Consider the following 401,155-nt stretch of genomic DNA (forward strand, 5'->3'; position numbering starts at 1 on the left):
GCGTCAGTCCCCGGCTCGAAGCCAAAGGAAGAGCACTTGTTCTGATCCGCCGCGCGTTGATCTTCTGCGCTGACGCAACCTGCTGCGGCCAATGGGAGAAGCGCGAGCAGTAGATATCTCGCCTTGAATGCTGGCATCGTCATGTTCCTGGTTGTTGCTTGAACGCCGCGTTCAGTGCTGGATCGGCTCTCTTGAAATCAGCAACAGGGTCGGAGCCCTGCAATGCAGCGCAGAAGGTTAAAGAAAGTGCTGTTGTAGAAAAAAGTACATATCGCTTGAATTATCCATCAACCGAGCAATGCGAATACTAGCCGCCATTATACGAAGGATTCAATCGGCTGTCGGTATTTACCGTTAGCGTAAGGTTGACGGTTGCCTGCGGGAGGCGTCGGCTTCGTCACCCGGGCCAAGTTCGGCTATGACGGCAGGCTTAAGCCGATCCAGATCGCTGAAAAGAACCGAGGAAAAGGCTAAGCTGGAGGCAGCCATCGCCGCACGCGAGGCCAGGAAGCGGAAGGTCGCGTGATCGCCATGGACACTATTGAGGCCCACAAGCACAGCATCTGCCATCGACAGGAGATCGAAGCCAGCCAAAAATGCGGCTGCTTCTACTGTATGGAGATATACGGCCCTGACGCTATCACCGAGTGGGTTGATGGTGCCAATACTGCACTTTGCCCGAAGTGCAGTATCGATTCAGTCATCGGCGATGCGTCCGGGTATCCGATAGATACCGATTTCTTGAAGCGGATGAACCAACATTGGTTTTGATCCCTACGGGTCAAAACGGCCACCCAAGGCAAGAGAGTTTCCTTCCACTTCCTTTCAACTATAGTCGCTGGTTGATAGGAGATTCCGATGGTCCTTTTCTGGTTTGATCAGCAAGAACGCCTGAAAACGGCAAAGGGCAAGGAACTGCTCTCCTCAGACCGGAGAGGAGAGATCGCGCCCACCAACGTCGCCGCAGCGCCAAAGCCTGTTGAGGGCAAGATCGCAGTCAGGATTGGATCTGACGGCAGGCCGGTGGTTGTCATCAAGGACGGACCTGCAAGCTGATAGTGCTTCGTCGTCGATGGCGGCAACGGCATGCGAAGCTCAGGGGCTAACTGGCAGTCGGTGAAAGGCCGGCCCGTTGCAGCAAGCCGTAAGATCCAACGCCTGTTCGTCACGCTTCGACAGGCAAGCGCAAGAAACAGGCAGCACAGTCGGAGCTATCCAGCTATTTCCGCTGGACCATGAACCCACCGGCGGCGCCAATCGAAATCCCGATGGCGATCCCAAGGGGGAGGTTGTCCATGGCCGTGCCGATGACGGCACCGACGCCGACCCCGATTGCAACGCCAAGTGCCATGGCGCCCATCTTCGTTGGACACCATGTCCTTTTTGCGGGCAAGGCTTCCAATAATAGAATGGCGAACCTCGTCTCGCGGCAGCGCTGGCGGCTCGGGCCACTGAAATGCGCGTCGATCTGATCCAACGATCGAAGCCGAAGGGCGCCGGGCCGTGCGCGAGATCGTGGCCTCAAGCGCCAGCGTCGGTTTCTTCGCCCGGGCCGAGTTCGGCTCTGATGGCCGGCTGGTGTCGCTAAGCGACAACAAGGACAATGCCTCAGCCGCCGAGTGGCGGACCGGTGAAACGCAGGCCGCGGCGCGCGGCTGAAGCGGCGATCTGGTCCATGTCCTGCGGAATGCGGAAACGGCCCTTTGCCATATCCGCGAAGAAGGCCTCGAACCCGCCGGGGCTTAGTATGACGAAATGGCGGCAGGGTTCGTCGCCGAGGACACGGAAGGTGTGCTCGCGACCGCGCGACATGAAAGCGGTCTCGCCCGCCTTCTTCGTGAAGCTCTGCCCTTCCAGCCAGAATTCGCACGCGCCGCTCATCAGGATGAAGGTCTCGTCCTCGCGTTCATGCACATGGCGGGGAGGTCCGCTCCCGGCGGGACTGAGACTGTCGACAATGGAGACGGCACCTGCCGTTTCGGAAACGGGCAGGATCACCCTGTACCGAACGCCAAGCCATTCCATGACATCAGGGCCGGAAAGCTCCTGCATCGATGCCCCCTCGCTTCGCCCGAGTGCTCTCAGCAAACCACACACGGGGCGGGCCGACAAGCAAGACTCCGGGTGTTTGCGTGGATGCGTCAAACGATGCATCCAGCCAATTGCATCAAGCCTCCTGCGGACGAACGCCGGGCAAAGAAACACCAGAAGTAGAAAGGCGTCCGGCGGCCTGTCAGAAACGAGTGCCGAGGTGGATCCTGTTCAACATCGCGCATGCTGCTTCGGCGCGAAACAGGGACAGGTTGACCAGCTTGCGTCCGTCCAGCTCTGCCGCCTGGTCGAGAGCGTTGTCCCAGACTTTCCAGGTGCCGGCAGGCTCCTGAATGCATTCATACCGGGATCGGCTGGCCGAGCCTCGCTGTCCAAGCTTCCCAGTTTTGCGTTGAAGCGGGCGCAACAGTACAACTCGCCTTGTCGACAGAGGCTCCGCCGGCGCTGCTCGCATTTGTTCGGATGATGGAGGCGGCGGAGTGCCCCCTTGATCCGCGTTACAGATCAAGCGGACAACCATTCCTCGGCAGCCTTTGCCGCTGCAAGTTCCAGCGCTTCAGGGGCAAGGATGCCCGCTCTCCTGGCGAAGGCTTCAAACGAAATCCGGGCCACGGACACACTGCCGCCGTTGAGAGCCGCGCCAACCGCGGCAAAAGCCTGGGCGTGGGTAGGGCTTCGCGAACCGACCCATTCGTTGAGAATTTCATAGGCCTCTTCGACGGATTCCACATCCATGGGAAATCCAAGACCGACAAAAATGGAAACAGGCTTCGCGAAAGGCTTCATGGGGCTACCTCGTTTCTGAGCGATACCGAGATTATCCGGCTTGCCGAGAACGAGCGATCCAACACTTCGTTGCAGGAATGTCATCCCTTCGGAGGAAGGGCATGAACGCGCACTTCCGCAACTCGCTTTGCCGGCAAAGGCTTCGCCGGTACAGCTCGCCCGTTTGGGTGATGGAGGCGGCAGAATGAATTCAGGCCGGGTTTCGTCCCGTCTTCGACGCGCGTCCGTGAAGTTCGGCGGATGTACAAAATTCGAGCCCTTGACCCGGCGCCGGTCGCATCTCAAGCGTGCCAAGGAAGAGGCGAAGTTGGCGGCCGCCGTTGAGGCTCGGCTCGCCAGGAAGAGGGAGAAGCAGGCGTCTTAGAAATCGCTCGATCGCTTACTTTGGCCAAAGCCAATGGAAAAGAAGGATGAGCCCGCCAAGAACGAAGGGCAGCGCAATACGCTGTTCCATCGGTAGTCGTCCGCTTTCAACATCGTGGCGCTTTCGCTGTTCTTCCAATCCATCGAAGACGTGAGTTAGAGGGCGATCTCGAAAGTGGACAGCATCCGCGTCGGGCCTCGGAGCATGTCTTGCCCTGGTCTCGACAATGCGATCTTCGAGCTTTTGTAGTTGTGCTCTTGGTTCGTCGCTCATGGCGATATGAAAGACACTGGCGGATGCATTGCGCAATAGGCGCGTGATGCGCCAGAAGCAGGCGGCTTAGCGGCTACTCGTACGATTGGGGAACTCTTCGGAGAACTCGTAGATCGCTCTCTGTGAAGCACTCGCGGTAAAAATGTTCGTTCTCCGTAAGAGGCAGGGGGTCGCCCCGCCAGTATGCCCTAGCCCAATCGAAACCAAGCGCCCCCATCGGCTGAACGCGCCGATGGTCCGCTTCCGCCACAGCTGCCTTGGGAATGGTGAGCTCGACTTCGTACAGATTGTAGAAGTGAAGCTTCTGTATGTTGGCATATGTGTCAGCTTGTTCCTTCGTATTGAAGAAGAAAGCCGAGCTAAGGCGCGACGGCGATTCGGCACACTCAGTCGAGCGGATGTGCTCCAGTACGCTTTCAATCAAGCCTTGCCCATGTCCCATGCCAGCTGTCGTTAGGATACGACCATAATTCCCAGATCGGAGAATCGACCCCTCCGAGAAATGCCTGCGACCAATGAAACGCCAATGCCCCTTCTCCCCAATCCCCGTCATGAGAGCTTCGCCCAGGCGCTAGCGAAGGGCAGCCGATGCCCAAGACGAGTAGCGATTGGACTGAGATAGCGCACGAAAGAAACCCGAACTATATCGTTCGTACAAGATGCTAGCCCAATCGCAGATCAGCCGCTCTGACGGCGAAACTGATCTCCTGTAGTCAAACGTTTTGCGGATGCCACCTTCGGCAAGCTCTTGCTCAGCATGTGTATATTTGGGGCTCCCATCAGAGAACCGAACGTACATATAAGCGAACAACAGCAAGTGGCGTTTCCCCATGGTACGGGCACGACAATCAATTGCGGTCACCGCATCCTGAACGACATCGAAATCACACGAGCGGATTGCCCTTTCGAGACGAACGAAGTCCAGGAAGAGTCGAGTGTCGGTGATCGTCAGTCGGCCATCATCAAAATTGCTAACGCCATGCCCTTCGAGCTTTCTTCTCACGTACTTGTATATTGGCTCCGGCATCGGGTTCCGTCTGTTTGAAAACAATCAAAGGTAATCAAACGTGGCTCGCTGTGGCAAGCGACAGCGCTGCGGTTGCCCGCCGAGCAATCTTCCCGTGCGGTCAGGTGTTATTCATCCCAGATTTCGCGCAGACTTCTTCCCAGAGGGATGTGGTCCGCGAGACTGATCCCGTCCAAGTCAAACTCGATCGCGCGGTCTTTGGCTATGCCCCTGAGATCGATACCGATGACGGTAATGGCATTGAGCAGACATTGAAACTCGGTGAGACCCGGTAGTTTCTTGGTTCTCGGCTGCTTTCCGTCTTCAGATAGCACTACTCGCACCGATCTGAAGCCATCCTTCTCCTGGTCAAACCCGAAGATGGAGAATGTGACGGACACCGTCCCATCTGTGCTTGCGAACTTTTCTTCGACAATGAGCGCGTTTCTCAATGCCCATTCTCCCCAATGCCCGTCATGAGAGCTTCGCTTAAATCGCTAACCGGGGGAAGTACCGCGTTGGCCAACGTGAATGCGTCGCACTAATCGCCAATACCCGTAGATTAGGAATGCGCTGAACACCGCCCAGGCCCAAGGGAAGGCAGCGTACCAAAAGAACTCAAATCGGGGCAGAAAATCCACGCTAGAATTCCAACCGGCGTGAAGGAGCGTGCAGAACGCCAGAGCTGGCCAAACATGTCGCACGACCGCATACAGGACCGAAGTGTAGACGTGGAAGAGGCTAGAGCCGACAACCACTGAGACGCTGCCAAGCAAAGCTAGAAGCGGCGAGGCCCCCAGCTCAAGAGTATGGGGGTACACGTCGGGCCATTTCATCAGACATTCTGCGGCAAAAAAGACGAAGTAGGACGGGATCCGAAACCATGTATTCTTGAACAGGGACACGATGCCAAGCTTTATCAGCTCTTCCAAGGCTGCCCAAAAGACGATTTCCGGCATATGAATCTAATTCCACCCATCCCTATGTGAGAGCTTCGCCCAGGCGCTGGCAAAGGGCAAGGAAGAGGATCAGTTCAGCTTCTTAGTCCACGGCAAGTTTTGATACCTTCCGCCGAACATTCTCAATGCGCCGTAACCCGCCAATGGTAATGAAGCGCCTGCGATGATCGACGCGGCTCCTTTGAGCTCTCCAGCCACAACGCCTGACACCCATGCGGCACATGATAAGCAAAAGAGCGCGAGAACTAACAGCCTCAGCCACACTGGGTTTGGTCTGCCGGTCGCCATTGCTTCTCCGCAGCGAACATATCGAAGGGTAAGTCAGATTGACGCTCACTGACAAGCAGCAGCGCTTCGTCACGGAATATCTAGTCCGCTAGCCTCACCTTACTTGCATAGACACCACTACTTGTACCTAGTCCTGTGACGACGATGCGGGCGCCTGGAGAAAGCTGCTGCCTGAGTTCGTCCGGGACCCCACAAAGCCGATCTAGCAGAAATGGGAGCCCTTGCAGCCCGACGGGCTTGCGGCACCCTTTTGACCCAATGCTGTCGGCGTCCGTGACAGTGAACGTATGTTCAACTTGCTGCCCTGCGATCAAGGCAATAACCATCGGAGCTGCAACGAGGACGAGGTTCCTTCCGGCGAAAAAGCCGAGGAACACAGCACCGCAGATGGCCACTAGCCTTTTGAAGCTTGGTCCCGGCCCCTCAACTCTAACGGTAAAAACGCTCGCGAGAAGCAAGATGGCACGCGGCGGCAAGAGAGATGGCGCAGGGCGAAAGCCTGGTGCATCAGCCAGCATCCCCCTCGAACTGTTCGGCCGACCGCAGCGGATGGAGCCAATGCTCCCGGCGCTTCGTCCAGATCTCGTATCCGGGGGTGATATCGGTCGGTGCCCGATCCAGCGTGCCAGCCATGATCTCCGCCTCACCGGGCCGCAGCGAAAACACCCGGGACCCGCAGGAAGGACAGAAGCTCCTGCCTTCATAGGTCTTCGTCGGACCCGTGCATGCGAAAGCCGAGCGGTCCCAGATCGAGAACATGGCGAATGCGCTGCCGCTGGTGCGACGGCAGTCGTGGCAATGGCAGAGACCGGTCCGGATCGGTTCGCCCTTGACGGTGAACTTCACCGCGCCGCAAAGACACGATCCGGTGATGGTCTTTCCCTTGCGGAACGCTGCGCCTTTCCGCAGCGCCGGCGTGCCGGCCGCATCGGTTTCGTTGATCGCGGTGTCCTTCTCCAGGTTCCTGACCTTTGCCATGGATCGATCTCCTCTGGCGACCGAACGGCTGACCCGAAAACACGTTCCAACGGACAGGAGCAGAGATCACCACGGCGCGAAGAAGCGGCCGGGACAGGCGGCCTGTCAGAAACGGGCGCCGAGGTGGATCCTGTTGAGGATCGAGCATGCCGCTTCGGCGCGAAACAGGGATCGGTTGACCAGTTTCTGTCCGTCCAGCTCCGCCGCCCGGTCGAGAACGTTGTCCCAGACCTTCCAGGTGCCGTCAGGCTCCTGAATGCATTCGTATCGGGGTCGGCCCATCCTTGCGAAGCCTCGCTGTCCAAACCTCCCAGTTTTGCGGTGAAGCGGGGGCACATAAGGCAACTTGCAGCGGCTGTCAGGTCTCGAATTGCCTGTTGGTACGAAAGTAGGAGGTGTGAAGCGGGCTGGCGATCGCTGAAGTCGGTTGCCTGAAAACACGAAAGCCCGCCCCGGACGGCCGGGGCGGGCGATATCTCAAAACCCCTTGCCCTGCTGTTCGGATCGACCAGCGGGACCGCCGGTTCGCTCCTGCATCTTGGGCAACACCAGTAGCAGCGCGACCGACAGGAGATGGATCGCACTGACCACCAGGGCGAGCGAGGAGAGCCCCTTCGCGATGAACGGCGCCGCGGCGACTGTGCCGAGCGTGGTCATCATGAAGATGAAGAAGACGATCAGCGCCGAGCCGCGCGCATTGTTGCTGCCCGAGGCGACGATGCCGCGATAGAAGCCGAGCGGGCCGCGCAGGCCAAGGCCGATCGCCATCGGCATGAACAGCAGCGCAAGCATCAGCGTGTTCGTGCCGCCGGCGAGACCGTAGGCAAGCAGGGCCAATGCGCTCACAGCGCCCAGCACCGTGCCGAACAGGATCACGGTCTCGGTGCCGAAGCGTTCGGAGATCCGCGCGGTGAGATTGGCAGCAATGATGAAGCCGGCGACGTTGATGACCTGCATGACGATGAAGTCGTTCAACGTTCCGCCCATCGTGCCGACGATCACGACCGGAGCACCGAACACGAAAGCGATGAGGCCGCCGAGCGTCATCGCCTGGCTCAGCGCGTAGCGCATGAAGACACGATCCGTCAGCAATTGGGTGTAGCTGCCGCGCGCGCCGGCATTGCGCTCTTCTCGCGGCAGGCCGACAACCGCGATCAGCATCGCCGCAAGCGCGGTCAGCAGGGCAAGCAGCGCGAAGGACGACGGCCATCCGAAATGCGCAAGCAGGGCCACGCCGGCAATGGGCGCCAGCGCCGGAACCAGCGACTCGACGCTGCCGATGAAACCGATTGCCCGCACGGCAGCCCGATCGTCGAACAGCTGGCGGATGATGCCCGGGGCGAAGACGGGCGCGGCGGCAGCCGCCACCCCTTGCATGAAACGCAGCCCGATCAGGATTGCGATGGTCGGCGACAGGGAACAGGCGACAGAGGCGGCCGCAAAGCCTGCGAGCGCCGAGACAAGCAGGGGCTTGCGCCTGAAATGGTCCGCCAGCCAGCCGAACAGCAGCAAGCCGACGCCACTGCCCGCGACGTAGGCGGCGAGCACCAGCTGCGCGGTTGCCTCGCTGGTGGCGAAGATGGCCGGCAATTGCGGCACGGCCGGCAGGACGAGGTCGGTTCCGGCGAGCGAAAGCGCCGTGCACAGGATCAGGACCGTGAAGGTGACAAGGCGGTATGTCATGGCCGGCGCTCCCGCCAGCTCGAAATAAGCGTGATCATGACTTGGTCTTCAGTTGTTCGGGTGGCCTGTCTCTTTCGCCTCCGGGCGGGAGGCCGGCCAAACCGAACCCGCTGCTATCCGAAGACGCAAATGGCGGCATTGGCCGCCGGGCGAGCGGCGGTCGGAACGGTGTGCGCTGCAATGTTCCGGTTCGAAGACATGCGGCACCCCTACCCAAAAACGCGATGCCGGGCAAGCGGGCAGTGCCCGCTGCAGGCCGGCTCAGGCGGAATGATCGCGCCCGCAGCGCGAACATGTCCTGTTGGGCCAGGGGTGATGGGCGCGGAAGAACGACCCCTCGGTCCTGAACAGCGAACACCGGCAATCCGGGCAGGTGAACAGGACGACGGCGGCGATGCCGTGCGCCACCCAGAACATCAGCGCAAGCTGTGTCCCGCCCGATGAAAGACCCGCAATGAGCGGTTCCCATACCGGGAGGGTGATAAGGACCAGGAAGGTCCAGCCCATGAACAGCCATGCTTTCAGGTAGAGTGACATGGCGATGAGCCTAAGCCGATTCTCGCCGGTCGATCCAATGCGCCGGCCTTGCCCACGCGCTTTATCCCGCGCACGGCGTCAGAGCCGTGAACGCAACGACCCGGTTCGTCGGCGCTCCTTCCGGTTCGAAGATATGGGGCCACTTGAAAAGGAGCCTGGCAAGCCGGCTAAGCGACGCTCCCCGCAGGCCGAACCGCACCGCGATGGGCGCGTGAATGCCTTCTCCGCTCCCGACGAGCCCGCAATCCGGCGGGACGCCCGCCTCGTCCGGAAGTATCCTTGCTGAAGCTACTGGAACTGGCCTAGGTTGCCGACTGACCTGTCCTCGACCGAGGGGTGTGGACAAAGAAGGGGGCTGCATCTTGCCGATTCGCCTTGGCCGAAAGTACGCCCATTTGACACATGGCCGGACCTGCGCCTGCCACAGCCCGCAGGCACAGCAACTGCTCTCGCGCCTCGACAAGGGACTGTCGCGCCGGTCGGTCCTCAAGGGGATCGCGGCGAGCCTTGCCGCTCCCGCGCTGGGCATTGTCAGTCCTGCCTTCGCACAAGGTTCCGCCAAGCCGCTCCTGCTCAAGAACGCAAACATCTTCGACGGCACGACCGGCAGGCTGGTCGAAGGCCGCAGCGTGCTTGTCGAGGGCAAGCTCATAAAGGCGTTGACCGCACCCGGGGATGCCGTGGCCGACGCGGACATCATCGACTGCGGCGGACGCACCCTGATGCCGGGCATGATCGACGCGCATTGGCATTCGATCCTCGCCGGCATCTCGCAGATGGTGGCGATGACCGCCGATATTCCTTACGTCCATCTGGTCGCCGCGCAGGAGGCGGAGCGCACCGTGCTGCGGGGCTTCACCACGGTCCGCGATGTCGGAGGTCCGTCGTTCGCATTGAAGCGGGCCATCGACGAGGGACGCATCGCCGGCCCGCGTATCTACCCCTCCGGCGCGATGATTTCGCAGACGTCGGGCCATGGCGATTTCCGCATGCGGACGGATCTGCCGCGCACGCCGCAAAGCAACCTCAACGTCACCGAGGAGGCGGGCATCGCGGCGATCGCCGACGGCGAGGCGGAAGTGCTGCGCCGGGTGCGCGAGCAGCTCATGCTCGGTGCCAGCCAGATCAAGATCATGGGCGGCGGCGGCGTGGCCTCGCCCTACGATCCGATCGATGCGCTTCAATATACCGAGGCCGAAATGAAGGCAGCGGTGGCGGCGGCCACCGACTGGGGCACCTATGTGTGCATCCATGCCTACACCCCGGCCGCTGTCCAGCGCGCGCTGGCAAGCGGCGTGAAGTCCATAGAGCATGGCCAGCTTGCCGACGAGGAGACTGCCCGGCGCATCGCCGATGCGGGAGCGTGGTGGAGCATCCAGCCGTTTCTGGCGGACGAAGACGCCAACACCTATTCCCTGCCGGAGCAGCGCGCGCAGCAGCAGACGATCGCCGACGGCACGGCCCGGGCGGTGGAACTGGGACGCAAGCACAACATCAAGATGGCGCTTGGAACCGACATCCTGTTCAACCCCAAGGGAACCGCGACCCAGGGCAAGCAGCTCGCCAAGTTCGCCAGGTGGTACGAGAATGCCGATGTGTTGCGGCTCCTCACCAGCGGCAACGCGGAGCTCGCCGGCCTTTCCGGGCCCCGCAATCCTTATCCTGGAAAGCTCGGGCACATCGAAGCAGGAGCCTATGCGGATATCCTCGTGGTCGATGGCAATCCGCTCGAGGACATCTCCCTGATTGCCGATCCGGACCGGACGATGAAGCTCGTCATGAAGGACGGGCGCATCCACAAGAACACGCTTTCAGCCTGAGGGGGCTTCCTTGAGAAAATGCGCAGTTGCCGCTGTCCTGGTCCTGAGCGCCGCTCAGGCTGCCTATGCCGCCGATCCCGGCCAACCGGAAGAAGCGGCACCGACCGCAGCGGAACGCCCGCGCTGGGCGTTGCAGATCACACCCTATATGTGGGCCGCCGGCCTCGACGGGAACATATCGCCGTTTCGGCGCGCTCCGACGATCCATGTCGAGAAATCGTTCTCGGACGTCGTGGACGATCTCAACTTCGGCGGCTTCGTCAATGTGTGGGGCCGCTACGATCGTTTCGTCTTCTCGGGCGACATCATGTATGTCGACACGACCGACAGCCATGGCACGGGCCCGCTGTCGGCGATGCAGCTTCCGGGCCTGGGCGTCGCCATACCACCGGGCGCGAACGTCGATGCGGAAGTCGATACCAAGCAGTTCACGGCAACCCTGCAGGGAGGCTACCGTCTCCTCGACACGCCGCAGTTCACGCTCGATGCCCTGGCCGGAGCGCGTTTCTGGCATATCTCGAACGATGTGACGGTTACCGCGAGCCACCCCGCCATCGGCAGCCGAACCGTCAGCCATGGCGAGAGTTTCGGCTGGGTGGACCCGGTGATCGGCGCGCGTGTGTTTCTCCCCCTGACGGAAAAGCTTTCCCTCCAGGCGCAGGCCGACATCGGCGGCTTCGGCGCGGGGTCGGACCTCACCTGGTCGGCGTTGGCTACCGTCAACTATGTCTTCAACGAGCACCTCTCCGGCTCGATCGGCTACAAGGTGCTGGATGTCGACTACGACAATGGCGGCCATGTCTACGACACGCAATTGAGCGGCCCGGTCATGGGCATGACCTGGCGTTTCTAAAAACGGCTTCGATCACGCGCCGGGCGCGATGATCCGGGCTGCACGCGCGGCCTTGACGAAGGCACGGCGGCAGCTGTTGCCGCTCTGCCAGCCATCGAGCGCATCCCGGCAGGTGCGGAGCGCCCTGCGGTAGGCCTGGCCGGAGCCTGGATGGTCCGGCCAGGCGTCCTGCATCGCTTCGATGGCCTGCCAGGCGCTTTCGACCTTCCTGTGCCCGGTCGGTTGCAGGTCGAGGACGACGGGGTGAGAGAACAGAACGTCTTGCAAAATTCCCTCCTGGGCATGGTTTCGGGAACGAGGGCAGCGGGCCGGAGCCCACCGCCCTCGTCTCGAGCCGCTACAGTTTCGCCTGATGGATCCGGTCGGAGAGCTTTTGCCGGTCCTCCGCGGACTTCAGCCGGATGGTCATCGCCTCGCTCTTGACGGGAACCTGGGGCGGCAGGCTGACGGGCATCCCGGGAACATTCTGCTCGGCCCATTGCTTGAAGCGGGGCAATTTGTTCGGGCCGGCGATCGGGAACGTGAAGCTGTATTTGAAGGTCATCGTGACAGTCCAAAGCATGCGCGCGCGGAAACGGGCGCATGCTTTGGCGCCGCGATCCTGGACACGCAGAAATCAAAGGGTTGGGGATTACGCTCGTGATCCTGGCGCCGCTCTTGCTCTCGCAGGTAGCGACGCCAGGCGATCAGCCTATTTGCAGGCAGCCGTTGAACAGTGTGGAGCGCTTTCGCATGACACCTGTGTCGGCCAGGGCGCCGGAAAAGTCAAACCGGCGGCCGCCTTCCTGTCACGCGCGGCATCAGCACCGCAAGTGCGATGGGAACAGCGCCGGCGCCACGCGACGGTGCCGGCATGGAGACCTACTGCTTTTCGATCGGCAGGATGAATTCGACGCGCCGGTTCAAGGCGCGCCCGTCCGGATTGTCGCTGCCGTCGTCGCGCGTGTTCGGGGCGACCGGCCGGGTGTCGCCAAGGGCTTTCACCGCAAGGCGCTGCTTGTCGGCACCATGGGCCACCAGCCAGTCCGCGACCGTGGTGGCCCGCTGGAGCGACAGGGTCTTGTTGTACCGGGCCGACCCCTTGGAGTCGGTGTGGCCCTCCACCCCGATCGTGCCTTGCGGAACGGAGGCGATGAGACGCGCGATGTCGGCAAGCGTCGGTTCGGCGGCCGGCTGGATGTCGGCCTTGTCGAAGTCGAACAGGACATCGCCGGTCATGGCGATCCTGACGGAGGTGCCGTCCTTCTTCACGGAAAGTCCGCTGTGCTGTGCGGCGAGGTCGTCTGCCTTGCCGGAGAGATCCGACACGGCGCCGCCCAGATCGGATGGCAGGCCCGTCAGGTCCAGCACCGTGGCCTTGAGGTCGAGAACCGTGGGCTCGAGGTCGCGGATGTCGCGTTTGTAGTCCTCGGCGAAGGAGCCAACCGTGCCGGCCACGACCATGGCCAGCACAAGAATGCATCTGTTTGCCCAGGCCATGTTATCGGTCGGTGATCTTGATGGCCTCGAGCGTCTCGACCCCCGGGATCGTCAGCGACACTTCGGTGACGTCTTTTGGCGGGGCGGGGAACCGGCCGTGCCAGGAACCCGCGGTGGGGGAATCCTTCGTGGTCTTGAGCACCAGGTTGGGGTTGGTGAGCGGCTGGTCGTTGCTGTCCTTCAGAAGAAGGTGCTTCTTGTTGCCGGCAAGCACATAGAAGCTGTTCTGGTAATCGGTCTCGCTGATCGAATCGTAGATCCGTTCCAGCTTGTTCGTGATCATCGGCTTGAAGCGCAGCTTGATCGTCAGGATATCGTCGCGCCGCACCGCCTCGACCACCTGGGCTTCCGCCGCGCCGCCATTGGTCAGCCCGACCGCCAGGGGCGCTGTCGAAGCATTCTGCGTCTCGTTCTGCGCGAATGCGGTGTGGGAAAATCCGGCGATCGCCAGCGAGCAAACAAGCGCGGTTGTAATCGGCTTCAACATATCCATCCCTTTTCCGAAAGAGGGCTAGGTAGCCCAGTACCGATCCGGATTGGAAATCTCGTTTGCCTGCAGGCTGTTACACGGATTGATCGCTGGCGCAAAGATCGGCGGGGACCTGGCCTTGACGGACAGTCGGCCAGGAACGGAGAGCCGTCCCCGGAGCGATCGAACCGGCATTGTATCGAGAGCCGTCGGAGCATGGCGCCAGACGGGCTTCTCCAACGTTCCGGAATGGATCTATCGGATAGAACGTCTGTTCAGATGTGAGGCGACATGGCTGTCGCCCCACGACGCCAGCTCAGGCAACCATTCCACCGCCTCGGCCGGAATTCGGACCGGTCATCCAAGGCAAGGGGATTTCCACCTCCTCGAGGATTTTCGCGGAGCGCGCGAAGCCTTCGAAAGCAGATCTCGCATAGGAGAGAGGATAGTCGCTCTGAAAGGCCTGCTGGCAGGCCCGAACAGCGGTCTGGTAGATGGGCGTGCGACGGCCTTTGGGCCATTCATAGAGAAATTCCAGGGCGTCTTCGAGGCACGCTATCTCCTGGATGAGGCTGTTTCCGTTCTTGACGAATACGGGGCTGTCAAACATCCGATCGTTCATCAGATCCTCCAAATCGAACGACAAAAGGGGTGTCAGGACAGGTCACCACCGACAGCGGCGGTAACCTGAGATCGATATGTGAATGGTCGTTGCGAGCGTCAATGCTCGCCGTCAAAACATTCGGTTGGGGAGCTATGAGGGAGAACCGGCCCTCAGGCGTTTTGCGCTCAGATACATGAGCGCCGAAGCTGCCTTGGAACGATCCCAGCCCGCGGCTTCGGTATCGTCGAGCAACTTGTCGATGCGGTCGGCCAGAGCCTCCTGGCAGTCGGCATCATAAGCGACTTCATTGGGCTGGTATTGCGGTTTCCTGATCAGTGGTTCCTTCGCCATATGTGTAACCCATGCACGTTTCTTACGGCATGCGTTTTACCGCATTCCTCAACGTCGTCAACGGGTTACGGCGGCGGGCGCTGCCGACCGCAGCCTGTCCCGGCGCGCCCGGGCGCCGGGGACATTCCTCACGCCTACAGCCCAAGCGCCTCAGCCAGCTCGTCGAGCAGCTGGAACTGCAAGGCGTCGAAACGCGCGTTCGGCTGCCACAGCTCGGCCATCTCCATGAGCGGATCGACGACGTCGCTTGTCTCGCCGGAGAGGGCTTCCATCAGAGCGTGGCCGCAGAACGGCACGTAGGTTTCCGAATAGCCACCCTCATGGACCACGATCAGCCGTCCCTGACAGAGGCGTTCGGCGGCGTCGCGGATGCTCAGCGTCATGGCGCGGTAACTGTCGCTGTGCAGGTTCATGCGCGCCAGCGGGTCGACGGCGGATGCGTCGAGACCGCTTGCGATCACGATCAGCTCCGGCCTGAAGGCTTCAAGTGCCGGAATGACGATGCGCTCGAAGGCGCGCATATAGGCAGCATGGCCGCCGCCCGGCAGCAGCGGAATGTTGATGTTGGCGCCCACTCCCTTGCCGGCGCCGCGATCCTCTCCGCCGCTGTATCCGGGCGGGAAACACCCTTCCTGGTGTAGCGAAATGGTCAGCGTGTCGGGATCCTCGTAGTAGATCGCCTGCGTGCCGTTGCCGTGATGGACGTCCCAGTCCACGACCGCGACACGCCCGACCTGGTGCTTCGCCCGCGCCGCTTCGATGGCGATCGGAATGTTGGCCAGCAGGCAGAAGCCCATCGGCGTGTCGGGCAGGCAGTGATGTCCCGGCGGGCGCGACAGCGCATAGGCGTTCCGCAGCGCACCGGACAGCACGGCGTCGACGGCAGCACTTGCCAGCCCCGCCGACAGCGCCGCGATCTCATAGCTGCCGACGCCGAAAGGCGCGCTCACCCCGAGGTCTCCGCCGGTCGTGTCGCTGACGCGCTTGAACTCGTCCAGGTAGCTGGCGGGATGGATGCGCAGCAGATCCTGGCGGGCCGCAGGTGCTGCGGAACGCATGTCCAGTTTCGCGGCGAGGCCGGAAACCTGGAGCAGGGACAGGAAACGCCGTTTGGAATCGGGCGACTCCGCAAAGCCGGCGGCTGACGGCGGCTGCACCCAGCCGCCCACCGGCAGGACGAGCGACTGGATGCCGCCCGTGTGCCAGAAGGTTCGTTCGTCGGTGAAGAAACCCGTCTTCATGTCTTGATTCCCGGCTTGTTCATGGATTGGCTCGCGGCGACAGCAGCAGGCAGGCGAAGGACAGGAGCCCGCAGGCGGCGGCCGCGATGAACACGGATTGCAGGCTCCAGGCCGCCTCGAGCATGGTTCCGGCAAACAACGGCCCCAGCGACAGCCCCGTGCCGATGATCATCGTGGTCGAGGCGACGAGCCGGCCTGACGGGTCGCGGCTGGCCACCTCGGCGATGATGAAGGGCAGCACGAAGGTCCAGGCGAATTTGAAGGCGCAGATCGCCGCGATGTAGGCGGGGCCACCCTCAAGCATCGCCAGCGCGACGACCGACAGGACAAGGATGGCATAGCCGAGCAGCAGCATGAGCCGGCGAACGACCCGACCGCCCAGGAAAGAGGCGATCATTGCGCCGGCAATGCCGAACAGCGTGGCGATGGCGAGGATGTTGCCGATATGGGCCGCCTGAAAGCCTGCCTGCTCCGCCGCCATGCTGGCGAAGGTCCAGACCCCGCCGATGGCGATGTAGAAGGCAAGGATGGCGGCGACAGCCAGCGCGGCGAGCAGGACGAACCGGCTGCCGGTCGCGGACCGCGTGCCCGCCGCTTTCGACGCCGCGGGTGCCCGGAAGCCCTTGTACAGCGGGGCGAGCAGCAGCGTGAGGATGGCCAGCACGAGGTAGAAGGACTTCAGCCCGAAGCCGGCGAACAGATGCGGCAGCAAAGCGAGGCCGATCGCGCCGGCGACGAGCTGGCCGACGACCCAATAGCCGAACACCCGCTCGGGATTGTCGGCGTCCTGTGCGCTGACCATCGACAGGACCATGAGGGTTCCGCCGCCGAAGCCGGTGAAAGCGCGCAGGAGCAGAAGGGTCGCATAGTCCGACAGCAGCAGCGCGGTGGCCAGATTGCCGATGACGAACACGGCCAATGCGATCATGCCGACGACATGGACGTTGACGCGGCTGAGCCAGAACAGGCTGAGCAGGGACGCGGCGCTGAAGGCGCCGTTCTCGACGAAGAAATAGGTGCCGATCTGCGATGGACCGACGGCCAGTTCCGCGCCGAGCTGCGCGGCCAGCGCCGGCGCCACCAGCAGCGCCATCGGCGTGATCGCGGCAAAGGCCACGAGCGCGACGATGGTCAGGCGCGACGAGGCCGTCGCGGAGGCGATGGAGGATGTGCTCATGATACCGCGACTGCTTTTCCGGCAGAGGCGACGAGCTGCCTTGCGCCCGACCCGGAAACCCGCCGGTCAAGCCTCCGGCCTTCGATGCGCAGAAGCAGCATCGCAATCTCCCATTTGATGTTTCACGGTTTTCCGCGATTTCTTTACTTGAGAGTTAAGCTTCCTGAAGACAGCAGGCTTGTCAATGGAATTTTCGAAAATTGGAGATTGTTCGATGATCATGCAGGCGCGAGGTTTCATACGCCGTTGCCGCCAATGGTCTGGAGCGCCATGCATTCTTCAGCGTTCCGGAATGGAACCGACGTCGTCCCAAAAGCGCCGGAAAGGAGCTGCTCCAGCCGACCAGTCTCCCCTCAAGACCCACCCCAAAACTTGATTTCCCGGTCATGCTCGTCAACTTGATGAACCTCCGGCCACCAGCCGGAGGTGATTCCCGGAGTTCCGATGCGTCGTGCCGGCCTTGTTATCCTGATCGCCGTCCTGTTCCTCGCGGTTGCGCTGGCGAGCGCATGGACCGGTCTTGCCTTCTTCTACCGGCTGCCCTTGCCGGAAACCGGCCGCATCGTGGTCGCAGCGCTTTTTGCCCTGTTCGGCCTGGCGACACTCGCCGCCCTGTTCACCCGCCGCCGCTGGCCTGCCTTAGGCGCTTTTGTCGTCTTGTTTGCCGGCGTGCTTGTCTGGTGGGCGAGCATCACGCCACCGACCAATGCCGACTTCGTGCCGGAGGATGCCCGCCAGGTCACCGGCAGGATCGAGGGCGATCGCCTGACACTGACCGACATGCGCAACTTCACCTGGCGATCCAAGACCGACTTCACCGAAAGCTGGGAAACGCGGAGCTACGACCTGTCGAAGCTCAGAACCGTCGATCTGTTCATGTCCTACTGGGCCGGCCCCGAAATGGCGCACACGATCGTCAGCTTCGGCTTCGAGGGCGGCGAGCAGATCGCCTGGTCGATCGAGGCACGCTACCGGGTGGGCGGGGAGTATTCGCCGATCGCCGACGCCTTCAAGACCGATACGCTGATCGTGATCGCGGCCGACGAACGCGACCTGATCGGCCTGCGCACCAATGTGCGCGGCGAGGATGTGCATCTCTACCGGCTGGCCGTGCCGGCCGACCATGCGCGGGTCTTCCTGGCCGGCTATGTCGAGGACGCCAATGCGCTGGCCGCCAAGCCGCAGTTCTACAACTCGATCACCACCAATTGCACGACCGCGATCGTGCGCATCCTGCGGCTGGTCGGCGCCAGCGTGCCCACCGACTGGCGCCTGCTCGTCAACGGCTATCTGCCGGGCTACCTCTACGACCAGAAACGCGTCGACACCAAGCTGCCGCTCGAGGAGCTGATCGAGCGCTCCCGCGTCAGCGACCGCGCCAAGGCCTTCGGTGTCGGGCCGGGCTTTTCCGCAGAGATCCGGCGCGGCGTGCCGGATCCGAACCGGTAAGTGGCCCCCATGGATCCCCTCGGCCTCCTTCCCTGCTCTCGAATACCACAGCCCCAACACACAGGATCCCCGACACTCTCCAGTCGCTTCGCTTCTTACGAGGTCGAGGATGACGGAGCTTGGGGAAGCGCTTCAGCCAATCTCCAACGTCGGCACCATCATCACCGCTGGAAATGAGCCGCGACATCGCAACCTGCGTCATCCTCGACCTCGTGAGCGACCGCAGGGAGCGGCGAGTGTCGGGGATCCATTCCGGAACGCCGAAGGAATGGCCCCCGGCAAAAGCACCGCCATATGCAATTGCCCTGTCCGCAAAGGGGAGAAAGAGGCGCCTGCCTCCGACCGGTCGGTGTGTGACCGTGCAACAACGGTGTGGATGATTTGGTTACCCTGTCGGGAGAATCGATTGCGTCGGCCCAAAGCGAGTGCTAGTGCATGACTGTTGTTGAGTGGTGTTGGGGAGTACCGCTTATGTATGCCAAAGAGCATGAGTACCAGTCGCCATATCGGCCGTACTATAAACTTGCCCTGTTGCTGATCTCCGCCATCGGAATTGCAGAAGCCTATATTTGGCTAACGTCTCACTAGACATTTAAAACAGCTCCGGCGCCTCCGGACGGAACAACGGCTTGGCCACCGAAAGCATAGCGGCCTCGGGGTCGCGTGTTGGCTTCGGCTGCCTTTCCTCCACCTTGGAGACTGCTGGAAAAATGCGTAGCGGTTTTCCTGGAGTTGCTCTGCCGTGCGAAGCCCGGCGAGATAGCCGTCCCCCAAACCAGTGATGTTTGGCCCGACCTGGGGTGATATCCTGTTTCAGGTGCCGGAGTGCCCCCCACTTTCCGGCGCTTAGGCCGGCGCTTCCCCGGTCCCTCTGGCGCGCGCCGGCCGCCCCTTGCAAGGACGAGTCCCAAACGGGTGATGCTCTCCCGCGTCAAAAGGATTAAGCTGGCGCGCCGAACGGCCTGTCCGGCGCCTTGACCGTTGCAATCTTCGTTCAGCCTGCTTTGTCCGAACCGCGGAGGCGTATTTGCGCAATCTGGATTTCAGCTCCTGGCAAAGCGTTCTTGTCACGCTCATCGGCCTGGCGCTGTTCACGCTCATCAGCATGGGAATTCGCCTGCTGATGATGATGACGATCCAGCAGCGCCGGGAGCGCATGAACAGGCAGATCAACGAGCGCCTGCGGGTCCTGATCGCGGCTTACAAGACGCTGGGCGGGTCTTTTACAGGTGATCTTTCCGTCGACCCTACCCATCTGCGCGATCTGAAGCGGCGTCCCCCGCCCGCTCAGGAAACCGAAAACGGGCTGGAGCCGGCGGAACCCGGCATGACCGGATCGGAGCGGACCAGACGGATCAGGGATGCCGTCGAAGCGGCTCTGTCGGACATTCTCCTCCTCGGAACCGAGAGCCAGGTCCGGTTGGCCGAACGGGCAATACGGGAGCTTGCCGCCGGGCATACGGTCCACACCCACGAACTCGTGGTCTCGCTGCGCGACTTCATTCGCGAGGCTCTTGGCCTCGACCCTGTTCCGCCCGATCTCCAGATACCGATGCAAGGCCCCACCCGGCCCTCGACGAGCAGCAGCCGAGGCAAAGGCGACCGGGATAGCGGTGCTGGCCGCGGTGCCGGAGGTGGTGGAATGGGCATGGGCGGCGGCGGAACGGGCAGCGGCGCGCTCGACACCGACGATCCCCATCGCCAATCCTGACGAACGGAAGCCGGCTTACGGCAGCGCCGCGCAACGCCGCGGACCCACCGCGACAGTTAACACCAGCCCAAATGCAGGCCGTCATCCTCGACCTCGGAAGGAGCGCAGCGACTGGAGAGTGTCGGGGATCCGGAAAGTCGCAGCGATCCAAACCCAGATCCGCTTGAACCTGGTTCAATCACCCACACAGAATCCACAATCTGCACGGTTGTGTCTTTGTCCGCGTTCCGGAATGGATCCCCGACACTCTCCGCTCCCTACGGTCGCTCACGAGGTCGAGGATGACGATCCGCGTTGGCGGTCGCCGGTTCGGTGAACGGTGAATTGCCCTAGGCCATGCGGGTGATCAGGCCGAGTTCAAATGCATCCGGCAGCGCGTCGTCGCCCTTGAGCGCGACGTACAGGGTCAAAATCGCCAGCATCATCGTCAGCGCAAGCAAGGCCAGAACGATGCGCCCCAGGCGCGTTGTGACGCGATCGGCATCGCCGGATCTGTTTCCCGGATCAATCGACATGCGGCAAGCATAAGCGATATCGATCGCGCGAAAAAGCCCGCCGGCCGGAACCGGGCTGCTGGGCATCGACCCGCGGTTGACCCGGGCTGGCGCGCGCCGGCCGCATACCCGTTGCACATTTTTGGAACAGCCGTCGCCAAAGCCGGTTGTAAATGAGCTGATGGCTCCCGTCCCTTCCCCATTGGCGACCCGGCCGGTCCGACGTGGTCCACACTCCGTCGGGCCGGTTCCGCTCTAACTCTTTGTTTTTACGCAATTCCGGACGGAAACCGTTATACACTCTTCCTGGAATTAGCGTCCTAAAGGCCGCCGCGAGAGTTCGATCAGTTCCGCCTCGTCCGTGATGCCGAGCTGATAGTTCGCGATGATCCGCGAGGCACGCTGCTCCCTGTCGCTCACGTTTTCGAATTTCCGACAGGTTGCTTCAAATACCCTGGTCAGCAGGGCAACCTCCTCGGGCTGAAACACTCCTGCAACATCAAGCATTTGACGCATAGGCATGGCATGTCTCCCTCGCCGGACAATATAGGTCCACATACCCCTGCGGCCCAAACGCAAAATAGCCCGCAAGCGCAGGCAGCCGGCCCAAGCAGCCGGCAAAGCAGGAGGATTTTTGAACCCGCCCTCCGGCGGCTCGTTAATTGAGTGTCTGACTAGACACCCAACTGCGCCGCTTGTGGTTCACTCCCTCCACGGCGGCGTTTTTTTGTCGCCCCTCGCATTTTTGGAACGTCGGCTCCCGGCAATTGTTTTCTTCACGCTGGCCGGCTTCCCTCCGCATGCGCCAGCATTGGCCCGATACGCCCCCTATTTTGCGTATCGGGCCGCCTCGGATTTACCTCGGCCCGCCCCGGCGAACCGGAGCGGGCCTTGATGCCATGTCGAGCCATTTCGTTCAGGCGTGCCTGCTGCGAGATGCGGTGTTCGCGATCGAACGGCGGCTTCGCTGCCTCGTTGTTGAAGACGGCGGATTGAAATTCCCGGGCTCGATGGCTGCCATCTCATCGAGAACGCGGTCATGCAGTTTCCGCGGCGCGACGATCCGGCCCTGTTCCCGCGCCGCTGCGACAAACGCATCGTATGCCGCCCTCGGAGTGCACCAGCCCTGCTCAGCGCGTTCGGCAAGACGGGCTGCGGTCCGGTAGAGCTCGCAATCCTTGTTCGGCCAGGCCATGGCCATGGCTCTGACGACCTGATGCAGCGATGCGACTTGAAGTTCGAACCCTCGCGCGGTGCGGAAAGTCACCGGTGTAAACGGGGCCATCATTGCCCCCCATGCAACATCTTCGCAGCCGGTGATGTGCGGCCAAGGTAAATCGCGATGCTTTTCCGGATTTCGCTTTCGTCGAAGACACCCTGCGAAAACAAGTCCATCGTTGCCTTGGCCAGATCTTCCGCTGCCGGGCTACCCTGGAAAAACCCCCGTTCGCTGCAGAGATCGTCGTAGATACGTTTAAGCGCCTCCATATCGCCGGGATAAGCGATGCCGCTGATGGCGGAATGGTGGGTGGCCATCCTTGCCTCCATGAGTATCCGTGGACTCCAAGACGAAGTGGCGTCTCCAACTCCGCCTCAGTCACAAAGTCAAACAACCCCGGCGGGTTCCAAAATTGTGAGACTTCAAACGCGAAAAGCCCGCCCCGGCGAACCGAGGCGCAGATGCCGTCTAGACGTGCGGTTTGTTCGCTCTGACGGACTTTCGAACCGAGCGCGTGCGAAACCCGGCGAGATGCGCGGCCGACAGCCACGTCTCCGAACCCACCGCCGCGGGTTCCCCGGCGGTTCGCTCGCGCGCCTTGCGGTGCAGGACGATCCGCCCCTGCTCGCGCGCCGCGACAAGGAAGGCGTCATAGGCCGCCTTTGGCGTGCACCAGCCTTCCCTGGCGCGTTCGGCCAGGCGGGCGGCGTTCCGGTAGAGTTCGCATTCCTTGTCCGGCCAGGCCATGGCGATGGCCTTCGCCACATCCGGCAGGGACGATACGCTGAATTCGTAGCCGCGCGCGGTGCGAAACATCACAGGATCGAACGGGGTCATCGTCCGCTCCCGCGTTCGCGCAGCATTTCGCTGGCTGCCGACCTTCGGCCCAGATACGTCTCCAGACTGTCGCGGATCTCGTTTTCGTCGACCTCGCCTTGCGCAAAGAGGTCCATCGCCGCCCTGGCAAGATCCTCGGCTGCCGGGCTTCCACAGTGGAACCCCCGCTCGTCGCAGATATCGTCGTAGATTTCCTTCAGCAGCTTCAGGTCGTCCGGATAGGCGACGCCGCTGTTCGATAAATGGAGAACTGCCACAGCTCTCCCTCCCATGATCGGGGCGGGAGCACGATGGGCGCTCACAGCCGGCGATGCCCTTGCCAAAAATCGCCGATGGTGAAGCTTACGCTCATTGCGGGGGCGCAACCATCCCGGCTCGATCACGTTGGAAGACGGCTCGTTTCCTGCGTTTGCAATGGCTTAAGTGAACGGTAATGGCGCATCGCCAGTTCCGCCGCACAGTCTCGTGAATTTCCGCCCTGGCGAGATGTCCGTGGCGAGACGATTTTTGGAACAGCCGCCACCGCAGACTGTTTTTGGAAAGCTGACTGTCTTCCCTCCGACGGTCAGCGTGCCAGCGCCGGCCCGGTATGCCGCCAACTCGTATCGGGCCGGTACCAGCAAACCATCATGCCTGGCGCCGCTTGCGGATGGCCGGGGCAACGCTCCAAGCTTGGCGTTTTCAGCAGGTGCGATCCGGCGATAAGCCCCCTGCGACGAAGCTCCCGGCATGGTATTCATGCCCTTGCCACAATTTGGTTTAAACGGACTGCGGGCTTTGCCGCGCGCGGGGTTTTAAAACATCATGAACGATGCCGACGCTCAAATCGACGAGCAGAATATCGGCAGTGGTCTTTCCCGGCTCATCGACCGCATCGTGGAACCGCGCGTTCTCGGGCCGATCGTCGGCGCGGTCGCCGTGGCCATCGCGTTCCTGGTCATCCACCAGATCAGCGGCAAGATCCACCTGCACCAGATCCGCGAGGCCGTCGCCTCCACCCCGCTTTCGGCGGTTGTCCCGGCGCTTGGCTTCACGATCGTCAGCCTGATGGCGATGGCGCTCTACGACGTCATGGCCATCCGGCATGTCGCGCCGGATAAGGTTCCGGTCCGGCTTGCCCTGTTCGCGGGATTTGTCGGCTATGGCTTTTCGAATGCGATCGGCTTCCACGTCTTCGTGGGCGGCCCCGTCCGCTACCGCATCTATCAGTCGGTCGGCATCGACGCCGCCGATGTCGGCAGGATCGTCGGCATCTCCTTCCTGACCTTCTGGGGCGGCCTGCTGACGGTCATCGGCCTGGCGATGCTGTTCGATCCGGTCGGCATACCGGCGTTGAACCTGGTCTCCCCGCTCGACGACCGCATCATCGGCGGCGGCATCCTCCTTTGCCTTGCCGTTGTGCTCGTGTGGCTGTCGCGCGGCCAGCGGCAGGTCTCGGTGCTCGGATGGACGTTCCCGTTCCCGTCGGCGCGCAGCGCGATGGTGCAGATCCTCATCGGCGCCGTGGACATAGGTGCTGCGGCCGCAGCGCTCTACGTGCTTCTGCCGGCCGACGTCGCCCCGGCCTTCACCGTCTTCCTGGCCTTGTTCGTCCTCGCCATCATCGCCACCGTCATCAGCCACGCGCCGGGCGGGCTGGGCGTGCTGGAAGCGACGATCCTGTTCGGGCTCGGCGTCGGCGCCCGGCCGGACGTCATTGCCGCGCTGGTCGTCTTCCGTGTCGTCTACTACCTGTTCCCGCTGGCGCTGGCGGCCTCGGCCCTGCTTGTCTTCGAAGTCTACCGCGTGCGCTCGACGGTCTCCAACGTGGCGGGCCGAACGCTTGCGCTGACCCGGAGCATCGTGCCTCCGATCAGCGCCACGTTGGTCTTCGCCGGCGGGCTGGTGCTGCTGTTCTCCGGCTCGGTGCCCGCCGTCGGCGATCGCACCGACTGGCTGAGCGACATCCTGCCCCTGCCCTTCGCCGAAGCCTCGCATCTTCTGGCCAGCGTCACCGGCCTGCTGCTGGTCGTCATCGCGCGCGGCCTTTACCGCCGCATCGCGCTCGCGCGCTTCGCGGCGGTCGTCCTGCTCCTGACGGGCGCCGTCTTTTCCGTGCTGAAGGGGCTGGACTGGGAGGAAGCGACCGTGCTCGTGGCCGTCGCCGCCGCGCTGTTCATCTACAAGGACGCCTTCTACCGCAAAGGCGACTGGCGCTCCTTCCGGCTCGACGCGACCTGGATCGGCCTGTCGGCCATCGTCGTCATCGCCAGCACCATCGTCGGGCTGCTCGCCTATCGCCATGTCGAATATCAGTCGAGCCTGTGGTGGGAATTCGCCTGGGACGGCGACGCGCCGCGCTTCCTGCGCGCCACCATGGCGCTCGCCATCGTTGCCGCCGCACTCGCCGTCGACACGGTCATCAACCGTCCGGTCCATCGCAAGGCCTCCGGCCGCACGACGGTGCCGGACACGGTGCGCCGCATCCTTCAGACATCGTCCGGCACGGAACCCTGCGTGGCCCTGCTGGGAGACAAATCCTTCATGATTTCTCCCTGCGAAAAGGCCTTCCTCATGTATGCGACATCGGGCAACAGCTGGATCACCATGGGCGATCCGGTCGGCGATGCGCAGGCCGGCCGGACGCTGATCTGGCGTTTCGCGGAGGCAGCCGACCAGGCCGGCGCGCGGGCGGTCTTCTACTCCATCCAGCCGGAGTTCCTGACCCACTATCTCGACATGAACCTGGCCATCCTCAAGATCGGCGAGGTCGCCCGCGTCGGGCTCACCGACTTTTCGCTCGACGGCGCCGTCCGGCAGCCGCTGCGCTACGCGCATGGCAAGGCCGGGCGCGAAGGGCTCGCCTTCTCCGTCATCCCCAAAGCGGAAGTCGTCGATTTCCTGCCTGAATTGCGGTCGGTCTCGGACGAATGGCTGGGCAAGAAACACGGCACGGAAAAGGGCTTTTCGCTCGGCTATTTCGACGACGACTATATGCGCGCTTTCGATTGCGCCGTGCTGCGCAAGGACGACGAGATCGTTGCCTTCGCCAATCTGTGGCGCAGCGGCGACGGCGATGAACTGTCGGTCGATCTCATGCGCTACAGGCGCGGCGTGTCCAAGGTGATGATGGACGCGCTGTTCGCCCACATCCTGCTGCTCGGCAAGGCCGAAGGCTACAAGTGGTTCAATCTGGGGGCGGCACCGCTTTCCGGGCTCGCCGACCACCCGCTTGCCTCGACCTGGAACCGGATCGGCACCTTCATCTACAAGCGCGGCGACGAGATCTACAATTTCGAAGGGTTGCGCGCCTTCAAGCAGAAGTTCGACCCGGTCTGGACGCCGCAATATCTGGCCTGCCCCGGCGGCCTCGCCATGCCGCAGATCCTGCTCGACATCACGACCTTGATTTCGGGAAGCCCGATCCGGATCTTCAAACGATGAAAACCCTTTTCCTCTCCCTGCTGATCTCCCTCTGCTGCGCCGGCCTCGCGATGGCGCAATCCAATCCTTCGACGCTTTCCGTCGAGCGGCTGCAGAACGTGCGGCTTCTGCCTTCCAAAGGCGATGCCAAGGCCATGGTGGTCTATTTCTCCGACCGCGGCGGATGGACCCCGAAGGACGACACGACCGCGAGCGCGCTCGCCGAAGATGGAAACGTCGTGCTGGGCGTCGACCTCGCGGCCTATGCCGGCGAGCTCGACAAGGCCGACGGAGTCTGCCTCTACGTCGTCGGCGAGATCACCGATCTTGCCCAGACTGCGCAACGGCAGCTCAACATCCAGACCTACCTGCCGCCGATCGTCGCCGGCACCGGCGAAGGCGCCACCTTCGCCTATGCGGCGCTCGCCGACGCGCCGGCCAACACGCTGGGCGGAGCGGTCGCCTCCGGCTTTGCCGACTGGCTGACGCTGCGCCTGCCGTTCTGTCCCGGCTCGACGGCGAGCAAAACCGCCGACGGCAAGGCCTGGAGCTATGCGTTCGACAAGGCGATGCCCGAAGCGGCCACCTTGTTCGTGGCCGCCGACACGCTCGACACGATCCGCAGCCAGGCTTCGCAGCAGCCTGATATCACGGTCACGGCGCTCGATGGCGACAACGCCGCCACCCAGATCGTCGGCGCCGTCTCGTCACTGGTCGACGCGATCGAGCCGTTCGGCAAGCTGCCCGCCGTCGACCTTCCGTCGACGACGACGCCGAAAGCCGTCGCCATCTTCATTTCGGGCGATGGCGGCTGGCGCGACATCGACAAGACCATGGGCGAATGGCTGTCGACGCAAGGCGTCCATGTCGTCGGGCTCGACGCACTGCACTATTTCTGGTCCAGGCGCAGGCCGGAGGAGCTGGCCGCCGACATCACCACGCTCGTCAAGGACGCCGACCCGCAGGCGACGCTGCCGGTGATGCTGATCGGCTATTCCTTCGGCGCGGATACGCTGCCGCTCGCCTATCCGCTGCTGTCGAAGGACCTGCAGGGCCGGACCAAGGTCATCGCGCTGATGGCGCCCAGCCTCTCCACGTCGCTGCAGGTCACCATCACCGGCTGGCTCGGCATCGACGATAGCGGCTATCCGGTGCCGCCCGCGATCGCGGCCCTGCCGAAGGACAAGGTGCTCTGCATCTACGGCAAGGAAGAGGACGACAGCGGCTGCGAAGACCCGGCCGTCAAGGACATCACCAAGATCGAGACCGATGGCGGCCATCATTTCGACGGCGACTATCAGGGCATCGCGCGGCGCTTCCTCGACAAGCTTTGACGGCGCCTGCGGACGGGCGGAGGAGCCGCGTGTTGCTGGGTCAATCCCATCCTTCACTGTTCCGGAATGGCGCGGATTCGACGCGGTCCAGAACCCGGCTTCAATCCACTTTCCTGCACCGGCCGACGTGACCGGCGAGGCGAGCGAGGGCGATCCCGCTGGCGGGCGGCTCGTCCCAGGTTCGCTCCGACGGAAGCGAACTGGCCCAAATGCGGGGCGGGTCAGGCCGTTGAATGCCCGTCTCGCGTCACGATAATCCCGGGGCAAGATCGATGGAGATGCATGTGAACTGGAATGAATTCGCCGAACGCTGGTGCGCCGACTGGAATTCGCACGATCTCGAGCGGGTTCTGGCGCATTTTGCCGACGACGTGGTGTTCACCTCGCCGATCGCCGCCAGCCTCCTGCCTGAAACAGGCGGCAGGCTGGTGGGGAAAGCGGCGCTGCGCGCCTATTGGGAAGAGGGCCTGCGCCGGATACCCGACCTTCACTTCACCATCGAGCGCGTCTTCGGCGGCATCGACACGCTCGTCATCCAATACCGCAACCAGAAAGGCTCGAGCGTGAGCGAAGTGCTGCGCTTCGAAAACGGCAAGGTGGTGCGCGGCGATGGAACCTATGCGGTGGGCGCCGACAATCCCGCCGGCATCCGCGGCTAGCCCTTGGTTTGCCGACAGCCGGCAAACCAATCGCACATGCCTCCTCCGCCGGCGGACAGTGCGGGACGGGGCCACGATCAAGGACGTGGCCGCCAGCCGGCGGCCATGACTTCCCTGAAACCGGGATGGTTCCTGACCCCCGCCAGGTCGTCGTCATTCCTGATCATGTCGGCCATGCCGGCCGCGCTTTGCCGGACATAGATCTTGAGGAAGCGCAGCGCGGTCTCCTGATCGCCAGCGACGGAGTAGACCGACGCGGCATTGTAGGTCGTGATCGGATCGTCGGGATCGAGCATCAGGGCGCGTTTGATCCAGGAGACCGCAAGGTCGGCCTTGCCGAGATGCATCAGCGCTATTGCTCCTCGCGACAGGGGCGCGGGATTCTCGGGCTGCAGGATCGCCACGCGTTCGGCCAGTTCGAGCGTGAGCCTGGCCCATCTGACCTTGTCCGGGTCTGCCTTGTCGATCGCCGCCAGGACGAAGTAGGGGCCGAGATAGTCGTCGCGGCGCAGTTGCGCCGCCTCGATGAATTCCGCCTTGGCGATCTCGCGATGCCCCAGAGTCCAGGCCAGGAAGCCCGAGAACAGCCGCGCCTCGAAACAGGTCGGGTCGATGGCCAGGGCCTGCGCATAGGCGCCGCGCGCATCTTCGGTGCGGCCGGATCTCTGGAACGCCAGGCCTCGCGCCACATGCGCCTCGGCGAGGCTGGCGTCGAGCGCCAGCGCCCTGTCGGCGATGGCGAGGACGGAGTCCGGCGTTTCGTCGGTGGCGAACCATTCCAGCAGGTAGCAATCGCACAAGGCGATGGCCGAAAGGGCGCGCGCGAAAGCCGGATCGAGTTCGACCGCCCGGGTGAACATCCGGCGCGCCACCACAAGATGCGACCGCGTCCAGTGCCGCGCCAGCTGCCATCCGTGCCGGTAATAGGTATAGGCCTCCATGTTGTCGGTCCGCGACAGCTGGATGGCGCGCTGCTCCTGCGGCAGCAGCTCCACCACCAGATGCCTGACGATCGCCTCGGCGATCTCGTCCTGAATGGCGAAGACGTCGCTCAGATAGCGGTCGAAGCGATCCGCCCACAGGATCGTGCCCGAACGCGCGTCGACGAGCTGCGCCGACACGCGCAGGCGCTCCCCCACCAGCCGCACGCTGCCGTCGACGATGTGGCCGACGCCCAGCGCTTCGGCGGCTTCCGCTGCCGGGCGCGGAACCTCCGGTGCGGCAATGCGGCCAGACATCACTGTGAGCTGCCGGCTTCGCGTCAGCGCCGTGGCGATGTCCTCGGTCAGCCCTTCGGCGAACCAGTGGTGTTCGCGGTCGCGCGCCAGCGGCCGGAACGGCAGCACCGCGATGGAAGGCAGTTTCGACTGCGGCGAGGGAAGTTCGCTGCGGCAGCGGACCTGTCCCTCGTCGACGATGTAGCCGCGCCGCGGCACCGTCCGGACAAGATTTTCAGCCTCCGCCCCGAGCGCGGCGCGCACGTCCTTCAGGCATTGGCTGAGGGAGTCGTCCGAGACGATGGTGTCCGGCCAGAGCGCGCCGATCAGTTCCTCCTTGTCGATGACCCGGCCAGGGTTCTCGACCAGGTAGATCAGCAGCGCCAGAGACTTCGGGCGTATCGCGATGTCGTCGCCGCCATGCCGGAGCCGCCGGCGCCCGAGATCGAGCGTGTGGCCGCCGAATTCATAGATCAGCGCCGGCTTCATCGCGTCCCCCCGACCCGTCATCGCCTCCCGGCATGGCCCGCAGGCGACCAGATTACATGTCGAGACGATAATAATCGAATTCCATTTCCTGGCGCGGCTCCCGGCCAAGATAATCGGATCTGATACGGCGCGGCTTTCGACAGATGCCGATGTCGTCGAGCTGGTGGTCGCTGAGCTGCTGAAGGGCGTGCAGCGTCCTCCTGTCCAGCGCGCGCGCCTTCACGGCCTTGGCTACGCGATCCGGGAACCCGAGGATGGTCCGGAACAAGGCCGATGCCGGCCGGTCGATGCGGATATGTGCCATTGCCCTCTCCACCATCTGTGACGATGGGGCGACGGTGCCCGGCCGGCGGGCTGAAAGTCCGGATCGTTGCGTGAAATTTCCATGAAATCGGAACGCTCGGGCCAGTCGAGGACCGGCCGGCTTCCGCCTCGGGCGTTCCTTTGCCGGCATATGGCCGAAAACCATGCCATCGGTGCGCGGCCGAACCATCGGCGCTCCGCCTCGCCGGTTAAGGCTATCGCCAACAGAGACTATGCACATGGCCCGGCTGGGGGCATAGTCAGTGGACGTGCCCAATTCGGACATGAAAATGGACTTTGCTGCGGCCTGGGAGCCTGCCACACGGTTGTCAGCCCTTACCGGCATCCTGATGGGGTAACCTGCCGTTGCGTGCGAGGGGTCCGATGCTGCTTGAGAGGGAAAAACCGCTGGAGGCGATGCGGTCGATCGGCGCTCTTGCCGAGGCCGGACATGGCCGCGTGGTTGTCGTCGAAGGCGAAGCAGGCATCGGCAAGACCACCCTCATCCGCGTCTTCGCGGAGCAGGCGGCGGAAGAGAGCCGCATCTTCTGGGGCTGGTGCGAAGCGCTGTTCACGCCGCGCCCGCTCGGCCCCGTCCACGACATGGCGGCGGCGTTCCCGCCGGGCATATCGGCGTTGATCGAGGAATCCGCCGCCCAGGACAAGCTGTTTCCTGCCTTGCTTCAGATGCTCCAGCGCGCCGACAGCGCCGCCATACTCATTTTCGAGGACATGCATTGGGCCGACAACGCGACGCTCGACCTCGTCAGATATCTCGGCCGCCGCATCGCGCTGCTGCCGGCGATGCTGGTGCTCAGCGTGCGCAGCGACGAGGTCGGCATCGACCACGCCTTGCGCGATGTGCTCGGCGACCTGCCGGCTTCGGTCGTCACCCGCATCAATCTCCAGCCGCTTTCGGTGGAGAGCGTCAACCGGCTGGCCGAGGAAGCCGGACGCTCGCCGCAAGACCTTCACCGCATCACGGAAGGCAACCCCTTCTTCGTCTCGGAGCTTCTGTCGGACGGGGCGCAGGACGGCAGGCGCCTGCCGGGCTCGATCCGTGACGCGGTGTGGGCAAGGCTGTCGAGGCTCGGCGCGGACGTGCGCGCCTTGCTCGACACGGTGAGCATCACCCCCGGCGGCATCGAACCCTGGCTGATCGAACACCTGATCGGGGAAGACGCGAACCACATCATCGACCAGTGCCTGGCGCGTGGCCTGCTGCGGCTGGACGAAAGCGACATGCTGACCTTCCGCCATGAACTGGCGCGCGAGGCGACCCTGGAACGGATAGCGCCATCCGCGCAAAGGCTGCTCCATGCCCGCATAGAGGCCGCACTGGCCGAACTTCCCACGGCGCAGGACGCGGCGATGCTGTCCCGGCGGGTCCATCATGCGGATGGCGCCGGCAATGGCGAGCGGGTTCTGGAACTTGCTCCACACGCCGCCAGGCAGGCGGCACGCCTGGGCTCACATCGGGAAGCCGCCGCCCATCACGCGACGGCGCTGCGCTATGTCGGGCTGGCCGCGCCGGAACTCGCCGCCCAGCTCCACGACAACTGGGCCTATGAGGCGAGCCTCAGCCTGCGCGACTATCCCGGCATCATCGAGGCAAGACACAGGGCCATCGCCATCTGGCGGCAGCTTGGCCGGCACGAGAAGATCAGCGCCAACATGCGGATGCTGTCGCGCCTGTACTGGCGGCAGGGCGAGGGCCGCCTGGCGGAAGATTTCGCCGATGAAGCGGTGCGCGAGGTCGAGGCCCTGTCGCCGGGGCCGGAGCTGGCGCTGGCCTACAGCACGCGGTCGCAGCTTCACATGCTGCACTACCGTTTCGACCAGGCCGTCGAATGGGGCGAACGCGCGATTTCGCTGTCGCATCGATTTGGAGAAATAGGCACCAGGGTCCATGCGCTGAACAATGTCGGCACCGCGCTGATGTTCGCCAACCGGCCGGGTGGAAAGGAACGCCTGCAGGAAAGCCTCGACCTCTCTCTCCAGCATGCCCTTCATGACGATGCGGCCCGCGCCTATACGAACTTCTCGGAATGTGTGGCCCTGGAGAAGGATTTCGACCTCGCGGAGCGCCTGCTGTCCGACGGGATCGCTTACTGTGCCCGCTACGACCTCGACCTGCCCGCCCAGTATCTGATCGGCCGCCAGGCCCAGCTCCGGCTCGAGCAGGGCCGGTTCCGCGAGGCTGAATCGATCGCCGACGGCGTCATGAAGCAGGAAGAGGTGCCCATGGTCATGCACCTTCCCGCCATGACGGTGCTGGCAACCGTCCGCATGCGGCTGGGCGACAGGTCGGCCCCCGATCTGCTCGAACGCACCTTGAAGGAAGGCCTCCAGACGGAGGAACCGCAGCGCATCGTGCCCGTGCGCCTGGCCATGGTCGAGGCGGCGTGGCTGGCCGGGGACAGCGAAGCCGCCGCCGAAAACCTTGCCGCGTTGACCGCGATGGACCTTACCAACTTCAGGCCATGGGACCTGGGTGAGCTCGCGGTATGGGGTCGTCGCTGCGGCATCGCGGTGCCGGTGTCGGACTCCCTGCCCTTGCCGCGCGCCCACGAGCTTGCCGGCGATCCGCTGGCGGCATCCGAGGAATGGGCACGGCTTGGGCTGCCCTATGAGGCAGCCTTGTCCGCGCTGCAAGCCACAGGCTCGCAGGCCGAACAGGCGATTGTGGGCGCGGTCGCGACACTGGACCGGCTGGAGGCCAGGCCAGCCGCCCAGCTTGGGCGCAGGATCGCTCAACGCCTGGGCATCGCCGACAGGATGCCGAAGACACGCAGAGGCCCTTATTCGGCGGCCCGCCACCATCCGCTGGGCCTGACCCGGCACGAGCAGCAGGTTCTCGAGCTGATCGCCCAGGGCATCGGCAACAAGGAAATCGCACGCCGCATGTCGCGTTCGCCACGCACGATCGAGCATCATGTCTCCGCCGTGCTCGGCAAGTTCAGCGCCGCCAACCGCATGGAAGTGCTTCTGCGGCTGCGCGGCGAACCATGGCTGCTGCCCGATCGCGACCCCTCGCAGGCTGCCTGAAGGCGTCGTCGTCTTTCTCGCAGCTGCCGACAACGTGGCAGTCGGGGCAATGTCAGCTCGGTTCTCCAGCGTTCCGGAATGGATCCCCGACACTCTCCAGTCGCTTCGCTCCCTGCGAGGTCGAGGATGACGGACTGCATTTGATGCCGGCGCTAGAGCGTTTCCGTTTTTTACGGAAACGCGGAACCGCTCCAACTCTTTGTTTTTACGCAATTCCGGACGGAAAACCGCTGCGCACTTTTCCTGGAATTGCGCTAATCGTCACCGTTGGTGCCTGACGCACACTACCGGTATTTTTGCCTCCCGCGCTCGCTCGCATGACGCTGCGATATCAGGCCGTCCCGCGGATTTCGTGATCGGAACACACGCTGGTGATGAGCGAAGGCGAACAGGGAACTCCGTCATCCTCGACCTCGTGAGCGACCGAAGGGAGTGGAGAGTGTCGGGGATCCATTCCGGAACGTTGACGAATATTCAGCGCTCCAGACCCATCTTCAACCGCGACGCACCCTGCCTGGAATGGCTCCAACCCCTTGATATTTCTCAAAACCGGGGGTTCGGCTGGCTGAAATCTAGGTAGCCTCCCCGATGTGCGGGTTTGTGCATCTCCATACCATCTCAACAGGCTGAGCCCGAACTGCGGGGGGCAGGCCGACATATTTCCTTTCAGGAAACGGGCGGACTGAACGGAACAAATGGTCAAAGGAGAGGAGCATGACCACGCTGGTGGAGGGGCTTAGGCGCCGTTCTCGACATATCGATGCGATCAGATCGCCGGGGCGGGTTTGCGTCTTCGGCGGATCGAAGCAGGCAGACGAAGGGGAAATCGCCGACTCGGCTGTCGAACTCGGCCGCCTGCTTGCCCTCGAAGGCATAGGTCTGGTCTATGGCGGAGAGGAAGGCGACCTGACCGGCTCGGTGGCCCGGGCCGCCGCCGAAAACGGCGGCATGGTCACCGCCGTGGTGCAGCAAGCCTCCACCTACCCGCGCAACAGCGGGTACTTCGCGGACGAAGTCGTGGTGGTGCCCGGCTTCCAGGCCCGCAAGAGAGCCATGTTCGACCGGGCCGACGTTCTCATCGCATTGCCGGGCGGGGTCGGCGCCATCGAGGAACTCAGCGAGGTCATCGCGCTGCACAAGGACGAACCCGGCAGCAAGCCGCTGCTCATCGCCAATTTCGGCAGGTGCTGGTCGCCGCTGTTCGACCTGTTCATGTATCTGCGCTGCTCCGGCTACATATGCGGCGAAGGGCTGGAGAAATGCCTGCTGATCGAACGTCCTCAGGCCGTGCTTTCCACCTTGCACGCCCTGCTGGCCCCTCGGGCGGACATGCAGGTCGAGGCGCGCATGGCGGCTTTCGCTTGAGCGAAAGCGCCAATGCGACACCCGGCGCGGGCGTCTATCACCAGCACATGGCAAGAGTGGGTGGTCTGGAGCGCGGCGGCCTTCTCTGCTGTTCCGGAATGGATCCCCGACACTCTCCACTCCCTCCGGTCGTTCACGAGGTCGAGGATGACGGCCTTCACGTACCTCCGGCGCTAATCACCAGCGGCCTGGCCTACCGCCTTGCCAGGTTGTCGCGCAGGCTGGTGCGCACGGCATCCAGGCTCCAGCGTCCCGCTCCGGCCGTGACCAGATACATGCACACGACGCTGGCCAGCGTGAAGCCGGTTGCCTCGACGGAGGGCCAGTTGAGCCCGGGCTGGTACCAGTAGGGGTACATGACGAAGAAGTTGATGGAGAGGAAAAGCGCGGCAAGGCGCGTGAACAGGCCGACGACGATCAGCGAGCCGGCCAGGATCTGCACCCAGCGTGAGACCCAGTAGAGCAGCATGTGCGTCGGATGGTCCAGGTTCGGCGGCTGCATCAGGGCCGGCAGGCTGCAATAGAGATAGGCCAGGCCGCATACGATGCGCATGACACTCAGCATCTGCGGGGAATAGCGGTCGAGATCCATGGTGCGAAATCCAGCAACGAGGCAACGAGCAAGCGCATAAAACAGCGCGCTCCACTACAAAAAAGCGCGCGTTCCTCCGCCGTTCGGCCAGCCTTGCTCGATTTCTCCCAACAGCCGTGTTCGGCAGGACACGCCATTGGAATTCAATCGCGGCTGGCCGGTGCGGACGATGGATACGGACAGGACAGAGGGGTAGGGCGAGGCTCGACCTGGGAGAATGCCGAAGCAAAATCGAGCCTCAAGCCCACTGACTTACTCCTCGTCAGCATGCCGAAGTTTGCCAGCAAACACTGAGTCGGGCAATTGTGTACTTTAGAACACCCTTATGGACGCGTGGTGCGCCTTTCAGGATGCCCTGCCCCTTGCCCGACCCGGCGCTCTTACCAGCCGCGGCGCCAGCCACGCTCACGCCAGCAGCGCACGCGCCAGCTGCCGCGACGCCAGACGCGGCGGCAGACACGCCGCCATCTCGGGCGGCCGTAACGCGGTCCGTCGTCGTACCACGGGCGACGCCAGGGACGATCATCCCATCCGCGGCGCCAGCCACGGCGATGCCAGCGGCGATGGTCGACAGGCTCTGCCTCGGCATCGACGTCGCCGTCGAGAACCGCCGGCTGGGCCTGATCCAGTTCGTCCAGAATGCCCGGGCCGGGCACACCGGCGAGCGCCTGACCAGGCCGGATTGCCGAAACCATCACCGCGGCTCCGGCGAGACCCAGGGCCGACATCAGAAACTGCCGTCGTTCCATTTCATCCTCCAATGAATGCGTCCCTAGCCCACTCAACAGCGGGAAGGCTGAATGGTTCCTGAACGACGGCGGCGCGCGTTTACTTCCCTTCCGCGCCGAGCTGCCTGAGGAAGCTGCGATAATCGGTGCGCACAAATTCCTCGATCAGGCGCCCGCCATCGGCCTGTCTCCTCTCCCTGGATCTGCCAACCGGCGCGACTGCGGTCTGGATCGTCGCGCCTTCGTCCGCGTTCCGGAATGGCGCAAGCGCCGGCGCCCTATCTCCCCCCTCGTGGGGGAGAAAGCGATTTCAGCGTCTTAGACGAGCACGCTCGCAGGGCGGCGCAGTCTAAGTGCTGGAAATCGCAAGAGAGGGGGTGAGAGCCTGGTTCGCCGCAGGCGATTTGAAAGGTCCGGTGGACCTTTCAAAAGGCTCGAACGCCCGAGGCCATAGCCGAGGGCCGGGGCCGGCACGCCACTGACTAGCTCTCAAGCATCTTGTTCGAAAGGCCATTCTCGGCCTCGCGGTAACGGGCAACCCCCTCGGCTGAATATCCCCTCTCTTGGATTTTCTACGACTTAGACTGCGCCGCCCTAAAGGGCGTGCTCGCTAAGATCGTGAAAATCCTTTCTCCCCCGCAAGGGGGGAGATAAAGGCGCCTGCGCCCGGCGCCAAAATGAAGCCCGTCATCCTCGACCTCGTAAAGGAGCGAAGCGACTGGAGAGTGTCGGGGATCCATTCCGGAACGTAGATGGAATGGCCCGAACGCCCGAGGCCATAGCCGAGGGCCGGGCTATCGTAGAGCGCCGGCGCCCTATCTCCCCCCTTGTGGGGGAGAAAGCGATTTCAGCATCTTAGCGAGCACGCCCTGTAGGGCGGCGCAGTCTAAGTGCTAGAAATCGCAAGAGAGGGGACATGCCGGCACAACGCTGACGAAAGGCCATTCTCGGCCTCGCGATAACGGGCAACCCCCTCAGCTGAAGATCCCCTCTCTTGGATTTTCTACGACTTAGACTGCGCCCCCCTAAAGGGCGTGCTCGCTAAGATCGTGAAAATCCTTTCTCCCCCGCAAGGGGGGAGATAGCGGCGCCGACGCCCGGCGCCAAAATGAAGCCCGTCATCCTCAACCTCAGGGCAGACGGCTGAACCAGTCGTCGACGTCGCTCCTGGCGCGGTCCTTGGCGAGGCCGTATCGCTCCTGGATCTTGCCTTCCAGCTGGTCGCGGCGCCCGGCGATCTGGTCGAGATCGTCGTCGGTGAGCTTGCCCCACTGCTCCTTGACCTTGCCTTTCACCTGCTTCCAGTTTCCTTCGATGCGGTTCCAGTCCATGGTTTTTTCTCCATTGGGCGGGGAGCGCCCGGCTCTTGAAAAAGCGGCCGGATCGGCGGCCGCGGCGGCCCGTCATCATTTGCCCGATGCTGGCGCGTGATCCCGAAAAGTCTGCGACTTCGCGGGCTCAGTGCCAGAACAACAGGATCAGGATGATGATCGGGATTGGAATGCCGAGTAGCCACAAAAGAATGCCACGACCCATCGTCAGGTCCTCCTTGCTTGGATGGCCTCAACTTGCGAACCGCCCGAATGGCGGCGCGGCGAAAAAGGGATTTGGTTCAGATGCCGGAGCGCTGCCTGTAAGCCGGCTTTCGCGGGATGGCGTGCACGCTCCCGCCGGGCGTTCTCACGACCGGTCGCCGGACAGGCTCCACCGCGGAGCGCGCCGGAAGCGCATCCTCGAGATCGATCTGACGCAGGGCCAGCAGCCAGTGGTGCTCATGCCGGTTGTCGGGGCAGCCTTCCTGCTGCCAGATTTCGCCGGCCCGAGCGCGGATGCGCGTGTAACGTTTGTTGCGTCCATGATCCAAGGCAGTCTCCTCATCGAACGTCGTCATGAAGAGGCAACCGCCGGAAACGGCGATGGTTCCGAAAAAGTAGGCAGCAGGCAGCAGGCAGCAGGCAGCAGGCAGCAGGCAGCAGGCAGCAGGCAGCAGGCAGCAGGCAGCAGGCAGCAGGAGATGGATCGCAAACGCCGATTGGCCGTCAAGCCATCGATGGCCGCGGAAAAGGCGTGCCGCCGACAGCCCCGACCCGACTGCCTACTGCCTACTGCCTACTGCCTACTGCCTATCCACGCCGTTCAATTCGGATCGTCGGGATTGTCGACGAGGCATCCGACGCCGTGACAGCCCTGGTAGTTGCCGTGTTCGTCGAAGTTCGGAAAGCCTTGCCTGTCGAACTGCGGCCGCGTGTCGATCTGGTCGTCGGGGTTGTCGACCATGCAGCCGACGCCGTGGCAGCCATTGTAGCCGCCATGGTCGCGGTGGTTGCTGATGGTGTGGGAATGCTTGTCGACGGCGCCCTCTATGATGGCGCCGATGACCGCGCCGGCAATCATGGCGCCGGTGTCGTGGCCGCGATGGTCGTACATGCGCGCGTTATGGTCGAAACCGTCGCCACGGCCGTGATGATAGCCGCCGACATCGGCGAAGACGCCCCGGCAGCCCTGCGCGACCCAGATGTACCGGCTCTGCCGGTTGTAGCCCCAGGTCTTGTTGACGATGCAGGGGCTGCTCGATTCCTGGAAGACGAGCTGCGGCTGCTTGAGCGGACCGGCGAAACACTCGTCATATTGATCGCCGCGCGACTGGCACTGCACCGTGGGGCCGTGCGCATTCTGCGCGTTGGCGGCCGGGACGGCCCCGGCAAGCAGAAGCGCCGCCGGAACGATGAAACGAAGCATGATGATGACCCTTTCTGGAAAATGGAGAACAGCCCCCGCTCAATCGTTGATGGCGGTGATCTTCACGGCCATGTGGTTCGCATCCTTGCCGACACCGGAGAACCAGATCTCGCCGTCGCCGATCATCACGCCCTGCCAGTTGGCGAACAGCGTGGCATAGGTCTGCTTGGCGACGGCCGCCTTGACCTTCGCCGTGATCACCTTGTCGTAGTCGCTGGTGAAATGCGCGGCGTCCTTGATCTTGACGGCCTTGTCGCCGATGCGCGCCTGGAACGGATAATCGATCAGGCCGGCGACGGTGGCCTTGTCGCCGGACGCGACCGCCGTCTGCAGCTTGGCGAAGAAATCCGCATAGGGCTTGTGGCCGCCGAACAGCGCGTCGAGCGACTTGTCCATGTCGGCGACGCTCTGCGCCCAGGCGGCGACGGGTAGCAGGCAGGCCAGCGCGGCTGCTGCAATCAACTTTCTCATGCTCTCTCTCCGTTCAGGTCGTTATTGCGAAGTGCTTGAAGGGAACTCAACGCGTCACAGGCGGGACGCTGGCCACGGTGCCGCCGTTGTGCTGCGACAACGAGAAACGGCCATGGCTCATGCTGGTGTTGTCGAAGGCCTGCCGGGCTTCGGACTGCGCCTCCTGCCGATCCCTGTCGGCGGCGCGCGCCGCAGCCGCTGTATTCATGCAACCGGCCAGGGAACCGTCGGCAAAACCAGGCGACCGGCATTTCTGCCTGGCCTCGGCATTCTGTTGTTCCGTGGTCTTGCTGGCGGACAAGGCAATAAAGGCAGTTAAAATAAATACAAATTTATACATAATGAACCCCGCATGGCGTCTTTCCCTGCCGCCATCCAAAAACAGTAAATATCCCAACCCTTTCTGTCTAGTATGACATCCGGGTGACCGAACAGCCTTTAATATTTTTCAAAAACGAGAATAGTGCATACGCGAAATGGAAAACCTTCGATCAACTGCGGTCTTTTCGACGCGCATCACCGTTTCAACTTGAAACACCCTTGCCGATCGGCTGGCGCCTGCCATACGGTCTGCCCCATTGCCATTCGAGGGAAACCGATGCGGAAACCTGTCTTCACTGCCTTTGCGCTTGCTGCCCTTGCCTCCGCCGCATTCGCGCAGGACCCCGGCCAGGATTTCACCAAGGCCGACGCCGCGCTGAACGCCACCTACCGGCAGGTCGAACATCGCCTGGCCGGCGACGCCGGCGCCAAGGCGCGCCTGATCACCGCGCAGAAAGGCTGGATCGCCTTCCGCGACGGCGAATGCGCGTTCCAGTCCAGCGGCGACGATGGCGGCAGCGCCGCCCCGACCATCCTGGCTGCCTGCAAGGCAAGCCTCACCAGGACGCGGACCGAACAGCTGAAGGGCTATCTGCACTGCGCCGAAGGCGATCTTTCCTGCCCGGTGCCGGCGCAATAGAAGGCAAAGGAACATGGTGGGGTGACGGCCGGAAACGACGCCACACTGCAGGAAAGCGAGTTGAAGCTGTATCTGGACCGCCGCGCGCGTGTCGGCGTTCCGGAATGGATCCCCGACACTCTGCGGGAGCTTCGCTCCCTCCGAGGTCGAGGATGACGGAATTTCCATGCCCGCGCCAATCGCGAACGGTGCCAACCGGCAACCAGGAACGCGGACGCCAGCAACGCTGACTGGAACACCGGTGTCAACTTGGAACGTTAGTGTCGACACCAACGCCAGCCAGGAGCGTTGGCGTCATCGCCAACAATGGAGATTGGCCGGGACGCCCCTCACGACCGTCATCCTCGACCTCGGAACGACCGGAGGGAGTGGAGAGTGTCGGGGATCCATTCCGGAACGTGGACGAAAGGCACAGCGGTCCAGACCTGGCATTTTTGGTCGGTTGGCCGGAACTGGATCCATTCCCATCGGTGTTCCGGAATGGATCCCCGACACTCTTCGGTCGCTTCGCTCCCTCCGAGGTCGAGGATGACGACCCGCATTTGGGCTGGCGCTAAGTGTTATGCCTTCTTCCTATCTGTTGTGGGGGTGGGGAAATTGGCAAAGGCTCAAAGGAGCCGTTGTCACGCAGCCCGTATCGCCGCGATCTGATTGTCTATCGCCGCCTTGCGGGCGGGCACGTCCATGTGGGCGTCGGCGTAGTCGAGGAGGTCGCGTTCGGCTTCGAGCGTGTCGATGATCCGTTCGCGCTCATCAGGAGAGGTTGCCGCAAGGGTGGCGCCGGCGGCCTCGTTCCGGGCCTTGGCGATGGCGCAGGCTTCGTGATGGAAGCGGGCGTGGTCGGCGCAGGCGTCGAGCGCGCGCTGGAACGACCAGTGGCGGTCGCGGCAGCCGATCCAGGCAATGAAGGACGAACCGTCCCGGGTGATGGTGCGCTCATGCTCGCCATCGACGGTGACCAGCCAGCGATTGTCGCCTGACTTGCGGAAAACCAGGCCGTCGGCGTCGTCGATGTGGCTGGACATATCCATCCCTCTCCATTGGAATGGATATGATTATCACATTACGTGAATTTATCAATCGTAAAATTCACACAGCGTGAATACCAATGAGATCAACCGATGCACCATCGAGCCGAAGACCACCCGGCAGGATCCAAAAGAAAGCCCGCCGAGCGAGGCCAGGCATAGAGTACCCCTCAACCGCTGTCCCGCGAACCCCGGAGATCTGCTGCCCAAAGGTCTCGCAGAGGTTGGCGGGGCCTGAAACCATCTGCTTCAGCCGCGCAGCGCTGCTGGCAAGATACCGCTTGAACATGAGGCCCCAGTTCCTCGCCGGCCGAGACAGGCGTCCGGTCGCGGGAGGCGACGGCGCGCATGAGAGCCAAGGCCTCGCGATAGCGAGCGCCGGCAAACAGCAAGGCATTCGCCTTGAGCCCCGCCGTTTCAGCTTCCCGCGCCGCGCCTGCCTCGAGAAAAGTTCTGCGCGAGGCGGGCTATTCGTATGACACGAACAGATTCATGATCTCGGCCCTTAGCCGCTGGCCCGGCTCTCCCGGCACATCAGACACGATCTGAAAGAGCCTCTGGTATACCTCGCAGGCCTGCGGATTGATGGCCCCGGTCCCCAGGACCTCCTGAAGATCCGCCACGGCTCCGCCACCCGCGACATACTGCAGCCCCATGATCTTCCAGTCATCCGGCGTCGCCGCGCCGATATCCACCGGAGACTTTTCGCCGGCGCCCTGGGCCCGCACGACGGCAGCGGAAAATCGATCGGCAGGAGCACCATAGGTTTCGCGCTTGGCCTGCATCGCAGGCGTCATGGTGTCCGTCATGATCCAGCTGGCGCAATCCTGCGGCGTTTCATTCGCCTTCACCAGCTCGAACAGCTCCCGCTTGGCCTGGAGCGCGCTCTGCACCAGGGCAGGATCTGCCTTGCGCACGGAAGCCGCATAGCGGCGCCGGATATCGGCCAGGCTTTTCGTCGAGAAAGCGGCCGTCTCTTCAGCGCTGGCGCCTTTGTTGGCGAGGGCCACATATTCGGTCATGAATTTCTCGTATTCGGCAGGAAGCGCCTCTTTCAGAGCCTTCAGGTAAGTGAGCCCGGATTTGTCGGCTTCAGCCTGCACACCCTCCACCGTGACAGTCGGCTGCTTCCCAAAGCGGGAATAGGCCCCGGAGATGGCAAAGCCCGCAACCGCAACCAGCAAAATAACGACAATCTTCCAAGACTTCATCGATTCCCCCACTGGAGCGCCGCGTGTCCATCAGGACACGCAAAGGACGCTCCACCCCTTGATACCGAGCGCCGCACGTCCATCGGGACGCGCAAAGGACGCTCCACCCACTAAGTCGACGCATCGGCCGAAAATCGATGCCGATTTTCGGGGCCCATGCGCCTGGCCCGGCGCGACATGATCAGCTTTTCCGGCGTTCCACAAGATGAGTATAAGTTCTTGTTTCGTTCTTGACAAGAGAAACAGGAATTGGTTCCTAATACACGCTCAGGAGCGCAGCGGGTGGGTGGAATGGAAGCGAAGCTGGATGCCGACGGCCATCTGAAACGGGTGGCCTGCCAACTCTACACGCAGCTGCCCGAGGACAAGCGCGAGGCGCTGCTGGTGCTGCGTTATGTGCGCCAGATCATCTTCTGCCTGGGCGAGGACTGGGAAGCGGTCACTCGCTCCGCGCCGATCCTGCCTTTTGCGGGCGATCGGAAAGGTCGGGCAGAATCTCCAACATCTTTGCGGGTAATCCAGACCGGTCGCCAAGATACAGCCAATCCAGAGTGACGCCGGTCTTCGACTGGATGGCGATGGCGACATCGAGATCCGGCCGGCGCAGCCCCTTCAGATAGTTGTTCAGCGCCGGCTGGCTGATGCCGATGAGCTGGGCAAAGGACGTCTGGTTGCGCTGCAGCGCCTTGAGCAGCGCCGCAAGCCGCATCGCTATGTCTTGATTGGAACGTCCGCCATCAGCCATGGCCTTTTCTGACATATTCACGCCGTGAAAAGAATTAACGCCTATGGGCTTGAAAATAATTCACGCTACGTGATATTTGGGAGTCATGAGCGACTTTCCTTCCGACTGTGTGAGCGATGCGCCCGGCGATGCTGCCGGGGCGACAGTTCTCCAGCTTGGGTTCCTCGCCCCCGTGAAGCGGGGGAGAGGTGGATCGGGCGAAGCCCGAGACGGAGAGGGGGAAGTTCCCCGCATACCGACGACCGCACCATTCTGGTTTGACAGCGGCGGCCGTCGGCGCTGCCCCCTCTCCGTCTCGGCTACGGCGGCTTTGCCGCCGGCCTCGACACCTCTCCCCCATTTCATGGGGGCGAGGAACCCAAGCCGAACGGCGCCCCGCGCCTTCCGATGCGCCGCACCACCTTGTTTCCCCGATCCGCGGCCCTGTCGCGGACGGCCGACGCCTGGGCAGGTCTCCCCTCCCGCCGCCCGGGCGTCGGCTGCCTCTTCCACCGAAGCGGCCGGCCCGAACGGCCCAGAGGAGATCCGCCTGTGAAGTACGACTTCGACGACGACCTGCGCGGCCCCGATCCATCCGAGCGGCTGCATCGTCTGGCCATGATCGGCCTCGGCGGCGCCGCGGCGCTGCTGACCGCCCTCATCTTCTTCTGCTTCGCCTGGAGCGTGCTGACGCCATGACCGAAGCGATCTGCATGAAGGCCCGCGCGCTCATCAAAGCCGACCCACAGCTTGCCCGCGAAGTGGTGCGTCAGCTTGTGCCCAGCAAGGCCGGCGGCATGACGGCGCGGCAGCGTGAGCTGCTTGTGTTCGTCCGCACTTACATTGTCCGGCACGGCGTCGCCCCTTCCTTCGAGGAGATGAAGAGCGGGCTGGGGCTGGCCAGCAAGGCCGGCATCCACCGCATGATCGCCGGGCTGGAAGACCGTGGCTTCATCACCCACGCGCCCCGCCGCGCCCGCTCGATCCGCCTGGTGAGCTCATGAGCGAACCACAGACAAAGTCGAGCTTATGAGCGAACCACCGAACAAACTCGAGCCTATGAGCGAACCGCTGAACGCCATGAACGACCGCCTCAGCGAACCTCAGGGCCGGCGCATCCGTTGCCGCGACATGGCCGATGCGCTGGAGCGCATGGCGCATGGCAAGCAGTTTTGGCTGGCCGACTTCGGCCGCGGCCGCCGCAAGCGGCCGGACCACGAGATCCTGCAGAAAAGCCAGGAACTCGACGTGCTGCAGCAGGCCGCCCGTGACTACCGCACGCAGCAATTCCAGGAACAGTGTGACGCGGTTTTCCGTCCGCGCGAAAACCAGGTGCGCCGGCCATGAGCAAGAAACGCTGGTTCCGGCTCTACATCGAGCGCTGGCGCGACGGCACCTTCGGGCTGACGCCCAACGAGATCGCTGCCTACATCACGCTGCTGTGCGAGCTCTACGACCATGACGGCATCCTGATCCGTGCCGATCTCGACCTTCTGGCGCGCCGCTGCGGCATGCGCCCGACTTCTTTTCGGAAGGCTTTCGAAACGCTGACCCGGCGCGGAAAGCTCACCCTCGACGGTGATGTCATCACCTCCAAGGCGGTCTCCGAAGAAATCGAAAGCCGGGAAAGACTCGACGGGAAGTTTGCGGAAAACCGCCAGAAACTCGCCGAAAAACGCAATGAAATCAGAGAAATCCGACAAAGACTGCCGACTGATACAGAGAAAAGAATCAAGACAAGAGTCTTAGAATCCCCGCTGCCGCAGCCTGGCGCCGGCCAATCCCCTTCCGTCCAGAACTTCATCAAGCGCCGGGAAATGGCCCGGCGCAGGAGCGCTTGAGCCATGTTCATTGCCCGTTACGAAAACACCATGCGCAACGCCAGGCCGAAAGGCGTCGAGCCCGAGCCTGCCAGGCCGAGCCCCGCGCCCAGGACTGAGGATCCGGCCGTGGCTGCCTATCGCTGCATCGACGTGCTGGAGCCCAGGACACCGGCGCGCGAGATCATCAGCCGCGTCGGCGCGCTGCACGGCTATACGCTGGCCGAGATCACCGGCCCGCGCCTGGAGAAGAGACTGGTGCAGGCGCGCTTCGACGCCATCAAGGCGGTGGCCGATGCCAGGCCCGATATGTCGCTGCCGCAGATCGGCAGGATCTTCAACCGCGACCACACCTCCATCCTGCACGCGCTGAAGAAGCGCGGCGGCCGCCGCCCCGAACAGCAGGGCCCCGGCCAACAACAGGGAGCCGCGAAATGAGCGCGCCGCAAAATGACAACCGCGGGGATTGGTACATCGTGAGCTGCCATCCGCATGCGGAGCGGCAGGCCTGCGCCGAGATCGCGGCGCTCGGCCAGACGGTATACCTGCCCTCGCTGCGCAAGGAATTCCACCACCGCCGCTACCGCAAGTGGATCCGGCAGCACTACCCGCTATGGCCCGGCTACCTGCTGGTGCTGGCTTCCGAACACTGGTCGCGCGTGCTGGACTGCCAGCATGTGACGCGCGTGCTGCGCAGCCAGACCTATGCCGGCGCCGGCATGCCGATTGCTATCCACGACGCCGACGTGCAGGCGATCCGCCTCGCCCAGGACACCGGCCAGTTCGACGAGATGCGCGTGGACCGGGCAACGGTGAAGCCGGGGGATAGGCTGAAGCTTCACGAGGGTGCGCTGACCGGGCAGGCTGGGACGGTGGAGAGCCTGGGGGATGCTAGGATCGTGCTGTTGATCAATGCGATGGGACGGGAGTTGCGGACGGTGGTGCCGGTGGAGAGGGTGGTGGGGTGATGAGGGGGTACTTGAACAAAGGGTGCATTGCAGTCATAAACAAATGCGGGTTAGCTGGAATGCCGCGAATTGCCGGCGGCTAGCCGCCTCCTAATCGCATCTGCAATAAATTCACGCCCTTCTGCCAGGGAAAGCTGACGAGCGGGAAGCGAAGTGGTTTTGTGATGCCGTATAAGCTGTGCTGTAAGACTAAAGTTGGCAACTTCCCGTCTTGTAAAACCTAGCTTGAGAAACTCTTCTTTATTGCCGAGCGCCTCGTAGGTCTTATAGAGATCATGCCAGTTGTCGGCACGGCCGAAATGTTCCAAGGCTGCTGCTAGTATCCCATCTTTAAGAGCCCACGCGCTTTGCGCAAAGGACAGTGCCGGCTCATCAAATACCTCCTTACCTTGGCGGATTACTGTCATATAAGCACTTAGGCGAAAGCGCGGGCCTGTCATTATCGCGTCTAAAAAAGCAGTACCGTGATAAATTCCAGATAGATCGCGCCTGAATATTCTACCTAAAACAACAGGTCTCGTATCCCTTGCAACTGAGAGAAGGCCATTAAGTTCGCGAAGCATAGGTATAGCCTGTTCTCGTACATCTGCAGCATCACCGCAGGTTTGAAATTCGCTCGCAGAGAGAAGGTAGGCGTTTTGCTCCACTTCGGGGCTGACTGACACATCGGTCAGCACTACATACGGTAGGTTGGGCGGCCTCAACTCAGCTTTCCAGTCCTCTAGATCGTCTGGGTCTCCTTTGAGTTCAACGGTCCAACCATCCGCTAAGTCGTGCTTGTGACTCGAACCCGCCGATTCCATCTATTCTTCTCCTGGTAGCTCCGATCCAATCTGTAAATTAGTTGGGCGGAGGCTGTGAAACAGGCTCTTCAGCATGAAGGGCGCAGAGGTATGAAACATTAACACCGCAACGGTACAGGCCGTTCTAGCCGCGCAGTCCAAAGGAAGTTCCATCTGCAATCTCGCTGCGTCCCGCGTCCTCTCAGATCACCGGCCACGATGGCGAAGTTCAGACCGTAATTCGTCAGCGAAATTCGAACCCACAGGCATTGCGCGTTTCAAGACGGCACCGAATCCCGTTACCTTGCTGAAAAGCAGGCAGTGGATTCTTTGTAGCTGTGCTGCTGTCCAATTCTCGTACGGATATGCCAGATTTCCTAACCCCTAAGCAGCGCAGCGCTCACATGGGGCGCATCCGCAGAGCCAACACCAAGCCGGAACTGATCGTCAGAAAGCTCCTTCATAGGCTAGGTTATCGTTTCCGGCTTCAGTGGAAGGATGCCCCTGGCCGACCGGACATCGCCTTTCCGGGCCGTCGTAAGATTATCTTCGTGCATGGTTGCTTTTGGCACCAGCATGCCGGATGTCGTCTTGCACACGTGCCTGAAACGCGTCGTGATTTCTGGGAAGCAAAGTTTGCCCGCAATCGCGCCCGCGACGCGCGGGACCTCGCCAGAGCTGAAGCGTTGGGTTGGAAGGTCTTGGTCCTATGGGAGTGCGAAGTCGGCGCCCAGACGGCGCTGGAGGAAACGCTAAGGGACTTTGTTGGACCGACAAATTCGAAATCCATTCACAACTTGGATCGTGCCTAGTCGTTCGATTCAGTATGATTCATCTCTGAGCCCGGGGGAAGTGGATTTAACAACACCCAGTATCGTCGCAGTTATCGATCTTGCGACCTCTCCACAAGTTGTTGCAGACTTTGAATATAAACGTAGCGATGACTTCCAAGCAACGCTGACTTCAGTTAGGTCTTAGGAAAACTGGCGTGGGGTCGTTTAGGGTCTGGAAAATCTGTGGAGCTCACTCCACAGATTCCCGCTCGGCTGACAAGCTGCAAACGGAGGGGAAATGAAGGTTTCGATCCACAGCCATTGTTCCGGCGCAGAACGAGTTCCAGACTCCATTTTGTCTGAGGTAGTCGCCGCTGCGACTGCCATCGAAGTTCGGGCAGAACGAGGCGCCGCCCCTCGCATCCGCGATCGGTTTGTCGCGGAACTTCGCGAAAAGGGTTGGTCAGGCGAGGTCACTGTCGCCCGCGGCTCGGACATGAGCATCACATCCATGCGCAACGGAATCGGCTTGTGCTTGCAGACTGGCAACATGGCCAGGATGTACGCGGATTTGATAAAGCTGCAGACGCTGTACCTCGACAACGCAATTGAGGCAGCGATCTTCGTGCTACCTTCCCAGCCGCTTGCGGCTGCCATTGGTGACAATATCGCCCAAGCCACGCGCTTGCAGCGGGAGCTGGAAATTTTCCGCAAAGCGTACCACGTTCCGACTCTCGTCCTGTCCTTGGAGTGAAGATGCTAGAACCCCTCCTTCCCGATACTCCTAAAGGTTCTAGATTTGGCTGGCCCCGTCCGTCACGTCATGAAGAATTCGAGACCCGCCTCAAGGCCAAGGATTTGCCGACGCATCGCGTGGTATTTCAGGGACTCAATCAGGATTTGCCGATAATCCGGATTCCAATCGGTCTACCCAAATATCGGTTGACCAATGGGCGCACCGCCTCTCTTCAGGTGGAATATCTCGCACTAAACCCCGATCTCCGAGATGATTTATTTACCGGAGATTCAGAGATGTGGGACGCCCAAGAAGCTCAGCACGGGCTTTTACTTCGGCTCAGCCGTCAATCAGAGCTGGATCAATACTTTGCCGACTCGGCACACAAGCAGGTCGAGCCCCTGCTACTGGATCAGGATGGCTTCGTCGTAAACGGAAATCGTCGACTGTCTGCTTGGCGGGAGCTGCTTTTCGACGAAGCAGGCAAGTATGAGCATTTTGAGCACATTGAGGTCGTCGTTCTACCACGCGCGACGGAGAAGGACATCAACCGGCTTGAGGCGCAGCTCCAGATCGAAAAGGACATACGAGCCGACTATAGTTGGGACGCACAGGCTAACATGATGCTAGCCAAAAGGGATCGGGACGGCATTGAACCGGCCGAGCTTTGCCTTCTCTACAAGATGAAGGAGAGCGAGCTCGCCCAGTTGTTGGACATGCAATCCTACGCAGATGAGTATCTGAGGTCCCGTGGCAAGGCCAATATGTGGTCCGAGGTTTCCGGTCAGGAGCACACATTCCAGCGCCTTGTCCAAAGCCGCTCTCGGCTTTCCGGGGTGGCTCGAAAAGAAATGTTCAAGGAAGCCGCCTTCGCTCTTATCGATGAGCCCGCCGCGGTCGGTCGGTTGTACATCGCAATCCCCGATCTGGCAGGAAGTCTGGACAAGGTAACGGAGCGGCTATCGGAGGAGTTTGATATCGAGACAACGACGCACGATGATGGGCTAGATGCCTTGTTCGGCGATGGTCAGCCCGATGAAGCGAGCGCGAAAGAGACGGCACTAATTGGCATCCTGAAGGACCCGGACCAATGGACGCGAGCCCGCGAAGTTATCGCTGACGTTTTGGAATCGGAGCGCCAGCTCAAGAAAGACATTAAAAAGGCAGGCTATTTGCTCGATCTCTGCGCCAAGGCGAACAGTACTCTTACAGCCGCGGTAAAAGATGGGCTACGCCCAGAGTCAAAACTAACTGGCGTCGAAAAGCAGCTCAACGAGATCGAAGCACGAGTGACAGCCATACGGGCGTTCCTGGGCAAGCATGCTTAGGATTGACTATCAAGCCAGGCAGGGCCGGGCTGTGTTCGCCTGGGACATCCGTGAAAACTCTGCCCCTTGGGCAGCAATGCTCAAACGAGTAGCGTTCGACACCAGCCGCGATGCAGCCCTTGAAGGTGTCGCCGGTGTCTCCTTGCCGTGGTGGTCCTTCGCCGGCGCGCGTGATCAATTTCTGCAAGTTTTTCGCGCCAATGGTCTCAAGCTGGGCGACGGCCTGTCGATCAGCACGGAAGCCGCCGAACTCCTTAGACAATCACAGCGCATCGCTGAAACCTATCGGGCTGCAGCTCAAACGCCGCCGCTTTCTGCGAACGACCTGAAGTCGGCACTCGGCGCATCGGGTTTCGTCCGTGGGCTGTCGGATCATCAACTGGTGAATGTGGGCCGGATCGCCGCTCTACCCGCTGCAGCTACTTTCTCAGTGCCAGGAGCCGGCAAGACAACCGAGGCTCTAGCCTTCTACACATACAGGTCAGAGCCTGGGGATCGCCTACTGGTCATTGCGCCCAAGAACGCCTTTGCGGCCTGGGACGAGCAGATTGTCGAATGTCTGCCAGAATTTGGCACACAGTTCGTTCGCTTACGCGGTGGCCGGGATCGCATTCGCACAGCATTGTCCGCCGACCCCCAATTGATGCTGGTAACTTACCAGCAGCTAACCCGCATTCAGGATCTTCTGGCGCAACATCTAGCGCAACACCGCACATTCGTCTTCCTCGACGAAAGCCACCGAATAAAAGCTGGCGTTGCTGCGGCGAGTGCACGCTCAGTCATGGGGCTGTCGCATCTACCCGTCGGCAAATTGATTATGAGCGGGACGCCAATGCCGCAGTCTATTGGCGATCTGCTGCCTCAATTCGGCTTCCTATACCCCGAGATACCGGCACAGGAAGATACCGTCGTTGACTTGATGCGCCCAATCTACGTCCGAACGAACAAGGCTCAGCTTGAGCTACCGGAAGTCACTCGTAACCTCCGTGAACTGCCGATGGCGCCGGTCCAGCACGACCTCTACCAATTAATGAGGCAAGAGGTAGCGCGTGAAGCCTCTGCGGTACTCAACGCCCAAGGTCGACAAGCTTTCAGGTCGCTCGGCCGATCAGTCTCGCGTCTGCTCCAGTTCGTGTCGAACCCGTCGCTGCTGGCGTCTCAGATCGGCTTCGCCCATCGCGACTTACTAGCTGCGGTGCTAGCCGAAGGAGAAGGGCCGAAGCTCGAATATGTACTCAGACGTGCCAGGCAGCTCTCTCAGCAGGGCGAGAAGGTGTTGATATGGTCCTCGTTCGTCCGCAACGTAGAATATATGGCTTCGCGTCTCGCCGATCTGGGCGCCGTTTATATACATGGCGGCGTAGATGCGGGTAGTGAGGATGACGGCGACACCCGCGAAGGCAAAATCAAAGCCTTCCACGATGACGAAAGCGTCCGGGTCATGGTCGCCAACCCGGCAGCAGCGAGTGAAGGCGTAAGCCTTCACCGCGTCTGCCACCACGCACTCTATTTGGACCGCACCTTCAACGCCGCTCACTATCTGCAGTCCGAAGACCGCATCCATCGGTTCGGACTGCCAAAGTACCAGAAAACGATCATCGAAATCGTCGAATGCGTTGGCACAGTGGACGAGACAGTGCGGACCCGCCTCAAGTTCAAAATTGACCAGATGGCCAACGCGCTGGAAGACTCATCCCTCAGGCCAGATCCAATTCCAATTGATCCTACCGACGTAGCTGAGGTGGACGATCCAGAGGAATACACGACGGGTTTGCAACTGGAGGATGTTCGCGCTTTGGCTTACGACTTGAGCCGCGCGGAATGAGCACGCCTTTGTCGCCAGGCCTCGCGCAAGCTGGACTAGCGCTACTGGAGTTACTGCAGCGACGCCCCCTCACCGCGCCTGATCTTCTCTCCGGCATGAAAACGGTAGGCGGTAGGCCACCTTCAGAGGCGCTGGCATTGTCCCAGGTCCTGAACTGGCTTGCCGTTGATGAGGCCGGCGTCCTATTTGCCACCCCAGCCGGACTACGCGTGATTGCTTCGGGCCGCTATGAATTCGTGCTACGCCGCATCACTCTCGACTACGCGGAACTGCTGAAGCCGGATTGGCTGCAGAACGCGCCGTACGGTCGGTCCCGAGTACTTGCTTTCTGCCCGCCAGGCGTAGGCCAGATTCTGGTAGAGTCTGGGGCCGCAGATGCGCCTACAGATGACGTAGTTGCCTTCTGGGACGAACTTGCATCGATTGCGCGCGGACTCCTTGACGATCGATTGCTGGCAATTGGTCGGCAAGGCGAGCGCCTAACACTAGCTCATGAGCAGGTACGCACTGGTGCGTCTCCACGATGGGTCGCCATCGATAGCAACCAAGACGGATATGACGTCTTGTCGATCAAGGCGGCCGATGATCCGTCACTACTTTCGATCGAGGTGAAGGCGAGCCGCGCCGGCTTAGCAGGGCACCTTCATATAACACGACGAGAATGGGACACGGCGACGGAGAGCGCTGCCTATGTTTTCCACTTGTGGGATTTGAAGGACGCGGCCGCCCCCCGCTTGGCGGCCGTTCCTTTAGAGACAATGGCGGATCATATGCCAAGCGATACCGGAGGCGGATTCTGGGAGTCTGTACGCGTGCCGTTCCACGAATTCACCGAATTGTTCGGAGACCATTTAGCGTAATATCAAGCTACGGCGCATTGCTGGTGGTGCCATGGGAGAGTATTGAACCAGGCGCCGACTATGAGCCCGCTGAGTATCGCCAGAGCATTGATGGTTAATTTCTTGGATCCGGGGATGCTGTCGCTGACTTCGCCCTCAGCCGCCGCCTCCATTACATAACCAATAACAGCATGTTGCTGGTCGATTGGCACAGCCTCCAAATAACGTCGGACCTGCGCTGCCAATTCTCCGAGCAAATCCGCTACTTCGTATGGCCTTACCCCCTGCGCGCGATGGGTCCATGCTGCCTGCAGCGCATCAGGTGTCGTCTCCTGCAGGGTCTGTTCGGCTGCTGTGAAAGCAACCCCCGTGCTCATCAGCAAAGTCTTTATCAAGGGCGACGAGCGAAGCTGACGCAGTAGCTCCCTGCCCATCTCGATCTCACGAATATCGACAGATGGGCCGAAGAAGAAGCGGACCCGCCAGGCGCCATCCTTTCTCCTGGCATTGGCGAGCTCGAACCGCATTCCGCTCTTGAACCGCAATCCCGGTAAGGCGGCACGGAAACTGCGACCGACAGGATATGTTCGGCCTTCTGTCGTTGGCGGCGTAACTGGTGCCACGCGCTCGGGCGGCGTCAGAGCTATTCCGGCCTCTGCCAACGTTGTGAAGCGGTCCGCCGGGATACCTAGCGCAGCCTGGGCAATCAGATAGGTGAATGTTGGTGGGATGGCGTTGCCGACCATCTTGGCTTTATCCGAGAAAGATCGGGCGTAGAATTGATAGGTAATGGGAAAGCCCTGTAGGCAAGCCCGCTCCCGGATGCTCAAGCGGCGGTACCCGCCGACGCCGTCGTCGATAATAATGCTCTCACGCGACACACGGGTGCAGGTAGCAGTCACTGTCCGCGCGGGCGCATCCATAGAATCCGGAAACGCCATGTTGTTGTAGACTGGATGATAGGTTTTCGATTCGCGGTTCATGCGGAGTTCCTCCGCGTTCAGGGCAGCCTCCGTCTCGCATTCGGTCATCATCCGTGCCGGAAGTACACAGCCCCAAACGGGATCAGTCACCTCGACATCGGAGGCAATTGCGTCGACGACATCACCAAGGGTCCGGCGAGGCAGGCGATGCTTATACGTCTCGATCATATCGAAAGGAATGTTGCCAGCGATGCACCGACGGCGCGACTGCGGCGCACCGTAATCTGAAAAATCGATGACTTCTATTCGCGGCTTAAGCTGCCGAAAACGATAGAGTGGATGGAAGGGATCGTTGAGGCCGCGCTGAAGAACTTGAGCTACACGAGGCACGTTCTCGAGCGCCCAGAAGCGAGGCTTCAGGTGCTCTACGATCTCGAGGAATTTGATGAGATCCTTCAGACCTTCATCGAGGTTGCCGCCACCGCCTCGGTTTGAATAAGAGAACTCGGTGCAAGGTGGGCTACCGACGACCAAGTCAATGTCGGTCGGTAGGTCCTCCATGTGCAGCTGACGAATATCCGTTGGCTGGACTGTCCCGAGAAAATTGCCATTGTGCGTGTCTACCGCTGGCTGCCACCATTCATATGAGGCCACAACCTCAATACCTGCCAACTTGAGCCCAAGGCTCCATCCCCCGATCCCAGCATAGAGGTCAATCGCACGCACCAGCTTCCACTCCAACTCGACTCGCGTCGATTGTGCTTTTCATCAATGTAGCGGAGTCGGATCAGGAGGCAAATTCCCAATATTTATGTCTCCTGGGGACAGCAAAGCTCGAAGTTGCCAAAGCCGCCTCAATCAAAATCTGTAATTACCAAATGAGACGTTCGAGCCGACCTGTTCGCCATCTTCTCGCCATTCTTTATCAAAAGGCGCGACAGGGGCGGTCGCGGCGGGCCTCGCCATCGTGGCGGTGCGGGTGAAAGCGCATGGTCCGTCGACTAGCACTTACATCAATCGGCTGGCGGTCAGCGCGGCGCAGTCGCCCATGCGGGCAAGGCCGACGCTGGCCAGCGCCATGTGGCGCACAGTCTCGCCATTGTTGGCCCGCAAGAGCAGATTCTATAATCAGCAGGCGATGCGATGTTCGCCCAAGACCCTATGGGCAGACACAGAGTTTGCTACCGGGAGACGACAATTGCTTTACTCCATTTCAGACGGCGACTTGGCCGGTGGTTATGATGCGCGAATTGAATTGGATGGCGCCAACGTACTTCTACACAGCCGTGGCGGCCCGACCGGCGGGAGACCACCTCGGAACACGGACTATCAAAAAGCTCTTCTAACGATAGTTCGACGTTTGCGCTCGGGGGGAAATCCTAATCGATCCGGCATTGCCCGCGTCTTGCTTGATAGCTTACCGGCACGAAAAATGGCTCTTGAAAAGCGGATTCTTGTGAATGCGCGCGAACTCTCAGGATTAAGCGACGAACAAGCCGTTGCGCTAATAAGGTCCAGAGCAAAAAACTTTGGGCAAGCGCCGGGAGCTCTAGGCGGCAACTCTACGAAGGCGCTGCGCATTGAAACACAGGGCAACTCGCTAGCGAGTATTCGTTCCACGCTCAAGCTAATGAATTGGAAAGACAAGCTCAGCGTCAATAGATTGAGCGCTGAAGAGCAGGACAAGGTCAACTCTTCACATATAGCCAACGCGGTCCAGCGACTGCGTTCAAATGAAGATGTCCCAAACTTCAATGATTCACGAGAGTATGACGTCTTGCTCGACGATGGAACGCGACTTGCCCCTAAGAGGGTCTTCGGTCTGGCGCTGCAAGAGGCACTAGGGGTTGAAATCTTACCGGAGCATTTCAACGCAGGATGGGGCCAACCCAGTTTTCGAATCATCGAAGCGGCGGGGTACCTGATAGTTTCGAAAGACGAACCAGCTCCAACCCCAGAGGAAGTCTTACAGGCACAGAACGTCTTGCCTCCAGCAGACGACGGCTCGCGCGAGGGCACACTAAAGCTTGTTATGCACATGCGTAGGGAACGAAATCCGAGCCTATCATACAGGAAGAAGGCCGCATTCACCGCGAAGCACGGCGTTCTCTACTGTGAACGCTGCAAAATGATTCCGACAGAGCACTATGAGGCCGACGTGGCGGCAGCCTGTATTGAGGTCCATCATGCCAAGGATCATGTTAGAGACATGGAGGACGGTCACGTCACAATGCTTGACGATTTGGAATGCCTTTGTGCAAACTGCCATCGTGTAACACATCGCGAACTAGCGGTCGCAACTCGGAAGCTGGGAAAAAGTACCCGCCGCAGAATTAGCTCTCAGGGGTAGCCGATTGCTCGGGCTGCACCCAGCAGGATGCCTACCGCATCTAGCCCCCTTTAGCCGCAGCACCACGAAATTCAGGAACACGGCGTGCATTTCTTCCTCGCGGGCTCGACTACGTCGGCCAGCACTTCCCCAGGCGGCCGGCGGCGAGGATATGGTAGTCGCCCATGCGGACTGCCCGATGCCTGCCAGCGTCATGCGCTGCAACGTCTCGCCGAACAGTTGACAACGCGGTCGATGCGGCCGCTTTCCTTCAGCGGGCAGATCGGCTCGGCGCGGCGAAATTGAAGCCCAGTCAGTTTCGACGGGAAAGATACTAAGGATTACCTTGCACAAAATCTGCACCAATCTCCTGAACATCTCCTGATCTCGGCCACCGCATCTCCCCGCCCCGCCGTCACAGATGGCGCATGCAAACGACGCTGCCCAGAAGACTGCAGACCGACGGATGGTGGCTGGTAGAGCCACCGAGTCGCGAGCCACCACCACCTGAAGCGCCGCCATACAGACGGCTGTCAAGCCGCGAGGCTAAGGTGCTGCCGTTCAGGCGGCCGGCTGGGTTTCCCCGCCAGGCCGTGATCCTGCCCTTCCCGCCGCCGTGCGACACGCACTCGGTGCCTCAGCCACAGTCCGCACCTCAGCCCAACTCCACACCTCTCTCCCAAGCCAAACCTCAGCCCGAGGACGATCCCGCATGACATCCCTCACACCCAAGGCGATCGCCGCCCTACTCCTCGTCGGCGCTGCCGATTTCCTGCTGTTCCACCAGCCGGACGGCATCGCGCTGCCGCTGTTTTGCGGCCTGATCGTGGTGGCGCTGGTGGCGACGGCGGTCAGGGGCGCGGTGCAGGTGCGGCGGGTCGCGCTGGTGCTTGCGGCGCTTTTGCCGATGGTGGAGGCGATCAGTCCGCTTTCCATGGCGGTGGCGCTGTTCGGGCTGGCGGCGTTTGCGCTTTCGCTGTCCGGCCGGCTGCGGGTGGGGCTGGCCGGCATGGCGAGGCAGGTTGGCGCGCTGCTGCTCGGCGCGCCCTTGCGGCTGCCGCGCGACATGATGCGGGCGCGCAAGGCGGCGAAGCGGGCCAGCGCGCGTTCCGGCACGATCGCGATCTGGACGCTTTCGGTGGCGCTGGGGGCGGTGTTCCTGGCGCTGTTCGGCGCGGCCAACCCGATCATCGACCGCTGGCTGGCGCTGCTCGATGTCTGGCTGCTGCTCGACCTCATCAGCATCGGGCGCATCGTGTTCTGGCTGGTCGTCGCGGCGTTGGTGTGGGCGCTGCTCAGGCCACGCCTGCCGCGGCTGCCGAGATGGCTGCGGCGGAAAGCGCCGGCCGTCATGTATCCCGAGGCCGGCAAGCCGGCGCCGGCACTTCAAGGAACGGAAGCCGGCAACGCCGCACCGGGCGGCAAGGCCGAGGATGCCGGCACACTGCGCGACGTGATCTTCAGCGAGGGTGCCATCCTGCGCGCGCTTGTCGTGTTCAACGCGATGTTCGCCGTGCAGACCGTGCTCGACGCCTCCTATCTCTGGGGCGGCGTCGCGCTGCCGGAAGGCCTCACCTATGCGGGCTATGCGCATCGCGGCGCCTATCCGCTGATCGTCACCGCGCTTCTGGCGGCGGGGTTCGTGCTGGTGACGCTGCGGCCCGGCAGCGCGCTGTCGGCCAACCGGCTGGTGCGCGTGCTGGTCTATGTCTGGATCGCGCAGAACGTCGTGCTGGTGATCTCGTCGATCCTGCGGCTCGACCTTTATGTCGGCATCTATTCGCTGACCTATTGGCGCGTCGCCGCCTTCATCTGGATGGGCCTGGTCGGCGCCGGCCTGGTGCTGATCATGGCGCGCATCGCGCTTGGCCGCAGCAATGAATGGCTGCTCGGCGCCAATCTCGCCACGCTCGGCGCCGTGCTTTATGCGTGCTGCTTCATCAACTTCGCCACAATCATCGCCAACTACAATGTCATGCACAACCGCGAGATCACCGGCCAAGGCTATTCGCTGGACCAGGACTACCTGCGTTCGCTGGGGCCGGCGGCGATCCCTGCGATGGATGTTTTCCTGGAAAGGACGCCGGGGCTGGAGACGGCGGGGAGGATGGTGATGGAGCGCGAGATCGAGAAGAGGGATTTCCTGGCCCGGCAGCAGAACTGGCGCGCCTGGGGCTTCCGCAACTGGCGCCTGGCGCGGTATCTCGATGCTCACCCGGTGCCGGTGCTGGTACCCACGCCGTGATGGGGGCGCGATGTTTCCACGGCACGCGAGGGTCGCTGTTCCACTTGGTCGGCGTTCCGGAATGGATCCCCGACACTCTCCGCTCCCTACGGTCGCTCCGAGGTCGAGGATGACGAGGGGAAGGATGCTTCGGCCAATCTCCAACGTGGATGATGACATGAATGGCGACGTTGGTCGTGGTGCCGGCGATCACGCTGGTGCCTGCGCCATGATGCGGGCCGCGATGTTTCTCATTCCGCTGGCGCTCGCTGTTCCACTTGCCCGGCGTTCCGGAATGGATCCCCGACACTCTCCGCTCCCTACGGTCGCTCCGAGGTCGAGGATGACGGGCTTCATGGGCTGCCGACGCTCATTGTCACCGTCGGCACCATCACCGTCAGCACCCTCACTGTCAGCACCCCCATCGCCAAGACCAGTCATGTCATCATCCACGTTGGAGATTGGCCGAAGCGTCCTTACCCTCGTCATCCTCGACCTCGGAAGGAGCGAAGCGACTGCAGAGTGTCGGGGATCCATTCCGGAACGCTTGCCAGGTGAACTCGTAAGCGCCGAGCACCGCCTTCGGATCTGCTCTGCACGCGACATGCGTCTTTCCCCGCCGTTCTCGCAAAACCGCTGCGCGCTTTTGCGCGACATGCTCTTGTCCTGGCGCATGTCGTTCCGGCAAAACCGCTACACACTTTTGCGCGACATGCTCTTTTCCTGGCGCATGTCGTTACCGCAAAACCGCTGCGCACTTTTGCGCGACATGCTCTTCTCCTTGCGCATGTCGTTACCGCAAAACCGCTGCGCACTTTTGCGCGACATGCTGTAGAGCCCGCCATGCCGAACCATATCCTTGTCGCCGACGACGATCCGCATATCCGCGAGGTGATCTGCTTCGCGCTCGAGAAAGCGGGGCTGAGCAGCGATGCGGTGGCCGATGGCGCAGCCGCCTTGCGGCGCTTCGCCGAGAAGGGCGCCGACCTCATCGTGCTCGATGTCGGCATGCCGGAGATGGACGGGCTGGAGGTGTGCCGGCAGCTTCGGCGCAGCTCCAACGTGCCGATCCTGTTCCTGTCCGCGCGGGATGAAGAGATCGACCGCATCCTCGGGCTGGAGATGGGCGGCGACGACTATGTGACGAAGCCGTTCAGCCCGCGCGAGCTGGTGGCGCGCGTGAATGCCGTGCTGCGGCGGCTTGGGCCCGCGAAGGTGCAGGCTGACGAGGTCGGGCCGTTCAGCCATGGGCTGCTGAAGCTCAACAGCGGGCAGCGGCTGGCCTGGTTCGGCGATAGCGAGGTGCGGCTCACCGCAATCGAGTTCGCCATGCTGGAGAGCCTGACGGCGCGCCCGGCACATGTGCTGACGCGCAGCCAGCTGCTGGACGGCAGGCCCAACATCCATGTGTCGGACCGCACCATCGACAGCCACATCCGCAACATCCGCGCCAAATTCGCGGCGGCCGGCGGCAGCGATGTCGTCGAGACCGTGCACGGCGTCGGCTTCCGGCTGGGGCGATGCGGCGGATGAAGGCGATGGAGATTTTGGGCGCCGCGGCTGTTGGAGCGTTCCCGTTTCCTACGGAAACGCGGAACCGCCCCAACAGGTTGTTTCCCCGCAATTCCGGACGGAAAACCGCTGCACACTTTTCCTGGAATTGCTTGAGAGCGTTTCCGCTTCTTATTGAAATTTCCGTGCACGGTACACGACGTTCACCGTTCCATTTGACCAGCGTTCCGGAATGGATCCCCGATACTCTCCACTCCCTTCGGTCGTTCGCGAGGTCGAGGATGACGAGCTTCATGTGCTGTCGACGCTCATTGTCACCATCGGCACCGGGATCACCGTTGTTAAAAACAGTCATGTCACCATCCACGTTGGAGATTGGCCGAGGCGCCGCTCGTCATCCTCGGCCTCGGAAGGAGCAAAGCGACTGGAGAGTGTCGGGGATCCATTCCGGAACGCCGGCCATGTGGAACAGCGAGCGCCGTAGATGGGCCACGCCGGCGACTGAGGCTGCTTGATGAAATGGCGCCCGCCGCTCAGCCTGGTGGTGCTGGCCATCCTGTCGACGGTGATGGTGCTGCCGCTGGCCGGCCTCGCCGGCTACCGGCTGCTGGAGGCTGCCCCGCACAGCGCGCTGATCGCCGGCGCCATCGTGCTCGGGGTCACGCTGGTCATCGGCTTCGTGTTCGTGCGCGTCATCACGCGGCCGATGTATGAGCTGATGGAGCGCACGGCGCGCATCGCGGCGGGCGATGCCGAGGCGATCCGCCCGCTTTCCCATCACGGCACGCAGGAGATGGCTGAGCTGTCGGACGCCTTCCTCGACATGGCGCGCAAGCTGCAGGCGCGCTCCGACACCATCCGCACCTTCGCAACCCATGTCTCGCACGAGCTGAAATCACCCCTCACCTCGATCCAGGGGGCGGCGGAACTGTTGCGCGATGCCGGCGAGGAGATGGACGCCGCCACCCGCGCCCGCTTCCAGAACAACATCGTGGCCGATGCCGAGCGCATGAACCAGCTGGTGCGGCGGCTGATCGAGCTGGCGCGGGCGGAAAGCGCGGGGACGGCTGCCGAGACGACGTCGCTTGCCGAAGCGCTGGCGGGGTTCGCCGTTTCAGGGGAAGGCGCGCCATCCGCCGACGCGGAGCCGCCGGTTCCCGGAACGGCGAGCCCGGCCGTGGTGGTCGAGGCGGGCGCCGATCTGCGCTTCAGGATGTCGGGCGAAAACGCGGCGATCCTGTTCTCCAACCTCGCCGACAATTCCGCCCGCCACGGCGCCAGCCGCTTCGTGGTCAGCGCGCGTCAGGAGGATGGCGTCGTGGTGATCGTGGCATCGGACGACGGCGCCGGTGTCTCGCCCGACAACCGGGCCCGCATCTTCTCGCCCTTCTTCACCACACGACGCGAAACCGGCGGCACCGGCATGGGCTTGAGCATCGTGGCAGCGCTGGTCAAGGCGCATGAGGGCGGGATCCGGCTGGTGGATGGGGAAGGTGGCGCGACCTTCGAGATCGAGATCCCGGCAGGGTAGGCGCTGGCGCTTTGGGCGGGCGCGGCGCTTTATCTCCCCCCTTGCGGGGGAGAAAGGATTTTCACGACCTTAGACGAGCACGCCCGCAGGGCGGCGCAGGCTAAGTCGTAGAAAATCCAAGAGAGGGGATTTTCAGCCGAGAGGTTCGCAAGTGAGAGCCATCTTCCTCGGGGATGCGAGATGCTGTTGTCAGCGTTGTGCGGGCCCCGGCCCTCGGCTATGGCCTCGGGCGTTCGAGCCTTTTGAAAGGTCCACTGGACCTTCCAATTCGCCTGCGGCGAACCAGGCTCTCACCCCCTCTCTTGCGATTTCTAGCACTTAGCTCCGCTGCCCTAACGGGCATGCTCGCTAAGATGCTGAAATCGCTTTCTCCCCCGCAAGGGGGGAGATAGAGGCGCAGGCGCTCGGCTCACCCACCCAAAAACCCCTGCAGCCGCGGCACCACGAAATCCAGGAACACGCGCACGCGCTGCGGCATGCGCTGCCCGCCGAGGAACACGGCGTGCAGTTCCTCCTCGTCGGGTTCCACCACGTCGGCCAGCACTTCCACCAGGCGGCCGGCGGCGATGTCGGCGCGCACGTGATAGTCGCCCATGCGGGCAAGGCCGACGCCGGCCAGCGTCATGCGGCGCACCGTCTCGCCATTGTTGGCCAGCAGCGAGCCGTTGACGACGCGGTCGACGATGCGGCCGCTTTCCTTGAGCGGCCACACCGGCTGGGCACGGCGGAAGTTGAAGCCCAGGCAGTTGTGGCGGCCGAGGTCCTCCACCGTCAGCGGCACGCCCCGACGGGCGAGATAGGAAGGGGCGGCGACGATCTTGCGGCGCGCGGTGCCGATGCGGCGCGCCATCATGCCGGAATCCGACAGCGTGCCGACACGGAAGGCAATGTCGGTGCGGTCCAGATAAAGGTCGACGATCTCGTCCGACAGGGAAAGGTCGACGACGATGTTGGGATAGGCGCGCCAGAATTCGGGCAGGATCGGCTCCAGCCCCAGCACGCCGATGGCGACCGAGACATTGACGCGCACCGTGCCGCCGGTGGCCGCGGCGCCGTAGGAGAGCTCCTGCTCGATCCGGTCGAGCTCCTGCAGCAGCGCCTGGCTGCGCTGGTAGTAGACCTGCCCCTCGGCGGTCAGCGACAGCGCCCGGGTCGAGCGCTCGATCAGGCGCACGCCGAGCCTGGCCTCGATGCGCGACACCAGCTTGCTGACCGTCGATGGCGTGAGCCGCAGCAGCCGCGCCGCTTCCGAAAAACTGCACGTCTCGACCACGCGCAGGAACACCTGCATTTCACCGGTGCGGTTGTCCATTTTCTGCCCGCCTGTGATTTCGTTTCACAGATGATGGGAAAATCAACGGGATTATCAAGCCCCGGACCGACCTTTATGTGATGACGCAAGATAAATCATCGGAATTCACAGCGTGCCGCCAGGCCGCTGGTCAACAAAAGAAGAAGGACATCCCCATGCAAACCGTCACCGCCCATGGAGCAGACATCCCCGCGCTCGGCTTCGGCGTGTTCCGCATGTCGGACGCCGAGGTGGAACGGGTCGTGCCGGCCGCGCTCGAAGCCGGCTTCCGCCATTTCGACACCGCGCAGATCTACCAGAACGAGGCCGCGCTCGGCCGGGCGCTCGAACGCGCCGGCGCTCGCCGCGACGAGCTGTTCCTGACCACCAAGGTGTGGGTCGACAATTACAGCGAAGGCAAGTTCGCCGCTTCGGTCGACGAGAGCCTGGAGAAGCTGAAGGTCGACCGGGTCGACCTGCTCCTGCTGCACTGGCCGGCCGACAAGGTGGCGGTCGCCGACCAGATCGCGATGCTGGATGCGGTAAAGGCCGCCGCCAAGACCAGGTTCGTCGGCGTCTCCAACCAGAACATCGCGCAGATGCGGGAATCGATCGAACGCTCGACGGCCCCGATCGTCACCAACCAGGTCGAGCTGCATCCTTACCTGCCGCAGCAGGCGCTGGTCGCTGCCGCCAAGGCAGCCGGCTTAGCCGTCACCGCCTATTACAGCATGGCCGACGGCGCCGTGCCGCAGGACAAGCTGCTGCGCGAGATCGGCGCGAAATACGGCAAGAGCGCCGCCCAGGTCGGCCTGCGCTGGCTGGTGCAGCAGGGTTTTGTCGCATTGTCCAAGACGGCGAATCCGGCGCGCGTGCCTGAAAACATCGCCATCTTCGATTTCGCGCTGGATGAAGCCGACCTGGCGGCGATCGCCGGACTGGCGCGGGCGGATGGGCGGCTCGTTTCCCCGCCCGGGCTGGCGCCGAAGTGGGATGTCTGAGGGCGCGGTGAGCTTGCGGCGCTGACCCCCTCTCCGTCACGCCCCCATATCGGCGGCAAAGCCGCCGGGGGCGTGCCACCTCTCCCCCATTTCATGGGGGCGAAGAACCCTGGCTGGAGAAGCGCTGGCGCTGAAACCGCGATTCCTCGCCCCTGCCGAAGGCGGGGGAGAGGTGGCGCCGCGAAGCGGTGACGGAGAGGGGGTCAGCGCACCATGCAGAGGCGATGAAAATGCCGGAACGCCGGAAGTGGGTTTCGGCTGGCCGCTCCAACATCACATGCCCATCAGGGCGCAATGAATGTGAAGGCTAATGTCATGAACGTCATGGATACCAAGGATACCAACGAGGCCACCAGCACGGCGGCCGCCCCCTCCGCCCGGCTGGCGCTTCTCGCGCTGGTGATCGGCGCTTTCGGCATCGGCACGACCGAGTTCTCGCCGATGGGGCTGCTGCCGGTGATCGCGCAAGGGGTCGACGTGTCGATCCCGACAGCGGGCCTCTTGATCAGCGCCTATGCGATCGGCGTGATGGTCGGCGCGCCGTTCATGACGCTGGCCTTCAGCCGCTTCGGCAAGCGCACGGCGCTGATGCTTTTGATGACCATCTTCACCGTCGGCAACCTGATGTCGGCGATGGCGCCGGGCTATTACACGCTGCTTGCCGCCCGCCTCGTCACCAGCCTCAACCATGGCGCCTTCTTCGGCCTGGGCGCCGTGGTGGCGGCCAGCGTCGTGCCGAAGGAAAAACAGGCAAGTGCGGTCGCCGCCATGTTCATGGGCCTGACGATCGCCAATATCGGCGGCGTGCCGGCCGCGACCTGGGTCGGCCAGCAGATCGGCTGGCGCATGGCCTTTGCCGGCACGGCCCTGATCGGCCTTGCCGCGATTGCGGCGCTGTGGTTCGCGCTGCCCAAGGGTGAACGCGGCCAGATGCCGGATGTGAAGCGCGAGCTCACCGTGCTGACGCGCCCCGCCGTGCTTTTGTCCATGGCCACCACCGTGATGGGTGCGGGCGCGATGTTCACGCTCTACACCTATGTCGCGCCGACGCTTGAAACGCTGACCGGCGCCTCCGGCAGCTTCGTCACGCTGGCGCTCGCCCTGATCGGCGTCGGCTTCACCATCGGCAACTGGGCGGGCGGGCGGCTGGCCGACTGGTCACTCGACGGCGCCACCAAGATCTTCCTCGGCGCGCTGGCGCTCATCATGTTCGTGCTGCCGCTGCTGTTCGCCAGCCATATCGGCGCGGCCATCGGCCTGCTGGTCTGGGGCGGTGCGGCCTTCGCCATCGTGCCGCCGGTGCAGATGCGGGTGATGGAGGCAGCCTCCGAAGCGCCCGGCCTCGCCTCCTCGATCAATGTCGGCGCCTTCAACCTCGGCAACGCGCTGGGCGCAGCGCTGGGCGCCGCCGTCATCAGCCTTGGCCTCGGCTACGCCGCCGTCTCCCTCGCGGGCGGCCTGCTCGCCGCGGCCGGCCTCGGGCTGGTGTTCGTCGGTGGCAGGCAGAAGGCAAGGCAGCTGGCGGTTTGTGAGGTTTGAGTGAGGGGGCCCCTATCTCCCCCTTGCGGGGGAGAAAGGATTTTCACGATCTTAGACGAGCGCGCCCCTTTGGGTGGCGCAGTCTGAATGCCAGAAATCGCAAGAGAGGGGCGAGAGCCTGGTTCGACGACCTCCGGCTATTTTGTCTAAGCGCTTAGGGTGTTACTACGTCCCGATCCGGAACCACCCCCTTTGCTGGTAGGCCATGAACGATCTGAACCGGAGTGTCACCCTTACCTTGACCGCCGATGACTATGTCGCGGCCAACAAGCTGTTCATGCTGAAATACTCGACCTCACGCTGGTTGCTCATCTGGTGGTTAGGCTTCGTAGCGCTGCTGCTCGGCATGTTCTTCGTACCGGCATTGCAGATACACGATGCGCCTTATGCACCGATTGTCTATCTCGGCTTCGCGGTGGTGATCGCGCTGCCGTTTTACCAATATTTCGTCGGCGCGGCCATTTTTGCCCGCAAGGCCTACGCGGCCCAGAAAACCCTCCAGCACCCGATGACGGTTTCATGGTCGGCTGAAGGCTTCAGGAGCGTCGCGCAGCAGGGTGACTGGAACAACGCCTGGAGCGACTACCTGAAATGGGCAGAGGACGACAAGGTGATCCTCCTCTATCAGGGGCCGCGCGTGTTCAACATGCTGCCGAAGCGGATACTAACACCCGCCCAAGTCGATGACATCAGGCAAGTCGTGGCGGCCAACGTCAAGCGCGCATGAGGACGGGGCGAGTGCCGCCGGATCCCCGCAAGAGGGGGAAATAGGCGCCCGCGGCTTCACGCTATCCGGCTCTCCCCGCAAGGGAAGATAAGAGCGCTTCATCTTCACCCACCAAGACCACCCTTCGCCGCGATCTCGCCTTCGATCAGGTTGAGGAAGCGCGAGGCGATGGGCGACAGCGCGTTGTCGCGCAGGGTGATGATGCTGAGGTCCGGCACGAAGATCGGGGTGGCCATGTCGAGGATGGCGATGCGGGTGGCGAGCGCGGGCGATGCCAGCAGGTGCACGACATCCTCGGCCAGCGGGGCGATGGCGTCGGTGCGCGAGATCGCGGCAAGCGTCAGGAGCACCGAGGCGGTATAGGTCACGCTTTCGGGAAAGCGCGTGCCCTCATCGACGAAGCCGCGTGCCAGGGCCGACCAGATCGGCGTGCCGACCGGCTGCACCACCCAGTCGTGGCGCGCCAGGTCGGCGAGGCGCAGCCGGCCGCGCCCGGCCAGCGGGTGGCCTTCTCGCACCACGAATTTCACCGCCTCGGCGCCGATCTGGCGCTCGTCGAACCGCGTGCGGTCCTCGGGTTCGGTCAGCCGGCCGAGCACGAAATCATAGTCGCCGGCGCGCATGCGCCGCATCAGCGTCACGCTCGGCTCGACGTCGACCTGCAGCTCCATGCGCGGCGCCAGTTGGCGCAGGCCGATCGCCGCCGGCAAGGCATAGGCGACGGCGGCGGTGGTGACCGCGCCGATGCGCACCTTGCCGTGGCTGCCGTCGACCAGTTCGGTCAGGTCGCGCCGCAGCTGGTCGATCTCGTGGATCACCCGATGCGCGCGCGCCGCCAGCGCCTGGCCGAGTTCGTTGAAGACGACGCCATGCGCGTTGCGCGCGCAGATCGGCTGGCCGACGAGGCCCTCGATCTCGGCCAGCATGCGCGAGGCCGCCGGCTGCGACATGTGCAGTTCTTCGGCGGCGAGGCCGAGCCTTCCCCGGCGGCGCAGGGCATCGACGAAACGCAGTTGGTTCAGCTTCAGATACTGGAACTTCATGCGCCCTTCTATCTTACCAATTCCGGTATATGAAGATGCCTAATGATGATTTGACGGTTATGACCCGGAAAGCCTTGATAGCGGCCGGGCTCGCGGGTGGAGCGCGACCCGTCGCATTCACTCGGGAGGAACCAGTGACAAGGACCATCAGGACTATTCTGCTCGCCTCGGCGGCATCTCTTCTCATCGGCGCTTCGGCGCAGGCCGCCGGCCTGACCGTCGGCTTCTCGCAGATCGGCTCGGAATCGGGCTGGCGCGCGGCGGAGACCAGCGTCACCAAGCAGCAGGCCGAAAAGCGCGGCGTCGACCTGAAATTCGCCGACGCCCAGCAGAAGCAGGAAAACCAGATCAAGGCGATCCGCGGCTTCGTCGCGCAGGGCGTCGACGCCATCTTCGTGGCGCCCGTCGTCGCCACCGGCTGGGAGGCCGTGCTGACCGAGGCCAAGGAAGCCAACATCCCGGTCTTCCTGCTCGACCGCGGCATCGACGGCCCGGAAGACCTCTACACCACCATGGTGGCGTCCGATCAGGTGCTGGAAGGCAAGGTCGCCGGGCAATGGCTGGTGAAGGAGCAGGCCGGCAAGGACTGCAACGTCGTCGAGCTGCAGGGCACGACCGGCTCGTCGCCGGCCATCAACCGCAAGAAGGGCTTCGAAGAGGCGATCGCCGGCACGTCGTCGATCAAGATCGTCCGCAGCCAGACCGGCGACTTCACCCGCGCCAAGGGCAAGGAAGTGATGGAAGGCTTCCTGAAGGCGGAGAATGGCGGCAAGAACATCTGCGCGCTCTATGCCCACAATGACGACATGGCGGTCGGCGCCATCCAGGCCATCAAGGAAGCCGGGCTGAAGCCGGGCACCGACATCAAGGTCGTGTCGATCGACGCCGTGCCCGACATCTTCAAGGCGCTCGCCGCCGGCGAAGCCAACGCGACGGTGGAACTGACCCCCAACATGGCCGGCCCCGCCTTCGATGCGCTGGAGAAGCTGAAGAAGGACGGCACCGTGCCGCCCAAGACCATCATCACGGAATCCAAGCTCTACACGCAGGCCGACGATCCGATGAAGGTCTATGAGGAGAAGAAGGGCCTCGGCTACTGAGGAAGGAAGGAAGGCAATCGCGTATGGCCGTGCTTGCGCCGCGCCATTCCCTTCAACGTTCCGGAATGGATCCCCGACACTCTCCAGTCGCTTCGCTGCTTCCGAGGTCGAGGATGACGCAGGTTGCGATGTCGCGGCTCCATTTCGGCGTTGATGGTGGTGCCAAGGCTGGAGATTGGCCGAAGCGCTCTTCCAAGCTCCGTCATCCTCGACCTCGCAGGGAGCGAAGCTCCCGAAGAGTGTCGGGGATCCATTCCGGAACGCGGAAGAAGGCGCGGCGATCCAGACCGTGCTTTAGGTCGCCCGGAGAGGCAAATGCAGTCGCGGCAAATGCAACCGTGGCAAACGTGATTGCCCAGCAGTTGGGGGTGAAGGTCGGGTGGGGCGCAGCAGAGCCTCGCCCGCTCTCCCCTTCCAACACAATATCCATGCGCTGACCGGAGGACGGTGTGGGCGAAACCGATGCGCTTCTCAGCGCCCATGACATCTCGAAAAGCTTCTTCGGCTTCAAGGCCCTCGAACATGTCGACTTTTCCGTGCGCAGGGGCGAGATCCATGCGCTGCTCGGCGAGAACGGCGCGGGCAAGTCGACGCTGATCAAGGTGCTGACCGGCGTGCATAGGCCCGATGCCGGCACAATCGTGCTGAACGGCGAGCCGGTCGACGTGCGCGACCCGCTGCATGCGCAGAAGCTGGGCGTCGGCACGGTCTACCAGGAGGTCAACCTCCTGCCCAATCTCAGCGTCGCCGAAAACCTCTATATCGGCCGGCAGCCGAAGCGTTTCGGGCTGACCCATGCCGGGGCCATGAACCGCATGGCCAGAGCCCTTCTGGCGCAATACGACATCGACATCGACGTCAAGGCGCCGCTGGCCAGCTTCTCCGTCGCCGTGCAGCAGCTCGTCGCCATCGCCCGGGCCGTCGACATGTCGGGCTCGGTGCTGATCCTCGACGAGCCGACAGCAAGCCTCGACCGGCACGAGGTGCAGCTGCTGTTTTCCGTCATGCGAAAGCTGCGCGAGCGCGGCCTCGGCATCGTCTTCATCACGCATTTCCTCGACCAGGTCTATGCCGTGGCCGACCGCATCACCGTGCTGCGCAACGGCCGCCTGGTCGGCACCCGCGATAGAGCGGCGCTGCCGCGCATGGAGCTCGTCTCGATGATGCTGGGCCGCGCGCTCGAAGCGGTGACCGAACACGGCCATCGCGCCCCGCCGGCCGCCGGCACGGCCCCTGCCATCGAATTCTCGGCCTATGGCCTGTCGCGTTCCGTCGCGCCCTTCGACCTGGCGATCGCGCCGGGCGAAGTGGTGGGCATCGCCGGCCTCTTGGGATCGGGCCGCACCGAGACGGCGCGGCTGATGTTCGGCATCGACCATGCCGACAGCGGCAAGGCCACCGTCGACGGCAAGGCGGTGCGCATCACTTCGCCGCGCGAAGCGGTGCGGCTCGGCTTCGGGCTCTGCCCGGAAGACCGCAAGGCCGACGGCATCATCGGCGACCTCTCGGTGCGCGAGAACATCGCGCTGGCGCTGCAGGCGCGGCGCGGCTGGCTGAAACGCATGTCGAGCCGCGAGCAGGCGGAACTTGCCGACCGTTTCGTGAAGGCGCTCGACATCCGCACCACCGACATCGAGAAGCCGGTGAAGCTCCTGTCGGGCGGCAACCAGCAGAAGGTGATCCTGGCGCGCTGGCTGGCGACGGAACCGCGCCTTCTCATCCTCGACGAGCCGACGCGCGGCATCGATGTCGGGGCGCATGCCGAGATCATCCAGCTGATCAACCGGCTCTGCGCGGAAGGGCTGGCGCTGGTGGTGATCTCGTCCGAGATCGAGGAGATCATGGCCTATTCGACGCGGGTGCGGGTGCTGCGCGACCGCGAGCATATCTGCGACCTCACCGGCGCCGAGATCAGCACCGGCACCATCATGCGCACCATCGCGGCCAGCGAAGGAGCCGGCGCATGAGCGGCCTGAAACGCGCCGCGCCGCAGCTCGCCTGCCTGGCGCTGATCCTGTTCTTCAACTGGATGGCCTTCGACGGCTTCTTCTCGATCCGCCTGCAGGACGGGCGCCTGTTCGGCAGCCTCATCGACGTGCTCAACCGCGGCGCGCCGGTGGCGATCCTGGCGATCGGCATGACCATGGTGATCGCCACCAAGGGCGTCGACCTCTCCGTCGGCGCCGTCATGGCGATGGCCGGCGCGGTCGCAGCAACCATGATCATGGCCGGCCATCCGCTGCCGGTGGTGGTGCTGGCGGCACTCGGCGTCGGCCTCGCCTGCGGGCTGCTCAACGGCTTCCTGGTCGCGGTGCTGGAGCTGCAGCCGATCGTCGCCACCCTCATCCTGATGGTGGCCGGGCGCGGCATCGCGCAGCTGGTCACCGAGGGCGTGATCGTGACCTTCAACGATCCCGGCCTGACCGCCTTCAGCGCCGGCTCCTTCCTCGCCTTCCCGATGCCGGTCGCCATCGTCGCGGCGCTCATGGTGCTGACCTTGCTGGTGGTGCGGCGAACGGCGCTCGGGCTGCTGATCGAGTCGCTCGGCGTCAACCGCAGCGCCTCGACCTATGCCGGCATCAACAGCCGCCTGCTGCTCATCCTGGTCTACGCCTTCTGCGGCTTCTGCGCGGCCATCGCCGGCATCATCGTGACGGCCGACATCCGCGGCGCCGATGCCAACAATGCCGGCCTGTGGCTGGAGCTCGACGCCATCCTGGCGGTGGTGATCGGCGGGACGTCGCTGCTCGGCGGCCGTTTCTCGATCCTGATGTCGGTGCTGGGCGCCGTCATCATCCAGGCCATGAACACCGGCATCCTCATCTCCGGCTTCCCGCCCGAATACAACCTCATCGTCAAGGCCATCGTGATCATCGTCATCCTGCTGGCGCAGTCGGCATCCGTCGGGCGCATCTTCGTGCGCGGCCGCGCCCTTCCCGAGAGCAAGGCGCAGCGCACATGATGTCGTCGCGCCTCACTCCCTTCTTCGCCACCTTGGTCATCTTCGCGCTGGCCTATGCGGTGTGCGTGTTCCAGTTCCCGAACATGGCCTCGACGCGCGTGGCCGGCAATCTCTTGACCGACAACGCCTTTCTCGGCATCGCGGCGGTCGGCATGACCTTCGTCATCCTGTCCGGCGGCATCGACCTTTCGGTCGGCGCGGTGATCGCCTTCACCGGCGTGCTGATCTCGGTGCTGGTGAGCTGGTACGGCGTGCATCCGCTCGCCGCCTTCGCCATCGCGCTGGCGGTCTCCACAGCCTTCGGCGCCGCCATGGGGGCTGCGATCCACTATCTCGAAGTGCCGGCCTTCATCGTGACGCTCGCCGGCATGTTCCTGGCGCGCGGCATGGCCTTCGTGATCGCGACGGATTCGATCCCGATCAACCACGCCTTCTATTCGGCCGTGCAGAAGATGTATGTGCTGATGCCGGGCGGCGGCCGGCTGACGCTGATCGGCGGCCTGATGCTCGCGGTCTTCGCCGCCGGCATCGTGATCGCGCACTACACGCGCTTCGGCTCCTATGTCTACGCCATCGGCGGCAACCGGCAGTCGGCCGAACTGATGGGCGTGCCGGTGGCACGCACCACGATCGGCATCTATGCACTGTCAGGCTTCCTGTCGGGCCTCGCCGGCGTCGTCTTCTCGCTCTACACCTCGGCCGGCTATTCGCTGGCCACCGTCGGCGTCGAGCTCGACGCCATCGCCGCCGTGGTGATCGGCGGCACCTTGCTCACCGGCGGCGTCGGGCTGGTGGCGGGCACCTTCTTCGGCGTCGTCATCCAGGGCCTGATCCAGACCTACATCGTCTTCGACGGCACGCTGTCGAGCTGGTGGACGAAGATCGTCGTCGGCATCCTGCTCTTCGCCTTCATCGCATTGCAGCGCCTCTTGGTGCTGGCCGGCGACCGCGGCGCCGCAAACAGGAAAACAGCATGACCACCGAGACCAAGGCCCCACGCACCCCGTTCGAGCCGGCGCCGTGGCCGCGCCGGCTGCGTTCGCAGGAATGGTATGGCGGCACCTCGCGCGACAACATCTACCACCGCGGCTGGCTGAAGAACCAGGGCTACCCGCACGACCTGTTCGACGGCAGGCCGGTGATCGGCATCCTCAACACCTGGTCGGACCTCGCCCCCTGCAACGGCCATCTGCGCGAGCTGGCGGAAAAGGTGAAGGCGGGCATCTGGGAGGCCGGCGGCTTCCCGCACGAAGTGCCGGTGTTCTCGGCCTCGGAGAACACCTTTCGCCCGACCGCGATGATGTACCGCAACCTCGCTGCCATGGCGGTGGAGGAGACCATCCGCGCCCAGCCGATCGACGGCGTGGTGCTGATGGTCGGCTGCGACAAGACCACGCCGTCGCTGCTGATGGGCGCGGCCTCGGTCGACCTGCCGGCGATCACCGTGACCGGCGGCCCGATGCTGAACGGCTGGTTCCGCAACGAGCGCGTCGGCTCGGGCACGGCGCTGTGGCAGATGTCGGAGGCGATCAAGGCCGGCACCATGACCAAGGCGGAATTCCTGGAAGCCGAGCAGGCGATGAGCCGTTCGACCGGCACTTGCAACACCATGGGCACGGCCTCGACCATGGCCTCGATGGCGGAAGCGCTCGGCATGGCGCTGTCGGGCAACGCCGCCATTCCGGCTGTCGACAGCCGCCGCCGGGTGATGGCGCAGCTCACCGGACGGCGCATCGTGCAGATGGTGAAGGACGACCTGAAGCCTTCCGACATCCTGACCCGCGATGCCTTCGAGAACGCCATCCGCACCAATGGCGCCATCGGCGGCTCGACCAATGCCGTGGTGCATCTGCTGGCGCTGGCCGGCCGGGCCGGCATCGACCTGACGCTGGACGACTGGGACCGGCTCGGCCGCGACGTGCCGACCATCGTCAACCTGATGCCGTCCGGCAAATATCTGATGGAGGAGTTCTTCTATGCCGGCGGGCTGCCGGTGGTGCTGAAGCGGCTGGGCGAAGCCGGCATGCTGCACAAGGATACGCTGACGGTGTCGGGCGAGAGCGTCTGGGACGAGGTCAAGGATGTCCGCAACTGGAACGAGGACGTCATCCTGCCGACCGAAAAGGCGCTGACGGCGGCGGGCGGCATTGCGGTGCTGAAAGGCAATCTGGCGCCCAGCGGCGCCGTGCTGAAACCGTCGGCGGCATCGCCGGCGCTGATGGTGCACCGGGGCCGCGCCGTCGTCTTCGAGGATATCGACGACTATAAGCGCAAGATCAACGACCCCGACCTCGACGTCGACGAGACCTGCGTCATGGTGCTGAAGAACTGCGGCCCGCGCGGTTATCCCGGCATGGCCGAGGTCGGCAATATGGGCCTGCCGCCCAAGGTGCTGAAGAAGGGCATCACCGACATGGTGCGCATTTCCGACGCGCGCATGTCGGGCACCGCCTACGGCACGGTCGTGCTGCACACCAGCCCGGAGGCGGCGGCCGGCGGTCCGCTGGCGATCGTGCGCGACGGCGATTTCATCGAGCTCGACGTGCCGAACCGCCGCCTGCATCTCGATGTGCCGGAAGAAGAGATCGCGGCGCGGCTGGCGGCCTGGCAAAACCCGCCCACCCGCCCCGCCGGTGGCTACGGCATGCTCTACCACGACCATGTCACCGGCGCCGACACCGGCGCCGATTTCGACTTCCTGCGCGGCTGCCGCGGCAACGCGGTGCCGAAGGATTCGCATTGAGGTCGGGGGCCGAGTGCCGACGCTGGTGGCGCGCGCCCTTATCTCCCCCCTTGTGGGGGAGAAAGGATTTTCACGATCTTAGACGAGCACGCCCGCAGGGCGGCGCAGTCTAAGTCGTAGAAAATCCAAGAGAGGGGATCTTCAGCTGAGGGGTTGCACAGCTATCGCGAGACAGAGAGTGGCTTTCGAGAACAAGACGCTTGGAGAAGCAACTTGTCAGCGACGTGCCGGCATATCCCCTCTCTTGCGATTTCTAGCACTTAGCCTGCGCCGCCCTAACGGGCGTGCTCGTCTAAGATGCTGAAATCGCTTTCTCCCCCGCATGGGGGGAGATAGGGCGCCGGCGCTTCTGGCGGCAATTTTCGACGTTCAGGACCATCGCAGGAATGGAACCGACAGGCAGGTCCAGGAAGAAGCGGACGCCATCGAAGAAGCCGACGGCATGCCAACTTTTCACCACCCTGGCCTGATGGAATTGCGCTTGCCCGGATGGTCATAACGGGAAGACTCTTTATATAACTATCCTGAGCTTGCGATAGCCAAGGGGAGACGATGCGTTACATACGTCCGCTTACAATCGAGGATGCCGTCGGCCAGTTGGTTGGCGCATCCGGTACAGCCGCCATCCTGGCGGGAGGCAGCGATCTGCTGGTGAGGATGAAAGGCGGGTTCGTCGAACCCGACCTGATCATCGACATCAAGGCGATCGACGCTTTGAGCGAAATCAGGGAAACAGCGGAAGGCTTCTCGATCGGCGCTGCCGTGCCCTGCGCGGTGCTGGGCGAGAACAAGGCGCTCAGACAAGCATGGCCGGGCGTCGTCGAAGCGGCGAAGCTGATCGGCTCCAAGCAGGTGCAGGGACGCTGCACCATCGTCGGCAATCTCTGCAACGCTTCGCCCGCCGCCGATTCGGTGCCGGCTATGGTAGCCGCCGGCGCGAAGGCCGTGGTGGCCGGTCCGTCGGGCAAGCGCACCATTGCGGTCGAAAGCGTGCCAACCGCGCCGGGCCGGACCTCGCTCGCCAAGGGCGAGATCATCGAGGCGATCCTGCTCGACAAGCGCGAACCGCGTGCGGGCGATGCCTATCTGCGTTTCATTCCGCGCACCGAAATGGACATCGCGGTGGTCAGCGCCGGGGTGAACCTGACGCTCGACGAAGCGGGTGTCGTCAAGACGGCGCGTGTGGCGCTGGGCGCTGCCGCCCCCACCGTGCTCCTGGTCGAGGAAGCCGCCGAGGTGCTGGTCGGCTCCAGACTGGACGAGGCGACGCTGGAAAGGCTCGCCAAGGTCTGCGCGGGGGCCTGCCGCCCCATCGACGACAAGCGCGGCACCATCGAGTTCAGACGAAAAGTCGCGGGCGTGCTGGCCGGACGGGCCGCCACCACCGCTTACGAACGTGCAGGAGGCAAGTGATGGCCGGCGTAGCGGTTTCAACGACAATCAACGGCGATCATGTCGAGTATCTCTGCCAGCCTGACGAGACCTTGCTGGAAGTGCTGCGCGACCGGCTCGGGCTGACCGGCGCCAAGGAAGGCTGCGGCACCGGCGACTGCGGCGCCTGCAGCGTCATCGTCGACGACCGGCTGGTCTGCTCGTGCCTGGTGCTGGGCGCCGAGGCGGAAGGGCGGCAGGTCGAAACCATCGAAGGCATGGCGCATGGCGAGAAACTGCATCCGCTGCAGCAGAAATTCCTGGAGCATGCCGCCCTGCAATGCGGCATCTGCACGCCGGGCTTCCTGATCGCGGCCAAGGACCTTCTGGCCAAGAACCCCGACCCGACCGAGGAGGAGATCCGCTTCGGGCTGGCCGGGAACCTGTGCCGCTGCACCGGCTATGACAAGATCGTGCGCGCCGTCCAGGACGCCGCCGGCGTGATGAGAGGCTGAGACGATGAATTTCGATCCCCGTCTGACCAACCGCGATTTCACTTCCGTCGGCACGCGCCCCATCCGTCCCGACGGCATCGACAAGGTGACAGGCCGCGCCCGCTACGGCGCCGACTTCAACATGGCCGGGCAGCTGGTGGGGCGCGTGCTGCGCAGCCCCCATGCGCACGCCGTCATCCGCAAGATCGACACCTCGAAGGCCGAAGCCCTTCCCGGCGTAAAGGCGGTGATCACGGCGGCCGACCTGCCGGACCTCACCAATGGCGACAGCGCCCTCTACGACATCCTCGACAACTGCATGGCGCGCAAGAAGGCGCTCTATGACGGCCATGCCGTGGCGGCGGTGGCGGCGATCGACGCCCGCACGGCGAGGCAGGCGCTGAAGCTGATCGAAATCGACTATGAGGTGCTGCCGCATGTCACCGATGTCGACGAGGCCTTCAAGCACACCGCACCGCTGATCAACGAGGCCATCTTCACCGAGGGTCTCGAGGAAAAGCCGGTCAAGCCGTCCAACGTCCACAAGCGCACGCAATACGGCCATGGCGACATCCACAAGGGTTTCGCCGAGGCCGATTTCGTCATCGAACGCTCCTTCAGGACCGAACAGACGCACCAGGGCTATATCGAGCCGCATGCCTGCGTGGCGAGCGTCAGCGCCGACGGCACGGCGGAGCTGTGGGTCTGCACGCAGGGCCATTTCGTCTACCGCCAGCACTGCGCGCAACTGCTCGGTATGGAAGCCTCGAAGCTGCGCGTCACCTCCTCGGAGATCGGCGGCGGTTTCGGCGGCAAGACCCATGTCTGGGCCGAGCCGGTTGCGCTCGCGCTGTCGCGCAAGGCCGGCCGGCCGGTGAAGCTGGTGATGACGCGTGACGAGGTGTTCCGCGCGTCCGGCCCGACCAGCGCCACCTCCATCGACGTCCGTATCGGCGCCAAGAAGGACGGCACCATCACCGCCGCGGAAGCGACGCTGCGCTACAGCTGCGGTCCCTATGCCGGCATGTGGGCCGAAGTCGGCGCCATGACGGCGTTTGCCTGCTACAAGCTCGATAACGTCAGGACGGTCGGCTTCGAAGTGCTGGTGAACCGGCCGAAGACCGCGGCCTATCGCGCGCCGTCGGCGCCGATGGCCGCCTTCGCGGTGGAAAGCACCATCGACGAGCTGGCCGGGAAGGTCGGCATGGATGCGGTCGACTTCCGCATCAAGAACGCGGCGCAGGAAGGCACACGCGCTTCCTACGGTCCGGTCTATGGCCCGATCGGCATCGGCCCGACGCTGGAGGCGGTGAAGAACCATCCGCACATGAAGGCGCCGCTCAAGCAAAACCAGGGCCGCGGCATGGCCTGCGGCTTCTGGTTCAACTTCGGCGGCCAGACCTGCGTCGACCTCAACATCGGCATGGACGGCTCGATCTCGCTGGCCGTCGGCACCGTGGATGTCGGCGGTTCGCGCGCCTCGCTGTCGCTGGTGGCGGCGGAAGAGCTCGGCATCGACTATTCCCAGGTCAAGGCCATCGTCGCCGACACGTCCAGCCTCGGCTACAACGACATGACCGACGGCAGCCGCGGCACCTTCTCCTCTTCCATGGCGACGATCTCGGCTGCCCGCAACGCCATCAGGATCCTGCGCGAACGCGCCGCGCAGATGTGGGACATCCCCGTCGACGACGTCGTCTGGGAAAAGGGCCATGCGCTTGCCAGGGGCGAGAAATACGGCAACCTGTCGCCGCTTTCGCTGAAGGAGATCGCCGCCCAGTCCGGCACGACCGGCGGACCGATCGCCGGCCACAGCGAGCTGGTCGCCGACGGCGCCGGCGTCTCCTTCGCCACCCATATCTGCGACATCGAGGTCGACCCCGAGACCGGCTCGACCCGGGTGCTGCGCTACACGGTGGTACAGGATGCCGGCAAGGCGGTGCACCCGACCTATGTCGAAGGCCAGTACCAGGGCGGCGCGGCGCAGGGCATCGGCTGGGCGCTCAACGAGGAATACATCTACGGCAAGGACGGGCGGCTGCAGAATGCCGGCTTCCTCGATTATCGCATCCCGGTCTGCTCGGACCTGCCGATGATCGACACGCAGATCCTCGAGATCCCCAACCCGAACCACCCCTATGGCGTGCGTGGCGTCGGCGAGACCTCGATCGTGCCGCCGCTGGCGGCGATCGCCAACGCGGTGTCGAACGCGGTCGGCGTGCGCATGACGCACATCCCGATGTCGCCGCCGCGCATCCTGGCGGCGCTCGAGGCTAGCGCATCGGCCCACGATGCGTAGATTCAACGTGATAGAGCGTCCTTTGCGCGTCCGAACGGACGCGCGGCGCTCTAAACGGGGCGGCTGATGGTCGCCGTCACGCTCTGGGGATCGCTCGCCGCTGTCGCCGGAGGCAAGGACAAGCTCGACATCGAAGCCAAGGACATCAGGGAACTGTTCAGGAAACTCGCTGAACAGTATCCCGGCTTCGAGCCGTTCATCGACCGCGGCATCGCGGTCGCCATCGACGGCACCATCTACCGCGACACCTGGTCGAAGAAGCTGCCGGAAGGCGCCGAGATCTTCCTGCTGCCGCGGCTGGCGGGAGGGTAGCGGCGCTTCGGTGCGATCGTGATGTGCTCCGGACACAAGCCCACGATCAGTTCGTGGCTGGCCTGCAAGGCGCGCCCGACGGCGATCCTGCTGATCAACGAGGCGCTGGCGACCGGGCTCTATCGCGGGCTGAACGAGGCAGGCCTGATGCCTGGACGTGACATCGCGGTCATCGGACGGCGAAGCCCGCACTCGCATTTTCTTTCGCCGCGGCTGTCGGTCTATGACCTGTCGCTGCGGGACCTGGGCATCGCCCTTGCCGAAACCCTGCTGGCCACGATGCCAGCCTATGCCGGCACCTATGGCGAGCGCCCTGCCCGCATGCTGTGGCCGATGACATTCGCGCCCGGAGAAAGCGATGCCGAAGGTCCGGGCGACAGGCGCTAGAGCGGAAGCTCTTTTCCGCATCATTTTGTATTAATGGTCAAAGATGCGGAATTCTGTTACTTTTCAGGGCAGATACGCCGACTGGGCATGTCCGCGTGTCTCCGCTGGGGGCGGCCAGGTAAAATGGGTGTTGTTCCAGGAAGACCAATCCGCGGATCGCTTGCGATACAACCTGCGATTGTTTCCGACATCTACGATGCCGCACTCGATCCGGAGGGACTACAGGGGCTGACCGCAATCGTGATGGCGGTCGGCGAAGGAAGCAGCGCAGCCCTGGGCATCCTGCACGGAAATGCCTTCGCGGAGGCGGCCATCTGCAATCTCCCGGACAAGGCGCTGCAGGACTATGCCGCCTATTATCGCCACATCAATCCCTGCATTCCCCTCGCGATGGCGCGCCACCCCAACAGCATCTCCCGCTTCACGGATCTCATGCCGGAGACCGACCTGGAGAGAACGGAGTTCCATACGGACTTCCTGCGGGTGCATGACACCGTTCGCGCCATGGGTGTCCCGGCGGTTCCGGTCGGCCCCGGGGTGCTGCTGCAATTCAGTGTTCACCGCCCACGGGGGAGCACGGATTTCAGCGATGACGATGTCGCCCGGCTGCAGGACCTGGCGCCCCATCTGCAGAGAGCGATGCAGTTGCGCCGGAGATTGGACCTGGGCCTTCATCTCAATGCCGGGCTCGCGGCCCTGGAAACCCTGGCTTTCGGTTGCGTGATCTGCGACGGCGCCGGCCATGTCCTGTTTGCGAACCGCGCGGCCGAGGCGCTGGAAGCGAGCGGCATCGTGACGCTGGCCTCGCGACAAGGCCTGCGGGCGCGCAACGCGGGCCAATCCCGGCAACTCGCCGCCTCGATCGGCCAAACCGCAGCCGGCGGGAGCGGCGACGCCCTCATCCTGACCACCAGGGACGGCATACGGGTGTTCGTGCTGACGACGCCCTTGCCGATGCGTCTCGGCGGCCAGCCGGGGCGTGTGCTCGTCACCCTCAGGTCGGAAAACACCTCAACGACGCTCGACGCCGCGGCCCTGCAGCAATTGTTTGTGCTGACGACGGCGGAAGCGCGGCTGGCGCTGGCTCTCGCGGCCGGCCATTCGCTGGCCGAGTTCGCCGCCCAGCATCGGGTTTCGGACAACACGCTGCGCACGCAGATCGCCAGCATCCTGCACAAGACAGGCACCGAGAACCAGCGCGAGCTGGTGCGCCTGCTCGGCCTTCTGCCGCCCGTCGGCAGGCCGCCGGGCGACAGAACCCGATAGGCGCGACTGTAGCGCTTCCGATTTTCACGGAAAACACGGAAGCGCAGGCACATCAGATCGCGCCGGCCATCAGCCCATAGAGCACGCCAAGCAACGAGCAGCCTGCCAGAACCCACAACATGCCGAGCCGGAAGCGGAAGACGGCCAGCAGCGCGACGATCGCCAAAGCCAGCGCGGCGAGGTTCACGCTGGCCAGGACCGGAATGTCGAGGGTGGCGCCGAAGCCGCGCACCTCCCGGACTTCGCCGAACAGCACATGCAGCGCGAACCAGACGGCGAGGTTCAGGATCACCCCGACCACGGCGGCGGTGATCGTCGCCAGCGCCGCCGACAGCGCCCGGTTCGAGCGCAGCGCCTCGATGTAGGGCGCGCCGAGGAAAATCCACAGGAAGCAGGGCGTGAACGTCACCCAGGTGGTGAGCAGGCCGCCAAGGGTACCGGCAAGCAAGGGAGACATGGTTCCCGGCGAACGGAACGCGCCCATGAAGCCGACGAACTGGGTGACCATGATCAGCGGCCCGGGCGTGGTCTCGGCCATGCCCAGCCCGTCCAGCATCTCGCCCGGTTTCAGCCAGCCATAGCTTTCGACCGCCTGCTGGGCGACATAGGCCAGCACGGCATAGGCGCCGCCGAAGGTGACGACCGCCATCTTGGAGAAGAAGACGGCGATCTGCGAAAAGACGTCTTGTGGCCCGTAAAGCAGCAGCAGGGCCGCTACCGGCGCCAGCCACAGCACCAGCAGGATCGCCGCCATCCTGAGCGACCATCTACCGGCATTGCGGGCATGTTCGGGAATGGCTTCGCCAAGCGCGGTGTCGGCATCGGCCACCTTTCCCGCCTTGCCGTGTCCGCCGCTGGCCATGAAGGCGGCCCAGCCGGCGCGGCCGCCGATGTAACCGATCAACGCCGCCGCCAGCACGATCAGCGGGAACGGCAGGCGGAAGACGAAGATGGCGACGAAGGCGGCAGCGGCCAGCGCGACCATGACGGCGTTGCGCAGCGCCCGCCTGCCGATGCGCACGACGGCCTCCAGCACGATCGCCAGCACGGCGGCCTTGAGGCCGAAGAACAGCGACTGCACGATCCCGACAGTGCCGAAGATCGCGTAGATCCAGCTCAGCGCCATGATGGCGACGAGGCCGGGCAGGACGAAGAGGATGCCGGCGACGAGGCCGCCTTTGGTCCTGTGCAGCAGCCAGCCGATATAGATAGCGAGCTGCTGTGCTTCCGGGCCGGGCAGAAGCATGCAGTAGTTCAGCGCATGCAGAAACCTTGTCTCGCCGATCCAGCGTTTTTCCTCGACCAGGATGCGGTGCATGACGGCGATCTGCCCGGCCGGACCGCCGAAGCTCAGCGCGGCGATCCTGGCCCAGACCTTGACCGCCTCGGCGAAGCTTATGCCGTGCGCGGCGGGACGGTGCGGCGCCGGTGCGTCGGAAGCGGCGACGGTCATGACGCGGCTCCGGGCTTCGCGCTCGGCCAGTTGTGGCTCTCGTCCGTCGCGTCGCGGCACCAGCGGTAGAAGGCATCGTAGAGCGTCATGCCCGCTTCCAGCTGCGCCAGATCGTCGGAATACATGCGCGACAGGCCGAGCGAAGCCGCCAGCAACCCCGCCGCTTCCGGCGCCAGGTCGAGGCGGGCGGTGTCGGCGCCGCGCACGATGGCCGCGAGCCGGAGCAGCGGCTCCGTGGCGAGGCCGAATTCCTCGACCATGGTGTCGAAGCTGCATGTCTCACCGCGGTGGCTCCAGAAGACGTTCTCGACGTCGAAGGGCGTGGCATCGAACCGGTCGGCGACACCCGCCACCTCCTGCGGGGCAACGAACAGGAAGGCCGCGTGCGGGTCGACGAAACGGCGGATCAGCCACGGGCAGGCGATGCGGTCGATCTTCGGACGCGCCCGCGTCACCCACACGGTGCGGCCCGCCGCGTCGCGCGGCGGCACCCTGGCTGCCGGCACGGCGGGCAAGCCGGAGGCAAACCAGGCCTCGATGCCGCCTTCGAGCGACCCGGCGGGCAGACCGATCTGCCGCAGCCATGCAGCACAGCCTTCGCTCAGCTTCTTGCCGGCCTGGCAGATCACCACGGCCGAGGGCCGGGCGATCGCCTGGTGCCATGTCTGGACGTCGCGGTGCGATCGCCGGATCGAGCCAGGTACGAGTCGGGGATCGAGGGCGAAATCCTCGTCATTGCGCACGTCGATCAGCGCCGGGCAATGCGGCGTACCGATCAGGCGGGCGAGCTTGTCGATGGAAATGGTGGTCGGGGATGGCATGGCGCGTCCTTCCGTATCACGGGTTTCTGGACGCGATGCTTGGGCCGGAGCCTCGTGGGGAGATCGCAATCCCCATGGGCCGATGATTTGCCCGAGCCGCGGCCAAGTCAAGCGTTATGTGCAAAGGGAGGCCCGGGTTGGCATCCCGGTTCCCGCAAGCCGACCTCGCAGTCGAAATCTGTGTTTGCCGGAAAAACAATTTGATCGAAGCTGCCTCAAATCGCGCGGAATCCACGCGCGTTGATGAAGGCACTCGACGATGGAAGGAGGGGCAGATGAAACTGTCGTTTCTCATTCTGGCCGGGGCGCTTTCGCTGGCCGCATTCGAGGCGCAGGGGGCGTCCGCGATCCGGCCTGCCGCGCCCACGCCGGACGGGCTGCTGCAGCAGGCCCGCGTGACCTGTGCCTATCTGACACGCGACGGCTATTGCGTGCGTCCGCGCAAGCACTACCGCAAGCATCATCGCCAGCACTGGCGCTACCATCGCCCCGTCTACCGGACCTATGAGCCCTATCAGCCGGACGACAACGACTATTGGCGCTATGAACGCCCGCGCCCGCTCATTCGTATCGTTCCGGACTATCCGCCGCCTTACGGCGGCTGGGACGATGACGACGACTAGAAAGGTCGGCCGACACCTGGCTGGCCTGTCCGCGAGGCGTTCGCGAATTCACTTTTTTGGCAGATATCGATTTCAGGAGCTTGCGGAAATTAGGGCATTCCAGATGTGACGGAGCCGGGCAATCGGCGACATGCTGGATCGCCTCGCGAAGCGCGCGAAGTTTGGTGATCTGGCGCCCCAACTCGGCGGCTTTGGCATGCAGATCCGCACGGGGGATGTTCAGCGTCCCGTCGTTCGCAAACATCGAAGCAATCTCCGCAAGCGAAAAGCCGGCAACTTTCCCGAGCTCGATCAAGGATAGCGTGAGCAGCACGCTGGCATCGAATTGCCGGCGCAATCCGCGCCGTCCCGCGGAGCGGATCAGCCCTATTTCTTCGTAATAACGAAGTGCCGAAACCGACGCGCCGGAGCGTGACGTCACCTCGCCGATATCCATCAAGTTCATGCTTGACCTCAAGTTGACTTGAGTTGGTACGTTTCCATCGAACGATCGGCGAATCAAGCTCAACCGCTCCAACGATCGCGGCCCCGGCAACCCATGCGGGTTCCGGCGTGGGTATCCCTGCGCGTCCGTTGGAGCCGGTTTGCGTCATGCAGGAGAGAGGCACCAATGTATGGAAAAGTTGTCGTAGAGGGCAGTGGTCCCGCTGTGGTCATGGCACATGGGACCATGATGGATCATTCCATGTTCATGCCGCAGGTCAGCGCCCTGAAGGATCGCTATCGCGTCGTGTCCTATGACCAAAGGGCGCGCACCCCCGCGTATGACACCCCCTATTTTCTGAGAGACCTGGCCGAAGACTGTCGTGCGCTGCTCGACGATCTCGGCATAGGAAAATGCGTGCTGCTGGGCATGTCGATGGGAGGCTTTATGGCGACCGAGTTCATCCGTCTTTATCCTGATCGGGTGAATGCCCTTGTCTTCGTCGGCTCTCAGATCGGTACCTATTCCGAGAGTGAACAAGCTGCGCGCCTGATCGAATTCCAAAAGTTCGACCATGACGGCACCGTATCGTTGCCCCTCGCGCGGCAAACCGCCTCCTACATATTTGGCCGGCATACGTTGCAGGACAAAGCGGACACGGTAGATCACTGGGCGCATCGCTGGGCGGAGCTTCCCGCCCGCTCGGTTCTACGTGAGGCCGAGAGCTGGCTGGGAAAGGCGGACTACACCGCCGTTGCGCGACGATTTGAGAAGCCTGTCCTCGTCATCCACGGTGAGGACGACGCAGTCCTGCCCGTCGACGAAAAAACTGGTGCCATGGAAAGGGCATTTACGAACGTCGAAGTTGTTCGCATTCCGCGTTCCGGCCATGTCGTGAATCTCGAGGCGCCTGTGCGAACGAACGAAGTGCTGAGCACTTTCCTCGATCGTCTCAAGGATGAAGGCAAGCTGAGCCTGTAAAAGGACCCAGCGAATTTCCCGTATCGCGGAAACGCGGGTCAGGCCGATGGCGGCAGCCCCAGCCAGCCGTGATAGCCGACATAGAGCCCGACGCCGACGATCAGCACGGCCGACAGGTAAGGCGCCCTGCGGGCGACGGTGCCGAACCAGGACCAGCGTTTGTTGGCATGGCGGACGCTGAGAGCGGCGGCCGCCCCGACGCTGACCAGGGTGATGGCCAAGCCGATCGAGAAGCACAGCACCAGGGCAAAGCCCAGCGTGAATTCCTTGAGCTGCAGGCAGAGCAGCAGAACAGTGATCGCGGCCGGGCACGGAATGACCCCGCCGGTCAGCCCGAACAGCACGATCTGCCAGGTGGTCACGTTGCGGTCGGCGAAGCGGCGGCGGATGTCGTTGGCATGCGCCAGCTCGTGCGCGTCCTGATATTCGCTGCCGCTCACCTCCAGCCCGTGGATCTCCTCGTGCAGATGGTCATGGCCGAGACCTTCGACGAAGGACAGGTCGTAGTCATGGGTGTGGTTGCCGTGACCGAGACTGACGCGCGCCATGAAATCATGCGGCTCGGGGATCTCGTCGGCCGATTCCAGGTAGCCGCCGCGATCGACGAAGGTGAAACCCTGCCGGCTGCCGTCCGGCCGTTCGGTGACGATGGTCACGTCCCCCGCCGGCCAGCCATGGCCGCGTTCGGTGCGGATGCGCCAGCGTGGCGGCACGCCATCCTCGAACAGCTCGACCGCGATCACGCCGTGACCGGTGTCGATGCGACGGCTATCGCCGTGCCCATGATCGTGCGCATGGCCATGGTGGTCATGGTCATGATGATCGTCTCCGGAGGCGGCCTTCGCGTCCTGCTGCTCGCGCCAGGTGCGCCACAGCATCCAGAGCGCTATGGCGATGATGATCGCTGCCGAGGCGAGCTGGAACCAGGGCTCGAAGGTCTCGGCGTCGACGCCCCGCCACAGATACATGCCGCCCAGCGCAATGCCCCAGACGACGATGGTGTGGGAGACGGTGGCGGCGAGCCCCAGCAGCACGGCCTGCATAACCGTACCCCGGACCGCGACGATGAAGGCCGCCATCATCGTCTTGGAATGGCCGGGCTCCAGCCCGTGCAAAGCGCCCAGCAGGATGGCGCTGGGCACGAACAGCCAGGCATGGGCGGAACCTTGCTGGATCAGCTCGGCGAAACTCGGCATGCGAAACTCACAGATATTTGGTGATGGCCTTGAATTCGTCGATGGTGGCGCGCCGGTCCTGGTCGAGCATGCCGACGGCGTCGTCGAGGCAATGATCGAGGTGGTCCTGGATCAGCGTCTTCTTGGCCTGCGCGATCGCCTTTTCGACGGCGTGCAATTGCTGGGCGATGTCGAGGCAGGGGCGCCCCGTCTCGATCATCTCGATGACGCTGCGCAGATGTCCATCGGCCCGTTTCAGGCGCTTGACGATGTCGGGATGGGTTTCGTGACGATGAGGTTCCATGTGGGATCACTATCCTCCCCTGGAGGATAGCGCAAGTATCCTCCAGGGGAGGATGCTGTTTGCGGCACAGCGTCTCTATCTCCCCCGCAAGGGGGGAGATAACAGGCGCTTCACCTCGCTTGACCACAGGATATACGATCCATATATGAACCGTATATCCACTGGAGACAGCCATGGGCATCGTGAAGATCGACGAGGAACTGCATGAGGAGGTGCGGCGCGCCTCGACCGTGATGTGCCGTTCCATCAATGCGCAGGCCGAGTTCTGGATGAAGATCGGCATGCTGGCCGAGGCCAACCCGACGCTGTCCTTCACCGAGATCGTGAAGCGGGAGCTGGCCACCGCGCAGGACCACCCTGCCCCCAATCTTGCGGTAGCCTGATGCAGGTCGCGATCTTTCAGATGCGCGCCCTGCGCATCAGGTCTTTGGTTTTGCGCCTGTCGTTCTCGCAAAACCGCTTCACACTTTTGCGCGACAGGCTCTGAGATGGTCAAGACATCGGATGAGCTGGCGCTGATGCGCCAGTCCGGCAGGCTGCTGGCCTCCGTCTTCGAGATGCTGGACACGCTCGAGCTTGCCGGCATGTCGACGCTTGAGGTCGACGCGCTGGTCGACCGCTTCATCACCGAAGACCTCGCCGCGCGTCCCGCCAGCAAGGGACAGTATGGCTTCAAGCATGTGCTGAACTGCTCGATCAACGATGTCGTCTGCCATGGCGTGCCGGATGCGACCGCGATCATCCAGGACGGCGACATCGTCAACTTCGACATCACGCTGGAGAAGAACGGCTTCATCGCCGATTCCTCGAAGACCTATCTGGTCGGCGATGCCTCGCCCGTCGCGAAACGGCTGGTGCGCGTTGCCCAGGAGGCGATGTGGAAGGGCATCAGGGAGGTCAAGCCCGGCGCGCATCTCGGTGACATCGGCTACGCCATTGAAAAGCATGCGAAGAAGAACGGCTATTCGGTGGTGCGCGAATATTGCGGGCACGGCATCGGCCGCGAGATGCATGAAGAGCCGCAGGTGCTGAACCACGGGCGGCCCGGAACCGGCGTCAAGCTGCGCGAAGGCATGGTCTTCACCATCGAGCCGATGGTGAACCAGGGCACGCGCAGGGTCAGGACGGCAGACGACGGCTGGACGGTGCTGACCCATGACGGCAAGCTTTCCGCCCAGTTCGAGCACACCGTCGCCGTCACCGCCACCGGCGTCGAAGTGCTGACGCTGCGCAGCGACGAGAAGCTGGTGGCGTGAACGGGCTTCGCCCGCTGGCGCCAGCGTTCGTGGCATTCCACCAGCGTTCCGGAATGGATCCCCGACACTCTCCGGTCGCTTCGCTCCCTGCGAGGTCGAGGATGACGGACTTCATTTGGCGCCGGCACTAACTGTCACCGTCGGCACCTCCGTCGCCCTAGGCGCCAACGTTTGAGATTAGCCGACGCGCCCATCCCCTCGTCATCCTCGACCTCGTGAGCGACCGCAGGGAGCGGAGAGTGTCGGGGATCCATTCCGGAACGCTGACGAGGCACGGCGGTCCAGACCCGGCGTCGACGGCAGCACTCCCTAAGCCGGCAGGCAGGAGGGGCCGATCGGTTCGAACGTCTTGTAGGTCAGGATGAATTCGCGGTGTCCGAGCTGTTCGGACTTGGTGGCCTGGCCGTTCGCCACGGCGACGACCAGGTCGAAGATCTCGTCGCCGACTTCCGGCAGCGTCGCGGCACCGTCGAGAATCCGTCCCGCATCGACATCCATGTCGCCGGGGAGCCTGCGATAGGTCTCCGGATTGGCGCAGATCTTGATCACCGGCGCGATCGCCGAGCCGGAGACGGAGCCGCGGCCGGTGACGAAAAGCGTCAGGTGACAGCCCGACGCGATCAGCTCGACGATCTCGGCATTGTCGGAGATGTTCGGGAACCCGAAACGCACGTCGCCGTCCGGCACCACGTCCATGAGATAGAGCCCGCCCTTCGGCGGGATGTCGCCGGGCTTGATGAGGCCGGAAATCGGCGAGGAGCCCGACTTCGCATAGGCGCCCAGCGATTTCTCCTCGATCGTCGACAGCCCGCCATCGGCGTTGCCGGGGGCAAAGCTGCCATAGCCCAGTGTCGCGTAGTAGCGCGCTGCCTTCGCCACCGAGGCGCGCAGTTCGTCGCCGAGCTCCGGCGTCACGGCGCGGTCCGCCATGATCTCCTCGCAGCCGATCAGCTCGCCGGTCTCCTCGAAGATGCAGGCCGCACCCGCCTCGACCAGCCGGTCGAAGGCAAGGCCGGCGGCCGGGTTTCCCGTGATGCCGCTGGTGCCGTCCGAGCCGCCGCAGATGGTGCCGACGATCAGCTCGCCCGGATCCATCGGCACGCGCGGGACGCGGTCCAGTTCCTCGAGATACTGCTCGACCCAGCCGATGCCGTCGGCAATCGTGGAGAGCGTACCGCCGTTTTCCTGGATCGTCAGCGTCGCCACCGGCCGGCCGCTCGCCGCGACGGTGCGCGACAGGGAGAATTTGTTGAAGCTCTCGCAGCCGAGCGAGAGCAGCAGCACCGCGCCGACATTTGGATGCGTGCAGAGCCGGTCCATCATCTTCTGGGCATAGGGATTGGGAAAACAGCCCGGAAAGCCTATCAGGTGAACTTGCCCACCGCGGAAATGGCTGACGATCTCGCGCCCGACATGGTGGGCGCATTCCACCAGATAGGCGACGACCACGATGTTGCGGATGCCCTTGCGGCCGTCCGGCCGGAGGTAGCCGAGAATGGGTGCGCCTGTCATGATCCGGCCTCCGCGATCACATGCGTCCTGGTGTAGTCGCTCTTCAGGTTGTGGACATGGACGTGCTCGCCGGGCGCGATCGCCCGTGTCGCCGAACCGATCGGGGTGCCGTATTTGACGATCTTTTCGCCGGCGGCGATCGCACGGCGCGCCAGCTTGTGGCCGAGCGCGACGGTCTTTTCGAGAACCTGCGCATGGCCGCCGACAAGGACAGTCTCGCCCGCCTCGATGCGCCGGCAAACGACCAGGACATTGTCCTTTTCCGAGAGCAGAAGCAGGCGCGGGTCAGTCATCCTGTCCTCGATGTCCGTGTCAGAAGCCGTGCAGTGCGCCACCGTCGACCACAATGATGTGGCCGGTCACATAGGCCGCGGCGCGCGAGGCGAGATAGGTCATGGCCCAGCCGATATCGGCGCCTTCGCCGAAACGACCCATGGGGATGCGGCTGTTGATCTTGCGCGCCCGTTCCGGATCGGCCGCGGTCGCCTGGCGCAGGAGCGCGGTGTCGATCCAGCCGGGCGCCACGCCGTTGACCCGCACGCCGGACGGCGCGAGTTCGGTCGCCAGCGCCCGCACCATGCCGACATAGGCGGATTTCGCCGCGGAATAGCCGATCACGTTCGGGATGCCGAGGAACGAGCTCATCGAGGCGGTGAAGAGGATGCTGCCCTTCGCCGCCGAGACTTGCGGCAGGAAGGCGCGCGACAGGGCGAAGGCGCCGCCGACATGGACGTTCATGACCGCGTTGAAATCCTCGACGCTCATCGCCGCGAGCGGCTTCTTGACCGTATTGCCGGCATTGTTGACGAGGATCGAAACGCGGCCGGACTTCTGCTCGACATCGCTGGCGAATGCTTCCGCCGCCGCCGTATCGGTCACGTCGAAGACGTGGCTGCCGGCGGCGGGGCCGAGCGTCTTGCAGGCCTTGGCGAGCTTTTCGGCATTGGTGCCGACGATCGTCACCCTGGCGCCGGCCTGGACGAAGCAGCTCGCGACCGCAAGGCCGAGACCGCTGCCGCCGCCGGTCACCAGCGCGTGTTCGCCTTTCAGGCCGAAGACATCCTCGAGGCTCATGCGTCTTTCCCCGCTTCGATCCTGACGACGATCTTGGTGAAGCCACCGGGATCCTTGTCCCAGGCTTCCATGGCGGCGGCGGCCTCCTTGATCGGCACGACGCGCGAGACGATGCGGTCGCCGGCATCCGGATGCTGCTTCAGATAGGCGATGACATCGTTGAAGTCGGCGATCTCGGAACCGCGCGACCCGCGGATGTCCATTTCCTTGAGCAGGAAATGCTTGGTGTCGTAAGCGATCGGATTCTTGGCGTAGCCGACATAGACGACCCGGCCGCAGGAGGCGACGAGGTCGATCGCCTGCCTAAAGGTCACGTCGGCGCCGACGGCTTCGATGACGACCTCGGCGCCGTCGCCATGGGTCAGTTCGAGAACACGCGCCGCGACATCCTCGGAGGAGGCATCGATGGTTTCGGCGGCGCCGAGCGCGCCGGCGACCTTGAGCTTGTCGGCGCTGAGGTCGACGGCGATCACCCGTGCGTCCCTTCTCACGGCACCAAGCAGGGCGCCGAGACCGATGACGCCGCAGCCAAGGACGACGACGGTCTCCCCTGCTCGCAGCTCCGAGCGGCGCACGGCATGGAAACCGACGGCGATCGGCTCGATCAGCGCCAGGTCGCGCTGGCGCATGCCGTCGACAGGGATGACCTTGGCGACAGGGACGACCACGGTCGAGGTCATGGCGCCTTCGCGCTGCACGCCCATGGTCTGATTGTTCCTGCAGGCGTTGGGCCGGCCAAGGCGGCAGGCATGGCACGCGTCGCAGTTGAAATAGGGCAGGATGGTCACCGGCTGACCGATCGCCAGCCCGCTGACGCCGTCGCCGAGCGCGGCGACGGTGCCGGAGATTTCATGGCCCGGCACGCGCGGATAGGAGACCAGCGGGTTCAGGCCGCGGAACGAGGTGAGATCGGAACCGCAATACCCGACATAGTCCATGCGCACGGCAACGTCGCCGGGACCGGGCATCGGCATCGGCAGGTCGATCAGCGAGATCCTGCCGGGCTGGTCGAGACAGACGGCTTTCATCATGGTGATCAGACCTCGGCGATGGTGCTGTTTTCGATGACGTCCCAGTCGATCTCGACGCCGAGGCCGGGGCCGGAGGGCGGGGTCGCGTAGCCGTCCTTGATCGGCAGCGGCTGCTTGAGACCGAAGGCGAAGTTCTCGATCGGGTAGAGCAGTTCGAAGAAGTCGCAGTTCCTGATCGCGGCGGCGCAATGCAGGTTGACGATCTCCATCGGGTGGAAGATCGCGGTGTGGATCTCGCAGTTGACGCCGAAGGCCTCGGCAAGGCGCGCGGTCTTCATGACGCCGGTGACGCCGCCCGTCCAGGACACGTCCGCGCGGACGCGGTCGACGACGCGGGTCGAGATGCATTCGGCGATCGAGTAGGGATGCTTGGCTAGCACCTCGGTGCCGACGAGCGGGATTTCCAGCGTGCGGGCGAGCTCGCGCAGGGAATGGACATCCTCGTCGTAGAGCGGCTCCTCCAGCCAATAGAAGCCAAGCCGTTCCAGCTCGCGGCCGAAGCGGATCGACTGTTCGAGGTTGAACATCGAGACCGGATCGGACATCAGCGTGAAATCCGGACCGACGGCGGCGCGAACCTGGCGATGGACGTCGATGTCGTAGTCGAGATCGAGGCCGGGCGTGTGCAGCTTGTAGGCCCTCAGGCCCTCGCCCTTGGCACGCAGCGCCTCGTTCACGTAATCCTGCGGATCGGACAGGATCATCGAGCTGCCATAGACCGGCACGCTCTCGCGATAGGCGCCGAGATATTTGTAGAGCGGCTGGCCGGCCGCGGCGGCGGAAAGCAGCCACAGGCAGGTGTCGAACGGCCCATAGGCATAGATCGGCAGGTGCCCCCACCAGCGATCGGCAACGCGGAAATCGTGCCAGGCCTTTTCGCGGTCGAGTGGATCGCGGCCGATGAAGAACGGACGCAGCGTATCGGCGATCAGCCGGCCGGCGCCCGGCGCCGAGCGGCCGGCGAAGCCGAAAGCAGTCGCCTCCAGCCCCGTATCCGTCATCATGGTGACGGTCAGGAATTCGAACTTCGCGAAATCCCCGGTTCGAAATGCGCTGGCGGCAAAATCGCCCGGTTTGCGCTGGCAGCAGCGCACTTTCACGTCCGTGATCTTCATGGGGGAGCCTTCAATGAGCCGTGGCGGCAAGGTTGGGGCCGGGCGATCCCGACCCCGGATGTTTCAGAAACGGGGCAGATCGACCTCGACGCCCATCCACTTCTTCTGCAGGGCCTGCAGCTCGCCCGTGGACTGGAGCATGAAGAGCTCGGTGTTCAGCCAGTGCAGCAGGTCCGGATCGTTGCGGCGCAGGCCGATGCCCATCGGCGCCTGGGCGACGATGAACTGCTTCTTGAGCGCGGAATTGTGCTCCTCGACGGCACGGGCGAGCGCGCCGCTGGTGACGATGCCCTCGACCTGTCCCGCAAACAGCGCCTGCGAGGTGGAGGCGTCGTCGTCGTAGCGCTGCAGCTGCACGCCCTCGACGGCCTTCTTGGTCATGACGATGTCGTTGGTGCTGGCGCGCGTGACGCCGATCTTCATGCCCGCCAGGTCCTCGATCCTGGTGATGGGCTTGTCGGCCGGGCCGACATAGACCTGCTGGTCGACATAATAGGTGTTGGTGAAGGCGATCGCCTTGGCGCGCTCGGCGGTGATCGAGAACGAATAGATCACGATGTCGAGCTTGCCCGAGGTCAGGTTCGGGATGCGGTTGGCGGCCGTGGTGTCGACGATGTTGGCCTTGACGCCGAGGTCGCGGGCGATCAGCTTCGCGACGGACACGTCGTAGCCGTCCGGCTGCATGCTGGCGTCCATCAGGCCATAGGGCGGCGTTCCCAGGCCGACGCCGACATTGATGGTTCCACGCTGGACGATGGTATCGAGCGCGCTTTCGGCCTTGGCCGGCAAAACGATCGCCAGCATGGCGGCGAGCCCGATGGCAAGCTTCTTCAACAGCATGGCACTTTCCTCCCTTTGGTGATGGACTGGTTCTTCAGTTCGCTGTCTGGCGCAGCCGCCGCTCCAATCGGCGGCTGGCGTAGGACAGGGTCGAACAGATGACAAAGTAGATGGCCGCGACCGTCAGGTAGACCTGCAGCGGCTGGAACGTCGCGCTGGAGACGATCTGGCCTGCCCGCGTCAGTTCCACGAAGCCGACGATCGAAGCGAGCGCCGTGTTCTTGACGACCTGGACGGAGAAACCGACCGTCGGCGGAATGGCGACACGCAGGGCCTGGGGAACGATGACATCCAGCATGGTGTGGCGCCAGCCGAGCGCCAGCGCGAAGGCGGCCTCCCATTGCCCCTTGCTGATCGACTGGATCGATCCGCGCCAGATCTCACCGAGGAACGCGCTGCTGTAGAGGGTGAAGCCGATGCCGGCGGCATAGATCGCCGGCAGGTCGTAGCCCAGATTGGTGACGCCGAAATAGGCGATGAAAAGGGTGACCAGCAGGGGCGTTCCCTGGATGACGTAGATATAGGCCTGCGCGATCCAGCGCAGCCATGCGAGGCGCGAGAGCCGCATGAGAGCGATGATCGCGCCACCGATCGCGCCGCCCGCCAGCGCGATGATCGACAGGACCACCGTCCAGGTCGCGCATTGCAGCAGGAAACCCACATGGTTGATGCCGAAGGTCTGGAACATGGTCAGCGCCCCGCATAACGGAAGGAGAACAGGGCGCGGTCGATCAGCGCGAAGGCGCCTTTGAACGCGGCGGTCAAGGCGAGGTAGATCACGGCGACCACGAGATAGGCTTCGAGGCTTCGGAACGTCAGGCCCTGGACGTCGTTGGCGACGCCGGTCAGTTCCGGCACCGAGATGACCGAAACCACGCTGGAGGCCAGCATGATCAGGATGAACTGGCTGGTCAGCGCCGGGAAGATGGCGGAGATGGCCGGCAGCAGGACGACATAGCGGAAGGTCAGGTAAGGCGACATGCCGAGCGTGCGGGCCGCTTCCCTCTGGCCCTCGCCGATCGTCTGGATGCCTGCGCGCACGATCTCGGTGATATAGGCGCCGGCATAAAGCGTCAGGGACAGAATGGCCGCCGTCATCTCCGAAATGCGGATGCCGACCGAGGGCAGGCCGAAATAGACGATGTAGATCTGCACCAGGAACGGCGTGTTGCGGATGAGCTCCACATAGGCAGCGGCGATCGACGACAACACTTTCGAGCTGGAAAGGCGCATCAGCGCGCCGACGATGCCGACGCACATGCCGAGCACCAGCGCGGCGATCGACAGCGTCAGGGTCAACATCACGCCATGGACGAAGAGATCGCCGCGCGCGAACGTCCCGGAAAAATCTAGGTAGCCCACACTTGTTCCTCAGTTCTTTCTAAAGAGGGCCTCAGCTCTAAAGCAGGCTCGGCTCCGTCGCCTGCGCGAGGACCTTCACCTCGCGCAGCGTGTTCTGCCGGCTTCTGTCGAGATGCAGCAGCAAGGCGGCGACGATCTGCTCTTTCCTGCCGGCGGCGACCGCATCCAGGATGTCCTGGTGCTCCTTGACCGAGCGGCTGTAGTCGCCCGGAATGGACACGAAGACCGTATGCGTCTGGCCGATGATGCGGGCATGCATGTCGGAGATCATCGGGATGTGGGCCGCGCCGACGAGCGTGCTGTGGAAGGCGCGGTCGTGCGACAGCGCCATGGCCAGGTCGTCCAGCGATGTGCCGCCTGCGTAGCGCCGATGGTTTGCCAGGCTCTCCGAAAGCCTGGCGTGCAAGGCGCCGTCGATGCGCCCCGCGTCGAAAGCAGCCTCGACGGCGCCCTTTTCGATCAGCACGCGCGCCGCATAGAGCTCTTCGACATCGTCCTGGTTCAAGCTGCGGACAACCATGCCGCGGCGTGCGGAATTCACCAGGAGACCGTCGGCTTCCAGACGCAGGCAGGCTTCCTTCACCGGCGTGGGGCTGATCCCGAGATCCGCCGCAAGCTCGTTCGGCAGCAGCCGTTGGCCGCCCGCCAGCCTGCCGCTGACGATGCGCGAACGCAGTTCCTGATAGGCCTGCTCGGCCAAGGTCGTCTTGATCATGCTCATGACCCAAGCATCGGACTGCTTTCGTCCCGACGCAAGAAAAAAATTAAAAATAAAAAATTTTTTATTTTCCGATCTCGACCTTTCGGGTTACAAGCCGCTCCAGACAAGGAGGAGGAGCTCATGAACGGAAACGGCAACGCTTTCGTGAGGATGCGGGACGCGGTGAAGATGTTCGGCACCTTCCAGGCGCTCGACCATGTCAGTCTCGACGTCGCCAGGGGCGAGAAGATCGTCATCTGCGGGCCGTCAGGCTCCGGGAAGTCGACGCTGATCCGCTGCATCAACGGTCTCGAGGAGCTGCAGCAAGGCTCGGTGGAGATCGACGGCAAGCCGCTTGTCGAGAAATCCCATGGCCGGATCGCGCCGCGTCGCGACATCGGCATGGTGTTTCAGCAATTCAACCTCTTTCCACATCTGAAGGTGATCGAGAACTGCACGCTCGCGCCGACCCGCGTGCTTGGGACATCGAAGAAGGAAGCCTCGGAGAAGGCGATGGAGATGCTGCGCAAGGTGCGCATCACCGACCAGGCGGAGAAATATCCGTCCCAGCTTTCCGGCGGCCAGCAGCAGCGTGTCGCGATCGCCCGCGCGCTCTGCATGCAGCCCAAGATCATGCTGTTCGACGAACCGACCTCGGCGCTCGATCCCGAGATGGTCAAGGAAGTGCTGGACACGATGGTGTCGCTGGCCTCGGAAGGCATCACGATGATCTGCGTGACCCATGAGATGGGCTTCGCCAGCCAGGTCGCGGACCGCGTCGTGTTCATGGACAAGGGCCGGATCGTCGAGGAAGGGACACCGAAGGAGTTCTTCGCCGCGCCCAAGCATCAGCGCTCGCGCGAATTCCTCTCCCAGCTCCTGCACTGACAAACCCTAGAGCGTTTCCGTTTCGCGGAAACGCTCTAACTCTTTGTTTTTACGCAATTCCGGACGGAAAACCGCTGCGCACTTTTCCTGGAATTACTCTAGAGGCCTCGACATGCAAATCGCTTCCGTCCAACCGTTCATCCTGCATCTTCCCCTGACATCGGATTCCATTTCGGACTCGACGCACAACATCACCCACTGGGGCGTCGTCGGCGCGAAGATCGTCACGACCGACGGGCTGGAAGGATATGGCTTCACGGGGACGCATGCGCATCTCGCCTCCGACCGGCTGATCACCTCCTGCATCAGCGATTGCTACGCGCCGCTGCTGATCGGCGAGGATGCCTCGGATCATCAGCGCCTCTGGAGGAAGCTCGCGCGCTATCCGGCCCTGCAATGGGTCGGCCGGGCGGGAATCACCCATCTGGCGCTGGCGGCAGTCGACGTCGCACTCTGGGACTTGAAGGCGAAGAAGGCCGGCGTTCCGCTGTGGAGCCAGCTCGGCGGTGCTCGCACCGATGCGCTGGAGGCCTACAACACCGACATCGGCTGGCTCTCCTTCGATCTGGCAACGCTTCTGGAGGGTTCGGCAAAGGCGGTGGAGGAAGACGGCTTCACCCGCATCAAGATCAAGGTCGGCCACGACGATCCGATTGCCGATATCGAGCGGCTGACGGCGGTGCGCAAGCGCGTCGGCTCGAAGGTCCGCATGGCCATCGACGGAAACGGCAAATGGGACCTGCCGACCTGCCAGCGTTTCTGCGCGCTCGCCCGCGATCTCGACATCTACTGGTTCGAGGAGCCGCTCTGGTACGATGACGTCGCCGGCCATGCGACGCTTGCCCGCAACACGTCGATCCCGGTCGCGCTCGGCGAGCAGCTCTATACGGTCGACGCTTTCCGCAGCTTCATCGATGCGGGCGCGGTCGCCTATGTCCAGCCCGACGTCACACGTCTCGGCGGCATCACCGAATACATCCAGGTGGCGGACCTCGCGCTGGCGCACCGGCTCCCCGTCGTTCCCCATGCCGGCGAGATGAGCCAGGTGCATGTGCATCTGAGCTACTGGCACCCGGCGTCGACGATCCTGGAATACATCCCCTGGATCAAGGATCACTTCCGGGAACCGGCCAATGTCGTCGACGGCGTCTTCCAGCGCCCGCAGCAGCCCGGCGCCGGCACGACGCCGCTTCCGGCAAGCATGGAGCGATACGGCAAGAGCCTGGGGTGAAGCCTGGGCGATCCAAAGGCCACCGAGACCATTTCCCATAGCGAGGCTGAGACACGTGGAGCGGAAGTTCCCAGCCTCCGTCAGACCTTCCAACGTCGCCAGCCGCCTGTGGACCTCGGGGCACCGGGCGTCAACGCCACCCGCTTCGTGATTTTTTGCGCAAAAAATATTTACTGTCTCCCTCGCCTGCACTAGGGTCGCAAGCGAGTTCAATCGGTCTGTCTGCCACGGAGATCACCATGCATCTGGAAAGTCTCGCTTCGATTTCGGAGGGCCGCGGCTTCGACCTCCACTGGCAGGTCAAGGTGGTCGAAACCGGCGAGACGTTCGGGCAAGGCGCCGAGCTGGAAATGCCTTCGGCGAGCGTGCGGAAAATCTCGATCATGATGGCTGCGCTCAAGGCCGTGCATGAGGGCCGGATCGATCTCGCAGCCGATGTCACGATCACCAAGGAACTGCAGGAAGGGATCCTGTCCGGCGTCTGCCAGTACATGACGCCGGGGCTGGTGATCCCCTTCCGCGACGCCATCCTGCAAATGATCATCACCAGCGACAACATCTGCACCTTCGAGGTGATGCGGCCGTTCGAGATTCCGGAATTCACCAGCTATTGCAGGGACATCGGCATGGCGGGCACGACACACCGCACCCGCTTCCCGCCAACGAACCTGACCGCCGAACATGCGCTCGACCAAGTCACGACGACGACCAGCAGCGACCAGGTGCTGCTTCTCGACTGCATCCTGCGCGGCACCGAAGACGAGGCGGTCGCCAAGCGGCTCGGCGTCAGCACGGAGCTCTGCGCGATGGCGCTGCAGTTCCTCAAATGGCAGCGCTACCGCGAGATGATCCCGGGGTTGCTGCCGACCATGACCACGGTTGCGAACAAGACCGGATGGGGCCAGCGCGGCTGGATGGATTCCGGCATCGTCTTCAGGGACGAGCGCCCGCTCTATATCCTCAGCGCGACGACGGACAACGTGCCTGAAACCACGCCGGACGGACTGCCGGGGCGGGTTGCCGCCGGCCGCGCCATCGCGGAACTGTCCCGCGCCTGCTGGGATACCCTGGCCTGAAACGGCCTTTATTTGCGCAAAAAAGAACCGTTTCGCTGGCGATCAGAACGACTCGATGTGGCGCACGATGATGCGGTCGAGTTCGATTGGATCGCGCATTTCGATCGCCTTGACGATGCTGAAATGATCGAGGCTTGAGGCGCGCAGGCCTTCGACCGAACGCCATCGGCCGGTCGTCGAATGCTGGCTGCGGTTGCGCAGCTCGTCGATCATGTCGCACAGGACGTGATTGCCGGCAGTCTCGTAGAGCTTGGAATGGAAATTGTGGTTGGCAAGCGCCTGCTCGCGCCGGCCTTCGGCCAGGATCGACTGGTCGAAAGCCTCGGCCAGCCGGGCCAGCTCGGTCACATCTTCGCTGGTGGCTCTGGCGGCGATGAGGGGGGCGGCACTGCGCTCCAGGACGGTGCGCACGAAACGTGTTTCGAGCCGTGTCGACTCGTCGGGCGTCGCGACCCGGAAGCCGGCATTGGCCGCGTGATCGACGAGCTTCAGGTTGGAAAGTTCGGCAAGCGCGCGCCGGATATGGAACGCACTGGCGCCATGGTGGGCCTGCAGATCCGTCAGCTTCAGCCAGGTGCCCGGCGCATAGGCGCCGAAGATGATGTCGTTGCGGATCTCTTTGATGAGCAAGGCAAGCTGGTCCGCCGATTCACGCGACTTGGCCATGTGGATTCCTTCCCCTTGCCCCTTCGTAGAGCATTTTCGCGTTTCTACGAATCGCGAAATGCTTCAGCTTTTTGGTCTACGCAATTCCGGACGCAAAACCGCTGCACACTTTTGCTGGAATTGCTTTGGGCCCGCGCTCGAATGCCAGCACGGACCCGATTGTCCCTACATCCTATTGTTTCGAAACGTTCCAGAGCGCCGGCGTCTCGAGCGGGGACGCATGCACGCCTTTCAGCTTCTTGCTGACGCCGAGCGCCAGGTTGACGTGGTAGAGGCTGACCGCCGGCACCTCTTCCATGAACATCTTGTAGAGCTCGCCCGATATGCGCTTTACCTCCTGCGGGTCGCTGGCCTGCATGCCCTTGTCGAGCAGGGCGATCGCCGCCTCGTCCTTCCAGACCTTGCGCGATTCCGGCCCGATGATGCGTTCCCACGCGCCCATCGGATCGAACCGTCCCGAATAGCCGAACGACTGCGCCTGGTAGTTGCCGTTGGTGTAGCGCTCCAGTTGCAGCCCCCATTCGAGCGTTTCGATGTTGGCCTGGATGCCGGCCATCAAAAGCAGGCTCTGTACGATCACCGCTTGATCGAACATGCCCTCGAACTGCTTGTTGGCGATGATGGTGATCGGCTGGCCTGCATAACCGGCTTCGGCCAGCAGCGCCTTCGCCTTGTCGAGCGACGCGCCGAGCTGTTCGTTTTCCGGCTGGGTATAATATTTGCTGGCGCGCGGCATCGGCGTCGTCGTTCCCGCCCATTGGCCGAACGAGACACCCTGCGCGACGGCGGTGCGGTCGATCGCCAGGGCGATCGCCTGGCGGATGCGCTTGTCCTTCAGCAGCGGGTCCTTGCTGTTGAGCAGCAGCGCATACCAGACGGTCGTGTCGGACGAGACGACATCGAGCGTCGGCTCCGCCTTGATCTGTTCGACGGCCTGCGGGGTGATCGGTGTCAGGTCGAGCGCGCCGGAGCGTAAGCCGACAAGCCGTGCCGAAGGGTCGGTCACCACCGCAAAGCGCAGTTTGTCGACCAGCGCTTCCTTGCGGCCCAGCCGGCCGTTCGGTTCGCCTTCCGGCGAGACATAACCGGCGAATTTGTTGACCTCGACGAAATCGCCGATCCGACGCTCACCGAAGGTGAATGGCCCGGTGCCGACGACTGTCTTCCAGGCACCGTCCGGGCCGACCGACGAAGAATGGAAGACAGGCGTGCCGGCGCAATCGGGCCGGGCGAGATTGTAGATGAAGCTGCCGTTCGGCTTGGCCAGTTTGTAGACGATGGTTTCCGGATCCGGCGTCTCCACCGACGCGACCTTGATCGCGCCTTCGAAAACCGCTTTGCAGCGCCAGATGGATTCGGGTCCCATCAGATAGTCCCATGACCATTTGACGTCGGCCGAGGTCAGCGGCTCGCCATTGTGGAATTTCACACCCTTGCGCAGCTTGAACACATAGGCCTTGCCGTCGTCCTCCACGGCATAGGACTGCGCCAGCACGGGGCCGACTTCGAGGTTGTCGCCGTAAGCGACGAGCCCTTCGACGACATGCATGTGGACCGGGTCCGACATGCCGTCGCGCTCGCGCGCCGGATCGACGCCGCGGACGTCCTCGGTCATTCCGACAGTGATCATGCTCGGCGCCTGCGCATGGACAGGTGCTGCCGAGAGCATCAGGGTGGCGAGTGCCGCCAACGGTGTCATCCGACTGGATTTCAACCATCCCATCGAGAAATCTGGCATTTCTTTCGACCTCCACATTCTTGTTGTTGTTCCCTGGATCTTATTGGACGGAGCGCTCCAGTTGCCGAGACGGCGCTGACCCAACCTTAGGATCGATGCCCGGGGCCGCCTCGATGAGGCTCCTGGTGTAGGCATGTTCGGGCGCATCGAGGATGCGCCGGGTAGGCCCCTCCTCGACCACCTTGCCGTTGTCCATGACGACGATGCGATGGGCGATCTGCCGCACGGCGGAGAGATCGTGGCTGATGAACAGGCAGGCAAAACCGTAGCGCTTCTGCAGCGAGGCGATGAGAGCCAGCACCTGCGCCTGGATCGTCATGTCGAGCGCCGAGACCGGCTCGTCGGCCACCACGAAAGCCGGGTGACGCACGATCGCGCGGGCAATGGCGACACGCTGCCTCTGCCCGCCGGACAGCTCATGCGGGTAGCGCAGGTCGAAACCGGCGAGGCCGACGTCGCGCATGACCTCGTCCAGGCGCTCGCGCTTCTGATCGCGGCTCAAATCCTCCGCATGGCGCAGCGGCTCGGCAATGATCGCGCCGATGCGCCGGCGCGGATCGAGAGACGAATACGGATCCTGGAACACCATCTGGCAGGCGAGCCGCATCGTGCGGCCGATATGGTTGGTTTCGGCCGACAGGCGCTCACCCTGGAACGAGACCGAACCCCGCTCCAGCGGCGCAAGACCGATCAGGGCCCGGCCGAGGCTGGTCTTGCCGGAGCCGCTGCCGCCGACGAGCGCAACGGTTTCACCGCGGCGAATGGCCAGGCTGACGCCTGAAACAGCCGTATCCGAGCGGCCGCGATAGCGCACGGCGACATCGTCGGCGCTGATCAGTTCGCCGGCTTGCATGTCGCCCGGTTCTGCAAGGCTCTCGACACGTCGCGCGGCAGCGACCAGTTCGCGCGTGTAGGGGTCTTTCGCTCCGGCGATGAGATCGGCCGTGGCACCGGCCTCCACCAGCACGCCGTTGCGCAGCACCGTCATTTCGCTGGTGTAGCGGGCGACGAGGCCGAGATTGTGGGTGATGAGCAGGACGGCCGTGCCGGCATCGCGCGCCAGCTCGACCATGATATCGAGCACTTCGCGCTGACTCAGCGTATCGAGCGCCGTCGTCGGCTCGTCGGCGATCAGGAGCTTGGGCCGCAACAGCATCACCGAGGCCAGCATGATGCGCTGGCGCATGCCACCGGAAAACTGATGCGGGTAGGAGGTCAGGCAGCCTTCCGGATCGGCGATGCGCACGCGCCGCAACATCTCGATGGCGCGCGCGCGGATCTCGTCGCGGGACAGGCCGGTGTGCCGACGCAGCGCTTCGGCGAGCTGAGCGCCGATCGTCATGGCGGGGTTGAGCGAAACCATCGGCTCCTGGAACACCATGCCGGCGACGGGACCGCGCAGCGTGCGCATCTTGCGGTCCGATGCCGGAACGATGGCTTCCCCGGCGAGCGTGATGTCACCGCCGGTGATGCGGACGCCGGGCGGCAGCAGCTTCAGGATCGCGCGCGCCAGCATGGTCTTGCCGCTGCCGGATTCGCCGACAAGTGCCGCCAGCCTTCCCGGCCGCAGCGTCAGGTCGACGCCTTTCAATATGTCCACCGCACCCACCCGGATGCGCAGCGCCTTGATGTCGAGGAGCGGTTTCTCGGTCATGGTCATGCCATCGCCATGCGTGGGTCGAGATGGTCGCGCAGGGCGTCGCCCAGAAGGTTGGTTCCCAGGAGTGCCAGCGAGATGCAGGCGCCGGGCGCCAGGCTGAGCCAGAGCGCGTTCTCGAAATAGGGCTGGCTGGCGGCCAGCATGTTGCCCCATGTCGGCGCCGGCGGCGGCACGCCGAGCCCCAGGAACGACAGCGCGCTTTCAGCCAGGATGACCCAGCCGAACATCGATGTCGCGAACACTGAGATCGGCGCCAGGCAATTGGGCAGGATATGCGCCAGCATGGTGTAGAGTTCGGAATTGCCGATGACGCGCGAGGCTTCGATATATTCCTTCTCGCGCACCGACAGCACCGCGCTGCGCACCACCCGGATCACGCCGGGGGCGTAGGCCAGCGACAGTGCGATGACGATGCCGTTGCGCCCGGCACCGGTGATGACGATCAGCGCCAGCGCAAGCAGGATGCCGGGGAAGGCAAGCAATGCATCGGTGAGCACCATGATGAGCCGGTCGACCCGGCCGCGCAGGCTGCCGGCGACAAGCCCGACGACGGTGCCGATGGAGACCGCGATCGCGACCGTAACGGCGGCGATGCCGAGGCTGGTGCTGGCACCCGCCATAAGCCGGCTCAATATATCGCGGCCGAATTCGTCGGCGCCCAGCCAATGCGCCGCGGAAGGCGGCGACAGCCGGTTGACCATGTCGAGCTGGAGTGGGTTGAACGGCGTCCAGAAGGTTCCGACGATGCCTGCCGTCACCAGCAGGGCGGAGATCGCCGCTCCAAGGATAAAGTTTGCGCCACGGCTCATCGCGCTACACCGCCGATACGCGTGGATCGAAGATCGGGTAGAGCAGATCGACGATCAGGTTGACGAGGACAAAGACGCCGGCGGTCAAAAGCAGGCAGCCCTGGACGACGGGATAGTCGCGCGCATAGATCGACTCGACCAGCAGCCGGCCGAGCCCCGGCAAGGTGAACACCGTCTCCAGCACGGCGATGCCGCCGAGCAGATTGCCGAGCATGAGGCCGATCAGCGTCAGCGTCGGCGCGAAGGCATTGGGAAAGACATGGCGCAGCAGCACCTGCCGCTCGGACAGGCCCTTGGCGCGCGCATGGGTGACGTATTCGAGCCGCAGCACTTCGATGGCGCTGGCCCGCGCCATGCGGATAAGCACGCCGGCCTCGATCAGCGCCAGCGTCGCCACGGGCAGGATCACGAAGGAGACGGCTTTGAAGAAGTCGTCGCTGAAGCCGACATAGCCGAGCACCGGCACCCATTTCAGCTTCAGGCCGAAGCCGACGAGCAGGAGCAGGCCGAGCCAGAAGCTGGGAATCGAAAGCAGCAGCGTCGCCAGCGACACGACCGTCAGGTCGGTTGCGCTGTTCTGTTTCCAGGCAGCGACGATGCCCGCCGGTATGGCGATGAGTGCGGCCAGCGCCACCGCCACCAGCACGATGACCGAGCTTACGGCAAAGCGATCGAGGATGAGCGGCAGCACCGCCTGGCCGGTCCGGGTCGAGACGCCGAGATCGCCCGTCAGCACGCCGCCGATCCAGTAGAGGAATTGCAGCGGCCAGGGCTGGTCGAGGCCCCAGCGCTGGCGAAGGATCTCGAGCTGCTGGGCATTGGCGGATTCGCCCAGCATCAGCTGCGCCGCATCGCCCGGAATGATCCGGATGAGGATGAAGACCGTCACCGCGACCAGCAGCAAGGTGATCAGCGTCATCCCCAGGCGGTTGGCGGCATAGCGGAACATGTTACGCCGCCATGCTGGGCGCTGCGGACAAGGCGTAGGTGGTCGACTGGCGGTTGAGGGCCGGAAGCGGCGTGATGTCCATGGTGCCGGCATTGCTGTCGATCATCAGCGTCGCAACGGTCGCGGTCAGGTCGCCGCGCGTCGACTTGCGCAGCGGCGCCCGGCAGACCGCAAGCGGCGCGCCGAACTCGTCGCGCAAGGCAGTGACGACGTCCCGGCGCGTGATGTTGCCGATCTTCGGTTTCAGATGCTCCTTCACGCGCAGGTCGCGGTAAAGGCTGTCGGGCGTGCCGAGAATGCCGACATCCTTGTATTTCGACAGCGCAGCCGTGCTCGTCCAATGATTGGCATGCACGATCAGGCCGTTGTCCGGATAGACCGCGAAGGTTTCCGACGGCGCGCATTCGAAATCGATGGCGACGCCGTCACGATGGCTGAGGATGAGATTGTTCGAGGTCAGCTTCTGGGTCGATACGATCACCCCGATCGCGCCGGCATAGCTCTCGGACTCGAGCGCCTTGCGCCGCAAAAGGGCGAGCGGAATGCCGGGCTTCTCGAAATCGCGGTCGGACTCGATGTAGTTGGCGGTGATGGCGATGCCGGCGGCATTCACGCCTGCGCGCGACAGGGCGCCGGCTTCCGCGAACATCAGCACGTCCGGGCCGTCGTCGCGCCTGATCTGGAGGACGACGGCGGTTTCGGCGCATTCCGCCTTCCAGTCCCAGTTGGTGGCGTGGATGATCGTCCCGTCGGCCGATGCCGAGGGCAGCACGACGACGCCCGTGCATCCGTCGGGCGAATTCTGCTCGCGTTCGCTTGCCCGCTTCTGCACTTCCAGCGCCTCGTGCAGGAGTTCGGTGCGGGCATTGAGCAGAACGATGGAATCGAAATCGATCCTGGCACCCTCGGCGATACCCTTCATCTCCTCGACCAGGTCGCCGTCATAGGCGTGGATGCGCGGCAGGTAGCTCTCGACATGGCTGCGAATGCCGCGGCCATCGAGGCCGCAGTCGGCAAACTGCCTCAGATAATGAGAGACGCCGCGCGCGATCCGCTCCGACGCGGCCTGTCCATACTGGCGCCCCCTCTCGCGCGGGGTTCCACGGATTTCAATCAGGGGGAATTGGGAAACTGTCATTTGATCTCTCTATTTATGCGCATAAACTAGAGTGATCTCGACAAAGTTGGCAAGCCCATCACACAAAAATCTTTTGGATCGCTCGCGATGCGAACCTCAGGCCCGCAGGCTACCGGGCCTTGAAATTACCGCTTCTACAAAGGTTCCACGCCAAGGAGCATCATTGGCACACGCCGTCAGCGTTCTGACAGGATGCTGACTTTGCATTTATTTTTGCACAAAAAATAAACAAGCAGACGCGCTGCGCTCCCCCGGTCAGTCCTCGAACAGCTTTTCAGGGTCGTAGACGGGTTTGCCCTGCAGCAGGGTGGCAACCACCTTGGCGTTGCCGATCGCCTTGGCCGGAAGCTTCAGGATATCGCGGTCGATCACCGCGAGGTCCGCGGCCTTGCCGACCTCGATCGAGCCGGTCGTCTTGTCCTGATGCAGCAGCCGGGCCGGGTTGATGGTCATCCATTCGATCGCGGTGGCGACGTCGGGCGCGCCGTCCTTCTTGCGCGTGACGGCCGTCTGGATCTTGACCAGGGGCGAAAGCTCGTCGGCATCGAAGTCGCTGCTCATCACCACTTGAGCGCCCATGGCCTGCAGCGTGCCCGCCGGCAGCATGGTGTCGGCCCTGTCGCCGATGAACTGGCGGATGAACTGCACATAGTCCGCGTCGACGGAACTCGGCGCCAGCTGGAAGTCGGCGACCACGCCGAGCTGTTTGAAGCGCGGGAGATCGGCCTTGTCGACGAGGTAGAGATGCGTCAGGCGATGCGGGCCCGGCGCGGCATCGGATTGCGCGATGGCATCCAGCGCAAGCCGCGCGCCGCGATCCCCGGTGACGTGATAGTGCAGCTGGAATCCCTTCTCCGACAGAACCTTGGAATAGCGGTTCAGCGTATCGACGTCGAAATAGAGAAAGCCCCTATCAAAGCCGTGATCGATGCCGGCACCCGGCTTGTAGGGTTCGAGGACCGCGCCGGTGCGCTGCTCCAGAATGCCGTCGACATAGATCTTGACCTGGTTGAAGCGCAGCAGACTGTTGGCGTCGTTGGAAAACTGCCTGGTCAGCGCCGCGACCTGCTCGTCGAAGGGCATGTCCGGATAGACATAGAGAGCATTCGATGCCCGCACCGTCAGCGTGTTGTCGGCCAGCGCCTTCTGCCAGACCTTGACGTGGCCCTGCGGCCAGAAGCCACCCGCATCGCTGACGGTGGTGATGCCGTTCTGGGCCATCGTCTTCAGCGTCGGCAGCATGCTCTCATAGGCGAACTCGACGTTTTCGGGCGTATCCGGAAAGGCCAGGTTGCGCAGCTTCTGCTGCGCGTTTTCCAGCACCACGCCATTCGGCTTGCCGGTCTCCTTGTTGCGCAGGATGATGCCGCCGGGCGGATTGCCCTCGAGCGCGTCATAGCCGGCGGCATGCATGGCGGCCGAGTTCGCCCACGCGCCATGGCCGATATCGTCGAGGATCAGCACCGGTCGGTCGGGCGAGATCTCGTCGAGCAGAGCGATCGGGTTGTCACTCTGGTCGAGCAGGTTGGTCATGCTAACGCCCGAACCCAGCACCCAGTCGGTCTTGCTGCTTTTCACGCATTCCTCGACGGTCGCCAGCGTGTCGTCGAGTTCTTCGAAAGGCCCGAATTCGCACAGGATCTCGTTGACGCCGGCTTCGACGAGATGGACATGCGCGTCCTGAAAGCCGGGCAACACCATCCTGCCGCCGAGATCGATGATCTCCGCATCCTTGCCGGCGACGGCCAGGACATCCTTCTCAGTCCCGACGGCAGTGATCTTGCCGTCGTCGTCGATGGCCATCGCCTCTGCCGCGGGCGCTTTGGGATTGACGGTGTGGATGCTGGCGTTCGTCAGCACCTTCGCGCCGGCGAAGGCGGGAAAGCCCCACGCCAGGCCGGCGGCCGGAAGAAGCCACAGGAGGTGCAATCGGCGACGGGAAATGCCAACCATTTGAAAACCCTCCAGAACACGCCGCGATCTAAACTGCTTTCCCATCGCGCCACAAGCGCATTCCGGATCGGTGGTGGCAGCCCGGCCTCCTGCGAGGACTGCTCCGAAACGCTAGGTCATACTCATCGAACACCAGCCGCATCGCATCATAGAGTGCCGCGAATTTCGAACCCGTTCCGGTTTGATGCTGCAGATGTTGAGTCTGAACCGCGGCGTCTTCCTCCACGTTCCGGAATGGATCCGAGCCAAACATGCGCGCCAAAAACTTATTGACTAAACAGTTAGTAATAATAATCTCCGTACCGGGAACAAGATCGGCCAGCCGGCACCAGCCGGTGAATGACCGCCCCCGGGAACACGAGAAGGAGACCGCCGCCCGGCAGGCTTGCCGTCGCGGCTCAACGGACCCACCGGCTGACGGCGGGGCCCCCAAAGGGAGAATGCAGATGAAGCTGAAAATGGCAGCCGCGGTCCTTGGCCTGTCGCTTGCTGTCGCCACGGGCGCTGCCCGCGCCGAAGGCGTGCTCAACATCTACAACTGGGGTAACTACACCAGCCCCGATCTGATCAAGAAGTTCGAGAAACAGTACGACATCAAGGTCACCGTCACCGACTACGATTCCAACGACACCGCGCTTGCCAAGGTGCGGCAGGGCGCGTCCGGCTACGACATCGTCGTGCCTTCGGCCAGCGTGATTCCGATCTGGATCAGCGAAGGGCTGCTGCTCGAAACACGCCCCGACCAGATGGAGAATTTCAAGAATGTCGACCCGCGCTGGGTCGACGTTCCGTTCGACCCCGGCCGCAAATACACCGTGCCATGGCAATGGGGCACGACCGGCATATCGGTCAACAAATCCGTCTATTCGGGCGACATCAACACCTCGGCGATCTTCCTCGATCCGCCGCCAGAGCTGGTCGGCAAGATCAATGTCGTGCCCGAGATGGGCGACATCATGTACTTCGCGATCACCTATTTCGGCGGCAAGTTCTGCACCGAAGACAAGGCGCTGCTGAAGCAGGTGCGCGACAAGCTGGTCGAGGCCAAGGCGAAGTGGCTTTCGCTGGACTACGCCGCCGTCGACGGGCTGGGGCGCGGCGACATCGCGGCCGGCGTCAACTGGAACGGCATCTCGCTGCGCCAGCGGATGCAGAACAAGGACATCACCTACGGCTATCCGAAGGAAGGCTATCCGATCTTCATGGACAATGTCGCCGTGCTGAAGGATGCCAGGAATGTCGAGAACGCCAAGCTGTTCCAGAACTTCATCATGGATCCGGAAAACGCGGCGCTGATCTCGGCCTTTGCCCGCTACGCCAACGGCATCAAGGGTTCGGAGAAGTTCATGCCCGCCGACATGAAGGGCGCGCCGGAAGTCGACATCCCCGCCGAGTTCCTGGCCAAGGGCGAGGTCATGCCGATCTGCCCGCCGGCGGTGCTGCAGCTCTACACCAAGATCTGGACCGACATCCAGAAATAGCCAGCCAGCGCCGGGCGGGCGCGCCCGGCCAGTTGCTCTCATCATCAGCACAATCGCGATCGCCCGATCGCCGGAGACTTCGCATGTCCGACCTCGACCTTTGCTACATGCCGGCACACCAGGCGCTGCAACTCTTCAAGACGAAGAAGCTTTCCCCCGTGGAACTGATGCAAGCCACCATCAGGCGCGCCGAGGCCACCAGGCCCACGATCAATTGCCTGACCTTCACCTATTTCGACGAAGCGATGGTGCTGGCCCGCAAGGCCGAGGCCCGATACGCCAAGGGCGCCAGGACCGGCGCGCTGGAAGGCCTGCCGATCGGCATCAAGGACGAGAGCTACATCAAGGGCAAGCCGACCTCGCACGGTTCGCTGCTGACGCAGGGCGCCGTCAGCGACCACACCTCCACGATCAACGAGCGCATCATCAAGGCCGGCGGCATCGTGCATGCGCGCACGGCGACGCCCGAATTCAGCTGTGCCGGCTACACCTGGTCGCGGCGATGGGGCGTCACCCGCAATCCGTGGAATCCGGAGTTCACACCCGGCGGCTCTTCCGGAGGCTCGGCGGCGACGCTTGCCGCGGGCACGTCGGCTATCGCGACAGGGTCCGACATCGCAGGCTCCATCCGCATCCCCGCCTCTGCATGCGGCCTCGTCGGCTTCAAGCCGCCCTATGGCCGCAACCCGGACGAGCCGCCCTTCAACCTCGACTTCTACTGTCATACCGGGCCGCTGGCGCGCACCGTCACCGACGCGATCCTGCTGCAGAACGTGATGGCCGGGCCCAGCCCGCTCGACATCGCCACCTTGCGCCCGAAGCTCCGGCTGCCGCTCGACTACAAGCCGATCAAAGGCTGGAAGATCGCCTTCTCCATGGACCTCGGCTCCTTCGAGATCCATCCGGATGTGCGCAGGAACACGCTCGAAGCCTGCGAAGTGTTCCGCTCGCTGGGTGCGACGGTCGACGAGGTCGATCTCGGGTGGGGCGACGAGGTGCTGAAATCCGGCATGGCCTATCTCGAACACATCTTCGGGGCCTCGCTGGCGGGCCTGCTCAAGGAGCATGGCGCCGAGATGACGAGCTATGCGCGAAAGTTCGCCGAGGACGGTCAGAAATCCAAGGCCACCGATTTCGTCGGCACGCTGGAGGTGGCGGCCCGGATGTATCAGAGCCTCGGACCGCTGCTGGAGACATATGACGTGCTGGTATGCCCGACCAATGCGCTGCCGGCGGTGCCGGCCGAATTCGACCAAACCACGGGTACGGTGGAGATCAACGGCAAGACGGTGGACCCTTCGCTCGGCTGGGTGATGACGACGCCGTTCAACATGCTGAGCCGCTGTCCCGTGATTTCCATGCCGTCTGGCCGAGCGACAAACGGCGTGCCGACAGGCATCCAGATCGTCGGCCGCACCTATAGCGACGCCGATGTATTCCGCGCGGCAATGGCCTATGAAACGGCGCGGGGCCAGTGGTACGGCAACGGGACACGTCCGTCGCTGTGATGGTGACCCGCGAAAGGATGAGCCGGCCTCGGGCATGACGCCCGTGGCCGAGGCAAGGGAACGAGATGGCACAGCGCAAGGCGGCAACCGCCGAAAAACAGGAAACCGTCCCGGCCGTGGGCAAGCGCCCGGTCCGCCGCGACCGCCGGCGCGAACGCGGCGAAGCCAGCATCCAGCGCATCATCGATGCCGCCATCGACCTGATCGCCGACGAGGGCCTGTCCAGCCTCACCATGCAACGCATCGCCGAACTGGCGGGCGCGTCCAACGCGCTGGTGGTCTTCCACTTCGGCAACAAGGAGAACCTGCTTCGCGCCGTGCTGCAATATCTCAGCGACCAGTATGACGCGCTGTGGACGAAGCTGGTGCGCACGCCCGGCCTGTCGCCTGTCGATCGCGTGACGGGCGCGGTCGAATGCGGGCGCCGGTTCGCGCGCCAGCACCCGAAATGGGTCTCGGTCTTCGTCATCTTCGGCAGCGACCGCAAAAGCATGCAGATCTACACGGAGATCGGCCTGCCCGGCGACCTCGCCTACAATGCCGAAGCCAGCGACCTGCTGGCCGAGATCGTGCGCCTGGGCAACTACAGCGGCGTCGACCCGAAGACGCTGTCCGAAAGCCTCAACTACCTGGTCCAGGGTGCGTGGTACTGGGGACACCTCAATCCGCCCGACCTCCACTCCGAGGTTCCGGCCAAGACCATCGCGACGCTGCTGCACCACGCCTTCCCTCGGCATTTCGGGCCGGCGTGAAGCGGGGCGGAGCCCTTATCTCCCCCCTTGCGGGGGAGAAAGGATTTTCACGATCTTAGACAAGCACGCCCTTTGGGGCGGCGCAGTCTAAGTGCTAGAAATCGCAAGAGAGGGGATATGCCGGCACGCCGCTGACAAGTTGCTTGTTCTCGAAGGTTATTCTCTGTCTCGCGATAGAGGTCAGGCCTCTCAGCTGAAAATCCCCTCTCTTGGATTTTCTACGACTTAGACTGCGCTGCCCTTACGGGCATGCTCGCTAAGATCGTGAAAATCCTTTCTCCCCCGCAAGGGGGGAGATAGTGGCGCCCGGCCCCACCAGCACCGATCCGGCCAAGCCACCAACCAGCTACGGATCTCCATCCTTCCTGTCGATCCGCACCAGTTGCAACAGGCCCAGCACGATCAGGGCGAGCACGGTGGCCAACAGGCCGATCTGCCAGAAGCCCAGCCCCACCGCCAGGCCGATGGCGCCCGCCAGCCACATGCCGGCGCCGGTGGTCAGCCCTTGCACTTCACCCTTGGCGAAAAAGATCAGGCCGGCGGCCAGGAACGCCACGCCGGCGGTCGTCGCCTCGACCAGGCGGATCGGATCGATCCTGATCTCCTGTCCGGCGAAGACATCGACATGGGTGATCTCGATGGTCAGGATGGCGATGGCGGCGGTCGCCAGGCAGATCAGGATATGCGTCCGCAATCCCGCCGGGCGATCGCGCCATTCGCGTTCCATGCCGACGACGGAGCCGAGCACGGCCGCCAGCAGGAGACGGGCTGAAATCACGGAAAAGGGGAGCCATGTCGGCTGCCCGAAGCGTTCGAGGAACTCTTCCATGAGGGCGAGAACGTATCCCTGAACGCTCGGTTCCCGCCAATGTCTCGAGCCGGCAGGGCGAAGCGGCCGTCAACCCGCCTGCGATGGCCCGCCGTCCAGCGTCGCCAGCCGCTTGTAGAGCTCGGGCCGCCGGTCGCGGAACACGCCCCAGGAGCGGCGCTGGTGGGCGATGGCATCGAGGTCGAAGGAAGCCGTCAGAACGGTTTCGGTCTCGCGATCCGCCTCGGCGACCTTGGCCCCGGTTGGGTCTGCGATGAAGGACGATCCGTAGAAGGTGATGCTGGTGCCGGAACGGCCTGCTTCCGTGCCGATGCGGTTGGAGGCCAGCAGCGGCATGATGTTGGCGCCGGCGTGCCCCTGCATCACGCGCTGCCAATGGGCGCTGGAATCGAGACCCGCATCGTGCGGCTCGGAGCCGATGGCGGTGGGATAGAGCAGGATCTCGGCGCCCTGCAGCGCCATGGAGCGCGCGGCTTCCGGAAACCACTGATCCCAGCAGATGCCGACGCCGATGGTGCCGGCCTTGGTCTTCCAGACCCTGAAGCCGGTATCGCCCGGCGAAAAATAGAACTTCTCCATATAGCCCGGACCGTCAGGGATGTGGCTCTTGCGGTAATTGCCGAGCACGGCGCCATCGGCGTCGATGACGGCAAGGCTGTTGAAATAGCTCTGGCCGGCACGCTCGAAATAGCTGAGCGGCAGCACGACGCCGAGTTCGCGCGCCAGCGCGGAGAAATGCGCGATCAGCGGGTTGTCCTGAAACGGACGGGCAAGATCGAAGAAGCCGTGGAACTGGTCCTGGCAGAAATAGGGCGCGGCGAACAATTCCTGGATCAGGACGAGATCGGCGCCCTTTCCCTTCGCTTCGCGCACCAGCCGTTCGGCGCGCGCGACATTGTCCTTCTCGTCCCAGACGCAGGCCATCTGGGTGGCGGCGACGGTTACCTTACGCATGATCTGGCGAACTCCCATGTCACAGCTAACTTATAAGCTGCTTGCTTGATGGCTTGCATCGGCTATCGTTCAGGCCATGCAGCTTTCCCTCGAGCAGTTCGGACGCTGGAGCCAGGGCGTGGCCGCCGCCGCACAAGCTTGCTCGACCGAAGAGATCTCGGCCACCTTCACCGCCGCCGCCAGCGGGCTGCTGGCTTCCGACCGCGCCTATGTCGGGCTCTACCTGCGCAACCAAAGTTCCGTGACGATCGACGACCGCGGGCCGGATCCATGGAACCGGAACTACGACGCGCATCTCTACAGGCTGGACCCGTTCTTCCGCAGGTTCGCCAGCACGCGGCAGGATTTCCTTTTGCCGCTCGCCGCGCTCGATAAAGGCGATTTCCGGCGGACCGCCTACTACCGCGACTTCTACGAACCGTCGCAGAGCTTCGACGAGATCACCGGCGTCTTCAACCTCGACAACAGGGCGGCGGGCTACGTCACCTTCCTGAGGTTTCGCGGCGCGCGGGCCTTTGGCCGGCAGGACCTCGCGCTGGCTGAGGCGATCAGCGGCGCGACGCGCCTGGTGCTGCAACAGCTGTGGCTGCAGTGGCGCACCGAGGAGCAGATGCGCCCGGCAGTCCGTTGCGGGGAAGAAGCCGGTCATGCGCCGAACGGCTCCTTGCGGCTGTCGCGGCTCAGCGCACGCGAACGCCAGATCGCGGACCTGCTGATCGACGGCGGTTCAGCCAAATCCATAGCGCGCAGCCTTGCCATATCGCCGGGAACCGTGCGCAACCACATCAAGCAGGTCTACGCCAAGCTCGGCATTCATTCCCAGGTGGAACTGATGGCGGCGGCAAGGGTCGCCGACATGGCGAGCCTGCCGTAGCCCCCACGTCTCCCCGGGCGATTGCATCCACTCGACGCGACTTGAAGCAGGTCTGGATCGCCGCGCCTTCGTCTGTGTTCCGGAATGGATCCCCGACACGCTCCGGTCGCTCCGCTCCCTCACGCGGTCGAGGATGACGGAGCTTCTATGTTCCGCCCAATCTCCGACGCTGGCATGATCGTCAGCGTTGGAGATTAGCCGGTACGCTCCCACCGCCGTCATCCTCGACCTTGGAGCGACCGAAGGGAGCGGCGAGTGTCGGGGATCCATTCCGGAACATTGAAGGGAGTGGCTCCCCGACGGAGGCACGCGACCTCCCGCCTATTGCCCGGTGACGACACGCGTCCACATCCGGTTCTGCAGGCGCAGTTGCTTGGCATCGGCTGCGTTGACCACGAACAGCTTGGCCTTCACGTCGTCCGGCGGAAACACGCCCGGATCCTTGGCCACGGCCGGATCGATCAAGGGCAGCGATTCCGGGATCGGGTTGGCGAAGGAGATGTAGCTGGAATTCGCGGCCGCGATGTCGGGGCGCATGTTGAAGTCGATCCAGGCGTGGCCGTTCTGCGGATGCGGGGCATCCTTCGGCACCGCCATGGTGTCGAAATTGATCAGCGTCCCTTCCTTCGGGATCGCATAGGCGATCTCGATCTTCTTGGCAGCGGCCGCGGCCCGCGACTTCGCCTGCAAGATGTCGCCCGACCAGCCGAGCGTCACGCAGATGTCGCCATTGGCGAGATCGTTGATGTATTTCGAGGAATGAAAATAGCGGATGTGCGGCCGCACCTTGCCCAGAAGCTCCTCGACCTTGGCGAGATCGTCCGGATTGGTCGAGTTCGGATCGAGCTTCAGATAGTTCATCGCCAGCGGGATGATCTCGGCCGGCGCGTCGAGAACGGTGACGCCGCAATCGGCGAACTTCTTCACCACGTCGGGATTGAAGATCATGTCGAGCGAACCGACCGGCGCGTCGGGCATGCGCTTCTTGACCGCCTCGACATTGTAGCCGACGCCGTCGGTCACGGCCATGTAAGGCACGGCATGGACATTGTCCGGATCGGCGTTGGCGATGAGCTTCAGCGCCTGCGCATCGAGTTTCGCGAAATTGGCGAGCCTGGCCTTGTCCATCGCCGAGAACGCGCCGGCCTTCACCTGGTTCTTCAGGAACGGAAAGGCGGAAGGATAGACCACATCATAGCCTGATCCGCCGGTCAGCAGCTTGGTCTCCAGCACTTCGTTGCCGTCATAGACGTCGTAGACGACCTTGATGCCGGTCTCCTTCTCGAACTTCGCCGCCGTGTCGGGGGCGATGTAGTCGGACCAGTTGTAGACATTGACGACTTTTTCTTCTTCGGCCTTCGCGGCACCGGCGAAAACACAGCTTGCCAGTAAAAATGCCGAGATCATGGATGTGCGCATGTCATCTCCCATTGTGGTGGCCTGCGGGGCATTCGCCCTCTTCAGGCCGGTTTCTGCCCGGCATAGACGGGCAGCGTGATGCAGGCGACGTTACCGCCGCCCAGCAGAATTTCGCGCGAGTTTTCGATGCCGACAATACGATGACCCGGAAATAGTTCGGCGAGCTTCGCCTTTGCCTCGATGTCGAGCGTCTCGTCGGCAAACTGCGGCACCACCACGACGCTGTTGCCGGGATAATAGTTGATGTAGGTGGCGGCGACCCGATTGCCTTCCGGCCGCGCCCAGGTGGCGTCGACGCGGTCGACGCCGGCGGCTTCCTCGGCCGTCATCTCGATGGGGAGCGGATGGCGGATGCGATGCACTTCCAGCCGGCGGCCGCGCGCATCGGTGGCCGAGCGCAATATGTCCTCGGCCTCGCGCACGATCTCATATTGCGGGTCGTCCCGCTCCTCGGTCCAGCTCAACGCCACGACGCCGGGTTTCACGAAGCAGCAGAGATCGTCGATATGGCCGTCGGTCTCGTCGAAGGCGAAACCGCGCGGTAGCCAGATCACCTTGTCCAGGCCGAGATAGTCGCAGAGCTGCCGCTCCACCGCTTCCTTGCCAAGATGGCCGTTGCGGTTGCGGTTGAGCAAACACTGTTCGGTGGTCACCAGCGTGCCCTGGCCATCGCACTGCAGGCCGCCGCCTTCGGCGATCAAAGGCGAGCGGTAGCGATCCATCCGCTCGGTCTCCAGCACCTTGCGGGCGGCGAGGTCGTCCAGATCCCAGGGCGCATAGAGGCCGCCGTCGAAGCCGCCATAGGCGTTGAAGGTCCAGTCGACGCCGCGGACCTCGCCCTTGTCATCGATGACGAAATTGGGCCCGCTGTCGCGCAGCCAGCTGTCATTGGTGGCCATCTCGACGAGACGGATATGGTCCGGCAGCATGGCGCGGGCATTGAGCCATTGCCGGCGCGACACGGCGATGGTGACCGGCTCGCTCTCGGCGATGGCTGTTGCCACCTTGACGAATTCCTTCTGCGCCGGCTTGGCGCCCAGCCGCCAGGTGTCGGGTCGCTCCGGCCAGATCAGCCAGCAACCGGCCTTGGGTTCGAACTCGCCCGGCGCCCGGAACCCATCCTCTCTCGGCGTGGTGGAAAGCGTGCGCGACATCGACAACCCGTTCTTCGAAAATCCGGGCTGGATGAGGCCGCAGTGTGGGGTGCGTGGTCAATGTCCCAATTGGGATATGTGGGTGGCGGGTGCATATCCGCTAACGCCGATCTCTCGACAAGTTCATTGTTGCGTTACCGCGCGCTCGCCTAAGCATGGAAACACCATCTTCAGGCAAGGACAGCAATGTTTTCCGGCGTATCCATGCGACCGCAATTGCTCAGCCTCATGCGAGTGGCGATCGCCCTGACCTTTTCCCAGCACGCGGTCGTCAAGCTGCTCGGCTGCACCAGCATTGGCTGCATTCCGCAGCCCTTCACGCCGCTGTGGCTGAGCGGCATCCTGGAGATCATGTTCGGATCGATGCTGCTTTTCGGCCTGGCTTCGCGATCGGTCGCGCTTCTGCTGGCAGGTGAAGCAGCCATCGCCTATTTCACGATGCAGACGCAGCAGGGCTTCTTTCCGTTCCTCGACGACGGCAAGCTCGCGGTCGTCTACTGCATCGCCTTCCTGTACCTGGCGGTGGCCGGACCGGGGCCGTGGAGCATCGACGCCATCGCCACCACCAAACCCGCCCCTCAGCCGCGCTTGCGCTGAAGCGCCTCCAGATAGGCGCAGAACATGTCCGCCATGGCGTCGGCATAGGCGTCGATCTCGGCTGACATGCGCGGGCTCTCGGAGAACTCCTTGCCCAGTGTTGCCATGGTCGTCATGATCAGATCGGTGGCGGCCTCGCGCGTTGCGTCCGAAACACCGGGCAGCGCTTCCATCATGAACGCCTCGATGATCTGATCTCCCGCCGCCCGCGCTTCCTGCCCCTCGGGCGCATCGCGATAGAGCGGGGCAACGCTGGCCAGCGCGACCCGCACTTCGGCTTCCTCGCATTCGGACCGGATAAACGCCCGCACCAGCGCCCGAAGGCGCTCGGACGGCGAGCGGCCTTGATCCTGCAGGACGGTGCGCAGCATGTCCGTCGTCTGGCGCCATTCGTCGCTTTGCAGGCGAAACAGGATCGCGGCCTTGTTCGGAAAATACTGGTAGAGCGAGCCGATGCTGGCGCCGGTCCTTTCGGCCACGCGCGCCATGGTGAAGCGCTTGATGCCTTCGCGCGCCAGCACCTGCACCGCCGCCTCAAGGATCGCCGCCACCAGTTCGGTCGAGCGCGCCTGCTGCGGCTTCCTGGTCTGCGAGATCGTGGGGCGTCGTGGTGGCATGCCGGTCCTGGCGATGGGAGAGGTAACAGCTAGGCGTATACCCGGCGGCGTGCAAGGCGCCCGGGGCCCACGCCAAATCTGAACATTCCTGGCACGCATCCGTTTCAAAGCCCGATCCGCACCCTGCCGCGCTCCGTTTTCATCAAGAAAAACAGTGCGTTGCTCAGAAGCAACGGCATGCCTTGCCAATGCGATTAGCGGGCCCGACTGGCGCAGCGTACTTAAAAGCCACGCGAAAACATCGATCGGAGACAGACGTGAACACACTGACCAAAACGCCGCTGGCGCCGCTGCTGGAACGCCTGTTCGAAGAGGCGGCGACGTCCGGCTCGACCGCGGCAAAAATGAGCGACGCTGAACAGGCCCGGCTGCTTTACAGCAAGACCGAATATCTCGACCTCTATGGACGCCTGAAGGACCTCTGGCTTCCTGTCTCGGAAAAGACCGGAACGCTGCTCTACATGCTGGCGCGCGGCAGCGGCGCCCGCTCGATCGTCGAGTTCGGCACCTCCTTCGGTATATCGACGCTGCATCTCGCGGCAGCGCTGCGCGACAATGGCGGCGGGCGGCTGGTGACGAGCGAATTCGAGCCCTCCAAGATCGCGCGGGCAAGGCGGAACATCGAGGCCGGCGGCTTGCTCGACCTCGTCGAGATCCGCGAAGGCGATGCGTTGAAGACATTGGCTGTCGATCTGCCCGAGACGATCGACCTCGTCCTGCTCGACGGCGCCAAGGCGATCTATCCGGAGGTCCTGAGCCTGCTGGAACCGCACCTGAAGTCAGGCGCCATCGTCGTGGCGGACAATGCCGACATGTGCCCTGAATATCTGCGGCGGGTGCGAAATCCGGATGAAGGCTATCTGTCCCTGCCCTTCGGCGAGGATGTCGAGCTGTCGGTCTGGGTCGGGAGAGGCTGACCGCATCCGGCCTGCCAGCAACCCACGGATTGTCGCGCCCTTCCCCCTCTCCGTCTCGGCTGCGCCGATCCACCTCTCCCCCATTTCATGGGGGCGAGGAACCCAGGCTGGAGAGGCGCCGGCGTCGCGACGGCGATTCCTCGCCCCTGCCGAAGGCGGGGGAGAGGTGGCGCCGCGAAGCGGCGACGGAGAGGGGGTCCCTGGCGCCTGCCTTCCCATCGAACAATCAACCCCAACAAGCGGCATCCGCAATCGGGATGCGCGCAACGGAGACCAATTCCCATGCATGTATTCGTAACAGGCGCCACCGGTTGGGTGGGCTCGGCCGTCATCGACGATCTGATCGAGGCGGGCCACACCGTCACCGGTCTTGCCCGCGACGCGGAGAAGGCGGCAGCGCTGGCCTGGAAGGGCGCGCATGTCGTGCGCGCGACGCTGGAGGACGAGGAGGCCTTGCGCACCGCGGCCGCTTCAGCCGATGCGGTGATCCACACCGCGTTCAACCACGATTTTTCAAGGTTCCTCGAAAGCGCGGCACTCGACCAGCGCTGTATCGAGACGCTCGGCAGCGCGTTGGCAGGCTCGCAGCGACCGCTTCTGGTGACGTCGGGCCTGCTCGGACTGCCGCGCGGAACGACGGAGGCCGATATCCCCAATCCCGCCTCGCCCAGGAAATCGGAAGTCGCCGCACGCGCCTTGGCCGAGCGCGGCGTGCGCGCCGCAACGGTGCGGCTGGCGCCGTCCGTGCATGGGCTGGGCGACTACGGCTTCGTGCCGCTGCTCATCCGCATGGCGCGCGAAAAGGGCGTCTCCGCCTATATCGGTGACGGGTCGAATGCCTGGGCGGGCGTGCACCGGCCAGACGCGGCGCGCGTCTACCGGCTGGCGTTGGAACAAGGCGTTACCGAACCGGCCTATCACGCGGTGGCGGATGAGAGCGTTCCGTTCAAGGAGATCGCCAGGGTGATCGGCCGCCGGCTCGGCCTGCCCGTCGAGCCGCGCCCGGCGGAGCATTTCGGCTGGTTCGCCCATTTCGCGGGAACGAACATGTCCGCGTCGGCGGAGCAGACACGCAGGCTGCTCGGCTGGAAGCCGAAAGGCCCGGACCTGCTCGCCGACCTCGACCAGCCCAGCTATTTCGCGGAGTGACAGGCGGGGTGGAACGGTCGCGCGTTCTGCCCCTTCCCGCCGATACGAGTTGGAGGGACCGGCAGTGAAAGACCGGCCGAAAGCGGCCTAGGTCTCGTCCTTCGACAGGAACTGCGCGGTGGTCAGGTAGTAGTTGCGAGCGGTGGCGTTGACCTGGCGCTCGCCGAGTTCGGTCAACGCGCGCGCCTTGACCCGCCTGGCGGCCGCGTCGACAGGCTCCACCGCCAGCAGACAATCGGCCAATTCGGCCGCCCACTGGAAGTCACCTGTTTCGACGGCCTGTCCGGCCCGGGCAAGCATCTTGTCCGGCCCACCGGCCATATCGATCATCCGGGCAGCACGCTCAGTTGGCGGCAGCGGATTGAGATTGGTGGCGTTGCCGTCGAACCATCCAATATAGTCCGCATAGATGCCCCGGACGGCCCAGGCCACGCTGCCGTAATATTCCTGCAGGTACGGGCTCTTTGCGAGGTCGGGCGAAAGCCTGATCTCCTGGACAAGTTCGCCCGGTGTCCTGCCCTGCCTGATGCCTGCGAGCGTCTGATCGAGCACGGTCCTGATGCCGTCGCGATAATCGGTCAGCGCCTTGCGGACTTCGTCCCTGCCGAGGACCGGGCGCATGTGGCCCTGCACCATGGCATCGGCGTTCAGGGCGAGCATCCTGTCGAGGCTGGCGATCCAGCGCTCCGGCGGCCGCAGCTTGAGACCGCGGATCGGCGAGAGGTTCGGGTAGGATTTCAGGACATCGTCACCGGGGATCAGCACGCCCCGGTCGGCGAGCCAGACGGCCGTGTTCTCGGGCGACTCTCCCGGCGTGTGGATGAGTTCCATGCGCACGCCGGCCACATCGATCGTCTCGCTCTCGCCGCTGAAGGTACGGGTCGGCGCAAGGAAGCCTTCCCGCGTATGTGGGGTTACGCGGCCGTATTCGAGCTGGGTGCCCGCATTGATGAACAGCGCGTCGGGAAGCTTCGTGCCAAAGGCATCGCCGCCGTCGCGTGGCCCCCTGCCGAATTCAGGGGCGGACTCGACCAGCGTGCGATGGCTGTAGATGTCCGGTTCGTCGCTTCCGGCAAAGATCGTTGCGCCACCGGAATGATCGGGATGATTGTGCGTGTAGACGATCGCCCTCACGGGACGCACCAGACGATCCCCGAAAGCTTCCACAATGGCCTTCGCGTCGACCGGGTTCGCGGCGGTGTCGACAATGATCGATCCCCCGTCGCCCTGGATCAGCGTGACGTTGCTTGCCGAGTAGCCGATGGCGGCGAAGACACCGGCCGAGACCTCGATGATGTCCCTGCGGAATTCGGCGGAACTCGCCCGCAACTGCTCACGTCCGGCGAATTCATCGGCTGGAGGTATCGATAGGGTCGTCAAGGCTGATCCTTTCATGGCATGCAGGCCGTGATGCTAGCGCACTTCCTGTCCGGAATGGATCACAACTCCTGACGAATCGGGCAGGAGAGAAGCTGGCTGCCGCTATCGCTCATTGCCGAAATATTTTCGGCGCAGCGCTTCCAGTTCGCCCGCTTCCTGCAGCGCCAGGATCCGCAGCGTGATCGCATGGCTGAGATCGTCGCCGTGCCGGAAGGCGAAGCCGTATTTGTCGGGATGGAAGATCGGGCCCACCACCGACAGCGGCGCCTTGTCGTGGGTATGCGCATAATATTCCAGCACCGGGGCATCGCCGATGATGGCCGAGACCTCGCCGTTGCGGAGCCCGGCCACCGCGTCGTCCAGGGTGTCATAGGCCTGGGTCGATAGCCTGAGATCCCTGGAATAGGTTTCCGCGACGCTGCCGCCATCCACGCCGACTGTGCGGCCGGGAAGGTCGGCCAGCGAATTGACCTGATGGGTCAGCGTCAGGGCCGTCATCACGCTGGTGACCGACGAGGTGACATAGGCAATGACGGCGACACCGCAGACCATCCACAGGCCGCCGGAGATGCGGCCGATCCAGCCCAATGCGTTGGGACGCGTGACCTTGCCCGAGGTCGCGACCGACATGACCTCGTAGAAGCTTTCAGCCAGTCCCGCGTGCCAGCTTCGCGGGAAGGTCTCGTCGAACCGGCGGTAGAACCACGCCAGCACCAGCGTGGCCACGACGATGATGGTGGCAAGCCAGGCCATGGCCCTGAGATGGCCGGCACGCTCCAGCCCGCCCATCACCTGCCAGAAGCCGGCGCTGTCGCGCTCGGCCACCATGATGCGCAGGCCGGCATCGTACCAGGGCTGGGAGAAGGTGACGCGCTCCACCCGATCCTTGGTGATGGTCAGGTTCGAGACGCCCACATCCGCATCGCCCTTGCGGACCGCCTCGGTCAACGCCTCGAAACTCGGATATTCACGGTAGGTATAAGTCAGCCCCAGGGGCCTGGCGGCTGCCTCCCAAAGGTCGATCGCCATGCCGGAGTAGCGGGTGCCGTCCTTCACGACAAACGGCGGGCTGACATAGACGCCGACCTTGAGAGGGGAACCGCTTGCCACGGCGGCCTGCCCCTGCTGAGCGAGCGCCGCAGAACCGAGCGAGCCCGCCATGACGACCAGCACGGCAATCACGATCGTCAGGCTTCTGAAGAATGCGGATTTCATGAACTGGATATCGAAGACTCCCGATGGGCATAAAGCGCGGACGGCCGGGGACCGCAGCACCTCGGGACCGGCTATTAGGGCGTGCTCATGAAGCAAAGGTAACCAAACGCGGTCCGCCAAGGCAAGCGCTGGGTCGATAGCGGGATTTCCAGCCGGGCCCATGGCGAGCTGCCGGCCCCTTCAAAGCGGCAAAGAGCCTTGCGCCATTACGCGATAGCGTCCATGTCAGGAACCCTGCTCGAGGAGGGGCCGTGTGACGCGAAAGAGACGAATATCCAGCATCGGAATGGTGCGGCGATCCCGTGCGATGGTCACTTCGCCCCGGCTCTGGAAGCCGCGCCTCGTCTTCTGGGCGGGCGCTTTCGCCATCGGCATCATCAGCGCCGCCTTTGCCTATCTGGCAGACGAAGCGCAGAAGCTCTTTTCCGGAATCACCGGCGGTGGCGGCTGGCATGGCTATATCCCCCTGGCCCTGACGCCGCTCGGCTTCATGCTGTGCGCCTGGCTGGCGTTTCGCTTCTTCCCCGGCTCGCAAGGCAGCGGCATTCCGCAGGCGATCGCCGCACGCCACCTGCGCGAAGACGAGGAACGCAGCCGGTTTCTTTCGCTGCGCATGGTCTGGGGCAAGATCACTCTCACCATCATCGGCCTGCTATGCGGCGCCTCCATCGGCCGCGAGGGGCCGACCGTGCAGGTCGGCGCCTCGATCATGGTCCAGGCGGCCCGCTGGGGCGGCATGGCCCAGGCACGCGGACTGATCCTGGCAGGTTCGGCGGCAGGCATCGCGGCCGCATTCAACACGCCGCTAGCCGGCATTGTTTTTGCCATCGAGGAGATGGGACGCTCCTATCAGGCCCGCACCAACGGCGTCGTCCTGTCGGCGGTCATCCTGGCAGGCCTCGCTTCCCTCGCTTTGGTCGGCACCTATACCTATTTCGGCATCAGCCAGGCGAGCGCCGCGTTCCCCGATGACTGGCCCCTGGTGATCGCCTGCGGCATCATCGGCGGCGCGGCCGGCGCGATCTTTTCTTCCGCAACGCTGAAGATCACGCGCCGCATCCGCCGCTGGCGCACGGACTTTCCATTGAGCCGCACCTTGATCGTTGCGGGATGCGCGGGTGCGGTCGTCGCCGTCATCGGCATGCTTTCTTCCGGCGCAACGTTCGGCACGGGCTATGCGCAGGCCAGAAGCGCCATCGAGGGCAATGCGCTGCCGCCGCTCTTCTTCGTCGAAAAATTCATCGTCAGCCTCGCCTCCACGGTTTCGGGCATTCCGGGAGGCCTGTTCGCGCCATCGCTTTCGGTGGGCGCGGGGCTGGGCTCGACGCTCGGGCAGATCTTCGGCGCTGATGTCAGCCTGGCGGCGATCCTCGGCATGGCCGGGTATTTCGCTGGCGTCGTGCAGGCCCCGATGACCGCCTTCGTCATCATCCTGGAAATGACCGGCAATCATGACAACGTCATCCCGCTGATGGCCGCGTCCATGCTCGGCTACGGCACCGCGCGCCTGATCTCGCCGGAGCCGCTTTATCATTCCCTGGCGCGGCTGTTCCTGGCCGATGCGATACGGCGCAGGCGAGTCGAGCAGCATCCCACGTGACCGCGCCGGGTTACGGCCGGGACGAACCGCTCAATCCGATACCCGGACGCCACGTTTGTGCATCGCGAAAAGCAGCGCTCCTCCGAATGCCGCTATCGCCAGCCCGCCCCACCACGGCATCGGAAAACCGTAGGCGGCGAGGATGCCCGGCAGGGCGATCTTCTTGCCCCAGATGAGCTCCACCACGGTCGCGATGAGGCCTTGCCCAACAAAGACGATCCAGATTGCTGCGGCCCAGGGAGAAATGTGTTTCTTTGCGGGGGTCCGTTCACTCAATGTCGTTCTCCTTTTTATGTGATACGATCGTATCATAAAAGAAAAACCAGACAATCGCTGCATGCCAAAACGTGTCGATCACAATTTGCGCCGCCTCCAGATCGCCGAGGCGCTGTGGAGGATCGCGGCGAGCCGTGGTCTGGAAGAGGTGTCGATGCGCCAGGTGGCGGCGGAGGCCGGCGTGTCGACGCGGCTGGTTCAATACTATTTCGAGACACGCGAGCGCCTGCTCGTCGAAGCGCTTGCGCTGCGCAACGAGCATGATCGCAAACGCATCGAGGGCCGGCTGCCCGAGGGCGCCTCGCTGAGGGATGCGATCCGGGTGCTGCTGCTCGGACTGCTGCCGCTCGATGAGGAGAGCCGGCAGTCGACGCTGATCCAGCTTGCCTACGGGGTCCGGGCCGTGAACGATCCGCTGCTGGCCGAGCATGTCATCCGCCCTTCCAAGCCCGGACTGGACGAACTCGTCACCGAGCTGCTGGCCGGCGCGCAGGCCGCCGGGCAACTTCACGAGGGCCTGGAGCTGATGCGTGAGGCCGGAACCTTGCTCGCCCTGTCGAACGGCATGTCCTACGACGTGCTGATGGGCATGCGCAGCGCCGACGATGCCATCGCGCTGGTCGACTACAATCTCCGGCGCGTCTTCCTATCTGAAGCGACATGAAGCCGTCCAAGAAACCCCCACCCAAGAAACCCGGGGCAGGCCAAGACATGCATGGTGCGAGCCTGGACAGCGCCGATGATATTTTGCGGAACCACATCGCGGGCGTGGTCGACGACCTCAGGACCGAGCTGGGAGACCGCCTTTGCGCCGTCATCCTGCACGGCTCGCTTGCCATGGAGAGTTTTCATGCCCCGAAGAGCGATGTGGACCTGCTGGTGCTGGTGGAGGACCTGTCGGCCGACCAGGCGCGCCGGCTGTACAGCCTTTTCGAGCGGCATCATTCGCACAGGCCCTATGCCGGCGGCCTCGAGGTGAGCGTCATCGATGCCGCCGATGCAAAGTCGCCGCAGCACCCGTTGCCCAGCCTCGTCCATTTCAGCGAGACGACCAGCGGATGGCAGCCGTGGCCCGAGGGCAAGCCACCGACCGACGAAGACCTCCTCGCCCATCTGACGGTGGCCAGGCATCGCGGCCGCAGCCTCCATGGCCCGGCGCCCCGTGACGCCATCGGTGAACTGCCGTGGGCCGACTACCTGGCCTCGGTGCGCGGCGACATCGACTGGATCCTGGAAGACGAAAACATCCTCGGATCGCCCTATTACGGGATCCTCAACCTATGCCGCTGGGCCATGATGGCGGAAGCGGCGGAGCGCATCGTGCCGGGCAAGGAAGAAGCCGGCGTCTGGGCCCTGTCGCACCTGCCGCAAGACCTGAGGGAAATCGTCGCCCAGGCCCTCGCCGCCTATCGGGACCGGAGCTGGCCGCAAACGATCCGCGAGAGGCAATTGTCAGGCGGACCCTGGCAGCGCACGCCGCTGCTGGAATTCCGGGACTACATGCGCTCGCGCAACGGCAACCGGGAAGGCGCCGGAACGCCAACCGGGTGACTGGTTTCGACGTATCCTAGCCGTCTTCGGCCTTGCGGCGGCGTTCGATTTCTTCGGGCTCCTTCTCGTCGATGGTGGTGAGCTCGTCCTGCGCACGGGCGTTTGCGCGCAGCAATTCATCCAGCTTGGCCTGCAGCGCCTGCGTGTCCCGATGTTCCGCCCGCTGGATGAAGAGCGTCATGGCCCAGGTCGCCATTGTGGCGAAGCCGTGCCAGTCGAAGGTCTCCCGTTCGAAGACGAACCACAGCACGGCGTAGCCGATCAGGATCAGAAACGCCCATGGCCGCGCGGTAGCCGTGCCGAGATGGGTCAGGACGCTGGCGACGGTCATGCGCTCACTCCTCGGTTCGGCCACCAGCTTCCGGGAACGGCAACGCTGCCTCGACTGTTATCCCGCCATAGGGCCGCAAAGGGCCATCGCGATGCCAACAGTCATGAAGATTGCGCTGATCGTCGCCGTCCTGCTGGCGATGTTCTACATCGGGTTCCTGTTCTCGACGGGCGGGCCGGGCGCGTTGATCATCCCCGGCCATACGCCGCAATAGCCAGGCCCTGGTCCTTCAGCTCATGCCGGAGGCCATGGCAGCGGGTCGTCGCCGTCCTTGTATTCGGGCATCGATTTCAGCTGCTCCTCGGTGAATGCGGTGACGGCGTGAACCTCGCCGTCTTCGTCACGCATGAATTCCAGTTGGTTGGCCTGCAAGGCCACGGGCTTCGTGCCGATACCGAGAAAGCCGCCGACATCGACGATGATCTCGCTGGTCGGACCCGTGCCGTGGACATGTGAAACCGAGCCCACATTGTCGTCATCGAGACCGTAGACCGTCGCACCCTCGATGATGTCGGGGATCAATTCGGCCTCGGTCAGGCGGACATGATTGGTATGGTCCATGATTGTCTCCTCTGCGTTTAGACAACCCCAACCACCGAACCGGTGCTCCGTTCCGAAAATCTGCAGCCCGAAAGCCTGCAGCGATGCAGGGGACGGCGGGACCGAGGAAAAAGGAACGATGGCTATCGGGAAGAGTTAGCGCCACGAAGGGACTATCCGATCGGAGGAGCTTTCCGATGAAAGGGATCATCCTGAAAACCACCCTGGCGCTTTGCCTGAGCACCGGCGTCACCACGGCGATGGCGCAGACAGAGCAGCCCGAGATCCTCAAGAAGGATCCAAGCCAGCAGCAGCCGACCAAGGAGACACCGCCCAGTAACGCCGGGGAAGGCGCCACGGGAGGGGACGGCATGGAGGCGCCCATCAATCCATCGGAGCAGGCACCGGCCGAACAGCAGCAGGCCCCCAGCCAAAATCAGCCAGCCGGTGAACAAGGCGGCTCAGGTACGATGAAGTCCGGCGAGCAGAAAGGCAGCGAACAGCCAGCAGGCCAGGGAGCGCAAGGTACGCAGGGTACAACGACCGATCAGAAAGCGGATCGGCCGAAAACGGAAGGAAGCGGGGAGCCGAAATCCGAACCGGGTTCCGACACGACGCAGCAGAGCCAGCCTTCGGGCAAGTCCTCCACGACCGTGAACGTCACCGCGGAACAGAAAACCGAGATCACGCAGGTGATCCGAGAGACGAAGGTTGCGCCGGCACGTGACATCGACGTCGAGATCTCGGTGGGCGTGGCGATCCCGAGGACTATCGAGGTGCACCGGCTTCCGCCGCGCATCATCAGGATCGTGCCGGACTACGAAGGCTATGTCTATTTCGTCCTCGATGATGGGCGCATCGTGATCCTGGATCCGGATACCTACGAAGTGGTCGCCGTCCTGGCCTAGGGCGGTTCACCGTTTCACGGAAGCGGATCACCAGCCACGGCAAAAAGCATTTGGAACCTTCGGGTCCAGGCAGGTGTTGCGTCTGCAAAGGAGGACGCTATGGCCGATGTGAAAAAGACCAAGGACGTTCCAGCGCCGCCGAGAAAGGTGCCCAAGCGGCCCGGCACGGATCCAAGCAACAAACCGGCTCGGGATTCACGCGAGGATCCGGCTCCCAACCCGGAGGCGGGCGGCAATCTTCCTAAGACCAGCACCCGCGCCGAGGTCGAAAAGGTGAGCCCCAACTTGAAGCGCTAGTCTAGGTCGTGCCGATCACCTCGAGCACATGGCGGGCAATCACGATCTCCTCGTCGGCCGGCATGACCTTGACTTCGATCGTGCTGGCCGCAGCGCTGATGATTGGATCGTGGGCGAGATTGGAGCTTTCGTCGAGGGCGATGCCCAGCCAGCCCAGCCTGTCGCAGATCGCCTTTCGGACGGCGCTGGACTTTTCACCGATGCCGGCCGTGAAGACGAGACAGTCGAGCCCGCCCAATGTGTTGGCGAGCGCGGCAATCTCGCGCGCTGCCCGGAAGACGAAAAGCTCGATCGCTTCGCGCGCCTTGGGATCGGCGCTTGCCTCCAGTTCGCGCATGTCGGCGGAAATTCCCGAAACGCCCAGCAGTCCGGATTTCTCGTAGAGCACATGCTGAAGTTCATCCGCAGACATCCTGTCGTGCTGCAGCAGGTGAAGCAGCACGCCGGGATCCAGCGTGCCGCAACGCGTCCCCATGACCAGCCCATCCAGTGCGGAAAACCCCATGGTCGTGTCGAGACTGCGGCCGTGCCGCATGGCGCACAGGCTGGCACCATTGCCGAGATGGGCGACGACAGTGCGCCGATCCGCCTTCCCCTCGGCGGCAAGCCGGCTTGCGATGGATTCGAAGGAGAGCCCGTGGAAGCCATAGCGGCGGATGCCCCTTTCCTCATAGCCTCTTGGCAAGGCGAAGCGGTTCGCGGGAGGATCGATCGTTCGATGAAAGGCCGTATCGAAACATCCGATCTGCCGAAGCTGCGGTCTCAATTTCGCGATCGCGCGGATCGGCGCGACGCTGCCCGGTTGATGCAGTGGCGAAAGCGGCGTGAGCGCCTCGACGGCGTCGATGCGCTCCGGCGTCAACAGGACAGGATCGAAAAACGACGTCCCGCCATGGACGATGCGGTGACCGCAGGCGGATATTTCACGTCCACCGGATTCGGTCTCGACCCAGTCCAGCAGCGCGCCGATCACCCCCTCCTGATCGCCATGCGGGAGAGCCCGGTCGACAAGAGACTTTCCGTCTTCCGCCTTTGCCTTGATGCGGGCCGAAGGGCCGAACTGCAGGGATCCCCGGGCTGCCATCGTCGGCTCGCCCGCACGATCGAGCTCGCAGATGCCGAACTTGACGCTGGACGAACCAGCGTTCAACGCCAGGATCGTCTTGTTCATCACGCTCCGGCCTCGCCCGCACGACCACGCCAGGTCCAGTTTCGGACCTCCGGCATGTCCTCGCCATGTTCGTGGACATAGGCCTTGTGTTCCTCGATCTTTCCTTCGAGCGCGGCCGAGAACCCAGCCGACCGCTCCGACAGTTGCGGAAGCCAACGCAGGGCCGCCAAGGCGAGATGGAAGCGATCGATCCCGTTCATGACCGCCATGTCGAAGGGCGTGGTCGTCGTTCCTTCCTCGCGAAAACCATGGACGTGGAAATTGTCATGGTTGGCGCGTCGGTAGGTCAGCCTGTGAATGAGGTATGGATATCCGTGATAGGCGAAGATGACCGGCCTGTCCTGCGAGAAGAGCGCGTCGAAGGTTTCATCGGTGAAGCCGTGCGGATGTTCGCTGTTGGCCTGCAGCGTCATCAGATCCACCACGTTGACGACCCGGATCCGCAGATCCGGAAACTCCCCGGCGAGAAGATCGACGGCGGCAAGCGTCTCCATGGTGGGGACGTCGCCCGCGCACGCCATCACGAGATCGGGATGCTCGCCGGCAGGGCATGTCGAGGCCCATTGCCATATGCCGGCCCCCGCCTTGCAGTGGGCCTCAGCCTCATCGGCTGCCAGCCACTGCGGCGCAGGCTGCTTGCCCGCGGTGATCACGTTGATGCGGTTCCATGTCTGCAGGCAATGGTCGGTGACCCACAGGAGCGTGTTGGCATCCGGCGGGAAGTACAGCCGCACGATGTCGGCTTTCTTGTTCGCAACGAAATCGGAAAACCCTGGGTCCTGGTGGCTGAACCCGTTGTGATCCTGCCGCCAGACATGGGACGTCAGAAGATAGTTAAGCGACGCGATCGGCTTGCGCCACGGCAGTTCCGCCGATGTCTTCAGCCATTTGGCATGCTGGTTGACCATGGAATCCACGATGTGGATGAAAGCTTCATAGCAGGAGAACAGCCCATGCCTGCCCGTCAGCAGATAGCCTTCCAGCCAGCCCTGGCAGAGATGTTCGGAGAGCACCTCCATGACCCGTCCTTCCGGAGCAAGATGGACGTCATAGGGCTCGATATCTTCCATCCAGACTCGATCCGTCACCTCGAAAACGGCATCGAGCCGGTTCGACGACGTCTCGTCGGGCCCCATCAATCGAAAATTGCGCGACGAAGCGTTCGCGCCGATGACGTCGCGCAAATAGGTGCCCATGGTGCGCGTCGCCTCTCCCACGCGACTGCCGGGCATCGGCACGTCGACGGCAAAGCGCTTCCAGTCGGGCAGCACCAGATCCTTCTTCAGCAACCCGCCATTGGCATAGGGCGACGCCCCCATGCGTTTGGTGCCCCTGGGAGCGAGAGCGGCGATTTCAGGCTGCAGGCGACCTGACGCGTCGAACAGTCGGTCCGGCTCGTAGCTGCGCATCCAGTCCTCGAGGATCCGGCGATGCGCGGCATCGCCGCGGGCATTGGAAACCGGCACCTGGTGCGAGCGCCAGAAGCCCTCGACCTTTTCGCCATCGACTTCCTTCGGCCCGGTCCATCCTTTCGGACTGCGCAGGACGATCATCGGCCAGCGCGGCACCCCGATGGCTTTCGTCTTCGCCGTGCGGGCAGCCGATTGAATGACGCGGATGCGATCCATGACTTCGTCGAGGGCCGCGGCCATGAGGGCGTGCATGGCTTTCGGATCGCTGCCTTCGACAAAGAAAGGTTCGTAGCCGTAGCCCATGAAAAGGCTTCTCAGTTCATCGTCGTCCATCCGCGCCAGCAGCGTGGGATTTGCGATCTTGTAGCCGTTGAGATGGAGGATCGGCAGAACCGCGCCATCCACCTGGGGGTTCAGGAATTTGTTCGAATGCCATGCGGCGGCCAGAGGCCCCGTCTCGGCTTCGCCGTCGCCGATGACGCAGGCAACGACCAGATCCGGATTGTCGAAGGCCGCGCCGTAGGCATGGACCAGGGCATAGCCAAGTTCACCGCCCTCGTGGATCGAACCGGGTGTCTCCGGCGCGACATGGCTCGGCACGCCACCGGGGAAAGAAAACTGCTTGAACAGCTTCTTCATGCCTTCGGCATCGCTGCCGATGTCGGGATAGATCTCGCTGTAGCTTCCTTCCAGCCATGTGTTGGCAACCATGGCCGGGCCGCCATGGCCGGGACCGCAGATGAAAAGCACGTCGAGATCATGCTCGCGGATCAGGCGGTTCAGATGGACATAGATGAAATTGAGGCCCGGCGTGGTTCCCCAATGCCCCAGCAGTCTCGGCTTCACATGTTCGGCCCGCAAAGGTTCCCGCAGCAGCGGATTGTCCATCAGATAGATTTGACCGACCGAGAGATAGTTCGCCGCCCGCCAGTACCGGTCCATCATCTCAAGCTGCGGTGCGTTGCTGGTCATGGTCTCGCTCCATTTCCTCATCTGCCGAAGTGTTGCGCCGTGGAATCCGGGCACAGGGGTTGGGCTCGGCGGAGCCAATGATGACGATACGCGATTGTAACCGCCTGCACACGCTGCCCGACATTCCTCAACCCGGGAAGTCGCCTGACGTTCCTTTTCAGGAGGCCCCGTGACCCTACGGGCCGGATTCGGATCACGGAACTCAGGAAAGGTCGCCTTCAGGACGAGGCCATCCAGGCGCGCCTTCGCGACATCAGCCCGGACATGGTTATTCCCAGATGCTGTCCATGGCGCCCCACGACCACGCTCTGGTGCGTTCCCGGCATGTCGAACCATTCCGCGCCCGGCAGGAACGGCCGCCAGATCAGACGCGGGTCGCAATCCAGCGTGGAGCCTCCGGTGGCACGAAAGAAATGCACCGGCCCCGAGTACCGCGTCGGCCGATAAAGCCCCTTCATGCGCAAAAGCTGCCGTGCGGCGCGATCATAGGCTGGCGGATAGTTTCCGGCCCATTGCGGCGCCATTGTCGGATAGTGCTCCGCGAGCGGGCTCCTGAAGCGGAACAGCAGCCTGTTGAACGGCTTCCACAGCCTTGCCGCCAGCGACCGGCGCGGCTGATGCCCACCGCCTCGCTGCGCGGCGGGCCCGGGAGGCCGCTTCAGGCGACGGGTCAGCCTGTCGACGTGATATGCGAGCCAGACGGACAGCGGCCACGCGTGTTCGCTCGTCGGCGTATCGATCATGGCCACGAAGTCGACCGCCTGACCTCGCCGGGTGAGCGCGCGGGCGAGCTCCAGGGCGAAAACCCCGCCAAAGGAATATCCGACGAGCCGGAACGGGGGCCTGAACCCTCCCGCGGCCAATGCCGCGACGCAGGTGTCGATCTCATCGGAGACCCGCGCAGGATTTGCCGCCGGGAAGTCGGACAGGCGGATCCCGTAGAGCGCGCCCTGGTGCACGAAGCCCTGCAACACGTCCTTGATCTCGAACAGGCAGCTTGCTCCGCCGGCGAAAAAGAAGACCGGACAGGATGGATCACCGTCGCGGAGCTTTATGATCTTGGGAAGTCGCGCCGGCTCGTTTCGACGCCCGGCATTGGCGAATTTGCCTATCTCCGGTGTCATATAGACGGAGTTGACGTCGATCTCGATCCCGGTTCTTTCATGATACTCAGAGATGACATGAAGAAGCTTATTGATATTAAGGCAATTTAACGTGCTTTCCTGAGCTGATACCTTTCTATGCAATACATGTTCTATTGCATCACACAGAACGATATCCTTACTCTCGGAAGACATCATAAGTCCTCTATTATGAGTCCTTGCGATAAATTCGTCGCCTCTAAAATAACACCCAAGACCTGTCGCGGAAAGGTGTTTTTCTCCAGATATCCATCTTTGCTTAATTTGCCGCCTTCGCGCCGCCGACGGCCGAGCGGCCCGCGGTTTTCCGCAAACGGCGCTGCTCCTGACCAAGGCTCGATCACTCTTTTCCAGCGCGTTAGTTGCTGCTTGTGCAGCCAAATTCGCTGTGAAGCTGACGAAAGCCGTGGACCGCAACATATCGTGAGGGCGGGTAACCACCCCGGTGGGGTTATCCTGCAGTTCAGGGAACCCAAGGACGTATCCAACCCGAGGAGCCCAAGATGGGTATTCATCACGGGACACGTCGTGGCATTGCGTATCCCGAAGACCTGGCGTTTCTTTCACACGTTTATGACGAAGCGTGCCGGCGGCAGGGCGTGTCCAAGCATTCCGAGGAAGGCGCCAATCTCGCTCATTCGGTGATGGCCCTGTACGCCGCTGGCGTGAGGGGCGAGCGGCGCATGAAGATGTCGCTTCGCGCCCGTGCCCGGGAATTCGCCGCGCTGGCCAGATAGAGAAATCCGGATAGGGAAAACGATGCGCGATCTCGCAAAGTTCGCCATCCGTGCGACGGTGGCGCCGAGATGATCACCGTCACCAAGATCGTCCAGTTTCTTGCCATCGTCCTTTCGGCCCTCGCACTCGTCCCCGCCGGAGCACACCTCGCCGCACTGCCGAACAAGATCGGCCTGCCGCAGACCGCGTATTTCACCGTCCAGGGCATTTATTACGGATGGGCGATTCTCGGCCTGCTCTGGCCTGGCGCGCTTGCCATGAACGTCCTGCTCGCGATCTGCGTCCGCTCGCAAGGCGGGCCATTCTGGGCAGCGCTCCTGGCCGCGTTCTGCTTTGTGCTGATGCTGGTCATCTTCGTGCTTTGGACATTGCCCGCCAATCAGGCCACGCAGAACTGGACGACCGTTCCTGCAAACTGGGAACTGCTCAGGCGGCAATGGGAGTATTCGCACGCGGTCAACACCGTCCTGGTCTTTGCCGCTCTCTGTCTCGCGACGTTGTCCGCGCTTCTGTGGCGGCCGCCCGGGCTGTAGCCGGCACCGGCTCGCCGGCGCTGGCGTTCGTGCCATTCCTTCAGCGTTCCGGAATGGATCCCCGACACTCTCCGCTCCCTGCGGTCGCTCACGAGGTCGAGGATGACCAGAGGAGGGGCGACTCGGCCAATCTCCAACGTTGATCGCGTGCGAAGGCGATCAAGACATGACCGCACCGCGCGGTCGGGCACGCGAAGCGGAATTTTTGAACCAACCTCGGCCAGGGCCGTTGGTATGGGTCTTCATTGAAATACTCCCGACTGCGCCGTTCGGTCATCCGAACGGCTTTTTTTTGCCGAGCCCGGCCGTTTTCGCTAGGCCTGCTTCAATGCCGATACGGCAGCCTCGCTGTCACGGATGTGCTCGTTCGCGTCCGGCTGGCGCTGCACCAGCAGAATGAACAGAAGGTCGGTGAGTGCCAGTTGCGCATCGCGCGCCGAGATGGCGGAGGAGCGCACGCCGTCATCGTCGCCCACCGAGTAGAGGACGAGGTCGGCGATGCGGCTGAGCGGATTGCTCTTCAGCGATGTCATGACGACGACCGCGGCGCCCCGCGCCCTGGCCTGCTCGGCGATGCGCAGCGTCTCGATGCTGGTGCCAGAGTGGGAGAATGCGAACAGGACGTCTCTCGGGCCGAGCGACGAGGCGCTGGCCAGTTGCACATGGCTGTCGCTGTCATGCAGCACGTTGCGGCCGAGCTTCATCAGCTTGATGGCGAAGTCGCGCGCCACCAGTGCCGAAGCGCTGACGCCGGCGAGGTGGATGCGATCGGCCCTGTCCAGCCGGTCGAGCACTTCGCCGATGGTCTGTTCGGTGTTGATCGACGTGGTCTGCTGCATGGAAGCGAACTTGCTGGCGACCAGCTTCTGCAGGACGGTCATGTAGCCGTCGCCGCGCTCGATCGAGCCATGCACCATGCCGACGGGGGCCTGCCATTGCTTGGTCTTGGCCTCGCTGACGGCCAGCTTCAGCTGCTGGTAGGTGGCATAGCCGAGTTTCTGCGAGAACTTGACCACGCTGGACTGGCTGCGGCCGGTCTGTTCGGCGAGCGCGGCGGACGACAGCTGCAGCATCTCGTCGGGATTGTCGACGATGAACTGGCCGATCTGCCGGTCGGCCGGCGCCATGGTGTCGAGCGTGGCGTGGATCTTCGTGAGAACCGACATAGGACCTGCCTCTTCCGTCCCGATCCGGACATGTTTCGCCCGATCCGGATCAGGAATAGAATATTCCAATGCAGGTTGACAGGGAAGAATATCCGGGTCAACTCTCGCATCGGCCCTGCCGGTTCGACGGCGGCCGGAATGGATCCTGAACCATGGACAGATTGCGCATCGTCGGCGGGCAGCGGCTGCAGGGTGCGGTCGCGATCTCCGGCGCGAAGAATGCGGCGCTGCCGCAGATCGCGGCATCGCTGCTCAGCCACCATCCGCTCGAACTGACCAACCTGCCGGCGGTCAGCGACGTCGACAACATGCTGAGCGTGATCACCCAGCACGGCGCCGAGATCAGCCGCTCGGCGCATGCCGTGACGATCGAAACAAAAGCGGTGGTCTCCAGGGAGACGACCTACGACACGGTGCGCAAGATGCGCGCCACCGTGCTGGTGCTGGGGCCGCTGCTGGCGCGTTTCGGCCAGGCGCAGGTGTCGCTTCCGGGCGGTTGCGCCATCGGTGCACGGCCGGTCGACATGCATATCAAGGCGCTCGCTCAGCTCGGCGCCGACATCGGCATCCAGGGCGGCTCGATCGTCGCCAGCGCGCCAAACGGCCTGACCGGCGTGCGCATCGTGCTCGGCTCGCCCTCCGTCGGCGCCACCGAGACGGCGATGATGGCGGCAACGGCAGCCAAAGGCGAGACCGAGATCGTCAACGCCGCACGCGAACCGGAAGTGGCCGACCTCGCCGCCTGCCTGAACGCGATGGGCGCGACGATCGAAGGCGCCGGAACCCATCGCATCCTGGTCCAGGGCGGCACGGCCTGGCGCGCGGCGACGCATCACACCATCCCCGACCGCATCGAAGCGGGCACCTACGCCATTGCCGCCGCCATCACCGGCGGTCAGCTGGAGCTGACGCATGCGCGGCTGGAGCATCTCGCCTCGGTGGTACAGATCCTCGAAGCGACCGGCGTCAGCGTCTGGCCCGGCGACCGCGGCCTGATCATCTCGCGCGACGGACCGCTGCGCGCCGTCGATGCCACGACCGAACCCTATCCCGGCTTTCCGACCGATTTGCAGGCGCAGTTCATGGCGCTGATGTGCTGCGCGCCGGGTGCCTCGCTGCTGCGCGAGACCGTGTTCGAAAACCGCTTCATGCATGTGCCGGAGCTGATGCGGCTGGGCGCCAACATCACCTTGCAGGGAACCTCGGCGCTGGTGCGCGGGGGCACACCCCTGCGCGGCGCGCAGGTGATGGCGACCGACCTGCGCGCCTCGGTCTCGCTGGTGCTGGCCGCGCTCGTCGCCGAGGGCGAAAGCATCGTCAACCGCGTCTACCATCTCGACCGCGGCTATGAGAGCCTCGACCGCAAGCTGCGCATGTGCGGTGCCACCATCGAGCGGTTCCGCGAATGAAAACCGCCCCGCGATTCTATCTCGGCGTCGATGGTGGCGGTACCGGCTGCCGTGCCCGCATCGAAGACGAGGCCGGCACCATCCTCGGCCAGGGTCTTTCCGGACCCGCCACGACGCGTCTCGGCATCGACACGGCCTGGGCGTCGATCGCCCGCGCCTATGGGGCGGCCGCCGAAGAAGCGGGCTTCGGCGCTGCCGAATTCAAGCGTACCGCAGCCGGCATCGGCCTGGCCGGCATCGGCCGCAAGGGTGCGCTGGAAGCCTTGCAGGCGATCGAACACCCCTTTCTCGACATCGACTTCACCAGCGACGGCATGGGTGCCTGCCTCGGCGCGCATTCGGGTCTCGACGGCGCCATCGTCATCGCCGGCACCGGGTCGATCGGGCTCGGCTTCGTCGAGGGTCAGCCTCTGCGCGTCGGCGGCTACGGCTTCCCGATCTCGGACGAAGGCAGCGGCGCCGATCTCGGACTGAAGGTGGTGCAGCTGGCGCTGCGCGCGCATGACGGGCGGCACGACCGTTCCGCGCTGCTCTCCGAGATCATGCATCGATTCCAGGACGATCCGATGGAAGCGGTGGCCTGGATGGACCGTGCCAGCGCGACCGACTATGCCGCCCTTGCCCCGACGGTGATGCGCCACGCCGACCAGGGGGATGCCGCCGGGCGGCGCATCGTCCAGTCGGCGGCCGAACATATCGACACGCTGGTGCGCACGCTGTTCGAAAAGGGTGCCCCGCGCGTGACGCTTCTGGGCGGCCTCTCCAGTCCGCTGGAGCCCTGGCTGGCGCCGGACGTGCGGCGGCGGCTGAAGCCGGCGGACGGCGACGCCGTCTCCGGCGCCATCATCCTGGCGAGGCAACGCGCCAGACGTTGACAAGTGGCGCCGGCAGCAAATGAAGCCCGGTCTGAACCCTCGCGCATTTGTCTGCGTTCCGGAATGGATCCCCGACACTCTTCGGTCGCTGCGCTCCCTACGAGGTCGAGGATGACGGAGGTAAAGGGCGCCTCGGCTATTCCCGAACGTCAGTGATGACGTCGATGTTCGTGGTGACGTGGGACTGCCTGGCCTAACATCGGTGATGACACTTAGTCGACGCCAGCTTACCGAAATTGACAATTAGCGCCGGCAGCAAATGAAGCCGTCATCCTCGACCTCGGAGCGACCGCAGGGAGCAGAGAGTGTCGGGGATCCATTCCGGAACGCTGGTGGAATGTCCGAACGCCGATGCCAGCGCGCCAGGTCAAAGCAGGTGCCGGACGATATCCCCGTCACGCCGGGGTGACAATTGGCTAGGGCGCCAAATGAAGCCGTCTGCACGCTCCAAGACAGGAATATTCAATTCCAATCTGCATTGACAGAAAGGAATAATGCATTCTAAATGGTTAACGGGATGCTACCGGACCGGTACTTCCCGATGTGAGCAATGCAAGGGTGAAAGCCGTGTCTGAAAAAGGCTTGATAACGGAGCTGGAGCGGCTGGTTTCCGAGGAGCGGAACCCGCGCACCATGGACATGGATCTCCTGCCGACGGTCGAGCTCCTGCGCAGGATCAATGACGAAGACAAGGGCGTGGCCTACGCGGTCGAGAAGGTGATCCCCGAGATCGCCGCCAGCGTGGACCGCATCGCCGAAGCCTTCGCCAAGGGCGGCCGCCTCGTCTATATGGGCGCCGGCACCAGCGGCCGCATCGGCGTGCTGGACGCTTCCGAATGCCCGCCCACCTTCCGCGTGCCGCCGACCATGGTGGTCGGGCTGATCGCCGGGGGCTACGACGCCCTGCTGAAGGCAACCGAGGGTGCGGAGGACAGCCAGGCCAGGGGCGCCGAGGCGCTGGCCGAGATCGGCCTCACCGACAAGGACGTCGTGGTGGGCATCGCCGCGAGCGGGCGCACGCCCTACGTCGTCGGCGGGCTCAACCATGCCAGGAAGGTCGGCGCGACCACCGTCGCGCTGTCCTGCAATCCGCATTCGGCGATCGCCGCGATCGCCGACATCGCCATCTCGCCGGTCGTCGGCCCGGAAGTGCTGACGGGCTCCACCCGCATGAAATCCGGCACCGCAGAAAAGCTGGTGCTGAACATGCTGACCACCGCCAGCATGGTGAAGATCGGCAAGACCTACCAGAACCTGATGGTCGACCTCAAAGCATCCAACAAGAAGCTGGTGGCGCGTGCCGCGCGCATCGTCATGCAGGCGACCGACTGCACGCTGGAGGAAGCCGAAGCGGCCCTTGCCCAGACCCACAATGACGTGAAACTGGCGATCCTCGTCACAATGACGGGGATGAACCCTGCCGAGGCGCGGTTTGCGCTGGAAGGTGCGGGGGGCTTCCTGCGAAAAGCGATCGAGCACAACGGGGCCTCGCCCATGTAGGGGCGGGCAAGAAGATCGGCCAACAAGAACGACAAGGGAGGATGACATGAGCAATCGACTAACGCGCCTCACGGGTTTAGCTCTAGCCGCCATGCTGAGCGCGACGGCACTCGCCGGCACCGCCGACGCGGCCAAGCTGCGCATGGCCTGGGCGCAGGATGCGACCGGCCTCGACCCGCACAAGCAGACCGCGTTCTCGTCGCTGCGCCTGCTCGAACTCATCTACGAGCCGCTGGTGCGGCTCGATGCCGACCTGCAGATCGTGCCGGGCATCGCCAAGAGCTGGCAATTCTCCGCCGACGCCAAGGAGCTGACGTTCAAGCTCGACCCCAAGGCGAAATTCCAGAACGACGCCACCGTCACGCCGGCGGATGTGAAGGCATCCTTCGAGCGCATCCTCGACGAGAAGACGGGTGCGGCCAACCGCGCCAACTACCTGTCGATCGCCAGCATCGAAACGCCGGATGCCGAAACCGTCGTCTTCAAGCTGTCGCAGCCCGATGCGCCGATCCTGACGGCGATGACCGACACCAATTCGGCAATCGTCCCGGCGAGCGAAATCCAGGCCGGCACCATCGGCACCAAGGCGGTCGGTTCCGGTCCGTTCAAGCTGGAACGCTGGGACCCGAACTCCAAGGAAGTGCTGGTTGCCAACAAGGATTGGGCCGGCGGCCCGACGGGGCTGGAAGGCATCGAAATCAGCGTGCTGCCAGATGAGACCGCGATCCTGGCGGCGATGCGCACCGGACAGATCGACTTCGCGCTGCTCAACGACCCGCTGATCGCCACGCTGGTGCCGAACGAGCCCAAGCTGCAGCTCAACCGCGCGCCGGTGCTGGCCTATCACGTGCTGCAGCTCAACCCGGCGCGCAAGCCGATGAACGAGCTTGCCGTGCGCCAGGCGATCTCCTGCGCCGTCGACCGACAGGCCGTCCTCGACACGGCCTCGCTCGGCGAAGGCAAGGTGACCGGCCCGCTGACCATGCCCTTCTTCGCGTCCGACCCGAACTCGCTGTTCTGCTACCAGCGCGACGTCGAGAAGGCCAAGAAGCTGATGGCCGACGCCGGCATGGCCGATGGCTTCACCGCGACGGTGATCGCCGCCACAGGCGAGCCGCCGACGGCAGCGGCCGAAGCGCAGGTGCTGCAGTCACAGCTCGCCGAAATCGGCGTGAAGCTCGACATCAAGATGATGGAGCTCAACGTCTATGTCGACACCTGGCTGAAGGGCGACTTCGACATGGCCGTGGCGCTGAACGGCGGACGGCCCGATCCCTACACCATGTACAACCGCTACTGGACGAAGAACGGCAATCTGCAGAAGGTCTCCAACTTCGCCGACGATGCGCTGGACAAGGCGCTGCAGGAAGGCCGGGCCGAGACCGACCGCGACAAGCGCAAGGCGATCTTCACCGACTTCGAGAAGCAGCTCGCCGAGAAGTCGCCCTGGGTATGGCTCTACACCTCCTATGGCTATACGGCGCAGCAGAAGAACGTGAAGGGCTTCGTGCCGATGCCGACCGGCTCGCTGGCCAGTCTCGGCAAGGTGACCATCGGAGAATGATCGCCGGCAGCGGGAAGGGCAATCGGGTGAGGAGGCGCGTACCTCCTCTCCTTTGCCCTCTCCGCCTCGCACTGGCGGCGGTGAAGCCGCCGTGGGCGACGCACCTCTCCCCATTTCATCAAGGCAATCGCGTATGAGTTCCCCCTCTCCGTCTCGGGCTTCGCCCGATCCACCTCTCCCCCGCCTTCGGCAGGGGCGAGGAACCGCAGTTGCGGCGCCGGCATCTATCCAGCTTGGGGTTCCTCGCCCCCGTGAAGCGGGGGAGAGGTGGATCGGGCGAAGCCCGAGACGGAGAGGGGGTGTTGCAACGCCACATGCGACAGCCCTCCCCCGCGACCGCCCCAGAGGCATCCACCACCTCGACACCGATGCTCCCGGCAAAGGGGCCCGGTTCCAAAGTCGATACAGGGGCAACCCGTGAACTATCTGATACGGCGCCTTGCAGCCTTTCCCCTGGTCCTGATCGGGGTCTCGATCGTGGTCTTCGTGGCCATCCGCCTCGTACCGGGCGATGCGATCACGGCGATGCTGGGCACCGAAGCCGGCCTGCTGACGCCGCAGCAGCGTGAATCGCTCGCCGTCTATTTCGGCATCGACCAACCCTGGCCGGTGCAGTACTGGCACTGGTTCACCGGCCTGTTCTCCGGCAACCTCGGCATTTCGGCAACCTACGGTAAGCCGGTGCTGAGGGTCATCCTCGAGCATTTCCCGCTGACGCTGGAGCTGGCGCTGCTGTCGATGCTGATCGCGCTGGCGATCGGCGTGCCGGCCGGCGTCTTTGCCGCCACGCGCAACGAGCGCCCGGCCGATCTTTCGGTGCGCGTCGCCGCGATGATCGGCCAGTCGACGCCGAGCTTCGTCGTCGGCCTGGTGCTCATCTACATCCTGTCGGCGGGCTTCGGCGTGCTGCCGACGATGGGCGCCTTCACGCCGCTGTGGCAGGATCCGCTGCAGAACCTCGGCCAGATGATCCTGCCGGCGATCACGCTGGGCTTCGCCTTCGCGGCGTCGGTGACACGCGTGTCGCGCTCGGCCATGCTCGACGTGCTGAGCGACGACTATGTGCGCACGGCACGCGCCAAGGGCACGCCGGAGCGGCGCGTGATCTGGCGGCACGCCTTGCCGAATGCGCTGGTGCCGGTGGTGACGCTGAGCGGCATCGAATTCGGCTACCTGCTCGGTGGGGCGGTCATCGTCGAACAGATCTACGCGCTGCCCGGCCTCGGCCGCATGGTGCTGGAGGCGATCCAGCAGCGCGACTATGCGCTGGTGCAGGGTTCGGTGCTGTTCGTCGCCCTCAACTTCATGATCGTGAACCTTCTGGTCGACCTCGCCTATGTGGCGCTTGACCCACGCATCCGCCTGGAGGGCCGGTGATGGGCATGGTCAAGGCCGTCTTCGCGCATCCGAGCGGCCGCATCGGCGGCGTGATCGTGCTCGTCTATCTCGTCATTGCCCTGCTCGGCGCGTTCGGCCTCACCCCGCACGATCCGCTGATGCAGTACCGCATCGTGCGGCTGCACGGGCCTTCGGCCTCGCACTGGATGGGTACGGATTTGTTCGGCCGCGACGTCGCCAGCCGCCTCATGAAAGGCATCGGCCAGTCCTTCACCGTCGCCTTCTTCTCGGTCGCCGCCGCGGCGCTCGCCGGCACGGTGCTCGGCCTGACGGCGGCCTGGTACGGCAGGCGCTGGGACACGGTCCTGATGCGGCTGATGGATGTGCTGCTGGCTTTCCCGGCGATCCTGCTGGCGCTGCTGGTGGTGACGATCATCGGCCCCGGCACCTGGACCAGCGTGATGGCGATCGCCATCGTCTATACGCCGATCTTCACGCGCGTCGTGCGCGGCCCCGCTTTGTCGCTCAAGACACGCGACTTCGTCGACGCGGCGCGCACCTTCGGCTCGAGCCGCTTCTACATCCTGACCCGGCACCTGCTGCTCAATCTCGTCGCGCCGCTGACCGTGCAGGTGACGCTGGCGCTGGCCTGGGCGCTGCTGACGGAGGCCGGCCTCTCCTTCCTCGGCCTGGGCACCCAGCCGCCAACCTCGTCGCTCGGCCTGATGCTGAGCGACAGCCGCAACCTGATGGAGCAGGCGCCCTGGCTGCTCGCCTTCCCGGCGCTGGCGATCATGCTCTCCATCCTCGGCTTCAACCTGCTGGGGGACGCGCTGCGCGACATCCTCGACCCCAAGACGAGGAGGGCGTGAGGATGGCGCAGACGAAACCGATCCTTTCGGTCCGCGACCTGCATGTGAGTTTCGGCCGCGGCAGCGATGCCAAGGAAGTCGTGCACGGCATTAACTTCGAGCTCGGTGTCGGCGAGGTGCTTGCCATCGTCGGCGAAAGCGGCTCGGGCAAATCCGTCACCGCGCTCTCGACCAACCGGCTGATCGACTATGCCGGCGGGCGCATCACCGGCGGCACGATCGAACTCACGCGCGCCGACGGCAGCATCATCGATATCGGTACCGCCGACACACGCGAATTGACCAAGATCCGCGGCGCCGAGATCGGCGTCATCTTCCAGGAGCCGATGACCTCGCTGAACCCGGTACTCACCATCGGCAGCCAGATCGAGGAGGCGTTCCAGCTGCATCGCGGTCTGAGCGGCAGGCAGGCCAGGGCCGCGGCGCGTGAAGCGCTGGAGCGTGTCCGCATCCCCGATGCCGAGCGCCGGCTGGTGGCGACGCCGGACCAGCTTTCCGGCGGCATGCTGCAGCGGGTGATGATCGCCATGGCGCTGGCCTGCAACCCGCGCCTGCTGATCGCCGACGAGCCGACCACCGCGCTCGACGTCACGGTGCAGGCGCAGATCATGGCGCTGCTGGCGGAGCTCAGACGCGAAACCGGCATGTCGATGATCTTCATCAGCCACGACATCGGGCTGGTGGCCGGCATAGCCGACCGCGTGATGGTGATGCAGGATGGCCGCGCCGTCGAACAGGGCGAGTTGAGCCAGATCCTCGACCATCCCCAGCACCCCTACACGAAACATCTGCTGCACGCCGTGCCGCATTTTTCCGGCGGCAGCGCGGCGCGGACGGATGGCACGCGCACGCAAGCCGGGGAGAAATCCGAAGCGGCCAGGCCGACGCTGCCCAAACCGACGCTAAAGGTCGACGACCTCGTCGTGCGCTACCCCATGAAGAGCGGCTGGCTCGGCCGGCCCTTCGGCGCGGTGCATGCGGTGGACGGTGTCGGCTTCGAGCTGATGACGGGCGAGACGCTGGCGATCGTCGGCGAAAGCGGTTCGGGCAAATCGACCACGGCGCGCGCCGTGCTCGGCCTCGTCTCGCCGACGCGCGGCGCCTTCACCGTCGACGCGCATGCGGCCAGGCAAAGCCGCCTGCCGGTGCAGATGGTGTTCCAGAATCCCTACGCCTCGCTCAACCCGCGCCTCAGCGTCGAGCAGATCCTGGCCGAGCCGGTGATCGCCGCCGGCCAGCGCATCGACGCCGCCGTCCGCGACAGGATGGCGGCGCTGCTGAAACGCGTCGGCCTGCCGCAGGACAGCCTGACGCGCTATCCGCACCAGTTCTCCGGCGGCCAGCGCCAGCGGCTGTGCATCGCGCGCGCGCTGATGCTAAACCCTTCGGTCGTGGTGCTGGACGAGGCGGTATCGGCGCTCGACGTGTCGGTGCAGGCGCGCGTGCTCGAACTCCTGGTCGACCTGCAGCGCGAATACGGTCTTGCCTATCTGTTCATTTCGCACGACATGGCGGTGGTGGAACGGATCGCACATCGTGTCGCCGTGATGTTCGCCGGCCAGATCGTCGAGATCGGCGACGCCAGATCGGTGCTGTCGAACCCCCGGCATCCCTACACCAGGAAGCTGATCGAGGCGGTGCCGACGATTGACCGGCGCCGGCAGCATTTCGAGCTGGACACAAGGCAGGTGCCTTCGCTGGTGCGGCCGCTCGGCTATGAACCGGCGCCGGCGAACTGGCTTCAGTTCGGGCACGACCACAAGGTGCGCGCCGAGGGAGAATTGCAAGGATGAGGACCGACGACCTCCGGCGGCGTTTCGACCGGGCCTTTGGCGCGTTGCGGCAGGCGGTGGAAACGAACCACATCCCGGGAGGCGTGCTGGGGCTGGTGACACGCGACGGCCAGCGGCTCACCCGCGCCACGGGGCTCGCGCAGCGCGTGCCATCCGAACGCGCGATGCGCGAGGACACCTGGTTCGACCTCGCCTCGCTCACCAAGGTCATCTTCACCACGCCGCGCATATTGGCGCTCGCGGAGACCGGCGTCATCGATCTCGATGCGCCGTTGACGACGGCCTTGCCGGACCTGCGCCAATACGATGCCGATTGCTGGGAACGGCAGGTCACCTTCCGCCAATGCCTCGGGCACCAGACGCCCTTCCCCGCCGTGGCACCGATCTACACCTATGGTCGCGACCCCGACCTGCTGCGGGCTTTCGTGCTGCAGCGCGAATGGCACAGGAGCGCATCGGTCTATTCCGACATCAACTTCATCCTGCTGGGCTTCGCCATGGAGCGCCTGTCGGGTCAGACGATCCGCGCGATGGACGCCGGCCCGGGCTTCGCTTTCTCGGCCGCCCCCGAACAGTCGGCCGCGACCGAGGACTGCACCTGGCGCCACCGCGTCCTGAGCGGCGAGGTGCATGACGACAATTGTTCGGCACTGCAGGGGGCCGGCCATGCCGGACTGTTCGGCACCGCCAGCGCCGTGCTCGACTTCGCGCAGAGCCTGCTCGACGGCACCGGCGCTTCGCACGAAGCCATCACCCTGATGCGCACGCCGCTCTCCGACAAGCGCACGCATGGCTGGGAACATGCCTATGACGGCTGGTCGGGTGGCGCGCATTGCAGCGCCGCCACCATCGGGCACACCGGCTTCACCGGAACCGGACTGTGGGTCGATTTCGACGCCGGTGACGCCTGGACCCTGCTGACCAATCGCATCCACCCCACCCGCCATTTCGACAGCGGCATCGCAGACCTTCGCCGCCTTGTCGGCGACTTCATCTGTCGCCATGACGGCGACTTCAACGGAGCAGAACAATGACCCCCATCTGGTCGGTCGGACTGATGACCGGAACCGTGCTCGACGGCAATATCGACGTTGCGCTGCTCAAGACCGACGGCGAGACGATCGAGACCTTTGGCGCCTATGCGCTGGTCCCCTATGCGCCGTCGATCCGCACCATGCTGGAGGAGGCGCAGGCAGCCGCCCGCATCTGGGATTTCGAAGGATCGGAACCTGCCATCTTTGCCGAGGCCGAAGAAGCGCTCACCCGCGCCCAGTCGGCCGCGGTGAAGCAGGTGGTCGAGCAGGCGGGCATGGACATGGCCGATATCGGCGCGATCGGCTTCCATGGCCAGACCGTGCTGCATCGCGGTCCGCAAAAGAACCGCTTGGGCGACACACGCCAGCTCGGCGACGGTGCCCTGATGCACGCCATCCTCGGCACCAAGGTGGTCTATGATTTCCGCACCGCCGATGTCCGCGCCGGCGGCCAGGGCGCACCGCTGGCAGCCGCCTACCATGCGGCGCTTTTGGGCACTGCCGGCGCCAGCGGCGACAGTGCCATCCTCAATCTCGGCGGTGTCGGCAACGTCACCTGGTGGGACGGCAAGGGCGATATCGTCGCCTTCGACACCGGGCCGGCCAATGCGCCGATCAACGATTTCATCAAGGCACGCGGGCTGGGCGAGATGGACCGTGACGGCGCGCTTGCCGCCAAAGGCAAGGTGGACGAGGCGCGGCTTGCGAAGCTGCTCGAGCATCCTTATCTCGCCGCACCCTATCCGAAGTCGCTCGACCGTTTCGACTTCACCGCCGCCATGGCCGACGGCCTGGGCAACGAAGACGGCGCCGCCCTGCTCACCGCCTTCAGCGCGGCCTGTGTCGGCAAGGCGCTGGACCTTCTGCCACGGCGGCCGAAGACGCTGTTCGTTTCGGGCGGCGGGCGCCACAATCCGACATTCATGGCCATGCTGAAACAGAGGGCGGGTGTCGATGCGGTTTCCGCCGACACGCTCGGCTGGCGCGGCGATGCCGTCGAGGCCGAGTGTTTCGCCTTCCTGGCGGTGCGGGCACTGCGCGGCCTGCCGATCAGCTTCCCCAGCACCACCGGCGTGCCCGAACCGATGACCGGCGGCCGCATCGCCGGCTAGACCGGGAGCGCCGTCATCCTCGGGCGCGGAGCGATCGAAGGGAAGCGGTCGGGGACGGCCGAGTTCTGCGACATCGAGCCTGTCGAATACCCCCACCCCTAACCCCTCCCCTCAAGGGGGAGGGAAAGCTGCCGCATGCCAAGTTCCCCTCTCCCTTGAGGGGAGGGGTTAGGGGTGGGGGTTCGTTGCTTGGAGAGTCGATCGCTCCATCCTCACGCATTGCCCTCGACGCGCATCAGCCGCAGATCGGCGCTTCGACGCTGCGTGCAGGCCGTCATCAACGCCATGCAGAGAAGCTCCACGTCCGTCGTGTGCGGTCGCCAGCCGCATGCGCAACGGTCGAAGCCGAGATGAGCATCCGCCATCTCCCGGTAGATCGAGCCGATCGAGCGCGCCGCCAGCCGCAGCACCGCCAGCGGCGGCAGATTGGTGGCGTGCATGGCCTCGCACAGTTCCTTCAGGATCATCGCGCGGAGCCGTGCCTCGGCTTCATCCTGTCGACGTTCGGTTTCCGTATGCATCACGTACTCATTGTCTGGATTGCGGGAAGCGGACGTGGCGATGGGCTGCGATGCGCTTGTGTGGAACTGCTGTCGATCAATCGGCCCTGTCGGGCTCGCTGATTCCGGTGCTGTCCAGCGCCTGGCGCGCATGGTCGAGTTGCCGCATTGCCGAGAACAGCATCTCCCGGTCGCCGAGATGCGATTCCCACAGCGCCACGAAGATCGAGTTTTCGGAGGTATGGGGGCCCGGCGCATCCTGCGCGCGGCGCAGGCTTTCATCGGCGACGCGCTTGGCCTGGTGAAGCCGGGACAACGAGGTCTCCAGGGCCGCGATGGACTCGCGGAGATGGCTCGCTTCTCCAGTCAATCCGCCGTGTTCGAAGGGGGCGCCCGGGGCGCCGGCGGGCCTGTAGTTGATCATGCCGCCCATTCCTATCCATGCATAGCCACGTCGCCCGGCCGATCTCCTTGAGAACGATGGCATTCCGCCCAAGACAGCGACCAACGCTGCCAGGTGCTGAGCGTTGATGTCGCGGTGGGGTCACACCTGAGCGACATCACCGACCTTACAACGCAAATCCGGTTCTGGGAATACAAACTGGAGTAAAATTATCATGTTTTAATCTGGCCCGCGCCTCACACGAATTCCAGGGATCCGGAGAGACAGCCACGCACGATCGGAGCTGAGTCGATGGCGACGGGATCATCGAGTCGCAGAAAGTGAAGAGGGTCGGGAACCCGCATCGCAACACCGAGGAACGGGCATGCGTGTACATGAACCAAGTTTCCGGTTTATAAGTTTCTGGTTTGATAGATTTTAGTATGGACGCCTTTCCTTTTGCGGCCACTCTGCCGCAGGATGACGTGCCGAAGATCTTTTTTGAGGAACGATTACTCGCAGGAGAGAAGTAATGACTTTTTTCTATGTGCTCTTGGCTTTCATTGTCGGCTTGTTGATCGGCTGGTTTTTGTGGGGGCGTCTGCGTGATGAGCTTGCGCGTGCACGAGGCGATCTCGAAAGCATCCGCAACGAGCGCGACAAGTTGAAATCCGACGCGAAACGCCTGACCGGCGATCTGGAAACCTGCGCCAACGCGCGCGCCGATCTGGAGCGTCAATTGCGCGAGGCGAAATCCGCCTCGTCTTCTGCGGCTCCACTGCGGGCTTCATCGGCAACGGTTTCCGCGGCCCCCGCCAAGCCGGCGCAAGCCAAAGCTGCGAAGCCAGCCACGGCAGCTGCAGCCAAGCCGGCAAAAGCGGCTGCACCCAAGACGGCAGCATCCAAGCCAGCCGCAGCGGCGGCGTCAAAGCCGGCCACGGCAGCCGCATCAAAAGTGGCGACCGCAGCCCCGGCCAAACCGGCGAAGGCAGCCGCGTCGAAACCGAGCACAGCGGTAGCATCCAAGCCAGCCAAGGCGGCGGCATCGCAGCCGACGAAGGCCGCGACCTCCAGCAAGCCGGCGCAAGCCAAGGCAGTTGCGGCGAAGCCAGCCGCGGCGGTTGCCTCCAAGCCGGCCAAGGCGCCAGCAGCCAAGACGGCGGCATCCAAGCCGGCCAAGGCAGCAACATCCCAGCCGGCAAAAGCGGCAGCGCCCAAGACGGCAAAGGCGAAATCAGCCAAGCCGTCGGGCGCAGACGACCTGCGTCGTCTGATCGGCATCGGGCCTGTCAATCAACGCCGCCTGAAGGAACACGGCATCACCACCTTTGCCCAGATCGCGGGCTGGACGGCGGCCGACATCAAGCGGGTGGAGGATTATCTCCAGTTCGACGGGCGCATCGCGCGTGAGCGCTGGGTCGAGCAGGCCAAGCTTCTGGCGGCCGGCAACGAAAAGGAATTCGCCCGCCGGTTCCCCACGGCTTCGGATTCCAGCAACACGTGAACGTGCCGGAATTGACGACCGCGGACGCATCGCTGGCCAAGGCGTAACTCCGTCATCCTCGACCTCGAAGCGACCGCAGGGAGCGGAGAGCGTCGGGGATGACCGAGTTCCTGCAATATCGTGTCCGTCGAAGACCCCCACTCCTAACCCCTCCGCCGTCTCCAAGCTTAACCCATCCAGCAAGGCGCCGTTTCCGTGGGACGGGGAAGCGGCCTAGGCTTCCGGTGGGTTGAGCCCCTTCGCCAGGAACGTCCGCGTCCGGCCCTTCGGGAAATCCGGCAGCGTTCCGAATGGTTGATAGCCCTGGCGCTGATAGACCTTCAGGGCAGTCGGATTGAAGGTATCGATATAGGCGCCATGGCAGCCGCGCGCCGTGGCCTCGTCTTCAGCCGCCTGCAGCATCCTCGCAGCCATGTTCTGGCCGCGCAGGCTCTCATCCACCCACAGCCACTGCACGTAAAGCCAGCCCCAGGCTGTGTAGCCCGAGATGCCGGCCGCCACCTTGCCCCGGTCGCGGACCAGAACGGCCAGGGCACGCCTTTCCGCCGGACCGACATCCTGGACATTGAACGCCGAGAGGTTGTCGCCGACCAGCGCAAGCGCCAAAGGATCGGGTGTGTCGGTGACTTCGATCTTCATCCGGTAACCTTGCCAGCGACGGCGCCATGCCTGTGCAGCAGCGGGTGTAGCGGCCTTTGTCATCGGCTTCAACGGCGCGGACCATTGCCCGTGCCGGGAACGAGACCTCACCCGCAGATGGACGCCCGACTCCAAAGCCGACGCGGGCAGCGGCCCCCCGCGAGGCGCAGGATTAGTCCACATGTGCTAGTCGAGAATGCTTCGCGCCGGGACGGCGGTCTGATACCGCTGGTCGGTCAATTGAACAGCTCCGACGAACCGGCAGGTGTATCAAGAAGCATGATGGATTCTGCGCGTTCCTCGCCAAAAAGAATAGTCGTCGCGGACGGACAACCGATCTTCAGGGAAGCGATGCTGCGGATCGTGCGGGGCACGTTCCCCCAGGCAGAGCTTTATGTTGCCAGCGACCTGGAAAGCCTGATGGCGCGGCGCGAGGTCGACCCCGAGCTGATCGTCCTGGACTTCCTGTGCCCGGATTACGATCCGGTCTTTTCGGCGCGCTGGCTGCGCGGCGAATTTCCGTACGCCTCGATCATCTTCGTCTCCTCCCTCGACGACCGCAGGATGATCGGCAATGTCGTCGCCAATGGCGCCGACGGGCATATCGGCAAGTCGGCCACGCCGGAGGAGATCGCCGAGGCGTTGCAGGCGATCGTCGCCGGCGCTCCGGCCGGACGGCCGACTGCGCCCTCGTCCCGCAACCGGGGCGAGTTGACACCGCGCCAGCGCGAGATACTCGACCTGATGGCGGAAGGCCGGTCGAACAAGGAAATCGGCCGCGCGCTCAACATTTCGCCCTTCACCGTTCGCATCCATGTCTCGGCGGTGCTGCGGTTCCTGGAGGTGGAGACGCGCGCCGCGGCAGTGGCGAAGGCGATCAGCACCGGCCTCTACCCGCGGTTCTGACTGACGCCAGAATCAACGGGACGGAGGCAGACGGCTTTCCAGCTTTCGGGCTTCCTCGGTCTGGTTGAGAATCCAGTCGCGGAAGACCTTGATGCGTGCGCTGTTGCGGCGGCTCTCGAGATAGACCAGCCAGTAGCCGTCGCCGTCCGAACCCATCGCCTCGAAAGGCTGGATCAGCTGGCCCTTCGCGACGAGCGCACCGTAGAGATTGCGCGTGAGGATCGCCGCACCCTGATCGGTGATCGCCGCCATTGCGTCATAGACTTGCGACCCAAGGTCCGGCCCATGGATGGCCCGATCGATATCATATGGCACGCCCGCCGCTTCGAACCAGATCTTCCACCACGGATCGTCGGCGCAGCAGAGCGGCACCTTGTAGAGGTCTTCCGGCGTGTGGATGCCGCCGACGCTTTCCGCAAGGCGCGGGCTGATCATCGGACAATAGTCCGCCTTGAAGAGATAGTGCGCGGTGAGGCCCGGCCAGCTGCCGCTTCCGGTGCGGATGCCGACATCGGTCGCCTCGCGGGTGAAATCGACAAGCCGGGGCGACGTCTCGACCTTCACGGCAAGTTCGGGATGCATCAGCTGGAATGTTCCAAGGCGAACTGCGAGCCAGTTCGACGCGAAGGTCTGCATCGTCGAGACGGAGAGAACGCCGCCCGCCCCACCCTTCGTCGCCAGCCAGGCATCGGCCAGCGTCGCGAAGGCCGACGAGGCCTCGGGTGCCAGCCGCGCGCCGGCCTCGGTAAGCTCTATCTGCCTTGTTTTCCGTATGAAAAGCGGCGTTCCGGCGCGTTCCTCCAGGAGCTTGATCTGGTGGCTCGCCGCAGACTGCGTCATGCCGAGCTCGTCGGCAGCCTTGGTAAAACTTCCAAGCCTGGCCGCGGCTTCGAACACCCGGACGGCTCCGAGAGGGGGCAGCTTCCAGCTCATGACGCATCAATCCTCCTCATGCATGCTACTCGACGTTCGATTGGAAATGAAGCGCGGCCAGGAGCAATATCCTTTCATCAGATCACAGAAAGGAACTAGTCATGACCACGCTCTTGCACCTTTCGCCTCGTCGTCCCCTCGCCCGCCTGTTGCTCGCCCCGTTCAAGCCACGCCCACAGGACCTGCTCGCCCGCAGCGACCTGCCGGATTACCTCAAGCGCGATATCGGCCTGCTCGACGGCAACGCCGCTTTCTGAACTGTTGCCTGAGGGGGAGTATCCATCATGACCATCGCCGCGGAAGCCTTGAAGCAGAGCCGCCAGGTCATCGATATGTATGAAGCCTACGCGGACCGGTATGACGAGATCGTCGGCAGCGAGCCGATCGAACGCGTCCAGGCAGCGCTGAAGCGTCTCGCGGCTGAAGTCGGCACGGACGGCCAGATCCTGGAAATCGGTTCCGGCGCCGGACGCGAAGCAGACTTTCTGGAAGATCTAGGCCTGCATCTAAGGCGCACCGATGCGACGCGACGCTTCCTCGAGATCCAGGCGGCACGCGGCAAGCAAGCCGATCTTCTCGACGTCGTCGCCGACGAACTGGGCGGACCCTATGATGCGGTGGTCGCGCTCTGCGTCCTGTTCTATGTCCGTCGCGCCGAGATCGAAGCGGTTCTCGGCAAGGTCGCGCAGTCCCTGCGGCCCGGCGGCGTCTTCCTGGTCTCGATGCGCCACGGCGATGGCGAGAAGAACGGCGAGTACCAGACCGTCCTTTGGCGCCGCGACGACTTCGCGCGGCTCCTCGAAGACGCCGGCATGGCCGTTGTCTGGGACGAGTTTGCCGTCAACACCGGCAATGGCGAAGAATGGATATCCTTCCTGGCCGTGAAGGGGTCCTGAGCTGCCGGTGGCGGCCTGAAAAGGCTGCATCGTTGCGTCGAACTGCACCCGTTCATGTTTCGATTACTCGAACGCGGGCGACGCGAAGGCGGATGCAAAAGCACCGATCGCCGGAGCGTTTCCGTTTTTGACGGGAACGCTCCAGCTCTTTGTTTCTACGCAATTCCCGACGGAAACCCGCTGCACACTTCTCCTGGAATTGCCCGTTGTTTTCACGCAATTCCGGACGGAAAACCGCTACGCACTTTTCCTGGAATTGCCCGTTGTTTTCACGCAATTCCGGACGGAAAACCGCTACACACTTTTCCTGGAATTGCTTTAGCCCGATCACCGGAAGCTGACGCTCGCCTGCACCATACGATGCCATGCGTGCATGGCTTGCGGCCTATGCGGCAGGCATGGCAACAAATCCCGGCGCAGTTCGCGCTGCCGATTCCGGCATATCTCAAACACGACCCAACCCAGGAGAGCACAATGCACTTCGACAACCTGCGCCCCCGCTCCGGCCCTCTGCCCACCGACCTGCTCGCGATCTCGGACAAGATTTCAGATTGGCGCATAGAAGTGGTGGGACATGACTGATACGGCGAACTGGCTCGAACAACAGGCGATCTCGGAAGTCGAGTGCCTGGTACCTGACATGAATGGTGTGCTGCGCGGCAAGATCGTGCCTGCACCGAAACTGCTGGCGGCGCCCGACGATGCCGCGATCATGCTGCCGAACAGCGCCTTCATGGTGGCGGTGACCGGCCACTACACCGGCGCCATCGATGACGAAAGCGCCTACCAGGATGCCGACATGCGGCTCCAGCCCGACCTCGCCAGCCTTTGCCTGGCGGCGGGAACCCGACCCGGCCAAACCCCAACAAGAGCTTATGTCTTCTGCGATGCCTTTGCCCAGGACGGCACGCCGTGGCCGTCGTCGCCGCGACAGGTGCTGAAGTCGGTGATCGCGCTCTTTGAGGCGCGCGGCTGGCGACCGGTGATGGCACCGGAACTGGAATTTTATCTCACCGCGCCGAACCCGGACCCGACCATTCCGCCCGGCGCGCCTGTCGGCGTTTCCGGTCGCGCCGAGACTTCGGCGGCACCCTACGACATGGAAGCGCTCGGCGAGTTCCAGCCGGTCATCGACGAGATCTACCGGCAGGCCGGGGTGATGTCGCTGCCGCTGGACACGATGATCCACGAAACCGGCCCCGGCCAGCTCGAGATCAACTTCAAGCATGGCGACCCGCTGCGGCTTGCCGACCAGGTGCTGCTGTTCAAACGACTGGTTCGCCAAGTGGCGCGCGAGCACGGGCTGGCGGCCACCTTCATGGCCAAGCCCATCGCCGAGCAGGCCAGCAGCTCGATGCACCTGCACATGTCGGTGGTTGATGGGACAAGCGGCGTCAACCTGTTCGCCGACGCGGATGACGGCGACAGCACGCTGTTCTCGCATTTCATCGGCGGGCTGCAGGCCTATGTGCCGCAGGCCATGCCGCTGTTCGCGCCCAATGTGAACTCGTTCCGCCGGCTGAAGCCGGGGTTCAGCGCACCGAACAATGTCGAATGGGCGCGCGACAACCGCACCTGCGGCCTGCGCGTACCTGGCTCGAAACGCATCGGCCGGCGCGTCGAGAACCGGCTGCCGGGCGCCGACGCCAATCCCTATCTCGCCATGGCCGGATCGCTGCTGTGCGGCTATCTCGGCATCGAAGAGGGGCTGGAACGGCGGGCGGAAGCGCCAGCCAATGCCTACACGATCAAGCCCGATTTGCCGCGCACGCTGGAGGATGCGCTGGCGCGCCTCGATGGTTGCGAGCCGGTACGCCGGTTGCTCGGCCATACGTTCACCAACGCCTTCCTGCGCCTGAAGCAGGTCGAGCTCGACAACTTCCAGGGCGTCATCACCGCCTGGGAGCGCGATCACCTCTTCGGGAGGGTGTGATCATGGGCTTCAATTCCGGTCTTGATATGGAGCGGTCCTACTATGCGGCGACGGCCAGTCCGGCGCCGCATCATGCGCCGCTCGCCGGCGAGGTCGACACCGACCTCGTCGTGGTCGGCGGCGGCTGCACCGGGCTTTCAGCGGCACTGCACGCCGCCGAGCGCGGACTGAAGGTGGTGCTGCTGGAAGGCGGTCGCGTCGGCTGGGGCGCCTCCGGGCGCAATGGCGGGCAGATGATCGTCGGCCTGCGCAAGGGAGCGGAAGAGCTGGTCAAGCTCTACGGCCGCGAGCGCGCCAAGGCGTTGTTCGACCTCGCCTTCGAGGCGTGGGGGCTGGTGCTCGAGATGATCGAGCGCCATGCCATCGACTGCGACCTCAGGAAAACCGGCCACCTCGTCTGCGCGGTCAGCGACGGCGACATGGCCTGGTTCGAGCGCGAGGTCGAATGCCTGGCTTCGGTGATGGACTATCCGCACGCCAGCATCCTGTCCGCGTCGGAATCCTTCGACGCGGTCGCCTCGCGCTACAAGGGGGCGTTCTTCGACGCACTGGGCGGCCACATGCACCCGCTCAACTACACGCTGGGGCTGGCCCGCGCGGCAGCCGCCGCGGGGGTGACGATCCATGAGGGCTCACCGGCGCTGCGGCTCGACCGACGCGGCGGCATCAGGGTCGAGACGGCAAAGGGCGCGGTGCGCGCCCGCCATGCCGTACTGGCCGGTGATTCCCTGCTCGCCGGCATCGATGCGCGTGTGGAAAGCCGCATCATGCCGGTCGGCAACTATATCGTCGCCACCGAGCCGTTGGCCGACGCCGGGGAGATCATCCCCAGCAACGCTGCCGTCTCGGACTCGCGTTTCGTCGTCAACTACTACAGGCTCTCGGCCGACGGGCGCCTGCTGTTCGGCGGCGGCGAGCGCTACACGCCGAGCCCACCCGCCGACATCCAGGCCTTCGTGCGCCCGCATATGGAACAGACCTTCCCGCAGCTCAAGGGCCGCCGGATCGACTATGCCTGGGGCGGCCTGGTGTCGGTGACCACGTCGCGCTTTCCGCATGTCGGCCGCGACGGCGAGGTCTATTTCGCGCATGGCTATTCCGGCAAGGGCGTCATCCTGTCGACGCTGGCCGGCAAGCTGCTGGTCGAGGCGATGAGCGGAGAGACAGGCCGCTTCTCGCTGTTCGAAGGGCTGAACCCGATGCCGTTCCCCGGAGGCGCCGCGCTGCGCGGGCCGCTCTATGTACTCGGCATGCTGTGGTACGCCATGCGCGACCGGCTGAAGCACTGAGCCCAGGGCAAGCAAGCTGGCGAGGGCCTTGTGTCCCCGCCAGTTCTCTCGGACATCCCGGCCGGATTGGCACGCACTCATCTAAGCACGGTCTAATGCAATGTTAGGGTTTGGTTGCTAGCGTTCAGTGCAGGAGTGATGTTGGGGAGTATCACTTATGATCGCTCAAAGCCGTGCAGCCCTGGCTCCACGATCTGCCCGCGAGGACGAGCGTCCTCCATTCCTTGGATTTGCACTCGTCATCATAGCTGCAGGGTTCACCGTGACGGCGATCCTCGGCTGGCTGCTTCCCGCCCTGGGATAAGAAGGCCCGAGTCGGCAGAAACCGCACGCTTCGTCCCGCGCAGGAACTGCTGTTGACGGAGGCGTATGAATTCCCCCTCTCCGTCACCGCTTCTCCGGCGGCTAAGCCGCCGTAGGCGCCACCTCTCCCCCATTTCATGGGGGCGAGGAACCCAGTCGGACAAACGCTGCATTGCGGCAGCGATTCCTCGCCCCTGCCGGAGGCGGGGAGAGGTGGCTCGGGCGAAGCCCGAGACGGAGAGGGGGCCTTAGCTAGCGCCATATCCGATGGAATGGGAGAAGACGCCAAGGATTTCGCCAATCGTCAGCGCTGCGGCATCAGCGTAGCCTCCTGCCGTCGTGGCCGAAGATCAGCGCGTCATCCGGCCGAAACGAAATCGGCACGGAAGAGCCAAGGCCCTGATCGTGATAGCCACGGCGTTCGACCAGGAGTTTTTCGCCGCTGGACAAGCGGCCGTGCCAGATCGAATTGCCGCCCAGGTTCTCGATCAGGTCGATCTCCATCGTGAGCGCAACGCCGGCTTCGGCCCCGATCTCGAAATGCTCCGGCCGCAGGCCGACCGTCACCTGCTGGTCGCTGCCGGGCCTGGATGACAGGGCGGGTGCGAATGCGGTTTCCGCAAGACCGATCGTGCCATCGGGACGCATGGTGCCCTTGAAGAAATTCATCTTCGGCGAGCCGATGAAGCCGGCGACGAACGCGTTGTCGGGATCGCGGTAGAGATCGATGGGGCGGCCCTGCTGTTCGATGACGCCGCGGCGCAACACCACGATGCGATCGGCCATGGTCATCGCTTCGACCTGGTCATGCGTGACGTAGATCATGGTGGCGCCGAGCTGCCGGTGCAGCTTGGTGATCTCGACGCGCATCTGCACCCTGAGTTCCGCATCGAGATTGGACAGCGGCTCGTCGAACAGAAAAGCCTTTGGGTGGCGCACGATGGCGCGGCCGATGGCAACGCGCTGGCGCTGCCCGCCGGAAAGCTGAGAGGGCTTGCGCTTGAGCAGCGGCTGCAGCTGCAGCGCGGCCGCGGCCTCGGCGACGCGTTTCTCGACGTCGGCTTTGGCCATGCCGTTCATGGCGAGGCCGAAACCCATGTTCCGCTCGACGGTCATGTGCGGGTAGAGCGCATAGGACTGGAAGACCATGGCGAGTTCGCGATCGCCGGGCTCTATCGCGTTGACCCTCCTGCCCTCGATGAACACGTCACCCCCGGTGACATCCTCCAGGCCGGCGATCATACGCAGCAGGGTCGACTTGCCGCAGCCGGACGGGCCGACGAAAACGCAGAACTCGCCGGATTCGATGGCGAGATCGACGCCGTTGATGACGTCGACCACGCCAAAGGATTTCCTGACCGTCTTCAGCTCGATTGCGCTCAATGCATGGCTCTCCCTGCTCAACAGATGCTTTTGGACGAATTCAACCGGCCTTGCGCTGTGGCGCCGGCCCGTTGACCAGCCAGTCGAGATCCGCTTCCGACAGCGTTATGTCGAGCGCCCGCAGGCTGTCGTCCAGCTCGGCCAATGTCCTTGGGCCGATCAGCGGGACGGACGGGAAAGGCTGCGCGAGCACATAGGCCAGCGCCACGTGGATCGGGCTCTTGCCGAGGCGGCCGGCCAGTTCGATCGCCCGGTCGCGCCGGGCGAAATTGTCCTCGGAATACCAGACCCGCACCAGTTCCTCGCTGTCCAGCCTGTCGCGGCCGGCACGCTCGGTGAAGAAGCCGCGCCCCTGGCTCGACCAGGCAAAATTCGGCATCTGCCTTTGGATCAGCCACTGCCTCCAGGCAGCGTCGGACGAGGCGACGCAGCCGTCCCAGATCGGCACCAGCATCTCGGCCAGCGAAAAATTGTTCGACAATGCACCGGGAGCCTGCCTGCCGTTCTTTTCGGCATAGTCGATTGCCGCCGCCATGCGCTCGCGCGACCAGTTGGAGCCGCCGAACGGACCACGGATGCGGCCCGCTTGCACCTCGGCATCCATCGCGTCGACGAATTCGCCGACCGGCACCTCCTGATTGTCGCGGTGCATGAAATAGAGGTCGACATGATCGGTCTGCAGCCGGTCGAGCGACTGCGTGAGCTGCCTGCCGATCGCGTCGGGCGTGCAGAACGGCGTGTGGGCGCCCTTGCCGATGATCACCGACTCCGCGCGGGTGCCGCGATTGCGGTGCCATTCGCCGAACAGTTTCTCGGTATAGCCGCCGCCATAGACGAAGGCCGTGTCGAAGAGATTGCCGCCGGCTTCGAAGAAGGCATCGAGCAGGATCGCGCCGGACGAGAAGGTGCGGAAATCCTCGAAGCCCAGAGCGAGCACGGAAGACGGCTTGGTGACACCCGGTATCTGACGTCTGGGGATACGCGTGCCGTTGCGGGCAAGCTTGCGGCCCGAGATCGTGTTCGGGCGCCCGCCGGCTTTCTCGATGCCGTATTCGAGGCCGATCGCGGCGCGCCATCTGTCCATGACGCGCAGATTGCCCAGGCTGTCGGCCCAGCCCATGCCCGGCCAGACAAATTCCTGCCCGCCTGCCAGGATGGCGTCGCCCGCCGCATCGACTTCGAAGGAATAGAGCCAGCCCTGCTCGCGGACCTCGACGACCTGCCTGCCGTCGGCGGTGATGACGTCGATATGGCCGGTGCCGCCCTGCTTGCCGGAGGCAAACCAGAAATCGGCAACCTCGATGCGCCCCTTCGTGCCGAAGATACGCAGCACATTGTCCTGGGTGAGCGAGATGGAGCAGGAAACCTCGGCAACGATCCCGTTAGCGAATCTGAGGAGTGCCGAAGCCCATTCGTCGACGCCGGTCGCGCCGAGATGGCCGGCACCGGCAACACTTTCGGGATCGAGGAACGGCTTGCCCGCCGCGGCACCGGCGATCAGGCGGGCCATGGAAACCGGATAGCCGCCGACATCGAGGATGCCGCCGCCGGCCAGCTCATTGGCATAAAGCCGATGCTCGGGCATGACGGACGGCATCGCATAGCCGAAGCTGGAGCGGATCAGCCGCACCTCGCCGATGGCGCCGGCCTTGATCAGCTCGACCAGTTTCAGGGTCTGCGGATGCAGGCGGTACATATAGGCTTCGCCGAGAAACCGGCCGGCCTTGCGGGCGGCATGCATCATCGCATCCGCCTCGAAGGCGGTCAGCCCCATCGGCTTTTCGACCAGCACATGCTTGCCCGCCTCGAGCGCCTTGATAGCCCATTCGGCATGACCGGGGTGCGGCGTGGCGATGTAGACGGCATCGACGGCCGGATCATCGAGCAGCGCATCGTAACCCCGCAGGATGCGAGCGCCGGGAAAGGCCTCGGCGAGGCCCGGCTTTTCGGGGTCGCGCGTGGCGATCGCCGCCAGCACGCCGCTGCGCGAATGCGCGACGCCGCCGGCAAAAGCTTTGGCAATGGTGCCGGGCCCTATGATGCCCCAGCGGATCTTGTTCGACGTGCTCATGATGGTCTCCTGGATTGGCGGTGGGCTGAAACGGTCACTTGACCGCTCCGGCCGAGATTCCGGCGATGAAATGGCGCTGCAGGGCGACGAACAGGACGAGCATCGGTGCGGTGAGCACCACTGCCCCGACCATGATGCCGCCCCAGGACACTTTGGTGAGGCCGATCAGGCTGCCCAGCGCCACCGGCGCGGTCATCATCTCCGGCCGGCTGTTGACCAGCAGCGGCCACAGATAATTGTTCCAGCTGTGCAGGAAGAGGATGATCGACAGCGCGGCCAGCGTCGGCCGCGTCATCGGCAGCGCGATGTGGAAGAAGGTGCGCCATTCGCCGATGCCCTCGACGCGCGCCGCATCGAAGACCTCTTCCGGCAGCATGGTGAAGGACTGGCGCATGAACAGCACGCCGAGCGAATTGAACAGCGGCGGCACGATCAGCGCGAACCAGCTGTTGGCCATGTTGAAGTCGCGCGCCACCATGATGAACTGCGGGATGACGACGACGAAATAGGGCAAGGTGATCGTGCCGAAGATGATGCCGATCACCGCCGTGCGGCCGACGAAGCGATAGCGGGCCAGCGCCCAGCCGGCCATCGATGTGAGCGCCACCGAAATCAGCGTGTAGACCGACGCAACGCCGATCGAGATCGACATGGCGCGGATGAAATCCGTGTCGTGCTGCAGATTGGCGAAATTGTCGGCGAAGGCCGTCGACGGCAGCAATTCGATGCCCGCGCCGAAGATGCCGTCGTCGGGCAGTGTGGCGAAGACGAACATCGTCCACAGCGGGAACAGCCAGATCAGCGCCAGCGGCAGAAGCACGGCGTGGAGTGCCAGGGCACGACCCGTTCGGGCGGTGAACATCAGCGGCGCTCCTTTCCGGCCCACATGTTGAGCAGCGAGAGCGCCATGGCGATTGCCGCGATGGTGTAGGCGATGGCCGACGCATAGCCGAAGTTGAAGGACAGGAAGCCCTGTCGGTAGAGCAGCATGCCCAGCGTTTCGGTGGCACCGCCAGGACCGCCGCGGTTGGTGATGAGGAACGGTTCGGTGAACAGCTGCATGGTGCCGATGATCGACAGCACGATGCAGAACAGGATGATTGGCCGCAGAAGCGGCACGGTGATGAACAGGAACTGGCGTGTCTTCGAGACCTTGTCGAGGGTCGCGGCCTCGTAGAGGTCCTGGGGAATGGACTGCAGGCCGGCCAGGATCAGGATGGCGTTGTAGCCGGCCCAGCGCCAGGTGACGGCAATGATGATCAGCGCCATGGCCGCGGTCGGGTTCGAGGTCCAGGACACGGGCGCGATGCCGATCAGGGCCAGCAGCTTGTTGATGATGCCGAACTCGTAGTTGAACATCAGCCGAAACACGGCGGCATAGGCGACTTCGCCCACCACGACGGGTGCGAAGAAGGCGAAGCGGAACAGGCCGCGCGCCTTGAGCAGAGGCGAGTGCAGCAGCACGGCCAGCACGGTTGCCAGCGTAATCATCACCGGCACCTGAACGACGAGGATGATGAGCGTGTTCTTCAGCGCGTTGGCGAAGGCCGGATCGACCAGCAGGCGGCCCCAATTGGCCTGCGGCGCGAATGTCCACGGCAGGCGGCGCGTGTTGAGGAACGACATCCAGAACGAGCTGATGATCGGCCACACCCAGAAGGCGAGGAAGATCAAAAGGTACGGCGTCAGAAAACCGTAGGCGGTGAGTGTGCGGGGCCGCATTCCAACTCCAGGAGACGTGAGACGCCGGCGACGAGCGCAGGTTCGAGGGGCTAGAGCGTCCGTTGCGCGTCCGACTGGACGCTCTAGCCCCGCTGCCGGCACTGTCCTTGGTTGCGCGTGATCTTTGCCCGAAAAGTCTGCAACTTGTTCGGGATCACGCGCTGGGGAGGTTACTGGGACAGGGGCAGGCCTGTTGCCAGTTCGATCTGCTTGGCAGCGTCGTCGAGGGCTGCCTTGGCATCCGGATAGCCGCCTTCGATGTATTTCAGCTGCGTGGCGGTGAGGATCTTGTTGGCGTCGGTGAAATAGGTCGTGCCGCGGCTGGGCTTGACCTTGGGCAAGGTCGACAGCACGTCGACCCACACCTTCTGGTCGCCCCAATAGGGCTGGCCCGATTGCACGTAAGGGTCATCGAGCGCGCTCAGAAGCGACGGCACCAGCCCATAGGCCTTCAGCATGGTGACCTGGCCCTCGACCGTGCCCAGCGCGTAGCTGGTGAAGGCGTAGGCGGCTTCCTTGTTCTGGGAGGTCTCGGTGATCGCCAGCGACGAACCGCCGAGATTGGCCGCATGCGGGCCGTCGGCGGAGGCACTGGGCAACGGATAGACGCCCCATTTGCCGGCGAGATCCGGAGCGTTGGAACGGATCGTGCCTTCATACCAGCCGCCGAAGATATGCGTGGCGACCTTGCCGGCCTTGGTGGCCTGGATCTTCTCGTCCCAGTTGCCGGCGCTGACGAGGTTGGCGTCCTTCATCTTCTTGACGGCATCCAGCGCGGTGACGCAGCCGGGTTGGGTGACGGTGATCGAGGAGCCGTCCTGCGAGAAGTAGCCGCAGCCTTGCTCGTTCGAGATCATGCGGAAGAACTCGTCGTCGCCGTTGAGGTCGGCCTGGGTCATGATGACACCGGGATTGGCCTCCATGATCTTCTTGCCGGCGGCGACGAAATCGTCCCAGGTCTTGATGGAAGCGGGATCGACACCTGCCTTCTCGTAGTAGTCGCGGCGGTAGAACACGGTGACCGGACCGGAGTCCCAGGGCATGGCATAGACCTTGCCGTTCACCTCCAGTTCGACGCGCTTGAATTCGGGAAACAGCTGCGCCGTGGCGTCGGTATAGCCGAGCGTCTTCAGGTCGGCGAAGCAATCGGGAAACTGGTTCCAGAATATCTCGGCTTCCTGGTTTTCGACGGAGATGATGTCGGGCAGCCCGGCGCCGCCGGCGGCACAGCCGGCGAGCGTCTTGTCGAACACCTGCTGGTTGCCGAGGTCCTGGACATTCACCTTCACATCGGGATGTTTCTTGTTGAAGCCCGCGATCGTCTCCTTCAGCGACGAAGCGGCGATGTTCCAACTCCAGATGGTGATCTCGCCGGACTGGGCAAGTGCCGGCCCCTGGCTGAGCGCAAGCGCCATCGCCGCGCACACGAGTGTGGTACGCATCCTGTTCCTCCCATTTCGATTGCTCTCTCCCTGAGCATGCCGAGATTAGCGGCTGGAATCGGCCGGTCTCCCGCAAACGGAACATGAATTTGCCGAATGGTAAGGTGGCGGGCGGCATTGTCCGGCCCGGCTATCGTGGCCACTGGTTCCTCCCCCTCTTTAAGGGCAGACAATCGCCTATGGCGCGATGTCCCCCTCTCCGTCTCGGGCTTTGCCCGATCCACCTCTCCCCCATTTCATGGGGGCGAGGAACCCAAGCTGGAGAAGCGCCGGCGTTGCAGCTGCGGTTCCTCGCCCCTGCCGAAGGCGGGGGAGAGGTGGATCGGGCAAAGCCCGAGACGGAGAGGAGGAACTGATATGCAGTTACCCTCCCCTTCCGGGCAGGATTAGGGGTATTGGCCGGCAAAGCTGCAGCGGCCGCGCTTCCATTGCGCTTGGAAAGGACCGCGCTACACTGGACGCGGTTCTTCGCTTGCAGAAACAGGAGCTCCCGGCTTGGTGGACGGCAAGAGTGCAGGCGGTTCTTACTGGCGTACCGGCGCAAGCACGGTTGAAGCCTCCCCCATGCAATTGCAGATGTTCCACACCCACCCCACGCTCATGGAGGCACCGCACTGGCACGCCCAGGTCGAGGTGAACTTTATCGTGCAGGGCAAGGTCCATTACCTGATGGCCGACCGCGAACTGGTGCTAACCAAGGGCGATCTCTGCCTGTTCTGGGGCGGCATCCCGCACCAGATGGACTGGCGCAGCGACGATACGATTTATGCTGGCGCGCATCTGCCCCTGGTGCATTTCTTCAGGCTGAACCTGCCCACCGGCATCCAGCAGCATCTGATGGCGGGACAGGTGCTGATCCTGCGCGCGACCGACCCGGCCGACGGCTGCAACTTCGAGCGCTGGAACCTCTATGCCCGATCCGGCGATGCCGCCAAGGCCGCGCATGCCGTGAACGAGCTGCTGCTGCGCATCGAGCGCATGCGTTTCGAACCCTATGAACTGCTGCCCGGCGCGGCGGTTGCGGACACCGCCGGCGCGTTCGACCAGCGCGCGCTGCCGTTGGCGCTGCGCATCTGCGCCTACATCGCCGACAACTTCCGCGACGATATCAGCATCACCGACATCGCCGCCGAATTCGCCATCCATCCCAAATATGCGATGAGTGTCTTCCGGCGTTCGACCGGCATGACCCTCAACGAATATCTGAACCTTCTGCGCCTCAGCTATGCGCAGGCGATGCTGATGCGTGAGGACGCCAACGTCCTGCACATCGCCATGGAAAGCGGCTTCGGTTCGCTGAGCGCCTTCAACAAATCCTTCCGCAGGCTGGCCGGCATGACGCCCTCCAGCTTCCGCCGCGCGGGATCGACTGCCTGACCCCACGAAGGCTGTCGTGCAGCCTTCGCAGGAACAGGCGCATCACATGTTGAACATGCGCTTCAATGATTGCGCGAAGGTCTCGTCGTCCTGCTCGCTGCGCATGTCGATGAACATCTTCGTGTCGTTGCCGCTCGGATAACGCAAGCGGTCCGTATCGTCGGTCGCGGCAACGAAGATCGTCTCGGCGACGTCCGATGTTTCCGCCGCCGGCAGGGTGGCAAAGGCCTCCACGGTGCCCTTCACCAGCGCGGCATATTCGGGCATGGACTCGTCGGAGCTGAAGACGAGCGAACGGCTGCCGAAATCGGACTTGGTCATGCCCGGCTCGACCAGTTTCACCCGCACACCGATCGCGCCAAGCTCATAGGAAAGCGCCTCGGTGAGGCCTTCCACCGCGAACTTGCTGCCGTGATAGAGCGAGCCCAGCGGGAACGCGACGCGACCGCCCATCGAGCTGATGTTGACGATCGTGCCGCGCCCCTGTCGACGCATATGAGGAACCACCGCCCTGGTGACCGCGAGCAGGCCGACGACATTGGTGTCGAACTGCCTGCGGATGGTTTCGAGCGACGTCGCCTCGAGCGGGCCATAGGCGCCGAAACCGGCGTTGTTGACCAGGACATCGATAGAGCCGAACGCCCGCACGCCTTCGGCGACGGCATCGCGAATGCTTGCTTCGTCCGTCACATCGAGGCGCAGGACGCGGACATTGTCGAGCCGGTTGAGCTCGGTCTCGCTTTCCGGCGTCCGCATCGTGGCGACGACGTTCCAGTCACGGGCCTGGAACAGCCTGGCGGTTTCCCGGCCGATCCCGGTCGACGCGCCTGTTATGAAAACTGTCTGCGACATGCTCACTCCTTCGCCCACCGCATGCGGAGGGCCTTGCTTTGCGGCCCAGGGATTGAGGCCTGCGATGAAGGGGCATGTAACAATTCTGATTATGAAGATAATCTGCCGAAAACGGGAAGGGTCTTGAACTTCAAGTTCATAGTCGTAAGCTGCCGCACGGACCTGCCAACGATGCTCCGGACCGTCTTGACCCGATGAATCGCGACCTGTTCGACGGACTGCCGCACTTCCTGGCCGTTGCCCGCCATGGCAGCTTCACCGCTGCCGCCGAGGCGCTCGACATCAGCCCGACAGCGATGAGCAAGGCGATCAGGGCGCTCGAGACGCGCTACCAGACCAAACTCTTCCAGCGCACGACCCGACATGTGCGGCTGACCGATGCCGGCGCGGAGCTGTTCCAGCGCCTCGACCGCGCGGCCAACGAGATCAGCGATGCGCTGGCCACACTGAGCACGGCCCAGTCCGTGCCGGCAGGCACGCTGCGCCTCACCATCCCGCGAAGCGCCATGCGCTATCCGGTCCTGCCGATCATCGAGCGTTTTCAGGAGCTGTATCCGAGGGTGGTGCTCGACATATCGTTGAACGACGCGCTCGTCGATCTTGTCGCCGATGGCTACGACGCCGGCATCCGCCTGGGCGAGGCCATCGACAAGGACATGATCGCGGTACGGCTGACGCCCGGGAACAGATGGGCCATCGCCGCGAGCCCCGACTATCTCGCCCGTTCGGGCACGCCGAAACGGCTCGAGGACCTGTCGCAACACAAGGCCATCCTGTTCCGGTTCCAGGCCTCGCGGACGCTTCACATCTGGGAGTTCGAGCGCCGCGGAAGAACGATCCGCGTGAAGATGCCCCAGCAGTTGATCGTGGACGACCGGCTGGCTCTCGTCCGTCTTGTGAAAGCCGGGATCGGGCTTGGCTATGTCCAGGAGCCGGAAGTCCAGGAAGAGGTCGAACGCGGCGAACTGCAACTGCTGTTCGCCGACCAGATCGGCAAGGATGACGGTATCTTCCTCTATTTCCCGACGGCGATGCAGAGCCAGCCGAAGCTGCGCGCCTTCATCGATGTGGCCCGAACGATACACGCCCGATAACAGCACCGGTGCGACGACCAGCTTCTTGTGGGCTTCGCCATCTCGAAATTGCCTCGCCCGGCATCCTGTGGCATCGCCACGGCGCATTGTGCTCGCGCGAGTCTCTTGGTAGTTTTGACCAAAAGATAAAAAAGCCAGCCAGGGGAACCAAGCAACATGTCGACTTCCAGCTCTTTTACGCCGTCCCGCCGCACCGTCCTGAAAGGCGTCGGTGCCGGCGCCGCACTTGCCATGACCGGCGGCTTCGCCGGCCGCGCCTTTGCCGCCGATCCGATCAAGGTCGCGGCCGTCTATACGGTGCCGGTCGAGCAGCAGTGGGTGAGCCGCATCCACAAGGCGGCCAACGCCGCCAAGGAACGCGGCGACATCGAATATGTCTTCTCGGAAAACACCGCCAACACCGATTACGAGCGCGTGCTTCGCGAATATTGCGAGGCCGGCCACAAGCTGATCCTGGGCGAGGTCTTCGGCGTCGAGGACGCGGCGCGCGCCGTCGCCACCGACTATCCGGACGTCGCCTTCCTGGCCGGTTCCAGCTTCAAGCCCGACGCGGAGAAGCTGCCGAATTTCGCGACCTTCGACAACTACATCCAGGACGCCTCCTACCTCACCGGACTGATCGCCGGCGCGATGACCAAGTCGAAGAACATCGGCATGGTCGGCGGCTATCCGATCCCGGAAGTGAACCGGCTGATGAACGCCTTCATCGCCGGCGTCAAGGAAAGCGCCCCCGACACCAAGTTCCAGGTCGCCTTCATCGGCTCGTGGTTCGATCCGCCCAAGGCCAAGGAAACCGCCTTCGCGCAGATCGATGCCGGCGCCGACCTGCTCTATGCCGAACGCTTCGGCGTGTCGGACGCCGCCAAGGAGCGCAAGGTGCTGGCGGTCGGCAACGTCATCGACACGCAGAAGGACTATCCCGACACGGTGGTGGCTTCGGCGCTGTGGCATTTCGAGCCGACGCTCGACCACGCGATCGCGCAGGTGAAGGCCGGCGCCTTCAAGGCCGAGGACTACGGCGTCTATTCCTTCATGAAGAACGCCGGCTGCTCGCTGGCGCCGCTCGGTTCCTTCGACGGCAAGGTGCCGGCCGAGGTGATGGCCAAGGTCGCCGAGAAGGAGAAGGCGATCAAGGACGGCAGCCTGACGATCGAGATCGATGACAAGGAGCCGAAGTCGAGCTAAGCGGCGTCTCATGGATACGTCGCTCTCCCCGGCTCTCCGTCTTTCAGGCATCACCAAGCGTTTCGGTGCGCTGACCGCGAACGACGGCATCTCGTTCGAGCTCGGCCAGGGCGAGGTCATCGCCCTGCTTGGTGAGAATGGCGCGGGCAAGACGACGCTGATGAACATCCTGTTCGGCCACTATGTGGCCGACGAAGGCAGCGTCGAGGTGTTCGGCCAGGCGCTGCCGCCGGGTGACCCGAAGGCGGCGCTGGCTGCCGGTGTCGGCATGGTGCACCAGCATTTCACGCTGGCCGACAATATGAGCGTGATCGACAACATCGCGCTCGGCACCCAACCGCTGTTCCGGCTGAAACTCGATCGCTCGGCGGCGCGTGCCAAGATCGACCAGTTGGCCCAGGATTTCGGGCTGGCGGTCAAGGCGGACGCGCTGGTGGCGGACCTTTCGGTCGGCGAACGCCAGCGCGTCGAAATCCTCAAGGCGCTCTACCGCGACGCGCGGGTGCTGATCCTCGACGAGCCGACCGCCGTGCTGACGCCGACCGAGACCGAGGCGCTGTTCAAGACGCTGAAGCTGCTGGTCGCCAAGGGCCTTTCGGTGATCTTCATCTCGCACAAGCTGAACGAGGTGATGATGGCGAGCGATCGCGTGCTGGTGCTGCGCGCCGGCAAGCTGTCGGGCGAACGCCGCACAAGCGAAACCAATCGCCACGAACTGGCCGCCCTCATGGTGGGTCGCGAAGTCACGCCGCCTGTCGTGGCCACGGTCGAACGCGGCCCGCTGCTTTACGAGCTGAAAGGCGTTTCGACCGCGCGGCGCGCGCATGGCACGGCGCTGAAGGAGATCGAGCTTGCACTGCATGGCGGCGAGATCACCGGCGTAGCCGGCGTTTCGGGCAACGGCCAGGCCGCGCTCGCCGGCCTGCTCGCCGGCATGGAAGCGCCGGTGTCGGGCACGGTGCGCATCAAGGACGCCGCGGTGACGGCATGGTCGCCGCTGGCGGCATTGACTGCCGGCATTGCCCGCGTGCCGGAGGACCGGCACAGGCAGGGCGCCATCGCCGACATGAGCGTCAGCGAGAACGTCATCGCCGAGCGCTACCGCGACCGCCGCTTCAGCCGCGGCGGGCTTGTCGATTGGGTGGCGGCGCGAACCTTCGCGCAGTCGATCATCGACGACTACGAGGTGAAGTGCCCCTCGCCCGAAGCACGCATCCGGCTGCTCTCCGGCGGCAATATGCAGAAGCTGATCCTCGGCCGCGCGCTCGACCCCAACCCGTCCGTGATCCTCGCCAACCAGCCCTCGCGCGGCCTCGATGTCGGCGCCGTCGCCTACGTCCATTCCAGGCTGCTCGAAGCGCGTGCACGCGGCGCCGCGGTGCTGCTGATCTCGGAGGACCTGGAGGAACTGCTGGCGCTGTCCGATCGCATCGTGGTGATCTCGGAAGGGCGGCTGTCGAAACCCTCGGCACGCGGGAAGCTTTCGATCAGCCAGATCGGGGCGATGATGGCAGGGCACGAGGCGGCGTGATGATCAGCAATGAACGGCACCGCACGTGCCCCCTCTCCGTCTCGGCTTCGCCGAGCCACCTCTCCCCCGCGTTGCGGGGGCGAGGAACCCAAGCTGGAGAAGCGACGGCGCTGAAACTGCGGTTCCTCGCCCCTGCCGAAGGCGGGGGAGAGGTGGCACGCCCGCAGGGCGTGACGGAGAGGGGGCCTTCGCACTCCACGCGCTTACCCATCGGACCCCATCATGCGGCTTGAACCGAAACCGGCGCCGTCGCTGGCGATGTCGATCCTCTACCCGGTTGCGGCGATCGTCGTGACCTTCGTCATCGCCGGCGTGCTGGTGATGCTGGCCGGGGCCAATCCGTTCTCGGTGTTCCGGCTGGTGCTGAAGGGTGCGGCCGGTTCGCAATTCGCCGTCCTCGAAACGCTGACGCGCGCCACGCCGCTGATCTTCACCGGCCTTGCCGTTGCCGTAGCCTTCCGCGCCAAGCTGTGGAACATCGGCGCGGAGGCACAGCTCTACATGGGCGCCATCATCACCGTGGTGCTGGGCACCGGCGCGCTGCCGCTGCCGGCGATCATCCTGGTGCCGCTGGTGATGCTGGCCGCACTCATCGGCGGCGCACTGCTTTTGGCCGGGCCGGCCTGGCTGAAGCTGCGCTTCGGCGTCGACGAGGTGGTGACGACGCTGCTGCTCAACTTCATCGTGCTTTTGTTCGTCTCGATGCTGCTCGAAGGCGTGCTGAAGGATCCGATGGCGCTCGGCTGGCCGCAGTCGCCCAAGATCATCGCCGAAGCGCAACTGCCGCGCGTCATCACCGGCAAGCGCCTGCACTACGGTTTCGTCATTGCGGTGGCGCTCGCCGTCGGCCTGTGGTTCGTGATGAAGAAGACCGTGCTCGGCTACGAGATGCGCGCCGTCGGCCACAATGCGGAGGCCGCGCGCTTCCTCGGCATGCCGGTCAACGGCGTGCTGATGAAGACGGCGCTGCTGTCGGGCGGCATTGCCGCACTCGGCGGCTTCTCCGAGGTCGCCGGCCTCAAGGGCAGCCTGACGCTCGATCTGTCGCCGGGCTTCGGCTACACCGGCATCGTCGTTGCCATGCTCGCCATGCTGAACCCGATCGGCGTGGTGTTCTCCGCGATCTTCGTCGCCGGCATCTTCGTGGGCGCGGCCGCCATGAGCCGCAGCGCCGGCGTGCCGAGCTACATTGCCGACGTCATGGTGGCAACCTCGCTGCTGACCATGGTGACCGCGATCATGCTGTCGAGATACCGGGTGAAGTGGAAATGATGGACGCCGTCGAGATCCTCTTCACTGCAAGCTTCTGGGTCGCCGCGATCCGCATCGCGTCGCCCTTGATCTTCGCCACCATGGGCGAACTGATCTGCGAGCGTGCCGGCGTGCTCAATCTCGGCATCGAAGGCATCATGACTGCCGGCGCCTTCGCCGGCTGGTTCACCGTCTATATGGGCGGGGATCTGTGGACCGGGGTGCTGGTGGCCGCACTTGTCGGCATGGGTTTCGGCCTGCTGCACTCCCTGCTCACCGTGCCGCTCGGCCTGTCGCAGCATGTCGTCGGCATCGGCGTGACGCTGCTGGCGACCAGCCTGACCTACTATGTCTATCGGCTGGCCCTGCCCGAGGTGACGTCGCCGCCGAAGATCGAGCCGTTCCAGCCCTGGGCCGTGCCCGGTCTGTCGAAACTGCCGGTGGTCGGCGAAGCGCTGTTCACACAGACACCACTGACCTATCTCGCCTTCATCCTGGTCATCCTGGTGGCCTGGGGGCTATACCGCACGCCGCTCGGCCTTGCCGTGCGTGCGGTGGGCGAGAACCCGGGCGCGGTCGAGGCGCAGGGTATTTCCGTGACCGCCATGCGCATGGGCGCGGTGATGACCGGCAGCGCGCTGATGGCGATCGGCGGCGCGTTCCTGACCATGTCGGCCTTCAACTCGTTCTTCTTCAACATGATCAACGGGCGCGGCTGGGTCTGCATCGCGCTGGTGGTGTTCGGCTCCTGGCGGCCTGGCAAGGCGCTGCTCGGCGCCATCCTGTTCGCCGCCTTCGACGCCTACCAGATCCGGCTGCAGCAGCTCTCCGGCGGCGTGGTGCCCTACCAGGTCTTCCTGATGCTGCCCTATGCGCTTTCGATCCTTGCCCTCATTGTGGTTGCAAGACGGGCGACCTATCCAAAGGCCCTCATGGTCCCCTACCAGAAAGGCGAGCGATGAATTTCGACCTGATCGTCAAGACGGCAACGCTGGCCGACGGCCGCATTGCGGATATCGGCATCAAAGGCGACAAGATCGCGGCCATCGAGCCGAAGATCGAGGCCGAAGCCGGTCGCGTCATCGATGCGACGGGCAATCTGGTGTCGGCGCCTTTCGTCGATCCGCATTTCCACATGGACGCCACGCTGTCCTACGGCATTCCGCGCATCAACGCCTCGGGCACGCTGCTGGAAGGCATTGCGCTGTGGGGCGAGCTGAAGCCGCTTTTGACGCATGAAGCCGTGAAGCAGCGCGCGCTCGCCTATTGCGACTGGGCGGTGTCGATGGGCCTGCTCGCCATCCGCACCCATGTCGATACCTGCGACGACCGCCTGCTGGCGGTCGAGGCCCTGCTCGAGGTGAAGAAGGAGGTTGCGCCCTACATCGACCTGCAGCTCGTCGCCTTCCCGCAGGACGGGCTCTACCGCGCGCCGAACGCGCGCGAAAACACCATCCGCGCGCTCGACCTCGGCGCCGACATCGTCGGCGGCATTCCGCATTTCGAACGCACCATGGAGGACGGCCGCCGTTCGCTGACGGAGCTCTGCGAGATCGCCGCCAAGCGGGGGCTGATGGTCGACATCCATTGCGACGAAACCGACGATCCGCTGTCGCGCCATATCGAGCAGTTGGCCTATGAGACGCAGCGGCTCGGCCTGCAGGGGCGCGTCGCCGGCTCGCACCTGACCTCGATGCATTCGATGGACAATTACTACGTCTCGAAGCTGATCCCGCTGATCGCCGAAGCACAGGTGTCGGCGATCCCCAATCCGCTGATCAACATCATGCTGCAGGGCCGCCACGACAGCTATCCGAAGCGCCGCGGCATGACGCGCGTGCCGGAGATGCTGAAAGCCGGCATCCGCGTCGGCTGGGGCCAGGATTGCGTGCTCGACCCGTGGTATTCGCTGGGCACCGCCGACATGCTGGACGTCGCCTTCATGGGCCTGCATGTGGCGCAGATGTCATCGCCGGCCGACATGGCGCGTTGCTTCGACATGGTCACCAACGTCAATGCCGCGATCATGGGACTGGACCACCTCGGCATGGAAGTCGGCAAGACCGCCTCGATGGTGATGCTGGATGCCGGCAACCCGATCGAGGCCATTCGGCTCCGCGCCGAGCGGCTGTGCGTGATCGCGAAGGGCAAGGTGGTGGCTGAGCGGCCGAAGCGCGACACGGCGCTGAACATCGCCGGGCGGCCATCGAGCATCAACCGCCGGCACAGGGCGTAGAACAACGGGGCAGGCTTCGACGCGATCTTTGCCGCAAAGTCCAAATTTTGACGATTGTCCAAATTGCAAAGGCTTATAAGAATATCCACAGATGATTCTCGGAATGTCTCCAACTTGAGATGTTTCGCGGAAGAGGAATGCGCAGGTTAAGGGGTGGCTGCGTGGAAATACCAATTGCCGCTGCAAGCTTCGGCGCGTTTGCCGACAAGTTTCTGAAGACGGCGTTACTGAGTTCCACTGTCAGTCATCGTTGCTTCCTGGCCGCCACGCTGACGACGCTGCTGCCCTCCGCGCAGGCGCTCGCGCAATGCGCCCCGCCGCCGCCTGCGGCGGTCAGCATCTCCTCCGGCAGTTGTGGGGATCCGGCATTCACCGCGCGGGAGAGTGCGGGCACTGTGGTCGAGGTCACCGGTACCGGAAGCTACAGCGCCACCTCCACGCAGCTCTTGGTAACCGGCAGCGGCTACGGCGCACATGCCACCGGCGGCGGGACGATCTCGCTCACCGGCGACAACAGCATCGCGCTGAGCGAGATCACGACCTATGGCATGGGCAGCCACGCCCTCTATGCCGATGGCGGCGGACTAATCACCGGCGACAACACCGCCATCTACACGAACGACGCCGGCGCCTACGGCGTCGGGGCGGTCGGAACCGGCAGCAGGGTTACGCTGTCCGACGGTTCGGTGAACACTTCCGGCGACGGCTCGCATGGCGCCTATGCGGCCAGCGGCGGGACGATCTTGCTGACGCGCGCCGACATCCAGACCTATGGCGTGGGTGCTTCCGCCGCCTTCGCGGACGCCGGAGGCTCGATCACCCTCAACAGCCTGAACACGTTCAGCTTCGGAGACAATGGCCCGGGCGCCGTCGCCTCCGGCGCCGGCAGCAGCCTTGCCCTGAACAGCACCTATGTGAACGTGCTGAGCAACGGCAGTGCCGGTCTGTTCGCCATCGGTGGGGGAACGATCACCGCGAGCGGTGGAGCCATCGCGACCGGCGATTATTACGGAGGCACCATCATCGCCGACACCCCCGGCATCCTCGCCCGAGGCGCCGGCAGCAGCATCCGGGTCAGCAATGGCGCGACTTCCGCCACCTATGGCGCGAACAGCCCTGGCGTATGGGCGGATGCCGGAGCCCGGATCGACTTCTCGGGCTACGGCATTTTCACCTATCAACCCAATTCCCCCGGCGCGGCGGCAAGCGGGGCGGGCAGCACGGTCACCCTGACCAACACCATCGTTCGCACATCCGGCCCTGCCAGCGCTGGCGTGCTTGTCACCGACACAGGCACGGTCATCGTGACGGGCAGCGAGATCACCACCGGATACCGCGTGACCGGGAGCAATCCTCCGGTACTCCAGTTCCCGGACGCCCAGATCGGCCTGGAGGCTCATGGCGCGGATGTGATCGGAGCCGGCAGCCAGCTGCAGGCCGCGAACGACAGGATCACCACCAAAGGCGACAGAGCCGTGGGCGTCAGGGTCAGTCAGGGCGGCGCGGCCTCGCTCGCCGGCGGCTCGGTGACCACCGCCGGCAGCGCCGCACATGGTATCGCCGCGATCGACGGGGGCACGCTTGCCGCTACTGGCACCGCGGTCGCGGTGAACGGCGCCGGATCGGCGGCGATCTATCTCGCCGGCAGCGCACCGAGCACCGTGTCGGTCACCGGCGGCAGCCTGAGCGCCACCGGCGAGGCGATCGTGCTCGCCAAGGGCGGGACCGGTACCGTCTCGATCAGCGGCACCACGATCACCCCCGCCATTGTGAACGGCCGGCCGTTGCTGGCGCGGGTGACCGAGGATGCCCTGAACAACCCGGCCAATCTGACGCTGAACATCGCCGCCATCCCGACGCTCACCGGCGACATCATCGTCGATCCCTCGACCCTCAGCTACAATCTCAGCAACAGCAATTGGACCGGCAATCTTGTGCTGACCGGCCCGGGCAACACCGCCACCGCCAGCCTGACCACGGCGCGATGGACCGGCGACCTGCTGGCCGATGCCGGCAACACCGCCGATGTGGCGTTGGCGCAAGGCAGCCTCTGGATCGGCCTGGCGCGGAACACGACCGATGTTGCCATCGATGGCAGCAGCGCCTGGAACGTCACCGGGGATTCCAACGCGACCGGCACGGTGACCAATGCCGGCCTGATCCAGTTCCTCGCACGGCCGGGAGCCTACAGCACGCTGACGGTCGGCAACTACGCCGGCAACAACGGCAGCATCGGCTTCAACACCTATCTTGGCGCGGACAACTCACCGAGCAACCTGCTGGTGATCGATGGCGGCCGGGCAAGCGGTACCTCTTCGGTGCTGGTGGACAATGCGGGCGGTCCAGGGGCGCAGACCCTGGCGGATGGCATCCGGCTGGTGCAGGTGACCGGTGGCGGCACCACCGCGACGAACGCCTTCACGCTCGGCCAGCGCGTTGCCGCCGGCGCCTATGAGTACCAGCTCTTCCGCGGCGGCAGCACCAGCGCCGATGACTGGTTCCTGCGTTCCCACCTCATCAACCCGCCGACGACCCCGACGACGCCGAGCGGTCCCGACATCCCGCTCTACCGTCCGGAGGTAGCGCTCTATGCACCGATCCCGGCGATCGGCCGGCAGATGGGGCTCGCGACCCTCGGTACCCTGCATGAGCGCGTCGGCGAGGAAGAGAACATCCGCAGCTTGACCGGCCGCGGCTACGCCAATGGCGGCTGGGGCCGCGTCTTCGGCGAGAACACGCGCGACCAGTGGGACGGTACCGTCGACAGCCGCGCCGCCGGCGACCTCGTCGGCATACAGGTTGGTCTCGATATCATCCGCACCGATTCCTATGCCGGCGATCATCGCGACCATCTCGGCGTCTATGGTGCCTATACCGATTACAGTGCGCACTCGGTCTCCGGCTTCGCCCTCGGCATCGAGAACCTTCGTGTCGGCCGTCTGTCGATGGCAGGGCCTTCCCTCGGCGCCTACTGGACCCATTTCGGGCCAGGCGGCTGGTATGTCGACGCCGCCTTCCAGAGCAGCTGGTACGACATCAACGCGCGCTCGGACTACGGCGCCGCGCTATCCACCGACGCCACCGGCTATACCGCCTCCCTGGAGGCCGGTTACCCGATCCGCTTCGGCGAAGGCAATCGCTGGCAGATCGAGCCGCAGGCGCAGATCATCTCCCAAACCATTTCGGTGGATAGCTCCAGCGACGCCTACTCCGGCGTGAGCTGGAATGAGGGCCATGCCTGGACAGGACGGCTGGGGGCGCGGATGCAATATACCGATCAGGACGCGCGTGGCACGCTCTGGCAGCCTTATGCGCGGATCAATCTCTGGCACGCTTTCTCCGGTAATGACAGCGCGATCTTCGGCCCCGCTTCACCCACCATCGAGACCCGCTTCGGCGACACCGCGCTCGAGGTCGGCGGTGGCGTCACCGCGCGGGTCAACCAGAACGTGAGCATCTACGGACAAGGCTCCTACCGTTGGTCGCTCGACGGCAGCCGCAGCCGCCAGACCGCAACCGCAGGCACCGTCGGCATCCGCCTCAACTGGTAGGCTGTTGCGCGCGGCCAGCCGGCGATCTGCTTCCGAGGGCTATGGATCGGCGCTCCCCGACAGGAGGGCCGAGGCCCGCAAAGCGGCGTACGGACCTCGGTTGTCGCGTGACAACGGCCGATCTGGCTGACAGCCATTGTCAGCCGGCCATGCGGCCTGCCTTGATGTATTCCACCATCTGCGAAATGACCGTGCCCCAGCCGTCGTGGAAGCCCATTTCCTCGTGCTTCTGGCGGCTGGCTTCCTCGCCATGGATCGCGACGGCGCGGTAGCGCGTGCCCTCGCCGTTGCGGGCGAAATCCAGCACGGCGGTGAAGAACGGATTGGGCGATGGCCGATAACCACCGAGCAGCGTGTCGGTGGTGATCAGGCGTTCGAACGGCTTCACTTCGAGATAGCAGCCGCTGTTGGGGAACTCCTGGCCTTCGGGCGAGCGCATCGTGAAGTTCATCGCCCCGCCCGGACGCACGTCCAGCTCGCAGGCGGTGATCGTCCAGGGCTTCGGGACGAACCAGTGACGCAGATGTTCCGGCGTGGTCCAGGCACGCCAGACGAGTTCCACCGGCACGTCGAGTTCGCGTTCCAGCACGAGGTCGAGTTTCGGATCGATCGTGATCTTGGGCAATGTCATTGGGTACCTTCCTCCTTCAGTTTAAGCAGATAGCTGTCCAGCCGATCGAGCCGGCGCTCCCAGAACCGTCGCTGGCGTCCGAGCCAGTCTTCGGCAAGTTTGAGCTGATCGGCGGCCAGTTCGTAGGTTCTCACGCGCCCGGCCTTGTGCGAGCGCACCAGGCCGCTCCCTTCCAGAACCTTCAGGTGCTCGACGAAAGACGGCAGTGCCATGCCGTAGGGCGCGGCAAGTTCGCTCACCGAAGCGGGGCGTGTGGAGAGCCGTTCCAGGACACTGCGGCGTGTCGGATCGGACAAAGCGCGAAAGATACTGTCCACGACGGCTGGATTGGGCATCTGCGGCTGCGAGCCGCCGCGCGTTTGCGGTGTCATGTCCTGACCCTTCGAAACCTGCAGGAGACCTATGATCGGGGCAGCGTCATAACCCGGCAATATACTTAGGTCAAATCCTTAGTATTTGATCTTGCGAAAGACGGGCCAACGTGCCGCACCGCTCAGGCATCTTCCTCGAGAACCGTCTGCGCGATCCGGACCTCGCCGAGGTTGAGATATGAGGCGATCAGATGCCCGGCCGCGACGGCCGCGGTGCACAGTGCGATCGAGGCGGCAATGTTGATTGCCGCTCGAAAGACCGCGCCGGACCTGAGCAGATCCAGGGTCTGCAGGCTGAAGGAGGAAAAGGTGGTGTAGCCGCCACAGATGCCGATCATGACGAACAGCCGCAACCCCTCGGACACCGGGTAGCGCCCCTGCGCAAGGGTGAGCGTGCCGAAGAAACCGATCAGCAGCGAGCCGGTCACATTGATGATGATGGTGCCCCAGGGCAGTTGACCGCTGATCGGCAGGGCCAGCCAGGACACCAGATAGCGCGCCAGTGTTCCGAGCGCGCCGCCGAGCATGACCACGAGGCAATTGGTGAACGACATTTTCGATCCTTCCATGCGGCAGGATCGAGACAGACTCCCACCGCGTCGTTGCGCAGCAGGAGTCATCAGCCATCAGCGGCGGTTTCGGGAGAACTCCATTCCCATCGCTCCCAGTCTGGCGTGAAGGACGCGTTATTGCAAGGTCTCGCACAGGAAGACCGTCCAACCCGCCGCGCATCGCCGACGCGCTGAAATTCGTGCAAGGATGTTGTAGAAGCCAAGGCAGAAGAACCGTGACAGGTGCAGCATGAAAGTCCTTTCCCACAGCGTTGACGTGTTGGCCGCGACATCCGGAGGATGGCGCATCTGGTCTCTGTCGGATGGCCATGTCGACATGGAAGCGACCCTGTTGAGAGACGCCGACGACAATCCCTTCCCGGCGACCGTCAAGGCCGACGATCTGGTTCGTCTGTCCGTCAATTGTTTCGTCGCCACGGGGCCAGCCGGGCAGAGCGTTCTTGTCGACTGCGGCGCCGGCGGGAGCTGGGAACCGACCATGGGCAACCTCGAGAAGGCGATGGAAGAGGCCGGGATCGATCCGGCTTCGATCACGACCATGGCGCTGACGCACCCCCATGAAGACCATGTCAGCGGACTGCTGACGCCCGACGGCCGCGCGCTTTTGCCGAAGCTGAAGACGATCGTGATAAACGAAGCGGCGGTCGAGGGCTTTTTTGCCAAAGCGCATCTCGAACCATTCCGGCCTCTGCTGAAACCTGTTCGAGATGGCGAGAAACTGGAAGAAGGATTGCAGGCGGTCGCGCTGCCGGGCCATGCCCCTGGCCACACGGGCTACGCCCTCAAGACCGATGAAGATGACTTCCTGTTCTTCGGGGATGTCGTGCATGTTCCGGCAAAGCAGTTTGCCGATCCGACGGTCAGCTGGGCCTATGACCACGACCAGCCGACCGCGCGTACGACGCGGTCGAAAATCCTGCGGCAGGCAGCAAGCCAGGGAACATGGATCGCCGGAGCGCATCTCGGCAGGCCGGGGATCGGCCGGCTGATCTCCAGGGATGGGGCTTATACCTACGAGCCGGCTGGCTAGAGGTTGCGAATGGGATGGGAAGCACTGGCATATTGGGGGAAAGACGCCACCCGATTGGAACGGCTTACCGGCGGGGTCGCCAACGACGTCTGGAGGGTGCGGATCGACGGGCGGCTTGCCATCGCGCGCCTCGGCACGCGGAGCGACGCCGATCTGGGTTGGGAAATGGGTCTTCTCCAGCACCTTGACCGAAACGGCATGACGGTACCGGTCCCCATCCCGACGGTGGACGGCCGGCTGTTCGTCGATGGTCTGGTGGTGATGCGATACCTGGAAGGTGGACCACCGGAGACGGAGCGCGACTGGCGCCGCGTGGCCGACACGCTGCGCGAACTGCACTGGCTCACGCAGGACTGGCCGCAGCGCCCGGGCTGGCGATCCTCCACCGACCTGCTGAAAACTGACCGGGGAACACGCATCGATCTCACCGCGATGCCGGCCGAGGGCGTTGCCCGATGCCGGGCGGCCTGGGCGCGGCTTGCAGGCCGCCGGACATGCGTCGTCCACGGCGATGCCAACCCACGCAACATCCTCATGACGGAGGATCGGGTCGCGCTCATCGACTGGGACGAGTCCCATGTCGACGTTCCCGATCTCGACCTTGAACTGCCCCACAATGCCGCCGATCTTGACCCGGACGCATGGGATATCGCCCATCAGGCCTCAGCCGCCTGGGAGGCCGCGGTTTGCTGGAAGGACGACCTTTCAGTCAGGCGGCTCGCCGAGGTTCGGGCGGTGTAGCCAGAAGTTTTCCAGTGCGACACCTGCGTGCTTTCTCCGTGGCGCTTCTCTAAGGCGAACTGAACCCGGCTTCAGCTTCAGAAGCTTCGGCTCGAAAGCGGACAATCCGCAAGGCAAGGCTACACCCTCAGGACCGATGAAGGTGACTACCTGTTCTTCTGAGATGTCGGGCATATTCCGGCGCGGCAATTTGCCGACCCGACGGTCGGCTGGGCCTGTCACAATGACCAGGCCACAGCGCGAGACCTGGTCGAAAATCCGGTGGCAGACGGCGCAGTAGGGACATGGATCGCGCATCTCGGCAGACCAGGGATCAGCGGGGTGGCTTGCAGGGGCGCGTCCTACGACTTGGCACACCTCCTGCGGGAAAGCCGCCATTCGGCAACCGACCCTCATTTCGGCCGTTCATGGCAGGAGGCGAGAACGCTTGGAGCGGACCTTGCAGGTCGCTGTTGTCTTGGATCATATCTGTCGCAGGTTTTGGGTAGACCGTCCTGAAACGCGGCGAGCGTGGATCCTACAAGCACCTGCCTTCAACCCATGAGCCACGACCAACCTTGACGCGGGGTAAAATGCGATGAAGCGGATTGCGCCATGGGAAACCGAACTCCCCGATGATCTGACGCCTGCTCAGGGCTATCAACTCGCACTTGACCGCATCGCCTGGCGCGCGGCAGGTCGGCCTGACCCTGCGACGCTGGATGACTGGCCGGACGATGATGATCTCGATTACCTGCTCAGCCGACATTCGCACGATACGCTCGACCTCAACAGTCTGAAGCTGCGCAAGGTTCCCGATGAACTCTACCAATCGGACGGCGTTACGTTTCTGTTCCTGATGGACAACCGGATCGAGACCATTCCCGAGCAGTTTGCGGAGGTGCTTCGGCTTGAAGAGTTGTCGCTTTTTGGAAATCCTCTGCGCGAGGTGCCAGCATCGCTCCTGTTAATGGAAGGTCTCAAGGGCCTCTATCTCGGTCGCAGCGCACTTACCAGACTGCCGTATCTTGACCGACCGTCAACCAGCATCAGGACGCTTGGCCTGGAGCGCACCGAATGGCTGGAGATCCCCGAAGACTACCTTGCCAATTTCCCGAACCTTCGAAGCTTGTTGCTTGGACATTCGTTCCGGCACAATATCCCGGATGAGGTTTTTGGCCTGGCCGAACTCATTCAACTCGATTTTGAGGGGAATTCGCTCAAGGCGCTCTCCCCGCATATAGGGCGGCTCACCAAACTGCTCAGTCTCCAACTTCGGAACTGCAAGCTGGAGACGCTGCCGAAGGAACTCGGAAAGCTCACCATGCTCGAAGAAAAAGCAGGAAGTGGCCCGTTCGGCCTCCATATTTCCGGCAATCCATTCAAGGACAAGGAGCTGAAGCGCATCGCCAAGTTGAAGAACCCGCAGCAGACGATCGAAGCACTCGCATGGGCCAGTGCCAATGGAAGCTGAAGGTGGTCACCTGCATATTTTTCTCGCGGCCTTCCCGAGTGAAGCGGATGCTTTGGCTTTCTCGCAGAAGCAATGGGAGCCGGAGCCGGGCGAAGATGCATCAGACGAGGAGTACGCGGCTTGGGAGGCTCGCAATCCATCATGGCCGATGAGAGCCGAACAGGGCTTTACTTATCTCGATGGAGATTTCGTGGAGACGATATGGGGCACCGGGTCAACTGGTTCCGAAGTGAACTGGGGCTATCTTGCCTCACTGCTCGATGCTGATGACGTCGGCAGATGCAAGGACTTGGCTCCGGCGCGTTCGAACACCCTGATCGTGATCGATGAAAGAGCGCTCGGAGGCTTTGATTTCACGTTTCGCACGACTGCAACTATGACCTATTGCGGTCGTTATCGACGGTGCTGGCAGTAGCTCTCTGCGATCTTCTGTCGCGAAAGTCCTAATTTCACGACGTATCCGCCGCACTGAATCGAACGGGAACATCTGTCGCAAAAGTCGGGCGCGAAACTCGGTGAGATCGTGAGGACTTTTGCGACACCTAGGGGCTGCTTTCTGGCCAGCCGATGGAAAGCTGCCTGACCGCTTCCCACCCCATCCCGGTCATCCCCCAGTCTCCATATTGGCACTAAGACAGTCCCGACCCACCCGGCTCGATTACCGCCCTCAGCTTTAAATTGCTTCGCCGAAAGCAGGCCTACTCTCCTCTTCCCATGTCATCGAAGATAAAGCTGCGTATTTCGTTCAAGCAGGGGAGGAGACCAGTTTGACCGCAACGTTATCGCAGGTGCAGGAACTGCACCGGCCGGAGGACGAGCATCTCGGCCTCTTCGCCAACCTTGCCTACGGCTTCCAGCATGTGCTGACGATGTATGGCGGCATCGTCGCGGTGCCGCTGATCGTCGGCCAGGCTGCCGGGCTTTCGCCGAACGACATCGGGCTTCTGATCACCGCCTCGCTGTTTGCGGGCGGGCTCGCCACGATGCTGCAAACCCTTGGGGTGCCCTTCTTCGGCTGCCGTCTGCCGCTGGTGCAGGGCGTGTCCTTTGCCGGTGTCGCCACGATGACGGCCATCGTGACCGGCGGCGGAGGACTGCCACAGGTGTTCGGAGCGGTGATCGTGGCCTCCCTGATCGGCCTCCTGATCACGCCGGTGTTTTCCCGCATCACCAAATTCTTCCCGCCGCTGGTGACCGGCATCGTCATCACCACGATCGGGCTGACGCTGATGCCTGTCGCGGCGCGCTGGGCGATGGGCGGCAACAGCGCCTCTCCGGAATTCGGCAGCATGGCCAATATCGGCCTGGCGGCACTGACGCTGCTGATCGTGCTGCTGCTCAGCAAACTGGGGAGTGCCGCGATCTCCAGGCTTTCGATCCTTTTGTCGATGATCATCGGGACCATCGTCGCCGCGGCACTCGGCATGACGGACTTCTCCAAGGTCGCCGACGGGCCGTTCTTCGCCCTGCCGACGATCTTCCATTTCGGCCTGCCGGTGTTCGGCGTGGCGGCGACGATCTCGATGCTCATCGTCATCATCGTGACGCTGGTCGAGACATCGGCCGACGTGCTGGCGGTCGGCGAGATCATCGGCACCAAGGTCGATTCCCGCCGCCTCGGCGACGGCTTGCGTGCCGACATGCTATCGAGCTCGCTGGCGCCACTGTTCGGCTCCTTCACGCAAAGCGCCTTCGCGCAGAATGTCGGGCTCGTCGCCGTCACCGGCGTGAAGAGCCGCTATGTTGTGGCCTGCGCCGGCGCGATCCTGATCGCGCTCGGGCTGCTGCCGGTGATGGGCAGGATCATCGCGGCGGTGCCGCCTTCCGTGCTCGGCGGCGCCGGTGTCGTGCTGTTCGGAACGGTGGCCGCAAGCGGCATCCGCACCCTCTCCAAGGTCGACTACAACAACAACATGAACCTGATCATCGTGGCGACTTCGCTCGGCTTCGGCATGATCCCGATCGCAGCACCCCAGTTCTACGAGCACTTCCCCGCCTGGTTCGCTACCATCTTCCATTCGGGGATCAGTTCGGCGGCGGTGATGGCGATTGCCATGAACCTGATGTTCAACCATTTCCGCACCGGCAATTCCGACCAGCAATCGGTCTTCGTTGCCGGCATGGAACGCACCCTGCGCTACCAGGACATCGCCTGCCTGCACGAGGGCGACTATTTCCTGGACGGCAAGCTCTACGATTCCACCGGCAAGCCGGTTCCGATCAAGCACGAGCATTAGAGGCACGGGCGCCGGCAATACCCCCACCCCTCCCCTCGATGGGGAGGGGAACCGGTCTGCGTTCGCGAATCCGGGTCTGGATCGCCGCGCCTTCGTCTGCGTTCCGGAATGGATCCCCGACACTCTCCAGTCGCTTCGCTCCTTGCGAGGTCGAGGATGACGAACTTCACTAGCGCCGGCGCTAACTGTCACCGCAGGCACCGGGTATCGGCGTTGCCGTCATCGGCATCTTCAAACGTCGGCATCATAACCACCGCTTGAGATTTTGCCGGAACGCCCATCTCCTCGTCATCCTCGACCTCGTGAGCGACCGAAGGGAGCGGAGAGTGTCGGGGATCCATTCCGGAACATGGATGCAGGCACAGAGGTCCAGGCATCAATTTTGTCGGCGCGGCGGAGTTGATTCCGCTCCCATCATTCTCCAGTCGCTTCGCCCCTCGAGGTCGAGGATGACGAGGATAAAGAGCATCCCCGCCAATCTCGAACCACGATGTTGACGCCGACATCTCAGCGGTAGCGTCCCGCAAACTCGCCGATAGCACGCAGGAGCGGGGTCTGGTCGCCGACCCAGAACCAGTGGTCGTCGCCGGCCACCTCCACGAACCGTCCGCCTGGGATCTTCGCGGCGAGGAACCGGCCCGACTCCGCGAGGACCGCTCGATCGCCCGAGCGATGCAGGACCGTTGTCGGGACCGAGATCCTTGCAAGCAGGTGGCGGACGTCGGTGTCGCGCAGCGCTTCGAGCACGCCCGTCACGGCGCCAGGGCTGGACGCCGCCCTCAGCAATCCGGCCCACCAGGCTTCCGCCTGGCGGTCTCCGACCAGGCTCGGGGCAAAGGTCTCGATCTCGGCCGGTCCACCCCAGTTGGCGATCAGGCGGCGCCTCCAGAGGTCGTACTGTTCATGGGTCAAGGCGCAGGTGTAGTCGCGTGTGCGGCTGCCCTTGGCCAAGGAACCCCAGAGGACGAGCCCAACGAGACGATCGGGATGGTCGACTGCAAAGCGGATGCAGCCAGGTCCACCTTCCGAAGACCCGACGAGGAGAGCGCGGCGGCTTCCGGCCGCGTCCATCACCGCCAATATGTCCTTCGCGGTCGCGTCGACGGTGGGACGCGCGCCGACGCGGTCGGAAAGACCAACGCCCCGCCGGTCGAACAGGATGAGGCGGCCGATGCGCGAAACCGCCGCGATCCAAGAACGGCAGCGGCTGTCTTCCCAGATCCGTTCCACATGCGAAACGAACCCCGGAACGAGCACGATGTCCAGCGGACCGTCGCCGACGGTCTGGTATGCGAGGTGGATACCTTCCACTTCGACATAACGCGTTCGCGGCGCTTCGGTGGCCTTGCCCGGCCCTTGCAGCAAGGCAACGGTGGCAGGGTCGAGGGGCACGCCGAGCTCATCCCGCAAGTGGCGGGCACATGCTTCGAGTTGGCGCTCGGCAGCCGCCCTGTCCCCAGCCGCCAGATGGGCGCGGATCAGATGACGGTGCGCGCTTTCGCTCAGCGGATCCAGTCCCACCAGTCGCGTCGCATGCACGATCGCCGTGCGAGCATCGCCGGCGGCGATCCGGGTTTCGATCAGGCGCTCCAGCGCCTGTGTCAGGCGGCTGCGCAGAGCCTCGCGCCTGAAGAACGCCCATTCCTCGAATTCCTGACAGCCCTCTAGGGCGAAGCCTGCAAGAAAGTCGCCGGTGTACGTGTTGACGGCCGTTTCAAGAGAGCCGCGGTCGCAGGCATGCTCGAAGGCTCTGGTGTCGACCTCCACCGAAAGCGCCGGCTGCAGGTTGAGCGTGGTGCCGCTTGCAGCGACGAGTTCGCCGCGGAAGGCGACGCGGATCTTGTAAAGCGTACGCCGAAGGCGCGCCCGGGCGGTCTCTTCGTCGGCTTCGGGCCATAGCAGTGTGGCCGCGGTCTCGCGCGAGACGGATCCACCGGCCTCGGCGAGGAAGATGAGGAGCGCGGCTGCCTTGCGCAAGGCAAGCGACACCCGCCGCCCGTTCATGCGGAACTCCGGAAAGCCCAGTAGCCGAAATTCCAATCGCTCCATCGATCCGCACTCTGGAACAGCAGGCAGGGGACGCTGAGGGGACGCCGGCCGTCTATTGGCTCTCCGCGACTTCGGGCCGATCGCACGCCCCGAAGATTTTCTGGAGCGAGAAATGTCACCGGTCAATACTCTCAACCCTCACCGCCTTTCCGAGGCCATTGCCGAAGATGGCATCCCGATAGCCTATGAAGACCTCGGCCACGGCGAGCCGCTCGTGCTGCTGCACGGCATCACCGAAAGCCGGGAGTCCTGGCACGAGGCGGGCTATGTCGAGCCGCTCCTGAAGCGCGGATGGCGGCTGATCCTCATCGACTGCCGTGGTCATGGACGCAGCGGCAAGCCGCATGACCCTGCCGCCTATTCGGGTCGCAGGCAGGCCGCGGATGTCGCTGCCGTCCTCGACTTCGCGGGCATCCAACGTGCCGCGCTCATGGGGCATTCCATGGGCGGCACAGTCGCACTCGCCACCGCCGCGTACCATCCGGATCGCGTCAACGCGCTGATCGTCAATGGCGCACATCCCTTCGCGGAGGACCTTAGCCGCTTGCGGGCCGCTCTCGCAGATGACTTCGAGACCTGGCTCGCCTTCCTGAAGCAGCTTGTGCCAGACCTTTCGCCGAACAGCTGCCGGCGCATCCGGGCCAACGATCTCACCGCTGTTCAGGCAAGCCTTGCCAGCGACAGGCCGGATTTTTCGATGGCCCTTGCGAAGCTCGACATCCCTGTGCTGGCGATCACCGGTCTGCTCGATCCACGCTGGGAGGGCGTCCGGAATTTCGCGGAACTGGCAAGCGGCGAATTCCTGCCTCTCGCAGGCAAGAATCATGTGACGGCCTTTCTGGATGCCGAGACGATCGTGCCGGCGGTCGACGAATTCCTGCGGCGTGTCAGCGCCCGCACCACGGAAGGGAGCTGAGCCATGTGCCGGTCATGTCTCTCCTGGTACGGACAACGCATTGCGCCGTATCTCGTCCACGCGGGCTGCTCGTCGGACGCCTTCTCGCGCATGCGGCGGCGCATGGTGCCGCATGCGAAGGGCGTGGTGGTCGAAGTCGGCCTCGGATCGGGCCTGAACCTTCCCCACTACGATGCCGCCAAGGTGACGCGGCTCGTCGGCGTCGATCCCGACGCGACCATGCTCGCCCTGGCCAAACGGCGGAACCGCGCCCTGGCGTTCGATGTCGAATGCCTTCAGGCCGGCGGCGAAAGCATGCCGCTGGCAGATGGCTTCGCCGACACGGTCGTCGTCGCCTACGCTTTCTGCACCGTTCCGCAACCGGAGGCGGCGTTGGCGGAGATCCGGCGCATCCTGAAGCCCGACGGGCGGCTGATCTTCCTCGAACACGGGCAGGCGAATGCCAGCTGGCGCAGAAGGCTGCAGGATCGACTGAACCGACCCTGGGGCACTCTTGCCGGGGGATGCAACCTCAACCGCAACCCATTCCAGCTTGTCGAGGATGCCCGCTTCGACATTCGAGACTCATGGCAGGAGCGATTTCCGCCCGCCTTCTGGCTGTTGGGCAGCCACTATGCGGGCATCGCCATACGGCGGTCCGACTAGAGGGCAATGAGATCGGCGCAGCGTGGGCAAGATCACATCAAGTCGGCGGCGCATGTGAGACGGTGGGCTTTCAGTCGACCTGCGTTCACCCAGAGCGTTTCCGTTTTTCACGGAAACGCGGAAACGCTCTGACTCTTTGTTTTACGCAATTCCGGACGGAAAACCGCTACGCACTTTTCCTGGAATTGCTTTGGTGGAGAACACATATGGCTACGGAACCGCCAAGCCGCTCCGATGTCTGGGCGATCGGAGACGCCTACGAACCCTTTGTCGGCCGCTGGAGCCGGCTTGTCGCCGATGAATTCATCGACTGGCTGGCGCTGCCCGCCGGGATGCGATGGCTGGACGTAGGCTGCGGCACCGGAGCCTTGACGCAAACCGTTCTCGCACGCGCGGTGCCTGCCGGCGTCACTGGCCTCGACCCGTCCGAAGGCTTCCTCGGCTACGCCCGGGATCGGACGAAAGATCCGCGTGCGACGTTTCGCCTGGGAGATGCACAGGCATTGCCGTTCAACGATGGCGCATTCGAGACCGTGGTCGCTGCCCTTGTGCTCAACTTCATTCCCCTTCCCGCACTGGCGGTGGCTGAAATGAAGCGCGTGTTGCGTCCCGGCGGGACAGCGGCAGCTTACGTCTGGGACTATTCCGAAGGGATGCAGCTGATACGGCATTTCTGGGACGCGGCGACTGCTCTCGATCCCGCCGCGGGACAGCTCGACGAGGCGCGGCGTTTCCCGAACTGCAACCCGACATCCCTGCTTTCGCTGTTTCGCGATTGCGGCTTCGAACAGGTGGAGTGCCGGGCCATCGAGGTGCCGAGCGTGTTCAAGACCTTCGACGACTACTGGTCGCCTTTTCTCGGTGGGCAGGGTCCGGCGCCGACCTATTGCGGCACGCTTTCCGGCGAGCGGCGGGCAGCGCTGCGCGACCGGCTCCACGCCACGTTGCCAATCGAGCGCGATGGCTCGATCCGGCTGACCGCGCGCGCATTTGCCGTTCGCGGAATTCATCCGGCCTAGGGCCGCGAATTCCCTCATCGATGGCAATTGCGCATTCTCATGCTGTTTCCTGCGCTTGTTCACACAGCCAGGCGCACAGCTGCCGGGGTGCCAGTCGGGCGTCGTCCGCGCGCATCAGGGCGAAATGCCATGCCGGTCCGCTCAAGACGCAGGAGAAGGGTGCAACCAGTTGTCCCGAGGTCAGAAGCGGCCTGAACAGGGAAGGCGAAAGCAGCGCCACACCGAGCCCCGCTACGGCGGCATTGGCGTCGAGCTCATGGGTTGGATAGTCGACCGCGGCGAAGCGAAGGCCGGGCGGCGTTTTGCTTTGTGCTGCCGCAAACCATCGTTCCCAGTCGGGGTGCGGCAGGAGGTCGAAATCAGCCAGCGTCCGTGCGTCATCCAGGGTTCGGTTGCCCAGCAGGGATGGCGCCAGCATCGGTGTCACTTCGACCGGAGTGAGCCGGTACTCATCGAGCCCTGCCCAACCGCCGCGGCCTGTCCGAATCGCGACGTCAAATGCGTGCGCGTCGCGCACCTCGGCAGAAACATCGATCTCGATGCTGGATGGCACCGGGGAGACATAACGCGCGAGACGCGGAGCGAGCCAGCGTGAGGCAAAGGTTGGCGGTGCGGTCAGGCGAAGCGGCGGCATGGCGGCCTGGAAGTCGGCGAGCGCATCGGCGATGCCGGACAGCGCTTCATGGACCCTGCCGGCCAGGACAGAGGCGGCAGCCGTCGGCACGACGCGTCGGCCGATCCGTTCGAACAGCGGCTGGCCAAGCTCGGCCTCCAGGGTGCGGATACGCAGGCTGACCGCCGCCGGCGTCAGGAACAGGCGCTCGGCCGCGCGCGCGAAACTGCCTGCCGACACGCAGGCTTCAAGGACCCGCAGGGACTCCAAGGATGGCCGCATGATCAGTTTCTCTTGTGATGCAGACAAGCAATGCGCGTTTTGAAAGCGGAGAGCCTGAGCGCAATGGTGATCCAAAATAGGAGATCGATCATGTCCCTGCAATCACGGCACCTGTTCACGCTTTTCATCTCGCTTCACCCGACCCTGGATCTCGGCCAGACACCGGCCGGCGGCCGACGCATCTTCCCCGTCTCAGGCGGCCATTTTCGTGGCGAGCGTCTTCGCGGCGAGGTCTCGCCGCTGATCGGTTCCGACCTGCTTCTTGCCCGTCCGGACGGCACCTTCCAGCAGGATGTCAGGCTACTGCTTATAACGGATGACGGTGGCCTGGTGCTGATGACCTATCGTGGTGTGAGGCACGCATCCCACGAGGTCGACGAGCGGCTGCGGCGCAACGAACCCGTCGATCCGGCCGAATACTATCTGCGCACCACGCCCTATTTCGAAACCGCGGCGCCCGCTCACGAATGGCTGAACAGGATCGTCTCGGTCGCAACCGGCGGACGCTGTCCGGGCGGCGTCGAATATGAGGTCTATGAGATCCTTTGATGTGTCTCGGCTCATCCGAACATCGCGCGCCGGATACCCTACGCGTCGGAGCGACCCGATGAAAACGGCCCGGCGATATCTGCCGATAATCCTGGATTGGTTCCATCGGCAGGCAGCGAGAAGATGCAGCCGCCTGGACTTCCGCGACCTGACCGACAGGGAACTGCAGGACCTCGGCTTCCGGCGCAGCGACTTTGACGGTCAGGCCTACCCCATGCCTGCTGAAGCCCCGGCTATTTCGCGCGCAGCTGCGCGTCGTAGGCGCTATCCAGAGTGTCCATCATCGACTGGAGCGCCTTGTCGACATCGACCGCGGTCGGCCTGATCTGAAGCTGCAAGGCGGCCCGCCGCAGCAGGATCGCAATGTCGTGCGGCTCGAGGTCGGCGAGATTGTCCGCCGCCCGCTCGAGTTCCCCGATCAACCACTCGTCATTGCCCGAGCCCATGCTTCCCCGCGGAGCGCTGCCTGACGGCTCTTCCTTAGCACGATCGGGGGGCCAAGAAAATCGGCGGAGCGGTGGCTTGGAACGTTGCGGGCCAAATGCGCCTCCTCCAAATGGGGGTGGTCAAAACAACCAAAAGCAGTCAAGATCAGACACGGGCAAGTTGCAGCGAAGGGGCGCTGCTTGATGAGGGCTGTTGTCGACTACGACGAGGCGCGCGTCGTTGCGATCACGCGCGATGTTTCCGAAGCCATCGACCGGGCGGCTTTCGATGATGGTGACTGGAACGATGTTCCCACAGCCTTGGCACAGGCCTTTCCCGGCTCGTTCGGTGCTTTCTGGAACATCAACTATCGCCAGACAGACCTGAGCTTCCTGGCGACGCACAACATCGCTCCCGATTTCCTCAAATCCTATGCGGAGCACTTTGCCTTCATCAATCCCTGGACAGCCTATTGGGAAAACATCCGCAACGGCACGGTGGCTGCCTCGGAAGTCGTGGCGCCGGCCCGCTCCTTCGACCGCACCGAATTCTACAACGACTGGCTGAAGCCGCAGAAGGATGTCGAGGCGGCCGCGGGCCTGAAGCTCGTCGGCGGCCAGGGCGAGATCGTCACATTCCTGATGCACTATCCCCTGTCCAAGTCGGATCTCTATGAAGCCGCCGCCGTCGAGGTGCTGAACCGCGTCAGAGGCAGCGTGGACCGGTCGATCTCGCTGGCCCGGCTGCTCAGGAAACGGTCCGAAATGGCCTTGTCGGGTGCGGCGCTGCTGGAGAGGCCGCGATGCGCCGCCTTCGTGACGGACACCAATCGTGCGGTGCGCGATGCCAACGCCCTGGCAGCCGAACTGTTCTCCAGGGGCAGCCCGATTTCGGCGCTTCGGGGCCGCGTCTCGCTTTCCGACAAGGAGGCCGATGCGCGCTTCGGACAGATGCTGCGCGCAATCGGGAACGCTGCCGAAAGCGGGCATTCGGTCGTTGCCTTCCGGGATGCCGGCAGCGCCTGGGAAGTGGTGCTGGCACCGCTGCACGCCGGCGTAGAGACAAGCGGCATCCTCACTCTGCTGCCGCCACGGCGGCTGGTGCTGGTCCTGGTGACAGAACTCAAGCCCGCCGCGCAGGAGGTGCCGGAGCTGTCCAATCTCGCGCCGCTGTTCGGGCTGACCAAGGCGGAGATCGCCTTCTGCCGGAAGCTGCTGGCCGGCGAAAGCGTGAGCGAAATCGCCGACGGCCAGAAGCTCTCGGTCGAGACGGCCAGGACTAGGATGAAATCGATCCTGCACAAGACGGACTCGCCGCGCCAAAGCCACCTGATGCTCCTGTTGTCGCGCTTCAGCTAGCCGTTTGCCTGCTTCGCATATCCGATAACGACCAGAGCGGCGTGCAATCGGAAGGACGCGCTGTGTCCGGCTCGGAATGGCACGCGCGCAACCGCGCCGCGAGAGCCGAAAGGCAAGCATAAATCGATCCTGAAAACATGCCTTCCGTTAGGTAATGCTGCGTCGATTGAGACTCCTTCGGGGCCATTATTTACCTGCCGCAACCATAATAAAACATACCCATTATTATTACTAATTTCTAATATTATAATACTTGTAATACTGTATAAATTGTTCCCAATACTTGTTGCGCCCGCAAAATCTGCTGTCTACAACCGATTCGGTATTACCCCAGGTTGCAAGAGGCGCGCATGCGGCAGGCTCGATATGGCTTCATCCGGTCAACGACCTTCCTGAGTGGCCTTGCCGGACTGTCATCGGGTCTTCTGCTTTTACCGACCAGCGCCCTGGCCAACTGCACGACCACGGGCGGCGTCACGACTTGCGACGCATCGAGCCCCAACCCCTATACGAGCCGCATCGGCACCGGCCAGGCCGACAACAGCCGGACCGTGACGGTGGGCAGCGGCGCGACGGTCAGCACGACCAACAACAATGCCATCAGCCTCGGCGACGGCGCCGTCATCACAGTCGACGGAACGGTGCGCGCCAACTCCACCAGCGGCGCGGGCACGGCCGGCACCGGCAACAACACGGTCGAATTCAAGAGCAACAGCACGCTGACGATCAATGCCGGCGGCAGCATCATCGCATCGGGCACGTCCGGCAATTCGGAAGCGATCAACCCGACCGGTTTCGGCAACACCATCCTGAATTACGGGCTGATCCAGGCCACCAACAGCGCCGCCATCTGGTTCGAGGACCGCGTCACGGGCGCGAAGAACGTCGTCGACAATTACGGCACCATCGAAAAGGTCGGCGGCGGCAATGTGATGGGCAGCAGCGGCAGCTCCGGCATCACCTTCTACAACCGCACCGGGGCGAAGATCCTCGGCAATCTGAGCTTCAGCGGCGGCAATGACGATCTCATCTTCGAAGCGGCCTCGACGGCTTCCGGCGCCATCAACGGCGGCGGCGGAACCAACAACCTGACACTGCAGGGAGCGGCCGGCTCGAACGACACGCTGCCCGGCAGCATCACCAACTTCACCACCCTGACCAAGGACGGACAGGGTCAATGGACCGTCTCGGGCAGCCTCAGCGGCTTCACCATCGTCACGGTCAAGAACGGGGTGCTGGCGCTCACCGGCAACAATGCCGGCTATACCGGCAATCTCATCGTCGATCCGACCGGCATATTGGAGACGCGCGCGCAGAGCCTGCCGACGAAGACGCCGGCCTCGGCCAACGTCAACAACGTCCAGAACAACGGCCTGGTGCGCTTCACGCAAGGCGACGACGGCAGCTATACCGGGCAGATCACCGGTTCGGGGTCGGTGGTCAAGCTGGGAGCCGGCGTGCTGACGCTGACGCCGGCAGCTCCTGCCGGAAACACCTTCCTCGGCGGCCTGTCGATCAACCAGGGAACCGTGGCCGCGGCAGCCGACAATGCGCTCGGCGGCGCCACGGGCGCGCTGACCTTCAATGGCGGCACGCTGCGCCTCAACAGCAGCTTCGACCTCGCCGGCAGCCGCGCCGTCACGCTCAATTCGGCCGGCGGCACCATCGACACGCAAGGTTTCCAGTCCACGATCGGCCAGGGCATCACCGGTTCCGGCGCGCTCACCAAGGCCGGTTCCGGCACGCTGGTGCTCAACGGCGCCAACAGCTATGCCGGCGGCACGGTGATCAATGGCGGCACGGTCCGGGTTTCCAGCGACGGCAATCTCGGCGCGGCGTCCGGAGGCGTCACCTTCAACGGCGGAACGCTGCAGCTCAACAGCAGCTTCGATCTCAATGGCGGCCGTGCCCTCACCCTCAATGCGGCCGGCGGCACCATCGACACGCAGGGCTTCCAGTCGACGGTCAGCCAGGGCATCACCGGCGCCGGCGCGCTGACCAAGGCAGGCAGCGGCACGCTCACGCTGACCGGCGCCAGCAGCTATGGCGGCGGCACGACGATTGCCGGCGGCACGCTGCAGCTCGGCAATGGCGGCACCTCCGGCTCGATCACCGGGAATGTGGCGAACAATGGCACGCTCACCTTCAACCGCTCCGATGCGGTCAGCTTCGGCGGACTGATTTCGGGAACGGGTGCAGTCCAGCAGATCGGTTCCGGGATCACGACACTCACCGGCGCCAACAGCTATACAGGCCCGACAACGGTCGGCGCCGGCACGCTGATCGTCAACGGCAACCAGGCTGCCGCGACGGGCGACACAAACGTCAATGCCGGTGCCACCATCGGCGGCACCGGCACCATCGGCGGCAGCATGACGGTTGCGAACGGCGGCACGCTTGCCCCGGGCAATGTCGGCACGACGCCGGGAACGCTCACCGTCAACGGCGCGCTCGCGCTCAACGACACCACGAACCTCAACTACAATTTCGGCCAGGCCAATGTGGCGGGCGGGCCCTTCAACGACCTCACCAATGTCGCCGGCAGCCTCACCCTCGACGGCAAGCTCAACGTCAACCTGACACCGGGCGGTTCCTTCGATCCGGGCGTCTACCGCATCATCAACTATGGCGGCGCGCTGCAGAACAACACGCTGGATATCGCGAGCCTGCCGCCCGGCACGCCGCCGAACACCTTCTTCGTGCAGACCTCGGTCGCAAACCAGGTGAACCTCGTCAACACCGCCGGCCTGCAGCTCACCTTCTGGGATGTCGGCCCGAAGAACAATGGCGCGGTCAATGGCGGCACCGGCACCTGGCAGAACGCGGGCGCGGCGGACAACTGGGCCGACCAATCCGGCGCGGTCAACGCCCCCTGGGCCGACAGCGGCTTCGCCATCTTCATGGCGACGCCAGGCACGGTGACGGTCGACAACGGCAATGGCGCGGTGCGCGCGGCCGGCATGCAGTTCGCCAGCGACGGCTATGTGATCCAGGGCGGCACGCTGACACTGGTCGGCGCACCGGCTTCGATCGTCAAGGTCGGCGACGGCACGGCGGCGGGCGCCGGCTATACGGCAACGATCAATTCCGTGCTCGCCGGCACGACGCAACTGGTCAAGACCGATCTCGGCACGCTGGTGCTCAATGGCGCCAACACCTACACCGGCGGCACCGCCATCAATGGCGGCACGCTGCAGGTATCGAGCGACGGCAATCTCGGCGCGGCGGCCGGCGGGCTGACGATCGACGGCGGCACGCTGCGGCTCGGCGCCAGCTTCAACCTCAATGCCGGCCGCGCCGTCACGCTCAACGCAGGCGGCGGCACCGTCGACACGCAAGGTTTCCAGACCACGGTCAGCCAGGGTATCACCGGCGCCGGGGCTCTCACCAAGACGGGAACCGGCACGCTGACACTGACCGGAGCCAACGCCTATACCGGCGGCACGACGATTTCAGCCGGCACGCTTCAGCTCGGCGATGGCGGCACCTCCGGCTCCATTACCGGCGACGTCACCAACAACGGCACGCTCGCCTTCAACCGCTCCGACACAGCAACCTTTGCCGGTGTGATTTCCGGCAGCGGCGCCGTCCAGCAGAACGGCACCGGCACGACGGTGCTGACCGCCGCCAACAGCTACACGGGCGGCACCACGATCAACGCCGGCACGCTGCAGCTCGGCAATGGCGGCACCTCCGGCTCGATCACCGGCGATGTGACGAACAACAGCATGCTGGCCTTCAACCGCTCCGACGCCATCACCTTCGGCGGGCTGATTTCGGGAACGGGTGCCGTCCAGCAGATCGGTTCCGGCGTGACCACGCTGACCGGCGCCAACAGCTATAGCGGCACGACGACCGTCGGCGCGGGCACGCTCATCGTCAACGGCAACCAGACTGCCGCGACGGGTGCGACCACCGTGAATTCCGGCGCCACCATCGGCGGCACCGGCACGATCGGCGGCGGCGTGACGATCGCGGATGGCGGCACGCTCTCGCCCGGCGACGTCGGCGCGACGCCCGGCACCCTCACCATCAACGGCGCGCTCGCCCTCAACGACAGTTCGAACCTGGATTACAGTTTCGGTCAGGCCAATGTGGTGGGTGGCGCCTTCAACGACCTGACCACGGTCGGCGGCGACCTCACCCTCGACGGCAAGCTCAACGTCAATCTGACGCCGGGCGGCTCCTTCGATCCCGGCATCTACCGGGTGATCAGCTACGCCGGCACGCTGACCAACAACACGCTGGACATCGCCAGCCTGCCGCCCGGCACGCCGCCGAACACCTTCTTCGTGCAGACCTCGGTCGCGAACCAGGTAAACCTCGTCAACACCGCCGGCCTCAACCTTACCTTCTGGGATGGCGATGCCGGTCCGAAGAATGACGGTGCGGTCAATGGCGGCAACGGCACCTGGCAGAATGCCGGCGCATCGGACAACTGGACCGATCAGACGGGCACGCCCAACGCGGCATGGGCCGACGGCGGCTTCGCCGTCTTCATGGCGACGCCCGGCACGGTGACGGTCGACAACGGCAATGGCGCGGTGCGGACCGTCGGCATGCAGTTCGCCAGCGACGGCTATGTCGTCCAGGGCGACACGCTGACCCTGGCCGGCGCGCCATCTTCGACCATCCGCGTCGGCGACGGCACCGCGGCAGGCGCCGGCTACACGGCCACGATCGATGCCGTGCTTGGCGGAACCAGCCAGCTCGTCAAGAGCGACCTCGGTACGCTGGTCCTCAACGGTGCCAACAGCTACACCGGCGGCACCGCCATCAATGGCGGTACCGTGCAGGCGTCGAGCGACGGCAATCTCGGCGCCGCTTCCGGCGCCCTCGCCTTCAACGGCGGCACGCTGCGCCTCGGCGCGAGCTTCGATGTCGGTGCGGCCCGTGCCGTCACGCTCGATGCTGGCGGCGGCACCATCGACACGCAAGGCTTCCAGTCAACGCTCAGCCAGGGCATCACCGGCGCCGGCGCGCTCACCAAGACGGGAACCGGCACATTGACACTGACCGGCGCCGGCACCTATGGCGGCGGCACCACGATCAACGCCGGCACCCTGCAGCTCGGCAATGGCGGCACCTCCGGGTCCATCGTCGGCGATGTCGCCAACGAGGGCGTCCTGGCCTTCGACCGTTCCGACACGCTCACGCTCGCGGGGGTGATCTCCGGCAGCGGCGCGGTGCAGCAGAACGGCACCGGCACCACCATGCTGACCGGGACCAACAGCTACACCGGCGGCACCACGATCAACGCCGGCACCCTGCAGCTCGGCAATGGCGGCACGTCAGGTTCGATCACCGGCGATGTCATCAACAACGGCGTGCTCGCTTTCAACCGTTCGGACGCCTTCAGCTTCTCCCACGGCATTTCCGGATCGGGTGGCGTGAACCAGATCGGCTCCGGCGTGACGACGCTGACCGGCGCCTCCACCTATAGCGGACCGACCACCGTCGCCAACGGCACGCTGGCACCCGGTGCCGCCGATATCTTCAGCCCGATCTCCGCCTTCTCGGTGCTTTCGGGCGGCACGCTGGCGCTCAATGATTTCGACCAGACGCTGGCTTCGCTTGCCAATGCCGGCCTGGTCGATCTCGGCAGCGGCAAGCCGGGGACGACGCTCACCGTTTCCGGCGCCTATGCCGGCAATGGCGGCACGGTCCAGCTTGCCACCGCTCTCGGCGGCGACAACTCTCCAACCGACAAGCTCGTGATCAATGGCGACACGGCCGGCTCCAGCCTGCTGAAGGTCGTCAATACGGGCGGCATCGGCGCGCCGACGGCGCAGGGCATCAAGGTGATCCAGGTGGATGGCGCTTCGGCCGGCGCGTTCTCGCTGGTCGGCGATTTCACCTTCAAGGGCGACCCGTCGATCGTCGCCGGCGCCTATGCCTACCGCCTGTTCCAGGGCGGCGTTTCGACGCCGGCGGATGGCGACTGGTACCTGCGCTCGCAGCTGAAGACACCGCTGGAACCGGATACCGAGCCCGAACCGCAATACAATCCGGGCGTTCCCCTCTATGAGGTCTTTCCGCAGCATCTGCTCGCCATGAACGGCCTGCCGACCCTGCAGCAGCGTACGGGCAACCGCTACTGGAGCGGAGCCGGCGCCAATGTGGTGGCCGAGGGCGCCGACGCGCCTGCCGAGAACCCGGCGCCGGACGGCGTCACGCCAACCTCGCAGGAGGGTCGCGGCATCTGGGGCCGGATCGAGGGCGCGCACAACAGCATCGATCCCGCCTTCTCGAGCAGCGGCACCACTTACGACCAGAACATCTTCCGCCTGCAGAGCGGCCTGGACCTGCTGCTGACAGAGAACGAGGCGGGCCGCCTGCTCGGCGGCATCGCCATGCACTATGTGCACGGCAAGACCGATGTGACGGCCCCCAGTGGCGACGGCAGCATTTCGAGCGATGGCTACGGTCTTGCCGGCACGCTGACCTGGTACGGCAATGACGGGCTCTATGTCGACGGCCAGGCACAGCTGACCTGGTACGACAGCGACCTGGCATCGAGCACAGCCGGCCGCTCGCTGGTGTCGGGCAACGACGGCTTCGGCTACGCGCTGTCCGTGGAAACCGGCAAGCGCTTCGTGGTCGGCGAAGGGCTGACGCTGACGCCGCAGGCGCAACTGGCCTACTCGCGCATCAAGTTTGACAGTTTCGTCGATCCGTTCGGCGCCGGCGTTGCGATCGAGGACGGCGACAGCCTGCTTGGCCGGCTCGGCGTCTCGCTGGACCGGGAAAATTCCTGGACCGCCGACGACGGCACGCTGACCCGCAGCCATCTCTATGGCCTGGCCAATCTGCGCTACGAATTCCTGCAAGGCACCCGCGTGGATGTCGCCACCGTCAATTTCGCCAACAGGACCGACCGGTTCTGGGGCGAGGTCGGTGTCGGTGGCTCCTACAACTGGAACGACGATAAATATTCGGTCTATGGCGAGGGCTCTGTCGCCACCAGCCTGTCCAACTTCGGCGACAGCAACGCGATCAAGGGAACGCTGGGCTTCAGGGTGAAGTGGTAGGCAGGCGAGCGATGCGGAGACCAGCCGGCTTCCCGGAAACAGCCTCTCACTTCATGACGGACGGGATGGCGGTTTCGGGTCGCCGTCCAGGCCGCTTTTCATGTGAGGCCGGCCGGCATCTTGATTAAACCGCAATCGCCCTCCATATAGCGGCGGTAAGCGCGTCCCCGTCAGAGGTTGATGCGTTTTCCCTTCCACCTTCGTCCGACCACGGATGTACTGGCGAGTTGATCGTTGAAGGGACCTCTCGAAAGAGGCAGCAGAGCCGTTGGGCGATATCCCCAGCGGCTTTTTTGTTGTGGTGACCTTGACTTAAGGCATCGCCGTAACCGGCAACGGCACAGGATCATTACGGTCCTGGCGCCCGTTACCTTCTGTTCGAAAGCGTAGGTGCAGCGATGGAAAAACAAAAGTTCGACCCGCCGGTGACAGTTCTCGCTGGTCCATCCGGCGGCCAGGAGACAATCAGCGACGCGACCGCCTGCCTGGATTTCGTGCTTAAAAGATGGCCCGGCAAGCGCAGCGACAAGCACCGTGCCGCGCTGCAGGCCTGTTCAGACGCCGACAGCGGCCGCCGGCCAGCTTCCTTTGCCCGCAAGGCTTTCATTGCCGCGGCGCGAGAAGCTGGCATCCTGGTGACATCTTAAGAGCAATTCCAGGAAAAGTGCGTAGCGGTTTTCCGTCCGGAATTGCGTAAACACAAAGAGCTGGAGCGTATCCGGCAAAAGCGGAGACGCTCCAGGAGCGATCGCCCGACCTGAAATACCTGCTTTCGATGTTGATGATATCGCCGCGGTTCCTGATTCCATCTGCGCGTGGTCCGTCGTCATCGAGGTCCCGAGGTCGGTCGGGCCTCATTCACGCTTTGTCTCGGGTTCCTGCGATTCTTCCTGCTCCGCCGGCGAATCCTTGCCCTTTGCGGCCTTCGCCGCGAGCTTGGCCTCCTTCTTCTCCGCCTTCGCCTTGTCGCGCTGGCTGCGTTCGTATCGATAGTTAGGCTTCATCGCCATTCCGCTTTCTCCGTTTGCCGGCATCGTACGCTTCATCGCGCGAAATGCTACCGCTCGCGCAGATATGGAGTGGCGGACGAAGAAGGCCTCGTCCCGTCAGGGGGTGAAAAGGCGTTGGCAAGACTTGTCTGCGTCGAGCATTTTCCGGCTCAATCCTGCGCGTTCGAATCCAAGAGATCGTACGCTCCAGTCCAACACAGCCACCGGGCGATACGCCTAATCTGTGCGTCGCAGGGGCAAGCCGGCCGCATAAAAAGAGCCGCAGACAAACTCACCGCAGCCAGCTTCAGCCTCTGCACCAGGCCCCATCGGGGAGCTTGGTTTGCCACGCTTCAGGGAGAGGAGGCACAAATGGCTGGCTCTGTGAGCACCGAAGACAACACTGAAAATCTGGATTTCTCGACACGGCCCGTACCGCCCGAACACCGCATGTCGAAGGGATCGCTGACGATGGCCTGGTGGGCGGTATCGAGCGCCGTGTTCTACTTCGTCGTCGCGGCGGCGCTTGCGCAGGGCTTCGGCGCCAGGAACGCCATCATCGGCATGCTGCTGTCCGTCGTCGTGTACAGCGTCGTCAATTTCGTCATTTCCCGCTTCGCGATCAGGACCGGGCTTTCCGTCGCGCTGTTCTCGCGCATCCTGTTCGGCAATGCCGGGGCCGCACTTGCCACGCTGATCTTCTTCGTGACGGCGATCTACTATGCCGTGTTCGAGGGATCGGTCATCGCGGTCGGCATCCAGACCGTGCTGCCCGGCATCAGCTATGAATGGGCGGCACTCATCGTGGTGCTCTACAGCGTGCCGATGATCCTCGGCTCGATCCAGCACTGGCTGGACAAGCTCAACGGCGTGCTGCTGCCGCTCTACCTGCTGGGCCTCGTGGCGGCCGTGGTGATGGCGATCGCCGAATATGGCTATTCCAACGCCTGGCTGTCGGTCGGACCGGCAGGCGGCGCCCCCGCCGACGGCTGGTGGCACTGCTTCGTCTACTTCATGGGGGTGTGGATCCTCATGATGTACACCTTCGACTATTCGCGCTTCGGCCGCGAAGAGGACATCGACTACCACTCCCGGATCAATTTCGGCATGCCGTTCTACCTGATGGCGCTGATCGTCAACGGGCTGTTCGGCATCTTCCTGGTCGGTACCGTGCCGATGAACGGTCCCCTGTCCGAAGTGTCGGTCCTGCTCGCTTTGCTGAAGCTGATGGGCATCGCCGGGCTGCTGTTCGTCTGGGTCACGCAGACACGCATCAACAGCGCCAACTTCTACCTCGCCACCGTCAACATGGAGACGTTCTTCGCGCAGCTGACCGGAAGGCGGGTCGGCAAGATCGTCTGGGCGATCGTCGTCGGCGCCATCGTCTATGCACTGATGCTGGCGGATGTCTTTGCCTATCTGCTCCAGGCGCTCGCCTATCAGGGCATCTTCGTCGTCGCCTGGGTGGCGATCGCGCTGACCCACATCCTGTCCTCGCGCTACGACAGGCTGTTCGGCGGCGTGCTCGAATACCGCAGCGACCATATCCCGGCCTTCAACCCCTGCGGCATCTCCGCATGGTTCGGCGCCGCCGCCATCGGCCTCGCCCTGCAGCAGATGGGTGGGCTGACCGCCAGCTTCTCGGCCCCAGCCACCGCTCTCGTCGCCGCCACCATCTATGGCGGGTTGCTGACGCGGGCCAAGCCCGGCTGGTTCGTCAAGGGCGCTGCCTGACCTTCGGGTCAGGCACCCTTTCTTCCTTTTGAAATCGCCTACGGAGTCCTTTGCCCATGACCTACCGCATTTCCGTCGACACCGGCGGGACCTTCACCGACGTCGTGGTCAGCGACAGTGCCGGCACCTTCACCATCGGCAAATCGCTGACCACGCCCAACCGCATCTTCGAAGGCATGCGCAGCGCCATCGCGCATGCGGCGGAGCATCTGGGCGTCGCGCTCGAAGATCTGCTGCGTGAGACCTCGCTCCTGATCTACGGCACCACGCGGGCAACCAACGCCATCGTCACCAAGAGCGCGGCCAGGACCGCGCTTCTCACCACGGCGGGTTTCCCCGACGTGCTGGTGCTGAAGGAAGGCGGCAAGTTCAATCCGCATGATTTCTCGCAGGACTATCCGCATCCCTATATTCCGCGCCGGCACACGTTCGAGATCGAGGAACGCATCGATTCCGAAGGTCAGACGGTCATCCCGCTCAACGTGGCCGAAGCCCGCAAGACGATCGCGGGGCTCGGCGAACAGGGTTTCGAGGCCATCGCCGTCTGCTTCCTGTGGTCGATCGCGAACCCCGCCCATGAGCTGCAGGTCGGCAGCCTGATCGAGGAGGTGTTGCCGGGCGTGCCCTACACGCTGTCGCATCAGCTGATCCCGGTGGTGCGCGAATACCGCCGGGCGTCGGCGACCGCGATCGACGCTTCGCTGAAGCCGCTGATGCAGGCGCATCTGCGCGACCTCGAGAACGACCTGCGCCTGGCCGGTTATCAGGGCGAGATCCTGGTCAGCACCGCGGCCGGCGGCTGCTCCAGCATCGACGGCCTGATCGAGAAACCGATCTATACGGTGGGTTCAGGCCCGGCCATGGCGCCGGTCGCGGCGATCAACTACTCGCGCCTGGAACGGATGGGCGAGGATGTGATCGTCTGCGACACCGGCGGTACGACCTTCGATGTCGGGGTGGTGCGTGACGGCCACCTGACCTTCAGCCGCGATACCTGGCTCGGCCCGCGCTACACCGGCGACCTGCTCGGCATCTCCGCCGTCGACATGCGCTCGATCGGCGCCGGCGGCGGCTCCATCGCCTGGATCGACGATGGCGGGCTGATGCGCGTCGGGCCGATGTCGGCGGGCTCGGTGCCTGGTCCGGCCTGCTATGGGCAGGGCGGCACCAGGCCGACGGTTTCCGACGCGGCGGTGGTGCTCGGCTATTTCGATCCGGACTATTTCCTGGGCGGTCGCATGCAGCTCGACGTCGAGGCGGCGCGCCGCGCCGTCAACGAGGTGGCGGTCCAGATCGGCCTGTCGGTCGAGGAAACCGCCTTCCGCATCCTGAGCCTCGCCAGCGACCTGATGGTGCGCGCCATCGGCGACGTCACCATCAATGAAGGCGTCAATCCGCGCGAAAGCACCATCGTTGCCGGTGGCGGCGCCGCGGGCGTCAACATCATGCTGATCGCCAAGGAGCTCGGCTGCCGCAATGTCGTGCTGCCCAACAGCGCTTCCGCGCTTTCGGCCGCCGGCATGCAGTTCGCGCACATCGTGGCGGAAGAGGCACAAAGCCTGGTGATGCCGTCGAACCGCTTCGACAGCGAGCGCGTCAACGAGGTGCTGGACAGGCTCGACGAGAAGCTGCACGCCTTCCGGCGCCGGCTCCCCGGACGTGGCGATGCCTATACGATCGAGCGCTTCGGCGAGGCCCGCTATCTCGGCCAGATCTGGGAGCTCGACACGCCGCTGGCGACCGAACGCTTCGCCGGCAACGGCGATGTGCCGGCCTATCTCGATGCCTTCCACGACGTGCATGAGCGGGTCTTCGCGGTGCGCGACGCCAACAGTCCGATCGAGACGGTGAGCTGGAAGGCGCGCCTGATGGTGGCCCTGTCGGAGCCGCTAAAGCCCTCGCCGCCGGCGGAAGTCCGCGCGGCGAAGGCGAGCGCCACCAACCGGCCCTGCTTCTTCGGCGACAGCACGCCTGCCGAGGTTCCGATCTTCAAGGCCGAGGATCTTGTCCGCGGCAGCCGTATCGAGGGCCCTGCCATCATCGAGGAAACGACGACGACGCTGGTCGTCTATCCGGAGATGGCCGTCTCGATCAGCGGCAACGGCCACTACCTGCTCGAGATCGCCTGAAACCTGATCCCGCAGGATCAAGCGACGCTCGCGTTTTCCATTTGAGGACCATGCCATGACCAACACTACCGAAGCCGATTTCGATCCCTACATGACGGCGATCATCGCCAACCGCATCGACGGCATCATCCGCGAGATGACCAACACCTTGCTGCGCGCCGCGCGTTCGGGCGTCATCAACGGTGCCCGCGATTTCAGCTGCTCGATCTGCACCGGCGACAACCGGCTGCTTGCGTCCGCCGAAGGCCTGCCGATCCACATCTTCGGCAGCCACATGCAGACCAAGGCGATGTGCGATTTCGCCGGCGACGAACTGCGCGAAGGCGACTGCTACCTGCACAACGACCCCTATTCGGGCAACACCCATGCCGGCGACCACACCTATCTGGTGCCGGTATTCGTCGACGGCGAGCACCTGTTCACCGCCGTCGCCAAGGCTCACCAGGCCGATATCGGCAACGCGCTGCCCACCACCTACATGGCCGGCGCCAAGGACCAGTATGCTGAAGGGGCGTTGATCTTCCCGGCCGTGCGCATCCAGAAAGACTATCAGATGGTCGAGGATGTGGTCAGGATGTGCCGCTCGCGCATCCGCGTCCCCGACCAATGGTATGGCGATTTCCTCGCCGGCATCGGCTCGGCGCGCATTGCCGAGCGGCGGCTGAAGGAGCTCTGCGCCAAATACGGCAAGGACCAGATCAAGGCGTTCGTGCGCCACTGGTTCGCCTATTCCGAACAGCGCATGGTCCAGGCGATCCGCAACCTGCCGCGCGTGACGCTGCGCAATTCCGGCGCCCATGACCCCTTCGGCGACCTTTTGCCGGACGGCATCCCGCTGAACGTCTCCATCGACATCGATCCCGACGAAGCGATGATCGAGATCGACCTCACCGACAATGTCGACAATGTCGAATGCGGCTTCAACGAAAGCGAGGCGTGTACCTCGGCGTCGACGATCACCGGCATCTTCAACGCGCTGGACACCTCGGTGCCGCGCAATTCCGGCTCGTTCCGCCGCATCCGCCTGAGGCTGCGCGATGGCTGTGTGGCCGGGCGTCCGCAATTCCCGCACAGCTGCTCGGTGGCGACGACCAACATCGCCGACCGGCTGGTGAACATCGTGCAATCGGCCTTTGCCGAACTCGGCGACGGCTGGGGGCTTGCCGAGGGCGGGCTGGGCATGGGCGCGGGCTGCGCCGTGGTCTCGGGAAAGGATCACCGGGTCGACAATGCGGCCTATGTCAACCAGCTGTTCCTGGCCAATGCCGGCGGCCCGGGCTCGCCGCTCGCCGACGGCTGGATCACCTACGGCCTGCCGGTCGCCGCCGGGCTGATGTACCGGGATTCCGTCGAGATCGACGAACTCAAGCATCCGATCGCCATCCGCTTCCTGCGCCTGATGCCGGGCACCGGCGGGGCCGGAAAATATCGCGGCGCGCCGGCCATGGAGGTTGCCTATGGTCCGAAGGAACGGCCCATGGAAGTGATCTGGCCCTGCGATGGAACGGTCTATGCGCCGAAGGGGGTTCGCGGCGGCCATGACGGCCTGCGCTGCCAACACTGGAAGGTCGGCGCCAACGGCCAGGAAGAGGAACTGCCCAACATCGCCGTGCTCACCGTGCGCAAGGACGAATACGTCAAGGGCAACCAGGCCGGCGGCGGCGGTTACGGCGATCCGCTGGAGCGCGATCCGAGGCGCGTGCTGACCGACGTGCTCGAACGCTACGAAACCCGCGACCGCGCCCGCGATATCTATGGCGTGGTGTTCTCGGGCGCGGATGCGGAGGCGATGAAGGTCGACGATGCAGCGACACGGGCGCGGAGGTCGGAGCTGCGTTCAAAACGCGCCGCGTGACGTTCCTTGCCCCCATGGAATGGGCAGGGCTGTCGCATCGGCCGAGGTTCCTTCTCCGACGTTCCGGAATGGATCCCCGACACTCTCCGGTCGCTGCGCTCCCTGCGAGGTCGAGGATGACGAGAGAATGGGCGCCTCGGCCAATCTCCAACGTTGGCGATGCTGCCAACATTCGCGATTGGCACAAGGCGTAGGAGCTCCGTCATCCTCGACCTCGTGAGCGACCGGAGGGAGCGGAGAGTGTCGGGGATCCATTCCGGAACGTCGATGATGGCACAGCGGTTCAGACCACCACATGCGGTCGCCCTGCTTTCGAACAGGATGGCCCGCTATCTGGCGTGAAGCCTGCGGTATTCGCCAGGCGACATGCCGGTTTCCTGACGAAAGACGCGGCTGAAATAGGCCGCGTCCAGGAAACCCGCCGAGTAGGAAATCTCCTCGATCGAGCGCCTGGCGAAATTGCCGCTGCTGAGCATCCGCTGCGCCTCCGCGACACGGCGGCGGCGAATGACCTCGGTCAAGGTCTCGCCTCTCGCGGCGAAGATCTTCTGGATGTAGCGCGGCGACAGGCCGAGGTCGCGGGCGATGGTGGCGCTGGTCAGGCCAGGATCGCAGACATGTTCCTCGATGAACCGCAGAATGCGCTGGCGGTGAGCGAAGCGGACCGACGTCTCGTCGGACGCGACCGTTCCGGGTACGGTCAGCGCGAGCGCGAGGAGATCGAATAGAGAGCTGCGCAGGAAGCCGGCCTGTGGATCGGACAGCGTCGTGCTGTTGCGCACGACCGACCTGAGGAAATCCTGGAACAGGCTGACCAGCGGCTGTTCCTTCGGGCATTGCAGCGCCGTCATGTCGTCGATCCAGGGAATGCGCGCCCGCACCATGTCGGCGGGCAGCCGGATGGCCGCGACGGAATTGCGGGTCGGCTGCTTGTAGACATAAGGATCGCCGGTGCCGATGAAGGCAAGATCGCCCGGCCGGACCTCGCATTCGCGCCCGCGCTGGACAAGCTGCAGGCTGGCCGATCCAGGCATCGGCATCATGAAGAAATCCTCGCCATAACGGCCGATATGGGTGGGATGCCTCTCCACCGTCATCGGGTCGCTGTGCAGAACCCCGATCCGGATGGAAGCCACATCCTGCACGGTGAGCCGCCCGACTTCGAACAGGCTGGCGGGCGTGGAAAGATCGAGCGGGTAATAATAGGCATTGAGATAGTCGCGCCATGCCGCGAGGCGCGAACCAATACGGCTGACCGAACCGACGTCGATTTTCGCCTCGGCGTCGGCATGCACCTGGCCACCGACAAACTGGTTGTTGACGAAATCGAACTCGGTCCGATCGTCCATCAACGATTGTCCACGGTTTGGTGCCCGGTCATTGCGTTCGATCTGGTGTCAAGCCTCGGCTGAGTCAGACTAGGATTGTTAGCCAGGTTTGGCAACAAAACCGGTGGGATGATCGCGCTCCTAGTGGCGTTGGCTGGTTTTTGGGGACGGATGCATCGCAATCCGTTGCCCCTGGTGCAAACCCAAAATTGGCGACCACGGCCCAGTTGCCCGGACAGCGGGAGCAATGTATTTTCTAATATAAGGATTGTCGCGTTTCGTGCGTTCACGGCTGGCCGGGCATGCACAATCCGCCGGGGGGCATATGACAGGGTTGGGTACTATCGACCGCAGGCCGGGCCAGCGCTGCGCCCTGCTCTGCGGAACCGCGCTCGCCGGCGTGATGGCGCTGATGGCGTCAGCTGCGATGGCGGCGGATGCGACATGGAACGGATTAGCCGGAAATACCAACTACAGCTCGGGCGCCAATTGGATCGGCAACGTGCCGGCAGAAGGTACCGGATCGACCGCCACATTTGGACTGGCGGGTGGAGCCAACACGACCGTTACGCTCGACCATGGCAGCAATTTCGATATCGGTACGATCAGCGTTCAGGGGGCAACGGCCTACACATTCAACAAGAGCGGTAGCGTCAATATCTTCGGCATCCATTCGGGCGTGGATATCGAGGCCGGGTCCACCGCCACGTTCAACATCTCCACCGGAAGCATGCATTTCTATGGCGGCTCGGCGCAGACGGCGACGATCAATGTCCTGCCGGGCGGCATCGTGGAATTCCAGACCAGCAGCTCTGCCGGTTCCGCCACCATCAACAATGAAAATAGGCTCCGCTTTTTCGGCGCGGCAAGTGCCGGCAGCGCGCTCATCATCACGAAGGCCGGCGCCATCACGTCCTTCGCAGACAACTCGACCGGGGCAACTGCGACATTGGTCTTCGATGGCGATGGCGCACTGGATATTTCCTCTCACAGCGGCAGCATCACCGTCGGTTCGATCACGAGCGGGAGTTCGGCCAGCACGATCAATCTCGGCGCCAACACGCTCGTGATGAGCGACCAAGTCAACACCGTCTATGCTGGCGTGATCTCAGGCACGGGATCGCTGACAAAAACCGGCGGCGGCAAACTGACGCTGACGAACGCTAACACCTACACCGGCGCCACGACGATCAATCAGGGCACGATCAACGTTCAGCACGGCTCGGCGCTCGGCAACGGCGGGGTCACCGTCTTTGCCGGCGGCGCGCTTGAATTGCAGGGAACCGGCCTGACGGTCACCAACGTGTTGGCGCCCAACGGATCGGGCGTGGCGAACGGCGGCGCGCTGCGAAATATTTCCGGAAACAATAGCTACAGCGGTCTTATCATGCTGGGCCCAGGCGCGCGGATCAATTCGGATTCCGGAAACCTGTCCATCACTGGCACGATTGGCGGCGCAGGCCAGACGCTGACGGTGGGAGGCGCCGGCGTCGTCGTTTTCGACAGCGGTCTCAATACCGGGGCGGGCGCGCTTATCAAGGACGGCAGCGGCACCCTGGCGCTCAACAGCGTCAACACATTCACCGGGTCGGTGACTGTCAATGCCGGCAGCCTGCAACTGAGCTTCTCAGGGGGACCGGTAAACTCCGCCATCGGCGACACAAGCGCTGTCAGCTTGAATGGAGGACAGCTCCTTGTCTCCGGAAGCGAAACGATCGGTTCCCTGAAGGGCGCCGCCGCAACCAATGTATGGTTGTACGACGGCAACACCTTGAGCGTTGGCGGCGATGACAGCTCAACGACCTACTCGGGCGTCATTCTGAATGCCGGCGTCGGCCCCGGCAAGCTCGCCAAGACGGGCGCGGGTGTGTTCACGCTGACTGGAAATAACTTTTATACCGGCGGCACGACGCTGGCGCAGGGCGGGCTCGCGGCCGGCAGCAATACAGCGCTTGGATCCGGCAATGTCACGGTGAGCGGCAACGCGTCGCTGTCGAACGCGAACAATGTGTCGGTCGCACTCGCCAACAAAATCAGCATCCTCAATCCCGGCCAGACACTGACGCTGACTTCGGGCGTCGGTGCGGGGACCGGCGGCGACCTGCGACTGGACAGCCAGATCACCGGCCCGGGCGGCGTGGCGATCAACAACGCCAGCCTCAGTTCGGTGGCGCTGTTCGGCAACAATCTCTACGCCGGCGGGACGACACTCAATGGCGCGGGCGTGTCTGTCGGCAGCAACAACGCATTCGGCCTTGGCAACGTGACGGTCAATGCACTGGCCACGTTGTTCACCGGGGCTGCGGATCTGACGATCGGGAACAATTTCAGCTTTCTTGGTACCGGGTTGAACGTCCTCAACAGTGACGACTTGACGTTGGGCGGCACATTGTCAGGCGCGGGCGGACTTCTAAAGAGCGCAAGCGGCGCCGGGCGGCTGACGCTGACAGGCGCGAACAGCTACCAGGGCACGACAACGATCGGTAACGGCGTGCTGGAGCTCAGAAACGGCTCAGCCATTGCCGATACCGGCGCGGTGATAATCGGCGCGTCCGGACAGCTGGAACTTTCCGATTCTGAAATAATCGGGTCGCTGGAAGGCAGCGGCGCGATCGTTCTGAACGGCCAGGCGCTGACGACGACCAACAACACGGCAAAGACCTATTCCGGCATCATCTCCGGCATCGGCAGCAGCGGCTTCGTCAAGAACGGCACGGGCACGCTGATCCTCGACGGCTCGAATTCCGTCGGCAATCAGTTCCTCGGCACAGCGATCGTCGGCCAGGGTACCCTGCGCATCAATGGCGCGTTCGGCGACACCGGCGGCAACACTGCCAACGTCACCGTTGCCAGCAACGGCACGCTGCAGGGCAATGGAACCATCCACGGCAGCGTAACGGTGCAGAACAACGGCACGCTCGCGCCCGGCGCCAGCCCCGGCACGCTGACCATCGCCGGGGACCTGACGCTCGACACCGGCTCGACGTCGACATTCGAGCTCGGCACGCCGAACGTCATCGGCAATACATCCAACGACCTCGTCAAGGTCGGCGGCAACCTGACGCTCGGGGGCGAGCTGAAGGCGGACGTGGCCTCCGCCGGCTACTACCGGCTCTTCGAATATGGAGGAACGCTGACGCCAGGCAGAACGTTCGACACCGAGACGGTGACTTCGACCAATTTCACGGTAGCGAGCCACACCGTCGGCCTCGATGTTCCCGGCCAAGTCTACCTGACCGCGCTCGGCGCCGGACAGACCATGCAGTTCTGGGACGGCGGCAATGCGACGCCCAACTTCGTCGATGGCGGCAGCGGCACATGGGATGGCGCCGCCTTCAACTGGACAGATGTGAACGGCGCGGTCAACCTGCCCTGGATGCAGTCGGTCGGCATATTCGCCGGCAGCGCCGGTACGGTCACCGTCGCGGGCACGCAGAATTTCGACACGCTGCAGTTCGTGACCGACGGCTATCACCTGACCGGCGGCAGCCTGGCCTTCGACCCGGCATCGGGTTCGGCGGGCACGATCGCGGTCGATGGCGGCGTCACGGCCTTCGTCGGTTCCGTCCTGACCGACGGGCCGACGGCCACGGACTTCATCAAGGCCGGCAACGGCAAGCTGATCCTGACGGGAGCCAACACCTATACCGGCACGACGTCCATCCAGGGTGGCACCCTGCAACTGGGAGACGGCAGCAATACGGGATCGATCGGCACCGGCAGGGTACTCAATGACGGCATGCTGGCCTTCGACCGCAGTGACAGCTTCGCCTTCGCGAACGACATCACCGGCACCGGCGGGCTGACGCAGGCCGGAACGGGAACCGTCACGCTGACGGGCAGCAACGACTACAGCGGTGACACGATCGTCAACGCCGGCACATTGACGGCGGGGACGAACACCGCGTTTTCGGCCAATTCGGTGGCAGTCGTGAACGTGGGCGGCACGCTCGACATCGATGACGGCGTCGAGACCGACATCAAAGGCCTTCTCGACGGTTCGTCGGGCGGCGGCGTGGTCAATATCGGCACCGCGGACGACACCACGGTTCTGTCCATCGGCGCCAACGGTCCCGTCGCCAGCGATTTCAGCGGACAGATCACAGGCGCGGGATCGCTGGAACTCGACCAGGGCACCCTGACGCTGCGCGGCGTCAGCGACATCGGCGGCGACCTCTTCATCAGCCCCGACGCGGCGCTCACCCTGCTCGGCCCGAACGCGTCTTTCAATGCGGCCGGGGGAACGGGTGTCGAGGCCGCAGGTGCACTCAACATGCTTGCCGGTGCGAAACTGACCACCGACAATCTGCTGGTCGGCGGTGCGATGCTCGTCGACGGAAAAGACACGAACGCAAAGGTTTCGCAACTAACCTTCGTCGGCACCATGGCGACGGCTGCCACGCTGACGATCCAGAACGGCGGCGTGGTCGACAGCCTGTTCGGGGCACTCATCGAAAATCCGTTCGAGGCTGCGAGCGCCGCCGTGACGGGACAAGGGTCCACGTGGAATGTCTCGACCTTCCTCGGCGTCGGCAACATGCTCGGCGGCGGAACCGGCAAACTGACGGTGGCAGCCGGCGGTGTCGTCAATGTCGGAGACACCACGGTCATCGCCGCAGAGACTGCCTCCACCGGCCTCGATCCTTCGATGGTCATGGTGACCGGCGCGGGGTCGAAACTGACGACCAAGACGCTGATTGTCGGCCTGCCGCCTTGCGCTTGCGGACCCCTGCCCGGCCAATTGATCGTTGCGGATGGCGGCTCCGTGGTTGCCTCGGAACCGGTCATGATCGACCAGGGCTCGCTGCTCGCCATCGGCGATGGGAACCTGTCGGGTTCCCTGGTTGCACCGTCCATCGCCAATGACGGGCTGATCCGCGCCAACTTCACCGACGCGGCCACGCTGGACGCCGACATCGCAGGCACCGGCACGCTGGCGAAGCAGGGCAGCGGCACGCTCGTGCTGAACGGGGCCAGCACCTATACGGGCGCGACCACGGTCGATGGCGGCAAGCTGGTCGTCGGCGACAGTTCCCACCCAGGTGCGAGCCTGGCGAGCACGGTGACCTTGAAATCGGGGGCGGTGCTTGGCGGCATCGGCACGGTGGGCGCGCTCGTGGCGGAGAACGGGGCCATTGTCGCGCCGGGCAATTCGATCGGCACGCTGAACGTGGCGGGCGACGTGTCGCTGGCTGCCGGTTCGACCTATGAGGTCGAGATCGCCGGCAGCGGCACCAGCGACCGCATCGCCGCCACCGGCAAGGCGACGCTGGGCGGCGGCAAGGTCGGCGTGACAGCGCTGGACCCGCAGACCAGCTACCAGGACGGCCAGACCTACACGATCCTGACGGCGGCCGGCGGTGTCACCGGCAGCTTCGATCCGTCAGTGCTGTCGCGCTCGGCTTTCCTCGATGCGACGCTTGCCCAAAGCGCCAACGCGGTCGACCTGAAGATCGCGCTCAAGGGAACCGGGTTCGTCAAGGTCGCCGACACCTACAACCAGAAGCGGACGGCTGGCGCGCTCGACACACTTGCGCAGAGCGGCACGCCGCTGGAACTCTACAACAAGCTGCTTGTGCTTTCCGCCGACGAAGCCCGCGCCGCCTTCGACGGCCTGTCGGGCGAGATCAACGCCTCGACGGTGACAGGCATGCTCGAAGACAGCCGCTTCGTGCGCGAAGCGATGAACGACCGCCTTCGTTCCGCCTTCGAAACGGTCGGTGCGGAGCCATTGCCGCTGATGGGTTATGGCGAGGATGCGAAGGATATGACCACGGGTCCGGTGGCTGCCGAGCACTATGGCGCCTGGGGCTCGGTGTTCGGTTCGTGGGGGCATTTCGGCAGCGACGGCAATGCCGCCAAGCTTTCCCGTTCCATCGGCGGGTTCGTCACCGGTGTCGACGGTCTCATCACCGATGACGTCCGCCTCGGTTTCCTCGCCGGCTACAGCCATTCCTCGCTCGAGGTCGATGACAGAAGGTCGTCTGCCTCCACCGACAATTACCATCTCGGCATCTATGGCTGCACGCAGTGGGGCGCCCTCGCGCTGCGCTCCGGACTTGCCTACACATGGAGCCAGATCGACTCGAGCCGGCAAGTCACCTTCCCCGGCTTCACCGACAGCCTGACCGGCGACCACCGCGCCGGCACCACGCAGGTGTTCGGCGAACTCGGCTATGGCATGAAAGCCGGCAATCTTGCCTTCGAGCCCTTCGCCAACCTGGCCTATGTCAATGTCCACACCAACGGCTTCACCGAGCAGGGCGGCATTTCGGCGCTGACCGTCCATGGCGGCTCCAACGACATCACCTTCACAACGCTTGGCGTCCGCGCTTCGACCGATTTCGAACTTGGCTCAGCAAAAGCAACCGCACGCGGCATGATCGGCTGGCGTCATGGCTTCGGTGATGTGACGCCAACGGTGAGCCAGGCCTTCACCGGCTCCAGCGCCTTCTCGATTGCGGGCGCGCCCATCGCCAGGGATGCCGCCGTGCTCGAAGCCGGGCTCGACTTCGTCATCGCACCGGCCGCCACGCTTGGCGTTTCCTATCACGGCCAGGTCGGCTCAGGGGCGAGCGATCATGGTGTGCGCGCGGATCTGAGCGTGAAGTTCTGAGTGATGAGCGCGAAGAAAGGCCGTTGACGGAATCCGCGCCGGTTCGTTCTCCAGCGTTCCGGGATGGAATCGACCTCACCCTCGAAGCCGGCCTGTCACATCGACTTGAAGCCGGTTCTGGACCGCGTCGAATCTCCACCGTTCCGGAGTGGATCCCCGACACTCTCCAGTCGCTTCGCTCCTTTCGAGGTCGAGGATGACGGTTGTGAGGGGCGCTTCGGCTAATCGCCGACGCGGGTGGAAATGTCGGCTTTCGGCATTTGCGCAGGCATCGAAACTTCGTCACCCTCGACCTCGCGAACGACCGCAGGGAGTGGGGAGTGTCGGGGATCCATTCCGGAACGGTGCTGGAACGGGATCGCCCGCTCCGATGCTCGCATTCCGCAAGGGCGTGGATTCCCATGCCCACGATGGTCCTTTCTCCGGATGATTTTTCCATCTTTCCGGCAACTCACCATGACGGTTTGCTTCCCGGTCAAAGGCGGGTGGGCTAGCATATCCGCTTCCAAACGAGGATTTCTGCTCAATGTCGCGCGTGCAGCTGAAAGCAGCGGACGGCACCGTCGTCGAATTGGATCCGGCCAAGGTCGTGGAAATCCGTCAGTTCGACGGCAAGGCGCAGGTCGAGCAACTGACGGGCGATCCGTCCGTTCGCACGCGCATAACCCTCGCTGAAAAACCCTGGCGCGTGGCCAGGCTGCTCAACGCCGCGATCGGCGCAACACCCTTCAGTGCCGGAAGCTGAGCCGCTCCAACTCTCTGTTTCTACGCAATTCCGGATGCAAAAAGCTGCGCACTTCTGCTGGAATTGCGCTAACCCGCCGTGCCGCCTCGTTTCACCGACCTCCCGACAAAGGCCGAAAAATGGGCGACATCGGCTTCGGTCGGCTCCAGGCCGGTGAAGCTGCGCAAATAGGCGGCCAGGTGGCTGAGACGGGCTTCGAGCGGTTCCTTGAGGTCCAGCACGTAATACCCGATCTGCATGTAATAGAGCACACGCGCGCGGATGAAAGCATCCTCGTCGCTGTAGCCATGGCGCCGGTACATGTCGCGGATCGCGCCGAGCCTCTGCTCGTCGGCCGCGTCGATGATGCGGCGCACCTCGGGCGACCGGCGCGCCCATTCACGCACAGCGAAATCGAAGCGCGGGTCGAACAGGCGCTCGTCGGCCCAGCATTCGAAGACATTCATGACACCGCGCACAATGGTTTCGGAGGGGCGGCTCGCCCGCTCCACGATCGCCTTGGTGTTGGTGTCGCGCCAATGGTCCAGCAGCCGGTCGAGCAGGTCCTGCCGGCTGTCGAAATAGTGATAGAAGCTCGACCGCGATACGCCGAGCCTCTCACCGAGCGGCAGGATGCGAACGCTCTCCACCCCATCGGTCACCAGAACTTCCAGGGCCAGGTTGATCCAGTCCCAACGCGTCACCTTGACGTTGCCGGAGGCCGGTTCTTCCTGCGGAGCCATCTTGATCATGGCTGACGAATGACACAGCGCGACCGTCTCGGCAAGCAGTACTAGACATATATGTACAATCAATGTACACACATGTCCAATGATGATGGAGACCATCATGGGAGGTTCGATGAAGTCGCATTACCGCGCTGTCGTGATCGGAGGCGGCGTTGTCGGCGCCTCCGTGCTCTATCACCTGACACGGTATGGCTGGAGCGATGTCGCGCTGGTCGAACGCGCCGAACTGACCGCCGGCTCGACCTGGCATGCCGCCGCCGGTTTCCATGCGCTCAACGCCGATCCCAATGTCGCGGCATTGCAGGACTACACGATCGGCCTCTATCGCGAGATCGAGGCCGAATCCGGCCAGGATGTCGGCCTGCACATGACCGGCGGCGTCAACATCGCCTCCGATCCCAGCCGCTGGGAATGGCTGAAATCGGCCTGGGCGGTGTTCCAGTCGGTCGGCATCGAGACGGCCCGGCTGGTGACGCCCGAGGAGATCAAGGCGCTCTGCCCGATCGTCGACACCACCGGCGTGCTGGGCGGCCTCCATGATTCCAACGAAGGCCATCTCGACCCTTACGGCACCACCCACGCCTATGCCGGTGCGGCGCGCAAGCGCGGTGCCGATGTCATCCTGCGCAACCGGGTGATCCAGCTGTCGCCACGGCCGGATGGCAGCTGGAACGTCGTCACCGAGAAAGGCACCATCGTTGCCGACCACGTCGTCAATGCCGGCGGCCTGTGGGCCAAGCAGCTCGGCCTGATGGCCGGCGTCGACCTGCCGGTGACGCCGATGGAGCATCACTACCTCATCACCGAGGACATCCCGGAAATCACGGCGCTCGACCGTGAGATCGGCATCGCGGTCGACCTCGACGGATTCTCCTATCTCAGGCAGGAGCGCAAGGGTGTGCTGATCGGCGTCTATGAACAGGACGCCCGCCACTGGAACATGGACGGCGCGCCATGGGACTACGGCATCGAGCTGATCCCCGAGGATGTCGATCGCATCGCGCCGGAACTCGCCAAGGCCTATGAGCGGTTCCCGTGCCTGCAGACCGCCGGCATCCGCAAATGGGTCAACGGTGCCTTCACCTTCACGCCTGACGGCAATCCGATCATCGGGCCGGTGCGCGGCTTGAAGAACTATTGGGTCGCCTGCGGCGTGATGGCCGGTTTCAGCCAGGGCGGCGGTGTCGGCAAGTCGCTGGCGGAGTGGATGATCGAGGGCGAGCCGCAGGCCGACGTGTTCGGCATGGACATCGCCCGCTACGGCGCCTTTGCAGCCAACCGCGAATATCTCAAGCAGACGACGCGCCAGTTCTACTCCCGCCGCTTCGTCATGACCTTCCCGAATGAACGCCTGCCGGCCGGGCGCCCCTTGCGGCGCCCCGGCGCCTATCGCGAGATGAGCGAGGCCGGATGCCAGTGGACAGCCTCCTGGGGGCTGGAACTGCCGGTCTATTTCGCCCCGGCGGGGTTCGAAGAGACGCCGACGCTGAAGCGGTCGAACGCCTTCGATCTCGTCGGTGCGGAGGCACGCGCGGTGCGCCGGACAGCCGGGCTCGTCGATACGTCGGGCTTTTCGCGCTACGAGATCACCGGAGCGGGTGCCGCCGCCTGGCTGGACAGGCTGCTCGCAGCCAGGCTGCCCAAGCCCGGCCAGGCACGGCTGGCGCCGATGCTCGGCCATGACGGCCGGCTGAAAGGCGACCTCACCTGCTTCAACTGGGGCGACGGCCGCTACTGGCTGATGGGCTCCTACTATCTGCGCGAATTCCACCTGCGCTGGTTCGAGGACCATTCGTCGCCCGACGTCGCCATCGCCGACATTTCCGATGCGACGGGCGGCTTCCTGCTCACCGGCCCGAAGGCGCGCGACATCCTTGGCCTTGCCACGCATCGGGACATCTCAGCCAAGGCCTTGCCGTTCATGGCCTGCGGGGCGCTGGATATCGGCCTCGTGCGGGCTGATGTGGCCCGCCTGTCGATCGCTGGCGAACTGGGCTTCGAGATCAATTGCGCGGCGACCGAACATGCGACGCTGCGCCAGACGCTGCTGTCGGCCGGGCGGGAAGCGGGCCTCGTCGAGGTCGGCTACTACGCGCTGAATTCGCTGCGGCTGGAAAAAAGCTTCGGCATCTGGTCGCGCGAATTCGCGCAGGGCTATACCGCCGGCATGACAGGCCTCGACCGCTGGATCGCCTTCGACAAGGGCGATTTCATCGGCAGGCAGGCAGCGCTTGCGGAGCGCGACCGCGGCGGCGCGCACAGCATCCTGGTCACGCTCGAGGTCGATGCCATCGACGCCGACGCCAGCGGTTTCGAGCCTGTCTGGCACGCGGGCCGCAAGGTCGGCTTCATCACCTCCGGCGGCTACGGCCACACCTTGGGCAAGAGCCTCGCCATGGCGCTGCTCGACAGGGATTTCGCCACGGAAGGCACCGCGCTCTCGGCGCATATCGTCGGCATCGAGCGCCCGGTGCGTGTCATTGCGGCTTCGCCCTACGATCCGGGCGGGCTGGCGATGCGGGCATAGGAGCGATGGCGATCAAGATGGTCGAAATTCTGCTCTATCCCTTCGTTTTACCGCACGATCTTCGTCTGAAAAGTCTGCGACTTTTGGGCATCACGCTCGAAGTTTTGGAACATGATCTTGATCCAAAAAGTCTGCAACTTTTCGGGGTCACGTTCGGGGAGAAAGCAAAATGATCGATGAAGTCGCCAGGGAAAGCCGCCGCGAAAGGCGCCGCGCCAGGGGTGGCGAAGCGGCGGGACACCGCAAGCCCGACTACCGCACGCTGCGCAACCCTTTCCTGCCGCAGCCGGTGTTTTCCGACGACCAGGTCGCGGCGATCCACGACACCGCGCTCCGCGTCCTGGAAGAACTCGGCATCAAAGTGCTGCTGGCGGAAGCGCGCGAGCTTTACCGGGCCGCCGGCGCCATCGTCGACGAAGACACCCAGATGGTGCGCATCGGCCGCGACATCGTCACGGCAGCGCTTGCCTCCGCGCCGCGATCGATCCACGCCCTTGCCGGCGACCGTTCCAGGGATCTTGTGCTGGAGCTCGGCGCGCTCTCTTTCCTGGCTGGTTCCGGCGCACCCAACGTGACCGATATCGAGCGGGGCCGCCGCCCCGGCAACCTTGCCGATTTCGAGAATCTCGTGCGCATCGTGCAGAGCTTCGATGTGCTGCACATGATCGGTCCGTTCGTCGAGGCTCAGGATGTCGAGAACCGGTTTCGCCACTATGCGGTCAACCGGGCGCAGTTGACGCTCTCGGACAAACTGCCCTTCGTCTATGCGCGCGGCACGCCGCAGGTCGAGGACAGTTTCGAGATGCTTCGCCTGGCACGCGGCCTTTCGGACGATGCCTTCCTGTCGGACGTGCACTGCTACACCGTCATCAACAGCAACTCGCCGCGCCAGCTCGACATCCCGATGGCGCAGGGCATCATCGACTTCGCGCGCGCCGGCCAGGTGTCGATCATCACGCCCTTCTGCCTTGCCGGCGCCATGGCGCCGATCACGGTTGCCGGAGCACTGACGCTGCAGCATGCCGAGGCGTTGGCCGGCCTGGCGCTGGCACAGATCAGTCGCGCAGGCGCGCCGGTGGTCTATGGCAGCTTCTCCTCCAATGTCGACATGAAGTCCGGTGCGCCTGCCTTCGGTACGCCGGAACATGTCAAGGCGACGCTCGGCGCCGGCCAGCTGGCGCGGTTCACCGGCCTGCCCTGGCGCTCCGGCGGCGGCAGCGCCGCCAACATCTCCGACGTGCAGGCCGCGCATGAGACACAGTTCTCGCTGTGGGGCACCGTGCTTGCGGGGGCGACCGTGTGCATCCACGCCGCCGGCTGGCTGGAAGGAGGCCTGAGCGTTTCCTTCGAAAAGCTGATCACCGACATCGAGGCGCTTCAGACCATCGCCGAACTGTGCACCGCCGTGCCAGGCGATGCGGATGCGATCGGCTTCGACGCGATCGCCGAGGTGCAGCCGGGTGGGCATTTCTTCGCCGCGCAGCACACCATGGCGCGCTATCGCACGGCTTTCTACGAGCCACTGGTCGCCGACCTTTCCAATTTCGGCTCGTGGAGCGAAGCCGGCTCGCGCACCGCGACCGAGCGCGCCAACGACATCTGGAAACGCAGGCTCGCCGAATTCGAGGCGCCGGCATCAGCGGTCGCCTGCAGCGAGATTCTCGACGCGTTCATTGCGCGCCGAACGGAGCAAGGCGGCGCGGAGCCCGTTTCATGATGATGGGCCAGCAAAACAAATCATAAGGCCGGCTAGAACCAGGGAGGAGCAGATGGGTTTCTTGACGGGCGCTGAAAGGCAGGTTCCCGATACCGTATACAAGATGGCCGAGGAGGCTTCGGCTGGACGTATGGATCGGCGCGAGTTCCTGGCGCTGGCGAGCGTGTTCGGCGTTTCGACCGCCGTCGCCTATGGTCTGATCGGACTGCCCGTGCCGGTCGCGATGGCAGCAGAGCAGCCCAGGAAGGGCGGCGTCATCAAGGTTGCCATGCTCGTCAAGGAGATGAAGGACATCCGCAGTCTCGACTGGGGCGAGATGGGCAACATCGCCCGCCAGGTGCTGGAGCCCCTGGTGCGCTACACCAGGGACTTCACCTTCAAGCCGATGCTGCTCGACCGATGGGAGGTGAACGACGACGCGACCGAATATGTGCTTCATCTGCGCAAGGGCGTGAAGTGGAACAATGGCGACGATTTCAACGCCGACGACGTCGTCTTCAACCTGAACCGCTGGTGCGAGAAATCGGCCGAAGGCAATTCCATGGCCGGGCGCATGGCGAGCCTGATCGACCCGGCGACCGGCAAGGCGCGCGACGGCGCCATCGCAAAAGTCGATGACCATACGGTGACGCTGAAACCCTCGGCGCCGGACATTTCGATCATTCCGGCCTTCTCGGACTATCCGGCGCTCATCGTGCACCGCGACTTCGAGAAGATGGGTTCGGACTTCGTGAAGAACCCGATCGGCACCGGCCCCTTCGAACTCGTCTCTTATGAAACGGCTGTGAAGGCGACCTACAGGCGCCGCGAGAATGGGGGTACCTGGTGGGGTGGCGAGGTCCATCTCGACGGCGTCGAATTCATCGACTACGGCAACGACCCCAACGCCATGATCAGCGCCTTCGAGGCGGGCGAGGTCCATACTAATTACGAGTCCACCGGGGACTATGTGGCGATCCTCGACAAGATGGGCCTGGTGCGCAGCGAGATCCTGACCGCCGGCACGGTGACGGCCCGCATGAACGTCAAGAACAAGCCGTATGACGACCAGCGCGTGCGTAACGCCGTGCAGCTTTCGGTCGACAATGGCGCCGTTCTCAGCCTCGGCTACAACGGTCTGGGCGAGGTGGCGGAAAACCACCATGTCTGCGGCATCCATCCGGACTATGCGCCGCTGCCGAAGGTGGAAAGGAACATCGAAAAGGCCAAGGCGCTGATGGCCGAAGCCGGCCAGGCCGACTTCGAGCACGAGATCATCACCGTCGACGAGGACTGGCAGAAGAACACCGGCGACGCGATCGCCGCGCAGATGCGCGAAGCCGGGTTCAAGGTGAAGCGCACGGTGCTGCCGGGTTCGACCTTCTGGAACGACTGGACGAAGTATCCCTTCTCGCTGACCGTGTGGTCGATGCGCCCGCTCGGCGTGCAGGTGCTGGCTGTCGCCTACCGGTCCGGCGAGGCCTGGAACGAGTCCGGTTTCTCGAGCAAGGAGTTCGATGAGAAGCTGGCGCAGGCCATGGCGACGCCGGACGTGGAGAAGCGGCGCATCATCATGAAGGATGTCGAAAAGATCCTGCAGGATTCCGGTGTGCTCGTGCAGGCCTACTGGCGCAAGATCTTCAACCATTCGGCGCAGGCGGTGAAGAACTACAACACGCACCCCATGCAGGAAACGGTCTTCGAAGAGGTGTGGCTGCAGACGTGATCGACGGCTTTTGCCAGGCCGTGGTCCCACGGGCCGGTCCGAACCCTGAGGCGGCACAGTGCGGCCTGTGTGGGGCGCTTAACAGACCGCGTCGATCAATAGCGATGAGGTGTGCCTGTGGGAGGAGGCCACATCATGTACATCGCTTCCGCTATCCTGTTCCTTGTTCCGTTTCTTTTGATCCTGGCGATGCCCGGGTGGCGCTCGTTCTGCGCGGTCGCGGCCGTCCTGGCCCTGATTGCGGCAGCTTATTGGGCATGGGGATATTACCAGGCAGGCGGAGACTCGTTTGAGATCGTCTTCCTCTTTTTCACTGTCCTTCCGTGGATCGCCGGCTGTGTCGCAGGCGTTGTCGCCAAATCGGCATTGCTGTGGTGGCGCGGCAGGATGCAGGCCGCCGGCTAACGATCGATCGGCACGGGCAACGAAAGAGCGCTACGCTCCCTCGAACTGACGCCGGGCTGGCGCTATGCATTTTGATGGATTCGAGATAGCGGCATAGCCTGGTTTCCCAATGCTCACGCGATGACGAAATACGGCATCTGCCGTATTTTTCCGACCGGAAGGCACGGTTAGTTTCCCTCCGCTCGCGTCAGGAATCTCCGTTTTCTTTCAACACAGCGCACCACGGATGCGCGGCGCGGGCATTGGGGGAATGCCTTGGCAAAATCGCACCGGACCGTCCTTGCCGCGCTTCTGCTTGCCGCAGCTGTGCCGTCTCTTGCCGCCGCCCAGAGCATTGGCGACCCGGCCGATCCCGCGACATGGCGCACACCGGAGTTCATGGCGCAATGGGGGCTTTCCTTCATTGGCGCGGAATATGCCTATGCTAAAGGGCTGGACGGAAGCGGTATCAAGCTCGGCTTTGTCGACACGGGCCTCGACATAAACCACCCCGAGTTCTTCGGACGATACGATCCAGGCATCAGCTACGACCGCGAAACGCCCTGGTTCGTGGATTTCCTGGATCATGGAACTCCGGTGGCTTCGGTTGCTGCGGCCAATCGAGACGGTGTCGGCATGCACGGTGTCGCGCCCGGCGCGACAATCGTGATGGCGCAGGAGTCCGATCCGTCCGGCCTTAAGCACGTGATGATAAACCATGCTCTCAACGGCCTGGTCGACCGAGGCGTCAAGATCATCGTCAACAGCTACGGCAACCCAGATCTCCCAGTTACCGATGTCTTGCCGGAGGATATCGAATATTGGGAGCCGGACTATCTCGCGGCAGCCAGAAAAGCGGTCGCGAACGACACATTGATGATCGTTGCCACCCACAATGGCTATCTGGCGCAGCCAAGCTATTCAGCCGGTATGCCGTATCTGTTCCCGGAACTGGAAGGCGGCTGGCTGGCCGTGACCTCGGTCGATCCGGCCGGATGGATCCCGGAATATTCGAACTACTGCGGGGTCGCCAAGAACTATTGCCTCGCCGCACCTGGCGGCGGCGACTGGTTCGACACGGAATATCCCACCGATCCCATTTTCGTCGCGAGCAATTCTGGCGGATATCAACGATACAACGGAACCTCCCTTGCCGCTCCGCACGTAGCGGGCGCGGCAGCTCTGGTCGCCCAGGCTTTCCCTTATATGACGATGAGCCAGGTGCGGCAGGTGCTGCTCGGCACCGCCACCGACGTGGGGCCGGATGGACCAGACGAGTTTTGGGGTTATGGCCTGCTCAACGTCGGCAAGGCGGTGCGCGGGCCCGGCAAGTTCGACTGGGGCGATTTCGTCGCCGATGTTCCATCGGGCCGCAGCAGCTGGAAAAACGACATCACCGGCAATGGCGGGCTGGTCAAGGCCGGCGACGGCGCGCTGATCCTGACGGGCGACAGCAATTATCGCGGCGACACGCGTATCGCGCAGGGGGTGCTTGCAATCGACGGCAGCATCCGCTCGGACACGTTCATCGAACCCGAAGGCGTGCTTTCCGGCGGCGGCACCGTCCATGGCGACGTGCAGAATGAGGGCGCCGTCTATGGCGGGCTCGGCAGCCAGGGTGGCACGCTGACCATCGACGGCGACTATACGCAGTCGCCCGATGCCGGCCTGATGGTGATGGTCGGCGCGCCGCAAGGCACCAGCCGGGTCGACGTGACCGGCAGCGCCACCGTCAGCGGCTGGGTCGACGCGCTGGTGCCGATGGGCGGCTACCAGGGCGACCGGCGCTACACCGTGCTGACCGCGCTCGGCGGCATCACCGGACGTTTCGAGGACGATTGCGGCTGCTACGCCTTCCTCGACCTCAAGCTCTCCTACGATCCGACCGCCGTCTATCTTGACATTGCCCGCAACACGGTGGCCTTCGCCGACAGGGCGACAACCGGCAACGGCGCCGCTGCAGCGGCGGCCGTCGAAGCACTCGGCATCGGCCAGCCATTCTACGACCTTGCTGTGACCCTGAGTGGCGAAGATGCGGCAGACCTGTTCGGGCAGTTGCCGGGCGAAGTCCATGGCTCGACCGTCACCGGCCTGATCGAGAACAGCCAGCTGATCGGCACCCGGATGAACGACCGGCTGCGCTCGGCTTTCGAGACGGTGGGCGCGCAGCCGCTGCCAATGCTGGCCTATGGCGACGACGCAAAAGACATCACCACCGCCTCGGTCCGGACCGCAGAACGCCATGGTGCCTGGGGCTCTGCCTTCGGCTCCTGGGGCTCGACCGACAGCGACGGCAACGCCGGCAAACTGTCGCGCTCCACCGGCGGCTTCGTCACCGGCCTCGACGGCCTCGTCGGCAGTGGTGGGCAGCTTGGCGACTGGCGGCTGGGTTTCCTGGCCGGCTACAGCCACTCTTCCCTCAAAATCGACGATCGCAGATCGTCGGCTTCAGCCGAGAACTACCATCTCGGCATCTATGGCGGCACGCAATGGGGTGCGCTCTCTTTCCGTTCCGGCCTGACTCACACATGGAGCCGGATAGAAAGCGGCCGCCAGCTCGCTCTGGGGGACATCGCCATCAGCGAAAGCAGTGACTATCGCGCCGGCACCACGCAGCTGTTCGGCGAACTCGGCTATGGCATCAAGGCAGGCAGCGTCGCCTTCGAGCCCTTCGCCAACCTGGCCTATGTGAACGTCCACACCGGCGGCTTCACCGAACAGGGCGGGGCGGCGGCGCTGACCGTCCATGGCGGCTCCAACGCCGTCACCTTCTCGACGCTCGGCCTGCGCACTTCGACCGACTTCGACCTCGGCACGATGAAGGCAACCGCGCGCGGCACGATCGGCTGGCGGCATGGCTATGGCGATGTCACCCCGACCGTCTCCCAGACGCTCTCGGGCAGTTCGGCTTTCTCGACTGCCGGCGCGCCGATCGCCAGGGATGCGGCCGTGCTCGAAGCCGGGCTCGACTTCGCCATAACACCGGCGGCGAGCCTCGGCGTCTCCTATCAGGGCCAGATCAGCACCCAATCGCGGGATCACGGCTTCAGGGCCGATCTGAGCGTCAGGTTCTGAAGGGACGGAGCCAATGGCCGAGAACGTCGAAAGGCGGGGGCGAAAAAGCAAACCACCGCCGGCGTGAAGCCCGGCGGCGGGAAGGCTGTCGTGCAGCAATGGCCTATTTCAGCTTGTCCTTGACCTTGTCGAGGGCCGCCACGGCGCATTCCTCGTCGAGGTTGCCGCCCGGCGCGCCGCCAATGCCGATCGCGCCGATGGTTTCCTCGCCGATCTTGATGGGCACGCCGCCGGCCAGGGCCAGATAGCCGGGGATGTCGGCCACGCCGGCCGCTCCAGGATTCTCCTGCACGGTCTCGGCGATCCCGCTCGTCGGCGAGCGGGAAGACGCCGAGGTGAAGGCCTTTGCCTGCGCGGCGCCAATGGTGTGGGGGCCGGCTGCGTCGGCGCGCATGAGAGCCCGGAGCAGGCCGGCACGGTCGACGACCGCGACCGAGACATTGTAGCCCTTGGCGGCACAGGCAGCGACGCCCTCCTGGGCGAGTTCGGTTGCCGTTGCCAGCGAGATGTTTCTTTCGGTCAACTCCTCGGCAGATGCTGCCGATGCGAGGGCGAACAGAGCGACAGACGCGCAAACAAGTTTCTTCATCATGGTCTCCAAATATATGTCGGGTTCCCGTCAGGCGGGCCGATTGAAAAGGGGATCAATAGGGATATTGACGGATGGCGCGCTCCTTCTGTCGTCTTCCAGCAGAGGCCCCACGCCCATAAGGCTCGTCTAATTTAGAAGAACACAGGCGATCCGCGCCGACAAGCAAAGGTCGCCGAAGTGGTAAACGCTGCCCGCCCCTGTAGCGGATTGTCCGGTCCCTTGGCTGGCGACGACTTCCGGGGCCAGGGCCGCGATGGCTACGCGGATTTCTGGCGGCTGAACCAGTAGACCGCGACGGCGATCGCCGCGGCGACTTCGAGCTGGTAGATCGTCAGGGTGAGCCAGTCTGGCAGGTTCACGGTCGAATTCGTGACCCCTTCGAAAAATCCGAAGGGAAAACTGACCGCGAACGAGATGATGAAGTGAGCGACCGATCCCACAACGACTGCCCAGAAAATCCGCATAGCAATCTCCGCACCGGAGGTTCGAGGGAACCACACATGGCCGCGACCGGCAAGTTTCGGCGGCGGGCCGGCGCAGCGAACCATTGCTTCGCCGGCTCTAGTCCCTCGCCCGGTACGCTTCGGGGATGACGTAGACCTCGTCGGCACGGCCATAGCCGCCGTCCGGCACCTCCTCGATCAGCACCATGGTGTGCGGGCGCACGGCTTCGCTGAAATAGTCGACGAACAGGGACGTGACGCGATGGACAATCTCTTCCTTCTGGACTTTCGAAAGCGCCGCCTGCGGCACCTTGATGTTGGCGAAGGGCATGACGGGTTCTCCTTGGGTTGATTGGGTGGCGGGGAAGAAGTTGGGGCAAGGATCGAGCTGGGCCAAGTAGGTGGCGGGCTATCATGGGGGGGCATGGCGCTATCGCCCCCTCTCCGTCTCGGCTTCGCCGAGCCACCTCTCCCCCGCCTTCGGCAGGGGCGAGGAACCGCAGTTGCAACGCCGGCGCCTATCCAGCTTGGGTTCCTCGCCCCCATGAAATGGGGGAGAGGTGGCTTGCCCACGGCGGCTTTGCCGCCGCGAGGCAAGACGGAGAGGGGGACAGCGCTTGAGCTTGTCGCCCGCCCTCAGATCACGCCGCCATTGGCGCGGATGACCTGGCCGTTGATCCAGCCGGCTTGCGGTGAGGCGAGGAAGGCGACGACGCGGGCGATATCTTCCGGCTGGCCGAGGCGCTTGAAGGGGTTCATGCCGGCAATGGCGCGGATCTGGTCATCGCTCTTGCCCTCGATGAAGAACTGCGTTTCGACCGGACCGGGCGCGACCGCGTTGACGGTGATGCCGCGTGGCCCCAGTTCCTTGGCCAGGATATGCGTCATCGCCTCCACCGCCGCCTTGGTGGCGGCGTAGACGCCATAACCCGGCTGGTAGAGCCCGACGACGCTGGACGAGAAGGAGACGATACGCCCGCCATCGCGCAGCCGCCGCGACGCTTCGCGCATGCCGCGGAAGACGCCGCCGAGGTTGAGCGCGACCTGGCGGTCGAAATCGGCATCCTCGACCTCGGCAAGCGTACCGAGCTTCATGGTGCCGGCGTTGTTGACCAGCACGTCGGCTCCGCCGAAGGCCTGTTCGGCAGCATCGAACAGCGTGCTTGTTCCAGCCGGCTCGCCGATATCGGCCTGGACGGCGAGGGCACGGCCGCCCTCCCGTTCGATGGTGGCGACGACCTGTTCGGCTTCCGCGCGCCCACGCGCATAGTTGACGATGACGGCCAGGCCATCGCGGGCAAGCTGTTGCGCCACGGCGGCGCCGATGCCCCTGGATGCGCCGGTGACGATGGCGACACGTTGCTGCTGCATGATCGATCTCCTGTGTTGTGATCAGGAGATAGCGATCGATGCAGCCGGGATAATCCCCCTACTCTCGCCATCACTATTCGGATATTATGAACAATCAAAACGGCAGGAGCTGGAATGGATCGCCTCGAGCAGATGCGCCTGTTCGTGCAGGTGGTGGAACGGCGCAGCTTCACGGCGGCCGCGGCGGATCTCGGCCTGCCGCGCTCCACCGCCACCGAAGCGCTGAAGAGCCTGGAAGCCAATCTCGGCGCCCGCCTGCTGGAGCGGACGACGCGGCATGTGGCGCCGACGCCGGACGGCGAGGATTATTATCGGCGCTGCCTGGAAATCCTCGCCCAGCTCGATGAAGCCGAAAGCGACCTGCGCGGCGGCCAGCCGCGCGGACAGCTGCGGGTAGATGCGCCCGGCCTTTTGACCCACACTTTCCTGTTGCCGCGCCTGCCCGAATTCCTGGCGCGCTACCCGCTGATCGACCTGCATCTGGGGCAAGGCGACCGGCTGGTCGACCTGGTGCGGGAAGGCATCCATTGCGCGATCCGCGCCGGGGAGCCGACGAGCAGCGGCATGATCCTGCGCAGGCTGGGAACGATCGAGGAAATCACGGCCGCCAGCCCGGCTTATCTCGCGCAACACGGCACGCCGGAAAGCCCGGATGATCTGGACGGACACCGCATGGCAGGCTTCGTGTCGTCGCGCACCGGCGAGGTGATGCCGCTGGAGTTCATGGTGGATGGCAGCGTGCGCAAGATCGTGCTGCCCAGCCGCGTGACCAGCAACAATTCGGACACGGTGGCAGGTCTCGCCCGGCTCGGCCTCGGGATCATCCAGGCGCCGCGCTATCGCTTCACGCAGGATCTGGCGAGCGGCGTGCTGGTGGAGATCCTGCGCGCAACGCCGCCGCCGCCCACCCCGCTGTCGGCGCTCTACCCTCAGAACCGCCAGGTCGCGCCGCGCCTGCGGGTTTTCCTGGAATGGGTGGCGGAGATGTTCAGGCAGGCGGTGCTTTAGGGCGGCGTCTCAAGCCGATACGCTATAGCCAACTGTTCGTGAATGACATCGCTGCGAGAATCCACGCCACGCCTCCGTAGGTGGCTGCGAACCAGCCGAACAGGACACCGGCAAGCCGGTTGGCATGCGAGCGCCAGATCAGCACCGCGATGACCAGAAGTTGCAGGCCGGCGAAGGTCAGCAGAATCCAGCCCGGCTCCATCACCTGACCGCGCAGGATGGTGGCAAGCACGACGAGAGCGTGAGGAAGGACGATCGTCAGCGCAGCCGTCGTCAAATCCGGTAGCTTTCTCCGGACCAGCACCAGAATGACCGCCAGCCAGAACGTGAATGCGCCGGTGAGGGTGAGATACGCCGCGATATCGCCGGTGAACGATGCCGCGCGGACCATCGAAACGTACCACATCGGCAGCCCGAGAAGCGCCCACAATACGATCGGCATCGTACCCCCCAAGATCGCGCCAGCAGACTTCCACTTTGTCGCAACTGCAAGGTGCGATTTGCGGACATGGTAACCGACGCGACAATACGGGCCCGACAAGCCAGGTCTGTTTGCGCCGGTCAAAAATTCACCGGATTGTCCGCCACAAATCCGGTCCGATTGGAGAGTGTCGATGCGACCCTGGATGCTTGCCTTTGTCATTGCGCTGTTCCTGCACGGCCACGCCGCCGCGGAACCATGGCCGACCGCCGATCCCAAGGCCGCCGGCTGGTCGATGCCAAAACTCGCGGCGGTGGAGGATGCTTCCAAGGCGTTGAAACCTGCAGCTTTCCTCATCGTGCAGGACGGCAAGGCGATCGCCAGCTGGGGCGACGTGACCGCCAAGATCAACGTCGCCTCCGTGCGCAAGAGCCTGCTCAGCGCGCTTTATGGCATCGCGGTTTCCAAAGGGCGCATCGACCTGTCGAAAAGCCTGGCCAGCCTCGGCATCGACGACAAGGCGCCTGCCCTGACGGACACCGAGAAGACAGCGACGGTGCGCGACCTTCTGATGGCGCGCTCGGGCATCTACCACCCGGCCGCGCATGAGACCAAGGCGATAAAACGCAAGCGCCCGGAGCGCGGCAGCCATGCGCCCGGCTCTTTCTGGTTCTACAACAATTGGGATTTCAACGCGCTGGGCACCATCTACCGCCAGCTGACGGGCGAGGACATTTTCCAGAGCTTCGGGACGCGGATCGCACGGCCGCTCGGCATGGAAGACTTTTCGCCCGCGGATGGCCGCTATGCCACCGAAGCCGCTTCCGAACATCCAGCCTATCCGTTCAGGCTCAGCGCCCGCGACGCCGCCCGCTTCGGCCAGCTTTACCTCGACGGCGGCAGCTGGGCCGGCAAACCGATCGTGCCGGCCGCCTGGGTGAAGGAATCGACCACCGCCTACTCATGGACCAAACGCGGGCGGCAGGGCTACGGCTATATGTGGTGGGTTCTGCCGCCCGAGGAATGGGGACCGAACGCCGCCTATGCCGCCGGCTTCGGTGGCCAGGTCATCGCCTATGTTCCATCCAAGAAACTGGTCGTGGTGCAGATGGTGGACCTCAAGCAGACTCCCGAGGGGATCAGGACGAGCGATTTCCTCGGCCTCCTGAAACAGATCGCTGCCGCGGCGCCGTAAAGGACGCTGCCTGACCTGCGTTCACGACGATGGCCAGGGTGCGCCGCCATCGGGCTCGTGGTGTTCGGGCATCTGTTTCAGTTGTTCCTCGGTAAAGGCGGTGACGACGTGAACCTCGCCGTCTTCATCGCGCATGAGATCGAGCTGGCTGGCGCGCAGCGCCACCGGCTTGGTGCCGATGCCGAGGAAGCCGCCAACATCGACGATGATCTCGCTTTCACGGCCTGCGCCGTGGACATGGGAAACGGAACCGAGATTGTCATCATTCGAGCCATAGACGGTGGCCCCAGCCAAAGTGTCGGAATTGATCTCGACCGCGCTGAGACGGACATGATTGGTGTGGTCCATGGTTGTCTCCTTCCAGGGTTGTTCCTGTTCGGCTCAGACAACCCCAACCGGTGAACAGACCTGCCGTTCCCAAAATGTGCGCCATTCGCCGCGCAATGAAGCGGCGGCAGAGCGTCGCGCCCGGCGAAAGGGCGAAAGGCTATGGCAGGTTGACGTAGACCTGGTGGAGCAAGGCCACGGCCCCGATCAACGCACTGGCGACCGTCGCCCAGGCCATCGCGGCACCCGGCAGTTGCACTGGAACGGAGCCCCGGTCGTCACGAAGCACGAACTCGGCCCTCGCACCTATATTCTCGCTCACCTGGTGGATGCCGAGCTTGCCGATATCCTCGAGCGAGACCGGTTCGACGCCTTCCGGCCAGCCCGGCTTGTCGGGGTGTTCGCCGCCGTCCGCACGCTTCGGGTCGATCGCTGGCATCGTCGCCTCCACAAGCGAAGATAGAGCAGAGTCGCCTGACGCGGGCAAGGAGAGCGGCGCGAGAAGCGTTGGAGCGTTTCTTCTTCTCGGAGCGACCGAAGGGCGAGTGTCGGAGCCGAAAGTGGACAAAGACACAGCGCCCAGACCAAGCATCGGTTCCATTTCCACCAACGTTCCGGAATGGATCCCCGACACTCTCCAGTCGCTTCGCTCCCTGCGAGGTCGAGGATGACGGTGGTGGGGGTGTCGACTATTTCTCCAACGCTGATGGTGACGCCAGCGTTGGTGGTTGGCGCGAAACATAGGAATGCCGTCATCCTCGACCTCGGAGGACCGCAGGGCGCGGAGAGTGTCGGGGATCCATTCCGGAACGTGGAGGAAGGCACAGCGGTGCAGACCTCGGTTCGGCGCCAACTGTCGCCGCCGGTTATGGCCCTCAATTGAACGAAAACGTCACGAACTGGTCGAGTTCGTCGGCCGGCCGGTAAGGCTGGCGGCGCAGCGTCACGGAACGGTCCCGGAAATCGGCATCCGCCTCCGCCAAGGCTCGCACCTCGCCCCGTGGCGACGTCGCAGTGAAGTTGAAGAGCGACACCGCAATGTTGTCGAAAGCCGCCTCGCTGGATCGGTAGCGGCCCGGCGCCCCGTTGGCGCGTTCGAACAAGGCCAGCACCTCGCGGGCACCGAGCGCGAAAACGAACTGGCCGTCGTAATGCGCCTGCTTATGCCGGGCCTCGACCGTGACGCCATCGAGCCGGCCGTCCCGGTATTCGAGCAGGATCGGGATCTGCCCCTTCGTCAGGGTCTGCGTCGCGAAATTGGCCAGCTCCCGTGCGGCGCGGCGCACAGCTGCAATGGTTTCTTCCGACATGGATGCACCCTGCTGGGCGATCACCGCTTCGACATCGTCGGCGACATGGGCCTGCGACATCAGCGGGCCGGGCTCGCCATAAAGCGACGCCAGCGCGGCGACTGCCTCTGGCGAGAGACCGAAGGCGAGGCGGCCGATGCCGTGATGCGGAGAGATCAGCCAATCGGCATTCATGTCTTCAGCCTCGAGTGACCCAGCCGGCGCCAACAGAGCAGCGCAGAGGAACGCTGGTAAGAAGATCGCTCGCATGAACCGGATTGCAACCTCAGGCATCGCCGCGCCCCCTGTCGATGCCCGGTCCGGCGGCCTTCGCCCTGACTGCGCGCCACAGGCCGAACAGGAAGACCGCTCCGCCGATGACGAAGGTGGGCACGAAGAGCTGCAACGCCTCCCAATCACGCCATTTCAGCGAAAAGCCGGTGCAGCCCGTCGGGCTCATGCCGCAGGCGAAGGCATTGAGCAGGTACCAGCCGGCGAAGGTAACGCCGAAGATGATCGCGCCGACGATCATGAGGATGATTGCGGACTTCATGCCCGCTGATAGCGGCGGTTGGGATCTGGTTCAATGCGAAGTGCGGGTCCGCATCGGCTGCGAGGACAGCTCGTCGTCTTCATGGCGCTGCCGTTTCGAGCGCCGCGGCCAGTACGTCGGCCAGGCCGCGCCCGGCGCTGCCGTCCTCATCAAGGCGCGGATTGTAGATCGTGATCTCGAGGCCGACTGCCTTGCCGCTCGCCAAGGCAATCCGAAGCGCGGCCGTCAACTCGTCCCACGACAATCCGCCCGGCACGCGAAAATCGACAGCGGGCATGATGGCGTCGTCGAGACAGTCGGCGTCGAGATGGATGAAGAAGCCGTCCAGTTCCGCTCGCGTCAGGTGATCGACCGCTTCGCGCGCAGTCGCCTCGATACCCTTCGCGCGTACAGCGGGGAGGTCAAGCACCTTGAGTTCTTCGGGCAGCGGCTGGCCTCCGTACTCCTCCTGGTCCTCGTGATCGCGATAGGCGAACGCGACGGCGTCTTCAGGGCGGACCAGCGGACCGCGGCCTTCGATGTCGGCCAGGAGCGACGGGCCGTAGCCGGTGACGAAGGCGAGGTCCATCGAGGCACCCTCGCCATTGGGTTCCGCCTCGGGCTGGAAGAAATCGGCATGGCCGTCGATGAAGTACAGGCCGTAGCGGCCGCGCCGTCGAAACGCGAGCATCGAGCCCAGCAAAATCGTGCAGTCGCCGCCCAGCACCACCGGAAACGCGCCTGCGTCAAGCACCGCTTCCACCGCATCGGCGAGCTGGGGCGACCAAGCCGCAATTGCCCTGGCGTTCAGGATGCCGGTCTCGGGATCGGGCGTCGGGTCCTTCGGGGGCACAGCCAGCCGCTCGGCGTGGCGCGCATGGATGCGCTGCGCAAGGCCAAGGTCGAGGAGACGGCCAGACAAGCGCTCCACACCGTCAGTCGCCAGACCCAGCGTGGAAGGGGCTTCGAGAACCGCATAAGGGCTCGGCACAGGCGCGCCTCCGTAGTGACCATTTTCGAGCTTGTTTCGATAACGGCAGCTGCTGTTTTTCGTTCCCGTTGAGCCCTCCGTCTCGGGGCCCGCCTGAAAGCGTGCGGCGCCCAGAGTTGGAACGTTCCGCATTTCCGTGAAAAACGGAAACGCTCTAAGGTACCGCTCGGAGAGCGGACATTCTGGCCTCCCAACTCACGGTTTTCGACATGTCCCAACATGCGGCGCGACAAGCGGCAGTCAAGAAACCTGCCAATCCAGCCGAAAGCGAGTGGCTTCGGCAAGCAAGAGCTGGCGACGCATCGGCATTCGACCAGCTCATGAAACCCTATCGCAAGCCGCTGCACACGCATTGCTACCGCATGCTCGGCTCCCCCTTCGATGCCGACGATGCCCTGCAGGAGACACTGCTCGCGGCGTGGCGTGGCCTGGGGTCCTTCGAGGCACGCAGTTCGCTCGCCACATGGCTCAACAGCATCGCCACCCGCATTTGCCTGCGCATGATTTCGAAACGCCCACGGCGTCTCACCTCAGGCGATCTCGCCGCGCCGCTTCGGTCCACAGCGGAACTCGGCGAGCCGGTGCCGGGGCCCGTGTGGATGGAACCGATGCCGGAGAGCGAATTGGCGGCCAGCGAAGACCCGGCAGCGATCCTGCTGCGCCGCGAACATATCGGACTGGCCTTCGTTGCCCTGTTGCAGCACCTGCCCGGCATGCAGCGCGCCGTGCTGCTGCTGCGCGAGGTGCTTGGCTACTCGGCCGCAGAAACGGCCGATATCCTTGGAACCACCGTGGCCTCGGCCAACAGTGCGTTGCAGCGCTCCCGACAGACGATGAGGGCGAAGACACCCGCAACCGTGCAGTCCGGCGAGATGCCGCATGTCGATGCGCAGGGGCTCGAACCGCTGCTGCACTCCTTCGTATCCGCCTGGGAAAGTCGCGACCTCACGGCAATGGTGAACCTGCTGGCCGAGGATGTCCGCTTCACCATGCCGCCGCTGCCGGCATGGTTCAGTGGCCGCGCGTTTGTCGGAAAATTCTTCGCCGAGCGCGTGTTCGAGACCCCCTGGCGGCTGCAACCGCTGCGCGGCAACGGCCAGCCCGGATTCGCCTGCTATCTGAAGCAGGCTGGCGACGACCGCTTCCGGCCGGGCGGCGTCGTGCTGCTGAGCATCGCCAACGGCCACATCACCGCCATCGACAGCTTTCTGGACCCTGCGGTCTGCCGTCGGTTCGGGATGCACGACGAGGTTCAGTAGGGCGAGCCGGGACTCCGTCCTCCTCGACATCGGAGCGACCGCAGGGAGCGGAGAGTGCTGTCGTAACGCTTAGAATTCGACATGGTCCAGGCCCGGCTTCAATTCGCTTTCTTCCAAGGGCCATCGATGTGGCTGGCGGGCTTCTGAGGCGAGATCGATCTCATTCTCCTGCGTTCCGGAATGGATCCCCGACACTCTCCAGTCGCTTCGCTCCCTCCGAGGTCGAGGATGACGGAGTTCCCTGGTCGTCTTCGCTCATCACCAGCGTCGATGCCAAGTGCCAACGGTCACAGTTAGCATCGATCATAAATGCAATCCGTCATCCTCGACCTCGGAGCGACCGCAGGGAGCGGAGAGTGTCGGGGATCCATTCCGGAACGCTGAAAATTCGACACGGTTCAGACCCGGCTTCGATCAGCAGAGCGGGTCCACGTCTCCTGAAAAAACAACCGCTCTGGAAATTTTTCACCGCGGAGCGATGAGTTTCCGCATCGCAGTGTCTCTAAGGCAATGACAGGCCCGGAAGGTCCGGGGCTGCATTCCGCAGAAGGACATTTGCAATGGCCAAGCTCGTCGTCAGCATCCTGAGCTCACTCGACAACTACTGCGCCGGCCCAGGTGGCCGGCTCGATATGCTGCCAATGGGGCCGGCGTTCGACGCCCACAACCTTGAACTCATGCGCAGCGCGGGCACGCTGCTCTTCGGTGCCACCACATTCCCCATGTTCGAAGGCTACTGGCCGAATGTCGATCGCGGTCCGGCCAGCGACCCGGTGCAACGCGAGATCGCCGAGCGTGCCGACGCCGCACACAAGCTCGTCGCCAGCGACACGCTGGTTGTGGCGAAAACGTCTCCCTGGGCCGGCGCCGAGGTGGTGAAAAGGACACGAGTGCATGCGCGGATCACCGAACTCAAGGCCCAGGCCGGTGCCGACCTGCTGATCTTCGGCAGCAGCGTTCTTTTCAACGACCTGCTTGCGCATGGCCTGGTTGACGAGTTTCACCTTCTGGTGGGCAACGTCGTCCTGGGCGGAGGCGTGCGTACATTCCAGCCCGGCTCGAGCGCGCCGTTCAAGCTGCTGGGCCAGCGCCGGCTCGCAGGCTCGGATATAGCAGCCTTGCACTACGACTGTCGGGCGCACTGACAGGTTGCTGGACGGTGGACACCGTTGCGCAGACAGGCCGGGGTGCTTTCCGCGGATTCGATCTTTGGCGACCCCGCCCCTTGGCAGCCGGTAACATTCGGGGACCGCGCTTCATCGTTTTTGATCGCATCGTTTGCCGGCGTGCCGGGATGCCGCAACGCCTGAAACCACCGGGCGTTGCGCCAATTCGTGGCCCTGGCTTCCGCAGACCGATAGCCGGCTCAGGAGTGAGACGGGGTTCACATCGCGGAGCGACGCACTAACTCGAACGGCGGAGCTCACGGAATGGGTACCGCATGAACACAGCCAAGAGTGGCCGAAACGGCGCTATCGATGCATTGAAGGGAGCAGGGATCCTGCTCGTCGTCTTCGGCCACCTGATCGAGAAGCCATCCGCGCAATCGATCCTGCTGCAGACGCTCTATACCGATATCTACGCCTTCCACATGCCGCTGTTCGTCTTCCTGTCCGGCATCTTCGCGCGCGACACGCTGAAGAGCCGCGACTACCAGAAGATCGGGTGGACGCTGTTCTTCCCGCTCGTCGTCTTCCAGCTCATCTATCTGGGCGCCGGCCGGCTGACCGACTGGTACAGCTATTCGCCACTGACGCCCTACTGGCTGCTCTGGTTCATCGCCAGCATGATCGGCTGGCGCCTGCTGCTGCCGCTGTTCGCCTCTCCGGTCGGGCTGTCTGTGGCGCTTCTCGGGGCCATCTTCGTCGGCTACGACGATGCCGTCGGCTATGCGCTGAGCGCTGCCCGGACAATCTATTTCCTGCCTTTCTTCGTGCTCGGCCATCTCTACGGCGCGCAGCTGGTGGCACTGGCCGGACGCCATCGCCTCGCCTTCTCCTGCCTGTTCGGGCTGTCCATGCTGGTGGTGACGGTGTGGTGGCTGAACGGCCTCGACGGCTCGGCGCTGACCGGAAGCCGCGACTACTCAAGTGCCGCGCCCTTTTCGGCCTATCCCGGGCTCGGCCGGCTGCTGGTGCTGGCGTTGAGCCTGGCCGCCGTGCTGGGCTTCTGCGCCTTGGTGCCGGGCCGTTCGACGGTGCTGGCCTGGTTCGGCGAGCGCTCGCTGTCGATCTATCTGGTGCACGGGCTGATCGTCATGGTCCTGGCCAGCAGCGGCGTGCTGGGCTCGGTCTCGCTGCCTGTCATGATCGGCGTTTCGATCCTGATCGCCGCGATCTCCGCGACGCTCGACACGCCGATGCGACGCCTGTTCAGCCCGCCGCCGAGGGGTTTGGTCACTTTCGGGGAGATGGCCGGCGGGAGCAAGGCGCGCTGAGTGGAGCGCCAAGTGCCACCGGTGACAGTTAGCGCCGGCGCCAATGAAGACCGTCATCCTCGACCTCGAAGCGACCGCAGGGAGCGGAGAGTGTCGGGGATCCATTCCGGAACGCTGAAGAAGGCGCTGCGCTGCAGATCCCAGTTCGCGTTCCGATGTCCTTCAGCACTCAGTGGCGGCGGGTGTATTCGTAGCGCACGAACAGCCAGGATTTGCCCGTGCCGTTGGCCATCATGACGTGCTGTTCCTTCAGCATGTGATCGACGTCGGAACTGGAAATCGCCATGTCGGAGACCATGAAGCGGCCTTCGACTTCGGTGCCGAAGCCGACAAAGCCCTGCGGTTCGAACTGGACGTCGATCTTGCCGTCCGTCGCGGGGCCGAAGCTGCGCGCCGGCATGATGGAGACGGGAAAGCGCGTGTCCATGGAGACATATTTCCAGCGCCCCTCGACCCGGTCGAAATTGAGATAGTCGATGCGGGTGAAATCGGGCTGGTTGCCGCCCGGCGCCGGCTTCATGATCTCCTGCAGGATCGGCCCGATCATGGTGCGTTCGGCCACCAGCCCGCGGGCGACGATCGGCTCTGCCCCCGGCGCCGGCCACAGGCTTGCGACGACATCCCACTGGCCGGTCTGCTTGGTCAGCATCTCTTCCAGGGGGCCGGGTTCCGACATGCGCTGGGCGGCGGTGGGCTCGTCGGCCGATACGGGGGCGCTGCCTGCGAACGAGAGGGCCGACGTCACGACAAGAAGGGCGATGAGGGGTTTGGGCATGAAGGTTCTCCTGCCTGCCCCGCCCTTTCGCATAGTGGACGTTCAGGTGCGGCGGTCAACCCGGTTTGTCGCGAGGCATTCGCATAGCTGTGCTTCTGCCGAGCCATTCCCTTCTGCGTTCCGGAATGGATCCCCGACACTCTCCGCTCCCTACGGTCGCTCACGAGGTCGAGGATGACGGACTTCATGTCCTGTCGCGGCTAACTGTCATCGTCGGTACCTGACGTGACCTTAGATGTCGTCACCGACGTTCGAGATTTCGCCGGAGCGCTCTTACCCTCGTCATCCTCGACCGCGAGAGGGAGCGCAGCGACCGGAGCGTGTCGGGGATCCATTCCGGAACGCTGAAGAAGGCGCGGCGATCCAGACATTGCCCAGGTCGTACCGGGTGACGTCGGCGATCACCCTGCGACCGGAAAACTTGCGCTCCCTGGACCGTGCCCCGCTGGAAACGCTACAGTCCCAGCGCGGCCTTGCGTCCGTCGTGGATGGCATAGGCGGCCTGGCGCGGCGCGGTGCAGTCGCCGATCGCGGTGAAGGCGATGCCGCGTGCGTCGAGTTCGGCGGCAAGGCTGTCCTCGGCCATGTTGGTGCCGGCGAAGACCAGCGCGTCCGCCGGGTGCTCTTCGCTCACTCCCGTCAGCAGCGATGCGATCGCGGCCGTCTTGCCGTCCCAGCGGACGACGGCGCTCTCGGTCAGGAAGCGCACGTTGAGCCTGGCCAGCGCGCGGCGCAGCGGGCCGTCGGCCGCCATGCGCTGCAGCTCCTTGCCGACGAGTGGATCAGGCGTCACCAGCGTGACCTCGTGGCCGTCCTCGGCCAGCCGCCAGGCGGTGCCGCAGCCCTTCCAGTTGCCGCCATCGTCGAGCACGATGACGCGCTTTCCGGGCCTCGCCTCGCGCGCCATCACGGCCTCGGCCGAAAGCACCGTGCCACCGCCGGGTATGGCGTCGAACTGCGGCAGCGCCCTCTGGAAAGCGCCGTCCTGCGGCTGGGAGCCGGTGGCGACGATGACGTGGTCGACGCCTTCCTGCGCGACATCGTCCGCCTCGACATACTGGCCGTAGCGGACGTCGACCTGGAGCTTTGCGAGCTGGCGCTGGTACCAGTCGATCAGGTCGATGATCTGGGCGCGGCGCGGCTGCATGCCGGCAAGCCGGAACTGCCCGCCGAGACGATCCGAGGCTTCGGCGAGCGCCACCCGGTGGCCGCGCTCGGCGGCGACGCGCGCGGCCTCCAGCCCGGCCGGGCCGCCGCCCACGACCAGCACGCGCCTGGGCCTCGCGGCCGGCGTGAAGCGGTCGCCGCCCCACTCCCATTCGCGGCCGGCCGACGGGTTGATGACGCAGCTGATCCAGTAGTCGCGCGAGCGCCGGCCCCAGCACATCTGGTTGCAGGACAGGCAGCCGCGAATGTCTTCGGCCCTTCCCGCGGCAGCCTTGTTGGCAAGGTGCGGATCGGCGATCTGGCCGCGCACGATGGAGACGAGATCCGCACGCCCTTCGCTGAGCACGCTCTCGGCGTTCTGCGGCGTGCGGATATGGCTCTCGGCCGTGACCAGGGCATGGCGCACGGTGGATTTCAGCACCGCCGCGAGGTCGGCGCCGAGCTTCTCCGGATAGAGGAAGGTCGGGATGATCTTGTAGAAGTCGAAATAGCTGCCGGACCCGCAGGTGACATAGTCCATGAGATGGTCGCGGTCGTGCCGGTCGACGATCTCGGCCAGCGCCTCGCGCTGCAGCGCCACCTCGACGTCCGGGTCGTCGTTGATGGCGAGGCCGACGATGAAATCGTCGCCGCATTCGCGGCGGATGCGGCTCATCACCTCGCGGCTCATGCGGGTGCGGTTCTCGAGACTGCCGCCCCAGCGATCGTCGCGCCGGTTCGACCACGGCGTCCAGAACTGGTCGAGCATCGAATGATAGGCGGCCCAGACCTCGACCCCGTCGAAGCCGGCCTCGCGGCAGCGCCGTGCGGCCTGGACGAAGCCGTCGATCGTTTCCTCGATGTCGGCCTCGGTCATGCGGTGCGAGCCGTCGGAATCGTGGTAGCTCGGCAGGCCCGACGGCGACCAGCCGGCATGGAACGAGTTGTCGGCATCGGCGTGCTGGCCGACATGGTAGAGCTGCTGGATGGCGACGGCGCCATTGCCCTTGATCGCCTCGGTCACTTTACGGAAATGCGGGACGACGCTGTCGTCGGACGGACGGAAATTGCCGCGGGTCAGCACCGCCGCCCGGTGCACGGGCATCGGCTCGACGACGACCATGCCGGCGCCGCCGATGGCGCGCTCGGCATAATAGCCGACATGCTGTTCGGTCGGCAGGCCGTCGGCCGCCATGTTCGCGGTGTGAGCGCCGAAGACGATGCGGTTGCGCAGCGTCTTTCCGCGCAACGCGACCGGCGTGAACAGCCGCCTGAATTCGGACATGGTTGCCTCCCTGGAGCGATGCGCGCCGGTACCCGCTGCGTGTGCCATGGACGAACAATCGAGGCTGGCCGTCAATGTGAACGAAATTCTTCGCTGGTTGAGCTGGAGGCAACCGAGCCAGGGCAATCGCATATGGCCGTGCCCATCCTTTTCTGCGTTCCGGAATGGAACCAGCTCCGGTCGAGCGGTCAATCTCGGAACGCGAACTGGAGTCTGCACCGCCGCTCCTTCCTCGACGTTCCGGAACGGATCCCCGACACTCTCCGCTCCCTGCGGTCGCTTACGAGGTCGAGGATGACGAGGTGAAGGGCGCGTCGGCTAATCTCGAACGTTGGTGATAACGCCGACGTTTGAGGCTGGCGCGGGATCATGAGCCGACCTGCAACCGTCTGGGGGACGCCAAGTGCCACCGGTGACAGTTAGCACCGGCATCCATGCAGCCCGTCATCCTCGACCTCGGAGCGACCGAAGGGAGCGGAGAGTGTCGGGGATCCATTCCGGAACGTTGGTGGAATGCCACGAACGCTGGCGCCGGCGAACAAAGTCAGAGCAGATGCCAGGCGATATCCTGCCAGTCGGGATTGCGTTCCTCGATCAGCTTGATCTTCCAGGCACGAGGCCATTTCTTGATCACCTTCTCGCGTGCGATCGCATCGACGACCAGGTCATATTCATCGAACCACACCAGCCGCATCGCGCCATAGCGCGCCGCGAATTTCGACCCTGTTCCGGTCTGATGTTGCAGAAGCCGGCCGGCAAGGTCCGACGTCACGCCGATATACAGCGTGCCGTTCTTCCGTGACGCCAGAATATAGACGCAGCCCCTTCGCCCCATTTCCCGATATTATCGGCAGCGGGGGACGGATTGAAGCCGGTTCTGGACCGTGTCGAATCTTTGTCGTTCCGGAATGGATCCCCGACACTCGCCGCTCCCTGCGGTCGCTTACGAGGTCGAGGATGACGAGGTGAAGGGCGCGTCGGCTAGTCTCGAACGTTGGTGATGACGCTGATGTTTGAGGATGGCGCGGGACAATCAGCCGGTCTGCAACGTCCGGGGGACGCCAAGTGCCACCGGTGACAGTTAGTGCCGGCATCCATGCAGCCCGTCATCCCCGACACTCTCCAGTCGCTTCGCTCCTTTCGAGGTCGAGGATGACGGCGGTAGGGGCGTGCCGGCTATTCTCCAACGCTGATGGTGACGCCAGCGTTGGAGATTGGTGCGGGACAATCAGCCGGTCTGCAACGTCTGGGGGACGCCAAGTGCCACCGGTGACAGTTAGCGTCGGCATCCATGCAGCCCGTCATCCTCGACCTCGTGAGCGACCACAGGGAGCGGAGAGTGTCGGGGATCCATTCCGGAACGGGGAGGAAGGCGCGGCGGTGCAGATCCCAGTTCGCGTTCCGAGATTGACCGCTCGCCGAAGCTGGTTCCATTTCCATCAAGGTTCCGGAATGGATCCCCGACACTCTGCAGTCGCTTCGCTCCTTTCGAGGTCGAGGATGACGGCGGTGGGGGCGTGCCGGCTATTCTCCAACGCTGATGGTGACGCCAGCGTTGGAGATTGGTGCGGGACAATGAGCCCGATCTGCAACGTCTGGAGGACGCCAAGTGCCACCGGTGACAGTTAGCGCCGGCATCCATGCAGCCCGTCATCCTCGACCTCCTGAGCGACCGCAGGGAGCGGAGAGTGTCGGGAATCCATTCCGGAACGGGGAGGAAGGCGCGGCGGTGCAGATCCCAGTTCGCGTTCCGAGATTGACCGCTCGCCGAAGCTGGTTCCATTTCCATCAAGGTTCTGGAATGGATCCCCGACACTCTGCAGTCGCTTCGCTCCTTTCGAGGTCGAGGATGACGAGGGCATGGGCGCGCCGGGCCAATCTCGAACATCGGGGGCATCAATCGAGCGCGATGCCGTCATTGCCCAGCAGCGGCATCAGCAGTGCGAAGAGCTCGGCCTGGGAGGAGATGCCGCAGCGCGCATAGAGCTGCTTGCGGAAGACCTTCACCGTCTGCGGACTGACGCCGAGATGAAGACCGATCGAAGGGGAAGAGTGGCCCTGCAGGATCAGCAGCGCCACCTCCGCCTGGCGTCGGCTCAGCCCGACGCCATGATGGCTCTTCATGGAAGCGATCAGGTTGTCGATGACCGATGTCGGCCTGCGCTCGCCGGCCGGGTGGACCTCCGAGGCGCTGAAATGCGCGCGCAGCAGCGACATCACGACGGGTTCGTGCTGCCGAAGCTGGTCTTCCGCCTTCGACGAGAAAAGCTGGTCGGAGGAACTGTCCTTGCCGAGCGAGACGGTGATGGTCGTGTTGTCGCCGACCGGCAACAGCACCGATATCTCGTCGATGATGCCGATGCGGCCGTAATACCATTTGAAATAGCGGCTGCGGCGGAACTGGTCCGGCGCGATGTCGAGCAGGCGATAGAGGCCGGGCGCGCCGCGCGTGAGATGGAAGTGGTAGACCGGATCGAGAAGATAGGCGCCCGGCAGATATTGCCTGGCGACAAAGCGGAACACGTCCGGTCCGCGCACGCTCCTGTAGCGTATGTCGGGCGCGTTGGTGCCGACGAAAACGATGACGATGATGTTGTCGTAGTCCATGCAGGAACGCAGGTATTCAGCCATCGCCGGGTAGAAATCGTCGCTTCCGACCCTGTCGATCGCTTGCGCCAGACTGCCGAAGACCGTCTTTGTCACCGAGAATACCCCGATGGGGGTATATACCCCCTTCAACTTGGTACTAATAGATTAGATCAAAAAAACAGGGGTATATCCAGTACCCGGGAATTCGGCGGCCCGCAACAGCCGCCGCGGAGAGGATGTCCGCGAGCGTGAAGAAGAAAGTGAACCATGATGCCATGGCGGCGGCCGGCTATACGGCCCCCTGGCACGCGCCTGCCGGCAGCGCGGTCGAGCTGCATCTGTCCACGGCGGCGGCCGTGCGGGATGTGCGCGTCATGCGCCTCGACGTTCCAGAGCCCAGGGCCACGGATTGGCCCGTCGAACGCCTTGGCGCCGCCCCCGGGCACGAGAGCATCGATCTCGGCTCCTTCCTGCGCGTCGGCGCGGCGCAGCTGGCAAGCGCCGGCCCTGTCGAAGGCGTCTCCTTCGAGGTCTTCCTGACCCGCAATCACGGTGAGCGCGCCATCGTCGAAACCGACAGCTTCGCGCTGACACTGGCCGATGACGGCCTGCGCCTCCGCCTGGGTGACAGGCTGCTGCTGTCGGGCGAGGCGCTGACGGCGCGCGACTGGCTGCGCATCGATATCGCGTCGACCGGCTCCGGCGTCGCGCTCGACATCACCGGCAGCGACCTGCTGGCCCCCTTCAAGCTGCATCGCGAATTCGATGCTGCGTGGAAAGCACCGGGACAGGACCTGCTGTTCGGCGCTGCGCATGACCGTCCGACGCTCAACGCCAAGTTCGCCTCGGTCGCGCTGCGCCTGTCGTGCGGCAGCGTCTCCTGGACGTTTCCGACGCGCCTGACCGAGGCGCCGCTGCTATCGTCCGGCGCAGCAGTGCTGGAACTCGAAGCGGTCAACCTGCCCACCTTCTGCACGACCTCGTCGCGCTGGAACGGATCGAGCTTCGATCCCCGGCTCGAGCCTTCCCACTACGACGCGATCCATTGCCATGACGACGACCTAGGCCCGCTGGACTGGCCGGCATGCTTTCGCACCGAGCTGCCGGGCGACGCCGCCTCCGGCGTCTACGCCTTCGAGATCGAGCACGAGCGCGGCAGCGAACAGATCGTCTTCTTCGTCGTGGCCGCGGCGCCGCGAAACCGGCTGCTGTTCCTGGTGCCGACCGCCACCTACCTAGCCTATGCCGATGAATTCCTGCCCGAGCACCTCTACGAGTGGAAATGCCCGGACCGCGGCCAGCAGTTCGCGATCGATAACAATCTGCGCTCGCTCTACGACTACCACAGCGACGCCAGCGGCGTGTCGATCTGCTCCTACAGGAAGCCCAAGGCGACGCTTCGCCCGGATTACAATTATCCGCTGTGCGGCGGCCCGCACAACCTGCCGGTCGACCTGCACTTCCTGCGGTTCTGCCACGCCAACGGCATCGCCTTCGACCTCACGACCGACCATGCGCTGCATGAGCGCGGGCCTGCCGGCCTCGAGGGCTACGCGGCGGTGATGACCGGCAGCCATCCCGAATACATGTCGGTCGAGATCGAGGACGCGCTGCGGCGTTTCGCGGCCGCAGGGGGCAGCATTGCCTATCTCGGCGGAAACGGCTTCGCCGGCAAGGTCGCCTTCAAGGACGACCTCATGGAACTGCGCCGTTCGCCGCTGGAAGCCGGCCGCACCTGGGACGGCCCGATCGCCGAACAGTCGCTGGCCATCACCAACGAGCCGGGCGGGCATCTGCGCGCCAGCGGACGCGGCGAATTCAGCCTGACCGGCGTGGCGATCTCGCTGATGGGTTTCGACCGAGGCAGGCCCTTCACCCGCACGCCGGCAAGCCGCGAGCCTGCCGCCGCCTGGCTGTTCGAGGGCGTCGGCCAGGACACGTTCGGGGATAGCGGCATCGTGCTCGGCGCTGCCGCCGGCTATGAGGTCGACGCCACCGACGCGCATCTCGGCACCCATCCCGACACGATGGTGATCGCACGCGCCGACGGCTTTCCCGACAGCTTCGTGCACGACGCCACCCGCTGGTACGAAGGCGGCGAGCCGGAGCTCGAGGGGCGGCGCTGCGCAGAGATGACACTGCGGCACCTGGCCTCGGGCGGCATGATCTTTTCGGCCAGTTCCGTCGCCTGGCTGGGCGCGCTGCCGGCCGAGGGGATGAACGACGTGGGCCGGATAACGCGCAACCTGCTGAACCGGCTGGGCGCGGCCCATGACGGGCGCGAGACATGACAACAACCACAATGGGAACAAGGACAGAACGATGAAGACCATCCGCAAATACACATTCGGCGCCGTCGCGGTCGCCGCACTTCTCGTCGGCGCGCTGACGGCGCCGCGCCCGGCCTTCGCCGAGGATCCGGCCGTGGAGCCCGGCGTGTTCAAGCTGGCGATCCAGCCCTGGCTCGGCTACGGCATGTGGTACATCGCCAAGGAAAAGGGCTTCTTCAAAGCCAACGGCCTCGAAGACGTCGAGCTCGTCAACTTCGTCGAGGACAAGGACATGGGCGCGGCGATCGCTTCCGGCCAGGTCAACGGCGACAACGAATCCATCCAGCAGCTGCTGGTGAAGGTGCAGGCCGGCGTTCCGCTGAAGGGCGTGCTTCTGATGGACGCCTCGACCAAGGCGGACGCGATCCTCGTCAAGGGCGACGACATCAAGACGCCGGCCGATCTCAAGGGCAAGCAGGTGGCTTTCGAGAAGGGCGCCACCAGCGACCTGCTGCTGAACTACATCCTCGAGAAGAACGGCATGACGATCGCCGACATCAGCGAACTGCCGATGCCCGCCGCCAATGCCGGCACCGCCATCATCTCGGGAACCGTCGGCGCCGCCGTCACCTATGAGCCCTACATCTCGACGGCACTGAACGCCGACAAGAGCATCAAGGTGCTTGCCGAGGCCGGCGAGGCCCCCGGTCTGATCAGCGACATGCTGACCCTTCCGGAGGATGTGCTCAAGAACAAGCCCGGTCAGGTGCGCGCGCTGCTGAAGAGCTGGGACCAGGCACTCGATTTCTACCGCACCAACACCGAAGAAGGCCGCGCCATCATCGCCAAGGGCGTCGGAGCCGAGCCGTCGGAACTCGCCAGCGCCTTCGACGGCGTGTCCTACTACTCGGTCGCGGAAAGCCAGGAAGCGCTGAACGGCGTCTTCAAGACGCAGACCTACCCGAGCATCGTGAAAGCAGCCCTCGCCGCCAAGATGATCGAGAAGGAGATCCCTTACGAAAACGCGGTCGACGCGAACGTTTCGGTAGGGAAATGACCCATGGTTGGCTGGGCGCCCGATAGTCGGGTGCCTGGCGATCCGGGCCAGCCGCCTCCCCGCAGGATAAAGACATCAACCCAGCCTCGCCCGGCTGACTTCTTCTGAAAGGGCAAGGCAATCGCATATGGCTACGCTTCGGCTGCGGCCATCCTTTTCAGCGTTCCGGAATGGATCCCCGACACTCTCCAGTCGCTTCGCTCCCTGCGAGGTCGAGGATGACGGAGTTCCCTTTTCGCCTCCGCAAATCACAAGCGTGGCTCCGACAGTGACAATGAGCGCCGGCAGTAAATGAAGCCCGTCATCCTCGACCTCGGAGCGACCGAAGGGAGTGGAGAGTGTCGGGGATCCATTCCGGAACGCGGAAGAAGGCACGGCGATCCAAACCCTGCTCCAAGTCGTGCCGAGTGGCAAATGCAATTGCCCTGCCTCAAGGGGGGGAGAGGTCAGCCGGCGCCGGCCACCTCTTCGCCCGGCGGGGAGAACGCGGTCGGGCCGGCCGTACGAGCAACAAGAATCGAGAGAATCCATGGACGCCATTGCAATCCACGACCTGAGCAAGCTTTCGCCGGCACGGCGCGCGGCATTGCTGGAGCGCACCGAAGCAGACCTCTCGACCTATATGCGCGATGTCGAGCCGATCATCCGTGCCGTGCGCGAGGACGGCGATGCCGCGCTGATCGACTGCGCGCGGCGCTTCGACGGCGTGGCGCTCACCACGCTGAAGGTTTCGGCGGAAGCGATCGGCGCCGCCGAGAGCGAGCTGGATCCCCGGCTGGTCGACGCGATCAAGCTTTCGGTCGAGCAGGTGCGGCGCTTCCACGAGGCGCAGATGCCCGAGGAACTGTGGCTCTCCGAGCAGACGCGGGGCGCCATGATCGGCGATCGCTGGACGCCGATCGACTCGGTGGCCTGCTACGTGCCGCGCGGCAAGGGCTTCTTCCCCTCCAGCGCCATCATGACCGCCGTGCCCGCCAAGGTGGCCGGCGCCGGCCGCGTCGTCATCGTGACGCCGCCCGGACCGGACGGCACGGCCGATGCGGCAACCCGCTTCATCGCCTCGCTCATCGGCATCGACGAGATCTACCTGTGCGGCGGCGCGCAGGCCGTGGCGGCGGCAGCCTTCGGAACACAGACCGTGCCGCGCTGCGCCAAGATCGTCGGCCCCGGCAGCCCCTGGCTGAGCGCTGCCCGCCAGATGCTGTCCAGCCGCATCGACCCCGGCAGCCCGGCCGGCCCGAGCGAACTGATCGTCTATGCCGACAACACCGTGCCGGCGGAACTCGCTGCGCTGGATCTCCTGGTCGAATCCGAGCACGGACCGGATTCGTCCGCCTTCCTGGTGACGGCCGACCCCGATGTCGCCCGCGCGGTGGCCGCCGCGATACCCGGGCTTTGGGAGAAGATGGGCGAATACCGGGCTGGTTTCTCGCGCGCCGTTCTCGGCGGCGACAAGGGCGGCATCGTGCTCGCCCCATCGATCGAAGCCGCCTTCGATTTCGTCAACGACTATGCCGCCGAGCATCTGGCCGTGCTCTCGACCGGCGCATTCGATCTCCTGCCGCTGATCCGCAATGCCGGCGAAATCCTGCTTGGCCCGCACTCGGCCATCCCGATCGCGAATTTCGTGCTGGGCCCGAGCCATGTGTTGCCGACAGGCGGCCGGGCTGCTACCGCATCCCCGCTTTCGGTGTTCGATTTCCTGAAACGCTCCTCGATAGCCTATATCTCACGCGCCGCCTACGAACGCCTGGCGCCGGCCGCCCGGGCATTCGCGCATTATGAAGGCTTCCGGGCGCACGAGAACGCCGTATCGGAAATCCGGGACGACATACTGTCCTCGGCTGCAATTCGGTGACAAAGACATGAGCGATCCAACCGTGAATAGCCCGCCATCAAGGACTGTCCGCCGTCGTAAATCCCTGTTCTCCATGAGCGCGGAGTTTTCGACAGCAACCTATGTCGCCATCGCCGTCTGCGCCTTCCTGCTGCTGCTTGCAGCCTGGACGATCGTTTCGGCGATCGGCCTGGTGCAGCCGATCTTCCTGCCCTCCCCGTATGCCGTGGTCGCCAAGCTGATCAAGCTCGCGCGGGACGGCACGCTGGGCAACGACGTCGCCATCAGCATCTACCGCATCAGCATCGGCTTCCTCATCGCCTCGGTGATGGCGCTCGGCACCGCGATCCTCATCGGCGCCTACCGCTTCTGGGAGGCGGCGATCGAGCCGATCCTCGATTTCGTCCGCTACATGCCGGTCGTGGCTTTCGTGCCGCTTTCGATCCTGTGGAGCGGCACCAGCGACGTGCAGAAGTTCCTGATCATCTGGATCGGCACCTATTTCCAGCAGACCCTGATGTTCAAGGACAACATCAAGCGCGTGCCCGCCGACTTCGTCGGCTTCGGCCGGACGCTCGGCATGAGCGACCTGCGCGTGCTGATGCGCATCGTGGTGCCTTCCGCCCTGCCGCAGATCTGGGACACGCTGCGCATCTCGCTCGGCTGGGCCTGGACCTGGGTGACGCTGGCCGAGCTCGTCGCCGCCAATTCGGGCCTGGGCTATCGCATCACCGTTGCCCAGCGATACCTGCAGACCGACATGGCCATCGGCTATATCCTCGTGCTGGGTGTGCTGGGCCTCGCCACGGACCAGATCATGCGCTTCCTCGGCCGGCAATTCTTCAAATACGAGAAGAGGACCTGAGATGGCGCCGCATCCCAAACTCAGCATTTCCGGCCTGAACAAGTCGTTCCGCGACGGCGCGGTCAAGGTGCTTTCCGACATCAATCTGGAGGTCGCCGACAACGAGTTCGTCTCGCTGGTGGGCGCCTCGGGCTGCGGCAAGAGCACGCTGCTTGCCACGATCGCCGGGCTCCAGGAGAGCGACAGCGGCGATGTCCTCATCGACGGCGCGCCCATCTCCGGCCCCGGCATAGACCGCGGCGTGGTGTTCCAGTCCTACACGCTGCTGCCCTGGCTGACGGCGCAGCAAAACGTGGAGTTCGCGCTGCGCGAGGCGCGCTACGATCCGAAGGAGATCACCGATATCGCCCGCCGGCATCTGGACCTGGTGAAGCTCTCGCGCTTCGCCGACAGCTTTCCCGGCCAGCTTTCGGGCGGCATGAAGCAGCGCGTGGCGATCGCGCGCGCGCTTTCCTACCGGCCCAAGATCCTTTTGATGGACGAGCCGTTCGGCGCGCTCGACGCCCTGACGCGCGGCCAGATGCAGGAACTGCTGATGCAGATCTGGCAGGAGCACAGACTGACCGTGATCTTCGTCACGCACGATGTGAGCGAAGCGGTCTATCTCTCCGACCGCATCTTCGTCATGGGCCTCAACCCCGGGCGCATCAAGGAAACTATCCCGGTCACATTCGCGCGACCGCGCGCCAACGGCGAAGGGCACGACCCCGAGCTGCTGGAGCTGCAGGCGCGCGTGCTGAGATCCATCCGCGAGGAAATCGTCGGCGACGAGGTCCATTGAGGGCGCGCTCGGCATAGTAGGCGACATGCTGGCGGGTCGGCGGATCCGCCATATTCGCCTTGTGCGCCAAAGACGATGCGGTTGCGCAGCGTCTTGCCGCGCACCGGTGTGAACAGATCGCATGAATTCGGACGTTGCCCTCCTGGAGCGATGCGCGCGCCGGTACCCGCGAAACCGTCTGCGCACGGCAAACGATCGTCACTCATGGAATTCCTCCGGTAGAGCTACAGGCTACCGAGCTGAGAGTGGCTGTTCACGGCCCCGTTTGGACCGCGAACATCAACTTCACTGGCACGTCTGGGGCCGTGAGCTATCAGGGCGAGTTCGGCGGATAGCTGCCATTCGGCCGCTTCCAAGACGTTCATTGTGCTTGATCACACGATCACAAACCGGACATTCTGCTCCGAAGAAAACCATGCCGCAGGGGTTGGGGATCAGGAAACTCTTCATTGGAGTTGATCCATTGATGACACCAGACGAATTGAAGGTCGTGCGTCGAGCTTATGCGAAGCAGATCACGGCGGCTGTTAGAATTGTCGATGAGCGTGTTGAAACAGCTTTTGCCGAAGTGCCGCGAGAGGATTTTCTTAGTCCAGGTCCGTGGCCAATCTTCCGGATGCGGAAAGCTTATGTTCCGACCCCGACAGCCGATCCGGTCTACCTTTATACGGATGAAATTGTTGGCATCATCCCCGAGCGCCACATCAACAACGGGCAACCGTCACTTCATGCCTTCCTGCTTTCGCGAGCTGCGCCGCGAGCGGGTGAGCAGGTCGTGCATGTTGGCGCTGGTGCCGGCTACTATTCTGCGATCATGGCGAACCTCGTTGGCGCATCTGGCAAGGTGACGGCGATCGAGTTCGAACCGGAGCTTGCCGCACGGGCGAAAGCAAATCTTATTCCCTATCGGAACGTTTCCGTGGTTCAGGGGGACGGCAGTTCCGTGGCTTTCGATTTAGCCGATGTGATCTATGTGAACGCTGGAGCAACCCGACCGGCGGATATCTGGCTGGACCGGCTCAATGATGGCGGAAGGCTGGTCCTCCCGCTTACAACCGATCTCGGATTCACCAGCAGCAATTGGAGCAACATGCATCTTCGAGGAGCGGTGTTCCTCGTGACGCGCAAGGGTGAGGAATTCCACGCGCAATGGATTTCGCCGGTGGCCATCTTCCCCTGTGAAGGAATGCGCGACGCGGAATCGGAAAAAGCGCTTGCGGCGGCATTCGAGGGCGGGGAGCACCAGAAGGTAACGCGGCTGTACCGCACTGATGAGATGCCGCCCGAACGATGTTGGGTTCGCGCTCCCGGCTGGTGCCTAGCCTATGCTTAGGCAACAGTCCCGCAATCATACCGTCGTGGAGAATCCAAAGTTTGCGGCAAAATCGCCGCCACTGATTTTCCATGGGATTTCTGTCGCAAAGTCAGGGGCGAAGTTCCGGTTTGGGGCCGCACGCGGACCGTCCAGTCATAGCAAAGTATCAAATTTAAGCTGCCGTTCGGCCCACGGCCTTATACAGGCGTGCAATCCTTCGCCGACAATATGCTTCACAGAGACGAAGTCATTTCGCAGCTACGTCGAGCCGTCTAATCCCCCCCCGAGTTCGCGGCTTGAATCTGGCCTTTCGCCGGATGTCTTCGCCAGAGGTAGGAATCGAAAATTCGAAGGAAGTTTTCGCAAAGACGATATCATCGATCTTGCGCTCCACTACTGCCTCCTGTTGCACGGATAGCGTGCCCCCAAAGACCTCTACTACGCTGTTTGCGACTGCTAGGCCTAAGCCCGTGCCCCCGCCTGAGAACCGAATCGCATTTGCACCACGGAAACCCCTTCGGAAAATTGCCTTCTGTTCATCTTCCTCAAGCCTAGGGCCAATTGAGCTTACAGCGACATGCGTCGAAGCGCCCACATCAGAAACATTTACAACAATTTGAGTAAATCTTGGCGCGTACTTTATCGCGTTTTCAATAAGCGTATATGGAATAATATCAAGTATATTCGGGCCATGAGCCAATCTGTATGATTCTCCATTCAGATTAATTTCGATTTTTTTGTGGCGAGCGGAAGCTCTAAAGCATCGAATAACCTTATCTACTCTAGAGTAAACCGGTATTGGCTCACGCTCAATAAATCTATCAACAGAATTTGCGAAATCTAAATAGTCGATTCTGACCTTAAGCATGGTTTGAGAAGCTATTACAGTTTTTATGTCTTCTAATGACTTTGATCGATCGCTCGCCAATATAGCTTTTTCGGCATCGATTGCTGAATGATAAATAGAACTTGAAAGATGGCGAAGGTCATGAACTAATGCAGTAAGTTCAAGTTCCGACTTTTTTCTGACATCAATTTCCCAACTTAAATGCCTGCGCAAATACCCTTCAACTTGGTCTCGGGAAAAATTGGGTTTGTATCCATGGAATTTCTTGTTGGGAGCGGAAACGTCGATCAGATATAGTCCCGGTAGAATGTATTTATTTCCGAGCTCATCGTCCTGAACAAAAGCCATGTAGCCAAATTCGGTCCTATGCCATCCAGTCCCTTTAATTGCGAGATACCGCGACAATCGATGACGATCGCACAATTCAGGGGGCAAAGAATAAAGAGCTCCGTTGTGATATTCGTGACTTCCACGAACGTCGACAAATATATGAGGAAAAGCCAGAAGCATCAAGAAAACACCAATGCAAATATGGCCGATGAAATAAGCCCTTGCACGATCGCTTTCGCATTTCCTCCGAGGTCAATTTTACCTAGGGTCTTTTTAACATAGGAGAAATCCTTGTCTTTATTCGCAATCGAGCGAACATAGGCGTCTTCTAACTCAATTATCCTTCGAATATCAATCTCGTTGTCAATGAGCCCCTGGCGGGCTACCAGCCACATCTGGTAGGGATCAACCACGGTGTGAATGATCTCATCAAGGCGCTCAACCCACTTACTAATATCCGCGTCTTTTTTAATGAATTCGTCGGCAACTTCCCTCGCTGCCGCAGATTCATTTGAATTCGCGCGAGCACCACTATATGCTACGACAAATTTCGTAGGATAGTTCCTTTTTATTTCTCCGATAATACTCGCTCCACCAATCGATTTATCAAAATTATTTCCAACCCCCATAAGATCACATAGGACAATATCAAAATTTTCAACTTCCGAAACCGATCTTAGATCAGGAAGTTCCGTGATATTGTACCCGTAAGAGGTTAGATTAGAGAAAGCCTGGAATTTTTCGTCATCTATGACGGCGATCCGCGCCGCCGCTCTAAGCTGCTTCTGCGGCTTAGACGATCTGGTAATTCGTGCGAAATCTCGCAACTCAAGAACTGAGCGATAGGAATTAAGCAACTTCGGCCACATAACACCCCCCGTTATTGACAGATGCCTTCTCCTCCTTACCAGAAGATACAACTCTTTCAACGAAGGTCATCTAATGCCTCGGTGAAAGTGCCGGTAAGTTTGGGTTGGGACCATGGCGGCGGTTTGCGCCCATTAGTGCTTACTTTTTAGCTGCATCGAAAGCCTTGACGTCGGCTTCATCCACCGGAATCGGAAAACCCTATCGGCCTCGACGACGTCGAGCGCGCGGTGACGGAACTGCCTCGGTTGGCGCGTTCGAATGCCGAGGCGACGGGGCACTACGTCAACCAGATCTTCCTCGGCGACGCGGCGGACCGTTTCGTGAAGTGCGCGCTGCCATAGCGCCGCAACCAAACGCTGCAGATAGACGGCTGCTTCTAGGATAGCCAACGCCTCATTTGAATGGCCGAAATGACGGCGCAAAGCTGCCGTTCGTTGCAAGTTGCCATGATCGGCACGAACACAGATAGCATTTTTGGCGATTATATATTTGACAAACCCAATGGCAGGTTGACGCTTTTTTTACCAATTGGTAAGATTCTCGTTAACTATGGATAAGTGCGCCCTGTCGAACCTGGCAACACGTGACTCGTGTATTCGCGGGCCGCTTGTGGCATGGCTAAAGGCGCAACATCCGGATGACGGTTCAACTGGCGTCATTCAAGAACTAAAAATGCCTCGGCCGTCTGCTCGGATCGATCTTGCTGTTGTAAATGGTGAGCTAGCCGGCTTCGAAATCAAGAGCGACGCCGATACGTTGAAGCGACTGCGTGTACAGGTGCCAGCCTTTTCCCGTTTCTTCGACCGCGTGAGCGTGGTGACCACGCGAAAGCATCTCTGCAAGACGGAGCGATGCGTTCCCGATTGGTGGGGCATTATCCTATATCAGGCTGATGATGAATTTCGCGTTCATCGTCGAGCTCGACAGAACCGCTGCAAAGACATACGAGCGCTGTTATACGCGCTTTCCAAGAGCGAAATTGCAGAACTGGCAAGCCGAGCCAGTTCTGCAATTCCGAAAGGAAAGAAAGACGCTATGGTGGAAGTCGTCGCGTACACGGTATCGCACCGTGTAATTTGCGATCACGCCAGAGACATTATTCGGCTAAGGGCGCAGGCTTAACCCTCACCGCCACCGCCCATGACTTCTTGCGCGTACCAGATTTGCCGGTGGATATGCATGTTGATTTTCGCGCCGTGCCAGAAACGCGCGGACGACACGCCAGCTATATCTCCCTTTGCCGCGTGCGCTACTAGATCACTACCCCAACAATCGTTTTTCCCATCATAGTTCGGATCGGCCGTAATGGCTTTCGACCCCTCAATCCATCCGTTAGCATCCTGGGAATTTGGGTGACGGTAGACTAGCCATTTCTCGTCCATCGGATAGACGACCTGCGCCCGCCAGTCGCCGGGCATATAAGTGTTTGTCTTCTTGATCCGGTAGTGCGCCCCGTAGTCGCCGTACAAGAAAGGGAACGTCTCGCTTGCTTGGCTCCACAATTCCCATGATGATGATTCGTAGAGCTTCGGCGTGCCATCCTGCGGATTTGTATATGAATCGTTCAAGCATACCGCAGAAAGATGAACCGCTTGTGCGGGGCCGACTTCTTCAAGAACCCGAGCGATAGCCGATTTCGCAAATTCCGCGCGCTCGGCAATTCGTTGTCGTCCTTGCCCGCAATCGACGATGAGTAAAAGTTGTGCGGCCGAATCGAGGACGGCGGCGATCTGCCCGATAACAGGGTAAATCGCTTCGCTCGTTTCCTGGGTGATCCTGATGGCAAGTTGCCCGACACCAACTTTCAACAGTTGGGCCGCTTGGCGCAAAATCGCTTTTCCCTGCGTCTCGGGATCAGTGAATTGTAGCACCGGAATCGCATTGGGGAACTTACTAACCAACTCTCTCCAGTTTGCGAAACCGTCACCTGTCGCGAGAGCCCACGTCAGGAATTTGTTGTAAGCGTCCTGCGCGGCTTGGAGTTTGTCCGTTTTTGCCTTGTCAGGGTTGTTTTTGGGAACAAAAGCTGGCGGTGCCCGGTCCTTCGAAAGGTCCAACAAAAAGGGTCGATCTTTGACTATCGCTGCGACTGCGGAGATCGTGTCTTCGAAAGGAGCTTCATATTTGACCTGCCCAAGTTCGAATATTGGCAGTATTGCATCCTTGTCGTCGTCACTTAACTCCCGGTATCCAATCTGCTCAACTTCGGTGCACTGGAGGCACGGGAAATAGTAGAACTGCGAGAAATCGATTTTTGGCATCCGATGACCCTCCGCTAGAATCGGTCATCATGATTATATCACAGTGTTACGGTACGTGATCACGTACCTAACGCTACAGCGCTACGCCAGCATTTTTCCTGTTAACGCAGGCCGCAGCGCTCCTAGGCCAACCCAGCCAGCCGCGTTATCTTCACTGCGAATGATTTGGTGATTTGCTCGTCATGAGCGGGGCCTTAGTGCCACCTGCCGGAGCAGCGTCGGTTCTCACCGCCGACAAGGGGGAAGTTATGCCCCGACCTTACAAAGCCGGCTAATCTTTGATCACCCCCACAGCTCGCTGTTCATGCGTCGGGCTGTCTCGCTGAAAGGCCGCCCGATGAACTTCTCGTTCGGCGAAGTGCTGCTTTGGTCCATGGTGTTCATCACCCTGCTGCTGGTGGCCGGCTTCTCCGTGCTTGCCGGTTGACCATGCCGCGCGCCCACTTTTCCAGGATTGCTGACACCATGGCACGACCGTCCGACTACACACAGAAAGTGGCAGACATCATCTGCGACCGGATCGCGGAAGGGCGAAGCCTGCGCTCGATCTGCCGCGATGCGGACATGCCGGACAAGGTAACGGTTTTACGCTGGCTGGCGCGACACGAGGACTTCGCCAGGCTCTATGGCCATGCACGCGATGCCCAGGCGGATGCGCTGGTGGACGAGATGCTGGACATCGCCGATGACGGCTCCAACGACTGGATGGAGCAGCGCAGCCGCGACGGTGAACTGACCGGCTGGAAGGAGAATGGCGAGGCGCTGAAGCGCTCGGCCTTCCGGGTGAGCACGCGGCAATGGATCGCCGAGAGGCTGAAGCCGAAGAAATATGGCAGCAAGGTCGCGCTGACCAATGCCGATGGCGGGCTGCTTACCGTGAACGTGATCCAGCGTGCCGCGCATAAACCTGCCGAATGAATGGACGCCGCGCGCGTATCAGGAGCCTGCCTGGCGATCGTGGCTCAATGGCTGCAACCGGCAGCTGCTGGTGTGGCACCGCCGGGCCGGCAAGGACGACATCAATCTGCGCATGCACTCCGTCGGCGCGTTCAACCGCGTCGGCACCTACTGGCACATGCTGCCGGAATATTCGCAGGCGCGCAAAGCGATCTGGGACGCCGTCAACCCCAACACCGGCAAGCGGCGCATCGACGAGGCTTTCCCCAAGGCTCTGCGCGAAAACACGCGCGAATCCGACATGTTCATCCGCTTCAAGAACGGATCGACCTGGCAGGTGGTGGGCTCCGACAATTTCAACGCGCTGATCGGCACGCCGCCGGTCGGCCTCACCGCTTCGGAATGGGCGCTGGCCAACCCGATGGCCTGGGCGTATCTGGCGCCGATCCTGGCCGAAAACGGCGGCTGGGCCTCGTTCATCTCGACGCCGCGCGGCAACAACCATCTGAAGTCGATGCTGGACCGGTTCCGCAACGATGCGGCCTGGTTCACGCAGGTGCTGACCGCGCGCGACACCGGCGCGATCAGCGATGCGGCGATCGAGGCGCAACGGGCGGAATATGAGGCGCTGTTCGGCAAGACCGTCGCCGACCTTCTGGTGGAACAGGAGTTCTTCTGCTCGTTTGCAGGTGCCACGGTGGGCGCTTATTGGGGCGCGGAGATCGCCGCAGCCGACGTGCAGGGGCGCATCGGCGTGGTGCCGGTGGACTGGAGCCAGCCGGTGCACACGGCCTGGGATCTCGGCAAGGCGGCGAACAACCCGATCTGGTGTTTCCAGGTGATCGACGGGCGGCCGCGCATCGTCGATTTCCACCGGCCTGAAACGGACGATTTGGAAGACTGGTGCCGATGGCTGGATGCGCGCGGCTATCACGGCAACGACTACGTGCCGCATGACGCGGTGGTGAAGAACTGGGGCGACAAGCGCACCCGGGTCGAGACGCTGAAAGCGCATGGGCGCAAGCCGAAGATCGTCACGATGGCCAGTGTCGCCGACGGCATCAATGCCGGGCGCGAGACGATCAAGCTGGCGGAGTTCCATCTCGGCCCGGACGAGCGGGGGCTGCGCATGCAGCACGGCATCGACGGGCTGAAGATGTACCGGCGTGCCTGGGATGATGATCGGAAAAGTTTTGTCGAGAGCCCGGTGAAGGACTGGGCCGAACATATCGGATCGAGCTTCCGCTATCTCGGCCTGGCCTGGCGCGACGTGGCGCCGGCGTATGTGGCGAAGCGGCAGGTGGACGGGCCGACCTATGAGGTGACCGCAACGGGTGTGGTGCGCGCCGACATCGGCGTGAAGGCCGCGGTCGAGGCGATGGTGCGACGGAAGAAGAGGATGGGTGGGTGATGCGGGGGTGCTTGCTCCAGATATCGCATGTGGCGCCATATCGTGGTTTGCACCGCTGCGCCTTCGTCAGTGTTCCGGAATGGATCCCCGACACTCTCCGGTCGCTTCGCTCCCTCACGAGGTCGAGGATGACGGGGTTGCTATGCGGTGCGCCAACTGTAGACGCTCGCACCAGCACCGACGCCCGCGCCAATGCCGACAGTGGCTTCACGGGTAGCTTGCACCGCTGTGCCTTCGTCGGCGTTCCGGAATGGATCCCCGACCGCCCCCTTCGGTCGCTCACGAGGTCGAGGATGACGAGGTTGCTGCGTCGTGCGCCAATCGCGAACGTCAACGCAGGCGTTAGTGTCGAGGCACCCGCCGACGCTGACAGTGGCTTCACGGGTGGCTTGCATCGCTGTGCCTTCCTCAGCGTTCCGGAATGGATCCCCGACACGCGCTGCTCCCTGCGGTCGCTTACGCGGTCGAGGATGACGTCTGTCATTTTCCGCCGACGCTGAACACGAATGCCGGCGCCATTGTCGACGCTAGTGTCATCACCAACGTTGGAGATTGGCCGGGACGCCCGTCCCCTCGTCATCCTCGACCTCGCAGGGAGCGAAGCGACCGGAGAGTGTCGGGGATCCATTCCGGAACGCTGGAGAATAAGCGCCGGCGCTCCCTTAGCCACCGCCACCGCAGGAGCCTGCTGACATGACGAAGAAGACCGATGCCGGCAAGGGTGCGGCGCTGCGCGAGACTGGCCGGAAGTGGCTGGAGCGCATCAAGGCGGCCGAAGCCGACGAGAAGACGTTTCTTGACGATGCGGCGGTGGCGAGCGCGGTCTATCGCGGCAAGGCTGCGCCGAAGAGCGATGGCTCTTCGGACACTGCGCCGTTCGATTTCAACATCCTGTTCTCGAATGTCGAAACCATCGTGCCGGCGGTGATCAACTCGGCGCCGGCGCCGGATATCCGCCGCCGCTTCGGTGCCGACGACCCGGTGGCGCGCGACTTCGCGCAATTGCTGGAACGGGCGATCTCCGTGCAGATCGACGACAGCCGGCTGCAGAGCGAGCTGGAAGCGATGGCGCAGGACGGCTTCCTGGCCGGCCGCGGCGTCGTGCGGCTGCGCTTCATGAGCGACTTCATCGGCGGCGAGACGAGCGATGACGAGTTGAGGGAAATTGCCGAGGCCGACGATGCGGGCGCGGAGGCTGGCGTGGACGACGCCGACCGCGGCGACCATGACGCCGGAAACAATGCCGGCGGTACCGCACTGGCCAGCGGATATGGCGCAGGAGCTAGCGCTGGCGGGGCCGGCAACGGGAGCGGTGCCGCGAACGCCACCGGGAGCGGTGCCGCAAGCGCCACCGATGCCGGCGGCGAGCGCCTTGCCAATGAACGCATCGTGTTCGAGGTGGTGAGCTGGCGCGACTATCGCCATGGCAAGGCCAAGCGCTGGGACCAGCGGCCCTGGGAAGCGTTCCGGCATACGATCGCCTGCGACGACTACGACAGCTTCGTCGACGGCGCACTGGCGGCGTTGCAGGCCGACGACACGCGGGTGTCGCTGCAGGCCGACGACAGCGGCGACAAGGACGATGCCGACCACGAGGTGTGGGAGGTGTGGGACCGGAAATCACGCACGGTGCTGTTTGTCAGTGCCGGCGACGGCAAGGTGCTGAAACAGGTGGCCGATCCGCTGGGCTGGTCCGGCTTCTTCCCGACGGCGACGCCGGTGCAGCCGATCGAGGTCAACGGCAATCTGGAGCCGGTCAATCCGTTCTCGATCTACCGCAAGCTGGCCGACGAGCTGGACACCACCACCAAGCGCATCCGCATCATCACAAGGCAGCTCAAGGTGAAGGGCTGGTACGGGGTGAGCCCGACCGACGTACAGGCGGTGCTGGAGGCCGACGACAACGAATTCGTGCCGATCGCCGATGCGGAGGTGTGGGCGAAGAATGGCGGGCTGCAGGCTGCCGTGCTGTTCTGGCCGGTGGAAAGGCTGATCGTGGTGCTGGCGCAGCTCTACGGCTCCCGCGACCAGACCAAGCAGGCGATCTACGAGATCACCGGCATTTCCGACATCGTGCGCGGCGCTTCCAATGCCGCCGAGACCTATGGCGCGCAGCAGATCAAGAGCCAGTGGGGCTCGCTGCGCATCCACAAGATGCAGCGCATGATTGAGCGCGCCTCGCGCGACCTGTTCGTGATGATGGCGGAGGTGATCCCGGCGAAGTTTTCGCCTGAGACGCTGCAGACCATGACCGATGTGCAGCTTTTGCCGACCGCACAGGATTTGACGCCGGTAGTGCCGAAACCGCTGCCGGCAGGGCTGCCGCCGCAGGCGATGGCGCAGGCGCAGCAGACGGCGTTGCAGGAGGCGAGCCAGGCCGAGGCGGCGCGGCAGAAGAAGCTGCAGCACCTGGCGGCGCTGAACGGGCTGATGCATGAGCGCGTCACCGCCGGCTACCGCATCGATGTCGAGACCGACAGCACGGTGCGCGCCGACGTCTCAAGGAAGAAGCAGGAAGCGACCGAGTTCATGACCGCCTCCAGCGCGTTCTTCGCCGCCGTCGGCCCGTTGGTGCAGCAGGGCGTGATGCCGGCCAACGCGGCGATCACCATCTACGGATCGTTCGCCCGGCTGTTCAACCTCGGCAAGGCAATCGAGGACGTTCTGGACGAGATGATCGCCAAGGTACAGCAGGGCGACGGGGAGCCGCAGGCGGGTGGCCAGGCCGATGCGGCGGCAGTCGCTGAGAAACGCAAGCAGGAGGCGGCGCAGCTCGACCAGCAGATCAAGGTGCAGAACGCGGAGCTGGAGCGGCAGATCAAGCGCGAGAACGCCTCGCTGGATTTGCAGATCAAGAACGCCGAGCTGCAGATCAAGAACGGCCAGCTGGCCGCCGTGCAGCGGCAGTTGCAGATGCAGCAGTTCGGGGTGGCGGGGTAGGCTCGCCTCTCGCTGAGTGGTCGGGCTGTTCTGTACCGCCGTGACTGCGTCGCCGTTCCGGAATGGATCCCCGACACTCTCCGCTTCGCTCCGAGGTCGAGGATGACGGACTTCATTTAGCGCCAGCGTCAACTGTCATCGTTGGCACCTGGCATCGCCCAGATTTGGATCTCGGCTAAAGTACTCATAGTCCCGTTCCAACCACGAACGTCGGTGTCATCACCAACGTTCGCGATTGGCCGAAGCGCCCTTACCCTCGTCATCCTCGACCTCGGAACGACCGCAGGGAGTGGCGAGTGTCGGGGATCCATTCCGGAACGGTGAAGAATCCGAACCGGAGCAGCCCAGGTGATGGAGAAACCGATCCCGGATCCGGCCGCCAACCGACAAGCCGAGAGGGTCAACCGTGACACGTTACGTCTTCCGGGACGGTCGCTTTCGCGACCGCGACACCGGTGCGCCCATGGACATACCGACAGGGCCGCTGGCCAAACCCGGCATTGCCAGGCCGATGCCGGAATATGCCAGCCCGATCGATGGCCGGGTGATCAGCACCCGCCATGAGCGCCGCGAGGACATGAAGCGCAACAACTGCGTGGAGGCCGGCGACATGCCTTCGCCGACCGGCGGGAAAATCAGGAACAAGGCCTTCGCCGCCAAGCGGGGCCTCACAGTCAGCGAGGACTACCGATGACGACAGTGAATGGCGAAGCCCCGGGTGTTACGGATCTGGGCGTTTCGGATGCGGGCGCCGCACCGGTCGAGAGCGTCAACGACGACGACGCGCTCGGCGCCGTCTGGGACCAGATCGAGAGCAACAAGGCAGACGCCGGTGCCGGCCTCACCAGCGCCGGCCGGCGCGACGGTTCTTCGCCGGCCAGGAATCCCCCACTGGCCAAGAATTCCCCACTGGAAGGTGAGGGAACGGGAGGGGCGGCCGAGGTTTCCTCGCCCTCGGTCGTGCCCCTCCCGGCCAACTGGCGCGGCATGGAAGGCGAGTGGGGCAAGATCCCGGCGGAGGTGCAGGCGAGGATCGCCCAGCGCGACGCCGAACTGCACACGCGCATGTCGGAACAGGGCCGGCAGATCGGCGCCATGCGCCAATACAACGAGATCTTCGAACGCAATGCCGACCTGCTTGCCGGGCGGACCATGCCGGATGGTTCCGCGCCGTCGATGGCGGAAGCGGTCGACTTCCTGTTCAGCGCCCAGCGCCGGCTCGACGAGAACCCCATCGCCGGCCTGATCGACATTGCCGACCGCTACGGCGTGCGCCAGCATCTTGCGGCGGCGCTGAGCGGCCAGATCGACATCCCCGCCGACCCGCAGCCGCCCGCCATGACGCCGGCGGACATTGCCTGGGTGATAAGGGAAATCCAGCAGGAAGACGCCATGGCGCGATCTGCCAACGAGGAAGTGAGCCGCCTGGCCAAGGACAAGCCGCTCTATTCCGAGCTCGCCGAAGACGACATGGTGCATGCGATCCACAAGGCACGGGCCAGGCTTGGCGACACCGCTTCCCACGAAGCCGTGTTCGACCTTGCCTATGACATGGCCGTGAATGCCGACCCCGATCTCAGGGTGAAGGCAGCCGCCGCCGCAAGGGCCGCCGCCGCCGACCCGAGGAGAATGGCCGACGCACGCCGCGCGGCTGCCGTCAACGTGACCTCGACCTCCACCGGCCAGTCGCGCCAGTTCAGCGAAGACGAACTGCTCGGCCAGGCCTATGACGAAGCTCAGAACTCAAGGTGATCAAGATGGCAGGACCATCCACTGTGTTCACGCAGATGGTTTCGACCACGCTGCGTAACGCCGCAACCGAGGTTGCGGACAATGTGAGCAAGAACAATGCCTTGCTCGCCCGCCTCAAGAAGAAGGGCAATATCCGCAATCTCGACGGCGGCACTGAAATCCAGGTTCCGCTCGAATATGGCGAAAACGGCACCTACCAGCGCTATGGCGGATACGAGACGCTGAACACCAACGCCTCGGACGTGGTGACGTCGGCGAAATACGACTGGGCGCAGATCGCGCTGCATGTCGTGTCGAGCGGCCGGGAACTGCGCCAGAATTCCGGCAAGTCGGCGATGATCAACCTGGTGAAGACCAAGAAGAAGAACGCCCTGCACACCGCGGCGAACAACTTCTCGATCGACCTCTATTCGGACGGCTCGCTGCCGAACCAGATCGCCGGTCTCGCCAACATCATCCAGTCGAACGGCCAGGGCACGGTCGGCGGCATCGACAGTTCGCTGTGGCCGTTCTGGCGCAACAAGTTCCGCGAGATCCCCGGCACGGACGCCTACACCAAGGACACGATCCTGGGTGAAATGAACCGGCTGTGGATGGCGCTGACGCGCGGCACCGACACGCCGGACCTGATCACGTTCAGCCACGACCTGTTCTCCGTCTACGAAGCCTCGCAGCAGCAGTTCCAGCGTTACCAGGATGCCGACCTCGCCCAGACCGGCTTCCTGTCCTACAAGTACAAGACCGCCGACGTGATCTTCGACGACAACACCAACTTCGCCACCAATGCGGAGCGGGCCAACTTCCTCAACACCGACTACCTCTACATCTTCCAGCACAAGGAAGCGCAGTGGTCGCAGGACGAGGAGAAGAAACCCGTCAACCAGGACGCCGTGGTCATCCCCTATTACTGGATGGGCAATGTCGCCTGCTCGAACCGTTCGCTGCAGGGCGTGCTGCTCGATGTGAGTTAGTTCCCTCAAACGCCGGGCGCGGCCCATCCGGGCCGCTTGGCTCACGCGCCAACGGGCGCGGCGCGCGGTCGCGCGCTCCAACGGTCAAAATGACCGTTGGTAACAGATCCCTAAAGTTGCAAAAAACAAGGAGAACGAGATGGTTTATTCCGTTACCCCGATCGTCGGGCTGCGTCTCGGCGAGGTGATCAAGGCGGGCGAGGATGCCGTTGCGCTGGGTACCGTCGTGACCGGCAATGACGGCCACGACTACGTCCTGGCAAAGGCCACCGACGCAGTCGCCAATGCTGCGACCGTGATCCTGACCGAACCGGCGATGACGGTCGCCACCGGCGCCGGGGCCTGGACCAACACCAACGCGGCGCTCGTCACGGGTGACCGCGCCTGGTTCAGGAAGACCGTGGTCTAGATTGTCCTCACGTATTTAGATTGTCCTCACGCTGTCGCCGCTTCGCGGCTCGCTCCGGACGGGGCGCGCCGTAGGGCGCGGCGCACGGTCGTGCTCGCGGTCTTCGACCGTATCTCACGCTGCCGCCGCTTCGCGGCTCGCTCCGGACGGGGCGGGCCTAAGGGCCCCGCCCCACATCCGCTCACCTTCCAAAAGGAGGCCATCATGGCTGAGAACGACAAGCCGGTCATTCGACTGATCGGTTTCAGGACCACATACGAAAAACTGCCGGTGCGCGGCACCGATCCGCTCAAGGACAAGGCGGATGCGCAGGGCTTTCTGCTGAACGAGGCCGGCAAGCGCGTGATCGAGCCGCAGGAGGTCGACTGGGCGATCTATGCGCCCGGCCACAGCCCGCTGGGCACGCACACGGTGGAGCGCGTCAAGCATCTCATTCCCGATCCCGACCGCCATGGCGACGACCTCGACGGCACCAAGCTCGCCTTCATGACCGCGCGCTGGGAGAAGATCCGGCCCGCCTACGAAGCCTGGAAGGCCGGCAAGGAGTTGCCTGCCTCGGGCACGCCGCTGACGGCATGGCCGGCGCTCAACGAAGAGCAGGTCAGGATCTTGCGGCAGGTCGGCATCCAGTCGGTCGAGGAGATCCGCGATCTCGCCGAGACGCAGATCGGACGCGTGCCGCTGCCCAACATGCGCGACCTGATCAAGCAGGCGGCCGTGTTCCTGGGCAATCTCGACTCGTCCGCCATGGCCGAGCGCGAAGCCAAGAAGGACGAGGAGATCAGCGACCTGAAGGAGCGCCTGGTGGAACTGGAAAAGCTGCTGGACGGCCGCGCCCGGCCGGCCGCGACGACCGAGCCGCCGGCGAGCGAGGAGCTGGCCAGCCTGCGCGCCGAGCTCGATGCGCGCGGCATCGCCTATGACAAGCGCTGGGCAGCGCCGAAGCTGCGCGCGGCTCTCGCAGAGGCTGCCTGACCATGGCGATCGGCGATGTTCTGAGGCAGGTTTGCGTGGCCGTGGGCGAGGCTATCCCGCCGGCTTTCTTCTCCACGTCCGCAGGCACTTCCCGGACGTGGCAGCAGCTGCAGCTGCTGGCCAATGAGGCCGCCCGGCAGATCGCAGGCGGCTTCGACTGGCAGGTGCTGCGCAAGGTCGCCGAGATCTCCGGCAACGACACCGCCGAAAGCTTCGATTTGCCGGCGAACTTTTCGCGCATGCTGAAGAGGACGAGCCTGTGGTCCTCGCGCTATCGCTGGGACATGACCCACATCGTCGACAGCGACGACTGGCTGTCGTTCGAGTTCACGACGGTCGCGCCGCTCTTCGGCGCATGGACGATGCATGGCGGGCAGATGCACATCCAGCCGGTGATGATATCGGGGGAAAAGGCCAAGTTCTTCTACATCTCCAGCCAGATCGTGCGGGCAAGCGACGGAACGCTGAAAGCCGCCTTCACGGCGGACGAAGATACATTCCTGCTCGACGAGCGCCTGCTGCGGCTGGCGATCATCTCACTGTGGAAGCAGCTGCAGGCGCAAGACTTCGCGGCGGAACTCGCCGACTACGAAATCGCCTTCGACCAGGCAAGCGACAGCGACGGCGGCTCGAAACCGGTGCTTTCGGGCAATGTGGCCGGGAACTCGCGCGGCCGTACGGTGTGGCCGGGCACGGTGACGGGGTAGCGTGGCTGTATTGCGTACCCCGGTCTGAACCGGTTCTGGCGTCACCACCGTTCCGGAATGGATCCCCGACACGCTCCGGTCGCTCCGCTCCCTCACGCGGTCGAGGATGACGAGGGGAAAGGGCGTCCCCGACAAACTCCAACGTCGGTGACGACGCCGGGGCAATACCGGGACCGTGACAGCACATGAAAGCCGTCATCCTCGACCTCGGAGCGACCGAAGGGAGTGGAGAGAGTGTCGGGGACCCATTCCGGAACGCTGGTGAAGTCCGCCATCGGCCAGAACAACTCAACCAGGACATGCCATGAAAAGCGCCACTCTTGCTCGCCTTTCACAGCCCGCCCGCGGCCGCCGCGCGCAGATGACCACGCTGCCCGCGCCGATGGCCGGCTGGTTCACCGCCGGCAACCTGGCATCGATGCCGCAAGGCACCGCCATGCGGCTCGAGAACTGGCGCCCGACCAACACCGGCATCGTGCAGCGCGGCGGCAGCAAGACGCGCGCGACCATTTCGGACGGGCCGGTCGAAAGCTTCATTTCCTACAACGCCACGCAGAAGAAGCTGTTTGCGGCAACACGCACGGATATCTTCGACGTGACGACGGTGGCCGATCCGAACGTGCCGCCGCCGGCTGCCGTATCGGGCCAGACCAGCGGCTATTACGCCTTCGTCAACTTCACCACCTCGGGCGACGAATACCTGACCGCGGTCAACGGCACCGATTCCCTTCTGCTCTACCATCCAGACAGCGGCTGGAAGAAGATCACCGACACGTCGAGCCCGGCCATCACCGGCGGTGCGACGGCGACGCTCTCCTTCGTGTGGGTGTATCGCAACCGCCAGTTCTTCATCGAAGGCGGCGGCCTCAGGGCGCGCTATCTGCCCGTCGGCAGCATTGGCGGCGCGCTCGGCACGATCGACCTGAACGGCGTGTTCCAGCGCGGCGGCTCGCTGATGTTCGGCTCCTCATGGTCGGTCGATGCCGGCGACGGCCTGGACGACAAATGCGTCTTCGTCACCAACCAAGGCGAGATCGCCGTCTACCAGGGCGGCGATCCGGCCTCGGTCACCGACTGGCGGCTGGTCGGCCGCTACGACCTTGCCCGGCCGCTCGGGTCGCGCGCGACGATGCGCGTGGGCGGGGACCTTCTGATCGCCACCGAGATGGGCCTGCTGCCGATTTCCCAGGCGATCGCAAAGGATATCTCCGTGCTCGACCAATCCTCCGTCAGCCGCGCGATTTCGCCGGACTGGCGGCGGGAGGCGAAGGCGCGGCGGGCGCTGCCCTGGGAAATCGTCAAATGGCCGGAACGCGCCTATGCGATCGTCAGCCTGCCGGTGACCAATGGCAGCCAGCAGGGCCTGTGCTATGTGCTGAACACCGAAACCGGCGCCTGGTGCACCTATACGGGCTGGGATGCCCGCTGCCTGATCTTCCACAATGGCGAAGTGCTGTTCGGCACAGCCAAGGGCAAGGTCAAGGACACCGAAATCACCGGCACCGATGACGGCCAGGCGATCTATTACACCTGCGTCGCCAACCCCGATCACCTCGAGACCCCGGGGCTGCTGAAGACGATCCTGCGGGCGCAGGCGACGCTGAAGACGGCGACGCCGAACGAAAGCCTGCTTTCCGGTTCGACGGACTACCGCGTCAAGCTGCCGGCCCCGCCCAATCCCGCCGCCGACGTTCCGGCCGCCGGCATCTGGGGATCCGGCCGCTGGGACCAGGCGCTGTGGGATGCCACCATGGCAAGCGCCCTCACCGACATCGTCAAGACCAGCATCGGCCTGACCGGCTCCGTCTTCCAGTGGCAATTGCAGGTGACGGGCGCACAGTCGTCGGCGCCGGTCGTCGAACTGGTCAGCGTGGACGTGTCGTTCGAGACAGGCGCGCAGGCGCTGTAGAGCGAAATGCAACCCTTCTGGGGCCATGACGAGGCCGTGGCGGCATGGGTTGCCCGGCATATACCGGGCTGCGAGCGCGGCTTCGACACTTGCCGGGCCATGGGCGTGCTCGAGGGCGAGAGGCTCGTCGCCGGCATGGTCTACCACAATTGGGAACCGGAACATGGCGTCATCGAGATCTCGGGCGCGGCCAGCACACCGCGCTGGCTGACGAGGCCCGTGCTCTGGCAGATGTTTGCCTATCCGTTTCTCGGCATCGGCTGCCAGCTGGTGATGATGCGCGTTTCCGAGTGCAACGAACAGTGGAACGGGCGCGGGCTGCCGCGCCTGCTGAAGGCCTACGGCTTCGACAGACACACCATTCCCCGCCTCTACGGCCGGCACGAAAACGGGCTCGTTTTCACACTGACCGACGACGCCTGGCGGACCAACGGATTTCACAGGAAGGAGCTAGCCGCTCATGGGTAAGCCGAAAGCACCGACGCCGCCCGACCCGAAGGAAACGGCGGCAGCGCAAACGGGCACCAATGTGTCGACATCCATCGCCAATGCGGTGCTGGGCAACGTCAACCAGGTCACGCCGTATGGCAACCTGACCTACAACCAGTCCGGGACGCACAAATTCACCGACCCGACCACGGGCAAGACCATCGATGTCCCCACCTACACGGCGACGCAGACGCTGAGCCCTTCGCAGCAGGCGATCTTCGACCAGTCGCAGCAGGCGCAAGGCAATCTGGCGAAGATCGGCAACCAGCAATCCGCTTTCCTTGCCGACTACCTGAACAAGCCGATGGACTTCAGCAACCTGCCCGCCGGCGGCGATGCCTCCAGGATCGGTGCGCAGCAGTACCAGCAGTTCCAGTCCGGGCCGCAGCTGGACACGCAGATCGCCGACGCCGGGCAGATCACCAAGGACTATGGGCCGAAGGACGGTTACGCCAGCAACACGCAGGAGGTGCGGGACGCGATGTTCTCGCGCCTCAACCCGGAGCTCGACCGGCAGCGCGCCGCGCTGGAAACCTCGCTGGCCAACCAGGGCATCCGCATCGGCTCGACCGCCTATGACACGGCGATGAACCAGTTCAACCAGGGCGTGAACGACCAGCGCACGTCGGTGCTGCTGGCGTCCGGCCAGGAACAGAGCCGGCTTGCCAATCTCGACGCGCAGCGCGCCGGCTTCCAGAACGCCGCGCAACAGCAGCAGTTCATGCAGAACAGCGCGCAAGGCGAGTTCGGCAACACGGCCAGACAGCAGATGTTCCAGAACCAGAACAGCGTGACCGGGCAGAACAACGCGCTGCAGGACCAGCGCATGAACGCCCAGCTCGCCCAGTTCAATGCCGCCAACCAGCAGCGGCAGATGGCCCTGCAGGAGGCCTATGCGCGGCGCGCCCAGCCAATCAACGAAATCACCTCGCTGCTTTCGGGCGCACAGGTGCAGAACCCGAACTTCGTCAACACCAGCATGCCGAACATTCCGACCGTGGATTATGCCGGCCTGGTCAACCAGAACTACAATCAGAAGCTCGGCATCTACAACCAGCAGGTGGCGGCGCAGAACAGCCTGCTCGGCGGCCTTTTCGGTCTCGGCGCATCGGCGATCATGAGGTCCGACCGCAGGGCCAAGAAGGACATCAGGAAGCGCGGCCGCATCGACGGAACCAACATCTACGAGTTCCGCTATCGCGGCGAGGAGGGCGATGCGCCCAAGCATGTCGGCGTGATGGCGCAGGAGGTGGAAAAGACGCGGCCCGACGCGGTGATCGAAATCGGCGGCGTCAAGCATGTCGACTATGGCAAGGCGCTTCCCGGCCTGTTCGGACTGGGGCAGGCATCATGGTGAGCTTCATTTTCGACGGCGACAGGCCGCGCCGGCCGATGACGCCGGAAGAACAGCGGCAAGCGCAGATGGCTCTTGCCATGAACATGCCGACCGACATCGGCGGCGGGCTCTCGGCCATCGGCCAGGCACTGATGTACCGCCAGAACAGCGACGGCAGTTTCCCACCGGCGCCAGGCGCAAGCCCTCTTTCGGGGCTTTTCGGCCTGGGCGCCACGCGCAGCGCAAGGATCCCGCTCTGATGCCCCTCTCCTTCATCTTCGGCAAAGGCCAGCAATACGAAACGCCGGAAGAGCTGGCGAAAGCACGAGCCGCCGCCAACAGCCTGCTGGCCGACCAGCCGACACCGACCGATCTCGGTTCGGGGCTGAACGCCATCGGCCGGGCGCTGCTCTATCGCTCGATGATGGGCGACATCGCGGCCAGCGAGAAAGCCGGCCGCGACAGTGCAGCAGCTGCATTCAACCCGATCGCCGGCGCGCTCAGCGGCCCCGGTGCATTTCCCCCGCCACCGGGCGGATCGTCAAAGGTCGCTCAAGCGCTGGTCGGCAAGCCCGCTTCAAAACCCGACAACCCGAACCTGCCGAGCCGGCTCGACTTTGCGAGGGCGGATGCGGCGAGGACTGCCGGTGGGCTGCCAGACATGCCGACGATGGAAAGCTACATCCGACAGTCTGCCGCGCAGCGCGGCATTGATCCCGATGTCGCCGTACGTGTGGCCCGCTCGGAAGGCCTTCAGCGTGGAACGTGGCAATCGAACGTCACCAGGAACGGTGCCCGCGAGCCAAGCTATGGACCTTTCCAGCTTCTCGTAGGCGGCAAGGGGACAGGTTTCCCCGAAGGCGTCGGCAATCGCTTCATCGATGCCACAGGCCTCGATCCGGCCGATCCCGCCAACTGGCAGCAGGGCATCGATTTTGCGCTCGATACCGCCGGAAAACATGGCTGGGGGCAATGGTACGGCTCCAAGGCCGTGGGCATCAGCCCGTTTCAGGGGATCGGCGCCCGTGCGGCCCCTGCCACCAATGTCGGAGCGGCCGGCCAGTCCGGCACCAGGCAGGTCGCAGACTCGGCAATCGAAACGGCTGCGACGCAGGCGCCGCACGCTTTGCCGACAGCCGGGGCGAGACAAGACCATCCGATCTCCGAAGTTTCGCAGGCAGGACAGCACCCTGCGGCGCAAAGCAACCTGCCTGCGCAGGGTGCGCAGGCCGAGCAGTTCGACCTCTCACGGCTGCCTGCCGCCGCGGGCGGCATCGCAGACACATTCGACGCCTCCAAAGGCTCGACGCTGCCGCTGCTCCTCAACGCGCTGCAGAACCCCTGGCTGAATGAAACGCAGCGCGGGTTGGCCAAGCGCGAGATCGAGCGCCTGACTGGACAGCGCCAGCAGGAGCAACCACGTGACCCCACCTTGCTCGACGTCCCGAAGCGTCCAGAAGCCCTAGAAATCCTGAAAATGAGCCGCGAAGAATTGGAGGCAATTGCAAATGGTAACCGCTGACGAAGCCCGGCGCGAGCTGGCACGCCGTGAACTCGAGCGCGCGCAACAGGGTAGTCGACCTGCACCGGCCGATGACTATGCCAGCAGCTGGTTCGCCCAGCTCACATCCGGCGCCAACGAGGGGATCGCCAAGACACTGGGCGCGCCTGTCGATCTGACGAACAACTATATCGTCGGCCCGGCGATGCACGGCATCAATGCGATCGCGGGAACGAATTTCCAGCCGTCGGAAGAACCTCTTGGTGGCAGTGCCGGCCTGCTGCGCAGCCTGCAGGATATCGGATCGATCAAACCGCCGACAGATGATCCGGACAAGCAACTCGGTCGCCGGCTGTCCGAAGGAGTCGCCAGCACCCTTCTCACCAGCATGGGCGGAATTGCAAAGGCCGAGGCTCCAATCCGTGAGACGCTGAAAGCTATCTACAGCGGACTTGGCAGTGGTGCCGGCGGCACCCTTGCAAACTACATCGCACCCGACAATCCTTATGCCGAGCTTCTCGGTCAACTTGTTGGAGGACGGGTCGCGAGCGGACCGTTTGAAATGGGTCGCCGAGCACCCAGGCAGGTCTATGAAGCCGTTCCGGAGCTTTCGAGGCGGCAGGCATTGCTGGAGGCCTACTATGAAAAAGCCGGCGATCTCGCGCCCCTTTCGGCGCCGGCCGCAGTGGGCTACACAAGGCGGGCCGTCATGGGCCGCCCTGTGATGGAAGGCCCACCGACAAAAGCGCGCCCCAGGAACGCCAGCGGGAATCGCATATTGGATGCGCTAAGGGTCGGTCGACCAACAGCTATCGCCGATTGAGCCGGTTGCCGTACCAGTTCTTGGCATATCCGGCTACGCACCCCCAGAAGAAGAAAACGACGGCAGTCGATATCGGGTTCTGAAGCAATGTGTTTTCGGATTGCGGCGTTCCAATCAGATAATTGAAGAACCAGAGGCCGGCAGCAATCACAGCCGCGACGGCACCCCAAATGAATGGGTTTGTTTTCTTCATGACATTACCGCGGCCGACTTGGCGGCAGCCCCCCGAGCGATTGCGGCGACGTTCATTCTTCCACTCCCCTCCAACCCTCAATGAACCATAGCGCATTCCTGAGCGGTCGTTAAGGGCCAGCTAATGCCAAAGCGAGGGCAAACATGGGCACCGCCTAGACCTGACTGCGGCTGTGGAATGCGAACTGATAAGCTCAGAAAAGTCGTAGCCGAGGCACATAGGCAGCCTTCAACCACTTGGCAGCCCCCCGAAAACATTCATCCCGGCCTTCCAGCCAAGGCCAACCACCATCATAAATCCGCATAGGAGTCCGCCCATGCCTCGCGTGAACGGCGTCTACCAACTCTTGCCGGGCGTCTATGGCGTTCCGAACGAGCCGATCGCATCCGTGCCCTACAACAGCCAGCTGGACGATCTGGCGAAAGACGCCAACGACCCGCGCCCGGTGACGGCCGGCGGCACGGGAGCTCAGACGCCCGGGGAGGCGCTGACCAATCTCGGCTTCTCGGCATTCGTCAAATCACTGGTCGGCAAGACGACGGACGCCCTCTTCCGCACTGCCGTCGGTGCCGATGATGCCGCCAATCTGACAAAGGGCCGGCTGCCGGCAGCCCAGAATACCGCTGGCGTGATGATGACGGCCAGCGGCACGGATACCACCACGGACTGGAACACGTTGGTCTCGCCCGGCCTGGCACCAACGCTGTTTACGGGCACCTCACCCAATGGACCGGGGGATGGGTCCTATCTTTATGCGTGGAATTTCGAATACGGCGGCGGGCAGATCACCCAGGTCGCCTGGCCATACGCCTCGCCCCTGACCAATATCTACATTCGCGGCCGCTACTCCGGCGCATGGTCGGCCTGGAAGAAGCTGGCATACGAAGGTGACGTCGCCAAACTGACAGGAGCGGCGTTCAGTGGTGATGTAAAATCCGCTCGTTTCCTCAGCGGTTATGCCGCCACTCAGCCGGGTCAGATCGCCACCTCAGCGAACCTGGTCATCTACAATCCTCGTCGCTCCATCGAATGGGGATATCCGGATCTAAATCACTGGTACACCAACACACTTGGTGCCGACGCTACCGGCTACGGCCATTTATTGTTCGGTGGAGAGGCTGCAGACACAGCTGACAAATGGAATGCGCCGGGCAACACTGGCGCGATCGGCATCCGAAATCTGGTTGGCGCCTCGGCCCTCGATGTGTTCCACGTGCCCAATGGGCTGAATAAGAACGCAACGCAGCTATTTCGCATCAACAACTCGGGAAATGTCGTCGCACGAGGTAATTTCTTCGAGAACGAACAGAGCGGCCGATATCGTCAGGTCTGGAATATCCCGGCCGGTATGATCGGGTTTTTCGCTCTTGGCAGCACGCCGAGCGGTTGGCTCCCGGCGAATGGCGCTGGTGTCAACAAGGCAGACTACCCGGACCTCTGGGCGGCGGCGGTCTCCTCAGGCCTGACTGTTTCAGAGGCCTCGTGGCAGGCCGGCTACTACGGCCGATACAGCGACTATAGTTCAGGCGTGTTCCGCGTTCCTCTGATCAACGGCTCCTTCGTTCGCGGCTATGACGGTGGCTCCGGCATTGATCCGAGTGGCGGGGCTATCGGCGTCAGGTACGCTGACACGATCAGGTCGCACAATCACCCGCTGACCATCGACGCGGCTGGTAGCCACAACCACGGCCAGGCGGTGTATCGCGGGTGGTCCGACTCCGGAACATATGCTGCATCCAACCTCGCCACCTCTCTGAACGCCTATGCGCAGACTGACTACAACGGCGCTCACTATCATACCGGTACGGTCGGATACGCCGGTTCAGCAGAAACTCGCCCCGCTCACATCCCGCTCCTCGTCTGCGTCAAATATTGAGGCCGTCATGCAAGTCTATCACTACGACATCGGCACAAAGCTTCTGAGCGGCACCTCCGAAGCGCATCCGAACCCCATGCGGGAAGGCGAGTTCCTTATTCCGGCATTCGCCACGGCGCTGATGCCGCCCGCTTTGGCGCCAAACGAAGCAGCGAAGTGGGTAGACGACCATTGGGCAATCGTTCCGGTAGTGGTTGACCCGGGAACCGGCACAGCGCAACCGATCGATCTTGTCGGCTATGCCGGCGATGTGCGGTGGCGCCTGGAGATCGGCGGCACGGGCATGGTGGTCGAAGATATGTCTATCCCGATCGCAACAGACCGAGACTCACAAATGAAGATCTTTGCGTCACGTTACCAAGCGGACCGAGATCCGAACTTCACCGTCAATTGGAAATGCCCGGATGGGGCATGGCGCATTTTGAATGCCTCAGCGATCCTGGCCGCAAGCAACGCGGTTTTGCTGCATATCAAGAAGTGCTTCGACACCGAGCAACTTGTCGTTCAGAAGATCGGCGCGGGCGAAATTACAACGGTGCCACAGGTCGACGCTGCCTTCGCAAGCATGTGATGATTTGATTGCCGCATAGGCAGTAAGCAGCCAGAACAGCGACACATTCAAAAGGACAAACCATGGACCGTTCGCGTTTCTACGCGACGCTGCGCTTGCGCACGTCTGGTGTTTTCGGCACGGCTTTGTCTCAGAGCCAGGTGGATGGGCTGGAAGTCGTCCTGGACGCTGGCCAAAATACCGGCCTGCCGCTCCGGCATATCGCCTATGCCTTGGCTACCGCTTACCATGAGACCGGCGGCAAGATGCGGCCGGTCAATGAAGGCCTCTCCTACAGCAGCGCTACACGCATTCGCGAGGTGTGGCCGAAGCGCTTTTCCAGCATTGCCGCCGCCATTCCTTACGTCCGCAACCCGCAGGGCCTCGCCAACCGCGTATATGCCGGCCGTATGGGCAATGGCGATGAGGCTTCCGGCGACGGCTGGCGTTATCGCGGCCGTGCGCTGCCGCAGCTCACCGGCAGGGAAAACTATGAAAAGGCATCCAAGCTGGTCGGGGTCGATCTCGTCAGCGATCCTGACGCCGCGAACGATACCGACATTTCGGCGCATATCCTCATCGAAGGGATGCGCGCCGGTATGTTCACCGGCAAGAAGCTGGCAGACTTCGTTTCGGGTGATTGTACCGACTACGTCGGCGCCCGAGCAATCATCAATCCAGACGTAAAGGCTAACGGCCAGAAGATCGCCGGTTATGCCAAGGCGTTCGAAACTGCGTTGCGCGATGCCGGCTACATCAGTCAGGCGCCGACACCAGCGATACCTGCTGAAAAGCAGAGCAAGACGCCTCCACCAGTTCCCACCGTCTCGCCGCCAACGACGGCCCGGCCTGAACCGCAGGCAATGCCTGTGATCACGCGTAGCCTATGGGCCGAACTCGCAAACATCTTCTTCCTTCTCATTCACAGAGGAGCCTAGCCATGTGGAAACGTATCAAACGTTTCTTCAAAGACAGCGAAACGATCTTCTGGGCGCGGCTGCAAACTGCGCTCGGCATCGTTGCCGCAGCCCTGACTTATGTCGATCCATCATTGCTCCAGCCGATTATCCCGGCTCAATACTTCCCATGGCTGCTGGTCGCGAACGGCATCATCACCGAATATCTGCGCCGTCGCCGGGAGGACGGCCTGTGACCGCCCTTCTGCAGCAGCTCTGGCCTTACATCGTCGGGGTCGTCGCCGCCATCGTTGCCGGCTGGAAACTCAGGCAATCGGGCATCGATGCCGAACGGGCGCGGCAGATGCGAGAAAAGCTGGCTGCCGCCGAAGACCGTCTCGAGATGGACCGTGAGGCGACCGCCATCGAACGGCGCGTTTCCGGCATGTCCGACGACGAGGCCCGAAAGGAGGCCATGCGATGGTCAAGGCGCTGATCCTTGTCGCGATGCTCGCCGGTTGCGGTTCGACCGGGGACAGCCCTTTGCCTTCCAATCCTCGCTCGATCTGGTGCACGCACAATTTTCCGCGCCGGGATGCCAGATCGGACACGCTACGCACCGATCTGGACGAGATCAACAGGCACAACGCCCAGGGCGTTGCGTGGTGCGGATGGAAGCCATGACAAGGCATATCTCCGTCGACCCCGACGAATTGAAGCGCATCGTCAAGGAAGCGGTGCGCGAGGAACTGTCCGCCGCCGGCCTGCGCATCGACGAGCCCGAACACCAGTTCGAAGCGCGCGAGGATTTCCGGTTTCTCCGCAACCTCCGCCAAGCGCTTGCCGGCATTTCCAGCAAGGTCGGCGCGGCGGTGATCCTGTCGATTGTCTCAGGCCTGCTGTGGCTGTTGTGGAATGGAGTTCAGGCGCTGCTGCCGCCAAAATGACCTCCGCATTTTGTGCTCCGACTTGCAAGCGCTTAGGATTTTTCAGATCGCAATATTGCAGCCATGTTACGGAAACTGGTCGTGCTGATCGCCATGAAACAGCGGGCTATCGCGGCACACAGAACATGTCGAAATGTGGCCAACGCTCCATGTCCGCGGCATTGAGCAACTGCCCCTTCAACTCGGCGCATGACCATGAACGGTGGCAGTCGTAGCCAAGCTCGTTCAGGAAATCGAGAAATGCGGTTCTCTGTTCGATCGATGTGCGTTTGTAGACCTCGCACAGGATGAAGGGCCTCACCGAGACGATCAATTCGCGCATCGTTTCAAGCACGGCATGGTCGTTGCCTTCGGCGTCTGTCTTGATCAGACGGATTCGGGACAGCCAATCGGGGCTGGTGGCGCGCAGTTCGGCAAGTACATTACGTCCCTCCACTTCGAGCGGGTACATATGACCATGGGCAAGCCGGCCGAAGCGATCGAGGTCACCGCCATTGCAGTAGCCGGGATCACTGTAGTTGAAGACCAGTTTTGTCGGCTGCTCGGTCGCGGCAAAATGCATGATCTCGATCGGCGCCGCCTGCGGGTTTAGCAAGGCATTGGCCTCCAGAACCGGCCAGAGGTATCGGTTGGGCTCTACGGCAAAGACCTTGCCTCCCGGCCCGACGGCCAGCGCATAAAGCACGCTCGTGTCGCCGACATGCGCGCCGATATCGATGACGGCGTCGCCCGGCGAAAGATATTTTCTCAATTCGTCAATCGCGCCTAGACTGATGTCCGGCGCGCTGCATTTGGGATGCAGCCACACGGCAAACTGCACCAACTCCCTGTTCACCAGCTCGAACTCTTTTATGGTGTAACCATAGGTTTTCGGGCCTTTGCGAAAGCCAAGCGCGGCAAACACATCCCTAGGTTTCACGACAGGCCCTCGCCAGTACCTGCCCTTCAATCGCACCAAGCGTGTCGAAGCTCAACAGCTTTCGCAGACGGCCCAGGATCGCGTGAATCTTGACGGACGGTTAGCCATCATTCGCGTCAAATCGTTTGCACTGGCCGTGGTGGCATTGATGGTTATCTGCGCCTTCCCTAAAATATCTGTACTGCAGCGTGAGTCCCATCGTCATGTCCGAGCAGGAAGCGAACCATCGCGAACGCGAGCACCGGCAACGGGTGTTCAAAGGGGCGACGATCATCACCAGCATCCACAATTCGGAAATCGCCTGCGTCGTGCGCAACCAGCATACCAGCGGCGCCGAACTCAAGGTGGCCGCCGATGCCATCATTCCCGAACGCTTCAGCCTTTATGTGCCTGTCGACGGTGTTGCCTACGAGGCCCTGGTGCGCTGGCGCCGCAACGACCGCGTCGGCGTGCAGTTCACTGGTACGGGACCGAAGCCCCGCTTCCACTACGGCTGAGCCTGACCATTCGTTCCGGGGCTCCATTCTTGCCGTGCTTTCGCTTGTCCTGACCAAGGCGTGCTGAGAGCCCTTCCGGGGAGCAAGTTGCCGTTTGCGGACATCGGGCGAATCTCAACAGGCCTCGGTTGACGCTGCGCACTGCTGTGGTTAGCTTCGGATTCGGAATTGGTTCCGCCGCAAGGCGGATGAAAAGGGAACACGGTGCGGCCGAGCAATCGGTCAAAGCCGCGACTGCCCCCGCAACTGTAACCGTTGAGCCTTCTTCCACAATGCCACTGGTCGCCTCGCGCGGTCGGGAAGGCGGAAAAGGGCGATGACACGGAAGTCAGGAGACCTGCCTGTTCCAGTCACCCATGCTTGATCACGAGGGGTGGTCAGGCGCGGTCGTCCGTGGCGGTGACACATGAAGTGTTGCCGCATGCCGGAACGGCCGGGAGGTGAAATGCGACTGTCCGCAAATCCCCCGTCAGCCATTTCCGCCTGCGGTTCGAAATGAACCTCGCGGCGCCGTTGCGCCGTCGATCCTTGTTGGGGGCGGAATTGAAGAAAACCGTTGTTTTGGCCGGTGCCATCGCACTGGTTTCCACAAGCCATGCCGGCGCTCAGGATCCTGCCGGCAATGCCACGATGCTGGAGCGCATCGTGATCACGACACCGCTCAGGCGCGAGACCACTCTGGCGCGCTCGACCTCATCGGTGACGGTGATCGATCGCCAGAGCATCGAACGTTCGGCCGCACCAGACCTGCCGTCTCTGCTCAAATCCTATACCGGCGTTTCGATCGTTTCTTATGGCGGCCAGGGCGGTTCGACCAATCTCTACCTGCGCGGCATGTCGGCCAGCCAGACGCTGTTGCTCATCAACGGCGTAAGGGCAAGTTCGGTCACCACCGGCACGGCTTCGCTCGGCAACATCCCGCTGGATTCGATCGAACGCATCGAGATCGCCAAGGGAGCACATTCGGCGCAATATGGCTCCGACGCCATGGGCGGCGTCGTCAACATCATCACCAAACAGGGCGGCTCTTGCGCCGACGGCCGCGACAGCTGCGGCTCGGTCACGGCTGGCGTCAGCCATCCGTGGGGCGGCACCCTGTCCGGCAATGTGCGGGGCCGAAGCGCGAGCGGCGTCGACTATTCGTTCGGCGGCAGCGTGATCGGCACGCGCGGCTACGACTTCACGCTGCCAACCGCCTTCGGCCATGAACCGGACGATGACGGCTTCCTGCTCGGCTCCATGAATGCCTCCTTGTCGAAACAATTCGACTGGGGTCGGATCTATGGCGATGCCTTGGTCGCCCGCAGCCGCGGCCAATACGATGCCTCCTTTCCGCTCGCCAACGAGGTCGACACAACGAGCTTCGCCGGCAAGCTCGGCACCGAGATCAGGCATTCCGAGAACTGGTCCTCGACAGTGGAATTGTCGAGCTCCGTCGATCGCTCACGCAATTTCCGCGATAGTGTCGCTGGCAATGACCGCTTCGACTCCAGCCGCTATGGCCTCTTCGCCTCGACACAAAAGAGCTTCGACACTGGCGCCGTTTCGCACGTGCTGACCGGCGGCGCGGAGGTCTATCGCGAACAGGTCGATTCGACCGTCGATTTCGACGTGACCGCACGTACACTGGCGGCGGTGTTCAGCCAATACTCGCTTTCCTACGAGGCGCTGACCGTCGACAGCGGCATTCGCTACGACCACAATGGACAGTTCGGTGGCGCCACCACCTACAATGTCGGCGCAAGCTACGAGATCCTGCCTGACCTCACACTGCGCTCATCCTATGCCACTGGCTTTCGGGCGCCGAGCTTCAACGAACTTTATTATCCGAACTACTCCAATCCAAATCTCAAGCCGGAGAAGTCCAAGTCCTATGAGGTCGGGCTGAACTGGCAGGCGGGCGCCGACACCAATCTCGATGTCGCCTTCTATCAAACCTGGCTGACCGATGCGATCGCCTCCAACCCGCCGACCTACCTGCCTTTCAACGTGGCCAAGGCACGCATCACCGGTTTCGAGGCCGCACTCGCGCACCGCTTCAGCACCGAATGGAGTAGCAAGGTGAGCGTCGATATCCGCGAACCGCTCAACCAGGACACCGGCAAATACATCCCCTATCGCGATCGCCTCAAGGCGATGGCTGAGATCATCTACAGCCCGACCGAAGAACTGGACCTAACGACACGCGTGCTTTACGGCGCGGCGCGTTATGCCAATGCCGCCAACACGCTAGAGCTGCCCGACTATGTCACCGTGGATTTCACCGCACTCTATGCGCTGGATGCCGCTTCGCAGGTGAAGTTCGCCGTCGAGAACCTGTTCGACGCGGACTATTCGACGGTCACCGACTACCGGGCGCCCGGCCGCACTTTCAATCTGAGCTTCACCCGGACATTCTAAGGACCGGGAGATGGCAATGCAGGAAAGCAGGGCAGCAAGATCGAGCGACGGGGCTTTCAAGAAGCCCGGTTGCTCCTGGCTGCTCATCGCCCTGGCAGCCGTGTGTCTGGCGCCCGGCAGCGCAACGGCGGCGGAAACGCCGAAGCGCGTGGTCTCCATGAATGTTTGCACCGACCAGATGGCGATGCTGATTGCCGGGGACGACCAACTCCATTCCGTCTCCTATCTCGCTACCGATCCGTCAACATCGGTGCTGGCCGAGGAGGCTCGGCGCTTCGCGATCAATCATGGCCAGGCAGAAGAGATTTTCCTGATGCAGCCGGACCTTGTCCTTGCCGGCAGCTATACGACACGTGCGACCGTCGGCCTGCTCAGGCAACTCGGCATTCGCGTCGAAGAATTCCAGCCTGAAAACTCATTTGACGACGTGCGAGCAAGCTTGAGACGCATGGGCGATATCCTCGACCGGCGGGAGCGCACAGACACTCTGGTGGCCGAACTCGACCGCAAGCTTGCCGAGGCGAAGGCAAAGCCCCATCGCAACATCACCATCGCGACCTACTACGCCAATTCCTATACATCCGGCGCCGGCACGCTGATCGATGCCGTGGTGGCTGCATCCGGGCTGACCAACCTGGCCACGAAACTCGGTCTGTCCGGCACCCAGCAATTGCCGCTGGAGCTGCTTGTGATGGCCAAGCCGGACATGCTGGTCGACAGCGAGGCGCGCTACGCGACGCCGGCCCTGGCGCAACAGACCTTCGTCCATCCTGCCTACAGGACACTCGCCCGAGAAACGGGGCGCGTTTCCGTGCCGGCTAAATATACCATCTGCGGCGCGCCCTTTACGGCCACAGCGGTGGAGATGCTGACCGATGCGGCCACCAATCACTCGCCAAGCGGCCAGACAGGAGGCGCGCAGCCGTGACCGACACAGCCCGCTATCGCGCCCTGCTCGGCGTGCTCAGCCTATTGGTTGCCGTGCTCTTCGTGCTGTCGCTGACCGTCGGCCCAGCGGCGATCGCTTTCGGCGACAGCATCAAGGCGCTGTTCTCCGGCAAGGCGGACGCCATCGCGCTGATCATGCGTGAGATCCGCCTGCCACGCGCGCTGCTCGGGCTGATGATCGGCGCGACACTCGGCCTGTCCGGTGCCGCGCTGCAAGGTTATCTACGCAATCCGCTGGCCGAGCCCGGCCTGATCGGCGTCAGCGCCTCGGCGTCGCTTGGCGCCGTGCTTGCCATCTACAGCGGCCTGACGATCGCCTTCCCATTGGCGCTGCCGTTGTCGGCCCTGCTGGCAGCGATGATTGCCGTGCTCGTCGTGCAGGCGCTTGCCGGACGGGGCAGCAACACACTCGCCATCATCCTTGCCGGCGTCGCCGTCTCCAGCCTTGCCGGAGCCATGACCTCGCTGGCGCTCAACCTGTCGCCCAATCCCTTTGCCGCGCTCGAAATCATGTTCTGGATGCTCGGCTCGTTGACCGACCGTTCGATGACACATGTATGGCTGGCCGCCCCCTTCATGCTTGTCGGCTGGGTGCTTCTGCTGATGCTCGGCCGCGCGCTCGATGCGCTGACGCTGGGGGCCGACGCCGCCGCCTCGATGGGCATCGATATGCGCCGTGTGCAGCAACTGGCCGTGCTCGGCACCGCTGCCTCGGTGGGTGCCGCAACCGCCGTCGCCGGCGCCATCGGCTTCGTCGGGCTCGTGGTGCCGCATCTGCTGCGGCCGCTGGTGGGCGCGAGACCATCGCGGCTGTTGCCGGCCTCGGCACTCGGTGGTGCCGCGGTGGTGCTGGCCGCCGACATACTGGTGCGCCTCATCGCGCCGGGCCGGGACCTGAAGCTCGGCGTGCTGACGGCGATCGTCGGCGCACCGTTCTTCCTGTGGCTTGTCTATCGCGAACGGCGGAGGCTGGCATGAACCTGCTTGCCGTTTCCAACCTTTCGGCCTCGCTCGGCCGGCGGCGCGTGCTGAGCGATGTGTCCTTCACCATCGGTCCTAGCGAGTTCGTCGGGTTGATCGGACCGAACGGTGCCGGAAAGTCGACCTTGCTGAAGGCGGCCCTCGGCCTCGTGGCATCACAAGGCGGAATTTCGATCGCCGGACGCGATGCAGCCATGATCAGTGCGCGTGAGCGTGCGAGCAACATCGCCTACGTCGCGCAGGAGCACGAAATCGCCTGGGCGATCCCGGTCGAAGCCGTCGTCGCGCTTGGACGCACGCCGCATCGGCCAGGTTTCGCCGCGGCGTCGTCGGCCGATCACGCCGCGGTCGAACAGGCGATGCGACGTATGGAGGTCGACGCTTTCCGCGACCGTGCCGCCACCGACCTTTCGGGCGGCGAGAAGGCGCGCGTGCTGATTGCGCGCGCGCTTGCCCAGGAAACCCCCTTGCTCCTGGCCGACGAGCCGACGGCGGGCCTCGATCCGTCACACCAGATCACGTTGATGCGCCTGTTTGCCAGCCTGACGAAACAGGGCCGCAGCGTCGTCGCTTCGCTGCACGACCTTGGCCTGGCAGCACGCTGGTGCAGCAGGCTCATTCTGATCGACCAGGGCCGGATTGTCGCAGACGGGCCACCCGACACCGTGCTGACAGTGGAAAGTCTTGGCAGCGTCTACGGCGTCGATGCCTATTTCGGCACCGCAGCCGGGCGTCCCGTCATCCAGCCGCTGGACCTGATCGCATCTCCTACCCAAGACAAACCGGAAGACAACCATGACCGAACTTGAGCCGCTGCTGCAGAAACACCTTGGCGACTGGCGGTCGGGCTGGAGCATGGGCTCCTTCGGCGCCATCGCTGAATTCCACCAGGACGCGGCCGAGCAGCCGGTGATCGACGAGCCGCTCGACCTGACCCGTGCGACCCGGCGTGGCGCCATCCGGCTGGAGCGCCGCCGCCTCGCCGGGGCGACAGCTGTCGCCTATGAAACACTGAGCCCGAAGCGCCACCGCTGGAGCCACGCGGTTGCGCTATGCCTGCCGGAAGCGCGTGCGCGGCGAGACGGACACAAGGTGCTGACCGAGATCGGCCCGGATGACGATGCCATTCGCGGCATCGACCGCACCGGCATTCTGTTCGACATGGGTCTTGGCCTGCCGCAATGCGATTTCTGCATCCGCACCAGCGATCCGAAACTGCTGGGTGAATTGCGCGCCAATCTCGGCCGTTCGCTTTTCGAGCCTGGCAATGGCGCCACTCTTGCCATCATGGCCGCGCATCCACATCGCGTGGCACTGACCGCGCTGGGTCGTGTCGAGGTTTACCAGAAGATCGGCGGCCCGGACACCGGCGGCGTTTCGCCGGCTGGACCCCATACGCACCTTTTGCCCAAGCTGCTCGCCAGCGGCCGCACCCATTCGGCCAACACTCCGATACCGCAGGGCCTGCTGCCGCTTGCCTTCCTGCACCCGGGCAATCCGGTGATCGGTCCGATGGGCGAGGACCAGCCCTTCGACGTCGACCTGCACGACGCATTCCAGAGCCTGCTGACCCGTTACGGGACCGCGGAAGCGCGCATGGCAAAACAGGCGGTCAGTACGGCGCTCAACGCCGGCGTGGCGCCGCAAAGCTGGACACCGCCCGTCAGCCGCGCCGCCAAGACGGCAGCGCGCATAGCGCTGCGACAGGAAGCGAGATTAGCCACCTATAACGCAGACCTAAGGCGAGCCGGTATTGTCACCACGTGGCAGATGACCTTCGATCAGCTTGATCCGGAGACTTCCGACAGCGTCGAGGAGGAAGCGCCCGGACATTGATGCAGGTTGCAAATGTGCAGCCGGCTATTTCGTCGCCTGCATCTTGTCGACCGCGGCGGTAAAGCCCTTCAGGGGAACGGGGATGGTGAGAGGCTTGCGCGTCACGGCCTCCATGCCGATGTTGAGCGTGGTGCCGGATTTCAGCCCTGCCAGCAGAGCAGATGACAGCGGAACCGCCGCATAGGCTCCGTTCTGGTCACTGGTCTGAACAGCTGCCGTCGCTTTCTCGCCACCGTCGATCTGATAGGACACTCCCGAAGGCAGGAAGAGGCCGTGCGGCAACGCCAACAGCAGGACGAGCTCGCCCTTTTCCCCTTGGCGTCGCACAGTCAGCGTCAGCACCCGCTGACCGGTCTTGGCCTCGGTCAGGTTCTGCGAAACCTGGCACTCGAGGTCCGTCGTTGCACCGCCGCTGCTGCAGTTGACGACCCAGGAAGCCGCCTCGGGCTGCTTAGCCTCGGCGGCTTTCACTTCGGGTTTTGCTTCCTGGGCAAACCCGGATGAGCTGATGACAGCCAAAGCAAGACACATCGCGCCAGTTTTCGTCACCGAACGCGCGCTACCGAACCAGCCCGAGACCATGTGATTACCCCCATCTCTGTCGGCGCGATTTCTATACCAGCGCGTATCGCCCGCAAAGTGCGGTCCACCAGAAAGGCCGATATTTTGCGATCCCGATCATTCGCGACCTGCTGACTATTTTTGGGTGTTTCGCACTCCAGGCTCGCCAATCGTAACTTCCCGGATAGACTCCAAGCTCTGGGGTGACCCGATGGGCTGGGGAACGCGCGCCGTGTCGTATGGAGTTGTGCGGCGCGCGTGGCTCACGCCCAGGGCTCAGTCACTCGTGGCCAGACCGGGCGCACCAGCTTTTCGTAGTCCGTGGCCGCCGGATCGCTCGGATAGGAGCTCGGCGCCGAGACGTAGATGATCTCGGCCGCGATCGGCTCGAAGCCAGCGTAGAAATGGTTGGTCGACTTGATCAGCAGCACATCCTTCGACAGCGGATCGACACCGAGATTGGAAAAGATGTCCGGCTCGAAGGTCTGTGTGCGATTGGTGTTGAGGATGACATCGATCTCGGTACCTTCCAGCCTCACCAGCGCGGAAGCACCCAGCGTGACGCGGCTCGGACCGAAGCTCTGCCAGCTCTCCGCGACGGCCTTCACAACACGCACTTTGGCGTCGATCGGCTCGCCAGCGAGCGGACCGGCCTTGCCGCCGAACCGCAGGTCGATGACCGCGCCCTCACCCGCCGCATGGCAGAAGGTGACGGCGAGCGGATCCCATATAGTGGCAACGCCGATGTTGTTCGGGCCACGTGCCAGCATCGCGCGCAACAGGGAGGTACCATCGCCAGCGACGCCGCCGCCGGGATTGTCCCAGACATCGGCGATGACCACCGGTTTTGCCTTGTTGGCGGCGCGCACGTCCAGCGCGCGGTCGATGCCCTGGTCGGCTGTCAGCATCGGCATGGCAAGCTGGCCGCGCAGCGCGTAAAGCTCGCGCCCCAGTTGCTCAGCCAGGGCATCGCCCCTGGCCTTGTCGTTGTCGGTGACGACCATGATGCGTGCGCCCATTTCCGGCACGTCGGCGGCCATGAAGCCGTGGATGACGGAAACCGAAAGAATGCCGTCCCTGCCGTGCAGCGCCTTGATGCGGTCAACGAAGCCGCGCATCGGCTGGCGGCTTGTCGGCATCACCTCGATCATGCGGCAGTCGAAGGTCGAGATCACCGGCTTGATTGCGCCACGTGCCGCGGCAAGGCCGAGCTCGACGACATGCTCCCCGCGTTCATAGAAATCGGTGTGCGGAAATTCGAGGAAGGCGGCAAGCACATTGGCCGCCGCCACGCGCTTCGGCGTCAGATGGCTGTGCGGATCGAGCTCCGAGGCAATGACGACATCCGGCCCGACGATCTCGCGGACGCGAGCGAGAAGGTCACCCTCGCAGTCGTCGTAGCCTTGCGCCACCATGGCGCCGTGCAAGCCCAGGATGACGGCGTCAACCGGAAGGGCTGCCCGCAACTGGTCGAGGATCTCGTTCCGCAGCGCTTCGAAAGTCTGTCGCTGAACCAGCCCGCCGGGTTCCGCCCAGGTCGCAGTGCCCTCGATGACGGTCAACCCCTCGGCGGCAGAGCGACGGCGCAAGGCGACGATCGGCGAGGAGCACAGTGTCGGCGTTTCCGGATGCTGCCCCGGCCCGGCATAGAAGGCCATTTCGAAGGAGGCCCGGTCGGTCGGCACCGGCGAGAAGGTGTTGGTCTCGGTCGCCAGCGAGGCGGTGAAGATACGCATGCGCTTTACTCGATTGATCCGTCGGGAGATCGCCTTCCGCCGATCCTCGGCGGAAGGCATCAAACGCTCACTTCACCGGCGCGTAGGCAACCGCTTCGATCTCGACCTTGATGTCGATCATCAGCCGCGATTCCACGGTGGTGCGGGCCGGCGGCTCCTTGGCGAAGAAGGAGCCGTAGACCTTGTTCATGCCGCCGAAATCGCGCGCATCCTCGATCCACACTGTGGTCTTGACGACATCGTCCATCGTGGCTCCCGCGAGCGCCAGCGCGGTCTTGATGTTCTCCAGCACCTGACGGGTCTGCGGCTCGATGCCGCCATCGACCACCGTGCCGTCCGAACGCACCGGCACCTGGCCGGAAACGAAGACAAAATCGCCGGCGCGCACAGCCGGCGACAGCGGCACATGCGACGTTCCGAAAACCTGCTTGCGTGACATGATCTCAAAACTCTCCTGTTATTTGACGGCGCCGAGGGCGAGACCTCGGACGAGATAGCGCTGCAGCCAGGCGAACAGCACCGCTACCGGCAAGGTCGCCAGCAAGGCGGCCGCCATGACATGGTGCCATTCGATCGTGTAGCGACCGGCAACCAGCGCGAACACCTGGATGGGCAGCGTGTAGTTCTCCTGGCTGCGCAGAATGGTCAACGCGATGATGAACTCGTTCCAGGCATTGATGAAGGTGAAGATGGCGGTCACCGCGATCGCCGGCAGGCACAGCGGCAGGAACACCTTGCGCAGGGTCAGCCAGCGGCCGGCGCCTTCCATCCAGGCGGCCTCTTCGAGATCGCGCGGAATGGTGTCGAAATAGCTCTGCAGCATCCACACGTTGAAGGCGACGTTGAAGGCCATGTAGACGACGCCGACGGCGGTCGTGCTTTCGATCAGTCCCCAGGCGGCGATCAGCCGGAACAGGCCGAGCACCAGCACGATCGAGGAGATCATCTGCGAGATGAGCAGGAACTGCCGCATCGCTCCATAACCGGCAAAGCGGAAGCGCGACATGGCATAGGCTGCCGGAATGGCGACGATGATGGCGCCGACGGTTGCCAACACCGAGACATAGAGCGAATTGAGCAGGGCACGGCCGAAGCCAGTCACCACCCACATCTCGACGAAATTCGACCAGCGGAACTCACTCGGCCACCAGGTCGGAGACAACACTTCAGGGCGCGGCTTGACGGCGGTCAGGAACATCACCGCGAAGGGAAACAGCGTCACCACGACCAGCGGCGACAGAAGCAGCCAGGCGATGACGGAACGGACGAGCTTGCTTTTCCTCATGCTTCCCGCTCCCGCATGGCCAGACGCACATAGATCATGGTGAAGATGAGCAGGATCGCGAACATGACGAGAGAAACGGCCGAGGCTTCGCCAAGTTTCCCGACGCGGAAGGCCAGCTTGTAGAGATAAGTCACCAGGATGTCGGTGGAGTTGGCCGGCCCGCCCTGCGTCATCACCCAGATGATCGGGAAGGAATTGAAGACGTAGATCATGTTCAGCACGATGGCGATGTTGATGAACGGCTTCAGAAGCGGCAGCGTGATGGTGCGGAACTGCTGCCAGGCCGAGGCACCTTCAAGGGCCGCTGCCTCATAGAGATCGTCCGGGATCGAGGAGAGGCCGCCAAGGAAGATCGTGACGGTGAAAGGCACGGTAACCAGGATGCCGATCAGCACCTGCATCGGGAAGGCCGTTCCGGCGCTGGCCAGCCATTGGATGTTCTGGTCGATGAGGCCGAGCCCCATCAGCGCCGAATTCAGCATGCCGCTTTCGCCGTTGAGCGCCCAGCGCCAGACCACGGCCGTCATGGTCAGCGAAACCGCCCAGGGCAACAGTATGATGACGCGGGCGACACTGCGACCATAAAAATCCGAATTGAGGATCATCGCCACGGGGATCGACAGGACCAGCGCACCGGCGACGACCGAGAGCGTCCAGAGGCCCGTGCGCCAGAGCGCCGCCATGAAATCAGGATCGTCGGCAAGTGCGGCGAAATTGGCCAGCCCGATGAAATCGCGCAATTGGCCGAAGCGGCTGACGTCATGGGTCGAGATCTGCACCAGATCGTAGACCGGCCAGAAGATCACCACCGCCGCCAGGAACAGGCTGGGCAGGATGAGCAGATAAGGCAGCGCGCGATTATGCATGCGGGCCGATCAGGGACGTCATGAACAAAAAAACCTCATTGTGACGTTCGCGCCACCCCTCATCGCCCTGCCGGGCACTTCTCCCCGTGAACGGGGAGAAGGACGCGCATCGACGATTTCGCCAATCGCCAACAGTGTAGAACGAGCGCCTGCCGGCGAACTGCTCTCCTCTCCCCGTTCACGGGGAGAGGATGCCGGCAGGCAGGTGAGGGGCAGCGCGTACAGTCCGGTTTCTCTCACGCGGTTGGCGCTTACTTCTTCAGGACGCCATTTGCCTTGGCGGCGGCATCCTTCAGCGTCGCTTCCGGCTCGCCCTGGCCGAGATAGATCTTCTGGACGGCGTCGGAGGTGATCTGGGCGATCTCCTCCCAACCCGGGATGACCGGCGCGAAGCGGGCCTCGGGCAGCAGTGCGGTGAAGGCGGCAAGCCCTGCGTCCTTGGTGTAATAGTCCATCTTCGCCTCTTCCTTGTTCACCGGCAGCAGGCCTTCGTTCTGGGTGAACTTGGCGCGCTGTTCGGTCGAGAAGAGGAAGTCGAGCAGCTTCCAGGCTTCTTCCTTGTTCTTGGAGTTCTTGAACATGATGATGGAGTCGGTGACGCCATAGGTGCCGCGCGCGCCGGTCGGCCCGGCCGGGATCGCCGCCACACCATATTTCAGGCTGGGCGCTTCTTCCTTGATCTGGTTCATCATGAAGGGAGCGGTGATCATCATGCCGACCTTGCCCTGCTTGAACAGGGCCATGACATCCTCGCGGTTCATCGAGGTGACGCCCGGCTGGGTCAGGCCTTCGTCGATCATCGACTTGTAGAGCTTGGCCGCTTCGAGTGCGCCCGGCGTGCTCAGGCCCGACGTGCCGTCCTTGTTGAGGATCTCGGTGCCGAACGACCACATCCCGTAGTAATAATAGACGTCGGTCTCGATCTCCTTGCCCTGGATGCCGTAGCCGAAGGCGCCGGCTGCCTTGATCTTGCGGGCATCCTCCTGCAGTTCGGTCCAGGTTCCGGGCGGATTGGCGATGCCGGCCTTCTCGAACAGCTCCTTGTTGTAATACATGGCGCGCGCCGAAGCGGCGATCGGCAGGCCATAGGTCTTGCCCTCCATGATCGACGGCGACAGGAAAGTCTCGATGAAACGGCCCTTGAAATCGGGCGTCATGTAGCTGTCGAGCGGCTCGGCAACATCCTGCTGCACGAAGTCGATCAGCCAGCGCGTGCCGATGATCGAGAGATCCGCATTGGTGCCGGCTGTGATATCGGTGGTCAGCTTCTGCAGGAGCACGTCCCATGGCACCACTTCGAACTTCAGCGTCGTGCCGGGATTGGCGGCTTCGAACTCCTTCTTGACCTCCTCGAAATAAGGGCCGGTCTTCGAAGAGTATTCCGCGACGGTCACGCGCACTTCGCCCGCATCGGCCTGCGCGGCTACCGCCAACATGCTCAACCCGGCCAGAAGGCCGGCAGTCCATCGTGCCAGTTTCATAAACTCTCTCCCATTGTCATTGCGGGACATCGTCACCGATATCCCGAGCAGCAACATGCGGCTTTGCCTTCATGTTACTTTCCTACATTATCGCTGAAAATCCACCTTTCAAGCTGATTTTTCTGTTGCTTAATTACATTTTTGATTACATTTTTTGCGCTACCCTTGAGTGGGTCCCCAGTCAGGAGGAGTCGGCGCGGGCAATGTCCAATACGGAATTCCAGGGCAAGACCGTGGTGATCACCGGGGCCGGCGGCGGGCTGGGCTCCGCGCTGGTGGCGCTGTTTGCCGAACGTGGCGCACGGGTGGTCGGCTGTGACCAGTCGCTCGATACCCTGAGCAGCGAGGCGATCGCTTCGCGCCATGTCTTCGACCTGACCCGGCGTGAGGAGATGGAGGCCGCCGCAAGCGCGATCGTTGCGCGAGATGGCGTGCCCGACATCCTGATCAACAACGCCGGCTGGACACGCGCCGAAACGCTTGCAGCACTCAACGCAGCCACTATCGAACGCGAGCTCGACCTCAACCTCACCGGCGTCATGACCTTCGCCGATCCGCTGACCAAGGCGATGGCGCAGCGCGGCAGCGGCAGCGTCGTCTTCGTTTCGTCGGTCAACGCCATCGCGCATTTCGGCAACCCGGCCTATGCCGCCGCCAAGGCCGGTATCAACGCCTATGCCAAGGCGCTCGCGGTCGAGCTCGGCCGCAGCGGCGTCCGCGCCAATGTCGTCTGTCCCGGCTCGATCCGCACCGCTGCCTGGGATCACCGATTGGAGAAGAACCCCGAGGTTCTCGGCAAGCTGAAGCGGCTTTATCCGCTCGGCCGTATCGTCGAGGCCCGCGAAGTGGCTGAGGCCGTCGTGTTTCTGGCGTCGCCTCGCGCCTCCGGCATCACCGGCGTGGTGATGCCGGTCGATGCCGGCCTGACGGCAGGCTTCCTGCCCTTCATCGACGATATATTGGGAGGTTAGAGAGCCTATTATGACCGATGTCTCGTTCCGCGCCCTGTCGAAATCATTCGGGCAGCACAAGATCCTCGAGGATATCGACCTGGAGATCGCCAGCGGCGAATTCGTCGTGCTGGTCGGCCCTTCCGGCTGTGGCAAGTCCACGCTGCTGCGCATGCTGGCGGGGCTGGAAACGATCACCTCCGGCGACCTTCTGGTCGGCGGCGTGCGCTCCAACGACCTGCCGCCGCAGAAGCGCAACATCGCCATGGTGTTCCAGTCCTATGCCTTGTTCCCGCATCTGAAGGCTTCGCAGAATATCGGCTTCGGCCCGAAGATCCGCGGCGAAAGCGCGCCCGTTGTCGAGGAGAAGGTGAAGAAGGCCTCCGGCATCCTCAACCTGTTCTCCTATCTTGACCGCTATCCGCGGCAACTGTCCGGCGGCCAGCGCCAGCGCGTCGCCATGGGCCGCGCCATCGTGCGCGAGCCTTCCGTGTTCCTGTTCGACGAACCGCTTTCCAATCTCGACGCGCAGTTGCGCGTACAGATGCGCACCGAGATCAAGGCGCTGCACCAGCGGCTCAAATCCACCATCGTCTATGTCACGCACGACCAGATCGAGGCGATGACCATGGCCGACCGGATCGTGGTGATGGACAAGGGCCGCATCCAGCAGGTCGGCAAGCCGCTCGACCTCTACGACAAGCCGGCAAACAAGTTCGTCGCCTCCTTCATCGGTTCGCCGTCGATGAGCTTCGTTTCAGGCGCGCTCAAATCGGCATCGGACGGCGCCTGGTTCGAACCATCGGGTGGCGGCAAGCTGAAACTCGGCAACGATCGCGCGGCCTCGGGCACCATAGAAGCCGGCATCCGCCCGGAGCATTTTGTCGTCGACGGTGATGGTTCTGTCAGCCTGCGCGTCGACGTCGTCGAGCCGACCGGCTCTGAAACCCATGTCTATGGCGCGATCGGCAACGACACCATCCGTGCGGTGTTCCGCGACCGCATCGCGGTGAAGCCCGGCGACCGGCTGCCGGTCAGCGTCGCACCCGGCAACATCCATCTGTTCGACACGGCAACGGGCCTACCGCTGTGAAGACACCGGCGGACATCATCACCCGCTTGCAGATGATGGCCCAGGACGGCACCAAGTCGGACCGCCGGCTGGCAGGCATGGTGCTGTCCGAACCCGACTTCGCCTCGAAGGCGGCGATCTCCGAGATCGCCACCCGCGCCGGCATCAGCGAGCCGACCGTCACGCGCTTCTGCCGAAATCTCGGCTGCGAAGGGCTCCGCGATTTCAAGTTCTATCTCGCCCAGGCGATCGCCATCGGCGGCCAATATCTTTCGGCCGAACCGCCCGGCAGTGACGTGCGTGATCAGCGTATCGCTGCCGCCATCACCGAAGCGGCTATCGCTGCGATCCAACGCGCCAGCGGCATGCTGCCGATGCCAAAACTGATCGAGATCGCCGAACGCATCGCGGTTTCCGGCAACATCCTGTGCATCGGCTCCGGCGGCATCTCTTCGATGATGGCGACAGAGATGCAGAACCGGCTGTTCCGGCTCGGGCTCTCCGCGCTGGCGCAGGTCGACGGCCAGCTGCAGCGCATGTACGCCTCGGTGGCGACGCCTGAGACCACCGTGCTTGCCTTCTCGGTTTCCGGCTATGCGCGTTCTGTGGTCGAGGCCGTGCAGGTCGCCCGCCAGTACGGCGCCACCACCGTTGCCGTCACCGCGCCAGACTCCGTGCTGGCCAGGGCAGCGGAAACGCTGATCCCGTTCCAGTCGCTCGAGGATGGCAACATCTACAAGCCGACCTCCTCACGTTTTGCGCTGCTGGCCATTGTGGATATCATCGCCACGGCAACCGCCGAAGCGCGCGGACCGAAGGCGCTGGAAAATCTGCGCCGGATCAAGCAAAGCGTGTACACGCTGAAAGTGGCCGACCCGCGCCTGCCGCTCGGCGACTGACCTTAGCCCTTACAGGTGACCTCATGACATCGCGCCCGAAAACCATTGCCGAAATCGACACGCCCGCCGTGTTGATCGACCTCGACCGCGCCGAACGCAACATCGCCAATGCACAGAAGGCGGCAGAGAAGGCCGGCGTGAAGCTGAGGCCCCACATCAAGACGCACAAGCTGCCCTTCTTCGCCAGGAAGCAGGTCGAGGCGGGCGCCGCCGGCATCACCTGCCAGAAGATCGGTGAGGCGGAAGTGATGGCCGATGCAGGGCTGACCGACATCTTCCTGCCTTACAACATCCTCGGCAAGGCGAAGCTGGAGCGACTGCTCAAGCTGCACAAGCGCATCACGCTTTCGGTGACCGCTGACAGCGCAACCACGATTGCCGGCCTCGCCGGAACCTTCACCGATCCGGCCCGGCCGCTCAAAGTCCTGGTCGAATGCGATACGGGTGCGGCCCGCTGCGGCGTCCAGACGGCCGAGGAGGCGCTGGCGCTGGCCAGGCAGATCGACGCGGCGCCCGGCCTCGCCTTCGGCGGCCTGATGACCTATCCGGCGGCCGGGGCGCCTGAAGCGGCGGAAGCCTGGCTCGCTGCAACGCGCGACCTGCTTGGAAAAGAAGGCCTTGCCTGCGAGACCGTGACCAGCGGCGGCACGCCTGACATGTGGCGCAAGCAGGACGCGGCCATCGTCACCGAATACCGGCCCGGCACCTACATCTACATGGACCGCTATCAGGTCGAAAAGGGTGCCGCGAGTGCCGACGATTGCGCGCTCACAGTACTCGCCACCGTGGTTTCCGCTCCAACGCCGGCCCGCGCCATCCTGGACAGCGGCTCCAAGGCTCTTTCCAGCGACCTGCTCGGCCTGCCCGATCATGGCGAACTGGTCGGCATTCCGGGCGCCCGTGTAACCGGCCTGAGCGAGGAGCATGGCAAGGTCGAGCTGACCGGCGGCGCGACACTCTCGGTCGGCGACCGCGTGCGCGTCTTGCCGGACCATGCCTGCGTCGTCACCAACCTGTTCGACGAGGTCTATCTCGTTTCCGGCGACCGCGTCGTCGATGTGCTGCCGGTCGCCGCGCGCGGCAAGCTTTCCTGAACCCCTTCCAGACGAACGGAGCCACCATGACCGAAACCAAGAACCCATTTGCCGGCGACGCGGACCGCGCCTTCATCTGGGACATGCTGATGCCGCGCGACTTCGAAGCCTTCGCATCCCAGGACTGGTCGATGGTGGCCGGCGATTTCGACGAGATGCGTTTCCTCGGCATCCACGCCCACAACTCGCCGAACCAGGACGACTGGAATGCGGCCTTCCCGACCTTGCAGGCCTATCGCGAGGAATGGCTGAGCCAGGCCGCCGAATCCGCTTCGGTGACCTATGCCGAGCCATTGCCGTCGGCGCTGCTCAAGGCGGTGACGCTCAACCGCATCGATATCAACGGCAATGTCGCCGTGGCGCACAAGAAGTTCGACGGCACCGTGCCGCTGGCCGATGGCGGTGTCGACCGGCTGAACTGGCAGACCCTCTATTTCTGCCGCAATGACGGCGACCGCTGGCGCATCACCGGCTTTGTCGGCTACATGAAATACCGTTGACAGGAACAGGGCGATCGCCTTGGTTCCCAAGGCGATCGCCCTTAGAGCGTTTCCGTTTTTCACGGAAACGCGGATACGCTCTAGCTCTTTGTTTTTACGCAATTCCGAACGGAAAACCGTTGCACGCTTTTCCTGGAATTGCGCCCGAAATCAGCGCCTGCGCGGGCAGTTTATTAACTGGCGCTGCAATAAGTTCCTTTCGGCCGTCGCATCGGCCACCACCCGCATCCTGCGGGCGTGTATCGGAGCCGAGGAATGTCCGCGCATCGCCATCCCCGATTGGAAGGCCGCCTTGCTGATGCCATCGGCATCGAGGCGCCGGCATGTCTCTGAAAGGCTCCGCCAAGAGGTTCCTCAAGCACGGCGCGATCCGCGCCGGCCTGGAAGGTGTGGCGCTCACACGTGCCGGTGCGCTGTGGCCGGCGGCGGCGGGGCGTGGTGTGATCTTCACGCTGCACCATGTGCGCCCGGCGCGGCGCGGCGGTTTCGACCCCATCGCGACGCTTTCGGTGACGCCGGAATTCCTCGACGAGGCGATCCGGGTCTGCACCGAGACAGGCCTGACCCCGGTGGCGCTGGACGACCTGCCGCGCCTGCTTGCCGACCCCAGGGACAAGCGCCGTTTCGCCGCCTTCACGCTGGATGATGGGCTGCGCGACAATGCCCAGCACGCGGCGCCGGTGTTCCGCCGGCATGGCGTGCCCTACACCATCTTCATCGCCAGGGGTTTTGTCGAACGCACCCGCTCGATGTGGTGGGAAACTGCCAAGGTGCTGACGCGCTCCAAGGACAGGTTCGAGTTCGATTTCGGCACTGGCCAAGAGACGGTCACCACGAAAACCGTTACCCAGAAGCAGGACGCCTATGAACGGATCGTGCACTTCGTGCATTCCAGCAACGAGGACGCAGCGGTCGCGGAGATCGAACGGGCCGCTCGTTCCCGCATGATCGATCCGCTTGCCATCGTCGACCAGCTGGTCATGACGGCAGACGAATTGCGGGTGCTTTCCGCTGACCCGCTGGTGCGCTTCGGCGCGCACACACAAACCCATATCGCCATGGCACGAGTCGATGAAGCGCGGCTTGCCGAGGAAATCACCGGCTCCATGGATGCCGTCGAGGCTTATGTCGGCTACAGGCCGACCACCTTCGCCTATCCATATGGAACCAAGGTGGCGGTATCGCCGCGCGAATTCGATGCCGTAAAGAAGGCCGGCATCAAACTGGCTGTCACTACGCGACCCGGCATGCTGACGGCGGACAGCTTTGACCAGCCGACCGAGCTACCGCGCGTCTCGCTCAACGGCCACTACCAGAGGCGGCGTTATGTGAAGGCGTTGCTGACTGGCATTCCGTTCCGGCTGTTCTAACACAAATCGAACTGGGAACGGTCATTCTGCCGCCGCCATTCGATGTTTGCATCGGCCGCAGCGTGGTCAGGAAATCAGCCCGTGAAGAATGATCAAGTTCGCGGATATGTTCCTGCTCACGCTGCCGCAATTGCCGAGCAACTTCTTGGCATGCTCGATCGAACCAGCCTTGGCGGCGTGAGCGGCCTCTACCTAATGGGCTCGATAGCGCTGGACGATTATCGCCCTGGACACAGCGACGTCGATTTCCTGGCGGTCATTGAACCGACCTTCGATGTATCCGTGCTGGTTGATGTGCATTCGAAACTGGCCGAAATCTGCCAATCACATTGTGACGGGATCTACCTGAAACGCCATGAATTGTCGGTCGCGCCCGGCGAAACGGGTCCCTCGGCCCGAGAGGGCAGGGTGACGTTACAATCCTGCGACGAGCGCCATCCGGTTACCTGGCTGACGCTTCTGCGTCACGGCAAGGTATTGCGCGGCCCTGTCCCCGATCGAACCTGGATTGCCTCCGATATCAATGCGGCCATCGCGTATAGTCGGCAAAATGCACGATCCTATTGGAGACCTTGGCTCGATGGTTATCGACAATCCCCAGGAGTGGCAGCCGGATACATCTTCAACGATGCCGAGGTCGAGTGGGGCGCGTTGGGTATCGCGCGTCTCCACGCATTGATCGCCACCGGCCGGATTGAGTCAAAAACAGGCGCTGGGCTGCACGCGCTCACGGCATTTCCCCCTCATTCCCAGCTAATTCGTGAAGCGCTTCGTATTCGGAATGGATGGAGATCTTCTCTATACGCGTCGGAGATCAGCCGATCGAATGACTTTGTTCGCTTTCTGGACGACGCCATTGCAGCCGTGACCGCCTAGTTATCATCGGTCGGCAGCGGCCCTTCGTAGCGGGCGCGCGGGCGGATCAGCTTGCCCGACAAGACCTGCTCGATGGCGTGCGCTGTCCAGCCGACGCTGCGGCCCAGCGCGAACAGTCGGATGGGCGCATCGGCCGGCAAGCGGTAGGACCGGGTCAGCGCCACCAGCGCGAAGTCGACCGTCGGTTCGGCGCCGGTGGCATCGAACGCCGCCTGGCGCAACTCGCGGATGTCGTCGTCCAGCTTCATGTCCGCCAGCAACGCTGCCCCCCGCGGATCGCCGCCGGGATAGAGCGGATGGCCGAAGCCGGGCAATGGCCGGTCATGATCGATCCAGCGCGCCATTGCGGCGCGTACGCCGATCCGAACGGCGTCGTCCACCAGCATGGCGACGGCGTCGGCGGCCGTGCCGTGGCGCGGACCATAGAGCGTCGACAAGCCCGCCAGCAGGCAGGCGACGAGCGGCGCGCCGGTGGAGGCCGCCACGCGCGCGGCGAAGGCCGAGGCATTGAGCTCGTGGTCGGCCACCAGAACCATGACGCGGCGCAACACCTCCGCAGCCCGGTCGACCCGCCACCCTTTCGCCAGCCGCAGATGCACGGGTTCCACACCGGGTGCTGCCCCCAGCGCACCGGCAAGAGCCGCGATGGCCGGCATCGCATCCGCCTGCAGCACGGACGCGTTGCGCCCCAGCGAAGGTTGCCCCCTTGCCGCCAGACTGGCAAGGACCGAAAACGCCTGTGCGATGCCTGTCTCTGCCGGCACACCCGATGTTGCAAAGCGCGGAGAAACAGCACTGGCCCACAACAGCCGCGCCGTGTCCTCCAGGGTGGCGGTTTGTGAAAAGGCCACCGCATCCTCGCCGCGATAGATCAGCCTGCCATGGATGACGGTGGACAGTTCGGTGGCGAACACCGGCTCGCCCCACGAAACGGCGCTTTCGGCAATCGCAGCGACGCGGCGGCCACGCGCCCGGCGCGTGGTGAGCGCTTCGATATCCTCCAACCGGTAGAGACTGCGGCGTGGGTCGGCAGGGTCCGGCTGCATGCCGATCTGGCCGCGGCTGACATAGGCGTAAAGCGTCTGTGCACGCACGCCCAGCCTGTCCAGCGCTTCGTCCCGTGTCAGCCAGGAGCTCATATCAACTCGTATATTGATTCTATTGATCAAGATTGATGGCAATCAACAACAGCATTATCTCGGATCGAAAATTGGTCAAGGAGCAAGATGATGACGAGCGGACTGGATGATGTGGTTGCCGCCGAAACCGTGCTTTCGGAAGTGGACGGTTTCGGCGGGCACCTGACGATCCGAGGCCATGCTTTGCGTGACCTTGCCGGACGACGCGATTTCGCCGGCGTCACACATCTGCTTTTCGACGGTTTCTTTGCCGACCTGCCGGATGAGAAGGAGCTGACGGCAAGGCTCGGTCAAGCACGGGTCGAGGTGTTCGAAAGGATGCAGGCGCTGCTGCCGACGTTGGCCGGGCTCTCCGTCTATGACGGCATGCGCGCCGGTACGGCGCTGATGCCCGACGGCGACACGCTCGACGATGGGCTGCGTCTGATTGCGGCGCCCGCGGTGCTGACGCCTGCCCTCATACGCATGCGCAAAGGCCTCGAGGCCATTGCTCCGGTTGCCAAGGCCGGCCATGCCGCCGACATGCTCACCATGCTCACCGGCACGGATGCCAGCCGGGACCTGGCTGCCGCGCTCGACACCTATCTCGTCACCGTCTGCGACCACGGCCTCAACGCCTCGACCTTCGCCGCACGCGTGGTCGCCTCGACCCAGGCCGGCCTCACCTCGGCGGCACTTGCCGGCCTCGGGGCCCTGAAGGGCCCGCTGCATGGCGGCGCACCCGGCCCGGTGATCGCCATGCTCGATGCCATCGCCGCGACCGGCGACGCAACCGGCTGGCTCAGCAAGGAACTGGCCGAAGGCCGCCGCATCATGGGCTTCGGCCACCGCATCTACCGCGTGCGCGACCCACGCGCCGATGTGCTGAAGGCCGTTGTCCGCCGCATCGGCCCCGATGGCGCGGCTGGCCGCCGGCTGGCTTTCGCTGAGACGGTGGAACAGGCCGCGCTTGAAATCTTGAAGGGGGCCAAGCCCGGCCGCGTACTGCAGACCAATGTCGAGTTCTACACGGCACTTCTGCTGGAAGCGGCAGGCTTCCCCGAAGAAGCCTTCACCTGCGTCTTCGCGGCAGGACGCATGGCCGGATGGATCGCGCATGCCCGCGAGCAGCAGGCGACGGGCCGGCTGATGCGGCCGCAATCGCGTTACATCGGGCCTGTGCCGGACCTGGTTGCCTAGAACAGGCTTGCCTCAGGCGCTCAGACCCCTTCGACGAGCACGATTTCGCCGTCGGCCACCTTCTGGCGGATGGCAACGGCGCGCTGGTATTCGGGCGAATGGTAGCAGTCGCGCGCGGCCTGAAGACTCTCGAACTCGATGATGACGTTGCGGCCGCGGCCCGGCCCTTCTGCCTTCTCGTGTTCGCCGCCGCGGGCAAGGAACTTTGCGCCAAAGCGCTCGAAGGCAGGTTTCGCGGCTTCGACATAGGCTTTGTAGCCTTCCGCATCGCGCACATCGACACGGGCGATCCAATATGCCTTGGGCATGAGCAGTCTCCGTACTGGCGCCTCGTGCCAAGACGAGGCGCAGATTCAAAAGTGTTGCGGCTCAGGCCGCCGCCATCTCGTCCAGGATAGCCTGGGCGGCGGCGCGCCTGTCAACCGCGCCGACGATCGGCCGTGCGACGACGAGATGGCTCGAGCCATTGCGGATCGCGTCCGCCGGCGTGACGACACGCTTCTGGTCGCCGCGATCCGCACCGGCAGGGCGGATGCCGGGGGTCACCACCGCCATGTCGGGACCGACAACCTTGCGCACGGCCGACGCTTCCTCGGCCGAGCAGACGATGCCGCCCATGCCCGCAGACAATGCCTGTTCGGCGCGCCGCAGCACCAGCGTGTGCGGATCGTACTCGTAGCCGGCATCGATGACATCCTGCTCGTCCATCGAGGTGAGCACAGTGACGGCGAGCAGGCAGAGATTGCTGCCCCTGGCCGCTTCCACCGCCGCGCGCATCGTCTTTGGATAGGCGTGCAGGGTGAGCATGGTCATGCCCATCTTGACGATGTTCTCGACGCCCTTGGCGACGGTGTTGTCGATGTCGAGCAGCTTCATGTCGAGGAAGATCTTCTTGCCGTCGGCGGCAAGGTCTCGCGCGAATTCCAGCCCGCCTGCAAAGGCAAGCTGATAGCCGACCTTGTAGAAGGAGACCGTATCACCAAGCTCCTTCACCGCCTTCTCGGCTTCAGCGACAGTTGGAATATCGAGGCCGACGATCAGTCTTTCGCGCATATCGTTCATGTCTTCCAAATCCCTCACCTCGTTGACAGCATGCGGGCTCGTTCGATCAGCGCCTGCGCCACCAGATCCATCGCGTGACGAAGCCGTTCGTCGACAAAATTGCCGTCGGCGTCGAAAGCGCCGGCGCCGTTCGGCACCGAGCATTCCGGCGTGACGATGTCCATGTGGCAGCGCAGCAGGATGGCGCGCAGATGGTTGATGGCGCGTACGCCTGCGAAATGGCCCTTCGACGACGAACACAGCGCGACCGCCTTGCCGGCCATCGGTTTCAATTGCCGGCCGCCGTCATGACGCACGATGCTCACCCAATCGATGGCATTCTTGAGCAGCGGCGAAACGGAGCCGTTGTATTCCGGCGTGACCAGCAGCAGTCCGTCATGGGCGCCGAGCAGGCGCGCCAGCTTCATGACGTTTTCAGGGATGCCGGTTTCCTTCTCGACATCCTCGTCGAAGATCGGCATCGGGTAATCGGCGAGCGAAATGCGGGTCACATCCGCGCCCTGCATGGCCAGCGCCTTCTGCGCTGCATCGGCCGTCCTGCCGCTGAAGGCACCGCTGCGGATCGAACCCGCGAAGACGAGGATCTTGGGAATCACGGCACAGCGCTCCTTTGCCGTCCGGCAGCTATAGGCGATGACGCAGCTGAATCAAGTGCAAAGCTCGGAAGGTTTGAAAACCTTCAAGCTCTTCGCGTCGATGTTGCCGGCCGTGTCAGAAAAACGCCGATGATGCAGATGACGAAGCCGATCACCGCCCCGGCGGTGATCGCTTCGGAGAACATCAGCCAGCCCCAGATCATGGTGACGGGAGGGGTCAGGTAGATCAGGCTTCCAACGCGGGTTGCCGTGCTTCTTCGGAGGCAGAGCCAGTACAAACCGTAGCCGCCGAGCGTGGAGAAGAAGATGAACCATGCCACGGCTGCGAGGAAGCGTGGATCGGGTATCGGCGCTATTTCACCCTCCAGAAGCGCCAGCGGGGCAAACAGGACTGCAGCGACAAGACTTTGTATGGCCAGCGACGGCAACAGAGGGGTGTTGTCCGACACGCCCTTGGCGATGATTGTCGCGATGACCAGGCTAAGCGTCGACGCCCCCGCCAAGGCATAGGCCAGAAAGGATGCTCCGCCAAGCGAACCACCGACAGCAAGCGAGACGCCCGCGAGGCCGAGGGTCAATCCTGCCCATTGGAGGCGGTTCACCGGCTCATGCAGGACAGAACCGGCGAGAGCGGCCGTCGCGATGGGCTGCAGAGCGGAGACCAGCGCGGCCGTGCCGACGGGAACGCCAAGATCGATCGCCTTCACCCCCAGCGCCAGATACCCGAACATCGCGAAGGCCCCCAGCATCGATTGGAGGATCAACGATTTGGCCGTCAGGCCCTGCCGCACCGCGCGGAACAAGAACGGCAGCAGGATGAGCGAGACGAGGACAAAACGCCAGAACAGCACGAGGAATACGGACCCGACATCAGCAGCCAGCCGCGCGCCGATGAACCCGGAACTCCAGGCAACGATCAGGCCGGCTTCCAGTGCTCCAAGGGAAAGCGCGCTCGCTTTCATCCTGATTCCGGCTTTGCGCTTCCGAGAATGCGTGCGGCCGCGTTCCTGGCCGTCGTGACCGCGGCGCCGTCGCCAAGGGTGAACGCCGCCGCGACCGCACCCTCCAGGAGAACGAAGATCGTGGAGCCGAGTTGCTCCGCCTGACCTTTCGACCAGCCGCCTTGCAGCAGTCGCTGCTCGATCACGGCAAGATATTCCCGTTTGTGACTTCGTGCCGCGTTCTGAATGCTGTCGTCAGCCGGATAGTCGGCTGCCGCCCGCAGAAAGAAGCAACCATTTCCGCCCTGTTGCGTGCTCCACGCTTCCAGGACGTCGAACAGTTCAAGGACACAATCTGCGCCCTTTCCAGCTTCGCCCGCTCCTTCCAGCGCATGAAGGAAGTCGCCATGTCGCCGCTGCAACGCAGCGGTGATCACCTCGGATCGGGTTTTGAAATGCCGATAGAGCGTTCCCAGCGCGACATTGGCCTCGCCCACGACACGATCGATGCCAACTTCCGCGAAACCGTCCCGATAGAAGGCGCGATTTGCCGCGTCGATGATGTCTTCACGCTTCGTACCCATGCCAGAAAAGTAGAACGATCGTTCTATCCGAGTCAAGCTTGCTCATGAGCACGCTGGCTCACCCACGTCCTCCGCAAGGCAATGTCGGCTATCCGGGAAGCTGCGGGACAAGTTCTACGGATTGGGGGCAAAGCACGGATCAGGGCAGCGTCTCGAACGCCGCACGCCGAGACGGCGAAAATGCCTCACGCTGCGTCAGCAACGCCGCTCTTCTGTCTGATGGAGGAGATAAGGCGCTGAGTGCCTCAGTTCCGCGCCGGCCGCCGGTAAATCCACAGCCGCGTCGGCGGGATGTTGCGCAGCACGAACTGGAAATGCTCCACCGTATAGCTACCGCGCCCAGGCGGGATGGGCGACATCGGTCCGTAGGTCAATTGCACGACGGGACGGCCGGCCGGAATACGGTCGAGCAGGCTTTCGAGATAGCTGATGCGCTGAGCGACCGGGAAATTGAGCAGCGGAACGCCCGTCACCACCGAATCGAACGTCAGGCCACTGTGCTCGCCAAGCGCTTCGGTGAGATTGAAGGCATCGCCTTCGATAACATTGACGCCAGGATAGAGGCGGCGCAGATGCTGCACGAAATCGGCGGAATATTCGACCGCATAAAGGTTCTCAGGCTTCACGCCGCGCTCCAGTATAGCGCGGGTGATGACGCCGGTACCCGGGCCGACTTCGAGCACGGGCAGACCGGAGTCGAGATTGATGACCGAAGCCATCTTGCGTGCAGTGATCGAACTGGTCGGCACGATGGAGCCGACAGCCTTCGGCTTGTCGATCCATCCCTTGAAGAACTTCAGCTCGTCGTCGAATTTCTCCGCGAGCGACTTCCTCAGTCCCGGACCACGTCCCATCAAGCTCTCCTGACCGGCTCCCCCCGGACCCACTGCGTACGCTACTTACCAGTTACGTAGGGGTAGGCAAGGCAAACGTCCACCAATGTCGTGGACAAGATAGATTTTGTCGCCACCGAGGAGTGGCGTGCGCGCCCCTGCAAGTCGTGCTTCAGCTTCTTGTTCATCGCATGATCTTTGTCCGAAAAGTCTGCAACTTTTCGGAATCATGCTTCAGCGTTCGCCGAACGACTCGAAAAAGTCCTTCATGCGCGAGAAGAAGCCGCTCGACTGCGGGCTGTTTTCCTTCGACGAAAGCTGTTCGAACTCTTCCAGAAGCTCGCGCTGGCGCCGCGTCAGGTTCTGCGGCGTCTCGACCGCGGTCTGGATGTAGAGATCGCCGATCTGCGGCTGGCGCAGCACCGGCATGCCCTTGCCCTTCATGCGGAATTGCCGGCCGTTCTGCGTGCCTTCCGGCACCTTCACGCGGGTCTGGCTGCCATCCAGCGTCGTCACCTCGAAGGAACCACCGAGAGCGGCTGTCGTCATCGAGATCGGCACCTTGCAATAAAGGTCGGCGCCGTCACGCTGGAAGAATTCGTGCGGCTTGATGGCCAGGAAGATGTAGAGATCGCCCGATGGGCCGCCGCGCAGCCCGGCCTCGCCCTCGCCGGCCAGGCGGATGCGGGTGCCGTCCTCGATGCCGGCAGGAATGTTGACGGAGAGCGAACGCTCCTCGGTGACACGGCCCTGGCCGGCGCATTTCGGGCACGGATCCTTGATCGTCTGGCCGCGGCCCTGGCACTGCGGACAGGTGCGCTCTATCGAGAAGAAGCCCTGGCTGGCCCGAACCTTGCCGTGACCATGGCACATCGAGCAGGTGACCGGTTGCGTGCCTGATTTGGCGCCGGAACCCGAGCATTCGTCGCAGGAAAGCGATGCCGGCACGTGGATTTGGGCGGTCTTGCCGGCATAGGCCTCCTCGAGGCTGATTTCCATGTTGTAGCGCAGGTCGGCGCCGCGTTCGCGCCCGCCGGAGCTGCGGCGGCGTCCGCCGCCCATCATCTCGCCGAAGATGTCCTCGAAGATGTCGGCAAAGCCGCCCGCCGCGAAACCGGCACCGCCGCCATTCATGCCGCCATTCTCGAAGGCGGCGTGGCCGAAGCGATCATAGGCCGCGCGCTTCTGCGGGTCCTTCAGCGTCTCGTAGGCTTCGTTGATTTCCTTGAACTTGTGCTCGCAAGAGGCGTCGCCGGGATTGCGGTCGGGATGGAACTGCATGGCCAGCTTGCGGAAGGCGCTTTTGAGCTCCTTCTCGTCGGCGCCCTTTTGCACGCCGAGCGTTTCGTAGAAATCAGCTTTCATCGAGAGCCTGTTCCAATCCCGCCGACCGAAGGCTCAAGCAACGGCCAACGTCTGAAGCGCATTGTTTCGACCAGTCGTCCAAAAAGACTGGTCTCCGATTTAGTAACGATGCCGCGTCAATGCCAGTACCTGGGCCAGTACAGAGGCCAGTCCCAGCAAGAAACACTGCATTTTCCTGTGCATGGTTGCAAAAAAGCCCGGCTTGGCGCCGGGCTTTTCTGGATTTTTGACCCTCAGGCCACTTAAGCGGACTTCTTCTTGTCGTCGTTCTCGTCGATTTCCTCGAAATCGGCGTCGACCACATCGGAATCCTTGGCGGCATCCGCCTTGGCGTCGGCCTCGGCGGCCTCCTTCTGCGAAGCCTCGTACATGGCCTGGCCGAGCTTCATCGAAGCTTCGGTCAGCGCCTGGCTCTTGGCCTCGATCTCAGCGGCATCGTCGCCTTCGGCAGCCGTCTTCAGCGCGGCGATCGCGTCGGCGATCGCGGTGCGGTCGGCTTCGGAGACCTTGTCGCCATAGTCCTTCAGCGACTTCTCGGCCGAATGCGCCAGAGCCTCGGCCTGGTTGCGGGCCTCGACCAGTCCGCGGCGCTGCTTGTCGGCCTCGGCATTGGCCTCGGCGTCCTTCACCATCTTCTCGATGTCGGCGTCCGACAGGCCGCCAGACGCCTGGATGCGGATCTGGTGTTCCTTGCCGGTACCCTTGTCCTTGGCCGAGACGTTGACGATGCCGTTGGCATCGATGTCGAAGGTGACCTCGATCTGCGGCACGCCACGCGGAGCCGGCGGAATACCGACCAGGTCGAACTGGCCGAGCATCTTGTTGTCGGCCGCCATTTCGCGCTCGCCCTGGAAGACGCGGATGGTCACCGCGCTCTGCGAATCCTCGGCGGTCGAGAACACCTGGCTCTTCTTGGTCGGGATCGTGGTGTTGCGCTCGATCAGGCGGGTGAACACGCCACCCAGCGTCTCGATGCCCAGCGAAAGCGGAGTCACGTCGAGCAGCAGCACGTCCTTGACGTCGCCCTGCAGCACGCCGGCCTGGATGGCGGCGCCGAGTGCGACGACTTCGTCAGGATTCACGCCCTTGTGCGGCTCCTTGCCGAAGAACTGCTTCACCACTTCCTGGACCTTCGGCATGCGGGTCATGCCGCCGACCAGAACGACTTCGTCGATCTCGCCAGCCTTGAGGCCGGCATCCTTGAGCGCTGCCTTGCACGGCTCGATGGTGCGCTGGATGAGGTCATCGACCAGCGATTCGAACTTGGCGCGGGTGAGTTTCAGCGTCAGGTGCTTCGGACCGGAAGCATCGGCGGTGATGAAAGGCAGGTTGATTTCGGTCTGCGCCGAGGACGACAGCTCGATCTTGGCCTTTTCGGCAGCTTCCTTGAGGCGCTGCAGGGCAAGCTTGTCGTTCTTCAGGTCGATGCCCTGTTCCTTCTTGAACTCGGCCGCCAGGTACTCGACCAGGCGCATGTCGAAGTCCTCGCCGCCCAGGAAGGTGTCGCCATTGGTCGACTTCACCTCGAAGACGCCGTCGCCGATTTCGAGAACCGAGATGTCGAAGGTGCCGCCGCCAAGGTCATAGACGGCAATGGTCTTGCCATCCTTCTTGTCGAGCCCGTAGGCGAGCGCGGCCGCGGTCGGCTCGTTGATGATGCGCAGCACTTCGAGGCCGGCGATCTTGCCGGCATCCTTGGTGGCCTGGCGCTGGGCGTCGTTGAAATAGGCCGGAACGGTGATGACCGCCTTCTCGACCTTCTCGCCGAGATAGGCTTCCGCCGTTTCCTTCATCTTCTGCAGGATCATGGCCGAGATCTGGGAGGGCGACTGCTTCTTGCCGCCGGCTTCTACCCAGGCATCGCCATTGTCGCCATTGACGATCTTGTAGGGGACGAGCTTCTTGTCCTTCTCCGTCACCGGATCGTCATAGCGGCGGCCGATGAGGCGCTTGACCGCGAAGACCGTGTTTTCAGGATTGGTGACCGCCTGGCGCTTGGCCGGCTGGCCGACGAGGCGTTCGCCGTCGCCGCTGAAGGCGACGATCGAAGGCGTGGTGCGCGCGCCTTCCGCGTTTTCAATGACCTTCGCGTCCTTGCCGTCCATGACAGCGACGCAGGAATTGGTCGTCCCGAGGTCGATACCGATTACTTTTGCCATCTAGTCTCTCCACTAAGCAGGCTTTCAAGGACCCTGTCAGGCGTTCCGGCGAAAGCCCCTGTTCACAGAAATTCCGCGCCAGGCTGCTTTTTCAAGGCGGCCCGCACGGTTGCGGCGTATATAAGAACAGGCCGCGCGGCACGCAAGCATTCTGCGCTTCCGCTTTTCCACTGCCAATCATCCTTTAGCTGCCCACCGATCACTTGTTGAAAATGGCCTGTCAAAAAGGCGTCCGGGGCGATGAGCCTGAACCCGCATCCGGACCCTGCAAGCCGGTTCCGCCGCTGTTTTGCACAGAAATCGTCCAAAAATGCCCCTGAACCACCATTCGGGCCGAGAGAAACGGACAAGGCGAATGGACTGCGTATGCCGGCTCGGCTAGGGTCCGCCCATCTCAGCGCATCTTGTTAGTCCACCTCGGAATGCCCATCCTGCCAGTCTCGCACCTGTTCGCCTTCGCCCGCAGAAGTCTCGTCGCCCTTGCCGCAGTGGCCTTCGTGGCCGGCTGTACGACCGCGACTCCGCCCGAGCAGGTGCTTTCGGTGCCGGCAAAGGAACAGAAATACGCAGCCATCGTCGTCGATGCCAGGACGGGCGCGCAGGTGTTCGAGGTCAATTCGACTTCGCTGCGTTATCCCGCGTCACTCACCAAGATGATGACGCTCTATCTCCTGTTCGAGGCGCTGGAGAGCGGCCGCATCGGCAAGGACACCCAGATCCCGGTCTCCGCCAACGCCGCCTCGCAGCCGCCGACCAAATTGCGGTTCCGGCCCGGCGAGACGATCGACGTCGATTCCGCCATCCGTGCGCTGGTTGTGAAGTCCGCCAATGACGTCGCCGTCGCGGTCGGGGAATATCTCAGCGGCTCCGAAGAGGGTTTCGCCGCCACGATGACGTCCAAGGCGCGCCAGATCGGCATGCGCTCGACAACTTTCCGCAATGCATCCGGCCTGCCCGACGATGGGCAGCAGACGACGGCACGCGACATGGCCGTGCTCGGCCTGGCGCTGAGAGCGCGCTTCCCGCAGCACTACCATTATTTCTCGGACACAGACTTCATGTTCCGGGGCAGGCTGATACGCGGCCACAACGAGATGCTCAAGAACGTGTATGGCGTCGACGGCATCAAGACCGGCTACATCCGCGCTTCCGGCTTCAACATCGTCACCTCCTACGACGCCGGCGGAAAACGCTTCGTGGTGGTTGTCATGGGCGCGGACACGGCGCGCCAGCGCAATGCCCATGCCGAGGCGCTGCTGCAGCGGGCACTGAACCCCACCGGCTCCACGGCGCGTCTGCTCTACACGGCGGAGCAATAAGCCGGCCGCGGCGGATGTGAAGCCGACGCGGGACACTCAGTTCGCCAGCCAGAGCGCCGACTTCGGCTTGAAGCCCACGGTGGTCGACCCGCCGGGCTCGAGCAATGAATCGCCCGAATGGAATGGCGCGTCGATCAGCACCATCGCGCCGCCGACCTGCACGCCATAGCGGACTGTGGCCCCCAGGAATTCGCGGTGAACGATCCTGCCCGGCAACGATACCGAATCCGCCGCATCAAGGCCGATCGTGGCGTATTGCGGACGCAGCACCAGCTTGGCGCTTTCGGGCACATCCACGCCCGCCGGGATCGGGATGGAGCCCGCACCGGCCACTTCGAAACTGCGCGCGTTCCCTTCACCCCTGATCTTTCCCTCGAGGAGGTTCGCCGTGCCAAGGAAATTGGCAACGAACAGATTTGCCGGCCTCTCGTAGAGGCCCATCGGCGTGCCGACCTGCTGGATGCGGCCTTCGTTGAACACGGCGATGCGATCGCACACGGTGTTTGCCTCTTCCTGGTCATGCGTGACGAAGATCGTCGTCAATTGCAGCCGCTGCTGGAGATCCCTGAGTTCGCGACGGACCTCGACACGCATCTTGGCGTCGAGATTGGAGAGCGGCTCATCGAGCAGAAGCACTTTGGGCTCGATCGCGATGGTACGGGCGAGCGCCACGCGCTGCTGCTGGCCACCCGAAAGTTGCGCGGGACGACGCTCCGCCAGGTGCTTGAGGCCAACCAGATCGAGTGCTGCGTTTACCCTGCGCTCGACTTCGGCTTTGCGCAGGCGCCGTTCTTCCAGGCCGAAGGCGACATTGTGCGCCACCGTCATATGCGGCCAAAGCGCGTAGGATTGGAACACCATGCCGATCTCGCGTTTCCAGGGCGGCATGTCGAGGACATCGTCCCCGCCGATCACCACCTTTCCCTGGCGGGCCTGGTTGAAACCGGCGATCAGCCTGAGCAATGTCGTCTTTCCGCATCCTGAGGGGCCGAGGAAGGCGAAGAACTCCCCGGGTTTGATCTCCAGGTTGATATCCTTCAGCACATGCTGCTGGCCGTAATAGAGATTGACGTCGCTGATGCTGATAGCCTTGGCGGCTCCCCGGGAGCGCGCTTCATTCCTGACTTCCACATTCATCGTTCACTCCCTGGAATTCTATTTGTTCATGCCGAGCGTCTTCTGACGGCGCTCGACCACGTAGTGGGACAGCAGCGTGCAAGCCGCGACCATGATGACGGCGATGACGCCGAGCGCCGCCCCCGGTCCGCGCCCCGCAGGTGATTGCATGAAGACGTAGAGGCCGTAGGCTATGGGCGCGTCGGAATTGCTCTGGATGAGCATCAGCGTTGCCGAAAGCTCGACGGCCGCGGTCGAGAAGGACGTGACGAAGCCCGCAAGCAGACCACCGGTCATCAGCGGCAGGACAATGCGCCGGATGGTGCACTGCTTGGTGGCGCCGAGGTTCTCCGCAGCCTCCTCGAGCGATTGCGAAACTTGCTGCAACGCCGCGTAGCAGGCCCGCAACGCATAGGGCAGTCGGCGGATGGCAAGCGCCATCACAACCATCACCCACAGTGTCGCAAGCGGGGTCCCGTCGGGCAAACTGATGCCGTAGAAAGTACGAAGATAGCCGATGCCGAGCACGACGCCCGGGATTGCCAGGGCCGCGGTCGCAGCCCAGTCGAGCCAATGCCGACCGATCACCTTGGTGCGCAGCACCAGATAGGCGATGGCGCCACCGACAATGACATCGATGAGACCGGCCAGGCTGGCGTAGATCAGCGTGTTCTTGATGTAGAGCGAACTCTCGCCGAAGACGCGGGTGTAGTGGGCGACGGTGAAACCATCGGGCAGAGGGCTGAAGGACCACACAGTGGCCAGCGACAACAGCAAAAGCCCGATATGCGGCGACAGCACCAGAAGCAGGATCAGGCCGACCACACCGTAAGCCAGGACTGCTTCGCCACGGCTGAGCGGGCGCTTGGACAGGCCACCGCCACCGCGCTGGACGGTCGAATAGTCCTTGCCGCGCATCGCCACCGCCGACAGCCACATGGCAAAGATCGAGACCACGATCAGGATGACCGAGATCACATAACCCATCGGGTCTGTGAGGCCGACCGACGTGACGCGCAGATAGGCCTGCGGCGCCAGCATGTCCTTGACGTTGAGCAGCAGCGGCGTGGCGAGGTCATCGAAAACCTTGACGAAAACCAGCGATGCTCCCGCGAGATAGCCGGGCATCGCCAGCGGGAAGACGATGCGGCGGAACAGGCGGAAACCCGAAGAACCCAGATTCTGGGCAGCTTCCTCCATCGATCGGTCGATATTTCTCAGGCTGGTCGAAAGGTTGATCAGGATGAAGGGGAAATAGTGCAGCGACTGCACGAAGATGACGCCGTTCAGCCCCTCCATGAAAGGAATGCGGAAACCGAACCAATCGTTGAGCAGGAGATTGACGGTGCCGTTGCGGCCAAACAGCAATTGCATGGCGACCGCACCGACGAAGGGCGGCATGATCAACGGAATGAACCCCAGCGTCTGGATCAGAAGCGAGCCACGGAACTCGAAGCGTGTGGTGAGCACCGCCAGGGGCAGGGCGATCAACGTACCCCAGACCACCGACATGGCCGACACATAGACCGAGTTGAAGAAGGATTGCTGGAACAGCTTGGTGCGGAAGAAGTCCAGGAAATTGACAATGGTCAGTGCGCCCGTGCCTTTCTCCGTGAAGGCCGTGTAGATCACGGTTCCCGCCGGGATCACCAGGAAGACGGCAAGGAACAGGGCGATCAAGGCGACCGCGGCGACCTGCCCGGGCTTGGCTGAGATACGGTTTATCGGGATTGCGGCAACGGATGCCATGGCGGACTCCGGATGAGTTCATCGTGCCCGGCTGTCAGCGTGCCGGGTACAGAAGCATGGATGATCGGAAATGGCCGCCTGCTTGCGCAGACGGCCTGCACGCCGGTTCGCTCAGTCGATGAGGCCCAGCGCGGCTTCCGCCTTGGTCTGTGCGGCAGCGTATTTCTCCGCTGCGAATGCCGCCCATTGCTGCTCGAGTTCGGCCTGGCGAGCGGTCTTCTGTTCGCCGCCGGTGAAGGCGTCCCGGATTTCCTGGCTTGCCGCCTGCTCAGCGGTGATCGGCATCGCCGCGATCAGCGAACGGGCCTCCTGGAGCAAGCCGCGCGCTTCCGCATTGTCGCTTTTGGCCAATGCCTCCTCGGCCGCGTGGATTGCCTTCGTCGCGCCCTTCAGCTTGTCGAGCTGAAACGAGATCAGCTGATCGAACAGGGTGTCGACGACATCGGTGCGCTTCTTCGAGACATCGGCGTCGAAGGTGATCATCGACTGGAAACGCTGATCCTTGAACGGGTTCGGGAAACCCTCGGGTGCCTTCTCATAAAGCGCGGGATTGATCGGCAAGCGACGGATCGTCGGTTCGAGCAGGACGGTCTGGCCTTTTTCCGAAAGCAGATAGTTGACGAAGGCCTCGGCTCCTTTCTGGTTCGGAGCATTGGCGACGATGCCGACATTGGCTGGAACCACCGTCGTCACCGACGGGTAGGCGAAACTGACCGGGAAGCCGCTGGCCTGCGCCGAGAAGGCAAAGAAATCGATGACGATACCGATGCCCGTCTGGCCCGAATTCACCGCATCCGGCACACCGAACGAGCGCTCGGTGACCTGCTGCAGATTGCCGCCGATGCCTTTGAGCGTACCCCAGCCCTTGTCCCAACCCTCTCCCTGAAGGATCGTTTCGATGGTCAGGTGCGTGGTGCCGGAACGAGAGGGCGCCGCGATCGCGACATGATCGTAGTATTGCGGCTTCGTCAGGTCGCCCCATTCGGCGGGCTTGGGGATTTCGTTGGCCTCGAGATAGCGGTCGTTCGACATGATGCCGTAACCGGACGCCGCGAAGCCGAAGTAGAAGCCGTCGGGATCATTGACCGGATAGGAGCCGACTTTCTCCGGCAGGCCTGTGACGGACGGCTTGAATTTGGTCAACAGCTTTCGGCTCTTCAGGCTGTCGAAAGCATCGGGCGCGGAGGCCCAGAACAGATCGGTCTGGTTGTTGCCCTTGGTCTCGTCGACATATTTGACGCCGGAACTGGTGCTCTTGTTCTGGACGTCCAGCGTGTACCCTGGATTGGCCGCCTCGAAGCCGGCCTTGAATGGGTCGGTCACATCCTTGGAGAAGGATGTGACGATGGTCACCTTGCCGCCCTCTTCAGCGTGAGCGGCAACGATGGCGGCAGCCGAGATCAGCATCGCCGCGGCAATGGTCTTCAACATGAGATAGCTCCTCCCAATCACCGCCAGGCTTCGGCGGTCGCCAAAGACGGAGCAAGGCGCGTGCCAATCGCGGAAATCCCGCGATTCCGGCTCTCTTCAGCGGAGATTGGGTAAGAACGGTAACATTGCCGCGCTGCAGCGTGGGTAATTCAGGTAACGTCGCCATCCTCGCCGCGCGCGTCTATGCCGTGCTTGCGCATCTTGAGGTAGAGCGTCTTGCGTGAGATGCCGAGCTGGTCGGCGGTGGCCCCCACGCGCCCTTCCTGGGCCGACAGGCTGTCGAGGATGATGGTGCGCTCCACCCGATCCATCTGCTCTTCCAGCGTCAACGATCCATCGAAATTCCTGCCTTCGCCGACATCCTCCAGGCCAAGAACGAAGCGCTCGGCGACATTGCGCAGTTCGCGCACGTTGCCTGGCCACGGCCTGCGGTCGAGATCTGCCAGGAAGGCCGTATCCACCTTGGGCGGGATTCGTCCCTGGCGTTTGGCCGCCAGCGCCAGGAAATGCCGGAACAACAGGCCGACATCGCCCTTGCGGACACCGAGCGGGGGCAACTCTATCCGCGCGATATCGAGCCGATAGGCCAGGTCCTCGCGAAACTGCCCCTGCCTGGCCAATTGATGCAGGTCGGCTTTCGTGGCCGCCACCACCTGCAGGTCGACGGACCGTTCCGTGTTCGAGCCGAGGCGTTCGATGACACGTTCCTGCAGGACACGCAGCAGGCGGACCTGAGCGGCCGTCGGCATGGATTCGATCTCATCGAGGAACAGCGTGCCGCCATCGGCATGCTCGATCTTGCCGACGCGTTTTTCGCGCGCGCCCGTGAAGGCGCCGGCTTCGTGACCGAAGAGTTCGGATTCCAGCATGGTTTCCGGGATGGCGCCGCAATTCACGGCAACGAAATTGCCCTTGCGGGCGCCGAAGTCGTGCAGGGCGCGAGCAACGACCTCCTTGCCGGTCCCGGTCTCGCCTATGACGAGGATATCGGTGGCAACGCCCGCAATGCGCTTCAACTTCTCGCGCAGCGCCACGACCGGTGCCGAATGGCCGATGAGGCGCGTTTCCCAGCCGTCGGTGTCAGCCGCCAGACGCAGTTGCCGGTTCTCCAACAGAAGTTGCCGGTGCGCGCGCGCCTTCCTGATCGTCTCGATGAGATGCAGCGGATCGGCCGGCTTTTCGATGAAATCCCAGGCGCCTTCACGCATGGCCCGCAAAGCCATCGGGACGTCGCCATGACCGGATATCAGCACGATCGGGATATCGGGATCGATGCCGCGCACCGCGGCGATCAGGTCAAAGCCGTCATGCCTGGGCATACGCACATCCGAGACGATGACGGCCCCGGTATCGGCCCTGAGGTCAGCGATGGCTGCTGCCACGGAGCCATGGGCGGCGACTACGAGGCCTTCGAGTTCCAGCACCTCACGGTAACCGTCGAGCACGCTGGCGTCGTCATCGACGAGGATGACATCGGTCATCTTTCGGGTCCTTTCAGCAGGATCTGAAAACGAGTGCCGTCCGGCCCGCTCTCGAGCACCGTGATGTCGGCGCCGAAGTCCTTGATGATGTTGTAGGAGATGGAAAGCCCGAGACCGAGGCCCGACCCCGCCGGCTTGGTGGTGAAGAACGGGTCGAACACCGCCTGCAGATCCCCTGCGGCGATGCCGGGCCCGGTATCTGCGATGACCAGGCTCGCGCCATCGGCGCTCGGCCTGGTGGTTATCGTGACGCGACGCCGCGCCGTTTCCTTCACGGCATCGAGCGCATTGGCCACGAGATTGACGACGACCTGCTCAAGCCTAATCGGCTCGGCCATCACCAGCATCGCCTCTTCGGCGAGATCCATCCGGAGCTCTGCCTGTTCCTCGTCGAAACGGTGCTCGAGCAGGCTGACGGCGTCACCGACCGCAGTGTTGAGATCGACCGGCCGCAATTGGGCATCCGGGCGCCGGGCGAAGCGGCGGATGTGGCTGATCTGGTCAGCCATGCGCGCCGTGAGCGCCCTGATCTTCTCCAGGTTGACCAACGCCTGCTCACTGTTGCCACGATTGATGAGTGTGGAGCCGCTATGGATCTGGGCGCGGATCGCCGCCAGCGGCTGGTTGAGTTCGTGCCCGATCCCCGCCGCCATCTGGCCAAGGGCCGCCAGCTTGGCGGATTGGATGAGTTCGTCCCGGGTCTGGCGAAACAGGGCCAGGGCATGCGCAAGATCGCCGAGCTCATCCGGTTCGGCAGGCGGAAGCTGAACCGAATGCCGTCCTTCGCCGATGCTGCCCGCGGCCGCTGCCAGCAGGCGGATACGCGACAGCACATTGCGGTGCACGTAGAAGTAACCGATCGCGATTGCCAGGACGATCGACGACAACGCGATCGCTGCCAGCATCTTGCGGCCGGCATCGATGGCCTGCGCGGCGCGCAGGCTGGCGGCATTGGCGTTTGCCTCGATGGCCGTGACCTCGGCCTCGATGTTGCGGCCCAGGGTCTCCACCAGTCGTGCGTTTTCCTGCGCCAATCCGCTCAGCTGGGCGGCCTGCGACATCTCGGAATTCTTGCGGTTCGGAATTCCGGTGCGCACATCCGCCTGCTCGAGTATGCGCCGGGCAAGCTGCCGCAGCGTGATGCTGTCGGGCCACCCCGAAAGCATATCCAGCCGCGTGGCCAGCTCATCAACGCTGTCGCCGAGGAAGGCGTTGGTCTCCTGGATCTCCGCAACGGTGGTCGCGTTGACCAACCGGCCGATCAAACCTGTGGCGAGGTTCGCCTGGGCAATCGCGGTCAGAAGTGCCTCGCTCTTGCGCTGTTCGGCGAGTGCATTCGACCCGCCCGACTTTCGTGCCTCAGCCTCGATGTTGAACCGGATGTCATCGACGAGCGGATCGGCTTCCTCGATCAGATCCGCCTGCAGCCATCGCAGTTCGTCGATGTCGGAACGCATCGCTTCCAGGAGCGTGAAACGCTTGCCGGCCGCGATATCGATCCGGCTCAGATTCTCGCCGATGGCGCGGGCGACCGGACCGATCTGGGCAACGTCGCGCACGGCGTCGGGCTGGGCAAGCAGATCCTGCAAGACCTTCAGGCGTTCGCCATAGACGCCGCGCATTTCGTCATATTCGGCGCGTGTGCCGGCGCTGGTCAGCACCGCTGTCGCGGAGCCGATATCCGCCCCTGCCTTGGACAGGCGCGAGGCGAAAGCGAGACGCGGCATCTGCGCCTCGGCGATTGCGGAAAGCTCTCCAGAAAGCCTGGCATAGGAAAGCCAGCCGACGACGCAGGCCCCAACCGCCAGCCCGACAATCGCCACGAAGGCCGCGAACAGCCGCGCGCCGATGCCGAAACGCCAGCGGTGCTTGCGCGGCGGCGCCGGGATCGTTTGGGCTACTGCCGCCATCGAGCCCCCTGCGCGCCGGAAATCTCGGCGATCAAGGCCTCCGCGTCGGCGAGCTTGCGCTCGATATTGCCGCGCAGGCGGGCGGCGAACTCGACCTGCAGCGGCGACCACGCGATGCGCCGGGGCCACTCGGCCTTGAGGGCGCTGTCGAGCCGATCCGCTTCGGCTTCCGAGATGGGCGGGGCCTCGAGATTGTGCCGCGCGCGCGACAGCAAACTCTGGGTCTTAGGCGATGCGATCTTCATCGCCTCGAATTCGGCAAGGCGCTTCCACAGACGCGCCAGGACCGCGCGGCGGCGGACGATATAGTCGTCGAACATGAGATTGACGAGGCCGTATCGTTCGGCCGACAGGCCCGCGTCAAAGGTCGTGTCCTTGAGCAACCCGGCATCGTTACCGGGCAGGAGGTCGCGATTGAGCGACGGAATGACCGGAATGCGCCCGACAGCCGGCGTAAGGAGGATGCGCTGGCCCTCTTCCGACAAAATGAAATCGATGAAGCGTTCCGCAGCATCGACATTTCGGGCACGCGACAGAATCCCGATGCTGGCGGGCACGAAGACCGTATCCGACGGCATGACAAAAACCGCGTCATTGGCACCGATGCTGGGCGTTCGGGCGAGAAAGTCGATCGTGATGCCGATGCCGAACCGGCGTTGCGCCACGCCGGAAGCAACGCCGAAACTGCGCGCGGTAACGGTGGAGAGATTGCCGCCAAGGTTCGAAAGCATCGCCCAACCCCTTTCCCAGCCGTAGGTCTGCAGCAGCGCTTCCACCATCAGATGCGTGGTGCCGGAACGCGAAGGTGTCGTGATGCCAATGTGACCGGAATAGGCGGGCTCCAGCAGCTGTTGCCATTCGCGCGGGCGTGCCAGTCCATACTGGGCCAGGTAAGCTCCGTTGTAGACGATGCCGTACCCCGACAAGGCAAAACCGAGATAATAGCCGTCGGGATCATTCAACGGATAGCCGAGCACCTTTTCCGGTGCGCCCGTGTCGCGGGGATGGACTTTCCTCAGGCTCCCGTGCCGCTTGAGCAGCTCGAACGCATCGGCGGCGGACGCCCAGAACATGTCCGCCGGCTGCTCCTTCTTTTCGATGACGAAGCGGCTGGCGCTTGCGGTGTTCCGCTGGATTATCGAGATGCTTACGTCGCGATTTTTCTGTTCGAACGCCTTCTGGAACGGCTCGAAAAATGCGGGAGGGTAGGACGTTACGATCGTGAGCTTGCTCGGCTCCTCGGCCTGCGCGCCGACGGTGAACCGCAGCAGTATGAGAAAAAACCCCAGCAGTCGAAACGATCGCAATACCGAACAGTGCAACTGCCGTCCTCGACCCGAGTTTCACTTCCCTGCGGTTTTCGCAAAGGCCTCGGGTCTTGTTTTGGCCCTATGCGGCCTGTTTTTCCAGTCTGTTTTTCGTAATGGCTCGGCCCCTTCGGATGTGGCCAACCCGCGTATTCGCCATTCGTGCCGTGCGCCTGCTTCCGGCGCGCCAAGGTCGACAGGTATCTTTATGCGGCGGAGCGGCCAGCCTCCCGGGAACACAAAACCGGCCGCCGCAGATGATCTGCGGCGACCGGAGTTGCTGTTGCAGGGCTTTGCCTCACCCATGCTTTCGCGTTGCGATCCCGGCGGCGAAGATGCCGAGAAGCGTGAGCAGCGCGATGCCGAGGCTGACATAACGCGCCGCATCGACGACCGAATCTCCGCCTGCCGCCATCAGCGTGCCGGCGAGCGCCGAGGTGATCGAGAAAGCGATGAGCTGCGTGATGGTGATCGCAGCAGCAGCCTTGCCGCCTTCGGCGGGATCGGTGGTGCTGCTCATCGCGGCAACGCCGAGCAGCGGCCAGGCAAGGCCGATGCCGATGCCGGCCAGCGCAAGCACCCCCGCCCAGATGGCAGCCGTCGTCAGGTCGGCGCCTTCCGCCTGCAGCAGGCCGTAGGCGATCAGCCCTGCCGTCAAAAGCAGCGGACCGAACCGGATGGCGCGACGGCGTGCCGTTTCGGACGAGACCGAGACGATGAAAAGCTGGGCGATGACCCAGGCCAGCGAGAGCACCGCGCCGAGCAGTCCGGCGACCACCGGGCTCAGTCCGGCGAGCTGCTGGCCGAAGAACGGGATGAAGTTTTCCACCATCACGCCGGCACTGAGCGCCGCGACGGTGAGATAGACCCATTTCAGCGTGTTGCCGCGGCGATAGGTCAAGCGTGGCAGCAGCGTGTTGTGCGAGCGGCGCTCGACCATGACGAACAGAAAGAGCAGGATAAGGCCGATGGCGACCGCCGCAAAGGTCGGCCAGCCGATCGGCACGATGGCGCTGAGGCTGACGGCGACGATGGCCAGGATCAGCGGAATGAGCGAGGCGACGGGCACGGGCGCATGCTGGCCGGAGCCCGCTTTGCCGGCGAATGAGCGTTGCGCGACGATCGCAAACAGCAGCGCGAACACCGCCAGCGCGCCATAGGACCAGCGCCAGAGCCCGAACTCCGCGAAGACGCCGCCGAGCACCGGGCCGACCAGGGTGCCGACGCCCCACATGGCCGAGACGACGCCGGTCGCCCGCGCCCAGTGCCGATCCGGCAGCGCCGCGCGGATGACCGCATAACCGAGCCCCGCCAGCAGGCCGCCACCCAGACCCTGCATGACCCGCGCAACGAGCAACAGCTCCATCGTCGGGCTTGCGGCATTGGCTGCACCGCCGACGGCAAAGATGACGAAGGCGATCACATAGGCCAGTGCCGGGCCCTTGCTGTCGAGAATGCGGCTGACGAAAAGCGAGGCAATGATGGCGGCGATGACAAAGCCGGTCGTCACCCAGGCATAATATTGCTGCCCGCCGATGTCGGCGACGATGGAGGGCATGAGTGCGGCGGTGAAGTAGATGTTCATCGCATAAAGCAGAACGCCGCTGGCCATCACCAGCACGATGGCTAGATGCCTGCCGGACAACAGGTCGGACCAACCACTCGCCTGTGCTACGGGCGCGTTCAAGGGTTCGGCCGAAGCGGCCGATGTAACGGGATCATTCATGGACGATGTCTCCTGGGAAATCTGCGGCTCAGCGCCGTCGGAATGGAAGCCTTCTCTTCATTCACACCTCGTGGAAAAGGCTGGCGTCGCCTCGTCAGGAACTGGACGCGGCAGCCTTTCCATAATAGATTGAGCGATCACTCTATTTATCATCGCGACGACGTCAAGATATAATAGAGCGATCGTTCTAAGATTTTTCGGGGAGCCGATGGCACGCAAGCTCGTTCACGAACAGCATGAAGGGAAACGGCAGGAAATCCTGGCGGCGGCGCATCGCTGCTTCCTACGCCACGGGTTGCAGGGCGCGTCGATCTCGATGATCTGCAAGGAGGCCGGGATCAGCCCGGGCCATCTCTATCACTATTTTCCAAGCAAGGAGGCCATCGTCGAGGAGATGGCCAACGACTACCTGGCGCAACTCCATGGCCATTTCAACGGCCACGAGGAAGGCGCAAGCACGGCGACCGTGCTGCTCTCGGAACTCTGGAGCATGAAGGGCTGGGATGCTCTTTCCCACTGTCGCATCCTGTTCGAACTGCTGGCCGAAGCGGGCCGCAACGAGAAGATCCACGCCATCCTGATGGACAATACCGACGGCATCCGCGCGCTTCTGGCAAAGACCCTGAAGGCGGGACAGGCACGCGGTGAGGTCGATCCCGACCTCGATCCGGGGCATACGAGCGCGGTGCTGGTGGCGATCCTCGACGCCGCGCCCATGCTGCCGCTGATGGCCTCCGACATCGACTTCGAGGAAAGCCGCAAGCTCATCACCACTATGGTGGCGAGGTTCCTGCAGCCGCCGAAGTGAGGGAATAGGTAAGGGAGTAAGGGAGTAAGGGAGTAAGGGAGTAAGGGAGTAACATGATCCCTATTCCCCTATTCCCCTATTCCCCTATTCCCCTATTCCCCTATTCCCCTATTCCCCTATTCCCCTATTCCCCTATTCTCCTATTCTCCTATTCCCCTATTCCCTACCGCCCCCGGCCTTCCTCATTGGGCGCCAGGCCGTAGCTCATGCGGCGCATCTGTTCGATGACGCGAACCATCTCGTCCTCGGGCAGGATCGGCGGCTCGCCGAGCAGGAGCGCCTGGACATACATGTGCGACAGCGTCTCCACCTCGATCGCCAGCCACAGGGCCGCCTCCAGTGTCTTACCGAGCGATATCTGGCCGTGCTGGCCGAGCAGGCAGGCGAGGCGATCCTCGAGCGCAACCAGCGCATGGTCGGACAGCGCCTGTGTGCCGAAGGTGGCGTATTTCGCGCAGCGGATCGTCGAGCCGCCGGCAACGCCGGTCATGTAGTGGAAGGCCGGGATCGTCTTGTGATGGCAGGCCAGCGTGGTGGCATGCACCGAATGACAATGCAGCACGACATTGACGTCCTGGCGGTGGGTGAGGATATCGCGATGGAAACGCCATTCCGAGGACGGCATGCGGCCGACATAACGGCCGTCGAAATCCATCGACACGATGTCGTCGGCCTCCATGGTTTCGTAGGGCAGTCCGGACGGGGTGATCAGAAAGCCGTCGCCTGAGCGCACCGAGAGATTGCCGGCCGTGCCCTGGTTGATGCCGCTGGAATTCATGCGACGGCAGATCGACACCATCTCCTTGCGCAGCGTCTTGTCACTCATTGTCTACTCCAGATGAAAAACCTGCTGCAGCGGCACCACCAGCGGTTCGTTGCGGTCGGTGACCTGCATGATGTCGGCCATGAAGTCCCACCAGCGGCGGTTGACCTCGGTCTGCGGCAGCGCGTCCATGGCGTGATCGTCGGCCCGCACCAGCGTCGCGAACAGATGGTTGGTCTCCGGGTCCAGCCAGATCGAATAGTCGGAGACGCCGGCCTTGCGCAGCGCCTCTCGCAGTTCCGGCCAGATCGCGTCGTGCCGCTTCCTGTACTCGGCGGCCTGGCCGGGATTGAGCACCATTCGGAAGGCAATGCGTTCGGGCATGGCAACCTCTCCGGCTCAAACGATGCCGCCGCCGGCGGCCGAGACGGCCGGCCGCTCGGCCGCGACCTTCGCCCGATAGCCGCTGGCGCGATAGGCCGTGATCGGATCAATGGCGCCGCCCCGGTTCAGGCGCGCCATGGCCAGGATCGGCTCGACATCGGTGCGGTAGGCGGCCTTCAGCGTCTGTGTCGCCATCAGCGCATCGTTCGTCTCCTGGAAGCCTTCCAGCGCCTTGCGGTCGACCAGCAGCGCCGCCGCATAGGCGCGCTGCACCTCGATGGCCGACAGCATCAGGCTCTCGATCGGATCGGTGACGTTGTGGCTCTGGTCGAGCATGTGCGCCGGCTGGAAGTCTCGCGCACCATTTAGCTCGGCATCGACCAGTTCGTTGAAGACGAGGAACAGCCGGTAGGGGTCGATCGAGCCGGCATCGAGGTCGTCGTCGCCATATTTGGAATCGTTGAAGTGGAAGCCGCCCAGTTTGCCGAACTGGATCAGCCGGGAGACGATCATCTCGATGTTCACATTGGGCGCATGGTGGCCGAGATCGACCAGGCAATAGGCCTTGTCGCCGAGTTCCCTGGCGATGATGTAATTGGTGCCCCAGTCCTGCACGACGGTGGAATAGAAAGCCGGCTCATACATCTTGTGCTCGGTGAACAGGCGCCAGTCCTGCGGCAGCTCGGCATAGATCGCCTTCATGGCATCGAGATAGCGTTCGAAGGCGCGCGCGAAATTGACCTGGCCGGGGAAGTTCGAACCGTCGCCGATCCATACCGTCAGCGCCTTGGAACCGATGGTCCTGCCGATCTCGATGCATTCGAGATTGTGCTCGACGGCCTGCCGGCGCGCCCCGGCATCGGCATGCGACAGCGAACCGAACTTGTAGGAATGCTTCTGGCCCTCAGCGTCCGAGAAGGTGTTGGAATTCATCGCATCGAAGCCGAGACCGAAACGCGAGGCCGCCTGCTTGAGACGGTTCGGATCGGCCTTGTCCCAGGGGATGTGCAGCGAGACGGTCGGGGTCGCCCGCGTCAGCTGGCTGATGACGGCGCAATCCTCGATCTTGTCGAAGACGTCGCGCGGTTCGCCAGGACCCGGGAAGCGGGCAAAGCGTGTGCCGCCGGTGCCGACACCCCAGGACGGGATCGCCACGCCGAAGGCCTCGACTTTCTTCAGGATCGCATCGATGGAGATGCCGCGCCGATCGAGCTGTTCGCCGAGGACCGCATAGTCTGCGTCGAGCGCTTTCCTGCGCGCGGCGTTGCTCTGTTCGACGACATCACCCGCGATCACCGTTTCCATATCGTCTTCCTCCTCCTCACCTCAGCGTGCGCATTTTTTTTGCGCGATCGTCGGCGCTGCCCCTCATCGCCCTGCCGGGCACTTCTCCCCGTAAACGGGGAGAAGGAGGCTGGCCGCAGCGACGGTGCTCGTCCTGCAACGCAGGCAATTGGCGAAACCCTCGGTGGAAGCGTCCCTCTCCCCGTTCACGGGGGTCCGAAGGACGGGCGAGACCCGTGGCTCGCCCCGGTATGGATGCCGGCAGGCAGGTGAGGGGCAGCGTCGACGATCCAAAACAATTGAGTGCGTGCATCAGCCTCACCATACGAAAGCGCGCAGCAGGAAATTGGGCGTCGCGCCGTGCTCGGCATAAAGCTGTTGTTTCTCGGCAGCGGTCGCGGTCTCGAGGATGCCCGTCGTCACCAGCGCGGTGCTCAACCCAGCCCCTCGCCCGCCGGCGATGTCGTGCTCGATGCTGTCGCCCACGCAGACGACGCGCGCACGATCGGGATTGCCCAGCACCTTGAGCGCAGCCGCATAAATCTCGGCAAACGGCTTGCCGATCCAGGTCACCGGCCCGCCGAGTTCGACATAGAGCTCGGCGATTGCCCCCGCACCGAAGCGCGGACCGACCGACGTCAGCATGATCTTGTCGGGATTGGTGCAAAGGCACACCACGCCGCGCGCCGCCGCGGGTTCGAGCAGGCGGCGGTAGTGGTCGAGGTCGAAGCGGTCGCCTTCGCTGGCCGCAAGCAGGACGATGTCGGCGTCCGATCCATTGTCGACCAGCGTCAGCGGTAGCCCTTCAACCGCGGAACGATCGCCGTCGCGCGCCACAAGCAGGCAGCGCACCGTCTTCCCATCGGCAAGCGAGCCGCGCAGGCTCTGCCAGGCGACTTCGCCGGAAGACAGGAAATGATCCCAGCTTCCGGGAATGAAACCAAGCTTCTCCAGCCGCGTCTCATTGGGCGCGGAACGCTTGCCCGAATTGGAGAGCAGCAAGGTCGACTTGCCGGCCTGTTTCAGCCGCACCAGCGTCTCGACCGCGCCGGGATAGGGTGCTGTGCCGTCATGCAGCACGCCGAACTGGTCGAGGATGAAGACATCGAACCGCTCGGCGAGGTCGCGGATGCCGGAAAGCTCCATTACAGGTCCCCCACGGCCTGAAGACCGCCCAGAGCAAGCCGTGCGGCGCCCGCCGCCGCTTCGGTGGACCGGGCGGGCAGGAACGGAACCTGCAGCTCGCGTTGCCGTATCGCGCTCCATTGCGGATTTGCAGCGCCGCCGCCGACGCTGCGCACCGAACGGAGCGGGTCGGCGCCAAGCTCGGCAAGACGGGCGAAGCCAAGTCTTTCGATGGCCGCCATGCCTTCGAACATCGCTTTCAGGAAATCGGTATCGTCTTTGGGTCGTGACGTCAGCCTTGGCGCAAAGGCGGGATCGAAGACGGGGAAGCGTTCGCCCGGCTCCAGCAATGGATAAAAATCCAGCCCGGTCGGAACCGTCGGATCGATCCTGGCCGACAGCCGCACGATCTCGTCGGAGGAGAAGAAATGCGAGAGCACCTTGCCGCCTGTGTTGGAAGCGCCGCCGGCCAGCCACATGCCGTTGATGCGATGGCTGTAGACGCCGTAGTCCGGCGCGAAGATCGGCCGGTCGCACAGCAGCTTCAGCGTCAGCGTGGAGCCCAGCGCCGTGACGCCATCGCCCGGCCGATCGGCGCCGGTCGCCAGGAAGGAAGCACAGCCGTCGGTCGTGCCTGCAACGATCACTACCTCTTCGCCGAGGCCGAATGCCTTGGCCATCGCCGGTGCGATGGTCTCCACCGGTGCGCCGGGTGCCACCACGCGCGGCAGCAAATCTGTGTCGAGGCCCGTCGCGGCGATCCATTCAGGCCAGAGCCTTTCGACGGGATCGTAGCCGGTCTTCAGCGCGTTGTTCTCGTCGGTGGTGCCGAAATGCCCCGCAAGCCGACCGGCGATCCAGTCGGCCTGGTGCAGGATCTTGGCGATGCCCGATACGGACTGGAACCGCAGCGCCTTGGCAAGCCCGGAGGTGGCGCCATGGGCACCGCTCTCGGCCGGAATGACGGCGCGGATACGCGCCAGCAGCCCATCCTCCTCGACCTTGTCATTGTACATCAGCGGTGCGGCGAGCAGCTCACCGTCGCCGCTGACGGGCAAAAGCGTTCCCGAGGTCGCATCCACCGCGATGGCATGCACGCTGGCCCGGTCGATCCCGGCAAGAGCCGCGCCCAGCGCGCGCTCCACCGCCTTCCACCAGATTGCTGGATCTCGTGGATCGGGCCCGAATTCCGTGAGGCGGGCAGCACCCTGCGCCACGATATCGAAGGACGGCGTCATCGCCACGGCGCGAGCGCCGGACGTGCCGAGATCGATGCCAATGGCGAGTGGCGTATCCATCAGGCGATCTTCTTCTGAGCCCTGCGGGCAAGTTCCTGCCGGTATTTTTCGGCGTCCCAGTCAGTTAGCTGCCGATGTTCCTCTTCGGTCAGCACACGAACCGGCGCATCGGCGGGAATGCGTGCCAAGACGTCGGCGAGGCAGCGCGCCATGGCGTCGGCGCCCGGCACGGCATCGCCGCGCATGAGAACGCCGATCCCGGGGAACACAATCGCGACAGGCGCTGCGCCCATACGCTTCACCACCGCAGCGGCATCTTCATTCCCTTTCGCGATGACTGAACCGGCGCCGAGGAAGATCACATGGTCCGGATAGAGGCTGCCTCGTACTGCCAGCGCGGCGCTCTGCGGATCGGTCGCCACCCAATGAGCAACCTCGGAGTGCGGCAGCCGGTAATCGGAGCCGGCCGTCAGCCGGGCCAATTCATCAAGATCGGGTGTGGTTGCCATGCGCGGGACGATGCGCAACCTCGCCTTGACATCGGCCAGCAGCGCCGCAGCCTCCTTCACCGTTTCGCCGCCGACAACCAGGCCGTGATTGGCCAGGACCAGCACATCAGGCCGATTGTCGCTGTGCTCGGCAATGGCGAGCGCCAACGGCAGGCCCGGCCGTGCATAGGGCACACAGGACCAGTTGAGGCCCGTAAGGCGGGGAGCGACCTGTTCGGCGCAGTCGCTGCGCACCGCAAAGGCGATCGTGTCGACGCAATGGACATGCAGCACGACACGATGCGGCATCAGCGCATGCACGGTGGTTTCGATCGACGGGCGCAGGCCCGAGCCGTTGAGTTCCGTGACGACGAATTGCTGCGCCTGTTCGGCGGCGGGATCGACGGCCTCGACCGCCGCGACCAGCGGCGCCATCTCGACGGGCACCATGATGTCGCGCTCGGTCGCATGGGCGAGCCAGGTTCCGGATGCCTTGATCCACAGCGTGCCGTCGACTTTCAGCGACGTGTTGCCGCCGGCTCCCTGCGTCAGCAAGGGATCGTTGCCGATATCGGCCGACAGGGTCTTCAGCGCGGCAAGCTCGGCTTGCCAATCGACCGCAGGCATGTCGCGATCCTTTCCAGTTCAGTGTCGAAGCCAATCGACTTCGGGGCAATCGTGCATGCCGGGTTGCCCCCTCTCCGTCTCGGGCTTTGCCCGAGCCACCTCTCCCCCGCCTTCGGCAGGGGCGAGGAATCGCGGTTGTTATGCCGGCGCCATCTCCAGCTTGGGTTCCTCGCCCCCATGAAATGGGGGAGAGGTGGATCGCCCAAAGGGCGAGACGGAGAGGGGAGCCTCATATCCAATAGCCCTCCCCGTCCCCCCACCCCCTAGAAATCGAAATTGTTGATGTTGTCCTTGCTGAAGACGGTCGGCGCGCCGAGCAGGATCTCCGAGCCATTGATGACGGAGAGATCGCCAAGCTTGCCGGCCTTCACCGAGGTCGCCCCAGGCGCCAGCGTACCGTCGGCGACGGCGCGCAGCACATGGGCGGCGGCATAGCCGAGATCGACCGGGTTCCACAGCACCACCGATTTCACGCAGTCCGCCGCGACATAGGGCTTCATGGCGTTCGGCGTGGCGAGGCCCACGACGGCGACCTTGCCGCACTTCTTGGCCTGTGTGACCGCATCCGCCGCTGCCGGCGTAGCCACGCTGGTCATGCCGAAGACACCCTTCAGCTCGTCGCCATATTTGTTGAGCAGCGTGTTGGTCTGGTTGAAGGAGAGGATGTTGTCCTCCTGCGCTTCCACCGTCTCCAGCCACTTCATCTTCGGATGGCACTTGGCCTGATAGGCCGCCATTTCGGAGATCCAGCGCGCCTGGTTCGGGGTCGTGAAGGTCGAGGTGACGATGGCGAAGGCGCCATCCTCGCCGGTTTCCTTGGCCATGGAATCGACCATCGCCTTGGCGATGCCGTTGAACTCGGCCTGGTTGACGAACCACTGGCGTGCGTCCGGCGTCGAGTTGGCGTCGTAGCCGACGACATTGATGCCGGCGGCAAGCGCCTTCTTCAGCACCGGCGCGATCGCGACAGGATCGTTGGCGGCGAACAGGATGCCGTCGACGCCGCTGGTGATGTAGTTGTCGATCAGCGTGATCTGGTCGTCGATGTTGGCCTTGCTCGGACCGTCGGTCTTGGCATCCATCGTGCCGATTTCCTTGGCCGCGTCGGCGATGCCCTTGGACGTGGCGTTGAAATAGCCGATGCCGACCAGCTTGGGCACATCGACGACCTTCAGCGTCTTGCCCTTGCGGTCGGGCGCGTTGGTCGGCGACCCGCCATCATAAGGCTTGGCCGCGACCGTCGCCGGCGTGGCATCGCAGGCGAGCGGGTTGGTCGGCAATTCGTCACCGCCGGTCCAGGCTGCCGATTGGGCATGGCTGAGGCTTGTCGAGAAGGACAAGGCCAGCAGTGCGCTGAGCACTCTATTACGCATTTTCATCCTCCAATTGTTCGTCCGGACACTGATGAGCGGCAGTGAAGGACGCTTCTCCCTTGTTATCGAGTGCCGCTCCTCTCGAAGAGGTTGCTGGCGAGGATCGCCAGAATGAGTACCGCGCCGATGAGCATGATGGTGCCGTCGCCCTTCACACCGGCGAGCGACAGACCGTTCTTCAGCGCCTGGATGAGGCAAAGGCCGATCATGGTGCCGGCGATCGTGCCGCGGCCGCCGAAGATCGAGGTGCCGCCAAGCACCACGGCGGTGATGGCGTCGAGTTCGATGCCGGTGCCCATGTCCGAGCGCGTGGTCGAGACGCGCGAGACGAAGATGACGCCGGCCAGAGCCGCCGCGAAACCCGACGCTGTGTAGAGGGCAAGCTTGGTCTTCTCGACAGAAAGCCCGGAAAAGCGGCTGGCGACCTCGTTGGAGCCGATGGCATAGACCGTGCGGCCCCAGCGCGTGTAGGCAAGGATGATGGAGGCGATGATCGCCGCCGCGGCCAGGATCCAGAGCTGCGTCGGTACGCCCAGCACCTCGCCCTGGCCGAGCACGTAGAACCAGTCTGGATAGCCGCGCACCGAACGCGCCTGGCTGATGCCTTCGGCCAGGCCGCGATAGAGCGCCAGCGTCGCCAGCGTCGCGATCAGCGGCGGCACGCTGAACCGGGTGATGATCGCGCCATTGGCGAAACCGGCAAACGTGCCGACGGCGATCGCGCCAGCGGCGGCCGCCGGCAGCGGCAGGCCAAGCTTCTGCCAGAACACGCCGGTCAGGATCGCGGTCAGGCCGAGGATCGAACCCACGGAGAGATCGATGCCGCCGGTCGCGATGACAAAGGTCATGGCGATGGCGATGAGGCCGATCTCCGTCATCAGCCGACCCTGGTTGAGCAGGTTGGAGACAGTAAAGAAACGGTCGGACTGGAACGACAGCACGATCAGCACGGCGACCAGCAGCAAGGCCAGGAAGGTTTCGTGGCGGAGCAGGGATTTCCAGTTCATCCTTGCTCCTTCAAATCCTGCCGCGCCGGCGCAGCATGTCGGCCAGCACCGTCGCCAGGATCAGCAGGCCGATGACCGCGCGCAGCCAGTAGGCCGAAACGTTGACGAAGATCAGCGCCGAACCGATCGTGGCGAACAGGATCGTCGCCAGCGTCGAGCCGATGACCGTACCCGAACCGCCGAGGATCGACACACCACCGATGACGGCAGCGGTGATGACGGTGAGTTCGAGATTGGGCGGCACCGTGGACTGGATCACCTGAAGCTGCGTGGCGAACAGGATCGTCGCCAGCCCCGCGAAGGCGCCATGGATGACGAACACCGCGACGGTGCGGCGCTCGACAGGGATGCCGGTGGCAAGTGCCGCTTCCGCGTTGCCGCCAATGGCATAAAGCGAACGCCCGAAGGCCGAGTAGCGCATCCAAAGTGCTGCAAGCACGGTCAGCACCACCATGAAGACCAGCGGCACCGGCAGGCCGAGGACACTCTTCTGGGCGATCAGGAAGTCAGGCGGCAGGTTGGTTATCCAGGTGCCGCCGGTGACGCTGATCAGCCCGCCGCGCATGATCGACAAGGCGCCTAAAGTCACCACGATAGACGGAATGCGCGCATAGGCGACGAGGGCGCCGATACAGGCGTTGATCGTCATGCCGACCAGCACCGGCGCCAGCCAGGCGATCCAGACGGGATAGCCGGCGACCGCCAGCGTACCCGAGATCGTCGCCAGCACGCCGATCAGCGCGCCGACCGACACGTCGATATGGCCGGTGACGATAACCATGGTCATGCCGATGGCGGCAACGGCGATATAAGCGTTGCCGGAGAAGATCGTGGTCAGGTTGTTGGCGCTGATGAAACGCGGGTTGACCATCGTCACCACCACGAACAGCGCTATGATCGCGGCCAGCACGACCAGTTCCTGGCCGTAATCGGCAAACAGCCGCCGGAGGAAGCCGGGCCGTTGTGCGGCCGATGCGGGACGGGTTGGAGGGAGATCGACGACCGCACTCATCAGGCCGCCTCCCCGCTCTGATGCATGGTCATCGCCATGCCGACGCGTTCGGGCGTTGCGTCCGCCCTGTCGATCTCACCGGTGAGGCGGCCGCCGCTGATCACCAGGATGCGGTCGCTCATGCCGAGCACTTCCGGCAGTTCGCTGGAGATCATCAGGATGGCGACACCCTGCTTCACCAGTTCACCCATGATGGTGTGGATCTCGGCCTTGGCACCGACGTCGACGCCGCGCGTCGGCTCATCGAGGATCAGCACCTTGGGATTGGTCTCCAGCCATTTGGCGATCACCACCTTCTGCTGGTTGCCACCCGACAATTCACCCACCGGCTGCCCGATGTTGCGGCAGCGCACCCTGAGCCGCTTGACGGCGTCGAGCGCACGCTGCGCTTCTTCGCCAGCCTTGATGAAGATGCCGGACGAGAAGCGTTCGATCGAGGCCATCGACACGTTCTTGCGGATCGCCATCTGCTTCACCAGTCCCTGCTGGCCGCGATCCTCGGGTACATAGGCAATGCCGAGGTCGCGCGCCTGGCGCGGCGAGGTGATGCTGACCGTCCTGCCCTCGAGGGCGATCTCGCCCGAGGTCGCGGGCGTCATTCCGAACAGAGTGAGCGCGAGTTCCGTGCGCCCGCTGCCGACCAGGCCGGCGACGCCGAGGATCTCTCCACGCCGCAGGGAAAAGGAGATGTCCTGCACATGACGGCCGTGATTGAGGTTCTTCACCTCCAGCACCGTGTCGCCGATGGCGGCGTCGGCCTTCGGGAACAGGCTGTCGATCGACCGACCGACCATCATGGAAACGAGCTGCGCCTCATCGACCTCGCCGATGTCGCGGGTGCCGACATAACCGCCGTCGCGCAGCACGGTGACGCGGTCGGCCAGCGCGAAGATCTCCGGCATGCGGTGGCTGACATAGACGATGCCGACGCCGCGCTCGCGCAACTGCCGCACCACCGCCATCAGGCGCTGCACGTCCGATTCCACCAGCGAGGCGGTCGGCTCGTCCATGATCAGGATGCGCGCATTCTTCGAAAGCGCCTTGGCGATCTCGACGCGCTGGCGCTGCGCCACCGACAGCGTCAGCACCTTGGCGTCGACATCGAGATCGAAGGTGTCAAGCTGGTCGAGCAGCGCGCGCGTGCGTGCCCGCACCTCGCTCCAGTCGATCCAGCCTCCCGGCTTGCGCGGATAATTGCCGAGGAAGACGTTCTCCGCGACGGTCAGCTCGGGAAACAGCAACAACTCCTGATAGACGGTGGCAATCCCGGCTGCGGATGCGTCACGCGTGGAGGCAAACTTCACCTCCTTGCCGTCGACGGTGATGGTGCCGGCATCGGGCGAATAGAGGCCGGACATCATCTTGATCAGGGTCGACTTGCCGGCGCCATTCTCGCCGAGCAGCGCATGCACCTCGCCGGGGCGCACGTCGAAATTGACATCCTTCAGCGCCTTCACGCCGACGAAGGATTTCGACATGCCGGCCAGGCTGACATAAGGGGCGGCGGTCATCGGCTCGCCTCCTTCGCGGCTTTGTCCGCACGCGCGGCATCCCGAGAATTGCCGGCCAGTTCGCGCCAGCGATCGCGATAGGCTTCGAGGCCGGGCACGCTGCTCGCCGCGACCGGCACCGTCTCGTCGCGGAACGGCATGGTTCCGAGCGCCTTGAAGGCAAGGGCGGCTGCGCCGGTGGCGGAGCCTTCGCTCATTTCCGAATGGATGACGGTCTGGCCCGGACGCAACTGCGCGAGCATCGCCGTCAAGAGCTCGATCTTGGCGAGGCCACCATCGACGACCAGAAGGTTGTCGGAGCGGATCAGGTCCAGCGACAGGTCCGTCATCATCAGCACGTAGAGCGCGGCAACCGCGGCGCGATCCTCACCCTCGACATCGCCGCCGACGATCTGCCCGCTGGTTTCCGGAAACGGTCCGCCGGCAGCCCATGACGGCAGGGCGAAGACGCCGCGCGCCATCACGCGTTCGACCGCCTGCTGCGGGATCGGCTGGTTCCAGCTTTCGCTGATCAGGTCGTATTCGCGGCCGCCCATGAAGCGCAGCGAAGGCGCCGGCTCGCCGTCGACCGTGACATTGGCGATCATGTCGCGCTCGCGGTCGAGCGCGTCGAGCGGGCAGTCGAGATTGATGATGATGACCCAGGTGCCGGTCGACACCAGCGTGAAGCCCGACAGGCCGGTCATGCGGTAATAGGCTAGGGCGGCGTTGGAATCGTGCACGCCATTGTGGACGCGGATCGAACGGCTGGAACCATCGGACAGGGCAACGTGCGTCTCGCCGATGACCGCGCCGGCGGGCTGTATCTCCGGGAATTTCCCGCGCCAGCCCAGCCGGTCGACCAGCGAGGAGAAATCGCGCTTCAATGGTGCCCACAGCTGGCTGTGCGCGCCGAGATAGGACCATTCCGCCAGCGGGCGGCCGGTAAACCGCCAGCCCCAATATTGCGGATAGCAGAGGATCGCCTCGGTATCGGCAAAGGCGGCCGGCTCTTCCTGCTTCAGCCAGTAGATGTGGCGGGCGATGGAGAAACCGAGCGGCAGCCAGGGCGTGTAGGTCTCCGAGAAATCCGGCAGCATCGGATCGATCTCGCGCGCGATCGACGGTGGGATCTCCTGTTCGTAGTCCAGCACCGGATGGAGAAGCTCGTCGCCGTGCACCAGCGCGAAGGCACAGCCATGGGCAGAGACCATCAGCCCGACGACATCATGCATGGCAACGACGTCGGCGAGCTCGCGGCTCATCCAGGCGAACAGGCGCTCGTCATCCAGCACATGCCGGCCCCGGAAATCCTTCCACACCGGCCTGGTGCGGCGTTCGTCGAGCAGGGTACCGTCGGGTGCGAACACAAACAGCTTCGAATTGGTCTTGCCGAGATCGAAAACTGCAAGGGCCCCGTTCATCCCGCCCCTCCATTGGCCAGCCCGCCGTTCGGAGCGATGCGCAGGGCGACGCCGGCCGCTTCCAGCATCTTGGCATGCTGGTCCGACAGCCCGTCATCGGTGATCAGGACGCCGACACGCGCAAGCGGCAGTGCCACGTGGCGCGCATGGATGGAGAATTTGCGACTGTCGGCCAGCACGATCACCTGGTCGACATTGCGGCTCAATTCCTGGATGGCGCGCACCATCAGCGGATGCGACTCCAGCAGCCCGTCGGGGCTGATGCCCTGCGCGCCGAGAAAGAACTTCGAGGCGAAGAAGTTCGCCGGCTGCGACGGCGAATAGATGACGCGCGGCTCGCGGTGCAGCTCGCCGCCGGCGATGGTCAGACTGCATTTGCCATGCTCGCCGAGATAGGCGGCCAGCGGCATGGAGTTGGTGAACAGGCGGACGTTGCGTTCGGCCAGCTTGACGCCGAGGTGGTAGCAGGTCGAACCGCCATTGACGATGACGGCATCGCCATCCAGCACCATCGTCGATGCCAGCTCGGCGATCTGGCGTTTCGCATCGACGGCGAGGTCGCGGTTCTCGTCATAGGGCCGGGCGAAGGCGGTTGTCTGCGAGGCGGCGCCGTCGAGCGCGGAGATGCCGCCATAGACCTTCCGGGCGCCGCCGGACTGGTCGATCTTGTCGATGTCGCGCCGGATCGTGGCGGCCGAAACGCCAAGGCGCTCCTGCAGCTCGCGCACCGACGCGAAGGGCCGGTCGCGCAACAATTCGATGATCTGCCGATGGCGGACCAAATCGTTCAAGCCAGAATCCTCCCGTGACGGCCCGAAAACCGAGCGCCGTGAGCCAAGTTACGCAAAATAGATGATCACGCAAGCCATTTGTGCAAAACTTCGCTCATATCGCATTGCATATAACGCAGTTCGCACTTGCAATATGATCGACTTCAATCTTTCATGATTGACAAACCGCATGCCTTGGCCTGATTTTAACGCTCGTGCCGCGCCCAGAGGCCGGCGGGAGGATTTCGACATGCTCGACAAACGGCCAGCGCGGCTCGCCAATCTGTGGAACGACGGGAAGGCGGCTGCGATGAGCGAGCCGGAACGGCTCGTCTATCGCTCCAATCTGCTGGGTTCCGACAAGCGCATCACCAATTACGGCGGCGGCAACACGTCATCGAAGGTCCGGCAGAAAGATCCCCTGACCGGCCAGGATGTCGAGGTGCTGTGGGTGAAAGGTTCGGGCGGCGACAGCGCCTCGATCAAGCTCGACGGCTTTGCCACGCTCTACATGGACAAGCTCAATGCGCTGAAGAACCTCTATCGCGGCGTTGCGCATGAAGACGAGATGGTCGGCTACCTGCCGCACTGCACCTTCAACCTCAACCCGCGCGCGGCTTCCATCGACACGCCCTTGCATGCGTATGTGCCCAAGCCCTTCGTCGATCACATGCATCCGGATGCGATCATTGCGGTCGCGGCGGCCAAGAACTCCAAGACGCTGACGAAGACGATCTTCGGCGACACGATCGGCTGGCTGCCGTGGAAACGGCCGGGCTTCGAGCTCGGCCTGTGGCTGGCGAAATTCTGTGAAGAGAACCCCGCGGCGCGCGGCGTCATCCTGGAAAGCCACGGCCTGTTCACCTGGGGCGACACGCCGAAGGAGTGCTACACGACCACGGTGGACGTCATCAACCAGGCCATCGACTGGTTCGAGCGCGAGACCAAGGGCAAGCCGGCCTTCGGCGGCGCGGTCGCCCAGTCCTTGCCGACAGCGGAGCGGCGCGCCATCGCGGCTCGGCTGATGCCGATCGTGCGCGGCATGATCTCGAAACCCGGCGCGATGAAAATCGGGCATTTCGACGATTCCGACGCGGTGCTCGACTTCGTCAACTCGGCCGAGCTGCCGGCGCTCGCACCGCTCGGCACCTCCTGCCCCGACCATTTCCTGCGCACCAAGATCCGGCCGCTGGTCATCGGTTTCGATCCGGCCAAGCCTGATATCGAAGCGGTTGCCGCGGCCCTGCCCGCTGCGCTCGACGCCTACCGCGCCGACTACCAGGCCTATTACGAACGCTGCAAACATGCCGACTCGCCGGCCATGCGCGATCCCAACGCAGTGGTCTACCTGATGCCGGGCGTCGGCATGTTCACCTTCGCCGCCGACAAGGCCACCGCCCGCATCTCGGCCGAGTTCTACGTCAACGCCATCAACGTCATGCGCGGTGCGGCGGCCGTCTCCTCCTATGCCGGCCTGCCGGAACAGGAAGCCTTCGACATCGAATACTGGCTGCTCGAGGAAGCCAAGCTGCAGCGCCTGCCGAAACCGAAATCGCTGGCCGGCCAGATCGCCTTCGTCACCGGCGGCGCTGGCGGCATCGGCAAAGCAACCGCCATCCGTCTTCTGCGCGAAGGCGCCTGCGTGGTGCTTGCCGACATCGACGAAGCAGCACTTGGCACAGCGCAGGATGACCTGGCCAAGGTCTTCGGCAAGGATTTCCTGCGCAGCGTCAAACTCGACGTGACGGACGAAACCGGCGTCGCGGCCGCCTATGCAAGCAGTGCGGTCGAATTCGGCGGCGTCGACATCCTGGTCTCCAATGCCGGCATTTCCTCCTCGGCGCCGATCGAGGACACGGAACTGTCGATGTGGAACCGCAACATGGACATCCTCGCCAAGGGCTATTTCCTGGTGTCGCGCGAGGCCTTCCGCACCTTCAAGCAGCAGAAGCTCGGCGGCAACATCGTCTTTATCGCTTCCAAGAACGGGCTGGCCGCCTCGCCCAATGCGGCCGCCTACTGCACCGCCAAGGCGGCCGAGATCCACCTTGCCCGCTGCCTGGCGCTGGAGGGCGCAGACCATCAGATCCGCGTCAACACGGTGAACCCCGACGCGGTGCTGCGCGGTTCAAAGATCTGGACCGGCGAATGGCGCGAGCAGCGCGCGGCGGCCTATTCCATGCAGCCGGACGAGTTGGAAGAGCACTACCGCAAACGCTCGATGCTGAAACGCTCGGTGTTCCCGGAAGACATCGCCGAGGCGGTGTATTTCCTGGCATCCGACATGTCGGCGAAGTCGACCGGCAACATCATCAATGTCGATGCCGGCAACGCCCAGAGCTTCACGCGCTGAGAAGAAGCATTCCAGGACAAGCGACCGGCATCGTCCGATGCCGGTCGCCGGGAGAAGCTTACGCCCCTGTCACATAAGGCAGCAGTTCGAGCGAACCGCGGTAGATCATGTGGCCGGCGACATAGAGAATGACGACGAGACCGACATAGGCGATCCAGCGATACTTCTGCAGCAGATTGGCGATGAAATTCGCGGCAATGCCCATCAGCGCGATCGACAGGACGAGCCCGAACACCAGGACACCCGGATGTTCGCGCGCCGCACCGGCAACGGCCAGCACATTGTCGAGCGACATGGAAACGTCGGCGATGACGATCTGCCAGGCAGCCTGCGCAAAGGTCTTGTTCGGCACGGCAGCCGCGGCACCATGCGAACCTTCGCCGGCAACAGCGCCCTCAAGCGCCAGCGCTTCCTGGCCGTGTCCCTGCTGCAGCTCGCTCCACATCTTCCAGCATACCCAGAGCAGAAGCAGGCCACCGACGAAGAGCAGGCCGACGATCTGGAGAAGCTGGGTGGTGGCGGCGGCAAAGCCGATGCGCAGGACGGTCGCGGCGATGATACCGATCAGGATCGCCTTGGCGCGCTGATGCTTGGGCAGGCCCGCAGCGGCAAGCCCGATGACGACGGCATTGTCGCCGGCCAGCACCAGGTCGATCATGATGACCTGCAACAGCGCTGTCATCGCTTCGGGCGTGAGAAAGGAATGGAGAATTTCAGTCATACGGCACCCTTGTATCTGCAGGGCGGCGTAGCTTTCAGAGCTGCTCTGGCGCGATCGCGCTAGCGTATCAACACATATTGCCAGAATTCAGGGACGTCTCAGCCAGGCCACCGGATTGAAATCCCAGTCCGACATCACAGCCTGGATGGCTGCCAGAGGGGCCCGGCCTGGTGGACCTCACCTACTCGACATGAAGGGAAAACTCAACGGCAAATTGTGACGTGGTCGCCATGATGTCGTCGGGCCGGGGCGCATATTCTGCTCGGCACGCATAGCCGTTCTGGACCGCATCATATCTCTGACGTTCCGGAATGGATCCCCGACACTCGCCGCTCCCTTCGGTCGCTCACGAGGTCGAGGATGACGGTCTGAGGGACGTTTCGGCCAATCTCCAACGTTGCGGACGACACCAATGCTGATGCGCACCAGCGTTCGCAATTTGCGCGAGGCATAGAAACTCCGTCATCCTCGACCTCGTAGGGAGCGCAGCGACCGAAGAGTGTCGGGGATCCATTCCGGAACGCTGGAGGAAGTCGGCTTCAGCAGGCGCGAACTCAGCCGAATGACCGCGAAACAGGCTGAAACACAACAGCGGCCGGCAGATGATTGCCGGCCGCCGTTGTCCGCATCACCTGGTTTCTGGCCTACAGCCCGTTGTCCTTCAATATCTGCGGCGCATTTTCCTTGGTGATCTTCAAGGTGGGCAGGATGACGGTCTTTTCGACCTTCTCGCCGCCCAGGAACTTCAGCGCCTGGCGCAGGCCTTCGGCGCCCGGCGTGGCGTAGAGGAAGGTCGCCGTCAGCTCGCCCTTGTTGACGAGCTGCACGCCTTCGTTGGGCAAGGCATCGATGCCGACGAACTTGATGTCCTTTTCGCGGCCGACATCCTTGGCGGCAAGATAGGCGCCGTAGGCCATCGGATCGTTGTGGCCGTAGACCAGGTCGATCTTCTCGTTGTTGCGCAGGGCGGTCGCCATGATGTTGTAGGCCTGGTCCTGCTTCCAGTCGCCCGACTGCTTGTCGAGCAGGTATTTGATGCCCGGCTCCTTGTCGGTGAATTCGTGGAAGCCGTCATGGCGGTCATGCGCGGGCTCGGTGCCCATGCCGCCCCAGATCTCGACGACATTGCCGGCGGCCTTGCCCTTGCCGCCCAGAAGCTCGACGGCGTATTCGCCTGCCGCACGGCCGATCAGCTTGTTATCGCCGCCGACGAATTGCGTGAAATCCTTGGTCTCGACATTGCGGTCGAGCACGAAGACCGGGATCTTGGCCTCGATCGCCTTCTGCACGACGCCGGTGAGGCCTGCCGATTCCTTCGGCGAGATCAGCAGCGCGTCGACCTGCTGGCGGATCAGGTTCTCGACATCGGCGACCTGCTTCTCGGTCTTGTCCTCGCCGTCGGTGATGATGAGGTTGACGTTCGGATGCTTGGCGGCTTCGGCAAGGATGTCCTTGTTGAACTGCGCGCGCCAGGGTTCGATGGTGGTGACCTGGCTGAAGCCGATGGTCCATTTCTTGTCCTCGGCGAAGGCCTTCTGACCCGGCATCAGCACTGTGGTTGCGGCAAGCGCTGTCGTCAGGGCTGCCAGCCCCAGGAATTCACGGCGTTTCATTTGCGTTTCCTCCGATTGATCGAGACTGCGTCTCTTTTGTCGTCCGCTCCTCCGCGGGCGTTGGCGTGTGCGCCGATCGCTTTCGCGAAAGTCGCAAATGGGAAAAGAGGTCGGTGGCGTTGCGCTCCTGCACGAGCACGGTGCCTATGATGATCAGGCCCTTCAGCACCAGCTGCAGGTTCGAATTGATGTTGTGCAGCTGCAGGATGTTGGACAAGAGCCCGAAGATCAGCACGCCGCAGAATGTGCCTGCGAGGCTGCCGCGGCCGCCCATCAGGCTGGTGCCGCCGATGACCACGGCGGCGATCGCGTCCAGCTCCAGCCCGGCGCCGGCGTCCGGCTTGCCCTGGCGGTATTGCGCCACGTAGAGCACGGCTGCGATGCCGGCGAGCAGGCCCGACATGGCATAGGTCGCGATCTTCACGCGGCCGGCGGCGATGCCGGACAGCCTGGCCGCCTCCTCATTGCCGCCGATGGCATAGACGTAGCGGCCGAATGGCGTGAAGCGCAGCACGGCACCGTAGATGATGATGGCGCCGAGGAAGAACAGTCCGGGCATCGGGATGATGCCGAAAGCGAGCGAGCGCAGGATCTCGAACTCCTCCGTCGCGTTGGAGCCGGTATAGACCGGCAGCACGGCATTGTTCTGCCCGGCCGTCAGGCGCGCGATGCCGAGCGCCGTCACCATCATGGCCAGGGTGACGATGAAGGGCTGCAGCCGGCCCGCGACGATGATGACGCCGTTCAAGGCGCCGAACAGCAGGCCGACGCAAGGGGCGACGATGAGCACGCCGAGCACGCCGAATTTCGAGCCGACCTGCGGCAGCAGGAACCACAGCGCCAGGGCGCACAGGACAACGCCTGCAACGGCAGGCAGCGCAACGCCGCGCATCGTGTCGAGCTGGGCGGCGCGATGTGGTGCGCCGTCGGCCGACTTGGCGAGATTGGTGAACAGGAAGCTGGTGACCGCGACGCCGATGAACAGCGCGACGAAGCCCACCGCAGGGACGCCCATGACGGCGGCAGGCGTGGCGCCGGGCATGGTCAAAAGCATCGCCGTCACAACCGTGCAGATCGCCATCAGCGAGCCGACCGAAAGATCGATGCCGCCGGTGATGATGACCGCCGTCATGCCGGTGGCGATGAGGCCGGTGGTGGACACCTGGCGCAGCACGTCGAGCAGGTTGCCGTAGGACAAAAAGATATTGCTGCCCTTGGAGGTGACCGGCGACGAGAACACGCCGATCAGGAAGATGGCGATCAGCCCCCAGTAAAGCTTTGTGCGCGACACGAGCCTCAGCGCGTTCATGCCGCCGTCCGTCCGTTGGCATGCCGAGGTGCTGCCAGTTGCATGATGCGTTCCTCGCTGGCTTGGTTGCGGGGGAGAATGCCGGTCTGGCGGCCTTCGGCCATCACCAGGATGCGGTCCGACAGATGCAGGAGTTCCGGCATCTCCGAACTCACCACGATGATGGCCAGGCCCTCGTCGGCCAGTTTGAAGACGAGGTCATAGATCTCGCGCTTGGCGCCGATGTCGATGCCGCGCGTCGGCTCGTCGAGCAGCAGCACGCGCGGTTTGGTGGCCAGCCACTTGCCGATCACCACCTTCTGCTGGTTGCCGCCGGACAAGGTGTTGGCGATCTGGTCGATGCCGCTGCAGCGGATGCCCAGCGCCTTGACCGCCTCATTGGCAAGGGCCTTTTCAGCGGAGACCGAGCGCAGGCCGAAACGCGACAGCGCGCTGACCAGCGGCAGCGCGACATTGTCGACGATCGAGGCCTTGAGATAGAGGCCTTCCGCCTTGCGGTCCTCGGTGACCAGCGCAATGCCGAGATGGCGGGCGTCGCGCGGCGAATGGATCGCCACCGGTTTCCCGTCCAGCCGGATGTCGCCGTCGACGCGCCCTTGGGCGCTGCCGAAGATCGATTGCAGGATCTCGGTGCGGCCGGAACCGAGCAGGCCGCCGATGCCCAGGATCTCGCCGCGGCCGAGATCGAAGCTGACGCCGGAGATCACCTGCCGCCAGCCACTTCGATCGACCCTGTCGAAGGAAAGATCGCGCACCGTCAGGATCGGCGTGTCGTAATGGGCGGCGCGCATCGCCGTGGACGCGTCGAGCAAGGTGCGCCCGACCATGGCTGCAATCAGCCTGTCTTCGTTCAGCTCGCTCATCGCACGTGTCAGCACGTGGCGCCCGTCGCGGAAGACGGTGGTGCGGTCGGCAAGATGCATGACCTCGTCGATGCGGTGCGAGATGTAGACGATGGCGACGCCCTGCGCGGCCAGTTGGCGCATGATGCGGAAAAGCCGCTGGCATTCCGCCGGCGAGAGCGCCGAAGTCGGTTCGTCCATGATCAGGATGCGCGCATTCTTCGACAGCGCCTTGGCGATCTCGACCAACTGCTGTTCGCCGACACGCAGGCCGCCGACACGCGCCTCCGGATCGAGGTCGATGCCCAGCGACGTGAGCAGAGTGCGTGATGCGGCAAGGCTTGCCCTGCGGTCGACGATCAGGCCGGCGATCCGCTTTTCGCGACCCAGGAAGATGTTCTCGGCCACGGTGAGTTCGGGCACGAGGTTCAATTCCTGATGGATGATGGCGATGCCGGCATCCTCGGCGTCGCGCACGCCGGAGAATCGCACCGGCTCACCCGCAACGGAGATGGTTCCGTCGTAATCGGTGTAGACGCCGGAAACGATCTTCATCAGCGTCGACTTGCCGGCGCCGTTCTCACCCATCAATGCGTGGATTTCGCCGCGCCTGAGATCGAAGTTGACGTCGCTCAGCGCCACGACGCCGCCGAACGCCTTCGAGACGTTGCTTGCGGCAAGCACGGGCTGCCCCGAGGATGAGGCGCCATGATCCGGCGCAGACGGAATTTCGCGGTCGGCCATGACAGGAACGGCCTCCCTACCGTGCTGCCAGTCATGCAAAAAGCTAATCTAAACGTTTCGAATTAGTCAAGATTGGAGTTGATGGATCGAGGCGATGTTTTTTTGATTCTTGCTAAAAACAGGAGAATTCCATAGGTATTGACAATTGATGCGCTTCAAAACGTTTCGAAAATGACCGATCCGAGTGCCAGAAAGTCCCGAAAGAGCGGCGCGCCCACCATGCTGCATGTGGCAGAGGCCGCGCGTGTTTCGGTGGCGACGGTCTCGGCCTATATCAATGGAACCACCACGGTGAGCCGGGAACTTTCCGGCCGCATCGAACAGGCGATCCGCGAGATCGGCTACAAGCGCAACGCCATCGCGCGCAGCCTCAAGATCGGCACCACCCGCACCATCGGGCTGACGGTGCCGCACATCACCAATCCCTTTTTCACCGACGTCGTCTCCGTCATCCAGCAGGCCTTCGACCGCGCCGGCTATGCGGTGATGCTGTGCTGTACCGACGAGGACCTGAACAACCAGGATGAGCAGATCCGGCTGCTGCTCGACCGCATGGTCGACGGCCTGATCATCGCCCGCGTCGGCGACGGCGCCTACCTGAAAGAGACGGTCGAACGCGCCAATGTGCCGGTGGTGCTGCTCGACCGCGAGGTCGACGACGTCGACAGCGACAGGGTGGTGCTCGACAACCATCAGGCCGTCTTCGACGCGATCACCTATCTTCTCGATCTCGGCCACAGGCGCATCGGCTACATCACCGGCGCCTTCAACATCACGCCGATGCGCGACCGCATGACGGGGTATCATGAGGCGTTGCTCAACGCGGGGCTCGCCTTCGACCAGAGCCTGGTGCGCTCCGGCGACCTGCATGAGGCCGACGGCTATACCGCCGCCATGCAGCTGCTTTCGCTGCATGACCGCCCGACCGCGATCTTCTCCGCCAACAATCCGATGGTGGTCGGCGCCATGAAGGCGATCCGCGACCTCGGCCTATCCTGCCCGGAGGACGTCTCCGTCATCTGCTTCGACGATTTCCCCTGGGCCGACGTCTTCAACCCGCAGCTGACCACGATCGCGCAGCCGGTGCAGGCGATCGGCGAGCAGACCGCCAGCTTGCTGCTCGACCGCCTGAACGGCAATCGCGAAGCGCCGTCGCGCCGGCTGGTGCTGAAAGGCCGGCTGATGGTGCGCAACTCCTGCCGGCCGCTGCAGGCGGGGGCCAATACAACCGCTTCGGTGGCATGATCAGTCGCCGGGTCCCGCGAACAGGATGAGATTGCCATCGGGATCGAGCACGATGAAGTCCCGTGCTCCCCAGGGTTCTTTCCTCAAGTCCTGGTGGAAACTCACCCCCGCCGCCTGGAACTCCAGGAAGAGCTGCTTGATCTCCGCCGCCGTATCGACGGTGATCGAAGCCGACAAAAGATGTTCACGCTGGCGGATGTCTCCCACAAAGACCGGTTCGCATACGAGGCGCAAACAGAGCTGGGCACGATCGCGTTTGACGGCGCCGTAAAATGGTGGATCGCCATAGACAAAGTCGACTTCAAAGCCGAGCTTGGACGTGAAGAATTTGCATGATCCCTCCACGTCTGCGACGTAAAGGAGAGCCGCCGTCCCGCTGAGGAACGGGGCCGTCATTGCCGGTTTGAGTTGGGTGCTCATGGCTGGGATTCCTGCCTTAAGCGCCTGCCATCCGTCGAAGCCCTGCTTACGGGCAACAAGCTCCTGCGCATCGCTGAGCTTGAATTCCGCCTCCAGCACCTGAGCATCGTCGGCAAGATGCTGGAAACGAGGTAGCACAGCCTTGATCTCGGCAGCGACTGGATAGTACCGCTCGCGATGCCAGCGTAAATACCGCTTGGCCTGTTTCTTGAGGTTTTCGAGGTTCGGCATGGGCGCAGCTACGGTTCATGTATCGTAGGTGGGCATTGCCCTTTCAGCCTCAGCCGATGCGCCCTACTGCAACAGCTACATGATGGCTGCGTGGTTGCTGAATTGTCAACGGGACTAGTCCGCCGCATGGAGATCGCGCGGGATCGCTTCACCGACTGCAAACCCTGAGAACGACACGTCAAAGCCCGGCCCTTGCGGCGAGCAGGCCATGACGCCGATATGCGCCTCGGCCGCCGGGAACGGGCAAAGTCGCGCCATCTGCCAGGCCATGTCGCCGACCGCATATTGCACCCGCACGGCATCGTCATGCCGGGTCAGCCGGACACGGACCGGATCGGCCGGCCTCGCGGAAGGCAACGGGATTACCGACCAGTCCGAAACGCCACGCGTGACGACGACCGAAAAATGCATCATCCCGTCGGTGTATTCGATGCCGGCCTTGATCCAGTGCTGCTCGTCCAGACGCAGGAAAAGACCGGCCTGGTCATAGAGATCGGCATAGGCCCCGAGCACCGTCGCTTCCGCCGAGAAATCCCCGGCGACAGGGCAGGTGTAGGCATGGCCGCTGTCGCGGATGAAACCGTAGAAGGTCTCGCGCCAGAAATCCGTATCCGGCTCGGTCCTGAGCTTCAGCGCGGCTGCATCGCCGGACCATGATTTTGGCTCGTTGAGCCAGGAAAACTGCGCTGCCAAAAGACCGTCACCTCCGCGAATATCCCGGCGTTTAGTGTGACCACGCGCCGGGCTTTGTCAAAGTGCTCCAACGTAAACCCCGCACTTCGCTTTCACGATAGACGATGCAAGGATTGGGGTGTAACTGTCGGCTTGTTTCGGTTGGTCGATCGCTGGGCGGATCTCCTGGTTTGGGAGTGCGAAACGACCACACCTCGCGATGCTGTGCGGTTTGCATGGTGTCTTGCCAAAGGATCAAAATGGACGCCCCCGAAGTTTCTGCCCATCCGCTTGCGATCGATCATCTGCCGTCGTTTATCACTGCTCCCGGGCAGACGGACGTATTGTTCAACTTCGTGATCGTCTTCATGGTGGTCGCCGTCCTGGCGACCGGTGTGCTGTACATGCGGCTGCACGCATTGCCGGAACACCTGGCGCACCGCACCCAGAAAGTTCAGCTCGAGATCGTCGCGGTTCTGGCGCTGATCGCCTTGTTCACGCACAGCAGGCTTTTCTGGATTGCGGCACTGCTGCTTGCAATGATCGACCTGCCGGATTTCCTGTCGCCGCTGCGCTCCATGTCGGCTTCGCTGCGCAGGATGGCCCGAGGGCCTGTGTCTCCTTCCGAGCCCCATGCAGCTCCAGCCGAGACGATAGCGTCAGAGGTGCCCTTCAAGGCTGAAGTTGCCGCCGAACCCACGCTTCCCGAGAGGACCACCGAACCGCCAGCGCCGCCAAAGGATGCAGCCCCACGCGAGGGAGCAAACTGATGTTTGAAACGCTGCTCTGTTCCCTGATCACCATCCTTCCCGACTATCTTTACCGGCGCTACGGCCAGGGTAAGCGGATCGGCAAGGAAATCACGCTCTATTCGGTTTGGTTCGAGCTGCGCTGGGGCATCACCGCCTGCCTGCTGCTTACGGTTTCGCTGATCACCACGATCTTCTATTTCCATCCCTCGACGACGAATGTGACCGCTGCTTATCGTACGGTGGCGGTTATCCCGGAGATCGTCGGCAGGGTTGAGGAGGTCTACGTCCAGCCCTATCAGAAAGTGAAGGCGGGCGACCGTCTGTTCCGCCTGGACAGCAGCAAGCAGCAGGCCACGCTTGAGACTGCGCGCAAACGCATTGCCGAGGTCGACGCGCAGACTGTTGTCGCAAAATCCGAGCTGGTGACGGCGGATGCGCAGATCAGGCAGGTCGAGACCGCGCTTGGCCAGGCGAAGGACGACCTGAATACCCAGCTCGACTTGCAGCGACGCAATCCCGGCGGCGTCGCCCGCCGCGAGATCGACCGTCTGCAGAGCGTTGTCTCAGGTCGGGAAAGCGAGCTTGCGGCGGTTGCCGCACAGAAGCAGACACTGGAAACACGCATCGCGACTTTGCTGCCTGCGGAAAAGTCGAGCGCAGAGGCGCAGGCTGCCGAGGCGCAGAATGCCATCGACAAGACGCTTGTGACGGCTGGCATCGATGGCACGCTGCAACAGTTCACACTGCGTGTCGGGGAGGTCGTCAACCCGCTGCTGCGTCCGGCGGGCGTGCTGGTGCCGGAGGACGCCGGACGCGAGCGCCTGATCGCCGGCTTCGGCCAGATCGAAACGCAGGTGCTGAAAGTGGGCATGATCTCTGAAGTCACTTGCATCGCGAGACCCTTCACCATCATTCCCATGGTGGTAACCGAGGTGCAGACTGTGATCGCCGGCGGCCAGGTGCGGGCCAGTGACCAGTTGATCGACACGCAGCAGCTCATGACGCCCGGCACCGTCACCGCGGTCCTCGAGCCGCTCTATCCCGGCCAGTACGGTAATATTTTGCCCGGCAGCAACTGCATCGCCAACGTCTACACGTCCAATCATGACGAGCTCGCTTCGGGCAAGGCCGGCACCCTGAGAGGACTTTTCCTCCATGCCGTCGATGCAACGGCAATGGTGCATGCCATGATCCTGCGCATGCAGGCCGTCATGGCGCCGGTGCGGACGCTCGTCCTCTCGGGTCATTGAATCTGCGGACGTAGCTGTCCCCGACCAGCCGAGGGAACCGCTATGATTTCCTCGTCAGACTTCACGCATTCAAACAACCAAGGCCACGGCCAAGCCTGAAAAAGCCAGCAGGAACCCGCAGATGTAGATGCGGAACGTGGTCTGATACCGGGCCGCTGCATCCGCGTGGATACGATTGTTGAGCATCCGGAAAAGCACGATCGTGAAGAGTACGGCACTGCCGAACAGCGTCAGTGCGATGATGAAATCGGAGGCGCTATACAGTGCGGGAGACGACGCGTCGGCCTGTGAGGCCCAATTGGCCAGGAACGCCAGCAGGAAGCCGAGGACGATGCCGACGGACGTGACCATCGGCTGTCGATAACCGGCAATCTCGCTCTCGAATTCCCTTTTGTCGTCGTCCATTGGGTCACCTCCGCCAGCGGCTTCACGGACCGGGCCGTGCTCACAACAGCCTACACGGATAGCCAATCAATTCCAGAAGCAGACGATGGAGCTTGTCCCTTGGCACGGCAGCCAAGGGACAGCGTTACGCTCTCGGCGGCGTGGGCAACCCGGCAGACGCTGCCGGCTCATTTCACCGGCCGCTTCTCCAGCTTCCTTGCCAGGGTGCGGCGGTGCATTCCGAGCCGCCGCGCGGTCTCCGAGATGTTGAAATCGGTGTCGACCAGCGTTTCGTGGATGCGTTCCCATTCCAGGTTCTTGATCGAGGTCGGGCGCTGCGAGAGCGGCACGTCGACGTCGCCTTCCACCTTGCCGAAGGCGGCCTCGATGTCGTCGGTGTTGGCCGGCTTGGCGAGATAGTGGCAGGCGCCGAGCTTGATGGCCTCGACGGCCGTGGCGATGCTGGCGAAGCCGGTGAGCACGACGATGCGGATCGACGGATCGCGGGCGCTCAGCGCCTTGACGCATTCGAGGCCCGAGCCCGTGCCGAGTTTCAGGTCCACCACCGCAAAGGCCGGCGTGTCATGTTCGAGGAAGTCCGTGAGAGCCGGCACGCTGTCGCAGACATGAACATCGTAACCGCGTTTCTCGAACGAGCGCGCCAGCGTGCGGGCAAAGGCGGCATCGTCTTCGACGATCACGAGCGAACGATCAGGCACCATCTTCGTCTCCTGGATCAGGACGGTGTTCGGTTGAACCGTCATCCTGATCTCATTCTTTGCTGGAGCATGATCTTGTCCAAAAACCGGTTCCCACTTTTTGGGATCATGCTCTGAGGGCATCCAGAGGCAGTGTAAGCGTCACGCAGGCGCCACGGCCGGTGTTGCGCGCGGTGACGGTACCGCCCAGTTTCCTGATCACGTTGACGACCAGGAACAGCCCGAGCCCTCCACCTTCGCGTCCCTTGCTCGACATATAGGGCTTTCCGAGTGCGGCGAGTATCTCCTTGTCGAAACCCTTGCCGCGATCGCGAACCATCAGCACCAGATCCTGCGCCTGTCGCTTGACGGTGATGCCGACCCAGTCCGGGGATGCCTCAAGCGCATTGTCCAGCACGTTGAAGATGACCTGCTGGAGCGCCGCGTCCGAGACGATCGATTCGTCCGGATCGAAATCGTTGACGTAGTCGAGCAGCGCCGGCGAGCTGTGATCGCGCCACTCGGTGACCACCCCGTCGAGAAAGGTGCGCACCGTCGTATGGACGCTGCCCTCGCCGCGCGCCTCGCCGGACGACATCAATATGCCGGAAACGATGCGCTTGCAGCGGTCGAGTTGCGCCTGCATCTCGCCGACATCCTCGAGCAGCTCCGGATTGTGCGTGATCGCGTCGGATCGCCGCCAGTCGCCAAGCAGCACGGAGATGGTGGCGAGCGGCGTGCCGAGTTCATGCGCGGCGCCTGAAGCCAGCAGGCCCATGCGCACGATATGATCCTCCTCGGCCGATTGCTGGCGCAGGTCCGCGAGATAGGCGTCGCGTTCGCGCAGGTTGCGGTTGATGCGCGTCATGAACAGCACGATCAGCCCGGCAGCCAGCACGAAGCAGACGAACATGCCGCGGATGTGCAGGTCGAAGAGATTGCCGCCGTGATGCGACATCTCGATCGGCAGGAACGCCATCGTCAAAAACACGAAGCAGAGGGAGGCGGCGGCGACGAGCATCCAGGTCGACCAGGGCGCGAGCAGAACAGCGCCAAGCGTGATCTGCAGCAAATAAAGCGAGACGAAGGGGTTGGACGCGCCACCGCTGAGATAAAGCTGCGCCGTCAGCGCGGTCATGTCGAGCAGCAGCGACACGAACAGGACGGCATTTGACACCGGCTTGGCGATGCGCAGGAACCAGAGGCTCGCCAGGTTGAGGCCGACCAGCGAAAGCACGACGGCAGCCATCTGTGCCAGCGGCAGCGCGATGCCGAACCCCCATTCTATCGCCGCGATCGTGATCACCTGCCCGGCGACCGCCAGCCAGCGCAATTGGATCAGCAGAAGAAGGTTCTTCCTGTTGGTGGCGTCCGGATTGAAAATGATCTCTCTCCCTCGACCGGGCCCGGTCGAGGCGTGTGTCTTCCAGCGCGGCGGCTGCGTCAAGGTCATCGGCGCTTCCGCTCCCCGGCGCTTTGCCGGCGGCGAAACAGGACAAATCCCAGTGCGGCCGAGAGCATGGCGGCAAGGCCGAACCAGGTCAGCGCATAGACAAGATGACTGTTGCGGAAGGAGACGACCGTCAGGCCACCACGCGGCGAGGCTGCATTGTTGGGCAGTGCGTCCGCGTCCACGAAGAAGGGCGCGACATCGGTCAGGCCGCGCGCTGTGGCGATGGCGGCCACGTCACGCGAATACCAGCGATCGTTGGCCGGGTCGTTTTCGCGCAGGAAGCCGCCGCCCGGCTCGTCGATACGCAACAGGCCGGTGACTGTCGTGGCGCCTTCGATGAGGTTGGCCTGCCGGGTCGCCGGGGCCTTGCGATCGGGCGGCACGAAACCGCGGTTCACCAGGACGACGAAGCCTTCGTCGGTCCTGAACGGCGTGATCACCCAGAAACCGCCGCCGAGGGCCGTCACAGCCTGCACGAACGTCTCGCGGTCGTTGAGATAGGAGCCGCTCAGGCGCACCCGCTTGTATTCATGCGTTTGCGCGGTGACGCCGGGCCATTCGGAAGGTCCCGGCACGGCTGACGCCGGCGCATGGATGCGCTGTTCGACACGGGCGATGAGGTCGAGTTTCCACTCGCGCCGCTCGACCTGCCAGATGCCGAGCCCGACCAGGATGGCAATGCAGAACAGCGATAGCGCGAAGAGCACGAAACGGGTGACGGGCGAGCGGCGAGTGCGGCTCTCTCCGCCCGATCCGATGTCTTCTGCGTTGGTTCTCCCTGCGCCCTCGCGGGCGCTCACGGTATCTCGCTCATATCGTGGAGCCCAGGCATCATGTTCGTGTTGAGATGGTACATCACCCACAGCGAACCGGTCAGCACGATCACCACCAGGATGATCGTGAACATCATCGCCAGCATCGACCAGCCGCCTTCGGACGACGAGTTCATGTGCAGGAAATAGACCATGTGCACCACGATCTGCACGACCGCGAACACCATGACGACGATGGCGGCGGCCTGCTTGTTCTCGATCGCGCCGGTCATGACCAGCCAGAACGGGATCGCCGTCAGGATGACGGACAGGACGAAGCCGGTCAGGTAGCCCTTCAGCGTGGCATGGCCATGGCCGTCGGCATGCGCGTGGTGGGCGTCATGTCTGTCATGGGCTGTGGCGGTATCGTGGTTTGCGCTCATCGCAGCATTCCCATCAGATAGACGAAGGTGAAGACGCCGATCCAGACCACGTCGAGGAAGTGCCAGAACATCGAGAGGCACATCAGGCGGCGGCGGTTGGCCGCGATCAGGCCACGCTTGCCGACCTGGATCATCAGCGTCACCAGCCAGACGGTGCCGAAGGTGACGTGCAGCCCGTGCGTGCCGACCAGGGTGAAGAAAGCCGACAGGAAGCCGCTGCGCTGCGGGGTCGCGCCCTCGTGGATCATATGGGCGAATTCGTAGAGTTCGATGCCGAGGAAGGCGAGACCGAAGAGGCCCGTTACCGCGAGCCAGGCCTGCGTTGCGGCGACACGGTTCTTCTCCATCGTCAGCATGGCGAAGCCGTAGGTGATGGACGACAACAGAAGCATCGTCGTGTTGACCGCCACCAGCGACAGGTCGAACAGGTCCTTCGGCGCCGGCCCGGCGGCATAGTTGGTGCCGAGCACACCGTAGACGGCAAACAGGATCGCGAAGATGAGGCAGTCGCTCATCAAGTAGATCCAGAAGCCGAGCATGGTGCTGCCGCCCTCGGCGTGGTCGTGTTCGTCCTTCACATAGAAGGTCGGAACGGCCTTTTCGGCGGCCGTCGCCACGACGGCGCTCACGACCTTGCCGCGAGGAGCTCAGTCCTCGCCTCCTCGGTGCGCGTGACTTCCTCGACAGGGATGTGGAAGTCGCGGTGGTAGTTGAAGGTGTGGCCGATGGCGGTGGCCAGCAGGGCGACGAAGCCCAGTGCCGCCAGCCACCAGATGTACCAGATGAGGGCAAAGCCGACGACGGTGCTGAGGCCGGCCAGGATGACGCCGGTGCCGGTGTTCTTCGGCATGTGGATCGGACGATATCCGGAGAGCGGCCGGCTGTAGCCGCGCTTCTTCATATCCCACCAGGCATCATTGTCATGAACGACCGGCGTGAAGGCGAAGTTGTAGGCCGGCGGCGGCGACGAGGTCGACCATTCGAGCGTGCGGCCGTCCCATGGATCGCCGGTTTCATCGACGAGCTTCTCGCGCCGCATGACGGAGACGAACATCTGGATGAGCATGGCGGCGATGCCGACGGCGATCAGGGCGGCACCCAGACCGGCGATGATGAACCAGATCTGCAGCGACGGATCGTCGAAGACACGCATGCGGCGGGTGACGCCCATCAGGCCGAGGATGTAGAGCGGCATGAAGGCGAGCCAGAAGCCGACCACCCAGCACCAGAACGACACCTTGCCCCAGAACGGGTCGAGCTTGAAGCCGAACGCCTTCGGCCACCAGTAGGCGATGCCGGCGAACAGGCCGAACAGCACGCCGCCGATGATGACATTGTGGAAATGCGCGACGAGGAAGAGGCTGTTGTGCAGCACGAAGTCGGCCGGAGGCACCGCCAGAAGCACGCCCGTCATGCCGCCGACCGTGAAGGTTAGCATGAAGGCCACCGTCCACATCATCGGCAGCTCGAAACGGATGCGGCCGCGATACATGGTGAAGAGCCAGTTGAATATCTTGGCGCCCGTCGGGATCGAGATGATCATCGTGGTGATGCCGAAGAACGAGTTGACGCTGGCGCCCGAGCCCATGGTGAAGAAGTGGTGCAGCCACACCAGATAGGACAGCACGGTGATGACGACCGTGGCGTAGACCATTGAGGTGTAGCCGAAGAGCTTCTTGCCGGAGAAGGTCGACGTCACTTCCGAGAAGACCCCGAACAGCGGCAGTATGAGGATGTAGACCTCCGGGTGACCCCATATCCAGATGAGGTTCACATACATCATCGGATTGCCGCCGAAGTCGTTGGTGAAGAAGTTCGTGCCGACGTAGCGGTCGAGGGAAAGCAGCGCCAGGACCGCCGTCAGAACTGGGAAGGAGGCCACGATCAGCACGTTGGTGCAGAGCGAGGTCCAGGTGAAGACGGGCATCTTCATCAGCGACATGCCGGGCGCGCGCATCTTGATGATGGTGCAGATCAGGTTGATGCCTGACAACGTCGTTCCGACACCGGCGACCTGAAGCCCCCAGATGTAATAGTCGACGCCGACCCAGGGACTGTAGCCGATGTTGGAGAGCGGCGGATAAGCGAGCCAGCCGGTCTGCGCGAACTCGCCGAGGAACAGCGACGCCATCACCAGCACCGCGCCGCCGACCGTCATCCAGAAGCTGAAATTGTTGAGGAAGGGGAACGACACGTCGCGCGCGCCGATCTGCAGCGGCACGACATAGTTCATCAGCCCGGTGACCAGCGGCATCGCCACGAAGAAGATCATGATGACGCCGTGCGCGGTGAAGATCTGGTCGTAGTGATGAGCGTTGAGATAGCCCTCGGAACCGTTGAAGGCCATCGCCTGCTGCAGGCGCATCATGACCGCGTCGGCGAAGCCGCGCAGCAGCATGATGAGGCCCAGCATCATGTACATGATGCCGATCTTCTTGTGGTCGACCGAGGTGAACCACTCCCGCCACAGATAGCCCCAGAGCCGGAACCAGGTGAGCGCGGCGAGGACCGCGACGCCGCCGAGCGCCACGACCGCGAAGGTCGCGACGACGATAGGCTCATGCAGCGGGAATGCCTGCCAGGTCAGGCGTCCGAAAAGGAAGGTGGTTTCCACTGGTTGCGGGACAGCCATACGTCAAAGCCTTGAAGAAAGAGCGGGGACGTCCAGTTGCGACATCACGCCGGACAGTCCGGGGCGCGTCCACGGCCGAAGCAGGCCCGCGCCGCGGAGCGGAGAATGGTCCCTGGGACCGATGCTGTCGTCGCCCGCGGCTTGCGCCGCGCGGAATGCCGCTTCCGCTTCCTCGGCCGTGCAGATCGAGGCGACGTAAGATGGCCTCGGGCCGAGGATCGAGCCGCGCCGGGCGAACTTGTCGTATTCGAGCGGCAAGGTGTTGTAGGCGCCCTCCAGGCCGAGCCCGCCCTTGGCGTCGATCGCCATCATCTCGTTCATGCACATCTTGCCGCGATCGACGCACATGTTGAGGATGGCCTGGAAGAGGTTGGGATCGACCGTGGCATAGCGGCGGACCGGCTCATTCTCGCTCGGCCGTTCCAGCTCCAGATAGTTCGCTCTGTCCAGTGTCTGGCCGGCGGCCTTGGCCTTCGCCACCCACTGGTCGAAGTTGGCCTCGGACTGGCCGTGGAAGGCAAAGCGCATGCCGGAGAAGCCGGCACCGCTGTAGTTCGCGGAGAAGCCCGTATAGCTGCCCTCGTGGTTGATCACGGCATGCAGCTTGGTTTCCATGCCGGCCATGGAGTAGATCATGCCGGCCAGCGCCGGGACGTAGAAGGAGTTCATCACGCCGGAGGAGGTGATGCGGAAATCGATCGGCCGGCCGACAGGTGCCGCCGCCTCGTTGACGGTGGCGATGCCGTATTCGGGATAGATGAAGAGCCACTTCCAGTCGAGCGCCACGACCTCGACCTTGAGAGGCCGATGTTCTTCCGTCACAGGCTGGCCGGGTGCAATCCTGTCGAGACGGCGATACGGGTCGAGCAGGTGGGTGCCGAGCCACGTCAGCGCGCCAAGGCAGATGATGATGAGCAGCGGCGCCGCCCAGATGACGAGCTCCAGCTTGGTGGAATGGTCCCAGTCGGGCTTATAGGTGGCCGATGCATTGGACTGCCGGTATCGCCAGGCGAAAAACACCGTCAGCGCCATCACAGGGAGGATGATGACCAGCATCAGCAGCGTCGACACCACGAGCAGGTCCCGCTGCTGCGCGGCGATATCGCCCGAAGGCGCGAGGACCACGAAATCGCAACCACTGAGCATGACTGCCAGAGGCAGGATCAGCAGGCATCCGAGCCAGCGGCCGAACCTGCGCGAAGAGAACCGCAAAGAGAACCAATGTGTGGACATACAAACGTCCGCCCGTCATTGTGCACTGCAAGATATGCCATGGAGTAACCGAGCCGGACGCGGCCACGACATTGGACAATTTGTCCAATCCCCCCGCCGAGTGCGATGCATCAAGATTTTATGTGCACCGCGGCAAAATCTCCGGGGCCGATGGAGCGGAACGAATTCCGCTCCTTCTCTTTGGTTTTACTGTATGGTCCCTGTCTGAAAAGTCAGCAACTTTTTACCGCGCTGACCTTCGGTTCGAGATCATGCTCTAGCATTGGGGGTGCCGGCCGGCACCGTAGAGATGACTGAAGCGACAAAAGCCGAACGCGACGCCCGCGTCGTATCCGACCACCATGGCGTCAATCCCGGAGACATCGCCGTTGGCGTCGTCATCGGCAGGACGTCGGAGTTCTTCGACTTCTTCGTCTACGCCATCGCCTCGGTGATCGTCTTTCCGAAGCTGGTGTTTCCGAACACCGACCCGCTGACGGCCACCGCCTACTCCTTCGCCATCTTCGCGCTCGCCTTCCTGACGAGGCCGCTGGGAACGATCCTGTTCATGGCCGTCGACCGGCGTTATGGACGCAGCGCCAAACTGACCGTCGCTCTTCTTTTGCTCGGCACCTCGACCGTGGCCATCGCCTTCCTGCCGGGATATGCCACCATCGGCGCGGCGTCGGCCTGGCTGCTGGCGCTGGCGCGGATCGGCCAGGGCATCGCCTGGGGCGGCACCTGGGACGGCCTGCCGTCGCTCTTGTCGCTCAACGCGCCCGAGCATCGGCGCGGGCTTTATGCGATGGTGCCGCAGCTCGGCGCTCCGATCGGGCTGATCGTGGCGAGCACGCTGTTCGCCTTCTTCGTCGTCAACCTGTCGGCCGAGGATTTCTTCGGCTGGGGCTGGCGTTACCCGTTCTTCGTCGCCTTCGCCATCAACGTCGTCGCGCTCTTCGCCAGGCTGCGCCTAGTCGTCACGCCGGAGTTCGCGCGGCTTTTCGAAAATGGCGAGCTCCAGCCGACGCGGATCCGCGAGACGATCAAGGCGGAAGGAGGCCTTGTCGTCGTCGGCGCGTTTGCGCCGCTGGCGAGCTTCGCCCTTTTCCATATGGTGACGGTGTTTCCTCTGTCGTGGGTCTTCCTGTTCACGAAGGAAGGGCCTGGACGTTTTCTCATGATCGAAGCAGGCAGCGCCGTGTTCGGCCTGCTGGCCATCGTCGCGTCCGGCCTGATTGCCGATCGCATCGGCAGACGCTCGCTGCTGTTCAGCACGGCAATCGCGATCGCCGCCTTCAGCGGCTTCGCGCCGCAGCTTCTCGACGGCGGCACGGCAGGCGAGATCGCCTTCATGGTGCTGGGCTTCATCCTGCTCGGCCTGTCCTTCGGGCAGTCCTCGGGCGTGGTCGCGTCGCGCTTCTCGCGCCGGTACCGCTATACGGGCTCGGCCATCACATCCGACCTGGCGTGGATGTTCGGCGCAGGCTTCGCGCCGCTGGCCGCCCTGCTGCTTTCAGCCAATTTCGGTCTGATCTCGGCCGGCGCCTATCTGCTCTCCGGCGCCATCTGCACGCTCGTCGCGCTCTGGATCGCCGGACAGGCGATCGACCGCTGGGGTGACAACCGCGCGGCCGACTAGATTTTACGCATGTCATCATCGCAAAACCGCGACACGCTTTAGAGCAATTCCAGGAAAAGTGCGTAGCGGTTTTCGTCCGGAATTACAAAAAACAAAGAGTTAGAGTGTTTCCGCGTTTCCGGAAAACCGGAAGCCTCTAGACGATCTCCTCGGAGAAAGCCCGCATCGCGCCGACGACATAGTCGGCGAGACCCTGCGACTGCGCCTCGAGGCTGGAACGAAAATGCGGGTTTCCCGCGATCGCATCCACGGCATTGAGAAAACCGGCCTTTGAAAGCGGTGCGGGCGCGGTTTCGTTGAGGAGGCCGAGGAAACGACGCGCGATTGCGCGCACCTCGTTGGAGTCTGCTGGACGATTCTGCGAAAGCGCCACCACGAACTCAGCCCGTATCGCCTGGAAGCCACCAATGATGCGCTTGCCATCGGCTTCAGTCCAACCGCTCATGAGGTCATTTCGCCGCTTGATGCTTGCTTCCGCTGCTGACCCGTATCGATCTATCGCCCATTGATCCTGTGCAGCCCACCGCTTTGGATCGAGACCTTTGTAGAATGCTTTCTCGTTCATTGGAGTGTCTCCTTCTATTTGGGCCAAAGTGTCGTCGATGGTCTGGATCAGTCGCTTGTAGCGGCGAACCTCGCCCTGGAGCCTCTGGCGATGCGATCGGAGAGCGGCGGCTTGATCGAAGTCCGGCGCGTCCAGTATTTTTCCGATCTCCCCAAGCGGAAACCCGAGTTCCCGGTGGAAGAGTATTTGCTGCAGTCGAAGCAGTTCTTCACACCCATAATACCGGTACCCGTTACCCCCTATATGTGCTGGTTTGAGCAAACCGATTTCGTCGTAATAATGCAGGGCGCGAATGGACACGCCCGAAAGCTCTGCAAGCTGTTTCACGGTGTGGTCGCGCAATCGATCATCTCCCGCCGATCTGGTCGTAACCTGGACCCTCACGCCACGTGAGGGTCAAGCCATAGATTTCGACCGACATCCGCAGCGAAAAATCGAGCCGACCGCTGCCTCCAAATGGAGGCTCGCGACAGTATCCCATAAAGGCTTCCCAGCCCCTGAAGGCGAAGACGGGTCAAATGCCCGGCCAGCGACAATGTATTGCTGCTACGTCGTGGATGCGAAGCTGCCGAAGCCGGCTGGTTTCATGGCGCCGGCCGATCCAATCGACGCGCTCACGGGTAGATTCTTTTCCTTTTGACTTAATGTTCCATCTTCCGAAATTCTCGTTTCTCGGCTAGGCAAGTGGAGGGCAGCAAGGGGACAATCAATGGCCGACGACAACAAGGTTTCAAACGACCTCGTTACTGAACTTACCGCCGCGATCGTGGGGGCGTATGTCACCAAGAATCCGGTACCGGTATCCGATTTGCCCGGCGTCATCGCCAGCGTGGCCGATAGCATCGGCCGCTTGGGGCAAGGCCAGGCGGAAGTCGCGCCGGAACCTCAGAAGCCGGCAGTTTCGATCCGGAAATCGCTCACCCACGATTATCTCATCAGCCTGGAGGACGGCCAGCAATACCGCACGCTCAAGCGCCATCTCGGAAAGCTCGGCCTCACGCCTGAGGAATACCGTGCGAAATGGGGCCTTCCCGTCGATTACCCGATGGTTGCGCCGGCCTATGCTGCGAAGCGGTCCGAACTGGCCAGGAGCCTCGGCCTCGGCCGGAAGCCTGGTACGAAACGCGGCAAGCCCAAGGGCAAGGCCTGAACAGGTATCCGGCGGCCAGTGCACCCGGCTGCCGCGCCATTCATTCGACACAACCGCTTATGACGGGCGCGCGCATGTCAACCGCACATGCACTTGCCTGCCTGCGATGAGAGCCGGTTCCGCCGCAAGGACGAGCGTTTTCGGCTCCATTCTCTTGAGTGCCACGATCCCTTCCAGCACGGTCTGTCGAACCCCTTCGACGTCGACGCTGCTGGTATAGGCAGCCAGCGCCGACATGCATCCGCATGCGCCGATCGGCTTGTGTCCCTGGAAGTCGACGACGGCCGAAACGATGTTCGTTTCCGTTCGCAATTCCGTGGCCCTGGGCGTCACGCAGGCGGCAAGGTCGTTCTGAAAGACGACATTGTCCGCGCCCGCTGCGGCGACGGCGCTGCCGAACAGTGCGACCAGCATTGCGCCTTGGACGGATGCGACACGACAGCAACCCGGCTTCGAGGTGACCAGACGATCCCGGTTATCGGATGATCTCGCGCTTGCCGACATGGTTGGGCTCTCCGACGATGCCTTCCTGCTCCATGCGCTCGACGATCGAGGCGGCACGGTTGTAGCCGATGCCGAGGCGCCGCTGGATGTAGGAGGTCGAGCACTTCTTGTCGCGCAGCACCACCTTGACCGCCTCGTCATAAAGGTTGTCGCCATCCTCGGCGCCCATGCCGCTCTTGTCGAACACCGGGCTGTCGTCGACCTCGGGCAGTTCTTCCTCTTCATCGGCGGTGACCGTCTCGAGATATTCGGGCCTTCCCTGCGCCTTGAGGTGGTTGACGACATGCTCGACTTCGGCGTCGGAGACGAACGGGCCATGGACGCGGGCAATGCGGCCGCCGCCGGCCATATGCAGCATGTCGCCCTGGCCGAGCAGCTGTTCGGCGCCCTGCTCACCGAGGATGGTGCGCGAGTCGATCTTCGACGTCACCTGGAAGGAGATGCGGGTCGGGAAGTTGGCCTTGATGGTGCCGGTGATGACGTCGACCGAAGGACGCTGCGTGGCCATGATCAGATGGATGCCCGCGGCGCGCGCCATCTGGGCGAGGCGCTGGATGGCACCCTCGATCTCCTTGCCGGCGACCATCATCAGGTCGGCCATCTCGTCAACGATGACGACAATGTAGGGCATCGGCGCGAGGTCGATCTCCTGTTCCTCGAACACAGGCGCGCCGGTGCCTTTCTCGAAGCCGGTCTGCACCTGCATCACCACGACCTCGCCCTTGTCGCGGGCGACCGCCGCGCGCTGGTTGTAGCCGTCGATGTTGCGCACGCCGAGCCGCGCCATCTTGCGGTAGCGGTCTTCCATCTCGCGCACCGCCCACTTCAGCGCGGTGACCGCCTTCTTGGGGTCGGTGACGACCGGCGTCAAAAGATGCGGGATGCCGTCATAGATCGACAGTTCCAGCATCTTTGGATCGACCATGATCAGGCGGCACTCTTCCGGCTTCAGCCGGTAGAGAAGCGACAGGATCATGGTGTTGATGGCAACCGACTTGCCCGAGCCGGTGGTGCCGGCGACGAGCAGATGAGGCATCTTGGCGAGTTCGGCGATAACGGGCTCGCCGCCGATGGTCTTGCCCAGGCAAAGCGCCAGTTTGCAGCCCGTGTTGCGGAAGCCGTCGGACTCGATCAGCTCGCGGAAATAGACCGTCTCGCGGGTTTCATTGGGCAGTTCGATGCCGATGACGTTGCGGCCAGGGATGACAGCGACACGCGCCGAAATAGCCGACATCGAGCGGGCGATGTCGTCGGCGAGGCCGATGACGCGCGAGGACTTCACGCCCGGCGCCGGCTCGAACTCGTAGAGGGTGACGACGGGGCCGGGGCGGACATGGATGATCTCGCCCTTGACGCCGAAATCCTCGAGCACGCTTTCGAGAAGATCGGCGTTCTGCTCCAGCCGCTCCTGCGACATGTAGAAGCCCTGCCCTTCCGGCGGCAGCTGCAGCAGCTCTTCCGAGGGCAGCTCATAGTCGCCCGGCCCGACCTGCGCCGCTTCGCCAATCATGGGCAGTGACGGTGATTGGCGTGGGGCCGGCATGGTGATTTCGACAGTGCGCGACGGAGCGGCCGGCGCGGCGTCGTTTGCGGCAACGGGCCTGTTGGCTGAAATGGCCACGGCGGCTGGCGTTTCAACGGCGGATGTCGCGGCCTCGACGACCGCTGCCGGAGCCTTGACCGTTTCCACGGGCGTCAGCTGCATCGAAGCCGATACCTCGATGACCCTGTAGAGAGACGTCGCATCGGGCGCCACGACCGGCCTTGGTTCGTGCAGGCGCGCTGCGGGGACCTCGGCCTTTACGGGCACCGCAGGTGCCGACACCGGAGCAGGCGCCGTTGTCGGCTGCGGCACGAAGCCGGAAGCGAACTCGAAGAAAGCGTGGTCTGAAATATACGACCAGCGCGCGCTGCGCCGCGGCGCCGCGGCCTTGGCCGCCGGCTGATGCGTTGCAGCCTGGACGGTAGCGGCCGCTGCCGGAGTTGCAACGGTGGGAGCTGCCCGGGCGATGGGCGCTCCGGGTGAAGGGGCGACGGGTGCGGCTGGTGTTTGATCCACGACGCGCCTGGCCTGGCTCAGTTGTGGAGACGGCGCCGCGGCTCGCGGCTCAGCCGAAGCCGGCCTAGCTGTTACGGCCGGGGCCGGCGTGCGCGGCTGTGAAATGGAGCCGGCAGCCTGTTCAACGGGCTCGTGATGTTCATCCTCCGGCTTGATCTTCTTGATCTCGCGGTCGGGCGTGCGCGTGAAGCGCACATTGGGCGCCAGGAAGAAATAGTCCTGCCATTCCGGCCGGGCAAATTCGCCCTCGCCGCCGAAATTGGGGAACACCGCGCCATCGCCCTGGGGCTTCACATATGTGTGTGCGTTGCCGTCGCGTCTGGCGATTCGGCCGGCGAAGTCAATCGCCGGCGGCGTGGTCTCGTGGCGGTGCGGCTCATCCTCCTCAAGCGCAACAGCCGTCAGATTTGCCCGAGAAAAACGCGTGGATGCCATGCTGGAGACTCGCCGGTTTGAATGCCCCCTGAGACATAGGAACCGATGGTTAACAGTTCCTTCCGAAAACGGGCTGGATGAGAGGAAGAACACTCTCAGATGTCCTGACGACGAGAGCCCCGTTTGTCCGGGCGAGTGGAACCCCGTCAGCTTTGTAACTCACACCATCCGATATCCAGGCCTACGTTCGTCAGACGGAACGCCAGCGAAACGCGAAGCCGCGACGGCTGACCGGTTTGGCTGCACACGACGGAAAGGAGAGCGTAATGTCTATGTCACCCACTGGTCTCACGACGCCTGGCAAGGCGCCGACGCAGTGCTGGATCGGCCTCGGCGTCATCGCGCTGCCTTGCATCCTCGTGTCGATGGACATGACGGTTCTGAACCTTGCGGTTCCGCATCTGGCGGCCGTCCTCAGCCCGAGCGCAGGACAATTGCTGTGGATCGTCGACATCTACGGCTTCATGGTCGCCGGCGCGCTCATGACGATGGGCACGCTTGGTGACCGTTTCGGGCGCCGGCGGCTGCTCCTCATCGGTGCCGCTTTCTTCGGTATCGCTTCGGCGGTGGCGGCATTTGCAACCAGCCCTGTTCAACTGATCGCGGCCAGGGCGCTTCTGGGTCTGTCCGCCGCGACTCTGGCTCCCTCCACGCTTTCGCTCATCCGGAACATGTTCGAGGACGAAGGCGAGCGACGCATCGCGATCGGCGTGTGGATCGCAAGCTTTTCCGCCGGGGCCGCGATCGGACCGGTGGTGGGCGGGCTTTTGCTGGAGCACTTCTGGTGGGGTTCGGTATTCCTCGTCAACGTGCCCATCATGATTGTCTTGTTGACCCTCGGTCCGCTGCTTCTGCCGGAATACCGCGACCCGAACGCCGGGCGGCTCGACGTGGTCAGTGCCGGCCAGTCGCTTGTCGCGGCGCTCTCGGTGGTCTGGGGCCTGAAGCGCCTGGCCGAGCACGGGCCGGACGCAAGTTCTGCGGCGATGATCGTCGCGGGGCTGGCGCTTGCGGCCGTTTTCCTTCGTCGCCAGCGCCGTCTCGCAGATCCGATTGTGGACCTTTCACTCTTCCGCACCCCGGCATTCAGCATCGCACTGGCCGTGAACCTGGCCGGCTTCTTCTTCATGTTCAGCATTTTCTTCTTTGTCCCGCAGTACCTGCAACTCGTGGTCGGCCTGTCGCCGCTCGAAGCCGGGCTCTGGACCTTGCCCTCCGGAATTGCGTTCATCGCGGGCTCGCTTCTCTCGCCGGCGATCGCTGCAAAGCTGCAGGCGGAACGCGTGCTGATCGCCGCGCTCGTTGTCGCCGCGGCAGGGTTTGCGGTTCTGACGCAGGTGGATGCGGCCGGCTCGCTTGCCGTGGCCGTGATCGGTTCGGTGATCTTCTCGTTCGGTTTGACGCCGGTGATCACCTTGACCACCGACATCGTGGTCGGCGCCGCCCCACCGGAGCGTGCTGGCTCCGCGGCCGCGCTCAGCGAGACGAGCAATGAGCTTGGCGGAACGCTCGGCATCGCCATCCTCGGAAGCATCGCAATGTCGGTCTACAGAGGCGCAATGGCCGGCGAACCGGCAGCCGCCTTGTCCGAGGCAGCGCAGGCCACGATCGGCGGAGCAGTGGCTGTGGCTGAAACACTCCAGCCGAAAGAAGCCGAAGCGCTCGTTTCAGCCGCTCGGGATGCTTTTACAGCCGGCATGCAATTGACCGCCGGCATTTCCGTCCTGGGCCTGCTCGCAACCGCTGCGCTCGCGGCGATGCTGCTTCGCCGGATGCAGTCGGGACCCTCGTGTCAGGAGGCCTGAGATGCAGCAGCCCGAACCGCCCGCTCGCGGTCGACGGGCGTTGCGGGAAGTCGCCGACAAGGCGGCTTGCCGCAGCACGTGAAAACCATGGTGAAATGGAGGAAGGAATGAACAACGCCAAGGAAGACCAACCCGCCGCCCCGGAGGTTGTCGATCGCGCCGCATTCGAGACGCAACTCCAGGCCTTGCGCATTCGCGAGAAGGCGCACACCCGTCAGGGCGACGCCATCGCGGCCGAGCGGCGAAGGCTGCCGATGGTCGCGATCGATGGCGCAACTCCGCTTGTCGGCGAAGATGGACCCACGACGCTGCTCGACGCATTCGAGGGGCGCAGCATGCTCATCGCCTACTATTTCATGTGGTATCCTGGGAGGCCTGCCCCCAAGCAGTGCGAGGGCTGTACCTACTTCACCACACAGGTTCGCGAACTGTCGCACCTGCACTCGCGCGACGTGACTTACGCCACCTTCTGCCAGGGTCCCTACGTGGAGAGCGCCCGTTACCGGGATTTCATGGGCTGGGACATGCCCTGGTATTCGGCACAGGATTCGCTCGACACGCTGCTGGTCGGGCGACGCATCGGCATGATGCACATCGTCTGCTATCTGCGGCGAGAGACCGAAGTCTTCGAGACATATTGGACGACCATGCGTGGCGTCGAGACGATGGACAACACGTACCGCCTGCTCGATCTCACGATCTACGGACGGCAGGAAGAATTCGAAGATTCGCCGCAGGGCTGGCCCCAGGAATGGGGTGAAGACAAACACCCCATGCGCATCGACGGGCGCCCCATCTCGCAATGGCCGCGCTTGAAAGCCGGGCATTCCGATACGCTCGCGTGACGGCGCCGATTGGACGAGCTGGCTGACGCCGCGCTGGCGTCAGCATCATTGAGGGTGCGAACGCGTCCGACCATCGGACGGTCGGCATCGCCCGATCACCTGAGCGCCCACCTGGCAGGATAGCTGCCCGTTATCCGCGCGCCTGAAAGCAGCCGCAATAGGTCATGGTCGATGTCGAGCGGAACGAGATGTCGAAGCCGCCGAGCGCTTGCTGATGGATGATCACGAGGGTGTTCGAGCCCGGCGGCGCCACGTCGCGGCATCTGGCTGCATCATCGGAATCGACCAAGGACGCAAGATAACGCCAGTTGACATCAGAGCCCCCGGTGTCGCCATCGCCCCATATCGTTTCCACGAAATCGCCGTCGAGATAGGTGAAACCTTGTTCGGCCCGCATGGGCCAAGACGGATTGCGGCCCTCCCAGGCCGCGTATTCCTCATCCGACGCCTCGTCGCCCGGTTCCGGTTCCCATTGCTTTTCCGTGAAAGACGCAGCGTCGACCTCGCTCGCGAATGTGGCGACAAAAATGTGGAAACGATGCATATTCACGCCCATTGGCACCAGCCCGGATCAACGCATTCCTTGCGGGTTCACCGCGATCGTTATTCACCGTCGGACAAGGAGACGCTCGCCACGCGGCCATCGGACAAACAGTTGAGGAACTCGACGAGACCGTAATATTCATCCTCATAGTCGTCTATGATAACCTCGTCGGACCCTGCCTTTCCCCTCCGCAGGAATATTTCGGCGTTGCCGCCCAGTTCGTCGATCCTGGTGGTGTTCCGGAAGCAGCCACCGTCGCAGGCCCGAAGGAACAGATCTTCCAGCCGATCGAGATGACTTCTCGAAAACGCGCCGGCAGTTTCGTCGATCGCCGCAACAACACGTTCGTGTTCGCAAAGCTCCGCAGTGTCGGAAAACAACCTCGATTCGGGAACGCTTATCTCTGCATCCGCTGAATAATCTTCGAAGTTGGTCCGATCAGAGAGACGTTCATCCACGCCCTCCAATGCAACGATACGGATACCGGCCACTATTTCGGAGAATATGCTTCTCGCAGGCAGCGCGTCGGCATCCTCGCCGAGAGCGGCCCGGGCCTCTTCATAGGCGGCCTGGGGCGTGTGGTGAAGGTTAACGATCAAGCGCAGTGCCGCAACCAGCACATTGTGGTGAAGCCCCTCGGCTTCGCCGGGCAGCACGAAACCCTGTTCATTTCGCCATCCGATCGAAAGTCTTGCGGATTGCCGGGAAGACAGGAACGACCAGGAAAAGAAGCCCAGCCTCAGCGCGCCCTGCAGCTCCCGCACCGCGTCCTCCAGCGGTTCACGATCCGCCTCGCCATGGGACGGCGAATAGTCGACCGCGATCTCGAATTTTCGCAGGTAGAGCGGGACGGGTACGGTCGTTTCAACGGCTATCGAAACAAGAGAAGGCTCGGTCATGATCGTATCCAAGTCCCTTCACGGTTTTGCGTTCGAGATGGACGCTGTCGCTGATCGCTTTTACCGCGCTTTTCGTCCCCGGCGCATTTCCTGCATTCGCTCGGGCGTAATTCCGGCTGAAATTTGGTGCCGTAGACATGGAAAGAAGTGGCGCACCACACCGGGTGATGATGATAACTACGTTTACGCTATAGCCCTCCAAAATGAGGCCTGAGCATCAGCCAGAACCCAATGAAACCCCAGAGGATTTCCAGCCAGAAGCGCGTCTATTCGCCATTGCGCGACCTCGACCTTGTCGGACATGCTGGTTCCAAACTGACGACAAGCCGGTCGTTAACGGCTAGAAGCCGTACTTCTCTCGCCGTAGATTAAAGGCGGCCTCCCCGCCTTCCATGATACGTTTGATAGCCTCGCGTACCTCGGGCACGTCGATGGCACCTTCGCCCGCGATCTTACCGCCTGACTGATCACCGGCCTTCCTATAGTCGCACCATGCGACCATCTCGGCATCGCCGTTGACGACAAGATTGGCATTGTGGCTCACGAAGATAATCTGACGTTTCTGCTTCGCGCTCCACAACTGCTCGACGATCTCTTGCATCACCGGATTGTCGAGGTCTTCTTCGGGTTGGTCGATGAGCAACGGCGGACCTGGCTGATTGAGTAGCGTCTTCAAGAGCGCCGTCGCCTGCTGCCCAGCCGACGCATTCCTGAACGGCATATAGTCGCTTTCGCGGGCGCGATACTCGAAGACGGGCTCGCTCTTGATGTCAATGAGCGACAGCGCCAGCCAGTCATCTGCCGATAGTTTCCGGGCGATGCGGTCAAGATCGCCGGCAGTAAGCCCTGCCGCCGACAACGCCGGTGTTTCCGGGCGACGTTCGCTGCCCTCCTGGTCAGGATCGAAGACTGCGAGCGCTTCAAGGTCGTCAAGGATGCGCGACCATCGCTCCTGCGGATTATCGGCGCTGGTGATCGCCTCGCCAAGCGTCTCGACACGCTCTCGCCGCACGTTCGAGCCAGATAAGGATTCGCGGAGCCGCTCAACAAACTCGCTGGCGTCTGCGTAACGCCTGACATGAGCGCGGATAGCGCCGCTCGCGCTCTCGGTCAGCTTCTGGCATTGAGCGTCGAAAAGTCCATCCCGTTCAACCTTGAGTTCGTGCCAGCCTTGGCGTTCTGCGGCGTAAATGTCGCCCGCCGTCTTGAGGGACTTGAGGTCGTCGTTGAGGCGCGCCGTCTCTTTCTGAAAGGCGGACAACCGGCTCTCGATGACCTGCAACTGCTCCATGCGTTCGCGGTGCGCAGATGACCGTTTGACGGCTGCTTCGTAGGCTTCCCTGAAAGCCTGCAATTCTTGCTGCCACTTCGCCCAGGGTGTGCCGGGGGCAGGCTTGTCGGGCGTACGCAACTGTCCAAGCAGAGTGTCCACCGCCTGCTTCGCCTGCGTCATCAACGCGGTGTATTCGCCGTGCGCCGCCTTCAACAGGTCACCCTCGGGGGCCTCCGGTGGCGGTGCCGCCTGCTCGAGGCCAGCCGCGATTTCTGCCGACAGGTCGGATAGGCCGTTGGCGACGGACCGGAGGTCGCTCCGCCATCCGTCAACGGCTTCCTCAGCGGCGTCATAGGACTTGCCCTGATTGAGGAGAGCTCGGTCGTCATCAGACAGGCCGGACAGGGAATTACGGAGGGCATCCGCCTGTTCTTGAAGCGAACGCGCTTCCAACGTGCGGCGGGTGACCTCGCCCGTAAGCGCCTGCTGCCGGCGGTGATTGGCGTAGGTCTGCCTAATGCGTTCCGCCTTCTCAGAAATGCGGCGGTCGAGTTGTTCGAGCTCCATGCGTATGGGCGCGGTTATGAAGCGGGCAAGCTCATCGGTGCGCACGCTGACATCGCTCAGTTGCTTCTGGCTATATGCTTGCACGGGCAGCAGCGCGCGCGCCTCGGCCTCGTTACACGTGCGCATCTCGTCCGGGCCGACCTTAATAAGCAGGCTACCATCCTTGCTGTCTCGCCGGACGACATGGATCACGTCGTTCACGGTAAAGGTCACATCGACCGTCGCTCCCAGCAGCTTGAGGGTGTTTTCGATCAACCGGCTGCGGCGCGACTGATAGTTGGGCGCGTCCGGATCGTCCGTTGCCGGTGGCTGGTCGCACAGCGCCCAACGCAGGTATTCGAGGATGGTGGATTTCCCCGTCCCCCGCCCGCCGATGAGAGCGTTGTATTGAGGATTGAACGCGAGGTCGATTGGGCCAAGAAACTGGCTGTTGCTGATACTGATGCCGGAAATAACGACGGAGGGAAGTTTCGGCTCGTCGTGCGAGATACGGGACTCCTGAGCAAGGCACGCCTGTCGCAGAGCCTCGGCAGTCGGCTTCGCCCACTTGATCCATGACGTGTGCTTGCCAAGGTCCGCATGGTCCTCTCGGCGATTGTCCGAAGTCTGGATGCAGGCGATGCGCTTGTTGCCCCAGGCTTTGCCCTTGCCGGCGAGAATGCTGACAGGTCCGGCCTTCAGGTCGCTGACCGTGCCGTCAACGTAGCCGCCGACGAAAGGCATTTCTTTGTACTTGGCCATCATGCCGTTGCGGAGAAGCGAGAACTTCCCTTCGCCGGTGACGTTGGGAAAGACGATGTGCCGGTCGCGCAACCACGTATGCTCGTCGAGCTTTTCTTTCAGAGCCTTGAGTGACTGGATGTTTTCAAGGCGCTCGGTTTGCGCCGTCTTCGCGTCGGCATCGGGCGCGGGGTTGATGGCGAGTGCTGTCAGCACTGCACCAAAGCGGTTTTCCTCGAAATCGGCATCCAGAATCAGGATGGCCTGACAAGGCACCGCGAGCGTCAGTTCAATGCCGGGAAAAACGACGAGACGCTGATCCTCTAGCAGCGGCGCGCCGTTCGCGTCGGTTTCGGCGAGCGCGGCGCGTTTCACGAATGGGATGAAAGCCATATCGTGATGATCGGTGATGGCTATTGCGTTGAGGCCCTTTTCGCGGCACGCCTCGACCAACTTGGTCGCATAGGCCATGCGCTCCACGTCGGTCGCATGGTTCGCGCCCGTCCATTGCAGATCGCGCGGCGAGTGAACCTGAAAATCGCAGCAATTATAGTGCGCCCCTTTGTCGATCATCTGCATCCCCCCAAGCGCATAGTATATTCTCTTGCTGCCTTCCGACGACCTCAGATTGCGGTTCTGAAAGCGCTTCGCTTTCAACCTCAACAATATTGTTGGCCGGTGGCCGCAATGCCGGCGGGCCAGAAGCCGTGACCGTCCGGTTGATCTACGCGCCCCTTTCCTCGATCAGCACGCCGTCGCCAAGCATGAGGGATACGAGTTTACGGGTGATCGGCTAGCGGCCCGTCGTCGGCAAATTGAGCTTCTCGAAAAGCACCCGGTTTCGCTTCTGCGCGTCGCTGAGCAACTTTGTATATGAGATAACCTCGTAATAGGCGTTGAGGGTTTCGTTGAATCCGTAATAGCCGAGATTGTCCGGGGTGCGTCGCGCGCCCATGTTCTGGATTCGGATTTCCACGGGCGGTGTGAGGTCGCAAATCACATAGCAATAGGCCGGAATATTCTGGTTCGCCGGCCGGATATAGCGACCCTGCCGATCCTTCTTCTTACTCTCCCGAATTTCGCGGATCATGCGGTACACCTGCGTTACCGGGTCCTCATCCTGGTAGGCAGTGCGGTCCGGCTTCTTGAACTCAATCACGACCATCGACTGAAGTGGCTCGGCATCCTCACTGAATGCCAAGGGATGATTGAAGATCAACAGATCGGGCCGGCTCGCGGAATCGCTTTCGAGCGGCTGCACTTGGTCGAGCCGCACGTCGGATGACAGGAACGAATGAAAGGTCAGCCGCTCGTCGATGATCCAAAGGTTTTGCTGCTCGAACGGCACGTCATCCGAGGTCGCGCGCATCGGGAACACCAGGCTATGGACCGTCTTCTCAAGCCCGTAGTCTCCCGTGTCAGGGTCATGTGTCAGGTATTTTTCGAGCAGCTCCAGAATCACGCGCCGATGCACGATGTATTGCGCAAGTGACGTTTTCCCGATCTCATTCTCGTCTTCGACGAACTTCTGAAGCCGTGCGTAGGATTCCTGCGTGTTGTCGGTGGCCGCCGGCTCCGAAAGGATGCGCGCGCCTTCCTGCTTGAGGCGTATCTGGCGCTGATAGAGCTGGCGGTGAAGCGCCATTTCCATCTCGGTCTTGCTGGCCTGGGGCGGAATGTCGTCGATGAATTCCCCTTTGTACTTCATCAGCACGCGGTATTGCGGTCCGTCCTCGGCAATGTAGGAAGTGAGGGCGGCTTCCTTCTGCGTGTTGAGCGCATCTATGAAGGATTTCAGGTCCTCGGTCACGGCCGCGAGCGCGCCGTCGCGAATGGCTTTCAGGCTAATCTCGTCGGCGAAAAGCTCGGATGGTGCGTTTTCTGCGCTGCTGCCGGCGTCGCGATCGGTGGCGGCGGCTTCCCTGGGAATCGAGAAATCGGTGCGCTCGCTGTTCACCTTGTCATTGAGAAATTGACCCTGAACGAACGCGAGATAATAGAAGTTCGCATTGTTCGGATCGTTGAGCTTGCTCTTGAGGTTGGAGAGGAACTTAGCGAGTCGCTCCGTGATAACCTCGCGAAAATGCGCCGCATAGACCAGCTCATGGTGATCGGCGAGCGCGCCGTGCAGCCGGAATCCGCTGAGCGTGAAGCTGTGCCCGCCGACGGAAAAGCTTCGTTCCGTCGCGAAAGTCTGAAAATTGTCCCGAAAGAACTCACGAAGGTCAATCGTATCGGCCGGGTCGGCAAGCGTGAGGGCTGGGCCATCCGGGTCAAGGAACAGAGGCAGGAAATGCCCGATGAGGCGTTGCGCGATGATGTCGAGCTGGCGCGGGCATTCGCCCATATAGGGGGTGCGGTAGCCGACCAACCGCACGCTGGTCTCGGGTTTCTGGCGATCGGAGGGAGACGCCGCCCGCGCCAACTCCTCATCGCTCGCGACAAAGGAAAATTTTCGGCATAACAGCCCGTCCGTGCCGGCCGCGCGGAAATGGCTCTCTACTTCAACGCGCGAGAACGCCTTCAGCCACAGGAATCGGCCAAGGCCTTTTCCGCCGCGTGTGGCCTTGTAGGGAGAATCGACGGTCTCGAAGCTGTCGAAATTCGCGTCGGTGAAGCCGATGCCGCTGTCGATCACGGTGAAGGCTTCGATCGGCCCCGGCTTACCCTCGTCCAGGCTGCCCTGCCGCTCCGCGATGATCCGAATGACGTGGCCTTGGCCGCCGGTCTCCTCGATCGCCTGAAAGGAGTTCATCACGGCTTCGAAGAGCGGAAGGAGAGCCTTCGCCTTCGGAAGATTGGTGTTGCGGATGCGGCCGGCAATGCTGGCTTTCATGGCGCCGGCGTCCTCGTGCGGTGGCTGTCCCCGTTCATCTGAGTTCTTCGCCGACTGCTCGGGTGAGCGAGGCCGTCTTCGGGTCGTAGGTGTAGCCAGTGATCGTTCCGTCCCTGATCTTCTCAATGGCCTCGTCGATCACGAAAAGCGGCACGAGAAACCATTCTCGCGGGATGATCGGCATGCCGAAGCGATCCTTGATCTCGATGTCGAGGCGCGCCTTGCCGAAGATCCGATGGATCAGGTTCTCAAGCCGGGTCCGATTGATGTTGAATAGCTCGTAGGTCGCGACGACCTCGACATCGGCCATGAGGAAGGTCGGGTCGAGCTTCGCATTGGCGAGCCGTCGCGCGACGTCGCTGCCGGTCACGCCAATCTTGTGCAGCACGTCGCGGTGGGCAGCGACGGCCGGATGATCGGATTTGCTCCGCAGCACATAGACGATACCGCTGGCCTCGTCGCCTTCCTCGTTCTGATCGGCGAAGAGCGGTCCGGCCGAGGGCTCGACGATTCGCCGACCAGCCGGGTCCTGTTGCAGCGCCTTCTGAAGCGAACGCATGAGTAAATTGCTCTCGGTCCCGTTGTCGAAGATCACGCGAAGCCGGGCGTCAATGTTACCGTGTTCGTTGGTGGCAGGCTGCTCCATCGTCGCGACGTAAGCTTTCTGACCGCTGAGAATATAGAACCGGCCGGGCGCGATCTCGGACTTACGCTCGAAGCGTCGGGTCTGCCGCAGGCCGGCGCTCAGTTCCCTCTGCACCTGCTCGAACAGCGGCCTGAACTGGTCGAAATCCTCGCATGGCTGGCGATTGGCGATTTCCTCGGCCGCGCGCTTCTCCGCAGCCGACCGGACATGCCGCAGGTCCGTGATGTCGGTCGGCTCGATGTCCACCCCAAGCTGCGCCAGAAGCTCGTCATCGTCGAGTTCATCGGCAGCGCCGATCGGCGCAGGCTCCGCACCGGCCAGAATTCCCTGGTGATCGAGGGGAGCGAGCAAGCTGCGGAAATTGGCAAGCTCGCGCAGGCGATCGAGGCGCACGGAATAAAGCTGCTCGAAGATGTCGCGATCCTCGCCGTGTTGCGGGGCGCGGCCGTGCCGTTCGACGAATCGCTGAATCTCCTCGAAGCCTGCTATGATGCACTCCTCGCGCGGCGTCCGGCTCGACTCCCTCTTCGCCTCGGCCTCGATACCAAGCTCGGCAAGAAGCGCGTCATCCTCGTCGGTGAATCCCTTAGCCATGCGCCGCCTCCGCCTTCATGCGTTGAAGGAAAGCCACTCCCTCGGCCATGCGCTTTTCCCAGGCGTCGGGCGAGGTGATGGAGGGCAGCCGGCCGCGCTCTTGCTTGAACTTAAGGGCCCGCTTGGCAAGCTCGCGCGCCTCCTCGATGGTGAGGTTGACGCGCTTGGCCCCGATCACGGCGGCGACCTGCTTCAGGCTCTCCTCGCTCATGGTCTTGGCGAGGATAGCATAGGCTTCGCCGAAGGGGTTGATGCGGTCAATCAGGTCGATGTCCAACTCGCGCACATCCATTGCGAACTTGCGGACCCCCTCAATGAAGGCGGTGTTCGGGCTCTTCTCGCCGTCGCCCTCGGTTCCGCCCAGGGCGATCTCTTTGGCCTTCTGCGTAAGATTCAATGCGGCGACGGCGTGCTGGCGCACAGCCTCCTGATCCTCCTCGTCCAATTCGGGAAACTTGTCCTTGATGATCTTGCCCATGCGGAGCTGGGTCAACTCCTCCGGCACCAGCTCGGAATCGAAAAGCCCGCGTTCGATCGTCGTCTTGTCCTGCACGAACGCGGCGATGACCTCGTTCAAGTCCTGCTGGCAGATGCGCTGCGCTTCCTCGCTCTTCGGCGTGACAAGGCCCTTGATCTCGATCTGGAACTGCCCCGTCTCCTCATTGAAGCCGACATTGGTCTTGTTTGGGTCGTAGCCGTCCTCGCCATCGTCAAAGCCGGGCGTCGGTCCGTTTTGCGGGTTCTTGGGCTTGAACTCGAAGCGCGGCGCAAGCACCTGCTCCATGAGCAGGCTCGCCGCGATGGCCTTCAGCGTATCGTTCACCGCTTCGGTGACGGCTTCCTCGGAGGCGTCCGGCTCGGCGATCAGGTTGGTGAAACGTGCGCGGGTCTTGCCCGGCGCGTCGCGCGTGGCGCGGCCGATGATCTGCACGATCTCGGTGAGGCTCGACCGATAGCCGACCGTCAGCGCGTGCTCGCACCAAATCCAGTCGAAGCCTTCCTTCGCCATGCCAAGGGCTATGATGATGTCCACATGGTCACGGTTGTTCTTCTGCGCCGGGTCCTTCAGCGCGGTGGAAACCCGATCCCGCTTGGCGGCGTCGTCATCAACCAGGTCGGCTATCCGCAGGACACGGCCTTCCGGCGTCTTGACCAGTTGGAAGCCGGTGGCGGGGTCGGCCCCCTGCCACTCGCCCAACTCCTCGATGATGTGCTCGACCTCCCTGATCTTGTCCTTCGTGCTCTCGCGCGAATTGACGGAGGGGATATGAACGATCGTTTTTTCGGCCGGTTCGAGCACGTTGAGGATGTCGTCGGCATAGGAACCCGAATAGAAGAAATAGCCGATGTCGAGCTGCTTCAGATATTCGTAGCCGTTGAGCTGCTCGTAATAGGTGTAGGTGACGGTATCGAACTTCGACTCGTCCTGCGGGGCCAGGACCGCTTCGGCATCGCCCCGGAAATAGGAACCCGTCATTGCCAGGACATGCACGCGGTCGCGGGCGATGAACTGGCCGAGATGCAGACCGAGCTTGTTGTCAGGGTTGGCGGAAACGTGGTGGAACTCGTCCACGGCGATCAGCCGGTCGTCGAACGCCTCCACCCCGAACCTGTCCACGGCGAAGCGGAAGGTCGCATGGGTGCAGACCAGCACCTTGTCGTCGCTTTGCAGGAACGCCTCGACCGAGTTGACCTTGCCGCCATTGTCCGAGCCAGGCGCGTTGCAGAGGTTCCATTTCGGCGCGACCGTCCAGTCGGCCCAGAAGCCGAACCGCGTCAGCGGCTCGTCGTTGAAGCTCGCGCCGATGGATTTTTCCGGCACGACGATGATCGCCTGCCGGAGCCCCTGATTGTGGAGCTTGTCGAGGGCGATGAACATGAGCGCGCGGCTCTTGCCCGAGGCCGGCGGCGACTTGATGAGAAGATATTGCTCGCCCCGCTTCTCATAGGCGCGCTCCTGCATCGGCCGCATCCCGAGGGCGTTGGCCTTGGTCGAGTTGCCATTGCGGGCATAGGAGACCGAGACGGAGGGGATCATTTTCTTTTCGTCGGTCATGCGCGCGCCTCCGCCTTGCGTTTCTTCGCCGCGCCCGGGGAGGCGGCCATCTTGGTGTAAAGCTCGAACAGCTTTTCCAGCCGCTCGGTGTCGTTGCGGAACCGGCGGCCGATATAGATGCGCTCCAACACCTCGTCGTTGCGCTCGTGGGCCTCGCGCAAGTCGGCGGGCATGTGTTCCGGGTCATAGAGGTCGGCGATGGTCGCCGGGAAATGCGCCTCGCGGCCCAACAGGATGTCCTCGGCGCAGCGCGTCAGGTCGGCCTTGTTCTTCTCGGTCAGCGTGGGAACGGGAAAGGTATTCCAGCCGAGCGTGTTGGAATAGGAAAAGTCGGTCCGCATCCGCACGCAGACGGTGCCGATCCAAACCCAATGAAGCCGAGAAGCAACCAGCGCCATATTCCAGAGCGGAGCGTTGTGAAGTGCGTATCACTTGTTTGAGATGATGGTGCCGGGGGGCAGCAAACCGCATGGCAGATAATCGCGGTTCTCGGAGCTGATCGCGGCAACGGCTGTTACCACTTCGTCGCCTTTCTGCCTGACTTCGCCGAAACGCGACGGAACATTGGCGATTTCAACCGTGGCCGCCTTTGAGCTTGCCAATCGCATCTGCCGCACCGCTTCAATCCGCTGTGCGATGGTCGGGATGTTTTCAGCTTCGGCCAAATTATCGTTCGTTATCCAGATACAGGAGCGTGAGAGTCCGCGAATAAATTCAGCCGAGCCGAAGATTGGGTGGATGAATTTTTCGCGCTGGGTGTTGGACAGACCAAGTGCATCCACCTCATCGTCGCTGAGAAGCAGATTGCCGCCATCGACGGGTTTGCTGCCAAAGTCCATCCGGGCCACGCCATCAACCGGACGCGAGGCTTTCTCGACAATCACGTTAGGCCCGGGCACTAGATAAGCGTTGATGTTTTCCGCTTCCCTGACGACGGAGGCATCGTCTTCGTCGGGCATAAAGAGCCGCCGCGTTTTGCCCGCGTGATTGGAAATACCGACAATCACCACCGTTACGCCCGCCTTGTTGCTGGCAAGGTTGGCCCATTTGAACGAGGTGTGGGCAAAGGCGATTTCGTGCCCGGTTCTGAAGATAAGCGGCCAGAGGATTGGCACTTGCTGGCCCTGACAAATGGAGTTGGTGGACACGAAGGCCGCCGACGCATTGGTCTGTGTGCCGTAATCCGCCGCCTTCATGAACCAGCCGGCGACATAATCGAGCGACTTCCAGGTGTTCGTGCGGCTCTCGAAGATCGCCTGTAACTCGGACTTTTGCTGGTCGTCCTGCCAGGTCGAGCCAAGATATGGCGGATTTCCGCAGATGTAGGTTTCTCCGCCCTCGTTCTCGAAGTCGATCTGGGGTTGGTCGAGCGGGGTATGAAACAAGTCATCGGCGTGGTGCTTCACGCCGGTTCCGGTCGGTGGGCAGACGCTCAACCAGTCGAGACGCAGCGCATTGCCACAGGTGATCCAATTCCGCGTGTTGAGCGGCAGGAACTCCGCCAGCGCCAGCTTCTGCCCGCGATACAGCACATCGCACTGAAACTCGGCGATGATGAGTGCGAGGCGCGCAACCTCGGCCGGGAAGTTGCGCAACTCGATCCCGCGAAAATTGGTCAGCGGGATCTCGGACGCGCGATCGGCTTCCCCGCGCTGCCGGTTGATCTCGGCCTCAATGGCCCGCATTTCCTTGTAGGCGATGACAAGGAAATTGCCGCTGCCGCAGGCGGGATCGAACACCCTGATCCGCGCCATGCGCCGCCGCAGGTTCAACAGCATCCGGCTGTTGTCGCCCGCCTCGTTCAACCTCGTCCGCAGGTCGTCAAGAAACAGCGGATTCAGCACTTTCAGGATGTTGGGGACGCTGGTGTAGTGCATTCCCAGCGCGCCGCGCTCCTCGTCCTCCGCCACGGCCTGAATCATCGACCCGAAAATGTCGGGGTTGATCTTCGTCCAGTCGAGATTGCCGATATGGAGAAGGTAGGAGCGCGCGATCCGGCTGAAGCGCGGCACTACTCGGCTGCCGGAGAACAGGCCACCGTTCACATAGGGGAACATGTCCGTCCAACGGGGCAGCTTCGCGATCGCCCGCTGGGCGATCGGCGTGTTCATGGCGCGGAACAGCTCGCCAATCACCTCATGGGTGTTGGACGAATCCCGCGCGCTCATCTGCTCGATGGTGGCGGTGAACAGGCCCTCGCCGTTGAAGATGTCGGTGTCCTCCGCGAAGAAGCAGAAGATCAGCCGGGCCATAAAATGGTTCATGTCGGGGCGGCGCTCGACCGTGCCCCATTCGGGATTGTCCTTCAGAAGCTCTGACATAGAGCCGATTCAGGCGGCTGGTGGCGCGGATATCGAACGAGCTGTCGCGGAGCTGCTTGACGGTGGTGATGCCGGCAAGGGGCAGGAAGAAACCGAAATGGTCGGGGAAGTGGGCATAGGCGCAGGCAACCATCTCGCCCGATGCCAAGTCCTCGGCTTCGAACGTTTCGCCGTCCGTCGCCAGAACGAATTTCGCCTTGGCCCTCATCGTCGCCGGGCTGGCCTTCAGCGCGGCAAGCATCTTCGTGACCTCGCCAGGGACAGCGACGGCGATGTGGATGTTGTTGGTCTGAAGGACGCCGCCCAGTCGGACTTGTTCGACTCGCCCTTGCGCAGACGCTTGAGGGCCGTTTCCTTGTTCCCAAACGCTTGCAGGAAAGCGAACGGAAACTCCTCGGCGTCGAACGTCTGCTCGGCGAGCTTGGATATGGCCTCTTCAATCTCGACGGCGTTCATTAGTCCCCCCGCTTTCCGTGGCCGATGAACGGAAAGCCCCGACCTTGATCTTGTTGGCCCGACGCATGACCTCGGCTAGCTCGTAATCGAGCTGCCGGATCAGCCATTCGCGGGCTGGTGTGCCGAATGCTTTTTCCAAGCGAACGGCCATCTCGGGCGAGATGCCGGACCGGGCGTTCAGCAAATTGCTGAGGGTCTGCCGATCGACGCCAAGGATTCGGGCGGCGTCGGTAACGCTTAACCCGTTCTTTTCAATGCAATTCTGCCGGATGGTCGTTCCTGGGTGCATCGCCTGTCGAATCGTGCTGCTCTTCCTGCGTTCGAGACTATAGTGATAATCGACACTCGACAATCCTACTCGTTTGACGTCCCCGCCAAACTAAGCTGCTATCTGAAGCAAGCATGCCGCACCGGCATGACCGTCACCGACTGACAAGCGCCATCGCGCCCCGCCCTCCGGGCGGGACGCTTTCGCATGTCCGTCCTTCCGCACATCGGCACGGGAATACAGCGGTCAGGATGTCAGGATGTCAGGTTTTCAGCAGCACATACCCTGATCCGGTCTTTGCGCCCGGCCTCCGCTCTGCTCTGGCCGGGCAAGCTCGCTAAGGGCTCCGCCCTCGCGGCGGGCAAGGGTGGCCGGGCGGTATCCCCAACCTTCCGCGCGGATTCAGTTTCGCCCGCTTGCGCACAGCAGGAATCCGCTTGTGCAGGCCGGGTGATCCCCCTCCGCCCGGCCGCCCTTGCCCTCTGCTACCCCGGTCTCGCCGACGGGCAGGGCTGCAGCGCAGCGCTGCGCTGCAACCCAAGCCCATAGGAGAAAGACCATGACCACGAATACAAAGAGCGTCCCCGTCATTGAGAACGGCGAAACGGTTTTCATCCCGCTCAACAAGCTCAAGAAGCATCCGAAGAACGCCCGGAAGACGCCGCACAGCGAGGCGTCTATTGAGTCGAAGGCCGCGAGCATCGCCGCCAAGGGGATGCTGCAAAACCTTGTGGTGGAGCCGGAGCGTGACAGCGAAGGTGAGCCGACCGGCTTCTATCTCGTCAGTGTCGGTGAAGGCCGCAGGCTGGCGCAGTTGCTGCGCGCGAAGCGCAAGCAGATCAAGAAGACCGAGCCGATCCGCTGCGTCATCGACACGGCGAACGACCCGTTCGAGATCAGCCTTGACGAGAATGTTACGCGCACGGCCATGCACCCCGCAGACCAGTTCGAGGCGTTCCGCGAGCTTGCGGAACATCGCGGATGGGGAGCGGAAGAAATCGCCGCCCGGTTTGGCGTCACCGCGCATGTCGTGAAGCAGCGGCTTCGGCTCGGCGCGGTCAACCCCAAGCTGATGCAGGTCTATCGTGACGGCGGCTTGACGCTCGACCAGTTGATGGCCTTCGCCCTCACCGAGGACCATGCGCGGCAGGAACAAGTTTACGAGAACCTGTCTTATAACCGCGATCCGTCATTCATTCGCCGCGACCTCATGAAGGCAAATGTTCCGGCAACAGATCGCCGTGCGATCTTCGTCGGCGCGGAAGCCTACGCGGAAGCGGGCGGCAACATCGTCCGCGACTTGTTCACGGAAGATCGCGGCGGCTTCTATGAAGATGTCACGTTGCTGGACCGGCTTGTCATCGAGAAGCTGGAGCGGATCGCCGCCGACATTCAGGCGGCGGAAGGCTGGAAGTGGGTTTCGGTCCACATCGACTATCCGCACGGCAACGGCATGCACCGCGTCTATCCGCATCCCGTTGAGCTTTCGGAGGAAGATGCCGCCGCCTATGCCGCCGCGCAGGAGGAATATGACCGCCTGTCGTCGGAGTATGAGGACGCGGATGAACTTCCCGATGATGTGGACCAGCGTTTCGGGGAGCTTGAAGCCGAGATCGAATGCATCGATGCTCTGTGTCATGCCTATGATCCCGACGAGATCGCGCGCGGCGGTGTCTTCGTCGTGCTCTCCCCTGACGGAGAAGCCCGCATCGAGCGTGGTTTCATCCGCGCCGAGGATGAGAAGCCCGAACCGGAGGAAGCCAAACCCGTCATCGACGGCGTTCGCGTCAACGATGATGGCGAGATCATCGAGGACGGCGATGAAGACGGCGACCGTGCAGCCGCGCATGACGCCGAGGACGAGGACACGGAAGATGACGGCAAGCCGCTGTCCGATCTTCTCGTCCGCGACCTGACCGCGCATCGCACCGCTGGCCTGCGGCTCACGCTTGGCGAGCAGCCGGACGTGGCCTTGATCGCCGTCACCCACGCACTCGCCGCGCAGACGTTCTATCACGGCGTGGACGCCCATTGCCTCGAAATCCGTCCTGTCAGCACCAGCCTTGGCGGGCATGCGGACGGCATCGAGGATACGGCGGCGGCGAAGGCGCTGGCGGATCGTCATGCCGGATGGGCGGCGGACATGCCGCGCGACGTGGCGGACCTGTGGGGCTTCGTCGCCGGGCTGGATCAGGCGAGCGTGATGGCGCTGTTCGCGCATTGCGCCTCGTTGACCGTCAACGCCGTCAAGCAGCCATGGGAGCGCAAGCCGCGCGCCCATGAGACGGCGGATCGGCTGGCGACGGCGGTTGTGCTCGACATGACGGCGCACTGGATGCCCACGGTGCGGACCTATCTCGGCCGCGTCACCAAGGCCCATATCCTCGCCGCCGTGCGCGAGGCGGTCAGCGACGAGGCGGCGGATCGCATCGCAGGCTTGAAGAAGCAGGCGATGGCGGAAACCGCCGAGCAGCTTCTTGCCGGGACCGGCTGGCTTCCGCCCTTGCTGCGCACCGAGCGGCCCGCGTGGCTGACCGACGAGCAGCCGGAGGCCCCGACTGCCGAGGCAGAGGATGCGCCGGAAGCGGAGCACGCTGAGAGCTTCGCCGTTGCGGCGGAATGAATGTGAGCCGGGGCCGCATCAGCGGTCCCGGCTTTCCTTTCGAGAAAAATCGCGGCCGCGCGGCTTCACCGCGCGGCCGGATGACCTCGATCATAGCGAGGACAAACGATGTTCACCGTCGACAGGGTTGGCACGGATTGTCATCATAGGCGCGTCTTCAAGAGAGGGAGCGAAACAACGCCAATCCGCGCCAGTCGTGAAGGAGCAGAGTCATGGTCGCCGTAATGCTGATGAGCGTTGTTCTGATCGCGATGCTTTGTGTCGCGGCCTATACGCTCGCTGTCTATGCGCTGCCCTTCATGCTTGGATTGAGCGTTGCGCAATTCGCCTATCATACCGGCTCCGGTTTCATCGGCGCCGGGCTTGGTCGCAGCCGGTGCAGCCTTCGGCCTTCTGGCGCTCCTGTTCGACACGCTGCGCTCCCCGATCTTCCGCCTGATCGTGGCGCTGATCTTTGCCGCTCCCGCTGCCGTGGCCGGCTATGCGTTAGTCCATGGCGTCACAAAGGAAAACGTTCCGTCCGAAATCTGGCGGCAAATCTTCTGCATCGTTGGCGGCGGTTTCGCAGGGGTGTCGGCGTTGCTGAGGCTGGCAGCCCCCCATTCAACCAAGCCCGCCTAAAACCCGCCCTTTCCTCTGTAGGCCGCGCCAGTTGATCTCGGCTTGGCTACATTCCTTTAATCCAGAGATATACTTGCCAAGCGCCAACCCCAATAGTGATTGCGGTGGCAAATAGGCCAACAGCTTTCGCGGTTCGGCTTTCAAACAACCTGTCCAACGCCACGCCGAATCCACGCGAAGCCGTTCTGAGCTTCCCCGTCAGAAATTTTCGGATAACAGAGTGTAGAAACCCGACTTTTCCGAGAGTAGAATTGTGCATCCGTATGAACTCATTGTTCCGGAATGCCTGTACTTCCTCCTCGCCGCTCAGAAAATGACGGTGAATTCCCCCATTTAATTCCATCAGTGATTTCAGTTTTGGATGTTTTGCATAACCACCGCCGTAGCGGTCTGCCAGTAGGTCATTAAGGTTTAGACGTCGCTCTACAGGGATGATGGGAGCGTCGTTTCCGCCAAGAACGCGATAACGATGTTCCAGATGTTCAAAACCATATGTAAGATTCCGCATATTCCAATGGACCCAATACTTATCCCTTCTGTCGCGGACAAACGAATAAAAATCTTGCAGCAACTTTTTTTCCACCTCATCGAAGCGATCTCGAACATCTTCGCGAGGTATATGAAGCTCTTCTGCAATTGAATGTGTTGAGAAACTAACCGTTTGCTCGGTAGCGTAATGGCTTATCGCGATTGATGTTATACGGGGGGAAAGAGCTTCATTGTCGTCATATAGGCTCTGACATGAGTAGTGAATGATATAGAAATTTTCTGGATTGCTCTTCGCTTCTTTAATGAAGTCTCTACTGCTATAGATGCTCATTCGCTCCCCCCGTTCCCTCCCTTGAAGAAATCCTTTGAAAACCTAACCCGGTCAAGAGGGATAACCCGAGGTCCATCAGATGTGGTGAGCATGTCTTGGGTGGGCGTTGCCCTTTGGGCCGCACTTTCGGCTGCGCCGGAACCACGCCTGCGGCGCGTTTCCGCCATTCGGCTTCAATCGCTAACGCGGAAGGACGGCGGCGGCCATGAGCATGAAGCCCCGTCAGACCGGGCGTCCTTGGGGCGCTGGCCGCAGTCGCTGTTGCGGCACGACCATGAGATAGGACCATTCTGCCAGTCCTCGCACCGGCTGGCGGATCAGCGCCAGCGCAGCGGATCGACTATTGAAGCGGTGGATTGCACAGCATCACGCGACCAGTCTTCCAGCATCGGCCGAGCGGAGGCATCGCGGAATAGGCGGGAACGAGATCACGCCCGCACGCCCACTGGCGATGTGCAACTTGTCCTGACATTCGGGCCGTGGAGCACCGGCCAGCGAAGCCCGCGCACATTTCCTTCTCTCCGGCGAGGCGCGGGATGTCGCTGTTGTCGTATTCCCCGCGGTTTCCTGAATGGGCGCTCCATGCGCGTCCTCGATTGCTGTGGGTCTGACCGAAGACCGGCGACGCAAGCGACGCCTCGATCTTGAACCCGCAACACGCCGCCTGCGGCTTTTTTCCGCCGCCGGCAGGCCGGCTTTGCACCGCGAAACAAAAAAGTCCTCGCCGGATATTGCAGGCCGATCGTCTCCGGTCGGCCGACCCGCATCGAGGTCGCAATGGTGCGGCCCGATCGGAAAAAGGCATACGACAATGGCGACCATCGGCACCTTCACCAAGAACGAGAACGGCGGCTTCACTGGCTCGGTCAAAACTCTGACCCTCAACGTCAAGGCCAAGTTCGTCCCCACCGAGGGCGAGAGCGAGCGCGGCCCCGACTTCCGCATCTTCGCCGGTGCCACCGTCGAGTTCGGCGCGGCCTGGAAGAAGACCGCTCGCGAGACGCAGCGCGAATACCTCAGCGTCAAGCTGGACGATCCGAGCTTCCCGGCACCGATCTACGCCAGTCTGGTCGAAGCCGAGGACGGAAGCGGCTACAACCTCATCTGGTCCCGCCGCAACAGCGACTGAGGCCAGTGACCTAAGGAGCCCCGCTCGAAAGAGCGGGGCTTCATCATGCTCATGGCCGCCGCCTGTCAGGGAATACGGAGATCGGGATACACGATTTTCTGGTTCTCAGTTTTTGCACATCCCGATCAGATCTTCTTCCGGCATCCGCCTCCGCTGCTGCCGGGCAGTCTCTCTAAGGGCTCCGCCCTCGCGGCGGGCAAGAGCGGCCGGGCGGTATCCCCAACCTTCCGCGCGGATGCGTGCTGCGCACTGTCGTCAAGCCGCCATCCGCTTGTGCAGGCCGGGTGATCCCCCTCCGCCCGTCCGCTCTTGCCCTCTGCTACCCCGGTCTCGCCGACGGGCAGGGTTGCAGCGCAGCGCTGCGCTCCAACCCAAGCCCATAGGAGAAAGACCATGTATCATCAGCTTGCCAGCCGGTTCGGCCGCAATGCTCATCAGATCAGTGGACGCGAACCGCTCGACAATGAAGCCCTGTACCGGCACGTCCCTTCCATTTTCGCTCGCGAGGCGCACGACAGCCGGTCGGAGCGTTACGTCTATGTCCCCACCATCGAGATCGTGGAGGGGTTGCGCCGGGAAGGATGGTTCCCGTTCTTCGCCGTGCAGTCGGTGCCGCGTGACGGCAGCCGCCACGGCCACGCCAAGCACATGCTGCGCTTGCGCCGGGATGACGGCATAGGGAAGCCGGAGGCTGCCGAAGTTATCATCCTCAACAGTCATGACGGGACCAGCGCCTATCAGATGTTCGCGGGGATGCTGCGTTTTGTTTGCACCAACAGCATGATTGCGGGCGAGCGCTTCGAGGAAGTTCGCGTGCCGCACAAGGGCAACATCCAGCATGACATTATCGAAGGCGTTTACACCGTTGCGGAGGACTTCCCGCGCCTGATCGACGCCAGCGGGAGCATGAAGGAGACGCAGCTTTCCGAGGACGAGCGCCGCGTTCTGGCCGAGGCCAGCCTTGTCGCTCGCTATGGCGAGGATGAAAGCCCCGTTCGCGCTGAACAGATCATCGAGCCGCGCCGCCGCGAGGATGTTGGCCGGAGCCTGTGGACCACGTTCAATGTCATTCAGGAGAACGTCATTCGCGGCGGACTGCACGGCCGCAAGCGCAATGCCGAGGGCCGCATCCGCCGCAGTCAGACCCGCCCCATCAATGGCATCGACCAGAACGTGACGCTCAACCGCGCGCTCTGGACGCTGGCCGAGGGGATGCAGCGGTTGAAGGCACGATGACCTGAAAGCCGTAGAGCCGGGTATCCGGTTCTACGGCTCACCCTTGAGGCTTTGCGACGCTGAATTTTTCCGCCGATCCGGCGTCGCGGATCGGCGGCGCGGCCGCGCCTGGGGCACGTCCGCCGCTCGCCGGGCTGCGTCCGGCTCGTAAAATCTCACAAGAATTGCTAAGAAGAAAATAACCATGGCTGATCGACTTACACGATCAACATATCTGAATTCGATGGCTAGTCTTTCGTCGTGTTGTTTTTGAATCTCTCTATTCGGGCATCGCATTGCGCGTCCCGGATTGGGAGGTAACGCCATGTTGAGTATCGATTGGCGTGCGTCGGCGGCTTACGGGCACGCACAAAGCATTCCAGCCGCTGGTTTCGCCTGGGAGTATCTTCGTCGCCATGAGGACTATCATCGCGACTTTCAGACAATATCGCGCATGAGAGACCCGGCCGTGAGTCGGCTGGAGATATTCTCGCAACGATGGGGTTTACGATTTCCCGTGCGATCCCGAAACGCCACCTGATCGCCAATCTCAGTTCTGGATTCCAAGCCTGCAGCCACAGGCGGTTCTTCTGTCCTCGCAGCACCATCACGAGGGGTCGGCAGAACCTGTCGTGACGCTGGCGCATCTGTCCGACCTTGACTTACGGCATGCTGTCGATGGATGGCATGGCATCTGGCAGGCTGGCGGCGTCACGCACCAATTCTGGTTGCCTGAGGCGGTGCCCGACGCGGCCGCCTTCTACGCGGTCTCTCTGCCGCTGGATTCCTTTCTCGAGCTGCGCGCCTACGCTGCTCGGCGCTTCTGGCGATCCCTCAATGGACGAGCGCCAGGCCCAGACTTCCGCGCCATGCCGGCGCAGACGCGTCGATTCCACATCCTCTCGCTACGTGCGCTCGATGCGCGACTACGCGGCGAGAGCTACCGCACGATGGCCGAAGTTCTGCTCGGCTTTCGTGGAACAAAGGAGGATTGGGAGATCGATCCGCGCAAGAACAAGGTCCGTCGTCTCGTCGCGCACGGCATAAAGATGATGCGGGGCGGCTATCGGCTTCTGCTCCATTACCCGATCAAAACCGACGAGCATTGACCGGTCGCGCGCGATCATCTGCCGGATCATGTCATCATGCTTTGTTGGGCGTCGCCTGTTCCAGAATCCGCCGATAACCTTCGCGCGAGAGCCATTGTGCGCGTTCGAGATGGCTCTGCCAGCAGCGATAAGTCCGAGATTCCTCGGCAGCCGGATCACGGTGTAGCACGATCCGCGCGACTTCCTTCCAGTTCGCGCCTTCCGCCTTCGCGTCCAGCAGGCGGAGATAGGTCACAAAATGCCGCTCGTCGTAGATCGTTATGACCTCGCCTGCCGGCGCTTCGTCGTCCACATCGGGATCGAGTTCGACTGGCACCCGCATGGGCGTTCCCCGTATCCGAGAGAGTGTTGTCTGCGGTGCGCCCCCGCAAACGAAAACTCGCTGACTCTTGGTGATCGGGGAGTTCGAAACCGTGATTAGACGGCCCTGTCGCCTTTAGCTCGGAGAGCCTGTTGTATACGCCACAGGCTCCCCGACCATAAGGTCAAGGAGTGTGGTGCCGTCACGGCCGGCACCAACCGCTAACCAGGGGTTTCGACGCCCCGGAGCAGCGCGTCTGCTCCGCCGCCACTCTTAGCCGAATCGCACAGGAATGTCTTCGGCTGTTCGATAGCCGAAGCGCGCGCGAGCCCCCAAGAGCGTTCAGCGTTGGGGGGTGCCGCCAGCGCATAGGCGCGAATGCGGCACGCTACACCTCGCCGGTCCCTCGCCATGGTTCGCCACAGCCCGCTGCCGCCACCGGCAGCCGCATCAACTGACGAACCAGAGGTGATCCCATGGCCATCCGCCGCAACGCGGAGCTGCCGCCGCGCCTGTTGCGCACCAAGGAAGCCGCACGCTTCCTCGGCATTTCGCTCCGTACCCTTGAGAAGCACCGTACCTACGGGACCGGCCCGACCTATCGCAAGATCGGCGGCCGTGTCCTGTACGCCGTCCATGATCTGGAAGCCTGGTCCGCAATCGGCACTCGCAAATCCACCCGCGACGAGAACGCTGGCACCGTCTTTCCCGCTCGCCCGCTGACGCCCGACGAGCGGAGCAAACTCTGAATGCTCCGCTACGACGATTATGATCCCGCGCGGCGGGACGCCAGCGAACGCAGTCGCCTCGACCCCTTCGTGGTCGCGACCGGCGATGCCCCACCGCGCGACCAGCGCGATTTGATGGAGCGGCCGTTCTTCTCGCTAGCAAAGACGCCGCGCACCAAGCCAATTCTCTACAAGGCCGCCGATGTCGAGGTGCAGGTGCTCGGCATGCCAGAACACGGCATGGCGACCATTTGGGACGCCGATGTGCTCATCTGGGCCGCTTCGCAGATCGTCGCGGCCAAGAACAACGGCCTTTCCACGTCACGCTTCTTCCGCTTCACGCCTTACCAACTCCTGCGTGCGATCGGACGGCCGACCGGCAACCGGCAATATCTGCTGCTCAAGGCCGCACTCGCACGCCTGCAATCAACTGTCATCGCAACCACGATCCGCAACGGCCCGCATTGGCGGCGGCGTCAGTTCTCATGGATCAACGAATGGGAAGAGATGACGACGCGGACGGGGCGCGTCGAGGGCATGGAGTTCGTCCTGCCCGAGTGGTTCTACAACAGCGTCATCGACCGCTCGCTAGTGCTCACCATCGACCCGGCCTATTTCCGGCTGACCGGCGGCATCGAACGGTGGCTCTATCGCGTCGCGCGCAAGCACGCCGGCCACCAGCGCCATGGCTGGCTGTTCGAGGTCGCGCATCTTCACGTGAAGTCGGGCAGCCTCGCGCGACCGTCCGATTTCGCGCTCGACCTTCGCCGCATCGTGGCGCGTCAGCCGCTCCCCGGTTATCGCCTCCAGATCGAGCGGGAGAACGGCCGCGAACTGCTGCGTTTCCTTCCCGAAAATCCATCCACAGTGCCTGTTGAAAACCATGTGAATGGCATCGGCACATCAGGCGCACGCAGTATCGGCACATCAGGCGCAAATCGCGCGGCGCACTCTATAGACGAATCTAACAGAGACTCTAACTCTTCTTCTTTGACGCGCGCGCATGCGAGGCATGGTGCCGGTGCCAGCCGCCGAGGTGCACCATGATCGTCGCGCTCCTCAACCAGAAGGGAGGCGTCGGCAAGACGACCCTCGCGCTGCATCTCGCCGGCGCATGGGCGGCGAGAGGACACCGCGTCACACTGATCGACGCGGACCCGCAGGGCTCGGCGCTGGACTGGTCGCAGCAGCGCGGTCGCGAGGGTCTGCCGCGCCTGTTCGGCGTCGTCGGTCTGGCGCGCGACACGCTGCATCGGGAAGCCCCCGAGTTGGCGCGCGATGCCGATCATGTCGTCATCGACGGTCCGCCGCGCGTCGCCGGCCTCATGCGCTCCGCGCTGCTCGCCGCCGACCTGGTGCTGATCCCTGTGCAGCCGTCGCCGTTCGATGGCTGGGCATCGGCCGAGATGCTGGCGCTTCTTCACGAGGCGCGCATCTTCCGGCCCCAGCTCGCCGCCCGTTTCGTGCTCAACCGATGCGGCGCACGCACGATCATCGCCCGCGAGACGGCCGAGACCCTGGCCGATCACGATCCACCCGTACTCGCCACCACCATCGGCCAGCGCGTCGTCTTCGCCGACGCCGCGCAGTCGGGCCGGCTCGCTCCCGAGATCGCCGATGACAGCCCGGCCGCGCACGAGATCGCTGCGCTGGCCACCGAGATCGAGCGGCTTCGCATCGGGAGGATCGCGCCATGACGATCCTCATCGGCGATTGCCGCGACCTCATGCCGGCGCGCGGCCCGTTCGATCTGATCCTCGCCGATCCACCCTATGGCGACACGTCCCTTGCATGGGATCGCCGCATCGACGGCTGGATCGCGCTCGCTTGCGCGGCACTTCGGCCGACCGGCTCGCTGTGGGTGTTCGGCTCGCTGCGATGCTTCATGGCGACAGGCGCCCGCTTCGCCGATGCCGGCTTCCGCTACGCGCAGGAGATCGTCTGGGAGAAGCAGAACGGCACCGGCTTCCACGCCGATCGCTTCAAGCGCGTGCATGAGCTGGTCGTTCAATTCTATCGCGCCGAGACGCGCTGGCGCGACGTCTACAACGACGTCCAGACCACGCCGGACGCCACGGCGCGCACCGTGCGCCGCAAGCAGGGCCCGCCGCACACCGGCCATATCGATGCCGGCCACTATGTCAGCCACGATGGTGGACCGCGGCTCATGCGCTCCGTCATCTACGTGCGCAACTGTCACGGCCGCGCCATCCATCCGACCGAGAAGCCGTCACCGCTTCTCGAAATCCTGATCCGCACGAGCTGCCCGGAAGGCGGCCTGGTCGGCGATTGGTTCGCCGGCTCCGGCTCCGCCGGCGAAGCCTGCCGACTTTCCGGCCGCCGCTATCTCGGCTGCGAGATCGACGCCGCCATGGCCGATCGCGCCCGCGCGCGCATCGCTGCCGTGCTGCCGTTCCACGACGGAGGCGGCGCATGACGGACCGCACCGACAAGCGCCGCTTCGCATCCCGGCCGGGCGATGCCGAAAGCTGGATCAGGGCGACCAGAGCGCAGCAGGACGACAAGGCCGCCGGCAATGCGTTCACCGCCCGCCTGACCATCGATGTCACGGCCGAGCTGCGCGGGCGCATCAAGGTCGTGGCCTTCCGGCGTGGCGTGACCGTCGCCGACATGCTGCGCGATCTGCTCGCGCGCGAATTTCCAGCCACCGAAGGAGACAACCGATGACCGGCAAGGCGGCCCACCGCATGCACGGCCGTCCGCTGCCGGACGGGCCTGCGCCTTTCACAACATTGGTCGATCTGACATGGCGACAGAAGAAGATCGAGCACTGGATCAGGTTCGGCCGCAAGAGCTACGAACAGATCCTCGACCGCCATCGCAGCGTCGTCGGCTTCGCGCCGAACAGCATCTTCGCCTTCGTGCGATGGGCGGCTAACGACTTCGGCACGATCATCTCGCGCATCGACATCGTGCGCGCCGTTCGTCGCGGCGAACCGTTCCAGACGCTGCCCTTCGTCCGCCCCGGCGGTGACATCCTGCTGCGCCTCGATGGCTGGCCGAAGGTGCAGCGCGCGCTTGCCGCCATCGACGCCGTCGAAACACTCGGCCTCGATCCGGCCGATGCTTCGCCCGATCACTGGCGGCACGTCCACAACCGGCTGACCGCCGGCCTGGAGCCGCACGCCTACACGCCGGAGCGACATGCGGCGTGGCTCCATCGCCGGAGGATCGCGCCATGACGCGCGCCGGCCTCGTCATCACGGCCGCGCTCGCAACCATCGGCGTCGGCTATCCCGGCCTCACGCCGATGCCGATCAAACTGATCTGGAACGCATCGGCCAGTGCGCCGATCGGTTTCTACACGATCGACTTCGATGGCCCGTTCGAGGTGACTGATCTTGTCGCCGTCGACGCACCTGAACCGCTCGCGACCTTCCTCAGCGAGCGCGGCTATCTGTCCAAAGGCGTTCCGCTGATGAAGCGCGTGCTGGCTGTGTCCGGGCAAACGGTCTGCCGCACCAACCTCATCATCACGGTCGATGGAATCGAGGTTGGCTCGGCGCTCGCGCGTGATCGCGCCGGTCGCGATCAGCCCGTTTGGCAGGGCTGCCGCCGCGTTCATACCGGCGAAGTCTTCCTCATGAACTGGCAGGTCCGCGACAGCCTCGACGGCCGCTACTTCGGCCTGACGTCCACCGACCGGATCATCGGCCGCGCGGTCCCGCTGTGGACCGACGAGGACGGCGACGGCCGGTTTCAATGGCGCGCGCCGACGCGCTGATCCTTTCCACCACCCTGCAACCGAAGGAGAGTCCCATGGCTAATATCGGCGCATTCCAGAAGACCAAGACCGGTTATTCCGGCCGCATCCGCACGCTCGTCATCGATGCCGAAGTGGTGCTCATCCCCGCAAAGAAATCCGACGCCGAGAATGCGCCGGACTTCCGCATCCATCGCGGCGACGCGGACGGCCCCGAAGTCGGGGCTGCGTGGAAGGAGACCGGCGACAAGGCCGGCGACTACCTGTCCTTTCAGCTTGACGATCCGACGCTCACGCAGCCGATCCGCGCCAACCTCTTCCGGTCCGACGACGATGAAAGCGCATGGTCGCTGCACTGGAATCGCCCGAAGCCACGCAACGGGCGGGACTGACGGCCATGCGGTCCCGCGTCATCCTCGCGCTCAAAGTCCTCATCCCTTTGTTCGCGGAGAAGCCGTCTCATCCCTTCATCCCGCTCGACCGCAGGACGGCCGGCGCGCGCAGCGAAGGTCAGGGGCGGCTTTTCGCCGGCGCTTCGCGCGCACCCTTGACCGCAGCGAGCACGCTGGCAGGCTTGCGGCGCAGCGGAGACAGGGCGCTAATCCGTTACGCCGTTGTCCTGGCCCTCGGTGCGCTCTCGCTCAGTAGCGGATCGGGTGTGTCGCTCGCGCAATCGACGCCGATCGCGCGCGCTTCCGCTGCCGATCCCTGTGCGGCGCACATTGCCGAAGCATCGCGGCGCTTCGGCATTCCCGAGTGCTGGATTCGCGCGGTGCTGCGCGCCGAGAGCGCGGGCGACGTGCGCGCGATTTCGTCGGCCGGTGCGATCGGGTTGATGCAGGTCATGCCCGACACCTGGGACGCCTTGCGCGTCCGCTATCGTCTCGGCCGCGATCCCTACGATCCGCGCGACAACATCCTCGCTGGCACCGCCTATCTGCGCGAGATGTGGGATCGCTACGGCAATGTCGCGGCGATGCTCGCCGCCTACAATGCCGGTCCCGGCCGCTATGACGAGCACCGCGCGACGGGCCGTCCGCTGCCCGCCGAAACCCGCGCCTATGTCGCTGCGCTCGCACCAGCGCTCGGCGGCGCGGTCGCTGCCGGGACACCGGAGAAGCAGGCCGCACCGCCGAGCGATTGGCGCGATGCGCCGCTCTTCGTCATGCGTCCGAGTGACCGGCGGAGTGCCGATCCCGTGCAGACTATCGGCACATCAGGCGATGCTCGCCCGGCCGTTCCGGTGCGCGAACGCCGCGATGCGGAGCCGCGTGAAGGCAGCGTATTCGTGGCGCGCGCCGACGATGGGAGAGCGCCATGAGGATGGCGTTTCCCCGTCCGCTTGCGCTTGTTCCGGTGTGCAGTCAGGCAGGGTCGCGCCTGGCTGCATTCCCGGTCGGAGGAGCGGAAAGGTCAGAAAAGGCGGAGGGCAAGATAAAGGAAACCGGCACCACGTCGGGCCGGTTTCTGAAATTGTTGTTGTCTGCACACTGTTTGGGGGAGCCGCGAGCGGCACCATGGTTTTGGCCCCCGCGTGCCGCGATGCTGCGCAAAGCCTTGGCCTTGCAGGGTTTCGGCCGGCACCATGACCGCCGAACGCCCGATTGTCGGCATTCTCGACCGGGAGTCCGGTCATGAGCGTCGACGACGAAACCCGCTTCCGACCGAAGCCCGGCCGCATCCGCTCCGACACGCCGCGAACGGGCAAGACCAAGAGCTTTTTTACCCAGGCCAAGAAGATCGCGCGGCAACATAGTAACCGCCCGTCCCGATCATCTTTGCGATCGTCGCCACGCCCCGGCTCAAGCACCGGTGCGAAGGCCGGCAAAGCCTCGCGCATTCCACGTGGGCCGGGTGTCCAGCGCGGGCGTGGCGCGGCTTTCGCCCGCGCCCGCACGCTGTCGGGCGGCTGGCGTCACAGCGCACCCGGCATGCGCCGCGTCGTCGTCAAGACGCGCTATGTCCAGAACGCCGGGAAGAACGGCAAGGCCGCCGCGCATCTGCGCTACATCCAACGCGATGGCACATCGCGCGACGGCGAGTGCGGGCAGCTCTATTCGGCGACCGAGGATCGCGCCGATGGCGATGCCTTCCTTGAGCGCGGCAAGGAAGACCCTCGCCAGTTTCGCTTCATCATCTCGCCGGAGGACGGCGCGGACCTGACCGACCTGACCGACCTGACCGCCTACACGCGCAACCTCATGAGCCAGATCGAAGCCGACCTTGGCACCAAGCTCGATTGGGTGGCGGTCAACCACCACGACACCGGCCATCCCCATGTGCATGTCATTGTCCGTGGCAAGGACGATCTGGGCGAGAACCTTGTCATTAATGGCGACTATCTCGCCAACGGCATTCGCGAACGCGCCAGCGAGCTGACCACGCTCGAACTCGGCGCCATGACAGAGATCGAACAGACCCGAAAGCTGTCGGCCGAAATCGATCAGGACCGTTTCACCCGCATCGACCGCGCGATGACGGAAGAAGCCAACGACCGATTCCTCGACCTGCGCCACGCGCCTGCCGACCCGAAGCGCCAGTTCAACCGCACGCTGCGCCTGCGCCGTCTTGCTAAGCTGGAAAAGATGGGCTTGCGACCGAGCACGCGCCCGGCGTGTGGGAGCTGAGCGAGCGGATGGAGCCGGCCTTGCGTGAGCTGGGCGAGCGCGGCGACATCATCCGCACCATGCACAAGGCGCTGAAGGCCGATGGCCTGGAGCGCGATCCCATGACTTTCCAAATCCACGACGCCGCGCCCGCGACACCCATCGTTGGCCGTGTCGTCGACAAGTATCTGTCCGACGAGCTGGGCGAGAACCCGACCGTCGTGCTGGACGGGATCGACGGGCGCACGCACCATGTTTCCGGCATCGAGCTCGAGCGGCTGGAGGATGCGCGGATCGGTAGCGTCGTCGAGATCGGCCCGGCCGACATCACACAGCGGCCGTCCGACCGCGCGATTGCCGCCATCGCCGAGGACGGCATCTATAGGCCGAGCCGCCATCTGGAGCGGGCGAAATTCGAGGGCCGCGTTCCGGGCGGCGACTATGAGGGTTATGTCGATGCTCATGTCCGGCGACTGGAGGCGCTGCGCCGCGCCGGTATCGCAGAGCGCATCGACGCGGACCAATGGCGCATCCCCGAGGACTTTGAGAGCCGTGCCGCCGCCTACGATGCCGGCCGCAACCGACAGGCCAGCGTTCGCGTCCTCGCGGTGCTCGATCTTGAGAAGCAGATCGGCGCGGACGGCGCGACCTGGCTCGACCGGCGGCTGGTGTCGCCCGACGCATCCGACCTTGCGCCGGCCGGCTTCGGGCAGCAGGTGCGCGAGGCGATGGACCGTCGCCGCGAACATCATGTCGAACGGGGCGACGCCACGCGCCAGCAGGACGGTCGCGTCTTCTACCGGCGCAACCTTCTCGCCGCCCTGCGCGAGCGCGACGTTGCCCGCGCAGGAGCCGAGATGGCGGCGAGCAAGGCGGTGTCGTTCCGAGCAGCCGCAGACGGCGAAACCGTCAACGGCAAGTTCACGGGCACCGTCCAGCTATCGAGCGGCAAGTTCGCCATCGTCGAGAAGGCGCACGAGTTCACCCTTGTTCCGTGGCGGCCGGTCATAGACCGCCAGCTCGGCCGCGAGGTTACGGGCGTTGTGCAGGGCGGCTCGGTATCGTGGCAATTGGGGCGGCAGAGGAGTATTGAGAGATAATTCCAAAATCTGCCTGCTGCCCCGCTATTCAACCCGATGGGGCGGCCAGTGCAGGTTCGGCACACTGCTGTAGCAATGGGCTATCTCCGATGTCGTTCCGAGAAGCAGCCATTCCGAGCTGAAAAGTTTCTGGTGCGGTGTGATGAAGTTGAGGACGATCTCGCTCTCACCATTGCTTTTTTTGCCCAGCATTTCGGCCACGGTGCGCCGGAAAGATGAAATGGAAACTGACGGTGAATCCAAATTGAATTCTGGCCTGCAATGAGACGTAGCCTCCAAACTTCTGGCGCGTTCTGAGCGGTTTCGCTAAGAGCCCTACACCTGTCGAGAGATCCGAGCGGTTGCACCACGGCAGCGATGTCTTGAGATCATCGCCGGCCTCACGTCGGCCTTCGGCGCAGTGCGCTGGTGTTCGCCCGCGCTATGGTCCGTCCGGCCGCAGCCGCTTTGGGTTCTTCATTTATTGATTTATCGAACTATGTAATTGTGTAATCGTATTGCGTCAACCCTGACTCCGTGCGACAAACTCGTAACTAACGATTTCGAGACTAACGCTTCGATGAACGACGTATCGATCCGCATACCTTCCCCAGCCCTGCGAATGGGCGACGCCGCTCCCGATTTCGAGGGCCGATCCACCCAAGGGCCGATCCGACTTTCCGACTACAAGGGCCGGTGGCTGGTGTTTTTCTCGCACCCGGCGGACTTCACTCCGGTCTGCACGACGGAGTTTGTTGCGCTCGCCAAGGCGCACGATCGCTTCGCCGCACTCGACTGCGCACTTCTCGGTCTGTCCGTCGACAGCCTTTATGCGCATCTTGCCTGGACTCGCGCGATCCGCGAGCTCTTTTCGGTCGAGATTCCGTTTCCGGTGATCGAGGACCCGTCCATGCTCGTCGGCCGCACCTACGGCATGATCGACGAGACGGCGGAGAACAGCGCGGGCGTGCGGGCAAGCTACTTCATCGATCCAGAGGGCATCATCCGGGCGATCACGCATTATCCGCTGACCATCGGACGGTCGATCAACGAGATGGTGCGGATGGTGGCTGCGCTGCAGGCCACGTATTCAGGCGAGAAGCTCGCCCCGGCCGATTGGCAGCCAGGGCAGCCGCTTCTTCTGCCGGCCGATGAAAAGGCGCAGCACGAGGCCGACTGGTTCTGCCGGAGGGACGGATGAAGGCGCTATGGCAATCGCGCACCCAAGCGGACGTTGCGGCCGACAAGCTACGCAAGTTCGCGCAGTCTCAACGGCTGATGATCCTCTCCCTTCTTCTCGACGGAGAGAAGTCGGTGACGGAAATCGACGTGGCCACCGGAATCGGGCAGCCTGCGCTGAGTCAGCAGCTCGCCGAGCTCCGCAAGGCCGAGCTCGTCGCGACGCGTCGTCAGGCAAAGCAGGTCTATTACAGTCTCGCAGACGAGTCGGTTGTCTTATGCGTGCGCAGCATTGAAGCGGTGTTTGGCGCCGGCGATCCGGAGCAGGCGCTTCTCAACATGGTAAGGTCGGAACCTCGCCGGGAACGCGACAGCGTGATCCGAGGCGCCGCGAATTTCGCGCGGATTCGCTGACCGAATATAGTGCCTTAAGCCGCTCTTAAGCTTACCGGCTGACCCGCTCCGTCTCAGGCACCGTCTTGCCTGAGTAGGGAGAGGCCGAATGGCTGATAGCAGACGCCGCTATATCACGCTTCTTCAGGTCAACGACACACACGCACGGCTATCTGGAGTCGCACCCTGAACTGCTCTGGCACGGTGCCAATCCGCGCTTCCCGAGGCTACGCGCGTATCGCGGGCTACCTTAACCGCGTGCGAGCCGAATGCCAGCATGCTGTGGTGGCGCTGGATAACGGCGATACGTTCCACGGCACCTATGCCGCCGTAGAGTCGAAGGGAGAGGCGTTGGTCCCGATCGTCTTGCAGAAGGCGCACCATTCAGCCCGGATGTCGACGCGGAAAGCCGCGCCAGGCCGCTTTGGTACTGGTCGATGCTTGTGACGGTCAGAATTGCCGCTTGGACAGGCGCGGCAAGGCTGGGAGCGACGGCCATGATCAGCTCGCCGATCAGGAACTGGCGCCGCGTCGCGACAATCGCCGAGCGGGGTTGAGGGTGATGGTTTGCACCTCGACCATCCCGATCAATGGCTGCGAGCTTTACAGGTCGAAATCGGCATGATTGGTTCTCCGTTGTCCGGCAGCAACGGCGGTGCTGGCCTTAAGGCAGGCTTAAGGTGGCGCTGACGTTTGAGCCTTCTGAACCGAACCAATTCAGAAGGCTGAGAGACAATTGAGTAAGACGATACTTTGCAAGCCGCTTGTACGGCGCACGTTTCTGGTCGGTGCAAGCGCTTTTACACTGGCGGGCTGCGTTTCGATGCGGGAGCCGGTTCCGATGATGGCGCCCATCGCCGAGGCCGAGCCGGAGCCTGTGGTTCCGCTGATGTACGCAGCCCTGCCGAACGAGCAGTTCCCGATCCCCGCGGTGAACGTATCCGAGGTCGACCAGAGGTTCTGGCGAACGGAGATCGACTATCCGACCGAGGAGCGGCCGGGAACGCTGATCGTCGATACACCTGGCAAATACCTCTACCACGTTAAGCCGGGCGACCGCGCGACGCGATACGGCATCGGCGTCGGCCGTGAAGGCTTCGCCTGGTCGGGGCGCGCGATCGTCGCCTATAAGCGCAAATGGCCACGCTGGACGCCTCCGGACAGCATGGTTGCCCGTTGGCGGCATGGAGCCGGACCTGAACAATCCGCTGGGCTCGCGAGCGCTTTACATCCACGAAGGCGGACGCGACACGCTCTACCGCCTTCATGGCACGCCGGAGGCATTCTCGATCGGCAAGGCCGTCTCGTCAGGTTGCATCCGGCTACTCAATCAGGACGTCATCCACCTCTACGACGAAGTTCGCGATGGCAGCCCGATAGTCGTCATCCCGGACCCGACGATGTCGTATCTCGCCGTCGGCTAGGTGGATACAATGCGCGATGAGGTCATCTGCTATGACGTTGCGATGTACGGCTACACGATGCACGCGAGTTACTTTGGGCCTCGGGATCAAACGGCGTTGCTGCCACATGGTGGCGGCCGCACGGCATCGGCGGACATGTTCCCGCTGCGTGTCGACCTCGCCGAGCGCGGCATAGGTACGCTGGCGTTGGACCATCGCGGACATGGAAAGACGGGCAGGGAGCTGATGGGACAGCTCCCTCGCGCGACGGGTCGAAGAGGTACTGGCCGCCATCGACGCTGTTCGGCCGCAAACGCTGCTCGGGGCTATCTCGATGAGCATGGGCGGCTATGTCGCCGTCAAGCTCACACAACTGATCGAGCTCGGCGCCGTGGTGATGATCGCGCCGGCGATGTATGACGCCGAAGCGTTCGATGTGCCTTCGGCCCATCCTTCTCCGCGATCATCCGAAGAAGCGAGAGTTGGCGGCGGAGCGATGCCTGGCAAATCCTTCGAGACTATGCGGGGCGCGTGCTCATTATCGCTGGTGAGGACGATGAACGGATACCGTCCGACGTAATAATCAATTGCATCGAAGCCGTTGCTCCCGACAGAGGGGAGTTGCTCTCGCTATCCGGCGTCGACCATTTCGTGATGACGCGGTTGCGCGAGGGGGAGGCCGATCGGCTCACCGATGTGCTTGACTGGATCGCATCGGCGTTTCTGGGACGATAAGAGGTCCGCTCGGCGGCCAGCGATCCCGCTTGGGAACATACTGACGTCCGCGCCGCGATGCGAAGATCGGCTTGCGCAGCCTCTACCGACGGCAGCGGAAGGATATCATGTCGCGCCTTTTCGGCGACAAGATCGATCAGCGCAGACATCCCGGAATGCCCGGCACCTTCCTCGATCACGCTGTCGTGCTCCTGAAGATGCCGAATCTCCCAATGACCGAATGACCGGATCAGCAGATCCCTCGTGTAGAGATGATCAGCGTGCGGTGGACCGCCTGTACCGTAGCGAAGCTGCTCGACACGGTATCCCTGCATGACGAGAATCCCGCCGGGCTTCAGGCAGGTATGGAAACCTTCGAACATCGTCTTGCGCAAATCGGGCGGGGCGAACTGCACGAAGATGGCGACGACGACGTCATAGGCTTCCGATTCCCATTCCCACAAGGCAAGATCGGCAAGCACTGTCTGCAAGGATACCCCGCGTCGGTGGGCGAGTGCGCGGGCTTTCGCAAGCCCAACCCCCGAGCCATCCACCGAGACGACATCGAGACCGCGTTCAGCAAGCCAGACGCCGTTGCGACCCTCTCCGTCGGCGACGGCAAGCACCTTCATTCCCGGTTCGAAGCGGAAAGCCTGCGAGACGAGAAAGGCGTTCGGCTCGGTTCCGAAAAGATAATCTTGACCTTCGAATCTGCGGTCCCAGGGGTTCTCCATCGTAGTTCTTCCGGTGATTTAGTGGGCCCCGTATCGAGAAGGCAGGGGACCCTTGCTGTTGCTTACATGTTGCCGAGGTCGCTAGATCACGACGACTTTCGATCCGGACGGGGCGCGACGATACAAATCTATGACGTCCTGGTTCATCATTCGAATGCAGCCCGACGAGACGGCTTGCCCGATCGTGTGCGGCTCGTTGGTACCGTGGATGCGGAACAGCGTGTCCTTGCCGTCCTTGAAAAGATAGAGCGCGCGGGCGCCAAGTGGGTTAGAGGGGCCACCCTCCATGCCACCGGCCCAGCGCGCGTACCGTTCCGGCTGGCGCGCGATCATGTTTTGGGTCGGTGTCCAGCGCGGCCATTCCTGCTTCCAGCCCACGTTGGCGGTACCGGTGAATTCGAGCCCTTCGCGGCCGACCCCGACGCCGTAGCGCATGGCCCTCCCGCCTTCCTGCACAAGGTAGACGAAACGGTTCTTGGTATCGACGACGATCGTGCCGGCCGGATAGGGCGTGGGATAGCTCACCTGCTGGCGCAGGTTCTTCGGATCGACCTTCGAGGTGTCGATGGCGGCAACCGGGAACCTGTCGTCACTCTGTGCGGCGTAGGCCGGGTTTGGCGCCGGGTGGCGCTGCTGCCGCTCGAGGGGCTGGGTGACGGCCGTTGAGGTCGTCGCGGTGGCGGTGCAGCCGGTCACGGCGAGACCGATCAGAAACGCGGAAAGGGCTCTGCTCTTTTCAGACAAACGCATTGGGGTCACGTATCGTTGTCCGCCGTGTAGTCGCGAAGGGCGGATGGGTCAGATTGAGAGTGAAGGGCAACGGAAGGTCTGCGATTGAAAGATCGGCGCCCGCGTCACGGCGAGCCCGAGAGTTTGTCGATTGCTGTGTTGAGGGCTTCCCGCGAGATCTCGCCCATATGCATGGAGGCAAGTGTCCCATCAGCCCTCAAGAAAAGCGTGATTGGGAGGCCCATGGAGCCGTAGTGCCTCGGGATCTGCATCGACGGATCGAGCAGCACACGATCGAGCTTGAGATTCTCAGACGCGAGATAGGAGCGGATGGTGTCCGATCCTTCGCCCTGGTTGACGAAGAAAAACACCAGGTCGTTACGACTCGCGGCCACCTCGGCAAGTAGTGGCATTTCCCTGCGACAGGGCGGGCACCAGCTCGCCCAGAGGTTGATGACGGCGGGTTTGCCGGCGACGTCGCTGACCGCGATCGGAGGGCCGTCCATCTGCTGTAGGGCGACGGTTGGTGCGGGCTGGCCGAGTGTGGCTTGAGTGAGCTGCGTGACGCCGATCCATAGGATGAGGCTGAGGCCGAGCGCGCCGGTGGCCGCCAGGCCGGCCTTGACGGTGCGAATGAAGATGGCGCTGACGATGGCGACGCCGATCAGACCGGCGATCGGCTGGAAGCCGCCTTGCCAGAATGCGATGACCCTCCACGGCTCCCCGGCAAAGCTCTCCCAATGCAGCGCGACATGGCCGAGCCGGGCCGCGACAAGCCCGCCGATCAGCGCCCAGGTCGACCACCGGCCGATCACGGGATCGACCCGGCGCGCCAAAATCGAGGTTACGAGCGTGAATGCGAAGATGCCGAGGAACGCCGCGAACTGTTCCGAGGCGAAGACGAAAGGCCCGATAGCTATGGCGTTCATCGCGCGGTCCCAGTCCTTTCGACGGACGCCTGCAAGGTTCCCCTGGTCACGTCTCCAACGAGGCGGGTTCCCGTCGTCTCACGTCCCTCGGGATCGACGAAGATCATCGTCGGCGGGCCGACGACCTGAAGGCTCTCCATGATCTGGCGCTGTTTGGGCGTGTTGTCGCTGACGTCGAGCTTGATCAGATTGAAGCGGGCGAGCGTGGATTGGATGGCAGGGTCTGAAAGTACTCTGCGATCGATCACCGCGCAGGTGACGCACCAGTCGGCCGTGACGTAGAGGAGGCTGGGTTTGCCGTTCGCGCCCGCTATCTGCGCCTGAAGCTCGGTTGGCGTACCTGCTGTCCGGAAGGCGAGCGCTTCCGTCGGGCCGGTGCCTGCGCCCGTTCCTGCGACAAGGTTGCCCAGCGGGCGGAAAGGATCGCTGGCTCCGCTGGCGGCCCCGACCGCCAGCACGATGCCGTAGAGGGCTGCGGCAATGCCGACGGCTTTTGCTGTCCGGCGCCGGCCGGAAGCGTCGGGGTCGAGCGAATCGAACGCCCCGAGCCAGACCGCCAGGCCAATGGCGAAGAGAGCCCAGAGCGCCAGGCCGGCCTCGGCGGGAATAAGGCGCGAGACCATCCAGATCGCGGTCGCTACGAAAACAAAGCCGAACGCTTGACGCACGGCGGTCATCCACGCCCCTGCCTTGGGCAGCGCCTTGGGACCGAGCGTGCCGAAGGCGATTAGGGGGATGCCCTTGCCGAGGCCCAGCGCGAAGAGCGATGCGGCGCCGAGCGCCACGTCGCCGGTTTGGGCGATATAGATGAGGGCTCCGGCAAGCGGCGCGGTAACGCACGGCCCGACGATCAGCGCCGAGGTGAAGCCGAGCAGTCCGGCCGAGGCCAGCGAGCCGCGATTGCCCTGGCCGAGCCGGCCGATCGCATTGACCCAGGCCGAGGGCAGTTGCAACTCGAACAGGCCGAACATCGATAAGGCCAGAACGATGAACAAGGCCGAGACCGCGCCGATGGCGAGCGGCGATTGCAGCGCCATTTGCAGGTTCTGGCCGGACCAGGCAGCGACAACGCCGAGGAGACCGAAAGCCGTCGCCATGGCGAGGACATAGGCGAGCGAGAGCGTGAAGCCTTTGAACGCCGTAACCGACTCGCCCTGGCGCGCGATCGCGCCCGCGAGGATCGGGTACATGGGGAACACGCAGGGGGTGAAGGCGAGCAGCACGCCGAACAGCAGGAAGCTCGCCAGCACCATCGCGACGCCGCCGTCCTTCAAGAGCGAATCGATCATGCCGCCATTGTCGGCTGCGATGGTGATTCCGTTCGCGGGGGCTGCCAAAGCCGGAGCCGTCCATTCATTCGCTTGCGTTGCCGGCCCGCGCTCCTCCGGATCGGTCACGGCCAAGGTCACGGCATCGAGATGTCGGACGAGCGGTGGGTAGCAGATGCCGTTGTCCTGGCACCCCTGATAGCGGACCTCGAGCGGGTCGGGAGCCGATGCATCGAGAGGAACCACGGCGGCGACGTGATCGTGGAAGACGGTGGAAGGGCCGAAGGTCGGGTCGTCCTTACTTTGTCCGTTGCCTTGGAGATCGGGCACCGCGAGGTCGGACGCGCCACGCTTGAAGCTGAATTTGTCCTGATAGAGATAGTAGCCAGGCGCGATCGTCCATTGCAGCCGGACGCTGCTGTCAGCTTGGCGCGTGGCGGAGAGCTGAAAAGCCTGATCGACCGGGAGCGGCATGGCTCCCGTGGATGTTACTTGCGCAGATGCCGGCAAAGGCACCGCGGCGACAGCGATCACCAATACCGCAGCAAAGACGGACCAGACAGTTCTTGAAAGCAACGGCACGCTCCCGCTCGACTCGACATCGGCGGGTGAGGTCCGGTCGGCAGCTTAAGGCAGGCTTAAGGGCCAAGCGCGACCGAACCCAGGAGCGTCGGAGTGCTGCGTTGATTTAAAGGCTCAAGCCACGGCACGCGTGAGCGCACATTGTGACCAGAGCTCGGAGAGCGCGTGGACAAGGTGGTCGATGTCAGCGTCGGTATGTAGCGGTGAAGGTGTAATGCGCAGCCGTTCTGTCTTGCGCGGTACGGTCGGATAATTGATCGGTTGAATATAGATGCCGTAACGGTCGAGCAGGATATCCGAGATCCACTTGCACTTGGCGGCGTCGCAGACCATCACCGGCACGATATGGCTCGGGCTCGGCAGTGTCGGAATGCCTTTTGCCTCCAAACGAGAACGGAGCTTGCGCACCCGCTCCTGGTGTCTAGCCCGCTCAAACTGGCTGACCTTGAGGTGGCGGATCGACGCGATCGCGCCCGCCGTGACCACCGGAGGCAGCGCCGTTGTGAAGATGAAACCGGAGGCAAAGGAACGGATGAAGTCGACGAAATTCGTCGATGCCGCTATATATCCACCTGCGATGCCAAACGCCTTGCCTAACGTGCCCTCAATCACGGTGATGCGGTCCATCAGACCTTCGCGCTCGGCGATGCCGCCACCGCGCGGGCCATAGAGGCCGACAGCGTGGACCTCATCCAGATAGGTCATGGCACGGTGCTTTTCTGCCACCGCTAAGATTTCGCCGATCGGGGCGATGTCGCCGTCCATCGAATAGACGCTCTCGAAGGCGACGATCTTCGATCGCTCGGGACCGTACTCCGACAAGATGCGGTCGAGGTCGGCGGGATCGTTGTGCTTAAAAATGCGCTTTTCGGCTCGGCTATGGCGGATGCCCTCAATCATAGAGGCGTGATTGCCTTCGTCGGAGAGAATAACGCAATTCGGTATGTTGGCGCCAAGCGTGCCGAGGGTGGCCCAGTTCGAGACGTAGCCGGAGGTGAAGAGCAGTGCCGCTTCCTTGGCGTGCAGATCGGCAAGCTCGCGCTCCAGTATGACGTGGTTGTGGTTGGTGCCAGAGATATTGCGTGTGCCTCCGGCCCCCGCGCCACAGAGGTCGAGCGCCCCGTGCATCGCCTCGATGACCTTCGGATGCTGGCCCATGCCGAGATAATCGTTTGAGCACCAGACGGTAACGTCGGACACGTTCTCGCCGGCGTAACGTTTTGCTCTGGGGAAGGAACCGGCACGGCGTTCCAGCTCGGTGAAGACCCGGTAACGGTGCTCCTCGTGCAATCCATTGAGCTTCGCGGTGAAAAGGGCTTCGAAGTTCATTGTTGTCTCCTTCTAGAGAATGCAAGAATCTATTTATAGATATGAATGTCGATATGTGGCGATCGCTCGCAGTCCTTTTTGCAATGAGCCTTCGGCCGAAGACCACGGGGCTTCGAGGTCACGGATTACGAGCAAGGCGCCGCCGAAGTTGTCACCAGCGGTATAGATGCTCGGCGTAACGATAGTGCGCAGCCCAGCAGCACGGGCAGCCAGAAGGCCTGGCCGGGAATCCTCGAAGCACAGGCATTCGGCCGCAGACAGGGCGAGGTCGGCCAGGACGAGATGATAGACTTCGGGATCGGGCTTCTTCGCCCGGACATCCTCGCCTGTCCGGATGCTCGCGAACCAGCCGAGGGATTCCGGGCCGAGCGTCGACTCCAGCAGGGAGACGACGTTCGGCCGGCTCGTCGTGGTGGCGATGGCGATGGCGAGGTGCTCGCGGCGCGCATGATCCAAGAGCGTGGCCACACCAGGCCGAAGCGTGACCATGCCGCCCCTGATCCGCTCGTTGTAGATCTCCGTCTTGCGGCGATGGAGCGCGCTGGGATTGACCACGGCGCCGACGCGCCGCGCATAGTCGAGGATGCGCTCGTGGCCACCGGTCGTGCGCAGCAGGTCGCGATAGAGTTCGCGGTCCCATGACCAGCCCATCCCGGCTTCGGCGAAAGCCTCGTTGAACGCTGCGCGATGGATCTCCTCGGTTTCGGCAAGCGTCCCATCGACGTCGAAAACGAGCGCGCGGATCGTCATGAGTCAGCTTGCGTCGGCACGCAGAACGCTTCCGCCAGTGCGTTGAGATCGGCGATGACGAGATCGGCTCCGAGTTCGTCTACGCGCTGGTCGCAATAGCCACCACGCACCAGCGTGCAGGCCGTGCCAGCCGCGCGCGCAGCGATCAGGTCGGCGCTGCTGTCGCCAACCATGAGCGTTTCGCCTGGCGACGCGCCCAGCCTTTCGCAGGCGCCAAGCAGCATGTCGGGAGCCGGCTTCTTCGCATAGCCGCTGTCGCCGCCGATGACGCCGTCCAGCGAGGTAAGGAGATCGAAACGGGCAAGGATCGTCCGCGAAAATTCTTCCGGCTTGTTAGTGACAACCGCACTCGCCACGTTTCTCCGGCGCACGGCGGCCACCGCCTCACGCGCGGCGGCGCAAAGCGTGGTCAGGTTGGTAAGATGGCGCGCATAGATGCCGGTCAACGTCGCATGGCGGTCTCGCAACGCGTCGGAGCCAAGGACGATGCCATGCGCCAGCAAGGCACGCTCAACCAGCTTCTCCAGCCCGTGTCCGATCATGCCTCGCACGGTCGACAGCGAGTGAGGAGCCAATCCGTCTCCGGCGAGAAGCTCGTTCACGGCGGCTGCGATGTCAGGAGCGGAATCAATCAACGTGCCGTCGAGGTCGAAGAGAATGGCGGACGGTCGGAAGGGCAGCGTGGCGGGCGACTTTTCCATCATGACGGACGCGCCCTTGCCGCCGCATCGGCCGGTTCCCTGATGGCTGCGATGTTCTTCGCATAGGCACTGGTGCCGCCCCTGAACACCGCTGTACCCGCCACCAGCACGTTCGCGCCGGCGGCAACCACGATTGGCGCGGTCTCGGGCGTGACTCCGCCGTCGATCTCAATGTCGATCGGCCGCTCGCCAATAAGCGCCTTCACCCGTTTGATCTTCTCGACCACGGAAGGAATGAAAGCCTGCCCGCCGAAGCCCGGGTTCACGGTCATCAGGAGCACGAGGTCGAGTTGGTCGAGCACGTATTCAATCACGCTTTCGGACGTGGACGGGTTCAAAGACACGCCAGCCTTCTTGCCGAGCGCCTTGATCGCTTGCACCGAGCGGTGGAGATGCGGACCGGCCTCCGCGTGGACAGTGATGATATCGCAGCCCGCATCAGCGAAGGCGGCGAGGTAGGCGTCGGCCGGCGCGATCATCAGGTGGCAGTCGAACACTTTGTCGGTATAGCCGCGGATAGCCTTGATGATTGGCGGACCGAAGGTGATGTTCGGCACGAAATGGCCGTCCATCACGTCAAGGTGGATCCAGTCCGCGCCTGCGGTCGCGACCGCCTCCACCTCCTCGCCCAGCCTGGAGAAGTCCGCTGAAAGGACCGATGGCGCGATGAGGGTTCCGGTCATGCGCCATCCTCTGCTCCGCCCGCCGGCTTCGCGGCAAAGACGCGGGAAGCGGAAATGTCAGAAGCCCGGATCGCCGATAGGTCCTGCGCAGTCAGGGGACCGCCGACGGTCTCGAACAATCGGTTCGCTTGCCTGAGGCGAGCGCGGTCAAGGGCGTTCCTGATCGAGCGCGCGTTGGCGAAATGCGGCTGGGTGCGGCGGATGCGTATGTAGTCCGCCATCACCGCCTTCGCCTCGGCGTCGAAGGCGTAGTTCTGGCGCGCCAGCATCGTTTCCGCGATCGCCAGCAGTTCCTCGTCCTCGTAATCCGGGAAGTCGATGTGATGGGCGATGCGTGAGCGGAAGCCGGGATTGGACTGGTAGAACCTGTCCATCCGGTCTGTATAGCCGGCGAGGATCACGACGAGGTCGTCACGCTGGTTCTCCATCACCTGCAGCAGGATCTCGATCGCCTCCTGTCCGTAGTCCCGCTCGTTGTCGGGCCGGTAGAGATAGTAGGCCTCGTCGATGAACAGCACGCCGCCCATCGCCTTCTTCAGCACCTCCTTGGTCTTTGGCGCGGTGTGGCCGATATACTGCCCGACGAGGTCGTCGCGCGTGACGGACACGAGATGGCCCTTGCGGACGTAGCCGAGGCGGTGGAGCAGGTTCGCCATCCTGAGCGCCACCGTCGTCTTGCCGGTGCCGGGATTGCCGGTGAAGCTCATGTGCAGGGTCGGCGTCTCGGTGGTCAGGCCGAGCCGCGTGCGGGCGCGCTCCACCAGAAGCAGCGCCGCGGTCTCGCGGATGCGGCGCTTGACGGGCTTGAGGCCCGTGAGCTCTCGGTCGAGCTCGTCGAGGATTTCGGCCACGCCCGACTCGCGGAACTCGGCCGCGAGGTCGACGGTCGTTTCGACGGACTGTTGCGCCTGCTGCGGCATCGCGATCCTCCTGCCGATCAGACGGCCGCCTTGATCGAATAGCGCTGGACGCGGCTTTCTCCTTCGGTGCGCGTCATGACGAGCTTCGGCTCGACCTTGGGCCGGTTGACGATGAAGGACAGCATCACCGTCTCGAAGCCGCGCGTGGAATCGAAGGCGTTGAGGCGGATGTAACTGTCGGGATGGGCGTCGCGGCAGGCCCGCACCTCCATCATGACGCCGGCCGCATCCTTCAGGTCGAACATCGGGTTGCCCCACATCTCCCAGTAGGTGTTCCGCGGATGCGGGTCGTGCGTGTATTCGACGCCGATCGCCCACTCCTTGCGCAGGCAGTATTCGACCTGCGCGACGATCTGCTCGTCGGTGAGGTCCGGCAGGAAGGAAAAGGTTCCCTGTGTGATGCGCATGGTCGGTCTCCTCAGACGGCGACGGCCGGCGTCGGGACGAAGTCCGACGTGTCGGTCGACTGGTAGTTGAAGGTAATGTCGCCCCAGACGTCGAGCGCGGCTTCCAGCGGCTTGCACCACTTCGCGGCGGCGCGCAGGATCTCCGGGCCCTCGTTGACGATGTCGCGGCCCTCGTTGCGGGCGAGCACCATCGCCTCCAGCGCGACGCGATTGGCGGTGGCGCCCGCCTGTATGCCCATCGGGTGGCCTATCGTGCCGCCGCCGAACTGGAGGACCACGTCGTCGCCGAACAGGTCGAGGAGCTGGTGCATCTGGCCAGCATGAATGCCACCCGACGCCACCGGCATGACCTTCCTCAGGTCGGCCCAGTCCTGCTCGAAGAAGATGCCGCGCGGCAGGTCGACCTCGTTCTTCAGCTCGCGGCAGACATTGTAGTAGCCCTGCACAGTCATCGGGTCGCCTTCCAGCTTGCCGACGGCCGTTCCGGCATGGATGTGATCGACGCCGGCGAGGCGCATCCACTTGGCGATGACGCGGAAGGAGATGCCGTGGTTCTTCTGGCGCGTGTAGGTGCCGTGGCCGGCGCGGTGCAGGTGCAGAACCATGTCGTTCTGCCGGCACCATTCGGAGATCGACTGGATCGCGGTGTAGCCGATGATCAGGTCGATCATGACGATGACCGAGCCGAGCTCTTTCGCGAACTCGGCGCGGCGGTACATCTCCTCCATCGTGCCGGCGGTGATGTTGAGGTAGTGACCCTTCACCTCGCCGGTTTCGGCGGACGCGCGGTTGACGGCCTCCATGCAGTAGAGAAAACGATCACGCCAATGCATGAAAGGCTGCGAGTTGATGTTCTCGTCGTCCTTCATGAAGTCGAGTCCGCCCTTCAGGCCCTCATAGACCACGCGGCCGTAGTTCTTGCCGGACAGGCCGAGCTTGGGCTTGGTGGTGGCGCCGAGCAGCGGCCGGCCGAACTTGTCGAGCCGCTCGCGCTCGACCACGATGCCGGTCGGCGGACCCTTGTAGGTCTTCACATAGGCGACCGGCAGTCGCATGTCCTCCAGCCGCGCCGCCTTGAGTGGTTTGAAGGAAAAGACGTTGCCGATGATCGAGGCGGTGAGGTTGGCGATCGAGCCCTCCTCGAACAGGATGAGGTCGTAGGCGACGTAGCAGAAATACTCGCCCGGCCGGCCCGGCACCGGATCGACGCGGTAGGCCTTGGCGCGATACTGGTCGGCAGCCGTCAGCCGGTCGGTCCACACCACCGTCCAGGTCGCGGTCGACGATTCGCCCGCCACGGCGGCGGCCGCCTCGATCGGGTCGACGCCCTCCTGCGGCGTGATGCGGAAGAGCGCGATCAGGTCCGTATCCTTCGGCACGTAGTCGCCGTTCCAGTAGCCCATCTGGGCGTATTTCAGGACGCCCGCCTTGTAGCGCTCCTTGCCCCTCAGTTCCTTCGGCTCTGCGTTCATCGCGGTATCCTTTCGCTGTCGTTCTTCCGGCTTCAGGCGGCCCTTGCCGTGGAGGTTTCGGGATCGAGTCGGCCTGCGGCGTAGCGCTTTGCCATCTCGTCCATGGGCACGATCTTGATGCGCGAAGCGTTGCCGGCCGTGCCGAAAGCCTCGAAGCGGGCGCGGCAGAGGTCGCGCATGGCGTCCATCGCGGGCTTCAAGAATTTTCGAGGGTCGAACTCGGCGCGGCTGGTCTGCGCCACCTTGCGGAACTGGCCGGCCATGGCCATGCGGCAGTCCGTGTCGATGTTGACCTTGCGCACGCCGTGTCTGATCCCGCGCACGATCTCCTCTACCGGCACGCCGAAAGTCTGGGGCATCTCGCCGCCATGGGCGTTGATCACGTCCTGCAATTCCTGGGGCACGGAGGAGGAGCCGTGCATGACGAGATGCGTGTTCGGCAGCCTCTCGTGGATCGCCTCGATGACGTGCATGGCGAGGATGTCGCCGTCGGGCTTGCGCGAGAACTTATTGGCTCCATGCGAGGTGCCGCAGGCGATCGCCAGCGCGTCAACCCTGGTGCGCAGGACGAAGTCCACGGCCTGGTCGGGATCGGTCAGGAGCTGGTCGTGGCTGAGTGCGCCTTCGGCGCCGTGCCCGTCCTCGGCCTCGGCGTGTCCGCTTTCGAGCGAGCCGAGCACGCCGAGCTCGCCCTCTACCGAGGCACCGACCGCATGCGCCATCTCGGCCACGCTGGCCGTGATTTCCACATTATAGTCGTAGCTGGCGGGCGTCTTGCCGTCGGCCATCAGCGAGCCGTCCATCATCACCGAAGTGAAGCCGTGACGGATCGCGGTCAGGCAGGTCGCCTCGTTGTTGCCGTGGTCCTGATGGACGCAGAGCGGGATGTCGGGATAGATTTCAGTGAGCGCATCCATCATCCGCGACAGCATGATGTCGTTGGCATAGGAGCGCGCGCCGCGGCTTGCCTGGATGATGACTGGCGCGTCGCAGGCCCTGGCCGCCTCCATGATGGCGAGGCCCTGCTCCATGTTGTTGATGTTGAAGGCGGGCACGCCATATCCGTGCTCGGCGGCGTGGTCGAGAAGCTGGCGAAGGGTGATGCGGGCCATGGTCAGGCGTCCTCCAGTCGTTTTGCAGTGGTGCGCAGGATCTCGATGCCGGGCAGTTCGCGGTCTTCGAGCCATTCGAGGAAGGCGCCGCCGGCGGTCGACAGGTAGGTGATGCGGTCCGCGACACCGGC

Annotated in this window: 367 protein-coding genes, 6 pseudogenes and 2 riboswitches (1 of these 375 running past the window's edge); of the genes and pseudogenes, 190 read left to right on the forward strand and 183 right to left on the reverse strand. The window is 63.6% G+C overall.

Features of this window, described 5'->3' with window-relative positions:
• Nucleotides 1–137 carry the beginning of a hypothetical protein gene (locus AO692_RS21360; protein WP_054312065.1) on the reverse strand. 244 nt of this gene lie to the left of the window's left edge, so the window shows 137 of its 381 coding nt (coding positions 1–137); its start codon is at nt 135–137; its stop codon lies beyond the left edge, outside the window.
• Between the two features lie 394 nt (nt 138–531).
• On the opposite strand from AO692_RS21360, the gene AO692_RS21365 reads away from it, so the two are divergent.
• Nucleotides 532–771 (forward strand): hypothetical protein, encoded by a 240-nt coding sequence (locus AO692_RS21365; RefSeq protein ID WP_054312411.1) that lies wholly within the window; start codon nt 532–534, stop codon nt 769–771.
• An 87-nt stretch (nt 772–858) separates the two neighbouring features.
• Nucleotides 859–1,056 (forward strand): hypothetical protein, encoded by a 198-nt coding sequence (locus AO692_RS21370; RefSeq protein ID WP_054312066.1) that lies wholly within the window; start codon nt 859–861, stop codon nt 1,054–1,056.
• Between the two features lie 163 nt (nt 1,057–1,219).
• On the opposite strand, the gene AO692_RS33305 is transcribed toward AO692_RS21370, so the two are convergent.
• Nucleotides 1,220–1,477: a hypothetical protein gene (locus tag AO692_RS33305; RefSeq protein ID WP_152979918.1), complete on the reverse strand. Its 258-nt coding sequence runs from the start codon at nt 1,475–1,477 to the stop codon at nt 1,220–1,222.
• Between AO692_RS33305 and AO692_RS33730 the strand changes: the two are divergent.
• A pseudogene (locus AO692_RS33730) lies at nt 1,474–1,578 on the forward strand (LysR family transcriptional regulator); the annotation flags it as partial. The gene AO692_RS33305 and the pseudogene AO692_RS33730 overlap by 4 nt on opposite strands.
• A gap of 30 nt (nt 1,579–1,608) precedes the next feature.
• On the opposite strand, the gene AO692_RS21375 reads toward AO692_RS33730, so the two are convergent.
• From AO692_RS21375 to AO692_RS21425, 7 genes are all read right to left on the reverse strand, one after another.
• Complete coding sequence (locus AO692_RS21375) at nt 1,609–2,052, reverse strand: cupin domain-containing protein (protein ID WP_054312067.1); 444 nt, start codon at nt 2,050–2,052, stop codon at nt 1,609–1,611.
• 504 nt (nt 2,053–2,556) lie between these two features.
• Entirely contained in the window at nt 2,557–2,922 is a 366-nt protein-coding gene (locus tag AO692_RS21380; RefSeq protein WP_244483436.1) for a DUF982 domain-containing protein, read from the reverse strand.
• Nucleotides 2,923–4,609: 1,687 nt separating this feature from the next.
• Nucleotides 4,610–4,933, reverse strand: a complete 324-nt coding sequence (locus tag AO692_RS21400; protein WP_054312072.1) for a hypothetical protein — start codon at nt 4,931–4,933, stop codon at nt 4,610–4,612.
• Nucleotides 4,934–6,235: 1,302 nt separating this feature from the next.
• On the reverse strand, nt 6,236–6,706 hold the full coding sequence (locus AO692_RS21415) for a GFA family protein (protein ID WP_082407477.1): 471 nt from the start codon (nt 6,704–6,706) through the stop codon (nt 6,236–6,238).
• Nucleotides 6,707–6,811: 105 nt separating this feature from the next.
• Entirely contained in the window at nt 6,812–6,988 is a 177-nt protein-coding gene (locus AO692_RS33185) for a hypothetical protein (protein ID WP_161808100.1), read from the reverse strand.
• A gap of 195 nt (nt 6,989–7,183) precedes the next feature.
• Nucleotides 7,184–8,389 (reverse strand): MFS transporter, encoded by a 1,206-nt coding sequence (locus AO692_RS21420; RefSeq protein ID WP_054312075.1) that lies wholly within the window; start codon nt 8,387–8,389, stop codon nt 7,184–7,186.
• A 261-nt stretch (nt 8,390–8,650) separates the two neighbouring features.
• The gene (locus tag AO692_RS21425; RefSeq protein ID WP_054312076.1) at nt 8,651–8,926 is read right to left on the reverse strand and encodes a hypothetical protein; all 276 of its coding nucleotides are present in this window, start codon (nt 8,924–8,926) and stop codon (nt 8,651–8,653) included.
• 362 nt (nt 8,927–9,288) lie between these two features.
• Between AO692_RS21425 and AO692_RS21430 the strand changes: the two genes are divergently transcribed.
• Together AO692_RS21430 and AO692_RS21435 are read left to right on the forward strand one after the other, a co-directional pair.
• Nucleotides 9,289–10,746: an amidohydrolase family protein gene (locus AO692_RS21430; protein WP_244483437.1), complete on the forward strand. Its 1,458-nt coding sequence runs from the start codon at nt 9,289–9,291 to the stop codon at nt 10,744–10,746.
• A gap of 10 nt (nt 10,747–10,756) precedes the next feature.
• Complete coding sequence (locus AO692_RS21435) at nt 10,757–11,599, forward strand: hypothetical protein (protein ID WP_054312077.1); 843 nt, start codon at nt 10,757–10,759, stop codon at nt 11,597–11,599.
• 12 nt (nt 11,600–11,611) lie between these two features.
• On the opposite strand, the gene AO692_RS21440 is transcribed toward AO692_RS21435, so the two are convergent.
• The 8 genes from AO692_RS21440 to AO692_RS21475 all read right to left on the reverse strand — a co-directional run bounded on the left by AO692_RS21440 (nt 11,612) and on the right by AO692_RS21475 (nt 16,920).
• Nucleotides 11,612–11,866 (reverse strand): DUF982 domain-containing protein, encoded by a 255-nt coding sequence (locus AO692_RS21440; protein WP_054312078.1) that lies wholly within the window; start codon nt 11,864–11,866, stop codon nt 11,612–11,614.
• 70 nt (nt 11,867–11,936) lie between these two features.
• The gene (locus tag AO692_RS21445; protein ID WP_054312414.1) at nt 11,937–12,143 is read right to left on the reverse strand and encodes a hypothetical protein; all 207 of its coding nucleotides are present in this window, start codon (nt 12,141–12,143) and stop codon (nt 11,937–11,939) included.
• Between the two features lie 317 nt (nt 12,144–12,460).
• Nucleotides 12,461–13,078: an OmpA family protein gene (locus AO692_RS21450; RefSeq protein ID WP_054312079.1), complete on the reverse strand. Its 618-nt coding sequence runs from the start codon at nt 13,076–13,078 to the stop codon at nt 12,461–12,463.
• A gap of 1 nt (nt 13,079) precedes the next feature.
• Nucleotides 13,080–13,571 (reverse strand): hypothetical protein, encoded by a 492-nt coding sequence (locus tag AO692_RS21455; RefSeq protein WP_244483438.1) that lies wholly within the window; start codon nt 13,569–13,571, stop codon nt 13,080–13,082.
• Between the two features lie 292 nt (nt 13,572–13,863).
• The gene (locus AO692_RS21460) at nt 13,864–14,169 is read right to left on the reverse strand and encodes a DUF982 domain-containing protein (RefSeq protein WP_054312080.1); all 306 of its coding nucleotides are present in this window, start codon (nt 14,167–14,169) and stop codon (nt 13,864–13,866) included.
• A gap of 132 nt (nt 14,170–14,301) precedes the next feature.
• The gene (locus AO692_RS21465; RefSeq protein ID WP_054312081.1) at nt 14,302–14,502 is read right to left on the reverse strand and encodes a hypothetical protein; all 201 of its coding nucleotides are present in this window, start codon (nt 14,500–14,502) and stop codon (nt 14,302–14,304) included.
• A gap of 134 nt (nt 14,503–14,636) precedes the next feature.
• A complete protein-coding gene (locus AO692_RS21470) occupies nt 14,637–15,743 on the reverse strand; it encodes a class II histone deacetylase (protein WP_054312082.1) in 1,107 nt (368 codons plus the stop codon).
• A 19-nt stretch (nt 15,744–15,762) separates the two neighbouring features.
• A complete protein-coding gene (locus AO692_RS21475; protein WP_054312083.1) occupies nt 15,763–16,920 on the reverse strand; it encodes an MFS transporter in 1,158 nt (385 codons plus the stop codon).
• A 444-nt stretch (nt 16,921–17,364) separates the two neighbouring features.
• Between AO692_RS21475 and AO692_RS21480 the strand changes: the two genes are divergently transcribed.
• Together AO692_RS21480 and AO692_RS21485 are read left to right on the forward strand one after the other, a co-directional pair.
• Nucleotides 17,365–18,369, forward strand: a complete 1,005-nt coding sequence (locus AO692_RS21480; protein WP_054312084.1) for a DUF4105 domain-containing protein — start codon at nt 17,365–17,367, stop codon at nt 18,367–18,369.
• Between the two features lie 1,027 nt (nt 18,370–19,396).
• Nucleotides 19,397–20,080, forward strand: a complete 684-nt coding sequence (locus tag AO692_RS21485; protein ID WP_054312085.1) for a hypothetical protein — start codon at nt 19,397–19,399, stop codon at nt 20,078–20,080.
• Nucleotides 20,081–20,409: 329 nt separating this feature from the next.
• Here the strand turns inward: AO692_RS21485 and AO692_RS21490 are convergent, their stop codons facing one another.
• The 5 genes from AO692_RS21490 to AO692_RS21515 all read right to left on the reverse strand — a co-directional run bounded on the left by AO692_RS21490 (nt 20,410) and on the right by AO692_RS21515 (nt 22,887).
• Nucleotides 20,410–20,595, reverse strand: coding sequence for a hypothetical protein (locus tag AO692_RS21490; RefSeq protein ID WP_152979919.1), 186 nt, complete (start codon nt 20,593–20,595; stop codon nt 20,410–20,412).
• A gap of 291 nt (nt 20,596–20,886) precedes the next feature.
• Nucleotides 20,887–21,096 carry a hypothetical protein gene (locus AO692_RS21495; protein WP_054312087.1) on the reverse strand — a complete coding sequence of 70 codons (210 nt, stop codon included), beginning with the start codon at nt 21,094–21,096 and terminating at the stop codon, nt 20,887–20,889.
• Between the two features lie 762 nt (nt 21,097–21,858).
• Entirely contained in the window at nt 21,859–22,110 is a 252-nt protein-coding gene (locus AO692_RS21505) for a hypothetical protein (RefSeq protein ID WP_054312089.1), read from the reverse strand.
• Between the two features lie 151 nt (nt 22,111–22,261).
• Entirely contained in the window at nt 22,262–22,630 is a 369-nt protein-coding gene (locus tag AO692_RS21510) for a DUF982 domain-containing protein (protein WP_054312090.1), read from the reverse strand.
• A complete protein-coding gene (locus tag AO692_RS21515) occupies nt 22,627–22,887 on the reverse strand; it encodes a hypothetical protein (protein WP_054312091.1) in 261 nt (86 codons plus the stop codon). Before AO692_RS21515 ends, AO692_RS21510 begins: the two co-directional genes overlap by 4 nt.
• A gap of 547 nt (nt 22,888–23,434) precedes the next feature.
• On the opposite strand from AO692_RS21515, the gene mprF reads away from it, so the two are divergent.
• The 3 genes from mprF to AO692_RS21530 all read left to right on the forward strand — a co-directional run bounded on the left by mprF (nt 23,435) and on the right by AO692_RS21530 (nt 28,025).
• Nucleotides 23,435–26,053 (forward strand): bifunctional lysylphosphatidylglycerol flippase/synthetase MprF, encoded by a 2,619-nt coding sequence (gene mprF, locus AO692_RS21520; protein WP_054312092.1) that lies wholly within the window; start codon nt 23,435–23,437, stop codon nt 26,051–26,053.
• A complete protein-coding gene (locus AO692_RS21525; protein ID WP_082407478.1) occupies nt 26,050–27,366 on the forward strand; it encodes an AcvB/VirJ family lysyl-phosphatidylglycerol hydrolase in 1,317 nt (438 codons plus the stop codon). Before mprF ends, AO692_RS21525 begins: the two co-directional genes overlap by 4 nt.
• A gap of 278 nt (nt 27,367–27,644) precedes the next feature.
• Nucleotides 27,645–28,025, forward strand: coding sequence for a nuclear transport factor 2 family protein (locus tag AO692_RS21530; protein ID WP_054312417.1), 381 nt, complete (start codon nt 27,645–27,647; stop codon nt 28,023–28,025).
• Nucleotides 28,026–28,102: 77 nt separating this feature from the next.
• On the opposite strand, the gene AO692_RS21535 is transcribed toward AO692_RS21530, so the two are convergent.
• Together AO692_RS21535 and AO692_RS33190 are read right to left on the reverse strand one after the other, a co-directional pair.
• Nucleotides 28,103–29,731 carry a tetratricopeptide repeat protein gene (locus AO692_RS21535; RefSeq protein ID WP_054312093.1) on the reverse strand — a complete coding sequence of 543 codons (1,629 nt, stop codon included), beginning with the start codon at nt 29,729–29,731 and terminating at the stop codon, nt 28,103–28,105.
• Between the two features lie 52 nt (nt 29,732–29,783).
• Nucleotides 29,784–30,035, reverse strand: coding sequence for a DUF1127 domain-containing protein (locus AO692_RS33190; protein WP_054312094.1), 252 nt, complete (start codon nt 30,033–30,035; stop codon nt 29,784–29,786).
• Between the two features lie 383 nt (nt 30,036–30,418).
• On the opposite strand from AO692_RS33190, the gene AO692_RS21545 reads away from it, so the two are divergent.
• Nucleotides 30,419–33,082 carry an AAA family ATPase gene (locus AO692_RS21545; RefSeq protein WP_054312095.1) on the forward strand — a complete coding sequence of 888 codons (2,664 nt, stop codon included), beginning with the start codon at nt 30,419–30,421 and terminating at the stop codon, nt 33,080–33,082.
• Nucleotides 33,083–33,796: 714 nt separating this feature from the next.
• Nucleotides 33,797–34,447 (forward strand): TIGR00730 family Rossman fold protein, encoded by a 651-nt coding sequence (locus tag AO692_RS21550; protein WP_054312096.1) that lies wholly within the window; start codon nt 33,797–33,799, stop codon nt 34,445–34,447.
• A gap of 193 nt (nt 34,448–34,640) precedes the next feature.
• Here the strand turns inward: AO692_RS21550 and AO692_RS21555 are convergent, their stop codons facing one another.
• The 7 genes from AO692_RS21555 to AO692_RS21585 form a co-directional block, all read right to left on the reverse strand.
• Nucleotides 34,641–35,039, reverse strand: a complete 399-nt coding sequence (locus AO692_RS21555; protein WP_054312097.1) for a DoxX family protein — start codon at nt 35,037–35,039, stop codon at nt 34,641–34,643.
• A 380-nt stretch (nt 35,040–35,419) separates the two neighbouring features.
• Nucleotides 35,420–35,788 (reverse strand): hypothetical protein, encoded by a 369-nt coding sequence (locus AO692_RS21560; RefSeq protein ID WP_054312098.1) that lies wholly within the window; start codon nt 35,786–35,788, stop codon nt 35,420–35,422.
• Nucleotides 35,789–36,897: 1,109 nt separating this feature from the next.
• On the reverse strand, nt 36,898–37,098 hold the full coding sequence (locus AO692_RS21565; RefSeq protein ID WP_054312099.1) for a CsbD family protein: 201 nt from the start codon (nt 37,096–37,098) through the stop codon (nt 36,898–36,900).
• Between the two features lie 281 nt (nt 37,099–37,379).
• The gene (locus AO692_RS21570) at nt 37,380–37,631 is read right to left on the reverse strand and encodes a DUF2934 domain-containing protein (protein WP_161808102.1); all 252 of its coding nucleotides are present in this window, start codon (nt 37,629–37,631) and stop codon (nt 37,380–37,382) included.
• A gap of 272 nt (nt 37,632–37,903) precedes the next feature.
• Nucleotides 37,904–38,506: a DUF3011 domain-containing protein gene (locus AO692_RS21575; RefSeq protein WP_054312101.1), complete on the reverse strand. Its 603-nt coding sequence runs from the start codon at nt 38,504–38,506 to the stop codon at nt 37,904–37,906.
• 39 nt (nt 38,507–38,545) lie between these two features.
• A complete protein-coding gene (locus AO692_RS21580; RefSeq protein WP_054312102.1) occupies nt 38,546–38,977 on the reverse strand; it encodes a hypothetical protein in 432 nt (143 codons plus the stop codon).
• Between the two features lie 46 nt (nt 38,978–39,023).
• Nucleotides 39,024–39,317 (reverse strand): hypothetical protein, encoded by a 294-nt coding sequence (locus tag AO692_RS21585; RefSeq protein WP_054312103.1) that lies wholly within the window; start codon nt 39,315–39,317, stop codon nt 39,024–39,026.
• A 258-nt stretch (nt 39,318–39,575) separates the two neighbouring features.
• Between AO692_RS21585 and AO692_RS21590 the strand changes: the two genes are divergently transcribed.
• Entirely contained in the window at nt 39,576–39,938 is a 363-nt protein-coding gene (locus AO692_RS21590; RefSeq protein WP_054312104.1) for a lysozyme inhibitor LprI family protein, read from the forward strand.
• 623 nt (nt 39,939–40,561) lie between these two features.
• Here the strand turns inward: AO692_RS21590 and AO692_RS21595 are convergent.
• The 3 genes from AO692_RS21595 to AO692_RS21610 all read right to left on the reverse strand — a co-directional run bounded on the left by AO692_RS21595 (nt 40,562) and on the right by AO692_RS21610 (nt 42,922).
• Complete coding sequence (locus AO692_RS21595) at nt 40,562–40,963, reverse strand: hypothetical protein (RefSeq protein ID WP_152979921.1); 402 nt, start codon at nt 40,961–40,963, stop codon at nt 40,562–40,564.
• 470 nt (nt 40,964–41,433) lie between these two features.
• Nucleotides 41,434–42,177, reverse strand: a complete 744-nt coding sequence (locus AO692_RS21605) for a hypothetical protein (RefSeq protein ID WP_054312107.1) — start codon at nt 42,175–42,177, stop codon at nt 41,434–41,436.
• Between the two features lie 439 nt (nt 42,178–42,616).
• The gene (locus tag AO692_RS21610; RefSeq protein ID WP_161808103.1) at nt 42,617–42,922 is read right to left on the reverse strand and encodes a helix-turn-helix transcriptional regulator; all 306 of its coding nucleotides are present in this window, start codon (nt 42,920–42,922) and stop codon (nt 42,617–42,619) included.
• Between the two features lie 531 nt (nt 42,923–43,453).
• On the opposite strand from AO692_RS21610, the gene AO692_RS33195 reads away from it, so the two are divergent.
• From AO692_RS33195 to AO692_RS21635, 6 genes are read left to right on the forward strand one after another with little or no spacing between them, the layout of a single operon-like run.
• The gene (locus tag AO692_RS33195) at nt 43,454–43,600 is read left to right on the forward strand and encodes a hypothetical protein (RefSeq protein WP_161808104.1); all 147 of its coding nucleotides are present in this window, start codon (nt 43,454–43,456) and stop codon (nt 43,598–43,600) included.
• Nucleotides 43,597–43,905: a hypothetical protein gene (locus tag AO692_RS21615; RefSeq protein WP_054312109.1), complete on the forward strand. Its 309-nt coding sequence runs from the start codon at nt 43,597–43,599 to the stop codon at nt 43,903–43,905. Before AO692_RS33195 ends, AO692_RS21615 begins: the two co-directional genes overlap by 4 nt.
• Before the next feature lie 55 nt (nt 43,906–43,960).
• Nucleotides 43,961–44,248, forward strand: coding sequence for a hypothetical protein (locus AO692_RS21620; protein ID WP_152979922.1), 288 nt, complete (start codon nt 43,961–43,963; stop codon nt 44,246–44,248).
• Nucleotides 44,245–44,742, forward strand: a complete 498-nt coding sequence (locus tag AO692_RS21625; RefSeq protein WP_054312111.1) for a DUF1376 domain-containing protein — start codon at nt 44,245–44,247, stop codon at nt 44,740–44,742. Before AO692_RS21620 ends, AO692_RS21625 begins: the two co-directional genes overlap by 4 nt.
• Before the next feature lie 3 nt (nt 44,743–44,745).
• Nucleotides 44,746–45,159 (forward strand): helix-turn-helix domain-containing protein, encoded by a 414-nt coding sequence (locus AO692_RS21630; RefSeq protein WP_054312112.1) that lies wholly within the window; start codon nt 44,746–44,748, stop codon nt 45,157–45,159.
• Complete coding sequence (locus AO692_RS21635) at nt 45,156–45,689, forward strand: transcription termination/antitermination NusG family protein (RefSeq protein WP_054312113.1); 534 nt, start codon at nt 45,156–45,158, stop codon at nt 45,687–45,689. Before AO692_RS21630 ends, AO692_RS21635 begins: the two co-directional genes overlap by 4 nt.
• Before the next feature lie 50 nt (nt 45,690–45,739).
• Here the strand turns inward: AO692_RS21635 and AO692_RS21640 are convergent, their stop codons facing one another.
• Nucleotides 45,740–46,492 (reverse strand): hypothetical protein, encoded by a 753-nt coding sequence (locus tag AO692_RS21640; protein ID WP_054312114.1) that lies wholly within the window; start codon nt 46,490–46,492, stop codon nt 45,740–45,742.
• 344 nt (nt 46,493–46,836) lie between these two features.
• Here AO692_RS21640 and AO692_RS21645 point away from each other — a divergent pair, with 344 nt between their 5' ends.
• The 5 genes from AO692_RS21645 (at nt 46,837) to AO692_RS21665 (ending at nt 51,993) form a co-directional block, all read left to right on the forward strand.
• Nucleotides 46,837–47,283: a very short patch repair endonuclease gene (locus AO692_RS21645; RefSeq protein WP_054312418.1), complete on the forward strand. Its 447-nt coding sequence runs from the start codon at nt 46,837–46,839 to the stop codon at nt 47,281–47,283.
• Between the two features lie 259 nt (nt 47,284–47,542).
• Nucleotides 47,543–47,998, forward strand: a complete 456-nt coding sequence (locus AO692_RS21650; RefSeq protein WP_054312115.1) for a BglII/BstYI family type II restriction endonuclease — start codon at nt 47,543–47,545, stop codon at nt 47,996–47,998.
• A 2-nt stretch (nt 47,999–48,000) separates the two neighbouring features.
• Nucleotides 48,001–49,308: a hypothetical protein gene (locus AO692_RS21655; protein ID WP_152979923.1), complete on the forward strand. Its 1,308-nt coding sequence runs from the start codon at nt 48,001–48,003 to the stop codon at nt 49,306–49,308.
• A 31-nt stretch (nt 49,309–49,339) separates the two neighbouring features.
• The gene (locus tag AO692_RS21660) at nt 49,340–51,133 is read left to right on the forward strand and encodes a DEAD/DEAH box helicase (RefSeq protein ID WP_244483440.1); all 1,794 of its coding nucleotides are present in this window, start codon (nt 49,340–49,342) and stop codon (nt 51,131–51,133) included.
• A complete protein-coding gene (locus AO692_RS21665) occupies nt 51,130–51,993 on the forward strand; it encodes a DUF3883 domain-containing protein (protein WP_054312117.1) in 864 nt (287 codons plus the stop codon). The genes AO692_RS21660 and AO692_RS21665 overlap by 4 nt, the downstream gene beginning before the upstream one ends.
• Before the next feature lie 2 nt (nt 51,994–51,995).
• On the opposite strand, the gene AO692_RS21670 is transcribed toward AO692_RS21665, so the two are convergent.
• A complete protein-coding gene (locus AO692_RS21670) occupies nt 51,996–53,621 on the reverse strand; it encodes a DNA cytosine methyltransferase (RefSeq protein ID WP_161808105.1) in 1,626 nt (541 codons plus the stop codon).
• Nucleotides 53,622–54,093: 472 nt separating this feature from the next.
• On the opposite strand from AO692_RS21670, the gene AO692_RS21675 reads away from it, so the two are divergent.
• The 5 genes from AO692_RS21675 to AO692_RS21700 all read left to right on the forward strand — a co-directional run bounded on the left by AO692_RS21675 (nt 54,094) and on the right by AO692_RS21700 (nt 60,491).
• Nucleotides 54,094–55,245 (forward strand): hypothetical protein, encoded by a 1,152-nt coding sequence (locus AO692_RS21675; RefSeq protein WP_152979924.1) that lies wholly within the window; start codon nt 54,094–54,096, stop codon nt 55,243–55,245.
• 691 nt (nt 55,246–55,936) lie between these two features.
• The gene (locus AO692_RS21680; RefSeq protein ID WP_054312120.1) at nt 55,937–57,469 is read left to right on the forward strand and encodes a DUF4173 domain-containing protein; all 1,533 of its coding nucleotides are present in this window, start codon (nt 55,937–55,939) and stop codon (nt 57,467–57,469) included.
• 418 nt (nt 57,470–57,887) lie between these two features.
• Nucleotides 57,888–58,283 carry a hypothetical protein gene (locus tag AO692_RS32875; protein WP_152979925.1) on the forward strand — a complete coding sequence of 132 codons (396 nt, stop codon included), beginning with the start codon at nt 57,888–57,890 and terminating at the stop codon, nt 58,281–58,283.
• An 8-nt stretch (nt 58,284–58,291) separates the two neighbouring features.
• The gene (locus AO692_RS21695; protein ID WP_054312123.1) at nt 58,292–58,981 is read left to right on the forward strand and encodes a response regulator transcription factor; all 690 of its coding nucleotides are present in this window, start codon (nt 58,292–58,294) and stop codon (nt 58,979–58,981) included.
• 493 nt (nt 58,982–59,474) lie between these two features.
• On the forward strand, nt 59,475–60,491 hold the full coding sequence (locus AO692_RS21700) for a HAMP domain-containing sensor histidine kinase (protein WP_054312124.1): 1,017 nt from the start codon (nt 59,475–59,477) through the stop codon (nt 60,489–60,491).
• A 409-nt stretch (nt 60,492–60,900) separates the two neighbouring features.
• Here AO692_RS21700 and AO692_RS21705 read toward each other — a convergent pair whose 3' ends face one another.
• Entirely contained in the window at nt 60,901–61,803 is a 903-nt protein-coding gene (locus AO692_RS21705) for a LysR family transcriptional regulator (RefSeq protein WP_054312125.1), read from the reverse strand.
• A 155-nt stretch (nt 61,804–61,958) separates the two neighbouring features.
• Here AO692_RS21705 and AO692_RS21710 point away from each other — a divergent pair, with 155 nt between their 5' ends.
• The 3 genes from AO692_RS21710 to AO692_RS21720 all read left to right on the forward strand — a co-directional run bounded on the left by AO692_RS21710 (nt 61,959) and on the right by AO692_RS21720 (nt 65,049).
• The gene (locus AO692_RS21710; RefSeq protein ID WP_054312126.1) at nt 61,959–62,783 is read left to right on the forward strand and encodes an aldo/keto reductase; all 825 of its coding nucleotides are present in this window, start codon (nt 61,959–61,961) and stop codon (nt 62,781–62,783) included.
• A gap of 315 nt (nt 62,784–63,098) precedes the next feature.
• On the forward strand, nt 63,099–64,322 hold the full coding sequence (locus AO692_RS21715) for an MFS transporter (RefSeq protein WP_082407510.1): 1,224 nt from the start codon (nt 63,099–63,101) through the stop codon (nt 64,320–64,322).
• 205 nt (nt 64,323–64,527) lie between these two features.
• Nucleotides 64,528–65,049 (forward strand): YcxB family protein, encoded by a 522-nt coding sequence (locus AO692_RS21720; protein ID WP_244483441.1) that lies wholly within the window; start codon nt 64,528–64,530, stop codon nt 65,047–65,049.
• A 104-nt stretch (nt 65,050–65,153) separates the two neighbouring features.
• Here AO692_RS21720 and AO692_RS21725 read toward each other — a convergent pair whose 3' ends face one another.
• Nucleotides 65,154–66,092 carry a LysR substrate-binding domain-containing protein gene (locus AO692_RS21725; protein WP_054312127.1) on the reverse strand — a complete coding sequence of 313 codons (939 nt, stop codon included), beginning with the start codon at nt 66,090–66,092 and terminating at the stop codon, nt 65,154–65,156.
• A gap of 155 nt (nt 66,093–66,247) precedes the next feature.
• Between AO692_RS21725 and ytfQ the strand changes: the two genes are divergently transcribed.
• The 11 genes and pseudogenes from ytfQ to AO692_RS21780 all read left to right on the forward strand — a co-directional run bounded on the left by ytfQ (nt 66,248) and on the right by AO692_RS21780 (nt 79,026).
• Nucleotides 66,248–67,192: a galactofuranose ABC transporter, galactofuranose-binding protein YtfQ gene (ytfQ, locus tag AO692_RS21730; protein ID WP_244483456.1), complete on the forward strand. Its 945-nt coding sequence runs from the start codon at nt 66,248–66,250 to the stop codon at nt 67,190–67,192.
• 449 nt (nt 67,193–67,641) lie between these two features.
• Nucleotides 67,642–69,159: a galactofuranose ABC transporter, ATP-binding protein YtfR gene (gene ytfR / locus AO692_RS21735; protein ID WP_054312128.1), complete on the forward strand. Its 1,518-nt coding sequence runs from the start codon at nt 67,642–67,644 to the stop codon at nt 69,157–69,159.
• Complete coding sequence (locus AO692_RS21740) at nt 69,156–70,154, forward strand: ABC transporter permease (protein WP_054312129.1); 999 nt, start codon at nt 69,156–69,158, stop codon at nt 70,152–70,154. Before ytfR ends, AO692_RS21740 begins: the two co-directional genes overlap by 4 nt.
• A complete protein-coding gene (gene yjfF, locus AO692_RS21745; protein ID WP_054312423.1) occupies nt 70,154–71,131 on the forward strand; it encodes a galactofuranose ABC transporter, permease protein YjfF in 978 nt (325 codons plus the stop codon). Before AO692_RS21740 ends, yjfF begins: the two co-directional genes overlap by 1 nt.
• Nucleotides 71,128–72,897: an L-arabinonate dehydratase gene (araD, locus tag AO692_RS21750; protein ID WP_054312130.1), complete on the forward strand. Its 1,770-nt coding sequence runs from the start codon at nt 71,128–71,130 to the stop codon at nt 72,895–72,897. The genes yjfF and araD overlap by 4 nt, the downstream gene beginning before the upstream one ends.
• A gap of 552 nt (nt 72,898–73,449) precedes the next feature.
• The gene (locus tag AO692_RS21755; protein WP_054312131.1) at nt 73,450–74,310 is read left to right on the forward strand and encodes a xanthine dehydrogenase family protein subunit M; all 861 of its coding nucleotides are present in this window, start codon (nt 73,450–73,452) and stop codon (nt 74,308–74,310) included.
• Nucleotides 74,310–74,783 carry a (2Fe-2S)-binding protein gene (locus AO692_RS21760; protein ID WP_054312132.1) on the forward strand — a complete coding sequence of 158 codons (474 nt, stop codon included), beginning with the start codon at nt 74,310–74,312 and terminating at the stop codon, nt 74,781–74,783. Before AO692_RS21755 ends, AO692_RS21760 begins: the two co-directional genes overlap by 1 nt.
• 4 nt (nt 74,784–74,787) lie before the next feature.
• Complete coding sequence (locus tag AO692_RS21765) at nt 74,788–77,061, forward strand: xanthine dehydrogenase family protein molybdopterin-binding subunit (protein WP_054312133.1); 2,274 nt, start codon at nt 74,788–74,790, stop codon at nt 77,059–77,061.
• 66 nt (nt 77,062–77,127) lie between these two features.
• Nucleotides 77,128–77,373, forward strand: a complete 246-nt coding sequence (locus tag AO692_RS21770; RefSeq protein ID WP_054312134.1) for a MoaD/ThiS family protein — start codon at nt 77,128–77,130, stop codon at nt 77,371–77,373.
• 66 nt (nt 77,374–77,439) lie between these two features.
• Nucleotides 77,440–77,760, forward strand: a pseudogene (locus AO692_RS21775) (substrate-binding domain-containing protein); the annotation flags it as partial.
• A 243-nt stretch (nt 77,761–78,003) separates the two neighbouring features.
• The gene (locus tag AO692_RS21780) at nt 78,004–79,026 is read left to right on the forward strand and encodes a hypothetical protein (protein WP_054312136.1); all 1,023 of its coding nucleotides are present in this window, start codon (nt 78,004–78,006) and stop codon (nt 79,024–79,026) included.
• Between the two features lie 52 nt (nt 79,027–79,078).
• Here AO692_RS21780 and chrA read toward each other — a convergent pair whose 3' ends face one another.
• Both chrA and AO692_RS21790 read right to left on the reverse strand, forming a co-directional pair.
• Nucleotides 79,079–80,479 carry a chromate efflux transporter gene (gene chrA / locus AO692_RS21785; protein WP_054312137.1) on the reverse strand — a complete coding sequence of 467 codons (1,401 nt, stop codon included), beginning with the start codon at nt 80,477–80,479 and terminating at the stop codon, nt 79,079–79,081.
• Nucleotides 80,476–81,300 (reverse strand): sulfurtransferase/chromate resistance protein, encoded by an 825-nt coding sequence (locus tag AO692_RS21790; RefSeq protein WP_054312138.1) that lies wholly within the window; start codon nt 81,298–81,300, stop codon nt 80,476–80,478. The genes chrA and AO692_RS21790 overlap by 4 nt, the downstream gene beginning before the upstream one ends.
• A 275-nt stretch (nt 81,301–81,575) precedes the next feature.
• Here AO692_RS21790 and AO692_RS21795 point away from each other — a divergent pair, with 275 nt between their 5' ends.
• On the forward strand, nt 81,576–81,923 hold the full coding sequence (locus AO692_RS21795; RefSeq protein ID WP_054312139.1) for a hypothetical protein: 348 nt from the start codon (nt 81,576–81,578) through the stop codon (nt 81,921–81,923).
• On the opposite strand, the gene AO692_RS32375 is transcribed toward AO692_RS21795, so the two are convergent.
• Nucleotides 81,862–82,368 carry a helix-turn-helix domain-containing protein gene (locus AO692_RS32375; RefSeq protein ID WP_082407482.1) on the reverse strand — a complete coding sequence of 169 codons (507 nt, stop codon included), beginning with the start codon at nt 82,366–82,368 and terminating at the stop codon, nt 81,862–81,864. The genes AO692_RS21795 and AO692_RS32375 overlap by 62 nt on opposite strands.
• A 210-nt stretch (nt 82,369–82,578) precedes the next feature.
• Between AO692_RS32375 and AO692_RS21800 the strand changes: the two genes are divergently transcribed.
• Complete coding sequence (locus tag AO692_RS21800; RefSeq protein WP_054312140.1) at nt 82,579–83,328, forward strand: alpha/beta hydrolase; 750 nt, start codon at nt 82,579–82,581, stop codon at nt 83,326–83,328.
• 38 nt (nt 83,329–83,366) lie between these two features.
• On the opposite strand, the gene AO692_RS21805 is transcribed toward AO692_RS21800, so the two are convergent.
• Both AO692_RS21805 and AO692_RS21810 read right to left on the reverse strand, forming a co-directional pair.
• A complete protein-coding gene (locus tag AO692_RS21805) occupies nt 83,367–84,524 on the reverse strand; it encodes a nickel/cobalt efflux transporter (RefSeq protein ID WP_054312141.1) in 1,158 nt (385 codons plus the stop codon).
• A gap of 7 nt (nt 84,525–84,531) precedes the next feature.
• Nucleotides 84,532–84,807 carry a metal-sensing transcriptional repressor gene (locus AO692_RS21810; RefSeq protein ID WP_054312142.1) on the reverse strand — a complete coding sequence of 92 codons (276 nt, stop codon included), beginning with the start codon at nt 84,805–84,807 and terminating at the stop codon, nt 84,532–84,534.
• A 173-nt stretch (nt 84,808–84,980) separates the two neighbouring features.
• On the opposite strand from AO692_RS21810, the gene AO692_RS21815 reads away from it, so the two are divergent.
• Both AO692_RS21815 and map read left to right on the forward strand, forming a co-directional pair.
• The gene (locus tag AO692_RS21815) at nt 84,981–85,190 is read left to right on the forward strand and encodes a ParD-like family protein (protein WP_054312143.1); all 210 of its coding nucleotides are present in this window, start codon (nt 84,981–84,983) and stop codon (nt 85,188–85,190) included.
• 105 nt (nt 85,191–85,295) lie between these two features.
• The gene (map, locus tag AO692_RS21820; RefSeq protein ID WP_054312144.1) at nt 85,296–86,063 is read left to right on the forward strand and encodes a type I methionyl aminopeptidase; all 768 of its coding nucleotides are present in this window, start codon (nt 85,296–85,298) and stop codon (nt 86,061–86,063) included.
• A 309-nt stretch (nt 86,064–86,372) separates the two neighbouring features.
• On the opposite strand, the gene AO692_RS21825 is transcribed toward map, so the two are convergent.
• The 9 genes from AO692_RS21825 to AO692_RS21865 form a co-directional block, all read right to left on the reverse strand.
• Nucleotides 86,373–87,575 carry a UxaA family hydrolase gene (locus AO692_RS21825; RefSeq protein WP_054312145.1) on the reverse strand — a complete coding sequence of 401 codons (1,203 nt, stop codon included), beginning with the start codon at nt 87,573–87,575 and terminating at the stop codon, nt 86,373–86,375.
• Nucleotides 87,572–87,868 carry a UxaA family hydrolase gene (locus AO692_RS21830; protein WP_054312146.1) on the reverse strand — a complete coding sequence of 99 codons (297 nt, stop codon included), beginning with the start codon at nt 87,866–87,868 and terminating at the stop codon, nt 87,572–87,574. The genes AO692_RS21825 and AO692_RS21830 overlap by 4 nt, the downstream gene beginning before the upstream one ends.
• Before the next feature lie 19 nt (nt 87,869–87,887).
• Nucleotides 87,888–88,649: an SDR family oxidoreductase gene (locus AO692_RS21835; protein WP_054312147.1), complete on the reverse strand. Its 762-nt coding sequence runs from the start codon at nt 88,647–88,649 to the stop codon at nt 87,888–87,890.
• Entirely contained in the window at nt 88,646–89,680 is a 1,035-nt protein-coding gene (locus tag AO692_RS21840) for a zinc-binding alcohol dehydrogenase family protein (RefSeq protein ID WP_082407484.1), read from the reverse strand. The genes AO692_RS21835 and AO692_RS21840 overlap by 4 nt, the downstream gene beginning before the upstream one ends.
• Before the next feature lie 5 nt (nt 89,681–89,685).
• Nucleotides 89,686–90,795: an enolase C-terminal domain-like protein gene (locus AO692_RS21845; protein WP_054312148.1), complete on the reverse strand. Its 1,110-nt coding sequence runs from the start codon at nt 90,793–90,795 to the stop codon at nt 89,686–89,688.
• Nucleotides 90,796–90,858: 63 nt separating this feature from the next.
• Nucleotides 90,859–91,635 (reverse strand): transporter substrate-binding domain-containing protein, encoded by a 777-nt coding sequence (locus tag AO692_RS21850; protein WP_054312149.1) that lies wholly within the window; start codon nt 91,633–91,635, stop codon nt 90,859–90,861.
• Nucleotides 91,636–91,669: 34 nt separating this feature from the next.
• A complete protein-coding gene (locus tag AO692_RS21855) occupies nt 91,670–92,323 on the reverse strand; it encodes an amino acid ABC transporter permease (protein WP_054312150.1) in 654 nt (217 codons plus the stop codon).
• Nucleotides 92,324–92,325: 2 nt separating this feature from the next.
• Complete coding sequence (locus tag AO692_RS21860) at nt 92,326–92,997, reverse strand: amino acid ABC transporter permease (protein WP_054312151.1); 672 nt, start codon at nt 92,995–92,997, stop codon at nt 92,326–92,328.
• A gap of 37 nt (nt 92,998–93,034) precedes the next feature.
• Nucleotides 93,035–93,718, reverse strand: coding sequence for a GntR family transcriptional regulator (locus tag AO692_RS21865; RefSeq protein WP_054312152.1), 684 nt, complete (start codon nt 93,716–93,718; stop codon nt 93,035–93,037).
• A 120-nt stretch (nt 93,719–93,838) separates the two neighbouring features.
• On the opposite strand from AO692_RS21865, the gene AO692_RS21870 reads away from it, so the two are divergent.
• From AO692_RS21870 to AO692_RS21880, 3 genes are all read left to right on the forward strand, one after another.
• Nucleotides 93,839–94,585 (forward strand): amino acid ABC transporter ATP-binding protein, encoded by a 747-nt coding sequence (locus AO692_RS21870; RefSeq protein WP_054312153.1) that lies wholly within the window; start codon nt 93,839–93,841, stop codon nt 94,583–94,585.
• Nucleotides 94,586–94,697: 112 nt separating this feature from the next.
• The gene (locus AO692_RS21875) at nt 94,698–95,816 is read left to right on the forward strand and encodes a mandelate racemase/muconate lactonizing enzyme family protein (RefSeq protein ID WP_054312154.1); all 1,119 of its coding nucleotides are present in this window, start codon (nt 94,698–94,700) and stop codon (nt 95,814–95,816) included.
• A gap of 239 nt (nt 95,817–96,055) precedes the next feature.
• Nucleotides 96,056–96,892, forward strand: a complete 837-nt coding sequence (locus AO692_RS21880) for a serine hydrolase (protein ID WP_054312155.1) — start codon at nt 96,056–96,058, stop codon at nt 96,890–96,892.
• Between the two features lie 42 nt (nt 96,893–96,934).
• Here the strand turns inward: AO692_RS21880 and AO692_RS21885 are convergent, their stop codons facing one another.
• From AO692_RS21885 to AO692_RS21915, 7 genes are all read right to left on the reverse strand, one after another.
• Nucleotides 96,935–97,558, reverse strand: coding sequence for a GntR family transcriptional regulator (locus AO692_RS21885; RefSeq protein ID WP_054312156.1), 624 nt, complete (start codon nt 97,556–97,558; stop codon nt 96,935–96,937).
• 172 nt (nt 97,559–97,730) lie between these two features.
• Nucleotides 97,731–99,296, reverse strand: coding sequence for an ABC transporter substrate-binding protein (locus AO692_RS21890; RefSeq protein WP_161808108.1), 1,566 nt, complete (start codon nt 99,294–99,296; stop codon nt 97,731–97,733).
• A 40-nt stretch (nt 99,297–99,336) separates the two neighbouring features.
• The gene (locus AO692_RS21895) at nt 99,337–100,950 is read right to left on the reverse strand and encodes an ABC transporter ATP-binding protein (protein WP_054312425.1); all 1,614 of its coding nucleotides are present in this window, start codon (nt 100,948–100,950) and stop codon (nt 99,337–99,339) included.
• A 2-nt stretch (nt 100,951–100,952) separates the two neighbouring features.
• Nucleotides 100,953–101,765 (reverse strand): ABC transporter permease, encoded by an 813-nt coding sequence (locus AO692_RS21900; protein ID WP_054312158.1) that lies wholly within the window; start codon nt 101,763–101,765, stop codon nt 100,953–100,955.
• A gap of 4 nt (nt 101,766–101,769) precedes the next feature.
• Complete coding sequence (locus AO692_RS21905) at nt 101,770–102,714, reverse strand: ABC transporter permease (protein WP_054312159.1); 945 nt, start codon at nt 102,712–102,714, stop codon at nt 101,770–101,772.
• 1 nt (nt 102,715) lies between these two features.
• Complete coding sequence (locus AO692_RS21910) at nt 102,716–103,852, reverse strand: C45 family peptidase (protein WP_054312160.1); 1,137 nt, start codon at nt 103,850–103,852, stop codon at nt 102,716–102,718.
• A 255-nt stretch (nt 103,853–104,107) separates the two neighbouring features.
• Nucleotides 104,108–105,805 (reverse strand): amidohydrolase, encoded by a 1,698-nt coding sequence (locus AO692_RS21915; RefSeq protein WP_054312161.1) that lies wholly within the window; start codon nt 105,803–105,805, stop codon nt 104,108–104,110.
• A gap of 446 nt (nt 105,806–106,251) precedes the next feature.
• On the opposite strand from AO692_RS21915, the gene AO692_RS21920 reads away from it, so the two are divergent.
• From AO692_RS21920 to AO692_RS21930, 3 genes are all read left to right on the forward strand, one after another.
• On the forward strand, nt 106,252–107,286 hold the full coding sequence (locus tag AO692_RS21920; protein ID WP_054312162.1) for an extracellular solute-binding protein: 1,035 nt from the start codon (nt 106,252–106,254) through the stop codon (nt 107,284–107,286).
• Nucleotides 107,287–107,369: 83 nt separating this feature from the next.
• On the forward strand, nt 107,370–108,794 hold the full coding sequence (locus AO692_RS21925) for an amidase (RefSeq protein WP_054312163.1): 1,425 nt from the start codon (nt 107,370–107,372) through the stop codon (nt 108,792–108,794).
• A 65-nt stretch (nt 108,795–108,859) separates the two neighbouring features.
• Nucleotides 108,860–109,546: a TetR/AcrR family transcriptional regulator gene (locus tag AO692_RS21930; protein WP_054312164.1), complete on the forward strand. Its 687-nt coding sequence runs from the start codon at nt 108,860–108,862 to the stop codon at nt 109,544–109,546.
• A gap of 346 nt (nt 109,547–109,892) precedes the next feature.
• On the opposite strand, the gene AO692_RS21935 is transcribed toward AO692_RS21930, so the two are convergent.
• Both AO692_RS21935 and aguB read right to left on the reverse strand, forming a co-directional pair.
• Nucleotides 109,893–110,375, reverse strand: coding sequence for an MgtC/SapB family protein (locus tag AO692_RS21935; protein ID WP_054312165.1), 483 nt, complete (start codon nt 110,373–110,375; stop codon nt 109,893–109,895).
• Nucleotides 110,376–110,444: 69 nt separating this feature from the next.
• Nucleotides 110,445–111,332 carry an N-carbamoylputrescine amidase gene (gene aguB / locus AO692_RS21940; RefSeq protein ID WP_348271474.1) on the reverse strand — a complete coding sequence of 296 codons (888 nt, stop codon included), beginning with the start codon at nt 111,330–111,332 and terminating at the stop codon, nt 110,445–110,447.
• A 115-nt stretch (nt 111,333–111,447) separates the two neighbouring features.
• On the opposite strand from aguB, the gene AO692_RS21945 reads away from it, so the two are divergent.
• Nucleotides 111,448–112,203, forward strand: coding sequence for a LuxR C-terminal-related transcriptional regulator (locus AO692_RS21945; RefSeq protein ID WP_244483442.1), 756 nt, complete (start codon nt 111,448–111,450; stop codon nt 112,201–112,203).
• Between the two features lie 321 nt (nt 112,204–112,524).
• Here AO692_RS21945 and AO692_RS21950 read toward each other — a convergent pair whose 3' ends face one another.
• Nucleotides 112,525–113,622, reverse strand: coding sequence for a polyamine ABC transporter substrate-binding protein (locus AO692_RS21950; RefSeq protein WP_082407487.1), 1,098 nt, complete (start codon nt 113,620–113,622; stop codon nt 112,525–112,527).
• A gap of 41 nt (nt 113,623–113,663) precedes the next feature.
• The gene (gene aguA / locus AO692_RS21955; RefSeq protein ID WP_054312167.1) at nt 113,664–114,776 is read right to left on the reverse strand and encodes an agmatine deiminase; all 1,113 of its coding nucleotides are present in this window, start codon (nt 114,774–114,776) and stop codon (nt 113,664–113,666) included.
• 216 nt (nt 114,777–114,992) lie between these two features.
• Between aguA and AO692_RS21960 the strand changes: the two genes are divergently transcribed.
• Complete coding sequence (locus AO692_RS21960; protein ID WP_161808109.1) at nt 114,993–115,373, forward strand: DoxX family protein; 381 nt, start codon at nt 114,993–114,995, stop codon at nt 115,371–115,373.
• On the opposite strand, the gene AO692_RS21965 is transcribed toward AO692_RS21960, so the two are convergent.
• Nucleotides 115,355–115,990: a TetR family transcriptional regulator gene (locus AO692_RS21965; RefSeq protein WP_054312169.1), complete on the reverse strand. Its 636-nt coding sequence runs from the start codon at nt 115,988–115,990 to the stop codon at nt 115,355–115,357. The two genes, AO692_RS21960 and AO692_RS21965, sit on opposite strands and share 19 nt — an antisense overlap.
• A 257-nt stretch (nt 115,991–116,247) precedes the next feature.
• On the opposite strand from AO692_RS21965, the gene AO692_RS21970 reads away from it, so the two are divergent.
• Together AO692_RS21970 and AO692_RS21975 are read left to right on the forward strand one after the other, a co-directional pair.
• A complete protein-coding gene (locus tag AO692_RS21970; protein WP_054312170.1) occupies nt 116,248–116,907 on the forward strand; it encodes an O-methyltransferase in 660 nt (219 codons plus the stop codon).
• 282 nt (nt 116,908–117,189) lie between these two features.
• Nucleotides 117,190–118,056 carry an SDR family oxidoreductase gene (locus AO692_RS21975; RefSeq protein ID WP_054312171.1) on the forward strand — a complete coding sequence of 289 codons (867 nt, stop codon included), beginning with the start codon at nt 117,190–117,192 and terminating at the stop codon, nt 118,054–118,056.
• Nucleotides 118,057–118,143: 87 nt separating this feature from the next.
• Here AO692_RS21975 and AO692_RS21980 read toward each other — a convergent pair whose 3' ends face one another.
• Entirely contained in the window at nt 118,144–119,436 is a 1,293-nt protein-coding gene (locus AO692_RS21980) for an alkyl/aryl-sulfatase (RefSeq protein WP_244483443.1), read from the reverse strand.
• Nucleotides 119,437–119,538: 102 nt separating this feature from the next.
• Entirely contained in the window at nt 119,539–120,651 is a 1,113-nt protein-coding gene (locus tag AO692_RS21985) for a transporter substrate-binding domain-containing protein (RefSeq protein WP_054312173.1), read from the reverse strand.
• 307 nt (nt 120,652–120,958) lie between these two features.
• Between AO692_RS21985 and AO692_RS21990 the strand changes: the two genes are divergently transcribed.
• Nucleotides 120,959–122,251 (forward strand): chloride channel protein, encoded by a 1,293-nt coding sequence (locus tag AO692_RS21990; protein ID WP_054312174.1) that lies wholly within the window; start codon nt 120,959–120,961, stop codon nt 122,249–122,251.
• A 30-nt stretch (nt 122,252–122,281) separates the two neighbouring features.
• Here AO692_RS21990 and AO692_RS21995 read toward each other — a convergent pair whose 3' ends face one another.
• Nucleotides 122,282–122,527, reverse strand: a complete 246-nt coding sequence (locus AO692_RS21995; protein ID WP_054312175.1) for a hypothetical protein — start codon at nt 122,525–122,527, stop codon at nt 122,282–122,284.
• A gap of 61 nt (nt 122,528–122,588) precedes the next feature.
• On the opposite strand from AO692_RS21995, the gene AO692_RS22000 reads away from it, so the two are divergent.
• The gene (locus tag AO692_RS22000) at nt 122,589–123,191 is read left to right on the forward strand and encodes a TetR/AcrR family transcriptional regulator (protein ID WP_054312176.1); all 603 of its coding nucleotides are present in this window, start codon (nt 122,589–122,591) and stop codon (nt 123,189–123,191) included.
• A 47-nt stretch (nt 123,192–123,238) separates the two neighbouring features.
• Nucleotides 123,239–124,078 (forward strand): aminoglycoside adenylyltransferase domain-containing protein, encoded by an 840-nt coding sequence (locus AO692_RS22005; RefSeq protein WP_161808110.1) that lies wholly within the window; start codon nt 123,239–123,241, stop codon nt 124,076–124,078.
• Between the two features lie 16 nt (nt 124,079–124,094).
• Here the strand turns inward: AO692_RS22005 and AO692_RS22010 are convergent, their stop codons facing one another.
• Nucleotides 124,095–124,409 carry a low affinity iron permease family protein gene (locus AO692_RS22010; RefSeq protein WP_054312178.1) on the reverse strand — a complete coding sequence of 105 codons (315 nt, stop codon included), beginning with the start codon at nt 124,407–124,409 and terminating at the stop codon, nt 124,095–124,097.
• On the opposite strand from AO692_RS22010, the gene AO692_RS22015 reads away from it, so the two are divergent.
• Nucleotides 124,408–124,623: a hypothetical protein gene (locus AO692_RS22015; protein ID WP_054312179.1), complete on the forward strand. Its 216-nt coding sequence runs from the start codon at nt 124,408–124,410 to the stop codon at nt 124,621–124,623. The genes AO692_RS22010 and AO692_RS22015 overlap by 2 nt on opposite strands.
• A gap of 20 nt (nt 124,624–124,643) precedes the next feature.
• On the opposite strand, the gene AO692_RS22020 is transcribed toward AO692_RS22015, so the two are convergent.
• On the reverse strand, nt 124,644–124,970 hold the full coding sequence (locus AO692_RS22020) for a PRC-barrel domain-containing protein (protein WP_054312180.1): 327 nt from the start codon (nt 124,968–124,970) through the stop codon (nt 124,644–124,646).
• Nucleotides 124,971–125,146: 176 nt separating this feature from the next.
• Here AO692_RS22020 and AO692_RS22025 point away from each other — a divergent pair, with 176 nt between their 5' ends.
• Together AO692_RS22025 and AO692_RS22030 are read left to right on the forward strand one after the other, a co-directional pair.
• Nucleotides 125,147–125,857 (forward strand): DUF1236 domain-containing protein, encoded by a 711-nt coding sequence (locus AO692_RS22025; RefSeq protein WP_054312181.1) that lies wholly within the window; start codon nt 125,147–125,149, stop codon nt 125,855–125,857.
• A gap of 99 nt (nt 125,858–125,956) precedes the next feature.
• Entirely contained in the window at nt 125,957–126,154 is a 198-nt protein-coding gene (locus AO692_RS22030) for a hypothetical protein (RefSeq protein WP_054312182.1), read from the forward strand.
• Between the two features lies 1 nt (nt 126,155).
• On the opposite strand, the gene AO692_RS22035 is transcribed toward AO692_RS22030, so the two are convergent.
• From AO692_RS22035 to AO692_RS22045, 3 genes are all read right to left on the reverse strand, one after another.
• Complete coding sequence (locus AO692_RS22035; RefSeq protein WP_054312183.1) at nt 126,156–127,325, reverse strand: acetate/propionate family kinase; 1,170 nt, start codon at nt 127,323–127,325, stop codon at nt 126,156–126,158.
• Nucleotides 127,325–129,709 carry a phosphoketolase family protein gene (locus AO692_RS22040; RefSeq protein ID WP_244483444.1) on the reverse strand — a complete coding sequence of 795 codons (2,385 nt, stop codon included), beginning with the start codon at nt 129,707–129,709 and terminating at the stop codon, nt 127,325–127,327. The genes AO692_RS22035 and AO692_RS22040 overlap by 1 nt, the downstream gene beginning before the upstream one ends.
• Nucleotides 129,710–129,927: 218 nt before the next feature.
• Entirely contained in the window at nt 129,928–130,833 is a 906-nt protein-coding gene (locus AO692_RS22045; RefSeq protein ID WP_054312185.1) for a thioesterase domain-containing protein, read from the reverse strand.
• Between the two features lie 521 nt (nt 130,834–131,354).
• Here AO692_RS22045 and AO692_RS22050 point away from each other — a divergent pair.
• Nucleotides 131,355–131,588 carry a hypothetical protein gene (locus AO692_RS22050; protein WP_054312186.1) on the forward strand — a complete coding sequence of 78 codons (234 nt, stop codon included), beginning with the start codon at nt 131,355–131,357 and terminating at the stop codon, nt 131,586–131,588.
• 69 nt (nt 131,589–131,657) lie between these two features.
• On the forward strand, nt 131,658–132,122 hold the full coding sequence (locus tag AO692_RS22055) for a hypothetical protein (RefSeq protein WP_054312187.1): 465 nt from the start codon (nt 131,658–131,660) through the stop codon (nt 132,120–132,122).
• Nucleotides 132,123–132,436: 314 nt separating this feature from the next.
• On the opposite strand, the gene AO692_RS22060 is transcribed toward AO692_RS22055, so the two are convergent.
• Nucleotides 132,437–133,288 (reverse strand): MurR/RpiR family transcriptional regulator, encoded by an 852-nt coding sequence (locus tag AO692_RS22060; protein WP_054312188.1) that lies wholly within the window; start codon nt 133,286–133,288, stop codon nt 132,437–132,439.
• Between the two features lie 152 nt (nt 133,289–133,440).
• Here AO692_RS22060 and murA point away from each other — a divergent pair, with 152 nt between their 5' ends.
• The 9 genes from murA to AO692_RS22105 all read left to right on the forward strand — a co-directional run bounded on the left by murA (nt 133,441) and on the right by AO692_RS22105 (nt 144,785).
• Nucleotides 133,441–134,697, forward strand: a complete 1,257-nt coding sequence (gene murA / locus AO692_RS22065) for a UDP-N-acetylglucosamine 1-carboxyvinyltransferase (RefSeq protein WP_054312189.1) — start codon at nt 133,441–133,443, stop codon at nt 134,695–134,697.
• Nucleotides 134,694–135,572 carry an N-acetylglucosamine kinase gene (locus AO692_RS22070; RefSeq protein ID WP_054312190.1) on the forward strand — a complete coding sequence of 293 codons (879 nt, stop codon included), beginning with the start codon at nt 134,694–134,696 and terminating at the stop codon, nt 135,570–135,572. Before murA ends, AO692_RS22070 begins: the two co-directional genes overlap by 4 nt.
• A gap of 567 nt (nt 135,573–136,139) precedes the next feature.
• Nucleotides 136,140–137,072 carry an N-acetylmuramic acid 6-phosphate etherase gene (murQ, locus tag AO692_RS22075; RefSeq protein WP_054312191.1) on the forward strand — a complete coding sequence of 311 codons (933 nt, stop codon included), beginning with the start codon at nt 136,140–136,142 and terminating at the stop codon, nt 137,070–137,072.
• 46 nt (nt 137,073–137,118) lie between these two features.
• Nucleotides 137,119–138,636: an ABC transporter substrate-binding protein gene (locus AO692_RS22080; RefSeq protein WP_054312192.1), complete on the forward strand. Its 1,518-nt coding sequence runs from the start codon at nt 137,119–137,121 to the stop codon at nt 138,634–138,636.
• Nucleotides 138,637–139,053: 417 nt separating this feature from the next.
• Nucleotides 139,054–140,013, forward strand: a complete 960-nt coding sequence (locus AO692_RS22085; protein ID WP_054312193.1) for an ABC transporter permease — start codon at nt 139,054–139,056, stop codon at nt 140,011–140,013.
• Nucleotides 140,013–140,846 (forward strand): ABC transporter permease, encoded by an 834-nt coding sequence (locus tag AO692_RS22090; RefSeq protein WP_054312194.1) that lies wholly within the window; start codon nt 140,013–140,015, stop codon nt 140,844–140,846. The genes AO692_RS22085 and AO692_RS22090 overlap by 1 nt, the downstream gene beginning before the upstream one ends.
• A gap of 2 nt (nt 140,847–140,848) precedes the next feature.
• Nucleotides 140,849–142,639 carry an ABC transporter ATP-binding protein gene (locus AO692_RS22095; protein WP_054312195.1) on the forward strand — a complete coding sequence of 597 codons (1,791 nt, stop codon included), beginning with the start codon at nt 140,849–140,851 and terminating at the stop codon, nt 142,637–142,639.
• Nucleotides 142,636–143,673, forward strand: coding sequence for a serine hydrolase (locus AO692_RS22100; protein ID WP_054312196.1), 1,038 nt, complete (start codon nt 142,636–142,638; stop codon nt 143,671–143,673). The genes AO692_RS22095 and AO692_RS22100 overlap by 4 nt, the downstream gene beginning before the upstream one ends.
• Nucleotides 143,670–144,785, forward strand: coding sequence for an anhydro-N-acetylmuramic acid kinase (locus AO692_RS22105; RefSeq protein WP_054312197.1), 1,116 nt, complete (start codon nt 143,670–143,672; stop codon nt 144,783–144,785). The genes AO692_RS22100 and AO692_RS22105 overlap by 4 nt, the downstream gene beginning before the upstream one ends.
• 212 nt (nt 144,786–144,997) lie before the next feature.
• Here AO692_RS22105 and AO692_RS22110 read toward each other — a convergent pair whose 3' ends face one another.
• Both AO692_RS22110 and AO692_RS22115 read right to left on the reverse strand, forming a co-directional pair.
• A complete protein-coding gene (locus AO692_RS22110; protein WP_054312198.1) occupies nt 144,998–145,306 on the reverse strand; it encodes a hypothetical protein in 309 nt (102 codons plus the stop codon).
• Between the two features lie 76 nt (nt 145,307–145,382).
• Entirely contained in the window at nt 145,383–145,709 is a 327-nt protein-coding gene (locus tag AO692_RS22115; protein ID WP_054312428.1) for a hypothetical protein, read from the reverse strand.
• 490 nt (nt 145,710–146,199) lie between these two features.
• On the opposite strand from AO692_RS22115, the gene AO692_RS22120 reads away from it, so the two are divergent.
• The gene (locus tag AO692_RS22120; RefSeq protein WP_054312199.1) at nt 146,200–147,171 is read left to right on the forward strand and encodes a hypothetical protein; all 972 of its coding nucleotides are present in this window, start codon (nt 146,200–146,202) and stop codon (nt 147,169–147,171) included.
• A gap of 213 nt (nt 147,172–147,384) precedes the next feature.
• On the opposite strand, the gene AO692_RS22125 is transcribed toward AO692_RS22120, so the two are convergent.
• A complete protein-coding gene (locus AO692_RS22125; RefSeq protein WP_054312200.1) occupies nt 147,385–147,810 on the reverse strand; it encodes a GNAT family N-acetyltransferase in 426 nt (141 codons plus the stop codon).
• Between the two features lie 282 nt (nt 147,811–148,092).
• Between AO692_RS22125 and AO692_RS22130 the strand changes: the two genes are divergently transcribed.
• Nucleotides 148,093–148,716 carry a response regulator transcription factor gene (locus AO692_RS22130; protein ID WP_082407511.1) on the forward strand — a complete coding sequence of 208 codons (624 nt, stop codon included), beginning with the start codon at nt 148,093–148,095 and terminating at the stop codon, nt 148,714–148,716.
• Nucleotides 148,717–148,728: 12 nt separating this feature from the next.
• Here AO692_RS22130 and AO692_RS22135 read toward each other — a convergent pair whose 3' ends face one another.
• On the reverse strand, nt 148,729–149,649 hold the full coding sequence (locus AO692_RS22135) for a LysR substrate-binding domain-containing protein (protein WP_054312202.1): 921 nt from the start codon (nt 149,647–149,649) through the stop codon (nt 148,729–148,731).
• A 101-nt stretch (nt 149,650–149,750) separates the two neighbouring features.
• Here AO692_RS22135 and AO692_RS33400 point away from each other — a divergent pair, with 101 nt between their 5' ends.
• Together AO692_RS33400 and AO692_RS22140 are read left to right on the forward strand one after the other, a co-directional pair.
• Entirely contained in the window at nt 149,751–149,906 is a 156-nt protein-coding gene (locus AO692_RS33400) for a hypothetical protein (protein WP_162839669.1), read from the forward strand.
• Between the two features lie 27 nt (nt 149,907–149,933).
• Nucleotides 149,934–150,545, forward strand: coding sequence for a methyltransferase (locus AO692_RS22140; RefSeq protein WP_054312203.1), 612 nt, complete (start codon nt 149,934–149,936; stop codon nt 150,543–150,545).
• 52 nt (nt 150,546–150,597) lie between these two features.
• Here the strand turns inward: AO692_RS22140 and AO692_RS33200 are convergent, their stop codons facing one another.
• On the reverse strand, nt 150,598–150,912 hold the full coding sequence (locus AO692_RS33200; RefSeq protein ID WP_161808111.1) for a hypothetical protein: 315 nt from the start codon (nt 150,910–150,912) through the stop codon (nt 150,598–150,600).
• A 207-nt stretch (nt 150,913–151,119) separates the two neighbouring features.
• Between AO692_RS33200 and AO692_RS22150 the strand changes: the two genes are divergently transcribed.
• Entirely contained in the window at nt 151,120–152,478 is a 1,359-nt protein-coding gene (locus AO692_RS22150; RefSeq protein WP_054312205.1) for a glutamine synthetase family protein, read from the forward strand.
• Nucleotides 152,479–152,480: 2 nt separating this feature from the next.
• Nucleotides 152,481–153,767, forward strand: coding sequence for an FAD-binding oxidoreductase (locus AO692_RS22155; RefSeq protein ID WP_054312206.1), 1,287 nt, complete (start codon nt 152,481–152,483; stop codon nt 153,765–153,767).
• 621 nt (nt 153,768–154,388) lie between these two features.
• On the opposite strand, the gene ugpC (AO692_RS22160) is transcribed toward AO692_RS22155, so the two are convergent.
• The 5 genes from ugpC (AO692_RS22160) to AO692_RS22180 form a co-directional block, all read right to left on the reverse strand.
• Nucleotides 154,389–155,453, reverse strand: a complete 1,065-nt coding sequence (ugpC, locus tag AO692_RS22160; protein ID WP_054312207.1) for a sn-glycerol-3-phosphate ABC transporter ATP-binding protein UgpC — start codon at nt 155,451–155,453, stop codon at nt 154,389–154,391.
• A gap of 40 nt (nt 155,454–155,493) precedes the next feature.
• Nucleotides 155,494–157,524, reverse strand: coding sequence for an aldo/keto reductase (locus tag AO692_RS22165; RefSeq protein WP_054312208.1), 2,031 nt, complete (start codon nt 157,522–157,524; stop codon nt 155,494–155,496).
• Between the two features lie 34 nt (nt 157,525–157,558).
• Nucleotides 157,559–158,386: a carbohydrate ABC transporter permease gene (locus tag AO692_RS22170; RefSeq protein ID WP_054312209.1), complete on the reverse strand. Its 828-nt coding sequence runs from the start codon at nt 158,384–158,386 to the stop codon at nt 157,559–157,561.
• On the reverse strand, nt 158,386–159,246 hold the full coding sequence (locus AO692_RS22175; protein WP_054312210.1) for a sugar ABC transporter permease: 861 nt from the start codon (nt 159,244–159,246) through the stop codon (nt 158,386–158,388). Before AO692_RS22175 ends, AO692_RS22170 begins: the two co-directional genes overlap by 1 nt.
• 170 nt (nt 159,247–159,416) lie before the next feature.
• Nucleotides 159,417–160,688: an ABC transporter substrate-binding protein gene (locus AO692_RS22180; RefSeq protein ID WP_054312211.1), complete on the reverse strand. Its 1,272-nt coding sequence runs from the start codon at nt 160,686–160,688 to the stop codon at nt 159,417–159,419.
• 564 nt (nt 160,689–161,252) lie between these two features.
• On the opposite strand from AO692_RS22180, the gene AO692_RS22185 reads away from it, so the two are divergent.
• Entirely contained in the window at nt 161,253–162,065 is an 813-nt protein-coding gene (locus AO692_RS22185) for a helix-turn-helix domain-containing protein (protein WP_054312212.1), read from the forward strand.
• A 42-nt stretch (nt 162,066–162,107) separates the two neighbouring features.
• On the opposite strand, the gene AO692_RS22190 is transcribed toward AO692_RS22185, so the two are convergent.
• Nucleotides 162,108–162,917 (reverse strand): SDR family oxidoreductase, encoded by an 810-nt coding sequence (locus AO692_RS22190; protein ID WP_054312213.1) that lies wholly within the window; start codon nt 162,915–162,917, stop codon nt 162,108–162,110.
• 194 nt (nt 162,918–163,111) lie between these two features.
• On the opposite strand from AO692_RS22190, the gene AO692_RS22195 reads away from it, so the two are divergent.
• From AO692_RS22195 to AO692_RS22225, 7 genes are all read left to right on the forward strand, one after another.
• Entirely contained in the window at nt 163,112–164,011 is a 900-nt protein-coding gene (locus AO692_RS22195; protein ID WP_054312214.1) for a LysR substrate-binding domain-containing protein, read from the forward strand.
• A gap of 156 nt (nt 164,012–164,167) precedes the next feature.
• Complete coding sequence (locus tag AO692_RS22200) at nt 164,168–165,196, forward strand: BMP family protein (RefSeq protein ID WP_054312215.1); 1,029 nt, start codon at nt 164,168–164,170, stop codon at nt 165,194–165,196.
• Between the two features lie 10 nt (nt 165,197–165,206).
• Nucleotides 165,207–166,727: an ABC transporter ATP-binding protein gene (locus tag AO692_RS22205; protein ID WP_054312216.1), complete on the forward strand. Its 1,521-nt coding sequence runs from the start codon at nt 165,207–165,209 to the stop codon at nt 166,725–166,727.
• 222 nt (nt 166,728–166,949) lie between these two features.
• Nucleotides 166,950–167,999, forward strand: coding sequence for an ABC transporter permease (locus AO692_RS22210; protein ID WP_054312217.1), 1,050 nt, complete (start codon nt 166,950–166,952; stop codon nt 167,997–167,999).
• The gene (locus AO692_RS22215) at nt 167,999–168,940 is read left to right on the forward strand and encodes an ABC transporter permease (protein ID WP_054312218.1); all 942 of its coding nucleotides are present in this window, start codon (nt 167,999–168,001) and stop codon (nt 168,938–168,940) included. Before AO692_RS22210 ends, AO692_RS22215 begins: the two co-directional genes overlap by 1 nt.
• A complete protein-coding gene (locus AO692_RS22220) occupies nt 168,937–170,214 on the forward strand; it encodes an amidohydrolase family protein (RefSeq protein ID WP_054312219.1) in 1,278 nt (425 codons plus the stop codon). Before AO692_RS22215 ends, AO692_RS22220 begins: the two co-directional genes overlap by 4 nt.
• A gap of 161 nt (nt 170,215–170,375) precedes the next feature.
• The gene (locus AO692_RS22225) at nt 170,376–173,765 is read left to right on the forward strand and encodes an autotransporter outer membrane beta-barrel domain-containing protein (RefSeq protein ID WP_054312220.1); all 3,390 of its coding nucleotides are present in this window, start codon (nt 170,376–170,378) and stop codon (nt 173,763–173,765) included.
• Nucleotides 173,766–173,904: 139 nt separating this feature from the next.
• Here AO692_RS22225 and AO692_RS22230 read toward each other — a convergent pair whose 3' ends face one another.
• The 3 genes from AO692_RS22230 to crcB all read right to left on the reverse strand — a co-directional run bounded on the left by AO692_RS22230 (nt 173,905) and on the right by crcB (nt 175,321).
• Nucleotides 173,905–174,396 (reverse strand): SRPBCC family protein, encoded by a 492-nt coding sequence (locus AO692_RS22230; RefSeq protein ID WP_054312221.1) that lies wholly within the window; start codon nt 174,394–174,396, stop codon nt 173,905–173,907.
• Entirely contained in the window at nt 174,393–174,767 is a 375-nt protein-coding gene (locus AO692_RS22235) for a metalloregulator ArsR/SmtB family transcription factor (RefSeq protein WP_244483445.1), read from the reverse strand. Before AO692_RS22235 ends, AO692_RS22230 begins: the two co-directional genes overlap by 4 nt.
• 122 nt (nt 174,768–174,889) lie before the next feature.
• A complete protein-coding gene (crcB, locus tag AO692_RS22240) occupies nt 174,890–175,321 on the reverse strand; it encodes a fluoride efflux transporter CrcB (RefSeq protein WP_054312222.1) in 432 nt (143 codons plus the stop codon).
• A 49-nt stretch (nt 175,322–175,370) separates the two neighbouring features.
• Nucleotides 175,371–175,433: riboswitch (Fluoride riboswitch) on the reverse strand.
• 135 nt (nt 175,434–175,568) lie between these two features.
• On the opposite strand from crcB, the gene AO692_RS22245 reads away from it, so the two are divergent.
• From AO692_RS22245 to AO692_RS22265, 5 genes are all read left to right on the forward strand, one after another.
• On the forward strand, nt 175,569–176,369 hold the full coding sequence (locus tag AO692_RS22245) for an MBL fold metallo-hydrolase (RefSeq protein ID WP_082407493.1): 801 nt from the start codon (nt 175,569–175,571) through the stop codon (nt 176,367–176,369).
• Between the two features lie 9 nt (nt 176,370–176,378).
• Entirely contained in the window at nt 176,379–177,110 is a 732-nt protein-coding gene (locus tag AO692_RS22250) for a phosphotransferase (protein ID WP_054312224.1), read from the forward strand.
• A gap of 577 nt (nt 177,111–177,687) precedes the next feature.
• A complete protein-coding gene (locus AO692_RS22255) occupies nt 177,688–178,563 on the forward strand; it encodes a leucine-rich repeat domain-containing protein (protein ID WP_054312225.1) in 876 nt (291 codons plus the stop codon).
• Complete coding sequence (locus AO692_RS22260; RefSeq protein WP_054312226.1) at nt 178,553–178,978, forward strand: hypothetical protein; 426 nt, start codon at nt 178,553–178,555, stop codon at nt 178,976–178,978. Before AO692_RS22255 ends, AO692_RS22260 begins: the two co-directional genes overlap by 11 nt.
• Before the next feature lie 352 nt (nt 178,979–179,330).
• Nucleotides 179,331–180,800 (forward strand): nucleobase:cation symporter-2 family protein, encoded by a 1,470-nt coding sequence (locus AO692_RS22265; RefSeq protein WP_200911766.1) that lies wholly within the window; start codon nt 179,331–179,333, stop codon nt 180,798–180,800.
• A gap of 507 nt (nt 180,801–181,307) precedes the next feature.
• On the opposite strand, the gene AO692_RS22270 is transcribed toward AO692_RS22265, so the two are convergent.
• The gene (locus AO692_RS22270; RefSeq protein ID WP_054312227.1) at nt 181,308–182,849 is read right to left on the reverse strand and encodes an alpha/beta hydrolase; all 1,542 of its coding nucleotides are present in this window, start codon (nt 182,847–182,849) and stop codon (nt 181,308–181,310) included.
• 112 nt (nt 182,850–182,961) lie between these two features.
• Between AO692_RS22270 and AO692_RS22275 the strand changes: the two genes are divergently transcribed.
• The 3 genes from AO692_RS22275 (at nt 182,962) to AO692_RS22285 (ending at nt 185,429) form a co-directional block, all read left to right on the forward strand.
• Complete coding sequence (locus tag AO692_RS22275) at nt 182,962–183,765, forward strand: alpha/beta hydrolase (protein WP_054312228.1); 804 nt, start codon at nt 182,962–182,964, stop codon at nt 183,763–183,765.
• A gap of 3 nt (nt 183,766–183,768) precedes the next feature.
• Nucleotides 183,769–184,410: a class I SAM-dependent methyltransferase gene (locus AO692_RS22280; RefSeq protein ID WP_054312229.1), complete on the forward strand. Its 642-nt coding sequence runs from the start codon at nt 183,769–183,771 to the stop codon at nt 184,408–184,410.
• 206 nt (nt 184,411–184,616) lie between these two features.
• Nucleotides 184,617–185,429 (forward strand): class I SAM-dependent methyltransferase, encoded by an 813-nt coding sequence (locus AO692_RS22285; RefSeq protein ID WP_054312230.1) that lies wholly within the window; start codon nt 184,617–184,619, stop codon nt 185,427–185,429.
• Between the two features lie 37 nt (nt 185,430–185,466).
• Here AO692_RS22285 and AO692_RS22290 read toward each other — a convergent pair whose 3' ends face one another.
• Nucleotides 185,467–186,324: a LysR family transcriptional regulator gene (locus tag AO692_RS22290; protein ID WP_054312231.1), complete on the reverse strand. Its 858-nt coding sequence runs from the start codon at nt 186,322–186,324 to the stop codon at nt 185,467–185,469.
• A 90-nt stretch (nt 186,325–186,414) separates the two neighbouring features.
• Between AO692_RS22290 and AO692_RS22295 the strand changes: the two genes are divergently transcribed.
• Entirely contained in the window at nt 186,415–186,873 is a 459-nt protein-coding gene (locus tag AO692_RS22295; protein ID WP_054312232.1) for a DUF3237 domain-containing protein, read from the forward strand.
• 233 nt (nt 186,874–187,106) lie between these two features.
• On the opposite strand, the gene AO692_RS33310 is transcribed toward AO692_RS22295, so the two are convergent.
• Nucleotides 187,107–187,319, reverse strand: a complete 213-nt coding sequence (locus AO692_RS33310; protein ID WP_054312233.1) for a hypothetical protein — start codon at nt 187,317–187,319, stop codon at nt 187,107–187,109.
• A 183-nt stretch (nt 187,320–187,502) separates the two neighbouring features.
• Between AO692_RS33310 and AO692_RS22305 the strand changes: the two genes are divergently transcribed.
• From AO692_RS22305 to AO692_RS22315, 3 genes are all read left to right on the forward strand, one after another.
• Nucleotides 187,503–188,657, forward strand: coding sequence for a helix-turn-helix transcriptional regulator (locus tag AO692_RS22305; RefSeq protein ID WP_054312234.1), 1,155 nt, complete (start codon nt 187,503–187,505; stop codon nt 188,655–188,657).
• A gap of 350 nt (nt 188,658–189,007) precedes the next feature.
• Nucleotides 189,008–195,688: an autotransporter outer membrane beta-barrel domain-containing protein gene (locus tag AO692_RS32380; protein WP_082407494.1), complete on the forward strand. Its 6,681-nt coding sequence runs from the start codon at nt 189,008–189,010 to the stop codon at nt 195,686–195,688.
• A gap of 398 nt (nt 195,689–196,086) precedes the next feature.
• The gene (locus AO692_RS22315) at nt 196,087–196,335 is read left to right on the forward strand and encodes a DUF982 domain-containing protein (RefSeq protein WP_054312235.1); all 249 of its coding nucleotides are present in this window, start codon (nt 196,087–196,089) and stop codon (nt 196,333–196,335) included.
• Between the two features lie 207 nt (nt 196,336–196,542).
• Here the strand turns inward: AO692_RS22315 and AO692_RS33405 are convergent, their stop codons facing one another.
• Nucleotides 196,543–196,698: a hypothetical protein gene (locus tag AO692_RS33405; protein WP_162839670.1), complete on the reverse strand. Its 156-nt coding sequence runs from the start codon at nt 196,696–196,698 to the stop codon at nt 196,543–196,545.
• A 351-nt stretch (nt 196,699–197,049) separates the two neighbouring features.
• Here AO692_RS33405 and AO692_RS22320 point away from each other — a divergent pair, with 351 nt between their 5' ends.
• Genes AO692_RS22320 through AO692_RS22330 form a run of 3 tightly spaced genes read left to right on the forward strand, consistent with a single transcriptional unit; the run spans nt 197,050 to nt 202,395 of the window.
• A complete protein-coding gene (locus tag AO692_RS22320; RefSeq protein WP_054312236.1) occupies nt 197,050–198,411 on the forward strand; it encodes a hypothetical protein in 1,362 nt (453 codons plus the stop codon).
• A 56-nt stretch (nt 198,412–198,467) separates the two neighbouring features.
• A complete protein-coding gene (locus AO692_RS22325; protein ID WP_054312237.1) occupies nt 198,468–200,540 on the forward strand; it encodes a hydantoinase/oxoprolinase family protein in 2,073 nt (690 codons plus the stop codon).
• 55 nt (nt 200,541–200,595) lie between these two features.
• Nucleotides 200,596–202,395, forward strand: a complete 1,800-nt coding sequence (locus AO692_RS22330; protein WP_054312238.1) for a hydantoinase B/oxoprolinase family protein — start codon at nt 200,596–200,598, stop codon at nt 202,393–202,395.
• Nucleotides 202,396–202,724: 329 nt separating this feature from the next.
• On the opposite strand, the gene AO692_RS22335 is transcribed toward AO692_RS22330, so the two are convergent.
• The gene (locus AO692_RS22335) at nt 202,725–203,744 is read right to left on the reverse strand and encodes a helix-turn-helix domain-containing protein (protein WP_054312239.1); all 1,020 of its coding nucleotides are present in this window, start codon (nt 203,742–203,744) and stop codon (nt 202,725–202,727) included.
• 304 nt (nt 203,745–204,048) lie between these two features.
• Here AO692_RS22335 and AO692_RS22340 point away from each other — a divergent pair, with 304 nt between their 5' ends.
• Nucleotides 204,049–210,339 (forward strand): autotransporter domain-containing protein, encoded by a 6,291-nt coding sequence (locus AO692_RS22340; RefSeq protein ID WP_082407495.1) that lies wholly within the window; start codon nt 204,049–204,051, stop codon nt 210,337–210,339.
• Between the two features lie 526 nt (nt 210,340–210,865).
• The gene (locus tag AO692_RS22345) at nt 210,866–211,084 is read left to right on the forward strand and encodes a hypothetical protein (protein WP_054312241.1); all 219 of its coding nucleotides are present in this window, start codon (nt 210,866–210,868) and stop codon (nt 211,082–211,084) included.
• A 68-nt stretch (nt 211,085–211,152) separates the two neighbouring features.
• Here the strand turns inward: AO692_RS22345 and AO692_RS22350 are convergent, their stop codons facing one another.
• Entirely contained in the window at nt 211,153–211,815 is a 663-nt protein-coding gene (locus tag AO692_RS22350; protein WP_054312242.1) for a TetR/AcrR family transcriptional regulator, read from the reverse strand.
• A 109-nt stretch (nt 211,816–211,924) separates the two neighbouring features.
• Here AO692_RS22350 and AO692_RS22355 point away from each other — a divergent pair, with 109 nt between their 5' ends.
• The 6 genes from AO692_RS22355 to AO692_RS22375 all read left to right on the forward strand — a co-directional run bounded on the left by AO692_RS22355 (nt 211,925) and on the right by AO692_RS22375 (nt 221,220).
• A complete protein-coding gene (locus AO692_RS22355; protein WP_054312432.1) occupies nt 211,925–214,339 on the forward strand; it encodes an FAD-dependent oxidoreductase in 2,415 nt (804 codons plus the stop codon).
• Nucleotides 214,340–214,344: 5 nt separating this feature from the next.
• A complete protein-coding gene (locus tag AO692_RS33205; RefSeq protein ID WP_161808113.1) occupies nt 214,345–214,512 on the forward strand; it encodes a hypothetical protein in 168 nt (55 codons plus the stop codon).
• Nucleotides 214,509–216,056 carry a trimethylamine methyltransferase family protein gene (locus AO692_RS22360; protein ID WP_054312243.1) on the forward strand — a complete coding sequence of 516 codons (1,548 nt, stop codon included), beginning with the start codon at nt 214,509–214,511 and terminating at the stop codon, nt 216,054–216,056. The genes AO692_RS33205 and AO692_RS22360 overlap by 4 nt, the downstream gene beginning before the upstream one ends.
• 52 nt (nt 216,057–216,108) lie before the next feature.
• Nucleotides 216,109–217,761: an ABC transporter substrate-binding protein gene (locus AO692_RS22365; RefSeq protein ID WP_054312244.1), complete on the forward strand. Its 1,653-nt coding sequence runs from the start codon at nt 216,109–216,111 to the stop codon at nt 217,759–217,761.
• Nucleotides 217,762–217,896: 135 nt separating this feature from the next.
• Nucleotides 217,897–218,166 carry a hypothetical protein gene (locus tag AO692_RS22370; RefSeq protein ID WP_054312245.1) on the forward strand — a complete coding sequence of 90 codons (270 nt, stop codon included), beginning with the start codon at nt 217,897–217,899 and terminating at the stop codon, nt 218,164–218,166.
• A gap of 255 nt (nt 218,167–218,421) precedes the next feature.
• The gene (locus tag AO692_RS22375) at nt 218,422–221,220 is read left to right on the forward strand and encodes an autotransporter serine protease (protein ID WP_054312246.1); all 2,799 of its coding nucleotides are present in this window, start codon (nt 218,422–218,424) and stop codon (nt 221,218–221,220) included.
• Between the two features lie 103 nt (nt 221,221–221,323).
• Here the strand turns inward: AO692_RS22375 and AO692_RS22380 are convergent, their stop codons facing one another.
• The 4 genes from AO692_RS22380 to AO692_RS22395 form a co-directional block, all read right to left on the reverse strand.
• Nucleotides 221,324–221,809: a heme-binding protein gene (locus tag AO692_RS22380; protein ID WP_200911767.1), complete on the reverse strand. Its 486-nt coding sequence runs from the start codon at nt 221,807–221,809 to the stop codon at nt 221,324–221,326.
• Nucleotides 221,810–222,069: 260 nt separating this feature from the next.
• Nucleotides 222,070–222,276, reverse strand: a complete 207-nt coding sequence (locus AO692_RS22385) for a hypothetical protein (protein WP_054312248.1) — start codon at nt 222,274–222,276, stop codon at nt 222,070–222,072.
• Between the two features lie 97 nt (nt 222,277–222,373).
• Nucleotides 222,374–222,586, reverse strand: coding sequence for a 4-oxalocrotonate tautomerase family protein (locus AO692_RS22390; RefSeq protein WP_054312249.1), 213 nt, complete (start codon nt 222,584–222,586; stop codon nt 222,374–222,376).
• A 305-nt stretch (nt 222,587–222,891) separates the two neighbouring features.
• Nucleotides 222,892–223,626, reverse strand: coding sequence for an SDR family oxidoreductase (locus AO692_RS22395; RefSeq protein ID WP_054312250.1), 735 nt, complete (start codon nt 223,624–223,626; stop codon nt 222,892–222,894).
• Nucleotides 223,627–223,740: 114 nt separating this feature from the next.
• On the opposite strand from AO692_RS22395, the gene AO692_RS22400 reads away from it, so the two are divergent.
• Complete coding sequence (locus tag AO692_RS22400; protein WP_054312251.1) at nt 223,741–224,634, forward strand: LysR family transcriptional regulator; 894 nt, start codon at nt 223,741–223,743, stop codon at nt 224,632–224,634.
• Nucleotides 224,635–224,656: 22 nt separating this feature from the next.
• Here the strand turns inward: AO692_RS22400 and AO692_RS22405 are convergent, their stop codons facing one another.
• Nucleotides 224,657–225,076 (reverse strand): hypothetical protein, encoded by a 420-nt coding sequence (locus tag AO692_RS22405; protein WP_054312252.1) that lies wholly within the window; start codon nt 225,074–225,076, stop codon nt 224,657–224,659.
• Nucleotides 225,077–225,248: 172 nt separating this feature from the next.
• On the opposite strand from AO692_RS22405, the gene AO692_RS22410 reads away from it, so the two are divergent.
• Nucleotides 225,249–226,250: a serine hydrolase gene (locus AO692_RS22410; protein ID WP_054312253.1), complete on the forward strand. Its 1,002-nt coding sequence runs from the start codon at nt 225,249–225,251 to the stop codon at nt 226,248–226,250.
• A gap of 21 nt (nt 226,251–226,271) precedes the next feature.
• On the opposite strand, the gene AO692_RS22415 is transcribed toward AO692_RS22410, so the two are convergent.
• The 5 genes from AO692_RS22415 to AO692_RS22440 form a co-directional block, all read right to left on the reverse strand.
• Nucleotides 226,272–226,598, reverse strand: coding sequence for a PRC-barrel domain-containing protein (locus tag AO692_RS22415; protein WP_054312254.1), 327 nt, complete (start codon nt 226,596–226,598; stop codon nt 226,272–226,274).
• 139 nt (nt 226,599–226,737) lie between these two features.
• Nucleotides 226,738–227,016, reverse strand: coding sequence for a hypothetical protein (locus AO692_RS22420; protein WP_054312255.1), 279 nt, complete (start codon nt 227,014–227,016; stop codon nt 226,738–226,740).
• Between the two features lie 436 nt (nt 227,017–227,452).
• Nucleotides 227,453–228,061, reverse strand: coding sequence for a hypothetical protein (locus tag AO692_RS22430; RefSeq protein ID WP_244483446.1), 609 nt, complete (start codon nt 228,059–228,061; stop codon nt 227,453–227,455).
• A gap of 91 nt (nt 228,062–228,152) precedes the next feature.
• Nucleotides 228,153–228,419 carry a hypothetical protein gene (locus AO692_RS22435; protein ID WP_054312257.1) on the reverse strand — a complete coding sequence of 89 codons (267 nt, stop codon included), beginning with the start codon at nt 228,417–228,419 and terminating at the stop codon, nt 228,153–228,155.
• Nucleotides 228,420–228,498: 79 nt separating this feature from the next.
• Nucleotides 228,499–229,389, reverse strand: coding sequence for an arginase family protein (locus AO692_RS22440; protein ID WP_054312258.1), 891 nt, complete (start codon nt 229,387–229,389; stop codon nt 228,499–228,501).
• 209 nt (nt 229,390–229,598) lie between these two features.
• On the opposite strand from AO692_RS22440, the gene AO692_RS22445 reads away from it, so the two are divergent.
• The 3 genes from AO692_RS22445 (at nt 229,599) to AO692_RS22455 (ending at nt 233,085) form a co-directional block, all read left to right on the forward strand.
• Complete coding sequence (locus AO692_RS22445) at nt 229,599–230,648, forward strand: RNA polymerase subunit sigma-70 (RefSeq protein WP_054312259.1); 1,050 nt, start codon at nt 229,599–229,601, stop codon at nt 230,646–230,648.
• A gap of 560 nt (nt 230,649–231,208) precedes the next feature.
• Complete coding sequence (locus AO692_RS22450; RefSeq protein WP_054312260.1) at nt 231,209–231,793, forward strand: dihydrofolate reductase family protein; 585 nt, start codon at nt 231,209–231,211, stop codon at nt 231,791–231,793.
• Nucleotides 231,794–232,089: 296 nt separating this feature from the next.
• A complete protein-coding gene (locus tag AO692_RS22455; RefSeq protein ID WP_054312261.1) occupies nt 232,090–233,085 on the forward strand; it encodes an acyltransferase family protein in 996 nt (331 codons plus the stop codon).
• Nucleotides 233,086–233,254: 169 nt separating this feature from the next.
• Here AO692_RS22455 and AO692_RS22460 read toward each other — a convergent pair whose 3' ends face one another.
• The 4 genes from AO692_RS22460 to AO692_RS22475 all read right to left on the reverse strand — a co-directional run bounded on the left by AO692_RS22460 (nt 233,255) and on the right by AO692_RS22475 (nt 238,994).
• Nucleotides 233,255–233,860: a hypothetical protein gene (locus AO692_RS22460; RefSeq protein ID WP_054312262.1), complete on the reverse strand. Its 606-nt coding sequence runs from the start codon at nt 233,858–233,860 to the stop codon at nt 233,255–233,257.
• Nucleotides 233,861–234,314: 454 nt separating this feature from the next.
• A complete protein-coding gene (locus AO692_RS22465; protein ID WP_054312263.1) occupies nt 234,315–236,291 on the reverse strand; it encodes an FAD-dependent oxidoreductase in 1,977 nt (658 codons plus the stop codon).
• A gap of 544 nt (nt 236,292–236,835) precedes the next feature.
• The gene (locus tag AO692_RS22470; protein WP_054312264.1) at nt 236,836–237,126 is read right to left on the reverse strand and encodes a GIY-YIG nuclease family protein; all 291 of its coding nucleotides are present in this window, start codon (nt 237,124–237,126) and stop codon (nt 236,836–236,838) included.
• Nucleotides 237,127–238,187: 1,061 nt separating this feature from the next.
• Nucleotides 238,188–238,994, reverse strand: coding sequence for a helix-turn-helix transcriptional regulator (locus AO692_RS22475; protein WP_054312265.1), 807 nt, complete (start codon nt 238,992–238,994; stop codon nt 238,188–238,190).
• A gap of 134 nt (nt 238,995–239,128) precedes the next feature.
• Between AO692_RS22475 and AO692_RS22480 the strand changes: the two genes are divergently transcribed.
• The 6 genes from AO692_RS22480 to AO692_RS22505 all read left to right on the forward strand — a co-directional run bounded on the left by AO692_RS22480 (nt 239,129) and on the right by AO692_RS22505 (nt 247,023).
• Nucleotides 239,129–241,171, forward strand: a complete 2,043-nt coding sequence (locus AO692_RS22480; protein ID WP_054312434.1) for a N,N-dimethylformamidase beta subunit family domain-containing protein — start codon at nt 239,129–239,131, stop codon at nt 241,169–241,171.
• A gap of 31 nt (nt 241,172–241,202) precedes the next feature.
• The gene (locus tag AO692_RS22485; protein WP_054312435.1) at nt 241,203–242,207 is read left to right on the forward strand and encodes an ABC transporter substrate-binding protein; all 1,005 of its coding nucleotides are present in this window, start codon (nt 241,203–241,205) and stop codon (nt 242,205–242,207) included.
• Nucleotides 242,208–242,736: 529 nt separating this feature from the next.
• Complete coding sequence (gene hisD / locus AO692_RS22490) at nt 242,737–244,065, forward strand: histidinol dehydrogenase (protein ID WP_054312266.1); 1,329 nt, start codon at nt 242,737–242,739, stop codon at nt 244,063–244,065.
• Nucleotides 244,066–244,138: 73 nt separating this feature from the next.
• Entirely contained in the window at nt 244,139–244,909 is a 771-nt protein-coding gene (locus AO692_RS22495; protein WP_244483447.1) for an ABC transporter permease, read from the forward strand.
• Nucleotide 244,910: 1 nt separating this feature from the next.
• On the forward strand, nt 244,911–245,690 hold the full coding sequence (locus AO692_RS22500) for an ABC transporter ATP-binding protein (RefSeq protein WP_054312268.1): 780 nt from the start codon (nt 244,911–244,913) through the stop codon (nt 245,688–245,690).
• A 466-nt stretch (nt 245,691–246,156) separates the two neighbouring features.
• Complete coding sequence (locus tag AO692_RS22505; RefSeq protein WP_054312269.1) at nt 246,157–247,023, forward strand: methyltransferase domain-containing protein; 867 nt, start codon at nt 246,157–246,159, stop codon at nt 247,021–247,023.
• 229 nt (nt 247,024–247,252) lie between these two features.
• Here AO692_RS22505 and AO692_RS32385 read toward each other — a convergent pair whose 3' ends face one another.
• Together AO692_RS32385 and AO692_RS22510 are read right to left on the reverse strand one after the other, a co-directional pair.
• The gene (locus AO692_RS32385) at nt 247,253–248,200 is read right to left on the reverse strand and encodes a HAMP domain-containing sensor histidine kinase (protein ID WP_161808114.1); all 948 of its coding nucleotides are present in this window, start codon (nt 248,198–248,200) and stop codon (nt 247,253–247,255) included.
• Nucleotides 248,201–248,361: 161 nt separating this feature from the next.
• The gene (locus AO692_RS22510) at nt 248,362–249,051 is read right to left on the reverse strand and encodes a hypothetical protein (RefSeq protein ID WP_054312270.1); all 690 of its coding nucleotides are present in this window, start codon (nt 249,049–249,051) and stop codon (nt 248,362–248,364) included.
• Nucleotides 249,052–249,601: 550 nt separating this feature from the next.
• On the opposite strand from AO692_RS22510, the gene AO692_RS32900 reads away from it, so the two are divergent.
• Nucleotides 249,602–250,174: a sce7726 family protein gene (locus AO692_RS32900; RefSeq protein WP_152979932.1), complete on the forward strand. Its 573-nt coding sequence runs from the start codon at nt 249,602–249,604 to the stop codon at nt 250,172–250,174.
• Here the strand turns inward: AO692_RS32900 and AO692_RS22520 are convergent.
• Nucleotides 250,171–251,313, reverse strand: coding sequence for a hypothetical protein (locus AO692_RS22520; RefSeq protein WP_054312272.1), 1,143 nt, complete (start codon nt 251,311–251,313; stop codon nt 250,171–250,173). The genes AO692_RS32900 and AO692_RS22520 overlap by 4 nt on opposite strands.
• 304 nt (nt 251,314–251,617) lie before the next feature.
• Here AO692_RS22520 and AO692_RS33900 point away from each other — a divergent pair, with 304 nt between their 5' ends.
• From AO692_RS33900 to AO692_RS22640, 23 genes are all read left to right on the forward strand, one after another.
• Nucleotides 251,618–251,740, forward strand: a complete 123-nt coding sequence (locus AO692_RS33900) for a hypothetical protein (RefSeq protein WP_280138653.1) — start codon at nt 251,618–251,620, stop codon at nt 251,738–251,740.
• 38 nt (nt 251,741–251,778) lie between these two features.
• Nucleotides 251,779–252,231, forward strand: a complete 453-nt coding sequence (locus AO692_RS22525) for a hypothetical protein (RefSeq protein WP_054312436.1) — start codon at nt 251,779–251,781, stop codon at nt 252,229–252,231.
• Nucleotides 252,206–253,621, forward strand: coding sequence for a hypothetical protein (locus AO692_RS22530; RefSeq protein WP_054312273.1), 1,416 nt, complete (start codon nt 252,206–252,208; stop codon nt 253,619–253,621). The genes AO692_RS22525 and AO692_RS22530 overlap by 26 nt, the downstream gene beginning before the upstream one ends.
• A 693-nt stretch (nt 253,622–254,314) precedes the next feature.
• Nucleotides 254,315–256,561, forward strand: a complete 2,247-nt coding sequence (locus AO692_RS22540; RefSeq protein ID WP_054312275.1) for a hypothetical protein — start codon at nt 254,315–254,317, stop codon at nt 256,559–256,561.
• Nucleotides 256,562–256,967: 406 nt separating this feature from the next.
• The gene (locus tag AO692_RS22545; protein ID WP_152979933.1) at nt 256,968–257,255 is read left to right on the forward strand and encodes a hypothetical protein; all 288 of its coding nucleotides are present in this window, start codon (nt 256,968–256,970) and stop codon (nt 257,253–257,255) included.
• Nucleotides 257,252–258,313 carry a hypothetical protein gene (locus AO692_RS22550; protein WP_054312276.1) on the forward strand — a complete coding sequence of 354 codons (1,062 nt, stop codon included), beginning with the start codon at nt 257,252–257,254 and terminating at the stop codon, nt 258,311–258,313. The genes AO692_RS22545 and AO692_RS22550 overlap by 4 nt, the downstream gene beginning before the upstream one ends.
• A gap of 5 nt (nt 258,314–258,318) precedes the next feature.
• Nucleotides 258,319–259,284, forward strand: a complete 966-nt coding sequence (locus AO692_RS22555; RefSeq protein ID WP_054312438.1) for a phage major capsid protein — start codon at nt 258,319–258,321, stop codon at nt 259,282–259,284.
• Nucleotides 259,285–259,423: 139 nt separating this feature from the next.
• Nucleotides 259,424–259,693: a hypothetical protein gene (locus AO692_RS22560; protein ID WP_054312277.1), complete on the forward strand. Its 270-nt coding sequence runs from the start codon at nt 259,424–259,426 to the stop codon at nt 259,691–259,693.
• Between the two features lie 204 nt (nt 259,694–259,897).
• Complete coding sequence (locus AO692_RS22565; RefSeq protein ID WP_054312278.1) at nt 259,898–260,668, forward strand: hypothetical protein; 771 nt, start codon at nt 259,898–259,900, stop codon at nt 260,666–260,668.
• Nucleotides 260,669–260,670: 2 nt separating this feature from the next.
• Entirely contained in the window at nt 260,671–261,375 is a 705-nt protein-coding gene (locus AO692_RS22570; protein WP_054312279.1) for a hypothetical protein, read from the forward strand.
• A 304-nt stretch (nt 261,376–261,679) separates the two neighbouring features.
• Nucleotides 261,680–263,284, forward strand: a complete 1,605-nt coding sequence (locus AO692_RS22575) for a hypothetical protein (RefSeq protein ID WP_054312280.1) — start codon at nt 261,680–261,682, stop codon at nt 263,282–263,284.
• Nucleotides 263,285–263,290: 6 nt separating this feature from the next.
• Nucleotides 263,291–263,752: a hypothetical protein gene (locus tag AO692_RS22580; RefSeq protein WP_054312281.1), complete on the forward strand. Its 462-nt coding sequence runs from the start codon at nt 263,291–263,293 to the stop codon at nt 263,750–263,752.
• Entirely contained in the window at nt 263,745–265,130 is a 1,386-nt protein-coding gene (locus AO692_RS22585) for a tail fiber domain-containing protein (RefSeq protein WP_054312282.1), read from the forward strand. Before AO692_RS22580 ends, AO692_RS22585 begins: the two co-directional genes overlap by 8 nt.
• Nucleotides 265,124–265,369, forward strand: a complete 246-nt coding sequence (locus tag AO692_RS22590) for a hypothetical protein (RefSeq protein ID WP_054312283.1) — start codon at nt 265,124–265,126, stop codon at nt 265,367–265,369. Before AO692_RS22585 ends, AO692_RS22590 begins: the two co-directional genes overlap by 7 nt.
• Nucleotides 265,369–266,631: a hypothetical protein gene (locus AO692_RS22595; RefSeq protein ID WP_054312284.1), complete on the forward strand. Its 1,263-nt coding sequence runs from the start codon at nt 265,369–265,371 to the stop codon at nt 266,629–266,631. Before AO692_RS22590 ends, AO692_RS22595 begins: the two co-directional genes overlap by 1 nt.
• Entirely contained in the window at nt 266,618–267,433 is an 816-nt protein-coding gene (locus AO692_RS22600) for a hypothetical protein (RefSeq protein WP_054312285.1), read from the forward strand. The genes AO692_RS22595 and AO692_RS22600 overlap by 14 nt, the downstream gene beginning before the upstream one ends.
• 509 nt (nt 267,434–267,942) lie before the next feature.
• Nucleotides 267,943–269,502, forward strand: coding sequence for a tail fiber protein (locus tag AO692_RS22610; RefSeq protein WP_054312287.1), 1,560 nt, complete (start codon nt 267,943–267,945; stop codon nt 269,500–269,502).
• Nucleotides 269,503–269,509: 7 nt separating this feature from the next.
• Nucleotides 269,510–270,073: a DUF4376 domain-containing protein gene (locus AO692_RS22615; RefSeq protein WP_054312288.1), complete on the forward strand. Its 564-nt coding sequence runs from the start codon at nt 269,510–269,512 to the stop codon at nt 270,071–270,073.
• Nucleotides 270,074–270,135: 62 nt separating this feature from the next.
• Nucleotides 270,136–270,990: a hypothetical protein gene (locus tag AO692_RS22620; protein ID WP_054312289.1), complete on the forward strand. Its 855-nt coding sequence runs from the start codon at nt 270,136–270,138 to the stop codon at nt 270,988–270,990.
• A 2-nt stretch (nt 270,991–270,992) separates the two neighbouring features.
• Complete coding sequence (locus AO692_RS22625; protein ID WP_054312290.1) at nt 270,993–271,205, forward strand: hypothetical protein; 213 nt, start codon at nt 270,993–270,995, stop codon at nt 271,203–271,205.
• Nucleotides 271,202–271,444 carry a hypothetical protein gene (locus AO692_RS22630; RefSeq protein WP_054312291.1) on the forward strand — a complete coding sequence of 81 codons (243 nt, stop codon included), beginning with the start codon at nt 271,202–271,204 and terminating at the stop codon, nt 271,442–271,444. Before AO692_RS22625 ends, AO692_RS22630 begins: the two co-directional genes overlap by 4 nt.
• On the forward strand, nt 271,429–271,632 hold the full coding sequence (locus AO692_RS22635; RefSeq protein ID WP_054312292.1) for a hypothetical protein: 204 nt from the start codon (nt 271,429–271,431) through the stop codon (nt 271,630–271,632). Before AO692_RS22630 ends, AO692_RS22635 begins: the two co-directional genes overlap by 16 nt.
• A complete protein-coding gene (locus tag AO692_RS22640) occupies nt 271,629–271,895 on the forward strand; it encodes a hypothetical protein (RefSeq protein WP_054312293.1) in 267 nt (88 codons plus the stop codon). Before AO692_RS22635 ends, AO692_RS22640 begins: the two co-directional genes overlap by 4 nt.
• A 106-nt stretch (nt 271,896–272,001) precedes the next feature.
• Here AO692_RS22640 and AO692_RS22645 read toward each other — a convergent pair whose 3' ends face one another.
• The gene (locus AO692_RS22645) at nt 272,002–272,814 is read right to left on the reverse strand and encodes an FkbM family methyltransferase (protein ID WP_161808116.1); all 813 of its coding nucleotides are present in this window, start codon (nt 272,812–272,814) and stop codon (nt 272,002–272,004) included.
• Nucleotides 272,815–273,017: 203 nt separating this feature from the next.
• Between AO692_RS22645 and AO692_RS22650 the strand changes: the two genes are divergently transcribed.
• From AO692_RS22650 to AO692_RS22675, 6 genes are all read left to right on the forward strand, one after another.
• A complete protein-coding gene (locus tag AO692_RS22650) occupies nt 273,018–273,311 on the forward strand; it encodes a hypothetical protein (protein ID WP_054312295.1) in 294 nt (97 codons plus the stop codon).
• 152 nt (nt 273,312–273,463) lie between these two features.
• Nucleotides 273,464–273,671, forward strand: a riboswitch (cobalamin riboswitch).
• 135 nt (nt 273,672–273,806) lie between these two features.
• Nucleotides 273,807–275,711, forward strand: coding sequence for a TonB-dependent receptor (locus AO692_RS22655; protein ID WP_054312296.1), 1,905 nt, complete (start codon nt 273,807–273,809; stop codon nt 275,709–275,711).
• A 16-nt stretch (nt 275,712–275,727) separates the two neighbouring features.
• Nucleotides 275,728–276,639, forward strand: coding sequence for an ABC transporter substrate-binding protein (locus AO692_RS22660; RefSeq protein WP_082407499.1), 912 nt, complete (start codon nt 275,728–275,730; stop codon nt 276,637–276,639).
• Nucleotides 276,636–277,637 (forward strand): iron ABC transporter permease, encoded by a 1,002-nt coding sequence (locus AO692_RS22665; protein WP_054312297.1) that lies wholly within the window; start codon nt 276,636–276,638, stop codon nt 277,635–277,637. Before AO692_RS22660 ends, AO692_RS22665 begins: the two co-directional genes overlap by 4 nt.
• Entirely contained in the window at nt 277,634–278,449 is an 816-nt protein-coding gene (locus tag AO692_RS22670) for an ABC transporter ATP-binding protein (protein ID WP_054312298.1), read from the forward strand. The genes AO692_RS22665 and AO692_RS22670 overlap by 4 nt, the downstream gene beginning before the upstream one ends.
• A complete protein-coding gene (locus AO692_RS22675) occupies nt 278,436–279,476 on the forward strand; it encodes a hypothetical protein (protein ID WP_054312299.1) in 1,041 nt (346 codons plus the stop codon). The genes AO692_RS22670 and AO692_RS22675 overlap by 14 nt, the downstream gene beginning before the upstream one ends.
• Nucleotides 279,477–279,500: 24 nt before the next feature.
• Here the strand turns inward: AO692_RS22675 and AO692_RS22680 are convergent, their stop codons facing one another.
• From AO692_RS22680 to AO692_RS22705, 6 genes are all read right to left on the reverse strand, one after another.
• Complete coding sequence (locus tag AO692_RS22680; RefSeq protein WP_054312300.1) at nt 279,501–280,058, reverse strand: invasion associated locus B family protein; 558 nt, start codon at nt 280,056–280,058, stop codon at nt 279,501–279,503.
• 242 nt (nt 280,059–280,300) lie between these two features.
• A complete protein-coding gene (locus AO692_RS22685) occupies nt 280,301–281,773 on the reverse strand; it encodes a M81 family metallopeptidase (protein WP_054312301.1) in 1,473 nt (490 codons plus the stop codon).
• A gap of 67 nt (nt 281,774–281,840) precedes the next feature.
• A complete protein-coding gene (locus AO692_RS22690; RefSeq protein WP_054312302.1) occupies nt 281,841–282,212 on the reverse strand; it encodes a RidA family protein in 372 nt (123 codons plus the stop codon).
• 18 nt (nt 282,213–282,230) lie between these two features.
• Nucleotides 282,231–283,058 carry a carbohydrate ABC transporter permease gene (locus tag AO692_RS22695; RefSeq protein WP_054312303.1) on the reverse strand — a complete coding sequence of 276 codons (828 nt, stop codon included), beginning with the start codon at nt 283,056–283,058 and terminating at the stop codon, nt 282,231–282,233.
• A complete protein-coding gene (locus AO692_RS22700; protein WP_054312304.1) occupies nt 283,055–283,924 on the reverse strand; it encodes a sugar ABC transporter permease in 870 nt (289 codons plus the stop codon). The genes AO692_RS22695 and AO692_RS22700 overlap by 4 nt, the downstream gene beginning before the upstream one ends.
• A gap of 251 nt (nt 283,925–284,175) precedes the next feature.
• Nucleotides 284,176–285,405, reverse strand: coding sequence for a sugar ABC transporter substrate-binding protein (locus AO692_RS22705; protein ID WP_054312305.1), 1,230 nt, complete (start codon nt 285,403–285,405; stop codon nt 284,176–284,178).
• 203 nt (nt 285,406–285,608) lie between these two features.
• Between AO692_RS22705 and AO692_RS22710 the strand changes: the two genes are divergently transcribed.
• The 7 genes from AO692_RS22710 (at nt 285,609) to AO692_RS22740 (ending at nt 292,166) form a co-directional block, all read left to right on the forward strand.
• A complete protein-coding gene (locus AO692_RS22710) occupies nt 285,609–286,376 on the forward strand; it encodes an SDR family oxidoreductase (protein WP_054312306.1) in 768 nt (255 codons plus the stop codon).
• Nucleotides 286,377–286,386: 10 nt separating this feature from the next.
• The gene (gene ugpC, locus AO692_RS22715; protein WP_054312307.1) at nt 286,387–287,448 is read left to right on the forward strand and encodes a sn-glycerol-3-phosphate ABC transporter ATP-binding protein UgpC; all 1,062 of its coding nucleotides are present in this window, start codon (nt 286,387–286,389) and stop codon (nt 287,446–287,448) included.
• The gene (locus AO692_RS22720; protein WP_054312308.1) at nt 287,445–288,326 is read left to right on the forward strand and encodes a MurR/RpiR family transcriptional regulator; all 882 of its coding nucleotides are present in this window, start codon (nt 287,445–287,447) and stop codon (nt 288,324–288,326) included. Before ugpC (AO692_RS22715) ends, AO692_RS22720 begins: the two co-directional genes overlap by 4 nt.
• A gap of 23 nt (nt 288,327–288,349) precedes the next feature.
• Nucleotides 288,350–289,420, forward strand: coding sequence for a D-TA family PLP-dependent enzyme (locus AO692_RS22725; RefSeq protein ID WP_054312309.1), 1,071 nt, complete (start codon nt 288,350–288,352; stop codon nt 289,418–289,420).
• A gap of 26 nt (nt 289,421–289,446) precedes the next feature.
• Nucleotides 289,447–289,920: a hypothetical protein gene (locus AO692_RS22730; RefSeq protein WP_054312310.1), complete on the forward strand. Its 474-nt coding sequence runs from the start codon at nt 289,447–289,449 to the stop codon at nt 289,918–289,920.
• Nucleotides 289,921–290,243: 323 nt separating this feature from the next.
• Nucleotides 290,244–291,290 (forward strand): polysaccharide deacetylase family protein, encoded by a 1,047-nt coding sequence (locus tag AO692_RS22735; RefSeq protein WP_054312311.1) that lies wholly within the window; start codon nt 290,244–290,246, stop codon nt 291,288–291,290.
• Nucleotides 291,291–291,371: 81 nt separating this feature from the next.
• Nucleotides 291,372–292,166, forward strand: a complete 795-nt coding sequence (locus AO692_RS22740; protein WP_161808117.1) for a nucleotidyltransferase domain-containing protein — start codon at nt 291,372–291,374, stop codon at nt 292,164–292,166.
• Here AO692_RS22740 and AO692_RS22745 read toward each other — a convergent pair.
• Entirely contained in the window at nt 292,163–293,305 is a 1,143-nt protein-coding gene (locus tag AO692_RS22745) for a citrate synthase (protein ID WP_082407500.1), read from the reverse strand. The two genes, AO692_RS22740 and AO692_RS22745, sit on opposite strands and share 4 nt — an antisense overlap.
• Nucleotides 293,306–293,395: 90 nt before the next feature.
• Between AO692_RS22745 and AO692_RS22750 the strand changes: the two genes are divergently transcribed.
• Nucleotides 293,396–294,484, forward strand: a complete 1,089-nt coding sequence (locus tag AO692_RS22750) for a citrate synthase/methylcitrate synthase (protein WP_054312314.1) — start codon at nt 293,396–293,398, stop codon at nt 294,482–294,484.
• Nucleotides 294,485–294,504: 20 nt separating this feature from the next.
• Here the strand turns inward: AO692_RS22750 and AO692_RS22755 are convergent, their stop codons facing one another.
• The 4 genes from AO692_RS22755 to AO692_RS22770 form a co-directional block, all read right to left on the reverse strand.
• A complete protein-coding gene (locus tag AO692_RS22755) occupies nt 294,505–294,792 on the reverse strand; it encodes a DUF1330 domain-containing protein (RefSeq protein WP_054312315.1) in 288 nt (95 codons plus the stop codon).
• 61 nt (nt 294,793–294,853) lie between these two features.
• Nucleotides 294,854–295,546 (reverse strand): orotidine-5'-phosphate decarboxylase, encoded by a 693-nt coding sequence (pyrF, locus tag AO692_RS22760; RefSeq protein WP_054312316.1) that lies wholly within the window; start codon nt 295,544–295,546, stop codon nt 294,854–294,856.
• 14 nt (nt 295,547–295,560) lie between these two features.
• A complete protein-coding gene (locus AO692_RS22765) occupies nt 295,561–296,142 on the reverse strand; it encodes an NAD(P)H-dependent oxidoreductase (protein WP_082407501.1) in 582 nt (193 codons plus the stop codon).
• Nucleotides 296,143–296,225: 83 nt separating this feature from the next.
• Nucleotides 296,226–297,104: a DMT family transporter gene (locus AO692_RS22770; RefSeq protein ID WP_054312318.1), complete on the reverse strand. Its 879-nt coding sequence runs from the start codon at nt 297,102–297,104 to the stop codon at nt 296,226–296,228.
• A 131-nt stretch (nt 297,105–297,235) separates the two neighbouring features.
• Between AO692_RS22770 and AO692_RS33735 the strand changes: the two genes are divergently transcribed.
• Nucleotides 297,236–297,715 (forward strand): hypothetical protein, encoded by a 480-nt coding sequence (locus AO692_RS33735; protein ID WP_244483448.1) that lies wholly within the window; start codon nt 297,236–297,238, stop codon nt 297,713–297,715.
• Nucleotides 297,716–297,912: 197 nt separating this feature from the next.
• Here AO692_RS33735 and pmtA read toward each other — a convergent pair whose 3' ends face one another.
• The 3 genes from pmtA to dnaK all read right to left on the reverse strand — a co-directional run bounded on the left by pmtA (nt 297,913) and on the right by dnaK (nt 302,024).
• Nucleotides 297,913–298,521, reverse strand: a complete 609-nt coding sequence (gene pmtA / locus AO692_RS22780; protein ID WP_054312320.1) for a phospholipid N-methyltransferase PmtA — start codon at nt 298,519–298,521, stop codon at nt 297,913–297,915.
• Between the two features lie 213 nt (nt 298,522–298,734).
• Nucleotides 298,735–299,865 (reverse strand): molecular chaperone DnaJ, encoded by a 1,131-nt coding sequence (gene dnaJ, locus AO692_RS22785; RefSeq protein ID WP_054312321.1) that lies wholly within the window; start codon nt 299,863–299,865, stop codon nt 298,735–298,737.
• Nucleotides 299,866–300,107: 242 nt separating this feature from the next.
• Complete coding sequence (gene dnaK / locus AO692_RS22790) at nt 300,108–302,024, reverse strand: molecular chaperone DnaK (protein WP_054312322.1); 1,917 nt, start codon at nt 302,022–302,024, stop codon at nt 300,108–300,110.
• Between the two features lie 422 nt (nt 302,025–302,446).
• Between dnaK and AO692_RS22795 the strand changes: the two genes are divergently transcribed.
• Nucleotides 302,447–303,343 (forward strand): D-alanyl-D-alanine carboxypeptidase family protein, encoded by an 897-nt coding sequence (locus tag AO692_RS22795; RefSeq protein ID WP_054312323.1) that lies wholly within the window; start codon nt 302,447–302,449, stop codon nt 303,341–303,343.
• A 36-nt stretch (nt 303,344–303,379) separates the two neighbouring features.
• Here the strand turns inward: AO692_RS22795 and AO692_RS22800 are convergent, their stop codons facing one another.
• From AO692_RS22800 to AO692_RS22830, 7 genes are all read right to left on the reverse strand, one after another.
• Nucleotides 303,380–304,480 (reverse strand): ABC transporter ATP-binding protein, encoded by a 1,101-nt coding sequence (locus tag AO692_RS22800; RefSeq protein WP_054312324.1) that lies wholly within the window; start codon nt 304,478–304,480, stop codon nt 303,380–303,382.
• Between the two features lie 18 nt (nt 304,481–304,498).
• Nucleotides 304,499–306,208 (reverse strand): iron ABC transporter permease, encoded by a 1,710-nt coding sequence (locus AO692_RS22805; RefSeq protein ID WP_054312325.1) that lies wholly within the window; start codon nt 306,206–306,208, stop codon nt 304,499–304,501.
• Between the two features lie 111 nt (nt 306,209–306,319).
• The gene (locus tag AO692_RS22810; RefSeq protein ID WP_054312326.1) at nt 306,320–307,639 is read right to left on the reverse strand and encodes an extracellular solute-binding protein; all 1,320 of its coding nucleotides are present in this window, start codon (nt 307,637–307,639) and stop codon (nt 306,320–306,322) included.
• Between the two features lie 149 nt (nt 307,640–307,788).
• Complete coding sequence (locus AO692_RS22815; RefSeq protein ID WP_054312327.1) at nt 307,789–309,120, reverse strand: sigma-54 dependent transcriptional regulator; 1,332 nt, start codon at nt 309,118–309,120, stop codon at nt 307,789–307,791.
• Complete coding sequence (locus AO692_RS22820; protein ID WP_054312328.1) at nt 309,117–311,030, reverse strand: ATP-binding protein; 1,914 nt, start codon at nt 311,028–311,030, stop codon at nt 309,117–309,119. The genes AO692_RS22815 and AO692_RS22820 overlap by 4 nt, the downstream gene beginning before the upstream one ends.
• The gene (locus AO692_RS22825) at nt 311,018–312,352 is read right to left on the reverse strand and encodes an extracellular solute-binding protein (protein ID WP_082407502.1); all 1,335 of its coding nucleotides are present in this window, start codon (nt 312,350–312,352) and stop codon (nt 311,018–311,020) included. Before AO692_RS22825 ends, AO692_RS22820 begins: the two co-directional genes overlap by 13 nt.
• Nucleotides 312,353–312,635: 283 nt before the next feature.
• Nucleotides 312,636–314,063 carry an MFS transporter gene (locus tag AO692_RS22830; RefSeq protein ID WP_054312330.1) on the reverse strand — a complete coding sequence of 476 codons (1,428 nt, stop codon included), beginning with the start codon at nt 314,061–314,063 and terminating at the stop codon, nt 312,636–312,638.
• A gap of 208 nt (nt 314,064–314,271) precedes the next feature.
• On the opposite strand from AO692_RS22830, the gene AO692_RS22835 reads away from it, so the two are divergent.
• Entirely contained in the window at nt 314,272–314,871 is a 600-nt protein-coding gene (locus AO692_RS22835) for a TetR/AcrR family transcriptional regulator (protein ID WP_054312331.1), read from the forward strand.
• A 163-nt stretch (nt 314,872–315,034) separates the two neighbouring features.
• Here AO692_RS22835 and AO692_RS22840 read toward each other — a convergent pair whose 3' ends face one another.
• The 12 genes from AO692_RS22840 to AO692_RS22895 form a co-directional block, all read right to left on the reverse strand.
• A complete protein-coding gene (locus AO692_RS22840; protein WP_054312332.1) occupies nt 315,035–315,697 on the reverse strand; it encodes a class II aldolase/adducin family protein in 663 nt (220 codons plus the stop codon).
• 3 nt (nt 315,698–315,700) lie between these two features.
• Nucleotides 315,701–316,018: an L-rhamnose mutarotase gene (gene rhaM / locus AO692_RS33410; RefSeq protein WP_054312333.1), complete on the reverse strand. Its 318-nt coding sequence runs from the start codon at nt 316,016–316,018 to the stop codon at nt 315,701–315,703.
• 15 nt (nt 316,019–316,033) lie between these two features.
• A complete protein-coding gene (gene rhaI, locus AO692_RS22850) occupies nt 316,034–317,323 on the reverse strand; it encodes an L-rhamnose catabolism isomerase (RefSeq protein WP_054312334.1) in 1,290 nt (429 codons plus the stop codon).
• 297 nt (nt 317,324–317,620) lie between these two features.
• Nucleotides 317,621–318,448: a TIGR01459 family HAD-type hydrolase gene (locus AO692_RS22855; RefSeq protein WP_054312335.1), complete on the reverse strand. Its 828-nt coding sequence runs from the start codon at nt 318,446–318,448 to the stop codon at nt 317,621–317,623.
• Nucleotides 318,448–319,725 carry an FGGY-family carbohydrate kinase gene (locus tag AO692_RS22860; protein WP_054312336.1) on the reverse strand — a complete coding sequence of 426 codons (1,278 nt, stop codon included), beginning with the start codon at nt 319,723–319,725 and terminating at the stop codon, nt 318,448–318,450. The genes AO692_RS22855 and AO692_RS22860 overlap by 1 nt, the downstream gene beginning before the upstream one ends.
• Nucleotides 319,725–320,780, reverse strand: a complete 1,056-nt coding sequence (locus AO692_RS22865) for a class II aldolase/adducin family protein (protein ID WP_054312337.1) — start codon at nt 320,778–320,780, stop codon at nt 319,725–319,727. Before AO692_RS22865 ends, AO692_RS22860 begins: the two co-directional genes overlap by 1 nt.
• 263 nt (nt 320,781–321,043) lie before the next feature.
• Nucleotides 321,044–322,153, reverse strand: coding sequence for a substrate-binding domain-containing protein (locus tag AO692_RS22870; RefSeq protein ID WP_054312338.1), 1,110 nt, complete (start codon nt 322,151–322,153; stop codon nt 321,044–321,046).
• Nucleotides 322,154–322,215: 62 nt separating this feature from the next.
• Complete coding sequence (locus AO692_RS22875; RefSeq protein ID WP_054312339.1) at nt 322,216–323,160, reverse strand: ABC transporter permease; 945 nt, start codon at nt 323,158–323,160, stop codon at nt 322,216–322,218.
• 10 nt (nt 323,161–323,170) lie between these two features.
• Nucleotides 323,171–324,172 carry an ABC transporter permease gene (locus tag AO692_RS22880; protein WP_054312340.1) on the reverse strand — a complete coding sequence of 334 codons (1,002 nt, stop codon included), beginning with the start codon at nt 324,170–324,172 and terminating at the stop codon, nt 323,171–323,173.
• On the reverse strand, nt 324,172–325,683 hold the full coding sequence (locus AO692_RS22885) for a sugar ABC transporter ATP-binding protein (RefSeq protein WP_054312341.1): 1,512 nt from the start codon (nt 325,681–325,683) through the stop codon (nt 324,172–324,174). Before AO692_RS22885 ends, AO692_RS22880 begins: the two co-directional genes overlap by 1 nt.
• Complete coding sequence (locus tag AO692_RS22890; RefSeq protein WP_054312342.1) at nt 325,680–327,086, reverse strand: carbohydrate kinase; 1,407 nt, start codon at nt 327,084–327,086, stop codon at nt 325,680–325,682. Before AO692_RS22890 ends, AO692_RS22885 begins: the two co-directional genes overlap by 4 nt.
• A complete protein-coding gene (locus AO692_RS22895) occupies nt 327,083–327,877 on the reverse strand; it encodes a DeoR/GlpR family DNA-binding transcription regulator (RefSeq protein WP_054312343.1) in 795 nt (264 codons plus the stop codon). Before AO692_RS22895 ends, AO692_RS22890 begins: the two co-directional genes overlap by 4 nt.
• Before the next feature lie 229 nt (nt 327,878–328,106).
• Here AO692_RS22895 and AO692_RS22900 point away from each other — a divergent pair, with 229 nt between their 5' ends.
• Complete coding sequence (locus tag AO692_RS22900) at nt 328,107–330,209, forward strand: bifunctional rhamnulose-1-phosphate aldolase/short-chain dehydrogenase (RefSeq protein WP_054312344.1); 2,103 nt, start codon at nt 328,107–328,109, stop codon at nt 330,207–330,209.
• Nucleotides 330,210–330,267: 58 nt separating this feature from the next.
• Here the strand turns inward: AO692_RS22900 and AO692_RS22905 are convergent, their stop codons facing one another.
• The 4 genes from AO692_RS22905 to AO692_RS22920 all read right to left on the reverse strand — a co-directional run bounded on the left by AO692_RS22905 (nt 330,268) and on the right by AO692_RS22920 (nt 335,438).
• Entirely contained in the window at nt 330,268–330,930 is a 663-nt protein-coding gene (locus tag AO692_RS22905; protein ID WP_054312345.1) for a TerC family protein, read from the reverse strand.
• Nucleotides 330,931–331,574: 644 nt separating this feature from the next.
• On the reverse strand, nt 331,575–332,543 hold the full coding sequence (locus AO692_RS22910; RefSeq protein ID WP_054312346.1) for a substrate-binding domain-containing protein: 969 nt from the start codon (nt 332,541–332,543) through the stop codon (nt 331,575–331,577).
• Nucleotides 332,530–333,852 carry an ABC transporter permease gene (locus AO692_RS22915; RefSeq protein ID WP_054312347.1) on the reverse strand — a complete coding sequence of 441 codons (1,323 nt, stop codon included), beginning with the start codon at nt 333,850–333,852 and terminating at the stop codon, nt 332,530–332,532. Before AO692_RS22915 ends, AO692_RS22910 begins: the two co-directional genes overlap by 14 nt.
• Nucleotides 333,849–335,438, reverse strand: coding sequence for a sugar ABC transporter ATP-binding protein (locus AO692_RS22920; protein WP_054312348.1), 1,590 nt, complete (start codon nt 335,436–335,438; stop codon nt 333,849–333,851). Before AO692_RS22920 ends, AO692_RS22915 begins: the two co-directional genes overlap by 4 nt.
• A 219-nt stretch (nt 335,439–335,657) precedes the next feature.
• Here AO692_RS22920 and AO692_RS22925 point away from each other — a divergent pair, with 219 nt between their 5' ends.
• Nucleotides 335,658–336,683, forward strand: a complete 1,026-nt coding sequence (locus tag AO692_RS22925; protein ID WP_054312440.1) for a LacI family DNA-binding transcriptional regulator — start codon at nt 335,658–335,660, stop codon at nt 336,681–336,683.
• Here the strand turns inward: AO692_RS22925 and AO692_RS22930 are convergent, their stop codons facing one another.
• The gene (locus AO692_RS22930) at nt 336,684–337,334 is read right to left on the reverse strand and encodes a VOC family protein (protein ID WP_054312349.1); all 651 of its coding nucleotides are present in this window, start codon (nt 337,332–337,334) and stop codon (nt 336,684–336,686) included.
• A 114-nt stretch (nt 337,335–337,448) separates the two neighbouring features.
• Complete coding sequence (locus tag AO692_RS22935) at nt 337,449–338,027, reverse strand: DUF1349 domain-containing protein (protein ID WP_054312350.1); 579 nt, start codon at nt 338,025–338,027, stop codon at nt 337,449–337,451.
• 239 nt (nt 338,028–338,266) lie between these two features.
• On the opposite strand from AO692_RS22935, the gene AO692_RS22940 reads away from it, so the two are divergent.
• Together AO692_RS22940 and AO692_RS22945 are read left to right on the forward strand one after the other, a co-directional pair.
• Entirely contained in the window at nt 338,267–338,776 is a 510-nt protein-coding gene (locus tag AO692_RS22940; protein ID WP_054312351.1) for a hypothetical protein, read from the forward strand.
• Entirely contained in the window at nt 338,776–340,008 is a 1,233-nt protein-coding gene (locus AO692_RS22945; RefSeq protein WP_054312352.1) for a biotin/lipoyl-binding protein, read from the forward strand. Before AO692_RS22940 ends, AO692_RS22945 begins: the two co-directional genes overlap by 1 nt.
• A 69-nt stretch (nt 340,009–340,077) precedes the next feature.
• Here AO692_RS22945 and AO692_RS22950 read toward each other — a convergent pair whose 3' ends face one another.
• From AO692_RS22950 to cyoA, 8 genes are all read right to left on the reverse strand, one after another.
• Entirely contained in the window at nt 340,078–340,413 is a 336-nt protein-coding gene (locus AO692_RS22950) for a hypothetical protein (RefSeq protein ID WP_054312353.1), read from the reverse strand.
• A 167-nt stretch (nt 340,414–340,580) separates the two neighbouring features.
• The gene (locus tag AO692_RS22955) at nt 340,581–341,114 is read right to left on the reverse strand and encodes a response regulator transcription factor (RefSeq protein WP_054312441.1); all 534 of its coding nucleotides are present in this window, start codon (nt 341,112–341,114) and stop codon (nt 340,581–340,583) included.
• 103 nt (nt 341,115–341,217) lie between these two features.
• Entirely contained in the window at nt 341,218–342,543 is a 1,326-nt protein-coding gene (locus AO692_RS22960; protein WP_082407503.1) for an ATP-binding protein, read from the reverse strand.
• A complete protein-coding gene (locus tag AO692_RS22965) occupies nt 342,540–343,250 on the reverse strand; it encodes an SURF1 family protein (RefSeq protein ID WP_244483459.1) in 711 nt (236 codons plus the stop codon). The genes AO692_RS22960 and AO692_RS22965 overlap by 4 nt, the downstream gene beginning before the upstream one ends.
• An 89-nt stretch (nt 343,251–343,339) precedes the next feature.
• On the reverse strand, nt 343,340–343,738 hold the full coding sequence (gene cyoD / locus AO692_RS22970) for a cytochrome o ubiquinol oxidase subunit IV (protein WP_054312354.1): 399 nt from the start codon (nt 343,736–343,738) through the stop codon (nt 343,340–343,342).
• A complete protein-coding gene (cyoC, locus tag AO692_RS22975; RefSeq protein WP_054312355.1) occupies nt 343,735–344,367 on the reverse strand; it encodes a cytochrome o ubiquinol oxidase subunit III in 633 nt (210 codons plus the stop codon). Before cyoC ends, cyoD begins: the two co-directional genes overlap by 4 nt.
• Nucleotides 344,364–346,370: a cytochrome o ubiquinol oxidase subunit I gene (gene cyoB, locus AO692_RS22980; RefSeq protein WP_054312356.1), complete on the reverse strand. Its 2,007-nt coding sequence runs from the start codon at nt 346,368–346,370 to the stop codon at nt 344,364–344,366. The genes cyoC and cyoB overlap by 4 nt, the downstream gene beginning before the upstream one ends.
• Before the next feature lie 3 nt (nt 346,371–346,373).
• A complete protein-coding gene (cyoA, locus tag AO692_RS22985; RefSeq protein WP_244483460.1) occupies nt 346,374–347,516 on the reverse strand; it encodes a ubiquinol oxidase subunit II in 1,143 nt (380 codons plus the stop codon).
• 376 nt (nt 347,517–347,892) lie between these two features.
• Between cyoA and AO692_RS22990 the strand changes: the two genes are divergently transcribed.
• On the forward strand, nt 347,893–349,221 hold the full coding sequence (locus AO692_RS22990; RefSeq protein WP_054312444.1) for an MFS transporter: 1,329 nt from the start codon (nt 347,893–347,895) through the stop codon (nt 349,219–349,221).
• A gap of 136 nt (nt 349,222–349,357) precedes the next feature.
• Here AO692_RS22990 and AO692_RS32390 read toward each other — a convergent pair whose 3' ends face one another.
• Nucleotides 349,358–350,128, reverse strand: a complete 771-nt coding sequence (locus AO692_RS32390; protein ID WP_161808118.1) for a MerR family transcriptional regulator — start codon at nt 350,126–350,128, stop codon at nt 349,358–349,360.
• Between the two features lie 367 nt (nt 350,129–350,495).
• Here AO692_RS32390 and AO692_RS23005 point away from each other — a divergent pair, with 367 nt between their 5' ends.
• The gene (locus AO692_RS23005) at nt 350,496–350,936 is read left to right on the forward strand and encodes a MucR family transcriptional regulator (protein ID WP_054312360.1); all 441 of its coding nucleotides are present in this window, start codon (nt 350,496–350,498) and stop codon (nt 350,934–350,936) included.
• Nucleotides 350,937–350,993: 57 nt separating this feature from the next.
• Here the strand turns inward: AO692_RS23005 and AO692_RS23010 are convergent, their stop codons facing one another.
• Together AO692_RS23010 and AO692_RS23015 are read right to left on the reverse strand one after the other, a co-directional pair.
• The gene (locus AO692_RS23010) at nt 350,994–351,350 is read right to left on the reverse strand and encodes a DUF2195 family protein (RefSeq protein ID WP_210168305.1); all 357 of its coding nucleotides are present in this window, start codon (nt 351,348–351,350) and stop codon (nt 350,994–350,996) included.
• A 61-nt stretch (nt 351,351–351,411) separates the two neighbouring features.
• Complete coding sequence (locus tag AO692_RS23015) at nt 351,412–353,934, reverse strand: DNA translocase FtsK (protein WP_054312361.1); 2,523 nt, start codon at nt 353,932–353,934, stop codon at nt 351,412–351,414.
• 266 nt (nt 353,935–354,200) lie between these two features.
• On the opposite strand from AO692_RS23015, the gene AO692_RS23020 reads away from it, so the two are divergent.
• Both AO692_RS23020 and AO692_RS23025 read left to right on the forward strand, forming a co-directional pair.
• Nucleotides 354,201–355,739 carry an MFS transporter gene (locus AO692_RS23020; protein WP_244483449.1) on the forward strand — a complete coding sequence of 513 codons (1,539 nt, stop codon included), beginning with the start codon at nt 354,201–354,203 and terminating at the stop codon, nt 355,737–355,739.
• A 107-nt stretch (nt 355,740–355,846) separates the two neighbouring features.
• Nucleotides 355,847–356,584, forward strand: coding sequence for a DUF899 family protein (locus AO692_RS23025; protein WP_200911769.1), 738 nt, complete (start codon nt 355,847–355,849; stop codon nt 356,582–356,584).
• Nucleotides 356,585–356,714: 130 nt separating this feature from the next.
• Here AO692_RS23025 and AO692_RS23030 read toward each other — a convergent pair whose 3' ends face one another.
• From AO692_RS23030 to AO692_RS23065, 8 genes and pseudogenes are all read right to left on the reverse strand, one after another.
• Nucleotides 356,715–357,128 carry a hypothetical protein gene (locus tag AO692_RS23030; protein WP_152979937.1) on the reverse strand — a complete coding sequence of 138 codons (414 nt, stop codon included), beginning with the start codon at nt 357,126–357,128 and terminating at the stop codon, nt 356,715–356,717.
• Nucleotides 357,129–357,187: 59 nt separating this feature from the next.
• The gene (locus tag AO692_RS23035) at nt 357,188–358,027 is read right to left on the reverse strand and encodes a hypothetical protein (RefSeq protein WP_054312365.1); all 840 of its coding nucleotides are present in this window, start codon (nt 358,025–358,027) and stop codon (nt 357,188–357,190) included.
• A gap of 340 nt (nt 358,028–358,367) precedes the next feature.
• The gene (locus AO692_RS23040; RefSeq protein WP_162839671.1) at nt 358,368–361,160 is read right to left on the reverse strand and encodes a TrlF family AAA-like ATPase; all 2,793 of its coding nucleotides are present in this window, start codon (nt 361,158–361,160) and stop codon (nt 358,368–358,370) included.
• A gap of 220 nt (nt 361,161–361,380) precedes the next feature.
• The gene (locus AO692_RS23045; protein ID WP_054312367.1) at nt 361,381–363,423 is read right to left on the reverse strand and encodes an ATP-binding protein; all 2,043 of its coding nucleotides are present in this window, start codon (nt 363,421–363,423) and stop codon (nt 361,381–361,383) included.
• A gap of 34 nt (nt 363,424–363,457) precedes the next feature.
• Complete coding sequence (locus tag AO692_RS23050) at nt 363,458–364,663, reverse strand: GIY-YIG nuclease family protein (protein WP_054312368.1); 1,206 nt, start codon at nt 364,661–364,663, stop codon at nt 363,458–363,460.
• Nucleotides 364,656–366,719 carry a DEAD/DEAH box helicase family protein gene (locus AO692_RS23055; RefSeq protein ID WP_054312369.1) on the reverse strand — a complete coding sequence of 688 codons (2,064 nt, stop codon included), beginning with the start codon at nt 366,717–366,719 and terminating at the stop codon, nt 364,656–364,658. The genes AO692_RS23050 and AO692_RS23055 overlap by 8 nt, the downstream gene beginning before the upstream one ends.
• Nucleotides 366,716–369,496: pseudogene (locus AO692_RS23060) on the reverse strand (DNA methyltransferase). The gene AO692_RS23055 and the pseudogene AO692_RS23060 overlap by 4 nt, the downstream one beginning before the upstream one ends.
• Nucleotides 369,477–369,848: a HigA family addiction module antitoxin gene (locus tag AO692_RS23065; RefSeq protein WP_244483450.1), complete on the reverse strand. Its 372-nt coding sequence runs from the start codon at nt 369,846–369,848 to the stop codon at nt 369,477–369,479. The pseudogene AO692_RS23060 and the gene AO692_RS23065 overlap by 20 nt, the downstream one beginning before the upstream one ends.
• Nucleotides 369,849–370,323: 475 nt before the next feature.
• On the opposite strand from AO692_RS23065, the gene AO692_RS23070 reads away from it, so the two are divergent.
• Both AO692_RS23070 and AO692_RS23075 read left to right on the forward strand, forming a co-directional pair.
• Nucleotides 370,324–372,387: a ParB/Srx family N-terminal domain-containing protein gene (locus AO692_RS23070; protein WP_054312371.1), complete on the forward strand. Its 2,064-nt coding sequence runs from the start codon at nt 370,324–370,326 to the stop codon at nt 372,385–372,387.
• 212 nt (nt 372,388–372,599) lie between these two features.
• Nucleotides 372,600–373,008 (forward strand): annotated as a pseudogene (locus AO692_RS23075) (hypothetical protein).
• Between the two features lie 46 nt (nt 373,009–373,054).
• Here AO692_RS23075 and AO692_RS23080 read toward each other — a convergent pair.
• Nucleotides 373,055–373,828: a hypothetical protein gene (locus tag AO692_RS23080; RefSeq protein ID WP_054312372.1), complete on the reverse strand. Its 774-nt coding sequence runs from the start codon at nt 373,826–373,828 to the stop codon at nt 373,055–373,057.
• An 811-nt stretch (nt 373,829–374,639) separates the two neighbouring features.
• Between AO692_RS23080 and AO692_RS23085 the strand changes: the two genes are divergently transcribed.
• The 4 genes from AO692_RS23085 to AO692_RS23100 all read left to right on the forward strand — a co-directional run bounded on the left by AO692_RS23085 (nt 374,640) and on the right by AO692_RS23100 (nt 377,281).
• Entirely contained in the window at nt 374,640–374,957 is a 318-nt protein-coding gene (locus tag AO692_RS23085; RefSeq protein WP_054312373.1) for a DUF736 domain-containing protein, read from the forward strand.
• A 393-nt stretch (nt 374,958–375,350) separates the two neighbouring features.
• The gene (locus AO692_RS23095; protein WP_054312375.1) at nt 375,351–376,193 is read left to right on the forward strand and encodes a DUF932 domain-containing protein; all 843 of its coding nucleotides are present in this window, start codon (nt 375,351–375,353) and stop codon (nt 376,191–376,193) included.
• Between the two features lie 304 nt (nt 376,194–376,497).
• The gene (locus AO692_RS33740; protein WP_082407506.1) at nt 376,498–376,713 is read left to right on the forward strand and encodes a DUF6499 domain-containing protein; all 216 of its coding nucleotides are present in this window, start codon (nt 376,498–376,500) and stop codon (nt 376,711–376,713) included.
• A gap of 91 nt (nt 376,714–376,804) precedes the next feature.
• A complete protein-coding gene (locus AO692_RS23100; protein ID WP_244483451.1) occupies nt 376,805–377,281 on the forward strand; it encodes a DUF2285 domain-containing protein in 477 nt (158 codons plus the stop codon).
• 34 nt (nt 377,282–377,315) lie between these two features.
• Here the strand turns inward: AO692_RS23100 and AO692_RS23105 are convergent, their stop codons facing one another.
• The gene (locus AO692_RS23105) at nt 377,316–377,603 is read right to left on the reverse strand and encodes a DUF2285 domain-containing protein (RefSeq protein ID WP_054312377.1); all 288 of its coding nucleotides are present in this window, start codon (nt 377,601–377,603) and stop codon (nt 377,316–377,318) included.
• Nucleotides 377,604–378,058: 455 nt separating this feature from the next.
• Here AO692_RS23105 and AO692_RS23110 point away from each other — a divergent pair, with 455 nt between their 5' ends.
• From AO692_RS23110 to AO692_RS23180, 13 genes and pseudogenes are all read left to right on the forward strand, one after another.
• Complete coding sequence (locus tag AO692_RS23110) at nt 378,059–378,331, forward strand: helix-turn-helix domain-containing protein (RefSeq protein WP_054312378.1); 273 nt, start codon at nt 378,059–378,061, stop codon at nt 378,329–378,331.
• Nucleotides 378,332–379,357, forward strand: coding sequence for a replication initiator protein A (locus AO692_RS23115; RefSeq protein WP_054312379.1), 1,026 nt, complete (start codon nt 378,332–378,334; stop codon nt 379,355–379,357).
• On the forward strand, nt 379,354–380,007 hold the full coding sequence (gene parA, locus AO692_RS23120) for a ParA family partition ATPase (RefSeq protein ID WP_054312380.1): 654 nt from the start codon (nt 379,354–379,356) through the stop codon (nt 380,005–380,007). The genes AO692_RS23115 and parA overlap by 4 nt, the downstream gene beginning before the upstream one ends.
• A complete protein-coding gene (locus AO692_RS23125; protein ID WP_054312381.1) occupies nt 380,004–380,747 on the forward strand; it encodes a site-specific DNA-methyltransferase in 744 nt (247 codons plus the stop codon). The genes parA and AO692_RS23125 overlap by 4 nt, the downstream gene beginning before the upstream one ends.
• Nucleotides 380,744–380,998, forward strand: a complete 255-nt coding sequence (locus tag AO692_RS23130; RefSeq protein WP_054312382.1) for a hypothetical protein — start codon at nt 380,744–380,746, stop codon at nt 380,996–380,998. The genes AO692_RS23125 and AO692_RS23130 overlap by 4 nt, the downstream gene beginning before the upstream one ends.
• Complete coding sequence (locus tag AO692_RS23135) at nt 380,995–381,513, forward strand: DUF2840 domain-containing protein (protein ID WP_054312383.1); 519 nt, start codon at nt 380,995–380,997, stop codon at nt 381,511–381,513. The genes AO692_RS23130 and AO692_RS23135 overlap by 4 nt, the downstream gene beginning before the upstream one ends.
• A complete protein-coding gene (locus AO692_RS23140; protein WP_054312384.1) occupies nt 381,510–382,055 on the forward strand; it encodes a S26 family signal peptidase in 546 nt (181 codons plus the stop codon). Before AO692_RS23135 ends, AO692_RS23140 begins: the two co-directional genes overlap by 4 nt.
• A gap of 35 nt (nt 382,056–382,090) precedes the next feature.
• Nucleotides 382,091–382,426 (forward strand): DUF736 domain-containing protein, encoded by a 336-nt coding sequence (locus AO692_RS23145; protein WP_054312446.1) that lies wholly within the window; start codon nt 382,091–382,093, stop codon nt 382,424–382,426.
• Nucleotides 382,427–382,431: 5 nt separating this feature from the next.
• Nucleotides 382,432–383,355: a lytic transglycosylase domain-containing protein gene (locus tag AO692_RS23150; protein WP_054312447.1), complete on the forward strand. Its 924-nt coding sequence runs from the start codon at nt 382,432–382,434 to the stop codon at nt 383,353–383,355.
• Nucleotides 383,356–383,668: 313 nt separating this feature from the next.
• Nucleotides 383,669–385,740: pseudogene (locus tag AO692_RS33745) on the forward strand (DUF3363 domain-containing protein).
• A gap of 559 nt (nt 385,741–386,299) precedes the next feature.
• On the forward strand, nt 386,300–386,920 hold the full coding sequence (locus AO692_RS23165; protein ID WP_054312386.1) for a peroxiredoxin: 621 nt from the start codon (nt 386,300–386,302) through the stop codon (nt 386,918–386,920).
• Nucleotides 386,917–387,312 (forward strand): metalloregulator ArsR/SmtB family transcription factor, encoded by a 396-nt coding sequence (locus tag AO692_RS23170; protein WP_054312387.1) that lies wholly within the window; start codon nt 386,917–386,919, stop codon nt 387,310–387,312. Before AO692_RS23165 ends, AO692_RS23170 begins: the two co-directional genes overlap by 4 nt.
• Before the next feature lie 802 nt (nt 387,313–388,114).
• Nucleotides 388,115–388,715 (forward strand): annotated as a pseudogene (locus tag AO692_RS23180) (L,D-transpeptidase).
• Between the two features lie 497 nt (nt 388,716–389,212).
• Here AO692_RS23180 and AO692_RS32410 read toward each other — a convergent pair.
• From AO692_RS32410 to fba, 12 genes are all read right to left on the reverse strand, one after another.
• On the reverse strand, nt 389,213–390,034 hold the full coding sequence (locus AO692_RS32410; protein ID WP_244483452.1) for a class I SAM-dependent methyltransferase: 822 nt from the start codon (nt 390,032–390,034) through the stop codon (nt 389,213–389,215).
• 189 nt (nt 390,035–390,223) lie between these two features.
• Nucleotides 390,224–390,892, reverse strand: coding sequence for a L,D-transpeptidase (locus tag AO692_RS23190; protein WP_054312389.1), 669 nt, complete (start codon nt 390,890–390,892; stop codon nt 390,224–390,226).
• A 104-nt stretch (nt 390,893–390,996) separates the two neighbouring features.
• Nucleotides 390,997–391,800, reverse strand: a complete 804-nt coding sequence (locus AO692_RS23195) for a TlpA disulfide reductase family protein (protein WP_054312390.1) — start codon at nt 391,798–391,800, stop codon at nt 390,997–390,999.
• Nucleotides 391,797–393,644 (reverse strand): protein-disulfide reductase DsbD, encoded by a 1,848-nt coding sequence (gene dsbD, locus AO692_RS23200; protein WP_054312391.1) that lies wholly within the window; start codon nt 393,642–393,644, stop codon nt 391,797–391,799. Before dsbD ends, AO692_RS23195 begins: the two co-directional genes overlap by 4 nt.
• 120 nt (nt 393,645–393,764) lie before the next feature.
• The gene (gene hemA, locus AO692_RS23205) at nt 393,765–394,979 is read right to left on the reverse strand and encodes a 5-aminolevulinate synthase (RefSeq protein WP_054312392.1); all 1,215 of its coding nucleotides are present in this window, start codon (nt 394,977–394,979) and stop codon (nt 393,765–393,767) included.
• A 33-nt stretch (nt 394,980–395,012) separates the two neighbouring features.
• On the reverse strand, nt 395,013–395,729 hold the full coding sequence (locus tag AO692_RS23210) for an HAD-IA family hydrolase (RefSeq protein ID WP_054312393.1): 717 nt from the start codon (nt 395,727–395,729) through the stop codon (nt 395,013–395,015).
• Nucleotides 395,726–396,433: an HAD-IA family hydrolase gene (locus tag AO692_RS23215; protein ID WP_244483453.1), complete on the reverse strand. Its 708-nt coding sequence runs from the start codon at nt 396,431–396,433 to the stop codon at nt 395,726–395,728. The genes AO692_RS23210 and AO692_RS23215 overlap by 4 nt, the downstream gene beginning before the upstream one ends.
• Complete coding sequence (gene rpe, locus AO692_RS23220; protein WP_054312394.1) at nt 396,430–397,113, reverse strand: ribulose-phosphate 3-epimerase; 684 nt, start codon at nt 397,111–397,113, stop codon at nt 396,430–396,432. The genes AO692_RS23215 and rpe overlap by 4 nt, the downstream gene beginning before the upstream one ends.
• On the reverse strand, nt 397,110–398,033 hold the full coding sequence (cbbX, locus tag AO692_RS23225) for a CbbX protein (protein WP_054312395.1): 924 nt from the start codon (nt 398,031–398,033) through the stop codon (nt 397,110–397,112). Before cbbX ends, rpe begins: the two co-directional genes overlap by 4 nt.
• A gap of 17 nt (nt 398,034–398,050) precedes the next feature.
• Entirely contained in the window at nt 398,051–398,440 is a 390-nt protein-coding gene (locus tag AO692_RS23230; RefSeq protein WP_054312396.1) for a ribulose bisphosphate carboxylase small subunit, read from the reverse strand.
• An 11-nt stretch (nt 398,441–398,451) separates the two neighbouring features.
• Nucleotides 398,452–399,912, reverse strand: a complete 1,461-nt coding sequence (locus AO692_RS23235; RefSeq protein ID WP_054312397.1) for a form I ribulose bisphosphate carboxylase large subunit — start codon at nt 399,910–399,912, stop codon at nt 398,452–398,454.
• 32 nt (nt 399,913–399,944) lie between these two features.
• Nucleotides 399,945–401,024 (reverse strand): class II fructose-bisphosphate aldolase, encoded by a 1,080-nt coding sequence (fba, locus tag AO692_RS23240; RefSeq protein ID WP_054312398.1) that lies wholly within the window; start codon nt 401,022–401,024, stop codon nt 399,945–399,947.
• Nucleotides 401,025–401,155: the final 131 nt, after the last annotated feature.

The organism is Mesorhizobium sp. 1M-11 (assembly GCF_001303895.1).
In the GTDB taxonomy this organism is placed as follows: domain Bacteria; phylum Pseudomonadota; class Alphaproteobacteria; order Rhizobiales; family Rhizobiaceae; genus Mesorhizobium.

Bases quoted from the DNA above. Each gene is read 5' to 3' on its own strand.
- mprF (WP_054312092.1), top strand. From the start codon at position 23,435: ATGAACGATGCCGACGCTCAAATCGACGAGCAGAATATCGGCAGTGGT.
- AO692_RS23010 (WP_210168305.1), bottom strand. From the start codon at position 351,350: ATGCTGGTCGCACTGTTCGGCAGCGCCGTCGCCGCAGCGGGCGCGGAC.
- AO692_RS22015 (WP_054312179.1), top strand. From the start codon at position 124,408: ATGCGCTCACTCCTCGGTTCGGCCACCAGCTTCCGGGAACGGCAACGC.
- AO692_RS22840 (WP_054312332.1), bottom strand. From the start codon at position 315,697: ATGAGTGACAAGACGCTGCGCAAGGAGATGGTGTCGATCTGCCGTCGC.
- AO692_RS23085 (WP_054312373.1), top strand. From the start codon at position 374,640: ATGGCGACCATCGGCACCTTCACCAAGAACGAGAACGGCGGCTTCACT.
- AO692_RS22625 (WP_054312290.1), top strand. From the start codon at position 270,993: ATGTGGAAACGTATCAAACGTTTCTTCAAAGACAGCGAAACGATCTTC.
- AO692_RS21830 (WP_054312146.1), bottom strand. From the start codon at position 87,868: ATGACTGACCCGCGCCTGCTTCTGCTCTCGGAAAAGGACAATGTCCTG.
- AO692_RS23095 (WP_054312375.1), top strand. From the start codon at position 375,351: ATGTATCATCAGCTTGCCAGCCGGTTCGGCCGCAATGCTCATCAGATC.
- AO692_RS22450 (WP_054312260.1), top strand. From the start codon at position 231,209: ATGGCCAAGCTCGTCGTCAGCATCCTGAGCTCACTCGACAACTACTGC.
- AO692_RS22415 (WP_054312254.1), bottom strand. From the start codon at position 226,598: ATGGACCACACCAATCATGTCCGTCTCAGCGCGGTCGAGATCAATTCC.
- dnaK (WP_054312322.1), bottom strand. From the start codon at position 302,024: ATGGCAAAAGTAATCGGTATCGACCTCGGGACGACCAATTCCTGCGTC.
- AO692_RS21880 (WP_054312155.1), top strand. From the start codon at position 96,056: ATGCATCTGGAAAGTCTCGCTTCGATTTCGGAGGGCCGCGGCTTCGAC.
- AO692_RS21635 (WP_054312113.1), top strand. From the start codon at position 45,156: ATGAGCGCGCCGCAAAATGACAACCGCGGGGATTGGTACATCGTGAGC.
- AO692_RS21535 (WP_054312093.1), bottom strand. From the start codon at position 29,731: ATGAAGCCGGCGCTGATCTATGAATTCGGCGGCCACACGCTCGATCTC.
- AO692_RS21550 (WP_054312096.1), top strand. From the start codon at position 33,797: ATGACCACGCTGGTGGAGGGGCTTAGGCGCCGTTCTCGACATATCGAT.
- AO692_RS21835 (WP_054312147.1), bottom strand. From the start codon at position 88,649: ATGAGCCTCGAGGATGTCTTCGGCCTGAAAGGCGAACACGCGCTGGTG.
- AO692_RS22705 (WP_054312305.1), bottom strand. From the start codon at position 285,405: ATGAAACTGGCACGATGGACTGCCGGCCTTCTGGCCGGGTTGAGCATG.
- araD (WP_054312130.1), top strand. From the start codon at position 71,128: ATGACCACCGAGACCAAGGCCCCACGCACCCCGTTCGAGCCGGCGCCG.
- AO692_RS22960 (WP_082407503.1), bottom strand. From the start codon at position 342,543: ATGACCTTGACGCAGCCGCCGCGCTGGAAGACACACGCCTCGACCGGG.
- AO692_RS23045 (WP_054312367.1), bottom strand. From the start codon at position 363,423: ATGAAAGCCAGCATTGCCGGCCGCATCCGCAACACCAATCTTCCGAAG.
- AO692_RS21985 (WP_054312173.1), bottom strand. From the start codon at position 120,651: ATGAAATCCGCATTCTTCAGAAGCCTGACGATCGTGATTGCCGTGCTG.
- AO692_RS21680 (WP_054312120.1), top strand. From the start codon at position 55,937: ATGACATCCCTCACACCCAAGGCGATCGCCGCCCTACTCCTCGTCGGC.
- AO692_RS21930 (WP_054312164.1), top strand. From the start codon at position 108,860: ATGGCACAGCGCAAGGCGGCAACCGCCGAAAAACAGGAAACCGTCCCG.
- AO692_RS21890 (WP_161808108.1), bottom strand. From the start codon at position 99,296: ATGCCAGATTTCTCGATGGGATGGTTGAAATCCAGTCGGATGACACCG.
- AO692_RS22570 (WP_054312279.1), top strand. From the start codon at position 260,671: ATGGCGATCGGCGATGTTCTGAGGCAGGTTTGCGTGGCCGTGGGCGAG.
- AO692_RS21770 (WP_054312134.1), top strand. From the start codon at position 77,128: ATGGTCGCCGTCACGCTCTGGGGATCGCTCGCCGCTGTCGCCGGAGGC.
- AO692_RS22795 (WP_054312323.1), top strand. From the start codon at position 302,447: ATGCCCATCCTGCCAGTCTCGCACCTGTTCGCCTTCGCCCGCAGAAGT.
- AO692_RS22905 (WP_054312345.1), bottom strand. From the start codon at position 330,930: ATGACTGAAATTCTCCATTCCTTTCTCACGCCCGAAGCGATGACAGCG.
- AO692_RS21490 (WP_152979919.1), bottom strand. From the start codon at position 20,595: ATGTCGATTGATCCGGGAAACAGATCCGGCGATGCCGATCGCGTCACA.
- cyoD (WP_054312354.1), bottom strand. From the start codon at position 343,738: ATGAGCGCAAACCACGATACCGCCACAGCCCATGACAGACATGACGCC.
- AO692_RS23025 (WP_200911769.1), top strand. From the start codon at position 355,847: ATGAACAACGCCAAGGAAGACCAACCCGCCGCCCCGGAGGTTGTCGAT.
- AO692_RS21805 (WP_054312141.1), bottom strand. From the start codon at position 84,524: ATGCCGAGTTTCGCCGAGCTGATCCAGCAAGGTTCCGCCCATGCCTGG.
- AO692_RS23070 (WP_054312371.1), top strand. From the start codon at position 370,324: ATGACCACGAATACAAAGAGCGTCCCCGTCATTGAGAACGGCGAAACG.
- AO692_RS22275 (WP_054312228.1), top strand. From the start codon at position 182,962: ATGTCACCGGTCAATACTCTCAACCCTCACCGCCTTTCCGAGGCCATT.
- AO692_RS22925 (WP_054312440.1), top strand. From the start codon at position 335,658: ATGCTGCATGTGGCAGAGGCCGCGCGTGTTTCGGTGGCGACGGTCTCG.
- AO692_RS23190 (WP_054312389.1), bottom strand. From the start codon at position 390,892: ATGCGTTTGTCTGAAAAGAGCAGAGCCCTTTCCGCGTTTCTGATCGGT.
- AO692_RS33200 (WP_161808111.1), bottom strand. From the start codon at position 150,912: ATGGCATCGTATGGTGCAGGCGAGCGTCAGCTTCCGGTGATCGGGCTA.
- rhaI (WP_054312334.1), bottom strand. From the start codon at position 317,323: ATGGAAACGGTGATCGCGGGTGATGTCGTCGAACAGAGCAACGCCGCG.
- AO692_RS21455 (WP_244483438.1), bottom strand. From the start codon at position 13,571: ATGGATATGTTGAAGCCGATTACAACCGCGCTTGTTTGCTCGCTGGCG.
- AO692_RS21725 (WP_054312127.1), bottom strand. From the start codon at position 66,092: ATGAAGTTCCAGTATCTGAAGCTGAACCAACTGCGTTTCGTCGATGCC.
- AO692_RS22695 (WP_054312303.1), bottom strand. From the start codon at position 283,058: ATGAGGAAAAGCAAGCTCGTCCGTTCCGTCATCGCCTGGCTGCTTCTG.
- AO692_RS22090 (WP_054312194.1), top strand. From the start codon at position 140,013: ATGGGCATGGTCAAGGCCGTCTTCGCGCATCCGAGCGGCCGCATCGGC.
- AO692_RS21620 (WP_152979922.1), top strand. From the start codon at position 43,961: ATGAGCGAACCGCTGAACGCCATGAACGACCGCCTCAGCGAACCTCAG.
- AO692_RS22590 (WP_054312283.1), top strand. From the start codon at position 265,124: ATGGTGAGCTTCATTTTCGACGGCGACAGGCCGCGCCGGCCGATGACG.
- AO692_RS23035 (WP_054312365.1), bottom strand. From the start codon at position 358,027: ATGACCGAGCCTTCTCTTGTTTCGATAGCCGTTGAAACGACCGTACCC.
- AO692_RS22465 (WP_054312263.1), bottom strand. From the start codon at position 236,291: ATGTCCGAATTCAGGCGGCTGTTCACGCCGGTCGCGTTGCGCGGAAAG.
- AO692_RS22550 (WP_054312276.1), top strand. From the start codon at position 257,252: ATGACGACAGTGAATGGCGAAGCCCCGGGTGTTACGGATCTGGGCGTT.
- AO692_RS23110 (WP_054312378.1), top strand. From the start codon at position 378,059: ATGGCCATCCGCCGCAACGCGGAGCTGCCGCCGCGCCTGTTGCGCACC.
- AO692_RS22215 (WP_054312218.1), top strand. From the start codon at position 167,999: ATGGACGCCGTCGAGATCCTCTTCACTGCAAGCTTCTGGGTCGCCGCG.
- AO692_RS22730 (WP_054312310.1), top strand. From the start codon at position 289,447: ATGACCGAAACCAAGAACCCATTTGCCGGCGACGCGGACCGCGCCTTC.
- AO692_RS22690 (WP_054312302.1), bottom strand. From the start codon at position 282,212: ATGTCACGCAAGCAGGTTTTCGGAACGTCGCATGTGCCGCTGTCGCCG.
- AO692_RS21850 (WP_054312149.1), bottom strand. From the start codon at position 91,635: ATGCTGTTGAAGAAGCTTGCCATCGGGCTCGCCGCCATGCTGGCGATC.
- AO692_RS22080 (WP_054312192.1), top strand. From the start codon at position 137,119: ATGAGCAATCGACTAACGCGCCTCACGGGTTTAGCTCTAGCCGCCATG.
- AO692_RS22445 (WP_054312259.1), top strand. From the start codon at position 229,599: ATGTCCCAACATGCGGCGCGACAAGCGGCAGTCAAGAAACCTGCCAAT.
- AO692_RS23125 (WP_054312381.1), top strand. From the start codon at position 380,004: ATGACGATCCTCATCGGCGATTGCCGCGACCTCATGCCGGCGCGCGGC.
- ugpC (WP_054312307.1), top strand. From the start codon at position 286,387: ATGACCGATGTCTCGTTCCGCGCCCTGTCGAAATCATTCGGGCAGCAC.
- pyrF (WP_054312316.1), bottom strand. From the start codon at position 295,546: ATGAACGATATGCGCGAAAGACTGATCGTCGGCCTCGATATTCCAACT.
- AO692_RS22190 (WP_054312213.1), bottom strand. From the start codon at position 162,917: ATGTCGCAGACAGTTTTCATAACAGGCGCGTCGACCGGGATCGGCCGG.
- AO692_RS21505 (WP_054312089.1), bottom strand. From the start codon at position 22,110: ATGGCCACCCACCATTCCGCCATCAGCGGCATCGCTTATCCCGGCGAT.
- AO692_RS22260 (WP_054312226.1), top strand. From the start codon at position 178,553: ATGGAAGCTGAAGGTGGTCACCTGCATATTTTTCTCGCGGCCTTCCCG.
- AO692_RS22855 (WP_054312335.1), bottom strand. From the start codon at position 318,448: ATGGAGCTTTCCGGCATCCGCGACCTCGCCGAGCGGTTCGATGTCTTC.
- AO692_RS22350 (WP_054312242.1), bottom strand. From the start codon at position 211,815: ATGATCAAGATGGCTCCGCAGGAAGAACCGGCCTCCGGCAACGTCAAG.
- AO692_RS22510 (WP_054312270.1), bottom strand. From the start codon at position 249,051: ATGTGGCCGAAGTTGCTTAATTCCTATCGCTCAGTTCTTGAGTTGCGA.
- AO692_RS23030 (WP_152979937.1), bottom strand. From the start codon at position 357,128: ATGCATCGTTTCCACATTTTTGTCGCCACATTCGCGAGCGAGGTCGAC.
- AO692_RS22025 (WP_054312181.1), top strand. From the start codon at position 125,147: ATGAAAGGGATCATCCTGAAAACCACCCTGGCGCTTTGCCTGAGCACC.
- AO692_RS22130 (WP_082407511.1), top strand. From the start codon at position 148,093: ATGGATTCTGCGCGTTCCTCGCCAAAAAGAATAGTCGTCGCGGACGGA.
- AO692_RS22700 (WP_054312304.1), bottom strand. From the start codon at position 283,924: ATGCATAATCGCGCGCTGCCTTATCTGCTCATCCTGCCCAGCCTGTTC.
- AO692_RS23235 (WP_054312397.1), bottom strand. From the start codon at position 399,912: ATGAACGCAGAGCCGAAGGAACTGAGGGGCAAGGAGCGCTACAAGGCG.
- AO692_RS22565 (WP_054312278.1), top strand. From the start codon at position 259,898: ATGGCTGAGAACGACAAGCCGGTCATTCGACTGATCGGTTTCAGGACC.
- AO692_RS21885 (WP_054312156.1), bottom strand. From the start codon at position 97,558: ATGGCCAAGTCGCGTGAATCGGCGGACCAGCTTGCCTTGCTCATCAAA.
- AO692_RS21760 (WP_054312132.1), top strand. From the start codon at position 74,310: ATGGCCGGCGTAGCGGTTTCAACGACAATCAACGGCGATCATGTCGAG.
- AO692_RS33405 (WP_162839670.1), bottom strand. From the start codon at position 196,698: ATGGCGATGAAGCCTAACTATCGATACGAACGCAGCCAGCGCGACAAG.
- AO692_RS21810 (WP_054312142.1), bottom strand. From the start codon at position 84,807: ATGGAACCTCATCGTCACGAAACCCATCCCGACATCGTCAAGCGCCTG.
- AO692_RS23020 (WP_244483449.1), top strand. From the start codon at position 354,201: ATGTCTATGTCACCCACTGGTCTCACGACGCCTGGCAAGGCGCCGACG.
- yjfF (WP_054312423.1), top strand. From the start codon at position 70,154: ATGTCGTCGCGCCTCACTCCCTTCTTCGCCACCTTGGTCATCTTCGCG.
- AO692_RS23145 (WP_054312446.1), top strand. From the start codon at position 382,091: ATGGCTAATATCGGCGCATTCCAGAAGACCAAGACCGGTTATTCCGGC.
- AO692_RS22520 (WP_054312272.1), bottom strand. From the start codon at position 251,313: ATGCCAAAAATCGATTTCTCGCAGTTCTACTATTTCCCGTGCCTCCAG.
- rhaM (WP_054312333.1), bottom strand. From the start codon at position 316,018: ATGCCCGAACGCATTGCCTTCCGAATGGTGCTCAATCCCGGCCAGGCC.
- AO692_RS22255 (WP_054312225.1), top strand. From the start codon at position 177,688: ATGAAGCGGATTGCGCCATGGGAAACCGAACTCCCCGATGATCTGACG.
- parA (WP_054312380.1), top strand. From the start codon at position 379,354: ATGATCGTCGCGCTCCTCAACCAGAAGGGAGGCGTCGGCAAGACGACC.
- AO692_RS21465 (WP_054312081.1), bottom strand. From the start codon at position 14,502: ATGGCGAAGGAACCACTGATCAGGAAACCGCAATACCAGCCCAATGAA.
- AO692_RS23210 (WP_054312393.1), bottom strand. From the start codon at position 395,729: ATGACGATCCGCGCGCTCGTTTTCGACGTCGATGGGACGCTTGCCGAA.
- AO692_RS22865 (WP_054312337.1), bottom strand. From the start codon at position 320,780: ATGCCTGCGGTCGATTGGCAAGCCGAGCTTGCCGCGCTGAAGACCCTG.
- AO692_RS22870 (WP_054312338.1), bottom strand. From the start codon at position 322,153: ATGCGTAATAGAGTGCTCAGCGCACTGCTGGCCTTGTCCTTCTCGACA.
- AO692_RS22370 (WP_054312245.1), top strand. From the start codon at position 217,897: ATGTACATCGCTTCCGCTATCCTGTTCCTTGTTCCGTTTCTTTTGATC.
- crcB (WP_054312222.1), bottom strand. From the start codon at position 175,321: ATGTCGTTCACCAATTGCCTCGTGGTCATGCTCGGCGGCGCGCTCGGA.
- AO692_RS21580 (WP_054312102.1), bottom strand. From the start codon at position 38,977: ATGAGAAAGTTGATTGCAGCAGCCGCGCTGGCCTGCCTGCTACCCGTC.
- AO692_RS22495 (WP_244483447.1), top strand. From the start codon at position 244,139: ATGAGCGCGGAGTTTTCGACAGCAACCTATGTCGCCATCGCCGTCTGC.
- AO692_RS23015 (WP_054312361.1), bottom strand. From the start codon at position 353,934: ATGGCATCCACGCGTTTTTCTCGGGCAAATCTGACGGCTGTTGCGCTT.
- AO692_RS33740 (WP_082407506.1), top strand. From the start codon at position 376,498: ATGTTGAGTATCGATTGGCGTGCGTCGGCGGCTTACGGGCACGCACAA.
- AO692_RS21595 (WP_152979921.1), bottom strand. From the start codon at position 40,963: ATGTCCAGCCACATCGACGACGCCGACGGCCTGGTTTTCCGCAAGTCA.
- AO692_RS21790 (WP_054312138.1), bottom strand. From the start codon at position 81,300: ATGCCATCCCCGACCACCATTTCCATCGACAAGCTCGCCCGCCTGATC.
- AO692_RS21475 (WP_054312083.1), bottom strand. From the start codon at position 16,920: ATGAGCACATCCTCCATCGCCTCCGCGACGGCCTCGTCGCGCCTGACC.
- AO692_RS22830 (WP_054312330.1), bottom strand. From the start codon at position 314,063: ATGAATGATCCCGTTACATCGGCCGCTTCGGCCGAACCCTTGAACGCG.
- AO692_RS21765 (WP_054312133.1), top strand. From the start codon at position 74,788: ATGAATTTCGATCCCCGTCTGACCAACCGCGATTTCACTTCCGTCGGC.
- AO692_RS22010 (WP_054312178.1), bottom strand. From the start codon at position 124,409: ATGACCGTCGCCAGCGTCCTGACCCATCTCGGCACGGCTACCGCGCGG.
- AO692_RS22365 (WP_054312244.1), top strand. From the start codon at position 216,109: ATGGGTTTCTTGACGGGCGCTGAAAGGCAGGTTCCCGATACCGTATAC.
- AO692_RS22800 (WP_054312324.1), bottom strand. From the start codon at position 304,480: ATGAATGTGGAAGTCAGGAATGAAGCGCGCTCCCGGGGAGCCGCCAAG.
- AO692_RS32875 (WP_152979925.1), top strand. From the start codon at position 57,888: ATGTCATCATCCACGTTGGAGATTGGCCGAAGCGTCCTTACCCTCGTC.
- AO692_RS32375 (WP_082407482.1), bottom strand. From the start codon at position 82,368: ATGAACTTGATGGATATCGGCGAGGTGACGTCACGCTCCGGCGCGTCG.
- AO692_RS22115 (WP_054312428.1), bottom strand. From the start codon at position 145,709: ATGATCAACTACAGGCCCGCCGGCGCCCCGGGCGCCCCCTTCGAACAC.
- AO692_RS22070 (WP_054312190.1), top strand. From the start codon at position 134,694: ATGAAAACCGCCCCGCGATTCTATCTCGGCGTCGATGGTGGCGGTACC.
- AO692_RS21925 (WP_054312163.1), top strand. From the start codon at position 107,370: ATGTCCGACCTCGACCTTTGCTACATGCCGGCACACCAGGCGCTGCAA.
- AO692_RS22005 (WP_161808110.1), top strand. From the start codon at position 123,239: ATGCATGGTGCGAGCCTGGACAGCGCCGATGATATTTTGCGGAACCAC.
- AO692_RS22055 (WP_054312187.1), top strand. From the start codon at position 131,658: ATGATCACCGTCACCAAGATCGTCCAGTTTCTTGCCATCGTCCTTTCG.
- AO692_RS21645 (WP_054312418.1), top strand. From the start codon at position 46,837: ATGCCAGATTTCCTAACCCCTAAGCAGCGCAGCGCTCACATGGGGCGC.
- AO692_RS23165 (WP_054312386.1), top strand. From the start codon at position 386,300: ATGAACGACGTATCGATCCGCATACCTTCCCCAGCCCTGCGAATGGGC.
- AO692_RS22455 (WP_054312261.1), top strand. From the start codon at position 232,090: ATGAACACAGCCAAGAGTGGCCGAAACGGCGCTATCGATGCATTGAAG.
- dnaJ (WP_054312321.1), bottom strand. From the start codon at position 299,865: ATGAAAGCTGATTTCTACGAAACGCTCGGCGTGCAAAAGGGCGCCGAC.
- AO692_RS22180 (WP_054312211.1), bottom strand. From the start codon at position 160,688: ATGCGTACCACACTCGTGTGCGCGGCGATGGCGCTTGCGCTCAGCCAG.
- AO692_RS22210 (WP_054312217.1), top strand. From the start codon at position 166,950: ATGCGGCTTGAACCGAAACCGGCGCCGTCGCTGGCGATGTCGATCCTC.
- AO692_RS22410 (WP_054312253.1), top strand. From the start codon at position 225,249: ATGCGACCCTGGATGCTTGCCTTTGTCATTGCGCTGTTCCTGCACGGC.
- AO692_RS22485 (WP_054312435.1), top strand. From the start codon at position 241,203: ATGAAGACCATCCGCAAATACACATTCGGCGCCGTCGCGGTCGCCGCA.
- AO692_RS22500 (WP_054312268.1), top strand. From the start codon at position 244,911: ATGGCGCCGCATCCCAAACTCAGCATTTCCGGCCTGAACAAGTCGTTC.
- AO692_RS22640 (WP_054312293.1), top strand. From the start codon at position 271,629: ATGACAAGGCATATCTCCGTCGACCCCGACGAATTGAAGCGCATCGTC.
- AO692_RS21605 (WP_054312107.1), bottom strand. From the start codon at position 42,177: ATGAAGTCTTGGAAGATTGTCGTTATTTTGCTGGTTGCGGTTGCGGGC.
- AO692_RS21915 (WP_054312161.1), bottom strand. From the start codon at position 105,805: ATGGTTGGCATTTCCCGTCGCCGATTGCACCTCCTGTGGCTTCTTCCG.
- AO692_RS22810 (WP_054312326.1), bottom strand. From the start codon at position 307,639: ATGTTGAAGACCATTGCCGCGGCGATGCTGATCTCGGCTGCCGCCATC.
- AO692_RS22600 (WP_054312285.1), top strand. From the start codon at position 266,618: ATGGTAACCGCTGACGAAGCCCGGCGCGAGCTGGCACGCCGTGAACTC.
- AO692_RS23170 (WP_054312387.1), top strand. From the start codon at position 386,917: ATGAAGGCGCTATGGCAATCGCGCACCCAAGCGGACGTTGCGGCCGAC.
- AO692_RS23135 (WP_054312383.1), top strand. From the start codon at position 380,995: ATGACCGGCAAGGCGGCCCACCGCATGCACGGCCGTCCGCTGCCGGAC.
- AO692_RS21630 (WP_054312112.1), top strand. From the start codon at position 44,746: ATGTTCATTGCCCGTTACGAAAACACCATGCGCAACGCCAGGCCGAAA.
- cbbX (WP_054312395.1), bottom strand. From the start codon at position 398,033: ATGCCGCAGCAGGCGCAACAGTCCGTCGAAACGACCGTCGACCTCGCG.
- AO692_RS22140 (WP_054312203.1), top strand. From the start codon at position 149,934: ATGACCATCGCCGCGGAAGCCTTGAAGCAGAGCCGCCAGGTCATCGAT.
- AO692_RS22655 (WP_054312296.1), top strand. From the start codon at position 273,807: ATGAACCTCGCGGCGCCGTTGCGCCGTCGATCCTTGTTGGGGGCGGAA.
- AO692_RS32380 (WP_082407494.1), top strand. From the start codon at position 189,008: ATGCGGCAGGCTCGATATGGCTTCATCCGGTCAACGACCTTCCTGAGT.
- pmtA (WP_054312320.1), bottom strand. From the start codon at position 298,521: ATGGGACGTGGTCCGGGACTGAGGAAGTCGCTCGCGGAGAAATTCGAC.
- AO692_RS32385 (WP_161808114.1), bottom strand. From the start codon at position 248,200: ATGGCTTTTGTTCAGGACGATGAGCTCGGAAATAAATACATTCTACCG.
- AO692_RS21815 (WP_054312143.1), top strand. From the start codon at position 84,981: ATGGGCATCGTGAAGATCGACGAGGAACTGCATGAGGAGGTGCGGCGC.
- AO692_RS22755 (WP_054312315.1), bottom strand. From the start codon at position 294,792: ATGCCCAAGGCATATTGGATCGCCCGTGTCGATGTGCGCGATGCGGAA.
- AO692_RS22035 (WP_054312183.1), bottom strand. From the start codon at position 127,325: ATGAACAAGACGATCCTGGCGTTGAACGCTGGTTCGTCCAGCGTCAAG.
- AO692_RS21900 (WP_054312158.1), bottom strand. From the start codon at position 101,765: ATGAGCCGTGGCGCAAACTTTATCCTTGGAGCGGCGATCTCCGCCCTG.
- AO692_RS22390 (WP_054312249.1), bottom strand. From the start codon at position 222,586: ATGCCCTTCGCCAACATCAAGGTGCCGCAGGCGGCGCTTTCGAAAGTC.
- AO692_RS21480 (WP_054312084.1), top strand. From the start codon at position 17,365: ATGCGTCGTGCCGGCCTTGTTATCCTGATCGCCGTCCTGTTCCTCGCG.
- AO692_RS21665 (WP_054312117.1), top strand. From the start codon at position 51,130: ATGAGCACGCCTTTGTCGCCAGGCCTCGCGCAAGCTGGACTAGCGCTA.
- cyoA (WP_244483460.1), bottom strand. From the start codon at position 347,516: ATGCTCAGTGGTTGCGATTTCGTGGTCCTCGCGCCTTCGGGCGATATC.
- AO692_RS22650 (WP_054312295.1), top strand. From the start codon at position 273,018: ATGTCCGAGCAGGAAGCGAACCATCGCGAACGCGAGCACCGGCAACGG.
- AO692_RS21590 (WP_054312104.1), top strand. From the start codon at position 39,576: ATGCGGAAACCTGTCTTCACTGCCTTTGCGCTTGCTGCCCTTGCCTCC.
- AO692_RS22230 (WP_054312221.1), bottom strand. From the start codon at position 174,396: ATGACATTGCCCAAGATCACGATCGATCCGAAACTCGACCTCGTGCTG.
- AO692_RS21425 (WP_054312076.1), bottom strand. From the start codon at position 8,926: ATGTCACTCTACCTGAAAGCATGGCTGTTCATGGGCTGGACCTTCCTG.
- AO692_RS22000 (WP_054312176.1), top strand. From the start codon at position 122,589: ATGCCAAAACGTGTCGATCACAATTTGCGCCGCCTCCAGATCGCCGAG.
- AO692_RS22175 (WP_054312210.1), bottom strand. From the start codon at position 159,246: ATGCGGCCCCGCACACTCACCGCCTACGGTTTTCTGACGCCGTACCTT.
- AO692_RS22555 (WP_054312438.1), top strand. From the start codon at position 258,319: ATGGCAGGACCATCCACTGTGTTCACGCAGATGGTTTCGACCACGCTG.
- AO692_RS22250 (WP_054312224.1), top strand. From the start codon at position 176,379: ATGGGATGGGAAGCACTGGCATATTGGGGGAAAGACGCCACCCGATTG.
- AO692_RS22685 (WP_054312301.1), bottom strand. From the start codon at position 281,773: ATGCGTATCTTCACCGCCTCGCTGGCGACCGAGACCAACACCTTCTCG.
- AO692_RS22470 (WP_054312264.1), bottom strand. From the start codon at position 237,126: ATGGGGCGAAGGGGCTGCGTCTATATTCTGGCGTCACGGAAGAACGGC.
- AO692_RS22890 (WP_054312342.1), bottom strand. From the start codon at position 327,086: ATGAACGGGGCCCTTGCAGTTTTCGATCTCGGCAAGACCAATTCGAAG.
- AO692_RS22805 (WP_054312325.1), bottom strand. From the start codon at position 306,208: ATGGCATCCGTTGCCGCAATCCCGATAAACCGTATCTCAGCCAAGCCC.
- AO692_RS22420 (WP_054312255.1), bottom strand. From the start codon at position 227,016: ATGCCAGCGATCGACCCGAAGCGTGCGGACGGCGGCGAACACCCCGAC.
- AO692_RS21910 (WP_054312160.1), bottom strand. From the start codon at position 103,852: ATGACAGTTTCCCAATTCCCCCTGATTGAAATCCGTGGAACCCCGCGC.
- AO692_RS21705 (WP_054312125.1), bottom strand. From the start codon at position 61,803: ATGGACAACCGCACCGGTGAAATGCAGGTGTTCCTGCGCGTGGTCGAG.
- AO692_RS21545 (WP_054312095.1), top strand. From the start codon at position 30,419: ATGCTGCTTGAGAGGGAAAAACCGCTGGAGGCGATGCGGTCGATCGGC.
- hemA (WP_054312392.1), bottom strand. From the start codon at position 394,979: ATGAACTTCGAAGCCCTTTTCACCGCGAAGCTCAATGGATTGCACGAG.
- AO692_RS21380 (WP_244483436.1), bottom strand. From the start codon at position 2,922: ATGACATTCCTGCAACGAAGTGTTGGATCGCTCGTTCTCGGCAAGCCG.
- AO692_RS21445 (WP_054312414.1), bottom strand. From the start codon at position 12,143: ATGACCTTCAAATACAGCTTCACGTTCCCGATCGCCGGCCCGAACAAA.
- AO692_RS21845 (WP_054312148.1), bottom strand. From the start codon at position 90,795: ATGAAGATCACGGACGTGAAAGTGCGCTGCTGCCAGCGCAAACCGGGC.
- AO692_RS22860 (WP_054312336.1), bottom strand. From the start codon at position 319,725: ATGGATACGCCACTCGCCATTGGCATCGATCTCGGCACGTCCGGCGCT.
- AO692_RS21780 (WP_054312136.1), top strand. From the start codon at position 78,004: ATGGCGGTCGGCGAAGGAAGCAGCGCAGCCCTGGGCATCCTGCACGGA.
- AO692_RS22430 (WP_244483446.1), bottom strand. From the start codon at position 228,061: ATGAATGCCGATTGGCTGATCTCTCCGCATCACGGCATCGGCCGCCTC.
- AO692_RS22355 (WP_054312432.1), top strand. From the start codon at position 211,925: ATGAAGTCGCATTACCGCGCTGTCGTGATCGGAGGCGGCGTTGTCGGC.
- AO692_RS21865 (WP_054312152.1), bottom strand. From the start codon at position 93,718: ATGAGCATGATCAAGACGACCTTGGCCGAGCAGGCCTATCAGGAACTG.
- AO692_RS22170 (WP_054312209.1), bottom strand. From the start codon at position 158,386: ATGTTCACCGCCCGAACGGGTCGTGCCCTGGCACTCCACGCCGTGCTT.
- AO692_RS21495 (WP_054312087.1), bottom strand. From the start codon at position 21,096: ATGCCTATGCGTCAAATGCTTGATGTTGCAGGAGTGTTTCAGCCCGAG.
- AO692_RS22110 (WP_054312198.1), bottom strand. From the start codon at position 145,306: ATGCATACGGAAACCGAACGTCGACAGGATGAAGCCGAGGCACGGCTC.
- AO692_RS22200 (WP_054312215.1), top strand. From the start codon at position 164,168: ATGTCGACTTCCAGCTCTTTTACGCCGTCCCGCCGCACCGTCCTGAAA.
- AO692_RS33310 (WP_054312233.1), bottom strand. From the start codon at position 187,319: ATGGGCTCGGGCAATGACGAGTGGTTGATCGGGGAACTCGAGCGGGCG.
- AO692_RS23215 (WP_244483453.1), bottom strand. From the start codon at position 396,433: ATGATGGAAAAGTCGCCCGCCACGCTGCCCTTCCGACCGTCCGCCATT.
- AO692_RS22270 (WP_054312227.1), bottom strand. From the start codon at position 182,849: ATGGAGCGATTGGAATTTCGGCTACTGGGCTTTCCGGAGTTCCGCATG.
- AO692_RS22835 (WP_054312331.1), top strand. From the start codon at position 314,272: ATGGCACGCAAGCTCGTTCACGAACAGCATGAAGGGAAACGGCAGGAA.
- AO692_RS22615 (WP_054312288.1), top strand. From the start codon at position 269,510: ATGCAAGTCTATCACTACGACATCGGCACAAAGCTTCTGAGCGGCACC.
- AO692_RS21525 (WP_082407478.1), top strand. From the start codon at position 26,050: ATGAAAACCCTTTTCCTCTCCCTGCTGATCTCCCTCTGCTGCGCCGGC.
- AO692_RS21755 (WP_054312131.1), top strand. From the start codon at position 73,450: ATGCGTTACATACGTCCGCTTACAATCGAGGATGCCGTCGGCCAGTTG.
- AO692_RS22460 (WP_054312262.1), bottom strand. From the start codon at position 233,860: ATGCCCAAACCCCTCATCGCCCTTCTTGTCGTGACGTCGGCCCTCTCG.
- AO692_RS23050 (WP_054312368.1), bottom strand. From the start codon at position 364,663: ATGGCTAAGGGATTCACCGACGAGGATGACGCGCTTCTTGCCGAGCTT.
- AO692_RS21855 (WP_054312150.1), bottom strand. From the start codon at position 92,323: ATGTTCCAGACCTTCGGCATCAACCATGTGGGTTTCCTGCTGCAATGC.
- AO692_RS32900 (WP_152979932.1), top strand. From the start codon at position 249,602: ATGGATAAGTGCGCCCTGTCGAACCTGGCAACACGTGACTCGTGTATT.
- AO692_RS22900 (WP_054312344.1), top strand. From the start codon at position 328,107: ATGCTCGACAAACGGCCAGCGCGGCTCGCCAATCTGTGGAACGACGGG.
- AO692_RS23005 (WP_054312360.1), top strand. From the start codon at position 350,496: ATGGCCGACGACAACAAGGTTTCAAACGACCTCGTTACTGAACTTACC.
- AO692_RS23130 (WP_054312382.1), top strand. From the start codon at position 380,744: ATGACGGACCGCACCGACAAGCGCCGCTTCGCATCCCGGCCGGGCGAT.
- chrA (WP_054312137.1), bottom strand. From the start codon at position 80,479: ATGACCGTCGCCGCTTCCGACGCACCGGCGCCGCACCGTCCCGCCGCG.
- AO692_RS22325 (WP_054312237.1), top strand. From the start codon at position 198,468: ATGACCTACCGCATTTCCGTCGACACCGGCGGGACCTTCACCGACGTC.
- AO692_RS23230 (WP_054312396.1), bottom strand. From the start codon at position 398,440: ATGCGCATCACACAGGGAACCTTTTCCTTCCTGCCGGACCTCACCGAC.
- AO692_RS33400 (WP_162839669.1), top strand. From the start codon at position 149,751: ATGACCACGCTCTTGCACCTTTCGCCTCGTCGTCCCCTCGCCCGCCTG.
- AO692_RS22815 (WP_054312327.1), bottom strand. From the start codon at position 309,120: ATGACCGATGTCATCCTCGTCGATGACGACGCCAGCGTGCTCGACGGT.
- AO692_RS21795 (WP_054312139.1), top strand. From the start codon at position 81,576: ATGAAACTGTCGTTTCTCATTCTGGCCGGGGCGCTTTCGCTGGCCGCA.
- AO692_RS22750 (WP_054312314.1), top strand. From the start codon at position 293,396: ATGACGAGCGGACTGGATGATGTGGTTGCCGCCGAAACCGTGCTTTCG.
- AO692_RS21625 (WP_054312111.1), top strand. From the start codon at position 44,245: ATGAGCAAGAAACGCTGGTTCCGGCTCTACATCGAGCGCTGGCGCGAC.
- AO692_RS21655 (WP_152979923.1), top strand. From the start codon at position 48,001: ATGCTAGAACCCCTCCTTCCCGATACTCCTAAAGGTTCTAGATTTGGC.
- map (WP_054312144.1), top strand. From the start codon at position 85,296: ATGGTCAAGACATCGGATGAGCTGGCGCTGATGCGCCAGTCCGGCAGG.
- AO692_RS22155 (WP_054312206.1), top strand. From the start codon at position 152,481: ATGGGCTTCAATTCCGGTCTTGATATGGAGCGGTCCTACTATGCGGCG.
- AO692_RS22100 (WP_054312196.1), top strand. From the start codon at position 142,636: ATGAGGACCGACGACCTCCGGCGGCGTTTCGACCGGGCCTTTGGCGCG.
- AO692_RS21560 (WP_054312098.1), bottom strand. From the start codon at position 35,788: ATGGAACGACGGCAGTTTCTGATGTCGGCCCTGGGTCTCGCCGGAGCC.
- AO692_RS21710 (WP_054312126.1), top strand. From the start codon at position 61,959: ATGCAAACCGTCACCGCCCATGGAGCAGACATCCCCGCGCTCGGCTTC.
- AO692_RS22315 (WP_054312235.1), top strand. From the start codon at position 196,087: ATGGAAAAACAAAAGTTCGACCCGCCGGTGACAGTTCTCGCTGGTCCA.
- AO692_RS22710 (WP_054312306.1), top strand. From the start codon at position 285,609: ATGTCCAATACGGAATTCCAGGGCAAGACCGTGGTGATCACCGGGGCC.
- AO692_RS22945 (WP_054312352.1), top strand. From the start codon at position 338,776: ATGTTTGAAACGCTGCTCTGTTCCCTGATCACCATCCTTCCCGACTAT.
- AO692_RS22620 (WP_054312289.1), top strand. From the start codon at position 270,136: ATGGACCGTTCGCGTTTCTACGCGACGCTGCGCTTGCGCACGTCTGGT.
- AO692_RS21840 (WP_082407484.1), bottom strand. From the start codon at position 89,680: ATGATGAAAGCCGTCTGTCTCGACCAGCCCGGCAGGATCTCGCTGATC.
- AO692_RS21615 (WP_054312109.1), top strand. From the start codon at position 43,597: ATGACCGAAGCGATCTGCATGAAGGCCCGCGCGCTCATCAAAGCCGAC.
- AO692_RS21420 (WP_054312075.1), bottom strand. From the start codon at position 8,389: ATGACATACCGCCTTGTCACCTTCACGGTCCTGATCCTGTGCACGGCG.
- AO692_RS22880 (WP_054312340.1), bottom strand. From the start codon at position 324,172: ATGAGTGCGGTCGTCGATCTCCCTCCAACCCGTCCCGCATCGGCCGCA.
- AO692_RS21905 (WP_054312159.1), bottom strand. From the start codon at position 102,714: ATGTTCCGCTATGCCGCCAACCGCCTGGGGATGACGCTGATCACCTTG.
- AO692_RS22185 (WP_054312212.1), top strand. From the start codon at position 161,253: ATGCAATTGCAGATGTTCCACACCCACCCCACGCTCATGGAGGCACCG.
- AO692_RS22205 (WP_054312216.1), top strand. From the start codon at position 165,207: ATGGATACGTCGCTCTCCCCGGCTCTCCGTCTTTCAGGCATCACCAAG.
- AO692_RS22030 (WP_054312182.1), top strand. From the start codon at position 125,957: ATGGCCGATGTGAAAAAGACCAAGGACGTTCCAGCGCCGCCGAGAAAG.
- AO692_RS22930 (WP_054312349.1), bottom strand. From the start codon at position 337,334: ATGCCGAACCTCGAAAACCTCAAGAAACAGGCCAAGCGGTATTTACGC.
- AO692_RS22910 (WP_054312346.1), bottom strand. From the start codon at position 332,543: ATGAAACGCCGTGAATTCCTGGGGCTGGCAGCCCTGACGACAGCGCTT.
- AO692_RS22245 (WP_082407493.1), top strand. From the start codon at position 175,569: ATGAAAGTCCTTTCCCACAGCGTTGACGTGTTGGCCGCGACATCCGGA.
- AO692_RS22150 (WP_054312205.1), top strand. From the start codon at position 151,120: ATGACTGATACGGCGAACTGGCTCGAACAACAGGCGATCTCGGAAGTC.
- AO692_RS22060 (WP_054312188.1), bottom strand. From the start codon at position 133,288: ATGTCGGTTCTCACGAAGATCCACGCCACGCTCGACACCATGGCGCCG.
- AO692_RS21565 (WP_054312099.1), bottom strand. From the start codon at position 37,098: ATGGACTGGAACCGCATCGAAGGAAACTGGAAGCAGGTGAAAGGCAAG.
- AO692_RS21415 (WP_082407477.1), bottom strand. From the start codon at position 6,706: ATGGCAAAGGTCAGGAACCTGGAGAAGGACACCGCGATCAACGAAACC.
- AO692_RS22105 (WP_054312197.1), top strand. From the start codon at position 143,670: ATGACCCCCATCTGGTCGGTCGGACTGATGACCGGAACCGTGCTCGAC.
- AO692_RS21555 (WP_054312097.1), bottom strand. From the start codon at position 35,039: ATGGATCTCGACCGCTATTCCCCGCAGATGCTGAGTGTCATGCGCATC.
- cyoB (WP_054312356.1), bottom strand. From the start codon at position 346,370: ATGGCTGTCCCGCAACCAGTGGAAACCACCTTCCTTTTCGGACGCCTG.
- AO692_RS22745 (WP_082407500.1), bottom strand. From the start codon at position 293,305: ATGAGCTCCTGGCTGACACGGGACGAAGCGCTGGACAGGCTGGGCGTG.
- AO692_RS22020 (WP_054312180.1), bottom strand. From the start codon at position 124,970: ATGGACCATACCAATCATGTCCGCCTGACCGAGGCCGAATTGATCCCC.
- AO692_RS22990 (WP_054312444.1), top strand. From the start codon at position 347,893: ATGACTGAAGCGACAAAAGCCGAACGCGACGCCCGCGTCGTATCCGAC.
- AO692_RS23140 (WP_054312384.1), top strand. From the start codon at position 381,510: ATGACGCGCGCCGGCCTCGTCATCACGGCCGCGCTCGCAACCATCGGC.
- AO692_RS22195 (WP_054312214.1), top strand. From the start codon at position 163,112: ATGAATCGCGACCTGTTCGACGGACTGCCGCACTTCCTGGCCGTTGCC.
- AO692_RS22120 (WP_054312199.1), top strand. From the start codon at position 146,200: ATGACTTTTTTCTATGTGCTCTTGGCTTTCATTGTCGGCTTGTTGATC.
- AO692_RS23040 (WP_162839671.1), bottom strand. From the start codon at position 361,160: ATGATCGACAAAGGGGCGCACTATAATTGCTGCGATTTTCAGGTTCAC.
- AO692_RS21875 (WP_054312154.1), top strand. From the start codon at position 94,698: ATGCAAATCGCTTCCGTCCAACCGTTCATCCTGCATCTTCCCCTGACA.
- hisD (WP_054312266.1), top strand. From the start codon at position 242,737: ATGGACGCCATTGCAATCCACGACCTGAGCAAGCTTTCGCCGGCACGG.
- AO692_RS22330 (WP_054312238.1), top strand. From the start codon at position 200,596: ATGACCAACACTACCGAAGCCGATTTCGATCCCTACATGACGGCGATC.
- AO692_RS21800 (WP_054312140.1), top strand. From the start codon at position 82,579: ATGGCACATGGGACCATGATGGATCATTCCATGTTCATGCCGCAGGTC.
- AO692_RS22405 (WP_054312252.1), bottom strand. From the start codon at position 225,076: ATGCCGATCGTATTGTGGGCGCTTCTCGGGCTGCCGATGTGGTACGTT.
- AO692_RS22280 (WP_054312229.1), top strand. From the start codon at position 183,769: ATGTGCCGGTCATGTCTCTCCTGGTACGGACAACGCATTGCGCCGTAT.
- AO692_RS21370 (WP_054312066.1), top strand. From the start codon at position 859: ATGGTCCTTTTCTGGTTTGATCAGCAAGAACGCCTGAAAACGGCAAAG.
- AO692_RS21720 (WP_244483441.1), top strand. From the start codon at position 64,528: ATGAACGATCTGAACCGGAGTGTCACCCTTACCTTGACCGCCGATGAC.
- AO692_RS22670 (WP_054312298.1), top strand. From the start codon at position 277,634: ATGAACCTGCTTGCCGTTTCCAACCTTTCGGCCTCGCTCGGCCGGCGG.
- AO692_RS22915 (WP_054312347.1), bottom strand. From the start codon at position 333,852: ATGAACGCGCTGAGGCTCGTGTCGCGCACAAAGCTTTACTGGGGGCTG.
- AO692_RS23055 (WP_054312369.1), bottom strand. From the start codon at position 366,719: ATGACCGACGAAAAGAAAATGATCCCCTCCGTCTCGGTCTCCTATGCC.
- AO692_RS22595 (WP_054312284.1), top strand. From the start codon at position 265,369: ATGCCCCTCTCCTTCATCTTCGGCAAAGGCCAGCAATACGAAACGCCG.
- AO692_RS21950 (WP_082407487.1), bottom strand. From the start codon at position 113,622: ATGCGCACATCCATGATCTCGGCATTTTTACTGGCAAGCTGTGTTTTC.
- AO692_RS21965 (WP_054312169.1), bottom strand. From the start codon at position 115,990: ATGCCACCACGACGCCCCACGATCTCGCAGACCAGGAAGCCGCAGCAG.
- AO692_RS21975 (WP_054312171.1), top strand. From the start codon at position 117,190: ATGCATGTATTCGTAACAGGCGCCACCGGTTGGGTGGGCTCGGCCGTC.
- AO692_RS22040 (WP_244483444.1), bottom strand. From the start codon at position 129,709: ATGACCAGCAACGCACCGCAGCTTGAGATGATGGACCGGTACTGGCGG.
- AO692_RS22950 (WP_054312353.1), bottom strand. From the start codon at position 340,413: ATGGACGACGACAAAAGGGAATTCGAGAGCGAGATTGCCGGTTATCGA.
- AO692_RS21935 (WP_054312165.1), bottom strand. From the start codon at position 110,375: ATGGAAGAGTTCCTCGAACGCTTCGGGCAGCCGACATGGCTCCCCTTT.
- AO692_RS22340 (WP_082407495.1), top strand. From the start codon at position 204,049: ATGACAGGGTTGGGTACTATCGACCGCAGGCCGGGCCAGCGCTGCGCC.
- AO692_RS22735 (WP_054312311.1), top strand. From the start codon at position 290,244: ATGTCTCTGAAAGGCTCCGCCAAGAGGTTCCTCAAGCACGGCGCGATC.
- AO692_RS21715 (WP_082407510.1), top strand. From the start codon at position 63,099: ATGAACGTCATGGATACCAAGGATACCAACGAGGCCACCAGCACGGCG.
- aguA (WP_054312167.1), bottom strand. From the start codon at position 114,776: ATGTCGCGCACGCTTTCCACCACGCCGAGAGAGGATGGGTTCCGGGCG.
- AO692_RS33185 (WP_161808100.1), bottom strand. From the start codon at position 6,988: ATGGGCCGACCCCGATACGAATGCATTCAGGAGCCTGACGGCACCTGG.
- AO692_RS21695 (WP_054312123.1), top strand. From the start codon at position 58,292: ATGCCGAACCATATCCTTGTCGCCGACGACGATCCGCATATCCGCGAG.
- AO692_RS22875 (WP_054312339.1), bottom strand. From the start codon at position 323,160: ATGAACTGGAAATCCCTGCTCCGCCACGAAACCTTCCTGGCCTTGCTG.
- AO692_RS22135 (WP_054312202.1), bottom strand. From the start codon at position 149,649: ATGAGCTGGAAGCTGCCCCCTCTCGGAGCCGTCCGGGTGTTCGAAGCC.
- AO692_RS21365 (WP_054312411.1), top strand. From the start codon at position 532: ATGGACACTATTGAGGCCCACAAGCACAGCATCTGCCATCGACAGGAG.
- AO692_RS22290 (WP_054312231.1), bottom strand. From the start codon at position 186,324: ATGCGGCCATCCTTGGAGTCCCTGCGGGTCCTTGAAGCCTGCGTGTCG.
- AO692_RS22525 (WP_054312436.1), top strand. From the start codon at position 251,779: ATGGCACGACCGTCCGACTACACACAGAAAGTGGCAGACATCATCTGC.
- AO692_RS22395 (WP_054312250.1), bottom strand. From the start codon at position 223,626: ATGCAGCAGCAACGTGTCGCCATCGTCACCGGCGCATCCAGGGGCATC.
- AO692_RS22050 (WP_054312186.1), top strand. From the start codon at position 131,355: ATGGGTATTCATCACGGGACACGTCGTGGCATTGCGTATCCCGAAGAC.
- AO692_RS22400 (WP_054312251.1), top strand. From the start codon at position 223,741: ATGGATCGCCTCGAGCAGATGCGCCTGTTCGTGCAGGTGGTGGAACGG.
- AO692_RS21740 (WP_054312129.1), top strand. From the start codon at position 69,156: ATGAGCGGCCTGAAACGCGCCGCGCCGCAGCTCGCCTGCCTGGCGCTG.
- AO692_RS22940 (WP_054312351.1), top strand. From the start codon at position 338,267: ATGGACGCCCCCGAAGTTTCTGCCCATCCGCTTGCGATCGATCATCTG.
- AO692_RS22220 (WP_054312219.1), top strand. From the start codon at position 168,937: ATGAATTTCGACCTGATCGTCAAGACGGCAACGCTGGCCGACGGCCGC.
- AO692_RS22045 (WP_054312185.1), bottom strand. From the start codon at position 130,833: ATGACACCGGAGATAGGCAAATTCGCCAATGCCGGGCGTCGAAACGAG.
- AO692_RS22095 (WP_054312195.1), top strand. From the start codon at position 140,849: ATGGCGCAGACGAAACCGATCCTTTCGGTCCGCGACCTGCATGTGAGT.
- AO692_RS21585 (WP_054312103.1), bottom strand. From the start codon at position 39,317: ATGTATAAATTTGTATTTATTTTAACTGCCTTTATTGCCTTGTCCGCC.
- AO692_RS21700 (WP_054312124.1), top strand. From the start codon at position 59,475: ATGAAATGGCGCCCGCCGCTCAGCCTGGTGGTGCTGGCCATCCTGTCG.
- AO692_RS22610 (WP_054312287.1), top strand. From the start codon at position 267,943: ATGCCTCGCGTGAACGGCGTCTACCAACTCTTGCCGGGCGTCTATGGC.
- AO692_RS22580 (WP_054312281.1), top strand. From the start codon at position 263,291: ATGCAACCCTTCTGGGGCCATGACGAGGCCGTGGCGGCATGGGTTGCC.
- AO692_RS22235 (WP_244483445.1), bottom strand. From the start codon at position 174,767: ATGACACCGCAAACGCGCGGCGGCTCGCAGCCGCAGATGCCCAATCCA.
- AO692_RS21610 (WP_161808103.1), bottom strand. From the start codon at position 42,922: ATGGCTGATGGCGGACGTTCCAATCAAGACATAGCGATGCGGCTTGCG.
- AO692_RS22955 (WP_054312441.1), bottom strand. From the start codon at position 341,114: ATGGTGCCTGATCGTTCGCTCGTGATCGTCGAAGACGATGCCGCCTTT.
- AO692_RS21650 (WP_054312115.1), top strand. From the start codon at position 47,543: ATGAAGGTTTCGATCCACAGCCATTGTTCCGGCGCAGAACGAGTTCCA.
- AO692_RS22380 (WP_200911767.1), bottom strand. From the start codon at position 221,809: ATGAAGAAACTTGTTTGCGCGTCTGTCGCTCTGTTCGCCCTCGCATCG.
- AO692_RS21640 (WP_054312114.1), bottom strand. From the start codon at position 46,492: ATGGAATCGGCGGGTTCGAGTCACAAGCACGACTTAGCGGATGGTTGG.
- AO692_RS22540 (WP_054312275.1), top strand. From the start codon at position 254,315: ATGACGAAGAAGACCGATGCCGGCAAGGGTGCGGCGCTGCGCGAGACT.
- AO692_RS22295 (WP_054312232.1), top strand. From the start codon at position 186,415: ATGTCCCTGCAATCACGGCACCTGTTCACGCTTTTCATCTCGCTTCAC.
- AO692_RS21470 (WP_054312082.1), bottom strand. From the start codon at position 15,743: ATGAAGACGGGTTTCTTCACCGACGAACGAACCTTCTGGCACACGGGC.
- AO692_RS33190 (WP_054312094.1), bottom strand. From the start codon at position 30,035: ATGGCACATATCCGCATCGACCGGCCGGCATCGGCCTTGTTCCGGACC.
- AO692_RS21450 (WP_054312079.1), bottom strand. From the start codon at position 13,078: ATGGCCTGGGCAAACAGATGCATTCTTGTGCTGGCCATGGTCGTGGCC.
- AO692_RS22165 (WP_054312208.1), bottom strand. From the start codon at position 157,524: ATGAGCACGTCGAACAAGATCCGCTGGGGCATCATAGGGCCCGGCACC.
- AO692_RS22360 (WP_054312243.1), top strand. From the start codon at position 214,509: ATGATCGATGAAGTCGCCAGGGAAAGCCGCCGCGAAAGGCGCCGCGCC.
- AO692_RS22635 (WP_054312292.1), top strand. From the start codon at position 271,429: ATGGTCAAGGCGCTGATCCTTGTCGCGATGCTCGCCGGTTGCGGTTCG.
- AO692_RS22560 (WP_054312277.1), top strand. From the start codon at position 259,424: ATGGTTTATTCCGTTACCCCGATCGTCGGGCTGCGTCTCGGCGAGGTG.
- AO692_RS23195 (WP_054312390.1), bottom strand. From the start codon at position 391,800: ATGAACGCCATAGCTATCGGGCCTTTCGTCTTCGCCTCGGAACAGTTC.
- AO692_RS23105 (WP_054312377.1), bottom strand. From the start codon at position 377,603: ATGCGGGTGCCAGTCGAACTCGATCCCGATGTGGACGACGAAGCGCCG.
- AO692_RS22385 (WP_054312248.1), bottom strand. From the start codon at position 222,276: ATGCGGATTTTCTGGGCAGTCGTTGTGGGATCGGTCGCTCACTTCATC.
- AO692_RS22660 (WP_082407499.1), top strand. From the start codon at position 275,728: ATGCAGGAAAGCAGGGCAGCAAGATCGAGCGACGGGGCTTTCAAGAAG.
- AO692_RS22770 (WP_054312318.1), bottom strand. From the start codon at position 297,104: ATGAAAGCGAGCGCGCTTTCCCTTGGAGCACTGGAAGCCGGCCTGATC.
- AO692_RS21825 (WP_054312145.1), bottom strand. From the start codon at position 87,575: ATGACAGGCGCACCCATTCTCGGCTACCTCCGGCCGGACGGCCGCAAG.
- fba (WP_054312398.1), bottom strand. From the start codon at position 401,024: ATGGCCCGCATCACCCTTCGCCAGCTTCTCGACCACGCCGCCGAGCAC.
- AO692_RS22575 (WP_054312280.1), top strand. From the start codon at position 261,680: ATGAAAAGCGCCACTCTTGCTCGCCTTTCACAGCCCGCCCGCGGCCGC.
- AO692_RS21895 (WP_054312425.1), bottom strand. From the start codon at position 100,950: ATGACCGAGAAACCGCTCCTCGACATCAAGGCGCTGCGCATCCGGGTG.
- AO692_RS22335 (WP_054312239.1), bottom strand. From the start codon at position 203,744: ATGGACGATCGGACCGAGTTCGATTTCGTCAACAACCAGTTTGTCGGT.
- murA (WP_054312189.1), top strand. From the start codon at position 133,441: ATGGACAGATTGCGCATCGTCGGCGGGCAGCGGCTGCAGGGTGCGGTC.
- AO692_RS22305 (WP_054312234.1), top strand. From the start codon at position 187,503: ATGAGGGCTGTTGTCGACTACGACGAGGCGCGCGTCGTTGCGATCACG.
- AO692_RS21375 (WP_054312067.1), bottom strand. From the start codon at position 2,052: ATGCAGGAGCTTTCCGGCCCTGATGTCATGGAATGGCTTGGCGTTCGG.
- AO692_RS22435 (WP_054312257.1), bottom strand. From the start codon at position 228,419: ATGAAGTCCGCAATCATCCTCATGATCGTCGGCGCGATCATCTTCGGC.
- AO692_RS23080 (WP_054312372.1), bottom strand. From the start codon at position 373,828: ATGAGCATCTATAGCAGTAGAGACTTCATTAAAGAAGCGAAGAGCAAT.
- AO692_RS22885 (WP_054312341.1), bottom strand. From the start codon at position 325,683: ATGACCGCCGCCCCTTATGTCAGCCTGGCCGGCATGTCGAAATCCTTC.
- AO692_RS21990 (WP_054312174.1), top strand. From the start codon at position 120,959: ATGGTCACTTCGCCCCGGCTCTGGAAGCCGCGCCTCGTCTTCTGGGCG.
- AO692_RS22680 (WP_054312300.1), bottom strand. From the start codon at position 280,058: ATGGTCTCGGGCTGGTTCGGTAGCGCGCGTTCGGTGACGAAAACTGGC.
- AO692_RS21510 (WP_054312090.1), bottom strand. From the start codon at position 22,630: ATGACCCCGTTCGATCCTGTGATGTTTCGCACCGCGCGCGGCTACGAA.
- AO692_RS22675 (WP_054312299.1), top strand. From the start codon at position 278,436: ATGACCGAACTTGAGCCGCTGCTGCAGAAACACCTTGGCGACTGGCGG.
- AO692_RS21870 (WP_054312153.1), top strand. From the start codon at position 93,839: ATGAACGGAAACGGCAACGCTTTCGTGAGGATGCGGGACGCGGTGAAG.
- AO692_RS21920 (WP_054312162.1), top strand. From the start codon at position 106,252: ATGAAGCTGAAAATGGCAGCCGCGGTCCTTGGCCTGTCGCTTGCTGTC.
- AO692_RS21460 (WP_054312080.1), bottom strand. From the start codon at position 14,169: ATGAACGATCGGATGTTTGACAGCCCCGTATTCGTCAAGAACGGAAAC.
- AO692_RS33900 (WP_280138653.1), top strand. From the start codon at position 251,618: ATGCGTCGGGCTGTCTCGCTGAAAGGCCGCCCGATGAACTTCTCGTTC.
- AO692_RS22125 (WP_054312200.1), bottom strand. From the start codon at position 147,810: ATGAAGATCGAAGTCACCGACACACCCGATCCTTTGGCGCTTGCGCTG.
- AO692_RS22920 (WP_054312348.1), bottom strand. From the start codon at position 335,438: ATGGCCGACCGCGAAATTCCGTCTGCGCCGGATCATGGCGCCTCATCC.
- AO692_RS22505 (WP_054312269.1), top strand. From the start codon at position 246,157: ATGACACCAGACGAATTGAAGGTCGTGCGTCGAGCTTATGCGAAGCAG.
- rpe (WP_054312394.1), bottom strand. From the start codon at position 397,113: ATGACCGGAACCCTCATCGCGCCATCGGTCCTTTCAGCGGACTTCTCC.
- AO692_RS21575 (WP_054312101.1), bottom strand. From the start codon at position 38,506: ATGCTTCGTTTCATCGTTCCGGCGGCGCTTCTGCTTGCCGGGGCCGTC.
- AO692_RS21530 (WP_054312417.1), top strand. From the start codon at position 27,645: ATGCATGTGAACTGGAATGAATTCGCCGAACGCTGGTGCGCCGACTGG.
- AO692_RS23115 (WP_054312379.1), top strand. From the start codon at position 378,332: ATGCTCCGCTACGACGATTATGATCCCGCGCGGCGGGACGCCAGCGAA.
- AO692_RS22285 (WP_054312230.1), top strand. From the start codon at position 184,617: ATGGCTACGGAACCGCCAAGCCGCTCCGATGTCTGGGCGATCGGAGAC.
- AO692_RS33205 (WP_161808113.1), top strand. From the start codon at position 214,345: ATGGCGATCAAGATGGTCGAAATTCTGCTCTATCCCTTCGTTTTACCG.
- AO692_RS22345 (WP_054312241.1), top strand. From the start codon at position 210,866: ATGTCGCGCGTGCAGCTGAAAGCAGCGGACGGCACCGTCGTCGAATTG.
- AO692_RS22725 (WP_054312309.1), top strand. From the start codon at position 288,350: ATGACATCGCGCCCGAAAACCATTGCCGAAATCGACACGCCCGCCGTG.
- AO692_RS22320 (WP_054312236.1), top strand. From the start codon at position 197,050: ATGGCTGGCTCTGTGAGCACCGAAGACAACACTGAAAATCTGGATTTC.
- AO692_RS22585 (WP_054312282.1), top strand. From the start codon at position 263,745: ATGGGTAAGCCGAAAGCACCGACGCCGCCCGACCCGAAGGAAACGGCG.
- AO692_RS22820 (WP_054312328.1), bottom strand. From the start codon at position 311,030: ATGGCGGCAGTAGCCCAAACGATCCCGGCGCCGCCGCGCAAGCACCGC.
- AO692_RS23150 (WP_054312447.1), top strand. From the start codon at position 382,432: ATGCGGTCCCGCGTCATCCTCGCGCTCAAAGTCCTCATCCCTTTGTTC.